Raw genomic sequence first — 456,922 nt, 5'->3', positions numbered from 1 at the left:
ACGTCGGCAGCGTCATACGAAGTGACCGCGTGCACGGAACCGTGTACACGTCCGCCGAGATCTTCCGCCGCGAAATGGACACTATCTTCAAGACCGGATGGGTGTACGTCGCCCACGAGAGCGAGGTCAGCGAGCCGGGCGACTACCTCACCCGGATGATCGGGCATGACCCGGTCGTCGTGGCGCGCGGCAAGGACGGCGTGATTCGGGTGGTGCTCAACCGCTGCACCCACCGGGCCAACAAGCTGTGCAACGCCGAGAAGGGCAACGCCAACTCGTTCCGGTGCCCGTATCACGGCTGGACGTTTAGCAATACCGGTGCGCTGCAAGGTGTTCCGATGCGCGAGGGTTACGGCCATGCGTTCAATCAGGTGCGTTCGGAGCTGGGCCTTGCCCAGGCGCCCCGGGTGGACAGCTACGGCGGATTCGTCTTCGCGTCGCTGGCGCCCGAGGGCATCTCGTTGTCCGAGCATCTTGGCAGGGCAACGCGCGCCATCGATCGTCTGCTGAACCTGTCCCCCACCCGCGAGATCGACTTGCGGGCCAATTGGATGAAGCACTTGCACCATGCCAACTGGAAAATGGTGGTGGAGAACAACGTCGACGGCTACCACGCGCTGTTCACGCATGCCTCGGTGTACGACGCGATCAAGCCCGCCAAGGTGTCGCACGTCCCGACTAAGGTCGACGTGCTGGTCCGCGATCTCGGCAACGGCCATTCGGAGATCGACTACAGCGACGAATACCGGAAGCTCGACGAGGAATTCGTCTGGTACGGCCGTATCCCGCGGGCCAAGCTCGCCGACTATGTCGACGCCCTCGAGGGCGCGTACGGTTCCGTGCAGGCGCACGACGCACTGGTGGTGGGTCCACCACACACGTTGATCTGGCCCAACCTTTTCCTGGCCGAGATGAACGTGATGTTCGTCGAGCCGCAGGCGCCCGACCGCACCGTCGCCTACACCACCGCGGTTCTGATACCCGGCCAGGATGCGCTGAACGAGCGCACGTTGCGCCGTTCCGAGGGGGCGATGGGTCCGGCGGGATTCTTGATCGCCGACGACGGCGAGATCGGCATGCGCAACCAGGCCGGCCTAGCCGCCGAGCTGCCCGAGTGGCTGATGCTGGCCCGCGGCATAGAAAGCGATGTCGACGATACGACCGGAATCATCAACCGGGACAAGAGTGCCGAGACCCCCCAGCGCGGGTTCTACGCACACTGGGCCTCGGTCGTCGGCGGAGCGGCGGGCGCATGACCGTCAATTCCGAAACCCAGGCACGTCCCGTTCTGCGTCCGCTGCCAGACCCCGAGATCCTGTCGTTTCTGTATCTGGAGGCCCGCCTGGCCGACGAGGGCCGCTACTCGGAGTGGGAGGCGCTGTGGGCCGATGACGACGACACGGTTGAGTATCGCGTCCCGATGCACCCCGACGACGACCCGCGCACCACGCTGGCCTACATCAACGACAACCGGCGGCGGATCAAGAGCCGGGTGGCGCAGCTCAACACCGGCAACCGGCACTCCCAGACGCCACCGTCGGTGATGCGGCGGGTGATCTCCAACAGCGAGGTGGTGGACGCGGGTGCCGACAACGTCACGGTCGAATCCAACTTCGCATTGTTTGAATACCGTGTGCGTCAACGCTTCTGGTCCGGTCGGGTTATCCACACGATTCGCTTGTCCCCGGAAGGCCCGCGGCTGATTCGTAAGATCGTGCACCTGATCGACGCAAGCGGCCCGGTCGAGACACTCGCTTTCCTGATTTGAACGGACTTCTCATCTGATGCTCATCGGTGACATCGCAACCAACAACGCCCGCCGTTTCCCCGAGAAGCGTGCGCTGGTCGACGCCGACCGGGCGCTCACCTGGTCGCAGGTCGACGAGCGGGCCCGTCGACTCGCCAGCTTCCTGATCGGCCGGGGGCTGGCACCGGGCGATCGAGTGATGGTGATCGCCCGCAATTGCCTTGAATGGCCCGAGATCTCGTTCGGCCTGGCCAAGGCTGGGCTGATCACGGTACCGGTGAACATCCGGCTGGCTCCCGACGAGGTCGCCCACGTATGCGACGACTCCGGTGCGCGCGCGGTGATCATCCACGCGGACCACTTGGACAGGTTCCTGGGCGAATTGACGGAGCTGGGAATGATATTGGGCGTGGGTGCCCGCTCAGCGCTCGACACGAGCGAATTGGTCACCGACTACGAGACGGCGCTGGCGCAAGCGCAGCCCGGCGGCGGGCACCGCGACGTCACGCCGGATGACGTGGCGTTCATCCTGTACACCAGCGGCACGACCGGTCGAGCCAAGGGCGTGATGCACACCCACCGTGCCCTGCTCTACCAGGCGGCGGACACGAACCTTGTGACCGAGGCCAACCGCTCGGACGTCATGCTTGCCACCACCCCGTTCTTCACGGCGGGCGGCATGGTCCGCACGGTGTCATGGCTTTATCTCGGTCAGACCATGGTGATCCATCAGAGATTCGACCCGCAGGCCGTGATCGACGAGATCGAACGCAGTGCCATCACGTTCACGACGTTCATCCCGACGATGCTGCACCGCACGCTGGCGATCCTCGAGGACGGCCCGCCGCGGGACATGTCGAGCCTGCGGCGCATCTCCTACGGTTCAGCCCCCGTGCCGCCGGGCCTCGCGCGTAAAGCGATGGACCTGCTCGGTTGTGACCTGCAACAGCGCTACGGCCTGACCGAATGCGGCGGACAGGCCACGATTCTCACCCCGCAGGATCATCGCGACATCGTTGCCGGCAAAACCTCGATCTCAACCTCATGCGGGCAGGAAACCCCGATGTGTGTGATCCGCGTCATCGACGTCGACGGCAGAGACGCCCAGCCCGGCGACGTCGGCGAAATCGTGATCACCAGCCCCGCCAATGCGATTGGCTACTGGAACCGGCCCGAACAGACCGCCGAGACGTTTCGTCCCGATGGGTTGCGCTCCGGCGACTTGGGCTTCCTTGACGAGGAGGGCTACCTCCACATCACTGGGCGCAAAACCGATCTCATCATCTCCGGTGGGTTCAACGTCTACCCGGCGGAGATCGAGCGGGTGCTCGCTTCGCACCGCGGCGTGGACATGGTGGCGGTGGTCGGGGTTCCCGACCCGGAGTGGGGTGAGACGCCGGTCGCCGCTGTGATTCCCAAATCCCACGTCGCCGACCAGGACGCCCTGGCCGCCGAACTCGCCGCGTTGTGCCGCGCGGAATTGGCGGGTTACAAGCAGCCGCGCCGGTTCGTGTTCTGGCGCGAGTTCCCGCTCGGCCCCGCGGGCAAGATCCTCAAACGCGAGATCGCTAACCAGGTGAACCACGTAAGCGGGTCGGGTGAGAAGATGCCGGTATCCACCGGATCGACCGAGGAGCGACCGTGATCGAGCAGACCGACCTGGCCACCATCGAATTCCAGGTGACCGACCATGTCGCGACCGTGGCGCTCAACCGTCCCGACAAGCTGAACAGCTTCACCGAACAGATGGCCGCCGATCTGACCACGGCATGGGCCCGCGTACGCGACGACGAGGACATCCGCGTCGCGGTGCTGTGCGCCAACGGCGAGCGCGCGTTCTGCACCGGAATCGACGTCACCGAGGGCACCTGGTGGACCCACAAGCCCATCTTCAACCAGGAGGACCCGGGCGAACTACTGGGACCCAAGGCGCACAAAGTGTGGAAGCCGGTGATCGCGGCACTGCATGGCATCGTGGCCGGCGGCGCCATGTACTTCGTCAACGAGTGCGACTTCTCGATCTGCAGTGAGACAGCCACGTTCTTCGATCCGCACGCCAATGCGGGCATCGTCTCGGCACTGGAGCCGATGGGCATGCTGGCCCTCGGTGTGCCCTACGGCGAGGTGATGCGCTGGGCGTTGCTCGGCAGCGAGGAGCGGATATCGGCGCAGACCGCTCTACGCATCGGGCTCGTGACTGAGGTGGTCCCGGACGACCAACTACGGGCCCGCGCCTTCGAATTGGCCTCCGAAATCGCCGCGCGCAGACCTAATGGTGTTCAGGGCACCGTTCGCGCGATGTGGGAGGCCCGCGATCTGACCCCCAGTGTTGCTGCCCGACACGGAAAGTTCTTCACCGACCTCGGCAATGCCGGAGCCAGCCCGGACTCGTTGAACAACAAGAAGAAGCCGCGAACTCGATGAGGACGCATGACTGACACCGCGACCGAGACGTTGGTCCAGTTCGATCTCTTGATCGGGGGCGAATCATCGCCCGCCGCATCGGGATTGACGTACGACAGTGTTGACCCCTTCACCGGCAGGCCCTGGGCACGCGTGCCCGACGGCGGGGCCGTCGACGTGGACCGCGCCGTAGCGGCCGCCCGTGCTGCGCTGAATGGACCGTGGGGTGCGCTCACTGCGACCGCCCGCGGCAAGCTGCTGGGGCGACTCGGTGAGATCATCGCGCGCGAGGCCGAGCAACTGGCCCAACTCGAGGTGCGCGACGGCGGCAAGCTGGTTCGCGAAATGGTCGGCCAGATGCGGTCGCTGCCCGACTACTACTTCTACTACGGCGGGCTGGCAGACAAGCTGCAGGGCGACGTCATACCGGTGGATAAGCCCAACTACCTCGTCTACACCCGGCATGAACCGGTCGGCGTGGTCGGCGCGATCACGCCCTGGAACTCGCCGCTGCTGCTGCTGACCTGGAAATTGGCCGCCGGACTGGCCGCGGGTTGCACGTTCGTCGTCAAGCCAAGCGATCACACCCCGACATCGACGCTGGCGTTCGCAAAGCTGTTCGCCGAGGCCGGTTTTCCGCCGGGCGTCATCAACGTCGTCACCGGCTGGGGCCCCGAGACGGGTGCCGCGCTCGCGTCGCACCCGGGTGTCGACAAGATCGCGTTCACCGGATCGACGAACACTGGCATTCAGGTCGGCAAGGCCGCGATCGACAACATGACCCGGTTCTCCCTCGAACTCGGCGGCAAGTCGGCGCAGGTGGTGTTCGCCGATGCCGACCTCGACGCCGCGGCCAACGGGGTAATCGCCGGCGTGTTCGCCGCTACCGGCCAGACGTGTCTGGCGGGCTCGCGCCTTCTCGTGGACCGCAGCGTCGCCGACACACTGGTGGACAAGATCGTCGCGCGGGCGGCGACCATCAAACTGGGTGACCCGAAGGACCCGGCGACCGAGATGGGTCCGGTATCCAACCAGCCCCAGTACGAGAAGGTGCTGTCGCACTTCGCTTCTGCCCGCGAGCAGGGCGCAACGGTCGCCTACGGCGGCGAGCCGGCCACCGACCTCGGCGGCTTCTTCGTCAAGCCCACGGTGCTGACCGGTGTCGACCCGTCGATGCGGGCCGTCGCCGAGGAGATCTTCGGACCGGTGCTGGCGGTGATGACCTTCGCCGACGAGGACGAGGCCGTCGCCGCCGCCAATAGCACCGAGTTCGGATTGGCCGCGGCGGTGTGGACCAAGGACGTCTACCGGGCGCACCGGGTAGCGGCCAAGCTGCGCGCGGGTACGGTCTGGATCAATGCGTATCGCGTTGTCGCGCCACATGTTCCATTCGGCGGCATTGGCTACAGCGGCATCGGGCGAGAAAACGGCATCGACGCCATCAAGGACTTCACCGAGACCAAAGCGGTGTGGGTGGAACTGTCCGGGGACACCCGCGACCCGTTCACGCTCGGCTGATCTGCAGCCAATCGACAAGGGGTATACACATGACGCTAGACCTCACGGCCGCCGACAAGGTGCTGGCCGGACTGCGACCATTTCCGGTGGCAGTCACCACGATTGACGGCGGAGTCGCCAACGGGCTGATGTCGCTGTCGGCCGGCTCGGCCAGCATTGTGCCGGAACTGCCGCGCGCAACCGTCAGCCTGACCAAGTACAACAAGACGCACGACATGCTGGTGAACTCCGGCATCTTCGTGATGCACATGCTGTCGGCCGGCCCGGACGAGATCGACAAGTCGATGGAGATCCTGATGACACTCGGTGGCAGTTCGGGGCGGGACGGCGACAAGATCTCCATGCTGCGCACCAAGCCGGGCGTCACGGGTGCGCCGATCCTGCTCGATGCACATAGCTACGTCGAGTGCCGCATCACCGGGTCGCTGGACAATGACGAGAACACCATCTTCGTCGGCGACGTCGTCGCCGCGGAGGTGTTCAGCTCCGCGCAGCGGCTGCGGATCGGTGAGGCGTGGGGCAAACTGCCGCACGAGTGGATCGAGCGATACGAGGCGAATCACGAGCCGCAGCTGCAGAGTGCACGCGACCTGCGGGCGGCCGCTGCGGCGCGGGTCTGATGTCCGAAGGGCCTTCCGGCGCATGGCAGCTGCCAGGAGAACTGGTGATGCTGCGCGACACCGTGCGGCGCTTCATGGATGCCCACGTGCATCCCCTTGAGGAGAAGCTGGACCACGACACGGTCGGGCTACCCCGCGAGCAGCTCATCGAGCTGCAGGCCAAAGCCAGGGCACTCGGGCTATGGGCGCTGCAGACGCCCGCCGCGCACGGCGGTGCCGGGCTGAGTGTCCTCGGTCAGGTGGTGGTTGCCGAGGAAGCCGCGAAATGCCGTATGGGAGCCTTCTTTCCGGCACTCGGCGCCTTCGGCGGTAACCCGCCCAACATCATGTTCAAGGCGTCGGCGGAGCAGTTCGACCGATACGCCAAGCCCATCGTCGACGGCACCATGTCCAAGGCGTACACCGCGATCACCGAGGCTTCCGGTGGGTCGGATCCGGCGCGGGCGATCCAACTCAAGGCGGTGCGCGACGGCGACGGCTACCTGCTCAACGGCTCGAAGATGTGGATCTCGCATGCGCCCGATGCCGACTGGGGCGTGATCTACGCCCGCACCGGCGAGGGGCGCCAGGGTATCTCGGCCTTCATTCTTGAGAAGAACACCCCCGGAGTCACGTTCAGCCGCATCCCCGTGATGGCGTCTTTTGCGCCGTACGAGTTGCACTTCGGCAACGTGCGGATACCCGCGGACCGACTGATCGGTGCTGAGGGACAGGGCTTTTCGCTGGCGAGCGAGTTCCTGGTGCATGGCCGCATCGTGTACGCCGCCGGACCGATCGGGATCGCGCAGAGCGCACTCGACATGACCTGCCAATGGGCAAGGGACCGGGTTGTGTTCGGCGGCAAGCTCGCCGACAAGCAGGGCATCCAATGGATGCTGGTGGACAGTGAGGTGGACCTGCGCGCCGCGCGGCTGCTGATGTACCAAGCCGCCTGGAACGCCGACCTTGGACGCGACGTTCGGGTGGATGCGTCGGTGGCCAAGATGTTCGGAACCGAAGCCGCCTACCGAGTCCTGGACCGGTGCATCCAAGTTCACGGCGCGCTGGGAATATCCACCGAACTGCCGCTGGAGCGATGGTTTCGCGACCTGCGAGTCAAGCGACTCGGCGAAGGCGCCACCGAGGTCCAGCGTGAAGTCATCGCGCGATCACTGGTGAGATAGTGGGCCCAACAAGAGGAGCAAAGTGCGCTACAACCTGATGTTCCCCATGCGGGCCGTCAAGCACTGGAACCGGTGGTGCGAGGGCGCAGGCATCGGCGACATCGCGCGACTGGTGGAAGAGGCCGGCTTCGATGCCTTCTCGATGTCCGAACACCCTTATCCCGACCGGGAGTGGTTGGCCCGCGGCGGCCACCACGCTTTCGATCCGTTCGTGTCATTGAGCTTCGCCGCGGCCGCCACCACCCGCATCCGATTGATGACCTACATCCTGGTATCGGGGTATCGCAATCCGTATCTGACGGCCAAAGCCGCCGCGAGTTTCGATCTGCTCTCGGGTGGTCGGTTCACACTAGGGACGGGAGCCGGCTACCTCAAGGCCGAATTCCAGGCGTTGGGCGCCGATTTCGAGCGGCGTGGCGCACTGCTCGACGAGGCGATCGCCGCGTGGAAGGCGACCTGGGCGGGCGTCGATCACGACGGGCCGGAGTTCGGGGTCAGCGGTCATGTCGCGCTGCCACCGCCGCTGACGACGGGCGGTCCGCCGATCTGGATCGGCGGCAACAGCGCGGCCGCGCAGCGCCGCGTCATCGAGGTCGCCGACGGCTGGATGCCGATGGCCGCGTCGGGCGAGATGGCCGCGATCACCCGCGCCCGGCCACTCGAGGACATCGACACACTTGGCGAGTGGATCGCGACGGTGAACAAGCAGCGGGCGGAGGCGGGCCGCGGCGCTGCTGACGTCGCCTTCGTCCCGTTCGAAGCAGACCTGCTCGCCAGTGGCGACTGCGAGAAATTTTGTGCCGCGGTGCGGCCCCGGCTGGACACCTACGCCGAAGCGGGCGTCACGTGGATCACCATCGAGCCGGCCAGCAGGAGCTTCTCCGACTTCCGTGCCGACATCGACATGCTGAGCTCCCAGTTGGTCGACCGATGAACGGCTCCGCCAAGTCGCTGCCCGACCTCGTGCTCGTCCACGGCGGCGAGCACGCCGGCGACTGCTGGGACCTCGTCATCGCCGAATTGCGTCGCCAGGAACCGGAATTGCGCACGCTCGCCGTGGATCTCCCGGGTCGCGGCCGCACGCCAGGAGATTTGGCGACCGCCACCATCGGCGACTGGGTGGACTCTGTCGTCGCCGACATTGAGCGAGAATGTTTGGGCGACATCGTAATCGCGGGCCACTCGATGGCCGGTGTGACGGTCCCCGGCGTCGTCGCCAAACTCGGCTCCGCACGGGTACGCGAGATGGTTCTCGTCAGCGCGTTCGTCCCCCGTCAGGGCCAGGCGATCGTCGATACCTTGGGCGGTCCCCTGGCGGCTTTCGCGCGGTTCGCCGCTCGAGGCGGCAGACCGTTCAAGGTTCCAACCGTGGCCGCGCAGTACGCGTTCTGTAACGGCATGACGAAGCAACAGCGCCGACTGGCGATATCGAGGTTGTACACCGAGTCGGCGGCGGTTCCCGCAGAGCCCGTGGACCGTAGTGGATTTCCCGACGACGTGCCGCGCACCTGGGTGCTAACCACCCGAGACCGGGCGCTGTCCCAGAAATCCCAGCAGGCGAGCATGGCCGCCCTCGGCGGTGTCCAAGAGGTGATCCCCATCGACGCCTGCCACGACGTGATGTTCAGCCACCCAGAGCGCCTGGCACAGATCCTGCTCAAGCGATGCCGGTTACGGGGATAGGGATCACGTGGAAGACTCATCGGCGAAATCGGCCCGCCCCGTGCCGACGTGCTTCTTCGTCACTGACGGGAAAGGTTACGTACCAACCCGTTTGACGAGGGGGCCGTGGGGTCCGTCAATCAGCGGTAACTACGTCGGCGGGTTGCTGGCGCGTGCGGTCGAGCGAGAAGTCGACGACGTCGACCTACAGCCCGCCCGTCTGACGGTGGATCTGCTGCGGCCAGTGCCGCTGCAACCCTTGCAGATGCACTCTTCGGTTGTGCGTGAGGGCCGGCGACTTCGAGTGGTCGACGCGGTCATGACTCAGAACGACGTGACGGTGGCCCGGGCCAGCGCATTGTTCCTTCGCCGCAGCGAGCACACCACCGTGGACACGGTGTGGACCTCACCCGTCACCATGCCCGCCGTTCCGGCGGATCCCGTGATGTTGGCCGGTGATGTCCCGATGGTGTTGCAGTCATACGGCCGGGACCCGGTCGCGGGCAGTCCGGGTGTCGGCGTCACCGAGTGGCGGCACCACGGGCAGAAGTTCGTCTGGCTGCGGGAAACCAAGCTGCTCGTCGACGACGAGCCACTGTCGCCCTTTACTCGCGTCGTCATGGCCGGGGATGTCACCAGTTCGTTAACCCATTGGGGCACTGATGGATTGGAGTTCATCAACGCCGACTACACGATCACGCTCAGTCGTTTGCCGGAAGGCGTCTACATCGGATTGGCGTCGATGACGCACTACAGCCACGCGGGGGTCGCCACCGGCGTTGCGACGCTGTTCGACGAAAAGGGACCCATCGGCAGCGGTATGGCAACGGCATTGGCGAACCCGGGATTCACGCCACCACCGTCGATAGTGTCGACCTGATCGGCGGACGGCGATCAACCCAATATGCTGTCCGGATGCAGCAACCCGCGGCGAAGGTTCGTGTCAAGCGCGGGACGGCGCAGCAGCATCTGCTCGATTCTGCGCAGCAACTCTTCGCCCAACGGGGCTACCGGGGCACCACGACCAAGGACATCGCGCAGAACGCCGGCGTGTCAGAGAATCTGATCTTTCGATACTTCAACTCGAAGTCGGAGTTGATGCTCGCGTCGGTGGTCAATCCGTTGTTCGCCACACTTCAACGTTTCGCCGACGATTGGCGCCGCAACGACACCTTGCGGGCTCAGCCGCACCAGGAGATCGTCCACCGTTTCGTTGCTGAGGTGGTGGACCTGATCGACAGCCATCATGGCCTGACTCGCGCGATCCTCAACGTCCTAGTCGAGCGTCCGCCCGATTTCGACACCGCCACCATCGGCCGGCAATTCGCGGAAGTCCTGCAGGGCATGGGCCCGGAGATGGGCGAGTTCCTCAGCCGTCGTGAGCTGACGTCGACGAATCCGGGCCTGGTGCTGCGAATGGGCATCATCTCGGCAATCACCAATGTCGTGCTGCTACCGGAGTCCTACGGCGAAGGCGAGCAACCGCCAAGCAAGGCCGTAATCGTCGACGAATTGACCAATTTCGTCGTCTACGGGCTTCAGCCGGTACCGCCGAAAACCTAGGGCCTAGGGGCTATCCCCTGGCACCCACCGAGATAGTTAAGTGGTCGCTTGACATTGCTGTGAGCGGCGTCATACGCTTCGAATCGCTTGGGGACTCATCGAAGAGGAGCGGCCATGTACTGGGGCGTCGTCGTATTCGAGACACTGTGCTGGCTGGTGTTCTTCTCCATGCTCGGCACGTTTACGTACCTGAGTTACAAGCGTGGACGCATCCTCCCCGGTCTATGGTTCGTACTCGGAATCTTCGCGATGTCGTGGATCGAGGCGCCGTTCGACAACGCCATGTACGCGCAGTTTCACCCCGACTTTCACCGGCTGCCGGCAATCGGGCCGATCGGCATGACCCAGGGACAACTGCCGGTCATCGCGCCACCGGGCTACATCATGTACTTCCTGCTGCCTGCGCTCATCGCGGTAGGAATCGCCAAACTGATCATCAAGCGTTTCGACACCAATCGGGGGAACACCTTTGTGTCCTGCGGACTGGCCGTAGGGATCACCTGGGATTTGTCGATCGAAGGCCTTCAAGCGCAGTACTTGCATCTCTGGACGTTCTCCCGCGTGGTGCCCGGTCTCGCAATCAGCAACGGCATGGGCCTGCTCCCGGCCTACATCCCATTGGCAATGGCCGCGTTCATCGTCTTTGCGGCCGTCGTCGTCGGAAACACCACGCCAGACGGCGACTCGGTCGTAGACGTCTGGGCGAAGTCGAAGACGACATCACCGGGCGTTCGCCTGGGCTTGCAGGCCATCGCCTACATCGTGCTCTGCAACGTCGTGTACGCCGCCACCTACCTGCCACACGCCATCACCAAGTACGCCGGAATGTTGACCCAAACCGGAGTACTGGTCCCCTACCCGGGCAAGATCGCCATGCAGCCGGAATCCGGCGCCCCGCAGTCCAACGGCGCCCTCGGCGCCATCATCATGTGGGGCTTACTGATTGGTTGCGTTGTGCTCACGTCGTGGTGGGCAAAGCGTGCTGATCGCTCCATGATCGCTCCGTCGTTGGTGTCCGCGAGCTCACTGACGGACCGCGCGCCGTCCCTGGCGACGTAATGGAGATCGGCGTCTACGGGGTCCACTTCCCGCCCTTTGAACTCGCAACCGGCGCGGCTGCCGGGGCCGAGGCGGCAGGCATGGACTTCATCATTTACGGTGACCAACTCTGCTTCACTCATCCCAGCTCGCTATGGACACCCGACATCACCGATGTCGCCACGCTGCTGCCCACCTTCAATGCGTTCATGGACGCCGGGCCAATCATCGCGGCGGCAGCCGCCCAGACCAGCACCATCAAGTTCCACTACGGAGTGATCGACGCAGTCCGACGTCCGCCGTCCGTCATCGCCCAGAGCTTGCTGACACTGGACCACGCCACCAAGGGCCGGGTTCGCCTGCTCTTGGCCAATGGCGAGAACAAACAGATGAAGCCCTACGGGATCGCGCGGAAGGGCGCAAACGAAAAGCTGTCGGATTCCCTTCGCATGGTGCAGAAGTTCCTTCGCACAACCGATCCCGTCAGCGATGAAGGAATCGTATGGAAGCATAAAGACGCAATCGTCGCGGTTCATCCGTATGGCGACACCCCTCCGCCGGTCTACGTGGCAGGCGGCGGACCAGAGGTACTCGAGTTGATCGGCAAGTACGCCGACGGCTGGTTCACCTACATTCCCGGCGCCAGCGAGGACACCCCCGAACGGTTCGCCGAGGACGTCGCCACGGTCCGCGAGCACGCCGAGCGCGCTGGCCGGGACCCTGGGAGCATTAAGATTTCGGTCACGATGATCACTGTGCTCGACGAGGACGAAGCAAATCTCGCCGAGTTACGGGAACATCCGTTCGTCCTCTGGAACACCATGCTGGCGACGCCGACCAGCGCCACCTACACGCGGTGGGGTCTCACCCATCCCTACGGTGAGAACTGGATGTTCTCCCGAGATTGCATCCCGCCGTGGATCTCTCGCGAAGAGGCCCTCGACGTATGCGCGAGAACCCCGCGTGAGGCCATCGACAAAGTGCAGTTCGTCGGGACCTCAGCACAGGTGCTGGAGCGTCTTGCGCCCTACCTGGATCTCGGTGTGATCGATGAGCTGTCGTTGGTCAACTACGCCGAGTTGTGCGGTGTGAAGTACATGGCATCGGCGGGCGAGGCCATTGTCGCGCTGCTGTCCAAGGTAAAGGGGATCGAACCCGCCACGGGTCCGGGTGTCACGACCCTCGTCACCGAAGGATTGTCCACCTAGTCGACGGACCGGGCACACGCCCACCGGTGACTCAATGACGACTGAACGACGAGGCGAAAGAGACCAGGTGACCTATCGGGTAGCCCATGGCGGAACAGGTTTGACGGGCCGGGAAGCGTTGCGCGGCATCATCAACGACCCGGCTCTCGACCTGATCGCCGTGCTTGTGACGACACCGGCGAAGGTCGGCGTCGACGCTGGATCGTTGTGCGGACTCCCCGACATCGGCCTGCTCGCCACCGACGACGTCGACGCGATCATCGCCGCCAAACCGGACTGCTTCTGCTACTGCGGCACCGCCGTCCGTCGCGAAGAGCAGGCCATCGAGGACATGGCGCGACTACTTCGGGTGGGGATTAACGTTGTCACCATCTCCACCATCCCGATGGTCTACTCCCCCGCGGCACCGCAGAATTGGCGGGACACGATCGAAAGCGCTTGTCGGGAAGGCCAATCCAGCTTCTACGCCACCGGCAGCGAACCCGGCGTCGCCAGCCTGAACATTCCGACCGCGCTACTGGCAGGCGCCGGTCAGGTCGACAGTTACCGGATGGATGAGTATGCACTGGGCCTCGACGAGACTTACCCGATCTGGGAGGTGCTGCACGAATCCATGGGCTTCGGCAAGCCGGACGGCCATGTGCCCGCGCGCATCGCCTCGGGCAAGGTGAACCACGATTGGGAGACCGTGGTGCGCTACATCGCCGAAATCCTGGGCTACCAGCTGGACGACATCGACCTCGATTGGGAGACGCTCAAGGCCCCCACCGATCTCGCCACCAATGTCGGCGTGCTTGCTGCCGGGACGATCTGCGCCCACCGGTGGCAGCTCGCCGGCAAAGTCCAAGGCAAGGCGGTGGTCTCGGTGCAATACTTCGCGACCGTGTCCAGCACGCCGTGGCCGGACTCCTGGCCGCGTCCGGTTGCGGAGGCGGCCAGCGCTGTCGTATATCGAGTGGCCGGTCGCCCCAACATGCGCATGCAGCTGTGCTTCGATGCCCAGGACGGGCAGAAGAACCTCAACTCCGCGATCGCGCTCACGGGAATGGCTGCGGTGAACGCGATTCCGCATCTCGTCGCAGCCGAGCCCGGTATCCGTGACCCGATCGCAGGCCGAGACGTCGTGACCAGACAGGCCGTCGGCGCGCGCGCAACCAGCGGGTCGCCGGCATGAAGCGCTACCGGGTCGCCCACTACGGCACCGGCCACACCGGCACACTGGTCCTGCGTCAGCTCCTGGCGCGACCTGACATCGAATTGGTCGGCCACCTGGCGCACAGCCCAGAGAAAATCGGGAAGGACTCCGGCGAGATCGTCGGCGTCGACCCGGTCGGGGTCCGCGCCATCGGCAGCTTCGACGAGTTCTGCGCACTCGATGTGGACTGCGTGACCTACCTGGCCACCGAATTCGGCCGTGAGGTCGACGACGTCATCGACGAGATGTGCCGACTGCTCGAGTCCGGCAAGAACGTCGTTACCACCACATTCATCCGGTTGGTTTATCCGAAGTCGCTGCCCCCGGACATGCTCGCCAAGCTCGAGAAGGCTTGCGCTGCAGGGCAATCTGCCTTCATGGGAACTGGAATCGCGCCAGGGTTCACCACGGATGCGTTGCCGGTGTACCTCGGCTCGCTGTGCGAGGCTCCGCGCACCGTTCGGGTAGCCGAACGCGTGCTACAGGGCACCTATTCAGACCCGTTGTCGTTCATGGCACTCGGTTTCGGCACCGTGCCGCAGGGCCCGACCACCGACCTGCCCGCTGACGTCTGGACAGTGCACTTCGAGGGCGCTCTGCAGATGCTGGCCGACGGCTACGGCTGGGAATTGGGGTCCATCAACGCCTATCAGGACCTTGCGCTGGCCGACAAAGACTACGAGTTCGAGGCGGGCGCCATTCCGCAGGGCACGGTCGCGGCGGTGCGGTTGCGGTTCGACGGCGTCGTGGACGGTGAGCCGCGGCTGCGAATGTCGTGGGTCTACACCATGCCCGACGAGCCGGGCGACGCCTGGTCACCCGTGCGACCCACGGGATCGAAGGGACGCCGTTTCACCCATGTCGACATCGACGGCACCCCTAGCGTCTCGGTGCAGCTCGAGTTGGACGGCGGGGAGCTTCCTGGCGGCGGCGCAACGGCGACCCGGGCGCTCAACGCGATCAAAGCGGTGTGCAACGCCACGCCGACCGTCCACAGTGCATTGGACCTCGTGGTCACCCCGCAGGGTGTGCAAACCCACAAGCAAGGAGATTCGTTGTGACCGGCCGCGACATCAACGGCGGTATTCCGGCGGGATCACCGTCGGTGAAAGTTGGTATCTGTCTTGACTTCCCGATCGTGGATGTGAAGCAGTCCTTCCTCGACGCGTGCCGGTTGGCGTTCGACGAGGCTCTGGACAACGGCATCCTGGACCGGCCCGCCCGGCTGATCATCCGCGATGTCGAAGGGCTGCCCCGCGGCGACGCGTACGACGTGGTCAGGGCCTGGCAGGAGCTCGTCGACGAGGGCAGCGTCGGCATCATCGGCCCGATGATCAGCGATAATTCCCTTGCGGTCAAAGAACATATGGCATCGGGCCCACGCAAGGTTTCAACGATCACCTGGAGTGGCACCGACCGCCAGTACGACGAGTACATGTTCGGATTCGGCAACGGATCGCTGCCCGAGGAGGGCTACCTGATTGCCGAGGCGATCGCCGACCGTGGTCTCAAAACCGTGGCAGTCGTCTTCGAGCGTGCGGCACCGGGCTATGAGTACGCCGAGTTCTTTACCGACGCCTGTCGGCGCGAGGGCCTAGAGATCGTGCACAGCGAGGGCGTCGGCCAGACCGATCGCGACCTGACCAAGACGGTCGCGCGGCTTCAAGCCAGGAACCCGGATGCGGTGGCGTACTTCGGCTTCGGCTTACCCGGCATCGAGATGAACTCGGCGTTCATTGCGGCGGATTACAGCCCGCCGCGGTACATGTGCACCGCCTTCATCAACTGTTACGTGGTGCCACAGTGGATGAAGGGCCTGCAGGGCTGGATCGGCGTCGACCAGTACGACGAGGAAAACCGGGTCGGACAAGCCATGCAGGAGCGCTTCGAGAAGCGCTGGGGCTATCGTCAGGAGAACTGCATCCCGACCTTGGCGTTCGACTGTGCCGACGCCATGGCGCGCGGTATCGGATTCGCCCAGACGCTGACCCCGCTCGGCGTGATGAAGGGCCTCGAAAAAGTCAAGGCCGTGCCATCGTCCACGGGCGGTCCGGGAACCCGAATCTCGCTGGGCCAGTACAACCGGCGCGCCTGGCACGGCGTCAACTACCTGGTGCTGCGTGAGATCAACGAAGACGCCAGCGCCACCCGCCTCGTCGCACGATTCCGCAGCTGACAGAAAGCGAGACCTGAACATGGGCAATGGACTTGATGGAAAAGTCGCCTTCATCACGGGTGCGGCACGCGGCCAGGGCCGCTCGCATTCAGTGCGGTTCGCCGAGGAGGGTGCTGACATCATCGCCGTCGACCTGTGCGAGCAGATCGACAGCGTGACCTATCCGATGGCCACCCGCGAGGACCTCGACGAGACCATCAATCTGGTGGAGAAGACTGGGCGCCGAATCGTCGCCGAGCAGGCCGATGTTCGCGACTTCGACCGACTCAAAGCGGTTGTTGCACAGGGAGTGGCCGAATTTGGTCGGCTCGACTTCGTCCTGGCCAATGCGGGCATCATGCCGATCCTCGGCGAGCCGTCACACGAGATGTCGGCCTACCTCGATGCCGTGAACGTCATGCTGAACGGCGTGTATTTCGCCATCGAAGCAGCGCTGCCTGCCCTGTTGAATAACGCGGAGGGCGGCGCGATCGTCATCACCAGCTCATCGGCCGGGCTCAAGGCCGGAGGTGCCCGGTTCAGCACCATGAGTCACGGGACTGCCGGGTACGCCGCGGCCAAACACGGCGTCGTCGGCTTGATGCGCTACTACGCGAACAGCCTCGCGGAGAAGAACATTCGGGTGAACTCCGTGCATCCGACGGGGGTGATGACTCCGATGGTCGTCAACGAACAGTTCATGCAATACGCGGTGGAGCACCCCGAATTCGGAGAAACCATGCAGAACCTACTGCCGAACGTCCCGGTCATCGAGCCCAGCGACATCACCGAAGCCATGGTCTATCTGTGCGGCACCTCCGGCCGTTACATCACCGGTATCACGCACTCGGTGGACGCGGGTCTCACCGTCAAGTGATGCGCGTCGGCGTCACGTAGCGACCGATGCCTTCCACTCCAGCGGAAGGCTGTGGGCAGTACGAATTCCGGGCACGAAGTTGACCTCCTCGCCCTCGGGGATGCTGAATGGCCCGAGGGTAGCGAAGATCTCTTCGAGTGCGATCGACAGTTCCTGGCGTGCGAGATGCGAACCCAGGCAACGATGGACGCCGCCACCGAAGGCCAAGTGGCGGGTGTTGTTGCGGTCGACGTCGAGCGTTTGCGGGTCGTCGAATTCGCGGTCGTCGTTATTGGCGGCGGCGAGCATCAGCATCACCAGGTCGCCCTTCGCGATCGGGACGTCATGGATGACCATGTCCTCGGTGGCGTAGCGCAACACCAGTGACACCGGTGTCTCGATCCGCAGCAGTTCCTCGACGATCTGACGCATCTTCTCCGGCTCGCTGCGCGCCGCCGCCTGTAGTTCGGGGTCCTTAGCCAGTCGGGTGAGAACGCAGTCCAGGGTGGCTGTGACGGTGTCCAGTCCGGCGGCCATCTGCAGAAAGAGGATGTCGAGCATCTCGTTGCGGGTCAACGGGTCTCCGTCGACCTCGGCTTGTACCAGCCGCGTCGCGAGATCGCCGGCAGGATCTTCGATGCGACGGTCGAGCAGCTTGTCGAAGTACGCGTACAGCTCGTTGGCCGTTTTCTTCCACAGTTCCCGCAGCACGTTCAAGTCGTCACTGCCCGCGACGTCCTCGCCGTGAACTAGGGCATCCTTCCAGACCAGGAACCTGTCTAGGTCCTCAACGGGGAAGCCCACCACATTCAGGAAAACGCGGCACGGGAACGGAACCGTGAACGCCGCGTGGAAATCCGTCCGGCCGTCCTCGACGACCTTGGCCAGCAGTTCCTTCGCGATCGCCCGGGTCTCGTCAGCCATCGCCCGTACCGCGCGCGGTGAGAACAACGGATCGAGCAGCTTGCGGTACTTGGCGTGGTTGGGCGGGTCGACGTCCAAAGGAATGCACGGCCGTTGCTGGCCCATCTCGTTGGCGCCGTTGGCCTCGAACAACTCGGGCGAGCTCAGCGCCTTTCGGATGTCCTCGTAACGCGAGAGCACGACAACGGTGCCGCTGCGCGAGCGACTGAACGGAGCCGCGATGGCCGGGGCGTGATCGCGCAAACCTGCGTAGACCGGCCACGGATTATTGGCCAGAGCCGGATCGGTCATCATGCTCGATAGGTCGAGTTCCACGCTAAAACCTCCCGCGCTGAGGGCCGTGACGTCAGCCACACTAAGCGCGATCGCAACACATAGTCAAGTGATCACTTGACTTTCTCCAAGGCCGGTTCGTACTGTGAATGCAGTCACCATCCCCGCAGCGATCGCGTGACCGAAGGAGTGCCTTGCGATGCCTTTGCAGCCGCACATGAAGTTGTTGTCGGTCGACGATCACCTGATCGAGCACCCCAAGGTATGGACCGACCGGCTGCCGTCGAAATACGTCGAACGAGGCCCGCGAATCGTCGAGATCCCGCGCGGTGACGGCTTGGCGCCGATGCAGTCCTGGCTGTACGAAGACCGTCCGTACCCATACATCGGGCTCAACGCCGTCGCCGGCAAAAGGCCCGAGGAGTACGGCCTGGAACCGGTCCGCTACGACGACATGATCCCGGGCTGCTACGACCCCAAGGCCCGCATCGCCGACATGGACATCGATGGCGTCGAGGCCATGCTGTGCTTCCCATCGTTCCCGCGGTTCTGCGGCACCATCTTTCTCGAGGGTGATGACAAGGAGCTTGCGCGTCTGAGTGTGCAAGCGTGGAACGACTTCTCACTCGACGAGTGGTGCGCCACCGACCCGGCACGCTTCATCCCGATGGCGATGGTGCCGCTGTGGGATCCGGCGCTGATGGTCGCCGAGATCGAACGGGTCGCCGAGAAGGGCTGCCGGGCAATTGGCTTGCCGGACAACCCGATCAACCTGGGCCTGCCGAGCTATCACACCGACCACTGGGATCCGGTGTTCTCGGCGATGGAGGAGACCAACCTGACGGCGGTCATGCACTTTGGTTCGGGTGGCTTCCCCCCGCAGATCGCGCCGGAGGCGCCGTTCGCAGTAATGATCACCCTGATGGGGACCACATCGATGGCTGCGTGCACCGACCTGCTGTTCTCCCCTGTGTTTCACCGTCACCCGAACTTGAAGGTGGCGTTCTCCGAGGGCGGCGTCGGCTGGATGCCGTATCTCGTCGAGCGGGCCGACTACGTGTGGCGTAAGCACAAGTACTACCAGAACATCCACCCGACGATCGCACCCTCGGAGTTGTTCAAGCGCAACATCTCTGGCTGCTTCATCGAAGACGAAGCCGGCGTGAAGAACCGCTACGACATCGGCGTCGGCAACATCACTTGGGAGTGCGACTACCCGCACTCGGACTCGTTCTGGCCCAAGAGCCGCGCCCGCGCCGAAGAAGTGTTCGCCGACGTCCCCGACGACGAGGTCGCCCAGATGGTCGAACACAACACCCGACGTTGGTACAACTTCCCCGAGGCCGGGTTCAAGGCGCACAACGCCGACGAGGGGAACGCGTGGCGGCCTAACGATGGCAAGGGCCCCGAGGCCGCCTACGCGGGCATGGGCGCGCACGGTGGGATCGATGACGTCCAGAAGTCCCTGGGCGACCTCTTCACCTCGAATTAGGAGCCGGCGATTTCGTTGTCTTGCTTCCTGATTCGATCGAACCGGCCCGGCGCCGCACAATCGCCGCAGCACCGCTACGTCGATGGACTTCCAGGAGCGACGTGACTAAAGACGGGGTGACGGACGGAGCCGACGCGCATGCCATCGTGCAGCTCCCCCAGTCCGACTGGACAGACCAAGATCTCCTCACCAACAACGAGGCCCGCCAGCGCCTCGTCGAGGAGATCGCTCGCACCCGCAGCCGGCTCGCGCAAATACAAGCCGAGACCGACCATCCCGCCCGCAACGACGCCATGACCACCCTGCTGACCCGTCGACTCAAGGCCATGGAGTCGATCCACGACAAATACGGCGCGTCGAAAGGCAACACATGACCTCGGTGAAGACTGTCGAACGAGACTCGCACCGCCGGAGCCTGAAACAGTTCGGAAAGCCGACCCCGCTGGCGTGGGCAGCGATCGCCGTCGGCGTCGTCGCCGTCGTCTTTGCCGCGCTGAATTCGAGTCGCGGCGTCGAGGGCACCCGGATAGGCCGCCCCGAGGGATCGTTCGTCCCGGCGAGTAGCGAGTTCCTCGGTATCTCCAACTGGTACATCTATTTCGAGATCGGCTCGCTCGTTATGTTCTTCGCGGTCTGGGGAACGGCGATTGTCCGATCTCGCCGCAGGGGTAGGCCCACACCCACGCTGCTGATGATCGCGGTCACCACCAGTCTGACCTGGCTAGACCCCATCATGAACTGGGCGCCATACGCCGCCTATGACCCTCGGATGTTCCACTTCAATGTCGACTGGTTCTGGATCAATCTCGCGCCGACTGTCGAGCCGTGGGCAGTCATCATCGGCTACGGCTACTTCTTCCTCATCCCGGCCTGGTTCACGCTCGCGGTTTACCGCAGGATCGCCGCCAGGGCTCCATTGGGGTCCTGGTTGGTTCGCCGACCCAAGCTCGCCGTGCTCGCCTTAGCAGTACCGATCTGCATCGTGTGGGACGGCGTCATGGAGGCGATCTTCGTCCAGATGGGTTTCTACACCTACACCCAGGTCATTCCCTGGGGCTCGATCTTCAATGGGACACCCCACCAGTTCCCGCTGATCTGGGAGGCCGCGCTGTTCGGCATCATGCTGTCGGTTGCCGCGCCGCTGATGTGGGTCGACGACACCGGACGCACCTGGTCGGAGACAGTCGCGCGGCGCACCAGGATGTTCGCCAACCGCCCGTACGTCGGCGCGTTCGTGATCGCGTGGGCGGTGATGAGCGTCGTCTATGTCGGCTACGGGCTCTCGTTCGGCCTCGTTCGGGCCACCGGCATCGCCACCTCGACCGCTCAACACTGGCGCTATCCCGAGACCAAAGTGTTTGATCCGCAAGGGTATTACCAGCGCAACGGCAAGAAAGGCCCGTTCATGATCGGCACCTGGGCGGGCTGGGAAATCAAACGGTGAAAAGGGTCACACGGCATTGGCGAGAACCCGGGATTCACGCCACCACCGTCGATCGTGTCGGGCTGACCAACGCTCAGGTGATGGCGCCCTCGATCTTCAGTTCGATCAAGTCGTGGTCGTTCATGCCGAGTTCCCGCAGCACCTCATCGGTGTGCTCAGCGAACAGTGGCGCACGCGTCAGGTGGGCGGCGGCTTCGTCGAACTTCACCGGGTTCGCCACCAGCCGTTGCTCATTTCCCTGAGCGTCCCGAAGGTCGGCGATGCGACCGTTGGCGATCAACGACTCGTCGTGGGCGACCTCCCAGGCGTCCTGCACCGGAGACCACTGGCCCCGTAGCAGACTCAGCAGCCGCGTGCAATCGCCGAAGGTTCGCGATGCGATGGCGTCGGCGAGCAACGCGGTGACCTCGTCCGCGTGTGCCGCCAACGACTCGAGCGAGGCGAATCGCTCGTCCGCGGCGGCTGCCTCGAGTCCGAAGAGTCGGCAGACGGATGGCCAGTGCCGAGTGGGCTGAAGCATCGAAAGCTGAATGAAGCGGCCGTCCGAGCACCGGTACGCTCCGGTGAGTGGGTTGCCAGGCGCCTGCGTCCGCTGGTCGATCTTCGGCAGCGGACAGCCGTAGAGCATGGCGAGGTTGACGCTGGACTGGTTGGCCCACGCCCCGACCGCCAGCAGCGACACGTCGATGACGGAAGTCTGCCCAGTCGTCTGCCTGCCGAAGAGAGCGGCGGCCACCGCACCCGCGATGGTGATGCCGCCTATGTTGTCGCCGAACGCGCCCGCCGGCATCCCCGTCGGCACCTCGGATTCCGTCGGCGTGACCCCGTCGGCGTTGCCGGCGCGCGCCCAGAACGCCGTCGCGTCGTGTGCGCCCGTCTCGCGATCGGGCCCTTCGCCCCCGAAACCGCTGCCCGCGACGTAGACGATCGACGGATTGATACGCCGTACCTCATCCAGGTCGATCCGTAGTTTCGCCCGCGCCTGAGGCAAGAAGTTGGTCAGGAAGACGTCGCTGCGCCGGACGAGTTCCTCGAACACCGGCCGAGTCTGCTTCAACGCCAGGGAGAGTCCGACGCTGCGCTTGCCGCGGTTGGGGGCCTCGATCGTGGGCGAAAACGAGACTCCTGGCGTGGTGGCAGAGCGACCGGCGACGGTGACGAGTCCCCGCTGCGCATCTCCGGTGACCGGGTTCTCGATCTTGATGACGTCGGCGCCCCAGTCGGCCAGCACGGCACCAGCCGAGGGCACGAAGGTGAATTGCGCGACTTCGAGCACACGCACACCGGTCATCGGTTTCTGCATCCGCTCACCTCTGTCCTGGTGGCCGCGCTGACATGGCGCCCTTGCGCTGCAGAGTCCCTCCGATGCCGATACCAGAGCGGCTCAATGCCAACATAGGTTACTAGGTAAGCAATGTCGAGGTCTACTAGCAACATGTAATCTTCCGCTGGCAACTTGCTCGACAAAGGCACTGACATGAAAGTGACCGTCTTCGGCGCGACCGGACAGATCGGTCGGCTGGTCGTCGGCGACCTGCTGGCCGACGACCACGACGTGACCGCGTACGTCCGCAATCCCGGCAAGCTGGGCCACAGCGATCCACACCTGGTGACTGTCACCGGTGAGCTGTCCGACGAGGCGCGGATCCAGCAGGCGGTCCGCGGCTCGGATGCGGTGATCAGTGCGCTCGGTCCCCTGCTGCGACGCGGTTCCACGGGCACTCCGGTGACCGACGGCACCCAGAACATCGTCGCCGCCATGCAGACCGAACACGTCGAACGCTACATCGGGCTGGCGACTCCGTCAGTGCCCGATGAGCGCGACAGCCCCACCCTGAAAGCCAAGGTCCTGCCGGTCGTTGCCGGACTGCTGTTTCCCAACGCGCTGAACGAATTGGTGGGCATGACAACGGCGGTCACCCAGTCCGATCTCGACTGGACCATCGCGCGGATCACCCGACCCACCAGCGGGAGGCCGAAAGGTACTGTGCGCGCTGGCTTTCTCGGCCGCGACAAGGTGGGATCCGTGATGTCGCGAGCCGACATCGCCGCCTTCCTCGTCGCCCAACTGACCGACGAAACGTTCTCGCGAGCGGCGCCAGCGATTAGCAACTGACCAGCCGAGGAAGCCGCTCGCGCCGATGACCAGCTTCACCGGACCTGCCACGTGAGAACTCCCGTCCGCCGAACGTGTGAACTATGCCAGTACCCTGTCACATTTGCTCCCGCGAGCGCCCCTGCGGCGCATCAGGCATCGCCCTGGAAAAGTGCTGGGCACGCAGTTCGGCCTTGCGTACCTTGCCCAGCGACGTACGGGGCAGGGCATCGACGACGACCAGCCTTTCCGGCACCTTCTGCTTCGCCAGGCCGGCGACGGCGAAATGACCTCGTAGCGCGTCGATGTCAAGTCGCTCATCGGGTTTGAGCACAACCACGGCCGCCACGATCTCCCCGTACCGGGCGTCGGGCGCCGCGACCACCGCACACTCGGACACCGATGCGCGGACAGTACGTCCTCGACCTGAGCCGAGGAAATCGTCTCGCCGCCCCGGATGATGACGTCCTTGATTCGGTCCGTGATGATCAGCCGGCCGTCGGCGTCCAGGCGGCCCAGATCCCCGGTGCGGAACCACCCGTCGTCGGTGAAGGCCTCGTCGTCGAGCTGCGCGTCGCGGTAGCCAACGAATTGCTCCGGACCGCGCACCACCACCTCACCATCGGTGTCCGTGGGCGCCTCTGAACCATCAGCAGCAAGGATGCGCACCACCGAACCTGGCATAGGCCTACCGTCCGTGCGCAGCCGGGCCCACCGCGGCTCGTCCGTGTGCACCCCGCTGACAGTCGGGTGCTCAGTCGCGCCGTAGGAGCGGAACGTCGCGATTCCCGCGGCGGCGGCTCGCTCACCGAGTTCCTCGGTCACGGGGGCCGCACCGACGAGGAACTCCCGCAACGTGGCGAGTTCACCGTTGGTACAACCAAGTTCGAGGATGCCCTGCAGATGAGTCGGGACACCAGCGGTCGAGGTGACCCGGAAGTCGCGAATGACCTCGACCGCGCGTCGCGGATCCCATTTCTCCAAGAACACCGTCCGTGACCCCGACATCAACGCGCGCAACATACTTCCCACCCCCGCGATGTGGCCAGGTGGAAAGCTGACCAGCGAAACGTCATCGGGTTCACCGGCGATCAGCGCGGGCATCGTCGCCTGTTCGGCGAGCATGGTGTTGTGCGTGTGCTGGACGCCTTTGGGCACCGAGGTGGTGCCCGACGTGTACATCAACAGGCACACGTCGTCGGAGCTGACGTCGGGCCGCACATACCCCTCGGACTGCACGTCCGACCACACCAACCAACCGGCTCCGGACTCGGCGCCCACCAGCACGACGTGACGCACAGCTGAACCTAACGCCACTGCAATGGATTCCGTTGCGGTGATCAGCACCGAAGCCCCGCATTGCCTGACGATGAACTCGACCTCGCCCTGCCCATAGATGTGCACGATCGGCACCAATACGGCGCCACTCAATAGCACGGCCTGATACGCGATCGCACATTCCACCCGGTTGGTCAGCTGCACCGCCACGACGTCCCCCGGGCGGACGCCGAGCCGCTGAAGACCGGCCGCGAACGTCACCGCAGCGTCGTGGAGATCGGCGACTGTCACGCTGAGCACCGAGGCCGCGGAAGCGAAGTCGACCGAGGTCGAACCGCGATCGCGCGCACCGGCTTCGAACGCGTCGATGCACGTCCGCGACGAGAACCAACCCTCCCGATACCAAACGCTGCGCAACGCGACGTAGTCGAAGGACATCGGGGCTCTAGCTACTCGGCCCGGTTGCGGATCGCCTCGGCGAGTTTGCCTGGCGCATCGATCATCACGAAGGTCGAGCTGTCGGGGATTTCGATCAACGTGGCATGCGGGAACGCATCGCGTAGGCGGCGGGCGTGGTCGAGGGGGAACAGCTGATCCTCGATGCCCCACGTCAACGTGACGGGTCGGTCGAACGCCTCGATCGCCGGCGCGGCGCGCAATGTCAGGGCCGGATCCAGTGAGGCGGTCACCGCAACGGCATCGCGGCGGGCCGCTCCGCTGGTGGCGAAGGCTCCGAAGATCTCGCGCTGCCGCTCCGGGGTCGGGGGGTGCTTGGATACGGCCTTGAGGAAGAAGGCCTGCCCCGGTCCGGTGGCCAACAGGCGCACGATTCCTCCGCCCACTGCCGAGCTAAGTCGGCACAGCTTGACGATCTGAGCGAACGAGCCGGGCGGAAAGTGTTCGTAGCTATCGCAATTGGTGAGTACCAGCCGGGCGATCCGGGAGGTGTCCAGAGCTGGATCACCCAGCGACGCCAGGACCAGGCCGCCACCGGTGTCGTTGGCCACCACGGTGACATCGGTCAGATCGAGGGCCTCCATGAAATGGACGATGCGCCGAGCGGCCGCCTCGGCGCCCAGGTCGGCGCCGTTGGTGGGTGTGCTGTGCGCGCCCAGCGGCCAGGTTGGCGCGATGCAGCGAAACCCATCACCGAGTTCGGCCACGACGTCGTTCCACAGGGCCCCGGTCACGTAGACGCCGTGCACGAACAGGACGGTGGGTCCTTGTCCCGTGTCGGTGTATTCGATGTCCAGGCCGTCTACTCGTACCGTCGAGGTTGTCACTACGCCTCTCCTTTAATCAGTGCCCACGAAAATCCGGGGTGCGTCGTTCCCGAAAGGCACGCGCGCCTTCACGGAAGTCAGCGGTGTCGATCAACGCCAGTTGACCCTCGGCCTCGATCGCTTGTACCGGCTCGAGCTCGGTTAGGGTCGCGGCGGCCAGCGCGCGCTTGGTCCAGCCGAACGCCAACGTCGGACCGCCGTAGACCGACCGCAGCACGTCGGCCAGCACAGACTGATAATCGTCCTCGCCGGTGAGATACGAGATCATGCCCCACTCGAACGCCGTTGCCGCGGAGACTCTTTCGGCCGTCATCGCCATGCGCGCCGTGCGCGCCCGCCCAATCAGCCCTGGCAGCAGCGCGGACGCACCACCGTCCGGCATCAGCCCGACCCGAGTGAAGGCCAACTGAAAGTACGCCGATGACGCGGCGACCACCAGATCGCAGGAAAGCGCCAGCGCACAGCCGAATCCGACCGCCCCACCGTGTACCCCCGCGACGACGGGCTTGGGTAGCGAGGTAATCGCCCGGACCACCCGGTTTGCGGCATCAGCGGCGCCGGCCGTGTCACCGCCGGTGAGGTCGCCGCCGGAACAGAAGCCTCGCCCGGCGGCGCTGAGCAGCACCGCGCGGACTGCCTCGTCCGTCTCAGCGCCGCGGATGCGGGCCGACAACTCGTCGAGCATGGGGGTATCGACGGCGTTCAGCTTCTCCGGCCGGTCCAGCCGAATCCGCAGCACCACGCCGTCGTGCTCGACCGAGACGCCGTTCACCACAACGGAATCATAGGCCGAGGTCGCGTCCGATGATGTCCTTCATGATCTCGGTGGTGCCACCGAAGATCGTCATGATGCGGTTGTCCATATAGTCGCGCGCAACCCGGTATTCCGTCATGTAGCCATAGCCGCCGTGCAACTGCACGCAGCCATCGATCACCTTTTTGGCGGTCTCGGTGCACCACCACTTGGCTTTCGACGCCTCGACCGCGGTCAGTTCCCCGTCCACGACCGCCTGCAGGCACCTGTCGATGTACTGCTCGCCGATCTCGAGTTCGGTGTCCATCTCGGCCAACAGGAATCGGTTGTGCTGGAAGCTGCCGATCGACTGGCCAAACGCCTTGCGGTCCTTGGCATATTGCAACGTCTGCCGCCATGTCTCGCGGGCACCCGCGATGGCTGAGATGGCGATGGACAACCGTTCCGACGGGAGGTTGTGCATCAGGTGGTAGAAGCCCCGTCCCTCTTTACCCAGGAGGTTCGCCGACGGCACCCGCACGTTCTCGAAGGCCAATTCTGCTGTGTCCTGGTAATGCAACCCCATCTTGTCGAGCTTGCGGCCGCGGCTGAACCCCACCATGCCCGCCTCGACGACGAGCAACGTGAACCCCTTGTGTCCGGCCTCGGGGTCGCTGCGGCACACCACCACGACCAAATCGCAATTGATGCCAGAAGAGATGAAAGTCTTGGTGCCGTTAATGATCCAGTCGTCGCCGTCGCGGACGGCCGAGGTGCGGATACCGGCCAGGTCGCTGCCCGCGCCGGGCTCGGTCATCGCGACCGCAACGATTAGTTCGCCGCTGATGATGCCCGGCAGCCAGCGCTGCTTCTGTTCGTCGTTGGCCAACGACGAAAAGTACGGCCCCACAACGTCATTCTGCAGGCTCAGCGACGGCGCCGGCCCCCCGTAGCGGGCGATCTCCTCGTCGATCACCGCGTTGAACCGGAAGTCGTCGACGCCGCCACCGCCATATTGCTCCGGCATGTTGAACCCGATCAGGCCGTACTTACCGGCGGCGACGAACGCCGAGCGGTCGACGAGACGGTCGCTCTCCCACCGCTCGGCGTTGGGCGCGAGCTCGCGATCGATGAACTGCCGGACCGTCTCGCGGAACGCCTCGTGCTCCGGCTCCAGAACCAGTCTCTTCATGTGGTGGCCTCACTCTCCATACAGTCGTCGCATCTCTTCGCCGACCTTGCCGGAAACCCGCGAGACGACCTGCGCCCCGCGCTTCCGCAGATCGGCATCCGGGATCGGCAGCACCACAGCACCGGTAGTCTTCGCCGGCAGCAACACCTTGGCGGTGCCCCGCGTGGTGGTCTCATCCCGCTGGCTGGTGGCGAAAACGTCCAACGACACCGGGTCTTCGGGCCCGTCACCCTTCGCGGTGACTCTACCGGTGCACCGGTGCACGTCTCCGTGGTAGTTGAAACCGCGCAGCTGAAGGTCCATCTCGGCCAGCCAGCCGTCGTCACCGATCCAGTTGGTAAGCAGGTGGCTCACCCACGCCGCGCGCATCTGGCCGTAGTCGTACGGCGCCGGAATACCCAGTGCCTGAGCGCGTCCGGCGTCCCAGTGCAGTCGTTGCACGACGTCGGGGACACCATAGTCATCCGGCTGGTAGAAGGCGGGCATCCGCTTGCGCAACTGGTGGGCGAACTTCAGCGGCCCCACACCGTAGCCACCCCAGCCCCACCCCATGTGCATGGAGATGATGTCCACGACGGTCAACGGGCCCTTGATGATTCCCGGAAGCTCGTCGCCGACCGAGACGTCCTCCCACCATTGCGGATCAGCGCCTCGCCGCCGTTCTGCCTCGTACTCCTCCTCGACCTGGGCGAACTCTTCGGGAGTCCAGTGCTTGCGCTGAATGTCCTTGAGCTTCCCCGACTTCTTCGAGCCCTGACGCTCGGCGTTGATGTACGACTCGTCACGGGTCGCGATCGGGTTGCCGTCGATGTCGACGTAGAGGTAGCGGTAGGTTTCCTTCACCGAACGCCCACCGGAGAATTCGCTCTCCTTTACCTGAACGTCCAACGTGTAGTTCTCCGCCAACACCGGCCTGCCGGCGTAGATCGGGCGGTACCACGTCCACTTCACCCCCGAGTAGTACTTGCCGGTACCGCGAAACAGCCCGCGGAACAACTTCTTTCGCTCCGGATCGGTGAACTTCGGGGTCTGATCCAGGCCCGTCGTGATCGGGAAGGTCGGCGACGCGATCTGTCCGTGCCAGCGCGTCGACGGTCCGTACGTCGCATCGTGGAACAGCGGGTTGTCGTCACCGCAGCCGAACGCGAAGTGCGTGATGGCGTCGGCAGACGGCAGCTTGTGCCATGCTTCGTCGCGCTGATGAACGGGAATTCCGATTTGCAACGTGGCACGTTCGATGTCCTCGTCGGTGATGCGGCCCTCTTCGGCGGCAGCGTCGGCGCCTTGCTTCTCGGTGGTGGTCATTCGGTCCTCCTAGAATTTCAGCATGGCGCCGGCGTCGACCTTGAACTGCAGGCCCGTCACGTACCGGGACTCGTCCGAGGCCAGGAAACAGACCGCGTTCGAGATGTCCGAAGCCTCGACGTAAGGAATGGGCATCGCCTGCATGGCGGGGAACGCCAGCAGTGCGTCGTCGCGGGCCGGCGCCTCGAGGTCCGGTCGGAATTGTCGGTACATCGGCTCGCTGTTGAGCATCGGGGTGTTCACATTTGTCGGATGAATGACGTTGGCACGGATCGACTGCGGTGCCAGCTGCGCCGCGAGCCGGAGTGTGTAGGAGTCCACCAACTGTTTGGCGTAGTTGTAACCGGCTCCGCCGGGGCCCTGCGGCCCGCCCGCACCCGGGGGTAGCAATCCGGCGATCAGCCCGCCGACCGACCCGGTGGTGATGATCGACGCGCCGGACGTCAGATACGGCAGGGCGGCGTGGACGGTGTTGACGACGCCGACGAAGTCGACGTCGAAGGCATCGGCGAAGGCCTGAACCGGCAGATTGGCGCCCAGCGGACAGATGCCGGCATTGGCGACCACCACGTCGAGTTTGCCGAATTCGGCTACCGCGTTGGCAAGTTCGCGGCTCACCGCCGCCCGGTCCCGGACGTCGACCTCAGCGGTGTATGCCTTGCGGCCCGTCTTCTCGACCTCCAGACCGGCTTCTTCGAGATCACGCGATGTCGCCAGCGCGTACTCGTTGGTCTCGATGTCGTGACAGATGTCGAAGAGGATGACGTCAGCACCCTCCTCGGCCAGCTTGACGGCGTGGCTGCGGCCCTGACCGCGGGCGCCTCCGGTGATTAGAACGACTTTGTCCTCAACGCGACCCATGCTCAACATGCCTTCCATACGCCTCAGTCACGGCTTCAGCCATGATGTCTCCTTCCGATTGCATTGGCATTTACGGAGTTTCAGCCTGCGGCGGCCGGTTGAACGGTCGGCACGCCAAGGTCCTCGAGCATTGCGATCAGACGCCGCCGGTCGACCTTGAGCGCTGCCCCGCGGGGAAGCGCGTCGACGACGAAGACGCGGGCGGGCACCTCGTAGGGCGTCAGCGTGGTCCGGCAATGTTCCCGGAGCGCCTCGCCATCGGTGGCCGCCCCGGGCATCAATTCGACTGCGGCAATGGGAATCTGACCCAAACGCTGATCCGGCATGGGTGCGACGGCGGCATCTGCCACCGCCGGGTGCGCACGCAGCGCGCGGACGACCGTCTCCGGGGACACCTTGAAGCCACCGCGCACGATCACATCGTCCGCGCGGCCGTCGATGTAGAGGAAGCCATCAGCGTCGAGATGCGCGAGGTCGCTGGTCGTGATCCAGTCTCCGGCGCCGCCGGCCTGCAGCGTGGCGACCTGCAACCTGCCGCTCTCGTTGACGCCGAGGACCGCACCGTCCTCGCCGACGATCTGCAATCGCACTCCGGGAAACGCACGTCCGACGCTGCCCCTCTTGTCAACCCACTGCGCGTGGAAGTCCTTGACCGTCCATCCGGCCACGGCGCCGGAGAACTCGGTCGCACCGTAGACGACGAGGATCGGAATGCCGTACCGCTCGAAGAACGCATCGACCAGCGCGGGGTCGACGGGGCCGGTACCCGCATTGATCGCGCGGATGCTCGCCAAATCCTCCCGCGGAATATCGGAGTCGAGCACCGATCGCATGGCCGCCGGGGGCAGTCCTGCGACCGCGGGCCGGTACTGTTTCACCGCGGCGTGCCAGCCCTGCAGAGTGAATCGATCGAGCATCGCGATCGGACGGGCCGCGACCAGCGACTGCAGCAACGCCCACAGCCCGCCGATGTGCACGATCGGCAACGTCACCAGGCCGACCGTTCCGGTCAGCGGCGGCTTGGTTCTGACGTCTGGGCGATCGTTGTGCCGCAACGCCGCAGCCAGGGAGGCCTCGAGCTGCGCGCGGGTCAGCGGGATGCGCTTCGGGGCACCCGTCGTGCCCGACGTCAGCATCTCGATGGCTACCGCTGGATCGCCACTGACCGCTTCGGTCAGGCCCCGTACCTGTAGGTCGAGTTCGCCGTCGTCGAGCCTCCAGCCGGTCGCCCCGAGATCGGCGACGGCGCGGTTGAATACCTCGTCGGACCACAACGCGGCGGGCGCAAGGACGAAGGGGGCGGCGGACGCCGCAAGGTCGTCGCTCAGCCGGTCCGGCGGCTGCAGCGGGCTGATGGTCACCAACGTGCGTCCGCCCCGGAAGATTGCGATGAGCGCCGCGACGGACTCCATTCGATTGGACAGCACGACAGCGACTCGGCCACCCGTCGCACACCCGGCGGCGGTCAGTTCCCGGTCGATCCGCTCGATGAGTGACCGAACGGAACCCCAGGACGCCCAGCGTCCGTCGCACTCCAACATGCGGTCGCCGTCGTTGGCGTCCCAGAGCCGTCCCAGCGCATCGTGAATGCTCGTCATCGTGACTTTCCGGATCGACTTCCGCGGCGGATAGCCGTTCTCCTGAAACTAGTGGACATGGTTTACTAGGTCAACTTTGTGAGAGGCGTTTGCGATGGACTTCGGCTTGACGGACGAACAGGATCAACTCGCCGCGGCGGAGCGGGCCTGGCTCGCCAAAAACGACCCCATCGCCAGGGTCCGCGGCTCGCTGGACTCGGCTGCGGTCACCGTCGATCCTGCGGCAGTCGCCCATGCGGCGGAATCGGGTCTTCTGGAGTTGCTCACTCCCGAAATAGGCGGCACCCATGTGGATCTCGCCGTCGTCACCGAGGAGCACGGATACGCGATGAGCTCGCTCCCGGTCGCGGATCTGAACATCGCGGCCTGGCTGCTCGATCACGTCGACTCGCCCGCCGAAGACGGCGAACTGACCGGATTGGCGCTTGGTCCCGACGCCAGATTCGATGGCGATGCGCTGCGGCTGGCTGGTGTCACTCGTCCGGTGCCGATGGCCGCCGATATGGACTCCATCGCGGTGGCAGGCCAAGTGGACGACGGCGAGTACCTGGTGGTCCTGAATGCCCCGACGCTGTCGGGCATGTCGACGCTCGACCTGAGCCGTTCGTGGGCACGACTGGACCTCGACGCGACGATCGCCGGCTGGACGCAGTTGCCTGCCGGCACGCTGGCACTGCTGCGCGATGCTTTGGCGGTGCACCGGGCGTTCGATGCGTTGGGCGCGGCGGCCCAGCTGCTCGACATGACGGTGTCGTACGCCAAGCAGCGCGAGCAGTTCGGCGCGCCGATCGGCTCGTTCCAGGCCGTCAAGCATCACTGCGCCGACATGGCCGTCGCGGTGGAGGCCGGCCGAGCCAGTCTGTGGGCCGCGGCTCTCGCTCTGGACACCGCGCCGGCCGCTGCACGGTCCCGGGCCGCGTCCGCGGCGGCGGCGTACACGAAGTCCGCTGCCGCCAAGGTGGCCGGAACGGCGCTGCAGGTGCACGGCGGCATCGGATTCACCTGGGAGCACGATCTGCATCTGTTCCTGCGCCGGATCAAGGTCGACGAGGCCTTCAACGGGAGCGTCGCCGAACACCGCGCGGCGCTGCTCACGGCCTGACATTCAGCGCCGATCCCGCGGCAGCGCCAGGCCCCGCTCGGCGATCAGGTTGCGCATGATCTCCGAACTGCCACCGGCGATGGTGTAGGCCCGGGCGTACAGCCACTCGTCCTGCCAGCGACCGCCGTCGAGGACGTCCGGGTCGCCCTCCACCAAAACGCCTGCCTCGCCGCCGAGTTCGACGGCGAAACGCGCCATCTCCAGGTTCAGCTCGCTGAACATCAGCTTGGCCATCGCGCCGTCGTGCATGCGCTCGGTGCCACGCAGCCAACGGGTGAGGTTGGCGTACGTCAGCGCAGACAGCGCCTCCACCTCGGCGCTGAACTCGCCGATCCGATCACGGATCCGATCGTTGTCGATCGCGGGGCGACCATCGACGGCGACGTGCGAGGCGAGTGTGACCAGTCCGTCAATGGCCAGCCTCAGCTTGACAACCGCGGCGCCCACGCTGGTGCGTTCATGCCCCAACGTGGCGTTCGCGATCGCCCAGCCCTGCCCTGGTTCGCCGATGATGGCCTCGGCAGGCACCTCGACGGAATCGAAGAAGACCTCGTTGAAGTCCGAGGTGCCGGTCAGCTCGCGCAGCGGGCGGACAGTGATGCCCGGGCTGGACATGTCAAGGATGAAAGCACTGATGCCCTTGTGCTTGGGGGCGTCGGAATCGGTGCGCGCCAACAGATATCCGTAGTCGGCCCAGTGTCCGTCGGTGGTCCACACTTTCTGCCCGTTGACGGTGTAAGTATCACCATCGAGCACAGCGCGGGTGCGCAGCGACGCCAGGTCACTTCCTGCACCGGGCTCGCTGAACAATTGGCACCACAGCTGTCGACCCGCGCGGATCTCGGGCAGGTGCCTGTGGCGCTGATCGTCGGTGCCGTAGTGGATCAGCGCATGCGATGCCAGCGCGTTGCCGCTCGGCACGCCTGGCACCGCGGCCCGGGCCAGCTCCTCGCCCACCACGATGGCGTGTTCAGCGGAGCGGTCATCGCGGCCGCCGAACTCCACGGGCCAGTCGGCGCCGACGTAGCCGGCTTCGAACAGGCGCGCCGTCCAGTCCTGAAGCGCCTTGAGCTCGGCTTCGTTCTCGGCGCTGCGCACACCCGCCCGCGGAGGTATGGGCGGTGCATGCTTCGCAATGAAGGCCCGTACCTCGGCGCGGAAGGCCTCCAATTCGGGACCCATTCCGTATTCCACGTTGCCGTCTTCCTGTTCGATCTGACGTGTTAGCGGCTCAGCGCCAACAGCTCGCCGGCAGCACGGTCGCGCAGCGCGTCGGCGCGGCCGACCAACACGGCGTTGGCCTTCGCGCGACGGAGCAGCAAGTGGATCGGGTACTCCCAGGTGAAGCCGATGCCGCCGTGGATCTGCAGCGCCCCCTCGGTGGCGGTTACACCGGCATCCAGCGCGGCCGCGGCGGCCAGATCCGCCAGGTAGCCCGACTCCTCGATGTCGCCCTCGGCCGCGGCGAGCACCTGGCTGCGGGCACCCTCCAGCGCGACCAGCATGTCCGCGCACCGATGCGAGACGGCCTGAAAGCTGCCGATGGCGCGGCCGAACTGATGGCGTTCGCCTGCCCACTGAACGGACATCGCCAGCGCGCGCGAGCCCACACCGATCGAGTCCGCAGCCACCGCCAGCACCGCTTGGCCGTACGCGTTGCGTAGCACCGAGGGCACATCGGTTCCGTCGGCCAGCACCTCCCCCGCCGCCCCGCTGAAAGTCACCGCGCCGATGGTGCCGGTGATGTCGAGCGGCTGATGGGCCGTCACCTCAACGCCGTCGGCGGACGCGTCGACGGCCACTAATACCTCGCCGGCTCCGCCTGCGACGCGAGCCAATACCAGCAGCACCTCGGCGTGTGGTGCTCCCGCCACGATGGGGACCACACCGAGAAGACCCGCCCCGTCCCACTCGGGCAGCCCAGGGCCGGTGGTCACCCAGCCGCCGTCGTTCACGGGTACGGCGAACGCGGCCGCCGCGCCGCCCGTGATTCGCTGGACCAAAGTCTTTGCGCCACAATGCAACGCGACGTCGAGCGCGATCACCGTCGGAACGAGCGGCGCAGGAGCCAATGCCTTCGCAGCTTCCTCGATAGCGGCATAAAGCAGCCGCGGTCGGGCGCCGGCGCCGCCCAGGGATTCGTCGACGGCAAGGCCCGGTAGGCCGAATTCGACCAGCGCCGACCACACTTCGGGCTCGGCCGCATCGACAGGACGCTTGCGGTCGAGCAGTGCCGACACGTCCACCTTGGCCCGAAGCGTCGCGGCCAGCACCTCGCGCAGCTCGCGTTCATCCTCCTCGGGCACGGCGAGCGGGGCGCCGGGCGTGACAGCGGCTATCCGGGTGCCCTCGCCCCGGTGCGACGGCAGCCCGAGCACGCTCTCGGCGATCGTATTGCGTTGGATCTCCGCGGTTCCCGCGCCGATCGTGGTCGCCCGGCTCATCAGATAGCCGAACGTCCAGCGCCCCTTGTCCACGGCATCGGGTGCGCGGCTGCCCAGCGCCGCGTAGGGACCGGCCGCGCGCAGGGCAAGCGCATGCATGTGCTGCTCGAATTCCGATTTCACCAATCGGTTCACCGATGCCACACCGCCGGGATCCTCGCCGCGCAACACCGCGGCCAGTGCGCGGGCGCTGTTGGCGGCGATGGTGCGAACCCCGGATTCCAGCCGAGCGACGTCCTGGCGGACCAGCAGGTCGTTGTCGAGCCCTTGTGAGACGACAAGATCGATCACTCGGTCGACCGTGCGCCGGTACTTGAATTCGTCGGCCAGAAAAGCGGTGGCCCGCTCATGGCCCAGCGACGTGCGCATGATCGACCAGCCCGCGCCCTCATCGCCGACCACATTCTCGACGGGCACCGCGACGTCGTCGAGGAAGACCTCGGCGAAGTGCGCCGCGCCGCTGATGTCGCGCAGTGGACGCACGGTGATCCCCGGGCTTTTCATCGGGATCAGCAGGTAGGTGATGCCGTCGGATGGTTTCGCACCGGAGCTCGTCCGCACCAGCGCGAACATCCAGTCGGCGCGGTCGGCCATCGTGGTCCACACCTTCTGACCCGTCACCCGATACACGTCGCCGTCGCGGACGGCGCGGGTAGACAGCGACGACAGGTCACTGCCCGCCCCAGGCTCGGAAAAACCTTGGCACCAGAACTCATCCGCGCGCAGCAACGGTCTCAAGAATCGATCCTTCTGCTGTTGAGTGCCGTGCGCGATGAGCGTGGGGGCGAGAATGAACGACAGCGGACACGGATGCGGCGGCGCACCCGCATCCGTGGTCATCCGGTAGTAGTCCAGCTGATCGGCCAGCGACAGGTCGAGTCCGCCGACCTCGCGCGGCCACCCGGGCGCAGCCAACTGGTGGTCGACGAGTTCGGCGTGCCACGCGCGGGCCACCTCGATGCGGTCGGGTTTGGCGCCCGACCGAACGACGTCGTCCTGGCGACGGCGGAAGTCGGCGAGTAGCGACTCGAGCCGGGGACGCCAATCAGCTGTCTGCATGACACTCCACAAAGTCAACTTGGTTAACTATGTCTGCAGTGTGCCGGTTGCTACCGCCGCTTGGCAAGCACGCCTGTCAGCTGCCTTCGAGAATCAGGGCGAGTTCGGGGCATGCGGCCACCCCGTCCCGGGTGAGCTGCTCGTCTTCTGGCCGCACCTCGTGCTCCTCGAGGGTGGAGTAGCCGGAGTCGTCGATCGGGAACAACTCCGGGTCGACGGCGTAGCACTGGGCGTGGCCTACGCACTTCGACTGCTCGAGCCGAACCTTCATATGACCTCCTCCGATCGACCGTCCGGGCGCACGGTCTCATCCAGTTTGACAGCATAAAACTAAAGCTTTAACTATTTCGACCCGCGGCCGCGATGCGTCCTCGCCACACCGGACCGCAGGCGCCGTCCACGGGATTTCTGACACTAGTGTCGCTAACTACGTCGCGTAGATCTTCCCTTTTTAATGCACCTATTAGGCTATCTGACACTTAGATGTTGACTTGATTCTGACAGTTATATCCGGTACTAAGAAAGGCATCGTGCGCCGGCGACGGAAGATCGCGACGGCGCCTTGGGTGGTGCACTGCGCATTGCTCTGCGCGTCGGCCACGCATCGGGAGGTCTGGGAAATGAGAACCACCGAATCTGCGCTCGGGTATCGCGCAGCACCGCGATGACATTCGCGCTCAACGACGAAGAGACCATGCTGGTCGATACGGTACGAACCTTCATCGACCGCGACGTCAAGCCCACGGTCCGCGAAGTCGAGCACGCAAACGCGTACCCGGAAGCGTGGATCGAGCAGATGAAGCGCATCGGGATCTTCGGGCTTGCCGTGCCAGATGAATACGGCGGTTCGCCGGTGTCGATGCCCTGCTACGTAGAAGTGACCGAGGAACTGGCCCGCGGCTGGATGAGCCTGGCCGGCGCGATGGGCGGGCACACCGTGGTCGCAAAGCTGATCTCGTTGTACGGCAACAACGAACAGCGACAAAAGTATCTCCCGCGCATGGCGAGCGGGGAGATGCGGGCCACGATGGCGCTCACCGAACCAGGTGGCGGTTCGGACCTGCAGGCGATGACAACCACCGCACGAGCCGAGGGTAACCAGCTGGTGATCAACGGCGCGAAGACCTGGATCAGCAACGCCCGCAGGTCCGGCCTCATCGCACTGCTGTGCAAGACCGATCCACAAGCCGTGCCACGCCATAAGGGCATTTCGATCGTCTTAGTCGAACACGGTCAGGGCCTCACCGTCTCGCGCGACCTCCCCAAGCTGGGCTACAAGGGCGTGGAGAGTTGCGAGCTGTCATTCGACGACTGCCGCGTGCCGGCCTCGGCGATCCTCGGAGACGAGCCGGGCAGAGGATTCGCGCAGATGATGAAAGGCCTTGAAACGGGCCGTATTCAGGTGGCATCGCGTGCGCTGGGCGTGGCGAGCGCAGCGCTTGAAGACGCGCTGCAATACGCGCAAGAGCGGGAGAGCTTCGGCCAGCCGATCTGGAAGCACCAATCAGTGGGCAACTACCTGGCCGACATGGCCACCAAACTGACTGCGGCACGCCAACTGACCCGCTACGCCGCAGAGAAGTACGACAGCGGCGAACGTTGCGACATGGAGGCCGGGATGGCGAAGCTGTTCGCGTCGGAGGTAGCAATGGAAATCGCGCTCAACGCCGTCCGAATCCACGGCGGCTACGGCTATTCCACCGAATACGATGTCGAGCGCTACTTCCGCGACGCCCCACTCATGATCGTCGGCGAAGGAACGAACGAGATACAACGCAGTGTCATTGCCGCGCAGTTGGTCTCGCGGGGTGGGCTTTAGACGCCGGCAAGTTGCCGATCGCCCGCGCTCACCCGCGGGAAGTGGAGCATCCGGCGGGCGTTCTCCTCGACGATCAGCGAACATTCGTCGTCAGGCACACCGGCGAGCACCTCGACGGCCCGCTTACGCGAGTTCGGCCAGTTGGAGTCGCTGTGCGGGAAGTCGATCTCGAGCATGATCCGGTCGATTCCGATGCTGTGCCGGTTCTTCAGGCCGTGCTCGTCGTCGATGAAGCAGCCCCAGAAGTGCTTGCGGAACAAATCCGACGGACGGGTGTCGAAGTCGATGTTCTGGTAGTAACGGTGCCGCTCCCAGACGTAGTCGGTCCGCTCGAGGATGTAGGGCACCCAGCCGATGCCGCCTTCGGCCAGTGAAATCTGCAGTTCGGGGAACTGTTGGAGCTTGCCTGAAAACAGCAGATCGACAGTGGTCCACATCAGGTTGGTCGAGAACAGCGCCGTCGCCACGGCAAAGGGCGCGTCGGGCACGGTGAGCTGACCCGCGATCGGCTTGACCGAGGAGAACGAGAAGCCCGGTACATAGGCGCCGGAGCCGAAGTGCAGCGAGACCGGCATCTTGGTGTCGGTGCAGACTTGCCACAGCCCGTCCCAGTGGTCTGAGTGAAACGACGGAAGACCCAGCGGCACAGGACTATCCGGAAACGAGATCGTTCTGGCGCCCTTGGCCGCCACCCGTTGGGCCTCCGCGATGCAAGCATCGATGTCCCAGGTCGGCAGAATCGCCAGCGGGATGTAGCGCTCGGGCGCAGTGGCACACCACTCATCGATGTAGAAGTCGTTCCATGCCTTGACGCACAGCAGGGCGAGGTCTTTGTCTTCCGCGCGATGGAACGTTCCGCCGCCGAATCCCGGGAACGACGGGAAGCACAACGCCGACTGCACACCGTCGAGGTCCATGTCGGCGACACGCGCGACCGGATCGTAGCAGCCCGGAATCATGTCCTCGTAGCGGACAGGATCCAAGCCCCACTCCTCCGGCGGTTTGCCCGCGACCGCATTCAGACCGATGGTCGGGAAGACCTGCCCGTCGTAGTGCCACAGATGCATGCCGTTTTCCTCGACGATGCGCGGGCCCTGTTCGAGGTACTTCTGCGGCAACCGGTCCTGCCACACCCGCGGGTGCTCGACCAAGTGGTCGTCAACGGACACGATCTGGTGGTCATCCTGAAGCGGCATGATGCTCCTTTGCATCTGGCGAGCTGTCGTAACTTTCTGACGTACCGTCTTGTTTTCTGACGGTTCGTCTCACAGACTATATGACGCACGCCACATTCGTCTAGCAGTTGAGAGGCGCGACATGGAATCCACGGACCGACCCGCCGACGACGCAGGCCGGGACAAGGTCGATGAAGACGACCACGACCTGTTGACCTTCGGCGAAGCAGGTGAACGACTTCGCATCGAGATCGCCGCGGCCGCGCGGGAGATGCAACGACTAACGCAATCCGGGCCGGTCGAGGAGCTCGAAAAAGCTCAGGCCCGCCTCGATGCGCTACGGTCGGCCGCTGCCCGCAACAGCGCGCAGCCCATCAACGACGCCAACTTCGAGAAGTTCTTCGGCTATCCCGGCAAGGCCAAGCGCAACCTGCCCGGAGCGCCGGCGGCCCGATGACGACGGAGTCGGCGCGGGATACTTCTCCCATGGCCCGCACTCCCGACAAGCTGCGGCGTCCCGGCTATGCCCCCGCGGCCAATGCCGGCGTAGGGCGCCGCGGACTGCACACCCGCGACCGGATACTCGGGCGCGCCGCAGAGGTGTTCCTGGCCAACGGATTCCACGCCACCTCGCTTGACGCCATCGCCAAGGCGGCCCGCGCCTCGCGTGCCACCGTCTATCAATACTTCGCGGGTAAAGAGGAGATCTTCCGCGAATTGAGTGCATTGGCCGAGCGCGATGTGCTCGAACACAGCGAACACCTCAGTGGACTCGGCCCGACGGTCGACGGGATGAACGCGCTGCACCGCTGGCTAGTCGAATGGGCGGACATCTACGACGCCCACGCTGCAGTGTTCGCCGAATTCCCTGGCATCGGCACGGCCACCGGGTTGGCCGTCATCGATGCCAGCTCGGCCGCCGACCAGTTCCATCAGACGGTCACCGATCGGCTGCGGAGGACGCGCCTGCGGGATCTGGAAGCCGACGATGCGGCCGCAGCACTGGGTCGGATCCCCCACATGGTTCATCTCTACCGGTACCGGGCGATGCTTCCGTTGCCCGCTCGCGCGACCGTGACGTGGTCGTTGACCGTTGCGCTTCAGCTGATGCTGTTTCCCGAGACCCCGGCCGGCGTGCTGCAGGCAGTTGCACCGCAGGTCACAAACGGGTGCGCGCGAACCCCGCCCCGCGCCCTCGACAGTGCCGCGGCGACACCGGCCACTAAGGTGTCGGGCTCGCCGATTCCGCAGGACGTCTTGTCGGTCAGCTCGGCGTTGTTCGCCGAAAGCGGCTACTACGCCGTCGGCATGGAGGAGATCGCCGCCGCCGCCGAGGTCAGCCGCGCGACCCTGTACCGGTACTTCAGCACCAAGGACAAGATCCTGGCCGAACTGACCCGCCGGGCGGTCGCCGAGATCGAGGAGCACGCCGCCGCCCTGCCGGCCATGGCCGCGGATTCGCTGAACGAGTGGATGCTTGGCTACGTTCGATTCCATCGGACCTACCGCGGCGTGATCCGGGCGTGGTTCGACGGCACGGTCGCAGAACAGCTCTCCGACGCCGATGTCGACCACGGCATTGGCGCGATTTTCCAAGCGGTTGCCGCGCTCCTGTCCACTGTCGACCTGCCGGCCGGCATCGACGCCGGCGTGGCAGGCGCGGTGTTCGTGGCGGTCCTGGGCCGGATGTCCGAGCCGACGGGGGCAAGCGCGTCGGACAGCGACGAGCGGGCCGCAGCGTTGATGGTCAAATTGTTGCGCCGGTCGCTCCTGCGCACGGAGTGAGCATGGGAGCTCAGCCGCCAGCCGCCTGCAGATCGGCGCGCAGTCGCTTCTTGTCCACCTTGCCGCTGGCCAGTACGGGCAGATCAGTGACCAGCACCAATCGACGAGGCACTTTGTAGCGCGCGAGCCGTCGCCGGACGCCCTCTTGCACCGTCTCCAGCGTCGGCGACGCACCGCTGCGCGCCACCACGACGGCGCAGACCGCCTCGCCCCATCTATCATCGGGCACCCCGACGACAGCGCAGGCGGCTACTCCGTCAACCGCGCTGACCGCATCCTCGACCTCGGGCGAATAAATGTTCTCCCCGCCGCTGATGATCACGTCCTTCTTCCGGTCCATCAGATAGAGCAGCCCGCGCTCGTCCAGTCGACCCATGTCGCCGGTGCGACACCACCCGTCCCGCAGCGTCGCCTGCGTTGCCGCCTCGTCCTGCCAGTAGCCGCGGAACATCGACTCGGACTGCACGACGATCTCACCGGCCTGCCCCACGGGCAGGACGCCGCCGTCCGCATCGACCACACGTACCCGTGTGTCGGAAAATGGGAAGCCAACCGAGCTCAGCCGCTCGGCGGCGTTGGGTTCGTCGAGGATGTGCAGTTCTCGGGGCAGTCCAGAGACAATGACTTCCGTCTGCCCGTAAAGGTTGAGGAAACCCGCGTCCGGCAGCACGGCAAGCGCGCCCGCCGCAGGATGGCCGTGGTCATCGGCGCGGCCGAATAGACCACGGTGCGAACCGATTCCACCGCCAAGCGATCACTCGCCTCATCAAGCAGTTCCCTGAGCATGACGGGCGCCAGGTGCAGCACTGTGATCCGCTCGTCGGCGATCAGCCGCACCGCATCGGCCGCGTCGAACTGCTGCTGCAGCACCACGGTTGCGCCCCGCGTATGCAGTCCCCCGACGATCGCAAGCGCACCGAAGTGGAACATCGGCATGTTGATCAGCCCAAGATCAGCACTGCCGCAACGCATCTCGTTGTTCATCGTGAATACGACGCGGCGCATTTCCCGCTGTCCGAGAATGCAGCATTTGGACGCGCCGGTCGTGCCGCTGGTGAACAGCAGGTACGCGATGTCGTCTGGCCGGGCTGCGTACTCGGGCACGCCGCTGGGGCCTCCTTCGATGAATCGCTCGTAGCCGGTGATCCCCGGCGGGGCCTGGCCGCCGATGGCCACCAGCATCGCCTCCGACGGCATGCCCGCTACGAGATCCGCGATCAGCGGCATGAACTCGTCGGCGCAGAACACGATCGACGGGGTGACCCGGCGCAGCGCATCGTCCATCTCCGATGGCGAGAGCCGGAAGTTGACGGTGGCCATGATGATTCCGCTGAGTTGGGTGGCCGCATTCAGCTCGCCGAACTCGATGCTGTTGCGGCTCAACACCGCGATGGGGTCTTGGTGCTTCACCCCGGCTGCGGCCATCGCCGACACCAATTGGACTGCCCGGTACCGTAATTGAGCGTGGGTGACGGTGCGGTGGCCGTGCCGGTAGGCGATGACGTCGGGAAAGCGCACCGCGTTGTCGGTGACGATGTCACCGAGCGTCATTTCGTCGACCGCGGCCATCGATTTACCGGCTGCTCACCAGCATCGACCCGGCCACCGGTCCACCGCCCACACCGACGGCCACCACCTCGGGAGTGCGGGGTGCCTGCCGATCGCCGCCCTCGCCCCACAACTGCACACATGCCTCGTGCAGGAAGCCCATGCCGTGCAGTCGACCGCCGGAGAGTTGCCCGCCGCTGGTGTTGATCGGCAGCGAACCGTCCAGAGCGATACGCGAACCGTCGTCAACGAATTCGCCGACCTTGCCGTGCTCGCAGAAGCCCATCGCTTCCAGCCACATCACAGTCAAGAAGGAGAAGCCGTCATAGAGCTGGGCCATGTCGACGTCGGCGGGAGTCAGCGTGGTGTGCTCCCACAGCGTGGCGGCCGAATCGTGGGCGGCCATCGTGGTGATGTCGCGGCGCTGATCCCAGGTCGCCCGCTCGAACATGCCGGGCCCGACGGACTCCACCGTAAGTGGGTGCCGCGGCAGGCCGTTGGCGGCGTCGCGGCGGGACACGATCACGGCGGTGGCGCCGTCGCAGGGCACGTCGCAGTCGTAGAGGCACAGCGGCTCGGAGATCATCCGCGCGCCGAGATAGTCGTCCATCGTCATCGGTTCGCGATAGATCGCGTCGGGATTGAGTCCGGCGTTGGTGCGGGCGTTGATCGCGATGCGGCCGAGGTGCTCGCGGGTCAGGCCGCAGTCGTGCATGTAGCGCTGGGCGGGCATCGCCAGCCAGTTCGCCGCAGACAATGCGCCAAAGGGCGCCGTCCACTCCAGGTGCGGGGGCAGCGCGCCGCCGCCGAAGAGGACCGAGGCCCGACCGCCGCCGGCCTGCTGCGCGGCGGTGGATTCCCATACCGACCGGTAGACCACGACGTGGTTGGCCAGCCCGAGACTGACCGCCATGCACGCCTCGATCGCCGGGCCGATCTGCCCCGCGGTCTCCATCGCCGAGATGTACCAGCGGGAACGCAGTCCGAGTGCGTTGCGGACCTCCTGGACGGTGGCGCCGGAGAATCCCGCGTCAGGCACACCCGGCCCCGGGTAGCTGGCGATCCCGTCGACGTCGTCGATGCTCAGCCCGGCGTCGGCGATCGCCCGCTGCACCGCCTCGAGTGTGAGGTCCAGTCCCGTTCGGCCCAGCCGTCGGCCGACTTGGGACTTGCCCGCCCCGGTGAGGACGGCCTTCCCGTCGAACGGACCGCCAGTCACCAGACGAACCTAGCGATCAGTTCGGCGACCGCGGCGGGTTTGTCGACGCCGTCGATCTCGACGGTGTGGCGAACCGTGAGGTTCACAGTGTCGTCGGCGACCTTGGCGGCGTCGGCGAGTTCTGACCGGACCCGGATGCGGCTGCCCGCGGTGACCGCGGACAGAAACCGCACCTTGTTCAGGCCGTAGTTGATGCCCATCTTGGCGTTCTCGACGCGGTAGTTGTCCTTGCTGACGCCGGGGATGAGGGAGAGCGTGAGGAAGCCGTGCGCGATCGTTGCGCCGTAAGGGCTTTCGGCCTTAGCCTTCTCGACGTCGACGTGGATCCACTGGTGATCCATCGTGACGTCGGCGAAAGCGTCGATCCGACTCTGGTCGATGTCTACCCACCGGCTGACGCCGAGTTCCTCCCCGATCGTTGCGAGCGCATCGTCCACGGACTTGATCACCTTCACGGGCTGCTCCCAACGTCACCCTGACCGGATATATCGATATCTATTTAACGGTATAGACTGGCCTCGCTCATCGGGCAACCAGCCCGTCACCCCTGACGATCTTGGGAGACACATGGCCACCACCACGTCCCGCGCAGCGATTGTGGCCGCTGCCCGCACACCGATCGGAACGGCGCGCAAGGGCACGCTGGCCAACATGCCCGCGACCGAGCTCGCCAAGCCCGTCGTGGCCGCGGTCGTGGATCGGTCTGGCCTTGACGCGGCTGAGTTCGACGACCTGGTCCTGGCCGAGAGCCTGCAAGGTGGCGGCGACAGTGCCCGCTACGTCGCGGTGGACCTCGGGCTGATCGGGATTCCCGGCCTTGCCGTCAACCGCCAGTGCGCGTCCAGCCTCTCAGCGATCGCCGTCGGCGCGGGTCAGATCGCAGCCGGCATGAGCCGCGCCATCTTGGCCGGCGGCATGGAGTCGCTGTCCACCGGACCGATACTGCAGAAGCGCAAGCCCTTCACCACCGGCAAGTCCCCCGAGGACTACGAACAGTGGTTTCCGCTGTCGCATCCGCCGACCGCGGACGCACCGGCGCTGGACATGTCCATCACTGTCGCGCACAACTGCGCCGTGCAGTACGGCATCACCCGCGAAGATCAGGACGCATGGGCACTGCGCAGCCACCAACGCGCGGTCAAGGCGATCGATGCCGGCTCATTCGTCGAAGAGATCGTGCCGATCCAGGTGCCGCAAGCCGACGGCAGCACGATCACGTTCGCCGAAGACGAGCATCCCCGGCGCGGCAGCTCGATGGAGTCGCTAGCGGGCCTGAAGGTGCTACATCCCGAGATCGACGGCTTTAGCGTGACCGCCGGCAACTCGTCGGGCATCAACGACGCGGCGGCCGTGGTGGCGCTCGCCGCCCCGGCCACCGCGAACAACGTTCTTGCACAGATCCTTTCGTGGAGCGCGGTCGGGGTCGAGCCGAACCGCACCGGCAGCGGACCCATCACCGCCATCCCCAAGGCACTCGAGTTGGCCGGCCGCAAACTCGAGGACGTCGCACTGTTCGAAATCAACGAGGCGTTCGCCGCGCAGGCGGTCGCATGTGCCCGCGAACTCGGGCTCGACGAGGAGATCGTCAACGTCTACGGCTCGGGCATCAGCCTGGGCCACCCGATCGCCGCGACCGGTGCCCGGATGGTCACCTCCGCGATCTACGAATTACGAAGGCGCGGTGGAGGTATCGGCGTGCTGTCCATGTGCGCCGGCGGTGGCATGGGCGCCGCGATGGTCATCGAGGTCGCCTGAGATGACCACACTGATCACCGAGGGATTGTTCCGGGTCGACGGCGACCGCGCGGTGTTGTTCGCGTCGCGCAGGCGCTCGTCGGGTGCGGTGAAATTCCCTGCCGAGCGGCCCGAGCTTTTCGACGGCGACTCCGACATCCAGGACGACATCGAGGCGATCGAATTGTCCACCGAGGGAACGCTTTACACCTACACCACCCAGGAGTTCCCGCCGCCGTTGCCGTACAAGGGCACCCGGGATCCAAAGGTGTTCCAGCCGTATGTGGTGGGCTTCGTCGAGTTGGCCGAGGGTGTGCTGGTAGAGACGCTGATCGTCGACGCAACCGCGGCCGAATTGCGGATCGGCCAGCCCCTGGTGTCGACCACCACCACGCTGGAGACCGCCGACGGCCAGTCGCTGGTGACCTTCGCGTTCCGACCAGCCGAGGAGAGCTAGAGTCCATCCGGTGACGGACCTGGGCTCCCCGCCCTTCGGGCTTCATCCGCTACACGGCGTGCACGAGCCCACGACCGGCAATCCGCCGCGTCGTCCGCGGTCCGCGCGCCGGACCACGTCGATCGACATGACCCGCGACGAGGGCTCGCTGGACCCGGTGTATCTGAATGGGCGGGCGCGCGATCTGTGGACGGCGGCTGACGGAACGGTGACCGAGCTCGACACCGCGACGCTCTCGGCCACCATCGAGCTGATCGCCCGCGTCGTCCGTCACATCGAGGTGACGCCACCCGTTGGCGCGATGTCCCGGCTGGCGGGCGCGCCCGCGATGAGCGGGTTCCGCGCCGCGGCCGACAAGGCGGCTCCCGAGCTGCGGCGGGCACGCGATCTGCGCTACACGCTGCTCGATGACGTTCCCGTCGCCACGCTGATATCCGGCCACGCGCTATCGGCGTCCAACCTGCTCGGCGACGTCACGAAGTCCGGGTACCTGCCGGTTGCCGACCAATGTGCGGGCTTCGCGACCGGCGGGTTGCTGCTGACGTCGTTCGAGGCGGGCGATCCGGTGATCGTCACCGGCCCGGCGGCTCCCGACCTCGATCACAGCGACGACTCGTGGGCGTGGCACCAAGTGGCGGCCCTGCCGCGCCACGCGATGCGCCGCAGACGGCGCATCGATGTCCATGAAGAAAGCGCCGGGCGGGTCGGCATCAATGCAATGTTCCGTGATACCTACGTGCGGAGCGACGGGGTGGAGACGATCATCCACGAGTACATCCTGGCCGCCGCCGTGGATGCCGACACCGGGGTCATCGTCGATTCGCGGGCGACACCGCGGGTGCTGCCCTGGCAGGAGTGCCCGGGCGCGGTGGCGAGCGCGCAGCGCATCACCGGAATGACGTTGCGCGAATTACACTTTCGAGTGCGCCGAGAACTGGACGGCACCAGCACGTGCACCCATCTCAATGATCTGCTGCGCAGCGTCGCCGACGCCGAAGCGCTGATCGACCACGTGCGCTAACGCAGCTTCTGGATGGTTATGCGTTGGCGAACGAGAACGTCAGCGTGCGGCTAACCGTCAGCGTGGCCACGTCATCGCACGCAGGTGGCCACATCACCGTTCCCTGCCAGATCACACCGCGAATGTCCCGATAGGCGGTGAAGGTGTCGGCCACTACGCAGGCCTGGATCTCAGCGCGTTGCGTGGCGTCGCCATTCACGCCGTCCACGGTGACGGCGATTGTGGCGGAGTCGAAGTCGACCAACCGCGCCGGTAGGGCCAGTAACTGGCCGCCGGCGTCGACGACACAGATCGCGCCGGTCGGCCCGTCCGCCAAGAACTCGGCTAGTTCGTCCTCAGCCATGGAAACCGGGCCGACGTTGCGCGGATCAGGCACGTCGATCGGGGAGATCGGCGGCGCGGACTTCGGTGAGGGCCAGCCTGATGAAGCATCGCTTGCCGCTGAGAAGGCGGTCGCGGACCTTCGTCACGACCGACTCGGGCACGCGTTGATCCGGTGAACTTTCGCCGATGAGTTCGTCGACCTCGGCTGCGGACGGTTGGTAGACGTGCGCGAGGCCACCAACGGAGACCCAACCCTCGTCGTCGCCGATCAAGCATGCGGCCTCGGGAGCCGAGCGCAGGTGTTGGACCTTGGCGCTCTTGGCATAGGTGGCGAAGTAGAGGCAGCGGGCGGCGGGGCGATAGGCGACCGAACGCATGGCATAGCCGATCGGACGTCGGGCGCCGTCGCGGCAGAAGAGAAACACGCGGTGGTTGGCACGGATGAACTCGACGACCTCCGGCGCGTCGAGCAACAGCAGGGTCATGATGCGAGAGGCGTTGCCATCGCGACGATCATCTCCGCGACCACCGCGATCATTTCGTCGCGGTCGACGGACACGGTCTGCCGGTGGACCGTGTGCCAGGCCCGGTCCAGGAGCCCCATCACCGCTACGCCAACGACGTCCGGTGAGTGGGCACCGTGGCCGGCGATCGCCTGACCTAGCTTCCACGACGCCCGGGTCACCATGCGGTTGCGGGAGTTTCGGAAGTCGTCGTCGTCGGGCGCCGAGTGCGCCGACGCGAGCACGAATGCGCCGTGGTGGTCCATGTAGTCGAAGTAGTGGCCGACCCAGGCCCGGATGTCGGCTGGACCGAACGGTTCGTCGGCCTCGGCCCACTCCGCGATGACGGCGAGAGCCTCGTGGTATGCGGTGTTGCCAAGGACGTTGAAAATCTCCCGCTTGTCCTTGAAGTAGGTGTAGAAGCCGGCCCGCGAGATGCCGCACGCCTCGGTAATCGCGTTGATCGGCGTGCCCGCGTAGCCGCGTTCCAGAAAGAGACGACGGCTCGCGTCGAGGATCGCCGAGCGGGTGCGCTCACCGCGGGTGGCGTCCAGTTGCCGGTCGGCGGGCGAAGCCGAGGTCAGCGTCATGCGGCGACTTTATATGACAGTATCGTCAACTGCAATCATTACAGCTCAAGTGTTGCTTTCTACGTTTAGATACGCAGACTTGACACAACTGTCAGATTGCGCCAAGCTCATATCCGAGCCGTATGTCGATAGCGAGAGGCAAAACGATGACGCAGTTCACCGACGCACCGATCTTCGATGCCGATCAGCACATGTACGAGACCCCTGATGCGCTGACGAAGTATCTGCCCGAGCAGTTCCGGCCGAAGGTGCAGTTCGTCCAGATCGGCAGGCACACCCGCATCGCGATCCTGAACAAGATCACCGACTACATGCCGAACCCGACGTTCGAGCGGGTCGCCGCTCCCGGCGCGCACGAGAAGTTCTATTCCGGTCAGAACCCCGAGGGTCTGTCGATGCGGGAGATGTCCGGCCGTGGCATCGACACGCCGCCGGGCGCGCGCAACCCCGAGGACCGGATCGCCGAACTCGACCGCCAGGGGGTCGACGCGTGCCTGAACTACCCGACGCTGGCCAACCTGGTCGAGCATTCGGCCGCCGAGGATCCCGACCTGACGGTGGCGATCATCCACGCCCTGAACCAGTGGATGCTCGAGCACTGGGGCTTCAGCCACGCCAACCGGATCTACTGCACGCCGGTGCTCACCCTCGGCATTGTCGATGAAGCCCGACGCGAGCTCGCCTCCATCTTGGAAAACGGCGCCAAGGTCGCGCTGATCAAGCCCGCACCGGTGAACGGCTACAAGGGATGGCGCTCCCCCGCGCTGCCCGAGTTCGACCCGTTCTGGCGCGACGTCGAGAACGCGGGCCTGCCAATCGTGTTGCACGCCAGCCAACCTCCACTGCAGGAGTACATCGACAAGTGGGAGCCGCCGTCGACCAGTAGCGCGTTCGAGATGTCGGCATTCAAGTGGACGGCGCTGGGTCACCGTGAGATCGCCGACATGCTCACCAGCCTGATCTGCCACGGCACGTTGACGCGGTTCCCCAAGCTGCGCATCGCCAGCGTGGAGAACGGGAGCGCTTGGATCAAGCCACTTTTCGACGACCTGCAATCGACGTACAACAAGATGCCGCAGAACTTCCCCGAACATCCGCACGAGGTGTTCCGCCGCAACGTCTGGGTGAGCCCGTTCTGGGAGGGTTCGGTGGCCGACGTGGTGCAAACGGTCGGGTGGGACAAGGTGATGTTCGGCTCGGACTGGCCGCATCCCGAAGGCCTGCCCGAGCCCAAGCGTTACTGGCAGTACGCCGAAGGCATGGACGAACGTCGCACCTATGACTTCATGGGAGACAACGCCCGTCGCTTCATGGGCCTGCCGATCGCCAACCCCGATCCGGCGGCCGTCAAGCCACCGCAATTGGCGAACGCCTGAGGCGCGCTCAGCGCTACTGGCCACTTAGTAAGCACATCTAACTTTTCGTGTAGGCTCGGTACAGCCGAGAGCCACGAAAGGGATCCCGATGGCCAGAACCGACAATGACACGTGGGACATCAACGAGAGCGTCGGCGCTACCGCGTTAGGGGTTGCCGGCGGGCGGGCGGCGGAGACCAAGAGCGCCGATCCGCTGATCAGCGATCCCTTCGCGAAACTGTTCCTCGAAGCGGCCGGCGACGGCATCTGGCGGGTTTATCTGGACGATGAATTGCCGGCCGAATTGGTCGATGCCGATCCACAATTCGAGGACCGGATCCAGGCAATGCTGGGCTACACGGCTTGCCGGACAAGGTTTTTCGACCAGTACTTTCTCGCGGCGGCCGGCGAAGGCATCCGGCAGATCGTGATCCTGGCGGCCGGTCTGGACTCACGCGCCTGGCGACTCGCGTGGCCTCCAGGGTGTGTGGTCTACGAGATCGACCAGCCCAAGGTGCTGGAATTCAAGACCGGCACCTTGGAGTCTCATGCCGTCGACCCGATCGCTTCCCACGTCAGCGTCGGCATCGACCTGCGTCTGGACTGGCCGAAGGCGCTGGCGCAGGCCGGGTTTGACGCATCGGCTCCGACGGCGTGGTCGGCGGAAGGGCTGCTGCCGTATCTGACAGCCGACGCCCAGGACCTGTTGTTCGACCGGATCCAGTCGCTCAGCGCTCCCGGAAGCCGGGTCGCCGTCGAAGCGTTCACCAACGAGTTCTTCAGCGCAGAGAGTTTCGCGCGCCGCGAGGAGCAGACGGAACTCTACCGGCAGGCCGCAATCAAGTTGGGCGGCAAAGACATCACCGAGTCAGGCAACTTGCTCTATGAAGAAGAAAGAACCGAGGTCGTCGACTGGCTGCAGGCGCATGGCTGGACTGTCACGGCTGCGACGAGCGCAGACGATCTGATGGCCGCCAGTAACCGGGCAGTCCCGACCGGCCTTGATGCCGCGGTCCCGGAAAGCGTGTTCGTCGAAGGCCGACTGCACTGACGTGTCTGCTACGAGGTGACCGTGATTGGCGATCCACGCATCGATAGTCTGCTCGGCTGTCACGGGTTGGGGATCCAGGAATTGTTGGGGAAGAACAGGATGCGCGCGATCACCAGCGGCAGGGTCAGGAACACCCCGTAGAGAACGTTCATCCCGACGATCCAGGCAACGATCTGGTGTGCCCGCTCCCCCCAGCTGGTGATGACGGGTCGCACGTCAAGCGCCCGTTCGAACCAGGTGCGCCCGGCGACGTCGCGCCGGTCGAGGCTGGCGACCACGGCAACGGCAAAGATTCCCAGCGGCACACCTTGATAGATCAGCTGCAGGCCGCCCTTGTCGGTGTGGATGGTCGGCCCGATCGACTCTAGGTACTGGAACCAGTTCGTCACATAGGATACCCCGTCAGCGGTGACGAAGTTCCACAACATGAAAGGGATGAAAACGGAGATCAGAAGGGCAGCAACGTAGTTCACTGAGGAATAGCGGCGCCGGAACCATCGGAACAGGGTCAACACGGCTGCGAATCCGCCGGCATAGAACCAGCCGTAGCCGGCCAAGACGTACACCGGTTTGTTCGGGGTGGTGTACGGGGTCTTTCCCCAGGACAGCAGCGCCAGATCCGGGTTGTAGTACAGGTAGGCACCCCAGTCGGCGTAGAACTCCTGCCACCACATGGTGAAGCACCCGATGAACAGCAACGCAGCAGTGTCCGGCTGGCCGTTTTTGCGCCAGCGGTAGAGCAGGAACACGGCCACTAGGCCGAAGACGATCCAACCGCCAATCTCCATCAGCCAGGCGGCGTTTGACGGAGGTAGGGGTCCAGCCGCGAGCACGCCGTAGCTCGTACGTGTCATTTCAGTCGCTGGCCGGCAGCGGCTTGGCTTCCTTGAGCGCCAGCGGCGTCGGGCCGACGCTGAGTGACCCGGCGCCGGCCTTGGTGACCAGTACCTCGGCGTCGCGGTCGTCGACGTAGCGTTTGCCCATGGTGCTGCCGTCGGCGAAGGCCGGGTCGGGCGTGGCGTCGGCGGGCCGCTCGGCATCCAGTGGCAGCATCGGCCGGCCTCCGCAACGCAGATCGTCGAGGCTGTCGGCCGCCTTGACGACGATCACCTGGGTGTCGCAGACCTGGCTCTGTAGCCGCGTGCCGTTCTTGATCATGTTGTCGTTCCTTACTTTTCGACGATCACGCCGCGGAGACTTTCGACGATCTGGCGGCGAAGCAGCTTTCCGGTTGCATTGGTCGGTAGCTCGTCGCGAAAGACGACCCGGTCGGGGGTGCGTGATCCTCGCAGGAACTTGCGGACGTGCTCCCGCAGTTCGTCGGGATCCGGATCGATGCCCGCAGCAGGTACGACCACGGCGACGATGGCCTGCCCCCATTGGGCATCCTCGACACCGACCACAGCGACTTCGTGCACATGAGGATGCTCGACGAGCACGTCTTCGAGCTCGGCGGGCGCAATGTTCTCACCGCCCCGAATGATGGTGTCGTCGGAACGGCCGGTGATGAAGAGATAGCCAGCCTCGTCGAGTGTGGCGATGTCCCTGGTGGGAAACCAGCCCTCATCATCGAGCACCGAGCCGATGCCGGTGTATTTGCCGGAAACCTGTTCGCCGCGGACGAAGAGTTCACCAGGTTCACCCGGGCCGAGCACGGCGCCGTTCTCGTCACGGATCTGCACCTCGATGCCGGGCACCGGCTGTCCGACCGAACCGAGCCGCTTGGCGAGCAACTCGTCTGGGTTGCGGTGCGCATCGCGGTGGTCGTCGGGGGTGAGTACCGCGACCGTCGAACTGGTTTCGGTAAGACCGTAGGCATTGACGAATCCGACGTGCGGCATCAAGTCGAGCGCCTTGCGCACCAACGGAAGTGCTACCTTCGATCCACCGTAGGCCAGATTGCGCAGCGTCGGCAGCTCGACGGGCTCCCGTTCGAGCGCGGCAACGATGCGGTCCATCATGGTAGGCACGACGGTCGCGGTCGTCACCTTCTCCTCGGCGACGAGGCGCACCCATTCGCGAGCGTCGAAGTTGGCCAGGTACACCATCTTCCGGCCCGCATACAAGTTCGACATCGCAGCGTTGACCCCGGCGATGTGATACGGCGGCACGCAGATCAAGGCCGCATCCGTGTCATCGGCCGAACCGAACTCGACGGTGCCGGTGATGTAGCTGGTGAGGTTGCCGTGGGTCAGCTCGACCGCCTTCGGCTTGGAGGTGGTGCCCGACGTGAACAGCACGATCGCGATGTCGTCGGGATCGGCGAACTCTGCTACGGCGTCGGTGGTGCGTGCCGCGGCCAAGAAGTCCTCGGAGGACATCACGCGCTTGCCGGCATCGCCGACCAGTTCGCGGTAACGGTCGTCGACGATCACCAGCGGATGGGGTAGCCGTTCGATCAACTCCCGGACACCCTCGGCGCTCAATCGGTAGTTGATCGGGGTGTACGGAACCGCCGCGCGGGCCGCGGCGAAAATCACCAGCGGCTGCAGGAGCCCGCCCGACCCGACGTAGGCGACGTGTTCGACCCCGGCGGCGGCGATCACACCCGCTCCCCCGTCGGCCAACGCACTGAGCTCGCCGGTGGTCAACCGATCGGCGCCGTCGACCAGCGCCAGCCGGTCGGGGTCACCCGAAACCGCCATCTCCAACAACAACGAAATGCTCAACGCCTCGGCCTTCATTCACGACTACGCAGATTCTAGGACCCTTTTTAGAATTCGCTATATAGTTATAGGCTTAGTGGCGTCCACGTCAACGCGCACGCTCCCCCGGGGGGCTCCACGTTGCCGCCTGCCGGAAGGAACACGATGAGCAGCACGCCCGAGATCGCCATCATCGGTGTCGGACTTCATCCGTTCGGGCGGTACGAGGACCGGTCGGCGCTGGAGATGGGCGCCGTGGCGATCAGCAGGGCACTGCGCGATGCCTGGGTGCAGTGGTCGGACGTGGGCAGCCTGTATGCGGGCAGCCTCGAGGTGGCCAATCCCGAGGCGGTGACGGGGTTGGCCGGGATGACCGGTCTCCCGGCGAGGGCCACGTTGAGCGGCTGCGCGACCGGTAACTCGCTGTTGACCCTGGCCGCGCGAGACGTCCAACTCGGCGAAGCCGACATTGCGGTCGGTGTTGGACTGGACAAGCATCCGCGCGGCGCCTTCGGCGCTGACCCGTCGGTCTCGGGGTTGCCGCAATGGTATGGCGATCAGGGCATGTTCCTGACCACGCATTACTTCGGCACCAAGATCATGCGCTACATGCACGATCACGGCATCACCGAGGAGACGCTGGCCAAGGTGGCGGCCAAGAACTTCGACAATGGCGCGCTGGCGCCGCACGCGTGGCGCCGCAAGCCGATGAGCGTCGACGCGATCCTGAGCTCTCCGATCGTGAATGCCCCACTGCGCCAATACATGTACTGCAATCCGAACGAGGGCGCTGCCGCCGTGGTGGTGTGCCGCGCCGAGGTGGCCAAGCAGTACACCGACACTCCGATCTACTTGCGCTCGACTGCGTTGCGCAGCCGCCGCGAGGGCGCCTACGAGCTTCTTCGTACCTCGATCGAGCTGCCCATCGTGCCCGGCACCACCGCGGAGGCCGCCCGCGCCGCCTATGAGTTGGCGGGGATAGGCCCCGAGGACGTCGACGTCGCGCAGCTGCAGGACACCGACTCCGGGTCCGAGATCATCCACATGGCCGAGACGGGGCTCTGCAAGGACGGCGAACAGGAGGCGCTGCTCGCCGACGGCGCCACCAAGATCGGCGGCCGGTTGCCTATCAACACCGACGGTGGCCTGCTGGCCAACGGCGAACCGGTCGGCGCATCCGGGCTTCGTCAGGTCTACGAGCTCGTCCACCAACTGCGCGGCACCGCGGGTGACCGTCAGGTGCCTGGCGATCCGCGGGTCGGGCTGGCCCAGCTGTACGGGGCACCCGGAACCGCGGCCGTCGCCATCCTGTCCAAGTAGCAGCCAACCGAAGGGAGTACCGCCGATGACCGACACCCAGGCGGAATCGCGCCCACGCGCCGAGGTCGACCTCGACCACCACTCGGCCGAATTCCGCGACGACCCCTACAGCCGGTTCCGCGATATGCGCGAATCAGGCTGTCCGGTAGCACATTCCGAGCACTACGATGGTTTCTGGGCGTTGGTCGACTACGCATCGGTCTTCGAAGCGGCCCGCGACGATGACTTGTTCAACTCCTATCCGTCGGTAGGTGTGCCGGCCAGTGAGCTGCCGTTGCCGATCCTGCCGATCGAATCGGACCCGCCAGAGACCCAGGAGTTGCGTGAGGTCACCCTCAAGCGCTTTTCGCCGGGTTCGGCGGAAAGGTTCCGTGCGGCCGCCGTCGAGATGACCAACGAGGCGATCGACGCCTTCATCGAGCGCGGCAAGTGCGATCTCGTCGGTGAGCTGACGACGCCGTTGCCGGCGCGTTTGATCCTGCGGCTGTTGAACTTCGACGAGTCGCGGTTCATGGACTGGGTCGGCTGGGTGCACACCACCGTGCACGACCGTGCCCACGACCCGGAAAAGGCCGGGATCGCGGGGATGGAGATGTTCGGCGAAATCGTCAAGCACATGGAGCAGCGCCGCGCCAAGGGCCTCGGCGATGACCTGTTCAGTGACATCCTGCGCGGAACACTGAACGGCGAACCGCTCGACGATGGCCAGATCACCATGTACACGGTGCTGATGATGCTCGGTGGCATGGACACCACCAGTGGCTTCACCGGCAATGTGCTGTTGCGGCTGTGCAAGGACGCCGAGCTGCGCGCCAAGTTCAAGGCTGATCCGAGTCTGGTGAAGAAATCCACCGATGAGCTGCTGCGCCTGTACACCCCGACCCTCGGCCTGGCGCGCACCGTCTCGCGCGACGCCGAATTCCACGGCCAGCAGCTGTGCCAGGGCGACCGGGCGATCCTGATGTGGGCGGCGGCCAACCGCGACCCCGCGATGTTCGAGAACCCCGACGAACTCGACCTCGACCGCCCGAATGCCAAGAAGCACATGGCTTTCGGCGTGGGCATGCACCGCTGCCTGGGCTCGCACTACGCCAAGTTGATGTTCGACGTGATGGTCACTCAGGTGCTCACTCGGCTACCCGACTTCGAGTTGGCCGGGGAGCCAAGCCTGTTCGAGGACGCGGGCGAGGTGTACGCCGTGCGCAAGCTGCCGGTCAGTTTCACGCCCGGCCCGCGGGTGGGCTGACGGCCGGTCGGGACGGGAGAACACGGTGACGGTTGGCACCATCGCCGGGCTGCTGGACGAGTGCGCCGCCGGCCGGCCGGATCGTCCGCTGCTGCGCGACGTTTCGGGCGAGACACTCACCGTGTCGCAGGTAGCCGGGCTGGCATCGGCCGCCGCGGGATGGTTGCCCGATGTCGGCGTGCGTCCCGGTATGACGGTCGCCTGTCAGCTGCCCTCCCACGTCAACGCGGCGGTGGTGATGCTCGCGCTGGCCCGCATGCCCGTGGTGCAGGCGCCGGTGTTGCACCTCTACCGGCGCCGCGAGGTATGCGCGGCAGTCGACGTCGCACGGGCGGACATCCTGCTGGTCGACGAGTCGACGGCTGCCAATGCTGCGCCGGGGATACCGACGGTCACGGTGCCTCCCGACTTCGTCCACCGGCTGCGGACCTCGCCGGCCGCAGGTGCCGAGTACCAAGCACCCCTCTCGCCGGCGGAGCCGCGCTGGGTGTACTTCACGTCGGGCACCACGGGCCGCCCGAAAGCCGTCCGCCACTCCGACGCCACATTGCTCAGCGCGGCCAGGGGCTTCACCGCTCATCTCGGTGTCGGCACCCATCCGCGCGAGGTCGGCACGATCGCCTTTCCCATCGCACACATCGGCGGCATGGTCTATCTCGCCACCGCCCTGTTCGGCGACTTTCCGGTGGTGCTCATCCCCAAGGTTTCCGCCGACGACCTGCCCCGGGTGCTCGCCGAACACCAGGTGACGGTGACCGGAGCGAGCACCGCGTTCTACCAGATGCTCCTGGCCGCCCAAATGGCCGCGCCGACAAACGAATTACTGATGCCGTCGCTGCGGATGCTGATCGGCGGGGGTGCCGCGTGTCCGCCCGAGGTGCACAGGCAGGTGCGTGAACACCTACGTGTACCCGTCGTGCATGCCTACGGAATGACAGAGGCGCCGATGATCTGCGTCAGCGAGATCACCGACACCGACGAGCAACTGGCCAACAGCGCGGGCCGGCCGATCCCGGGATCGCAGGTGCGCATCGCGGCGAACGGCGAGATCGAGCTGCGCGGCGACAACCTGACTCCGGGATACCTGCAGCACGAGCAGTGGGCCGAGGCTCTCAGCGCGGACGGCTGGTTTCGCAGCGGCGACCGGGGCCACCTTCGACCGGACGGGCGCATCGTGGTCACGGGCCGCACGAAGGATCTGATCATTCGCAAGGGCGAGAACGTCGCCCCCGACGAGATCGAGAACGAACTGCTGGCCCACCCCCTGGTCGACGAGATCGCCGTCCTCGGCCAGCCCGACGAACTGCGCGGTGAGCTGGTATGCGCGGTCGTGCGTCGTTCACCACGCCATCGCGACGTCACCCTCGATGAGCTCTGCACGTTCCTCGACCAACGCGGGCTGATGAAGCAGAAGTGGCCCGAGCGACTCGTCCTCGTCGACGAGTTCCCGCTGACCGGGCTCGGCAAGGTCGCCAAGTCCGAGCTCGCCCGGCAGATCGCAGGAGGAACCCGATGACGGCGTTGTCCGCTGACGAACGTCAGGAACTCGCGCAATCCGTGCGCTCCGCCTGTGAGCGACTGGCATCCGAGGACCGAGTACGCGCCGTCGCCTACGGCGAGGACGGCGATGGCGGCGCAGACGGACATTCCGGCTTCGACACGGTGCTGTGGGACGTGCTGTGCAACCAGGTCGGGGTGGCGGCCATCGCGCTGCCCGAGCACCTCGGCGGTGCCGGTTACGGCGCGTCCGCGCTGGGTGTGGTCGCCCACGAACTCGGCCGCGCGCTGGCCCCGGTGCCGTTCGTCAGTTCCACGGTGCTGGCCACCGGCCTGCTGCTCGACCTGACCGAGCAAGACCCCGATGCCGACAAGCGGCTCACGGGTCTGATCGAAGGTCGCCGCACCGCGGCCGCAGCGCTCACCGGCGACGGCGGGTTGTGGCGTCCGTCCGCGGTGACGCTGCGCGCCGCTCGATCCGCGGACGGGTGGACCATCGACGGCGCGGTGCGCCACGTTCTGGGCGGCGGCGCCGCCGACGACCTCGTCGTCGTCGCCATTGCGGAGGACGGCGAACCGGCGGTGTTCCTGCTTGATCCGGCCGTCGAAGGCGTCGTCGCCGAGGCTGAACGCGTGCTCGATGGCACCCGACCGATGGCCACCATCACGCTGAGCGCAGCACCGGCCCTGCGGCTGTCTGGCGACGGCCCCCTCGGCGACGTCGTCGACCGCAACGTCGACATTGCCCTGGCGGTGCTGTCGGCCGAACAGGTGGGCGCGTGCGAACGGGTGCTCGAGATCGCCACCGATTACGCCCGCACCCGCGAACAGTTCGGTCGGCAGATCGGCAGCTTTCAGGCCATCAAGCACAAGTGCGCCGACATGCTGGTCGATCTCGAGTGGGCACGGTCGGCCTCGCAGGCGGCCCTGGATGCCCTGGACGGTTCGGATGCTGCGGCCGCCGGCGAAGCGGACTGGCGCGCGAGCATGGCCAAGGCGGTGTGCTCGGAGGCGCTGCGCAACGCGGCGAAAGCGAATGTCCAGATTCACGGCGGCATTGGCTTCACCTGGGAGGATTCCGCGCACCTGTACTTCCGGCGCGCCCGGACCGACGAGGTGGTGTTCGGCAGCCCGGCTCAGCACTGGGATCGGCTGTCTGCGCTGGACCCGTCGACTCAGCTGTCGGCTTCGCCAGAAGTGACGAAAGACCGCAACGACGTCGACGCCCTACGCGCGGAGATCCGCTCGTTTCTGGACAGCGCGCCGAGGCCGGCCGGTCTGCGGAACTACGGGCCCACACCCACTGCGGATGACGTCGGGCCGGGCCGGATCTGGCACCGCTACCTCGCCGACCACGGCTACGCCTGCCTGCACTGGCCGCGTGAGTTCGGTGGTGCCGCAGCGACGGTGGCCTACCAGGCTGTGTTCGCCGAGGAGTGCGCACGCGCCGACGTGCCCCGTCAGCTGAACATCACCGGTGCCGACCTGGTCGGTCCGGTGCTGATTAAGTTCGGCAGCCAGGAGCAGAAGGACCGCTACCTGGAGCCGATCCGGTTGGGCGACGACGTCTGGTGTCAGTTGTTCTCCGAACCAGGCGCCGGATCAGACCTCGCCGGCGTTCGCACCCGAGCCGAGCGCACCACGACCGGTTGGCGGATCGATGGCCAGAAGGTGTGGAGTTCGGCGGCCGCCTCGGCCCGATTCGGCCTGCTGCTCGCCCGCACGGGTCCAGAAAAGCACCGTGACTTGTCGATGTTCGTTGTGCCCATGGACATCTCGGGGGTCACAGTCCGCCCGTTGACGCAGATGGACGGTGAGAGCAAGTTCAACGAAGTCTTCTTCGACGGCGCTGAACTCGGCGACGACGCCCTGATCGGTGACGTCGGTCAGGGCTGGACCGTGGCGATGGTGACGCTGGGGCGTGAGCGCCTGACATTGGGTTCGCAGGCGGTCTCGATGTTCCGCCTACACGAACGCATGGTCGACGCTGCCCGTGACCGCGACCTGCTCGACCCGATGCTGTCGAGGTCGATGACCCGGCTGTGGGCCCGGATGTGGCTGCTGCGCTACACTTGGCAGCGCGCCATCGACTCCGGCGACCTCACGTCGCCGGCCTTCTCGGTGCTCAAGCTGATGACGTCGGAAACCGATCAGGACCTGGGTGACATGGCGACCGAGGTGCTCGGTACCGATGCGTGCACCGACCCCGCGGAGGACGGCTTGGTGCACCACATGCTGGTCGGGCGGGCGCAGACGATTCTGGGGGGCACCAGCGAGATTCAGCGCAACATTCTCGGTGAGCGGGTACTCGGGCTTCCCAAAGAACCGCGATGACGGCGAGTTTGACCGCGGCCGACTTCACCGCCGCGCTGCGCGCTGAGCTGCGCCCTGGAACGATGGTTGCCCTCGGCGACGGAGTGGGCTCGCTGCGCTGCCTCGACGACGGCGGGTCGGTCGGCGCGGCGCTGAGCGCCGCCGCCAGCGAGGTCGGCTCGGTGCGCCTGGTGCTGGGCTGGCTGCCTGCCCCGATCGACGGCCTCGACGCGGACGCGTTCGCCGACGTGGTTGCGCTGATGCCCGGGTGGGGCGTGCGTGACATATTACGCAGCTCGAAGGCGCGGTTCCTGCCGACGCGGCTGGGGGCGATTCCCGCGCTGCTCGCCGACGTGCTGCGGCCCGACGTGCTGCTCACCCGGCTGGTACGTCGGGATGGCTTGCTGCAGTTCGGCACCGAGGTGTCCTGGCAGCGCCAGTTGATCGACAGCGGCACAAGGACTCTCGCCGTCATCGACACCTCGGCTCCCGCGGCGGACGCCGGGCCTGCGCTCGACCCGTCGGTCGTCGAGGTGCTCGGCAGTGTTGGGAGCGGACCGGTGCGTATACCCGAGCGCGAGCCCGAGCTCATTCACGACGCGCTCGCCGATGCGGTGTTGCGGTTACTCCCCGAGGACGCCCGGATCCAGTACGGGCCAGGGCAGCTCGGCACCGCACTGCTGCGCCGGGCACAGGTCCCGTTGCATATCGACACCGGGCTACTCACCGACGCCGTCGTCGACCTCGATCGGCGCGGCCTGCTGGCGGGTACACCGTCGGCGACGTATCTACTGGGCAGTGACTCGCTCTACGAGTGGGCCGACGGGCGCCGGATCCTGCGCGGACTCGACTACACCCACGACCTCACCCGGCTGTCGCGCGGCGCACCGCTGGTCGCAGTGAACACCGCCATCGAGATCGATCAATACGGGCAGATCAACGTCGAAGGCTTGCGCGACAAGGTGATCGGCGGCATCGGCGGGCATCCCGACTATTGCGCCGCCGCCCGAGTGAGTAGCGGCGGACTGTCGATCATCGCCGTGCCGACGAGGGTGAACGGGCGCTCGCCGCTCGTCGAGCAGCTCAGCCGGCCCGCCTCCACCCCCGCCCACGACGTCGACCTGATCGTCACCGAGTCCGGATACGTCGACCTGCGCGCAGCAGACTGGTCGCAGCGGCGCACGCTCATCGCCGAATTATTTACGGAATGAAGGAGATAACGCGCAATGCCTGAAGGTCCGCTGACCGGCAAGGTCGTTTTGGTGACGGGCGGCGGTCGAGGCATCGGCCGCGCCCACTGCCTCGAGCTGGCCAAGCAGGGGGCAGCCATCGTCGTCAACGACCCGGGCGTCGGTCGGGATGGCTCCGTCGGCGACGGGGCAGGCCCCGCGGCCGACGTTGTCGCCGAAATCGAGGCGGCCGGCGGCAAGGCTGTCGCACACACGGGTTCGGTGTCGTCGTGGAACGACGTCGCCGACATGATCTCCACCGCCGTCGACACTTTCGGTTCTCTTACCGGTGTGATGAACAATGCGGGCATCCTGCGTGATTCCATGGTGGCCGCCGCCAGCGAGGCCGATTGGGACGCCGTCATCGCGGTGCATCTCAAAGGCACCTTCGCCGTCACCCGGCATGCCTGCGACTACTGGCGGGCACAGTCCAAGGCGGGCAACCCGATCGACGCGCGCGTCGTCAACACGGTGTCCGGCGCGGGCCTGTGGGGCAATGTCGGGCAGAGTGCCTATGGCGCAGCCAAGGCAGCGATCGCGAACTTGACCGTCGTCACCGCCATGGAAGCAAAGCGTTACGGTGTTGCGGCCAATGCGATCTCACCGCTGGCGATGTCACGGATGACCGCCGACGTGTTCGGAGCCCGCGCCGACGATCCGGCGCTGGATCCCGCCCGCAGCTCGGCCGTGGTCGCTTGGCTGCAGTCCGCGCAGTCGTCCTGGCTGACCGGCCAGATCCTACGCATCCACGGCGACAAGCTCAGCCGCATCCAGGGCTTCACCGAAATGCCGCGCGTCTACCATGCCAAAGACGGTGTCTCGCTGACATTCTCGGAGATTGGGCAGGCTGTCAGCTGGCTCTACGGGACCTCTCCCCGCGGGTTGGCCGGGCCGCTGCCGACGGACTGAATTCCGAACGGATTACGGTGCCCCGCCATCGGCGTAGATAGTCTGTCCAGTGACGAACGCGCAGATGTCCGACAGCAGGAAGGCGATCAGCGCGCCGATCTCGTCCGGCTGGCCGGGGCGACCGAGCGCGGCGTCGAACCCGAAGTCCTCCACCAGCGCCCGCTCGAGGGCCTCGTCGTAGGGATAGCCTTTGCTTTCGGCGACGTATCCGCGGATGGCATGCAACGCATCGGTTTCCACGGCGCCGGGGGCAACGCTGTTCGCCCGGATGCCCGATTTGCCGTGGGTGCGTGCGATGCCACGGGTGAACGTGGCAACGGCCGCCTTGAGGCTGGCATACGGCAGCCGCGGCTCGTGCGGCGAGCGGGCAGAGTACGCGGCGGTGGTCACGATCGCGCCGCCATTGACCGCGAGGTGCGGCAATGCCGCTTGCACGCTGCGGGTCGTCGCCAGCAGGACGTCGTGAAACGCGGTGTCCCAGGCGTCGTCGTCGGAGTCGATGGGCATCATCCCGGCGGTGCCCATGGTGACCGCAATGCCGTCGAGCCGGCCCAGGATCCGGGCGGCTTTGTCGACGGCGGCCACTGCCGCTCCGGGCTGACTCACGTCGGAGGCCAGGCCGTGCGCCGAGGCCGCACCAGCGGCGACGAGTTCTTCCGCGGCGTTCTTGCCCCGGTCGGCGTCACGACCGACCACCACGACGGACGCACCCTCGCGCGCCAGCGCGCGTGCTGCCGCCAGTCCCATACCGGCCGTTCCGCCGACGACGACATAACCCTTGCCGCGCACTCCCAGATCCAACGCTCAACCCCTCCCCACGGCCGCACTGAAGTGCCTCAGCGGCCGCTCGACAAATTCGAATACCACTCCGTCGGGCGAGCGAAGGAAAGAGATGTACAGCCCTTCGATCTTCGTCCCCGGCAACGGGCACCACACCGGATCACCCATCACCTCAACGGAATCCGGTACCAACGCCATTGCCGCCTCGGTGTTCTCCACCCGCAGCGCGCACCGGTACAGCCCTTGATGGTTACCGCCCCACGGCACCGGATCCGCCTTGCGGGTGTCGGGATGTTCCACAACGGTGAGGCTGAACTGATGCGCATCCTCAGCCAGTGTGTAGCGCGACACAGCGCACTTGACGGCATCGGGCGAACCGCCGGGCGCGAGTTGCTCGCCGGCCACCTCGACGTGCGCCGGCGCCTGCACCTGAGTGAAACCGATCGCGGTCAGGAATTCTCCGGTGGCCACCGCGTCGATGGCGGCGATGCGGATGCCGGCGAACACCGCCCCCGGTTTGTCGCTCGGCGCTTCGGCGAGCTCGATGACTGCGCCATCAGGATCAAGCGCGAGAGCCGATTTGGAGCCGGAGATCAGGCCGTCGACCGGCCCACTCACGGTGATGCCGGCCGCACGCAACGCTGGGACGGTCGCATGGAGGTCGGCCACCGTCAACAGCGTCGACCGGATGCCGGGACGACTCGGGTCGCTGTTTGGGTCGGCTTTCAGCGCCGGCTTGTGGAATTCGATGGCCTCCAAAGCACACCCTGCGCGGCCGCCGCGCGAATCGTAGAGAAACGATGTCTCACAGAATGTTTCGCCGTCGATGCCGAGGATGCTGCCGTCGGTCGGAGCCTTGGGGTCGGTACGCATCCGTGCCGTCAGTCCGAGCAAGCCCCCGTAGACGCGCTCGGTGGCGTCCAGCGATTCACAGTTGAGGTTGACGTGCAGGAATCGCCGCGCAAGCTCCTCCGAACCCACTACAGCACAATCGAATTGATTTTGAACTCGATGATCTCTTCTTCATTGAAGCCGAGTTCGGCGAGCACCGCGTCGGTGTGCTCACCGTGGCCGGGCGCACACGTCAGGTCCAGCGGTATTTCGTTGAACTGGGCGGGGCTTGCCGCCAGCGCGAACTCGTTGTCGTTCGCATCGGTAACTCTTGGCAGGTACCCGTTGGCGATCACCTGCGGATCGCTGTGCACCTCGTGGGCGGTGCGCATGACGTCCCACACGCCGTCGAAACCCGCAAAGGCCTTCTCCCAGTGCGAGAGATCTTCGGACTCGAACGTCGCCCGCAGTTCGGCGATGCACTGCTTGCGGTTGCCGAACCGCACCGCCGCGTTGGCGAAGCGTTCGTCGTCGATCAGGTCGGTGCGGCCCAGCCGGGTGCAGAAGTCCGACCAGAATCGGTCGGCCTGTAGCAGCACGAAGGCGATGAACCGATTGTCGCGGGTCTTGTAGATGCTGGCTACCGGGTTGGGCATCTCGTCGAGGTTGAACTTCGGGATGTCCTGACCCGTCACGCCCGCCCCGACGATGTCCGGGCCCAGCTGCCAGATCGCAGCGTTGAGCAGCGACACGTCGACGACCGACGGCTCACCGGTGCGTTCGCGTTTCACCAGGGCCGCGGCGATGCCGGCCGCGAGCGCCAGACCACCGTAGGAGTCACCGAATGCCGGCCGCTGAATCGGAGGATAGGAGCCGTCGCCGGCCGAATACGCATCGCCGATGCCACCACGTGCCCAGTAGGCGGCCAGGTCGAAACCGCCCTGGGCGGACAGTTCGCCCTTGGTGCCGTAGCCGTGGCCGCGCGCGTAGATGATCTTCGGGTTGCGGGCGCGGATCTGGTCGACGTCGATGCCCATCCGCTGTCGGGAATCCGGTAGCAGGTTGGTGATGAAGACGTCGGCGGTCTCGATCAGCGTCATCAGCAGCTCCAGGCCTTCGGGGGTGGAGGTGTCCAACCCGACGCTGCGCTTGCCGCGGTTGGGCTGCTCGACGAAGTGGTTCACTCCTCCAGCGCCGGTGACGATCCCGGAGCTGATCAACCCGCGCTGCGGATCACCGGTTTCGGGGTGCTCGACCTTGATGACGTCAGCACCCCAGTCGGCCAGCACCGCGCCGGCGGCGGGAACGAACGTCCACGCCGCCAGCTCGACGACGCGGATTCCACTGAGGATGTCGGTCACAGCGGGTATCCGATCGTCTTGGTCTGTAGATGCTGCTCGAAGCCCTCGATGCCGTTCTGCCTGCCGATGCCGCTCATCTTGTAGCCACCGAACGGGGCGTCGGCGCCGTAGAACATGCCGCTGTTGATCATCAACGAGCCGGTGCGGATACGGCGGGCGACGGCCATGGCCCGCTCGTCGGAGCCATGGATTCCGCCAGCCAGGCCGTAGATGGAGTTGTTCGCCAGCTCGACGGCACCGTCGTCACCGCCGTCGTAAGGGGTGATGGACAGCACCGGCCCGAATACCTCCTCCTGGAAGATCGTGTGGTCCGGTGCGACGTCCGCAACGACGGTCGGTGCCACGAAGTATCCGCGGTCCAGACCGTCGGGCACGCCGCCACCGACGGTGACGCGGCCCCCGTCGCGCTTGGCGATCTCGATGTAGTTCAGCACCCGGGCCTGTTGCTTGGCCGAGACCAGCGGCCCGCAGAAGGTGTTCGGATCCGAGGGATCGCCGACGGTGAGGGCGCCGAATGTCGCCGAGGCCACCTCGACGGCCTGGTCGTAATGCGCGCGCGGCACCAGCATCCGGGTCGCCAGCGCACAGCCCTGCCCGGAGTGCATCAGCGCGCCAATACAGCCGGGCAGCGCCATGTTCATGTCGGCGTCGTCGAGCACCAGGTACGCCGACTTGCCGCCGAGCTCGAGCATGTTGCGCTTCATGGTGTCGGCCGAGAGCCGCTGGATGAGCTGGCCTACCGCGGTTGATCCGGTGAAGGACACCATGTCGACCCGCGGGTCGGTGGCGAGCACCTGGGCGATGTCGTTGTCCGACGCCGGAATGATGTTGACGACACCGGCCGGGATGTCGGTCTTCTCGGCGATGATCCGGCCCCACCGCAGCGCGCTCCACGGCGTCTCGATGGCCGGCTTGAGCACCATCGTGTTCCCGGTGGCCAGGATCTGGCCCACCTTGTTGCTGATGATTTCGAACGGGAAGTTCCACGGCGTGATGGCGCCGACAACACCCATCGGCTCCTTCACCACGACGCGGTTGTACGGCACGCCCATCTTGGCGTCCTGATCGAGCATCCGTTCCCACTGGAAGGTCGAGATGTTTTGCGCCGGCCACCGGATCGCATCGGCCAGCGGCCATTCCAGCTGAGCGATGTAGGTCATCCCCACCGTCGCGCCAACCTCGGCGATCAGCTCGGCGCGGATGTCTTCCTTTTCCTCCTGCAGCGCGTCGTGCAACTGCATCAGGCAGCGTTGGCGGAACTCGTGGTTGGTCGACCAATCGGTGGTGTCGAACGCTCGGCGGGCGGCGGCGATGGCCTCCTGCATGTCCTCGGCACTCGCGTCGGTGGCGAACCCCAGCACTCTTTCGTTGGCCGGGTTGACGTTGTCGACGGTCTTTCCGGTCGATGAGTCCCGCAGCCGGCCGTCGACGAACAACCGGGTCTCGGGGTTGAACTGGACAGTTGTAGCGGCGACCGGTGAAGCCGTCATTGGCACTCCCTCACGCAGAATTATCGGCGTGGGCTAGTGTACCTTGTTATAGATAACTGTTTAGCGGATTAAGCCGCGGCTGGCGAGATCGCGAGAACCAACGGAAGGGCAGCCAGTTGTCCGCCCCTGTAGACAGCGCCCGGCAACGCGGTCGCCACCCCGAACACGTGTCCAGCATCGCGGCGTACCGCGAGGACTTCCGGCGCTACCTGAGCGACCTGGACGCTGCCGACGAGTGGCGCGCGGCCGCGTTCACCAGCGCCGAGGACGGGCTTGCGCACGACGCCACGGTGATGGCCAGGCTGAACGCCGACGGCTGGAACCGATACGGCTGGCCGGAGGCCGCAGGTGGATTGGGCGGCAACGAGATTCACCGTGCAGTGTATTACGAGGAACTCGGCCACGCGATGCTGCCTATTCCCGCCCAACACTGGACGCTGGAAACGCTCGGCCCCGCCCTGTTGAAGTTCGCCCCGGGTCTCGCCGCGGCGTACCTGCCGGGTTACCTCAGCGGCGCCGAGTGGTGGGGGCAGAGTTTCTCGGAGCCCGAGTCGGGCAGCGACCTGGCCAGCCTGCGCACCCGCGCGGTCGACGACAAGGCCGGGGGATTCGTCATCAACGGCCAGAAGATCTGGACCAGCCAGGGGCCCACCGCCACGCGCCTGCTGGCGTTGGTCCGTACCGGAACACCCGAGAGCCGACACCGCGGGCTGACGATGATCATGGTCGACGCCGATGCACCGGGCGTCACCATCCGCCCGATCGCGCTGGCCAGTGGGCGCCGCGAACTTGCCGAAGTGTTCTTCGACGACGTCCGCGTCGAACGTGAGCGGGTAGTCGGCGCGGTTGACGGCGGCTGGGCCGTGGCGATGCACCTCATGCAGTACGAACGGGGCATGTACGGCTATGCGGTGCTCAACAAGGTGCTCACCGAATTGGGTCGATTGCGTGAGGACATGGTGACCACCGGCGCTACCGACGCGCAGCGCCAGCGCTTCGCCAGGGTGTATGTCGACGTGGCGGCCGCCCAGGCGCGCACCGCTATCACGGTGCGCCGACTGGCCGCAGGCGAGATGGTCGGCGCCGATAGCAGCATCGACAAACTGCTGTTCGGCTGCGCCGAGAAGGAAGTCAACGACCTCATCCTGGAAATCAACCGGGAGCACATGATCGCCGGGACCGGCCGCGGCGGCGCCGAACTGGACACCGCGCGCGCCGAGTGGTGGTACTCGCGGGCCGCCACGGTGATGGGCGGCACCGCCGAGGTGCAGCGCGGGATCATCGCCGACCACCTCCTCGGGCTGCCCAAGGAGAAACGATGAGCAGGAACGGGCACGTGGCCGACGAGTCGTGGCAGATGATCGAACAGGCGGTGTTTCGCCTCTTCGAGGAGCTGGCGGGCAAGAACGCCGGTGACCACGTGGCAATCGGTGGGCGGCTGGCCGAGTTGGGCTGGTCGGAGATCGAGGCCGAGTACTCCGCCGAGGCGCGCGAGTTGCTGTTCCGCGCGCAAGGCAGATCGCTGGCCCTGACGGACTGCCTGGACCGCATCATGCTGGCCGAACTGGCCAGACTACTCGACGGTCCCGCAGACCGCGTCATGCTGCCCGATCTGACTGCGGGTTGCGTGCCGGGTTCCGCAGCCGGCCGGGTATCGGGCATCGTCCTCGGACCGCTGGAGGGCCGGATCGTTGTCCCGGTATCCGGGCCGACGGGCACAGTGTCGGTGGGTGTGGTCGACGCATCGCGGCTCGACGGCCAGCGCCTGGACACCTTCGACGCGTCGACGTACTGGACCAGGGCGAGCGGACCACTCGACGTCCCGCTGGTCGAGGCGTCCACCCAATGGAACCAAGCGCTCGCTGCAGCCCGTCGGGCGCTGGCCACCGAACTGGTCGAACTGGCCGAGCGGGCGCTGCGCATCGCGGTCGATCACGTGAGCGTGCGCGTCCAGTTCGGCGCACAGATCGGGTCGTTCCAATCGCCGCGCCACGCCCTGGCCGACGCGTGGGCGGTGCTCAGCGGCGCCCGTGCACTGCTGGGAGAGTCATGGCGCGACGGCGGCGATCTGTCAGCGCTGGGCGCCAAGGCCGCCGCGGGCCGGGCACACCGCGCCGTCAGCGACGTGGCACTGCAGGTGTGCGGCGCTATCGGGCTGACCGCCGAGCACGACCTGCACCGCTACGTCACTCGGGGATTCCAGGTCGACGCGCTCTGCGGGTCGCACGATCAGCTCGAGGCGCTCCTCGCCGAGCGCCTCTTCGAAGACCACACCCCCGGCCGCGCCCTGCCCGCCGTCGTGTCGTGGGCCGAGTAAAGGAAGTACATGCGCCGCAACATCTTCGACGAGGTCCACGGCGAGTTCCGGGCGACCGCCAGAAGCTTCTTCGAGCGCGAATGCGTGCCCAACGTGGAGAAGTGGGAACGCGACGGCAAGGTGAGTCGCGAGGCCTGGCTGGCCGCTGGCGAACACGGATTGATCGGCTGGGAGTTCGACGAAAAGTACGGCGGCCTCGGCGTCAAGGACTTCCGGTTCAACCAGATCATCTCCGAGGAGATGTTCCTGACCGGCTCGGTCGGCATCGGCCTCGGCGTGCAGAACGACATCCTGGTGCCCTACCTCAACGATCTGACGACCGACGAGCAGAAGGAGCGCTGGCTGCCTAAGTTCGTCGCCGGCGAGTACATCGGCTCCGTCGCGATGTCCGAACCCGCGGCCGGGTCCGATCTGGCCGGCATCAAGACCACCGCCCGAGACGAGGGTGACCACTGGGTAGTCAACGGCCAGAAGACGTTCATCAGCAATGGGCTGCTGTCCAAGCTCGTACTGACCGCGGTCAAGACCGACCCGTCGGCCCGGCACAAGGGCATCAGCCTGCTGATGATCGAAGACGGCATGCAGGGTTTCACCCGCGGCCGCAAGCTCGACAAGATCGGCCAGTACTCCGCCGACACCGCCGAACTGTTCTTCGAGGACGTGCACGTGCCCAAGGAGAACCTGGTGGGAGAGCTCAACCGCGGCTTCTACCACCTAGTCTCCAACCTGCCCAGCGAGCGGGTGGGGGTGGCCTGCTACGCGCTGCCGGCCGCGCGCCGTGCGCTCGACCTGACCAAGGCCTACGCGCTGGAACGCACCGCATTCGGGCAGCCCATCGGAACGTTCCAAGTCAACAGGCACTTCTTGGCCGAGATGCAGACCAAGCTCGACGCCGCTCAGACCTATCTCGATCAATGCGTGCTATCGGTCAACGACGGCACTCTGAGTGATCAGGACGCCGCCGGGTTGAAATGGTGGACCTCCGAAGTCCAGTGGGAGATCATCGACCGCTGCCTGCAGCTGCACGGTGGATACGGCTATATCAACGAGTACGAAGTCGCCAGGCTCTGGCGCGATTCGCGGGTGCAGCGGCTCTACGCCGGCACCACCGAGATCATGAAGGACCTCATGGGACGGGCGATGGGGTACTAAGGGTGACGTTGCTAACTGGCAGGCCGCGAATCACGTGCTCACGTAGGGGATTCGACTAATCTTCCAAATAGTCAGTTGTTTGATGGATTTACAGTAGCCGCGGAGGTCGTAATGGAGGTCACCAGTCTTCGGGAACCGAAGATGGCCGATCGAGTGGCCACAGTGCTGCGGCGGATGTTCATCCGCGGCGAGATCACCGAAGGCACCATGTTGCCGCCGGAATCGGAACTGATGGAGCGTTTCGGCGTATCCCGGCCGACACTGCGGGAAGCGTTCCGCGTGCTCGAGTCCGAGTCGCTCATTCAGGTCCAGCGGGGGGTGCGCGGCGGGGCCCGTGTCACCCGCCCCCGGCGCGAAACACTCGCGCGCTACGCCGGCTTGATCCTCGAATACGAAGGCGTCAAGGTAAAGGACGTCTACGACGCCCGAGTGACCCTGGAGGTCCCAATGGTCGAGCAGTTGGCCAAGGACCGCAATCCCAAGGTGATCGCCGAACTCGAGCAGATCGTCGAGCGCGAATCGCAGCTGAATCCCGGCAGCGAGGCCGTCGATCAGCTCACCGACTTCCACGCCGCGATCGCGCGGTTGTCCGGCAACAGCACGCTGCAAATCGTCAGCGACATGCTGCATCACATCATCGAGAAGGCCAACCGGTCGCTGCAGCCCACCAAGGGCACGCGCGCCGAACAGGCGGTACGCCGCTCGGCGAAGACCCACCGCATGGTGCTGGACATGATCAAGGACGGCGACGCCGAGAAGGCCGGCGAGCTCTGGAAGCGCCACCTGCAGAAGGCAGAGGAGTTCGTTCTCACCGGCGCCGAATTGTCCACTGTCGTCGACCTTCTCGAATGACTGGTGTCGACGAGCAGGTAAACGAGCACGATCTCGAAACGCCCGACTCGATACAGGTCCGTTTCGGTATCGAGTATGTCGAGTCGCACCCGCCCAAGGCCTCGGCCGTGTTGTCGATCCAGATGCACCGATTCCGCAATCCGCATACCGGCGCTCCCACCATGGGGCCCTTGGCGATCCTCGTCGACGCCGCCGCCGGGATCGTCAACCACTACCGCAGGCGGCCGGGCCAGTGGACGGTATCCAGTGAGCTGTCAATGGACTTGAGTCCTGACCTCGGCGAACTCGACGGTCCCGTCCTGGCCAGCGCACACTCGCCCGGTCCGCTGGGTGCCACGTCGCTGGGGGTCTGCACGCTGACCTATCGCGGATCCGTGATCGGCACCGGCACGGTGCGGTCGTTCTTCATCCACGCCGGCGACGTCGTTCCCCAGCAACGGCCCGAGACCCTGCAACGGTCGCCACAGACCGCGCTGTCAGACCTCATGGCCGTCACCGTCGCATCCGACAACGCCGACTGCGTGGTGCTGGCGCAGGGTGTCGACCAGAATCTCAACAACGACATCGACATCGTGCACGGTGGGGTGGCGGCGGCCGGACTAGAGCTCGCGGCTTCAGCCGCAATCAACCATGACCGTTCCGGCGGTCTGCTGCAGACCGGGTCTTTGCGGGTGAACTTCTTGCGCCCCTTCTTCGCCGGCGACGAATCCCGCTATGAGGGAACGCAATTGCGAGTGGGCCGTCAGAGTGCCGTCGGCGATGCGCAGGCCATCGGCGACGACGGCAAGGTGGCGATCACCGCGCGGGTCACCGCCTACCGCTGAGGTCGATTGCGCTCACGCGACGACGACTCGGACCTGCGCGACGTTGGCGATCCGGCACGAGCTCGCGGCTGTGTCGCCGTCTCGGTGCGAGTGGACCCGGCCGGTCACGAAATACTCGCCCGGCCGATCAAACGCGTGCTTGGTGGAAAGGCTGACGGACGTCGCCGACCCGTCGATGCCATCGTGACCGAACGGAAAGAGGCCGGTGCCGTCGAAGTCCCAGTCGGCGGACACGATCGTGCCGGCGCCCGGAGGTACCGTCGCCGAGAGCTCCAGCTCGACCGCCTCTCCCACCGCCGCCCCTGCCCGGTCGCTGCCGTTGACGGTGACCGCGATGACCGCTTGGATGCCGCGACGCTGCGCGGCGTCCGGAGACAGAATCACCTTGTTCTCGACGTAGTCGAAGGCGGTGTCGACGGGGTCGATGCCGTCCTCCACCCACGCGATCAGATCGGCGAGCGACTGCTCGATGTACGGCAGGTAGTCAATCAGCCAGGTGTTGCTGGCCCGGTTGGGCAGCGAGGGCACCATCATCGAGGGGGTGTGCTCGGCGTTCTCGACCCAGCGCAGCCGGAACCGCTCCTTGGCGCCCTCCTGCCCCTGCGCCCGCAGCACGGCCTCGCGGTAGATGATCCCCTGCGACGGCCACAGCGACGAGTCCTTGGTGTGGTGCACCCAGATGAGCTTGCCGCGATAGAGCCCCGAGTACCCGACGCCCATGAGGGCCGACTGCCGCGGCACCGGGTGCTGCGGGAACACGGGTCGATCGTCGATGCGCAAGGAGTCGAACTGTGGCTCGCTCATCAGGTGGTGCCGTGCGAAGTAGTGGAAGGCCAGGAAGTCACGGTTGTCTACCTGTACCTCGTCGCCGGGCAGCACGTCGCTGAACCGGAGCAGGTTGGCCTCGCCCGCAGCGTCGCAGTACAGGACGTCGTCGGCGTGGGCCCCGCAGTAGAGCCGCCGCCCCGCCGCAGCGCCCGTGAGCACGGTGACGCTCGTGCCGAGCCGGTAACCCGTCTCCCCGAGGCCCTCCAGCTCGACCACCATGGGCAGCGAGGGATCTGCTCCGAGGCTGGAGAACACCATGATCAGCAGCCGGAAGTTCTGGTGCCGGGGCTCGAGGAAGCGCGGATCCGCCAGGACGTCGGCGCCGGTGAGCACCTTGGTCACGGTCGCTCGTGTGTTCAGGATGTCGCGCTCGACGAGGCCCGGCTGGTCGAAGCCGACGTAGCCGGGCTTGGTCCAGAAATCGTCGAAGTAGCTGGGGTCCTGCTCGAGCAGCGACGCGGCCATCGAGGTCCAGAGCCACATCTGACCGAGGGGCTTGCCGATCATGTACTCGTCGCCGCGCGGGAATCCCTGCCGGTACAGGCTGGCCAGCTCCTCGCGCTGGTGGGTGGTCAGCCCGACGAAGGGATCGCCATGCCCGCCGGGCGCCATGGCGTCGGCGATCTCATCCGTCTTCTCGCCGAGCAGGCGCTGGCAGTTGAACATCGTGGCGAACGACATCACCTGTGCGCCCTCGATCTTCTCGGTGTTGCCGTGCTCCACGATCGGTCCCCCGCCCATGAACGGCAGCGCGCCGTCCCATGCGTCGGGCGCGTTCTCGAGGCACAGCGGCGACCGCCGTCCTCCGCCCGAGCCGCCCCAGACGTAGGCGTGGTGCGGCTCCTCGCCGTAGACCTGCGCGCCGACGAACTTTGCCAGTCGGGCTGTCTCGGCGCTGGCGCGGTGCCCGTAGAGCGTCGGGTCGTCGCCCCCTCGGGGGTCGAGGTCGTCACCGATGTGGCCCTGGTTGGACTCCACCATGCAGCCGCCGAGGCGGGCGCACATCCGCAGCCCGCCAAGGAAGTCCGCCATGAGGTCGTTGCCGAAGGCGTTCTCGTGGCCGCCGTGAGCGCCCTCGAGCGGCTGAAGGATGCGCCCGCGGTACTGCCCATTGGTCGGGAACCAGAACGCCCAGCGAGTAGCAGTGTCCGCGAACCCACCGTGGACGTAGCGGTGTGCGATCGGTTCCGATCGCTCTTCGTCGACGTCCACGTACGGCGTTCCGAAGAACCCGTCCGTCGACACGTACCCGGCAAGCTCAATCGTGCCGTTCCCGACCTTCGAACGCTGACCAGTCTCGGTCATCGATGCCTCCCTACAGTCGGGTCGCCGCCACTTCGGTCCTACGAACTCAGAAGTTGCGGGTGTCTGCCAACTTTTGCACCCTCTGCCATCTTTTGTCTAGAGTCGTGCCGTGCTGCCTAAACCCGCCGCTTCGGCCACGCTCGTCCAGGAAGGGGTTTGGGATCGTCGCCGTCGCCTCGTCGCGGGCGAGATCGAGCAGGTCGCGCTCCGGTTGTTCGCGGAACGGGGCTACGACAACGTCACGACCGACGACATCGCGCGGGCATGCAACATCTCCGCGCGGACGTTCTTCCGGTACTTCGCCGCGAAACGCGACGTGCTACTCGCCGTCCCGCGCCGCAGCCTCGTCGTCCTGTGCGGCGCGGTGGACCAGCGCCCCCCAAACGAGGACCTCCTCACCTCTTGGCGAGCGGCCGCTATCGGTGTCCTTGGTGGCGACGAAGTCGATCTCGCCCTGATCGAGCAGCTCAAGGTGCTCGTCCGTGACAGCCCCGATCTCGTCGACACGATCAACGGCGATGCTGAGCTCACGGAGCGGTTCGTGCGGACCAACGCCGAGCGGCTCGGCGTCGACCCGACGACGGACCTTCGGCCGATCATCGTCGCGGGGGCCGTGCGCAACGCACTCATCGCGGCATTGGACCAATGGTCCTCCGGCCGTGCCGACGACCTCGCGCGATCCTTCGGGGAGGCCTTCGACATCCTCGCTCGCCTCGACACGATCGGTGGCCGCAACCCCGCCTAGTGTTTCTCAGAGGGGGCCGTGACGGGTGGTGCGGCACGAACGCCGTTGCGCCGCAACGGCCGACGAGTCTGCTACTTCTTGGAGCGCGCGCGGAACGCGGCCACCCGCTCCTTGAACTCCGGGGTCGAGAATGACGTGTACTCCTCGGCCAGCGCGTACTCCAGCACACCGAGCGCGGCTCGCGACAGATGCATGTTCATCGCAACCTTGCTGGCGCGCAGTGCTTGCGGCGGCAGACCGGCGAGTCGCTCCCCGATCACGAGCGCCTCGTCGAGCACGGTCTCATCGGTGGCCACTTTGGTGACGAGGTTCAGCTTGTCCGCGATCGCCGGGGTGATCCGATCCCCCAGCAGCACATACTCTTTGGCCTTCATCAGACCGATCAGCAGCGGCAGCATTGCCGCGCCGCCGTCGCCAGCCACCAACCCGACCGCAACGTGCGGATCGGCCAGGTAGCTACTCTCCCCCATCACGAGGAAGTCGCTCAGCAACGCGATCGAGCAGCCGAGCCCGACAGCAGGGCCGTTGACCGCCGACACCAGCGGCTTGGGGAAGTTGATCACCTCCAGGAAGACCGTGCGGGCCTCGGTGATCTGGAATTGGCGGGCCACCGCGTCGTCGATCAGGCGGCCGAACATCACCATGTCGCCGCCGGCCGAGAACGCCTTGCCGATGCCGGTCGTCACCACCGCCCGCACGTCGTCATCGGCAGTCAGTACCCGCCAGATCGTGGCGAACGCGTGGTGGACCTGCTCGTTGACGGCGTTGAACGCCTCGGGCCGATTGATGCTCACGACGTGGACGTTGCCGCGCTTCTCCACCAGCAGCCACGGCGCAAACTCTTCGTAGCCGGGCAGGGTGGCGATCTCGGAGGTGGTCATGTGATGGTCCCGTCAGTTCTTCTCGTTGGAAAGGACAGTGACCGCGGAGACTGCGGTCGGCCCACCGATGTTGTGGGCCAACGCGATTCGCGCACCGTCCACCTGATTCTCGGCCTCACCACGAAGCTGGTTGAACAGTTCGTAGCACTGCGCAACGCCGGTGGCGCCCGGCGGGTGCCCTTTCGCCTTCAACCCGCCGCTCGGGTTGATCGGAATCGACCCGCCGACATAATGTTCGCGGCCCTCCACCAACTTGTAGGCCTCGTAGCGATGGACGAACCCCAGATCCTCGTAGCTGATCAGCTCCACCCCGGTGAAGCAGTCGTGCACCTCGGCGACGTCGATGTCGCGCGGTGTCACCCCGGCCATCGCCATCGCCGCCTTGGCGGCACGCACCGTCGGCGGGAACGTCGTCATGTCCGCCTTGTGTTGGTGCATCACCCGGTCCATGCCCAGCCCGACGCCGCGAACCCAGACCGGACGGTCGGTGTAGCGGTCGACGACTTCCTCGGCGGCCAAGATCACCGCGGCGGCGCCGTCGCTCTGCGGGGTGCAGTCGTAGAGTCCAAAGGGTTCGACCACGATGGGCGCGGCCAGCGCCTGCTCGACGGTGATCTCATAGCGCAGCTGAGCTTTCGGGTTGTTCACCGCGTGGAAATGGTTCTTCACCGCCACCATCGCCATGTGCTCCTTCGTCGCCGGCGACTCGTGCAGATATCGCATCACGTGCAGCGCGAAGTTCGCCGGCGCCACCAATCCCAGCGGGTAGTCCCACGCGTTGTCGCGGGTCATCGCCGCCCAGTCCCAGAACGTGGTGTTCGAGGAGGTCTCGCGGACCTTGTCGGCCCCAACCACGAGCACCACATCGTAGAGACCGGACGCGATGGCCAGCGTTCCGTTGCGGATCGCGTCATTACCTGTAGCACAGGCATTTTCGACGCGCGTTACCGGGATATCAGTCAGGTCGAGGGTGTCGGCCAAAATGCCGGACGGGAACCCGTCGGTGGTCGCTAGCTCGCCGAACCACGCAGCTTCGATCTCAGACTTCTCGATGCCTTTGTCAACGTTGGCGACCGCTTCGGCGTAGGCCATCGGAATCAGATCCTTGACGCCGAGCTCGAAGTGTTCGGCGAAGGGCGTCATCCCCGCGCCGACGATCGCGACATTTCTCATGCGACGGCTCCTTCGAGTGTCCGTCCGGGCCAGAATGCGTAGCCGTAGTCGGGAATTCCCGCGCGAGTGGCGATCCTGCGCAACACGACGGAGCCCGGCTGACCGATCGTCGCCTCGCCCGCAGGCACGCCGGTGACTTTCAGCAGCACCCGCACCGGGCTGTCGTCGAGCTGAACGACCGCCAGTGAGTAGGGGCTGGGCAGGTCGGGCACCGGGATCCGCACCGTGGTGTGCGTATAGACGGTGCCGGTTCGCGGCAGCGGTTCGAGTCGGTACTCCGTCGCGAGCTGTCCCGCGTTGTTGACCCGCAGCCGCGGCGGAAACTGCGGGGCGGAGTCGATGCCCGGGCTCTCGTCGAAAACCGCTGCCTCCCAGCGTATCTTCGGCTCAAATGCTCGCGCGTACGCCGGCATCGAGATCGGAATCCCTACGCCGTCGGCAACGCGGAACTTCGGCAGCTCTCGGGGCGAGAACTCGTCGCGGGAGATCCGGAGCGTCGTGGACCCGAACGCGAGGTCGGCCGCGCTGATGCTGGACTGCTCGACCGCGAGCAACAAGCCTTGCGTGCCCGCCTCAATCGCATCGGCCAGCAGCAGGATGATCGCCGCTGCGGAGACAGTGGGGTCGCCCACGGCGTGCGATGTTTCGAAGTCGCTTGCGACCTGAGCGAGCGGCGCGCCTGCTACCGCGGCCAGCGCCAGTTTTCCGGTCAGGCCCAGTCGGGTCAGGGTGGAGCGCACCCCCACCTCGCGTTGCAGCCGGGGGTCGACGTAGGCATGGCGAGCGCCGTCCTCACCCCGGGCCGTCAGCGGCAGACTTCGCGTCTGGCGTGCCGCCGGGGTCAGCGTGGCGCCGCCGTCACCCGTCAGCACCGCGCCGGCCCCCGCCGCGAGATCGTTGTCGTCGGCGGCGACCACCAAGGTGCCGTCGCCGGCGCTGCCGATTTGGTCCAACACCGCGGGCGCACCGCCGAGCACCTCGGCCACGGGGGTGTCGGCCGGCAGGGACAACGCGGCCAACAGCACCGCGCCGTTGCCGCCCTCCAGCAGCGGAAAGTCACGTGACACCAGCACCACGCGTTCCGCCGTGGCGTCGGGATCGGCAGCGCGTCCCGCGGCGACGGCCATGGTCAGCGCGTCCTCGTCTGGTCCCTTGACCCGCCGGTCGCGCACCGTCCAGGGCGGCAGATAGGTGCCGATCGAAAAGACCCGAGTCATAGATCCCCGCTTTTGTGGATGAGCGCGCGTTACATCGCGTAACTAACTAGCTATATAGTTATAGCATTCGACCTCACAGCCTAGCGACGGACGGAAGGGTCAACGAACCGTGGGCAATCCCCATCCTCGCAGTCTGAAGGATCGCGTCGCGCTGGTAACCGGTGCCAGCCGCGGCATCGGCGCCGCCATCGCCGAACGGATCGCCGAAGACGGTGCCGCCGTGGCATTGCTGGCCAAAACTGAGATGCCGAATCCCAAGATCGCGGGCACCCTTGCCGAGACCGCAGACGCCGTGCAACGCGCGGGCGGCCGGGCGCTGCCGTTGGCGTGCGATGTGCGCGACGCGGTCGCGGTCGCATCGGCCGTCGAGGCCGTAGCCGACGCGTTCGGCGGCATCGACATCGTCGTCAATAACGCCGGGGCCCTGGATCTACGGCCGACCGCGCAACTCCCGCCCAAGAACCTGCGCCGGCTGCTGGAGGTCAATGTCGAAGGGCCGTTCGCGGTTGTGCAGGCCGCACTTCCGTACTTGCGCCGGTCGGGCAACGCACACGTGGTCAATATCGCTCCCCCGCTGAACATGGACCCCAGATGGGTTGGTGCCCATGTCGGGCACACCGTGGGCAAGTACGCCCAGAGCCTGCTTACCTTGGGATGGGCCGAGGAGTTCGCCTCGGTGCCGATCGCGGTGAATTCGCTGTGGCCGGCCACCACGATCGCCAGTACGGGAATGATTGTCGCAATGGGCGAGGAAGCGGTGCGGGCGCAGGCTCGCAGCCCGCAGATAATGGCCGAGGCGGTGCACGCGCTGGTCACCCGTCCCGCCGCGGCGTGCAGCGGCCACTTCTACACCGACGAGCAGATCCTTCGCGAGGAGGGCCGCGCCGACCTTTCGGAGTACTTACTGGCCGCGAGCGAGCAGGACCTGACGCCCAACTTCTACCTCCCGTCGGCCCCGGTGCCCACGGTTTAGGAAGCGACTGTGGTGAATTCGTTCGACGCATTGAGCGCCCGTGAGCCCGAGTTGGTCAAGCTGCGCTCCGCCGTGCGGGACTTCTTAGTGTCCGACCGCGCTGAATTCGGGTGGCAGCCCGGCGTCGACTCGTGGCTGGCCGGGTGGGACGAGGAGTTCTCAGCGCGGCTTGGCGCCGCCGGATTCGTCGGCCTGACCATCCCGCAGCGCTACGGCGGCCACGGGCTGGGACATTTGCACCGCTACGTGGTGACCGAGGAGCTGATCGCGGCGGGCGCGCCCGTGGCCGCGCACTGGACCGCCGATCGCCAGGTCGCACCAGGCCTGCTGACCTACGGCAATCAGGAGCAGCGCGAACGTCTGTTGCCCAAAATCGTTGCGGGCCAGCTCTATTCATCGATCGGCATGAGCGAGCACGGCGCCGGGTCCGACCTTGCCGCTGTGCAAACCAAGGCCGTCCGCGCCGACGGCGGCTGGCTACTCTCCGGCAGCAAGGTGTGGACCAGCGGGGCCCACCTTGCACACCAGGTCGTCGTGCTAGCCCGCACCAGCCCGCCGGATCCAGAACACCGCCACGCCGGATTCAGCCAATTCCTGGTGCCTTGCGATGCCGAGGGCGTCCGCATCGAGCCCATCATCTTGATGTCGGGTGCACACCACTTCAACGAGGTGCTGTTCGACCAGGTCTTCGTTCCCGGTGCCGACGTGCTCGGCGAAGTCGGCAACGGCTGGCACCAGGTCACCTCCGAGTTGTCGTTCGAACGCAGCGGGCCCGAACGGATCCTGTCCACCGGTCCCCTACTGTTCGCCGCCATCCGCGCACTCAGTCGCGGGCCGGAGCCCGACGACCGCACCGCCGCCGACATCGGCGACCTGATGGCGCGGCTGATCTCGCTGCGGCAGCTGTCGTTGTCGGTGGCCCGCACCCTCACCGACGGCGGCGACGCGGCGAATCAGGCCGCGCTGGTAAAGGACCTCGGCACCCGTTTCGAAGCCGAATCCGTCGGGTTGATCGCAGATCTGCTCGAGGCGGTAACGCCGGATTCCGAATTGACGCCAATGCTGAGGACCGCGTGGCTGCACAAGCCCATGTTCACCCTGCGCGGCGGCACCAACGAGGTGCTCCGCGGCGTGATCGCCCGCGGAATGGGGCTGCGATGAGCGCTCTGGCCGGCGGGGTATTCGCCGTAACCGACTCTCAGGACGACGACACACAGCTGCGCCAACTGATTGACGACCTTGGGCAGCGCTCCTACGACGCCGGTCTGGGCCATCGCGGCATCCCCGACCAGTTCGACGCCGAGCTCTGGCGCAACCTCGAGGAAACAGGGCTGGCCAGGCTGACGAGCACACCGGATATGGGGGCCGGCCCGCACGAGTTGGCCATTGCGCTCTACGGCGTGGCCCGCCACGCCGGTGCGGTGCCGTTGGCCGAAACCGACGCCCTTGCCGGCTGGCTGGGCCAGCAGGTCGGGATCGAGCTACCCGGCGGCCCGCTGACCGTTGCGGTCGCCGACGCCGAAATCGAGGGCGACCGGGTCACCGGCACCGCGGCCGCGGTGCCATGGGCGCGAGCGTGCGCCGCCGCGCTGCTGGCCGTCACCACACCCGCCGGACTCCGGATCGGTGTCATCGACGTGATCGGAGGTGAGCTGCGGGAAGGTCACAACCTGGCAGGCGAACCCCGCGATTCGCTCGTGTTCGACGTGCCGGCCGACCAGTTGCATGACGCCGACCCAGCACTCGGCGCCGAGCTGGCTCGGCGCGGCGCATGGTCACGCTGTGTGCAGACCGTCGGGGTGTTGGACGCCGCCGCAGCGCTGTCGGTTGAGCACACCCGGCAGCGCGTCCAGTTCGGCCGTCCGCTCAGCGCCTTCCAGTCCGTGCAGCAGTCACTGGCCGGCATGGCCGGGGAAATCGAAAGGGCCCGTGCCGCCGCGGAATTGGCCGTCGCAGCCGCTGCCGAGCACGGCTTCGACTCCCCTCACACCGACTACGCCGTCACCGTCGCGAAGGTCGCGGTCGGCCGCGCTGTCGGCCCCGTCACCAGCGTCGCCCATCAGCTGCACGGCGCGATCGGTGTGACCAGTGAGCACCCGCTGTGGCTGTTCACCCTGCGCGCTCAGAGCTGGACCGGGGATTACGGCACGACCGCGAACTACGCGCGGCGACTCGGCCGGCTCGTTCTGGCTGCGGAGGATTCGTGGAACCTGGTGACGGGCGATCTGACTCAATTGGAAATCAACGGTAGGTAAGGAGAACTGGTGACGGTGCAGCAATTCGAGGGCGCGTCGGCGATTGTCAGCGGCGGCGCGGGCGGTCTGGGCGAGGCCACGGTCCGTCGGCTTCATGCCGAGGGTCTTGGTGTGGTGATCGCCGATCTCGCCGTCGACAAGGGCAAGGCTCTGGCCGACGAGCTGGGCGGTCGGGCGCTGTTCGTCAGTACCGACGTGACGAGCGACGACAGCGTGCAGGGTGCCATCGAGCAGGCCAACCAGCTCGGTCGGTTGCGCTACGCGGTCGTTGCGCACGGCGGGTTCGGGGTCGCCCAGCGGATCGTGCAGCGCGATGGCAGCCCCGCCGACATGGCCGGCTTCACCAAGACCATCAACCTGTATCTGAACGGCACCTACAATCTGACCCGGCTGGTAGCGGCGTCGGTAGCCGCCGCCGAACCCCGCGAGGACGGCGAACGGGGTGCCATCGTCATGACCGCCTCGGTCGCGGGCTATGAGGGCCAGATCGGGCAGACCGCCTATGCCGCAGCGAAAGCCGGCGTCATCGGGCTCACCATCGCCGCGGCCCGCGACCTGAGTTCGGTGGGCATCCGGGTCAACACCATCGCACCGGGAACGATGAAGACGCCGATCATGGAGTCGGTCGGTGAGGAGGCAATCGCCAAGTTCGCCGCGAACATCCCCTTCCCGAAACGACTGGGCACTCCTGCCGAGTACGCCGACGCCGTGACGTTCCTGCTGTCCAATGGCTACGTCAACGGCGAGGTGATGCGCCTCGACGGCGCGCAGCGCTTCACTCCGAAGTAACCGGCGCGGGCGGACGGGCCGGCCTCGCGTCAGGCGTAGCGACGCGCTACAACCGGCCCTCCACCCGAAGTTTCGGGTGCACCCAGTCCGGCGAGTTCTTCTGCTTGAACGCCCGGAAGCCTTCGGCCGCCTCGGGACCGAAGAGACTGGTCGTCATGCCGATCCGGTCGTACAGCCCGAGGTAATTGTCCAGGCTCGCCTTGACCAACCCGCGCGCTCCGGGAGCGGTCCGGCAGCACTGCGCGAGCAATTCCTTGGCGACGCTCAACAGGTCGCCATGCGGGACCACCCTGCTCACCATGCCCCAGTCGAGCGCCTCCTCGGCGTTCAGCGTCCGTCCGGTGAACATCAGGTCCTTGGTCCGGACCGGTCCGATCAGCCGGGCCAGCACCTGGCTGTAGTACGTGTCGGCGATGCCACGGAACAATTCCGGGACCCGGAAGACGGCCCGATCGCTCACCACGGCGAGGTCGCTGCACATCGCGATCTGCAGCCCACCACCCTGACAGAGGCCATTGACCGCGGACACGACCGGCTTGGCCGACTGCCGCAGCGTGTCGAACGGCGTGACGTCGGTGCCCAGGATGGAAGCGAAGTCCATCCAGTTGTCCGCTGCTTTCTGACCCATGTCACCTCCCGGCGCAAAAACGTCACCGGTGCCGGTGATGAGCAGGCCCGCGAGGTCGGGATCCGCATTGACGCGACTCACCGCGTAACGGATACCGAAGTACATCGCAGGCGTCATCGCATTCCGCGCCTCGGGGCGGTCCAAGGTGCAAATCGCAAACGCACCTTCACGTTCGAACCTCAGGTAGGGGCTCCCCAACCAATCACCGTCGGGTGGGCGCGGACCGCCATTGGGGCTGTCGGTCATGTGAGATCCCTTCCAAGGCTCGGAGTGTGCCGTCGTCCACCAAATTAGCCAAATAGTTGTATGATTCCAATTCCCCGGCGTAACGTGGCGCACATCACTGCGTCGCGCCCTCACCGTCGCGCAGAGCGCGGCCGATAGCGAGCTACTGGAGGCTTAAAGACATGGGTTCACTGGACGGCAGGGTTGTCTTCATCACCGGAGCCGCTCGCGGGCAAGGCCGTTCGCATGCGGTGATGTGCGCCGAGCAAGGTGCCGACATCGTCGGCATCGACATCTGCGAGAACCTCGACATCGTGCCCTATGCACTTGGCACCGAAGACGATCTCGAGGAGACGGCCCGCCTGGTGGAGAAAACCGGCAGGAAGATGCTCACCCGCAAGGCCGACGTCCGCGATAAAGCCGCGCTGCAGGAGGCGTTCGACGCGGGCGTCGCTGAGTTCGGCCACGTCGACACGGTGCTCGCCAATGCCGGGGTCGTGCTGACGAACGCCGATGAGCGCGACGCGTCAGAGGCGCTGAGGCTGGGGCTCGACATCATGCTCATCGGGGTGTGGAACGCCTTCCAGGTGGCGATCCCCCACATGAAAGAACGTGGCGAGGGCGGCAATCTGATCGCGACGAGTTCGATGATCGCCCTGCTGGACCTCACCGACGGCCGCGGCGGCAGCGACGCCTACCTGATGTCCAAGGTCGCCATCGTCGGCCTGGTCCGCGCGTACGCGGCCATGCTTGCCCCCGACCGTATTCGCGTCAATGCGGTGGCGCCGACGAATTGCGCCACCCCGATGATCACTGACAACCCGGCGCTGTTCAAGGTGATCGAGGACAACCCCCGCATGGTCAATGCGGTCCAGACCGCACTGCCGGACTTGCCGCTGATCGAGCCGCGCGACGTCAGCAACACGATCCTGTTCTTGATCAGCGACGCGGGCCGTTCGTTCACCGGAAGCATGCTGAAGGTGGACGCCGGGATGGACGTGCGGCGAGGCTAGTCGGCGTAGCGGATGCATTACGGAATCGACGGCCGATCAGCGCTGATCGTCGGCGGCAGTAAGGGAATCGGTTTCGAAGCCGCGAAATTGCTTGCCGCAGAGGGTGCCCGGGTGGCAATACTGGCCCGCACCAAGTCCGATATTGACGCCGCCGTCGAAACGATCCGTAACGAGGGTGGCATCGCGATCGGCGTCACCGCCGATGTCAGCAACGCCGAACAGCTCCAGAACGCGGTGCGAGAAGTGACGGCCGCGCATGGGCCGCCTCTCATCGTCATCGGTCAATCCAAGTACCAAAAGCCCGGGGACTTCGCAGACATCAGCGACGTGAACATCTACCGCGAGTCCTTCGACATGCACACCACGAGCCAAATCCTGCTCCTGCACGCGGTGCTGCCCGCGATGAAGGAAGCGGGTTGGGGCCGCTTCGTCCACATCGGTTCAGCCACAGCGAAGGAGCCCACGGGCAGCATCCATCACGTGGTGGCCAATACCAGCCGTCCGTCAACGATCGGATTGCTCAAGACCGTCTCCGACGAGTACGCCCGATACGGCATTACCGTCAATACCGTCGCGCCCGGCTGGATCGAGACCGAGAACGCGCTCGCCTATCTGGATCAGCACGTCGGGGCCAGCACCGAGCAGGAACGACGCGACTTTATGCTCACCGGGGCCCGCGTCCCCGCGGCGCGGATGGGCAGACCGCGCGAAATCGCCTCGCTCATCACCTATCTGTGCTCCGAACCCGCCGGCTACATCACCGGCAACTGGATCGAAGTCGACGGAGGTCTGCACCGATCGGCGTTCTAACCTTTAGGAGAACATGTGGAAACCCTTGGCGCACCTGACCTCTCGTTCGCCAGCCTGCCGATGGCGGCGGACCGCGGCGTGGGGTGGCATGTCCTGCGTGACGCGGGACGGGTAGTGCTCGTCGACGGAATCTTCTATCTGACCCATCGCGACGACGTGCTGGCAGCGCTGCGCGATCCCGATTTGTTCTCGTCGAAGAAGGCCTTCGACGTGCTCGGCAGCCCACTGCCCCTGGTGCCCATCTCGTTCGATCCCCCAGAGCACACCCGGTTCCGCAAGATCCTGCAGCCCTTCTTCAGCCCGCACACCCTGAAAGAGATGCTGCCGTCGCTACAGAATCAGGCGATCGAGATCATCGAGCAGGTAGCCGCCAACGGCGAATGCGAAGTCGTGGCCGACGTTGCGATCCCCTACCCCTCACAGGTATTCCTGACCTTGTTCGGATTGCCGCTGGAGGATCGCGACAAGCTCATCGCGTGGAAAGACTCGGTCATCGCCATTTCGGAAGCGCCGTCACTTGAGGACGCCGACCTGACGCCGGCACTTGAGTTGGTCGCCTACCTCGCCGAGGCGATCAACGCGCGGCGGGCCGACCCTGGACCAGACATCCTGTCGCAGTTGCTCATCGGCGAGGAACCGCTCGACGACGCCGAGGTGATGGGCCTGAGCTTTCTCTTCGTCCTTGCCGGACTGGACACCGTCACCGCCGCGATGAGTTCCGCCCTGCTTGAGCTTGCCCGCAACCCGCAGTTACGGACCACCCTCCGCGAGAACCCCGACCAGATCGATGTGTTCGTCGAGGAGATCGTCCGGCTGGAACCGCCGGCGCCGATGCTGCCGCGCGTGACTACCGCCGAAGTCACCATCGGTAACGTGACGCTGCCCGCCGGCGCCATGGTGCGGTTGTGCGTAGCTGCGATCAACCGCGATGACAGCGACGAGATCTCAACGAACACCGTGGTGATGGATGGAAAGATACACCGGCACTGGGGTTTCGGCGGCGGCCCACACCGCTGCCTGGGCTCGCACCTGGCACGCCTGGAGCTCAGGCTGGTCGTGGACGAATGGCTCCGGCAGATACCCGAGTTCTCGGTGAAGGTCGGCGAGCAACCGCAGATCGTGTTCCCCGCCAACACCTTTGCGCTCGAACGCGTACCACTGAAACTGGGCTGACCGGCTATCCGGTCATCGAGTATTTGCCAACGAGCTGCTGCTTGTACAACTTACCGGCATCAGTTCGGGGCAGCTCCGCCTCGAATGACAGCGATCAAGGACACTTGTAGTAGTGCGCCAACCGGTTTCGCAGCCAGTCCAATAACTCCGCGGCGAAGCCGTCGTTGGCATCAGCCGGATCTACCGTCTGCACCACCCCTTTGACAGCCTGACCCATTTCATCGTCCGGAATACCGAAGACCGCGGCGTCTAGCACCTTGGGATGGGTGATCAGCAGGTCTTCGGCTTCTTGCGGGTAGATGTTCACCCCACCCGAAATGATCATGTGGTGGCGGCGATCAGTGAGATAGAGGTAGCCGTCCGCGTCGAGATAGCCGATGTCACCCACGGTCACCCAGCCATGCGCATCGTGTGCCGCCGCCGTCTTCGCATCGTCCTTGAGGTACTGGAACGAATGTCCTCCCTCGTAATAGATCTCACCGGGTGCGCCGGGCGGTAACTCCTGGCCGATCTCGTCGAGGATGTGCGGGATCCCGACCAACGGTCGGCCGACCGAGCCGGGGTGGTCCAGCCAGTCCTCGGCACGGATGAACGAGGCTCCCACCGCCTCCGAAGCGGCGTAGTACTCGTCGATGATCGGCCCCCACCACGCGATCATCTGTTTCTTGATGTCCACCGGGCATGGTGCGGCCGCATGCACCACCCGGCGCAGACTGGATACGTCATACGAATTGCGCACGGCTTCGGGCAGTTTGAGCATCCGCACGAACATCGCCGGGACGAATTGGCCGTGCGTGATGCCATAGCGCTGGATGCACTCGAGCGCATCTTCGGGGTCGAACTTCTCCATCACGACGGTGGTGCCGCCAAGCGACTGCACCACCATCGACCAGAACGACGGTGCGGTGTGGTACAGCGGAGCCGGGCTCAGATACACCGAATCGCCGGTGATTCCGACGGCATTCATCAACGGCATCAAGATGTTGGGTGCTTCGTTCGGTGGTAGATGCGCAAGGTCGCGGCGGATCCCCTTGGGTCGCCCAGTGGTTCCCGACGAGTACTGCAGCAGATCGCCTTCGCGTTCGTCGGGGATAGGCGTATCGGGTTGGTCGGCAACACATTCCGGGTAGCGATCCCATCCGGCCAGATCGTCGTCGGCGATCAACAGCAGCTCGGGTAGCCCGCTGGGGGAATGATCGGCGAGGCCTTCGCAGACGCTGCGCGTCGCGCGTGACCCGATCACCGCCTTGGCTGAACTGTTGTCGACGATGTAGGCCGCCTCGGCGGCGGTGAGGTGGGTGTTGATCAACGCGTAGTACAGACCGCTTCGCCTCGCCGCCCACATCACAGCATGGACGTGTTCGTTGTTCTCGAGTATTGCCGCGACGGTGTCGCCCTCACGAAGTCCGGCGGCGTACCAGAAGTGAGCCAGACGGTTCGCACGCTTCTCCAGCTCGGCGAAGTGGATCACGGTGCCAGCCCGAGCGAGGACCAGCGCAGGTTTACCGGATGAGATGTGATCGCGGATCTCCATGATGTCACCTTAGATTCTGTCGATGCAGAGGAGACGAATCCTTATATTCCGTACGGGATCTACCAAATATTTCGTCACGAGTGTCAAAAAATATACTAGGGTCGAAGGATGGCTCCGACTCCATGGGACCCCGAGATTACGGCCGTTGTCTGCGTCGAATGCCAGAACGGTGTACTGGGCCCCGAATCCGTCTTGCCCGCCTTGGCCGCCGACAGCTCCGAACTCGTCTCCGGTGTGCGCCGACTTCTCGATTCCGCCCGCCGGCTCGGCGCACGAGTGGTGCATGCGACCTACGAGGGCAACCTCGGCGGGCGGCCGACCGGTACGGCGCGTATCTGGCGGGCGCTGGGCCCGGCAACCGCACATTGGGCTCCCGGAACCGCCTCCACCGCAGTGCTTCCCGAGCTGCTGGCGCCCACCGATCTGGTGTTACCGCGCCATCACGGCCTGTTCCCCACGCTCGATTCCGAATTGCTGCCTGTGCTCAGGGGCTTGGGTGTGAGCACCATCGTCCTTGCCGGCGTCTCGCTGAACCTGGCGATCACCCACACTGCCGGGCATGTTACGCAGGCCGGTTTCGACCTCGTCGTCCCGCGCGACGCTGTCGGTGGAACCCCCAAGGACTATGCAGAACAGGTGCTGGACAACACTATTGCCGTGCTGGGTCGGCTGACCACGATCGATAAGCTCATCGACGAATGGGCATCGGTCAGGTCTGACCGTTGACCGTTCGCCACAGCATTTCGGTGGCCGCCATAAGCACCGCTTGGCGCGTCGTCGACGGGACCTCGTTGTGGCGAACCATCAGCCATGAGCGTTCGAGCATCGCCATAATCACCAGCCCGGTAGCCACGGGGTCAAGGTTGGGCGGTGTCGGCGCGATCTTTGCGATGCCCTCACCGAGCGCGGCGGCGGTTCGACGGTGCGAGCGGGCGACCGCGGCGCGGAATTTGCGATCGGGAGGCATGTCCTCGGTGGAGCGGATGACGAACGCACCGTTGCGGTCGAGGTAGTCGAAGTAGCCGGCAACCCAGGCCTCGACGTCCTCCCGGCTGGGCGGGCTCCCCTGCTCCATGAAACCCTCGACAACCGCCAGCGCTTCGCGGTAGGTATTGGTGCCGAGGTCGATGAAGAGCTCGGTCTTGTCGGAGAAGTAATAGTAGAAGTTCGCCCGGGTGACAGGTGCGAGGTCGGTGATGTCCCTGATGGTGACGCCCGAAAAACCCTTGCGCGCGAACGCCGTCCGCGCGGCGTCGAGGATTGATTCCCGGGTGCGGTCGGACTTGCGTGTTGGCCGCCGGGGCGAGCCCTCAGGCGCCACGCGTAGCCGGTTCGGCTGTGGCCTGCGGTTCGGGATAGAACCCGCTCGCCCACCGGCGCAGCGCGCGAAAGCCCGCCCCCTCCGAGGTCGCCAGGCCCGGCCGTTCGAGATACTCCTGGTGCTCCCAGATCCGGATGTCGTCGGGTAGGGCGACTTTCGCCGCGGCCAGCCGAGCCTCGAAATCACCAGGGCCCGCTGCGTTTTCCTCGCTGATCCAGTACCCGGCGAAGATGTCGGACCTGGTGTCGTCGACTGGTGTCGCGCAGATCGAGATGACCCGGATTCCGTCGCGGACGTGTTCGCCGCTGTAGCTGAGACCGAGGCCTGACCAATAGATCTCGATCGTGTTCATCGTGTCGCCGTCGCGGTCCAGGCCGTCGCCCCACCTCCTGCCGAAGCCGACCTTGGCCGACCAGGTCGAGCTGTCGGTGCTTTCACGCAACACCACGGGACTGATCGGGGTGCGATGGACGAATTGGAAGTGGTGGGGATCGACGGCGTTCTCGGCGATCACCTGGGGATGCACCTTTACCCGCTCGTGCCGCGTCCGGCAATCGGCGCCAAACGGGTGGAACCGCCGCGAGCGGATATGATCGCCGAGCACCGCGAAGGCGTCCGGCGCCACCCATAGCGGCTCCCGGCCGGCGCTGTCATGCCAGATCAAGATCGAGTCGTTGAGCTCCGCGACCGGATAGGAACGTACTCGGCGGGCCTTGTTGGGCCGATCCTGGTACGGGATGTGGACATTGCGTCCGGCGCCGTTCCACACCCAGCCGTGAAACGGACACTGGATGCCTTCTTCGACTACGCACCCACCGTGGGCCAGGCTGGCGCCAAGATGCTGGCAGTGCGCGTCCAGCACCTTCACCACCCCGTCCAGCTGCCGGAAGGCGACCAGATCCCGGCCGAAGTAGTGCATCGGGACCACCTCGGCGACGGCGATATCAGCACTCCAGGCCACCTGAAACCAACCGGTGGGCAGCATGCTCGGCAGGGTTTGCATTATCCGAACGCCCTTTCCACGCGCGATACCTAAACAGCCGTATTTCGAGGCTACCCATTTTTGACACTTTTGTCTAAAAGAGCGTGCCATCCGGCGAATTCCCCACGGCGACCAATCAGGACGTACAATCACTTATCTTACTAGGTTAATGATGTGCTCTAGACGGATGCGAGGGCGCATGGACTGGGGTCTGCCGTGGCTGGGGCCCGCGCTGGCAGCGCAGGCGGAGACCGCCGGCGCGCAGGCGTTTTGCGCCGGCGAGTTCGCCGACCTCAACGCCTACATCACAGCGACTGAGATGGCCCTCGGTACCTCGCAGGCGAACATCGGCCCGGGTATCGCCTATGCGTTCGCCCGGTCCCCGTTCGTGCACGCCGCGGCCGTCCGACATCTCTCCACACTCGCGCCGGGCAGGGTCTTTCTGGGACTTGGGTCGGGGACCTCGCGAATGAACAGGGACTGGTTCGGTGTCGACGCCACCCACCCCGCACCCCGGATGGCCGAATTGGTCGAGGCGATCAGGGCGTTCCTGAACGCCGAGAACGGCGAACGCGTTCGATACGAGGGCCGGTTCTACACGATCGACGCCGACATCCGCGCACCCGTGCTCGGCCGGTTGGACGTGCCCATCTTGATCGGCGCCTTCAACAAGATCATGTTGCGGACGGCAGGTCGCACCGCCGACGGCGTGCTGGGGCACGGCCTGTTCACCGATCGCTGGTGGACCGAACTCGTCGAGCCAGAACTGGCCCGCGGCGCCGAATCAAGCGGACGTGGCGCGGCCGAACTACGCCGCTGGGGTTGGCTGATCACCGCGATCGACAACAACGACCCTTCCCGGGCTATCCGGGACGCGCGGCTGCAGATCGCCTTCTACTTCACCGTGAAGACCTACGACTCACTCGTTGAACTGCACGGTTGGACAGACGAGGTCGCCCGGATCCGATCGGCCTTCCGCAGCGGCCATCCGGAAACGATCGCCGACCACGTCACCGACGATATGCTGTGGTCGATCGCGATCTGCGGCGATGACACACAGGCGCGCGAAATGCTTGCAGCTCGCAAACGACTGCCCGACACGGCATTTGCATCACCGCCAAGCTTCCTGGTCGGACGCCGACGACGCGCCGGCTATGGTGCGGCCGCGACGCGCCTTCTTTCGCAACTGCACTGACGCCATCCACGGGTGCACCATATCGGCGCCTTACATGGTGTACTGAGTACTACATGTCGAGTTCAGGAGGTCGCGATGCCCAAGCGGGAACCGCTCGCGCCGATGACCGCGTCACAGAATAACGGCGCGGTGCGGTCGCCGAAGACGGCCGAGATCGTGGCGGACACGTTGCGGCGGATGATCGTCGAGGGACAGCTTAAAGACGGCGACTTCCTCCCCTACGAAGCCGAACTCATGGATCACTTCCAGGTCAGCCGGCCGTCACTGCGAGAAGCGGTGCGAGTCTTGGAGTCCGACCGCCTCGTGGAGGTGCGGCGCGGCTCACGCACCGGCGCCCGGGTTCGCGTCCCGGGCCCCGAGATCGTCGCGCGGCCGGCGGGCTTCCTGCTCGAGATGGCGGGAACGACGCTCGCGGACGTGATGACGGCACGGATGGGTATTGAACCGTATGCGGCCCGACTGCTCGCAGAGGATGGCACAGCTGCGGCCCATCGCGAGTTACGCGAACTCATCGAGGAGATCCCCGCTGCATGGGAGACCGGCAAATTGGCCGCAGCCTCGACCGCATTGCACCGCCGGCTAGTCGAATTGTCGGGCAACGCGACGCTGACCGTGATCGTCGGCATGCTGCACGAGATCTTCGAAAAGCACATGACCGCAGCATTTCTCAGCGTTCAAAACGTCGTGCCCAAGGCTCAGTACACCAAGCTGATGCGGTCGTACACCCGACTCGCCGACTTGGTGGCCGCTCGGGACGGCGCTGAGGCCGAGGCGCATTGGCGGCGACACATGGAGAACGCCAGCGCCGAGCTGCTCAAGGGCTACGAGAAGACGAAGGTCCGAGACATCATGCACTGAGTGGGCCCCGCGCCCACCCTCACTTGAAGGACATCTGATGCGTAAACCGCTCGACGGAGTTCGCGTGCTGGAGGTCGCCCAGTTCACCTTCGTTCCCTCGGCAGGCGCGGTGCTCGCCGACTGGGGCGCCGACGTGGTGAAGATCGAGCATCCTGTCACCGGCGATGCCCAGCGCGGCTTGGTCAAGGTGTTGGGGGCCGCGGCAACCGTACCCGGATCGTCGTTCGCGCCCATTATGGAAGCGCCCAACCGCGGAAAGCGCAGTGTCGGTCTGGCCCTGGACAATTCCGAGGCGCGTCCGCTGCTCGACGAGCTGATCCGGCGAAGCGATGTGTTCCTGACGAACTACCTGCCGTCGTCGCGGAAGAAGCTGTCCATCGACCTCGACGACGTCCGCCGAGTGAACCCCGACATCATTTATGTCGTCGGCAATGGCTTCGGTTCCAATGGGCCAGACCGCGATGCCGGCGCCTACGACGCGACGGCCTTCTGGGCCCGCGGCGGCAGCGCGGACGGCCTCACATCACCCGACGCGGCGCAAACCCCGTTCATGCCCGCCGGAGCGTACGGAGACAACATCGGCGGGATCACCATTGCCGGAGGTGTGGCGGCGGCACTTTACGGCAGGCAGACCACGGGGGAACCGTCGGTGCTCGACGTCTCGCTCCTCGCGGTCGGCGCCTGGGCAACGCAATTCAGCGTGAACATGGCGATGCTGATGGGCGGCCCCCTGCCGAAGGTCGAACGCCGAACCCAGGCTCCGGGTAACCCGCTCACCGGCGCCTATCGGACTTCGGACGGAAGGTTCGTCCAATTGTCGATGCTGCAGCCGACGCGGTACTGGCCGGAGTTCTGCCGACTGATGGGTCTGCACGATCTGGCCGAAGATCCCCGGTTCACCTCGATCGAGGCGATGGCCGAGCACAGCGAAACTGCCCAACACATCGTCGCGGAAGCGATCGGCAACTTGACCTTCGCCGAGTGCCAATCCTTATTGCGCAAGGGCAGGGGGCAATGGGCCCCGGTACAGGACGCCTGGGAAATAGCCAATGACGAAGCACTAGCCGCCAATGGCCTTATCGCCGAAATCGTTGACGCAGAAGGTCATCCGCAGAAGTTGGTGGCCAATCCGGTGAAGTTCGACGACGCCCCGGCAAGCCTGCCCAGAGCGCCGCAGTTCGCCGAGCACACCGACAGCGTGCTGCGCGAATTAGGCATCGATGACGATCGCCTCATCGAACTCAAGATTGCCGGGGCGATCACATGAGCGCGGCGCTGGTCGCACGGTCGATGCCCCACTCAGGCCATGTGCCGAGATGTCCAAGTCTGCCATCCCAGCCTCAGATCGGGTCGAATGATGAGATCAGCCACCGGTTGCCGACCTTGTCCATAGTCACGCGGACCGTGGATGCGGTGTCGGTGGGCGCATCGTTGCCAACGGTTACAGTCTGGTCGACGTACACCAGAGCAACCGCGTGGTTTGGTGTCGCCGACACTGAGGCGGCAGCGGGAACGGTGGCGATCGCCGAGATGTGGTCCTTCTTGGCGCCGGGTACCACCACGTCGCGGACCAGATCTGCGTAGGAGTCCCTAAACTTACCGGTCAGCCGGTCGCGGGCGGCCCCTAGTTCCTTTTCGACGCTGTCGGGCTGGTAGGACAGTATCGCAACGGTAGATTCTTTGGCCGCCGCGACCGACTCGATGCCAGCGGCCCCGGAGCTGCGGACCCACGTGTCTTGCCACTTGAGGTAGCCGGCGGCCACCGCGATCAGCAACGCCAGTACGGGCAGCGCCCCGAAGACCAACGCCCGGGACCATACAATCCTGCGCTTACGTACCGGGAACTCAACGTCTTTCGCGTCCTCGGCTTCAGTGTCCTCGCCCTCGGCGGACGCCTCCTCTGCCTCAGCAATGTCTTTTGTTCCGTTCGTGTCGTGCGCGTCACCGGTCGCCTCAAGTTCGTCCGGTGCGCTTGCCGCCAAGTCGGTCGTCTCCTCGACGACGATGGCTTCGTCTTGCTCAGTGGCGGAATCGATGTCAACCGGCACGGCGGTGGTGCCCTTTCTGGTTCGTAGACTTAGTACTCGGTGCTTGCCGACCTGGAAGTTACTCATAGCACGAATGCGACGTTGGAGACTTTCGCGTCGTTTCCGAGCTTTTGCACGGTGATTCGCATTCGCCAATGCCGCAGATCCTGTTCTGCTGCACCAAGATTCGACGTCTTGACCGACAGGGCAACCAGCACTTGGGCTTCGGTGGCCGACTGCGACTCCACACCCGCCTCGATGATTGTGCCTACCGACTTCGACTGCGCCTTCTTGACGACGTCGACGAAGGGTTTGGACCGATTGGAGAAGTCGTCGTAGAAAGTGCCTGTCGCCGAGTCCAGAATGCGCTGTATGTCAGCATCGGCGTGCTGCCAGTCGATCGTCGTCAAGTTCAGCGCCCCTTGCCTTGCGACCTGAATCAGTAGCTCGCGCTGTTCATGGGCCTGGTGTGACTGATACATCCGAAACCCGAACCAACCGCCCAGAGCGCCCAAGGAGACTAGTGTGACCACCCCCCACACCGCCGCCAACCGTACCGGCGATATCCGCTTCTTCAGCGGCGCAGCGTCTTTCGAGGCATCGTCGACTTCGTCATCGACCGCCGCATCGTAATCATCGGCTTCGTCGACCGGTCCTTCCGCGGCCAGCTCCGAATCAGGGGCCGCGTCGGCCTCCTGCCTTTTCGAGGTGACCAGTTTGGGCAAATCCGGCGAACCCGGGTCGGTGTCACCGGACAATGCGGGGGTTGTTTCTGTCCGTTCCATATCGCTCAATTCCTCTTGGGAGGCAGCAGCATGCTCTGCCATGTTTGCTCCTTCGTAGCTCCGTGGGCCAAGTCGGCTTGGCTGTACATACGCCCGTCTGGTCCCACGTACATACCGGTGGCTGGGTCGTATTGGACGGCAGCGATCGGGGGCGGTGCAGGACCCGGCGGCGACGGGGGCGCGGACTGCCCGGGCGGCTCATCTCCTGGCCGCAGCTGTGGCACATTCTGGCCGGTGTACGTCGCGTTCGGATCCCCCTTCCAGGCAAAGCCGTCGTTCAGGGGGACGTAAGTCTCGTCGCTTTCGCACATCTTGACGGTCGGTGCGCGCTTGCCGGGGCGAGTCTCACACGGCAGATTGCGCGCGCCGCGCACATTGATCATCGAGCCTTGCGGTATCCGGCAGTAAAGGTCGCCTTTTGGCGGGTCCGGGTAGTCCTCGTAGCTGGCGGCCCGCTCCTGCTGGACCGGCAGGAACCCCGTGACGCAGGGCGGCGGCCAGTTGAGGTTCAGGTTGAAGCTGAGGTAGCCGCCCAAGTACGGCTGTTTGGTATTCCTGTTGGGCACGCCGGTCGCTTGGACGTCGGCGGCCCCTTGCGGCAGCTCCACCAAGATGGCTTCCAGGTTGTCCCGGTAGGTGACTCCCACCTGCCCAACACTGACCAGGTTGGCGAGCACGATCGGCAACGTGGGGTTCAACCGGTCGAACAACTGTCGGGCCTCGGCGGCCGCTGGGCCGCCCGTGTGAAGCAGGCCCGCGACCGCGGAGTCGTTGTCTCGAAGCTGTGAGGTGATGGTGGCCAGGTGGGCGGCCCACGCCTGCACCGCATCCGATGACTGGGACTGGCTGTCCAAGACGGGCTTGGACTCGTCGATCAAGGTGACGAGCGCGTCCAGGTTCTTGCGGGCGTCTATCGCCAGATTGGTCGTCCCTTTGACCAGCCGGGACAGTTCCGGGCCCAGCCCGCCGACGGCGACATAGGATTCGTCGACCACCGTTTTGAGGTTGTCGCGCGGGATCGCGGTCAACCCGCGATTGGTCGCCTGCAGCAGCGAGTTCAGGTTTGGCGGAACATACGTGCGGTCCACAGGGATCACGTCGCCGTTTCGCAGCGACGGCCCCTCGCCGGTGCGCGGCAGCAGCTCGACATATTGCTCGCCGACCGCGGACACGCTGTGCACCTGGGCGCTGAGGTCGGCGGGGATGTGGACATCCGAATCCAGCTGGAGCACCGCCTCGGCGCCACTACTCGTTAAGCGCACGTCCCGTACCCGACCCACCTCGACTCCTCGGTAGGTGACGTTGCCCCCTGGGTACAGGCCGCCGGCCTCGGGCAGCTGCACCGTGACCGTGTAGCGGTCGACCCCGAAGAATGCCGTCGGCACGTGCATGTAGTTGAAGAACATGACGGTGCCTGCGACCACACTGACAACCGCGAACACCAGCAGCTGGATCTTGATTCGCCTAGTGAGCATGATGTCAGCGCCCCTGATCGAAGTGATACGGGACAACCAGGGGGTTGCCGGGGTTGTACGGACCGCCCGCGGTGCATGGGCTGGGCATCTGGCCGATAGTGCGGCCCCACTGCAGCTCAAGCTCGGTCAGATTGCACTCGAACCGGGTTCCGGTGAAAAAGGATGCGTCCAGCCGGCTCAGCGTCAGGTCGATGACCGCAGTCAGGTTCGCATAGTCGCCTCGCATCCATTTGCTGAGTGTGCCGGTGGGGAACGGGAAGGTTCCGTAGAAATCCAGCGCACGGGTTAGCGCTGGCCCGGCATCCGCCAGTGACTGCAGCACCGGGCCCAGGTCCTTGAGCTCTTTGACCAGATTTTCCTTAGTCTTGTTGACCGAGTCAGCGGCAAGCGCGCCGAATCTGCTCAGGTCACCGAGAGCGTCGGCCAGCGCGTTTCGCTCGTCTTTCAACACGGTCAAGGCGTTCGGGATGGTCTTCAACGCCTTGTCGATTACCGGTTTCTGGTCGGCGAATTGACCAACCAGGTTGTTGAGGCTCTCCGTTGCGGCGATGATGTCGCCTTTTTGGTCGTCGAGGTAGCCGACGAACTTGTCGAGCTGCCCGAGCAGGCTTCTCAGGTCTGCCTCGCGGCCGGTGAAGGCGGTGCTCAAGGACTTGGTGATGTCCTGGATCTGCCCTAGACCGCCGCCGTTGAGCACCAGCGAAACCGCGGCCAGCGTCCGTTCGGTAGACGGATAGGTGTCGGACGACAACAGCGGGATCAGCGATCCGTTTTTGAGCTTGCCTTCAGGCGGGACCCCGGTGGGGGGCGCCAGTTCGACGTGCACCGAACCGAGCAAGCTGGTCTGCCCGACCGTGGCGGTCGCGTTGGCCGGCAGGTCGACGTCACCGCTGATCGTCATGGTGACCAGTGCGTGCCAACCCTGAAGCTCGATGTTGCTCACCGTGCCGACGGTGACGTCATTGACCCGAACGCGAGAATTCCGTTCGAGATTTTGCACATCGGGCATCTGCGCCTGGATCGTGTACGAACCGTGGCCACCCCCGCTGGTTCCCGGCAACGGAAACGAGTTCGCGCCGCGGAACCCGCAACCGGACAGCGCCGTCGCAGCAAGCACCAGCCCCATGGCTGCGCGAGACCAGCGCCGTGATCGACTCACTGTCCACCTCCCGAAGGCACCATCAGCCCGCGCAGGCCGTCGGCTGGATTGGTCGACACCGGTTGGACGGCCGCCGGCGGGGGGGCGGAGTTTGGCTGAGGTGGCGGGGCGCCCAGGGCGGGCGCTGCCGGCTGTGGGGGAACATAATCGGGCCGCAGCCAGTCCTCGCTGTAGGTAATTTCGTTGGGACGAGCCGTGGTTCCGACGAAGAGATTCTCGCCCAGCGGCGGGAAGGTGTATTGACGGGTCTTGAAGATCGGTGCCAGATATTGCACGCAGAGTTTCGCTGACTCTTTGGCGCCGCGGCGCGAGGCCGCCTGAATCGCGGCGCACAGGAACTGGATTGGGTTGGCGAATTGGTTCACTCCCAACGCTCCGGTCAGCGCGCCTTGGGCGGGTTGGTAGATGTTGAGGAAGTTCTGGAAGGCTGTCGGGGCGACATGCAGAATTTGTTTGACATCGTCGAGGCTTGCGTTCACCGTCTGTGATACCGAAGCCAGCTTGTCGGAGGTGGTACCCAGCGTCTCTCGGTTATCGGCCACGAAGTTTCGGACGTCGTCGGCCACGTCGTTGAGGTCGTGAACTGCGTTTCCGACCTCGTTGGGGTCATTGGCCAACAGGTTGGTCACCGCGGCCAGATTCTGGTTCAGTTGGCGCAGCAGGTCGCTGCTGTCATGCAGCGCGGAGACCAGGATCGACAGGTTCTTCAAGGTGCTGAACAGGTCGCTGCTGTGGTCGCCGATCGCCGATATCGCCTGTGACAGCTTGATGAGGGTGTCTCGGATATCCGGGCCCTGACCGCGCAAATTGTCGGCGGCGGTGTTGATGAATGCGCCCAAGGTGCTGGTGCCGCCCGGCTTGGTGGGCTGCAGCGTCTGCGTCAGCTTCTCGAGCTGCTGGCGCAGGTCGTCGTATTCCACCGGAACCGCGGTACGTTCCTGTGGGATCACCGCCCCGGCCGCCATCACCGCCCCGCCCGTGTAGGCGGGCGTCAACTGGATGGATCGCGGCGTCACCAGCGACGGTGACAGGATCACGGCTTTGGCCTCGGCGGGCACCCGGTATTTGGCGTCGTACCAGAAGGTGATCTTGACGCGGCTGGGCTGTGGTTCGATCTTCTCGACCTTGCCGACGCGCACACCGAGAATCACGACGTCGTCGCCGTTGTAGAGGCCGGTGCTATCCGCGAAGTATCCGGTGACGGTGGTACGTCCGCTGCCGCCGGCTGTCCGCACCACCGTAGCGATGCCGCCCATAAGCAGCACCACTAGCGTGAAGGCCAAGCCGATCTTGGCGTTACGTGAGTTCATTGTCCGCCGCCTTCACCGGGCAGGTCTGGGGGCGCGATGGCGGGCGCCGGCGGTCCTGGCGGGGGCCCGCCAGGTGGCGGTGCGGGTGGTGGCTCCCGATACGGGTAGCAGCCAGGGCCAGGCAAGGCCACACCCGGCACACCGCACGGATGATCGCCGGGGTTACCGGTGATGGCGTCCGGGATGTTCATGCGCGGTTCCCCGCCCTGGCCGGTCCGCGGGAACGGTATCGGTAGCGGCGGCGTTGCCGGCTGGCCGACCTCCGGGTCGGCGCGCTGCGTGGGCAGTAGCACGTTCGGATCCAGGCCAAGGTCGGAGAAAGCCGCATCGATGAACGGCTGCACGAACTGACCGGGCAGCAGGTTGGCGACATAGGCTTCGTAGAACGGCCCGGATGAGACCGTTTCACCCAGCCGCAACGAGAAGCTGTTCAGCCCCGTGAGCGCCTTCTGGACGCGTTCTTTGCGGTTGTCGACGATGGTTAACACCTCGTTGAGCTTGTCCAGCGCCGGCTTGAGGGTGCTGCGGTTTTCGGCGATAAAGCCCTTCACCTGCTGGGCGACCGCGGACAGATTGTTGGAGATCTGGTCTAACGCGCTGCTTTGGCTTTTCAGTTGCACCAACAGCGCATTGGTCTTGGCGACCAGGTTGACGATCTCGTCACTGCGTTCGCTCAACACCTTCGTCGCTTTGTTCGCGTTACCCAACAGGTCTCGCAGCTGGGTGTCGCGTTCGTCTAGTGACTTCGAGAACCGAGCCAACCCCTGCACCGCGGCCTTGAGGTCGGGCGGAGTATCCGAAAACGTGTCGGCCAGCACGGCCAGCGAGTTGGATAGTTGATCGGTCTTCAACCCGCTAATGGTGGTGGTGAGATCTCCCAGCGCGTCGGGCAGTTGGTAGGCCGGCCTGGTCCGATCGAGGGGTATCGGGCCAGTCAGCTGCCCCTCTCCCCGCGGGGTGACGGCAAGGAGCTTTGTGCCGAGCACGGTCTTCAATTTGATTGCTGCCTCCGTGCGGTCACCGAGGTGCACGTCGCCGTTGACGTGAAACTTGACCAGCACCCGCGCTCCATCCAGCTCGACACTCGAGACTTGACCGACCCGGAAGCCCGACACCTGAACGGCGTTACCGGGTACCAGGCCGCCGGCCTCGGCGAAATATGCCGAGTAGGTCCTGCCCGTCTGGAAGAACGGCAGCTTGTCGTAGTTCAGCGCCAGCAACATGACAACAAAGGTGATGCCGAGGCCGATGGCGCCGATGGTGAGCGGGTTGCGTTCGGAGAAGGTTCTCATCGCGGCGTGCACCTCCCGGTGGCCTGGCCGGCGAGCTTGATATACACCGGTTGGCCGCCTTTGCCATTCACTTTCAGAATGGCGTCGCATAGATAGAAGCTGAACCAGTCGCCGGTTAGGCCCTGCCTGTTGAGGATCTTGAACGCGTCAGGCCAGGCGTTGAGGTAGTTGTCAAAGAATTCACGATCGGCCAGCACGGTGCCGGCAGTCCGGTCCGTCTCCCCCACAACCTTTTTCAGCGGCGGGCGGGCCTGTGCCAGCAGGTCGGCGATCGACCCGGCGGCGGCGTTGGCGTATGCCACCCCGTTGCTGATGTCCTGCTTACGGGCTTCGAGGCCTATCACAAGTTCAGATAGTGAGTCGACGGCCTTGGCGAACTGTTTGCTCTGGCCGCTGAGTGAACCGAGCAGAGTATTCAGGTTCGTGATGACCTGGCCGATCAGTTGATCCCGATCGGCCAGAGTGTTGGTCAGGGCCGCGGCTTGGGTGAGAAACGAGCCGATCGTGCCGCCCTGACCCTGGAAAGCCGCGATCAGTTGGCCGGTCAGTTTGTTCACCTGGTCGGGGTCCAACGCGCGGAACAAGGGCCGGAATCCGCCGATCAGTGCATCGAGGTCGAGTGCCGGCTCGGTGCGGCTCAGCGGAATAGTCCCGCCCGGATACAGTCTCTTTACTGCCCCGGCACCCTCTTCGAGTGCCATATATCTGCCCCCGATGAGGTCGGCGAAGCGGATGGCGGCCCTAGCGCCTTCGGTCAGCACCACCGAGTCGGCAGCGGTGAACTCGACGAGCACCGTGGAGTCCGGCTGGATGGTGATGTTCTTGACCTTGCCAACCTCGACACCGGCGATGCGGACGAAGTTTCCGCCCTCTAGCCCGGACACATTCGCGAACACGGCCTTGTAGGTCTTCTCCGGTTGGAAGCGGAGCTGGCCGAAGACGGCGACCAACGCGAACGCGCCCAACAAGCACACGACCAAGTAAATGGCAAGACGCCATGTGGCGCCTACCAAATTCTCTCGCATATCTGCCTTCCTCTGTGGCTTCTGCTACCTGTCGCCTTCGGCCGTCAAGGCGGGGGCGCAGCCGATGGTGGCGGTCCGCACGGCTGGTTGAGGACTCCGCACGTTGCTTGAATCCCGGGCGGCACTAACGGCACGAACGGTTCGGAGCCCGCCGGCGCAGGACCGGGTTCTCGTGGACCGCCCGGCGGAGGCGCGGGCGGCAGGCCGGGATACAGCGGCGTTCCGTCCGGGGCATAGAGCTGCGCACCGTAGGGTGGTGCTCCTGGATACGGGATGGGACCGGGCGCCGGGTCCGACGGATGGCGGATGCTGGGCGGTTGGGGCGTCCCCCTGGTGACGGGGAAGTAGTTGGTATAGCCCGGGAAGCCGATGCCGGGGTTGGGTCGCACGTCCATTCCGGTGCCCCACCCGGAGTCGGTGACCAGGTAGCGCTGCGGCCAGTTCTTGGCCACGTCGGGCAAGGATCCGCATCCCGGCTGGCCGCCGGGGCCGCCCTTGATGCCATTGACCGGCAGGTTTTGCGGATACCGGTATGCGTCCTTGCCTAGCAGCAACCCGACGTCCAAGATCTCGGAGTATCCATTGGAGCCGCCGGAAGAAGCTACGGCCCCGAAGTCGAGGGCGTTTTTCCCGCCGACCAGCGTGCAGGTCAGTTCCGGGTTGTACTTCATCAACAGGCGCGTGGTGGACTCCAGCAAGTTGATGCCGTGCACGAGGTTGTCCCTATTGGGGCCGATCAGGTTGACGCCGCCGCGGGAAAGGCCGCTGACGTTGAGCAACAGTGAGTCGAGTTGTTTTGCGCTATCGGTGACGGTGACGCTCGTCGTGCTGGCGGCGTCGAGCACCCTCACGATGTTGGCTGCGGCCGCGCTGTAGGTGTCGCTGAACCCTTGGAGGGCGCGGTAGTCGGCACGGATCGTCTCGCTGCGCGGATTGATAGCCAGCAGGACCTGGTTGAGGTCGGTGGTGGCCTCGCCGATCGCTTCACCATTGCCGCGAAATCCGTCGGCCAGCGCGGTGAGCACCGCATTCAGTTTGGGGACGTCGACCTGATTGAGCAGCGCAACGAGGTTCTGGAACACCGTGTTCACTTCGACACTCACATTGCGCGACTTCACCACCGCTCCCGCCGCCAGCCGTTGTGCGGTTGGGTGGGCCGGGGCAAGCAGGTCCACGTATTTGGCCCCGAAGGCCGTTGGCGCGGTGATCTCGGCGGTGACGTTGGCGGGAATGTAATTGAGCTGCTCTGGGTACAGCTCCAGCTGCAGTTTCACCGGATCGCCTGACTGGATTGACGCGACCCTGCCAACCTGGACGCCGCGCAGCTTAACTTTGGCTCCGGGTTCCATGACCAGCCCCGCCCGGTCAGATGTCAGCGTCACCCGGGCATAGGGCCTGAAGTCCCTGTTGAACGCGCCCACCGTCAGCACGATCAGCGCGCAGATGCAGGCCAGAAGGATGAAGGTCCAGATCGCCGGGTGCAGACCGGCCTCGCGCCTTTTGCTCTTCATCGCCGCTACCCGGAAAGGTGGAAGTCGCCGGTCACACCGTAGGCGGCCAGTGCCACCGCCAACGTGACCGCGACCGCCACGATCAGTGACGTGCGCACGGCACGACCGACCGCTTCACCGACGCCGGCAGGCCCGCCCGAGGCGGTGAAGCCGTAGTACGTGTGCACCAGCATGATCGTTACGGCGGAGGCGATGACTTGCAGCAACGACCAGATGAGGTCGGTGGGTTGCAGGTATGTATTGAAGTAGTGGTCATACACGCCGGGCGGTTGGTCGTAGACGAAAATGACAAGGCCTCGCGTAGCCAGAAACCCGGCCAGCGCAGCCACGCACCACAGCGGAACCACGACGATGACGCCCGCCACTATCCGGGTCGAGACCAGGTAGGTGATCGTGTGCACACCCATCACCTCGAGCGCGTCGATCTCCTCGTTGATCCGCATGGCGCCCAGTTGCGCGGTGGCGCCGGCGCCGATTGTGGCCGCCAAGCCGATATCGGCGATCAGCGGTGAACTGATGCGCGTGTTGATGTAGGCGGAGGCGAAACCGCTCAACGCCTGCACCCCGACATCGGATAGTGATCGGTACAGCTGGATGCCGACGAGTCCACCGGTTGACATGGTCAAGGTGGCAACGATGACCACGGTGCCGCCGATGATGGCCAGCGCGCCGACGCCCAGACTCATGTTGGCGATCAGGCGCAGCGTCTCCGCCTTGTAGCGGGCGCAGGCCTCCCACACGAAGCCAAGGGCTTTGACGTAAAACGCGGTCTGGCTTCCGAGCCGGTTCCATCCGTCGACAAAACCGCGGACTCGATTCGTCAGCTGCGGCAGCCGGTGCGCCGCCGGGATGGCGCTCACATCGTCGCCTGCGCGGTAATCGCGGTCAGCACCACGTTGATCACGAACAACGCCATGAACGTGTAGACCACGGTCTCGTTCACCGCGTTGCCGACGCCTTGCGGACCGCCACCCACGGTGATGCCCTTGTAGCAAGCAATAAGACCGGCGATGAGACCGAACAGCATCGCCTTGGCGAAGGCGATGATCACATCGGTCAGCCCGACGAGCAGCGTAAGGCTGGCTGTATACGAGCCGGGATTGATGTGCTGAAAGTAGACGGAGAATAGGTATTCGGTCACCAGGCCGACGATGGTGATGACGGCGTTCAACACCAGCCCGTTGAGTCCCAGCGCCAGCACCCTGGGCACGAGAAGCCGCTGCACCGGGTTGATGCCCATCACTCGCATAGCGTCGACTTCTTCACGGATGGTGCGAGCGCCGAGGTCGGCACACATTGCGGTCGCGCCGGTACCGGCGACTACCAACACCGCCGTTATCGGGCCGAGGTATACCACGGCGGCGAGCGCAGAGCCGGTTCCTGATGCGTCGGCCGCGCCGATTTCGACGAGCAGGACGTTAATGATGAAAACGGCGAGCGCGTTGAACGGGATCGCTAAGAAGACTGCCGGGGCGGCCGACACCCGAGCCACGAACCACGCCTGATGGATGAACTCACGCCAGGCAAAGGGTGGACGGACCATCTGCACCGCGATGTCGAGCGACAACGCGAAGAAGCTGCCGACCTCGCGCAGCGGCTTGCTAGCGGAAGCCGCCCAGGGACGAGTACCCAGGAACGCCTCCACCGGCGTCTGCGCAGCGGTAGCGGCCGGAATAGGCTCTGTGTCCGTCTCCACTACTAGTGCACCCGTTGGTGTCTAAACTCAGCCCGCATTAAAACGATGAATCCTCCCCGGCAACGGAAAGACAACCCGCTGCCTTCCAATGTGTGGCCCACAGCACAGCGGGACGCTACACCATGACATTGTCACAGGGCAACAAGGAATCGCCTACTCCTAACAACGCAACCCAGTGGATGTCTGTGTAACTATCCTGATTTGCTGTGCGGTCCGACAATTTTGGCTTGGATGTCGCAATCCCTTCGCCCCGAGCGACCTCGCGGCGATCGGCCGCGGACATCGGCAGAGAGCGCTGTCCACCCCGGTACCGTGCAGATATCGCCTGGTATCGTCCTGCCAGCTAGGCAGAAACCTTCGGGGTGTCGCTACTTTCAGGATCCGTTTCAGGGCGACTGAACTGCCGCTAACATATTTGCTGGAAGGTTGGTCTTATTTCAATTATTTAACTGGGATTAGGGTCGGCATTGAATTAGAACCATTGTTAGCCGATTATCTCCGACCGACGTCGTGTCAGGTTAGTCACCGACAGGTAATAAGTATGTTTCGTGAAGGTGTTTGTGCAACTAAGGCTTGTCTTTGTTGCACACCGCAACAAATTAAGAAATCCAGAGATCCAACGTAAATCAGACCGAATGAGTGGTGGTGTATGCCTTATAGTGCCATCCCGACGTCCCGGTCCCGGGCGGCGCGGGGTGTACGACTGGGCAGCCACTGGGTCGCAGTCCAACACGGACCTAGCAGCCGTTGGATCGCGTCGAAGCCCCGACGAAGCGGTGAACAGCGGTTATGCGCGGCGACAAGTCCGAGAACCTGACATCGGTCGGTGCCGCCGCAAACGCCAAAACTCATTACCTAGCGCTCTGGACAACTGCCGACCACGCCCCCATTTGGCCGGGCGGTTAATCGCCGCTCGCGGCGAGGCAGGCGGCCCGTCTTTATTGCGCCGAGGGTCGACGGTGATTCCGTGAACAGGAAAGACGCCAATCGTAGTTGGCTTAGTAAATTATCTATCTATATATCGGATTAGATCATTATCTTTTTTTGATGCATTGCCGAGGAATCTCAAGGGATCCGCCGGGTACTGAACCGCGGTGAGTCACACGCGCTGCTCGATGATTGCTACCTGGTTAACTGGCGGATATAACGTCGTTGGTATGCACGCGGCACGATCGTGTCAGAGCTGACGAACGACGGAGCGGCAGCGCCTTCAACAAGCGTCACCTCGGTGGCGCGGCGGTCGAGTCTAGGAGCCGCACCGTCCGCCACGGACAACGACTACCGAGCAGCAGTTGGTCTTGTCGTTATCACGCCAACTGCATGCCGCGAAGACCGTAGTGTGCTGTTGTGGACCCTCACGCCAGAGTAAGTCGTGCGAAATCGGGGGCCGCCGACTCGCCTGCGGATGAGGGCGAGGCGCGCGAACGTTTGTTGACCGCGGCCGATGCTTGCTACGCCGAGAAGGGGCCGGTGCGTACTCGCATGGGCGATATCGCCCGGCGCGCGGGTGTGCACCGGTCGACGGTGTACTACCACTTCCCGAACAAGGACGCCCTGCTGGCGGCCTCCTTTGTGCGAGTGCTCGGCGCCACGCTGCAAGCCGTTGAGCAATGCTGGCAGACTGACGAACCTTTCCTGGCTCAGCTCGTCGCAGCTTGCCTGCGGGGGATCGACATCGCCCGCGGCTCACCGATACTGCGATCACTAGTCGAAGACCACCAAGCCCTTGGTGCTGCCTATCACGCCGCCGAAGGCTCCGAGTTGTGGAGAGCCAAACTCGCTGACGCGCTCGTGCGGCGCCTCGAGGCTGCTGCCGCCGCCGGCGAGATTCGCCGCGATCTTCGCGCCGACACCCTCGCGCGCTGGGTTGTCCGCATTAGCTTCAGCCTTATTGCTGAACCCGCCACGCCTGAAGACGCTGGTGACGAGGGCGTGCTGCGCAATCTGCTCGTCGCGTCGCTAAAGCCTCGCAGATAGCCAAGCCGGCTACGTCGACTCGCGACCCTGGTGGCTGGTCGGTCAGCGCCGGCCAAAACCCCTGCTGTCCTTAGCCGCCAGGATGGCGGGCTATCCGGTTGCATTACCTCGCCGAAAGGCCTTACTTCACAGCATGATTCACATATCTCGAGCGCGGTCGCGTGCGAGCGGTGGACGCGACTCGATTGCGGTCCGATAGATCAATTCGCAAAACCATCGCGATATCCAGCGATCACAGCACAAAAGTTGGGTACCGTTGTTTCGATCGAGCCAACAGCTCGCAGAGTGATCTGTTGCCGACGGGTCTGGGCGGTGCCTACATTGCTCTCATCGCGGGCTCGGCACAGGTGGCGAAACGAAGCGAGGTGCGCTCGTGCACAAGCGGTTCAGCAACGCGTCCGCAGCTGTCGTCGTAGCGGCGAGTATCAGCGCATGCTCGTCGTCACCAGGCGCAACAGCACCTCAGCCGGGAACACTGCCCGCCGGAACCGCGCAGGTGATGATCAACGATCAGGCGCTTCCGATGACCCATGCGGTGACATGCATGCCGGTTGGACCGCTAACAATGATCACTACCGGTGACACCGCGGCAGGTACGAACGCGGTTGTCTCCAACCAAAATTCGCTCACTGCCAAGTCAGTCAATATCACCGATCTGGGCGGATTCACCGGCAGTTACACGCACGGCCTCGACGGCAAAGCCGACGTCACCATGAATGGTTACACGTATACCATCCGTGGGAACGCCGAAGGCTTCGACATCAACAACCCCAGCATGAGGGCCGCCGGCACATTCACGATAAAAGTCGCGTGCTAGGACACTAAGCTAACTCCTCAGATCCGGGCGCCAACGACGGCCGACCCCTGCTCTATTCCGGAGGGTGGGCCGGCGGCGGGTACACGCCCCTCAGGATCCAGGGCAGCCAGTTGAAGCCGAACTCGAGTTCGTCGCTGGCGTCATAGTCAGGGCTGGGGTCGAGCGGAATGTTCTGGCCCTCGGTGCTCGCCGGTGTTGCCCCCCCAACCCCTTGGGGCTGCCCGTAAACCGCCACCACAACGGTGCGATCCGGACTGTTTTCCGACCACACCCCCATTTGGCTGTGGGCGCAGTTGGACATGATGTTGAAATAGGCTGGGTCGTGGTACCACCGGTTGATCAAATCGTTCCCGCTGATTGCGATTGACTGATTGATCGCCACCGTTTCGGCCACCGGGCCATGGAAGCCGGCCGCATTGGCACGGTCTTGTGGCGTGGACCCGTCTGAGCCGATATCACCGTCTAGCGCGCGGCTGTTCAGCACATCCTCCGTGTGCCGCTGCGCAGCACGTTGCAGCTGCGGACTGATCCTAACGTCGTTGGTGCAGCCTGCTTGATGCTGCACGGTGAAGACGTTGGCGACGACACCGTCATTGAGTCGCTTATTGTTCGGGATAAGCGTGTTGTTGTCGCCATCCGCATGCGCGACGGGAATTCCCAGGAGGACAGCGGCGGCAACCACCGAGGCAGGCACGGGCAGTGGCCGATAGTGCATGTCCAAACTCCTCCTTGTTAGCCGCGAGGTGGCAGTACGGGTCGGCGGACTTCGTGCGAGCAAAGCACAGCCTTGGCGGGGACCGCGTAATCGGATTTGGCATCGCCGAAACGGCGGTCGCGCGCCGTCTCTACAGCCGATATCATTGCGGCGCAAGACGACCCCAGCATGGACGTAGGCTACCCACGGCGCAGCGGCGACGTCTAGTGATTTATTAAAATAGTTAGATGTTATTTTAGCGGCGCCCGGGTCGCCGCCCCGACATCACGATCGCCGCCATCGCTACCTGCCAAGCCGCGATTGACCCAATTGCTTTGGTAGTCAAGCCGTCGGCAGCGGAGTTTCGACCGCGGACTGGCAGGTCGCGATCGGTGTCGGCGGGACGGTTGAAGTAGTCCAGCCCCACTCTCGGCCAGCGGGGTGGCAAACCTCACGTCAAAAACATACAACTATATATCTAATTCACGCGTAGCATCCAGGAGCAGCTGGACCTGCGTGTCACGGTCCCTATGTTAGAGCGAGGTTGAGCACCGTGAGTGACGTCGTGTCTATTGGCACTTACCTTCCGCCCTGGACGACTGGTGTGGGTAACCATCCTCGTCGGGTCAAGGGACCCGACGAGGATGCACTGACCATGGCTGTCGCCGCCGGTCGCGCCGCCGATCCGGCGGCCTCTGCGCAACGCGTCGTTCTCGTCTCGCGTGACTTTCCCCTGCTGGAGGGTGGCAACGGTGCTGTGCTGCTCGCCGGTCTTTCGTTGTCCGCCGACATTCCGGTGACCGAGGTTCTCGGAGGGGCGCCGGGGGTGCTCGACCAGATCACGTCTGCCCCCGCCGGCACGCTCGTCATCTCCGCCGATGACACCGATGCCGTCGCCTCCGCCGCCGCGGTGCTGACCGGAGTCGATGGTTCGGGTGCGGCGTTGACAACGGTCGCTCGACAGACCCGCAGCCTGCCGACGATGGCGCGTGGGCAGGACGCGGAGCGGCACGTGTATGCCGATCCGCGGTTGCAGCGTGAGGTTGGGGTGAAGTCGACGCTGGCCCGGCTGGGACTCGACGGGACACAGTCCGTCGCCGCGGTCGCAGGAGTCGCGGCAGGACAACTCGGGGGTGGTTTCGATACGGGCGCCGCGGCCGAAGACGCGACGGTCTCGGCGGCCGCACTGATCCGCGTCCTGGCCGCGGCCATCGAGAAGGGCACAGCGGGTTTGGTGCTGGCTATCGAGCAGTCCAGCGTGACCGCCGCGCAACTGGAGTTGAGCGCGCGATTGCCGACGATCACCCGCGATGAGGTGACGGGTCGCGATCTGCCTAGCTTTCGGACGGCCGAGGGCATCGGCATCCCGATTTCGCTGGCCGCTTATGCGCGTGCGTTCGATCCCAAGCTGCGTTGGGAGGCTGCGGTATTCGAGGAGCGGCCCGGTATCGACTCCGCACCGCAGTTCCCGCCTCGCGCTCGGGTCGATGACAACGGTGTGCTGGCCACCGATTATCGGCTCGAGCCGTTGCCGCGCACCGGCACCGTTTACACCCACACCACGGTGCGGATCCCGGTACCCGATCTGCCCGGCCCGTATTCGCTGGCGGTTGTCCAGCTCGACGGCAGCCCGGTCCGAGTGCTGCTCAAGGTGACTGGGGTTCCGGCCGGAGAAGCCACCATCGGCCAGGCCGGTACGGTGGTGCTCCGCCGGATCGCCACCCGCGCCGGAATTCCGGACTACGGCTACGCATTCTGGCCCGGTCGCGATTCACGAGGAGTACTGGCATGAGAAACGTCGCGATCGTCGGGGCCGGAATGACTGCGTTCGGCGAGCACTTCGACCTGGGGATCAAAGATCTGATCCCGATGGCATACGCCGAGTGCGTCGCCAACGTCGACAAGGGCATCAGCAAGTCCGAGGTGCAGGCGGTCTGGTTCGGGGAGTTGACCACAACAGATGGTTCCCCTGCGGCCATTCTGGCCGACACCCTCGACCTCACCGGTATCCCGGTGACTAGAGTCGAAAATGCCTGCGCCACCGGCAATGACGCCATCCGCAACGGCGTGCTGGCGATCGCCTCGGGTGCCTACGACGTGGTGCTGGTGGTGGGTGCGGACAAGGTCCGCGAGACCGCGACGAACGCGACGTTCTGGGAGTGGGCCGGGCTGACGCGCGACACCGCGTGGGACTACCCATTAGGGTTGGTCGCCCCGGCCAACTTCGCATTGCATGTCACCCGGTACCTGCACGAGTCGCCGGCCACCAAGGAGCACATGGCGATGGTGGCGGTGAAGAACCACTTCCATGCCCTGAACAATCCGAAAGCCCAACTGCGCTTTGAGATCACCGTCGAGCAGGCATTGGTCGCGCCGATCATTGCCGACCCGTTCGGGCTCTATGACTGCACGCCGCAGAGTGACGGTGCCGCCGCGGTGATCCTGGCTGCCGAGGACGTCGTCGACCGTTACACCGACAGCCCGGTGTGGGTGCGCGGCGTCGGGTTGGGTATGGACCGGGTGATGCATCAGCACAAGTCGGACATGACAACGTTTCCACCGACGGTGCGCGCCGCCAAGGCCGCGATGAGCATGGCAGGGCTGACACCGCGCGATGTCGATGTCGCCGAGGTGCATGACTGCTTCACCGGGGTCGAGCTGATCAGCTACGAAGACCTGGGTTTCGCCAGCCGGTTCGAGGCCTACAAACTGGTCGAGGGCCGGGAACATTACGTCGGCGGGTCGATCCCGATCAACCCCAGCGGCGGGTTGAAGGCCAAGGGTCACCCGCCGGGCGCCACGGGTGTGGCGCAGTGCTACGAACTGTTCAACCAGTTGCGCGGCGAAGCCGAAAACCAGGTCGACGGAGCACGAGTGGGGTTGGCGCACAATATCGGCGGGCCGACCGCGGTGTCTGCGGTGACCATCCTGTCCAGCGACAAGAGTTGACAGCGCGGATTCGACGATGAAGGTCGGCGTGTACTTCGACATGCGCAACCCGCCCGCGTGGCGCCAGGACTGGAGTCGGCTCTACGGGTTCACGTTGGAGATGTGCCAAGAGGCCGACCACCTCGGCATCGACTCGGTGTGGACCAGTGAGCATCACTTGTTCGAGGACGGCTACCTCACACAGCCGTTGACGATGTTGGCGGCGATGGGCGCGGTCACCCGGAAGGTTCGGCTCGGCACCGCCGTTCTGCTTGCGCCGTTGCGCTCGGCGATTCAGATCGCCGAGGAGGCGACCATCGTTGACGTGATCTCCGGCGGACGGCTCGACCTCGGTCTCGGTGCGGGGTATCGCCATCCGGAGTACGAACTGTTCAGGGCGGACATCTCCCGGCGTTACACTACGACTGACCGCCGGGTCACAGAGTTGCGTGAGATCTTCTCTGATGACCGGCATGTGCCTGCGCCGGTCCACGGTCACATCCCGATCTATCTCGGCTACCAGGGACCGAAAGGGGCCAGACGAGCCGGGAAACTCGGTGCCGGTCTGCTAAGCGCGAACGGCGCTCTGTGGACTCACTACCGAGAGGGACTCGCCGCGGGTGGTCACGATGCGTCGGTGGGTCGCATGAAGGGCTCCTTCTCGGGTTGGGTAACCGAGGACCCCGAGGCCGACTGGCCCGTGGTGAAGGAACACCTGCGGTATCAGCTCGACTCCTACCGGCGGTACATGGTCGAGGACACCGACATGCCCCTCCCCCGTCCGGTCGACCCCGACCGCATCCGCAGCGAATCGGACTTGGGCAGGGTGCTCGGGGCGTTCGTCCACAACACCCCCGAGGTCGTCGCCGAGTCGGTGCAAACTTATGTCGACGACGCACCTGTCGAGGAGATCTTCCTGTGGTCATCCATCGCAGGAATGCCAGAGCAGTTGGTGGCGGATCACATCCGACTGATCGCCACCAAACTCAAACCGCTTCTCGCTCGATAGGCACCACAGCGAGGAGACCGACCGTGCGCCAGAACCCGCCGGCGACCACGAGCCAGCCACCGATCGCCGAGCACTCCTGCGACGAACCCACTGCGACCCGCACAGCAAAGTTGCTCGCGGCAGATGCCTCGCCAGCGGCGCTGCTGCGACAGGTTCGACCCCGTCGACGATGCCGGCTGGCGCAGAATGATCTGCCACGCCCAGGTGCCCACCATCGCGGATATCACCAAGAAGAAGCCCGCCGATCGGGTCGGCTGTGATGGTCGCTCGCTACCTGTCGGCCAGAAGTGGTTCCCGACCGAATTTCACGTTCGGTCCGCGATCGCGAGTCCGGCGTGAGCAGGACGATCAAGTCTGAACCCCCGGTCGCGAGACGGCGCCCGCTCCTCGGCGCGGGGGTCCGGGTGCCGATCGCTGCCGATGGTGTCTGGCTCTGCTCCGTGCGTCGATGCGGAGCCCGCTCAGAACACGTACCGTGCGATCAGGTCGGCGACTGCGGCTGGCTTGTCAGATCCGTCGATCTCGATGGTGTGGCGCACGGTCAGGTTCACGACGTTGTCGGCCACTTTGGCGGCGTCGATCAGTTCGGAGCGAATGCGGATCCGACTGCCCGCAGTGACCGCGGCAATGAAACGGACCTTGTTCAGCCCATAGTTGACACCCATCTTCGCGTTCTGAACGACGTAGTTGTCCTTGCTCAACTTCGGGATCAACGACAGGAGCAGGAAGCCATGCGCGACCGTGGCGCCGTAAGGACTGTCCGATGCTGCGCGGTCCGCATCGACGTGTATCCACTGGTGATCTTCGGTGACGTCGGCGAAGGTGTCGATGCGCGCCTGATCAATCTCCTTCCAGCTGCTCACTCCGAGTTCGTGGCCCACCAGTCGCATCGCATCGTCGATGGACGCGATCACCTTCATGGGTGCATCTTCTCTCTCCTCTACGCGACGCGCGCTCTCGCGTGCCGATGGTCCGGTATGGTCGGGCCCCGCTTCGAGGCTCCCGAATCTGCTAGCGCGCGAACAGTTCAGTGATCAGCGTGCGTCGCTGCGCCCAGTCCGCTAAACGCACGTCGGCGCAACCCTTGTCGGTCACGATGATGTCGACGTCGAAAGCCGGGGTCGACGCTGGCCGGCTCAACTGATCCACCAACGGTGACTGCCCGTTGAAGGTGGACGGGACGGCGATGATGGACAGACCGCCGCGGCTCAGTCGGCCTGCCCGGCAGTAGTCGGGGTGCCCGCCGATGCCGCCGACGACCTTGTCGCCCACCCCTTCGACATTGACCTGCCCAGCGGGGTCGATTTCGATCGCGGTGTTGACCGTGACAAGGGGCTCGCCGTGGCTGAGGCGGGTCAGGTCGTGGGTGTGCGCGACGCCCCGCAGGATGGGGCGGCCGTCGGCCCAGTCGTAGAGGACGTCGCTGCCTAGCAGATAGGTGGCCGAGGGTTGACCGACAAGCAGGCCGCGGCGGTCGAGATCGACCACGGCGTCGGTGAGCAGGCCGGTGTCTAGGCGCAGCGGAACTCGTGCGCGATGGAGCAGCGCGGTGCCCAGCTGGCCCGGCCCATACTGCAGCCGGGCTCCCGCGGACACGAATCTGAGCACCTCATCGGCGAGCGCGTCGTGCACCGGTTCGGGCTCCTTCTGCAGGAACTGAAAGGGGCCATCGCAACTGCGTCCGATGATGCGCACCTGATCGGGATTCAGCGGTGACTCGGCGCTGGCGGCCGGGGCGGTGCTGTCGATGACCGCCAACACCGGGATGCCCGCGTCGATGAGCTCTCGCTGCCAGGACACCTCGGTGCTAAACAGGAGCTGGTCGCCGCGCTGCACCAGCCGGGTGATCAACACGTCGGGCCGCAACGGCCCGAGCAGCAGCGCCGGCTGAGCGGCGAGGCTGGTGGGCAGGAATCGTGCTGACGGGCTGCGCAGCACGGCTCGCACACCCCAACCCGGCATCAACGCCACCACCTCGGCGAATACATCCGACTCGAGGCCGTCCAAGGGCGCGGTCAGCCAACTGAGCACCAACCGTATCCCGCCGATATCGCGTGCCACTGCGCTTAGCGCCGCACCGAAAGCGGTGCCGTCGCCCACTGTGCGCAGCTGACCGACCCCATCGCCGACGGCAACCGTGAAACCAGCACCAGCCGCCCGTGAGCTTGCTGCTTCATTCAGCTCCGTGCGCAGTGCCGCGGCGAAGTCGCCGCGGCCATGGGTCAGCGTCACCGTGGCGCCGTCCGACATGCGAGAGTCTGCCCGCCGATGGTGGTCATGGAAGGTCTCGTCGTATTTGTGTGCGGGGCATAGGTCGCGTCAGGCCACCTCGATCACCATGGCTGCACCCATTCCACCGCCGGCGCACATCGACAGGACGCCGATGCCGCCGCCGCGGCGGCGCAACTCATAGATCGCCGAGGTGACCATGCGGGCCCCGGTCGCGGCGATCGGGTGGCCCAGACTGATGCCCGAGCCGTAGACGTTGACGATGTCTTCATCTAGACCCAGTTCGCGGGCGCATGCCACGGCTTGGGCGGCGAACGCCTCGTTGATCTCGAACAGTGCCACGTCCTCGATCTTTCGCCCGGCCAGCTCCAGCGCCTTGGGGATCGCCGTGATCGGCGCGCTCCCGGTGCGGTTGGGCGCCACCCCGACCGCGCTCCAGGACAGCACGCTGGCCAGGACATCGTTGCGCGTCGTCGGCGCAGCCAGTGCCACGACGGCGGCCGCGTCGTTGATGCCTGAGGAGTTGCCGGCCGTCACGGTGAAGCCCTCGATCTCGGGGTGTAGCACCTTTAGGGCAGCCAGCGTCTCCAGGGTGCTGCCGCGACGGGGGTGCTCGTCCTGGGCGAAGGTCGTGGTGCTGCCGTCGGCCTGCGGGACCTCGATCGGGACGATCTCCTCGACGAAGGCCCGTGCGTCGATGGCCGCGATGGCCCGCTGGTGGGAGCGCAGCGCCCACTGGTCTTGTGCTTCCCGCGAGATTCCGAACTGGACCGCGCAGTTCTGGGCCACCGTGATCGACATGTCCATTGCCGGCGCGTCCGGGGTCGGTGGGTGGGAAAAGGAGAACCACGGGTCGACCCAGTCGTCGGCGTCTCTGCCGGCGGTGAACGGCTTGCGCTTGCGCGACATCGGTGCGGTCGAGGCTGATTCAGCTCCGCCGGCCAGGATCGCCCGGCTCATTCCCGCGGCGATCTGCCCGGCGGCGACCGCGATCGCGGGGAGGCTCGATGCGCACTGACGGTTGAGCGCGAGCCCCGGCAGCTCGGTCAATCCGAGATCGACCGCGACGTAACGGGCGATGTCACCGCCGCCCTGCATGACCTCGGCCAGGATCAGGTCCTCGAAGTCGGCGGCGTCCACACCGGACCGATCGATGGCCGCGGCCACGACCGGCTTGGCGAGATCCTTGGACTCAACGTTGGCCAGCGTGCCCCTGCGGGCGGTGCCGATCGCGGTGCGCGCGGCAGCGATGATCGCTGCGCGGCTGGTGGTTACGGCCATTTTCGGACTCCCATGGTTGTGTGTGGGTCAGGTTGACAAGATGGTGACCGCGGCGGTGCCGGGGGCGCCGTAAAGCTGCGCATATCCGACCCGCGGCGCGTGCACCTGGCGCGCGCCCGCACGCCCGCGCAACTGGGTGACCAGTTCGAATATTTGGCGCAACCCCGACGCGCCAACGGGTTCGCCGTTGGCCAGCAGGCCGCCGTCGGTGTTGACGGGCAGGCGGCCAGTGATCTCGGTCTCGCCCGCCGCGATCAGCTTCTCCTGATCACCGTCAGCGCAAAAGCCGTTCTCGGCCAGATGGATGACCTCGGAGCCGGCGTCGGTGTCCTGCAGCTGGATCACGTCCACGTCCTCGGGACCGATCCCGGCTTCCTCGAAGGCAGCCCGGGCCGCGAAGACCGTGGGACTGGGCGCCGGTGTGAGTGAGATGGACGGGCTCAGAACTTCCAGCGCGCCCGCACGCCGGGAGAACAGCTGGGAAGCCCGCAGGTAAATGGGGTGCTTGGTGTACTTGTGGGCTTGGTCAGCCCGGCACAGCACTGCGGCCGCCGCACCCTCGTCGGGTCCGCAGTACATGTACTGGCGCAGTGGATAATTCAAGATGGGCGATGCCAGGATCTCCTGTTCACCGATAGGTGTGCGCCGCCAGGCCGTGGGGTTGGCCGCGCCGTTGCGGAAGGCTTTGGCCGCAACCCGTGCCAGGGTTTCGTGGCTGATCCCGTAGTCGTGCATGTAGCGGTTGATCTTCATTCCGAAGAAGTGGGTGGTCAAGAACAGTCCCGCTTGGCCGTACCAATCCGGTAGCCCGGATACCGAGGGGTGGTCGGAGAACGCTCCGCGGGGATGTTTGTCGAGGCCGATCGCGATCGTCAGGTCGTGGTCTCCGACGCGGATTGCGTTGGCTGCCATGGCCAGTGACGTGCCCCCGGTGGCGCATCCGGTGAACACTGCACGCGCGGGTATGCCGGTCATGCCGAGCAGCGCGGTGATGGCCTCAGGGTTCTTGACCTCCATGCTGCCGGCGTAGAGCGCCTGAATGTCCGTCCACGCCACACCGGCATCGACGAGTGCGTCATAGACGGCCTCTTCGCCCATCTCCAGGGCAGACTTGCCGGGGTAGCGGCCGAACGGGTGTAGGCCCACCCCGACGATTGCGACGTCACTTGCGGCCATCGGTGTCCCCTTCCGCTGCGTCGTCGCCGTCGGCGGGCGCGAACGCGAAGATCATCGTTTGATCGCCGTCGGCGTTCTTGCCCAACGGCACGATTCGAAGCTCCATCGGCTGACCGATTCTCAGCTTCTCGGGGTCGCTCTCGGTGAGCCGGGCTTCCACCCGCAACGCTCCGGGAAGCTCCACATAGCCGATCGCGAACGGCGTGAAAGTCGTCGCGTCGTCATCACCGGCATACGGCGGCGCCGGAGGCCGGAATTGCTGGGTGGTGAACGTCCATAGCGTGCCGCGCCGCGGTAGCTCCACCGGCTCGAGCGTTTCGCGTCGGGTGCCGATAATGCGGTGTGAGCGATAGGGGAAGACGATCTGTCCGTCGGAGGATCGCCCGCCGATCAGAGCGGGATCCTCTGATGGCCAGGTGAACAATCCTTCAGCCAGCGGAACCTGTTGGTTCACAGTGAATATCCTCTCGGTGCAGTTCGGGAAGCAAGCTCGATGTTGTGATCGGCATGAACGTCAGGCTGGGTGGCTGTGTGCGGTTGAACGTTCCACGGCATCGGAGGCGCGGTGTGCGTTCCCACCCGCCACGGCGGGTGAAGGGCGTCGTCGGGTCGGATAGGCCGGTCATGTCAGGACTCTCCACGCGGGCATCACCGCGACGGTGCTGGTGTGAAGAATGACAGGGGGCGTTCGACGAATTCAAACAACACCCCGTCCGGCGAGCGCAGGAAGGCGACGTAGAGTCCGTCGATCTTGGTGCCTGGCAGCGGACACCACACCGGATCACCTTGCACGGCAATCCAATCCGGAAGCAGAGCCAGTGCGCGTGCGACGTTCTCCACCCGCAGCGCGCAGCGGTAGAGTCCTTGGCTGTTGCCGCCGTCGGCCCTCGGATGCCGGGCAGTGTCTGGATGCTCGACCACGGTAAGGGTGAACTGTGCGCCGTCCTCCGGCAGGGCCAGCCGTGCCGCCACACAGTCCACGGTCTCCGCAGTGCCGCCGGGGGCGAGCTGTTCGCCTGAGACGGGGACCCGCTTGGGTCCGTCGATGACGGCGAAGCCGATCTCGGTGAGGAAGGCGACGGTCGCCGTGGCGTCGATGGCTGCGATGCGGATGCCGCCGAACAGCGCACCCTGGTGGGGGTCGGCGTCCGGCGGCGTCTGGGTGAGCTCGATCACCGCACCGTCGGGATCCAGGGCGAGCACCGACTTGCTGCCCGAGATGAGACCGTCGATGGGGTCGGAGACCCGTACTCCGGCGGCGCGCAGGTCCGTGGTGATAGCGGCGAGATCGGTGACGGTCAGCAGCGTGGAGCGGATGCCGGGTCGCACCGGATCGGTGTTGGTGTCGCGCTGCAGCGGTGGGGTGCTCCACTCGATGGCTTCTAAGGCGCAGCTGCGGCGGCCCCCGCGATCGTCGTAGAGGAACGCGGTCTCGGTGTAGGTCTGGCCGTCCAGGCCCATGATGCTGCCGTCGCCGGGCACCTGGGGATCGGTCCGCATCCGTGTGGTCAGTCCGAGTACGCCGCCGTAGAGTTTCTCGGTGGACTGCACCGAGGCGCAGTTGAGGTTGACGTGTAGGAATCGGCGCGCGAGACCCTCGGAGATCGGCATTGCTACAGCACCACCGAGTTGATCTTGAATTCGATGATCTCGTCCTCGCTGAATCCCAGCTCGGCCAGCACGGCGTCGGTGTGCTCACCGTGTGCAGGCGCGCGCGTGAGGTCCAGTGGTATCTCGTTGAACTGGGCGGGGCTTGCCGCCAGCGCGAACTCGTTGGACTTGGCGTCGGTGACCCGCGGCAGGTACCCGTTGGCGATCACCTGCGGATCGCTGTGCACCTCGTGGGCGGTGCGCATGACGTCCCACACGCCGTCGAACCCGGCGAACGCCTTCTCCCAGTGCGCAAGGCTCTCCGACGCGAAGCTGGCCCGCAGTTCGGCGATGCACTGCTTGCGGTTGCCGAACCGCACCGTGGCATTGGCGAAGCGTTCGTCGTCGATCAGGTCGGTGCGGCCCAGCCGGGTGCAGAAGTCCGACCAGAATCGGTCGGCCTGTAACAGCACGAAGGCGATGAACCGGTTGTCGCCGGTCTTGTAGATGCCCGCCACCGGGTTGGGCATCTCGTCGAGGTTGAACTTTGGGATGTCCTGACCGGTGACGCCTGATCCGACGATGTCGGGGCCCAACTGCCAGATTGCGGCGTTGAGCAGGGAGACGTCGACGACCGATGGCTCACCGGTGCGTTCGCGTTTCACCAGGGCTGCGGCAATGCCGGCCGCGAGCGCCAGACCACCGTAGGAGTCACCGAAGCCCGGTCGCTGAATCGGAGGATAGGAGCCGGTGCCGTCGGAGTACGCATCGCCGATGCCGCCGCGCGCCCAGTACGCCGCCAGGTCGAAACCGCCCTGGGCGGACAGTTCGCCCTTGGTGCCGTAGCCGTGGCCGCGCGCGTAGATGATCTTCGGGTTGCGGGCGCGGATCTGGTCGACGTCGATGCCCATCCGCTGTCGGGAGTCGGGCAGCAGGTTGGTGATGAAGACGTCGGCGGTCTCGATCAGCGTCATCAGCAGCTCGAGGCCTTCGGGGGTGGAGGTGTCCAACCCGACGCTGCGCTTGCCGCGGTTGGGCTGCTCGACGAAGTGGTTCACTTCCCCCGCGCCGGTGACGATCCCCGAACTGATCAGCCCGCGCTGCGGGTCGCCCGTCTCAGGATGCTCGACCTTGATGACGTCGGCACCCCAGTCGGCAAGCACCGCGCCGGCCGCGGGGACGAACGTCCACGCGGCCAGCTCGACCACGCGGATCCCGCTCAACACGTCAGTCATGCGTCCATCGGTTCATCTGTTGAGTGCTGGCGGCCGGCGTCAGTCGAGTAGTAATGCGATCAGCCTGTGGATGTGGCATGGACGCCCCCATCACTCGCGGTTCGCGCGCTCGGCGAAGCTCCGGTCAGCACAGTCACCCGGGCATCGTAACCCGCTTGTTGACGTTTTTGTCAACTGACGAGTCGTGATGGGCGTATGCCTTTTACGCGCCGGGTATATAGCCACTTCAGCGATGCTAAAGCGAGATCTTGACAATATTGTCAACCAGTGCTGAGCTGGGTCCGACGCCGTTCATCTCCACGATCAGCCATGGCGCCAGGCTGTGTGAGCCGCGGTCCGATCCATTCAGGGGGCCCTCCCCGGCGCGGAGGGATCGCCGTGCCGTCCAGGTGGACTTCGTTCGTGTTGTCCTGCTGTGCGGTGCGCGATCGCCATCATCCTCCTTGCTCCGCATCGCCCTGGCGTCCTTCGGCAACACGCGGCCCGTGGTTTTCGTCCTTGGTGGTGACCCTGGGCGAACGGCACCAGGACGTCGACGCGCGGCGCGTCTTCGATGAAGGCCACCATGAGAACTGTGCGACGGGCTTTACGAACGCCGGCGAGGTCACTCCCGTGCCAAGATCGGCTACGGGGCGCACTCCATCGTGGCGGTCTCATCGCTCAGATCGCTTGCTGCTGAACGTGATTCTGTCTCGCTCGCCCCTTTGTGGGGCTGAGGAACGACCCCCCGAAAGCAGCGTGACCGAGTGTGGTTCGGCGGATCTGCGGAGGTGCGTGGTTGCCGTTCCGCCGGGTTCGGCGATGCGACCAGAATCGCCTGCATGCGCCAGCCGAGGCCTGAATTGGACTTTGGCAATACACTGTCATAGTTAGCGCTGTAGCCTCGGCGCGGCCGCGGGTGTCAACGATGGGCCGATGCCATGGTTGTCGCTGTCGGGACATCGGAGACAGTCGAGGAGGTGGCGGATGGCACGGGGCGATCGTTCACCGCGTGACGAGCATGCTGATCGGACGCGGAATGCGCTGCTGGAGGCGGCCCTGAACTTGTTCAGCGCCAACGGTTACGACGAGACCACCACCGATCAGATCGCCGAGGGCGCGGGCGTTTCCCCGCGGACCTTCTACCGGTACTTCCCCGGCAAGGAGTCGGTGCTGTTCTTCGGTGAGTACGACTTCATCGACGCCGTCAGCGGGGTCTACCTCGCGCAGCCCGAGGAGCTATCCGACTTCGAGGCGCTGGCAAGCTCGTTTGCGTTGCTTGCGCCGGGGCTCAAGCGCATTCGCACGCGCATCGCGCAGTACCACGAAGCGGTCGCGTCATCGCTCGTGCTGCTGGGCCGGGAGCGTAGCAATCACGAGGCCAACGCGACGACAGTGGCGAAGGTGATCGCCGAACGGCGACATCTGCCGACACCCGATGACGAGTGCCGACTGCTGGCGGCCGTCGGGATGCTGTTGGTCGAACGTGCCCTCAATCAATGGTTGTCGACACCGGGCCGCGCTCTCGACGATCTGATCCGCCAGGAGTTCGCGGCGCTGCCCGCGGTACTGAAGTAACGGCCCCGCTACCCCCGACGGTCGTCGAAGCATGTGCCGTCGGGGCCACGCCCGCCGGTTGTCCGGCCCTGAACTCGACCTTTCAGAACGACCCGCGGTCTGTTGCGCAAAGCTGAAGTTTGGCACCGCTCTGCCGGATCCTTGACTACACATGCAGCCGGGATTGACTGCACCCGGCACGATACACATCGCATCACGTAATGCTCGGGCGGCTTCCAGCGGACGTGTGACCTGTGGCGGCGCGGGCCCGTGACTGATCCGGCTGGCGGCCACTCATGCCTCGGCGAAGCGGGTTGTTGCGGCACGCCTGGGTCAAGCAGTGCGCCCGTAGGGTCCCGTAGCTGGTGCCCGGTGCCTATCAGCCCACCATCGGGAACCGGCGCTCGTCGGCCAGCCTGTCAAGAGCCTGTTGCATGACGTGGCGGACGTGGGCGTCGACCTGGTCGATGTCGGGATCCGCGCCGAACTGGGCGAGGATGTCGATCGGCTCTAGGACCTGGGTGACGACCTTCGTGGGCAGTGGCACATTGACCGGCAACATGATGCTCAGTCCGAAGGGGGAAGCCGAACGAGATGGGCAGGTTCTTCAGCCGCAGCTTATCGAGCCCGAGCAGTTTTGCCAGCCCTTCGCCGCGGGACAGGCAGAGCTGGTTTTCCTGCCCGCCGATGGATACCGCGGGGACGATGGGCACTTCGACGTTTAGCGCGGCTTTACGTAACCGGTTCGACCATTGAAGTCGATGATGTTCGCTGACCGGGTGGATCGGTAGACGTCGTAGTCGCCGCCGGGGAACACCACGACCACCCCGCCCGAACGCAGCGCCGCACCGGCGTTGTCGCGATTGGCGCGGATGAAGCCCGTCTTGGACAAGATGTCGCCGGCCGGGCCGGTCACGAGGATGTCGTGACTGAGTGTGTAAACGGGCCGGTCGTAGCCGAACCTGTCGTAGAAACCGGTCGCGAACACCGGCATGTCCAGCGCGAACAACCCACCCGAGTGGTTGGACACCACTAGCGCCCCACCGGATGGAAAGGAATCCAGACCGCGCACCCGGGAACGGTGATACCCCTTGACGATCGGACGAATCCAGCCCAGCACCCGCTCGGTCAGCTGAGGATCCCACTTGGTGACCTCCGAGGACCCAGTGTCGCTCGAACTCACTTTCCCCCTTCGGTTTTCATGGATCATCGTCGCGGGTGGCGCCGGCGTACTACTTCGGGGTGAAGCGCTGCGCGCCGTCGAGCCGCAAGACCTCGCCGTTGACGTAACCGTTGATCAGCAGAAACGTGGCCGCATCGGCGAATTCCGCGGGGGATCCGAGCCGCTTCGGGAATGGCACGTTCGCAGTGAACTTGGCGATGGCCTCTTCGCCGACCGATTCCATGATCGGAGTCTTCATCGTTCCCGGCGCGATGGTGTTGACCCGGATGCCCACCGAACTCAGATCCCTGGCGGCCGCGATGGTCAACCCGATGACTCCGGCCTTGGCCGCAGCATAGGCGGTCTGCCCGATCTGGCCCTCGTAGCCCGCGATCGATGCGGTCAGCACCAGCGCGCCCCGTTCACCACTTTCCCGGGGTTCGGCCGCGGCGATCGAGGCGGCTACCAACCGGGCCACGTTATAGGTGCCGTTGAGGTAGAGGTCGATCGTCTTCGTGAAGCCACTGAAGTCGGCGGGGCTCCCATCACGCTGTACGATCCGTTGGGCGACACCGAAACCGCCGTGCGCGACGACCGCGTAGCGCAGCTGGCCGAGCTGGTTGGCCTGCTCGACGGCGCCCAGGATGCTGTCCTCGCTCGTCACGTCAGTGCTCACGAACGCGGCCCGGCTGCCCAACTCGTCAGCCAACGCCTTGCCCTTGTCGGTGGCGAGATCGGCAATCACCACACCCAGCCCGTCGGCGTGCAGCCGGCGAACCGTCGCCTCGCCCAGACCGCCGGCGCCGCCGCTGACGATCGCCGAGGCACCTTCGAATTGCTGCACCATCACCATTACCTACTCCTTGGCTCCGGACGGACTAACTAGCCGTCGAGGTAGTCGTTGTATTCGTCGCGGACTGACTCCATCGCGTTGAGGCGACGGGCCAGCAGGATGATCTCTGCGTCGATCTGGGCAGGATCGCCCGAGCTAGCCTTCACTTCGTTGAGCCGAGCCCGGGTGCGACCGATCTCCCCGACGAGGCGCTCGCGGGCCTCGTCCTTGGTCAGGAGATCCTGGTCGGTCCAGTCCGACCGAGGAAGCTGCTCAACCCGCTCCACGTCGTCGCCGGCGGAGGTCACGCCGCCCGCGGAAAGTTGTAGAACTCCCGGGCATTGAGCTCGACGATCTTGTGGGCTTCGTCGTCGGGCACGTCCTTGAGGGCCTGCGCGGCCCGGGCGCGGCTCTGCGGCCAGAACGAATCCGAGTGTGGGTAGTCGCATTCCCAGGTGATCTGGTCGACGCCGATGTGGTGGCGGATCTCCATGCCGAAATCGTCCTCGATGAAGCAGCCGTGGAAGTGCTTCTTCCATAGGTAGCTCGGCGGATGGTCCTGGTTGACGTTGTTGTAGAAGCGGTGTTTGCGCCACACGCTGTCGGCGCGCTCCAAGATGTAGGGAATCCACCCGACGCCGCCCTCACTCAAGCCGATCTTCAGCTGGGGATGCCGGTAGAGCGTGTGGCTGAACAACCAGTCGGTCAGTGCGGTCATCGACATGGTGCCCATCAGCGTGACGAACACGGCGAACGGTGCGTCCGGAGCAATCGGCGGTGGGAAGCCACCGGAACCGAAGTGCTGAGCCAGCACCAGGCCGGTGTCCTCCATCGCCGAGAGCAGCGGGTCCCAGTGATCGGAATGCACTGACGGCAATCCCAGCTTGTCGGGCAGGTCGGGGAAGGTAACGCACTTGGCGCCCTTGGCCGCGACGCGGTGGATTTCCTTGACGCTGGCCTCGACGTCCCAGAACGGCAGCATCGCAACCGCGACGAACCGGTCGGGTGCGGTGGCGGCCCACTCGTCGAGGTGGAAGTCGTTCCACGCTGCCGAGCACAGCCGTGCTAACTCTTTGTCCTCGCCCTCGTGGAACACCGCGCCCGCGAACCGCGGGAATGACGGGAAACAGGTCATCGCTTGCACGCCGTCGATGTCCATGTCGGCGACCCGGGCCTTGGGGTCATAGCAACCGGGGATCATGTCGTCGTAGCGCACCGGTTCGATGCCGTACTCCTCGGGTTTCTTGCCCGCGACCGCGTTAAGCCCGATGTAGGGGTAGATCCGGCCCTCGTACTCCCAGACCTGACACATCGCGCCGGTGTCGGGGCGCTCCCACTCGATGATCTTGGGACCCGCCTCCAAGTATTTGGTGGGCAGTCGATCACTCCACACCTTCGGGTGCTCAATCAGGTGATCGTCGACGGAGATCAATTCCATCCAGGGCTGCAGCGGCACGGGTGCCTCCTTTGTCGGGGTGTCTAGAACACAGGGGAATGCATTCAGTTTTTTCTTGCGGGTCTATTTGTTGGCGGCGAGTACGTCAGGTTTCGGATAGAAGCCGCGCGCCCAGTGGCGCAGCCGCTGAAAGCCCGCGGCCTCGGTCGGCGCCAGCCCGGGTTTGTCCAGGTACTGCTGGTGATCCCAGATCATGATGTCGTCGGGCAGCGCCATTTTGGCCACGCGGAGCCGTTCGTCGTAGTTCTCCCCCTCAGAGATCCAGTACGTCGCGAAGATGTCGGACGTGGTGTCATCGACGGGCGTCGTGCAGATCGCGATGACCCGCACGCCGTCGGCGGTCTGCTCCCCGTTGAAGCTGACCCCGATTCCCGACCAGCGGATCTCGATGGTGTTGTGGGTGTCGCCGGGCCGGTCGACGCCGTCGGCCCATCGTCGCCCGAACCCGACCTTGGCGTGCCAGGCCGCTTCGGTGACGTCCTCGGTGAGCACGACGGGGCTGATCGGGGTGCGGTGGACGAACTGGAAGTGGTGCGGGTCGACTCCGTTCTCCGCGACGATCTGCGGGTGCACGTGGACGCCCGGAAACAAGGCGCGTTCGCCATCACCCACGGTTCGGTATCGCCGACTGCTGATGTGCGTTCCCAGGGCCTCGAACGCCTCGGGTACCTGCCAGAGCGGATCACGGCGTGCCACGTCGTGCCAGAGGTAGATGCACTCGTTGATTTCGGCCACCGGCCACGCCCGCACGCGGCGACCCCGGTTGGGCCGCTGCTCATAGGGGATGCGGACGTTGCGGCCGTTCCCGTCCCAGACCCAGCCGTGGAACGGGCACTGGATGCCGTCCTCGACTACACAGCCGCCGAAGGACAGGTTGGCCCCGAGGTGCTGACAGTGCGCATCGAGGATGTGAATGACGCCGTCCAGGTCACGGAAGGCGACCAGATTAGTCCCGAAATAGCGCTGTGGCTTCACCGCGCCGACCCCGAGGTCAGAACTCCAGCCGACCTGGAACCATCCGGTCGGCTGCATGGTGGGCAATTCGCTCACGGAGAATCTCCGGTCGTGTCGAAATCAGCTGGGCGGGAAGACAATCGGAACGGCATCCAACCCCATGGTGGCGTGTGGCCACGGCACGGCCGGCTGGGCGCCCTCGGCGAGCGCGTAGTCGGCGATGCGGTTGTGCCATTCCTCGAGAATCAGGCGCAGCTCGAGGCGGGCCAGGTGAGACCCCAAGCAACGGTGCGGGCCCCGTCCGAACGCGAAATGGGGTGGCCGCTTGTCAAGGTGCACGGTGTCGGGATCTGAATATTGCTCGGGGTCGCGGTTCGCGCAGCCCAGACTGATCAGGATGTCGGTGTCCTTGGCCACCGGACGGCCCGCCACTTCGAGGTCCTCGGTGGCTACGCGCGGCGCGAACGGCACCGGGCTGTCGACCCGCAGCTGCTCTTCGATGAAGTACGGGATCAGGGAGTAGTCGGCGGTAAGTGTGTGTCGCAGTTCCGCGTCGGCGGCCAGCCGCGCAAAGCAGAAACCCAGAGCGGACGTGACGGTGTCGAGGCCGGCAAGGACGAACAGGAAGCACAGGCCGATGATCTCGGGGTCGGTCAGGCCGCCTTCGTCGTCGAGTGCGGTGAGCTGGGAGAGCAGGTCGTCACCCGCGGGGTTGGCGCGACGCGCCGCGATGTGCTCGCTGAGGTAGGTGTAGAGCTCGAGGGCAAGCGTTAAAACCTCTGGTGTCGGCTCGCCGCTGGCGGGGTCGGTGAACTCCAGGATCGAGTCCTTCCATTGCAGCAGCCGGTCGCGGTCTTCCAAGGGCAACCCGAACAGTGTGAGGAAGACCTGAGACGGGAACGGGACGGCGACGTCGGCGAGGAACTCGCACTCCCCCCGTTCCTTGATGGCGTCGATCAGCTCGCCTGCCTGCCTGCGGAGCTCGGGTTCGCGTTCGGCCATCCTTCGGGGACTGAAGAACGGGTCCAACAGCCGCCGGAATCGGGTGTGATCGGGTGGGTCGATGGCGATCGGGACCATCGGGACGGGACTGCCGAGGCGGTCGAACGCTCGGGCTGAGGAGAAGAGTTCGGGTCGTTTCGCCACGAAATCGACGGCCGCAGCGCTGGTCAGCACCACCTGCTGGCGACCTTGCACGACGTCGCCGTGCTGGCGGAGCTGCTGCCAGGCCAGTGTTCTGTCCTGGGTGAACGGTAGATCGTCGACGTCGAAATTGGCGTCGGCGCTGATGTTGGTCATGCTGGCGGGTTCCCGTCGTTCGCGAGCCGGATGGTGAATTCGGGGATGCGGTAACCACTGTCTCCGAGGTCGACGATGCGGGCCTGCACTGGTTGGCCGATCCGGACGTCGGCAGGGTCGGCGTCGATGACTGCGTTGATGCGCAGGCCGGGCTGTTCGTCGAGTTCGATGAGGCCCACGACGTAGGGCGGGATGCGGCCCGGCACCAGCGCTTGGCGTATCACGATGTAGCTGAAGATGGTGCCCCGGCCGCTGACTTCTTCGAAGTGCACTGGGCCGCCGGTGTATCGGCTGCGTTCCAGCGGGGGGTGAATCCACTTGCCGGTGTCGTCGCAGCGGCACAGCATCAGCTTGCCGTGCTTCAGGGCTTCCCAGTACGGGGCCGTATCCGGGTCGGGTACCGGAATCGGCGGCAGGAGCATGGGATTGGTGGCCGGTGGCGATGTCGCGGATGGTGATGTCATGGCTTCTCCCTGCTATAGACGTTGGCGCCGCCGAACGGGCCGCCGCCGGCGGTGACGAGAGCGAGTTGGGCGTTGTCGACCTGGCGCACACCGGCCGCGTGGCGCAGCTGCAGTGCGGCTTCGTAGTGGTGGTTGAGGCCGTGGATGTAGCCCTCGGACAACAGGCCCCCGTGCGGGTTGACTACCACGTCACCGCCGTAGGTCGCGCGGCCGGTAGAGAAGAACTTGCCCACCTCGCCCTTCTCGCAAAAGCCGAAGCCCTCCATGGTGGCCATCACGGTGTAGGTGAAGCAGTCGTACATGCAGGCCAGATCCATATCCGCCGGCGTCAGGCCGGTTTTCGCCCAGATCTTCGGACCGGCCGTGCGCGAGTACATCTCGGTGGGATCGCTCCACTCGGTCCACCCTGCGCCACCCTGCGAGTTAGACGACCCGACCAACCACATCGGGGGCTGTTTGCTATTACGGGCGATGTCCTCACCGGTGATCAGGATGGCCACCGCGCCGTCGACCTCCGAGGTGCAGTCCAGCACCCGAAACGGTTCGTTGATCCAGCGTGCCGCCAGATAGCCGTCCATGGTCAGAGGTTCGCGGCGCAGTGCGTGCTCGTTGGGCCCGGCATGCTTGCGCTGGGTGATCGCGATCTGCCCCAGATCCTCTGCGGTGGAACCGTATTCGTGTTGGTGCCGGCGCGCCCACATGGCAAACCACTGCGGTGGCACCATGAACCCCGACGCGGTATCGAACTGGTCGTGGTGCGGCACCTGCATCGGCCCCTCGATGTGCCCGAAGCGGTGTCCGGAGCGGCCGTTGAGCGAGCGGTACACCAACACCGCCTGGCAGATGCCTGCCTCGATGACCGCTGCGGCGGTGGCGATCTGGTCGGCCACCAGGTTCCCACCGCCGTACATGGCGTTGGCCCAGGCCAATTCGTCGATGCCGAGTGCCCATCCGACGAAGATCGGCTGTTCGGAGTCGTTGGCCATGAAGGTGCAGATCCCGTCGATGTCGGCAGGTGTCAGCCCGGCGTCGTCGATGGCGTCGCGGCACGCGGCGACGGCCATGCCGCGGGTGGTGCGGCCGGAGTTCTTCGAGTAGGTGGTGCGGCCGATTCCGATGACGGCACAGGTCATTTCATTTCTCCAGTCATCGTGCTACTTGGTGGCCGGTGCGGGGTCCCTGGGCAGGCCCAGGATTCGTTCGGCGATCAGATTCCTAAGGACTTCGGCGGTGCCGCCAGCGATGGTCAGACAGCGGCTGAACAGGTAGTCGTGCACCACCGTTCCGGCGGCTTTCCGGCCCAGCGGGTCGTCGCCGACGGTCTCTCTGCCGTTGTCGGGTCCGGTGAGCAGGGCGGGCCCGGCGATGCGCAGCGCCAGTTCGGCGACGCGCTGGGCGTGCTCGGCGCCGAACAGCTTGGCGATGTTGCCTTCGATACCGGGTCCGGATTCGAAGACCGCGCGGGCAGCTTGACGTAAGTTCACGGTCGCCAGGGCGTAGGCCTCGATGAGCAGCGCCCCGACCTCGCCGACCAGCCGGTGATCGTTGCCGCGGTGACGAGCCAGCAGATCGAGCAGGTCCTCGGCGACCATGGTCACCGAACCGCCACCGATGGAGACGCGCTCGTTGCCCAGGGCCGCCATGGCCACCCGCCAGCCGTTGTTGACTTCACCCACCACGTCGTCGTCGGCGACGAACACCTCGTCGAAGAACACCTCGTTGAACAGGGCTTCGCCAGTGATCTCCCGCAACGGCCGGATCTGTACACCGGGTGCGGACATGTCGATGATCATCGCCGTAATGCCCTTGTGCTTGGGCACATTCGTGTCGGTGCGCACCGTGGCCAACCCGAGCTGGCAGTTCACCGCATCGCTGGTCCACACCTTCTGCCCGGTGAGGATCCAGCCGCCGTCGGTGCGGACAGCTTTGGTGGAGACCGCGGCCGCATCCGAGCCGGCACCCGGTTCACTGAACAGCTGGCACCACCGCAGCTCACCCTCAAGGCTGGGCCACATGAACCGGTCGATCTGTTCGGGGCTGCCGTGCTGCAGCACCGTGGGCACCATCCACTCGCCGAGACCCAGGCTGGGGCGCTCGACGCCGTCGAGCTCCTGCTCGATGATCAGCTGCTCGACGGATCCGGCGGCGCGGCCGTACGGTTTCGGCCAGTGCGGCACCAGATATCCGGTGCGGGCCCACAGCTTCTGCTGCTCGGCGGGTTCCGTCTGGCCGAGCTGTGCGCGGAAGTCGCGCACAGCTTGGCGGTACTGTTCGGCTTCCGGTGGTAGGTCCAACGCCGCGCCTTGGCGTGCACCACCGATCTGCAGGGCCGCCACGTCATCGTGGAGCGCGTCCTCGCCGCCGGCGAACGCCAGCAAGACCGTTGCGCGCCGGACGTAGAGGTGGGCGTCGTGTTCCCAGGTATAGCCGATGCCGCCATGGATCTGAATGTTCTTCAGCGCCACCCGTTGGTAGGCGGGCAACACGTGCCCGGCCGCCATCGTCACGGCCAGCTCGGCTTCCGACGCCGTGGCGCGGGCCGCATCCCAGGTGGCGGCCACGGCGAGCTCGGTGTCCACCAACATGTTGGCGCAGTGATGTTTGATGGACTGGAAGGACCCGATCGGACGGCCGAACTGTTCACGGGTGGCCGCATAGACGCTGGCCATCTCGGTGCACGCGGTGAGACCGCCAGTGGCCTCGGCCGCGGCCAGCAGGCGCACCGTCCGGGCGGCGGCGCGGGCCGCCCCAGGGAAGCTGTCCGCCACCGGCGCCGACGCCAGGTTGACCACGGTGATCGGACGCATCACCTGATCGACGGAGTCGCTGCGTGTTGTGCTCACCGCGTCGCCCGCCTCGACGAGCACCAGATCGTCCCCGATCGGGACAAGGAAAAGATCGGCGTGCTGCTCCCCCAGCGTGGCGACTGCGTCGGCAACGGCCGCCGATCCGCGCAGGGTGGCGTCACTCGTGGAGCCGATCGCGGCTACGACGTCGCCTGACACCAGCCGCGGAAGCCAGCGTTGCCGTTGCTCCTCGGTGCCGACCTCGGCGATGACCGCCGAGACGGCCACCGTCGGCAGGAACGGCCCGGCGATCGCGGCGCGACCGAGTTGCTCGACAACGATGGCCAACTCGGGCAGTCCGAAGCCCTGACCACCGTAGCGTTCGTCGATGTGCAAACCGAGCCAGCCCGTGGAGACGACCTCCTTCCACAGGCCGTCGTTCTGCCACCAGCGCCCGCTCTCGTCCGGATCGAGCAGGATGCGGCGGGCAGCTGCGGTTCCGCCACGACCGCCGACCAGCGATTTGGCGACGTCGGCGAGCGCGCCGTGGTCTTCGGTTAACGCCAAGGGCATGGTGCAACCTCACTCGTTAGGACGAACAGGGGGACGTCGTCGGCGCGGGTCCGAGCGGATGTCGCCCTCACGCCCGTTGCGCTGAACGCGGCCGCGCCTTTCATGTCGCTACCCGGCGTTCGCCGCGCGGGGTCCACCCGGTCAGCGACACGGTGCTCAGGTCCAAGGTCTCACCCAGCGTCAACGTGCCCGCCATGACCCGCTTGAGGAACTCCGCCATCACCGCGTCGGGCTCGCGGTCGAGTTCGTAGACCACCAAGTAGCGGTGCGTCGGGGGCGGCAGCTGTGCGGGGAGGTCCTCGTCGTCGGGCACCTTGATCTCGGACAGGTCATAACGCTGTGCGGCGACGACACCGGGAACGTCGAGAACCTCGGGTACGTGCGTGGAGTCGTACCACGCATTGAATGCGGCGTCTTGACCCTCGATGGGGTTGCTCAAGACAAGGAACAGGCTCTCCGCCACGGACACGCCTTTCGGGCCAAGGATTTCGACGACTGGTGCGCAAGCGAGAATATGGCAGGCAACTGTCATAGTCAATGCTCAGTGGTTGGCTGGTGCCCGATCGATACCGGCTCGCGCCACGTTCGTCGCGCGGATCGCGATTCGCGCGGGCATGCGATACGCGCCTGGATGCCCGGACACGGGTGGCGCGCCTATCCGCGCGCCACCCAGGGTTGATTGCATTGACGCGCTGAATATCTCTGTATACAAGTCTTATTCGGATATCTGGACCGTTTAGGCGGGGCTGCTCATGGCGCCTCCTTCCGCCACAGCACGTCCGCGATGTCCTTGTCCGGCACCCGCCGCACTGCGCGATGACCCTCGGTGCCGCCGCCGGCACGGGTTCTAGGCCGGTGTGATGCGTGTATCACCGCTCAAGGTTGAGGGGTATGACAGTCTACTGCCATACTGCTTGAGTGGCACAGGGCGTGACGGTGGTCGGGGGAACCGTCGGGGCTGCTGTCACCCGTACCGGCACGAGGCTCGGGGAAAGGTGCAGGAATGGTGCGCGGCGAACGCTCGCCCCGCGGCGATCACGCCCATCGGGTGCATACCACGCTGGTCGACGTCGCGCTCGACCTCTTCAGCGCGCACGGATACGACGCAACAACCACCGACGAGATCGCGAAGGCGGCCGGCGTGTCCACTCGGACGTTCTTCCGCTACTTCCCCACCAAGCAGTCCATTCTGTTCTTCGGAGCGTACGACTTCATCCAAGGGTTCCGGGCGGTTTACCTCGCCCAGCCGAAGTCGGTCTCCGACATCGATGCCATGACCGAGGCGTTTGCGTCGCTGGCACTTGGCCTAGGACGGATCCGCCGCCGCGTCTCGCTCTACCAAAAAGCGGTCGCCAACTCTCTGGTCCTGCGCGGTCAGGAACGCCATGACCAGGATGCCAAAGCCCAGATCGTGGCGATGGCGGTCGCAGAGCGCCGCGGCCTGCCTACCCCCGATGCCGCGGCGGAGGTACTCGCCAGGGTCGGGTTGCTGCTGCTCGACCGTGCGATCAAGCGCTGGCTATCAGTCCCCGACCACACGGTCGACGACCTCGTCCGGCATGAGTTCGCGGCACTGTCGGCGGCCCTTCGGTAGTCCGTCATAACGTCGCAACAGCTGACAGGTAACTGCCATATTTGTAGCACTGGGCCGCGCAAGGATCCGGATTGATGCACGCCGTGGGTGCACGATGCTCACCCGTGCACGCGGTCACGGGGTGACCTACTGAACCGTATCCTGAACTAGGTAAACTACCTTGGGTCGAAGATCCCAGTGGGGTCGTCGAGGGATCGTGCTCGGCATTGCCAAGCTCGCCGGGGCGCCCGCGTGATTTGGCCGGTGCCTCCCAAAAGCAACTGTCTTGACCTATGGCATACGACTGTCATACTGTCTGATCCGGCAGTGCGGGCTGCAGCAGATGTCCACGAGTTCGTCAAGGTGTCTGGCAGCGCACTGATGCCCGCCCCGGGTAAAGCTTTCGTGCGGACGTCATGCCCGGCGGGGCCAGATCACGCGGCACAACGGCAAAGAGAGTTGAGATATGGGTGCATTAGACGGTCGAGTCGCCTTCATCACCGGCGCCGCGCGGGGGCAAGGACGTGCCCACGCGGTGCGGTTGGCCGCCGACGGCGCCGACATCATCGCGTTGGACATCTGTGCTGATATCGCGTCGATGGACTATCCCAACGCCACTCGGTCCGATTTGGACGAGACGGTCAAGCTGGTCGAGGGTTCGGGCCGGCGCATCGTGGCGCGTCAGGCCGATGTCCGCGACGGCGACGCCGTGGATGCGGTCCTGGCCGATGGCCTCGCTGAATTCGGGCGGCTGGACATCGTGATCGCCAACGCCGGCATCATCCGGCTCGGCGGTGGCGGCGACGACCGCCAGGTGTTCCGTGACATCGTCGACGTCAACCTGATCGGGGTGTGGAACACCGTGCATGCCGCGATCCCGACCGTGATCGAGGGCGGGCGCGGCGGGTCGATCGTCATCACCAGCTCCAGTGCCGGCCTCAAAGCCACCGGCACCGACCGGACCGGCGGCCAGGCCTACTCGGCTGCCAAGCGCGGCCTCGTCGGACTGATGCAGGTATGGGCCAACGACCTGGGGAAACATTCCATCCGCGTGAACACCATCCACCCCACCGGGGTGGCCACCGGCATGGTCATGAACGAGGCGATGGGCAAACTACTCGAGTCCGGGGACGTCGCGATGGAGGCGATGCAGAACGTGTTGCCGATCCCAGTGCTCATGCCGGAAGACGTGGCGAATGCGGTGGCCTTCCTCGTCTCGGATGAAGCCAAGTTCATCACCGGAACGGCCTGGCCCCTCGATGCCGGCTTTGCTGTGCGCTGAGTGCTGCGGCTGCTTCACTGACACGGTGCGACTGTTATCGGCGCCGCCTCGTGACTGACATGTATGGTCTGATCACCACCTTTGTCCGCGCAAGGCTGCTGACGGTGCTGCGCCCGGACAAGTACGTCCGGATCCTCTCCGTGATCCGGCGAGAGGGAATGTCGGCGACGACTGGCTTCGCGATCGCCGCGGTGCGATGCCCGCAGCGGCCGGGTCTGATCGACGAACTGGGCGCATTGACCTGGAGACAACTCGACCAGCGCTGCGACGCGTTCGCCGCCGCCGTGCAGGCACAAGGCGGCGGTCCACCCAAGACGATCGGCATCATGGCCCGCAATCATCGTGGCTTTGTCGAGGCTTTGGTCGCCGCCAACCGGGTCGGCGCGAACGTGCTGCTGTGCAACACGTCGTTCGCCGGGCCGGCCCTGGCCGAGGTGGTCAACCGCGAACGCGTCGACACCGTGGTCTACGACGAGGAGTTCACCCCGACGGTGGACCGGGCGTTGGCTGAGCGGCCCGATGCCCGACGCATCATCGCCTGGACTGATGATCCCGACAGCCACCAGGTGACGGTCGAGAAGATGATTGCCGCCCATCGCGGGCAGCGGCCCTGGCCACCGATGCGCACCGGCAAGCTGATTCTGCTGACCTCCGGGACGACGGGAACCCCCAAGGGCGCAAGACATTCCGGTGGCGGCCTCCGCGACGTCGAGGCGATCCTGAACCGGACGCCGTGGCGGGCTGAGGAGACGAACGTCGTGGCGGCGCCGATGTTCCACGCGTGGGGTTTCGGGCAGTTGGTGCTCTCGGCGATGATGGCGTGCACCGTGGTCACGCGACGCAAGTTCGATCCAGAAGTCACGCTGGACCTCATCGACCGGTACCGCGCCACCGGGCTGGCCGTGGTTCCGATGATGTTCGACCGGATCATGGAGCTGCCAGACGATGTCCGCACCCGCTACAGTGGCCGGTCCCTGCGGTTCGCCGCCACGTCCGGTTCGCGGATGCGGCCGGATGTGGTGATCGCCTTCATGGACCAGTTCGGCGATGTCATCTACAACAACTACAACGCCACCGAAGCCGGCATGATCGCCACCGCCACCCCGGCGGATCTGCGCGCAGCACCTGACACCGCCGGTAGACCTGCCGAGGGCACCGAAATCCGGATCCTGGACTCCGATTTCACCGAACTGGCGCCCGGTGAGGTGGGCGGCATCTACGTCCGCAACTCCACACAGTTCGACGGCTACACCTCGGGGGCGACCAAGGACTTCCATCAAGGATTCATGTCCTCCGGGGACGTCGGCTACCTCGACGAGGCAGGCCTGTTGTTCGTCGTGGGGCGCGACGACGAGATGATCGTCTCCGGAGGAGAGAACGTCTATCCGATCGAGGTGGAGCGAGTGCTGGCGACGCACCCCGCCGTTGACGAGGTCTCGGTCATCGGTGTTGATGACGAGCGTTACGGGCAGCATTTGGTCGCATTCGTGGTGTTGGCCGAATCCGCTACGGCCAGCTCGGATGTGCTCAAGCAGCACGTCCGTGACGCGCTGGCGAATTATAAGGTGCCGCGTGAGATCACCGTCCTGGCGGAGCTGCCGCGCAGTAGCACCGGCAAGATTCTGCGCGCCGAACTACAGGCGCGCGTGTCCACCGCCGACAGCGGGTGACCCCTGCGCTGCAGCGGGGCACTCGCCCCAGCCGTCGCCCCCATCGAACACAACGAAACGTGTGGTACCGACCCAGCGACACCGGATCAAACGTTGCCCCAACGACGTGACCGGCAAGCCTAGTTGAGCAGCTGTAACCGCGACGTTCTCGCCGCAGTTCTACATCGGCCGAACACCTATCGTGGCGCCCGCCGTACAACCGCCCGAAGAATCAACACACCGAGCCGTGAAGATACAGGCGCCGACGACCCATCCCGCAGATCGGGTACTCGCACTGGGTGCACGTCGCTGCTACATGGCGGTGTATCCGGCGTCGACGGGCAGGCATACCCCGGTGATGTAGCGGGCGTGGTCGCTGGCCAGCCACACCACGGCATTGGTGACGTCCTGGGCCTCGACGAACGGGACCGGTAGCAGGTTGGTGGCCAGCTTCGATGCCGACGGATGCTCGGTAAACACCTGCGCCATGTGCTCGTTGACCACCATGGGGGTGAAGACCCCGGTCGGGTGCACGGTGTTGACCCGAATGCTGTGCTCAGCGTAGGACGTGGCCGCCACCCGCATCAGGCCGACAACTCCATGTTTGGACGCGGCGTAGGCGAAGGCTGCCGCGCTGCCGTCGCCACCTCGGCCCACCAGTCCCTGCGTCGAACTGGTTAGGATGATTGAGCCGCCGCGTCCCTTCCGAATCATCGAGGGCACCGAGGCCACGAGGGTGTTCCAGACTCCGAACAGGTTCGTCTCCACGATGTCGCGGTAGAGCCCCTGGTCGGCGGGATCGGTCTTGCCCGTGGCCACCACGCCGGCATTGGCGACCACGATGTCGATGTCGCCGAGTTCGCCGGCTCCGGAGTCAACAGCCGCTCGCAGGTCGGCCAGCTGGCGTACGTCGACCACCGATGTGTGGATGCGCCGGCCCAGATCGCGGACGAGTTGCGCGGTGTGCTCGAGATCGTCGCGGCTGGCCAATGGATAGGGGATGGAATCCATGTCTTCGGCGCGGTCGACCGCGATGATGTCGGCGCCCTGCTCGGCCATCGATACCGCATGACTGCGGCCTTGTCCTCGTGCGGCGCCGGTGATCAGTGCGATCTTGGTGTCGAGCAGTCCCATCTGTGCCCCTGTCTTCGTGTTCCAGCGACGCGGCGGCGACGCACGGTCCGTGTTCGAGTGCGGTCACGGTTCGGTGAGTGTGGTGCGCAGGTGTACCGTGCGCCGACCTTTCCCACGCGCCCCGAGGTAGACGGCGCAAGCGGGATTCTATATGACAGTGAGGTGTCAGTAGTGTGTGCTCGCAGGAACATGGGGTCGCGTGGGTTTCCGACCAGATCAAGCTGGCCGAACTGTCCGAGCACACCGTGGTAGCAGTTCGTAGTCCTGTTGCCATACAACGCTATCGGCTGAGCACGGCGATAATAGCGGCGCTCGGCAGCAGGCTGAAACACATACATCCACACCGCGAAACCGCTCGCACGTAACGAGGCTTTGGCACTGCGTCGTCAGTTTTGAACGAGCCAGGCTCCGACAGTCAGGAGGTGGGGCGCCTCCGACGGACCGCGAGACCGGCGCAGAGACACGCACTGATCGCCGCGCGGGACACCTCGCGTGGCGCTCTAATCGGCGGACGGTCCTACGAGTGGGCGACAGTCTCGCGAATGCGCTTCTTGTCGATCTTCCCGCTGGGCAGGGTGGGCAGGTTGTCGACGATGGCCAGGCGGCGCGGCACTTTGTACCGGGCGAGCGTGTCGCGCAGGAACTCCTGGACGCGATCCAGGGTCAGTTGTGCGCCGGGGCGCAGCACGACGACCGCGGTGACGGCTTCACCCCACCGGGGATCCGGCGTTCCGACCACCGCGCAGTCCACGACCTCGTGGAGGCCGCGCAGCGCGTGCTCGACCTCTGGGGAGTACACGTTTTCCCCGCCGCTGATGATGACGTCCTTCTTCCGGTCGACCAGATACAGCAGCCCATGCTCGTCGATGCGCCCGACGTCGCCGGTGTGACACCAGCCGTCGTCCAACGTGGCCAACGTGGCGGGCTGATCGTTCCAGTAGCCGCGGAACAGTGAGTCCGACTGGACGAGGATCTCGCCCGGCTGCCCGGTGGGGACGTCGAGTCCGTCGTCGTCGACGATGCGTATCGACACACCGGGAAAGGGGAATCCGACCGATCCCAGCCGGTGTGTCGCCTTGGGGGTGTCGAGCGAATGCAGTTCCCGTGGCAGTCCGGACACGATGGCCTCGGTTTGCCCGTAGAGGTTGAGGAACCCGGCGTTGGGCATGGTCGCCAGCGCTTGACGCAGGGTGGGCGGCGAGATCGGCGCGGCGGAATAGACGACGGTGTGCACAGCGTCGAGGGCCTCGCGGGCGCCGGGTTCGTCCAGCAGCGCCTGGAGCATCACCGGTGCCAGATGCAGCAGGGTGACGCGTTCGTTCGTGACCAACCGGAGGGCTTCTGCGGTGTCGAAGTGTCGTTGCAGGACCGCGGTGCCGCCGCGGGCGTGCAGGGCGCTGATGATGGCCAAGGCGCCGAAGTGGAACATCGGCATGTTGATCAGTCCGCGGTCGTCGGAGCCGGTGCGCATCTCGACGTTGGCCGCGAAGGCGATCCGCCGCAGTTCGCGATGTCCGAGCATGCAGCACTTCGAGGGACCCGTGGTGCCGCTGGTGAACAACAGGCAGCCGATGTCGTCGGGTCGGGCGGCAAACGGCAGCTCATCGTCAACGCCCCGGGCGATGAAGGCATCGAATCGCAGCATTCCCGGCGGAGGGGAAATGCCGAGGCAGACCAACTGCCGGACCCCGCTCAGCTGGGGCGCGAGCTCGCTGACGGTGGAGGCGAATTCGTCGTCGCAGAACACGATGGACGGCGTGACCCTGCGCAGGGCGTCGAGGACTTCGAGCGGGGAGAGCCGAAAGTTGATCGTTGCCATCATGATTCCGCTGAGCTGGGTGGCCGCGAACAACTGGCCGTATTCGATGCTGTTTCGGCCGAGCACGGCGATGCGGTCTTGGCGGCGCAGTCCGCTCTGGGCCATCGCCGACGCCAGCTTCACGCCGCGGTCGCGCAACTGGAGATGGCTGATGAACCGGGATCCGAGGCGGTAGGCGGCGACGTCGGGGAAGCGTTCGGCGTTGTCGATGACGATGTCGCCCATGGTCATTCCCTGTCTTCGTGTTCCAGCGACGCGGCGGCGACGCACGGTCCGTGTTCGAGTGCGGTCACGGTTCGGTGAGTGTGGTGCGCAGGTGTACCGTGCGCCGACCGATACCCGTCGCGGCGGGGTGGTCGTGCCAATGGGCGGGGCCGCCGGGGCGGTGTCGATCCGGTGTGCACGCGGCGTCTTCTCGTCACGTTGCGTTGTTTGAGTTGCGGGTGAGGGCTCGGTGAGGACGGCCATGATCATGGAGGCGACGGTCGTGACCATGTCGTCGTCCTCCACCGGCAGGCCTTCCGGTCGCACGAAGTACCACGCGCGGTCCAGCAGGGCCAACACCGCCAGCCCCAGCGTTTCCGTTGACGGAGTCGGCGCAGATTGGCGCGTCTGCAACGCGAGCCCCAGCGGGGCGGCCACGTGCATCTCCATCCGACGCGCGCCCTCCCGGAATGCATCGCTGCTGGAGGACCAACTGCTCGACGACAGGACGAACGCACCGTGAACGTCCATGTAGGCGAAGTAGGCGCCCACCCATGACTTCACCTCGTCCAGCGTCGGATGAGCGCCGAGCGTCTCCCATCCCCTGACCACGCTCTGGGCGTCGTGGTAGGCGTCCTGACCCAGTGCGGCGAACACCTCGGCCTTGTCCTTGAAATAGGTGTAGAAGCCGGCGCGGGAAATCCCGCACTTATCGGTGATGTCGTTGATGCGGGTACCGGCGTAGCCGCGACTCAGGAACAGGCTTCGGGCCGCCTCCAGGATCGCGTGCCGAGTCTGCAGCGCGCGAGGACTCAATGAGGTGTCGTTGTGCTGTAGGTCCACAGTCCCGTCGCGGTTTCGTGAGGCCGTCGTATCGTCGCATGATGGTACTCCACGACGGCCGCTGACCCGATCAGGCCGATCCCCAAGGTCGCCCCCTTGGCGCAATATCGGTGCAGTTCAAGCGGTGTTTATCGAACTTGGCGTTTCTGTCAAAAGTACTTGGCGTTCGTGTCAAATGCCGCTAGGGTCGTGCTCGACGGACTGCGCTCGGGTGCCACCGGCGCCGTGTCACCGGCCACCTCGGGCACGACGCTGCAGACGCCCCGTGCCCCTCGACACCAGGAGACCATCATGGCGGACCACGCCGCCGACACGAGCCGCGCTGACGCGGTGGCGACTCTGCTGCGTCACTTCTCGGCAGGTGACTTTGACGCCGCGATGACGCTGTTGTCCGAGGAGATCGAGGTGCGGTTGCCGTTCCAGGATGAACGCACCGGCTTCTGGTCCCACGTCGGCGGCAAGCGCGGTGTTCGGCAACTCTTCGCGGGGGTGGCCAAGCTGTTCAATCCGCACCCGCTGCACCTCGACGAGGTGTTTTCCGCCACGGACGGCAGGACTGTCGTGGCCCGGTATCACGGTGATTTCGTGGCCCGCGACACCGGAAAGCCCTATCAGAACACCTACATCGCGGTGTTCGAGTTCGACGGCGGCCTGATCAGGTCGTGGACGGAATTTCACAACCCGATGGTGCTGGCCGAGGCGTTACGCCCCTAGGTCGGCGCTCACACTGCGCGCGCCTCGCGAGGCAGTCCGAGGATGCGCTCGGCGATGATGTTGCGTTGAATCTCCGACGTGCCCGCGTAGATGGTGCCGGCCATCGCGTTGCACAGATGCACCGACAACCACGAGCTGGAATCGTTCGGCGCGCCGGCGTCGTCGGCGCGGAACCAGCGCATGGGCATGTCACCATCCCACGCCAGGGCGTCCCTGCCGAGGATGTCGATGGCCAACCGGGTCGTGCTCTGGTGATACTCGCTCCAGTAAAGCTTGGCGACGGACGCCTCGGGCCCCAGCGACCCGTCGCGCATGTAGGCCGCCAGGATCTTGTCGCCCAGCGCTTTCATCACCGCGACGCCGAGATAGGCGCGTCCGAGCCGCTCACGGGTAACCGATTGCCGGTCAGCGCCACGTTCCTTCGCCAGGGCGAAGACGCGCTCGAGTTCATGGGCGAACAGGATCGGGTTGACCGCCGCTTCCTCGCCGCGTTCGTGGCTCAGCAGCGAATTGGCCACCGCCCAGCCGTTGTTGACCTCCCCGACGACTAGGTCGGCCTCGGTGCGGGCGTCGCTGAGAAACACTTCGCAGAAGTCTTTGGTGTCGTTGAGCATCGTGATCGGCCGGACCTCGACACCGGGCTGGTCCATCGGCATCAGCAGCATGCTGATGCCCTTGGACTTCGGCGCGTCCGCGTCGGTGCGGGCCAGCAGGAACATCCAGTTGGCGTTCGTCGCGTTCGAGGTCCAGATCTTCTGGCCATCGATGCGCCACTGGTCGCCCTCGCGTCGGGCACGGGTCCGCAGACCGGCCAGGTCTGAGCCGGCCTCGGGCTCGGAGTAGCCCTGACACCAGATGTCCTCGCCGCTGATGATGCGGGGCAGGAACCGCAGCTTCTGCTCGTGGGTTCCCCAGGCCGCCAACGTGTTCCCGAGCAGCTTCATCGACAGCGTGTCACCCGGGCTGCCGACCGGCACCCTGGCGCGGGAGAACTCTTCGACCACCACCAGGTGGTCCAGTTTGGACAGACCCCGCCCGCCGTAGGCCACCGGCCACGTCACGCCGAGCATTCCGGCTTGGGCGCACAGGCGGCGCCACCGGTCGACGAACTCACGGCGCTGCGGCCCGGGCAGTGCGCCGGCGCCGGCCCAGTCGGCGGGAAGGTTGGCTTGAAGAAACGCCCTGACATCGTCACGGAACCCGGGTGTCTCGGTGGGTCCTGTCGCGGTCACCGGTACACACCCGGGCGGTTGCCGATAATCATATAGACAATACTAATGTATTGGATAGCGGACTAATATGATGCTTTGACTGTGAGGAGGGCCGATGCCCTTGCTGACCGACGACGACCGGATGGAGTTCCGGGTCTGGGTCCGCGACGGCCTGCAGCAGCACGCGCCGTTGGCGCTGACCCGGGAACTGGCCGAATCGGGTCGCCGCGACGACCCGAACCTCTGCGGGCGCCTCGCGGAGTTGGGGATGTTCGGACTGGCGACGCCCGAGGAGTACGGCGGCGGTGACGTCGGCGCGGCAGGGTTGGCCATTTTCCTGATGGAGACCGGCCGGTGTCTGCTGCCCGCCCCGTATCTGTCGACCGCCGTGCTGGCGCCGATGGCGATTCGCTGGGCCGGCGCCGAGGAACACTTCGCCGATCTGCTCAAGGGCATCGTTCAGGGGCAGGCGCGGGTGGCGCTGGCGCTGAGCCCGTTGGACGGCGCCGCGCCCCGCGCCACACGCGACGGACACACCTGGCGGCTGACCGGAGCAGAACCGGCCGTGTTGGAAGCCGATGTGGCGGATTGGCTGATCGTGGCCGCCGAAACGGATACTGGGCCTGGGGTGTTCGTGGTCGACCGGCACGACGCCGGGGTGCGCATCGAGACGCTTCGCTCGATCGATGTGACCCGGCCGGTGGCCGCCGTCACCTTCGGAGCGGCACCGGCGGTTGCGCTGGGTGATCTCGACGGCGCCGCGGCGTTGCGAGCCCGGCTGCAGGACCTCATCCGCTTGGCGATAGCCGCCGATGCGGTCGGGGGGGCTCAACGGCTGCTGGACATGTCGGTCGAGTACGCCAAGACGCGGGTTCAGTTCGGCCGGCCGATCGGCTCCTTTCAGGCGATCAAGCACCGCTGCGCCGATCTGTTCGTGGCGGTGCAGGCCGCCACCGCCGCGGTGGAGGCCGCGTTCGACCACCTCGATCAGCCACAGCAGGCGATCCCGGTGTCGGCGGCCGTCGCCGCGGTCTGCGCGCACGAGGCAAACTGGCAGGCGGTCCGGACCGCGATGCAAATCCATGGTGGGCTCGCCTTGACGTGGGAGCACGAGGTGCAGCTCTATTTGAAACGCGCGACCGCCTCGCAACATCTGTTGGGCAATCCCGACCGGGAGCTGGTCCGGCTCACCAATCTGGTCCTCGCCGAGGGCTACGACGTGGTGCAAGAGATCATCGGATGAGCCCACGCCCGACGACCGTCAACCTCGACGTGTGCGCCGGCGGGTCAGCCGAGCATCTCCACCACCGTTTTGGCCAACGGGCGGGCGGTGTAGTGGTGCTCGATCTCGTCGAGGTGCTTGTTCCACAGTTCGATCGCGGCGTCGGTGTCGTGGCGTTTGATCAGCGTCACGAAGTAGGCGTGCGTGCGATGCACTTCGCCGTATTCGACGCCCAGCTCACCGGGCGCCAGCGCCTCGACGTACCGGTTCCGTGCCGGCAGCAAGAGGTAGTAGAGGACTTCGACGGTGGTGCGGACCGTCTCGTTGCCGGCGAGTTCGGCGACCAGCAGGTGAAAGTCGATGTCGTGGCGGGCGTACTCGGCCGGGTTCGCGATGTGCGGTGTCGCCTCGGCGATCGCCTGGCTGAGCCGGGATACGTTCTGGCGGCGTTTGTCTCGCGCGACCGCCTCGCCCAAGGGCCGTTCCAGCGCGCTACGAGCACGGTAGACATCGGCCATCGTGGTGCCGCGATATTGAAGCAGATATCCCAGATGCCGCGCTGCCATGACGCCGTCGGGGGGTTTGACGCGCGCGCCACCCAAGGCGCCGCGCCGCACGACGATCAACGCCTCGGACTCCAGGATGCGGAACGCTTCGCGCAGAGTGGGGCGGCTGACGTCGAACTGCTCCATCAACACGGCTTCGGCCGGCAGCAGCGCGTCGGCGGGAAGTTCACCGGTGATGATCTGTCCGCGCAGACTGGCGGCGACCAACTCGGCGGCCTTGGGAACCCGGACGGCGCCAAAGGACGCTGCCGTCATCGCTTCACCCTCCCGTGCCGTGCCCTAGGTGTCGACATTGCGGCACTGGCGAGCGGTACCGCTGATCGTGTAGAACATCTTAATCCTCCAACTCATTTATGGGATGGCAGCGCCCGATGCACGTTCCCACCGCCACGCCCCAGGCACCATGCGTCCAATGACTTCACCGGCGCCGCGACCTCGGTACCACACACCAATTCAACGAAGGATGGATCGTGCGAAAGATAGAAGGCCCAGACGAATTGCGCTCACTGGTCGGCCAGGAGATCGGTGTCAGCGGCTGGAAGGCAGTTGATCAGGACCGCATCAACCTGTTCGCCGACGCCACCGACGACCATCAGTGGATCCACGTCGACCCCAAAAAGGCCGCCGAGGGGCCCTTCGGGACGCCGATCGCCCATGGATACCTCACCTTGGCGCTGCTTCCTCCGCTGATGAACGACGTCTTCGAAGTGGCCAACAAGCGCATGGGGGTCAACTACGGTCTCAACAAGGTGCGCTTCCCCGCTCCCCTGCCGGTCGATTCCCGGGTGCGTGTTCGGCTCGGTGTCGCCGCCGTGGACGACGTGCCGGACGGCGTCCAGGTGGTGTGGCTGGCCACGGTGGAGCGCGAGGGCGGCGACAAACCGGTCTGCGTCGCCGAATCCATCACCCGCCTCTACTTCTGACTTGGCAGCGACATTCGCGAACGGGAAGGGATTGTGCTGAACAACAGTGCTGGTGACCGCTCAGCGCCGCGGCCGAGGGTGCGGCAGTGACGTGTCCGCGGACGCATTGATGTGCGCCGGGCACAATTCCGAGGCCGCCGACAGCGCGGAAGAGCTTGCAGCCGTGCTACATCGCCGGGTCCGTGCCTACGGGTCAGCGCCCGTCATCGAGTTCGGCGGCAAGTGGTTGCGCGGCGACGATCTCACCGGCTACGTCGACGGCGTCGACTCGCTCATCGGCGCGGCCGGCGTCAGCGAGCGCGACGAAATCGGACTGGTGGTACGGAATCGACCGCAACACGCCGCCGCCATCGTCGGCCTGTTGGCGCGGCGGCGATCGTTTTCCCAGATCTACGCGTTCCAGTCCCCGGCCGCCATCGCGGCGGACATCGAGGCGCTGCGGCCCGGGGTCGTCATCGCCGACCGCGACGACTGGACGGCGCCGGTGATCGCGGCCGCGGCGCGGGTCGGTTCGATCGGCATCACCCTCCAATCGGCAGCCCCACACGTGGCGCTACTGCCCGAACTGTCCACCCGTGGCGAGGGCCGATACGCCCAAGTGCCCGATCAGCCGGCGATCGGCGTCCTGACCAGCGGCACCACCGGCCCCCCGAAGCGCATCAACCTACCCACCCCGGTGTTGCAGCGCGCGGTGCTCAGCGCAATGACGCTGTCGCCTGGAAATGCCGACGCTGCACCGGAACTCGTGTTCTGGCCGTTCGCCGGGATCGGCGGGATCGCACAGCTCGTCGGCGCCATACACAGCGGCAAGCGGCTCGTCCTGCTGGAGAAGTTTCAGGTCGATGACTGGGTCAGCGCGATCAAGCGGTACCAGATGCCCCACGTCGGTGTGCAGCCCGCCGTGGTGCGGATGGTGGTCGAGGCGAAAGTGCCACGCGGCGACCTGGCGTCGTTGAAGTTTCTGTTCGGTGGGTCTGGCCCGTTGGAGCCGAAGACCCGCCAGTCGTTCGAGAACACGTACGGCGTTCCGGTCCTGTGGGCCTACGGGGCCACCGAATTCGCAGGCACCGTGGTGGCGTGGACACCGGCGCTGTACGAAGAATTCGGCCACACGAAACCGTCGGCATCGGGCCGGCCCACCGCCGGCACCGAGGTTCGCGTCGTCGATGTGTCCACCGGCGCGCAGCTGCCCGACGGCCAGCAGGGCCTCCTCGAGGCCAGAGTTACGTTGGTCAGCCCGGACTGGATCCGGACCACCGACCTCGCCTCCATCGACGCCGACGGCTTTGTCACGGTGCACGGCCGCGCCGACGGCGCGATCAACCGCGGTGGTTTCAAGGTTCTGCCCGAGACCGTCGTCAACGCACTCTTGTGCCACCCCGCCGTGCGAGACGCGGCCGTCGTCGCGGTGCCCGATCCGCGTCTGGGCGAGATTCCCTTTGCCGCCGCCGAACTCCACGCCGCCGCTGCGGCCCCCGGCGTCGAGGAGCTGAAAACCCATCTGCGGCAACGGCTTCCCGCACACCACATCCCGGTGGACATCCGGATCGTCGAGCGGCTGCCACGCACCCCGTCGCTGAAGGTGAGCCTGCGCGACGTCAAAGCCATGTACCGCCCCGACTCCGGCACCCCGTCGCAGTCAGCGTCACACGCACCTACAGGAGGAAACACATGACCAGTACCGCACGACTGGCCGGTCGCGTCGCCGTCGTGACCGGCGCCGGCCAGGGACTCGGCCGGGCGATCGCCATCCGCTACGCCACCGAAGGCGCACGAGTCGCCGTCGTCGACATCAACGCCGACACCGCGCAGGCCGTGGCCGAGGAGATCACCGCCGCAGGCGGCACGGCGGCTGCGATCACGTGTGACGTGTCCCAGCGCGCGGCGGTCAACGACGCGGCAGCACGAGCCGCCGCCGACCTGGGCCCCATCAACGTGCTGGTGAGCAACGCGGGCCTGACCCGCCCGGCGATGCTGTGGAAGATGACCGACGAGCAATGGTCAACAGTCCTCGACATCCACCTCAACGGAGCCTTCTACTGGCTACAGGCAGTGGTGCCGGGAATGCAAGAAGCCAAGAAGGGCTCCATCATCTTCACAACCTCCTCAGCCGGGCTCAACGGCACCATCGGACAAATCAACTACTCGTCGGCCAAGGCGGCGCTGCTGGGCATGACGCGGTCGGCCGCCCGCGAACTCGCCAGCTACAACATCGTCGTCAACGCCGTCGCCCCCGCCGCCGCCACCCCGATGACCGAAGGGCTGCGCAACAACGACAAGCTCAATGACAACTACCTGCAACGCATTCCGTTGAAGCGGTGGGCCGAACCCGAGGAGATCGCCGGAACCTACGTCTTCCTAGCCTCCGACGACGCCACCTACATGACCGGACAGGTCCTGGCGATCGACGGCGGACTGGTGATGGTCCGGTGATAACCCGATGAGACTCGAAGCCACCGAACTCAGCACCGACGAACAACGGTTACGCGACGACGTCCGAGCCTTCCTGGCCGACCGGCTCCCGCCGGGCAACTATGACGTCGGCCTAGGTTTCGCCGCCCCCAGCGATCCCGCCTTCTCCCGCGACCTGGGTGCGCGGGGCTGGCTCGGCATGGCCCTGCCGAAGGAGTACGGCGGCGGCGGACGCACCGCCGTGGAACGGCTCATCGTCGTCGAGGAACTACTGGCAGTCGGAGCGCCGGTGGGATGGCACTGGGTCGCCGACCGCCAATCCGGTCCCAATATCGCCGCGAACGGCACCGACGAGCAAAAACAGTACTTCCTGCCCCGCATCGCCAGCGGCCAGTTGTCCTTCGCGATCGGCATGAGCGAACCCGACGCCGGCTCGGACCTGGCCGCCGTGCGAACCCGAGCGATCAAGGTCGACGGCGGGTGGCTGCTCAACGGAACCAAGATCTGGACCTCCGGTGCCGCCGAGGCGACCCACCTGTTGGGACTGTTCCGCACCTCGCAGGACCGCTACCGCGGATTGACCCAGTTCATCGTGGACCGCGACGCCGACGGGCTGACGCCGTCGAAGATCACCTTCATCGACGGCACCCGCCATTTCTGCGAAGTCGCGTTTGACGACGTCTTCGTCCCGGAATCCAGGCGCCTGGGCGAGGTGGGTGCCGGCTGGGGGCAAAACACCGCCGAACTCGTCCTCGAGCGCGGCGGGGTCGACCGCTGGATGTCGGTGATGCCGGTCCTGGACCACTGGGCCGGCACACTGCACGGCGCCGCACCCGGTTGGGCGCGGACCGAACTCGGATCCGTCGCAGCGCGTTGCTGGGCGTTCCACGGCCTGTCCCTGTCGATCGCGCGGGCGGTCGACCGTGGCGAATCGCCAACGGTCGAGGCGGCGCTGGCCAAGGAAATGGCCACCCGATTCGAACAGGAGTGCATCGAGATCGTGCTCAGACATTTCGGCCGGACACCCGAACTGACCTCACCGGACCCGTATGAATCCCTGCTCGCCAGGGCAGTGCTGACCGGCCCGTCGTTCACCATCCGCGGCGGCACCACCGAGATCATGCGCAACATCATCTCCAAGGCGCTGATCACTTCATGACCGCACCCCAAGCTGACCCCGAGCTCGTCGGGCTGGTCAGGGACTACTTCTCCCAGACCTTCACCGCCGACGTCATCGGCGCGGTGGAACGCGACGGCATGACCACCCCCTTATGGCTGTCGGCAGCCGAACTCGGTTTACCGCTCGTCGGGATCTCCGCGGGGCTTGGCGGGTCGGGCGGTTCGTTGTCGGATCTGCTCGCGGTCGTGAAAGGCGCGGGCCGCTACGCGGTGCCCCTGCCGCTGGCCGAGACCAGCCTGGCCGCCTGGCTGCTGGCCCGCGCCGGAGCGAAGATACCGGCCACCCCGATGACCGTGGTACCTGACTCCAGCGCCTTGTCCCTCGACGGTGACCGATTGACGGGCACCGCTACACACGTGCCCTGGGTGCGGGGCGCCAGCCACGTGGTGGCGGTCCTACCCGCCGGGGTGGTGGTGGCCGACGTCGACCACCTGCAAGTGACCGCGGGGTCGGACCTCGCGGGGATGCCCCGAGACGCCATCACGGCGAACGGAAGTGATGTGGACGTCTACCCCGCCGATGTCGGTGCCGATGACGTGCTGCTGCGCGGCGCGCTGCTGCGGTCCGCACAGATAGCCGGCGCCATCACCGGAGCGTTCGAACTGACCACGACCTACGTCGGGCAGCGTGAGCAGTTCGGCCGCCCGATCGGCAAGTTTCAGTCCGTGCAGGCCCATATCGTCGAACTCGCGCAGGCGTCAGCCTTGACCGCGCTTTCGGTCGACCGCGCGGGTGCCGCCGCACTGCACGGCGCGGCCTCCTTCGAGATCGTCGTCACCAAATCGGTGGCCAACCGCAACGCCGGGCTGGCGGCACGGGCCGCGCACCAGGCCCACGGCGCCATCGGCATGACGCAGGAATACGCCCTGCAACTGCTGACCCGACGCCTGCACACCTGGCGCGGCGACTTCGGTGACGAGGCATCCATGAACGTGCGCCTCGGCACGGCAATGGCCCTCGTCGGCGGCATCAACGCGGCCGTCACGGCCGTCGGCTCAACGATCGGAGTATGAAGTGGCACAGAACATCTCGGTGAGCACCGCCGACCACGTCAGCATCATCGAAATCACCCGCCCCCCGGCGAACTACTTCGACCGCCAGCTCATCGGCGAGATCGTGGATGCCGCCGCCGACGTGCACGCCCACGGGACGCGCGCCATCGTGCTGTGTTCGCAAGGCAAGCACTTCTGCGCCGGCGCCAACTTCGCTCAGGGCGAGATGGACGAGGACCGGGCGCGGTCCTCGGAACTGCTGTACCGCGAGGCGGTTCGGCTGTTCGACGTAGCGGTGCCGATCATCGCCGCGGTCCAGGGGTCCGCCGTCGGGGGCGGTCTTGGTTTGGCGTGCGCGGCCGACTTCCGGGTTGCCGCGCCGTCGAGCCGATTCCACGCCAACTTCTCGATGCTGGGGTTCCATCACGGCTTCGGGCTGAGCGTGACCCTGCCCGGCATCGTCGGACAGCAAAAAGCCACGGACCTGCTCTACACCAGCCGGCGCATCGACGGTCAACGGGCCTTCGACATCGGGCTGGTCGATCGGCTCGTACCGGACGGGGACGTCCGGGACGAGGCGCTGCGCTGGGCGGTCGAGATCGCTGCGGCCGCACCGCTAGCGGTGCAATCGATCCGGCAGACCCTACGTGCACCCCTGGTAAGCCAGGTCCGGGCGGTGCTGGACCGTGAGCTGGCCGAACAACGGACGCTGTGGGCCACCGAGGACAGCAAGATCGGGATCGCCGCCAACCTGGCCCGCGAGAAGGCGGTGTTCACCGGGCAATAGCGCCGGCGCCGGACCGCAATCTGTAAAGGGTTCTGCTGCTTTCACCTTTCAAGGTCGGCCTCAGAATAGATCCAGAGTTCCTAAGTCGTCCATTGCTGTACTAATACGCCGGATAAACTCGAGGGTAACATCTGCCGGTTGCATATCTGGCATACCTGCTGTCGGTCGATACGTTATGGTCCACCAGGTCAATGATGACAGGAGCTGCTTCCGGTAATGCTTCCACGCATCATCGAAATTTACTCCACCAACTCCCTCCGCAGATAATTCTTCAACGTAATAGCGCACAAGGTCTTCCTCCCACGCCCTGCGATTTTCAACCGTCAGCGCTGTCGATAAGGTGTAAGCAAGATCACGCCCCCAATGGCCGACACCGCAGCATTGCCAGTCGGCCAAACCCATTCGATCACCTGGCATTACATACCAGTTTTTGAGGTGCACATCATTATGCGTAAAGGTTTTGGGTAGACTCTTATTTTCTGCTATTGACTCGAGAGTGGCTGGCCATATTTCTTCGAATCTTCCATACAGAGAAGGCGGGATCACTTCCTGTGCATCTAGAAAACCCTGGTTGGAGCCTTCTCTCAAACCAAAATCGAGTGTCGTTTGGAAAAAGTCAAACCAGGTAGGCAACGCGGAGAGTTCCTTATGGGCTTCATTTCCCTCATGAAAACGTGCGTGCATTTTTGCCAGCAAGAGAATCTGGCTCTCGGCACGCGCTCTGCTGATATGGGTCTCATGAGTGCAGAACGATTCAACCTCGTCACTGATGTCGCCAAGAATAAGAATCGAATTGAACGTCTCCGTGTCGAGGTTGCCGTAGTAGCAGTTCGGTGCCTCAATATCGAGCTGCGGACGTAATCTATCGTAAAAATAGATTTCTGAAGAACCGGATCCCGTGTGACCAAACCCGAGTCGGATGGCCAGGTCGTGCGAGGCCTTACAAAAAAGGCGGTTAGGCAGACCCGCACTATTGCCTGCTCGATTGTACTCGACACCAATTTTCCTGCGATTTGAAGTCCCATTATCCACGTCGCCAAGCGTGAGCGAAACCACCTTCGCTCCCGGTGCATCATGACAAAGGACTTCCGTCAGCCACTCTGGCGTAATCACCTCATATGAGGAGGGAATATCGGAGGCTTCCACCGGGATGATTGGCCGCTCTTGCTCTTTGCGATAAGCTGCTGCCACCTTTGCGCCCATATTTGGCATTATGTGCACCTCTCAATATTTGGCCGCTTATCTGTTACGACAAGACGTCGCCCCGGGCGTTAGCGGCCCGCGGTTCAGATGCCAAAGGCATGGAGAACTCGCTCGTGGTAGACCGCGGGGCCGCCGAAGCACAGCTGGGATGATTTGGCCCGCCGAAAGTACAAGTGCGCGGGGTGTTCCCAGGTGAATCCGATACCGCCGTGCACCTGAATGTTCTCCGAGGCCACGAACATCAGTGCCTCCGAGCACACCGAATGCGCGACCGCGGCAGCAATTCCCAACGGCGGTGCGTCCGGAGCACCATCGGCGGCGTCGGCCGCCTCGAGTGCGGCAGCGTCGGCCAGTGAGACCCTCACCAGCATCTCGGCGCACTTGTGTTTGACGGCCTGAAAGCTGCCGATCGGGCGGCCAAACTGCGTACGTTCCCGCGCATAGTCGGTGGCTGCCTCCAGGCAGGCGCGGGCGGCGCCGCACTGCTCGGCGGCCAAGGCGGTCATCGCCCGATCGAGCACGCGTTCGACCACCGTCCCGGCGGCTCCGGGTTCGCCCACCAGTACCGCCGGGGTGTGGTCGAACGCGAGCGTCGCCTGGTGGCGTGTCATGTCCAGCGTGGTCATTGGCGCTCTGGTCAAACCTGCCGCCTCGGCGCCGACGGCGAACAGGCTCGGCCCGGCCTCGGTGGCGGCCACCACCAGGATCACATCGGCGGTCGCACCGTCTACGACGAAATCCTTGCGGCCGCTGAGCGTCCACTGGTTCTCGGCGAGGACGGCCCGGGTGTCGAGCGCGTCGGTCCGCCAGAGCCCATCGCTTTCGGCCACCGCGACGGTCGCGGTGATCTCCCCCGCGGCGATCCGCGTCAGGTACGTCGCGCACACGCTGGCGTCCCCGGCGGCGAGCAACGCCGAACTCGCCAGCACCACCGTCGAGAAGAACGGGGATGGTAGAAGAGCCCGCCCCATTTCCTCCAACACCACCCGCAGCTCGCGGAAACCGTACCCGTCGCCGCCATACTCGACCGGCAGGGCCATCGACTGCACGCCGAGCTGGCTGGTCAGCAGCGACCACACCAGTGGATCCCAGCCACGAGCGGACTCCATTGCGGACCGCAACTGTTGCTCGGTGGACTTGGCGGCCAGGAAATCGCGGATGCTGCAGCGCAACTCGGCGAGGTCGTCCTGGCTGATGGTGTCGGTCATCGAGGATTGTCCTTGCCTGGCGCCGGTTCCTTGGGCAGGCCCAGCACCCTCTCGCCGAGGATGTTCTTCATGATTTCCTCAGTGCCACCAAGGATCCGCAGTGCCGGCACCGACAACAGCAGCTCCGACCACGCGTAGGTGCCCCACTCGCCGGTGTCCGCGCTCAGTTTCGGTCCGAGCACCTCAGCGGCGAAATGCGCTGCCCGCGTGAGATTCTGAGCGAACATCAGCTTGGAGACCGAACCCTCGGGGCCGGGATCCTGGCCGGACTGAAGCCGCCGCAACGCCTGGTGGTTGAGATACTGGCTCGCGGTCAGATCGGCGAGCAGCTTGGCGAGTTCGCGTCGCAGCGCGCCGTCGTCGAGACGGCCGTTGACTTCCATCAATTTGGTCAGAAAGGGCTGCGAGAGGGCGCGGATCACCGAGTCGGAGCCCTCACCACCCACGGTGGCGCGTTCGTTCATCAGTGTGGTCAGCGCGACGCGCCACCCGCCGTGCACCGTGCCGAGGCGGTGATCGTCGGGGACCCGCACATCGGTGAGGAATACCTCGTTGAAGTCTGCGCCGCCGGTCATCTGCCGAAGGGGCCGTACCTCGACGCCGGGTGCGGACATGTCCACCAGAAACGCGGTGATCCCTTTGTGTTTCGGGGCATCATTATCGGTGCGGCACAGCGCCATCCCGATCTGCGCGTGCTGGGCGATCGATGTCCAGACCTTCTGCCCGTTGAGGACCCAGTCGTTACCGTCGGCGATCGCTTTGGTCTGGACGCTGGCCAGATCCGATCCTGCGGCGGGTTCGCTGAACAGTTGACACGCGATGACATCGCCGGAATACATGGCCGGCAGGTAGCGGGCCTTGATGTGGTCGCGGGCGTGCGCGAGGATCGTCGGCCCGATCATGCCCAGACCGATGACCGCGAGCACACCGGTGTCGGGGACGTCGTACTGGGCTTCGATGCTGTCGTAGACCAGGTCATGGACCGCGGTCAACCCGCAGCCGCCGTACTCTCGGGGACCGGTGATCCAGCCGAATCCGGCGTCATAACGTCGACGCTGCCACGCGCGGGCCGCCGCCACGTTGGCGCGGTCGATCTCCGGCGGATCGCTGCTGAAATACGCGATCCGATCAGGTCCGGAACCCCATTCAGCGGTCGCGGCCTCAGCCGGGCGGCGTGCGGCCGTGGTCTGCAGGAACCGTCGCGCCGCGTCGGCGAACGATTCCAGGTCTGCGGGCGCTGCGGCGCTCGGCGACGTCGCCTCAGTCGCTTTTCCGGTCGTTGGTGCGCTCAAAACAACTCGAACGCCGAATCGGTTTCCTCGCCGTCGAGCACCGCACTACCGATCACCTCGGTCAGCGCCTGGTGTCCCCCGAACAGCGTGTCCAGCGCCGCGGCCCGCTCCACGTATCGGTGGAGGTCACTTTCCCCGGTCAGGCCGATCGCACCGAACACTTGAACAGCGTGGCGCATCAGGACAGCCTGGGCGTGGCCGGCGCGCATCTTGGCGATGATTGCCGCCCACGGGTCGCCGTCGCTGCCCGCCACCGCGTAGGCGTTATCCAGCACCGACCGGGCACCGGCCATGGCGACGTAGGCTTCGGCCAGCCGGTGGCGAACCGCTTGAAACGAGCCGATCGACCTGCCGAACTGGACCCTTGCCGTCGCATGCGCGAGCACCAATTCCAGCGCGGCCTCACACACTCCGAGGATCTCGGCCGCAAGCGCACGCCGTCCGGCCGCCATTGCACGATCCCACGTCGTGCCCGCCGGGACCGCGTCGACACCTGCCGGGAATGACCCGGTCACGGTCCGCCAGTCCAAGTCGTGGTCAAATCCCCGGATCGGATCCTGCGATACCGTCAACTCGTTAGTCCTCACCAGCAGAAACGCGACCGCTCCCCCGTCGACTGTCGCCGGGATCACCACGTCCTCAACATCGCCGAGCGGCCCCAGCACCAGCCCGCGCAGCAGCTGGTCGCGGCGCAGACTGAGCGGCCCGTCCACCGGATGCGGGTAGATGACGGCCCGCTGCCGGCCACCGGACACCGCGGCGGGCAACTCGGCCAGCACCACGTCGTCGAGCGCCCGCGAGTTGGCCAGTGCCCGACCATGTTCGGTGAACAGCGCCATGACTGCGGCGCCAGCGTCCTCGGCGAGCACCTCGGCCCACCCCAGATCAGCCAGCAGCGGCGCCAGATCCTGTCCGGCGCTGCGCTTGCCGAACATCTCCCGCAGCGATCCGGCGATCTCGGCGCGCGTCGCCGCGTCGAGACCCGTTCCCGCTTGGGCGTTCACGCGCTGGTCTCCTTCGGAAGACAGAGCACCCGGTCGGCGATGATGCCGCGCTGCACCTCAGCGGAGCCACCCATGATTGTCGAGGCCCTGCTGTACCACCAGTCGTCACGCCAATGCGCGGCCACAGGTCCGTCGCCGAACAGGAACTCGGTCGGCAACAAATCGCGCGCCAAGTCGTGCAGCCCTATCTCCGCCGTCGCCAACAGGATCTTGTCCACGCTGGCCTCCGGACCCACTGCCTCACCGGCGGCGAGCCGGCGCACCGTCTGCGCGCTGCGCGCCTTGAGGGTGACGATATCGGTGTAACACTCCCCGAGCCGGCGCACACCGCCGTCGGGCAGTTCGGCCAGCAGCTCCCGCAGCTCCCGCAGCTTGCGCGAGGCCACCGTCGCGCTCAACCAGGCGTACATCGCCCGCTCGAACTGCAACAAGAACATCGCGACCTGCCAGCCCTGCCCCTCGGCGCCGACCAGCCGGGACGCCGGCACCACGACATCGTCGAAGAACACTTCCGACAACTCGTTCTGGCCGCTGGCCAACGCGATCGGACCGATCTGAACTCCGGGGGTATCGGTGTCGATCATGATCATCGTCAGGCCGCGGTGGCGACTCTCCAGCGTGCCGGTCCGCAGCAGGCAGATCAGGCGACGGGCCGTGGCGCCGTGGCTGGTCCAGATCTTCTGGCCGGACACGACGTAGGTGTCGCGGTCGCGGCGCGCCCGGCAGCGCAGACCGGCGAGGTCACTGCCGGCGTCGGGCTCGGAGAACGACTGCGACCACCACTCCTCGCCGGCCAGGTAGGCGGGCAGGAACTCGGCCGCCAGGGCGGGGGCGTAATGCAGCACTGCCGGTCCCAGCGTCTCCAGCAGCATCTGTTGCTCGGGCACGTCGACCCCGGCGGCGCTCAGTTCGTCGTAGAGCACGGCGCGGTGACGCTCATCGCCTCCGAAACCGCCGGCCGCCTGCGGCCACCCGTACCTGCTCCAGCCGCTGGCGAAGAGCTGGGCCATCAGCGCCGCGTGCTCGGCCATGTGTGCTTCGGTCGAGGGATAGTGAGTGCCGCACCAGCGCTGCAATGCTGGCTCGCTGGAGATGTAGCTGCGCACCGCCTGCCGGTAGGCCCACAGGTCGTCCGTGAAGATCTGCTGCTCGGTGACGACTGGCGTACCGGTCATCATGACGGCGACTTTGCTTGCGCTGACCTGGCTTTCGCGCGCTCCAGGAAACTGGTGACCAATGCCTGATGTTCCACGGTTTCGAACGAATCGAACTCCTCGGACAGCGCGTACTCCAGCACACCCGCCACCGCGCGTTTGATATGCATGTTCAATGCCCGCTTGGTGCTCTGCACCGCTTGGGGCGGCAACCCGGCGATCCGCTGCGCCACCGCCAGCGCCTGCTCCAGAAGCTCCGCATCGGGCACCACCCGGTTGGCCAGGCCGAGCGCCACAGCCTGCTCGGCGGGTATCCGCTCGCTGGTCAACAGATACTCCTTGGCGCGCAGCATACTCATCAGCAACGGCCACGTCGGTGCACCGCCATCGGCGGCGGTCAGACCGACACTGACGTGCGGGTCGGAAATGTAGGCGCTCTCGGCGATGAGCACGATGTCGCTGAGCACCGCCAGATTGCAGCCCAAGCCGACTGCGGGACCATTGACTGCGGCCACCACCGGCAGCGGAAAATCGACCATCTCGGTCAGCAGACGCCGGGCGCCATCGATCTCACGACGACGCCGCGGCCGGTCGTTCCACAACTCCACGAAATGCTCGAAATCACCGCCGGCACTGAATGCGCGACCCGCCCCGGTCAGCACGACCGCGCGGGCATCGGCGTCCTGGGCAAGATGGGCCCACACCGACTGCAAGGCGCCGTGTAGCGCCTCATTGGTGGCGTTCAGCGCCTCCGGCCGGTTCAGGGTGACGACACGCACCGCACCGCGCGCCTCGATCAGCAACTCGGGCTGGAAAGGATTCTGCATTGACTCCCCATAACTCGCACTTCGCGCAACCCGGCAAAGCACCTGGCGGCACCTCTCTCCGCATGGTAGTCGATCAGTTGACGATTTTGTCAAGGGACGGTGAGACCTCGGATAACATACCGCATATGGCCTGAATACTGCCAGCTCAGTGCCCTAGTTAGACTACTTGACGGTTTTGTCAAACGGCTCTACTCTCAGCCCAACAACGACAACGCGAGGTGGAAACAAGCGTGGACCGGTTCGCCAATGCCCCAATCTTCGACGCCGATCAGCACATGTACGAGACACCGGATGCGCTGACCAAGTACCTCCCCGAACGGTTCCGCAAAGCGGTGCAGTTCGTCCAGATCGGACGGCACACCCGGATCTGCATCCTGGACAAGGTGACCGACTTCATCCCGAACCCCACTTTCGATCGGGTCGCCGCACCCGGCGCGCACGAGAAGTTCTACGCCGGACAGAACCCCGAGGGACTGAGCCTGCGGGAGATGACCGGAAAACCGATCGACTCGATCCCGGCCTTCCGCAACCCGGCCGCCCGGATCGAAATAATGAACACCCACGGCGTAGACGAAGCGCTGGTCTACCCGACGCTGGCCAACCTCGTCGAACACTCGGCCGCCGAGGACCCCGAACTGGTCGTCGCGATCATCCACGCCCTCAACCAGTGGATGCTCGAAACCTGGGGCTACACCTACGAAAACAGGCTGTACATGACCCCGGTGATCACCGCAGCCCTCGTCGACGACGCGCGTCGCGAGCTGGAATACGTGCTGGACAACGGGGCCAAAGCGGTGCTGATGAAACCGGCACCGGTGAAGGGCTACCGAGGTTGGCGCTCGCCGGCTCTTCCCGAGTTCGATCCATTCTGGAGCGACGTCGAGCAGGCCGGCATACCCGTGGTGTTGCACGCCAGCCAACCCCCACTGGACAGCTACGTCACCCGGTGGGAACCTGCTGGTTCGGGCAGCTTCTTCGAAATGGGCGCCTTCCGCTGGATGGTGCTGGGCCACCGCGAAATCTCCGACATGCTGGTCAGTCTCATCTGCCATGGCACCTTGACCCGCTTCCCGAAACTACGGATCGCCAGCGTCGAGAACGGCAGCGCATGGATCCGCCAGCTGTTCGAGGACTTCGAGAGCATGTACGCCAAGATGCCCCAGGCCTTCGAAGAACACCCCCTGGAAGTGTTCCGCCGCAACATCTGGGTCAGCCCGTTCTGGGAAGGTTCCGTCGAGGACGTCGTCACCCGCGTCGGCTGGGACAAAGTGCTCTTTGGCTCCGACTACCCCCACCCCGAAGGACTCGCCGAACCAAAGGACTACTACAAATACGCCGAAGGCATGGATGAACAACGCACCCGAGACTTCATGGGCGACAACGCCCGCCGACTCCTCGGCATCCCGGTCCGAAACCCAGAACCCCTCGATGCTCTACCCGCCTGACGTAAGCGGGACCGCTGTTCACCCACCACCGAAGGTCAAGGTCGGCATGCGGGTCGCTTCCCCATCCGATCTTCCCAGGTACGTCTTGTTAGGACTCAGCGGCGACACAGCCGCCCTGTTGCTTCATCGTTGCCAGGTCCCGCGTGGCATTTCTTCCACGCGAGCGATCAGATGGAGCAAGCAACCTTCGTTGCGTCTGGATCAGGCAGGAAGGCGGCCAAACCTGGCGCTCGCCAGTGCAACCGACCCGAGTGGCCCTCGAACGCGGCCCGCGCCAGGCCGCCCTTGCGCGCAGCAGCCGTTGGCCTTCCGGCTCCTGAGCGGCTTAACAAAAAAACCTTCAGCCAGAGCCATCTCACCGAGTGAAAAGGGCACGCTCTGACACCCATGGAACCGCTATCGAGCGCGAATGCCAGAGACACTGCTGCAAGCCGCTTCGTCTCAGGTGATCAGTCATGCTCTATGCGAATTGCACACCGTAGGAATGCCCTTGGTGGCGTCGCAGGCCTTCGCGGTCGCCTTCCCGTTCGAGAAAAATGACCGCTCCCGACGATGCACCCGCGGCGTCAAGGCACGACGCTGCAACCGATGCCCCGCTCTCCTTTTTCGTCAGCAACGGAGATGGATACCTCCCGACCAAGCTTACGAAAGGACCGTGGGGTAAGTCACTTGCGGGCAACTACGTCGGTGGGCTGCTCGGCCGAAGCATTGAACGCATCGTCGATGATCCCGACCTTCAACCCGCGCGGATAACCGTCGATCTGCTGCGACCCGTCGCCCTGCGCGCCGTGCGAGTGCAAGCCAACGTCGTCCGTCACGGCCGACGCATCCAGCTCGTCGACGCGGTGATGACGCAGAATGAGACGCTGGTGGCGCGTGCCACCGCCTTATTTCTCCGCCGCAGCGAACCGGGCCCCGGCACCGTCTGGACCTCGCCGATCACCATGCCCGCCCCACCACCTGAAAATAGGACGCTTGCCGGCGACGTCCCGATGTTCATGTGGGCATACGGACGCGACCCCATCGCCGGCACTCCCGGCATCGGCGTAGACGAATGGCGACACGACGGTCAGAAGTTCGCATGGATGCGTGAGACCAAGCAGCTCGTCGACCACGAACCGCTCACTCCGTTCATCCGCGCGGTAATGGCCGGCGACGTAACCAGCTCGCTGGCCCACTGGAGCACTGATGGGCTTCACTTCATCAACGCCGACTACACGCTGACCCTCAGCCGACAACCCATAGGCCCCGACATCGGGCTCGCATCAATGTCGCACTACAGCTACAGAGGCGTCGCGACCGGCGTCGTCACGTTCTTCGACCGTCAGGGCCCCATCGGTAGCGGAGTTTCGACCGCGCTGGCCAACCCCGGCTTCACACCGCCCCCCTCCCTAACAATCAGGCCCGAGTCGGCCGAATAGCCGCTAGCGCCAGGCATGAGAACAATCAACTGACCAGGATGAAGACACAGTGGCCGAATCTGAAATTCACTCCGGACAGTTCGTCCATCAGATCCCGGCATTTGGCAACTCATTGGCCAGATCAGCTGGCGCGCATCGCCATCGCTACAACAACATGTAGGTTCCCAAACTGCGTGGCGGAAGCTGGCCCTCGTCGACGCGCTACTCAGGCGCATACAACCAACAACCGCCACTATCGTGACTTCACCACCGCTAGTACCCCAGTTAGGGGTATCTTCCGACGATTCCCTCAGATGCCGAGAGACTGGGCAATAATCAGCTTCATGACTTCGGAAGAAGCCCCATAGGTCGGGGATAGCCCGGCGTCGGCGTAGGCAGCGAAGATCGGGTGAAACTGCGGCATGTCGTCGGAGTCACCACGCAGCTGCAGGCAGCGGTCGACTACCCGGTCGCGCATCTCCGTGCAGAACAGCTTGACGATTGCCGCGTCGGCCGCGGAAAGTTCATCGCTCTCGTGGGCGACTAGGGCGCGGTCCAGCAGCGACTGGCCAGCTTCGATGTCGGTGACACACGTGGCGAGCAGGAACTTGGTCTGCTGGGACGACGACACCGCAGCGCCGAAAGCCTTGCGGTCCTTGGCGTATTCGATGGTGTCGTGCAGTTCCTTCACCGCCGTAGCGTGACTGTTGACGGCGATCGACAGCCGCTCCTGAGCGACGTTCTCGATCAGGTAGCTGAACCCGCGGCCTTCCTCGCCGAGCAGGTTCTCCGCGGGCACGACGACGTCGTCGAAGATCAACATTGCCAGGCCGCGGGTCCTCGGGCCGACCTTGTCCAGTTTGGGGCCACGGGTGAGGCGGGGGCTATTGCCGTCGATGACCAGCAAGCTCAGGCCGTCGCGGCCGGCTGCCGGGTTGGTCGTAACCGGGGTAACGATGAGGTCGGCGTCGGCACCGTCGCAGGCCAACGTCCTCGACCCGTAAACAATATAGTTGCGGCCGTCGCGAATGGCCCTGACAGTCAAGGCTTTATCGTCACAGCCCGCACCAACGTCCGCCGTCGCTAGCGCCGCGACGGCGTCGCCGCCCACCAGCCGCGGAAGCCAGCGGCTCTGCTGCTCAGCGTTAGCGACCCGCAGGAAATACGGCATGGTGATGTCAGTGTGCATTCGGAAGCTGTCGAGTTCGATTCCGGCGCGCCGGGACTCCTCGGTGAGGATGACGTTGAACAGAAAGCCGCCCCGCCCGGCACCACCATATTCTTTGGGAACCTGGATGCTGAGCAGCCCCAGTTTGCCCGCGGCCTTCCAAAAGTGCCGGGGCGGCACTCCTTTGCGTTCCCAGTTCGTGTACTCGGGCACCACTTGGTCGACGTAGAAGTCGCGGACCGTAACCCGGAAGGCCTCGTGGTCGTCATCAAAAAGGTAGCGTTTCACCGGGAACCTCTCTACAAATCAAGCAGGACCATTTCAGGAGATTCGAGGAGTTCTTGTGTCGTGCAAAGGAATTGGGCTACCTGGGCGCCGTCGGCGATGCGGTGGTCGAATGCGGAGGTTAGCGTCATCGTCGGCCGCGCGACAACCGCGCTGTCGACCACCACTGCACGTTGTCCGCCATCACCGCGTAGCAAGCCAACAGGTCGTTGCCGTCCACGCGAATGCCAGGCATCCCGTACCCAACCGCCTTGTGCGCGATGGACAATGCCACCAGCTGCTTGCTCAGGATTGTTCTGCACATAAAAGATGCGCGGCCCCTTGAACACCGCGGCGAAATTGAGGGCCTCGTGTACGTCGCCCTCTTTGATGACGCCGTCACCGAGATGTGCCACCGCGACCGAGTCCTCGCCGAGGCGTTGTGCGACCATAGCAGCCCCGACCGCGTGCAACCCGTACGTCCCGAATGGGAATCGACATCGATGCGCAGCACTTCTTGGTGAACTCCAAACCGCCGTGCCACCTCCCCGCCAGGCGGCCCCGACATTGCCCGGCGGTATTCCACGCAGAATAAACACGCCGAGTTCGCGGTACTGCGGAAACAGCCAATGGGCCTCGCCCAGGCACGCCGTGGCGCCGATCTGGGCGGCGTCCTGACCGCGGTATGAGGGAAACAACGCTAGGTCGCCCAGTCGCTGCAGGTTGACGAATTCACCGTCGAGGTCGCGGGTGACGACGATCAACTCGTAGAGCCAGCACAGGGTCTCCACCGGCAGCTCCCGGTTGTACCGTGCTTCTGCCGTGGACTTTCCGTCCGGGCCGACGAGGATAACCCTCGAGGTCGATGGTCGTGGGCGTCAGGGGCAAACCGGCCTCCTTGATCACAAAGGCGAAGCACCCCGAGCGCTCACCATAGACTATAGCAATGAGACACTATCAATAACTTATGATCAATGCGACGCGGGCCCTTGATTGGTCAATCGAAGACCTTCGTGCAGCGCGGCATGTGGATCGAGGAGTTCGAACTGGGTGTTCTCTATCTGCACCGCCCCGGGCCCATCCTCACCGAGGCGGATAACGTGCTGTTCACCACGCTCACCATGAACACCTGTCGGAGCCGCAATGACTGCATGGCGATGATGGCCCACACGTACCAATCTCAATCCTGTCACTCGCCCAACCGGGGCAGCGCCTCGGCACCAAGGCGGCGCATTGAGGAGCCAAGGTTATACCGGCCCCACCGTGGTTGCCGCTGAGCATTGACATCCAAATAGTGATTAGTTGCCACCGTGCCCGGCGGGCCAAAAACCTCAAGGACCACCCGCTTCGGGCTAAACAGAGTGATGTGATTCGAGACGCGACTGCCAGCCGACGTGGTGTGATGAGCCGCCGAAGATACCGTACAGCCGATACACGCGCAGCCCCCGCGACCGCGACCTACGCCACGGCGACCAGCAGCATCCACCCTCATTTGACCAGCTACCAATCGAAATCCCATACACCCTTTTGCCTTTCGATAACCGGCGATACGATCGCTTCAGGCTAGGACATCCTTCCTGCGCTGAGAGCGGACCGGACAAGGCAAGACATGACGGAGTCCACGTCCGCCCATCGTCCATCGGTCGTTTACCGGGCGACCGGTCGGCAAATCGGTAGCCCAAACCGCCGCGTTACCCGGTAGGTCGGGTCAGGTTGGGGATGATGACGTCATCGACGAGTGCTTGCACGGTGCGACCGGTGGGGGGCCGGCCGGGCATGATCGACCTAAATATCAGGTAGCCGGGCAGCAAGTCCCAGAGTTCGTCGCTGATGGCGGCGCCGGCGATCTCACCGCGGTCGATGGCCTGCTGGAGGATGTGCTGGATCAAGGCTTTCCGCTGCTCGAGGAACTGGTGCTGCAATGCGTCGTTGAGCGCGGGGTTACGCGACACCTCGACAAGCACCGCGCGGATGGTGCTGGCGTGCGTGCGGGCCTGCTGGCACACCAGCTCCCCCAGTTTCAGCAAATCGCCCCGCAGTGTGCCGACATCAGGCGGAACCACGACCTGGCGGATCCCCTCGATGAACGCGGCCAACACCAATTCGGCCTTCGATGGCCAACGCCGATACACCGTGGCCTTGCTGGCCCGGGCCGCGGCCGCGACCGCGTCCACCGTCAACCCGTCACACCCGTGTTGCTGTAGCAGCCGCAAGGTCACCGCAAGCAACTCGGTCTCCCGCGGCGACCACGGTGAGAAGTCCGCGGCACGATCGGCGATACGGGTCACAGTGAAATCAGCACCGTCCTAGAGCACCCAATCCGCCGCTCAAGGTAAACGTTATGGCCAGCCTCATTTCGACACACCATCTCGCATTCTACTCCCCGATCCCGGAAGAGCTTGTACCGCAAGATCATTCAACGTCAATACATCACAGGACCAAACAGGGTGGCTACGCGGGTCTAGGGAGTCGCGATGCTGTCCGCCGCGGGGGTCGTCGAAGAGGATGGTGTCGTCCTTGGATGCAGCGGTTAGGGCATACGCTGGAGCACGCCCACCTGGTCGAGGTGCTCAGTTGCCATTGGCCTCCTTGCCGAAGATCGACGTGCAGTAGTAGTTCTCGCGGAAGAACAGTGCGTCTTCGTTGTCTGGTAGCGGCGGTAGTCCGTTGTCGGCCAGCAACTGGCTCAGCGAAGTGCGGACCGAACGCCAGCCGTGGCTGTCCAGATAGGTTGCGACGTCGTTGCGTTCGCCGTCATAGCGCAACTCGGTGGGGTCGAGGTCGAGTCCATGGTCGCGCCACCGCTGGGTATAGGTTCGCATCATCTCGGCTTGCGCAGCGCCATCCGGCGCGTTCATAAAGATCTCCGCCGCCAGCCGGCTGCCAACGGTACTGAGTGCGGTGATGTTGTCCAGCAAGCGGTCTTGAGCTTCAGGCGGCAGGAAGGCGAGCAGACCTTCGGCGAGCCAGGCGCTGGGCAGGCTGGCGTCGAAACCGGCCTGCACCAGCGCGGTCGGCCAATCGTGGCGCAGATCAATCGGAACCGCCCGCAAGTCAGCTGCCGGTTCGGCGCCCATGTCGGCCAGCGTGGTGATCTTGAACTCGATAACCTGCGGTTGATCAATCTCAAACACCGTCATGTTGGACGGCCACGACAGCCGGTAGCCACGTGCGTCCAAGCCGGAAGCCAAGATCACCGCCTGGCGGATGCCTGCACCAGCCGCATCGGAAAAGAACGCGTCGAAGTAGCGGGTGCGCGCCACCATCATGTCGGTCATACGCTGCAGGCCCCATGGGGCGTTGGGGAGATCAACCTCGGCGACGTCGAGCTCGCCAGTAGCCCACCGGGTGAAGAATTCGACGCCGACTGCGGCCACCAGCGGCTCGGCGAACCGGTCCTCGATAAGTGGATTCTCCGCATTGGTGGCACGAGCCCTGCCCGCGGCCACCATTGTCGCGGTGGCTCCCACACTAGATGCCAGATCCCAGGTGTCGTTGTCTGAACGCTTCATACTTTTGACCTTTCCACTGCCCTCGTCCATTCCCATTGCTGGCCGTCACGCCGGGCCCGGGTTCATCCATCCCCATTGCCCTCATCAGGTCGATGAAGTCCTGTCCGACCTCTGGTTGCGGCTCACCCAGTTTGGCGGCGAGCATCCTCATGAATGGAGAATGTGTACGAGCAGTGGTGCTTTCGGGAATGCGGCCCAAGCCGATCTGGCGGTCGGCTGCACGCATGCCGATAATCGCCATCCGCAAGGCGGCCAATACGTCGTACCAGTGCAGGTCTGCGAGCTTGGTCCCCGCGTACGTTTCGTACCAAGCGATCGTGGTGGCGCGGTCCGGAAGCCCGGCGAGACGGGGCACGCCCATTCCGAGGCTGAAAAGATCGTCGAAGAACAGCCACCAAGCGACGTCGACCTCGGGTGGGCCAAGAGCGGCCATCTCCCAATCTATTACGGCGCTTACCGTCAGGTCGTCGCGGAACAGCATGTTCGCCGACGTCGGATCACCCCACAGGACCCCAACCGGGGCCTCGGTGGGACACTCGCGCATGAGAAAATCGATAGCTGCGTCAGACACGGGGTGTTCCCGGTCGCCGCGCGCCCACCGATACCAATCGGTAACCATGTGCAGGTACTGGTCGAGTCCAGGGGCTCCGCGTGCGGGCTGGTTGAGGAAGTTGAATCCCTGGGTCCAATCAAGTTGGTGGATACGGGCAAGCACGTGCAGCCCATTACGCCAAACTGTTCCGCGCTGGTCTGTGGGCAGGTCCTTCAACCATCCCTGCACGTTGTAGTTGGGGACCTGGTGCACGACGCGACCTTCGCACTTGTGCATAACCAGGAACGGCGCACCGAGCACCGCCCCGTCCCGCTCGATACCGACCATGCGCGGCACGGGCACATCGGAGCATTCCGCGACGACGCGCATCATCTGGTAAGGCAGATCAAGGTCTGCATCGAGGAAAAAGTCGCTGCCCTGATTCTGTCGGCGGATGACCAATTCAAGCTCGGTTGGCGTGCCGCCTTGGACGCAGCTTGCTTTAGCGAAGAAAGTCTGCGCCGAATTGCCGGTACCGGCGAGGGTGAGTGCGGTGACACAGACGCCGGTTGCCGGTAACTTGTCCACCAGCCATGCCGCGAGGGCTTCGTACTTGTGGTCTGAAGTGATTTCGTTCACGATTTCGCGTAGACCTTCAGTAGCGGACCGAGCCGGTCGGTCGTCGTTCCGTGCAGCACAATCTCGTCGGCTCCCGCTGCGCGATACTCATGCAGTCGTGCGGCGACTTGTGCTGCCGACCCAATCGCCGCGCCCGTGGATATCCAGTCATCTGGAAGCAGAGAGACCGCTTCAAGTGAGCGAGCGCGCAACTGTTCGGGGGTACCGGCTTGTAGTTCAAGGTTCGCAAAGCGCGAATCTGCCAGTAGTTGGTGCACTGGCGATGGATCCCAGCAATTTGCGGTGATGATATGACGGGCCAGGTCCCGTAGGGTGAAGTAGGTTGCAGCGCGAGCACGCACGATGTTGGTGATCTGGTCGTCGCTGCAGTCAGGCGCGACGACGACCTCCGCGTAGATTTTAACCCTCTCCGGATCTCGTCCGGCTTCCTTGGCCGCATCGCGCACCATCGCAGCAGACCGGGCGACTCCGTCGGTCGTCAGAAAAGGATGCAGCACTGCACCGTCGAAGTGTGCGCCGGCCAGATGCAGAGAATTCGGCCCGATTGCCGCCAGGATCAGCGGAGGCGCCACGGCAGGAGTGTCAGCCAAACGTACTCGAGGATAGCGGCCGGCTGGGCCGTCATAGCTAACGGTTTCACCGCGCCAGAGCGCGCGAAAGATGTCGGCATAATCCTTGATCGCGGCACCGACCGGGGTGGGGACCCCGAGATCCCGCCACATGCCCGCTACGTTGCGCCCAAAGCCGAGTACTAGGCGGTTGTCCGACAACGCCTGCAAGGTCGATGCCATTCCGGCCAAAACGACGGGGTGCCGCGTACCGAAGTGCGTGACTCCAGCCACCAGCGTCACGCGTGACGTGTTTTGGGTGAGGGCGCCCAGGGTGGCGCCGATCTCTTTGGTTTCCCAGCGTTCAGAAACCCAGACACTGCCCAGGCCGATGCGCTCGCCGATCGCGGCTTGCTGTAGACCTGGCCGCACATCCGTAATCCGTCCTGGCAAAACGTAAGCACCCAGCTCCGGAATTACGTGCTTCGTGCGGCTACAGCGCATGTTCAAAGGAGTGTCGTGCGGCCGGTTGGGGCCATACTTTACGCCGTCGGTCATCGCCGGTCGTACCCTGCGGGCTCTGTCGTGTTCATCGCGGCGAGTTGTAACTATTACGTTCCGATGACGACGGGACTCTAACCAGCGAGGCTGTCGGCGGTACCGATTGGTGGTGTGGTCGGTGTCCGCAGGCGCCGCTGTTCGGCGAACTCTTGGTGCGGCGCCTCCGCTTCCTACAATGATGAACGCCCGACGCATTGAGGGGACTATGAGGGCGTAGAACCTGCGTCTGCATGCCCACCCGGTTCCACCTGGGACAGTACTTCGTGACGGTGTGATTGAGCCGGTGGGACTGCCAGTTTGGGACGCTGTGACGCATCCTTTGCTTCCCGCACCGCACGACGGTCGCACCCAAGGCGCCGAACACCGTCGTCTCGCTGCGCACCACGGTGATACTTTATTTTCATAAGCAAATTACGTCAAGCGTCGAAACCGACCGTCACCTGCCCGCATCATCGACTACCAGCTACCTGGACCACTACATACGACGAGGCTCACGCCGGGGATTCGGCAAGCAAGGGGTGCCGCGGTTACGGCTGCTGCTTGGGCCCTGTCAGGAAGTCCTACCAGGCTGGCCGGCGCGGCCGGACATCGCCGGGGCGACCAGCGTCGTAACCATCGCCAGTGCGGACCCGCGCGACGCGGCGGCTTGGATCATGCGGGGCATAATTCGTTGACCGACTTGGTGATCAACATACGACGCCTGGTATTGGTCTGCGGTCTGGAGTCGGCTTTGACATCGCCCATGATCTGCGCATAGGTGCGGCCCTGGGCGACCTTGTCGCAGATGCCGTGCCCATAGGCCAGTGCGTCGTCGGCATTGGCGAAGTTGTAGCCGGGTCGCACGTGACGTTGATCAGGTACGCCACCGCAACGGCGCGGGAATGGGGAGCACTCGCGACGGTGCCGGCGCACGTGAGCGCTGCGGGCGCACGTGAACGCTGCCGTGCCGGCATCAGGCTGGCCAATGACTTCGGTGTCTTCACGGCTTCACCACCTGACCTCCGCCCTTAGACCGGATCGAATCCGGAGATCAGCCAGCGATCCCCGATTTTGTCCAGCGTCACCCTGACGCTGGAGGCCGTATCGGTGGGTGCGTCGTTGCCGATGATCACGGTCTGATTGACGAAAACCAGCACCACGGCATGGTTTGCAGTCGTCGACACCGACGCCGCAGCGGGCACGCTAGCCGCCGCCGAGATCTGCTTTTGCTTGGCCCCGGGGATCACCACATCGCGGGTGAGCGACGTGTAGGCGTCCTTGAAACTCCCGGTCAGCCGGTCGCGGGCGCCGCCCAGGTCCTTGTCGACGGTGTCGGGCTTGTAGGACAGCAACGCCACCGTGCCGTCGGTTGCCGCGCGCACCGATTCGATACGCGCCTCCTGGGAATCACGCACCGAGGAGTCCAGCCACTTCAGGTAGCCCGCCGCCATCGCGAGCAGCAGCGCCAACGCGGGCAGCACCCCGTAGGCCACCACCCGACCCCACCGCGCACCGCGCAAAACCGCCGGACCTTCGGAGCTGCGGTCGTCGGAGTCGTCCTCGGAGTCCGCGATCGGCGCGGCTTCGGCTTCTCCTTCGATGATCTGCGCCTGGGTCACTGGTCGGGCATCGACCGCCGCGGCGTCCTCGGTGCCGGTCGCCGTGCCGTCGGTGATCTTCGTCTTGCTCATTGCACGAACTCAACGTTGGACACCGTGGCGCCGTCACCGACCTTTTGCACACTGATGCGCATGCGCCAACGCCGCGGCTGCTGCTCGGCGGCCCCGGCGGTGGAGGTCTTCACCGTCACGGCGACCAGCACTTGAGCTTGATTACTGTCGTCGGACTCCCAGCCGGCCTCGTGACGGTGCCCTGGGAATTCGACTGGGCCTGTTTGACCACTTCGCTGAACGCCGGTGAGTGTTTCTTGGAGTCGTCGCAGAACGTCCTGGTGGCCGAATCCAGGATCCGCTGCACATCGGGCTCCGCCTCGGTGTAGCTGGCGGTGGTCAAATTCAGCGCCCCCTGCCGGCCTACCTCCAGGAGGAGTTGGCGCTGCTGCTCGGCCCGATGTGATTGGTGGGCACGAAAACCGAGCCAACCGACGAGCCCGGCGAGAGATACGACGACCATTGTTCCGATAACTAACCCCATCCGAATGCCCGATCCGCGTGGCGTTTCGGGCTGCGCATCACCAAGTTCGGTGACCTCTTCGGGGAATGCGGCATTGTCTTTACCGGCGCCGTCTCTAGCGCGGCCTCGCGGAGGACAGGATCGCTGGGTTCTTTCAGTTTCCGGTGGGCGGCATCAGCATCGACTGCCATGTCTGCTCCTTCGGGGCATTGTGTGCCAGGTTGGCTTGCGTGTATAGGTGTCCATCCGGACCTAGGTAGGTTCCCGTGGCTGGGTCGTAAGTTAGGGCGGCTATTGGAGGTGGCGCTGGTCCCGGTGACGGTGTGCCCGGGGGTGCCGGTAGTTGCGGTATCCCCTGGCCTGACAGGGTTGCGTTCGGGTCGCCCTTCCAGTTCATACCGTCGTTGAGCGGTACGTATTGCTCATCGCTTTCACACATCTTCACTGTCGGGGCGCGCTTGCCCGGAACGGTTTCACAGGGCGTATTCCGCACGCCACGCACATCCCAGAGTGAGTCCTGCGGCACCCGGCAATACAGGTCGCCAGCCGGGCGAGGGGGGTAATCGACCTCGGTGGCCACCCGCCGCTGCTGGACCGGGAGGAAGCCCGTGGTGCATGGTGGCGGCAAGTTCAGGTTGAGACTGAAGTCGAGGTAGAACCCTCTGTATGGCTGCTTGGTGTCCAGGTTAGGAACAAGCGCTCCCGCCATCATGGCCGTTCCTTGGGGCAGCAGCACCAACAACTGCTCGATGTCGTTGCGGTAGGTGATCGCCACCTGATCGACGCTGACTAGGTTGGCGAGCACGATCGGTAGCGTAGGCTGCAACCGCTCGAATAGTCGTCGGGCCTCGTCGGCGGCCTGGGCGCCCTTTTCGAGCAGCCCCGCGACGGCCGAGTCCTGTGTCTGCAGCTCCCCGGTCACGGTAGCCAGATTCGCTGTCCATGCCCGGATCGAGCTGGACGTGTCGGCCTGTGAGTCCAGCACGGGTTGGGATTGGTCGATCAAATTGGTCAAGGGGTCCAGATTCTTCCTCGCGTCGATGGCAAGGGCCGTCGATCCCTTGATGATCCGGCGGATTTCCGGCCCGAGGCCGCCGACGGCGATATAGCTTTCGTCGATCACGGTTTTCAGGTTGTCGTGCGGGATGGCCGCCAACGCTGTGTTGGTGGCATCTAGTAGCGAGTTGATGTCGACTGGCACCGACGTGCGGCTTCGCGGTATCACGTCGCCCTGACGCAGCGGCCGGGAGTTGCCGTCGCGCGGCAGCAGGGCGACGTATTGTTCGCCGACCGACGATTGGCTGTGCACTTGCGCGTCGAGATCCGACGGGATGTCGATCCCCGACTTAAGCGACAGCACGGCAGCGACGCCGGTGGAGGTCAGTCGCACATCTTGGACCCGGCCCACTTCGGTGCCGCGGTAGGTGACGTTGCCGCTTTTGTAGAGTCCACCTGACTCCGGGAGCTCGATGGTCACGGTGTAATGCCCGACCCCGGGTATCAAGTTCTCCGGCTTGATGTAGTCAAACACTGTGACCCAGCCAGCGACGATCGACACCAGCGTGAAGGCGCCCAGTTTTAACCAGATTTGCCTGCTCAACCTCATGTCAGGGCCCTTGATCCGCGCGATAGGGAAAGGTCAACGGGTTGCCGGCGGTGTAAGGGCTGGGCTGCTGGCCAATCGTGCGGCCCCACTGCATTTCCAATTCGGTCAGGTTGCCCTGCCACCGGGTACCGGTGAACAGGCCCGAGTCAAGCCGGCTTAGCGTCAAGTCGACCACCAGGGACAGGTTGCCGTACTCGCCGCGGAACCAGTTGGGGATCGTTTCCTTCACCCACGGGAAGGTTCCCAAGAAGCTCAGCGAACGGGTCAGGGCCGGACCGGCGTTGGCTAGCGACTGCAGTACTGGCGCGAGGTCCGTCAATTCCTGGACCAGTGCGTCCTTCGTCTGGTTGACCGAGTCGGCGGTCAACGCACTGAACTTGCCGAGCCGGTCGATCGCGTCGGCGAGCTTTTCCCGCTCATCACTGAGCACTGCCAAAGCTCCGGGGAGGGTGCTCAGCGAACGGTCAAGCACTGGTTTCTGTTCGGCAAGCTGACCGGCCAGCTTGTTTACGCTGTCGGTAGCATTAATGATGTCGTCAGTCTGCGCTTTGAGATGGCCGATGAACTCGTCAAGCTGTCGAAGCAGGCTTCTCAGATCGTTCTCGCGGCCGGCGAACGCCTCGCTCAGCGTTTTGGTGATGTCGTGAACCTGACCTAGCCCGCCACCGTTGAGCACCAGCGACAACGTCGCCAACGTCTGCTCAGTCGTGGGATAGCTGCTCCCGGCCGACAGCGGGATGAGCGAGCCGTTGTGCAGCCGCCCTTCGGGCGGGACACCCGTCGGCGGCGCCAATTCCACGTGCAGCGAGCCCAGCAGGCTTGTCTGGCCGATTTTGGCGGTGGCGTTCGCCGGCAGGTTGACGTTGCCGTCGATTCGCATCGTCAGCAGCGAATGCCAGCCCTCGCGCTCGATCTTGGTGACATTGCCGACCGTCACATCGCCCACTCGGACGCGGGAGTTCTGCTGGAGATTGGTGACGTCGGGCAGCTGCACTTTCACCTCAAAGGAGCCCGGCCCGCGGCCCGCAGTACCCGGCAGTGGTAACGAGTTCATCCCTCGCCAGCCGCAACCCGACACACCGATGCCGGCGACCGCCACCAGCACCGCCGCAATGATCTGCTGCCCCAAGCGTGAGCGCGCCATCATCGCCCCCCAGGCGGCACCATCATGCCCGACAGCCCCGCGGAGGGATTGGTTGTGACCGCCTCGGCAGGCCGCGGTGGCGTGGGGTTCGCCGCCGGTAGCTGATCTTGAGGTGCCGCTCCAGCTGGCGACGCATTCGGTGCTGGGGGCACGAAGTCCGGGCGCATCCAGTCTTCACTGTAAGTGACCTCGTTTGGCCGGGCCCGAGTGCCGACGAACAGGTTCTCGCCGAGCGGAGGGAAGTTGTATTGGCGGTTCTTCATAATCGGCGCCAGGTACTGCACACACAGCTTGGCCGACTGTTCGGCGTTTAGCCGCGACGCCGCCTGCACGGCACCACAGAGAAAGGAGATGGTGTTGGCGAAGTTGTTGACCATCAACGCCCCCGACAGGGCTCCCTGGGTGGGCCGCCAAATGTTGACGAGGTTTTGCAGCGCATTCGGAGCGACGTGCAGGGTTTGCTTGATGTCATCGAGGCTGTCGGTAACGGCCGTGGACAGCGACGCCAACTTGTCCGACGTGACACCCAGCGCATCCCGGTTTTCCGCCACAAAACCCTGGACATCACCGACGGCAGTATTGAGGTCCTGAACGGCCGCGCCCACCTTAATCGGGTCATTGGCCAGCAGTCCGGTCACATATGCCAGGTTGCGATTCAGCTGGCGCATCACTCCGGAACTGTTTTGCAGGGCCGCGACCACGGTCGCCAGATTCTTCACAGTGCTGAAGATGTCGGTGCTGTGATCACCAAGCACCGACAGTGCTTGCGACAACTCGATCACGGTGTCGCGGATGTTGGCGCCCTCACCGCGCAGGTTGTCGGCGGCGGTGTTGATGAACGAACCAAGCGGGGCGACGCCACCCGGTTGGGTAGGTCGCAGCGTCTGCACGAGCTTTTCGAGCTGGGCGCGAACGTCGTCCCATTCCACCGGGACGGCGGTACGCTCCTGCGGAATGACCGCGTCGTTTTTCATCGTGGGTCCGCCCGTGTACGCGGGTGTCAACTGGATGGCCCGCGAAGTCACCAGGGACGGGGACAAGATCACCGCCTTCGCGTCGGCGGGCACTTTGTACCTGCGGTCGTACCAGAACGTGATCTTGACGTGGCGGGGGTGCGGTTCGATCTTCTCGATCTTGCCCACCGGCAGACCCAGGATTCGCACCCCGTCACCGGCGAATATGCCGTTGCTGTTTTCGAAGTACCCGATGACGGTGGTCTTATCACCCCGGTCGGACTCACGCACAACCGTGACCAGCCCCGCAGTGAGTAACACCACCAACACGGCGGCCAACACACTACGGGCGTTTCGCGGGGCCATCACTGTCCTCCCTCCCCGCGAATCGGTGCGATCGGACCCGGCGGCGGCCCCGCAGGCACCAGCGCCGGCGGGCCCGGTGGCGGTCCGCCGGGCGGCGGTGCCGGAAGGGGCTGCCGATAGGGATAGCGCGGATCGCCGGGCTTACCCGTAATCGCATCGGGCAGTGTCAGATTGGGCTCGCCGCCCTGGCCTGTCCGCGGAAACGGCACCGGCAGCGCCGGCGTCCCGGGCTGGCCCACTGGCGGGTCAACGAGCTGTGAGGGGGGCAGCACGCTGGGATCAAGGCCAAGATCTGAGAACGCCGCATCCACGAAAGGTTGCACGAATTGCCCCGGCAGCAGATTAGCGATGTAGGCCTTGAAGAACGGCGCTCCCGACACCGCTTCACCCAGGGACATTGCATAGGCATTGAGCAACTGGATCGATTTCTGCACCCGCTCTTTTCGGTTGTCGACGATTGTCAGGACGCCGTTGAGCTTGTCCAACGCCGGCCGTAACTGGGCGCGGTTGTCGGCGACGAACCCAGACAGCTGCTTGGCCAGCGCAGAGACGTGGTAGGCGAAGGAGTTCAGTGCGTTGCTTTGGGTTTGCAGCTCCGCCATGAGCGCGTCGGTGTGCTTAATCAGACTGGCGAGCTGGTCGGCGCGGGCGGCCAGCACCGCCGTCACTTTGCTGGTGTTGGACAGCAGGTTGCGTAGCTGCGCGTCGCGCGCATCGATCGTCTGGGACAGCTGAGCGACGCCACGGACCGCGGTCTTCAACTCCGGCGGGGTGTCCTGAAACGCCTGCGCCAGCGTGGCCAGCGAGTCGGAAAGCTGGTCAGTGTTCAAACCGCTGATTGTGGTGCCCAGGTCACCGAGCGCATCAGGCAGCTGATAGGCCGGTGTCGTCCGTTCAAGAGGAATCGTGCCCGCTAGCAGGCCATCGCCGCGCGGCGTGACCTCAAAAACCTTGGTGCCCAGCACGCTTTTAGTCTTGACCGCAGCCTCGGTGCGGTCCCCGAGCCGGATGTCCTTAGCGACCGTAAACTTCACCAGCAGTCGCGGGCCGTCAAGCTCGATGGCCGACACCTGGCCCACCCGGCAGCCGAACACTTGCACGGCAGCCCCGGCCCTGAGGCCCCCGGCCTCGGCCAGGTAAGCCGAATATTCGTTGCCGCCGGAAAAAAACGGCAGTTTGTCGTACTGCGTTGCCGCCAGCACTGCGCCGGCGATCACCACGCAGCCGACGGCGCCGATGATCAGGGAATTGCGTTCAGCGAAGGACTTCATCTGGGTGTGCACCTTCCGGTGGCCTGGCCGGCCAGCTTGACGTACACCGGCTGGCCACCCTTGCCGTTCAGCTTGAGCAGCACTTCGCACAGGTAAAAGCCGAAGTAGTCGCCCGAGAGGCCCTGGCGACCCAGCTGCTGGTAGGCGTCTGGGAGGGTGTTGAGGAAGTCATCGACGTAGGCGTGATCGGCGACGACGATCCCGCTCGCCCGATCCGTCTGGCGGACGGTGTTTTGCAGCGCCGGCCGGGCCCGTTGGAGCAGGTCGGCGATCGACGCGGACGCCGCGTCGATCGAGGCCACCCCGTTGCTGATGTCGGTTTTTCGGTCAGCGAGCCCCTTCATCAGGTCCGATACGGAATCGATGGCCTTTGCGAACTGTCCGCTTTGATCGCCAAGCGACCCCAGCACGATGTTGAGGTTGGCAATCACTTGCCCGATGAGCTCGTCGCGGTCGGCCAGCGTGCTTGTCAGCACCGAAGTCTGCGCCAGAAATGAGCCGATCGTCGCTCCCTGGCCCTGGAACGCCGAAATCAACTGGCCGGTCAGCGCATTCACCTGTTCTGGATCCAGCGCCTGAAACAGCGGATGGAAACCGCCGATGAGCGCGTCGAGGTCCAGCGCCGGCGCCGTCCTGTCCAGCGGGATGGTGTCTCCCGGTTTCAGTTGTTTGACTCCGCCGGCACCCTCCTCGAGGGCCAGGGACCGGCCGCCGATCAGATTGTCATAGCGGATCACTGCTTTGGTGCCCTCGGTCAAAATCACCGACTCGTCGGCGGAGAACTCGACCACCGCGTACGCGCTTTGCTTAATGGAGACCTTTTTGACCTTGCCGACCTCGACGCCTGCGATGCGGACGAAGTCGCCGCTGTGCAAGCCGCCCACGTTGCTGAACTCTGCGTTGTAGGTCTTGACCTTTTCGAAGCGCAGCTGAGCAAAAACCGCGAACAGCGCGAACAGGCCCATCAGGCAGACCGCGACGAAGACGGCGAGCCGCCAAGCGGCGCCGGCGAAGTTGTCCCTCAAGGTTTCGTTCCCGAAATCTGAGGGGACGCAGATGGCGGTGCATCGGGCGGCGGCGCCCCAGGCGGTCGTGGATACAGCGGCGTCCCGTCCGGTGCGTACGGCGGCGCTCCATATGGCGGGGCACCCGGACTGGGAATCGGCCCGGGCGCCGGCCCCGGGATGCACTGCCGGATGCTCGGCGGTTCGGGGACGGCCCGGGTGACGGGGAAGTAGTCGGCCCAGCAAGGATGCCCGATACCGGGGTTGGGCCGGATGTCAAGTCCGGTGCCCCAGCCGGTGTTGGTTATCAGTTGACGGATCGGATAGGCCTTGCTGGCGTCTGGCAACGATCCGCAGCCCGGCTTGCCGCCGGGTCCTCCCTTGGCGGCAACGATGGGCAGGTTGTCGGGGTAGTTGTATAGGTCGTCGCCGAGCAGGAACGTGGCGTCGAGAACCCCTGAGAATCCGTTGCCGCCCATCACGTCGCGGCCCCCGTTGTCGATGAACCATTTGGCGCCGAGAAGCAAGCAGGTGTATTCGGGGTTGTATTTCATCAACAGGTTCGTGGTCGGCTCGAGCAGGTTGACCGCGCGGATGAAGTTGCTTTGGTTGGGTCCAATCAGATCGATGCCCGCGTCCGAAAAGCCGATCGTGTTCAGCAGCAGGGCGTCAAGGGCCGATGCCTGGCTGGTAATCGTCGAGCTGGTCGTGCTCAGTGCCGACAGCGTCGCGAGGATGTTTTGTGCGGCGGCGCCGTAAGCGTCGCTGAAACCGCGCAGCGACCGAAAGTCTTGCTGCACGGCGCTCATTCGCGGATTCAGCGTCATCAGCACCTGGTTGGCGTCGGTGGTGGCCTGCCCGATGGCGCTGCCCTCGCCGCGAAGCCCCTCGGCCAGGGCGCTCAACGTCGCGTTGAGTTTGGCGGGATCAATCTGCTTGAGTACGAAAACCAGGTTCTGGAAGACGGTGTTGATCTCGGTGCTGACGTTGCGCGACCGGAGCACTTCTCCGGCGGAGATGCGCGTAGCGCTGGGATGGTCGGGATAGATCAAATCGACATATTTGGAGCCGAATACGGTGGAGGCCCTGATCTGAGCTCCGATGTTTGCCGGGATGTTTTTGACCTGGTCAGGGTCTATCTCCAGCTGCAGGCTCACCGGTTCCGTCCCCCCGGTCACCGAGCCGACCTGACCTACCTGCACTCCGCGCAGCCGCACCTTGCTGCCGGGCTCCATCACCAGCCCCGAGCGGTCAGAGGTCAGCGTCACCGGGACGAACGATCGGAAGGTCCCGTTGAACAATGCGCATGCCAAGACGATCAACGCGATGATGACCGCGAAAAGGGTGGTCGTCCACCGCCCGAGGTGGCGGTCATCTGCTGGGTCTAGGGATTCCATGGCGCTACCCGAGCGAAGCGGTGAAACCGCCGCACCGCTCCTGCTTCATCGTTGAAACGACGAGGGTGAGCAAGCCAGAATACGAGATCACCGCTATGCCCCCGAGAAGTGGAAGTTGCCGGTCCGTCCGTAAATGGCAAGCGACGCAAACAAAATCACAAGTACCACCGAAACCAGGGAGGTACGCACCGACCGACCCCCCACCCCGGCAGGCCCACCCGAAGCGGTGAATCCGTAATACGTATGCACCAGCATCACTACGAGGCCCATCAGGATCGCCTGCAAAAGCGACCAGATGATGTCGGTCCCCTGAAGGAACGTGCGGAAATAGTGGTCGTAGACACCGGTCGACTGGCCGTAGACAAATGTTGTGGCGAATCGGGCGGCCAGAAACGACATCCACAGCGCGATGCAGTACAACGGGATCACCACAATCACACCGGCGATGACCCGGGTGGAAGCCAGGTAGGCGATCGAGCGGATTCCCATGACCTCCAGCGCGTCGATCTCCTCATTGATCCGCATCGCACCCAACTGCGCAGTCGCGCCGGCGCCGATGGTGGCCGACAGGGCAATGACCGCGGTCAGCGGAGTGACAATTCGGCCATTCAGATACGCGGACACGAAACCGGTCAAAGCCTCCACACCGATTCCGCTGAGCGAACTGTATCCCTGGATCGCGACAAGCGAACCGGCCGACAGGGTCAGAAAGCCGACGATGCCAACCGTGCCACCGATAACCGCCAGCGCTCCAGCGCCCAAGCCCATCTGCGCGATCATGCGCAGCGTCTCTGCTTGGTACCCGGTGACGGCGTCCGAGACGGCGCGCAGCGTTCGGGCGTAGAAACGCGCCTGCGCGCCCATCCGCCGCCACCCGCTAACCCACCCATCCAGTTGCCGCATCACCCGCGGGAACCGCTGACTTGCAACGATGTGGATGCTCAAATCGTGACCTTCACGCCAACCGCGGTGACGATGACGTCGATGACGAAGAGCGACATGAAAGAGAAGACGACCGTTTCGTTCACCGCGTTGCCGACCGCAGCGGCGCCACCCCCGACCGAGATGCCCTTGTAACAGGCGATCAGGCTGGCGGTCAGACCGAAAAGCCCGGCCTTGATCAACGCGATCACCAGCTCCGGCGCACCGGTGAGCAGTGTCAGCCCCGCCGCGAAGGCCCCCGGTGTCACGTGTTGGACAAAGACCGAGAAGGCAAAGCCACCGATGAGGCCGGTCAGGATCACCACACCCGACAACAGCAACGAGACAAAGGTTGCAGCGAGCACCCGGGGCACCACCAGCGCCTGGACCGGGTTGATCCCGAGCACCCTCAGCGCGTCGAGTTCTTCGCGGATGGTGCGAGCACCGAGGTCGGCGCACATCGATGTCGCGCCGGCGCCGGCAACTACCAACACCGTCACGATCGGGCCGATCTGCGTGACCGTGCCAAGTGCGGCGCCGCTGCCGGAGAAATCGCCGGCGCCGAACTCAACGAGCAGGATGTTGAGCGTGAACACGGTGAGCACTGTGAACGGGATCGACAGCATCACCGTCGGCGCGAGCGACACCCTGGCTACAAACCAGCTCTGCAGGACAAGCTCGCGCCCAGCGAACGGTCGCCGCGGCATCTGCAGCAAAGTATCTAGCGCCAGCGCAAAAAAATCGCCTAGGGAGCGAAGGGGTCTGGCGACATTAGTCTGCAAGATCAACGCCGCCTTTTTCAGTGCGGTTCGCCTGGCGAGGCCGCATACAGCCGGGATTTTCGTCCCGGCCCAGTGCGCCAGTTGCCTCGCAGAACTCCCGCGTTGGGTCCGCCCATTGATGCTGGCCACTGCAAACGGCACGGGCCCAGCGTCGGCAGCGAGTGTCACCTGATGGGGCTGGACGGGTGGCAGTGCACGGGCATCCTGTTCGTGTTAATCGTTCGCTAGGGGGCAAACGCCCGGCCGCTGCCCATGGGCCGGGGACCGGAATGCGCGAATCAAACGGCGTCGACCCGACCGAGGTTGTCACACGGCCGGCCGTTTCGCCGTGCCGCGGCCACGCTCACGTCGCTGCCCCATCTCGCTGTCCTCCCTTGAAGTTGCTGGAACGCCGATAGATGGCCAATACAATCGGGCCACAAACGATGCCGCATAGCGGTGAGCTACGCCGCGGAGGGCCTTACCCCAGCCCCGTGGTCGATCGCGGCCGCGCTAATCCTCTGCAGCGTGCTAGAAGCGGGAGCATCGCAGTTTCGTGGAATGTCATCGAAGATACTTTAATTTTATAACAATAGTTAGGTCAAGGGTCCGCGTTGACTCGCGAAAAATGCGCGCGTAGTCCTCTTCGTTGCCTCAGCTGAGAATGCGCGCGTAGGGCGCGCCTTCCCGGCTCGTGAGCGCGGCCTCGGTAGGCCCAGTCGATGGGGTTAACGTTGGCCGAGCGCAAGGCTGTGACGAAGACGATCGCGACCCGCTACAAGCGGGCGGATCATGCCGGCATGGGCCAGATCCTCGACGAGTTGTGTAACTACCACCGGTTGACGTCGAACCATGCACGCAAAGCGCTCAAGGCGGCGCTGCCGTCACGCGGCCGAACGAGTCCCCCGACCGCACGACGTACGGACCGAAAGTTGTTGCGGCGCTGGTGTTCTGTTGGGCGATGCTCGGCATGACCGCAGGTAAGCGCCTGGCACCGATCCTGGGCGGGCTGGTGGCGGTGCTGCGCTTCCCGCGCACAGCGAAGTTGGGATTGCGCTTCTGGGCGAAGGCTCTGGTTTCTTCTTGAATTTCCGTACAAGAGGTCGACCGCCGACAGGCCGGGTGTCATTTGCCAGGATGATGGGACCACCTGTTTGGCCAGGGGGTAGGGACCACCTGTTTGGCTCAGTTGACACCACCCGGACAACCTCTGCCTAACCAGTTGCCGATAGTTTTGGTTCGATAATGTACACGCTCACGGTTATCCACCCCCGCATCCCGGAGGCAAGCTAATGCCGCTACGACCAGGTCGGCCGCAGTCGATCACCGAGCAGGTCGCCTTGGCGGCCAACCACGAAGGCCCCGACTTCGATACCACTGTCCTCGGCCTGACTCTGGCGATGTTTCGCACCGCGACGGCCTTCGAGCGTGCACACGCCATCGAGCTCCAGCCGCATGGACTCAACACCGTCCAGCTCAATATCTTGACCGTGCTGGACCGCGCACCCGAACCCGTGACTATGGGCGCACTGGGTCAGGCAGTGTCGGTTCGCCCAGCCAATCTCACCGGTGTCGTCGACGGGTTGGCCCGGCGCGGTTACGTCGAACGCATCTCCAACCCGAATGACCGTCGCTCGTTTCTCATTCAGATCGCCACGAAAGGGCGCGCCTTTCTGCGCAAATTCCTACCCCGTCACTGGGCATACTTACACAAGCTGATGGATGGCCTGACCCCCAAGCAGAAAGCTCAACTGGAATCCCTGCTCGAGCGTTTCCTTGAGTCGATCGAGCAGAACAGCCCGTCCACCACCGATGGTGCCGATTTGCTTCTGTTTCGCGGTCGGGCGCGCCCCAATCGACGTAAAGACCAGGTTGCGTGGTAGAGCTGGGATGGGTTGCTGTTTGCGGTAAGTCTGGGGTTAAAAGCCAAAGAGGGGTTTAGCGACAATGTCTGCAACGCAGCGATGTTCGATGTCAGCGTCGACGGTCGGCACCCCGTTCCTTAGCCAGTCGTCCGTTGGCTACGCTGCCGTCGGTGCGCGCGTCCGCCGGTCGACGTGGAGTTAGGTCCCCTCTGTGCAGGAGTCGAGCGTCCCCAACCCGAGCCCTTTGTGACCTGACTTTTATCAAACTAGTGCGTACGTAGGCCGTGGATCTTCGCGAGAGCTTTGGCTAGGTCGGCCGGTGGGGCCTCGGCGGCGGTCAGGGTGTGGTTGCCGGCTTGGATGGTGACGGTGCGGTAGCGCCGAGCAGATCGGATGAATTTCTTGATGCTCCAACCGGTTTGGTGCTCGATCCAGTGCGATACGGCCATGGCCGCGAACACCACGCTCAAGTGGGCTTCGATGGAGTCGCGGGTGCGGTGGTAGATCGGGCGGGCCTGCAGATCGTGCTTGGACATTCGGAAGGCCTTTTCGATGCGCCACAGCTGGTGGTAGGCATCGATGACGAACTGCGCAGGCTCGCTGGTGAGGTTGGTGGTATATCCCTTCCAGCCGGCCAAAGCCCTGGTCTTAGCCTCCAAGGTGCGATTGACCGATTTGGTCGCTCCCGAGAGCTGGATGTAGCGGTTGCGTTTGACCGGGGCATGCCCGTCCACGGCGCGCTCGGCCTTGGCCACTTGTTCGTCGATCCCGCGCAGCGTGCGTCGGGCCCGGTCGTGGCGGTACTGGTAATGGATGACCCGGTCTGGGATCCCGCGGGCCTTCTCCGCCGACGTCGATGGCCAGGGCTGGGTCAATACCAACCCATCGGGAACAGCTTCGTCAGGGTGTTTGTCGCGCCACTCGCGCACTACGCCAGGCAGATACGGGATGCGGGCACCGAGGATGAACGACAAACCCGCGGCTTGCAGGGCCACCTGGTTGGCTTCAGAAATCATCCCGGCATCGGCGACCACCGTGACGTCGGTGAGCTGATGCGCAGCCTTGAAGGCGTTGATGACCGGCACCATGGTGGCGGTCTCAGCCTTATTGCCCTCAAAGGCGGCCACCGTCAACGGGAACCCGGCCGCATCGGTCAACAAGCCCAGGGTGATCTGCGGGTCTAGCCGCCTCTCTTTCGAGAACCCGGGCTCACGGAACCCGTCGCCGGCGTCGGTCTCGAAGTGCAGTGTGGTGACGTCGTAGAGCACCAGGCTGGCCGGTCCCAACTGCGCATGGGTAGCACATGCAGCCGAAAGCACTTGCCGGAAAGCCGGTTTGGCGAATATCGGCAGGCGACGGTTGAGCGTCGGATATGACACGGGTGCCACGCCGGTTTCCTCGATGACCCGCAGGGAATCGGCCTTGCTCGTGGGCTCGATGATCCGTGCGAGCACCAGCTGACGGAACACTTCGTCGCCCTCAGCGGCCTGCTCGAAGCCCAGGATTTCATAGGTCGCGCACAGTGCGTCCCACAGCTGAGCGGCCTTCGAAGAGGTGATCGGCGGTCGACCACACGATCTGCACCGCCGTGGCCCCCGAGGACGTCTTCACGGTGCGCACGTAAGCCACCACCCGCACCCTACGAGCCCCCGCTAGTGCACAAATCCGCACCAGGCAAACGACAAACTCACAGGTCAGCGCACTAGCGGATCGCCAGACCCGCAACAGTGATAAAAGTCAGGGTAGAGCTGGGATGGGTTGCTGTTTGCGGTAAGTCTGGGGTTAAAAGCCAAAGAGGGGTTTAGCGACAATGTCTGCAACGCAGCGATGTTCGATGTCAGCGTCGACGGTCGGCACCCCGTTCCTTAGCCAGTCGTCCGTTGGCTACGCTGCCGTCGGTGCGCGCGTCCGCCGGTCGACGTGGAGTTAGGTCCCCTCTGTGCAGGAGTCGAGCGTCCCCAACCCGAGCCCTTTGTGACGTCTTTGAGCAGCGGCACCGTCCGGTAGGGCAATGGCGTGGTCAACGCCAACGTCGTTGTGGAGTGAACTACCCCTGGTATCAACAGGATCTGCTCAATGAGCTCCTGCAACTCGGCCTGTGTCTGCGTCGCGACGCGGACCAGGAAGTCTTCGCGACCGGTCGTGGCGTGGACCTCTAGCACGTGAGGCATGGCGGCGAGAGCCGCGACGATCGACGCGAGTTGACCTTGCTGGATTTCGAGGCCAATGAATGCCTGGGTAGATATCCCCGCCCGGGCCAGATCGAGTTCGGGTCGATAACCGGAGAGCAAACCGCCCTCTTCCATCCGCTTGAGCCGCGACTGCACGGTGTTGCGGGAGATCCCTAGCTTCGATGCCAGCTCCACCACGCCGGCGCGCGCATCGCTAGTAAGCATCTCGAGCAATTCGGCATCAAGTCGATCGATGCTGACCAATTCACTCACCCCGAAACGTGACGAATGCCACTGGCTGACCATTCTGGATAGTTACTAGAACATTAGTTGACCTGATTCGCTATCAGAGCCAAAGTTAATGGTACATCCGAGTCACCTACCGGGTGGTGACAACCGAACCATTGGACGGTGAAACGCCATGACGACAACCCAGGCCGTCGAGTCGGTGGTCATCGACTCGACCCTCGCTGCCCGGTATCGCCCGCGCTCCGGTCCCGTGTTACTTACCGGTGTCCAGGCCATAGCACGGCAGTTGGCAGAGCAACACGAACGCGATGCCCGCGCGGGTCGGCGGGTTGCCACTTTTGTCTCGGGTTACCAGGGCAGCCCACTAGCCGGGCTGGACCAATTGCTGGCGAGCCTGCCTGAACTGGCGTTGGAACACGACGTGCGCCTGGTCCCCGGTGTGAATGAAGAGCTCGCCGCCACATCGGTGTGGGGAAGCCAGCTCGAACTGCCCACCGGTACCCGCTCCTACGACGGCGTCGTGGGCGTCTGGTACGGCAAGGGCCCCGGCCTAGACCGTGCCAGCGATGCGCTGCGCCACGCTGCCATGTACGGCGCGAACCTGGGCGGCGGGGCGCTAGCCCTGGTCGGTGATGACCCGGCCGCGAAATCTTCCAGCGTCCCCGCATCGAGTGAGCGCTCGCTGGCGGCACTGTCCATGCCGATCTTCTTTCCTCGCAATGCCGAAGAGATCGTCGCATTCGGCCTCTACGGCGTCGCGTTGTCCCGCGCATCGGGATGCTGGCCCGCGCTGAAGATCGTGGCCGACGTGGCCGACGGTGTGTGGACTCTGGACAGAGATTTCACCGACTTCGACATCACGGTTCCATCGATCGAGTGGGAGGGCCGGCCCTGGTCGTATCGGCAGCGCATACCTGCCGCACCACCGGACAGTGTGCTGGCCGAGGCCGATCTATACGGCCCCCGATGGGCGATGGTCGAGGCCTTCAACGCCGCCAACGAGATCGACACCATCGAGGTGGATCCGGCTCATGCGTGGCTCGGAATCGTGGCCGTTGGCACGGCGTACGACTCAGTCCGCGAAGCCCTTTCCGCCCTTGACCTGACTGAAGACGTCCTCGCGCGCAACGGAATTCGGATCCTGCGTGTCGGCATGCCCTACCCGCTGGGCGCCGAGAAAGTACGCCGTCTGGCCCGTGGCGTGGAGCAGGTGCTCGTCGTCGAAGACAAGACCGCGTTCGTCGAACTCCAGGTCAAGGACATCCTGTATGGGCGCAGCGATGCACCGCAGGTTCTGGGTAAACGCGGCCCCGACGGACGCACCCTGATTCCGCCGAACGGGCAATTGAGTGCCGCCCGTTTGACCGGCCCGCTACGCACGCTTCTCGAGGGACGAGTGGCCCTGGCCGCTCCGCCACCGCCGAGCCTCGAGTTGACCGTGCTGCCCACCGAGCGCACCGCCTACTTTTGCTCGGGCTGTCCGCACAACCGCTCCACGGCTGTCCTGGAAGGCTCGTTGGCCGGCGGCGGTATCGGGTGTCACACCCTGGTGACGATGTCTTCGCGCACCGACTCCCAGGTCACCGGGCTCACTCAGATGGGCGGCGAGGGCGCGCAGTGGATCGGCCAGTCCCCTTTCACCGATATCGAGCATATCTTCCAAAATGTCGGCGACGGAACGTATTTCCACTCCGGCCAGCTGGCGGTGCAAGCCTGCGTGGCCGCGGGAGTCAATATCACCTACAAGATCCTATACAACTCCGCGGTCGCGATGACCGGCGCACAAGAGGTCGAGGGTGGACTGACTGTGCCCGAGCTGACACACAAACTCGTCGCCGACGGTGTCACCAAGGTGATCGTTTGCGCCGATGAGCCCAAGCGGCACAAGGGGTCATTGTTCGCCAAAGGCGTTCTGGTCTGGGACCGTGATCGCCTCGACGAGGCGCAGCGACTCCTGCGGGACACCACGGGGGTCACCGCGCTGATCTACGACCAGCAGTGCGCGGCCGACGCCCGCCGCAAACGCAAGCGCGGCACGTTGCCCGAGCGCAGGACCCGCGTCGTGATCAACGAGGCGGTCTGCGAGGGCTGCGGCGACTGCGGCGTGAAAAGCAATTGCCTTTCGGTGCAACCGATCGAGACGGAGCTGGGGCGAAAAACGCAGATCGACCAGAGTACTTGCAACACGGACTACTCATGCCTGGACGGAAACTGCCCGTCGTTCGTCACAGTGGAACTTCCGCAATCACGCGCCGCAACGGCGCCACCGCAGGCTTTATCGCCGGCGACGGTCGGCGATCCGAAGCGAATCAACGTCACCGGTGTCTACAACATCTTTCTCGCCGGCATCGGCGGGACCGGGATTGTGACCGTCAACCAAGTGCTTGCGATGGCCGCTCTGCGCAACGGATTACACGTCGAAGGACTCGACCAGACCGGCCTAAGCCAGAAGGCGGGTCCGGTGACATCGCACCTGCGGCTGAGCAACGAAGCCGCCGCGTCGTCCAACCGCATCAGCCCGGCATCGGCCGACTGCGTTCTCGCGTTTGACCTTCTCACCGCCGTCGACGCAAACAATGTCAGCTACGGCAGCCCGGACCGCACGATCGCGGTCGCCTCGACCAGTCAGACCCCAACCGGCGACATGGTTTACAACAGTGCCCTAGACTATCCGGCCACCGACGCCCTGTTGTCCCGGCTCGATCTGCACACCCGTTCGCTGATTTCGTTCGACGCGCTCGGCGCCGCCGAGCGCCTGTTCGGCAGCACGACACCGGCCAACTTCCTGCTCGTCGGCGCTGCCTATCAGCTCGGCGCGATCCCCATTAGCGCCAAAGCGATCGAAGAGGCGATCGCCATCAATGGCGTCGCCGTGCAGGCCAATCAGACCGCGTTCCGGTGGGGACGCGTCGCGGTGGAGAGCCCCGAAGCCTTTCAGAGCGCCACCGCGCCGCCGGGACGGCCACCCCGTCGAAACGTCAAGACACCCAGCCACCTGCTCGACTCTTGCACGGTGCTGGGCACGACCCGCGACACACTGGCACGCCGCACCGCGGACCTTGTTGCCTACCAAGGCAATCGCACCGCGGCGCGGTTGGTCAACGTGGTAGAACAGGTGTGGGAACGGGAACGCGGCATCATCGATCGCACCGAACTCTCCGAGGCCGTGGTCACGTACTTCTTCAAGCTTCTCGCCTACAAGGACGAGTACGAGGTGGCGCGAATGCTCACCGACTCTGACTTCCGGCAATTCGTCCAACGTCAGGTCCCCGGCGGGGAAAAGCTCACCTACAAGCTGCATCCGCCGCTGCTCAAGGCACTCGGGCGCCGCAAGAAGATCAGCATGGGGCCCCGCACACACTTCACGTTGCGGCTGATGGCGAAGGGCAAGTCCCTCCGCGGCACGGTTCTCGACCCGTTTGGTCACACGCGCATACGGCGCCTGGAGCGTCGGCTCGCCGCGCATTACGAGTCCACCATCCTCGAACTCTTGTCGTCGCTTACCGCGGATTCCTACGACCGCGCAGTCGCGGTGGCCTCAGCACCCGACATGGTTCGCGGCTACGAGGAAGTAAAGATGGAAAACGTCGGGCGCTACGTCACCCGGCTGACTCAACTGGGAGTCGATACCTCGGCGCTGTCACTGTGAAGCCGCCCGGGTAGTCGAGCTACCCAGAAACCCCGGCCGGGGCCTATCGGCGATAGTCCAGTGGCCACATAGCGCCGCGCCATCGAAGCCCTCAGCGCGGACCGGATCCTGCTCGGCACTGACTATCGGGTGCTGCTGTCGCTTGAAAGCTCCCCCGACACCACGAACTACCTACGCGCGAACGACTTTGGGCCACCTACGATATCGGAGGTCATCAGGAACAACGCTGCGCAAATATTCGGCCCGCGCTTTGACCGGAAGGCTTAGACGCGAATCGGCAGATTCGGCGATGGTGGCGACGCGTGGTTCTGGGGACTCATCGACCCCGACACCCGACACCGTGCGCCGCATCGACGGCGACATCGACAGCTGGGCCGCTACACCAAAGGGCTCGGCGGGCTTGACCTATACAGCATGAAATCTCTGGACCGCACCACATCGGTCGGGCCGTAGATCGTCACACCGGCCGAGCTGAACGCCTCCCGCCAGCCAGAAGTCGACACTTTGTTGCGGGTCACCGGTGAACAGCGCCAGCACGACAACACCGGGGCGATGGCATGGCCTACGCCCGAACTGATCAGCTACGTCAATGAGGGCATCGAGTTGCGTTGCGGTGACCTGCTCTTCAGCGGGACGACCGCCGTAATAGCCTTGAGACAGTCGATTCCTGCAACCTCGAGATGCCGTCGAGACGGAAATCGAGCGTATCGGGATATTCCGCAATACCGTTGGGAGCACCTGAAGCCGCCAATCCTGCCCGCACAAGTGGGGCAGGTCACGCCGTCAATGTGGGTTTGCTCACATCGGGACGCGCCGGTCCCAGATAGTGAGGCGGCATAATCCATAATTGGACAAGTAGGACACCAAGTGATCAGGCTGTCCCAGTCAGTCACGAAAAGACGCATGGCTGCGCCAGTCCGTGGCTGAGTGGCTTGCTAACGAGGTGAAATGACACATGGCCGGAAGTGATCAGCGATCGGACAAGACCGTCGATAAAATCGTCGCTGGCACGATGGAGGCGATCACCCGACAAGGGACACACAAGCTTTCGGTGAGTGACATCTGCGAATCCTCTGGCGTCGCCCGCGGCACCTTCTACCGCTACTTCACCAGCAAAGACGATGTATTGGCCACGCTTTGCCGGCATTTCGAAGACGGGATCGCCGGCGCGTTCGCAGCTGCGATCGAGACCAACCCCGACCCTGCGGTCCGTGTCCAAGTGGTGTTGGACACCATCATCGCCAATCGCGCCGCCGGCGGGGATTTCGTCAGGATGCTCGATGTAGCACCCGATTTCACGTTGCGGTTCATTCGCGAGACATTTCCGAAACTCGTCGACGCGGTCACCGCGGCGTTGGGTCCGGCCGCCGACGAATCACCGCTGGTACTCAGTGAGATGTTAACGAAGCGCCAGCTCGGTGAGCTGTTCTTGCGCTGCGTCATGTCGATGCTGTTCCTGCCCGGTGGCCGCTCCGACGGAGTGCCCGCCATGATCACGTCGTTGTTTCGCGTCGCGCCGCCGGGCGCGACCACACAGCGAGCCAAGCGGAGGCCACGCGCGAAGGCCAGCTGACCTTTAGCGCGGTTAGCGGGGCGCCATCCGCAGCGCACCGTCAAGTCGTATCGTTTCCCGTTCAGCATCGGGTTTGCGACGATCTGGTCGGCAAGCATCGCGAATTCATCTGCGCCCAAGCCCACCAGGTCGTTGTCGCGGGGCGCTGCTGGCCCGGTAACCGCAACGACCTTGTGGTTGCCTGTCCACACCTTGACACAGGTGCTTGACGGCCGTGTCGTCGTCAAGTAGGGATGTTGCCCGTCGCCCGGATGGATCGCGATGACACGCGCATTTATCCACTTCAGGACGGGAATTGACAAGAACCGACGTTTATGTCAACTCCGCCCACATTCCGAGGACTGTGCGGCGGTGAAGTGCGCCACCAGTCCCGCGCGCCGCGCGCAGCTCGGGTCACCGTTGCCATGTCTGCCACCGCGACGGGTCGCCCCCTCAACATCGAGCGTCGACGCCGACCGGCGCCTTCGTGGCGTACGCCGCGAAGTCCGGCGTGCGTTTCTCGGCGAACGCCCGGGCACCTTCCTGCCCTTCGGGCGACTCGTAGAAGAGGTCGACCGCGGACAGCCCAAGGTTGCTCAGCCCCGCCTGATGATCGGTGTCGGCGTTGAACGACTGCTTGAGGAAGCGGATGGCCGTGGGGCTTAGCGCGGCGATCTCGGCCGCCCAGGACTTGGCCTCCTCGAGCAGCCGATCGGCTGGGACCACCGCGTTGACCAGACCCCAACGCTCGGCGGTTTCGGCGTCGTACTGCCGGCACAAAAACCAGATCTCGCGAGCCCGCTTCTCGCCGACCACCCGTGCGAGGAAGGCCGAGCCGAAACCCGCGTCGAACGACCCCACCCGCGGCCCCGCTTGACCGAACGTGGCGTTGCAGGACGCGATGCTGAGATCACACAAGACATGCAGTACGTGACCGCCTCCGATTGCGGCCCCGTTCACGGCGGCGATCACCGGTTTGGGGATGTCGCGAATCAGCTTGTGCAGGTAGCCGATTTCGAACAGTCCACTCTCGGTAGGGCCGTAATCACCGGTCTCCGCACGCTGCTTGACGTCACCACCTGCGCAGAACGCCTTGCCACCGGCGCCGGTCAGGATGACTGCGCGCACGGCGGTGTCGGCCCAGGCCGAACGAAAGGCTTTGATCAGTTCCTCGACCGTCTGGCCACGAAAAGCGTTGTAACGCTCGGGTCGATTGATGGTGATGACGGCGGTGGCGTTTTCCACCGAGTAGGTGATGTCGTCGTAATCGGGCATCGGCATTGCCTTTCGGTCGCGGATCAGTAGGAGGGCAGTACACAGTCGGCGGCCAACGCCTGCAGGCGGTTCTTGTCGACCTTCCCGCCGGGATTGATGGGAAGTTCGTCGACGATCAGCAGGTGTTCGGGGAACTTGAATTTCGCCAGACCGTGGTGGTCGAGGAACTCGGTGAGATCCGACAGAGTGGGCGGTTGGCCGCTGGCGACCACGACAGCACAAGCGCGTTCGCCTAGTCGCGCGTCGGGCACGGGGACAATCGCCACCGCCGCCACTGCATGGTGCTTGATCAGAACCGTTTCCACTTCGAAGGGAAAGATGTTCATGCCCCCGCGCAGGATCATGTCCTTGGCCCGCCCAACGATTCTGAGATATCCGGCATCGTCGAACTCGCCGAGATCTCCGGAGCGGTACCAGCCCTCGGCATCCCAGTTGGCCAGGTCGTAATCCGGCTGGTTCAAATATCCATAGGTGTTGTTGGCGCCGCGCCAGAACACCTCACCGGTCTGGCCCTGAGCCACCACGGCGCCGTCGGGCGCCCGCAACTGGACTTCCTCACCCTCGCAGACCCGGCCGACGGTGGTCCACCGGGCCCACTCGGGATCGTCGAGGGTTGTCATGGTCGGCACACCGCCGTCGGTGGTTCCGTAGACGTTGTGGACTTTGCACCCCATCCGTCGTTCGACCTCCTCGGCGACGCGGGGCGGCAGAGGTGCACCGGCGTTGTTGAATCGGGTGAATGCCGAGAGGTCGGCCGACTCCAGATCGAGGTCGAGCATCATGACCATCTGGGTCGGTATCGCGGTTGCGAAGGTGCACCGCTCGCGCGTGATCAGTTCCAGCGCCGGCTGCGGGCGCCAGTGCTCGAGCATCGCGCTTGTCGCACCGATCAGGAGCGGCATCAGGATCGCAAAGATGTAACCGGTGGATCCCTGCCCGGCCGGTGCGATCGCGGCTGCCACGTCCTCGCGGGTAAGCCCCAACGCCTGGGCGGTCTGGTGGACCAACAGCGTGATCATGTCGTTGCCGCTCCAGAGCGACGCCTTCGGCACGCCGGTGGTACCCGACGAGCACATGACGTGCGCCGGCTCATCGGGATCGGCACGCAGTCGGTGCGCGGTGGCTGCGTCCAGCGGTTCGGTGGCGCGGATCAGCGCTTCGAACCCGTCGGCGGCTCCCGTCCGGGCGTAGAGCACCTCGCACAGATCCGGGAGCGTCGCCCGCACGTCGTCGTGCAGCGCCCGGACGTCGATATCCCTATCGGATTCCACACCGATTAATACCTGCGCACTAATCGTGTCGAGCAGTGCGCCGACCTCCGCGCGGCGCCATCGGGTGGGCATGGCCACGATGTAAGCGCCGATGCGATTGGCCGCCAGGTGGACCAGGGGTAGCAGGCCGCAGGTCGGTAGCTGCACAGCAACCGGGTCACCCGGTTTTACGCCGAGGTGCAGGAGCAGATTGGCCGCCCGCCGGGTCAGATCCGCGAGCTCTGCGTAGGTCCAGCGCACATGGTCGTCGATCAGCGCCATTCGATCCGGGTCGCGGGCCACCTGCTCGTCGAACAGCTCAGGGAGTGTTTGGTCGCCCCAGATACCGGCTTGGCGGTACCTGTGCGCCTGCTCCTGGTCGTGCCAGCGGTGGATGACCTTGTTCTTCATCGGGTGAATCCGGGCGCCACCATCGTGTTTCGCAGTCGTCCCACACCCTCGACTTCGGTCTCGACGATGTCTGCGACCGCGAGGTAGCGAGGTGGCTTGCGGATGAAGCCGACGCCAGCCATGGTCCCGGTAAAGATCAGATCGCCGGGATAAAGCGTGCAGTACAGCGATAATTCGGCAACGATGTCCGGTACCGAGTAGATCATCCGCGCGGTGCGGGCGTGTTGCACCTGCTCACCGTTGAGCCAGCAGGTGATGCCGATGTCGTCAGGGTTGGGAAATTCATCCGGCGTCACGAGCCACGGTCCGGTCGGACCGAAGGCCGGGTACGACTTGGCCAGACCCCACTGGCTGGCGGCCATCTGCCGCTCGCGTTCCGAATAGTCCTGGCCCGCCATCACTCCGGCGACGTGATCCCAGGCGTCCTTCTTCGCCACGCGATGTGCTGCTGTCCCGATGACGACGACGAGTTCGGCTTCCCAGTCCACCGTGTCCTTGGGCAGCGGGACGTCGGCGTTCGGCCCGGTGATCGAGGAGGGGAACTTCGAGAAGACCTCCATCACCTCGGGCAGGGTGAAATCGGCCTCTGCGGCGTGGTCGGGATAGTTGGCTCCGATGGAGAACACTTGGCGCGGCCTTGGTGACGGCGCTCCGAGGCTCTGCTCGTCGATCGGGTCGGCGGGAAAATCGACCCCTGAGGAGGCCCAGCGCCGAAAGTCCGTCCACCGATCGTAGATGGCCGCCGGATCGGCCGAAAAACGACCGTTGCTGGCCTTCTGGACGTCGATGCCAGCGCCCTCGACGACCAACGTCAACCGGCCACCAACATTGGCTACACGCACCAGGATTCACCTCCGCGGCCGATTGGCCGATCGATTTGGGTCTTCACAGAATGAAGCTGACCTTTCCCTGCGGCCGCAGTTCCTCACAGTCCAGCGTGGCCCGGCGCTCTCGGATGCGGAAGCCGCCGTCCGCGGCCCGTACCAGCACATGGCGGTACTCACCGGTGAACAGGTGCGAGGCACCGCGCCGGTACCGGTAGACGGCGAAGTTCGAGAACACCTCGAAGCCGTTCGCGCCGTTGTCGTGGACGCGCACGTTGGTGATTAACCGGCGGGTGCGCGAGCGTGGTCGCTCGACGAAGGCCATCTCGCTTTCTAGGCGTTCCACCCTTCCCACAATCTGCGAGTAGGAGTCGGCGATGATGAAGACGGTCTTGTCGGGAGTGGTGGAATCGATTGCGTCCGTGGACGGAACGAGGTATGAACAGTCCTCGGTCAGCAGCTTCAACCATTCCGGCAGCTTCCAGGCATCCAGTAACTCGGCCTCGTGATACAGGAACGATTCCACTTCGTTCGCGGTGTCGCGGTCGACAGCGGTCGAGTGGGTAGACCCTGTCTCGGTCATGACTGCTTGGCCCCGGACATCGCGACCTCATCGGTCCCGACCAGGTCCTTCTGCCACTGACGCCAAAAACCACGCATCTGCTCTTCGTCGGTCATGCTCGGAACGTCCTTCCCCATTCCCTTGCAGACGATGTTCCACTCCGTGCCGCGCACGTGTCCGTAGGCTTCCTGGCAGGCTTCGATGACCTCGTTGTCGTCCGGCGTCGCGAAACCACCCGGCCCCAGGAATTCCAGATACCCCTGAATGCGGTGCTTGCGCAGTTCTGGGTCCTCGCCGACGGGGGCCAGGCACCAGGCCGTGACATCGGTGTGGTCTACGGCGACCGGGTCGAGCACCCGCAACTGCAGCGACGCGCCGTCGATGATCAAAAGGTTGGGGTAGATCAACATGTTCTTGAACGTCTGCCCCACGAGTTCGGCGGTTTCCTCGCCGAACTTGTCCACCAGCGCCGCGGCGATAGTGTGGACCCGCTGCTGGGCCTGCTCACTCATCACAGGTACAGGTTTGGCGACCGAGCGGCCGAAAGGCGCCTTGTAGCGCATCATTACGTGTCCGTTGCCCAGGCTCAGACCAACTCCGTCCAAGCCTCCGCTGAGGTCGTAGCCCCGGCTGTTGAGGTAGGCGAAATACGTCTTGTGCACCGGCATGCCGTGGTAGCCGTCGAGACTGTTTTCGACGATGAGCTTCCAGTTGCCGCCCATCCGGTAGATATGTGTTCCTTCGACCACTTCCATCTGCCCGGTCAGCGATTGGTCGATAATGGAATCCAGGTACGGCAGCACCGGAGCGAGGTAGTCGCGCAGCGGCTGGGCGTCACGGTTGAACGTGGCGAAGACGAAGTCCCGGTACACCTCAAACCTGGGCGAATCCAGGCCGAAGTTCGCGGGGTCGAAACTGGGCGGGAACGACGCGCGCTCGGCGACACCGATTAGCTCGCCCGAGTTCTTGTACGTCCACGCGTGATACAGGCAGCGGAATCGCTCGGCATTTCCCTTGGGCTCGCGACAGACTAGCGCACCACGGTGACGGCAGGTGTTGAAGAAGACCCGCAGCTCACCGGTGCTGTCCCGGCACATGATCAGCCGCTCGCCGACCACGGTTCGCGTGACAAAGTCACCCGGCCGAGCCACCTCGCTGGCGTGACCCACGTAGAGCCACTTACTGGCGAAGATGGTCTTCTGTTCGCGTTTCAGATGTTGCTCGTCGGTGAAGACCGATCGATGTACCCGGAAATCCACACCCGGGGTTTCGACGACCAGATCCTTGTATCCGTTGCCGGTCATGCGAGCGTCGACCCCCCATTCACGCCGACCACCTGACCGTTGATGAATCCCGCCTCATCGCCGGCGAGAAACTCGACGAGAGCGGCGACCTCACTCATCTCCGCGGGCCGGCCCATCGGGATCTGGGAGACGAAGCGCTGGGTCAGTTCGGGCTGCTCCCGCAGGAAGCGCTCGAATTCGGGCGATCGGACAGCCGGAGGCGCCACCACGTTGAAAGTCACACCCTGCTTGCCGAATTCGCGGGAAAGGCTGCCGGCCACCGCGTGCACGCCACCCTTGGCGGCGTTGTACATCGCATGGTCCTCAAGGCCGTTGCGCACCGAATCGGCGCCGATGAAGATCACCCGGCCCTTGCCGGCCTCGAGCATCACCGGGAGCGCGGCCAGCGTCGATCGCAGAGCCGACCACAGGTTGCGGTTGATGGTGGCCTGCAGGGTTTCCTCGGTGTGGCTGAGCGTCGGCCGGATGACGCCGCCGCCGGCGTTGTTGACCAGCACGTCGAGGCGACCGAAGACCGAGACCGCCTGTCGCACCATCTGTTCGGCTGCTTCCCGGGTGCTCAGGTCACCGACGCTGGTGATGACCGGCGCGGTGTGATCGCCCTCGAGCTTGGCGGCCAGTTTGGCCAGGCCTTCGTCGTTGGTGTCGGCCAGCACCAGCGATGCGCCCGCCGTGGCGAATCGCTCACTCAGCGCCGTCCCGATACCGCCCGCGGCACCGGTGACGATGACACACTTTCCGGTGAAGGCGCCCATCTCAGTTGCGTCCTGCCGCCTGGTAGACGCCGAAAACCTTGTTCGAGGTGAACAGATCGGTTTCGATTATCTTCATCCACTCGGGACGAACGCCGAGATAGTCGACCGCGCCGGCAAGGCAGAACCAGTTCAGCATCTCGTGTTGCCCGGCCTGCTCGACCTCCCCAAGGGTCACATCGCGCCAGGCGGCCGGTTTGTCACCGTTGAGCTGCGCGAACAGCTCCCGGTCCCGGGTCGTGTCCGGTAGCAGGAAGTGGCTCGCCTCGTTAAGGAAGGCGTGTGACCAGCTCGACGAGGCGACCAGGGCCACCCGTGATTTGCTCTGCAGGCAGATCTCGGCCACCGCCGCGCCGAGGTCGAAGCAGCGGGCCGGCGCGGGTGCCGGCGGGTCCAGTTCGGATATGTCCTTGGGCATGCTGCTCAGATAGGCCAAGCCACCCTTGTGTTTGACCAATCGGCGGCCGTAGCAGTTGAGGGAAAAGAACAACGACGCATATGGGAAGCCGTCACCGGCCCAGTCGAGGTAGCGCAACGTGTTCGCAAACGCGGCCGGCATCGGCCGGTCGGGCAGCGGCTGGTAGCTATAGGCGATATCGAAGCCGCGGCTTAGCAATTCGGTGGTGAGTTTCTTGCCGGCCCGGGCCGCGCCCTTGATCGGGTACGGCGTGTCTTCTGGCTCCCCCCAAGCATTCGGCCGGCCCTTGTAGAACGGCCGTTGCCACAGCTGCGTTTCCAGGTCGTCGAAAGCACATACCGCGAACGGCGGCACGCAGTCCTCATGGAACAACTCGTACTGATCGTCACCCCAGATCAGCACGACATCAGGGGCGAAGTCGTCGAGCGCGTCGCGCACCCGCTGAAAGTTCTGTCGCAGTTCTTCGCGGTGGGCTGCCGCCGCGGCCAGGCCGTTGTCGTCGCCCAGTTCGCGCACAAGCAGACTCGACAGGGCGGCTGGGTCGCGCCTCTCCTCCGGCAGCTCAGGATCCCTCAGCGCCCAACGGAATACGTCGGCCATTCGCTCGTCGGGCAGCGCCAGCGGCGGGAAATGTGTGGCACCTACAGCCAGTACAGCACCCATGGTTCGGTGATCCTCCTCGATCGCTGTTCAAGCCCTGCGCCTCAGTGCGGGACAGGATTCCGCTCCGCCCAAGGTTCGATGTGCGAGGGTCGAATCTAATGAATGAATTGTACTAATATTACACATGTTCTATCAAATGTTCGATTGAAGGGATTGCATTACCATTGTTGCTAACGAGCAGGTCTGTCGAGCCGAACGACGGAGCTCCAGAAAGGAAGGCCATATCGTGGCTACCAGGGCGACCACCGAGGCGAAGATATTCAACGGAGCCTTGCGCGCCCTCGCGCGTCAGGGTCCGAAGAAGCTGGCAATGAGCGACATCGCGGCCGAGGCTGGGGTATCGGGCGGCACGCTTTACCGATACTTCAAGAACAAGGAAGACCTGCTCGAGGCGCTCGGGGATCACTTCGTCATGAGGTTGCGCGGGGTGTTGCAGAGCGAAATCACGGAGCAGCCCGATCCGGCGGATCGCCTTCGCGTAGTCCTCGACGTCATGTTGCGCTACTGGCAGGAGAACCCGGCGACTGTCCAACTGGGACAACTCGAACCGGGTTTCGTGATCGACTACATCAAGCAGGTGACACCCCAGTTGTCCGCCGTTCTGCGTGACGAATTGGAGCCGGCACTCGCCGATAGTCCGGCGATCCGGCTCGGATTGGCGACGCACGAAGAAATCGTGGATCTTGTAGTGCGGATAGCTTTTTCGCATTACTTCATGCCCGCCAAGGACTATTCCGAACTGCGTGATCTGCTCGTCGCTCTCGGGGGTGCAGCAGGGCTGGAACCGAAGAAAGTCCGATCCAGGGCCGGCCGCAAGGCCGCGAGCTGACAGTTACGACCGCTTCGCACCAACGACATTGCGCAGCACCCCGATCCCTTCGATCTCAGCCTCCACCACATCGCCTTGCCGGAGGAACCGGCCGTCCTCCATGCCGACACCGTTCGTGGTGCCGGTGAACACGATGTCGCCGGGCCTCAGCGCTACCCTCGCAACGACATAGTCGAGACATTCGTCAAGACTCCAGATCATCTTCGCCGTCCGATCATGTTGACGCTCTTCACCGTTGACGCGCAAAGAGATCCCGACATCGATCTGGCCCGATCCGCCGAACTCGTCCTTGGTAGTGATCCACGGCCCCACCGGGGTCGCTCCGGTGAGCGCCTTCATCGTGAACAGGTCCAGCCCGCCCATGGGCGACGGCGCATCCCGCGCACTCACGTCGTTGCCGACGGTGTACCCGAGGACGGCGTCGGTCAGGTGCCCGTCAGGCTTGCTCGCGGCTCGCGCCATCACCGCCACCAGCTCAACTTCGAAGTCCAACTGGTCCGTGATGGCGGGATTGGCGAGCTCGTCGTCATGACCGATGATTGCCACCTGCGGTTTGATGAAACCCACTGTGCTTGGCGGCCTTTCGGTGACGCCGAGCTTTTCCAGGTGCGTCCAGTAGTTCATGCCCACTCCGAGGATCGTGGAGGTCGGAGTGATGGGCGGCAGCAGACGCACGTCCGTGAGCGCCACCGACGGCCCGGCGACCTCGAAGGTCTGCCGGCCCTCGGATGCGGCGGGCCCCCAATCGCCGATTTCTCCGGAAATAGGCTGCACCGTGCCAGCGTTTACGTCGACCACCGCCCACGCATCATTGCCTTGTAAGCGAATTCGTGCAATCTTCATGCTGACCCCTCCAGTCGGACGTCGACGCTGACCATCTGCCCGATGGCCCGGTCGAGGAACCGCGGGCGTACGCGATAGACCAACCCGAAGTCGCTGCGGATGAACTGCCCCTTTCCGGAGACGATCGGCCTCGGCCGGCCTCCGTCGCTGACGAACAGCTCGACCTGAATGCGCAGTGGCACCGGCCGAGTGATACCCAGGAAGGACAATTCCCCGTCCAACACGAACGCCCGCTGATCCGCAGCGGCATCGGGCGCCGTTGCGGTCGAATGGTAGGCGGCCGTCGGGTGGTTCGCCACATCCAGCAGCCTTGCCGACCGGATGGCCTTATCGCGCCCCTTGCTTTTCGTGTCGACGGAGCCGAGGTCGACCATTGCCTCGACCCCGGAATGCGCGGGGTCGTCGGCGACCACGATCTGTCCCTCAACCCACAGTGTTCCGCGCACGGTCTGTACGCCCAGATGCTTGACCGAGAACCTCAGCGTGGACCGGTCGGGATCGATCGCCCACGTGCCTGCCGTATAGCCAGGAATCTCTGCCGCAGAAGATAATTCGCGTCCGTTGCTCACAGATAGATCGCGAGGTTCTGCACGCCAAGGGTGGCCTGCTCGAAATAGAGCGTGCGCGAAGCGATCTTCCACTCGTCGCCTACCCGGATGGTGTCCACTCGCCGGGCCGGAAGGAAATCCAGCGCGGGATCGTCGTAGCGGGACCGCAGCAGCAGGATCGAGCTGTATACCTGGTATTCGTTGGGCGTATCGGTCTCATACGCCCGGATCTTGTGCACAATTCGCTGCGTTCGGGACAGCGGATTCTCCGACCAGGCGCTGTCGGTTTGGGTCATGCGCATGATCTTCAACATCAGGGTCATGATGTTCTCATTGAAGTGGAACATGTCCGCCTCGTACACGCCCCGGGTGCGGTGATCACGCGTAGTCCGGACCGGTGCGCGATAGATGATGTCGGGCGCAAGCAGACCCAACCAGGCGGTCAGGTCGTCGGAGTCCAGCAGTGCGGACTCGTCTTCCAGGAACCCAACGATCTCGAAATGACGCGGGTCGGTCACCGGGACCCGTGCCCCGCGCGGTGTCGGATAGCTGACACCCGACTGGGCTGTGACGCCGGATTGGATATCGATGTCCGGTGTGGCTTCGGCAGTCACCACGGTCTCCCTTCCATGAACTCGCTGTAGCGCAGCCAGAAGTTCCACTGCGTGTCATCTTTCGGGAACCCTGCGTAGACCTGTCCGGGACCGGGCCAGTCGGCGGGCTTGTTCTCGCCGGTGATCGCCTGATAGCGAAGCTTCTGCCGGCGCCCCAACGCGCCGCGCGCGGCCTGGCTTTGCATCGGCCAGGTGTCGGTGTCGTCGGCCTCGACGAAGCCGCTGATCCCGAACGTGGCAGCGGTCATCAGGTTCATCGATTCCGCGAGTTCTTTCGGCGCGTCACGCTCCACCAGGCTCCAGTGGAACAACTCGAAGTGGTCCGGCCCTTTCGGAACCCACACCCGCCAGCTGAAGAACGCCGACGGGGTGCCGTCGGGGAATTGGAACGGCATGGCCAATGCGCCGACGTTCGGGAACAGCTGGCCCACCTGCGGGGTGAACTGTGTCAACACCTGCAGTTGGCCCTCGTCGAATCGTTGCGGCAAGTCCTCGACCATGTCGGGCGACATGCCCGGCGGTGCCGCCAGCCGCAGCCGTTCTATCGGGGACAGTGCGGTCAGGTTCTTGCCCTTGAGTGCGGTGATGTAGTGCTCTTCTCTGAGGTCGAAGCACCGCACGAAATGGCCTTTGTGGCTGGCGCTCACTCCGGCCATCGCGGGCTCTTCGGCCGCCGGTCCCAACAGCTCGAACTCCTGCATGGAGCGGTGCAGCGTCAGGGTGTGGAAGATGTCTCCGGCGAACTGTTCGGCGGCGCACTTCCAGTTGGCCGGGATGATGAAGCGTTGCGGGTGTCCCAGCACCGTCATCCCGCTTCGGGTGCGGTCGAACATCAGGTCCCAGTACCAGGTCATCGGGCCGAGGTACTCGCGCAACGTCGGTGCGTTCTGGTCGAAGGTCACGAAGACCATGCCAGCGTAGAGCTCGACCCGCCCGCGCTGCAAGCCCAGCTCGTCCTTGCTCCGCAGGTGGCCATGCATGGTCTCCCGGGCAATGGGAGACGCCTGAAAGGCGCCGTCCGACTTGTATACCCAGCCGTGGTAGGGGCACTGGAACTGTTTGGCATTGCCCGCTTCGAACCGGCACACTTTCGCTGCCCGGTGCGCGCACACATTGAGCGCGGCCGTGATGCTTCGGTCGGCCGCGCGGCTGATGATGACCTGATCCTCACCGACATACCGCAGGACGTAATCGTCGACGTTGGGGATCTCATCCTCATGGGCCACGGCCGTCCACGCCTTGGCGAACAGGTGTTTGAGCTCCAACTGGTAGAGCTCCGGATCGTTGAGGACGCGCAGCGATACCTCGCGGTAATCCTTGTCGATCAGCTCTGACAGCGGGGTCCCGTCCGCCAGGACCGGTCCGGTCCGAGCGTGCTTCACTTCGTCGATAGTCACGACGCTCTCCTTACTTGTTTTCCGACCCGGCGCTGCCGGGCAGTGAGTCGAAGACCGAGGGGTCCGGTGGTCGGGTGTTTAGCCGCGGTACGTGCAGGCCCCCGTCGACCGGGATGGTCGCGCCGGTGATGAAGCGTGCCTCGTCGCTGGCCAGGAAAGCCGCCACTGGGGCGATGTCGTCTTCCGGGTCGCCCATCCGTCCGCAGGGGATCATCAGCGGAACCGCCTCGAGCAGTGCAGGGTTGGCGGACACCATCTCTTCGAAGGCAGCCGATGCGGCGATCGGTGCGATTGCGTTGACCAGGATGTTGTGCCTGGCCCACTGGAATCCGGCCGTCCGGGTCAGCGCCTGCACACCGCCCTTGGCGGTGTTGTAGTCACCGTGGACCCAGTTTCCGTTGTCGGCGTCGATCGAATAGAAGTTGATGATGCGTCCACCACCGTGAGCTTTCATGACGGGGAACGCCGTCTGCATCCCCCACCACACGCTCCATAGGGCGACTCCGAGCATTTGCTCGAACATTTCGTCGGTCTTGCGCTCCAGCGGAACGTCCGGGGTCAGCGAAATCGCATTGTTGACAAGGATGTCCAAACCACCGAAGGACTCCTGGGCGGCCGCGATCGCGTCTTCGACGTCTCCCTTACGGGACACATCGGTCTGTACGAACAAACCCTCGCCGCCGAGCGCACCGAGGTCCCAGGCGACCTGCTTACCCGCGTCGGTGTCGAACTCGGCGATAACCACCTTGGCGCCCTCGCGGGCGAACCTGCGGGCGATTCCCCGCCCGATGCCCTTGCCGGCACCGGTGACGACGGCAACCTTTCCCTCCAGACGGCTCACCGGCTAGGCCTTGCTTTTGGTATCAAGAACCTCACGGACGCGCGACCGGAAGTTGGGGTCGTGGGTGTGGCTGAAGTTCACATTGCCGCTCTCACCGTCGAACTCGTGCAGGCCGGTGAGATCCCGCTCGGGATCGGAGAAGTCAGCGGCATAGCCGTTTTCACGGACAGCGACAATCTCCCACCAGTTGCCGTCCGGGTCGGTGAAGTAGAACGACGTGTCCCCGTGCATGTGTCGTGGGTCGGTGATCGTCTTGAGGCCCCAGTCGTCCTTGAGCGCGAGCAGCCTCTGGTGGGCTGCGTACACCTCTTCCTCGCTGCCCACGTCGAGGCCATTGTGGGCCAGCATCGTCATCGAACTCTCCTTGCCGGTCTCCACCACCGCGTAGGCGTGGTTGGTGTTGAGCCGGATCATCATCGAGCGGGCGCTGGGTTGGATCACTTCCAGTCCGAGGACCTCTTCGTAGAAGCGGCGTGACCGGGCGATATCGACGACCTCCAAGGTGCCGTGACCGAGCCGTTGGACCTTCAGGACAGGTTCGCCGGTGAACTTGTCGGTGATTCCGGGCATTACAGGTTCCTTCCTAATTCCTCGCCGAGGTGTTCGGTCCGGTCACACGCCGGCTTGCAGTGCTTGCATCGCCGCGGCCATCTGGGCCGAATCCATGTACTCCTCGATGCGCCGGATCCGGCCGCCCGAGAGGGAAATACGCTGAATCGCCGGAATCGCCGCCGCTTCGCCGTTCGGCAGCGTCACCCGCACGACGTGTCGCTGAACGCAGGTGTCATCGGTGAAGTCACGCCCGACGACGTAGAATTCGGCCCGCATTTGCGCCAGCCCCGCAAGTGCTGCCAGTGCTTCGCTTTTCGGTTGCTCTTGCTGGGTGTAGTTGTGCCATACCACTGCGTCGTCGGTGAACAGTGCTTCGCAGGTCGCCTGGTCACCGGTCGCCAGCGCGGTGAAGAACTTGTCCACGATGGCCTGCACGTCGTTGTGGTTATCAGCCACGATTCCCGCTTTCCTTGATCAGGCCTGTCACGGCCACACCTTCGGGGTGAAGATCGCCCGTGCCATTCGTTCCGAAATTCGCCAGCCCTCGGGCGTTTTGGTGTACTTGTCGTGGAACTCCATGACGCGCCCGTTGTCGGTGGCGTAAACAACCGGCTCACCGCGTTCCGACGGCGGTCCGTGGTAGACCATCGAGCAGACGACGGCCTCGGCCGAGTCCAGGCATACGTTCGTGAAGTGGAAATTGGTGAGTAGGTGCCGTGTCGTCGCCTTTGGCCGGTCACGCATCCCCTGGCGCAGCTCGTCGTGGCCGTGGTGGACGTTGCCGGCACGATCGAAAACAGCGTCCGGGGTGAACAGCCCGATCATCGACTCGAAATCGCCTTGGTCCACGTAGTAGGCGAAGTCGTTGTTCAGCCGGACCAGTTCCCACTCGATCGTCATCGTCTCGGTAGAAGTCATGTGCTCTTCAATCCCTGACTCAGATCAGGGCCGACGGTGGGACGTCTTCGTCGACAAGCAGTGCGCCGACGATCTGGTAGATCTCCGGGCTCGCCGCCACATGCTGTGCCGCCGTGCGGATATCGCGGAAGCGTCTCTGCAGCGAGGAGCTGCTGTACATGGCGTTGCTACCGGCCAAGCCGAAAGCCTCGTTGACGATCTCCACGCACTCGGTATGGGCCCGCGCCACCATCGCGCGCTGGCGAACCGCAGCCATCGTTGTGATCAGTTCGCCCGCGACCGCAGCGTCCCACATCAGCTGGGTCTCCTTCTCGGCGAGCGCACGCACCGCCGCCAAGCGGGTGTCGAGCAGACCTAGTCGGAACTGGAAGACGGTGTCCTCGGCCAATCGCATGCTGGGGTTGAACGCCGGCCGCTTGGTCTTGGCGAGCTTGCGCACGTCATCCAGCGCGCCCTCGGCGATGCCTAGCACCACGGCGACGTGGGTGGGCCCCAGCGCCAAGCGGGTCGGTAGCCGGAACATCGGGCTGTCCACACCGGAAGCCCCGAAGAACTCACCGGTGTGGTGCTCGGGCACGAACACGTCCTTGAGCACCAAGTCATTGCTGTTGGTCGCCCGCAACCCCACCGAGTCCCAGGTATCCAGGAACTGGGCCTGCGCCGTCGGCACCACGGCGAGTTTCATCTCGGGCACGCCCATCTCGGTCATCCGAGGCTGCCCGTTGTCCAGGACGATACAGTTGCCCATCACCCACTGGTGCTCGTAGCTCCCGCTGGCCAGTGGCCACTGCCCGTTGACGATATAGCCGCCCTCGGCCGCGACGGCAACACCCTTCGGTGCAAAAGCACCCCGCGCCATGGTGTTTGGGCCATCAGGATAGATCTCGTCGTCGAGCACCTCTTTGGAGAGACGGGCGAATACCGGCGCGAAGTCGGCGCCGATCATCACGGTCCATCCGGTAGAAGCATCCGCCCGCGACACCTCCTCGATTACGGCCATGGCCTCCGGCAGGCTCATCTCCTCCCCGCCGTATTGACGCGGGACGAACATGCGGAAAGCACCGGCATCGGCGAGCCGCTCGAGCAGGTCGGTGGGCACCACCTTGGCCTTCTCAATCTCGTCGGCCCGCTCGGCGATTTCCGGGGATAGCACCCGGACGGCTTCGAGCACGGTGGTCGTATCCGCCGCAACGGTTGTCATGCAGTACCTCCACGTCGACAAAGTCCACCCGCGCAACCACCAAGGCAGCCGCGGCAGTTGTTGAATGGATATGTTCGATCACACACTATCCGTATTATGTGTCCCGATTCACTGCGCGGTCAAGTAGCGAGTGCTCGGGGCCGCGGATTGTGGTGCCAGTATCGAGCGGCACGTGGCATACTCAAGAATATTGATCACTTAAGACACAATCGCAGTACTTTGTCTGAAGAATATTCCCGGCTTCGCCGGTCGGGGCTCATCGTGGAGGAACCGGCACCATGGCAGACAACGAGCAGACCTTGACGATCACCGTCGACCGGTCCAAGTGCTGCGGCTACACGCTCTGTGCCGCCGAAGCGGCCGACGTATACTCGATCGACGACGAGGGTTACGCCGTCGCACCCGCGAGCGTGCCGGCCGAACTCGAGGATCAAGCCCGCCGTGGTGCGGTCGCATGCCCTGACAGCGCAATCATTCTCAGCCGAAAGAACGCTACCGGCGAGGACACGGATGGCGCGTAGAGCGGCCGCGCAAAACTATCAGGGTGCCCCAACGCCCCGGCGCACGGACTTGCCGGCCGGCAGGCCCCTACGGTGGTGGTCACCCGAACGTCCCATTACGAGTCGACTTCCCCCAACTCGTTCACTGCTGCCTTCGAGGCAAATCGAATGTTTTGGATGATTCGTACGTACTTCGTCTCATATGTCTTGTTTACGTATTTGGGAGGATGTTAGCCTCAGCGACACGTTGCGCACCCTCTGACCATCCGCACACTCGATCAGCACGGTTTCCTTCTGACAGGACGCCCGCGGTAACACCGGTCAAGTGGTCGGATGGGCGCTTGAAGGCGATCAGGATCTCTAACCAAGGACATCGAACATGACGACGACACGTGAGCCGGGCCAGACGCTTGCCGAGTTCGACGAACATCTCGACGAACTACACCTACGCGGTCAGTGGCAGTACGACGCGCAGTTGGTGCAACTGACCGACGGTCCGCTGCCTGCGGGCGTGCCCTTCCTGTGGCAACGCGGTCTGGCTGAGCGTGCGCTGGAGGAGATGTGCACGGTCAGGGCCAACGACACCGCTCGGCGCAACTTCACCTTCATCAACCCCGGCCCCGGGGTTGACGGCACCACCCCCACCCTCGCCATGGGTATGCAGATCACCTTGCCCGGCGAAATCGCCTCGGCGCATCGCCATTCGATCAACGCACTGCGGTTCGTCGTGGATGGTAGTGCCAACCTCTACACCTCTGTCGACGGCGAGCGGCTCGCCATGGAGGACAGCGATCTCATCATCACCCCGGCCTACACGTGGCACGACCACCATAACGAAAGCGACAAACGCGGCATCTGGATCGACATCCTCGACGTGCCGGTGATGGGCTATCTGCGGCAGATCTTTTTCGAGCCCTACGGGAGTAGTACGCAGCCACTACGCGAAACCCGTGCCGACTTCATCAGCAGCCGTTCATCGTCCGTTCGGCCAGCCTGGGAGCGCCGAGACAGTACCCGTATCCCTTTCAGGTACGCGTGGCGCGATGTCCGTGCGGCGCTGCGGGACTTCGCGGGCTGCGAGGGCAGCCCGTTCGACGGGGTGATACTGCATTACGCGCATCCGATCTCCGGCGGATCGACCCTGCCGACCATCGACTGTTTCGCCCAGCTACTGCGTCCGGGTCTGCAAACGCAGCGGCACCGGCACACCTCCAGTGTGGTCTACTACGTGGTTGAGGGCGAAGGCACCACCCTGGTGGGAGACCACCGGCTCGACTGGTCGGCGGGCGATTCGTTCGTAATCCCGAATTGGATGTGGCACCAACACATCAACCACTCACCAAGCACCGAAGCGGTGTTGTTCTCCGCAACCGACGCCCCACTGCTGGCCGCGCTGGGGATGTACCGGGAAGAACCGCATGACTCGTTTGGAACCGGCCCGTATCCGGCCGTGCCGGCCGACGTGGTGCGGGGACATGTGACGACATGACCCTCACCCGAGCCGATATCCGTGGCGTGGTGGGCATCGTGCCCACCCCGGCCACCAGCGACGCCGGCAACTGGCGCGCCGAGAACACGGTGAACACATCTGAGACCGAGACCATGATCGAAGAGGTGATCGGTGCCGGCATCGAATTCGTGATGTCCACCGGGACTTTCGGTGAGTGCGCGTCGCTCACCCATGACGAGTGGCTCACCTTCACGACCTGCATCGCCAAGGTCGTCCGCGGTCGGGTGCCGTTCTTCGCTGGTGTCACGACGTTGAACACCCGCGACACCATTTCCCGCGGTCGCCAGGCCATTCAAGCCGGTGCCGACGGGCTTTTTGTCGGGCGCCCGATGTGGCTGCCTCTCGACGACGAAGCAATCGTCCGGTTCTATAGCGACCTGGCCGAAGCGTTGCCCGGCGTACCGATCGTTGTTTACGACAATCCCGCCGCGTTCAAAGGCAAGATCAGCGTCGAGGCCTACCAGAAGTTGGCCGATCTGCCGGAGATCGTGGCGACCAAACACGCAGGCGGGCCGACGCTGGAACGCGACATCGAAGCTGTCGGTGACAGGGTTGCCGTACTCCCCCTCGACAGCGACTGGTATGGCGCCGCCAAGCGCTTCCCTGAACTGGCCACCGCGTGCTGGTCGGGCAACGTTGCTTGCGCCCCTTCACCATTGGCGGCGCTCTCTCGTGCCGTTCTGTCGCGGGACTGGGACGCGGCGGCTGCGATCTCCGAGAAGGTCAACTGGGCGCTGGCGCCGCAGTTCGGTGGCGATATGTCGCGCTTCATGGACTACAGCATCCCGGTGGGGCGGGCCCGTTTTCGTGCCGCAGGGTTGATCGATCCGGGCCCCAGCCGACCGCCCTACACCGATGCTCCCGCCGATATGATCGCCGGCGGCGAGGAAACCGGCCGTCGCTGGGCGCAGTTGGAACGCGAGTACCGCGACGCGCGGTAGGCGATTAGGGGTCGGCGTCGTGGATCGCCATCACCACGGCCTTCGGCTCGGTGAAGAACTCCCGGCTGAAAGTGCCTCCCTCGCGGCCGATTCCGGAATCGCCGACACCGCCGAATGGTGCCCGCAGATCGCGAATGAAGAAACAATTGACCCAGACAGTGCCCGCCTTAAGCGCGGCCGCCACGCGGTGCGCACGAGATAGGTTCTCGGTGAACAACATCGCGTTGAGCCCGTAGGGAGTGTCGTTGGCTGCGGTGATGGCATCGGCCTCACTGTCGAAGGGCGCCACCACGACAACGGGACCGAAGATTTCCTCGCGGCACAACCGGGCCTCTGGCGGTAGGTCGGTGACTACCGTTGGCCGGATGGCCCACCCGTCGCCCAGACCGCCCGTGCGCATGGTTCCACCCTCGGCGCCGATTTCGTCGACATAGGAGCGCACCTTCTTCCAATGCGCTTCGGAGGCCAGCGGCCCGATCTGGGTTCCCGTCAGTTTGGGATCGCCCAACGTCAACGATTCCGCGGCAGCGACGAACTTCGCCAAGAAGGCGTGGTACACCTCGCGCTGCACGAACAGTCGGCTGCCGGCCAGGCAGACCTGCCCCGCATTCGAGAACACCGCGCGGATAGACCAATTCACTGCTGTATCGAGATCAGCGTCCGCGAAGACCAGGTTGGCGCCCTTGCCGCCGAGCTCGAGACTCACCGGGGTCAGGTGCGCCGCACCGGCAGCGGCGATGACCTTGCCGGTTCCGGACTCTCCGGTGAAGGTGATGCGATTGACGCGGTTGTCCGCCGTCAGCGCGGCGCCTACCGAGCCGGGACCATACCCATGGACGACGTTGAGCACTCCGGGTGGCATGCCGGCGCGCACTGCCAGCTGGGCGAGAATCGTCGCCGATGCCGGAGTGTCCTCCGCGGGCTTGAGCACAACGGTGTTACCCCACGCCAACGCGGGAGCGATCTTCCACGTCTCGAGCATCAACGGAAAGTTCCAGGGCGCGATCGCCGCCACGACGCCGGCGGGCTCGAACCGGGTGTAGGCATGGTGCCCGGTGTCCATTGGCAGGATATCGCCGGTGGACAACCGGGCGTGGTCGGCGAAGAAGCGGAAGTTCTGCGCCGACCGTGGAACGTCATTGCCCCTGCTGTCGCTAAGCGGCTTGCCCATGTCGGTGGTATCAGCAAGCGCGAGTTCGTCGGCGTTTTCGATGATCAGATCGGCCAGCCCGTGCAGAATGGCGCCCCGCTCGGCAAACCCCATGCATGGCCAGGGGCCGTCGTCGAATGCGCGCCGGGCCGCGGTCACCGCTCGATCAACCTCATCTGCGCCACCCAGCGCCACCTGAGCCCACGGTTGCTGGGTCCAGGGATCGATGGTGTCGAAGCGTGCGCCGCTGGACGACTCCGTTTCCTCCCCGTCGATCACATGGCGGATCACGTCCATCATCAACCCTTTCGGCGTTCAGCGATCGTGACATCACCGGCCGCCCAATGCGTCGCGGGCACCTCGCGGAGCACGACTCGGATACTGTCCCGAGCAGCATCGACGGCCGTCTGCACCGCGTCGGTCAGCCCCGTGATCAAGGCACGTAACTGCTCGGGTGTGCGACCTTCCACCAGCGTCACCTCGACTAGCGGCACGATTCCTGCCCTCCGTCCACGACGATCGAACCCAGATGGGTGAAGTGCGCGGCGACCTGTGCTCTGGGCGGCACGCTTACCGCGTCGGTCATGCCCCCGGTCAGCACGATCCAGCCCGGCTCGATCGCCAACCTGCGTTCGGCAAGAACATTGGCGGCCAACGCCAGCGCTTCTGCCGGATGACCTTGCACCGCTTCGCCGGTGGCGCGGTCCACCACTCGACCGTCGACCTCGAGACGGCAGGCTTCGGCCGCCAGGTCCAACGAATCCGGCTGCACGCCCACCGACCCCATCACGAACAGCCCCGAGGACGCGTTGTCGGCGACCACATCGGGCAGCGTGAACCGAAAATCGCGGTAGCGTGAATCGATGATCTCGATGCCGGAGTAGACCTGCCCGACCGCGCCCTGCGCTCGGGACGCCGTCATGGCAGGCCCGGCGAGCCGTTCCGCCATCACGAACACGATCTCCGGTTCGGCACGAGGGTGGATAAGCGATTCGCGTGGCAACGGCGCACCTGCCGGGAGCACCATCGCATCGGTCAGCCAAGCCACCAGTGGTGAGCTGATGCCCATGCGTAATTGTTTTGCGCGAGAGGTCAATCCGAGTTTGACGCCGACGAGTCGCTCACCGCGTTCGAGACGGCGGCGCAGTGCCTCATCCTGGATGCGGTAGGCGGTGGCCAGGTCGAGACCAGTCCACTGGTCACTGAGCGGATCACACTCGGTCTGGGTGCTTTCCGCCTCGAGGAGTTCGGTCGCCGCCCGCTGAATGTCCCATCCGCCGCCGGTGGGCTCGCGGCTCACCGGCCATGTCCCGACTGACTCGGCCCGACGCTCACCGAACCGTTCTGGCCATCACGGCGCAGCTGCGGTTGTGACACGGTGCGCTGAGTCGGGCCCAGCCACATGTCGATCGAACCGTCCTCGGACAGGTTGAACGTGCGCGGGCGCCACGCAGCGTCGTCTTCGATCCGCTCTACACCGAAGGAGTACTCGTAAGTTAGGTTGTCGGGTCCGACGAAGTAGACGAAGATCGCCGTCGAGGTCGGATGCCTGCCGGGACCATGCAGGATGTGCACGTCGTTTCGCTGCAGGAACCGCCAATTGCGCATCACGTCGTCGAGGGTGTGCACCTGGAAGTTGATGTGACAGAGGCCGGGAGCGGCGTCGTTTTGGAACACCGCCAGCTTGTGGTGGACCGGGTCGATACGCATTAAACAGGCCGCATCGCCGATCCAGTCGGACACCTTGGCATTGAAGAGTGTCGACCAGAATGCGTATGCGGCCCGCACATCGGGAGCATCCAGACAGAGGTGCCCGAACTCGCAGATCCCGGCGGCTGGACGCCCGAACTGAAGCGGCCGCGCCAGAGTGCTCTGGTCGGTCACCAGTTCCACGTGGTTGCCGAACGGATCGTCGAAGGCGATGAACGCTCGCACGTGTCGTTGTCGTGCCTCCTCCGCTGATCCCCGCCGCACCGTGCATCCGTAACTCGTCAGTTCGGCTTCAGCGGCATCGAGTGCCGCGTCGTCCTTCACCGTGAACGCCGAGGCATGCACTCCAGCCTGTGAGCTCTCGACCAGCGCCAGGCAGTGATGGCGATGATCGGCTCGCAGATAGGTCATCCCGGGTGCCCGCGCGACAGGGTCCAGACCCACGATGTCGACGGCGAATCGCTCGGCGCGTTCCAAGTCGGTGACCCCGGACCGGACATAGGCGATGTCCTGCAGTTGGATCATCTCCGGGCCCCACTTTCTCGATGCCGCCCCGATGTGGTAGTCGGCACTAACCGTGTCTTAGTTACTATATAAATATTTATGCTTCTGAACTATAGTGGCAGCGGCCACAGCGTCAAGGGCTTGCGGCACAACGATGTAGCGCTGCCGCTTGCGGCTTGCGTCACCATAAAAACTTCAGAACCAAGTTCTGCCGCACCGGCTCACAGTAGGGTCGTGTCGCGATAGAGCGGCAAGCACCCCAGGAGGTGGCCGGAGACCCATGCGATCTTCACTGGCTGATAACACCAAGGCAGTTTCGGCGCTACTGGACCGCGACTGGCGCATGCTCATCGGCGACACCGCGGTAGTGGCCAACCGCGGCGCGACGATGGAAATCACCACACCGCACGACGGGACGACCATTGCCCACGTCCCGTCTGCAGACGAAGCCGACGTCGAGGCGGCGGTATCGGCTGCAACCCGAGCATTCCCGCACTGGCGCGACACCACGCTTCTCGAGCGCGCGGAGATGATTCGGGCTTTCGCCGCGCGTCTGCGCTCGCGCGCTGAAGACTTCGGATTACTCGACGCTATCGACACCGGTAATCCGGTGACCGCCATGGTGGGCGACGTGATGATGGCGGCACGCTGGCTCGACTATCACGCCGGGGTCGCCTTCAGCCTCGCCGGTGCCACGCTGCCATCGATGACCGGTAGCTGGCTGCTGACCCGCAAGGAACCCTACGGCGTCGTGGGACGGATCATTCCCTACAACCATCCGATACTGTTCGCGGCCGCGAAAGTGGGCGCACCACTGGTCACCGGCAACACACTGGTTCTCAAAGTACCCGACCAGGCGCCGCTGTCGTCGTTGTTGATGGCCGAGGTCGTTCTCGAGTCGTTTCCGCCCGGGGTGGTCAACATCCTGTCGGGACCCGGCGCTGTAACGGGCGATGCCTTGGTGCGGCACCCTGCCGTCAAACGGATCTCGCTCATTGGGAGCGTCGAGACCGGCCAGAAGGTCATGGCGTCGGCGGCATCGGCGGGAATCAAGTATGTCACGCTGGAGCTGGGCGGCAAGAATGCGATGATCGTGTGCCCGGACGCCGACCCCGGCGCTGTCGTCGAGGGCGCCGCATTCGGGATGAACTGCCATTGGAGCCAAGGGCAGTCGTGCGGATCGACCACGCGTTTGTTCGTTCACGACGCGCTGCATGACCATGTCGTCGCCGGTCTGACCGATCGCCTGAAGTCCATCCGCATCGGCCATCCGCTCGACCCCGACACCGAGATGGGGTGCCTGGTCTCACAAGCTCAGTTCGACAAGGTGATGGGTTACATCGAATCAGCCCACGCTGAGGGCGCGCGTCTGGTGACGGGCGGCCGCAGGCCGGAGGGTGACGACTTCGCGAAAGGTTTCTATATCGAACCGACGATATTCGCCGATGTCGACATGTCGATGCGGATCGCGCGGGAGGAGATCTTTGGGCCGGTGCTGTCGGTTTTCCGTTGGACTGACCTGGACACCGTCGTCGAGCAGGCCAACGAACTCCCGTTCGGGCTGACCGGGGCGGTGTGGAGCAACGACATCACCACCGCGATATCGGTGGCCGATCGGCTGGATACCGGCTACGTCTGGATCAACGGGTCCGGCAGCCATTTCCTGGGAGCCCCGTTCGCCGGGCACAAGAACAGCGGAGTCGGCACCGAGGAAGGTGTTGACGAGTTGGAGAGCTACCTGCAGTCGAAGACGGTCAACATCCCGCTGCATTGACGCCACGTGCAATCGGAACGCGTTGTGGCACAGTCTCTAGGGTGCCTATCGTGAATCAATCCGACTGGTTTGCACCCTGTACTGTACACCGGGAGAAATACCCGATCCGACCTGGAGGCCAGCTGATGCCGCGAGCTCCTCGCATGCCGCCTTCTATCACCGGGCAGATCGCGCAGGCGGCCGATCGTGAGGGCCCTGATTTCGACACCACGGTATTGGCTTTGACGCTGACCATGTTTCGTGCCGCAACGGCCTTCGAACGTGCTCACGCCGCAGAGCTTTTGCCGCATGGGCTCAATACCGGCCAGTTGAACATCCTGACCGTCTTGGATCGCTCGACGGAGCCTTTGACGATGGATGCGCCTGGAGAGGCGGTGTCGGTGCGGCCGGCCAATCTGACCGGGGTGGTCGATGCTCTGGCCAGGCGTCACTTTGTCGAACGGATCTCGAATCCGGATGATCGTCGATCGTTCCTGATTTGGACATATTTACATCGGCTGATGGATGACCTGACCCGGAGGCAACAGCGTCAACTGCAGTCCCTGTTCGCGCGTTTCCTCGAGTCGATCGAGAACAATGGCCCCTTCACCCGGTGCAGATCAGCTTCTTTCGCGCCGTCACAGTCAGCCTAACCGACGTAGGGAGCGGGTTTCGTCATGATGGTTGCCGGACCGAGCCAGGCACAGCGTTTAGTCGACGTGCACACCCACGGCCTGCCGCGCGACTTGCCGAGTTTCGGACGACGATTCGCCGGTTCATGGCCAGAACTGGTCGAAACCGGCCCATGCACGGCGGATATCCTCCTCGGTGGCCGGCATTTCCGGTCGATCACGGATCACTGTTGGGACCCGGCCCGGCGCCTGGAGGACATGGACGCCGATGGGGTTTCTATGCAGGTGATCTCGCCCATTCCCATCACCGTTTCCTATGGGTTGAACGCCGACGGCGTAGCGGACCTCTCGCGCGTCCAGAACGAGTGGATCGCCGGTGTGGCCCGTGATCACCCGTCTCGATTCGCCGGACTTGGCACCGTCCCGTTGCAGGATCCTACGCGGGCAGCCCAGATGGTGGTTGACATCGTCGGGGATCTCAAGCTGTCCGGTGTGGAGGTCGGGTCGAATGTCGGCGGGCGCAATCTCGATGATCCCGAACTCGACCCGTTTTTCGCCGCCTGCGCGGAAACGGGTGCGCTGATCTTCGTGCACCCATGGAACGTGCTTGGCGCCGATCGGCTCAAGAAACATGGGCTGGCGAATTCGATCGGTATGGGAGCTGAAACCGCGGCTGCGGCGGCGTCGTTGGTGATGGGCGGGGTCCTCGACCGTCATTCACACCTCAAGGTCCTGCTCGCGCACGGCGGCGGCGCGTTCCTGGCGCTGCTGCCGCGGATCGACCGCATCTGGGAGTGTGTTCCGGAGCCGGCCGCTACCAGCGGCCGGCCATCTTCGTACGCCGATCGTTTCTATTACGACTCGCTTGTGTTCGATCCCGCCGCCGTGGCCGCACTGATTGCCCGGGTCGGGGCTGACCGTGTTGCCGTCGGCACCGACTACCCGTTTGTCATCGCCGAACGACCCGCGGGTGCGGCGCTGTTCGCGGCAGATCTGCCGGCGTCAGTGACTGAGTCGGTTACTTCAGGGACTGCCGTCGCAATGTTGGGGTTGAACGTGGCCTGATTCCCTCATATCCGCGCTGAGCTCAGCGTCGACGGGGCGAAGACCTCTTCGTAGCCGAGCAGGTGGTCGGTGAATCCTTGCTGATGGGCGTAGTTCAACAGCGTTTGGAGGGTGACCGCATTATTGGCCACTCCATATCGGAAGGGATCGCCGAGAACGGCGGCTTCCTCTTCTGCGTAGGCGGACTCCCATATCAAGCTGCTCGTGCACACCGCGGTATCGAGCAGATCGTGCTGGACGGGTGTGCGAGCCGCCTCGAACGCATCGACCAGATTGTTGGCGAGCCAGGGGTGAGCGGCGAGGAGCGCCCGCCTGACCACGACAACGTGCATGATCGGGATGATCGCCGTCGCTTCGAAATACCCGCGTTCCGCGCTGCGGAAATCCGGCCACAGCCGTTTGATACGTGGGTCACCCTGCAAGAAAGCCTGAGGAGCTCGGGCCGTGATCAACGCGTCGAGGTCACGCCGCAATAGTAGGGCGCTCAACGTGTCGTCATCGCCGATATGGGTCACTCGCAAGTCCGCCGGAGGGAGGACGGGCGCCTTCTCCTGTCGCCCGGCCTCCTCCAAACCTCCTGTCCGCCAGTCTATCGACGTCAAATCAACGCCGTAGTGTTCGCCGAGAATGCCGCGCATCCACAGTGAAGCGGTCATGCTCCACTCCGGGGTTCCGACCGTCGTGTTCGCCAGATCTGCAGGTTGTGACACGCTCGCGTCGGCGTTGACATAGACCGAAGCGTGCCGGAAGGCTCGGGACGGAAAGATCGGAAGGGCGACAAAAGCCCTGTCGGGGTTCTTCAGGGTCGCCAGATAGGCACCCATCGAATATTCAGCGACGTCGAATTCGGCATACTTCCCCTGACGCCAGAACAAGTCTTCGATAGCTGTGTGCAAGTACCGTAGGCGCACACCTTCGGGCTGTACCTCCCCGGTGTACAGGCGCCAGGTGCGATCGTACAACTCCCCACCGTAGGTCAACTCGAGCCGTTGCGACATGTTCACTCCGTTCGGGGATCAGTCACGGTAGTAGTTCATCGATCTCAGCTTTGGCGGCGAACAGATTTTCCAGAACGACGCCGCGGAAGTCGGTGTCCATCCTGCTCACCGGTACGGACGCAGCGAGCGCGAACGAGCCGCCCCGCAGGGGCACCGCCACCGAGACAACGCCTTCCTCACCTTCCTCGTTGCTGGTGGCGAATCCACGACGACGCACGGTGGCAAGCTCGGATTTCAACGATTTCTTGGACTTGATGGAGTGCCGTGTCAGCTGGGCAAGATCAGGATCGGGATACAACGCGTCAAGTTGCTCGTCAGTGAGCGCAGCCAGCAGCGCCTTGCCCGTCGACGTGCAATGAGCCGGCATCGCCACACCCAGGCGAGCCGAAACCCGCAGCGCCTGAGAACTTTCGATGGAGTCAACAAAATCTACCTGGGCGCGGTCCAGTCGGCCCAGGTGCACCGTTTCCCGCAGATCCGCATTCAATTTCTCCAGGACAGGCCGCGCACGGACCCGGATGTCGAGGCGACCAACCACACCGAAGGCCAACAAGTCGAGGCTGGGACCGGACCGATACGCCTTTGTCTGGGGATCCTGGCGAACCAGTCCGCGGTAGGCCAACATCGCGAGGAGGCGGTGAGCCGTCGAACTGGCTACTGAAAGATGCTTGCTGACCTCCGTGAGCCGGATCTCGGACCGCTCAACCAACAACATCAACGCACGCAACGCGTTGTCGACCGATTCGATTGGGTACTGCGGTACGGGCCCGTATTCGCGTGCGGCGACGACATCGTTTGGTTCGGTCATCCCTACGGCCTCCTGACAGCGATTCACGCGACCCTGGATGCTTACTGCCGGGCGCTCGCCGTGGCACCGGCCTGCGGCAACTGTTCGAGTTCGTGCAGAGCCGCCGCGGCGGTGGTCTCAGCGCCGATCAGTCTGCGGCATATCAAGATGGCCTTCGGCCAGTTGACGGTCACGGCGCCTCGGAGCAGCCCGCTGTCGTCGCTGTAAATTGCTGCAGCACGCGGCTTTTCACCGTGCAAGTTGCCGATCAGCTGCAGGAGTTCGGCTCGACCCGGTCGCCCGGCGATCTGGATCTTCCAGTCGTATTGGTCGCTCCACACGTACTCCGTCGGCGCATAAGGGTGCAGTTCATCGGGGTGCAGGATGTTGTGGGCTACACAAGCCGCCTGCTCCGAGGCGTTGGTCCAGTGCTCAACCCGGACATCTTCACGATGCCGCGGATGATGCCAACGGGCGACGTCACCCACCGCGAAGATGTCGCTGTGATCGACTGCACGGCAATACTCGTCGCACACCACCCCGTCGTCGATGAGCAGTCCCGACGACGACAGCCAGGTGTCGTTGGGACGGGCGCCGATACCCACGACGACGGTGCTTGCCGGTAGCACCTCGCCGTTGGTCAATGTCACGCGCAGCTTCCCGGCGGTGCCCTCGACCGCCTCGACACCTTCGCCGAACCGGGTCCGTACGCCGTGGCGATGGTGCAGATCGGTGAACATGGCTCCGAGTTCCCCGCCCAGAACCCGGCCGATCGGGGCGTGCAGAGGGTCGACGATCGTGACGTCTCGGCCCGCCGCGTGGGCGGTTGCCGCCACTTCTGCGCCGATGAATCCGCCACCGACCACCACTACGGGACCCGATGACGAGGTGAAGTCGCGGGCCAGTCCCCGGCTGTCGTCGAGTGTTCGGACAACGTGCACGCCGGATTCGACCGGCCACGGGGACGGCCTCGCGTCAGCGCCGGTGGCCACGACAAGCATGTCGTAGGGCACTCGTGTGCCGTTGGCGAGGACGACCGTTCGATCAGCGACATCGAGGCGTTCCGCGGCACTGCCGAGGCGTAGCTCGATGCCGGCGGTCTCGGCGTCGTCCGCCGTCAACAGTCTCACCCTGTCCTCATCCCACGCGCCGGCGAGGAACTGCTTGGAGAGCGGCGGCTTATCGTATGGGAGTTCGGCCTCCTTGCCGATCAGCACGATGCGACCGTCAAATTCTTGGGTTCTCAATGCCCGTGCAGTACGCACCCCGGCGACCGAGCTTCCGACAATGACGACAGTCCTGCCGGCCATCAGCGCGGCCCCTCCGAGACACTCTCCTGCAACAGGTATCCCGTGCGGGTCCTGGCCTTTGGCGTCAGATTCGGCATGGCATCCCCTCTGTCTTCACTGTGGTTGGGCGTCATCGCCGCTTTTTCGGTGCGGCGGCAACACTCATCCCGCCATCGGAGTGAACGACCCCGCCGGTGATGCCGCGCGATCGATCCGATGCGAGAAAGACGTAACTCCAGGCGTGATCCTCGCCGGACAGTGCGACCTGCAGCGGCACACGCGCGGCCAGTTCAGCGGCCCGTTCCGGAGTGTCGAACATGCTGCGGCTGGCTGATCCGAGGCTCGCCACGCCCCGCAGGTCGGTGCCCAACGTGCCGCCGGGCGCGATCCCGTTCACCCGGACACCAGGAGCCAAATCATGTGCCAGCGCGGTCACTAGGCCGCGGACAGCGAATTTGGACGCGACGTAGAGCACTCCGCCGCGGCCCGGGTAGTAAGCCGACGTGGATTCTGTCAGCAGAATGACGGCGTGCTCGGACTGATGCAGCGCCGGTAGAGCGGCCTTGACCGAATGCAGGTGACTCTTGACGTTGACCCGAAAGATCTCGTCGAACGCGCCGTCGATAGCGTTGGCGTCCAGATCCTCAATGCTGCGATAAAAGTCGAACACACCAACACAATTGACTAAGACGTCGAGCCCGCCGAACGCCTTCACCGCAGCTGCGACGGCCAGATCGTTCGGGATTCGGGTGGTTGCGTCGCCGACCGTGGTGACCACCTGGGGATGGGCGGTCGACAATGCCGCGCATTTGTCTGGGTCGCGCTCCAGGACCGCTACCCGGGCACCTTCGGCCAAGAAAGCGTCGACAATCGCCCTACCGATTCCGGAGCCGGCCCCGACGATAAGCGCCCGGTGACCCTCGAGCCAGCCGGTCATGTCCGGCCTGACGGTGTGTCCCCGGATTCGTCGGTGACCAACGACCCGAACGGCTGGCCGATCATCGCCGAGAACGTGGCCGTGGCCTGCCAGGTCAGCGCCTCAAGTTCCAACGGGCACAACGAAACCCATTGCCCGGACTTCAGCGATTCGATCAACATACGCGACCCATTGCGCGTCTGCACGCGGGAGACCCGAACTTCCGCGAACTCGTTGCCGATCGTAATCGGTTCGCCAACAATATGTTCCGGACGGGCCGTGTCAGTCCCCGACAGCCCCGGCTGCTGGGGGTGAACCGTCATAGGAAGATTGCCAAATTCTGCATTCGGATCACCGACTCGTCCACCAGAATGGTCCGGCGGGACAGCTTCCACTGCTCACCCTCGCGGCGCAGCAGGTCCTCGCGGCCCGCGGAGAGAAAGGCTCCTTCTCGGACGTCGCCCCTGCTGCGGAAGAGAAGTGTCGCCGACTCGACCACCAGGTGATCGGAATCCTCAGTGGCAAAGGTGCGTACATTCGACAGGTGGTGCCGCAGCCGCGAAGGCGGATCCTCGGTCCACGCATGTTCGGTGAGGAATCGCGCGACCCTGCGAGACAGCGAGTACTTGTCTTCATCGAAATGAGCCATGCCCGGGGATGTGTCGTATCCCGCACCCAGAGCGGTGGTGACGCGCACCGGCATCAGATAGTGAATGTCGTCGGCGAGCACGTCCAGCCAGTCGGTGTAGGCCTGCGCGTCGAGTAGATAGGCCTCGTCGACCAGCCACCGGTGAGCCAATAGATGGCGTTCGTCATCGAAGCGCAATGTGTTGCCACTGCGGGTGATTCGGGAGGCATGGGCACCGAGGCGAGACGCAGCCGAATGGGTCTCGCCTGGCCTGCCAGCCACTGCGGCCCGATCGGATGGTGTGGTGTCAGTACTCACGCCCGGCTCACCAGCTTGTCGTCGGCGGCTGGAAAGCTGCAGATTTCGGAGCCTTCTGCTGCCGCCTCAACCGGGCTTTCGAGGTCATCCGCCCAGCGCCGCAATAGTTCTCGCTGGTTGAACTCACTGTAGCCCTTCCGCGCGACGCCTGGTCCGGAGAACTCTTCGCGCGTCAGTGGCGGCGCGACCTCGGTGCCGTCTTCCAGCAGACCCATTCTGCTGTTGAGCAGTAACCTGCGGGCCATGGAGCCGGCCGCGGTGTTGGTCAGCGACACCCAGTTCTCCACGTCATCCTGCTCGAACATGCCGGTGCTGCCGAAACACATCAGATATGCCTTGTAGGAGAGCGCCTTGAACTGCTCTGGGGCCTCTTTGTCGACGGCGAACCAAGATAGTATTTCGGTCTCATCCTCGCTAATCGGCTGCCACTGTCGCAGGGTGATGAACGGGAGCACGTCATCGGAATCTGCGACCTTCGGCCAGTTGTGCACGAAGGAAAGATTGGGATACAGCGACGCGGCGCTGAACATGAACCCGTCTTCGCCGATTACGTTGAGCTGCTCGGCCGCCCAAGACTGCTTCATCCGGGCGATCATGTCGTCGGGATAGCCGACATAGCGCAGACGCTCCTCGAGTGAGCCCTCCGGCAGTTTGTATGTGGTCCCACCCCCGTTTCCTGCCCAATAAAGCACGCCCTCCTTGCGTTTTTGGGCGCTAGGCTCGCGGAACAGCCCGATTTCCACGACCGACGTATGCGTGTGCGGGGTGTGGTACATATCGCCCGCGAAGTTTTCGGCACCGATCTTCCAGTTCGCCTTGATCCGCCAGCGCTGGGGCCCGTGCAGTTGGATGCCGCTACGGCTCTGCCTGGTGTAGAAGTCCAGATAGAAGCGGAAGTCGCCGAGATATTCTCCCAGCGGCGGGGCTGTCGCGGCCAAGCTGACGAAGATCTTTCCGTTGTAGATGCTGATGTCCGGCGCCGGCGGCGGTCGTTGGCCCTTGCGCTTGAACCCGCCCCCCCCGCCATAGGCATCGTGGTGGAAGGGCAATCCGGCGATCCTGCCGTCGTTGCGGTAGGACCAGCCGTGATATGGGCAACGGAAATGCGAGGCGTTGCCCATCTCGGCCCGGCATACCTGCATCCCACGGTGCAGGCACATATTGAAGTGCGCGCGCACCTGACCGTCTTCGTCGCGGATGATGATGAAAGAATCGTCGAGGACCCGGCGCACCACGTAATCGCCCGGTTGGGCGATCTCAGATTCGTGCCCGACAAAGATCCACGCCCGGCTGAAGATCCGCTCCTTCTCGAGTTCGAAGATCCCGCGGTCGTTGTAGATATGCGCCGGGATCATCCCCCGGCGTACGTCATCGAGAACACTCGCCTGCTGTGTCATAGCGACCTTTCCTCAGACCCGTGCTGTCATTACTCTGTTCTACAGAGTACTATTCTGTAGAATAGAGGGTTCGTAGGCGGGCGTCAACGGGTCAGAGCCCAAGCGACCGGGCGATGATCACCTTCATGACCTCGCTGGAGCCGCCGTAGATTCGCGATACCCGGGCATCGGCATAAGCCCGCGCGATCGGGTATTCCATCATGTAGCCGTAGCCACCGTGCAACTGCAGACAGCGATCGATCACTCGGCCCTGCAGTTCGGTGCAGTAAAGCTTGACCATGGCCGCATCGGCCGCCGACAGCTTCCCGTCCTCATGAGCCAGCAGGGCCCGGTCGAGCAGTGACTGACCAGCCTCGATTTCGGTGGCACAGGCTGCGAGTTCGAATTTGGTGTTCTGGAGTGACGATACTGTCGTACCAAACGCCTTGCGGCCCTTGGTGTATTCGATAGTGTCACGCAACGCCTTGACCGCGGCGGCCTGACTGTTCACCGCAATCGAGAGGCGCTCCTGAGCAAGGTTCTCCGTCAGGTAGGCGAACCCTTTGCCCTCCTCCCCCAAAAGGTTCTCGGCGGGCACCACTACATCGTCGAAGATCAGCTCCGCCAGGTCCTGCGACTTCAAGCCCAGCTTCTCCAGCTTGCGGCCCCGGATGAGCCGAGGGCTGTCGCCTTCGATCACCAGTAGGCTCAGGCCTTCTCGGCCGGCTTCCGGATCGGTCTTGACGGCGGTCACGATCAAATCGGCATTGGCGCCGTTGGAGATGAACGTCTTGGAGCCGTAGACAATGTAATGATCTCCGTTGCGCACCGCGCGGGTGGTGATCGTCTTTATGTCGGAACCTGCGCCCGGCTCCGACATCGCCAAGGCGCTCACCGCGTCGCCGGACACCAGTCGCGGCAGCCACCGACTCTGCTGCTCGGCATTGGCGACGTTGAGGAAGTACGGCATCGCAATGTCGGTATGCATTCGCAGACCGCCGAGCGCGACGCCAGCGTGCTGGGATTCCTCGGTCAAGATGACATTGAACAGATAACTGTCTTGATCGCCGCCGCCGAATTCCTCGGGAACCTGGATACCCAGGAGGCCGAGCTTGCCCGCAGCGGTCCAGAAATGTCGGGGCGGCGCCCCGGCCTTCTCCCACTCGGTGTACTCCGGAACCACCTGCTCGGCATAGAAAGCGCGGACGGTCGCCCGAAACGCCTCATGGTCATCGTGGAATAGGGTGCGCTGCACTTGTTCGCCTCTCTGCCGCTTTGGCAATGCCGATACACGGGAAGATTTCAGATCCGGATCCAACGTCGCAGCTGAGAGCCACAACGCGATGCGGCGACCTCGATGCGCTCGACCAACTCGACGACCAGAAGTCGATGTCTCAGGACGGACCGCCTCCTTTCGCCTTCGGCCGCGCCATCTGAGCCACTGGCTGATACAGATCAAACTGATAATACATAATTACTTCTTTTCGTTCATTACTGCACGGATGTCGAGTTTCAGACCATGCAATGGCGTGCGACGCCGTTCTGGTGGGACCGACATCACGGCGGCCGATGGTGGCGCTCTCATGGTCAGGGTGACAAAGATCGCCCGATACCCCACCGGGCAGAAACCCGTCGATGTTCTCGCGACATCATCCATGACATATCGGTGACCGTGTCACACCCGCCGGCACTGATAGAAATCTTGGGCGCCGGGCCGATCCGCGAGAATGAGGCCAAAGCGGGTCACGCACAATAGCTTTCGCATGTAACGTGTGCGCGGTGGGCAGACGCTCATGTCCTCGTCGCGGGTCAGGCAGTCGAAGTCCAGCTCGCAGATCTCCTCGGGACGGCGGCCGGTGTCGATGGCCAACTCGACGGCGGTGCGCCTCTCCACTGAGGTCAGCCGATTCGGGTGCGCGCACAGCTCGGCCACGATTTTCGGTGGCAGGTCCCGGTTCGGTTCTCCCGGTTCGGGTTCGGCGGGCACATTCGCTTGCCCAATCACGAAGTCTTCGCCCAGTCCGACCGCGATGTGGCCGGGTCGGGGTCAGTCTCATTACGCGGACGCGGGTGAGCACGGCTTGCACCTCGCGGCAGGCGCGGATCCGGGCCTGTAATGTATTGTCACGCTTAAACTACGGCTGTGTCGACCTAGCAACTGCCAAGCAAGGGTGGAACAGTGGCGCGCCGAGCAACGGAAGAACCATGGAATGCCTACCACAACCTCCAGCGTTGTATTCGGCGATCGATACTTACTTATCAATGCTTCAGCGGCATCCGACGGCCGACGAGATGATGGCGCAGATCCTTACGGAAAATTTCGAGGTCGGTATACGGGGCGACGACATGCTGCAAGGGATTGAGGGCTTACGTGAGCACCTACTGGAACGCGAGGAATTCTTCGATGAACGTAACGAGATCAAGGCGATGCTGTCTGTGGGCTACTCGCCGCATGGGGATATCGAAGTAACGACTAGGCTCGATTTCTTCTTGCGCCGTTGGAAGCCGCCGGCGCCCACTAGTGATGAATTCACCGGTACGGCTTTTCACACCTGGAGGATTCGATCCGTGGGTGAGCGATTGCGAATTGCATCTCAGATCGTCGACGGGTTCGCAAACCTCAACGACAACGCAAGGCGCCTCATCGCCAGTCCCGTACTCGGCGAGGATGTCGAGGAATGAGGTGGCGCGACCGCAGCGCCCATTCTCGCTGGCAAGAATGCTCGCCAGAATCCGCGAAGCAGGCTAATCGTGTCCACTTTTCCGAAGGGAAACACCATCTGCTGGCCACGAAAGCGCTGAACTACCCCAGATTTCGTTCCTAGTCGGTTGCGAGGGCCGGGGTTGGCTGGCTCGCGGGGCGTGAGGTGCCGGTGAGGGCGGCCTCGTACTCGGCTGGTGTCTGGTAGCCGAGGGCTTCGTGCAGGCGTTCCTGGTTGTACCAGGCAACCCATCCGGCGGTGGCCAGTTCGACGTCGTCGATGCAACGCCAGGGTTTGCCGCGGTTGATGAGCTCGGCCTTGTAGGCGGCATTGACGGCCTCAGCGAGTGCGTTGTCGTAACTATCGCCTCGCGATCCCACTGACGGGACGATCCCGAGTTCGCCCAGCTGATCGGTATAGGCCAGCGAATGGACTAACTCAGAAAGATCCGAGTTTGACTGCCATACAGCATGATTGAATGCCTGCAAGGGAAGATCCTCGGTGCGCATGGTCGCCGAGACGGCCCAGCCGGCGATCTTCTTGGTGGCCGCGTCGGTGATGAAGGCGGTGTAGCAGAATCCCTGCCAGGTCCGCGCGAAGGTGAACTCGGCGACCCACGGTCGGTTGGGGTGTCAGCCTTGAACTGCCGGTTGACTAGGTCGTCGGGTCGGGCTGCGGCGGGGCCGGTGATCGTGGTGAATACCGGTTTGCCGCGCTCGTTCGCGATCTGCCAACCGCCTGAATGCCCCCACCCATGCGGATAACTCACGACGCCGGGGGCCATCTTGTCGGTGACGTCGACGAGGACCCGGACCGATCCCGTTGCCGTCGAGAGCTCGACTTCATCACTTGAGCGGAGCGAGTCACGTTCTGCATCAACGGGATTGACGTACAACCTGGGCGTCCTGACCGATCCGATGTTGTGCATCCAGGAGTTGATGCTGGTCAATTCGCGCCGTCCGATCAGCACCAACCCAGGCGCAGGTCCCGCGATGTCGTGCAAGGCCTCCAGGATGGGTGGCGCTGCGAGCTGAATCTTGCCATCCGAATGCAGGATGTGTGTTGCCGCTCTGCCGGCCGGCTCAGGCAGGACTAATGCGATGCCGGGCTGTCGATCAGGAAGCTCGAGAAGCATCCGCACGCGCGATCACGATTCGCTCATGGCGGCCGTCCTCGACGAGATCGCTCTCCTGCCCGGCATCTGTCGAACCGAAACGTTCTACGGCTGCCGGGTTTGCCTTTGCGGGGTATCACGACCGTGCGCACCCCGAGGTCGTGCAGGTCGTCCTCGACGCGTTTCTCACCGTAGCCGCATCGGCGGTGACCGTGCTTGGCGCGCGAGCCACATTTATGCGCCAAACTGGGTACGACCCCACAGAGCCACTCAGCACAGGCGCGGGTTTTCAGGTCGAAGTAACTAGGTCCCAGTTGTCATATCGCCCGGCGCGAAGGCGCTCTGCAACGCAGGCGATTCTGGCGAGTGTGGGCAACTCCAGATGACCTGGGCCACCGGGGCAAGGGCATTGTGGGCGGACCTGTATTGCGGGCGGACCTATTTCGTGTCGCCGACGCGTGGCCCCGGCGTGAACCTGACCGGCAGCTCCCGCACGGCGAATACCTCCCCTGCGTCCTCAAACATCTTCGCCTCGCCTGCGAGTTCGAAGTCCGGCAGCCGCTGCAGCACCTGGGTCGTCATTACGTCGAACATCATCTTGGCGTAGTGCGAGCCCAAACACCGGTGCATACCCACCCCGAACGCCATGTGCTTCTTGGCATTCGGCCGGGACAGGTCAAGGGTGTCGGGGTTTGCGAACATCATGGGGTCCCGGTTGGCGGCCGCCCACATCAGGATTGCGCGATCGCCCTTGCATAGTGGCTGGCCGCGGAACTCAGCATCACGAGAGACGGTGCGCGCTAGGCCCAGAGTCGGCGTGTACAACCGCAGCAGCTCGTCGACGGATTTCTTCACCAGATCCGGATCGGCCATGAACTGCTGCCGCAATTCGGTGTCCGTGCATAGCCGCAACAGCACGTTGCCGGTGAAGCCGCTGGTGGTATCCATGCCGCCCAGCATCATCAGCACCGTGTACATGGTGATCTGGGTATCGTCGAGTGGCTTGCCATCGATGGTGCCGCGCAGGATATCGCTGAACAGGTCGTCACCGAGGCCCTCGGTGCGCCGCTGCTCCATGTGCGTAACGATCTCGCCGAACATCTCCATGCCAGCCACCCCGGCCTTCTCCGGGTCGTGGGCGCGATCATGCACCATCGAGTGCACCCAGCGCACCCACTGCGAGTGCCGCGATTCGTCGAACTCCAGCAATCGCAGGATCAGTCGTGCCGGCAGCGGCGTCGTCAACTCACCGACAAGATCAGCGTGGCCACGCTCGATGAACGCGTCTATCGCCTCATTGGTCATCTCAATGGCCGCGTCGCGGAACCGCTCCGCCGATCCCGGAGAAAACCGCTTGAGGGTGACGTCGCGCAGCTTCTGCGTTTCCGGGGGGTCAGACTCGATCGGCAGGATCGGAAGGGGTAACTCGCTAGCCGGCACTGCGATCGAGGGGTAGGAATTGAACAGATCGTCGTCTCTGGCGGCCTCGAACACCGAGGCATAGTCCACCAGCGCCCAGAAGCCCTCATAGTGGTCGGAATGCGCGACCGGACAACCCGATTCGCGCATCTCGCGGAACCTGCCGTGCGGGTCCACACGAAACCCAGGCGAGTGGTGATCAAGGTCCACCTCGGCGCGCGGGCGTGACTCGGCCTCGGCTTTCGTGTCGGTCATCGGCATAAGTCCCATCGTTGGGCGATCTGGAAACACCTGGCGGCACCCGTCTCGCCGCATGCTAGCTTATCCGTTGACGTTTTTGTCAACTATCCCCAGTGGCATCCGGACGGCTGCAACAAACGCCACATCTATGCAGCTCATGACTGTAGTAACGATAGTCGACGTGGTTGTCAAATGACGGTGGAGCCCCCGAATGCGGGCGTCTACATTCAGGTGAACGCCGCGAATTCTCGATCGTGGACACTGCCTGCGGGCGACAAGCGCCACCAGCCGCACCGAGGAGGGGCCAACGCAATGCGGGCGCACGACGACCTACGACACGAGGAGCTCGCACAACTTGTCGGCACATCCCGGGAGACCGTCAACACGGCGCACGCCGAGCTGGCACAACGCCACTGGATCAAGACGGGCGTCAACAGCCTGCTGCCTGGGAACCCCTCCGCCTCCTCAAGCGTGCACGTTCATGACCGGCCATCGAGCACACGCCAGCTCGATGGTTGGACACGTCGGCCGGCAGCGCTTTCCAGACTGGGGACCTCGCCCCATGGGCGCCATCGTCAGAGCACTGATGCCGTCAGTCCGGCTCGGCAGCGCGACGGTCCGTCACGGCTCCGTACATGCCGCACCAGCAACCCTGACAAATCTCGACTATCTCTACACATCGAGCGCGGGAGAGCGCTACAGGTGGCCTATCCGTACGGCCAGGGTGCTCCTCGAACTCACCACGGTTGAGCCTTACCAACAGCAATTGCTTGCAGGCAACAACGAAAGGGTACGGACATCATGGGCGATGAAACCACCGCCACTGCTCAGCTCATCGATCTGATTCACGACATCAGCTTCGACGATCTACCTACTCGGGTTGTCCACGACACCAAACGACTCATCGCCGACACCGTGGGGTGCGCACTAGGTGCTCGCCACTATGCGGCGGCGCGGATAGTCGCAGAGGTTGCGGCCGAGATGGGTGGCCCCGGAGCGGGTGCCCCAGCCACGGTGGTAGGCACCACGGTGAAGGCTTCTCCAGCCGCGACTACCGCGGCAAACATGTATCTGGGCAATTACCTCGACGCCGACGACACTTACCTGAGTTTCAGTCACCCCGGGGTCGCGGCAGTGTTCCCCGGCCTGGCATTCGCCGAGAGCGTGGGGTTGTCGGGTGAAGCGCTGATCACGGCAGTGGCCCTCGGTTACGAGGTAGGTTGTCGGGTCGGCGGAGCCCTGGAGTTCATACGTCTGACACCGGCCGGGGACATCGAAGCGGTGCCGGGATGTCTGGGCTGGTACGGCTTCAGCGTGGCCGGCGCGGTCGGCAAGCTGTTGGACTTCACACCTGCCCAGTACAACAACGCTTTCGGTCTCGCGGGCTGGACCGCGCCGATCGAGACCGGACAATTCTTCGCGCCCGTCCTGCGACCCGGCAAGCACATGCTGAAGTACTCGCCGGTCAGCTCGATGGGCATCAATGGAGTGATGGCCGCCCAACTCGCGCACAAGGGATTCGTAGGCGAACAGAACATCTTCGACGCTCCGGAGGAATTCTGGCGCGCGTTCGGGACTGTGGGCCTCAACCGGCAGCGTCTGCTCGCCGAACTCGGGGAGACATGGCAGGTGTCACGAACGTCATTCAAACCCTATTCGGCGTGCCGCTACGGCCATCCCGCGATTGCACTGTTCACCAAGTTGATCCGGCGTCACGAACTCGAGCCCCAGGACATCGATCGCGTCGTGGTGCGTACTTTCGAGCGCGGCGTGAACTGGCTCGGTCCCACTTACGCGCCTGAGACGCCGTCGGATCTGCAATTCAGTATCCCGATGGCGCTGGGCGCTGCCGCCCACGGATCCGATCTAGGGCCCTCTTGGCAGGACGACGAGAGCATCCACGACCCGCGATACCTGGCGTTCGCCCGGAAGGTCGTGGTCGAAGGCCACCCCGACAGCGGGAAAGTCATCTTCGAGCAGATGCTGGCCACAGGCCGCTTCACTCGCATACCCAACGAGGTCCAGATCAACGCCCGCGGAAAGGAATTCAGCGAAAGCTGCGAGTACGTCTGGGGCGACCCTGGTTCGGACGACACCAGGATGACCGATGACCAGGTCAAGGACAAATACCGCACCTACGCACAAGCAGCCCTCTCAGCCGCCCAGGTCGACCAGTCGCTCCAAGTGATGTTCACCCTCGACAAGGTCAACAACGTAGCGAAAGAACTGACACCACTGCTCCAACAGGAGTGAGCGCAGAACACCTGGCCGTCCGCTCCTTTGGGCGAGTGCTTTTGCGAGCCAAATGGTCAGGACTGACGATGTTGCTAAACAATCAGTGCACTGTTGTCAATCTTCGCTGCAATCTCGACAAGAACCGTTCCTGCGCGACGTGATAACCCAACTCCCACCCCACCCTGTCCTGCTCAGCGGACCATGGCACGAACGACTTATCATTTCGGGTGGCGGCCTGTTCGCGTTGCCCGATCCTGATCACCGGCAGCGGTCGACGCTCCGGGGCAATGTGCCCACTGCGGGATTGACGCTCAGCGAATTCGTGGCGCTGCAGCCCGGTGATCTAGGACATCAAACCATCGCATCGCCTTTCCTCCACACTATGCGGAATCAGAACGGTAGGGATGAGCGGCTGATGCGCCACCAGCCTGGGTTGAGCGTTTCGGCCAGTAGGGCGAGATCCTCGACGAACTGATCCGCGTCCAGCCCCTCGATGTAAAACGTCACGTAGTCGTTCCCTCCTCCGAAGCGCGCAAGGCCGGCCCCTTCACGGCCACAAGCGGCCGCTGCGGCGAGCTGCTCAAGCCGGCGGACGTCGTCGTCAGATTCCAGCTCTCCTGTCGCGATGGAGATATGACGGATTCCGGTGGCGAGGTCCTCAGCCTCGGCGACGAGCGCCGTTTGACGGAGCTGCGCTAAGTAGGCCTCGACCGCCGTGAAGTGCGCGTCACTCATGATTTCCGTGCGGTCGGCGCGGGCCGTTCGACGATCAGTCGACTACCTTCCAGCACCTGCACCACGCGATGCTCGGAGTCGCCATACCGAACCGGGTCGCCTTGCTGAAGGCGCATTTGAGATAGCTCCTGCTTGAGCTAACCAGCGGCGGACAGTTGATGGTAGCACCGCACCGGGCCAGCTCCGATCAGATCGACCAACTCCTCGGCGCGGGCAGTTGTTTCGGTGGCGCAGAACTTGCGGTACGCAGGTGTCAGCGCAGCCTTAACGATCTGTCACATATACGGCACCGCCGCCGTTTTATACATGCTGGCATTGCCGCGGTTCGGGTGCTCGTGCCCGCATTCCGCCACCACAGCGCCGCTTTCATTGCGGGGAACGCCGCGCCATGCGCCGCCAGCGCGGCCGGTGTAGCCGACGGTCAACATTCGTTAGTGCTCCTCACCGATAATCCGTTGTGTCGAATCTGATTCGCGCTGAGTGGGTTACGTTATGCGGACGCCGCACAGGCAGTGCAGATTCCGGTGTTGTCGTAGTCGGTGCGCAGCCACGCGTACGGGCCGTTGGCGGTTGACCTGACCTACGGTCTGGTTACTCGTCTGGGTGTTGCGTCTCAGGCGAGTTGGGATGTTCTGGTCGAGCGTAGTTCGTATTCGGTGGGCGTCAGGTAGCCCAGTGCTGAGTGTCGGCGTTGGCGGTTGTGGAAGATCTCGATGTAGTCGAATATCGCGTTGGCTAACTCCACGCGGGTGTTCCATTTCTTGCGGTTGAGAAGTTCGATCTGCATCGACGACCAGAATGACTGTGACACTTTCAGCATGCTGCGCGGCAAGGTGGTGCTGGCTGACGTGACTCACAGAATGACCGACCCCACCGGTGTCCTCATTGAGAGATATGTCCGTCAGCCGCACCGCCGACCTCGATGGCTTGATTAGGAGCTTGTCCCTTCGGGTGACCCATCACAGTCCTGCCTCAACTCCTCGGCGGAGTCCTTACCGCCGCATTAGAAGGAGCAAGGCATGGCACTGGCAGAACTCGTCGATCACGTCATTGGCGTTGATCCTGATCGTGATCGTATTACCGCGGCCGTCGTATGTTCGAAGACCCAGGGTGAGCTCGCCTCGAGAGTTTTCCCCACCACGGCCCGCGGCTATGGGCAAGCGTTGCGATGGGCAGCGCCCTACACGACCGAGGGTCGGCGGGCCTGGTCGATTGAGTCAACGGGGAGCTACGGCGCCGGCCTCGCGGCAGCCTTGGCGGCCAAGGGCGAGTTCGTCATTGAGTTTGACCATCCCAGCACCAGATCGGCCAAGGACGGCGCGAAGTCTGACTCCCTTGACGCAGTCCGGGCCGCACGGGAGATTCTCGGACGCACGAGTTGGGCAACCCCGCGGTCACGCGGTGCGCGCGAAGGGCTGCGCACACTGATCACCGCACGCGATAGCGCGAAACTTGTCCGAGTCGCTGCGATTAACGTGCTCAAGGCTCTGGTCGTCACCGCGCCGGTCGACCTCTGTGAGGAGCTCCGAGGGCGGCCCCTGATGGCGTTGGTGGCTCGTTGCCAACGACTGCGCCCTGACACTGCTACCGACCCCGAATACGCGGCTACGAAGTTGTCGCTGCGCAGCACTGCGAACAGAGTCAGGCAGTTGACCGACGAGTGCCGCGAGCTTGAGTTGGCGATGATCCCGCTGGTGCGGTCGATGGCACCAGCGCTACTCGATGAACCGGGCATCGGTGTGCTGATCGCCGCTCAGATCCTGGTGTCATGGTCACACCCCGGCCGCTGCCGGGACGAAGCCGCCTTCGCACGCCTGGGCGGCGTTGCACCGCTCGAAGCGACCTCGGGTCAAACCCAGACTCGCCACCGTCTCTCACGTGGTGGTGACCGCCAGCTCAACTGTTGACGACGGTTGAAGACCCGGCCAGTTGCGACGGTTGAAAAGTAGGCCACCCAATCAGATTGGATGGGTGATCTCCTTGGAAGACTGGGCGTTGATCCGGCATCTTCACCGCAGCGAGGGTTTGTCGCAGCGGGCCATCGCACGACAACTCGGCATCGCGCGTGACACCGTGGCGGCCGCGGTGGCCAGTGATGGTCCGCCGAAGTACGAGCGGTCTTCGTCGCCGTCGGCGATCGATGCCGTGGAGCCGCGGATCCGGGCGCTGTTGTCGGCCTATCCGCAACTGCCGGCCACGGTGCTCGCCGAGCGGGTCGGCTGGGCGGGGTCGATCTCATGGTTTCGGGAGCGGGTGCGGGCGATCCGACCGGAGTACTTGCCTGCTGATCCGGTCGATCGCCTGGCGCATCCACCGGGACGGGTGATTCAGTGCGACCTGTGGTTCCCGGCACCCAAGATTGCGGTCGGGTTCGGCCAGGAGGCGATGCTGCCGGTGCTGGTGATGGTGGCCGCGTTCTCCCGGTTCATCGCCGCGGTGATGCTGCCCTCGCGCCAGACCATGGATCTGGTCGCCGGGATGTGGCAGCTGCTCTCGGGCAGTTTCACCGCGGTGCCCCACGAGTTGTGGTGGGACAACGAAGCCGGGATCGGGCGCCGCGGCCGGTTGACCGATCCGGTCACCGCGTTGATGGGCACGCTGGGGTCGCGGCTGGTGCAACTCAAACCCTATGACCCCGAATCCAAGGGGATCGTGGAGCGAGCCAACCGCTATCTGGAGACCTCATTCCTGCCCGGGCGCGCCTTCACCTCACTTGCGGACTTCAATAATCAACTGGGGCAATGGCTTCCGATAGCCAACGCGCGTCGGGTGCGGGTGCTCGATGGTCGTCCGATCGACTTCCTCGATGCCGACCGACTCCAAATGTTGGCGCTGCCACCCGTGGCGCCGGTCACCGAGACGGGGACCTCGGTGCGGTTGGGACGCGACTACTACGTGCGGGTGGCCGGCAACGACTACTCGGTGGACCCGAGCGCGATCGGACAGCTCGTCGAGGTGAGCACCACCCTGACTCAGGTGACGGTGAGCCGAGCCGGGCGCCTGCTGGCGGTTCACGACCGCTGCTGGGCGGCGCGACAAACCCTGACCGACCCCGCCCACGTTCAGATTGCCGCGGCGTTGCGTCGACAGTTCCAAGCCGGTCCGCCACCGGCGACGGCGGGTGATCAGCTGATGCGTGATCTGGCCGACTACGACCGTGCGTTCGGAGTCGACTTCACCACCGCCACAACCAGTTCCGATGGCGAGGTGGCGTGATCATGGCCGAAGACCCCATCAAATCCGTCCTGCACTACGCCCAAGCCCTCAAGGCGCCGCGCATCCGCGAGTCCGCCGCCCGGTTGGCCGAGCAAGCCCGCAACGCCAACTGGAGCCATGAGGAGTATTTGGCGGCGGTCCTCTCGCGGGAGGTCGCCGCCCGTGAAGCCTCCGGCGCGGCGACCCGTATCCGCTCGGCGGGGTTCCCGACGCGGAAGTCGTTGGAGGACTTCAACTTCGATCACCAACCAGCACTCAACCGGGACATGATCGCGCACCTGGGCACCGGGGCGTTCCTGGCCAAGTCCCGCAACGTGGTGCTGCTCGGCCCGCCCGGCACCGGCAAGACCCACCTCGCCATCGGGTTGGCGATCAAGGCCGCCCAGACCGGGCACCGCATCGCATTCGCCACCGCCGTGGACTGGGTCGCCCGGCTCAAGGCCGCCCACAACGCCGGCCGACTACCGGCCGAGCTGGCCAAGCTACGCCGTATCGGGCTGCTCGTCGTCGACGAAGTCGGCTACATCCCCTTCGAGCAAGACGCGGCCAACCTGTTCTTCCAACTGGTCTCCAGCCGCTACGAACACGCCTCGCTGATCCTGACCTCCAACCTGCCCTTCGCCCGCTGGGGCGACGTGTTCGGCGACCAAGTCGTCGCCGCAGCGATGATCGACCGCATCGTCCACCACGCCGACGTCCTGACCCTCAAAGGCTCCAGCTACCGCCTCAAGGACACCGGAATCGACACCTTGCCCTCCGCCAGAGCAGACAACACGGCACAATAACCACGACCACGTGGCCTACTTTTCACCGTCGCTTCTGGCCTAGTTTTCGACCGTCGTCAACATCAACCGAGCGCTGCACACCGTCATCCTGGCCCGGGCCAAAGTTCACCCGCCGACCAAGGACTACATCGCCCGGCGGGTCAGCGATGGCAAGACCAAACGTGAAGCCATGCGGTGTCTAAAGCGGTACTACGCACGTCATCTCTTCCGACTCCTCGAAACCGCCCCGATCACCACTTGACACCCGATAGGAGCATCTCCATCGCGGCGTTGTCGCCGGCTGCACCCACGCGGGCCATGGAGCCGACCAGGTCGTGGCGGCCCAAGGCGTGCACGAACTTTCGGCTGCGAAATTGCGGACCTCTATCCGTGTGAAGAATGCAGCCGGGCGTCTCGCCGCGGCGGGCGATCGCACTATGCAGTGCCGTGGTCGCCAACCGTGACTTCATCCGGGAACCGATGCTGTAGCCGACGATGCGGTTGGAGAAGGCGTCCTTGATCGCGCACAGGTACAGCTTTCCCTCACCGGTGCGATGTTCGGTAATATCGGCTAGCCACACCATGTTTGGCGCTTCGGCGGTGAAGTCTCTGTTGACGCGGTCGTCGTGGACAGGCGGGCCCGTCTTGCCGTTCTTGCCGCGTTTCTTGCCGAACACACTCCACCACCGGTTGTCGGTGCAGATCCACCAGGCGGTGCGCTCGGCCATCGGTTCCCCGGCTTGGCGGGCTTCTTCGGCCAGGTACCGGTAGCCGAACTCCGGGTCATCGGTGTGGGCGTCGAACAGGGCGTTGGCCCGGTACGCCTCGATGCGTTCGCCGTCGGTGATCGGCGTAGGCGCACCAAATATGGCCTGCGCGTGCTAGATCCTCGCGTCTTTATGCCCCCAAAGCGATAGCAATCAACCCCGTCGTGGTGACGCGAAACGTGATGTACGCCATCCACACTGTGCTTCATCCGCCAGCAAAGCCCGTCGTGACAGCAGAAAAGGGCATCCATGAATTTCGCGGACGTCATCGCCATACTCGACGATTCGGTCGGCGGGCCTGACGCGGACGTAGCCTCCCACGGCCCGTTCTGGAGGGGTATCACCCGGGACCGGTTCGTCGCGATGAAAATCGGCGGACGGCCACTTGTGATCCTCGGCGACGGCGATAACTCCAATCTGGTGAAGTCGCTGAGGGGGCAGGCCCCCTTCGGTTCCGACTTGCCGGAGCCTCCCGTGGGGGCGGTGACTCCTGCGATGCCCGCTTACCTTCCTCCCGTAACCTCCGATTCCATTAAGAGGATCGTTCAGTGGATCAATGACGGTTGTCGGGAGGTCTGAGTCGGCTTCTCCCCCCAAGGCGGTAGCGATAAACCCCCTAGTGGGGGCGATCGAAATGGCCATCGCCACAACACTTGAATCGCCGGCGTGAGTCCCCAAGCGATCACGCGCGCAACGCAGGTCAGGCACGACAGCACGACAGCAGGAGGAGATCCGTGACCACCGCCCAGCAGGCCGATACAGCAATCCTCCCCGACGAGATCGCACGACGGATCGTGCTCCCCGAGGGGCACGCCGACCTCGCAGAACTCCACGAGGCCTACAGGTGGATGCGCAACAACATGCCGGTCGGTAAGGCCATCGTCGAGGGCTACGATCCGCTCTGGCTGGTCAGCAAGTACGCCGATATCCAGGAAGTCGAGGGGCAGCCGGAGATCTTCACCGCCGGCGGCGCGGACAAGCCCGGCTCGCACAACCCGATCCTGCAGAACCAGGCGGGCGACGGGTTTACCCAGCAACTCCTGGGGGGCAGCCTCCGTCTCATGGACGCTCTGCCGTTCCTCGATCCGCCCGAGCACACCACCGTCAAAAACATCGCGTTCGACTGGTTCAAGCCTTTGCAGCTTAAGAACTGGGAAACCAAGATCCGCGTGCTGGCAAACGAGTCCATCGAAAAGCTCAAGAAACTCTCCGAGTCAGGTAAGCAGATCGATCTCGTCGATGACTGGGCTCTGGGTTACCCGCTGCACGTGGTGATGACGCTGTTCGGAGTGCCTGCGGAGGATGAGCCGCGAATGATGGCGCTCACCCAGGAATTCTTTGGCACCGCGGACCCCGAGCACCAGCGCGAGGATGTCGAGCCGCTGAGTCCCGAGGCGATGGCCCAACAGTTCGCCAACACTGTGCAGGACTTCTACGGTTACTTCGACAACTTGATCGCGGACTGCAGGGCCAATCCCCGCGATGACTTGGCCACCTTGATCTCGGTGGCTAGGCAGCCCGATGGCGAGTATTGGCCGACTCCGTACACGTACGGCTGGTTCATGGCCATCTGCACCGCCGGCCACGACACAACGTCCGCCACTCTGGCCGGCACGCTGCAGCAACTAGCTCTGCACCCTGAGGTGCTGGCGAGAGTCAAAGCCGACCCGAGCCTGGTGCCCAACCTGATCCAGGAGGGCTTGCGATATGTGGCACCGGTCAAGCACTTCATGCGTCGCGCGCTGCAAGACTACGAACTGGACGGTCAGACCATCAAGGCCGGCGACCGGGTGATGCCGTTATTCCAATCAGCCTGCCGCGACGCGGACCTGTTCTCAAACCCAGACGAGTTCAATATCGACCGTAAGCCCAACAATCACATGGCATTCGGCTTCGGTGCGCACACCTGTGTCGGCCAACATCTGGCCAAGCTCGAGTTGCGCGTTATGTTCGAGGAACTACTGCCCCGACTGGAGTCCATCGAAGTGCTCGGGCCTGGCAGCGTGACGCACACCAACTTCGTAGGTGGACTCAAGCACCTGCCCGCGCGGGTGACCGTATCTTGAGCGGGCTTTCCCCAGCATCCTGACGACGATGCCCATTGCCAGCGTCCACGAGTTCACCGCGGAGCTGACCGTCCTGCACCGCGGCACCCCCGCAGAGGGTGTCGTGGTGCTGGACCTCGGCCATTTGGACAACACGTACTTGCCCAGGTGGCAGCCGGGCGCCCACATCGACCTGCTTCTCGCTGACGACCTGGTCCGCCAGTACTCGCTGTGCGGAGACCCGCACGATGCGACGACGTGGCGCATCGGGGTCCTGCTGGATCTCAACAGCCGAGGTGGTTCGCAGTACGTGCACGAGAAGCTCCAGGTGGGCTCTGTCGTGCGAGTCCGGGGCCCACGCAACCACTTTCCGCTCGTCGACTCCGCCAATTACCGTTTCATCGCCGGAGGCATCGGGATAACGCCAATTATGGCGATGGTTGAGGCGGCAGAGCAGGCCGACAGCGATTGGACACTTCTGTATGGCGGCCGGACCAGGGGTTCCATGGCCTTCGCCGCCGACTTGGCAGAACGCTATCCCGATCGGGTCACATTGGGGCCCCAGGACGAGTGTGGTCCCCTCGACCTGCGATCGCTGCTCGAGGAACCCGAGAACAGCGCCCTGATCTACTGCTGCGGCCCCGAGGCATTGCTGGCAGCGGTCGAGCAGCAGTGCGCTCATTGGCCCAAGGGGACCCTCCACATCGAGCGGTTCGCAGCCAAGGCACCCACGGCAGAGCAGGAAGCGGCCGCACTCGAGCAGTTCGAAGTGGTGTGCCAGCGTTCGGGGGTGACCCTCGAGGTCGGGGCCAACCAGTCGATCCTCGAACTCGTAGAGGCAACCGGTATTCCCATTACCACCAGCTGCTATGAGGGCGTTTGCGGTAGCTGCGAAGCGCGGGTGCTGGAAGGTCTTCCCGATCACCGGGATTCGGTACTCAGCGCGTCTCAAAGGGAGTCCGGCGAGGTGATGCTGATCTGCGTCTCACGGTCGTGCACCGAAAAGCTGGTGCTGGACCTGTGAACAACTATCCGCGAAGGTGCTCGTATATCTCGGCCACTTCGCATGAGATCAGCACAACACCACTTGGCCGACGTCTGCTCGGTGACGACGTCGTACTATGGCGCGGCGTGAGCGGACAAATCAGTGCGTTCGAAAACCGTTGTGCGCAACGAGGTTTTCGCGCTGGTAGGCCAACGTACAGGCATATAAGGGCTCGTACTGTCGCAGGCTCAGCCCGTCGAACTCGAGGTGCTCGAGATCGGCCGAGTCCGAGATTCGGCCCGATCCCAGGTGCAATGCCAGCGGTTCAGCCTCGGGCCCCCACACCACGACGTTGTAGCCGGCCCGGCCGCGGTCGTTCAGGTACAGGTACACCTGCATACCGATCTGTTCCTCAGGCGCGACCACTTCCCAGAACAGGCTGCCGCGCATCCGCTTGCCTTGGGCCGGACGATGCCGGAGATCGTCGCGGGGGTCGAATTGCACACTGCCTCCTGCAGCTTGCTGTTGTCAGAAGACGTACCTCGCGATCATTTCGGCCGCCGCCGCCGGCTTGTCGATGCCGTCCACCTCGACGGTATGGCGGATCGTCAGATGCACGGTCGCATCGTTCACCGGAGTGACGTCGACCAGATCCGACCGCACCCGCAAACGGGAACCCACGGCACCGGCGCGATAAACCGCACCTTGTTGAGCCCGTAATTGATTCCCATCTTGGCGTTCTCGACGACGAAACACTGGCTTACTCAACGCGGGTATTAATGAGAGCGTCAGCAGCCCATGGGCAATCGTTGTGCCGTAGGGACTTTCGGTTATCGCGCGCAGCGGGTCGACGTGGATCCACTGGTGGTCACCCGTCGCCTCCGCGAAGGCATCGATACGCGCCTGATCCACATCCAGCCAATCGCTAACGCCCAACTCGGTGCCAACCGCCCCGGCGGCGTCGTCGATGGAGGTGATCACCTTCATGGCGAATCCCTTTCGTTTCCCAACTCAGACGGTTCGCGCGGCCTTGGCAGCGGCCGAGGCGGCCTGGCTGCGTTCACGTGCGTGGGCCCATTCCAGATCGGTCAGCGCCGTTAGCGCGGCGAAGGTGTTCGGCCCTGCCAGGCGCTGTCCGCCGTCCATGGCGATGGTCTCCCCGGTGAGGTAGTCACACGCATCGGAGAACGTGAAGATCGTCAGATTGGCCAATTCGTCGATGGTTCCGGTTCGGCCCAGCGGGATCTGCTCGGCTTGGGTCGCACCCGCCGAGCTTTCCTCGGTGGGATTGAGCATCTCCCAAGCGTATTCGGTGGGAATCGGTCCGGGTGCCAGGGCGTTGAGCCGGATCCCGTAGCGTCCCCACTCCACCGCCAACGACATCGTCATCGCATGCACGGCGGCCTTAGCCATGGCCGAGGGAACTACGAACGCCGAACCGCTCCACACCCAGGTGGTGAGATTGGACAGTACCGCGCCCGGCAAACCCTCAGCAATCCAACGCTTTCCAACCGTCAGGGTGGTGTTGAACGACCCGGTCATCACCGTCGAGGTGACCGCTTCGAACGCCCGCGGACTCAGGGTCGCCGTCGGGGCGATGAAGTTGGCCGCCGCATTGTTGAGCACGCCGGTCAATGGGCCGTACTGCTCCCAGATTTCGCCGACCGCCGCCGACACGGCGTCATAGTCGCGGACATTGACCGGCTGGTAGTGTGCGGATCCTGGTCTGCTCCTTGAGATCTCAGTGGCGGCCTCGGCCAGCACGGCTTCCCGCCGGCCCCAGATGTGCACGTGCGCGCCGTGAGCGACCAGTCGGGCGGCGACGCCACGACCGAGTCCGGTGCCGCCACCGGTGATCAGGATCCGCTTGCCGGCTAGCACGTCGGGTGCGTAAATGCTTCTCGAAGTCATAGCCCGAGGCTCTTGCCGATGATGTCACGCTGAATTTCGTTGGCACCCCCGTAGATTGGTGGGGCGAGCGCCTTGCGCACCTGCAGCTCCATGCCGTATTCCACCGTATAGCCGTTGCCGCCCATCAGCTGCACGCCCTCCAGCGCGGCCCGTTTCGCGACCTCAGTGCACTTCAGTTTGGCGATCGCCCCCTCGCGGGCGAGCTGGTCCTCAAGGCCCGCATCGATCTGCGCTGCCACCTGGTAGGCGTACGCGCGGCAGCAGTCGATCTCGGCTACCAGGTCGGCGAGACGATGCCGAACGGCCTGGAAGCTGCCAATCGAGCGGCCGAACTGTTCGCGTTGCCGCACATAGCTAATGGTGTCCTGCAGCGACCGTCGGGCTGCGCCCAGCGACATTGCCGCGATGATCAGTCGCTCTACGTTGAGACCCCGCATCAACCGATGCCAGGCGTCGCCGACCCCACCGACGACGTTGGCGGCGGGAACGGCGACATCGGTGAAGAACACCTCATTGACGGTGTGACCGTCCATCGTGATGATCGGCTTGATTTCCAAACCCGGGGACTCGGTGGTCAGATACAACAGTGTGAGGCCCTGATGCTTGCTGCCCTCGGTAGACGTGCGGGTGAGCACCAACAGGTGATCGGCCAGATGCGCAGCGGTGATCCAGGTCTTCTGGCCGTTGATGACGAACCGGTCGCCGTCGCGGACCGCACGGGTGCGCACCGAGCCCAGATCAGACCCGGCGCCGGGCTCCGAAAGCGCAATCGCCTCGAATCTCCCGTTGCATAGGTTGCCCAGCACCTCTTTCTTCTGCTCTTCGGTGCCGTGCCGCAGGTAGGTCTGGGCCGCGGTCAACCCAGTGCCGTACGCATGGATGGGGGCGAGTCCGCGGGCGGTCTCCTCGAGGAAGATGCACTCTTCGACCATGCCGGCTCCCCCGCCCCCGTACTCAATGGGCAGCGACACCCCGAGCCACCCGAGATCGGCAAGACGCGACAGCAGCTGGGGACTGTTAGACAGCCGCCCGCCGTCGGTGAGTTCCAAACGCTGCTCTGCGGTGCCACAGTTGTCGGCGCAGAACTGTTCGATCGCGCTTGCGAAATCTGTTTGCTCAGAGGTGAACACGTGGCTCAGTTGCCCCTATAGGGTGCGAAGTCCGGCGTCCGCTTCTCGTTGAACGCCGTGACGCCCTCTTTCGCCTCCGCCGTCTCGCCGAATAGCTTGAGATTGGAGTAGGCCATTTGACCGACCGAAGCGAACTGCTCCGTATCGGTGTTGAACGATTGCTTGAGGACCTTCAGCGACGTGGGCGAAAGTTGCAGTATTTCATCCGCCCAGGCGCGCACTTCGGCCTTGAGCTGATCAGCCGGCACCACCTTGTTGACCAAGCCCCATTCGTAGGCCTGTTGGGCGGAGTACCTACGGCACAGGAACCAGATCTCACGAGCGCGCTTCTCGCCGACCACGCGTGCCAGATATCCGGTGCCGAAGCCCGCGTCAAAGGAGCCCACCCGCGGACCGTTTTGCCCAAACAGCGCAGTCTCGGAGGCGATAGTCAGATCACACAGCACGTGCAGCACGTGGCCACCGCCGATCGCGAAGCCGTTCACCGCTGCGATCACCGGCTTAGGCACGTCACGGATCACGCGGTGGAGTGAGTCGACTTCGAACAGACCACTGTTCGATGGGCCGTAGTCGCCGGTCTCGGCGCGCTGCTTCTGGTCACCGCCGGTGCAGAAGGCTTTGTCTCCGGCGCCGGTCAGACAGATGGCACCCACCTCCCCGCTGCCCCAGGCCCGCTTGAACGCCTTGATCAGCTCGTCGACGGTCCGCGCTCGGAAGGAGTTATAACGCTCTGGACGGTTGATGGTGATCCAGGCCAGCCCATTGTCGACTGCGTAGGTGATATCGGTGAACTCAGTCATTCTGTCGCCCTTCATCTTTGAAAGCCAGCTGGCCGTCCGATTCGGCACTTGCAATTTGGTCATACCATAATACCAAAGCTGCTGGTCATCAAGAATCGACGTCGCTGGGGCAACACTGCAGGAATTTCAGGACGCCGTCGCACCCCTCCGGGTAGATATTTCTTCCCCCCGTGGAGGCATCGTGGCCGCGGTCAGCTCTCCCTGAACTCACCGAGCAGGGGTTCGGCCTGGTTCTCGCGGTTCCTCAGTTCCACACGCCGAATTTTGCCGGAGATGGTCTTGGGCAGCTCCATGAACACAATGCGGCGGATGCGCTGATACGGCGCCAGATTCTGGCGGGCATGCGCGAAGATCGCATCGGCGGTGGATCGGTCGGGTGCCCAGCCGGACGCCAGGCTGATGTAGGCCTTCGGCACGGCCAGCCGCACCGCATCCGGGGCCGGGACCACCGCGGCTTCGGCGACAGCCGGATGCTCGATCAGCACGCTCTCCAGCTCGAACGGCGAGATCTTGTAGTCAGATGCTTTGAACACGTCATCGGAGCGGCCGACGTAGGTGACATAGCCATCGGCGTCCCGGCTGGCGAAATCGCCGGTGTGGTAGTAGCCACCGGCGGTGACTATGGCGTTACGGTCGGGATCGCCGAGGTAGCCCGTCATGAGGTTGACCGGACGCTGGTCGATCCGCAAGCAAATCTCGCCTTCGTCGGACGGTTCCCCGGTGAGTGGATCGACGATCTCGACGGGGATGCCGGGCAATGGTCTACCCATCGAACCCGGCTTCACCGGCGCTCCCGGCGTGTTACCGATCAGTGCGGTGGTTTCGGTCTGCCCGAACCCATCTCTGATGGTCAATCCCCACCGCTTGCGAACGTGTTCGATCACTTCCGGGTTCAACGGCTCACCGGCGCAGACCGCCTCCCGCAGGGCCTGCGGCCTTTCGCCAAGATCGGCCTGAATCAGCATGCGCCACACGGTCGTTGGTGCACACAACGAGGTGACGGCCACGCGTTGCAGCAGCGACAGGAACCGTGCGGCGTCGAATCGCTCGTAGTTGTAGGCCACGATTGTCGACTCGGCGATCCATGGGGCGAAGAACGAGCTCCACGCGTGCTTGGCCCACCCCGGCGAGCTGATGTTGAGGTGGACGTCGCCCGGCGCCAGCCCGACGAAATACATCGTCGACAGATGCCCGACCGGATAAGACCGATGGGTGTGCTCGACGAGTTTGGGGTGGCTTGTCGTGCCTGACGTGAAGTAAATCAGCATGGGATCGTCGGCCGCGGTCGAAGTGGTGAAGCGGCGCGGCGCGGCGATGGCGTCCGATTCGCGGTACAGGCGCCAGGGCGCGGGTGCGTCTCCGATCGCGATGCGTCCGTAGTCGCCGGGTATGTCGGCGAACTTGTGGACGTGATTGGAGTTGGTGATCACGTGACCCACGCCGCCGCGCTCCAGCCGGTCGACGAGGTCCTTCGGTCCCAGTGCCGTCATCGCCGGCAAGATCACCGCGCCCAACTTCATGACGGCCAGCATCGATTCCCAGAGCTCGGCCTGGTTGCCGAGCATGAGCATGACGCGGTCACCCGGCGAAACGCCGGACTGCGCGAGCCACGTCGCGACGCGATTCGACCGGTCCGCGATCTCGGCGAACGAATACGAGTCGTCCGATCCGTCGTCGCCAACGATCCGCAGGGCGGTGCCGATGTTCCCTTCTGCGACATGGTCGAACCAGTCGGTCGCCCAGTTGAACTGCTCGGTGACGTCGGGCCACCGGAATGTCGGCGCCACGGCGGCGTATTCGTCGCGGTGGTGGATCAGTAGGTCGCGGGCCGCCCGGTAAGCGGCGGCGCCTAGGGTCGGTTCACGCACTATCGGCTCCTCGCCTCGGTTTGCTGCCGGGTTGCGGGCAGGGTGGACGTTAATATCTGGGAAGTGTGTCGGCCGCGCATGGCTCGCGCCCGGCGGCGATCCGAAGGAGGGTGCCGATGGCGCGTCGAGAGCCCGCGGTGCGATCGTCGCGGGCCGAGCGCGTCGCCGCCGATCTCGAGCACGAGATCCTTTCGGAGCGACTTCCCGTCGGCGCCCATCTCGGTCGCCGATCGGAGATCATGGACCGATTCGGGATCAGCCCGACGGTGATGAACGAGACGTTGCGCATCCTGCGCAATCGAGATCTGGTGTCGGTGCGCTCGGGACCTGGTGGCGGCATCACGGTGGCCAGCGCACCGCCACAGATTCGTACCGGGGCGTTGGACATGTGGTTTCAGGCGTCCAATCCGCATCCGTTGGACTTGTTCGAGGGCCGTCTTTATCTCGAGTTCGGTCTGACAAAAGCCGCGTTCGAACGCGCCACGGCCGAGGACATCAGCTCGATGCGCGCAGCAATGGTGACGATGCGGTCGAGCGCCCAAGCGCCGGACTTCTTCGACGCCGTCCTGGCATTCCACAGCGTCGTTGCCGCCGCCGCGCACATACCGGTGCTCGAGGGCATGCACCAATTGATCGTCACAAGTATCAAAGCGGTGCTGAGCCGGGTGATGTTCGTCAAGGACCACGAGCCACTGCTGGCGGCCAGCCTGGACGTTCACGATGACATCGTGGCATCCATCGCCGTTCACGATCAGGCGTCGTTCGTCGAGGCGATCAACCGACACGATCGTGACCTGATTCGAGCCGACGATCCGGACCGGACCCCCGACACTCCGCAGCACCCCTGACCGCCTAGGCCGCTCGCGATAACACAGGGTCAGCGAGACCCGTTGTGCGGTCGCAAGGCTCAGCGCTTGCTGCATGCGGCTAGTTGTATCACCCAGAAAGTGTGACCCACAACATTATGCATGCATAATCTTGAATTATGTATGCATAATGCCATATCATGTGATCGGCCCCACACGCCGCGCCGCCCGGAGGAACGATCATCGCCGCTACGCAACCCCTTGACCACGGCCTCATCGACGTGCACACCCATGCCATCGACGCCGGCCTGCCGGACCTTGCACGACGGTTTCCGGGTGACCCCTTGCCATCGGTGGAGCTTTTGGACGACACGGATGCGTGGCTCCACTTCGACGGCAAGCGGTACCGCCGGATCGACCACCGGTGTTGGTCAGCCGCCCCCCGACTGGCCGACATGGACCGCGATGGTATTGCGGTACAAGTCGTTTCACCGATCCCGGTAACGTTCTGCTACCGGGGCGACGCCGCTGCCGCCGCGGAACTCGCTGCGTTGCAGAACGACTTCTTCGCCCGCATGGTCAGTAACCATCCCACTCGTTTCGCTGCGCTCGGTGCGGTACCACTTCAAGATCCCGACCGGGCCGTCGAGGAACTGCGGCGCTGCATGGGCCGCCCCGGTTTCCTCGGTGTGGAGATCGGTACCCAGGTGCGAGGCATCGATCTCTCCGACGAGCGGTTCGATCATTTCTTCGCCATCGCCCACGAACTCGGCGCCCTGATTTTGGTGCACCCCAGCGACCAGGACCTGCTACCCCGGACTACGTCGATCGGCCTGGGATTCGGCGCGGGCATGCCCATCGAGACGGGGCTGGCAGCCGCCGCGCTTATCGGTAGTGGCGCACTGGCGCGGCGCCCCAGGGTGCGGCTCTGCCTGGCTCACGGGGCAGGAACACTCCCTTCGCTGATCGGACGGCTCGACAAAGGCGCTCTGATCGCCGGCATGACCGAAGACTCCGCCGACTTGCCCAGTCGACAGGCCGCCGCACTGTGGTGCGACTCGCTGACCTATAACCCTCGGGCCCTGGACGCGGCGGTTGAACTCTTCGGACCCGACCACGTCCTGTTTGGGTCCGACTACCCCTTTCCCGCGATGCCCGAACCCATCGACGACATCGTGGCAGACCTACCCGTCGACCTTCGATACCGAATCTGCAGAACGAATGTGGAGGAACACTATGGCCCATTTCCTCGGACTGGGGCTCACGCACTATCCGCTGCTGGCGGGCACGGATGAACACATGGCCAGCCTGCTGCGCTGGACCCTGACCGATCCCGACATCCCGGCGGCGGAAAAGGATCCCGCGAACTGGCCGGCAGCGATGCGGGACGAATGGGGCAATGATCAGGGCGTGGCGGCCGCAGCGCATCATCGGAAGTTGTTGGTGGAGAACCTGGCTCGCTGCCGGAACGCGCTCGATGAGTTCAACCCGGATGTCGTGGTGGTTTGGGGTGATGACCAGTACGAGAACTTTCGCGAGGAGATCATTCCCCCGTTCTGCGTGCTGGCCTACGGCGACGTGGAGGCCGAACCGTTTGAGCTCATGACCGAGCGCGGCAGCCCTAATGCCTGGGGCCTGCCGAATGACACCACCATCACCCTGCACGGCGCCCCCGAAAACGCTCGTCAGCTCACCACAAGCCTCATCGAACGCGGCTTCGACATGGCCTATTCCTATGAGAAGCGCAAGGATTCAGCCTTCCCGCACGCCATCATCAACACTCAGCTGTTCCTCGACTATCCCAATGCCGGCGCGACATTCCCCTACCCCCTGATCCCGATCACGGTTAACTGTTACGGCCCGCACGTGATAGCACGGCGCGGCGGGCTGGTCCGGTTCGCCGACATCAGGAAAGAGCGCACCGATCCGGTCGGCCCCTCGCCGGCGCGCTGCTTCGCGCTGGGCCGCGCGGTGGCCCAGTCGTTCGCCGGCACCAATCTGCGTGTCGCACTGGTCGCTTCGTCGAGTTGGTCGCACGCGTTCCTGGTCGACAAGAACTGGCACATCACGCCGGACACCGACGCGGATCTGCGGCTCTACGAACTGTTGAAGAACGGCGACTACGCCAAGTGGCAGTCCACCTCGGCCCAGGACCTCATCGAGTCGGGTCAGCAGGAACTCCTCAACTGGTTCTGCATGACCGGCGCCGTTGCTGAACTCGGACTCGAGCTCGCATGGTCGGACTTCGTTGCCACCGACGTCTTCAACTCCAACAAGTGCTTCGGCGTCTTCAAGGAAGGAAACCAGGGATGACAACCACCGTGGCGCAACCACAGGTGCTCGATGCGGGCGGCATAAAGACCAGTTATCTGGACGCCGGTTCCGGTGAGCCCCTACTGATGCTGCACGGCTCGGGTCCCGGTGTTTCGGCAACGGCCAACTGGCAGTACAACATCGAACCGCTGTCCCGGCGCTTTCACGTCCTGGCACCGGACATCGTCGGCTTCGGCGCCACCGAGCGACCCGAGCACGTCGTGTACTCCCTACGAAACTGGACCGATCACGTCTGGGCGTTCCTCGACGCTCAGAACATCGAACGAACCACGATTGTCGGCAACTCGCTCGGCGGCCGGATCGCCCTCCAGATGGCGACCGACCATCCTGAGCGGGTCCGTCGGATGGTCCTCATGGGCGCCCCCGGGGTGGGCATGACCCCGACCGAGGGCCTGACCGCGCTTCGTGCCTACGAACCTTCGCACGAGGCGATGCGCAACCTGCTGCGCAACTATTTCGCCGTAGACCCGTCCTTGATCACCGACGAGTTGGTGGCCATCCGTTACGAAGCCAGTATCGCCGATGGCGCTTACGAGGCCTACCGCGCGATGTTTTTCGATCCCCGCTACAAAGGATCCGAACTTGGCATCACCGTCGAAGAAGTGCGCGCCATCAATACCCCGACACTGTTGGTGCACGGTCGCGAAGACCAGGTCGTGCCCTTGGCGGTGTCGGTGACGATGTTGGACCTGTTGCCCAACGCCGACCTACACGTATTCAGCAGATGTGGACACTGGACCCAGATCGAGCGCGCCGACGAGTTCTCCGCGCTGGTCGCCGATTACCTGGAGCGCTCATGAGCACCGTTGAAGACTGGACAACCCAGGTTACCGAACCGCAAGCCAGTGAGCCGCTGGTGGTGGATGACCAAGACCGCCAAGTGTTTCGGGTGCACCGCTCGGCAATGACCTCGACCGAAATACACCGCGCCGAGGTCGAACGGGTCTTCGGCAAATCGTGGCTGTACGTCGGCCACGAGTCTGAGATCCCCAATCCCGGCGACTTCGTGCGGCGGAAAGTGGCCGGCCGCCCGATCTTCATGGTTCGCGGCGCGAAAAGCGGAAACATCAACGTGTTCCACAACTCGTGCACACATCGAGGAGCCTTGGTGTGCCGGCGAGATTCCGGAAACGCAAAGGTATTTCAATGCTTCTACCACGCCTGGTCATTCGACAGTGAGGGTCGACTCAACGGTGTGCCCGACCGGCAGGGCTACTCGAAAGGGCTGGACTACGACGAGTTGGGACTGGCCCGCGTGGCCCGGGTGGAGTCCTACCGCGGATTCGTATTCGCCAGCTACGATCCGGATATCATCGACCTGCCGACGTATCTGGCCGGGGCCAAGGATTACATCGATCTGGTGGTAGACGGCTGCGGGGGCTCGGTGGAGATCATCAAGGGCACCAACGAATACAGCTTCAACGCGAACTGGAAGCTGTTGGTGGAGAACAGTGCCGACGGTTATCACGCCCAGTCGACACATGACACCTACTTCAAGTACCTGGTTTTCCTCGGGACCGAACTGCAAGGCGGGGTCATCGGGCAACCCGTAAAGCTTGGCAACGGGCACGCCGTCATCGAGTACTCCTCTCCCTGGGGCCGCCCGGTCGCGAAGTGGGAACCGCTCTTCGGCGAGGACGCCCGCGGCGAAATCGACCGTATCCGTGCAGAACTCGTCGACCGGTACGGCGAGGAGCGCGCACACAAGATGGCTGAGGTGAACCGTAACCTGATCATCTATCCCAATCTGATCATTAACGACATCATGGCGGTAACCGTCCGCACAATGTTCTCGCCGACCCCGGACCGCGTCGATGTCACCGCCTGGGAGCTTGCTCCCATCGACGAGCCTGCCAGCCTGCGGGAACGGCGACTCGACAGTTTCCTTACCTTCCTAGGCCCAGGCGGATTCGCCACGCCGGACGACATCGAGGCGCTCGAGTCCTGCCAACAAGGTTTCGAGGGTGGCGGAGTCGTATGGAACGACATCTCGCGCGGCATGGGCCGCGGCCCGATGGCTAATGACGAGGAACAGATGCGCGAGTTCTGGCGACGTTGGCAGCAACAGATGGGCACCGCGGCGGACCGGGGAGGTGCACGGTGACCGCCGCCGCGCACGTCGCCACCCGCGCCGAAGTCGAGGACTTCCTCTTCCACGAATCCGCGTTACTTGATGCATGGAACCTCGACGAATGGCTGACGTTGTTCGATCCCGACGCCAAGTACGAGATCCCCTGCAATGACAAACTCGACGGTAATCCGCATCGGGATCTGATGCTCATCGATGACGACCACCGCAGGATGCGGGCCAGAGTCGAGCGGCTCAACAACCGGCGCGCCCACCGCGAATACCCCCACTCGCGTACCAACCACCAGGTGTTCAACGTGCAGGTCCACCCCGCAGGTGAGGAGTTGTCGGTGACCGCCTCCTTCACGGTATGGCGGTTCCGGGACGGCCGGTCGAGCGCGTATGTCGGGCATTACCACTACCGGCTGCGGGCTGCGGACGCCGGTTTCCGCATCGCATACAAGCGGGTGGAACTGGATATGACGGATCTGCGGCAGGTCGCCGACGTGGCGATCATTCTGTGAGCGCGGCATTGTCGGGCCGGACGGCGATCGTCACCGGTGCGGCGTCGGGAATCGGGCTTGGCATCGTCGAGCGCCTCATCGCCGACGGGGCTCGAGTCTTCGCAGCCACTCGCTCCAAAGAGGATCTGCAGGCGGTTGACGAGCGGGTGGCGACCGTGACCGGATTCGTCGGCGAGCTGCACGAACCTGGCGTCGCGGATGATCTGGTCAGCGCCGGCCTCGACGCGCTCGGCCACATCGACATCCTGGTGAATAACGCCGGCGGCGGCATGATCCGCCCGACCCTAGGGCACACCGAGGAAACGCTGCAGGCCACCATCGACAACAACCTGTGGACTGCGATCCGCTGTATACGAGCAGTCCTGCCGCACATGATTTCTCGCGAACACGGCCGGATCATCAACATCGGCGCCGACTCGGTTCGCACCGGCCTGATGGACCACGCCATGTACAACGCCGCCAAAGGCGGGGTGCATGCGATGGTCACCGGGCTGGCGCGCGAGTTCGCCGGGTCCGGCATCACCGCTAACACCGTCGCCCCGTGCTACGTGGTCACGCCGGAATTGGCCGCCCTGTGCGCATCCGGCGACGCGCCACCCCGGCTGCTGGAGGTGGTCCAGCACGGCACCGCCATCGTTCCGTTGGGACGCCCCGGCGACCCAACGGAAGTCGCCGCCACCGTGGCGTTCCTGGCCGGCGAGGACAGCCGTTTCCTCACCGGACAAACCATTTACGTCAACGGCGGCGCCAGCATGGGCTGACGCCCGTCGATCTACATGCACCCGAGGACCCCATAATGACCGCGACCCCAACTCACCTGCGGGAAGCCGCCGATCGGCTTATCGCCGCCGCCGCAGCACCGAAGCAATGCGAACCGATACGTGACATCGTCGGCGACCGGGACATTGCTGCGGCGTACACCGTGCAGCGCCTCCTCACCGAGGACTCGACCGCACGCGGCCGATACATCGTCGGCCACAAGATCGGGCTGACCTCGCCGGCCGTGCAACGCCAGCTCGGGGTGGACCAGCCCGACTCGGGCGTTCTCTTCCAGGACATGCAGGTAGCCCACCGCTCCACCGTCCCCATCGGCAGGCTGCTTCAACCAAAGGTCGAGGCCGAGATCGCGTTCATCTTGTCCGCTGACCTTGACGACGACCTCTCCGAGCAGGCCATCCGACTCGCGGCCGGTATTGCCATGCCGGCCATCGAAATCGTCGATTCCCGTGTCAGAGACTGGTCGATCAGCATCGTCGACACCATCGCCGACAACGGATCCTCGGCGCTGTTCGTGTTGGGGGGGCCGACAGTTTCCGCCGCCGACGTCGATTTTTGCGCGCGGACAATGCATCTCAGCGAAGACGGTGTCCTCGTTTCGCAGGGGCGAGGCTCGGACTGTCTCGGTAGCCCGCTTATCGCGCTGCAGTGGCTGGCCCGAACCGCCCGCGACAACGGGTCCCCACTTCGAGCGGGGCACATCGTGCTCTCCGGCGCGCTAGGTCCCATGGTGCCAGTGCGTCCGGGCAGCACCTACGTCGCGACCATCGTCGGAATCGGCTCCGTCGAGATCTCCTTCGCAAAGGAAGACCGATGACATCGACCAAGGTGGCAGTCATCGGATCCGGCAACATCGGCACCGACTTGATGATCAAGGTGCTGCGATTGTCCGATCACCTGGCGATGCGGGCGATGGTCGGCATCGACCCCGCTTCCGACGGGCTACGCCGGGCAAAGAGGCTCGGCGTGCCCACGACTGCCGACGGCGTCGAAGGCTTGCTCAAGATGCCGGAGTTTGACGACATATCAATAGTTTTCGATGCAACATCGGCCTCGGCGCATATTGCCAACGCAGCGCTGCTGGAGCCGACCCGCACGGCATTGGTGGATCTGACGCCGGCAGCTATCGGGCCTTTCGTGGTACCACCTGTCAACCTGGCCGAGCACCTCGACAGCCGCAACGTCAACATGGTGACCTGCGGTGGCCAGGCAACCATTCCGATCGTCGCCGCGGTCGGCGCCGTCAGCGAGGTGCTCTACGCCGAGATCGTCGCTTCCATCTCGTCTCGGTCAGCCGGGCCCGGCACGCGCGCCAACATCGACGAGTTCACCGAAACCACCGCGCGGGCCTTGGAAGTGGTGGGCGGAGCGCGTCGAGCCAAGGCGATCATCGTGCTGAATCCGGCCGACCCGCCGCTGATCATGCGCGATACCGTGCATTGTCTGATCGGTAACGCCGACCTCGACGCGGTGGAGCGGTCCGTGCTGGGGATGGTCGACGCGGTGGCCACCTACGTGCCGGGCTACCGACTCAAACAGCAAGTGCAGTTCCGTGAGATCGACAACCACTCTACGGCCCGCGACCTCGTCGACGACACCGGACGCCCGCGGTGGCAGGTGTCCGTGTACCTCGAAGTCGAAGGCGCGGCCCATTACCTGCCGGCCTACGCGGGCAATCTCGACATCATGACCTCGGCGGCGCTGCGCGTCGGCGAAAGTCTTTCGGCACGACTCGGAGAGCGTGTGTTATGACCAAGCTGTACATGCAGGACGTCACTCTGCGCGACGGCATGCACGCGATCCGGCACCGATTGCCGGTTGATCAACTCCGCCGTATCGCTGCGGCGCTCGATGCCGCCGGCGTCGCGGCGATCGAGGTCTCTCACGGTGACGGCCTGGCCGGATCCAGCCTCAGCTACGGCCCGGGGAGCTCGACGGACTGGGAATGGATCGCCGCTGCCGCCGACGTTGTCAAGCGCGCTCGTCTCACGACACTGCTGCTGCCGGGCATCGGTACCGTGCACGATCTGATTCGCGCCAACGATCTCGGGGTGACCTCGGTGCGCATCGCCACCCACGCCACCGAGGCAGACATCTCCCCGCAGCACATCCAAAAAGCACGTGATCTCGGTATGGACGTTTCGGGCTTCCTGATGATGTCGCACATGGCTAAGCCGAGCGTGCTCGCCGCCCAGGCCAGGTTGATGCAGGATGCCGGGGCGCACTGCGTCTATGTGACCGATTCCGGGGGACGCTTGACGATGCGCGACGTCCGCGACCGAGTTCGGGCCTACCGTGATGTGCTGCAACCGGAAACCCAGATCGGCATTCACGCACACGAGAATCTTTCGATGTCGGTGGCGAACTCCGTCGTGGCCGTCGAGGAGGGCGTATATCGCGTGGATGCCTCGCTGTGTGGGCACGGCGCAGGCGCAGGCAACTGTCCCATCGAGGCCTTCGTCGCCGTGGCCGACATTTACGGTTGGGAGCACAGCTGCAATTTGTTCGCCCTGCAGGATGCCGCCGAGGCGTTGGTCCGCCCGATCCAGGACCGTCCCGTGCGCGTCGATCGCGAGACGCTGACACTAGGCTACGCCGGCGTCTATTCGAGCTTCCTGCGCCATGCCGAGCGAGCCGCGCAGCAGCACGGACTCGACGTCCGTGACATCCTCGTCGAAGTGGGCCGTCGCAAGCTTGTGGGCGGCCAGGAGGACATGATCGACGACGTCGCACTGGACCTGATCTCGCGTGCGGGGCCCGAAAACCTCTCGTTAGGGGGACGAACTGGTGTTGACGGGAGCGTTACGGTAAGCGCCACGCCGTAGCCCGAGCGGCGCGGAAGGACCCTTGCCGATGACCACCGCGACGACCGACCTTGCCGGCTACCCGGCCCGATACTTTGCCGCCTGGGGCCAGCGTGACCTCGCCGCCGCGTTGTGTGTGATCGCCGACAACGTCGACTGGCAGGACCCCTCCCTGCCAGAACCGATCACCGGCCGCGAGGCCGCCGCCGCCTTTTTCACTGCCGCGTGGTCCGGCTTTCCCGACCTGCAGATGCAGCCCATCGGCGAGGCCCTCGTCGATGAAGCCAACAGGCGAATCTGTCAGGAATGGCGGATGGTCGGCACTCACACCGGAGAGGGGTTCCCGCCGGGTGTCCCCCCATCCGGTCGTCCGTTCGACGTCACCGGCACGGATATCTGGCAGGTCGACGAGACCGGCCGTGCGGTGTGTGTGCACGCCTACTGGAACGTCGCGACGCTGCTGACCCAACTCGGCCTGACCTGAGCAGGCCCTCGGCGTTCGCAGATAGAAGGAAACTCCTTGCACGCCATCGTGATCCGCGAGTTCGGTGGACCAGCGGTCCTACGGCCGGATAACTTCCCTGACCCCGCGACGAAGTCCGGTTGGATAACGGTTGAATTGCGGGCCGCAGCATTGAACTGGCACGACGTGTTGGTGCGCCAGGGCCGTTACCGATCGCCGCTGCCGCACGTGATCGGCGCCGATGGCGCGGGTGTCCGCCGCGACACCGGTGAGCCCGTCGTCATCGTTCCATCCCTGCATTGGGGCGATCGCGACGACGCCCCGGGCCCCGACTGGGAAATCCTGGGCGACCACATCCCAGGTACCTACGCCGAGTTAGTCAGTGTTCCCGCGGACTGCCTCGCCCCAAAACCAGCTGGATTCAGCTGGCTCGAAGCCGCCGCGCTCCCATTGGTCGGCCTTTCCACTTATCGCGCGTTAATCAGCCGCGGCCGGTTGCAGGCGGGCGAGACTGTGTTGGTTGTGGGCGCCGGTGGTGGGATCGCCAACATGGCAGTGCAATTGGCGTCTCACCTTGGCGCGTCGATCATGGTGACATCATCATCTGCGGAGAAGATTGCGCGGGCCGTCACCGAAGGCGCCAAAGACGGAGTGCTGCATAGCGATCCGGATTGGCCCGAGCAGGCACGGGCCCTGTCGCCGTCGGGTGCCGGATTCGATCTCGTGCTCGACCCGGTGGGCCGCTGGCCCGAGTCGGTGCGCGCGCTGCATCCCGGCGGCCGGCTGGTGGTGCTGGGTGCCAAAGCGGCCGAGAGCGCCGCCATGGACGTGCGCAAATTCTACTTCGGGCAATACGACCTGCTCGGCACGACGATGGGCAACAGGCGAGATTTCGCGGGACTATTGAATCTACTCTTCGAGTGTCGGATACCACCTCCCGTCATCGACCGGGTCTTTCCGCTCGACGACGCGAGATGCGCACACGAATACCTCGAATTAGCCGGCGGATTCGGCAAAACCGTGCTGGAGCATCGATGACCGAAAAACCCCTTGTTTCCTACGAGCGCCGTCCAGTGCGTCCCGATACTGACGCGCCGCTGGTCGCCTATCTGATCCTCGACGATCCAGAGCGGCGCAATGCCCTGTCCGACACGCTGCTGGACCAGCTGACCGAATCGCTGGTCCACGCCGCCGACGATCCCGACGTGCGGGTAATCGTCCTGACGTCCTCGCACGAGCGGGTGTTCTCGTCCGGCGGTAACCTCGACGCCTTCGCCGACACCCAGCCGATAATCACGAAATATGCCGGGCTGAAACGCTTTCCGGAGTTGTTTAGAACGTTGACGTCGATCAGCAAGCCGGTCGTATGCGCTGCCAACGGCGACGTGCTGGCCGGAGCGTTAGGTATCGCATTGGCCTGCGACTTGGTGATCGCCAAGAGATCTGCGCGGCTCGGCTGCCCCGAGATCAACGTCGGCGCTTTTCCGTTCATGATCTCGGCGCTCATCTTCCGCGCCACCGGTCGGCTGGTCGCTAACGAACTGATGATGACCGGACGACTGCTGTCGGCCACGGAAGCCGCCGAAGCCGGGCTGGTTAACCGCGTCGTTTCCGACGACGAGTTCGACTCGGCCGTGCAGAGCTGGGTTGCCGAGATCGCGGGGAAGTCACCGCTGCTGCTGGGTCTCGGAAAAAAGGCCCTCGCCGCGACTCGCGACCTGCCGCTGGACGCCGCCCTGGATTACCTCCAGGCCCAGCTGGCCCTGGCGTTCACCACCGAGGACCTTTCCGAGGGCGTTCGGGCCTTCAAGGAGAAGAGGGCACCGGTATGGCGCAACACCTGAGTTCGATCACCCTTGTCAATTTGGTCTGACCATAATAATGTTCTGAAAATATGTCGAGGGACGAGCATCCATGAAACCCGGGAAATACACCGACCGATACGCGGCCGATTCGGTTCGCGCGTATCGCGATGCGGAACTCTGGAGCGACGAGACCATGTTCGATCTTCTGGTCAGACAGGCCGCACAGCAACCGGACAAGGTTTTCGCCACGGACCGTCAACGCTCACTGACCTACCGCGAACTCCACGATTCGGTCCTGAGACTGGCCGCCGGGTTGCACGAACGGGGCTGGCGTGCCGGTGACACCGTAGCAGTTCAACTGCCGAACTGGGTCGAGTTCATCGAGGTGACCGCGGCGCTGTCCCGGCTGGGCGTTATCACCGTGCCGATCATGCCGATCTACCGCCGCGACGAGGTCGGCTATGTCACCGGTCACGCCGAGGCCCGTGCGGTCATCGCACCGGCGACGTTCAAGGGTTTCGACTATCTGGGCATGTACCGCGACGTACGGCGCGAGCGACCGGAGCTGGACATACTGGTAGCACGTCCGGACGCCACTACGCACGACATCGCGAGTCAGAAGGACAGCGGTGTCACGATTTTGGACGCAGTACGCACCGAGACGGTGCCTGCCGCCGACGATCTGCCAGCTCAGCCAAGTGCCGATGATCCGTTCGTCATCGTTTACACCTCCGGCACGACCTCGCGGCCTAAAGGCTGCGTGCACACGTTCAACACCTACTGCTCGGGCGCGCGGAGTCTGACCAAGGCCTTCGGCTATACCGAATCTGATGTTCAGTTCGGCCCCTCGCCGATAACCCACACCACCGGGCTGGTCACCAGCGTGCTGGTGCCGATGCTCAACGGAGGGGCCACGCATGTGATGGCCGACTGGGAGCCGAAACGCGGCTTGGCCGAGATCGCCGAGTTCGGTTGCACCCAGGCCGTGACCGCCACCACGTTCTTGCAGATGTTGCTCAGCGTCTTCGATCCGGAACGCGATGACGCATCCAGCCTCCGGCTTTGGGTGTGCGCGGGCGCGCCCATCCCGAGAGCCGTCGTCGAGCAGGCGACCACAACGCTGCCAGGCATGAGAGTGCTCAGTCTGTACGGACGTAGCGAAAACCTCGTCGCCACAACGTGCACCGTCAGCGACGATCCCGACAGAGCACTGACCTCCGACGGCTCGGCGCTCGACGGTCACGAGGTGGCGATCGTCGACGAGGACGGCCGGGAGATTCCGCGCGGAACCGAGGGGGACATCGCCTATCGCGGACCGTCACACATGATCGGCTACCTGGGCGATCCCGAGGAGACCGCGGCTTTGTTCACCCCGACCGGGTTCTCGCGGTCCGGCGATCTCGGTGTGATGGACGAGGACGGATTCGTCCGCGTGACGGGACGCGTGAAAGACATCATCATCCGCGGCGGCATGAACATCAGCGCCCGCGAGATTGAGGACCACCTCGCGGCCCATCCTGCGCTCAGCGCTTCGGCCGTCGTCGGCTTTCCCGATGAGCGGCTGGGTGAGCGAGTCAGTGTCTTTGTCGTCACGCGAGTTGGTGAACCCGAGCCGACGGTCGAGGAGCTGCGGGCATACCTCACCGGACACGGCGTCGCCATCCAGAAGACTCCGGAGCGGGTGATCAAGGTAGCTGAGCTCCCCATGACAGCCACCGGCAAGGTGCAGAAGCACATGCTGCGCGAGCAGGTTTCCCGCACCGTCGAGAACAACCCCGTCGGCGTGAACGGGTAGGGGACATGGATCTTAACGACAGTCCCGCCGAGGCCGAATTCCGCGACCGCGTTCGCTCCTGGCTCGCCGAGACCCTGCCGAAGCTCGGCGGGGCCGAGCCGCACCGCCTGGAAGACAAGCGCGACTACTGGGCCCGCTGGCAACGGATACAGTTCGACGCTGGCTTTGCCGGCCTGTCCTGGCCGAAGGAGTTCGGCGGCGGCGGCGCGGACGCCAAGCTCAAAGCGGTATTCACCGAAGAACTCGATCGCGCAAAGGCCCCGGAGCGTCTCAACATCATCGGCGAAGACTTCACCGGGCCGACGATCATCGCCTTCGGTACCGCCGCACAGCAGAAGCGATACCTGCGGCCGATCCTCACTGGCGAGCACGTCTGGTGCCAGTTGTTCTCCGAGCCGGAATCCGGCTCGGACCTTGCCTCACTGCGCACCGCAGCGGTCCAGGTCGACGGCGGCTGGCGGATCACCGGGCAGAAGATCTGGACAAGCCGCGCACAGCTGGCCGCACACGCAATCCTGTTGGCCCGCACCGGCGGAGGACCCCGACATCGCGGAATCACCTACTTTCTGCTGGACATGAAGTCAGCGGGCGTGCGGATCCGTCCCCTTGCGCACATGCTCGGGGAGGCCGAGTTCAACGAAGTGTTTCTCGACGACGTGTTCGTTCCAGGCGAGGATGTCGTCGGTGACATCGACGATGGGTGGCGGGTCGCCATGGGCACTCTTGCCTTCGAACGCGTCGGCATAGCGACGGGACGGGTCAACACCACCGGAGCGGTCAACGACCTGATCGCCGAGATCGCCGGGCGCACCGGCGACGACGGAAGTCCGCTGGGCACCGATCCGCTGGTGCGCCAACGCGTCGCAGATCTCTACGGCCGTGCCCTGACCCATTATCTGATCAGCCAGCGGGTGATCACCGGCGCCGCAAGCGGTGCGCCACCGGGCCCGGTCACCTCAATCGGCAAGCTGTTCTTTTGCCCGCTGGTCGAAGACATCGCCGACTTCGGCCTGTCGCTGTCCAAGCTGGACGGGCAATTCTCGTTGCCGGAGAAGGACTCTCCCAACGACGATGCCGCGGGCGAACGGTGGCTGCGCCTGGCTAACCAGGCACGCGGGACAGCGATCGCGGGCGGATCGACGTTCATCCAGCGCAACATCGTCGCCGAGCGGATCCTCGGCATGCCCCGAGAGTGAGGGGCAACAGAACGTGAACGCCTACCGATGGCTGCCATCGCCAGACTATGTCGACAACGCCAACGTCACCCGTCTGGCCCGCAGGCACGGACTCGCCGGCATCGACGAGTTGCGAGCCCGTTCTGTGGCGGACCCCGTGTGGTACTGGAATGCCGTCCTCGACGATCTCGGCATAACCTTCGCCACCCCGCACACCGCAGTGGTCGACCTGAGTCGAGGCATCGAGCACCCAGACTGGTTCGTGGGTGCGCAACTCAACGTTGTCGATTCCTGTCTGAGGCGCTGGCGTGATGCCGATCCGGAACGTATCGCGGTGCAACACGAGGCCGAGGACGGCCACACTTCCACACTCACATTCGGCCAACTGGCCGACGAAGTCGCCAGCGCCACAGCAGGATTGGAACGACTTGGGATCGGGCGAGGCGACACAGTCGCGCTCTACATGCCGATGATCCCGGAAGCGGTCGTCGCCGTCTACGCGGTGGCAGCGCTCGGGGCGGTGCTGGTGCCCCTGTTCTCCGGATTCGCCGCGTCCGCGATCACCGGCCGGCTCACCGATGCCGATGTCACAGCAGTGGTGACGGCCGACGGGACCATCCGCCGAGGACGCGAGGTGCCGATGTTGCCCCAGCTGGCCGTCGCCCTTGAGGACTGCCCAGGTGTGGAGCACCTCATTGTCGTCGACAACATCTGTGCTGCAGGCGAACTCGATGTCGACGTCAGCACGATGAGCTGGTCGGAGCTCACTGACCACCCGGCCGAACTCACCACCGAACTGGTCCCGGCGATGCATCCACTTCTTTTGGGCTACACCTCGGGTACCACCGGGCGCCCCAAGGGGGCAGTGCACACCCATGCCGGCTTCCTGGTCAAGACGGCCAGCGAGGTCGCCTACTCGTTCGACATAACCCGTGATGGGGCGTTCTGCTGGATCACCGACATGGGCTGGATCATGGGTCCGCTGTCGATCATCGGAACCCACGCCAACGGAGCCACCCTCGTCCTCTACGAAGGGTCGCCCGACGTACCCGACAGCTACCGACTTTGGGACCTTATTGCCCGGCAGCAGATCTCGATGCTCGGTGTGTCACCCACGCTGATCCGTGCATTGAAGGGATCAGCCCTCGATCAGATTCACGCCCGGGATCTATCCTCCGTGCACGTCCTGGGTTCGACCGGTGAGCCGTGGGATCCGGACTCCTACGACTGGCTGGCGCGGGATGTGTTCGGGGGTCGGGTACCCATCATCAACTTCTCTGGAGGAACCGAGGTCGGCGGCTCCTTCCTGGCCCCCTATCCAGTCGAACCGATCCTCAGCTGTTCCCTCGGAGGACCGTCGCTGGGCATGGACGTCGACGTCGTCGACGACAAGGGCCAATCCATCCGCGGGCAGGTCGGCGAACTGGTCTGCCGGCAACCGTGGCCATCGATGACGCGTGGCGTCTGGAAGGACGACCAGAGGTACCTCGACGCCTACTGGTCACGCTTCCCTGGCCTGTGGACCCACGGAGACTTCGCCATGGTGGACGAACACGGCCAGTGGTTCATCCTGGGCCGCTCCGACGACGTCATGAACGTTGCGGGCAAGCGACTGGCACCGGCTGAGGTGGAGTCGGCGCTGACAATCCATCCCGCGGTGAGCGAGGCCGCAGCGGTCGGAATGCCCGACCCGCTGAAAGGTGAAGTTGTATGGGCGTTCTGGGTCGCCAGACCCGATACCGATCTCGACGATGACACCGTTGCTGGCGAGCTGAAGACGCTCGTCGGCACGGAGCTGGGCAAACCGTTCGCCCCCTCGAAGATCTGGCGGGTCGACGCGCTACCCAAGACGAGGTCGGCCAAGATCCTGCGCCGTGCGATCCGGGCCGCCGCGCTCGGCACCGACCCGGGTGACCTTTCCGGAGCGGAAAACCCAGATGCCGTCGCTGCTATACGCGATGTCGTTGCGGCAGCTCAATTGTCGACCGTGATGGAGTCCCGTTGATCCACTTTCAGAGCAGCCGCCGCGTAGGTATGCACATGTGTGCGCATTCGGCGCCCGGCTGTCTCGGCGTCCTTGTCACGGATCGCCTTGGTGACCGACTTGTGCGCGCGCGCGGTCGCTGCGCGCACGGAGTCATCGACGAACGCGGCATTCTCCGTGCCGGTATAGATAGCCTGCGACAGCGCGGTCATGAAGCCGATCAAGAGCTCATTGTGACTCGCAATTGCCACTCCCACGTGCCAGTCAACGTTGGCCTGCAGGAACTGCGACAGGTCGGCGTCCGGAGCGGCAATGGCACCGTTCGCGCGATCCAGCGTCGCCAGATCCGCTTCGGTGCGCTTGATCGCGGCAAGCTCGGCACAAAACGGCTCCAATGCTTCGCGCGTCTCCATCAAATCCGCCAGCTTGATTTGCCGACCGCGGATCAACGTGCTCACCGACTTGGCCATCGAAGCCGTGGTCGGACGTTGGACGAACGCACCGCCAGCCCGACCCGCCTTGACCCGCACCAGGTTCTGCACCTCCAGAATCCTGAGCGCTTCACGTACTGTCGCGCGGCTCATCTGGGTTTGTTTGACCAACTCACGTTCAGCAGGAAGCGCGGCGCCTTCTTTCAGTTCACCGCTGAGAATCCGCTCGCGCAATTCGCGTGCCAGCACATCGGGTGCCTTCGGCACGTCCACCGGTCCAAGCGTGATGGCAGACCGCGCGCCGTCACCCTCCATCACGCCTCCTCAATGGACTTATGGTCAGACCCAAATTACCACCTGACGACCAACCACGTCGGCACCATTGCCGGTCACCGGTAACGACCACTGGGAGAAGCGATGCATTGGGAGCTGTCGGACGAGCAGAACCTCTACGCGGACTCACTGCGCGAGTGGCTGGCAGCAAGAGCCGCACCCGAGCAAGTACGGTCCTGGATCGACAACGGCGATCAGCGGGAATTCGACGATTTGCTGACCGGGGACGGTTGGGCCGGAGTGGGTTTCGACGAGGCCCTCGGCGGTCAAGGTGGCGGATTGCTCGAGCTGGCGCTGACCGCCCGGGAACTGGGACGTGTGGCCGCGCCTTCGGCCCGGTGGCTGGCCCGAGCGGTGGCCACGGATGCACTTGCAGGCGAACCTGCGTTGACGCAGGCGGCCCTGGAAGGAAGCGAACTGACCGTTGCGGCGGTACGCAGCGATCGAATTCCGGCCGTGCACATCGAGGTGCAGTGCCGCGACGGGCGACTCAGCGGGCAGGTGCCGTGCGTGGTGGCCGCTAACGAAGGCGACCACTTCCTGGTTCCGGCGAGTACACCAGAGGGCGCAACTCTGCTGTGTATCGTCGAGCGCCACGCGGACGGCGTGGACGTTCGGCCGCGGGCACTATTAGATCGTTCCCGCGCCGTTGGCGACGTACTCTTCGACTCTGCGGTTGGTCGCCCCGTCGACTTAGACGAGGACACCAAAGCCGCGCTTACCGGGCTCGCGGACCGTGCCGCCGTCCTGGTGGCCGCCGACGCTGTCGGCGCGGCCGAGCGCATGCTCGACATGACCGTAGAATACGCCAAGCAGCGCAAGCAATTTGGTCGCCCGATCGCAGCCTTCCAGGCTGTCAAGCACGCTTGTGCGCAGATGCTGGTCACCATAGAAGCCGGTCAATCCATCGCGCTGTTCGCGGCCGCCTCGCTCCAACACCGAGGACCCGAGGCCAGCCTTCACGCAGCGGCCGCCAAGGCCCAGGTGACCGCGCACTGCGCTGAGCTTGCCGACTCGGCGCTGACCGTGCACGGCGCCATCGGGTACACCTGGGAATACGACCTGCAATTGTTCTACAAGCGGGCCAAGCTCAACCGCATCCTGTTCGGCTCGCCCGAGGCGTGGAACGAACAGATCGCCTCGATGCTGCCGATCCTGCCGGCCGTCTCATGACGACGAGGCCCGCCTTTTCTTTTGGTCTGTCCATTAGTATTATTCAGACCATTCTGCCTTTGTGAAACGGAGATCAGCGTGGACTTCGAGTTAACCGACGATCAGCAGACGATCCGTTCCGCGGTGGCGGAGCTCGCCGGCAAGTTCGACGACCACTACTGGATGACCAAGGACCACAACCACGAATTCCCGCAGGAGTTCTACGACGCCTTCGCCGGCGGGGGTTGGCTGGGCATCACTGCACCTGAGGAGTACGGCGGCCACGGCTACGGCATCACCGAGGCCTCGATCCTGCTCGAGGAGGTCGCCGCGTCCGGCGCTGGAATGAACGGCGCCAGCTCGATCCACATGTCGATCTTCGGCATGCATCCGGTGATCGTGCATGGTTCCGCCGACCTGAAGGCGCGCACGCTGCCCCGCATAGTGACAGGTGATTTGCACGTCTGCTTCGGGGTCACCGAACCGGGTGCGGGGCTGGACACCACGCGCATCACCACATTCGCGCACCGCCAGGGCGATCACTATCTGGTCAACGGACGGAAGGTGTGGATCTCCAAGGCGATGGAATCCGAAAAGATTCTGTTACTCACCCGCACAACCAAATTCGAAGACGTCACCCGTAAGACCGACGGCCTGACGTTGTTCCTGACCGACCTCGACCGCAGCAAAGTCGAGATTCGGCCGATCCTGAAGATGGGCCGTAACGCCGTGACCTCCAATGAGTTGTTCATCGACGGCCTGGAAATCCCCGTCGAAGATCGAGTCGGTGAGGAGGGCAAGGGTTTTCAGTACATCCTCGACGGCCTGAACCCCGAACGCTGTCTGATCGCTGCCGAAGCGCTCGGAATTGGCCGCGCCGCCCTGCGCGCGGCGGTTCGCTACGGCAACGAGCGCGAAGTATTCGGACGCCCGATCGGGATGAACCAGGGTATCCAATTCCCGCTGGCCGACTCGTTGGCGCAACTGGATGCCGCCGAGTTGATGTTGCGCAAGGCTACCTGGCTCTATGACAGCGGCAAACCGTGCGGGCGGGAGGCCAACACCGCCAAATACCTCTGTGCCGAAGCCGGTTTCAACGCCGCAGATCGAGCGTTGCAGACCCACGGTGGCATGGGTTACTCGGAGGAGTACCACGTGGCGCGATACTTCCGTGAGGCGCGACTGACCCGGATCGCACCGATCAGCCAGGAGATGATCCTCAACTTCCTGGGTTCGCACGTGCTCGGTCTGCCGAGGAGCTACTGATGACACGTGAACTGGCCGAGGTCTTCCGCCTTGACGGCCGATCGGCATTGGTGACGGGGGCCGGCGGCGGTGTCGGCGCTGCCGTCGCAAAAGCATTCGCCGACGCCGGTGCGGCCGTGCTGGTCACCGACGTCGACAAGGACGCCGCCGCAACGGTCGCCGAGGCGATCATCACCGGCGGCGGCAACGCGGATCCCTTTGCATTCGATGTGCGTGACGCGGCGTCGGCCGAAGAGGCCGTGGCGCGGGCCGCTGCCCTGACCGGCGGGACGCTGCATATCCTTGTCAACAATGCCGGGGCGGTCGCCCCGGCCATGTTCGCCGACCAGACCGAGGAGATCTTCCGCCGGATCCTCGACATCCATCTCGTCGGCAGTTTCCTGTGCAGCCACGCCGCACAAGGGCTTCTGCCCGATGACGGCCGAGGACGAATCATCAACGTCACCTCTGCGGCCGGCCTGACGGGAACCATCGGCCAGGTTAACTACGGCGCAGCCAAGGCGGGAATCATCGGACTGACGAAGTCACTCGCCCGTGAATTAGCCCGCAAATCGGTGACCGTGAACGCGATCGCGCCACTGGCCGCAACCGCCATGACAGCCAACATCCGCGCGAACGAGAAGTTGGCAGCCAAGACACTGGCCCGTATTCCGTTGGCGCGCTGGGCCATCCCGGAGGAGATTGCACCGAGTTTTCTGTTCCTGGCGTCGGATGCCGGCAGCTACATCACCGGCCAGGTACTACCTGTTGACGGCGGGACGGTGATCTAGGTGGTTGCCCAAGTCGACGGACCCTTCACCCGGGCCGGACGGGCGGTCTTCATCGCCGAGGCGGTGCGCACACCCATCGGCAAGTCACATCCCGAACGCGGTTGGTATCGCGACGTACACCCCAACGTGATCCTCGCAGCGTGCTACACCGACCTGATCAACCGCACCGGAATCCGCCCCGCCGCGGTCGACGACCTGATCATCGGCTGCACTGCACCGTTCGGCGAACAGTCCCGCAATATCGGCCGGAATGCCTGGCTGCAGGCCGGATTCCCGCCTGAGGTGCCGGCAACGACCCTGGACCGCCGCTGCGGCTCGGCGCAGACGGCCGTGGAGATGGCGGCCGCTCTGATCGCGTCCGGTACCCACGACATCGTCATCGCCGGCGGCGTCGAACACATGGGCCACGTGCCGATCGACTCCCCCGCCAAGATCGCCGAGCTGTACGGCGAGCCCTGGCCGTCCGAACTGCGCGACCGGTACAAGTTCGTGCACCAAGGCGAGAGCGCCGAACTCATCGCCGACCGGTGGGACATCAGTAGATCAGAGATGGACGAGTTCGCCGCCCGATCCCATAAGGCCGCGGCCACCGCGACCGCCGAGCACCGCTTCGACAACGAGATGGTGCCGTTGATGCTGGACGGCGAGATTCGCAACAGCGACCAATGCGTGCGCCCCGCAACCACTGTCGACACGCTGGCCGGATTGCGGCCAGTCTTCCGGCCGGAGGGCGGACGAATCACGGCGGGCACCTCCTCGCCCATCTCCGACGGAGCCGCGGCCGTGCTGCTCTGCTCCCGGGAGGCGGCGCGCGAGCACGGGCTTCGCATCCGGGCCCGCGTCATCGACCAGACCACAGTCGGCGTCGATCCGATCATCATGCTGACCGGACCCATCCCGGCCACGCGAAAGCTGTTGGAACGCAACGATCTATCGGTCGCCGACATTGATCTCTTCGAGGTCAACGAGGCGTTCTCTTCGGTGGTGCTCGCCTGGCAGCGGGAGCTCAAGGTCGAACCAGAACGCGTCAATGTCAACGGCGGTGCGATCGCCCTCGGCCACGCGGTCGGGGCCACCGGCGCCCGGTTGATTGCGACGCTGGTCGCCGAACTTGAACGACGCGAGGCCGACCTGGGCCTAGTCACGATGTGCTGCGGCGGCGGATTGGGCACCGGCACCATCATTCAGCGAGTGCCGTCTTGATCGACTTCACCGAGTTCCTCTCGAGCGGCGACGGGGTGTGGTGGGGCCAGGCTGCCGCCGAACCCCGACCCTTGGTGGATGCGTTGATCGCCCAGAATGCCCGCATCGGGCCGATTCGCACCTTCACCGGGCTGTCCTGGAACGACCAGCTCGCGGTGAACATGCCCGCGCGGGTGTCGATGGTGTCCTATGGCGGCCTCGGGGAGCTGCGCGAGCTAAGCCGGACCGGCCGACTCGAAGTCGTTCCCTGCCACTACTCGGCGCTGCCTCGGATGTTCGCCGAACACCGGTTACCTAGTGACGTCGGTCTGCTCCAGGTGGCACCGCCTGATGCCGAGGGACGCTGCTCACTGGGCATCGGCGTCGACTACGTCGCCGACGCCATCGAGCACACCCCGGTGCTCATCGCCGAGATCAACAGCCAGATGCCGGCCACCATCGGAACCGAACCGATTCCCCTGGAACGGTTTGCCGCCACCATCACCACCGACCGCGCACTGCCCGAAGACCCGACTCGCCCGCCCGATGCAGTGGACCGGCAAATAGCCGCGAAGATCGCCGAACTCGTCGAAGACGGCGATACCGTGCAATTGGGCGTGGGATCACTGGGGGCGGCAGTCCTCGACGCCCTCGCCGGCCACCAGGACCTCGGCTTCCACACCGGCATGATCACCGACGCGCTGATGCGCCTGATGGACAAAGGAGTCGCCACCGGGCGCCACAAGGAAGTGGACCCCGGTCTGGTCGTCGTCGGAACTGCGCTGGGGTCGGCAGAACTTTACCGACGCATCCCCATGCTACCCATCCGGTTCCGGCCGACGAGTTATACCCATACCCCGCAAGTGCTTTCGCGGCTAGCATCCCTGGTATCGATCAACTTCGCCGTTGAGGTCGATCTTTCCGGCCAGGTTGGTGCGGAGGTCAGTGGCGGAGTCTACGTCGGTGCCGTCGGCGGTCAAGTCGACTTCACCCGTGCCGCCGCTCTCACCGGCAAACGCTCGATAATCGCCCTTCGTTCGAAGTTCCGCGGTCGCTCGACGATCAAGCCCCGCCTCGAAGGCGGGGTGGTGACCACCGCGAGGTCCGACGTCGACGTCGTCGTCACCGAGAACGGAACGGCGCACCTGCGTGGCTGCGGCATCGGTGAGCGGTCCCGTCGGCTGGCCGCCGTCGCCGCGCCCGAGTTCCGCGACCAACTAGACAAGGAGACCACCGCCCTATGAGCCCGAAACTCCCTGCCAAGGCGAGGATCCGCGAAGTCGGACCCCGCGACGGATTCCAGAACGAACCCGAGATCATCAGCACGGCCGACAAGATCGCACTGATCAACCAGTTGGCCCGCACCGGTCTCGACCGGATCGAGATCGCCAGCTTCGTGCGCGCCGATATCATCCCGCAACTGGCTGACGCCGTCGAAGTGCTTAACGGCGTTGACATCCCGGAGCACATTGCCCTGACTGTGCTGGTACCGAACAACCGCGGCCTGGACAACGCTTTGAAGGTCCGCGAACGATTCCACGAGGTCGCAATGTTCGTCAGCGCGTCGGAAACCCACAACAAGCGCAATGTCAATCGGGCGATCGACGAATCCATGGCCGACAACGAAATCGTCGCCAAGCGCATCGACTCCGAGGGCCTTCGTCCCACGGCGGTGATCGCGACCGCGTTCGGCTGCCCGTTCGAAGGTAAGGTGCCGATGGCGCGCACCCTGGAGATCGCCGAACAGTTCGCCGCAGTGGGATGCGCTGAGATCGGCTTTGGCGATACCACCGGAATGGCCCATCCCGCATACGTTTTCGATATCTTCTCGGCAGCGATCGATCGCCTTCCCGGCGTCGAAATCGCCGCGCACTTCCACAACACCCGCGGTCAGGGACTGGCCAACGCCTACGCTGCGCTACAGGCCGGGTGCACCAGCTTCGAGTCAAGCTTCGGCGAACTCGGCGGCTGCCCCGTTCCGGCGGGATCCACCGGGAACATCGCCACCGAGGACCTCATCAACATGTTCCACGAGATGGGTGTGGCCACTGGCGTGAACCTGCCTGCCGTCATAGATGCCGCACGCGCGGCGCAGAGCGTGCTCGGCCGGAAGCTGACCAGCCACTGCATCGTCGCCGGCCCGGTGGACTGGCATCCCGACGGCACCGCAACCGGCTGCCACTAAACAACGGAAAGGCATATCATGACAGATCGAGTCGCATTCGTCACCGGCGGCGCCCAAGGCATCGGTGCGGGCATCGCTGAAACGCTGGGCAGCAACGGGTTTCGAGTTGCTGTCGCCGACCTGAACTTCGATGCCGCGCAGAACACGGTCAAACGCATCGTCGAGGCGGGAGGCAAGGCGATCGCCGTGCGCGTCGACGTCACCGACACCGAATCGGTGCGTGATGCGGTCACGACGGCCACCGCCGAGCTCGGCGAGGTCGAGGTTGCGGTTAACAACGCCGGCTGGGACGACTTCATGCCGTTCCTGAACACCAACGAGGACTTCTGGAACCGCATCCTCGACATCAACTTCAAAGGCGCGCTGAGGGTCTGCCACACCGTCGTCCCGGGCATGGTCGAGCGTGGCTTCGGCCGCGTCATCAACATCGGCTCCGATGCAGGCCGGGTCGGCTCGTCGCTGGAAGCCGTCTATTCCGGCGCGAAGGGCGGGATCATCGCCTTCAGCAAGACGCTGGCACGCGAAGTCGCCACCAAGGGAGTCACCGTCAACACCGTCTGCCCCGGCCCCACCGACACCCCGGCCCTCCGCAAGTTCGCCGACAGCTCCGGGCAGGACGCCGACAAGGTGCTCGGCGGGATGACCCGGTCGGTACCGATGAAACGCCTGGCGGCCCCGGCCGACATCGCTGCGGCGGTAGCCTTTTTCGCCTCCGACGCCGCCGGTTACATCACTGGCCAGACGCTTTCGGTTAGCGGCGGATTGACCATGGCATGAGCGCCGTCACCTGGTCTGCCGAGGGGTCGGTGCTACATATCGTGCTGCGCCGACCACCCGCTAACGCGCTCGGGCCGGCGATCATCGAGGGTCTGCACGCTGCCCTCGACGCCGCGGACGACTCAAACCCCAAGGTGCTGCTGTTGTCTTCGGAGTTGGACGGCTTCTTCGCCGCAGGTGCCGACATCAAGCACATGACGACCGTCGACGCTGCATCGTTCAAAGCCTATGGCGATAGCCTGCGTTCGGGTCTAGAGCGGCTCGCAGGCCACCGCGCCCTGTCCGTGGCCGCGATCGACGGGCTGGCACTCGGCGGTGGCCTGGAACTGGCGATCGCTTGCACGTTACGGGTCGCGGCGTCCACTTCAAAGCTTGGCCTGCCGGAGGTCAAGCTCGGCCTCATTCCCGGGGCCGGTGGCACCCAACGCCTGCCACGCCTGGTAGGCCGTGGCCCCGCCCTGGATCTGATGCTCACCGGACGCCAGCTTGATGCAACCGAGGCCCTTCGGATGGGGCTCATCGATCGGCTCACCGAGCCCGGCGGGGCGGTTGCCGCCGCGCGGCAGTTGGCCAACGAACTCTGCGCCGCGTCAGCGCCGGCTCAGCAGGCCGTGGTGCGCACCGTCAACGCCGCCGACGACCTTCCTCTCGCCGACGGGCTGCGCTACGAGGTCGAGCAGATTCAGCAGTTGTTCGAGCATGGCGAGGCCGCCGAGGGGCTAAGCGCCTTCGTCGAAAAGCGCGCCCCGAAGTTCTGCTAGGGGGCGACGATGACGACGTACGGGGTCAACGGCTTCGGACTGGGAACCGGCCCGGCACGGTTCGCCTCGATCGCCGAGGTGGCCCGCGCCGCCGAAGATGCCGGCTGTACGGCGGTTTGGACCAGCGAGCTATACAGCCGGTCAGCAACGGTACCGATGGCCGTCATCGCCGGCGCCACCAGCCGGGTCTCCGTGGGGTCCAACATCGCCTACGGGGTCGGGCGCACCCCGCTGATGTGGGTGGCCGAGGCGCGCGATCTTGATGAGTTGTCCGGTGGCAGGTTGATTTTGGGCCTGGGTAACGGCACACCGGCGATGATGGAACGTTGGCACGGAGTTTCCGGTGAGGCCCCGGCGGCTCGGATGCGTGAGCTTGTCGCCGTGCTGCGAAAGTTGTGGCGACTCGATCAGGGCCCGGTCGATCACGATGGCCGCTTCTACACCGCTCACGTGGCACCAACCACAGCAATGGCGCCGCCGCTGCGCGAACACCTTCCGATCTACCTGGCCGGAGTCAATCCAGCCATGGTGCGTATTGCCGGCGAGGTGGCCGACGGGCTTGTCGGGCATCCGATGTTCACCAGTGACTACCTCGAAGCCGTGGTGCGACCCGCGCTGGTGCGCGGCGCGTCCTCAGCCGGGCGGTCGGCGGCCGACATCGCGGTGACCGGTATCAAGATGTGCGTCATTGACGACGATGAAGAGTCCGCTCGCCGACAAGCGGCGTTCGCCATCGGGCAGTACGCGGCCTCGCGGGTGTACGACCGGCTGTTTGAGTTGCACGGCTGGGCCGAAGCTCAGCAGCGAATCCGTCAGGCTGCGCGCGACCGGTACGGCGAAGCGCTGATCCGTGCGGTTCCTGACGATGCGGTCGACGCGGTGGCCGTGGCGTGTACACCCGACCAATTCGGCGCCCGCTTGCGTGCCGCGTCGACCGGGTTCGATCACCTAGCGCTCACTCCCGCGCCCTGGGGTCTGAACGACGAGCAGACCCACGAGGCCACATGGCGAATCATCACCTCTTTGCGATCGATTCTGACCGCGACCGACCCAGCATTGGAACACTCACGATGAACACGGCATTCACCGAACTGCAGACCCTCACGGTGACCCAACTAGCCGAGGGCGTTGCTCTGATCACGCTGAACCGACCCGAGCGCCTCAATACGATGACCGTGGCCATGTTCAACGAACTCGAAGAGACGGCCCGGTTTATCGGCGCCGACGGTGACGTCCGCGTGGTGATTCTCACCGGCGCGGGTAAGGCGTTCTGCGCGGGCTACGACCTCGACGACGCCGAGGGCCTTCCGGAGCTGTCCCCGCTGGGCATGCTCGAACGCCAAGAGAACGCCGCCCGCGCACTGGTCGCCGTTCGCGCCATCCCGGTGCCGGTGATCGCCGCGGTCAACGGCGCCGCGGCAGGCGGGGGCTTCTCACTGAGCCTGATGGCTGACATCCGATTGGGCTCCCCCACAGCCAAATTCAACGCCGCGTTCGTGCGGATCGGGCTGTCGGCCGGCGACCTGGGCGCCTCGTGGCTGTTGCCCCGCCTCATCGGGCCCGCCCAAGCGGCCGACATCGCTTACACCGGGCGAATCGTGGAAGCCGGGGAAGCCGAACGCCTCGGACTGCTCAACGCGGTCACAGGACCGGACGACCTACTCGACAGGGCTCTCGCGATGGCGCGTCAGATCAGTGCCAATTCCCCGGGCGGCATCAAACTGTCCAAGCGCGCGCTGCAGGCGAATATGGAAGTCGGGTCATTCGCCGCCGCACTAGAATTGGAGAGCAGGGGCCAGGCATTGCTAACCCGATGCGCCGACATGCCCGAGGCGCTTGCGGCATTCCGGGAGAAGCGCGCACCGAACTTCACGGGTCGCTGACCGATGACAACGTGGAACCGGGTCGGACTCCGGCCGATGGCCGACATCCTCGCCGAACTGAGCCAGGCCAACACCCTGACGATCGCCGAACCACAACCCGGCATCGGGCTGATGTCGGTAAACCGCCCCGACCGCGGCAACTCTCAAACGGTCGAGATGTTCGGCGAAATCGCTTGGTACGCACATACGTTACGCAAAGCGCCGTTACGGGCGCTGATCATCACCGGTGCTGGTGGTGCGACGTTCTGTACGGGCTTCGACCTCGCTGAGATAGCGGTCATCGCCAAGATGACGATCCCCGAGTTCAACGAGCTGGTCGATACCGCCTCGGCGGGAACCTCCCGCTTGCGCGCCTTGCCGTTTCCCGTCATCGCCGCGATCAGCGGCCCAGTGGCCGGTGGTGGTCTCTCCCTAGCGTTGTCGGCCGACATCCGGCTGGCCAGCCGGTTCGCGAGTTTCAGCGCAGGTTTCGTGCGGGTTGGTCTCTCGATCGGCGAATTGGGAGCATCTTGGCATCTGTCACGGGTGATCGGCCCGGCCAGGGCTGCCGAGATCTCGTTCACTGGCCGCTCCGTGAAAGCCGACGAAGCGGTCCGGATCGGGCTCGCCAACCGCGTCGTGCCCGGCGATGGCGACGATGTCGTCGCCGCGGCAATCGCGTTGGCCGAGACGATTGCCGCCAATAGCACCGAAGGCGTGCGAGCAACGAAGAACTCGCTGATTCGCAACGCCGAGATCGCTTCGTTCCTAGCGGCGCTGGAGTTGGAGAATCGCAGCCAGGTAGTTTGCCGGACCAGCCGATCGCACTAGCACGCTGAATCCAGTAGGCTCTGTAGAACACTCGTTCCGGAGAGGTTGTGGTCTTCAAGCGTGCTTCTCGTCCTAAACATTTGGCGGCACAAGATGTTTCACGTCGACCCTCATCAATGGCCTGATGTGTCGCAACGGGTAGTAGCTGTAGATGCCAAACCGGATGAGCCACCATGGGGATGCAATCCAGAAATTCCACAGGCCCTTCAACGCCAAGGGTCCGGAAGTGATGTACGGGATGACGCTTCCCGGCGGGAACGAAGAGCGCCTCCGATGGCCACCCAGCCGGACCATCGCGGCCAGACTGGAGAGTCGCCTTTGTCGGTCAAGGCATAGACTCCGACCGCGATCGTCTCGAACGCCGCCGACCATGTAGGTCATGTCGTAGATGAACCATGCCTCACGCCAAATGAACTCCTGCAGCACCGGTTAAGAACCGTAATGGGCGGCATGAAGAACCTTCCCGGGGAATTCGGCGACAACCCACGCGGTGATGCCACCACCCAACAGGCTGATGTTCGTCGGAACTGCAGATGGATGCTTCATACAGTTCACCGCTACCGAAGGCGCTGCCGCCCCACTGCAGACAGAGCACCTGCTATCACATGCGAATGATCCTGCCGAGCATGATTTGTTGATCGTGGGGAACGAAGTAGTGCTCGACCAACGGCCGCGCATCAAACCTCGGCGAAGGAGGCGGATGGTTCCACCCAAGAACGCTAAATGCAATGATGTAACCGATCAGAAAAACCGGCTCGCACCAAGCCGCGGCATACGCGATCCTCAGATTCGTCCCCATCTCCATGACTACGCTCGGCCCTCTTCACACCGTCGCGCATCAGTCCGTGTTGCGGAGCGATCCCAAGCCGAACGTGCAACTCCATGCCTTTCACTGTCCACCACTTAGGGAGTGCCATGCGTCACCCCGAAGGACCAAGTTGGTCTTACCTTCGGTATCGAAGGTAAGACCTGACTGAGCGCCGAGACTCGGTGCGGCGTGCGGCCAAAAGCTATGTCGGCAAGGCACGCAATCCTCGAGAAGGGTCCGGCAACCGCCTTTAGAGGTACCTCATCAGAGTGAAATTTATGGTCTGACCATAATAACAATTGAACTTGGCTGACGGCCTGGGCAAGCTTGGTTGCGTGACTGCGATCACATGCCTTGGCTCGCAGTTGTGGGCGTCACTAACCAGGAGGAGGCTAGATGCCAACGATCGACTACCGCCAGCTCTATATCGGAGGTCACTGGACGGACCCCACCACGGCAGCGACGATCGATGTCCATTCACCCACGACGGAACAGCTGATCGGTTCGGTGCCGCGCGGCGGTGAGGCTGACGTCGACGCCGCCGTCGCGGCGGCCCGGGCCGCGTTCGATGATCCGGACGGGTGGGCCTCGTGGCACCCGAAACAACGCGGCGAGACGCTGGAGCAGTTCGCCGCCGAACTCGAAGCACGCGGCGGCGAGACGGCTGCCCGGGTGGCGATGCAGAACGGCATGCCCATCTGGCTGGCTCAGCGATTCGAGTCGATCTTCCCTCCCCTGCTGCTCCGCTACTACAGCGACGTGATGAACAGCGTGCCGGTGGAGGAAGAGCGTCCCGGAATGCTCGGTGGCACAGCCCTGGTGTCGCGACAGCCGGTGGGTGTCGTGGGTGCGATCGTGCCGTGGAACGTTCCTCAAGGCATCGCGTTCCTGAAGGTCGCTCCAGCGCTGGCCGCCGGATGCACCGTGGTGCTCAAGCCTGCTGAAGAAACGGTCCTCGATTCCTTCTTGATGGCAGAAGCCGCGGTGGCCGCCGGACTGCCCCCTGGTGTTCTCAATGTCGTACCCGGCGGGCGCGACCTTGGCGCCGCCCTGGTGTCCCACCCCGGAATCGACAAAGTTTCCTTTACCGGCTCAACCGCGGCCGGTCGGGCCATCGCCGAAACCTGCGGTCGACTGCTTCGCTCCGTGACACTCGAGCTGGGCGGCAAATCGGCAGCGATCGTGCTCGATGACGCTGACCTCGGGGCATCGATCGAAGCGTTCTTTGGAGCGACGCTGCTCAACAATGGGCAGATCTGCTGGCTCAACACCCGGATCCTGGCACCGCGGAGCCGCTACACCGAAATTGTCGACACGATAACGGATCTCGCTCGCTCACTTACTATCGGCGACCCGCTCGACCCCGAAACCAAGATCGGCCCACTGGTGTCTAGCCAGCAGCGTGAGCGCGTGGAGGGTTACATTGCCAAAGGGAAACAGGAGGGCCGGCTGACGACCGGTGGCTCGCGACCACCAGGGCTCGACCAGGGATGGTTCGTCGAACCGACGGTGTTCGCCGACGTAGACAACAACGCCACGATCTCCCGCGAGGAGATCTTCGGACCGGTACTCTCGGTGATCCCGTACGGCGACGAGAGCGAGGCGATCGCGATCGCCAATGACTCCGACTACGGGCTCGGTGGAACAGTCTGGTCCTCCGACATCGAACACGCCGCCGACGTCGCGCGGAAGGTGCGCTCTGGCACGATCGGCGTCAATCATTACGTCAACGAACCGGTAGCGCCGTTTGGCGGGATCAAGGACAGCGGCATGGGCCGCGAACTCGGGCCTGAGGGTCTGCACGCGTTCCAGATCCACAAGACGATCTACCTGCCGCCTGCCTAACAGAGCCTAACGGCTAACGGCCCAATCGAGAGGACAACGATGTCTGCGACTGACACCGGCTACGAGATCGAACGCACCCGTGAGATCATCAGTGCCGCAGCTAAATTGCTATCCACTGAGAGCCTGGACCCACTGCCGCCGGACGGCGACCTGCAGGCCAGCAACACGGGCCTGAAGACAACTCGGCAAGCTCTGTTACGCGCTCTTGAGGGTGGAGCAGAGACAACCAACGAGGTCTCCAGGGTCAAGGCGACCGCGTTGGTGCTGGGAGCCGTCGCCGCCGAGGCAGACGTCAAGGATGCATTGATCCAACACTGTGCCCAAGTGGCCTTGGGGGTCAGGGATGCGCTGGCAACGCTGCGAAACGCGCCGTCAGCCACCATCCTGGCCGAGCGTGCGCCGATCGAGGCGCGCCAGATCGGGTTCCGGCGGGCGCTGTTCTCCAAGATCGAACAGGGCACTTGGATGGCCCGCTCGGCGTTCGCAATTGAGGATCCCGAGTTCGGCGAGGAGATCGTCGAGATTGGTCGCGCCAATCCGCGTCGCCTCAACGGGCCCCTGTTGGAGAGCGAGATGGTGCGCCGCTGTACTCCGATGGTCGTCCCTGATCCGCAGTCGAATCCCCGCATGCACACCGAATTTGTTCGCTACACCGGAACCACCAGCTATGTCGCCGCGCCAATCATGGCGTGGGGAGTTCCCATCGCGATGATGCACGCGGATCGTGACGTCGACTCCACCGTCGATGAGTTTGACCGCCATATTTTGGGCACATATGCCGAGGGTCTTGGCATGGCGATCGAGCGGGCCCAGCTGATGGAGCGGTTGCATGCGGTGCGTAGCGCCGCCACGGATTATTTGGCAGGAGTCCACGCCATCGCCGATGATTTCACCGCCGATGCGCTCGGCGCCGCCGAACTCAGCTTCGAGCTTTCCACCAATAGCGGTAAGGCCCGAGCGATCGGACCTCTCGACGAACGTAATGAACGTCTGACCCCCCGCGAGTGGGACGTGCTGCGGAATCTGGCCTCCGGCAAGACCAACGCCCAGATTGCCACCGGCCTGTTCGTGACCGAGGGCACGGTCAAGTCACACGTCAAACACATCCTGCGGAAGCTGGGCGCCACCAACCGGACTGAGGCAGTTGCTCGCTACCATCGGCTGCTAGCCGCGGCCGGCCCCGCCAGGGCCGGCTGATCGACGACCCGCAGACTTGGGCGCCGACGAGGCGCGCTAAAAACGGATCACGCCGCGAATATTGCGGCCCGCCAACATGTCCTCATAACCCTGGTTGATCTCGTCCAAGGTGTACTCCTGGGTGATCAGCTCGTCGAGCTTCAACTGGCCGAGGGTGTACATCTCCAGGTAGCGGGGGATGTCATGCCGCGGATTCGACGAACCGAACAACGAGCCGTGGATGGACTTCTCGTACAGCGTGAGTTCGAACAACGATCCACCCATCGTCAGGTCGGTGGGGTGACCGATGGCGGTGACGATTACCTTGCCACGACGACCGACGAGGCTCAGAGCCTCAGCCACATAGCCGCTCTCGGCATTGTCGGTCGTGATCACGCACGCGTCGGCCATGATGCCGCGCGTCAGATCCGTGATCAACGCCTGTGCTTCAGCGACATTGGCGGCGGTGTGGGTCGCGCCGAACTCGAGGGCCTTCTGGCGTTTGTACTCGACCGGGTCGATCGCCAGGATGTAACGGGCGCCCGCGCCCTTGGCGCCCTGGACCGCATTAGCCCCGATGCCGCCGATTCCCATCACCACGACTGCGTCGCCGGGATGCACCCCGGCCGTTTTCACCACGCTGCCGTATCCCGTGGGAACGCAGCAGCCGATCACCGCGGCGCGGTCCAGCGGGCTGGCCGGGTCGACCTTGATCACTGAAGCCATCGGCACGACGGTGTACTCGGAGAACGTCCCCAACAAGCACATCTGGCCCAGTCCTTGACCCCGTGCGTGGAAACGGTAGGTGCCGTCGAGCTGCGGTCCCTGGATGATATGGGCGCCGAGGTCGCACAGGTTGGTCATGCCGCGCGCGCAATGAGCGCACTTGCCGCACGCGGGCAGGAAACTGAGCACCACCGAGTCACCCTCGGCGACGTCGGTCACGCCCGGCCCTACTCCCGCGACGATGCCGGCGCCTTCGTGGCCGCCCACATACGGAAGCCCGACGGGGATGTCGCCAGTGACAAGGTGGTAGTCGGAGTGGCACAAGCCGCTGGCAACCAGTTTCAGCAGAACCTCACCCTCCTTGGGGGCATCCAGTTCCACCTCTTCGATTTGCCACTTTTCTCCCAGTCCCCATAGGACCGCAGCTTTTGTCCGCACACCGCGCCTTTCATTCAATGCCCGACTTCTCACTGGTCATCGTCACTCCATTGGCAGTGGCCAGGCATCTCCCTCAAGAGGTGTATTTGGTGTGCGAAATGAGAGAATGACCTGAGCAGGTTCTAGAAATAGCGGGGAAACCGGCTCCAGTCCGGCGCGCGCTTTTCCAGGAAGGCATCGCGACCTTCGGTGGCCTCGTCGGTCATGTAGGCCAGCCGGGTCGCCTCGCTGGCGAAAATCTGTTGGCCGACCAATCCGTCATCGAGCAGATTGAAGGCAAACTTCAGCATGCGTTGGGCCTGAGGCGATTTGCCGTTGATGGCCTGAGCCCACTGCAGCCCGACCTTCTCCAGGTCCACGTGGCCGACGACTCGGTTGACTGCGCCCATGTCGTGCATCTGCTCGGCGGTATAGGGCTCACCGAGGAAAAAGATCTCGCGGGCGAACTTCTGCCCGACCTGTTTGGCCAGGTATGCGCTGCCGTAGCCGCCGTCGAAGCTGCCGACGTCGGCGTCGGTCTGCTTGAACCGGGCATGCTCGCGGCTGGCCAAAGTAAGGTCACAAGTCACGTGCAAGCTGTGCCCGCCGCCCGCGGCCCATCCGTTTACCAGGCAGATAACCACCTTGGGCATGAACCGGATGAGCCGCTGCACCTCCATGATGTGCAGTCGACCCGCGCGCGCGGCGTCCACCGATTCGGCGGTCTCGCCGGAGGCGTACTGATAGCCGGTGCGCCCGCGAATGCGCTGATCGCCGCCAGAGCAGAACGCCCAGCCGCCGTCCCTGGGGGAAGGTCCGTTACCGGTAAGCAAAACCACTCCGACCTCCGGAGACATCCGGGCATGATCAAGCGCCCGATACAGTTCGTCGACGGTGTGGGGGCGAAACGCGTTTCTAACCTCCGGTCGGTTAAAGGCCACCCGCACCGTGGGCTGCCCCGCACCTTCGAGCACGTGGCGGTGGTAAGTGACGTCGGTGAGATCCTCAAAGCCCTCAACGGGCGCCCACAGCAACGGGTCGAACGGGTTGTCAGTCACGTGAGCGAATCTAAAGGCAGATTTCACCATCAGGTAGACGAACTAACAACAGTCCCCCCTTTCGGGGGACAAAAATTCGCTCGCCCGGGGACTCGTGGTGATTCGCACCGTCGAATTAGCGTCGGTCGCAAGGGTTCCCAGGTGCAATGTAAGGTATAAAGTGTCGAAGATCTGGAAGTCCGTCGAAATATTTCTGCCTAGCGATATGTCGAAGGACGAGGTGCGGACCGCGCTGCGGGATGGAATTATCCGCACCGCCAACGAGGGCGGCGAATTCGTATGCGGATTCCGCGTCGGCGCGAGCGTGGCCCATGACAACGGCTGGCACAGGTGGACCGTGTCATACCTTCCCGGTCCCCCTGGAGTATTTCCCGACTAGGCCAGCCGATGCCAGTGCGGCTGGATCTGGCTCACGTACCCCTTCCGTACCTTAATAAATTCCCCTTTCGGGAACTGATGTGCGTCGATGTCCTGGTGTTGTGATAGTTGGGAGTTGTCCATCGAGAGGAGGAGTCTGATGAGCGCTCGCTGCCGAATCATCTTCGACAGTTCCAAGTGCGCCACGATCGGGTTGTGCGAGATGGTTGCACCCGACTTCTTCAGCATCCCCGACGATGGCGAGGGGAAGACGATCGTGCTCCACGAAACCGCTGATACCTCACGTCGAGCCGAGCTAGAAGAGGCGGCCGACAAATGCCCGACCCAGTCCATCCAAATCGTCGACGCCTGAGTCCTGACGCCGCTTGGCGCCCGCGCCCAATTCTTCGCGGAGCCAACCTGCCTCGCCGAGCTAATTATGGTCTGACCATATTAATAATTTCTGATATGCTCCCTCTTTGACTACGACGTGGCGCAGGTCACATACTGGTCCCTACGCAGGTCACCAGCACGGCCGCCTGTGCTGGTCGCAGCTAGAAGCATGCGCGGGAGGAGGGCGCGATGAGCCAGCTTGCACAGCCGGTCGCCGATGCATCCGACTGCATCCAGCAGGCCTGGGAAGTCGTGCGAATGACCGAAGAAATCGTCGGAGTCAACCTGTGCCGGGCCCAGTCCAGCCCTGATACGCAGGCCACCGATGCTGCACTGTCGGAGGCTCGCCGTGCCCTGGCCCATCGGCTGGAGCTCACCAACGTGTCGCCAGGCCTCCAAGGGCAGGCTTCGCTGGCGGCGCTGGCGCTTCGGGCCGAACAGACTCAGATCGCGATCAAAGACATACTCCTCACACACCAGCGCCAGCGGGTGGCGAGCGCGCAAGACGCCATCAACGAACTTCGCGGGACAACCTCAGCGGTCGCGCTAGTCGAGCGCATCCCGACCCTGGTGTACCGGATGGGCTTTTCCCGGGTTCTGTTCTCCCGCATCCAAAACGGCAAGTGGGTGACCCGCTCAGCCTTCGCCGGGGCGGATCTGAAGATGGCTTCAATGATGGTCGAAGCGGGCCTCGCCCACCCGCGCAAGCTGGTGAACCCGCTGTTGGAGTCTGAGATGGTTCAGCGCGGCTCCCCGATCTTGGTCACCAACCCCCAAACCGATCCCCGTGTCCACGCCGAACTCGTTACGCTCACCCAGACGGCGGCCTACGTGGCAGCACCGGTGTTCAGCTGGGGTAAGCCGATCGGACTCCTACATGCCGACCGGCACATCGATGCCACACGAGTAACGGAGTTTGACCGCGACGTGCTGGGAACCTTCGCCGCGGGACTCGGACTAGCCTTCGAGCGCAATTTGATGATCGATCGGCTCCGAGCGATGCGCCAGGCCGCCGAGCAACACATGCGGCTTGCCGGCTCACTCGCCGACGACTTCACCGTCGATGTGATCGAATCGGCCGGACCAGCGCGGCCCCGGGTTGGAGACCTCATCGATCGTGATGCTGCTGCGCGGTCGAGGAGCGAAGGTGACGCTACCCACCGCCTTCACGATCTAACCTCGCGAGAAGCAGAGGTCCTTCGTGCGATTGCGGCCGGAAAGACCAACGCCCAGGTCGCTGCGTCACTATTTGTCACCGAGGGGACAGTCAAGTCCCACGTCAAGCAAATCCTACGCAAGATGGATGCGTCCAATCGCACAGAAGCGGTCGCGAAGTACCACCGGGCCCGGCAGGCTTCGATGTAGTCACGCTGGACGAGGGGTACAGCAGTTCCTCCTCTTGGGAGATGCGCCCCGGGTTGGCTGCCTTCTAGCGTCGACAGGGTGGTAGCTCCACACAGAGCGCTAGGATCGGTTGACGCCGACTGCCTAGTAATCGTCTCGCCCGACAGCAGAGCGACCGCGGCAACGGATGCGCTGGGTCGGCTTCGGCGGCTGTCCAACAACAGCGAACTCGCCGAGCGCGTGCCACTCGAGTTGTGCCGGGCCGGGTTCGGTCGCGTCTTGTTCTCCCGTATCCAACGCAACATGTGGGTGGTGCACTCCGCGCACTTCCCTGGGGACGCCGACCTGACCAACACTTTGCTGCGAGTCGGTCGTGCGCATCCACGACGACTTTGCCAACCGCTACCGGAGAGCGCGATGGTGCGCGACAAAGCACCCATCCTGGTCACCGACCCCCAATCCGATCCACGGGTCAACACCGATCTCGTCGCGATCGCCAAACCCGACGTCTACGTCGCGGCGCCCGTTTACATCTGGCAGACGCCGGTGGCCCTCGTCCATGCCGATGCGCCCAGCGAGTCCGGAGATGTCGGCACTGAAGACCGGGATTTGCTGGGCCTCTTCGCCGAGGGCCTCGGCTCGATCATGGAGCGCAATATCGTCCTGGACCGGATGCAATCGTTGAGTGCCGCCGCACGGGAGCACGTCCAGCAAATATATTCGCTGACGGGTTTCTTGACAGACGACATGGACCTGAGCGACTACACCCCTAACACCCTGGCGGCAAAGGAAGAATCGGTCGTCAACGACGTAGCTGAGCAGCTGACCCAGCGAGAGCGGCAGGTGCTCACTCTCATGACATCCGGCAAGACCAACGCCCAAATCGCGGAGCGATTGTTCGTTTCCGAGGGCACCGTCAAATCACACGTCCGGCACATCATGCAGAAGCTGGATGCGAGCAACCGCACTGACGCTGTTGCTCGCTACCGACTCTCGAAGGTTATCCCCCCTCCGCGGTACAAACATTGACCCCATTAATAGATGTGTGAGCGGTCACATCCCACATAACATCGCGTCGACCGGACCGCAGTTCACGGTCGGCATGAGTGAGAGTCGAGGGACATCGTATGAGTACTGCAGCCGAGGGGATCGACACCAGGCTGAACTCGCTGGAATTCTGGGCGAAGCCGCGGGCCTACCGCCACGAGGCGTTCACGTGGCTGCGTAACAATCAGCCAATCAGCTGGAACGATGCACCGGACTCCCTCGACCCGAACCTGCAGAACGCCAAAGGCTTCTGGTCGTTGGTAAAGCACCGCCATCTGCGGGAGGTCTCCCGCAACGTCGAGGTGTTCAGCTCCGCTGAGGGCGTGTTCATCGACGACTTCCCGCAGCTCGAGAACATGCTGTCGTTCATCGTGACCGATCCGCCACGCCACACCGAGATGCGCAACATCGTCACTGTGGCGTTCACGCCCCGGAACATCCGCAAGATGTCGGACAAGATCGGCGGCATAGTCGCGGGCATCATCGACAACGTCGCGCCCCTCGGCCAAGGAGATCTGTGCCAGCTCATCACCAAAGAGGTTCCTGGCCGGGTCTTTTGCAGCATGCTAGGCATCACCGATAACGACCAGATCAACTACACGATGGACGCAGCGGAACAGTTCGCTTGCTGGAATGACCCGGAGTATGCCCATATCGGCTCTCCGCTGATGGTCTTCGCCGATGCGTCGATGAAGCTGGCCAGCCTCGCAAACGAATTGGTGCCCGAGCGCATCAAGAATCCCGGCGACGACCTGCTGACCTGGGTCGCCGAAGCCCAGTACGAAGGCAACAAGCTCACCCGAGACGAGGTCGGTGTGTTCTTTGCCCTGCTGGCCGCGGGAGCCAATGACACCACTCGGCATGCGATGGCCCATACCCTGAATCTGTTCCAGGAGCACCCAGATCAGCTGACCTATCTGATGGAGGATTTTGACGGCCGGGCGGACGACGCGGTCAACGAGTCGCTGCGGATGGAACCCCCGCTGATGCACTTCCGCCGCACCGCGACGCGCGATTATCAGCTTGACGACGTCACCATCAAGGAAGGCGACAAAGTGGTGTTGTGGTACATCGCGAGTAATCGCGATGAGGACGTATTCGAGAACCCGCAGGACATGGATATCAGCCGCGACGACAAGCACAATCCCCATCAGTCTTTTGGCGCCGGTGGCCCCCACTACTGCATTGGCCACATTCTCGGCCGTGAAGTCATCAAGGCGGAGATGCGCGAGATCTACCACCGCATGAAAGGTCTCGAGGTCGGCGAGCCTGACCTGTTGTTGTCAAATTTCATGAATGGTGTCAAGCGTCTTCCGGCCGCATGGAGGCCGGAGAAAAAGAAGCCGGCCTAGTTCCTTCAATCGCGGACTCCGATGGCGTGAGTTGTCCGTCGGGCCGCCGCCTCAACAGCGGTCGGACACAAAGGGGCAACGCTGGTGCCGTGACACCCCCGCGCACCAGGGTGGAAGCTGGCCGGATCGCGCGGTGATCCAAGTTAGTCAGTTGCGGTCCCCGCCTGGCCAGCCGTTATCCGTAGGGGCGGTAAGCGCCTCAAGGGAACGACGGCGATACCAGACGACACGGTCGCGGCCGACTGCGGTCGAACGCCTCGTTGAGGGGGCGCCCGGCTGCGCGGTCGTTAATCCCCGCAGACGAATGCTCGAATCCTAAGATCGATGCGCAGATCAGTGGCGACGTCGCTCACTAGCTATGGGGCCGGCCACCCATTAGCGCTTGCGCGACGGTGAGTGCGGCGCCCACGTCGAGCACGTGCTCCGCGAACGGCTGGCCCAGTAGTCGTTGAGCCTGTGCAAGCCGGTAGCTGACCGTCTTGGGATGGACATGGAGGACCTCGGCTGCCCGTGACTGGCGGCAGCCGTTGTCAAGGTAGACCAGCAGTGTCTCCCGCAGCCGCTCGACGGTGGGGTCGTCGCTGATTAAGGTGCTCAGCCGGTCCTCGGCGAACCGCCGCGCGCGGCCGACGTCACCACACAGCGCACCGGCCAGTTCGACGTCACGGTAGCGGACGACACCGCCGCACACATTGCGGTTGAGTCGGGTCACCCGTTCGGCATCGCGCGCCTGCTGATGGGAGCGGGCAAATCCGGAGCGCCCTCGCCCCGGCTCGCCCATCCCAACCACGACGTCCTTCGCCGGGGTGTCGTGCACCCGCCGGAGTCGATCCTCGCCCGGCCGCCGAGGCCACGTCAGCCAAGACCACATCGTGCCGTCGCCGACCATCAGCGTCGCCCCCGATGCGGCGCCCGCCGCGGTGCTCAACGTGCCGGCGACTGCACGCACGTCGACACCCGCGGCTAACGGCGAGAGCACCAGCCCCACGTGGTATCCGCCGATGTCACATCGCAGCACCGTGGAGGCGAGCGCCTCGTCGACCACTGTGTCGTCGAGCAGTAGGTCACGAATGGTCTCGCCGACTGAGCGCGTGGGACGCGCTGGCGACCGTGCGCCATAAAGCAGCTGGAAGTCGCTGACCAGCCGCTCGCAAGAGCGGTCGATGAAGGTGAACATATGCTTCGAGGACATCGACAATACTTCGTGCAGCCGGGGGGCCTCGCCGACCTGCTCGGCGACGTGGGCGCTCCACATCTCCCACAACAGCGAGTGTCCGTACCTGTAGGCCCTCAGCAGCGTGGTGACGTCGCCGTCATCGGCGACGGTGTGCCGAAGCAGGTCCTGGGTTCCGGTCGGCGGCTCGGCAGCATCGGAGGGAACGCCAAAAGCCAAGGTGGCGAAGATCGCCCCGACGTTCTGATCAGTGCTGTCATGCACTGCCTTGATGGCCTGCACAGACCCGTTGGGGGTCAACCCAGCCACGTGGCTAAGCACGTCCGCCGAGATCGCGGCGCTGACCTGACTGGAGCGCAGCAACATGGCGTGGGCGCAGCGGCGCATCGTTTCAGCGGGCGTCTCGCCAGCGGTGGCGTTGCCCGCTGCCAGCCTCACGTCATTGTGGCTGCCCAGCCGCATAGACGACACGGTAGGCGGCGCCGACTGGTCGGTCCACGAATCTATCCAAATGGGAGTAGGAAAACGGGTCTAAGGAGACAGAAAGCGCCATGCGCCACAGTGATACGTCATAGTGATGCACGTCATAGACAACCCGGCGGACGAACGTTGCACGCGGTGGCTATAGGCGGCGGGCGCGGTTGCCTGCACCATCGGGGAATGGTTTCACCAGCAGTTCCCCTGTTCGCCCGACCGCATCTGGCCAGCGTTGATAAGGACGCTCCGAGCGAATCCTGGATCGAATATCTGCGCCGGCGGTACCCGACCGAATCAGAGCTCGACCGGGTGCTCAATCGGCGCCAGCGCAACCGCGCGACCAGCCGTTACACGCCGCCGACGCTAGACACCCTGACCACCGCGGTCACAGCCATCCTCAGCGATCGACTGGATGAGCCGTTCACCGTCTCCGATGGCCGGTGGCTCAGTGGCGGCGCGTCGAAACTGCAAATGGCTTTCACCCTGGATTGGGTCGCGCCCGGTACCGGCCGGACCCGAACACCGCTGGTGCTGCGCATGGAGCCCGCCGAGTCGATGGTTGAGACCAGCCGGCTGCGCGAGTTCCAGGTGATCAAGGCGTTCCAGGGCATGGTGCCTGTCCCACCCGTGTACTGGCTGGATGCGCAGGCCGAGCACCTGCCCTACCCGGGACTGGTGTACGGGATGGTAGCCGGCTCGACGAAACCGTCGGCCGCCTCGGTGGGCGTGTCGGGGCTAGGCACCAACCTCGGTCCGCAGCTGCGCGGCCCGCTGGCCCAGCAGATGGTCAGGCACCTGGCGGCGATCCACACGTTCGATTTCACCAACGCCGACCTGGACGCCTTCGACAGACCGGAGCTGGGCACCCAGAGCGTCGAGTGGGCCGTGAATTGGTGGAGCCGGGCGTGGGACGAAGACTGCGGCGAGGACATCCCCTTGATGCGGCTGGCCGCACATTGGCTGCGCACCAACATGCCGCCAGTGGAACGCCTCTCGATCGTGCACGGCGATTTTCGCACTGGCAACTACTTGTTCACCGAGCACGATCGGAAGGTGACCGCGATCCTGGACTGGGAACTGGCCCGGATCGGCGACCGCCACCAGGACCTGGCGTGGATCGCGGCTCCTGCGTTCGGGCACCTCGCCGAGGATGGAGCCACCTTCCTGGCTAGCGGCCTGCTGCCGACCGACCAGCTCTACGCCGACTACGAGCGGATATCTGGACTGTCCGTCGACCCTCAACGGCTGCATTACTACCGGGTGTTCAACGCCTTCTCCATCGCGGTGCTCGCGCTGGGTACCGGCTACCGGATCGCCGGCGGGGCAAAGACGCATCAGGACATCACCGTCGCCTGGCTAATCGGTATCGGCAGCAGCATGCTCCACGAAATCCACCAGCTACTTGAGACGGGAGCCTGACATGATCTTGCGCTACGACCTGCAGCTGCAGACGATGATCAAGGCGATGATCGACTCCGTCGCGCCCGCGGTGGACCCGGGCAACGCGCTCGCCAGGGAGCAGGCCCAGCTCGTCATCGGCACCCTGACGCTGATGGCCGAGCAGCTACCGCTGCAGTATCGCTTCGACCGCGACGAACTGACCCGCGCAGTGGCTTTCGCGGACCAACTCGGCGCAGTGCTGGGCGACTATCCCGAACGGGTCGCCGGCCCAGTGTCGGCGCTCAGCGGCTCGGCTGCGTCCGGCCGTGCGCTGCTGTCGCGGTCCGCCGCAGATCCGACCGAGATCGTCACGACGGCGCGGGCGATCCGGACGGCGCTGGACCACTTGGTGGACGTCGTATTCACCGACGATTCCGCACGGACGTACCGCGACGATGTACGCCGAATCGTGCTCGACCAGTCCCGCGGCGAGATCCTGCGTGATCGTGTCTGGAGCCGCGCCCAGGGCTTCGATGCCAACGCCTATCACCTTCCGACAATCGAATCCCTGCTGGCCCCTACCGCATAAGGTCGTGACCAAATGACTGACTTCGCAAAATATGAAGGACTCGTTGTCGACCCCGATCAAGAATTGTGGGGTCAGAGCTACTACTACAACGCCTACGACCCGGTGGCCCGGATCGGTGTCCTGATCCGAATCGGCATGCTGCCCAACCGTAAACAGGCCAATAGCTGGTTGATTGCCTTCGCCGACGGGTTGCCCGTCTTCGCGCGAACCAACCTCAACCTCCCCTACACCGACGCCCGCCCCGCCGGCGGCTTAGAGCTGGCAGGCCTGACCGTGCGCGCTGTCGAGCCGCTGATGTTGACCCACATCAGCTTCGGCAACGCAGATTTCGCACTGGAACTGGACTGGCGTTCCGATGTCTCGATGGCGGACTGCATCGCGTTGACCCAGGACGCCGAGGGCACATTCGCGCGCGAGATGGCCAGCGTCCACCTCGAGGGGCCGAGCGTGGTGACCGGCCACCTGTCCATCCGCGGTGAACGTGTCGCGTTGACGGGTACGGGCTTCCGGGACATCGCCGCCGGTGTTCGCAACTGGGACTCACTGGGGCATTATCGGCTGGCCTGGCCCATATTCGACAACGGAATGGCTTTTTCCGGCATCCACGGCGTGTCAACCACCGGCGCCAACTCCTATATGCGGATGTTCTATGACGGCGCGCGGTGGCTACGGGTCAATGCGATCAAGGACACGATCGACTACGCGCCTGACAGCTTTTCGGTGACTTCGATGCAATGGGCTTTCAACGACGAGTTGGGCCGCCACTTCACGTTTTCAGCGACACCATTGTTCACCTGGCTGTTCCCGCAGGACACGTTCGTGGTGTGCGAACAGATCATGGAGTTTCAACTCGATGACGGCACTATCGGCTATGGCTTGAGCGAGGGAGGATTCCGGCTACCGTGGCGTCGTGAGTGACCCATACCCTCGGTAAGTTCGCCGTAGGCGTACCACACTGAATGGGCCGACAGTGCGTCCACAAATAACGGAGCCAACCCCCACCGCCAATACTTCCGCAGTTGCGCTGCTGCGTTCTGCACCGCCTCGCAATCGCGACGGTCGGATCACCGGGCCCATCGACGTTGCGGTCGGAAGCGCGGGCCGAACACCTTTAGGAAACCGGTCGTTCCTGAGGAGTGCAGCATGACCGCCCCGCATGGCTGCTCCTGGAGGTTTGGTCCCGCTCCCGCCCAGGGCAGCTTCGAAGGAATTGTATCCGCCGATCTCGCCGCCGAAGGCCAGCCGTATGCCCGGGCCGCCGGCGTGGGCATAAACCGCGGTCGCCTACTCGTGGAGAGCGGCCGAGGCGATCAAGGCGCGTGCACCCGAATCGTGCACGATGTAGGCGGCCTCCCGCGATGTCAGGTGGAGGTTGATCGCCGTCACGCACAACCCCGAACGCTGTGTCGCCCAACACGTCACGAGCGCTTCGGGGGCGTTGTCGGAGAGCAGCGCGACAACGTCCCTGGGCGCAGTCCAGCATCGTGAAGTACGCGCACCGGATTCGTCGTCGAGGCGCCGGTAGCTCATCGTCCGTCCGGTCTCGGCGACGATGACGGCAGGCCGGTCAGGTGCGTACGGAGCGTGGGTACCCAGGAAAATAGTCGTGTGTCAGGTCGATGTAGGCGAACTTCGGCTCGGTGTACTCGTCGAGGGCATCGACCCCGAGTTCGCGCCCTAATCCGCTCTGCTTCACCCCACCGAAGGGATACATCGCGTTGATCATGTTGGTGCCCAATCTGCCGACACCCATGACGACGACGGTTTAGCCATCCTCGGTCTCGCCCGTGCGCGCGGCGGCACCGTAGCCGGTGGTGACACCGCATCCGACGAGTGCGGCCTTGTCCAGCGGTACGTCCTTGTCGACTTTGACCAACGAGAGTATGGGGACGACGGTGTACTCGGAAATTGTTCCGAGAACACACATCTGGCCAATGTCCTGACCGCGGCCATGGAATCGGGTGCCATCCAGCTGCGGTCCCGCCATGATCGCCGCGCGGTACTCGCACAGCTTGCTCATGCCGCGAGCACGCGGACGGCATCGACAGCAGGCGGGGATGAAGCTGAGGACGACGTGGTCGCCCACCACCACTTCGGTGGCGCAGGGTCCGACGTCGGCCGCCACACCTGCGCCCTCGTGTCCGCCGACCACCGGGAGGTTCATCGGCATGTCTCCTGTGACCAGATGGTTATCGCAGTGGCACAGGCCGCCGCCGGTCAGCTTCACCAGGACCTCCCGCTCTCTGGGTCCGTCCAGGTCGAGTTCTTCGACCTACCACTTCTGGTGTAGACGCCACAGGACGGCGGCTTTGGTTTTCAAACGGCGTGTGCTTACTTTGGGGTGGTCAGCGGCGCTCGGGAGTCCAAGTGGCGGGCAGGCTGTTGATGCCGTTGATGAAGTTGGCCACCTGGAAGTGCGGTTCGGGTGCGCTGATGTCGGGGATGCGCGTGTACACCTCAGTCAGCAACGACCGCAGCATGGTGCGGGCCAGTGCGGCGCCGAGGCAGAAGTGTGGCCCACCGCCTCCGAAAGCGATGTGCGGGTTGGGGTTCCGGAAGATGTCGAACGTGAACGGATTCTCGAAGACGTCCTCGTCGCGGTTGCCCGAGATGTACCAGAGCACCACCTTGTCGCCGGCCTTGATCTCCGATCCGCGGATGGTGAAGTCCTGGGTGGCGGTGCGTCGCATGTGCAGTAGCGGTGACGCCCAGCGCAGGACTTCCTCGACAGCGGAATCCACTCGGCCGGGGACGTCGGCCACCAGCAGGTCGCGCTGATCCGGGAACCTGGAGAACGCGTGGATCGCGTTCGCCGACGCGTGCCGGGTGGTGTCGTTGGCTGCCACGGCCAATAGCACGAAGAAGGCCTTCAGCTCGTCGTCGGTCATCTTCTCGCCGTCGAACTCGGCCTGCACCATCCAGGTCAGCAGGTCGTCGCCGGGGTTGGCGCGGCGCTCGGGGATCAGCAACGACACTGTCTCATGCAGGTCCATCACCGCGCCGGCGAAGAGTTCGAGTGCGCTGCTGTCGCCACAGACCTCCGGGTCGGTCCAGCCGAGCAGGCGTTGCGCGGCGTTGATGGTCTTGTCGTGGATCTTCCCGGGCGGAAGGCCGAAAAAGCTGCCGAAGATCCGGCCCGGCAGCTTGACCGAGACCAGCTCGACGAAATCACCCTCGCCCAAGTGGGCTATCTCGGAAACCAGATCGCGGGCGTGACCCTGAATCCAGTCCTGAAGCCGGCCCATGTTCTTCGGCTTGAATGCATCCAAGGTGATACCGCGCAGTTGGGTGTGGCGCGGCGCGTCCATCGCGATGAACGACTGTGCGATGTGGATCATTTCGGGCGGGAAGTCCTCCATGGTGATGCCCTGCGCGGAGGAGAAGATCTCGGGGTGGCGGCTCGCTATCCGGATGTCCTCGTGCTTGGTCAACGACCAGAAACCGGCGGTGTTCTGCTCCGGGGGCAGCAGGTCAGAGTCGGCAGGCCGACTCCACGCCACGGGGTTCTCGCGACGCAACACCGCGAACGCAGCGTCACGTTCCTCATGCGGCTTCGCCCAGAACTCACGTGCGCTCAGGTCGATGTCGCGATGGGTGGGGGCGGCGGTGGTCATTGAGATTCCTTTCAGCCTCTTCCGCACGGTGTGCTGCAGATCACTTCGCGGGGTCCAGGCCAGTCTGGGATAGAAGGCGCCCGATTACCCCTGACGTGCGGGCCAACTCACGGCCCGTGCGTGCCACTCTGCTGAGCGCGTGGCCCGTCAACTGACGTGAACGGTGAACGAGGCGGTTAGGCCACCGCCGTCACGGGCGGAGAACTGCAGCGTCCCGCCGAGCGCGTCGACGATCTGCTGCACGATCCACAGCCCTAGTCCAGCGGTGCCACGCCGATCCGACAGGCTGACGAACTTGGCGGTCAACTCGCCCAGACTCTCTTGCGATACCCCGGGCCCGCGGTCGAGAACCGAGACGCTCAGATGATCATCGCTGCGTTCGCAGATCACGTCGATGGGTCGCCCGCGGCCGTGCCGTGCGGCGTTCTCCAGCAGATTGGTCAGCACCCGGCGCAGCCCCTGCGCGTCCACCTGGATGGCGGAGACGTCGCCTGTCGTCGACACCCGCAGGCGGGTTGGGAGCAGGCCGGCCGCGTCGCCGGCTTCGGAGATCAAGTCGGCCAGATCGATCCGACGCAGGCGACCGGACGAGAACGCGGGCCGCCGGCTGAGGTTGACATCTGACAACGCGTCGAGCATGTCCGACAGGTGGCGCGTGTGCCGGCCCGCGAGTTGGATCGCCGAGTCGCGGTCCGCGGTTGCCATCGGAGCCGAGTCCGTGAGGGCGGCGGCAAGCGCCTCGAGCGAGGCCACCGGAGTACGGAACTCGTGGAGCAGCACCTGAAGTCCCTCCTGCTGCGCCTCATAGGAGCGCAGCAGGCGAGCTCGCAGGTCGCGTTCCTCCTCGGCGGCGGCGTGTTCTGCCTCGGCCTCCACCAGGGCGCGCACCCGGGACCGGTGTTCACGGTCGACCAGGACCGATAGGCTGCCACCGAGCACCGCGACGAACACCACGTACAGCGCCCACCAGAGTCCCTGTACTGGCGGTGACAGGGCAGTGTCGTCCTGGTGCCCGGACATCAACACCACTACCAGGTAGCCGATACCCACGAACACGGCCAGCAACAGGGATTCGGTGAACGTCAGCCGCGCCGCCGAGGCGATGACCACTAGTGCGAGCACCGAGACAACCGGACTGGACGCACCGCCCGTCTGTCCGATGAGGGACAGCGTGAGCGTTGCGTCCAACGCCGAGACCAGCCACGCATAACGCGTGCGGCGCACCTCGAAGCGTGGGTGGGCCATGAGTACCGCCGCGTAGGCCAGTGCGGCGGTCAAGACGACGGCGAGCATCAGTGTGTGCCGGCGCATCCACTCCGGGCCGATCGCTACCAGCACGACGATCGATACCACGACCGCGACCCGGACGGCAACCACGACGCGGGCCAGCCCGTACCCGTCACCAGGGGGCATCACCAGAGATCGGAGCTCCCGCGAGCTGTTCACGCGCCTGAGCCTAGACACCGCCGGAGGCCGGGTCGGGAAATTCGACGACGATCCCTCACACGCGCATTACCATCGGCGGGTGAGTCGGAAGCCCTATGTCGTTGTGATTGTCGACGATCACGAACTCTTCGCGGAGGGATTGCAACTCCTGCTGACCCGCGACTGGGGTGAGCAGTTCATCATCGGTGGCCGCACGACGTTCGTCGAGGAGGCCGCAGAACTCGCCTCGTCGTGTGATGCCGATCTGGCGATTGTCGACCTCTCCATGCCGCCGCTGGGCGGTGTGGCCGCGATCCGCCACATCAAGGCGCGTCACCCGAGGACCCGGATCCTGGCGTTGTCGGGCACGGCTGATCCGCAGCTGGCCGAGGAAGCGCTGCGTGCCGGCGCAGACGGGTTTCTGTCGAAGACCGTACGTCCCGAGGCGCTCGCCGGTCCGCTGTCCACCATCGCCGCGGGCCTGCGAGTGATCGACCCGGCCCTGCTCGACACGCTGCTGTCCAGCTCACGCAAGCCGTCAACAGATGTGCTCGACTCGTTGACGCCAGCGGACCTCAAGCTGTGGGTGCTGCTGTCAACGGGTATAGAGACCGCTGATATTGCCACCACGATGCTGGTTTCGGAGCGAACCGCCAAGCGAATGGTTGCCTCGTTGTTGCACAAACTCGGTGCAGCCAACAGGATCAAAGCCGCCGCGCTCGCCGGACGGTACGGTCTACTCGAGGACGCCGCCGAAGGACCACGCTGACGGTCGGCATCAGTTGACGACGCGCAGCGCCTGCGCTGGGCACATCGCCGCGGCCCGCACGACGGCTTCGTACTCGCTTTGGGGTGGATCCCGATCGAGAATGACGACCTGCTCGGACCCATCCGGCAAATCGAAGACGTCGGGCGCAGCTAACAGGCACTGGCCATGCCCAGCGCACAGATCGTAATCGACGGTGACACGCATGACCGCTCCTGTTCTGCCCAAAGCCGAGTATGGGACGCGAACGATGACAGGAGTCGGACCGCGTGCGCCAAAGTTGGCCTGCGCGTGCCAAGCGCATGCTACGCAAGCCGGCTCTTCGAACCGTTGAACGGTAACCGGGAGGGTCCTTGCGTTCTCCTCATGGCTACGCCACGCGCCGCCCCCGCTCCGCGAGACATACTCCGATCCCGTGGCTCTGGCCAAGCGTGCCCACCCTAATTGCCCCGCAATCGAACCAATGTCGGCGCTGAAACGACCGGGCGGATGCGCGCATAGTGGTGGACTCCGTGTAGCCGCGGCGGTCATACCGTGGTATCAGAGGAGACTGCCGTTCCGGTTCCGCGCCCAAATAGTCGTACGGTGGAAAGTGGCACGATACCCGGCGTGGGGCGCCGTGACGACTTGCCAACAGTCACAGGATAATCGATTGGGAAATCCCCGACAGCGCAGGCCGCAGCCATGCTACGGCCCGAACAGCGTCGCGTCGATGCTCAATTGGAAGTCCACAACGCTCTCGGCTAGACGACTATTGGGAAGTCGACAACAAGGACCGATCAAATTAATGGTCACTTCAAAGAAAGACCGGTGGTGAGGCCCACGTCCTGGTGAGCGACCACGGCGGCCACCGGCCTGCGGCCGACATTCGCGTCATACCACCAGCTATGCCGGAACGCAGCCCTTTTAGCTGTGAGACCACGCTTGTCAGCGCCGGCGCGAGCTGACGGTTGGCTACTGCGGTGGCATGGCGGGAGGTGGGTAGACGCCGCGCAGGATCCACGGGAGCCAGTTGATGCCGAATTCGACTTCGTCGCTGGCGTCGTAGTCGGGGCTGGGATCGAGGGGGATGTTTTCCTGCATGGACACCACGGGCGGGGGTCCGGTCGGCGGTATCTTCGGTGGTCTCTGGGCGGGTTGGTCGGGCTGTCCGTAAACGGCGACCACGACGGTGCGATCGAGGCTGTTCTCTGACCACACCCCGACTCGGGTGTTGGCGCAGTCGGACATGATCGCGAAGTCGGCGGGGTTGTAGTACCACTGGTTGATCAACTCGACGCCGCTGATCGCCAAGGCCGGATTGATGGCCACGGTTTCGGCCACCTTGCCGCGAAAGCCGGTGGCACTGGCGCGGTCTTGTGGCGTGGACCCGTCAGAACCGATATCAGCGTCGAGGTTTCGGTTGTTCAGCACATCGTGGGTGTGCCGTTGGGCGGCCAGTTGCAGCTGTGGGTTGATTTTGACGTCGTTGGTGCAGCCTGCCTGATGCTGCACCGTGAAGACGTTGGCGACCACGCCGTCGTTGAGTCGTTTGTTGTTCGGTACGAGCGTGTTGTTGTCGCCATCAGCATGTGCGGCGGGCATACCCAGCAGGGCGCCGACGGCGACCACCAGCGCAGGCGAGGTCAACGTTCGATGCTGCATGTTGGTTTCCCTTCCGTCAGGCGCCGGCAGGGGCCGGTGGCCGGTAGTGCGCTGCGGAGTTGCGCAGCTGCCAGATCAAGGCGGGACAAAGTTCGTTGACGGCCTGATTGATCAGGTACGAGGCCTGGTATTCGTCGGAGGTGTCGAAGTCGGCCATCACATCGCCCATCACACCGGCGTAGCTGCGACCCTGCGATACCTTGTCGCAGATGCCGTGTCCGTAGCTCAACGCCGCGTCGGCGTTGGCGAAGTTATAGCCGGGCCGCACCGTCACATTCAGCAGATAGGCCACCACATCGGCATGCGCATTGGGTGTCACCGCCACTGCCGCAACACCAAATAACCCCGCACACGTGAAGAACATTGTTGTGAGCGGCTTTTCCAGCATGTGACCAACGGCGGATCGCGGCATCGTCGTGATCAGACCGGGTCGAATTGAGAGATCAGCCAATGCCCGTTGATCTTGTCGAGGGTGACCCGAACGCTGGATGCGGAGTTGGTGGGCGCGTCTTGGCCGACGATGATCGTCTGGTTCACAAACAGCAGCACAACGGCATGGCTGGCGGTCGCCGACGTCGATGCGGCGCCTGGGACAGTCGCTACGGCCGAGATCTGCTTTTGCTTTGCTCCAGGGATCACCACATCGTGGGTCAACTGTGTGTAGGCGTTGAGGAATGTACCCGTCAGTCGGGCCCGCGCGGCCTCAAGATCTTTCTGCACGGTGTCGGGGCGGTAGGACAGCAACGCGATGGTGCCATCGGTAGCGGCCCGCACGGATTCCGCACGGGCCGCCTGCGCGCCCCGGACCGAGGCCTCCTGCCATTTCACATAGCCCGCGGCACATGCCAGCAGCATGGCCAGCCCGGGCAGTATCCCGTAGGCAACCACCCGCGACCAACTGATGCGACGCCGCCCTTTCGCCAGGGGCTCATCACAGTCGGGCTCATCGATCACTGTGGCCGTTTCGCCGTCGGGCGCATCGACCTCCAGGGACAGCGCCTCGCCGACTTTGGTCACGTCCTCGGCGATCTCATCGTCAGCGGTCAGGTCCTCGGCTACCGCTGTGGGCACTGCCCCAGCAAGGGTTTCCGCGGCGGCATCGCTATCCTTGTGGTCGCTGGCCTGGCGCGACTTGAGCCGGATCACGGCACGAACCCAACGTTAGAAACCTTGACCTGACCGCCGACTTTTTGCACGTAGATACGCATTCGCCAGGCACGCGGAACTTGTTCGGGTTCACCAGCATTCGACGTTTGCACCGACACAGCCACCAGCGCCTGAGCTGTGTCGGCGGTCTCCGACTCAAGCCCAGCATCGGTGATCGTGCCGACCGTCGTCGCCTTGGCCTGCTTGAGCACCTCGATGAACGCCTTCGACCGCTTGTCGAAATCGTCATAGAACTCGCCCGTCGCCCCGTCCATGATCCGGCGCACATCAGCCTCGGCGCGCTGCCAGTCGATGGTCGTCAAGTTCAGTGCGCCCTGCCTGGCCGCCTGAAGAAATTGAATTCGCTGAGCCTGCTCGTGCTGCGCGTGGTGAACACGAAATCCCAACCATCCCAGCAACGCCGACAACGCAACGACGAGCACCACACCGAGCAACGTCGCCCACCGCTGCCCCGACACCCGTTTTCTGGACCGGGCCGCCGGCGCGCGGTCTACGTCGTCGGCAGCCTCAGGGGGGTCGCCGTCCCCAGCGGGACTGTCCTGTTCATTCAGCGTGTCGTCGTCTTCATCCACCGGGTCGTCGCCCGGGCGCAGTCCTGAATCAGCCGCTACTTGCATGCCGTCCTCCATCTATCTTGGTTAGTACGTCTGTGCGCGATTGCTGTCAGCGGCCCGGCGGTGGCAGCAGCATTGTTTGCCATGTCTTGTCCTTTTTCGGGGCGGTTTGGGCAAGGTCGGATTGGGTGTACTGACGCCCGTCGGGTCCGATGTAGGTACCGGTTGCCGGGTCGTATTGGGCTGCAGCGATCGGGGGCGGCGCCGGCCCCGGCGAACCGGCTGCCGGTGGCGTCCCAGGCGGCAACTGCGGGATGTCCCCTCCGGACAGTGTCGCGTTGGGGTCGCCTTTCCAGTTGTAGCCGTCGTTGAGCGGCACATACTGCTCGCCGCTCTCGCACAACTTCACGGTGGGTGCGCGCTTGCCAGGCACCGTTTCGCACGGGATGTTGCGCGCACCGCGCACCTCGATCATCGGTGAGTCCTGCGGGATCCTGCAGTACAGGTCGCCGGCCGGGCGTTCCGGGTAGTCCTCGAGCGTGGGATTCCGCATCTGTTGCGCTGGCAGAAACCCAGTGGTGCACGGAGGCGGGAGGTTGAGGTTGAGGTTGAAGCTCAGGTATTGACCCCGGTATGCCTGCTTAGTGTTCGCGTTTGCCACCAGGCCGGCCGATTCGTCGGAGATGAGCTGGGGCACCAAGACGAGCGTCTGTTCGAGGTCGCTTTGGTAGGTGAGCGCGACCTGGCTGACGCTGACAAGATTGGCCAGCAGGATAGGCAAGGTGGGTTGTAACCGCTCGACCAGCTTCTGCCCCTGGGCAGCCGCGGGGCCAGCGTTGTCCAGGATGCCGGCGACAGCTTCGTCGTGGGTCTGCAGTTCATGGGTCACCGTGGCCAGGTGTGCCGCCCACCCCTGAATCGCATCGGAAGTGTCGGTCTGCGAATCCAGCACCGGGCCTGCCTGGTCGATCAGCGCCAACAGCGGATCCAGATTTCGGCGTGCATCGATCGACAGATCGGTGGAGCCCTTGACGATCCTGGACAGTTCCGGGCCGAGCCCACCCACTGCGGTGTAGGACTCGTCGACGACGGTTTTGAGGTTGTCGCGCGGCACCGCCCGCAGGCCGGTGTTGAGGGCGTCGATCAGGGAATTGATGTCGGGGGGCACCGAGGTGTCTTTTATTGGGATCACATCACCGTTTTTCAGCGGCGGCGAGGTTTCGCTTCGCGGAAGTAACGCGACGTACTGCTCCCCGACCGCCGATTGGCTGTGTACCTCGACCTTGAGATCCGACGGGATGTCGATGCCAGATTTCAGCGACAACACGGCCGCCGCACCGGTGGCAGTCAGGTGCAGCGATTGCACCCGGCCGACTTCGGCGCCCCGATAGGTGACGTTGCTGCTGTTGTACAGCCCGCCGGTTCGCGCCAACTCGACCGTCACCGTGTAGCGGCCGACACCGAACAGGGCGGCGGGCAACTTCATGTAGTGCAGGACCATTACCGCGGACGCGGCAAGCGCGACCACCGTGAAGATGGCAAGTTGGATCCTCGCTTGGCGGCTCAAATACACGTTATGGCCCCTGATCCCAGTGGTAAGCGGCAGTCAGCGGATTGCCAGGCGTATTCCGGTAGCCTCCGGTGCACGGGCTGGGGAACTGACCGATAGTCCGGCCCCACTGCAGCTCCAGCTGGGTCAAATGGCATTCCCACCGCGTGCCGGTGAAGAGTCCTTGGTCGATGCGGCTCAGGGTGAGGTCGATGATCGCAGTCAGGTTGGCGTAGTCACCCCGCTGCCATTTTTCGATGGTTTCGTTGGGGAACGGATAGGTGGGAATAATGCTGAGCGCGCGGGTCAAGCTCGGACCGGCGTTGGCCAGCGACTCCAGCACCGGTCCGACGGCGTTCAGCTCTTTGACGAGGTTTTCTTTGGTTTTGATGACGGTGTCGGCGGCCAAGGCGCTGAACTTGCCCAGCTGGTCGGCCGCCTCGATGAGGGTGTCCCGCTCGTTGTTGAGCACCGCAAGCGCCTCGGGGATGGTCTTAACCGCACGGTCCAAGACGGGTTGCTGCTCGGCGAACTTCCCGGTCAGGTGGTTCAGGCTCTCGGTGCTGGCGATGATGTCATCGGTCTGGTCGTTGAGGTTCGCAGCGAACTTGTCCAGTTGTTCGATCAGGCTTCGCAAGTCTTGCTCGCGACCGCGAAACGCGGTGCTCAGCGCCTCGGTAATGTCCCCTACTTGGCCCAATCCACCGCCGTTGAGCACCAACGACAGCGCCGCCAACGTCTGCTCAGGGGTCGGGAAGGAACCCGCGTGGGACAACGAAATGACGGAGCCTTCGCGAAGCCTTCCGTGCGGTGGTTCGTTCCTCGGGGGCGCCAGCTCGATATGTAATGAACCCAATATGGTCGTCTGCCCGATCTTGACGGTGGCATTGGCCGGTAGGTCGACGTCGCCGTTAAGGCGCATGGACACGACCGCGTGCCAACCCTGGAGCTCGATTTTCGTGACGTGGCCGACAATGACGTCTGCGACTCGCACCCGCGCGTTGGGCTGGATGTTGTTGACGTTGGGCATCTGGGCCTGGATCACGAAGGAGCCCGGACCGTTGCCCTGCGTGCCAGGCAGCGGCAGCGAATTCAGCCCGTGCCAACCGCAGCCAGATACCCCGGCCAGGACCACCATGCCCAGGCTCGCCGCTGCGCGGCGCCAACGGCCGTGCCTCACGAGCCACCTCCCGGCGGCATCATCATGCCGGACAGGCCGGCCGCGGGGTTGGTGGCGACCGTCGGAGACGCCGGCGGAGCATCCGGGGCGGGTGCGGCCTGTGTCTTGTTGGGCCAGGCCGAATGAGGTCACCTACAGCGAGGACTGGATGCGGCCCCGGGGGCTGGCGGCGTATCGGCGGCCGGCGGAACGTAGTCGGGCCGCATCCAGTCCTCGCTGTAGGTGACCTCATTCGGCCTGGCCTGTGCGCCGACGAAAAGGTTCTCCCCCAGCGGGGCGAAGTTGTACTGGCGGTTCTTCACGATCGGCGCCAGGTATTGCACACACAGTTTCGCTGCTTGCTCGCCCCCCAACCGGGAAGCGGCCTGGATGGCACCACACAGGAAAGCGATGGGGTTGGCCATGTTAGCGCCCGCTAGTACCCCGGTCAGCGCCCCGTTGGACGGCTCGAATATGTTGCTGAAGTTCACAGCTGCCGTCGGCAAGATGTGCAGCGTTTGTTTGATGTCGTCAAGGCTGTCGACCACCGCCTTGCTGATCGACGTCAACTTGTCCGACGTGGTGCCCAGCGTCTCCGAGTTATCTGCGACGAAGCTCTGCACGTCACCGACCACAGCGTTTAGGTCCTCGACCGCCTCGCCGACTTTGTTCGGGTCATCGGCCAGCAGCCCCGACACCGTGGCCAGGTTACGGTTCAGGTGCTCGAGCAGATCCGCGCTGTCGTGCAACGCCGACACCAGTGTCGACAGATTTTTCAGGGTGGAGAAGATGTCGTTGCTGTGATCGCCGAGCGCAGAGACCGTCTCCGACAGCTTGATGACGGTGTCGCGTATCGTGGCGCCTTGTCCCCGCAGGTTGTCGGCGGCGGTGTTGATTAAGGCGCCCAATGTGCTCACACCGCCCGGCTGACTCGGCTGCAGCAATGTGGTTAGCCGCTCGAGTTGCGTCCGTATGTCGTCCCATTCGACCGGTACCGCGGTGCGGTTTTGTGGGATGACCGCGCCCATTTGCATGGTGGGACCGCCGGTGTAGGGCGGCGTCAGCTGGATAGCCCGGCCCGTCACCAGCTGCGGGGACAAGATCGCGGCCTCGGCATTGGCGGGGACTTTGTACTTGGGATCGAACCAGAACGAAATCTTGGACCTCAGGGGCTGCGGTTCAATCTTGAGGACTTTGCCCACTGGCACGCCCCGGATGCGCACGTCGTCTCCGGCGAACAGACCGTTGCTGTTGTCGAAGTAGGCGACCACCAGCGTTCGGGCGGTGTGCTCGGCGGCTCGCATGGCGACGAACACCCCGGCGACGAGCACCAGGATGAGCGTGGTGGCCAACACCGTGCGGGCTTGTCGCAGTCTGGTCATCACGGTTGGCCTCCCGGCCGTGAGGGCCCCGGCCCGACTTCCACATTGATCGGCGAGGGCGTTGGTGCGGGGATGGGGACCGCCGGCGGCCCGGGCGGCGGGCCGCCAGGTGGTGGGGCCGGCGGCGGCTCCCGGTACGGGTAGCAGCCAGGGCCGGGCAACGCCATGCCGGGCAAACCGCACTGATGGTCGCCCGGGTTGCCGGTGATCGCGTCGGGCAGATTCAACCGCGGCTCGCCGCCCTGGCCGGTGCGCGGGTAGGGCACCGGCAGTGCCGGGGTCGCCGGCTCGCCGGTCTGCGGGTCCGTCACCTGCGACGGCAGCAGGGTGGCCGGGTCCAGTCCCAGGTCGGAGAATGCGGCACTGATGAACGGCTGCAGGAACTGGCCCGGCAGAAGGTTGACCACGTATGCGTTGAAGAATGGGCCGGACGCAAGCGACTCACCCAGGGACATGGCGTAGACGTTGAGCCCCTTGATCGCTTGTTGGATGCGTTCCTTGCGGTTGTCGACGATCGCGAGCACCGCATTGAGCTTGTCCAGCGCCGGGCGCAGCTGCTGTCGGTTCTCGGCGATGAACCCCTTCAGTTGCCGCGACACCGCCGAGATGTTGGTTGCGATCTGATCCAGGGCGCCGCTTTGCGTCCGCAGTTGCGCCAGCAAGGCATTGGTGTCCTTGACCAGGCTGACCACCTGGTCGGTGCGCTTGGCCAGCACTTTGGTTGCTTTGGCCGCGTTGTCAAGCAGGTGACGGAGTTGGGCGTCGTGCCTGTCGAGTGTTTGCGCAAACCGCGCCACCCCGTGGACCGCGTTCTTCAGATCTGGTGGCGTGCTGGAAAAGGTTTGCGCCAGGGTGGCCAACGAGTCGGACAGCTGGTTGGTGTTCAGCCCGCTGATGGTGGTTGCCAAATCGCCAAGCGCATCGGGCAGCTGGTAGGGCGACACCGTCCGATCGAGCGGGATTACGCCGACTAGCTGCCCTTCACCGCGCGGCGTGACCTCGAGAAACTTGGCGCCCAACAGGCTCTTGGTCTTAATCGCCGCCGCCGTCCGGTCGCCCACGTGAACGTTGCCGCCGATGTTGAACGTCACCAGAACGCCAGTCGCGTCGAGTGAAATGCTGGATACAGTTCCCACGGAATAGCCGGAGACCTCCACAGCGGCGCCGCTGGACAGCCCGCCAGCATCGGCGAAATAAGCGCGATATTCCTTGCCCTCTTTGAGGAAGGGCAGCTTCTGCCACTGCAGCGCAGCCACCAAGAGCCCGGCGAGCACCAAGATGCCGACAGTGCCCAGGACGAAGGGATTGCGTTGGGAGAGTGGTTTCCTCACTTCGGTGTGCACCTGCCGGTGCTTTGACCGGCTACCTTGACATACACCGGCTGACCTCCCTTGCCGTTCACCTTCAACACGACATCGCAGAAGTAAAAGCTGAAGAAATCCCCGTACACAGCTTGACGGTTCAGCGCTCGGTATTTGTCGGGCAGCGTGTTCAGCAGAGTGTCGAGGTAGTCGTGATCGGCAGCCGCGATCGCCGCGACACGGTCGGTCCCGTGAACCACCTCCTGAACGGGCTTCCGGGCGCGTGTCAGCAAGTCAGCAATGCTGCCGGTGGCGACGTTGGTGTAGGCCACCGCGTTGGTGATGTCGGTTTTGCGTTGCGCCAGCCCGTGCACCAGCTCCGCGAGGGATACCACCGCTTTGTCAAGCTGGTCGCTTTGGCCACCCAGTGATCCCAACACCACGTTGAGGTTGTCGACTACCTGCCCGATCAGCAGATCGCGGTCGGCCAGTGTGTTGGTCAACCCTGCGGCCTGATCCAGGAAGGACCCGATCGTGGCGCCCTGGCCCTGAAGCGCCTCAATCAACTGGCCTGTCAGGGCGTTGACCTGATCCGGGTTGAGCGCCCGAAACAACGGCCGGAAGCCGCCCATCACCGAATCCAGATCCAGTGCCGGTTTGGTGCGCGCCAGCGGAATGGTCTGACCGGGATTGAGGATTCTGGGGCTGCCGGCTCCTTCCTCGAGCGACAGATAGCGGCCGCCGATCAAGTCGTCGTAGCGGATTTCGGCCCGGGTGCCATCGGTCAAAACCGCGGACGCGTTGGCGCTGAATTCGACCCGTACCGTTGCGTCGGGATTGATGGAGATGTCTTCGACCTTGCCGACCTCCACGCCGGCGACCCGGACCAAGTTGCCCTGCTTCAGTCCGGACACGTTGCTGAACTCGGCGTTGTAGGTCTTGCCCTCGCCGAATCGGAACTCCGCAAAGACTGTCAGCAGCACGAACGTGACCAAGCCACAGATCACAAAGAAGATGGCCAGGCGCACAATGACGCCTGTCAGGTTTTCTTTCACAGCACCTGTCCCCCTTCGAGTAGATTGGCGGCCGTCACGGTGAGGGCGGGCCGGGTTCCGCCGACGTCGGGTTAGGCTTTGCTGGAGGCACTCCCGGCCACAGGGGCACCCCGCCCGGCCCGTAAAGCGCTGCCCCGACGGGCGCCGCCCCGGGGTAGGGCTCTGGTCCGACCGCAGGGCCGGGGATGCACTGGCGGATGCTCGGCGGCTGGGGCAGGCCGCGGGTGACCGGGAAGAAGTCAACCCAGCAGGGATGCCCGATGCCGGGGTTGGGCCGCATGTCAAGGCCGGTTCCCCAACCGGTATTGGTAACCAACTGTCGCACCGGGAAGTTCTTCGTGGGATCCGGCAGCGACCCGCAACCCGGTTTTCCTCCAGGTCCGCCCTTCGCGGCGACAATGGGCAGGTTGTCGGGATACACATAGGGGTCGTTGCCCAGCAACAGGCCGACATCAAGCCAGATCGTGCGGCCGTCCCCGCCCCAGGCCGGCCGCGCATTGTCGAGGAACCACTTGGCTCCCTGCAGCATGCAGGTGTACTCGGGGTTGTACTTCAACAACAGGTTTGTCGTCGGCTCGAGGTTGTTGACCGACGCGACGAAGCTGTCTCTGCTTGTGCCGAGCAGGTTGGTTCCGGCCCTCGTGAACCCGATGGCGTTGAGCAGCAGGCTATCTAGCGCAGTCTTGTGATTCACGATGGTGACACTGGAGGTGCTGGCGGCGTTCAGGATAGCCACGATGTCTCGGGCGGCCGCGTCGTAGGTATCGCTGAAGCTTTTCAATGAACGCCAGTCTTGACGGATAGTGTCGCGGCGCGCGTTGAGTGCCAGCAGAACCTGATTGAGGTCGGTGGTGGCCTGGCCTATCTGTTCCCCCCGCCCGCGCACCGCGTCGGCCACCGCGGTCAGCACGGCGTTGAGCTTTTCCGGATCGACCATGTTGAGCAGATCGACGACGTTCTCAAAGACCGTGTTCACCTCGGTGGTGACATTGCTGGAATGCAGCACCGCACCGGCGACTAAGTGCCGGGCACTGGGATCAGCAGGAGAGATCAGGTCGACGAATTTGCCCCCGAACACGGTGGTGACCTCGATCTTTGCCTCCACGTTGGCCGGGATGTATTGGAGCTGATCCGGGTCGATCTCCAGCGTGAGGCCGGCCCGGCCGTTGTCATCGTTGACCTGGGCTACGCGACCCACCTGCACACCGCGCATCATGACCTTGGCGCCGGTGTCCATGACCAGCCCCGAGCGATTCGATGTCAACGTCACCAGCACATAGGACCGGAAGGTTTCATCAAAGGACGCCGCCGCCACGAAAACAACCGCACCGATCGCCGCGAACAAGACCAGCGTCCACCACGCGTCGTGCAAACGGTGCAGACCTTGCCTGTGATTCATCCCGCTAGCTCGCCAGGTGGAAGTTGCCGGACTTGCCATAGATGGCGAATGTCATGACGACGATGAGCATCGACGCGACAACCATGGAGGCACGAACGGCGCGGCCAACGGCCTCGCCGACCCCGGCCGGCCCGCCGTGCGCCGTGTACCCGTAGAAGGTGCACAGAAGCATGATCATCACGGCGACCGCGGCGACTTCGAACAACGCCCAGAGCAGGTCGCTCGTACTGAGGAACGTGTTGAAGTAGTGGTCGAAGACGCCAGACCCCTGACCATAGACGACCGTGGTGCCGAGGCGAGCGGCCATAAACGCCGTGATGAGCCCCACAAAGAACAGTGGGATAGCCACCACGACCCCGGCCACCACCCGGGTGCTCGCCAGATAGCTGACGCTGCGGATACCGATCACCTCGAGCGCATCGATTTCCTCGTTGATCCGCATCGCCCCCAGCTGAGCGGTGCTACCGGCACCGATGGTGGCCGCCAGCGCGACCATGACAGTTCCTGGCACGATTTCTCGGGGATTGAAAAAGGCCGATGCGAAGCCCGTCAAGGCCTCCACGCCGACGGAAGCGAATTCGTTATAGCCCTGCACTGCCACAATTGCACCGGTAGTCATCGTCAAGAAGCCGACGATCACGACGGTTCCGCCGATCACCGCAAGAGCCCCGCTCCCCAACCCCATTTGCGCGATCAGCCGGAACAGCTCGCTCCTGTAGTGCATGATGGCATCGGGAACCCCGGCCAGTGTGGTGATGTAGAACCGCGTCTGCGATCCGATCCGATTCCATTCAGCCACCAGGGTTTTCGTCGTACGTTGTAGGCGCGGATGTAGGTTGCTCGGAGCACTAAGCGTCACAGGTTCACCTCACCATGAACGGCATGCCGACAGCGGTGACGATGATGTTGGTCACGAATAAGACGATGAAGGCAAACACCACCGTTTCGTTCACCGCGCTGCCGACCCCGGCGGGGCCGCCGCCGACCGAGATGCCCTTGTAACAGGCGATCAGGCCTGCCGCCAACCCGAATAGCGTCGCCTTGACCATCGAGATGATGACGTCGGCCATGTGGGTGAGCGTGGTGAGACCCGTCACCCACGCACCCGCCGAGACGTGCATAAGAAATACGGAGCAAAAGAACGCACCGATAAGACCCGCGGTGATCACCACCGAGGCCAGCGCCAGCGAGACGGTGGTCGCCGCCAACACGCGCGGAACCACCAGCGCCTGGATGGGGTTAATGCCCATTACCCGCATCGCGTCGAGTTCCTCGCGGATAGTTCGCGCACCCAGATCGGCGCACATGGCGGTGGCGCCGGCGCCCGCGACCACCAAGACCGTCACTATCGGGGCGCTCTGGTCCACGGTGAAGATCGCGCAGCCGGTGCCGGAAAAATCCGCGGCACCGATATCGGTCAGCAGGACATTGAAAAGGAACCCCGAAATCACTGCCCAAGGGATCGTCATCAATATCCCGGGGAGTGTCGATACCCGCGCCACGAACCAGCACTGGAGTAGGTATTCACGCCACGCGAAAGGTGGCTTGAACATAGTCACGAAAGTCTCCGCTGTCATCACGAAGAAGTCGCCCATCGCCCGGACCGGCTTGGTGGCCGGATGTAGCGTCACCATGCGTGCCGCCCCAACGCGGTCGGCAAATGGGCACATCGCCACTTGCATGGGCATGACGATGCTGTGTGGTCCAGCACACAGTCAGCCGAGGACATAGCAGGCACGATATCGACGTGATCAGCCTGGTAACTACCCTCGACAGGAGACACTTTTGTCTCTCGTCAGAGTGAAGTCTTGGGGGAGCTCGGCTGATCGAGTACGGCTCTACAGCGCACCCGCGGCAAGCCGCCGGGCACTCGACCGCCACACAGAGCAGGGCAGCCGTCGACCTGGTGAGGGATCGCTGTGGACTTTGGACCGAGTGAGTGTCAACGTCGGGTGAATCTGTACCCCTTTGCGTCGGTTGAAAGTGGACCCCGCTCCTAGGTTTCTTTGGTGGTTGTGGCCGCGGGGACGCGGCCGAGGTCTCGGTCCTTTAGTCGGTAGCTGTCTCCTTTCATTGAGAGGACCTCGGCGTGGTGGACAAGGCGGTCGATCATGGCTGCGGCGACGACGTCGTCGCCGAAGACTTCACCCCAGCGACCGAAGGGCTTGTTCGACGTGACGATCAGACTGGCGCGTTCGTAGCGGGCTGAGATCAACTGGAAGAACAGATTGGCCGCTTCGGGTTCGAACGGGATGTAGCCGACTTCGTCGATGATCAACAGCGGCACGCGGCCGAGTTTGATCAGTTCGTCTTGGAGTCGGTCGCCATGGTGGGCCGCGGCGAGACGGTCGACCCATTGGGCGGCGGTGGCGAACGCGACGCGGTGCCCGGCCTGGCAGGCTCGGATGCCGATTCCGATCGACAAGTGCGTCTTACCGGTCCCGGGCGGTCCGAGGAAGACGACGTTCTGTTTGGAGGCGATGAAGTCCAGGGTGCCCAGGTGCGCAATCTGATCGCGTTTGAGGGATCGTTGATAGTCGAAGTCGAACTCCTCCAATGCCTTTCGTGCTGGGAACCGGGCTGCACGGATCCTGCCCTCACCACCGTGGGACTCGCGGGCGGCGACCTCGCGTTGCAGACACGCCGCCAGGAACTCCTCATGGGTCCAACTCTCGGCGCGGGCCCGCTCAGCCAACCGCGCAATCGCATCACCCAGCGAGGGCGCCTTGAGGGCGCGGGTCAGAAACGCCAGCTCGGCGGTGATGTCGCGGCTAGAGGTCGAGGTGCGTTTGGTGGTCACGAGGCGGCCTCCTCGCCCAGACCCAGGATGCGGTCGTAGTCAGACAGATCCCGGTAGGCCACCGCGTCGTCAGCAGGCGCGCTCGCCGTCAGCCGGTGCCGGGTCCGCAGCTGTGCGGCTGCCTCGATGTGGGCGGGGTCGCTGATCGTCTGATGCGCCGCCCAACACCTCCGATGGACGGCGACCAGAACCGAGTCACACTGCACCCACACCATATTCAGATCCGCGCTGACGCTGACTTTGCGGCCGATCACCGACGGGTGCACCGAGTAGTCATTGGTACCCAGGCGCACGTAATGATCGCGCCCCAACCGCACCGTGGTGGCCCAGCCCACCGCCGGCGCTGTGGGCGGCAACTCCAGCATCGCTGCGGCATCAGCATCCCAGCGATCGGCCGGCCGACAGCCCAGCCTGCGATGAGTACGGGAGTTGGCACCGACTAACCACGTGGTGAGTCGGTCGTTGAAGTCCGCCGGAGAGTCAAACGACCGCCCCGGCAGAAACGAGGTCTCCAAGTAGCCGTTGGCCCGCTCCACCAGACCCTTGGCCTCCGGGTCGGCGGGCCGGCACAACACCACCTTGATGCCCAGCACCCCGCGGAAGGCGTTCATCGCCGAGGTGAGTTCGGGCTTACCACCCCGCCACTTACCGACCGCAGACTCGTTGTCCCACACCAATGCTCGCGGGACAACACCCCAACCGCACAACAGTTCCCAATGCCCGCACAACAGATCCGGTGACTGCCGCGACGGCAGCATCTTCGCGGTGATCACTCGCGAGTATCCACTGACCATCACCAGCACCGGGGGCCGGCCAAACTGACCACACCCCAGCGGGATGTCCACCGGCGGAAACCACAGATCGCACTGCGCCAACTCACCGGCCACATACTGGGTTCGCCCCGACGGGTCTGGCGGCAGATACAGCGGCCGCAGCTCACGGATCCGGTCCTTCAAAATCGTGATCCCATACCCCCAGCCGACCCGCTCAGCGATCACCGTGGCCGGCATCCTCGGATAGGCCCGCAACAACTCACGGATCTGCGGCTCGACCGCGTCGACCTTCGAACCACGCGGCAACCGCTCATACTTCGGTGGCCCCTCAGCCGCCAACGCTCGCCGGACCGTATTGCGGCCCACACCCATCACCCGGGCAATCGCCTTGATCGGCATCCCCTCCGACCGGTGCAACCGGCGGATCTCAGCCCAATCCTCCACTGACATCACTTCCTCAGCATCAACGGAGGGGGTCCAAATTCACCCGACGATCAGGGGTCAGTCTTCACCCGACGCCGACAGTGAGGTAAATCGTGGCGTCAGAAGCAGATCGTCGGACCACATGCCCAATACTTCCAAGACGCCCTGAGGAATCGGCAGCGTAGAGCTCGCCAACCGATCGAGAGCGCGGCCCTTGTATTGCCGTGGTACGGCTGCGTCCAACAAAAACTCGCACGCAATTTCCCTTCTAGTTACCGGAGCGCCGCGCGACAATCAAGGCGTGGCGCAGAATCGCGGCGAGACCACACATTTCACCGGTTCTGCTACGACACCACCGGACTACACGGCAAGCGACTGCGGGTGCTGACTGACATGCCAACCAATGATGCCGGGTGGCCCCAAGATCATCTGCCCAAGGGCATCACGGACGTCGTTGCTATCGACAACGAACCCAGCGTCAATCTCAGCGTCCGAGTTCATCCGCCGCAGAATCCGAACTGCGTCGCCTTCGTCGCTTTCGATCAGCTTGCTATCTACGACGAGCAGTGAGCAGCTGGCAACTGTGCAGCGATGGGCTTACTGGGGATAGGTCAGCAATGCAGGCCCGAGATTCCCACGGGGAGTACGGTTTGGGAGTTAAATCGCCATGCCGCATGAATATCCCTGAGCCCGGTAGCCACTCCTGATACCCGTAAGGCGGCAGCTCATTCGAGCCGGACGGATACAATTTCGCACCGGGAAATCCGACTGCGATGCCCAGACGCTGGACCTAACTCGACGTACCGATTTGGATGGCCGTTGTCGTCTACGACATTCGCTGGCCCAAGGGCCCCCGACTCGAGCACCTTTAGACCAGGGAGTGCTCCCCGACGCGCCTGGAGCAACCCTATCCGCCGCGGACGGCTCCGGGGTGGCAGCCGCCATTCGCCGCAGCCACCCATACACCGTCTGACACCCACCACCGCACCTAGTGCATCCGAGCGCGCGGCGGACCGCGCGCTCGCCGCCTTCAGCACCGCACGCACGTCCCCCACTTTGACCCCCGCCAATTCAGCAATCGTCGCAACAGATTCACTGCACGCCTGAATTCATGTCACCGCTGCAGCACTGGCCTGAGGGTGCTCATCACGTCGCCGCACACCCTCTGCTCGCACTTCCTGGACGCGGTTTTCTCCCACTCGTCAACAGCCCCTAACCGTCCTAGTTCGACCAGAACGACACGGCATCATCGACGTTGCGGCGCTCGCACTTAGACGCGCTTCATTGGCTTTCACTTGCGCCTCGCGAACACGCTTGCGCGCTTGTGTTTCGAGTTGATGTTCACCATCGCTGAACCATATGACGCCGCCGGGCTTGGGCTCTACCACCAACTCCAACATCACCGCCGCGATCCCATGTCCCCCTTTGTCGCCGCCCCCTGTGTCCCAGTTCTTGAGCACACCAACATAACTCGCTCCACCGAGTTGGCGCTGCTCACCAACGCCGAACGCCACCACCATTTTTCAACCGCCCCACGCACCACACACCTCTTGCATTAAGGGCATGAATCGGGGCGGTCTTTTCGTCCGTACGAAATGGCGTTAGTGTTTCATCGTGTCCGATCGGCCTGTCTGTCCGCGCTGTCGGGCCGGGCTGCCCGCGGCTGTCGGCAGGGGTCGTCCACGCGTGTGGTGCTCGCAGGTATGCCGCCGGGCCGCTTATGAGGAGCGTCGAGCTGCTCGGTCTGGAGCGATCGGAGTGCGCGTCGAGCGTGTGGTGGAGCGCGTCGAAACGCCGGTGGTGTGCATGGAGTACCGCGATCGCGTCGTGGAGCTGCACGCGCCATCACCAGACCCTGCCCAGGCGGCCGCGATCGTGCTTGCCTCGCCCCGCGCGTGCCGCGATGTGCTCGACGGCCTGGCCGATGCCGCAACCCTAGGTAGCCTGCATCGTGGCGAGCACGACGCCACCGTGCGTGCAGCTGCGCGGCTGCTGACTGCGCTGCGGGCCGCCCGGCTGCTGGGTTAATTACCGGGGCGCGGTCCCGCGGCCGCGGCGCCGCGCAGCGCGCCGCGGTCCTACCGTCGCGCTGGGACGCGCTTCATCTGGCGCTGTCCTCGCGGCGCGCGCTGACCTAGGCAGCGAGCCTGGCCGCGGTCGCCCGAGGTCGTGGGACGCGGCGATTCGGCGGCCACAAAGTCAGGCCACCGCAAAGAATTCGGCGACCGCCACCTCGGGCAGCACCTCGCACAGCACCGCGACCAGTGCGGCTCGGCGGGCCTGCAGCACCACCCGGGCGTGGGTGTCAGCATCGGGGAGCTGCCAGTGCGCTCGGCCCCATTCGGTCACGGCGCGATCTGCCCAATCATCGGCCAGCTCCGCCACCCTGTAGGCGACCTCTTGAGCGGCTTCGGCGACGAACTCCTCGCGCTCCGCGTCATCCCAACTCACCGGCAGCCGCAAATGCCGGCCCAACACCCGAGTGAGCAACGCGGTCGGTACCAGATCGTCGTCCATACCGTCATTGTGCGCTGGCCGAACCTGTGTGGTGCGAATGCGCGCCCTGAAACGACCGGCGTCCGTGGGCGGATCCCACTCGAGGAACGGTTGCACTGACGACGGGCGGCCACGCGGCGAACTGTTGGCATGAGAACTGCCCATCGTCGACACGCTGCCGTTGCCACTGCACGCGTTGCGCGCTGCTCGCAACCGTCGACATCGCAATTCCGGAGGGTCCGGCACTTTTCGACGTTGCGTCATGCCGTGGCGAGTTATTTGCGGGTCACTGGTAGACGCCTTGTCGCGCTTCGTTTTACGCTGCGGCAATACCAGGCCCGTTGCGAATCGAAGCGACACGCGTTGCCCACCAAGCGGACTGAGGTCGGCGTCGTTGGTGCGGAGTTCGCAGCGGGTCGCGGCCAGTAGCGGGAGGGGCCCAGCACGATGGGACGCAAAAGTCGCCACAAGCGCGAACGCAGGCTCGGTCAGGTGCAACCGACGCCCAAAGAAGCCGCACGCGCGATCGTCAAGGCCGAACGACGCACTCGCGACATCGCACCCACCGTCGAAGCCTATACACGCGTCGCGGCAAGCGGCCCAGCACAACTGGCCGCAGCACTCATCAATCGCCACACCACGCGGATCGACAATCTCGATGCCGTGGCCCAACGTTTGATGGACGACTGCGTTCCTCATCTGTTGGCGATCAGCGCATTGGACGCAGCTCTTCTCGGCGGAGGCCGTCATCTGCTGTGGTATTCGCCGCCGCATGACAGCCGGTGGCCAACACACCTGTCCTGGAGTCTGGAAAGCACCATCGCGGCGCTGCGCTTGATGCTCGCCGGCCAAACCGTGGGCGCCGCAATCATTTTGCGGCAACAACTTGGCCGATGGACACTCCTGCTGGCGCGGGCCGAACCTGTCGTCCAGCGCCGTCGCGAATCGATCGAGTCGTTCATCTCTCGAGCGTGGACGCGCGGCGCCATGGAGATGCTCGGTCGATACAGTCACGACGTCGGGGTAGGCGACATCTTCGACGATATCGACACCCCCCCCACCCCCCCCCCCCCCCCGCCCCCCCCCCCCCCCCCCCCCCCCCCCCCCCCCCCCCCGCGGAAAGGGGAGGGGTAAAATCCGGGGGTGCGCGGCGGTTTAAAAAAAAAAAAAGAAGATGTGCTAGACACCCACCCACCACAGGAGTGATCCGCACCGACCACGAGCATGTCCAACTCGACGGACAGACCATATGCCCCGCCCACGTGTATCACGAACTGTGTCAGCTCATCGATGCACAACCACCTGAACCGCCGACCGAGGGCGAGGTTGTTCACGACCCCGACGCCACGGACTCGCCGACCCGAGCTCTCTGCGATGCGCTGTCGCTGTGCCTCCTGCACATGCAACTCGCCGCACCAAGAAGAGGCGCAGCGCCACCCGACCCCGACACCGCACGCGCACTCGGTTCGCCGTCAGCTCCCCAGCGACCACCCGCCGTGCACGCGGCGACACCACCAGCGCCGCTGTGCACGTCGCCGCTCCACCGAGCGACCCCGGCCCTGGTGCCGCTGGTGCGCACCGAACTGGCCTCCCCCACCAACATCAACGAACTCTTCCAGCGCTACACCGACTACCACGCAGTGCTCGCTGACAGATCCCGCGCCGAGCATCCCACGCCGCGAGAGCTCGCCGAACTCACCTTCGCCGCGCACCGCTACATCAGATTCGCGATCACCGAGCACTGCCATGCCCTGGACCTCAACATCTCACACGGGCGCCTCGGGATCCGCCACCATCTGGGCCCGCGGTCCGCGCAGATCTTGACCGCGGAATTCGCCGCGCTGTGCGCGCACTGGAACCAGTCCCAACCACACATCGCTGCCGCCGCCACCCAAATCTCGGCAACCCTGCTCTCCGGGTATTGGCTGTGGCTCGAAGAAGACGACCGCGCCATGGGAATCCTGCGCTGCACACTGCACCACGCCGCGCGAATGCGGTTATGGCACACCAACCCCGACGCCGCCCAAGCATTGCAGACCATCCCCTCGACCACCCCGCGCCGCTGGCGCAACATCGCAGGCTGGTCGCAACACCGCTCGCTCGATTTCGCGCTCTACGACTACGCCCACGCCAACCGCGAAAGCCGCATCGACGCCCCAGCCCTCCTCTTCCGCGGGTACGACCACTACGCCCAAGATTGGCTCTCCCAGCGCCAAGCCCGAGAAGTAGCGCTGAACAAAGTCACCACCCTCGCCGCCACCGAAATCATGAAAGTCGTTGATACACACCAATCACGAACAATCGCCAACACCATGCGCCAAGCACTGCACAACAGCGGACTCGACCTCCGGACCAGCCCAGCACGCCGACAACCCGAGGGCCGCACGACGCCAGACCGCACCGCACACGACACCACCACAACCCCCGACACACCACTTTTCGACTAACCCGATACGCGATGTCCACCAACGTGCCAGGCGAAAACAGTCGTCAAAACGGGGTCGAACGCGGACTCGGTCTGAGGCAACCGACACCCGAGAACGCCGCGCGTGCCAGCACACACGCCGAACCCCCCGCTCAGTACGTCGCGCCCACCGTCAGAGCATACGAACGCCTGGCAGCGAGCGGCCCGGCACAACTCGCCGAGACACTGATCAGCCGCTACTGGGCTCGAATCGACAATCTCGATGCGCCAGCCCAACGCTCGATGAACCAGTACCTTCCTCATCTGCTGTCGGTCTGCGAATTAGACGCGGTCTTTATCCGTCAAGGTCATCAGCTCACACAGCACGCAACACCGCACGAGAGCCCGTGGCCGACCCACCTGTCCTGGGCGTTGCAAAGCACCATCGCGGCGCTGCGGTTGATGCTGGCCGGCCACACCGTCGGCGCGGCCATTGTTTTACGGCAACAACTTGGCCGATGGACAGTCCTGCTTGCGGGCGGTATCGCGCGTCGCGATGACGAATCAATCGAGTCGTTTATCGCCAGAGCGTGGACCCACGCCAGGATGCATAGCCTCGCCACCTACGCCCCCGACATCGCAGCCCGCGACATCTTCGACGATCTCGACGAGCACCCACCCACGACAGGTGTCATCGACACCGACCACCAGCACGTGCCCGTCGAGGGCCGGGCCCTATGCCCCGCCGGGGTGTATCACGCACTGTGCACGCTCATCGACATAGAACACGTTGATCAGTACGCCCAGCCCGAGGCGGTGCACGACCTCGACGCCGAGGACTCGGCGACCAACACTCACCGCATACCCGATGCCCTCTCCGACGGGTTGGCGCTGTGCATCAAGCAGATGCGACTCGCCGCAGCCGCCCTGTGTCACGCACGACGCGACACCGACACAGCCCAGGCAATCGTCGACGCATCCGGGCACGAGCGGCGACTCATCAAGTACCGCTCCGATACCCAGCCGCGACGACACAAGTCTGAACTCCCGCACCTCGCCCAAGCCGTGGTACCCCTGACAAGCACCAGATCCGCCGCGCTGGAAAACATCGACCATCTCTCGAGGCTCTACACCGACTACCACACTGTGCTCGCCGACAGATCGCACTGCGGGCACCGCACACCACAAGAACTCGCCCACCTCGCCTTCACCGCACACCGATTCACCAGGGCCCTGGTTGCCCAAGCCGCGCACACTCACGATCGCCAGCTCGCAGACCAGCGCCTCCAGCTTCACCAACACCTCACCCCCACGTCCCCGCACATCATGACCGCCGAGTTCGCCGCGTTGTGCGCCCACTGGAACCAGTCCCAACCACCGATCGCCGCCGCCGCCACCCAAATCTCGGCAACCCTGCTCTCCGGATACTGGCTGTGGCTCGAAGACGACGACCGCGCCATGGGAATACTGCGCTGCACACTGCACCACACCGCGCGATTACGCCTGTGGCACACCAACCCCGACGCCGCCCACGCATTGCAAACCACGCCTACCACCACCCCGAGCACCTGGATGCACGCCGCAGGCTGGTCACAACACACCGAACTCGACCACGCACTATTTGAGTTCGCCCACACCAACCGAGAAAGCCGCCGCCACGCCGCAAGAATCCATCTCGACGAGCACTACCCCAACTGCGACAACCCACTACCGCAACGGATAGCACGACAAACAGCACTCGACCAACTCACCGCGCTCGCCGCCACCGAAACCATGAAAGTTGTTGCCACACACCAATCACCAGCAATCGCCGACACCCTCCGCGAAGCACTCCACCACCACGGACTCGACATACAGACCAACCCAGCCCGCCGACAACCCAACAAACGCACCCCACCACCCCACACCAAACAAGACACCATCACGACCCCCGACATAACACTCCTCGACTAACCCGGCACCTTGCCCCCACCAACCCGCCTGTTGAATCGATGACCATGGGGGCAGTGTGTTCATGCCTCCATTTTTAAGTAGTTGGGGGACTGGAATTTCGTTCGCACACAGGCGAACTCCCCAGACGAGCGTTGTGCCACTTGTGCCACTTGTGCCAGTTGTGCCAGTTGTGCCACGGTCAAGAACGCTGGACGAATCGGAAATGGCTTGGGAAGCAATACAATGGAGGAAGAAACAACCGAATATCCCACGGTTAGCAGCCGGAGACGGGTAACCAAGCCCGGACAGGAGCATTCGCACACTGTCGATACAGCCTTTAGCGGACGTCGCGGGCTCAACATCCCTGGATCAAGGGTGAGAGTTAGAGGGGGGCAATACCCCCTATGCTCTGAAGAGCAGTGGTGTTGCTGCCCTCCGTTCAATCGGAGTCGAACTAGGAACTAGAGCACGGACACGTCCGTGAGGGCCCGTCGACGGGGACGGGCTGGAATGGCTCGGGCATGAAGTCCCGGGCCATGATGAGCGGCGGTCGGATGCCGACGCGGACCCGGTTGATCTGTGGGGCGAGTGCATGACCGTAGCGGTGGCGGTCGATCCGAGCGAGTTCCTCGAGCCACCACAGCACGTTGGATAAGTGGTCGGGCTGGGCGTTGAACGGTTGCACGTGTCGCAGCAGGTCGAAGGTGGTGTCGGAGACGGCTTGGAGGCGCCCTCGGTGGTTCTGATCGTCGAACCTGGCTGGATCTAGGAAGATCGGGAACATCAGTGACCGTTCAGCGGGCGGTGGGTTCTGGCCGCTGTCTTGCACAGCAAGGTGGTAGAGGATGCCGTCGAGAGCGGCACGCAGCTCGTAGAGCCATTCCCCGAACAGGGTGCTCAGTCGGGTGGGCATCGGTTCGAGGGTCCGGAGCACGAGGGTCCAAGTGTTTGGTGCCTCTGCGGGGATGACGGCGAACCGGCGCGGTACGCGGTCGATGTACTCGTTCCAGATGTCGACCATCTGGCTGCGGATCTCCGCGGTTCTTTCTACGCGGTCTCGGCATACCTCGACAGCTCGGAAGCTGGTGTCCCAGTGGATCTCGACTTCGACCTCGTCGGGGCTGACGTCGAGCACCACGGCGACGAGCGATTCGGCATCGTATTCGAGATCGTCGAGGTTCTCGCATTGGCCAACGACTTCGGCGATGCAATCGGTGCCGTCGAGTTCCGGGACGCGGAGGAGGTAGTGGTTGGGGCCGTCGGAGCGTACGTCGACCCGATAGTGATGTGCGCTCATGGCCGCACGGACCTTTCTTGTGGTTCCAAATTCGAGGTGGTCAATTCTTCACCTACCGCGCAGCTTCTGGCACTTGGGTCTGGATCGATTGTTCCGGGCACGCCGTTGCGGCAGATTTCGTCGACATGGTCCATGCCCCAGACGAATCCGAGGTCGGATTCGTCGCTGGTGCGGCCGGAGTAGACCCCGAGGAGGTCTGAGTCTGGGACGGGCATTCTGGCTGGCTGTCCGTCGTTTCTGAAGACGAGGGTCCCGGGTGGTCGGTGGCGCATGACTGGGGCGCCTGATTGTCCTTTGCGGGTTCGGGCGTCGATTAGCCAGAGCGGGTATGCCTTGCCGTCCGAGTAGTAGGGGAAAATCGGGTTGGACGCGACGGTGCCGCGGATCCATAGCGGAAAAGCTGGCCCCGAGGTGAGTCGGTACGGGTAGCCGATGATGAACACGTCTTCGCCCGGAAAAAGCTGTGCTGGCCACGAAGCTTGCTCAGGGCCGGATCGGTCGCCCGTTCTTTCCCAGCTCATGCAGACCACGTCAGCCGGGGGATTGAATGGCACTTCTGCGACGTCCATCTCGCCGCCGAGTTGCGGATGCTGGTTCCAGATCGGTTTCCAGTCCGGGCCGATCAGTGGCACCAGATACTGCTGGAGAAGCACTTGGATGCCGCCGCGTCTCGGGTCGTCCTCGGAGAGCGTCACCACCCATTTTTCGGGTGGGTCCTTGAAGAACATGACTCGGAGGTGTGTCGGCTCGATGTGGTAGCCGCCCATGAATTCGTGTGTCTGCCAATGTCTTCCAGTCACGTTGTGTCGCGCGGTGATCAGGCGGTCTTTTCCGTCAAGTCGGTAGACGAAGGCGCTGCCGTGGGCCATGGATTTGTAGTCCTGCCCGGCTGTGGTGTCTATATCCGCGCCGTTTTCGCAGTAGACCATCTCGATGAGGACCGAGCGGAACGACTCAGCATGGATCTGGAATTGGGCACTCATCATTCATCGCCCTCTCAGCCGTACAGCATGTGGCCGCCGGCACCTCCGAGTGCCGAGACTGCCACTTGGAAAGCGCCTGTGCGTAATAGCGCCGCGGCTTGTTTGAATCGGCTTTGTTCTGGGGCGTCGCGAGATTCCTCGTCGCCTGCGGCTTCGAGCGCCGCTACAAGTCGTTCGACCATGTTCTCTGGCGTCGGCCACTGCCCGGCCAGGCGCAGCGCCTCACCTGTTGGTTCCCCAACGAAGATGAAGCCGCTGCCGCTACTTTCGGTGCCTTCCTGAAAGTACGGTTGCCTGTAGAGCGCGCGGAGTGCTCGCTGAGTGGTCTCGTCGTCAAACTCGGCAGCCTTGGCGATTTGGCTCGCCCGGACCTTCGATGCTTGAGTGTCGTCGAAGATTTCTACTGCGGCCCTGAGCACGGGTAAGTCGCGGTTAGTCCACGTGTCTTCCATAGCGCGGAAAATACCGTGCCCGAGCGTCGACCTGGAATCGGGTAGGCGCTCAGCGCGCGACCCTTCGCATGGGTTCTGTGGGTGACCAGTGGTCCGCTGCCCGACGGCGCGGCAGGACGGCGCGCACCATCAGCTCGCGGTGCTCAAGGTCGGCGCGGGCGGCGATCGCGTGGCGCTGACGCTGGCGGCGGTCCACCCAGAGCGCGGCGGCCACGACGAGCAGCGGCACGAAGAACCACGGGTACGCGAGCAGCACGCCGATAATCGTGTACCCGGCCGGCAGGGCGAACAGCACCGCGGCGAACGCGTGCCGGTCTCACCAACGGTCACTGACATTTCAAACCCGCAGCGCGGGCACTCATGTCGACTCATCGTCAACCCCTCCCTCTTATCGGTCTACCCGAGACTGTCCAGGTCCTCGACAGTGCGCAGCTCGCTGTTGATGAGTTCGATTGCTGCGGAGAGGTCGCCCTCGGCCTTGATGACATAGCCGCCGAAAGCGACGCCAACAAGGTGAGAAACGATGTCTCGCAGCTGCGGATCGTTCAGTGCCTGATCGAGAACTTTCTTGTACTGCGGTCCTTGCTCTGGGAATGCCGCGAGCAGGCGGTACATCCCGGCGCGGCCTGAGTACTCGTTGAATTCGGCTGCCATGTCGGTAGTGTCGCTCCAGGACCCGACGAGTGGGCCATCACACCGGCCTGAACGTGACGCGCTGGTCAGGAGTTTCGAACCTTTTGCCACAGCACGGGCATCCGACCGAGCCCATATCCACGACGTTCTCCCACGCTGTTTTCAGCTATCGCTGTTTGTGAAATGTGCATAACAGCTTGCGATTGCAATCGTCGTCTAGTCCGAGCCATCTCGCCGGATTCCGGCACGGCCGCGGGCTTTGGCCGGTCTGGCAGCGCAGTGGCTCGTCCCACCCGGAGACGACTTCCGCGAATGCTGCAGCTGTCCCGATATACGCATGCCTGTATTTTTCGAAGGCCGCTTCGGCGGACACCTTCCGGCTCATCGCGCGACCTCCGCGCTGTCGGTGGTGGCAACGTGGCGGGTCCACCGATCAACCTCGTCGGCAGTCAAGGCGAGCAGCAAGGCCAGCTCTCGGGCCTGGTCTGCGGTAAGCCCGTCGTCGGCGTGCACGTAGACGTCGACCCGCGGCGGGCACTCGATCTGGTCGATGCTGCCGTCAGGGAACTGGATCCCTCCGGTCTGGACTTCGGCGACCTTGTTACCGGCGGGATCAGAGACGACGCGATCGGCCCCGTGGAAGATCCGGAACTGGTTGTCCCAGAATCCCCAGCTCTCTGCATCGGCCATGGCGCCGGCAGGCAGCGGGATATCAGGCTGTTGGGTGGTTGCTGTGGTCACTGTGCGGTTCTCCTCACTGATACTGTGCGGAGTCCTGACCTGCAGTGACGTCGTGGTGCGTATGTGGTGCAAAACCCGATCGAATTGCCCATCACTGCACGTCAAACGCGGTGCGCGATACTGGGATTGAATCAGTCACCGCGCGGTGCCTTGTTGCAACTCCTGCCGTTCCGCGCTTCGGACACGATCATGCATAGCCGCTGTCATCCATGAGCTATGTGCGTGTACCTCGCTCTCGGAGGCGTCGCCGGCGACGCGGCGACCATCTCATGGAGGATTGCTGACGCAAATCGGGGTGCGGCACGTCGTCGCGTCGAAGGCGGCGTAAAAGCGAGCCCGGTTTATCGCTTCAGCGTCAGACCGGAGCCCGCTACCGAGCGGCTCCAGAACGAGATGGCCAACGCCTTCCTATGGTCGGTGCTTGGTCGGTGAACGCGCGACACGCCGTGGCACCTGGTGGTACCGAATGGCACTAAATCGGCTGCTCAGAGCACCTTTTGCCTCCGCCGTCGGGAGGCCTTTCAGGCTCTCCTAAAGCCGGTGTCGCAGGTTCGAATCCTGCCGGGGGCACTACCGCTGAGCAGCGCAAACGTCGATTTGGGGCCCTCACGCGCAACACATGCGCAGAGATTCAGGCGCAAACCCCTTACTGCAGTTGGCTTTCTGACGCAACGATTCCGAACAGCTCCAGCGGGTACCCCCATACGTCGGGACCACCCACAGTTGGAGAAACGCTGAGTCTGCGGCGGATAAAGTGCCGAGCTTGGAGCCGAACAAAGGGACCTAAATGTTTGCTCGAACCGATCCAACGCCGCCCCACGTGATGCCGTCCCACGTGCCCGGCAAACTTCCGATTTTCGACCGTTTCGCCAACTACACCGGCGCGTGGGTGTCGAGGGGGTGGTTCTTCGCGCTATGCGTGCTCATTGTGGTGGTCTGGTTACCGACTATTTGGGTGCTGCCCACTATCGACACCTGGCAGCTCGTCATCAACACCGCGACCACGATCATCACGTTCTTACTCGTCGCGCTGCTGCAGAACACGCAGTCTCGATCCGACAAAGCCACTCAACATAAACTCAACGCCATCGCCGCGGCCCTGGCCGAACTGATGGGTGAGTTCGAAGACCAGCGTCCTCAATTACGGGGTCACCGAGCAGAACTCGTCGCAGCGATCGGACTGGAGCATCGCGAAACCTCGTCGACTTAGGGCTGGCGGCCGCCGGACTTGAGAAGCATCCGCGCCGGCGTCACTTGACTGAAAGTGCCGGGCTGCCCGCCCCCGGGTGGAAGCGCCTTGATTGGGCCTCGGCGTGTCCCCTCGCTGGATTCGGCTGAGGAACCGCCCATTTCGTGGCCGGGGGTACGGGCTGCGCGGCTAGGTCTGTCGTGATGCCATCACCTGCCTTTCACTCGGGTTTGTTGATCGTGGTCGCGGGTCGTTCTGGGTCGGAGGGCTGCGCTGGACGGCTCGGACGGGGTGCACGGGTCCGCCTCGAGGGCGGACAATTGCACACCACGACCGACCAGCCGCCGGCGGCCCCATGCGGACGCATCCCGTGACTAGTGGTGCCGGCGGGCAATGCGCAGCGTCTAGTGCTGCCCGCAAGATGTCGTCCACCTCGGCGAATAGCGCCGCTATATCGGGATCCAGGTACAGGATCTCCGACTCCATGTTGCCGATAGCGTCAGTCCTCGCCGCCGCCACCACGGTGTTGATCTGCATCATCGTGGCTACTCCTGCCGCACTCGCCGGCCGATCAGGCGTTGATGACCTTATGACCGTTGCCGTGCCCGACCGCAATCTTGCGGGGCTTAGCCTTCTCGGCCACGGGGATCCGCAGCCGCAGCACCCCACCGTCGTATGACGCAGCAATCTTGTCGGTGTCGAGGTTCTCGCCGAGAACCAACTGCCGGCTAAACACCCCGCGGGGGCGTTCGGTGGCCAGCATCTCTCGGCCGGGATCAACATCGGGACGCTCGGCGCGCACCGTCACGACGTTGCGCTCGATATCTAGGTCCAACGAATCCTCGTTGATCCCCGGCAGATCGAACTCGACGACGAACTCCTCGCCGTCTCGCCAGGCATCCATCGGCATCACGGCCGGACGGGCCGCGGTCCCCAACACCTGTTGGGTGAAGCGATCGAGGTCCCGGAACGGATCGGTCCGCATCAACATAGTCGCCACCTCCAACTCTCCAATCTGGTGTCCAATCTTCATATAATCTGTGCCAGATTGCACATATTTGGTATAGCATCCGCGCCATCCTTGGGCAAGGCACAACGCCAAAAAATTTGACACAACGCACCGAGGAACAGGAGCAGCGAATTGATGGCCAGCATGCACGACGGAAGGCTCAGTGCTGCAACAGATTACACTGCGGGCTTGCGATGACGTCATTGGCCGCATCGCAACGGTATCCGTATCACGGTCGCCGCCCGCCCGACTTCCCGCCAGCCTCGCCCGACCCGTCGCGCGATGCAAGCACATCCACGATGAGGGCCACGCATGACGCTAATCATCGTCAATAGCTGCTCAGCGTCGGAGAGCTTGCCGTGTCGGGCACGACGGAGTGGCCAGTCCCGCCATTTCTTTCGCGGATCGTTCTAGATCACTGTTTGGCTGTGTCGATGTAGGGCTACTTTCACTACGAGTTGACGGTTCGGTTCGTTTGCACGTTGTCGGGGTCGCGCCGCTGCTGCCGCGGCCCATCGCGATCAGGCAACGATTCGCTCTGCGAGCGCTAACAGTGATCTTGGTTGATTGTCTGGAGTTAGTCGCGCCGGCGAATGGCGTGACGTTCAAGCCAGCCCCGCGATGTTCACAGCGTTCGGATTACGCAGACAACGGCGAGGGGAAAGGAGAGTGATGAATCCAGGCTGGATGATCCCGTTCATCATCCTTGGCGGGGCGCTTCAGACCTGTGGAGCCGCCATGAACAGTCAGCTGTACAAACACATGGTCAATCCATGGCTCGCTGCGGCGATATCGGCTGCGGTGGTCGCTTTCTTCTTCGTCGCGGCGTTTCTCGTCAAGCCGAAGCCGCTGCCGTCCGCACAGGATGCCGCGTCGATGCCGTGGTGGGCTCTTGTCGGCGGTCTCGTTGGAGCTGTGCAGGTCTACGCTGGCTTGACCTTGGTCCACCGCATCGGGGCAGGAACATTCATCGGTCTCACCGTCACGGCGGCACTCGTCACGTCGCTACTGATTGATCATTTCGGCTGGCTGCGGGTGCACCCACACCCGATTACGCCCGGGCGAGCTGTTGGGGGCGTGCTCTTGGTGCTCGGGGTAACGTTGATCGCCAAGTTTTGAGCGTGCGAAAAACCTTCCGCAGCAACGATATACGTTTGCGGCCCCGGTCGGCGGTGGCCCGCCGGGATTCCCCTGTCCGAGACCACTTCGAAGTAACACCTCGCGTCATGGCAGCGTGGTCTGTCGACGAAGCGGTATCCGTGCCGCGCACCTTATGCGTGAGGAGCCTGCTATGAGTGAGACGACGCTACGCCAGCTCGGCGAGTCGAATAGCCCAATTGAGGACGAGCTCGAGTACGCCTTCATCCGGATGTTGAGCGAGGGCACCCAGCGCCTGCACCGCAGCTGGCGAGGGGTGCTGGTCACGGGTTTTTTCGGTGGCACCGAAGTCGCGCTGGGCGTCCTTGCGTACCTGTCGGTTTTGGATGCCACCCACCGGCCCATGTTGGCAGGTTTGGCATTCTCGATCGGCTTCCTAGCCCTCCTGCTGGGCCGCAGCGAGTTGTTCACCGAGGGATTTTTGGTACCGGTAACGACTGTCGTGGCCAAACGCGGCAGCATCCGGCAGCTGCTGAAACTGTGGGGTGGCACGCTGTGCGCCAATCTGATCGGCGGCTGGGTGATCATGTGGCTGATCATGACGGGCTTTCCCCAATTGCACTCACAGACAATCGAGTCGGCCACCCATTACGCCACCGCGCCGATGACGGCACAGACCCTCACGCTGGCAGTGCTCGGCGGCATGACGATCACGTTGATGACCCGGATGCAGCACGGCACAGACTCGATGCCGGGCAAGATAGCCGCAGCAGTGGCCACCGCTTTCCTGCTCGCCGGGCTGCAGATGTTCCACTCGATCCTCGACTCGCTCCTCATCTTCGGCGCGCTCGCCACGGGGAACGCACCCTTTGGCTACCTCGACTGGTTGGGTTGGTTCGGCTACACCGTGGCCGGCAACGTCCTGGGTGGATTGACCTTTGTGACGCTGCTGCGGCTGTTGCGCAGTAAGGAACGGATCCAAGAGGAGCGCACCGCCGCCGAGGACTCGTCAGCGAAGTAGGTGCGGGCCTCGGGTCGGTCGATCTCGTAGACCACCGCGGCCACGACAGTGAAAAGGCAGCTCCACGGCCAGGTTTCGTGGCTCGTTACCCGCGTGGTTCACGGTCGGTCTCGGCCGCGACCGCACGGAAGGCGGCGGTGATCTCGCCGACCCTGGGGTCGGCGAGCAGCTGCTCAAGGGTCTCAGGCAGCGGAAGTCGCCAGTTCGGATATTCGTCGACTGTGCCGGGCAGGTTGGGCTGTCGGGGTTCGGCGAGCACGTCGTACGGCGAGATTAATTTCAGCCGGCTAGGAGTCGCTGCCAGCAACCGATGCAGAGCGGCGATGATCGCCGCCTCTTCCGGTTCCGACGCGGCGTCCCCGGGTGGCAGCAGCCCTTCAGACCGCAGCAGTTCCAGCCACTGGGCGCGTTGCGTCTCGTATGCGGCCTGCTCCGCCGGGACGTCAACGAGCAGGCCGAGGTCAGCGCGCGTCCGGACGTGTTCGCCGCGCAAAAACCCTGCTGCGGTAGGCAAGTCGTGCGTGGACAAGCTCGCGGCCGCCCGCGACGGCCACTTCGCCGGCGGCAAAAGCGGCTGATCGGGGGCGGACTCGTCACGGATGAACCAGGACACCGCGCAGCCCAACATCCCGTTGTCGGCCAGTGCCTGGGTGACTTCCGGTTCGACGGTGCCCAGGTCCTCGCCGACCACCGTGGCCGCGGCCCGGTGGGCTTCCAGAGCCAGAATCGCCAGCATGACCTCAGCGTCGTAGTGCACGTAGGTGCCGCGATCCGGGCCGTCGCCCGGGGGGATCCACCACAGCCGCCAGAGTCCGGCGACGTGATCGATGCGCAGACCGTCGGCGTGGGCGAGCACGGCGCGCAGCATGTCCCGCAGCGCGGCGTACCCGGTGGCGGCGAGGCGGTCGGGTCGCCACGGCGGCAGCCCCCAATCCTGACCAGGCGGGGTGAAGTTATCCGGCGGCGCTCCTACGCTCACCCCGGTGGCCAGCACATCGGCCAGCGCCCACGCATCCGCACCATCCGGGTCGACGCCCACCGCGAGATCGTGAATCACGCCCAGAGCCATGCCGGCGTCTCGCGCGGCGTTCCGCAGCGAGGTCAGCTGCTCGGCGCAGCGTTGTTGTATCCAAGCATGAAACGCCACCCTGGGCGCTAGCTGCCGTCGTGCCTCCCCGACGGCCGCCCCAGCCACATCACGAAGGGGTTCGGGCCAACGGGTCCACCGGCCGCCATGCCGCTCGGCCAGCGCGCAGTACGTCGCCCACTCCGCTAATCCCTCGGATCGCCCAGAATCGGGTGGCGCGTTGAGCGGATCAGGCCGGCCCTCAGCGCGCCACAGCAATTCCAGCGCCGCCCGCTTCGCCGCCCACACGAGGTCGTGGTCGATCCGCTCAGTGCTCGGGGAAACCCGCAGCGCGTCCACCTCCGCGCGGGTGTCAGGGTCGGTTCGACGATAGGCGTCGAGGTCCTCGATGCGCAGCGCCAACGGGTTGGCGAACCGTCGGCTGGACGGGGTGTAGGGCGAGGGCTGCACCGGATGCGTGGGACCGGGCGCGTGCAGCGGGTTGAGCAGCACCGCGCCGGCTCCGTGCTCGGCGGCGGTCCAGCGCACGAACTCCCCCAGATCGCCCAGGTCACCGATTCCCCATGAGCGCGCCGAGCGCAGCGCATACAGCTGGAGCATCCAGCCCCAGGTGGCCGGCGCCGCGGGTACCTGTTGTGGGGCTGCCACCAGGGTGGCCTGCTGGTCGTCACGCATGAAAAGCCGGTACCAGCCCGGCGGCAGCTCGGCGGGCAGCTCGTCGCGCACTTCGATCCGGGTGCCGTCCTCGCCGACGAGCAGAGCGGCCCCAGCGAGCGGTCGGGGCCGCCCGCCCACGCGCATGGCTACGGTAGGGGCCACTACGTGCGCTCGGTCGCGCTCGGCCAGCCTGGCCAATTCGCGGCGCCGCTCGGGTTCGGTGCCGGCCGGAACTTCGAGAAGCCCGAGCACCCGGATCACCACATCGGCGTCAACGGCGACCTGCTGGCGCCGCTCGTTGCGGTAGCAGGTGGCCACTCCGTGCGCGGTGGCTAACCGGCGCAGGTCATCTGGGATGGGTTTCGGGTCGGCCATCACCGTGCCCGCAGGTTCACGGCAACCAGGCACGCTCCCAGCAAACTGACGAGACGAGCGGCGGGTGCGCTGGCCAACTCGTTGAAACGGCGCCGACTGGAGAACACCGCCCCGGGATACCCAGGCCATGGCTTCTCACACCGGCGGAAGACTGGACGCGGCCTTCGGACCAAGGGCCCCACCTGTCGGTGCACGGTTTGATATGGCACTGAACCGCGACGCTGCCCTGCCCCGTTGGTCGTGATGGTCGGCTACCGGGGTCAACAACATGCCCCCGCCGGAGTGAGCGACCTCACAGTGACGCGCAACGCGCGTTGCCGAGAAAGAGGCGCAAGCAGAGCGGCCCGCGCGGCCGAAAGCACGGCGAAGGCCCGCCAGAAGGCCGGCGGATTTCGAGAACACTTGTGGTAGTAGTTTGCGAGAACACTTGTGGTAGTGAGGTTTCGGCTGCCGATAAAGTTCGTTGTTGTTGGCTTGGCGGTCGTGCAACGGCTTAGCGCTGTCGACCGCCGGGATGCTGGTGCGCGCGCTCGTCGCTGCTCAGGTAGCGACGCTGCAGCTGATCGATGAGCGCTTGTGCTTCGGTGATGTCTCGGCGCAGCGCGGCTGCGTGCGAGCGCACTGCGGATGCACGGCGCTTCCTCATGGCGGTGACATCTTGGCGCTCCACTTGGGCCAACTGGGCTGCCATCTCCTGCAGCTGATACCTCAATGCGCGGACCAACTGCATGGCTTGGGCGACATCGGGTTTCACGAAGAAGGGTCGACCAAATCGCGCTAAATCAAACCTTTCTTCTCGGGTGATCGCGACCGCCAGTTCCGAGAGAGGAAGTCGGCCCCAACTCGCACTCGCGGCCGCATCGTCATCAACCCTCGTGGGCGAGTTCGCGCGAATGCAGCGGCAATCCGCTAGCAGTGCGGGGCCCAGCACCTCTGATTGGGGCAATAGGTCTGGTGCGCCAGGCCCACCATTGATCCGACGTCCCCGATGCTGATGCCCCTCGGGTCCAGGTTGGCGTGGACGTCCTGCGCGATGCGATCCGGGGTATACCCCCACCCGAGGTCGTCGCAGATGAGTTGCGCCATCCCGATCATGGCCGCGTCGTGCCCCGGCGGCCAATTAAGGCCGACGGCACGCAGCTGAGCGAGGTATGCATCGTTGACGGGATCGGCCGTCGCAGTCCCGCTGCTGGCAACCACAGCAGCGCCGACGAGAACGGGCACAGTCAGTCCGGCCAGCCAGCGAGACGAGCGCATCCTGTGAGTCGGACCAGACATGACGACTCCGTTCTCCGAACCCCCTGCCAGCAACTTACGTCGCCGGGAGCCGGAAAAGCCAGACGTCGGCAATCCCTGTTCTCGCACAGTTCATTTGAAGCGGAGTGACTAGGGCAGGGTGGTGTGCATCAGCATCACGTCGTAGGCCGACCACAACGAGAGGTTGAAGTACAGGTCCCTGCCCGACGACCACGGGTGAATCATCGGCGCGTAGATACCACCCGGCATCGAGAACGACGACACCAGCGGCTGCTCCGGACTCCATGGCCCTTCCGGCGACGGCGCCGTCCGTGCCACCACGTCGTTTGAGCCACCGTTGGTGTAGAGCACCAGGTACTGCTTGAGGTAGCTGTTGTATTGGGCCGACATCTCGCCCACCGGGCCCGGGAAAATCGGCGTCGCCGCCCCCGGATTGTTCGGGACCCAGTGCCCGCCGTTGTCGCCGTTCCAGTACTGGTACTTGGTCAGGTCCGGCACAGCGCTCGGGGGAACGCGCGACAGGAACGCCGCGCCGCTACGTCCCGACGGCGTCCCGAAGTTGTAGAGGTAGCCGTCGTTCCCCTTCATGAACGCACCCATTTGGAAGTTCTCGTTGCCCGGGGTGAACCCGGCGCCCGGCACCGCATCTCCCGACGCCGTGCGGATACTCCCGGGGAAGATCCCCCAGTTCTGCCCGTTGTCGTTGGACCTCGCGATGGCCGAGTAGTTCGTCGTCCATTCTCCGTCGCGGCCCCACTGCCGGATGGACATGTAGTTCATGTACTGGGTTCTGCCGAGCGAAATTGCCGACGTCGGAATGATTCCCGTTTCGTGCCCGGCCTTGTGGATACTGTTGACGACCTGCTTGGAGAGGCCGTTGGCCCACACCGGTGAACCGGAGTAGTTGTTGCTGGGCACACCGTCGGCGATATGGATTCCCTGGTTCAGGTCGTGGTCGTTGCTGCGGAACAGGACGTTGTAGCGCCATTCCTGCCCCCGGACCTTGCAGTAGCCGAAGGTGTCGCCAAAGGCCATGAGCGCCTGGCGGTTAGCGGGATCGCCGTTGTCCCAGATGATGCCGAGGTCGGTACCGGAAATACCGAAACGTTGCAGCGTCCTGTTGGGCCCGTTCGGGCCGGTCACCCAGTCGACGAGCGACGTCGGCGCACCCGCGATGGACGCGGGAGCCGGTCCCGGCGCCGGCTGGGGCGCGGGCTGCGGTGGCACTGCGGCCGCATTCGGCTGCAGCTGGGTGGCATTCGGGCCCTGAGGGAGGCCCGGCGTCGGCGGATTGGGCTGAGGCGGAACCACCCCAGCTTGCGGCACCATCGGCGCCGAATACTTCTGCCCCGGAACGGTCGGCTTGAGGAATGACGAGATCAGCGGACCCAACTTGGGCAGCGGCGCCGAGTCATTCGTGTGAGTGGGCCTGCGTCCCGTTGGCGGTTGGACGACCGGCTGGGGCGCGGGTATCTCCTGCCTCGGTGGAGGTTCCACGTTGGCTTCGGGCGCGCCACAGGGCGTGGCGGATGCTGTCGGCGCGGGGCCTATCGCAAAGACCATTGCGATAGTCGCCATCGAAGCCACCGATAGCGAAGCGCCTCGAAGGATCGCGGACAATGTCACACCTTTCCAGGGGCCAAAACGTCGCATTGACGTTTGCAGGGGGCTCATGTGACGATAGTGATGCCTGAGGCATTTGTGACTAGTGAGCTTTCAATAGGTACGCATCCGTGACCGCGTCGCAATCCGGCTTTCAGCTCATCCGATGGCAAATCTGATAACCGGTTTTTCACCGTCGCGCCTCTTAGGCAGCGGGGTCCGCTCCCCCGTCGACCCCGGCCGCGCTCCCGGCTCCGCCGTGTCCACCAAGCGTTAAGGCAGCGGACTCTCTTCACTTCCGTCACCCGGGGAAGGCAAGACGGTTTTTGCCCGCCTCACAGCGACAATCTCGGCGCGGCCGCGAAGACGTCTCCACCTTGTCGCTGCGAGGCGGGCACATCGGCATGTCCCGCCGGCGTTGTGACGACCAGCAAGCCGACTTCCTGCGGCAACTCGCGGGGCCAGGTACGCTCCCATCGGCCAGCGTCAGGGCTGCAACGTGAGCAGCCCGCCGAGGAGGACGACCGATGAGTGTGGGTAACGGCTTGCAGCCCAAGCGATTCGGAAGCGGAAGGACCTACCTTCGTCGAGTGGTCGCCGCGTCCATGGCAGGCACAGTCGTCGAGTGGTACGAATTCTTCCTCTACGGCACGGCGGCCACACTGGTCTTCGGCAAGGTGTTCTTCGCCAAAGGCGGCAGCGATCTCGACGGCATCCTGGCCGCGTTCGTAACCTACGCCGTCGGCTTCGCCGCCCGTCCGGTCGGCGGCATCGTGTTCGGCCAACTCGGCGATCGGTACGGGCGCAAGAAACTCCTGCAGCTCAGCCTGGTGCTGGTGGGCGCGTCCACGTTCCTGATGGGATGCTTGCCAACGTTCGCCCAAATCGGCTATTGGGCCCCGGCATTGCTGGTGACGCTGCGATTCATCCAGGGCTTCGCCGTCGGCGGCGAATGGGGCGGCGCCATCCTGCTTGTCGCCGAACACAGCCCCAACTCGAGCCGCGGGTTCTGGGCGAGCTGGCCGCAGGCCGGTGTGCCCGCCGGGAACATGCTCGCGACGGCGGTGCTGCTGATTCTGACGTCGACCCTCTCGGATGCGGCTTTTCTCAGCTGGGGCTGGCGCATTGCCTTCTGGCTGTCCGCGGTCGTCGTTCTGATCGGCTACTACATCCGCACCAAGGTCACCGACGCCCCGATCTTCCTCGAAGCGCAGCGACAAGCGCAGCGCTCCAAGAGAGCTCGCGCCGGCATCCTGGAAGTATTAAAGCGTTACCCCCGTGGCGTTTTCACCGCGATGAGCCTACGAGTGGGCGAGAACATCATGTACTACCTGGTGGTCACGTTCTCCATCACCTATCTCAAGGTGCATGTGCACGCCAACACCAAAGCCATCCTGTGGTGGCTGTTAGTCGCCCATGCGGTGCATTTCGCGGTCATCCCGTTGTTCGGTCATCTCAGCGACCGATTCGGCAGGCGCCCAGTCTATTTCGTCGGCGCGCTGGCCGCAGGCACCTGGGGCTTCTTCGCCTTCCCGATGATGAACAGCGGGCGCGACACGCTCATCCTGTCCGCGATCGTCATCGGGCTGGTGTTCCACGGCCTCATGTATGCGGTGCAGCCGGCCACCATGGCCGAGATGTTTCCGACCCGAATGCGGTATTCGGGGGTATCGCTGGGCTACCAGGTCACCTCGATCTTCGCCGGATCGCTGGCCCCGATCATCGCCGTTCGACTGCTGGAGACCTACAAATCCGCGGTGCCGATCGCCTGGTATCTGGCGGGCGCCGCGTCGGTGAGCGCCGTGGCCGCATTGGCCGCTCGCGAAACGAAGGGCATCGATCTGGCCGACGTCGACCTCGCCGACTCGGGCCCGACCAGCCAGCACGACCCGGCCGTCCGGCAACCGGACGGACCCGATCCGACCGCGCTGATCGAAGGCGCCGTCTAATCGCCATTCAGCGGCGCTCACCAGCACCTATCCCCATTTTCGCAGTTCAACAAGGGTGTAAAGATCTACACCGAAGTTGAATCGTCATGTTTGCCCCGCCGTGGGGGTGGTAATGCCCCAACTGGGTGGGGGCGTCGGCCGGCCTACGCGCCTACCTAGGTCCCGTCGGTTCAGCCCGAGAGCCGACGGGTCCGCCATTTCCGGGGTCATCCAGGAGTACCGTGCGCTGGTATGGATGGCTCGGCAAACGTGTGGATTCTGGGCGGCTACCAAAGTGATTTCGCCCGCAATTTCAGCAAAGAGGGCCACGACTTCGCGGCCTTGACCGCCGAAGTCGTGGACGGAGCCCTCGCCGCGGCCGGGGTGGATGCCGTCGACATCGGGGTCGTGCACGTCGCGAATGCCTTCGGTGAGATGTTCGCCAGCCAGGGGCACCTCGGGGCCATGCCGGCCACCGTCTGCGACGGCCTCTGGGACACCCCCGCGTCCCGGCACGAAGCCGCGTGCGCCTCCGGCAGTGTGGCGGCGCTGTCCGCGATGGCCGATCTGCGCTCGGGCGCCTACGACGCCGCATTGGTGGTCGGCATCGAGTTGGAGAAAACCGTGCCCGGGGACATCGCCGCCCAGCACCTCGGCGCCGCCGCGTGGACGGGACACGAAGGCGCTGGGGCGCGCTACCTGTGGCCGTCGATGTTCGCCGAAGTCGCCGACGAATACGACCGGCGCTACGGCCTGGACGACCAGCATCTGCATGCCATCGCCCAGCTGAACTTCGCCAACGCGCGGCGTAACCCCAACGCGCAGACGCGGGCGTGGACGGTCCCCGACAAGATCACGGACGACGACGCCACCAACCCGGTCACCGAAGGACGGCTGCGCCGCTTCGACTGCAGCCAAATGACCGATGGCGGTGCGGGATTGGTCTTGGTCAGCGACGGCTATCTGCGCGACCATCCCACCGCACGCGCCATCGGGCGCATCGACGGCTGGGGGCATCGCACCGTCGGCCTGGGCCTGCGGCAAAAACTGGACCGCGCCGCCTCGAAAGATAAGGCTCCCTACGTGCTGCCGCATGTGCGGGCCGCGGTCCTCGATGCGTTGCACCGCGCACGGCTGACGCTTGACGATGTCGACGGGTACGAGGTGCATGATTGCTTCACGCCCAGTGAGTATCTGGCCATCGACCACATCGGGCTGACCGGGCCGGGCGAGTCGTGGAAGGCCATCGAAAACGGCGAGATCGAAATCGGCGGCCGGCTCCCGATCAATCCCAGCGGCGGGCTGATCGGCGGCGGGCATCCGGTCGGGGCATCCGGTGTGCGCATGCTGCTCGACGCTGCCAAACAGGTCAGCGGCGCGGCCGGCGAGTATCAAGTGGAGAACGCGAAAACCTTTGGCACCCTGAATTTCGGCGGCAGCACCGCCACCACGGTAAGTTTCGTCGTCGGCACGACGCAAGGCGGATGACCATGGACGTTGAAATCGTCGGCAAGTTCCTGTCGACCCTGCCCGAAGACGACGACCACCCGTATCGGACCGGTCCGTGGCGACCGCAGACCACGGAATGGGACGCCGACGACCTCGTCGCCGTCGAGGGCGAAATCCCGCGCGATCTGGACGGCGTCTACCTGCGCAACACGGAGAACCCGCTGCACCCGGCATTGAAGACCTATCACCCGTTCGACGGCGACGGCATGGTGCACGTCGTTGGCTTCCGTGACGGAAAAGCGTTCTACCGCAACCGTTTTATCCGTACCGACGGCTTTGCGGCGGAGAACGACGCGGGTGAGCCGCTGTGGCCGGGTTTGGCCGAGCCGGTGCAGTTGGCCAAGCGCGAGCAGGGCTGGGGTGCTCGCACCCGGATGAAGGACGCGTCGAGCACCGACGTCATCGTGCACCGGGGTGTCGCGCTGACCAGCTTCTACCAGTGCGGCGATCTGTATCGAGTCGACCCGTACTCGGCCAACACTCTGGGCAAGGAGTCCTGGAACGGAGGCTTCCCGATCGACTGGGGTGTGTCCGCACATCCCAAGGTGGACAACAAGACCGGCGAACTGCTTTTCTTCAACTACAGCAAGCAAGACCCGTACATGCACTACGGCGTCGTCGACGACAGCAACGAACTGGTCCACTACGTCGACATCCCGTTGCCGGGGCCGCGACTCCCCCACGACATGGCGTTCACCGAAAACTATGTGATCCTCAACGATTTTCCGCTGTTCTGGGATCCGAAGCTGCTCGAGCACGACGTGCACCTGCCGCGCTTCTATCCCGACATTCCGTCCCGCTTCGCGATACTTCCGCGTCGCGGCACGACCGACGACATCCGGTGGTTCGAGGCGGACCCCACGTTCGTGCTGCACTTCGTCAACGCCTACGAGGACGGCGACGAGATCGTGCTGGACGGCTTCTTCGAAGGCGATCCGCAGCCGCTGGACACCGGAGGTACCAAGTGGGAGAAGCTTTTTCGATTCCTGGCGCTGGACCGGCTGCAGTCCCGACTGCACCGCTGGCGCTTCAATCTGGTGACCGGCGCCGTCAAAGAAGAGCAGCTGTCGGACTCCATCACCGAGTTCGGCACCATCAACCCCGAGTACGCGGCCGGCGGCTACCGCTACACCTATGCCGCGACCGGCAAGCCGGGCTGGTTTCTGTTCGACGGCCTGGTTAAGCACGACATGCTCAGCGGGGAACAGCAAGGCTTCTCCTTTGGAGAAGGCGTGTACGGCAGCGAAACTGCGATGGCGCCGCGCCTTGGCGCCACCGGCGAGGACGACGGCTACCTGGTTACCCTGACCACCGACATGAACGCCGATGCGTCGTACTGCGTGATCTTCGACGCCGCCCGGTTGGCCGATGGCCCGGTGTGCAAACTCCAACTGCCAGAGCGTATCTCAAGCGGCACACATTCGACCTGGGCGCCAGGGTCGGAATTACGGCGCTGGGATACCGCGGACTCGCCCGCGGATGCGGTCGGGCTGTAACCCGTTGGGGTATAGCTGAGAATGGACACCCAGAAACCTCGCCGATCAACGCAATGGCCCACGGAGTTGGCGGCCATCTGAGCGATCCGCTTCGCCCGTCGCTCGTCGCACTTCCCCGACACCGTTCGGTTTTACCGCGAGCTGGTGGGGCTGCCGCTGTACGAGACTTTCGGGGAGAGCTACGGCAGCAATGGCGCCATCTTCGGTCTGCCCAGTTCACCGCTGACGATGGAAATCGTGGAGGCCGTCGATGCCGTCGCGGTCGATCGCCATGAGCAGCTGTGCCTGTACTTCCCCGATAGGCAGGCACAGCAAGCCGCCGTCGCCCGCCTGCGACTGGAGGGGCTGCAACCTGTCGAGCAGGATCCGTACTGGGAAACGACCGGCGCGGTCACCTATCGCGACCCGGATGGCCGCGAAGTCGTGTTCGCGCCCTTCGTGTACGGAGTCAACGAGCCTGGCGAAAGCTCGATGTCGGGCCAGCACGAGTTCCCGTCGGCCTGAGACTCAGCGACGGGACCGATCGGCGGCCACCGCAGCGATCACCGACGAAAGCGAAAACACCACGGCGCACAGCGCTGCGACCCCACCGACGTACAGCCCGTATTCCGCCGACACCGGCGGGTTGACGTTGAGCTTGTAGTACCACGCCACCAGCGCCACGATGAGCAGCGAAATAGCCAGCGCCGCAATCGAAGCGAACTTCACCGACAGTCCGCGAGCGACCATCGCGCCGGTCACCAACAGTATCGATGACAGCAGCACGATGAGCTGGCCCGCACCGAACCCGGGCGGAAGAACCAGGTTGCCGTGCTTGCCGCCGATGGCGCTGGCCCACCCGCCGCCACCGATGGCTGTCGTGAGCCACGGCATCCAGGCGCTGGCCGAAACCACCAGGGCGAAGAACGCCACCAGCCATCCGGGACGCAGGCGGCGGGTCATGGGTGCGAGATTAGTAGGGTGCCGGACCGGCCGCCGCTCGCCACGCGCTGCGTTCAGCGATGCACGCCGCGGTTACCGTTGCGGCCCGGATCGGGCGTGGTGAACACCGAGACGAACGTTTCCAGCGATTGACGGATGTCGCTCCTCAGCGTGGCCGCGACAATCATGCCGATCGGCCCGAAAAGCGCCGGCCCGCCGAGATGCACGTCGAAGCTGACCGCCGAGCCGTCGTCCTTGGGTTTGACCTTGGCCATCAGTTTGACCTTGACGCCACCCACGCCCTCGCCATTGAGCGTCATGGCTTCTGGCGGTTTGTAGTGCACGATCGTCCACTTGACCCGGTTGAGCATGCCCTTGACCTCGACGATCGATTCGATCACCGTGCCCTTTTCCAGGGTCTCGGGCAACTTGCTGCGCCAGACCTTGTGGATGCTCAGCCAGTCCTTGTAGCGGGACAGATCCGAGGCGTGTTGCCACGCCTTCTCGGGTGGCAGCGGAACGTCGATGGAGCCGGAAAGTTTCGCCATACGTTCAGTTCTGTTTGTCGTCCGGGGTAGGCGAGTCGGCGAGCTTCTTGGCTTCTTCCTGCACTTTGTGGATGGTGTCGGAGTACTTGCCCTGCGTCTTGTCGTCGACGAATTCGCCCGCCTTGTCGATCGCGGTCTCTACCGCGTCGGCGTTCTGCGCCAACAGGTCCTTCGCCTTGTCCAGTAGTCCCATGCGCTGTCCCTTCCCGGGGACCCCCAAGGCCGCCAGGGGGTCCTATTTTGCTGGTGAAACCCTACTTGCCGGAGCGCGCATCGACTAAGCCAGGGTTCACCGAGTGAAGGTGCCCAGCTTCTCGGTGTCGTAGTACTCCAGGTTCAGTGTGGTGCCGGCGAACGTCGCCTTGGAAATTGTTCCAGCCGGCGCGTTTTCGTCGGTCAACGGGAAGGTGAAGGTGTCGCCGTCCCAGTGTGTCAGGGGGAAGGTCCGATTTTTGGGTCCGAGCGCGACCTGCAACTGGCCGTCGTGTTCGGTGACGACCGCCGGGCCCCAATAGTCACTGGCATACACCCCGAGGTAGTCGCTCAGCGGCCTGGCGGCCGCGGGGTTGGCGGGCGCCTGCTTGCCGACCAGCGAACCCTCCGGATTGTTCATCCAGGCGATTGCGTGGTTGTACAGGCTGGCCCAGTTTTCTTTGATCTGCCCGTACTGCACCAGATCCATGAATTCCGCGGTCAGCGTTTCGGGAATGCCGTAGGGCGCGCCGTTGGTCAGGGCGACGATGCCGACGTCCGCCGACGGCATCACCACAAAGTTGGTCGCCGCTCCTGACGAGAAGGCGCCCGAGTGGCTGTACACCGTGCGCCCCGACGACGTCATCGAGGCGTTGAACCCGTAGCCGTAGAAACCCGCCCGCGCCGTCGGCGTCCCCGCGGGCGCCGACACGATCTGCGGAGTGATGGCGGGCAACAACGCCTCCGGCGCAATGATGCGCTGGCCGTTGTACATTCCATTACCCATCACCATGGTCAGCCAGCGCGCCATGTCGTTGACCGAGGAACTCACCCCACCCGCCGGTGTCTGGGCGTCTGGTTGGCGTTGGAAGCGGGGCTCCCACTTGTCGCCGACCTTGACGTGGTTCACCGCATGGTTGGGCCGAGCGACGAAATCGGCGAATTTCGAACTCGTGGAAGACATTCCGAGTGGGCGGTACAGCGCCTCGTCAGACAGGTCCTCCCACGATTTGCCCGCCGCGGCGGCCACCGCTTCCGCGGCCGCGGTCACGCCGAAGTTGGTGTAGGCGTAGCTAATTCGAAAGGGCGACAGCGGCAGGTACTTCAGCCGTTCCAAAACTTGCCTGCGGTCGTAGGCCAAGTCCTCGAGTTTGTCGCCGGCGTGATCCGGCAGCCCGGAGCGATGCGCGTACAGGTCGGCCACGGTCACATGGGCGGTCACGTAGGAGTCCGACAGCGCGAACCACGGCAGCTTGGATACCACCGGCGTGTCCCAGGTGACGACCCTGTCGGTCACCTGGCGCGCGATGACCGTCGAGCCCACCGATTTCGACACTGAGGCCAGCTGGAAGACGGTGTCGGCGTCCACCTTGTTGTCCTGGCCGTCGCCCTTGCTTGCGTCTCGGACGCCGAAACCCTTGGTGTACACGGTCTTTCCGCCATGGACGATCGCCACCGCGATGCCCGGCACGCCGGTGTTCTTCAGCAGATCGCCGATGAGGCCGTCGACCTTCGAGATGGCGTCGTCGATGCGGCCCGGGGGAATGTCCAGACCCGACACCTCATTAGGTGCGGCCTCAGACAACGAGGACGGCGGGCCCGACACCGGCTGTCCGGATCCACATCCGGTCAACGCCAGCAACATTGCGACAGCGGTCGTTGCCGCGCGTCTCGTCATGTCCGCAGACTTTAGCGGTCAGGCCGCGAATCAGAGCCTCCACCACGGGTTAAATCTCGGGGGCGCGGCCGGATCGATTCGCTGACCGGGCGCGGGCGCCGCCACCGTGACGTCGGCAGCTTCGGCCGCCTCGAGTAGGCGCTCGACCGGCTCGGCCCACGGATGTGGGGCCAGCCGGAAGGTCGCCCAGTGAATGGGCACGAGCAATCCCGACCCGGCCGCCGTGAGATCGACGTGGGCACGGACCGCCTCCTCGGGATTCATGTGCACGTCCGGCCACGACGAGTTGTAGGCCCCGATGGGCAGCAGGGTGAGGTCGAACGGTCCGTGGTCGGCGCCGATCTGCGCAAAGCTCTTGGTGTAGCCGGTGTCGCCACCGAAATACGCGCGCCGCGTCGGACCGACGATCCCCCACGACGCCCACAGCGTGGTGTTGCGGTCCAGGAATCGCCCCGAAAAGTGCCGCGCCGGAAGGCAAATCACGGTCAAATCCCCGACACGACCGCTCTCGTGCCAGTCGAGTTCGACGACACGGTGTTCGGGTATGCCCCACGAACGCAGGTGGGCGCCTACCCCGAGTGGCACAAAGAACGGGGCCCGCTGGGTGCGGGCCAGTGCCAGGATGGTGTCGATGTCGAGATGGTCGTAGTGGTCGTGGCTGATGACGACCGCGTCGACGGCCGGCAGTGCGCCGAGTTCCACCGGCGGCGGATGCAGCCGCTCCGGTCCGATCACGTCCGACGGCGAGCAGCGATGACTCCACACCGGATCGGTCAGCACCCGGTAGCCGTCGATCTCCAGCAGCGCCGTGGAGTGCCCGAGCCAACTGACGGCCAGTCGGCTGGTGTCACCGTCGAAGGTTGCCGGCGCAGTCAACGGGATCGGCACTGCCGGCCGGCTTTTGCCGCGTCCGCCGACGAACTCCCAGGCGATCAGGGCCAGCTGCTCGCGATCCGGGCCGGACTTGGAGGCCGGGTCGAGGTTGACGAACACGCCGTCGCGGTAGTTCGGGGACCGCACGGTGACCGCCCGCACCGCAGTGGGGTCGGCGCCCAGAGCGTCCGGCGCGCCGTGCAGCGCGCGCAGCACCCATCCCCCGGCGGCCAGCGTCACGGTGCCCGCGGCCAGTCGCAGCGCAGCGCGCACCATCACCATTAGGCCCCCTGGAACCTGGGCGGCCGCTTCTCCACCCGGGCGACCTGCGCTTCGATGACGTCCTGACTGCCCCACGCCTTGTCGAAGAGCTCCTTGTGCAGCGGCCAGGCCTCCTCGATGGAGCCGTCGTCGTTGAGGACCCGCTTGGCGTGCTGGATGGCCAAAGGCGCCAGGCCGGTGATCTCGGCGGCCCAGGCCTGCGCATCTTCCAGCGTCCCAAGGCGATTGGCCATCCCGGTCTGCAGCGCGGTCTCGGCACTCAACTTCTCGGCGGTCAGCAGCATCGCCCGGGCCCGGCCGTGGCCGACCAGGGACGACAGCCGGCGGATGCTCCAGTTATCAAGGGCCAGGCCGTATTTCGACGTCGGAAACTGAAAGAACGCGTCTGGCGCGACGACCCGCAGATCGCATTGCATCGCCAGCTGCAGGCCCGCGCCGATGGCGGGGCCGTTGATGGCGCCGATCACCGGGATGGGAGCCGCGTCCAGCACCTTGTGCAGTTCGATCAGCCGGTCGGGATAGTCGGCGGCAAACGCATCGCCGGACAGGTCCGCCCCGGCACAGAACACCGTGCCCTGGCCGGTCAGCACAATCACGCGGGTCGCCCCATCGCCGGCCTTCAGCACGGCTTCGCGCAGCTCATCGACGAGTTGCGAGTTCAGGGCGTTGCGGCGCTCGAGGCGCTGCAACTCGATGGTCATAACGGCTTCGGCCTGGGTGACACCGATCATGGGCGCCAGCCTATATAGCCTCGACGCGTGAGTCGCATCACGACGGACGAACTGCGGACGGCGGTCCTGGACGAGGGCTCTTTCGTCAGCTGGGACAGCGAGCCGCTGGCGCTCCCGATCAGCGCGGCCCATGCGGCAGAACTCGCCGACGCTCGCGCCGCCAGCGGCCTGGACGAAGCGGTGCTGACCGGCGAGGGGCGCATCTTCGGGCGCCGGGTCGCGGTGGTGGTCTGCGAATTCAGCTTCCTCGGCGGTTCGATCGGAGTGGCGGCGGCCGAACGGATCACCGCCGCCGTGCAGCGTGCGACGACCGAGGGGCTGCCGCTGCTGGCCTCGCCGAGCTCCGGTGGCACCCGGATGCAGGAGGGCACCGTCGCGTTTCTGCAGATGGTCAAGATCGCCGCGGCCGTCGAACTGCACAAACAGGCGCACCTGCCCTACCTGGTCTACCTGCGCAACCCGACGACCGGTGGGGTCTTCGCGTCGTGGGGTTCGCTGGGTCACGTCACCGTCGCCGAGCCCGGTGCGTTGATCGGGTTTCTCGGGCCCCGGGTGTACGAACTGCTCTACGGCGAGCCGTTCCCGCCCGGTGTGCAGACCGCCGAGAATCTGCAGCGTCACGGGGTGATCGACGGTGTCGTGGCACTCGACGAGCTGCGGCAGACGCTCGATCGCGCGCTGACGGTCATCGCCGACCCCCCCGAGCCGCTGCCCTCCCCGCCGCCCGCCGAGCCGATACCCGATGTGCCGGCCTGGGATTCGGTGGTGGCGTCGCGGCGGCCGGACCGGCCGGGCGTCGGGCACCTGCTGCGACACGGCGCCACCGACCAGGTGCTGCTGTCCGGCACCGATCACGGCGAGGCCGCGACCACCCTGCTGGCGCTGGCCCGCTTCGCCGGCCAGCCCGCGGTGGTGCTCGGTCAGCAGCGGGTCACCGGCGGGCTCGTCGGGCCCGCGTCGTTGCGGGAAGCCCGGCGCGGCATGGCCCTGGCCGCCGAGTTGCGGCTGCCGCTGGTGCTGGTGATCGACACCGCCGGCCCCGCGCTGTCGGCCGACGCCGAGCAGGGCGGGCTGGCCGGCCAGATCGCCCAGTGTCTGGCCGAGCTGGTGACGCTGGACACCCCGACGGTGTCGGTGCTGCTCGGCCAGGGCAGCGGCGGCCCCGCGCTGGCGATGGTGCCCGCCGACCGGGTGCTGGCCGCGCTGCACGGCTGGCTGGCGCCGCTACCTCCGGAGGGCGCCAGTGCGATCGTGTTCCGCGACACCGCGCACGCCCCCGAACTTGCTGCGGCGCAAGGTATTCGGTCGCTTGATCTTTTGCGGTCCGGAATTGTGGACGCAGTCGTCGGCGAACATCCCGATGCCGCCGACGAACCGATCGAATTCTCCCAGCGACTGTCCAGCGCCATCGCAGCGGAAGTTCATGCGCTGCGTGGGATACCCGCGGCCGAGCGTCGTGCCGCACGCCTGCAGCGCTACCGGCGAATCGGATTGCCGCGCGGGACATAAACCACGCACACAACACGCCGGTCAGCGTGACAGTGGCTCATACCTCGGCGACTCCGGCCCTCGCGCGCCCTTCTAGACCCCGCGCGACCCGGCGGGTGGCCTCCCACTTCTTGGGCGGCAATCAGGCAAAATGGGCCGCATGGACACTGGTGCGACCTCACCGCGCGTCTTGGTTGTCGACGACGACGCCGACGTGCTTGCCTCGCTGGAGCGCGGCCTGCGCCTGTCCGGATTTGAGGTGTCGACCGCCGTCGACGGAGCCGAGGCGCTGCGCAGCGCCACCGAGACCCGGCCGGACGCGATCGTCCTCGACATCAACATGCCCGTGCTGGACGGCGTCAGCGTCGTCACCGCGCTGCGCGCGATGGACAACGACGTCCCGGTCTGTGTGCTGTCCGCGCGCAGCTCGGTCGACGACCGGGTTGCCGGCCTGGAGGCCGGCGCCGACGACTACCTGGTCAAGCCGTTCGTGCTGGCCGAGTTGGTGGCTCGGGTGAAGGCGCTGCTGCGCCGCCGCGGCGCGGTCGCGTCGTCCTCGTCGGAGACCATCACCGTGGGTCCGCTGGAAGTGGACATCCCCGGCCGTCGGGCCCGGGTCAACGGCGTCGACGTCGACTTGACCAAGCGGGAGTTCGACCTGCTGGCGGTGCTGGCCGAGCACAAGACCGCGGTGTTGTCCCGCGCGCAGCTGCTCGAGCTGGTGTGGGGCTATGACTTCGCCGCCGACACGAACGTCGTCGACGTCTTCATCGGATACTTGCGCCGCAAGCTGGAGTCCAACGGCGGCCCCCGGCTGCTGCACACCGTTCGCGGGGTCGGGTTCGTACTGCGGATGCAGTAAACCGAGGCGGCCGCCATGAAATTCTTGTCGCGGATTTTTGCCCGCACGCCCTCGCTGCGGACCCGGGTGGTACTCGCGACGGCCATCGGCGCCGCGATTCCGGTGCTGATCGTGGGGGCCGTCGTCTGGGTCGGGATCACCAACGACCGCAAGGAACGGCTCGACCGTCGGCTCGACGAGGCCGCAGGCTTCGCGATCCCCTTCGTCGGCCGCGGACTCACGGAAATCCCCCGCTCGCCCAACGACCAGGGCGCGATCATCACGGTGCGCCTCGGCGAGGTGGTCGAGTCGAATTCCGACGTCACGCTGCCCAAGCTGAACGTCGACTATGCCGATGCCCATATCGACGGAGTGCGCTACCGGGTGCGCACCGTGAACATCCCCGGGCCCGGGCCGAGATCGGTGGCCGTTGGCGCGACGTATGACGCCACCCTTGCCGAGACCAACAACCTGCACCGCAGGGTGTTGCTGATCTGCGGGTTCGCCATCTTCGCGGCGACGGTGTTCGCGTGGCTGCTGGCCACGTTCGCGGTACGCCCGTTCAAACAGCTCGCCCAGCAGACACGGTCGATCGAGGCGGGCGACGAGACGCCGCGGGTCGAAGTGCACGGCGCCACCGAGGCCGTCGAGATCGCCGAGGCGATGCGCGGCATGCTGCAGCGCATCTGGAACGAGCAGAACCGGACCAAGGAAGCGCTCGCCTCCGCCCGCGACTTCGCCGCCGTCTCTTCCCACGAGTTGCGCACCCCGCTGACCGCGATGCGCACCAACCTCGAGGTGCTTTCCACCCTGGATATGCCCGATGAGCAGCGCAAAGAGGTGCTGGGCGACGTCATCCGCACCCAGTCCCGAATCGAGGCCACGCTGTCCGCCCTGGAGCGGTTGGCACAGGGCGAACTGTCGACATCCGACGATCACGTCCCGGTCGACATCACCGACCTGCTGGACCGCGCCGCCCACGACGCCAGCCGGATCTACCCCGACCTCGAGGTGTCCCTCGTGCCGTCGCCGAACTGCATCATCGTCGGGATGCCGGCGGGGCTGCGTCTTGCCGTCGACAACGCGATCGCCAACGCCGTCAAGCACGGCGGCGCTACCCGGGTGCAGCTGTCGGCAGTCAGCTCGCGCGCCGGAGTGGAGATCGCCGTCGACGACAACGGCGGCGGACTGCCCGAAGCCGAGCGCCGGATGGTGTTCGAGCGGTTCTCCCGCGGGTCGACCGCGTCGCATTCGGGGTCGGGTCTGGGTCTGGCGCTGGTGGCCCAGCAGGCCCACCTGCACGGGGGGACGGCGTCGCTGCACGACAGCCCGCTGGGCGGAGTCCGGCTACTGCTGCGCCTGCCCGGCCCCAGCTGAGTCTGTCAGTCCTTCGACCGCTGGCGCCACGCGGTGAACCGGGCCCGCTGCGCGGATACCTCGTCGATGAACCAGACCTGCGCGGCGGTGGCGTCATACATCGGATCGTCGGGTGTGTAGTAGAGCTTGGTGTCCATGCGGCCCTTGACCGGCCAACCGGGTGGCCCCGACCCATCTGGGCCTGAGTTCGCCGAGCCGGGCCCGTAGGGCGCAAGCGGCGACACCGGGATTCTGGTCGTCGCAGACTCTTGGCCGACAGCGATCTTCGTCGTCGGAAATTCTTCAGCGACGGGGATTTTCGCTGTCAGCGGTTCGACCGAGATCTTCGTCGTAGGCGGGTCGGCGGCAATCTTCGTGGTGGGTGGGTCGGCCGGAATCTTCGTGGTCGACGGCTCCTGCTTCGCCGACGTTCGCGCCGGGGCTCGACGCTGGGCGGGGCGCACGAGCAAGGGGAATGTCAACACGAAGCCCATCGCGAAGGAAAGGCCGAACAGCCACCAGTGCACGTGATTCATCGTCGCGCACCCAACTTGGACAGCAGGGCGGCGACGAGCCACGCGACCGCCGAACCAGCCACGAATGCCAGTAGGTACCACAACCACTGGATCACGAAATCCATGGTGAATTCTCCTTAGCTGACTACGATTTCAGCGCGGCGATTCTTCGCGCGGCCATCGGCCGTGTCGTTGCCGGCGACCGGGTCGATCGACCCGAGTCCCTTGACGACCAGATGATCGCCGGCAACACCATGGGCGACAAGGAAATCGGCGACCGCTTGGGCTCGCCGGGTGCTCAGCGGGACGTTGATCGCGTCGGTACCGGAGTTGTCGGCGTAACCGTTGATCGTCGCGTGCGCGTCCGGACATGCCTTGAGCTTGTCGGCCACCTGAGTCAGCACCTGGTCGTCGACGGGGGTCAGGCTGATCCCATCGGTGTCGAAGGTAACCGGCCCGCCGGTCGTGGCGTTGATGGCCGTTTGCAGGTCGGAGCATGGCGCTGGGCGGGGCGGCGCGGGCGGTGCAGCAGGTGGGGTCGCGCCGTTAACAGCAAGATTGTCAACGACATTCAGATGCGACCAGGTGTGCTTGACCTCTCCCTCGATCGTGTTCTTCTCGCCCGGCGACCCGGCGGTTCCGGCCAGGGTGATGGTGTCCCCGTTGACCGAGAAATTGAAATCGGTGATCGACGCGCTGTCCTTGAAAATCGGCCCGGCATGCGAGAAATCGAGTGCGTCGATGCTGGGGTCGAGTTGGATCTGGTCGATGATGTTGACGCCGGCGGGCAGCGAGGCCTTCAGCGTTTTCAGCAGAATCGTTTTTGCCGAATCGTCGGGAACATTGCCGGTCAGCGTAACGCCGTTGGCGCCGCGCACAATTGACAACGGCGCCAGGTTCACCTTCGGTGCACCCCGCTTACCGGAGGGCCCCACCGTCGCCAGCGCACCGTTCAAGCCGTTGGCCGCCCGGGGTCCGTCCAGCGCGCCATAGCCGATCGCGGCGATCGACAAGGGAATGACCACCAGACCGATGAGCCAGGGAAGGGCGATCGCACGCACCGGAGCCCCCTTGCCAAATCGTCCGCCGCGACTCGTCGGACCCGCGGGCGATAAGCAGCCTACCGAGCGGCCATCGCTACGCCGTCCACGTCGGGCACACTAGAGCGATGGGCGATGGCAGTAAACCAACCGACAGCGAGACACTGGCACAGATCCGCGACCTGGTCGCCGAGGAGAAAGCCCTGCGGACGCAGCTGCAGCGGCACGACATCACCGAGTCCGAAGAGCATGATCGCCTGCGCAGGCTGGAGATCGAACTCGACCAGTGCTGGGACCTGCTTCGGCAGCGACGCGCGCTGCGCGAAACCGGTGGTGACCCACAGGAGGCGGCGGTGCGCCCGCCCGGGGAGGTCGAGGGCTACCTCGGCTAGACGACCCAATCGGCATGGCCGCTAACGGCGCGCGGGATTTCGATGTCGTCGTCGTCGGCGGCGGTCACAATGGCCTGGTCGCGGCCGGCTACCTCGCCCGCGCGGGCCTGCGGGTTCAGTTGCTCGAACGGCTGCCACACATCGGCGGGGCCGCGGGCTCGGCGCAGGCCTTCGACGGTGTCGAGGGGCGGGGGTCGCGGGATTCCTATCTGGTCAGCTTGCTGCCGGCGCGCATCCTCGCCGATCTCGGCGCCGCGGTGCGGCTGTCGCGCCGGCAATATTCGTCGTACACCCCGCAGCCCACGACCGGCGGGCGTTCCGGCCTGCTGATCGGATCGAACCGGGAGTCATTTGCCGCGATCGGCGCTGCCGGCGATGAACGCGGCTTCGACGCCTTCTATCAGCGCTGCCGGCTGATCACCGAACGGCTCTGGCCGACGCTGCTCGAACCGCTGCGCACCCGCTCACAGGCGCGACGCCACGCCCTGGCGACCGGCGGTCTCGAAGCAGCGTCCGCATGGCGGGCGATGATCGACGAGCCGATCGGCCACGCCATCGCCGACGCGGTGAGCGATGACCTGGTCCGCGGTGTGATCGCCACGGATGCGCTGATCGGCACCTTCGCTCGTCTCGACGACCGGTCCCTGCTGCAAAACATCTGCTTTCTCTATCACGTGATCGGCGGGGACTGGGACGTCCCGATCGGCGGGATGGGCTCGGTGACCACCGAACTCGCGGCCGCAGCCGTCCGCCACGGGGCCGAAATAGTCACCAGCGCAGAGGTTTACGCCGTGGCACCAGAAGGTCAGGTGCGCTACCGCCGTGGCCACGACGAGCACCTCAGTCGCGGCCGGTACGTTCTGGCCGGGGTGACGCCCGCGGTGCTCGCCGACCTGCTCGGTGACCAACCGCCGCCACTGGCCGCGGGGGCACAGGTCAAGGTGAACATGGTGCTGCACCGGCTACCTCGCTTGCGGGACAACGGCGTGACGCCCGAACAAGCATTCGCCGGGACATTCCACGTCAACGAAACATGGAGCCAGCTGGACAACGGATATGTGCGGGCGGCCGCCGGGCAGCTGCCCGATCCGCTCCCGTGCGAGGCGTATTGCCATTCGCTGACCGACCCGAGCATCCTGCCGGCCGGCCTACGCGATGCGGGCGCCCAGACGATGACGGTGTTCGGGCTGCACACCCCGCACTCGCTCGTCGCCGGCGCCGACCCGGACGCATCCCGCGACCGGCTGACCCATTCGGTGCTGACGTCGCTGAATTCCGTTCTGGCCGAACCGATTCAGGACGTACTGATGAGTGATGCGCACGGTCGTCCGTGCATCGAGACGACGACCACACTGGATCTACAGCGCACCCTGGCGATGACCGCGGGCAACATCTTCCACGGCGCGCTGTCGTGGCCCTTCGCCGAGGACGACGATCCGTTGGACACCCCGGCACGTCGGTGGGGTGTCGGCACCGCGCACGATCGGATCATGCTGTGCGGCTCGGGTACGCGCCGCGGCGGCGCGGTATCGGGCATCGGCGGCCACAACGCCGCGATGGCGGTACTGGCCTCTATCTAATTGCGCCTCTATCTAATTGCGGCGCTTGCGAACTCGCGCTCTAGCGTCCGTCGATCCCGACGTAGTCGCGCTCAGTGTAGCCGGTGTAGATCTGGCGCGGACGGCCGATTTTGGCGTCTTCGCCGTCGTGCATCTCACGCCAGTGCGCGATCCAGCCGGGTAGCCGGCCCAACGCGAACAACACGGTGAACATGCGGGTGGGGAATCCCAGCGCCCGGTAGATCAGGCCAGTGTAGAAGTCGACGTTCGGGTACAGCTTGCGCTCGATGAAGTAGTCATCGGTCAGCGCCGCCTCTTCGAGCTCCTTGGCGATGCTCAGCAGCTCGTCGTCACCGCCGAGCTTGCCGAGGATCTTGTCGGCTTGCTCCTTGACGATGCGAGCCCGCGGGTCGTAGTTCTTGTAGACGCGGTGCCCGAAGCCCATCAGCTTGACGCCGGCCTCGCGGTTCTTGACCTTGCGGACGAATTCGCTCACGTCGTCGTCGCTTTGGCGAATCTCTTCCAGCATCTCCAGCACCGCCTGGTTGGCACCACCATGCAGCGGGCCCCACAGCGCGTTGATGCCACCGGAGATAGAGGTGAACAGGTTGGCCTGCGACGACCCCACCAGCCGGACGGTCGACGTCGAGCAGTTCTGCTCGTGGTCGGCGTGCAGGATGAGCAGCATGTCCAGCGCCCGGACGATCTCGGGGTCTGGCTTGTAGGGCTCGGCGGGCAGCCCGAACGTCATCCGCAGGAAGTTCTCCACCAGCGTCTGCGAGTTGTCCGGGTAGAGGAACGGCTGACCGACCGACTTCTTGTAGGCGTAGGCCGCGATGGTCGGCAGTTTGGCCAGCAGCCGGATCGTCGAGAGTTCGACCTGCTCGGTGTCCGTCGGGTCGAGTGAGTCGGGGTAATACGCGGAGAGCGCGTTGACCGCACTGGACAGCACCGGCATCGGGTGCGCGTTGCGGGGGAAGCCGTCGAAGAAGCGCTTCAGGTCCTCGTGCAGCATCGTGTGCAGCTGGATCTGCCGGGTGAAGTCGGCCAGCTGCTGCGTGTTGGGCAGCTCGCCGTAGATCAGCAGGTAGCTCACCTCGATGAAGGTCGACTTCTCGGCGAGCTGCTCAATCGGAATTCCGCGGTAGCGCAGAATGCCGGCGTCGCCGTCGATGTAGGTGATGGAGCTCTTGCATGCGGCGGTGTTGACGAAGCCGTTGTCGAAGGTCGTGTAACCGGTCTTCGCCAACAGCGGGCCCAGAGAAATACCATCGTTTCCCTCGGTGGCGCGGACGACCTGCAGGTCGATCTCGCCCCCCGGGTACTTCAGAGTTGCGGTGTCGTCGGTGTCGGCCACGAGAACCCCTTTGCGCTGTGGCTGGTATGGCTGCGCCTGACTAGTGCGCTACAGCTTGAAGGTAGTCGTTATCGGCGGCCCGCGCCTGCCCGGGGTCGAGTCAGCTGGTGTTGCGGCTTTCCGTCGGGTGAACGCCCGTTGTGCCTGCGGGACGCTCGGGGCGCGACGCCGTATCGGCGGTCAGGGCTGGAGTCGTTCGACCCGCCCGCCGATGACCCGGATCCGGTTGTGCACCCGATTGTCCCGGCCCTGCCAGAACTCCACCACCTCGGGAGCGATGAGGTAGCCGCCCCAATGCGGCGGGACGGGGACGCGCTCCGAATCGGCAAAGCGCGCAGTCACTTCCGCCAGCTGATCCAGCAGCGCGGCCCGCGACGCGATTAGCTGCGACTGGTGCGACGCCCAGGCGCCCAGTTGTGAGCCGCGCGGCCGGTTGGACCAGTAGTCCTCGGTCATCTCCCGCGCGACCTTGGTCACCGGGCCGCGGATGTGGACCTGCCGTCCCAGCTGAAACCAGGGGAAGGTCGCCGACGCGTACGGCGTCTCGGCCAGCTCGAGTCCCTTGGCCGAGTCGTAGTTCGAGAAAAAGGTGATTCCGGTCTCATCGGCGCCCTTACACAACACCGAGCGGCTCGCCGGCCGCCCAGCGGCGACGGTCGCCAACACCATGGCGTTGGGCTCGGCCAGCCCGAAGTGTTCGGCGTCGCCGAGCCACTTGCGGAACAACGCGAGCCAACCGTCGGCCAGCCAATCCTCATCGAGGTCAGGACTGCCGTCGCGCTCGACGGAGCCGTACTCCACGCGCATTCGTTGTAGGTGCGCATCGCCTGTTTTTGGGTCCGGTCCCGCCATCGCACCAACGCTACCGACCCTTAGCTACCGGCCGGTAGCGTCGGCCCAACCGCGGAGTGCAAGAATTTTCCCATGACTGTGGTTCCGGAGAATTTTGTAGCCGGCCTTGAGGGCGTGGTGGCCTTCACTACCGAGATCGCCGAGCCGGATAAGAACGGCGGCGCGCTGCGCTACCGCGGCGTCGACATCCAGGATCTGGTGGATGAGCAGGTCACGTTCGGTGACGTCTGGGGCCTCCTGGTCGACGGTAGGTTCGGCCACGGTTTGCCGCCCGCCGAACCGTTCCCACTGCCGATCCACACCGGCGATGTTCGCGTCGACGTGCAGGCGGGCCTGGCGATGCTGGCGCCGATCTGGGGATACAAGCCACTGCTCGACACCGACGAGCCCACCGCCCGCGACCAGCTGGCCCGGGCCTCGGTGATGGCACTGTCCTATGTTGCGCAGTCCGCCCGCGGGATCTACCAGCCGGCGGTGCCACAGCGAGTCATCGATGAATGCCCAACGGTGACGGCACGTTTCATGACCCGCTGGCAGGGTGAGCCCGACCCGAAGCACGTCGAGGCCATCGACGCCTACTGGGTCTCGGCCGCCGAGCACGGCATGAACGCCTCGACCTTCACCGCGCGGGTGATCGCATCCACCGGCGCCGACGTCGCCGCGGCATTGTCCGGAGCGATCGGCGCGATGAGCGGGCCGCTGCACGGTGGCGCGCCGGCACGGGTCCTGCCGATGCTCGAAGAGGTCGAGCGCACCGGCGACGCGCGCGGCCTGGTCAAGAAGATCCTGGACAGCGGCGACAAGCTGATGGGATTCGGGCACCGGGTCTACCGCGCGGAGGACCCGCGGGCACGAGTACTGCGCTCGACCGCTAAACGGCTGGGTGCGCCGCGCCACGAGGTCGCGGTCGCATTGGAGCAGGCCGCGCTGGCCGAGCTGCGGGAGCGGCGCCCAGATCGGGCCATTGAGACCAACGTCGAGTTCTGGGCGGCGGTGATCCTCGACTTCGCCGAGGTACCGGCCAACATGATGCCTGCGATGTTCACCTGCGGGCGCACCGCGGGCTGGTGTGCGCACATCCTCGAGCAGAAGCGACTCGGCAAGCTGGTCCGGCCGTCGGCCATCTATGTGGGGCCGGGCCCGCGCAGCCCCGAAGCCGTCGAGGGCTGGGACCGGGTTCTCACCAACGCCTGAGCCTGTTGTCGGTGCCCGGCGGTTGAATGATTTCGCCGCGATGATTTTGGGGCGCGGTCGGAGTCAATAACCGTGAGCCAGTCCCGCACGGGCTGGCGCCGGAGACCGACAGCAAGGAGACCACCATGGCGATCAATATCGAACCTGCAGTGATTCCCCACCTCGTCGTTGGCGACGCCGCCGCGGCGATCGACTTCTATATCAAGGCTTTTGGCGCCGAAGAAGTGGGGCGCGTGCCCCGGCCCGACGGCAAGCTGGTCAACGCCGCGGTGCGCATCAACGGCTTCATGGTGATGCTCAACGACGACTTCCCGGAGACCTGCGGCGGCAAGTCGATGACGCCCACGTCGCTGGGTGGAACCCCGGTCACCGTCCATCTGACTGTTACCGACGTCGACGCAAAGTTCCAGCAGGCGGTGGACGCGGGCGCCACGGTGGTGGTCCCGCTGGAAGATCAGTTCTGGGGCGACCGCTACGGCGTCGTCGAGGATCCGTTCGGTCACCGCTGGTCGCTCGGCCAGCCGGTGCGCGAGGTGAGCCCGGCAGAGATTCAGGCGTTCATGTCCGGCACAGGCGGCTAGCCGCGCAGCCGCGCAAGCAGCCCGCGTCGCGGTGCCGGCGGCGCGGTCGCTGCGGCCGCGAGCATCTCGGTGATGTCGGTGAACTTGTTGCGCGGCCGTCCTTCGTCACCGCCCCGCTCGATCTCGGCGGCGTCGATCGCGCCCCAGCCCGCGGAGTCGACGACGTCGGGCTGCCGGGTGTGCACCAGGCTGTCCAGCGCGTCGGGCTTGCCCGTTGGGTCGGTCAGCTTGCCGTCGTTGAAATCGGCGACCAGGGCCTGCACGGTCTGAAGTGAGCAGGATTTGTTGGTGCCGATGAACCCGGTCGGCCCGCGCTTGATCCACCCGGCGACATACGTGCCGGGCACCGGCCGGCCGGAGCCAGGGTCGACGACACGGCCGTCCTCGTTAGGCACCACCGCCGCCGACTCGTCGAACGGGAGATCGCGAATCATCTTGCCGCGGTAGCCAATCGATGTCAGCACCAGTCCCGCATCGAGTCGGCACAGTTCTTCGGTGCCGGAGATCGAGAATTCCACGCCGGTGGCACGCTGCTGGCCGAGCACGCGTTCGGGCGTGCGATGATAGGCCAGCCGGATGCGCGGGCGCGACGCCGGGACCGTGGCATCGCCGAGTTCGGTCAAGATCTCCAGCTTGTTCCGGGTCAGCGCATCCGACGTGGTCGCCAAATCGGCGCGGACCAGCTTATGGTCGTCGGCGTCGAGCACGACCTCGGATGTCGCTGTGAGCCCGATCAATTCGGGCAGTGTGAACGCGGAATGAGCAGGGCCGCGCCGCGCGGCGATTACCACTTCGCGAACCGCGGAGTCGCGCAACGCCTTGAGCGCATGGTCGGAGATATCGGTGCGGGCTAGGTCGTCGTGGTCGGAGGTCAGTATGCGCGCGACGTCCAGCGCGACATTGCCATTGCCGACGATCACCACGCGCTCGTGCCCGAGATCGACTGGGAGATCGGTGAAGTCGGGGTGTCCGTTGATCCAGGCGACCAACTCGGTCGCGGTTCCGGTACCTGGCAGTCCCATGCCCTCGACGTCCAGCCGGCGGTCATCGGGCGCACCGACCGCATAGAGCACGGCGTGATGATGAGCCAGCAGATCGGCGTGGCTCAGGTGCTTGCCGACCTCCACGTTGAGGTAGAAGCGGAAGTGGCGATGGCCGGCGACACGGTCGAAGAATCGCGTCACCTTTTTGGTGTTCTGGTGATCGGGCGCCACGCCCGCGCGCACCAGACCATAGGGCGTCGGCAACTTCTCAAAGACGTTGACGCGCACGCCATGCTGGGTGAGCAGTTCGTCGGCGGCATACATCGCCGCTGGCCCGGATCCGACGATGGCCACGGTGAGCGGCCGGCGGCGGGCATGCACCTGCGCGGCCGGAATCACCGGGGCGAGCTTCGACGTCGGCGGCAACTTCACGTCAGCTGGCCGCTCAGGGTAGAACGACGCGTTGATCTCAATGAACGGAAGCTGTTTGGTGTCCAGCCGCGTATCGGGGGCGATCGCCCCCACCGGGCATGCGCTCACGCACGCGCCGCAGTCGACGCAGGCGACCGGATCGATGTAGAGCATCTCCGTCGTCGCGTATCCCGGCTCATCCGGCGAGGGGTGAATGCAATTCACCGGGCAGGCGAAAACACAGGACCCGTCGTTACAGCACGACTGGGTAATCACGTGCGGCATAAAGGAACTCGCAGTGGGCTAAGCGGCCGGCGCGGCGACGAGGTGCCGACGCTGCGGCTCACTGCGGTAACGCGACGGCTTGCCGTTGATCTTGCACAGCCGCCACATCAGGCGCGCGGAGCGCGTCTCCATCAGCCCGGTGTCGTGGGCGAGCATCCGCACGTCGCCGAACATGTCGCTGAGCCACTTGCGCGATTCCGGCGACCGGAAGAACAGTTCCTTTTTGACCGAACGCGGGATGTCGAACTCGCGCCAGAATGACTTGGGCGGCACCACAATTGCCCGGCACAACGCCTTCATCGTCAGCGGCAAGTACAGCGCGGTCCAGAACCGCTGCCTCGTGGTCAACTCCGGCAGGCGCTTCCGCAGGAATTCGTGGGCGAAGGAGATGTGCCGGGCTTCCTCGGCCACGTGGATCGCCATCACCCGTTCCATGATTGGGTGAAGCGACTTGCCTTCGCGCAGCACGTTTTTCTGCGTGTGGTCGATCGGCTCCTCACCGGCCAGCACTCCGATGAAGAACAACACCGGCAGCGGCCCGGCCACCAGCGGAACCAGCGGCGAAAGCCACTTCAGTAGCCGCGGCATGCCAGGGACATCGGCGCCGATGCGGTTGACCATCTCCTGGAACATCATGGTGTGATTGCACTCTTCAACCGATTCGTGCAGGCAGTACCGATATTCCGGGGAGCCGTTCGGCACCCAGAAGGTGTAGTTCATCAGGCCGCGGATCAGGATGGACTCGAAGTGCAGTCCCACCTTGGCGACGTTCGCCTGCCGCCACATGCCGATCTTGATCTGGCGTTCTTCGGACTGGGCCTGGTACCACGGATGGCGGCCCAGCGGGTCGGTCGCCGGAAGGATCCACCGCGGATCGTTCTCGGTGACGGCAAACTCCGGCGATTCCCAATCAATATCGGTGTACGGGTTGAAGTTTCGCCGCACCGACCCCTCGGACAGTGTGGCAAGCATGTCAACGTACTCGGCGTCGTCGCGGACTTCCATCTTGCTCCGCCAGCGCCGGACCATTCGCGTCCTAGCCATACCCAAGCCTCCCCCACGAGGTTTACATTTGGACGTCATATGTCTAAGACGGTACCGCAGGTACCGGGCATTATCTAGGGGCGTCTCCGGCGCTGTGTCCTGACCAGTGGTCAGTGTTTTCGTGTGGGCTGACTCACACTGAATCGGCGCCCCGGTTCGTCCATCCAGGCGTTTTGGGGCAGCTGCGACGGCGCACGCCGGGCCGCTGTCTCGCCCGCTCAGGTCCCCTCACTACCCTGATGGGCATGGCTGACCAGCTCCTGATTCCCGCTGACATCAAACCCCGCGACGGCCGCTTCGGCTGCGGTCCCTCGAAGGTCCGGCCCGCGCAATTGCAGGCGTTGACCACGACCGCCGCCGATCTGTTCGGCACCTCGCATCGGCAGGCTCCGGTCAAGAATTTGGTGGGCCGCGTTCGCAAAGGGGTGGCGGAGCTTTTCTCCGTGCCGGACGGTTACGAGGTCATTCTGGGCAACGGCGGCGCGACGGCGTTCTGGGACGCGGCCGCGTTCGGGCTGATCGACAAGCGGTCCCTGCACCTGTCGTTTGGCGAGTTCAGCTCCAAGTTCGCCTCCGCGGTCGTCAAGAACCCGTTCGTCGGCGACCCCATCATCATCAAGTCGGATGCCGGCAGCGCGCCCGAGCCGCAGTCCGATCCGTCCGTCGATGTGATCGCATGGGCGCACAACGAGACGTCGACCGGGGTTGCGGTGCCGGTCCAGCGCCCGGCGGGCTCGGGCGACGCTCTGGTCGTCATCGACGCGACGTCCGGCGCGGGCGGCCTACCGGTCGACATCGCCGACACCGATGCCTATTACTTCTCGCCGCAGAAGAACTTCGCCAGCGACGGCGGCCTGTGGCTGGCCGTCATGAGCCCGGCCGCGCTGGCCCGGGTCGAGGCGATCGCGGCGTCCGGTCGCTGGGTTCCCGACTTCCTCTCACTGCCGATCGCGGTCGAGAACAGCCTGAAGGACCAGACCTATAACACCCCGGCGATCGGGACGCTGGCGCTGATGGCCGAGCAGCTCGACTGGTTGCTGGGCAATGGCGGCCTGGATTGGGCGGTCAAGCGCACGGCCGACTCGTCAGGGCGGCTGTACTCCTGGGCGGAAGAGCGTTCCTACACCACGCCATACGTCGCCGACCCGGCGCTGCGCTCCCAGGTGGTGGGCACCATCGACTTCGTCGACGACGTCGATGCCGCGGCGGTCGCCAAGGTTTTGCGGGCCAACGGCATCGTCGACACCGAGCCGTACCGCAAACTCGGGCGCAATCAGCTGCGAATCGCGATGTTCCCCGCGGTGGACCCCGATGACGTCAGCGCCCTGACCCAATGTGTCGACTGGGTCGTCGAGCACCTATAGCGCGGCGCCGATGCGGGCCGGGACGGCCATCCGCGCGCAAACCGCCCAGCGTGTCAGCACAGGTTATGGGCGTGAGCTGGATTAGAGTGCGCTCAGTGACGGGTCGTCGCTGACCTGCACGAAGCCTGCGAGGAGAAGCCATGCGGGAACTCAAAGTGGTTGGGCTCGACGCCGACAGCAAATATGTCATCTGCGAGGGTGATAACCCCGGGGATCGGTTCAAGCTGGCTGCCGACGATCGACTGCGGGAACTGCTGCATGGCGACAAGGCATCGCCGGAGCAACCCCAGCTCGACATCGAAGTCACCAACTTGCTGAGCCCCAAAGAAATTCAAGCCAAGATCCGGGCTGGTGCGTCCGTTGAGCAGGTGGCCGCGGCGTCGGGCTCCGATCTCTCGCGGATCCGCCGGTTCGCCCACCCGGTGTTGCTGGAGCGCTACCGCGCCGCCGAGCTGGCAACGGCCGCGCACCCGCAGCTGCCCGACGGCCCCTCGGTGATGACCCTGCTGGAGACCGTGAGCACAGCGATGGTGTCTCGGGGCCTTCCGACCGACGGACTGAGCTGGGACGCCTGGCGCACGGAAGACAACCGCTGGACGGTGCAGCTCGCCTGGAAGGTCGGCCGGTCCGACAACCTGGCACACTTCTGCTTCGTCCTGGGAGCCCACGGCGGCATCGTGACCGCGCTCGACGACGGGGCCAGTGAGCTGATCGACCCGAACTTCGAACGTCCGCTGCGGCCCGTCGCGCGGGTGGCTCACGTCGACTTCGATGAGGTCTCCAAGCCGGCAGTCAGCCAGCCCGCGGCCAGCGAGTCGCGCGAGCAGCCGGTGCACAGCCGACGGGGCCGCCCGGTCATCCCGGCGTGGGAGGACGTGCTGCTGGGAGTGCGCTCAGGCGGGCAACGCTAGAACGCCAAGGCGAGCAGCGCCAACCACCCGACCGTCACACCCACGCCCGCGCCGAGCACAAACCAGCGCAGCACCGGCTTGTGCCGCCATCCCCACAACGTCGGCGCCAGTCCCCCGGCGGCGACGAGGTTGAGCCCGACGGCCAGCAGCACATGTACCTGAACCAGGCCAAGGGTCAGCACGACAATCGCGGCGGCGGTAACCGCGGCGACAAATCCGGCCACCGTGAGCCCGGTCCCCCAGGGCTGGGCCTGGGCCCTCTGGCCGTGTGTGCCGGTCACGGGTCGAGCCTAATGCGCTCGTAGAACGCCAGGGCCGCAGCCGTCGCGACGTTGAGCGAGTCGGTTCCCCGCGACATCGGGATCCGTACCCGCAGATCGCTCAGCCACAGGGCGGCCGCGGTCAGGCCGGGCCCCTCGGCGCCGACCAGCACCGCGACGCGGTGATCGCGGGCCGCCGCCATCGCCTCGGCCAAGGCACTCGCTTCGCTGTCCGGGGTCATCGCCAGCAAGCGGAATCCCCGCTCCTTCAGCATCACCAGATCGCCGGGCCAGTCGGTCGCCCGCGCGAACGGCACCAACAACGCGTGCCCCATGGACACTCGCACGGCGCGACGATAGAGCGGATCGGCGCAGCCGCTGCCGAACACCACCGCATCCACGCCGAGCCCCGCCGCGTTGCGAAAGATCGACCCGAGGTTCTCGTGATCGTTGACGCCCTCGAGCACGGCGACGGTGCGAGCGCCGTCGACGACCTGCGCAACCGACGGCTCCGCTACCCGCCTGGCCGCGGCCAGCACGCCACGGTTGAGGTGGAATCCGACCACCCGCGCCATGACGTCGGCGGAGGTTCGATAAAACGGCGCTTCGGTACCGGCCAGATCGTCTTTGAGCTCGTCGAGCCTGCGGTCGGTGCCCAGCAGGGCGTGCGGGGTGAATCGCGATGCCAGCATGCGCTGCACGACCAGCACGCCCTCGGCGATCACCAGGCCTTTGCCGGTCGGCAGGTCGGGGCGACGGTCGATGCTGTTCAGGGCGCGGAAATCGTCGAGCCGCGGATCGTCGGGGTCGTGAACGTCCTGGATATTTACGGCGTCACTCACGGGCTTTCGTCGACCAGGGCCAACATCAGGTCGGCGGCCTCGCGCAGGACGGCGACCTTGTCGCTGTCGAGCGTCGCGAGCCGCTCCGCGAGCCACTCCTGGCGGGCACGCCGGGCCGCTTTGACCAATTCGGCACCGGACTCCGACACCGACACCAGCACCTGACGGCCGTCCACCGGGTGCGGAGCGCGGTCGACGAAGCCCTCGTCGGCCAGGGACGCGATCACCCGGGTCATCGACGGTGGCCGCACACGTTCGCGAATCGCCAAGGCGCCGGGCGTCATCGGGCCCTCGTTGGTCAACGTCGCCAATGCCGACAGCTGCGAGAGGGACACCGGCGACGAGGGGTTCCGGAAGCGTAGTTGGCGGGCGAGCCGCATGACGGCCAACGACAAGTCGCTGGCCAAGCGCGCATCGCTGTCAGGCATGGCGCGAGGTTACATCGGAACCCGGGAAATCGGGATACGAAACGACGAAGGGCAGCCTTCGCGCTCGTCGGCCCCGGCGCATCGGGATAGATTGATCGCAATGAGCGCCGCACCTCGCCGCAGTCCCGAGCCGCCGCCGCTACCGCCGGCGCTGCTGCGGGCCTGGCCGTTCATCGTGACCGGGGCGCTGGGATGGCTGGCCGCTGCAGTTGCCGCGTTTCTGGTACCGACGCTGGAGAGTTGGCGTCCGATAACGCTGGCCGGGCTGGGTACCGGAGTGCTCGGGACCAGCATCTTCTTGTTGCAACTCGCCGGTGCCCGCCGCGGCGACCGTGGGGCACAGGCCGGGATGGAGTCCTTCCTCAACCGGCCGACTGGCTAGTCGGAGGAATCCGCTTCCGGTTCCGGTGACTCTGTCGCAGGCTCCGCGGGCTCGGTCGATTCCTCGGAGTCCGACGCTGCCTCCGCGGACGCGGGTGGAGCTTCCTCCTCGGACTCGGGTGGCGCCGCCTCCGCGGACTCGGGCGCTTCCGGAGGCTCCGAGAGCGCTTCCGGAGGCTCCGACGGCGCTTCCAGGACGTCGAGGACACCGTCGTCGAACGGCTCATACATCGGCGAACCGATCCCCGCCGGCGGCGGGGTGTCGGAGTGGGCGCCACAGCCGTACTGCTTGTCGACGACATGGCCGTCGGCGGACAGTTCGTTGCCGCATACCCCGAACATCGCGCCCAGCGATCCGGCGAGCGGCAGGAAGAATCCGCAGTCGCGGCAGACGCGTTTGGTCGACCGCGCCATTGCCGAGTCGGGACCGAAGTCGCCCGTGTGCCAGCGGTCGGCAGCCTCGGTGCGGCCCCAGAGGCCCATCACCCAGCGCCGGCCCAGCCCCACTTCGGCGGCGACCTCGTCGACCTGCGGATCGCCGCTGGCGGTGTAGCCCGGGACCAGTCGCGGGTCGTCGGCCGTCGGGGCCAAGAAATCTCCGGGACTCAAATCCCCCGGGCGCACTCGTTGCTCCCAAGGCACCCATTCGGGCGCCAGCAGTGCCGTCGGGCCCGGGACCAGCACCACTTCGCTGATCGTGGCGTGATCGGCGCCGGGGTAGGCCGCGACGACCGCGGCCCACTGCCACCCCTGGTAACCCGGCAGGTGGGCCAGGAACCGGTGCGTGGCGGTGTCCGGATCTTCGTAGCTGACGCCCAGGTAGTCGCCGACGGCTTCCACGCCGCTGAACTCTTCGACGGCGGCCCTGGCCGCGGCGACCGCGCCCGTGAGCACCGCGGCCAACTCGTCGGGCCACTCGCCCACGGTTGCCACGGCGGATTCGTCGTTGGGTTCGGTCACGCTTTTCCTCTCTGCATTGCGTCTCTCATACTAGGTTGGCGAGCCACGCCCTGTTGCCCGGCGGCATAGGCGAGAATTGATTTGTGTCTGGACGGCGGCGTGATGATCCGGGCCGCGTGGCCCCGAACTCAGGCCGCCGGACCCGCAATGGTTCCGCGAATCAGCATCCCGGCATGGCCAACTACCCGGCCGGCGACTCCGATCAGCGCCGGACGCGCCGGCCGTCGCCGATGCCCAGCGCGAACCGCTATCTGCCGCCACTGGGTCAACAGAAAAACCCGAATCGCGACAGCGCGCCGCCGCCGCCGCCGCCGCGGAGTGCCCCCTCCGGCGAACGGATCACCGTCACCCGCGCCGCGGCCCAGCGAAGCCGCGAAATGGGTTCGCGGATGTACTGGATGGTCCAGCGGGCCGCCACCGCCGACGGAGCCGACAAGTCCGGCCTGACCGCGCTGACGTGGCCGGTAGTGGCGAACTTCGCGGTCGACTCCGCCATGGCCGTCGCACTGGCCAACACGTTGTTCTTCGCCGCTGCCAGCGGGGAGAGCAAATCGAAAGTGGCGCTCTACCTACTTATTACGATCGCACCGTTCGCGGTAATCGCGCCGCTCATCGGTCCGGCGCTGGACCGGTTGCAGCACGGCCGACGGGTCGCGCTGGCATTGTCATTCGCGCTGCGCACCGTGCTGGCGGTGATATTGATCCTCAACTATGACGGCGCCACCGGCAGCTATCCGTCGTGGGTGCTCTATCCCTGCGCGCTGGCGATGATGGTGTTCTCCAAATCGTTCAGCGTGCTGCGCAGCGCGGTGACACCGCGGGTGATGCCGCCCACCATCGATCTGGTGCGGGTCAACGCGCGGCTGACCATGTTCGGCCTGCTCGGCGGCACTATCGCCGGCGGGGCCATCGCAGGCGGGGTGGAGTTCGCCTGCACCAGTCTGCTGAAGCTGCCCGGAGCGCTGTTCGTCGTCGCCGCGGTGACGGTCGCCGGTGCCCTGCTATCCATGCACATACCGAAGTGGGTCGAGGTGACCGCGGGCGAGGTCCCGGCCACCCTGAGCTATCGCACCGAGGGCGAGCGGCCACGCCGTAGTTGGCCCGAGGAAGTCAAGAAGGTCGGCGGCACACTTCGACAGCCGTTGGGCCGCAACATCATTACCTCGCTGTGGGGTAACTGCACCATCAAGGTGATGGTCGGCTTCCTGTTCCTATATCCGGCGTTCGTCGCCAAGTCGCACCAGGCTGACGGATGGGCTCAGCTCGCGATGCTGGGCATCATCGGCGCCGCGGCCGGCATCGGCAACTTCGCCGGCAACATGACCAGCGCGCGCCTGAAACTGGGCAGGCCGTCCGTTCTGGTGGTGCGCTGCACGGTGGCGGTGTGCGCGGTTGCCTTCGCCGCCGCGGTCGCCGGCAACCTGCTGATGGCGGCGATCGCCACCCTGATTACCTCCGGGGCGAGTGCGATCTCGAAGGCGTCGCTGGACGCGTCGTTGCAGGACGACCTGCCCGAGGAATCGCGGGCGTCGGGGTTCGGGCGCTCGGAGTCGACGCTGCAGCTGGCGTGGGTGTTGGGAGGCGCGCTGGGCGTCATGGTCTACACAGATTTGTGGGTCGGTTTCACCGCTGTCAGTGCGCTGTTGATCCTGGGGTTGGCGCAGACCATCGTCAGCTTCCGCGGCAACTCGCTGATCCCGGGCCTCGGCGGCAATCGGCCGATCATGGTCGAACAGGAGGGGACGCGCCGCAGCGGCAGCCGACCCGCGGCGGTGCCGAAGTGAAACGCCGCACCGCCATGTTGCTCGCCGTCGTGGTGACGCTATCGGCAGGACTGGGGTTCGGCACCTGGTTTCTCGTGCGCCCGCACGGTCCGCAGCCGCTGGAGATCAGCGCTTATTCGCATGGGCAATTGATACGCGTCGGACCCTACCTCTACTGCAACGCGCTCAACCTCGACGACTGTCAGCAGCCGCAGGCCCAGGGGCAGCTGACCGTCTACGAGCACTATCCGGTGCAACTGTCGGTGCCCGAAGCTATTTCGCGTGCGCCCTGGCGGCTGCTGCAGGTGTATGAGGATCCCGCCAATACCGCCACCACCTTGTTTCGGCCCGGCACCCGGCTCGCCGTCACCATCCCGTCGGTCGACCCCCAGCGTGGTCGGCTGACCGGAATAGTGGTGCAACTCTTGACGTTGGTGGTCGACCCCTCGGGTGAACTGCGTGATGCCCCGCACGCGGAATGGTCAGTGCGGACCGTCTTTTCGCGCTGACCGTCGACTCATGCTCCGTGCCCGGCCGGCACTCGCTCGCCGTCGAACGGCGGCCCGGGCGGCTTGCCGTCGCCGAAAGGCCTGCCCCCCAACGCTTCTCTCCCATGCGGGGAAAGCCAGTTAGCGAGGTCCGGGCCTTTGGGCACGATGCGGGTTGGGTTGATGTCGGCGTGGACGATGTAGTAATGCTGCTTGATTTGGACGAAGTCGACGGTGTCGCCGAAGCCCGGCGTCTGGAACAAATCACGCGCATAGGCCCATAGGACCGGCATCTCCGACAGCTTGCTTCGATTGCATTTGAAATGCCCGTGATACACCGGGTCGAAGCGGGCCAGTGTCGTGAACAGCCGCACGTCGGCCTCGGTGATGGTGTCGCCCACCAGATATCGCTGGTTGGTCAGGCGGTCGCTCACCCAATCCAGCGCGGTGAACAGCCGGGCGTAGGCGGCTTCGTAGGCCTGCTGCGAGCCGGCAAATCCACAGCGGTACACGCCGCTATACATGCGCGTAATATGGTTGTTATGGCCACCCGTGCCGGCAGATATGCAGGCATGCATTTCGCTATGTACCTGCGCCAGAGCCTTGCGGCGGACGGCAGCGAGATCAAGGTCAGTACCCAGCGCAAAGACCTGACCGAGTTGCTGACAGCGGAGGGCGCAACGTGGGACGAGTTCGTGGACAACGACGTCTCCGCCACCACCCACATGCCGGGCAGCAAGAAGAAGCCCAAACCGCGCGGCGGCGACTACGTCAGGATGATCAAGTTCATCGAGGCCGGGAAAGCGCGCACGCCGGGGAAGCGGTATGCCGGCATCGCCCCCTGGAAGTCAGACCGGCTGTACCGGGAGCACCGCCAGCTGGAAGACCTGATCGACCTGGTTGACGACAGAGGTCTCCACATCCTCACGGCAGGCAGCGGCAACATTGATCTGTCCACCCCTGAAGGTCGCGCGATGGCCAGGGTGAGCTGCACGTTCGCGCGCATGGAGATGGAACAGAAGTCAGTGCGCCACAGAAGCGAGAATAAGCGCATGGCCGAAGAGGATGCGCGCCCCAGCTGGCCCAGCCGACCGTTCGGGTACGACGCCGAAGTCGACCCCGTGACGAAGAAGTGGTGGACGATACGCAGGGACCACACCAAACGGATCGTCGCAACCAACACCATCCGCAAGCACGCGACAGAGGCCAAGTTCGTCCGCGAGGCGTACCGCAGGTTCAACGCCGGTACCACACTGCGCACGATCGCCACCGAATGGAATAAGGCAGGCATTAAAACACCGAAAGGCAACACCTGGTCGGGTGCTCAGGTTCGAGCCCTATTACTGAATCCGCGTAACGCAGGACTCAGGGAATACAACGGCAACGTAGTCATGGTGAACGACAGGCCGAAGAGGGGAACGTGGCCACCGCTCGTAAAGCCGGAAACGTGGCAGCGCGCCGTGAACAAGCTGAAGGACCCTAGCCGTGACACGGGCGCGCCACGGGCGCGTAAACACTTGCTGTCAGGCATCGCGCGGTGTGGCCGGGAGGGCTGCGGCGCTCCCCTGGGCTCGGCCATCAGCAGCCGTGGCCAACGCCAATACGCGTGCAACAGATGCCAGAAGATCTCCCGCGACGCCGACAAGCTCGACGAAATGGTGATCGCGCGCGTCGTCGGCTGGCTGTCCCGCGAGGACGCCGCAGACCTCCTCCGGCCGCCGATAGACCCCGTGGATGCAGAGTCCTTGCGTGAGGAACGCCAAGCGTTGGAGGCGAGGCTGGAACAGCTGGGTAGGGAGTTCGCCAAAGCCAGCCCCCAGTTCACCAAGGCCGCGCTGGAGGAGATCAACGGCAGGCTGGCCGAGATCAAGGCGGCTCTCGAAGACCCCGGCAAAGCGCAGATTTTCGAAGACGTGATCGGCGCAAAAGATGTACGCAGAGCATTCCTCAAATTGGACCTCGGCCGCAGGCGCACCATCATCAACGCGCTAGTAACCGTCACGGTCAACACCGTCGGTAAAGGCACTGGCGCGGTATTTGATCACAGCGCCATCGACATATTGCCGAAAGAGGACAAGTAGCGATGGACGAGACGATGCGCGGCCCAGCATGTGAAGCCGAGACCGTGCGCATCGCCCAGGCCGAGTCGAATTGGCCAGCCATCTCCCGCGTTATGGGCGCGGCGCTCGCCTGCGGTGTAGGCGGAGTCGCCGCCGCGCTGTTAATCCGCCAGCCTGGTCATGTGGCCACAATTCAGGCCCCCCCAATAGCCACCTATGTGGTGACTGCGTCGGCCACAGCCACGGTTACACGCGCCCCAGCGCTACCCAGGCCCCAAGCTAAAACCCCCGACGACTTATTCGTCGCGTTATTGCCTGAAGACAATTGGGACACCGCCAGCTGGAACGGCTACGACCGCGCCACAGCCATAGCGACGGGTAAAGAGCAGTCCGAATACCTCGCCAGACCCGGAGCCACCCTGGATTCAGCTACCAGAGCGTTCAGAGTCAAATACCCAGACACCACCACTGACGACACCGCCAGGAGTTGGATACGGGATGCAGCCCAAGCATTTTGCCCGCAGGAGATGCCATGAGGAGGCATGCTCACGGTGGTGGACGGAGAGGCTGGCGGAACGCCGGGCACCCACACTTATCAATTTGGTCGCGCACATACTGCGCATTACGCGTTGATCTAGTACCGCCACATTCACCAGTACCGTCGACGTGCGAGTCCCTCGGATGCTCACACCGGCAGTATTCGGCCATCTCAGCTCCTCGTGTCGACGCTGATGCTAAAGCTCAGAGCCGACAAATTTCTGTAGCGCGGACGAGTATTTGCGTCCAAGCGCAGTCTTAGCACGCTAACTCAGGAAAGCATTCCTGATCAGTTCCTTAACCCTGACTGGGGTACTAAGACATTGCGGGGGTACAAACTGCCTGCTCCGCAAGTGGCGGAGGGCGGCCCTGCACACTTTGCCCGTAACACGCATCGCCTGGCCTGGCCTGGCCTGGGACTAGTTACTACAGCGGGAAGCCGAGACTATCTAGCGTGAACCTAGCAGCCGCCAATGCCATTGTTGCAGTTGACGACTGGGGTGGCACAACCCGAAGCTGAGACGCTGGCGAAAGCAAGCATGAAGGCCAAAGCGACTTTACTTGCGATAGTTTTCATGTGCTCCGCCTAACCAACCCGGGCCGCCACCTGCCGCCTCACGCAAAAACTATAAGCGACTAACGTGTTCCAAGCATTCGCCTAGTTGAACGCAGGCTGTTCAGCGGAGAAAATGTCCGCCTCGCATGGATACGACTGCGTGGTTGGCCAGTGGCGGCGCCAGGCAACCCAAACTTTGCCCGGGATAGGGCCGACGGCCGCCTAGGGAACCCGGGTGGAGGGTGAATGTCGCCATGACCTAGGTGGGGTCGTCAAGGTCATGGCGGGGTGTCAGTGCCCTTGAGCGGCACCTTAGGGACAATTACGATGCCAGATTTCCCGCCCGACATAGTCGCAGCACTGCACGCGGGGGTCGGCGGCATAACCACGATGGGTTTGGTCAGATCTCCGCCGATGGCAACACCGTCGCGCTCCTGGCACGATGCCGGTACATCACTTGGCGCACTTATAAAGACGCGTACGGGGATCGGTTGAGTGATGACATTGCTCGGCTTACTATCTGGAGGGCGACCGGCGATTCCAGAGACTGCGAATAATATCACGCTGACAATAAAGGCGATGGAACCTTTAGAGAATCGTCGTATGAGACGATCGTAAGCGTTCGATAGATCCCGATAATGTGCGGCCTCTTCTACAATATCAATCTGCCGCTCAAGTCGCTTTAATTCTGCCGCCAGATTTTGGTCATCTGATTTGTCCTGGCACTCGCTATCGGCTGTTTTCCACGCAACCAGAAGATCGTGAACGGTATCGTAACCTCCAAGTAAATAACTTTTCCGATCGATGATCCACTGAACTTTCAGATTCATTTCACCGCTGAGTCGAACATTGATATCCCCCGCATCAGCGTCAAACTCTGCCCTATCCAAGTCCGTAGCCATTGGGCGAGGAACGGTGAGCACTCTGGCCGTTTGAGCGAGCAGGATCAGTGTTAGTGCCAACCCAAGAATGACCGCTGACGCGGCCAGTACAACCCCAAGTACGCTTCGTTTGGAATAGTCCACGAGTTGCGCCCCCGCGATGATGGCGGCAACGACGGCACCAGCCGACGCGATCAGCCACCGTAGCGTGGCGCGGAGGTTCTCGATCGAAGCGCCGAAGTGGGATCCGACCAGTTCGGGAGGGTCATCCACGTCCATCCTCCTGGTGTCTGGCAAATGTAGTACACTCTCTGACAAATGTAGTACACTTGCCGCAGGGCCACCAGTGCTGCGACTGTGCGCGCCTTGGGCATCAGTGGAGGGGAGGTCGATCGAATGGCCGTAGAGGACGAAGTGGGGATTGCGCAGGTTCATCTGTATACCATGCGGGAATTAAACCAGGATACTGCTGGCACCATACAGCGGATTAATGAGACAAATACGCCTGGAATTATTACTCGTCACGGACGCTTTGTGGCAGTTATCCACCCTCTTGCGAACACGCCGATCGAGTCGGTGGCGATTGCAAATGCTCTTAAAGACATCGAGACGCGGAATCAGCTGGTCGGAGACTCTACGGTCGGAAAGATATACAGCGCTGAAGAAGCGGCGAATGAACTCAACCTGACGGTGGATGTGCGCGAGGCTAGCCTAAGAGAACTTGGGCCGCACAAATCAGACAGGCGCAGTCCTCGGCGGCAAGACCCTTAAACTCCTCATCCTCCGGTGGTATTTCACATCATGTGGCGAGCCAGCTCTAGATTTGACATAAATGCGACAACCATAAGCGCTGGATGCGGGAGGCGGAACCGGATCATCTCATTGTCGGTCGCCCACCGATAGATCGAGACATAATTAGCCGCCCCGTCAGGCTCGTCCTCGCTGAGATGTTCCCAGGTCAGATACCAGTCGATTTGGTCTCGCCAAATGGCGCGTCGCCACATAAGTCCGGACTGGCCTTGGACGTAGTCCTCAATCGGATTCGACACGGTGACTGCCTTGAGCTCGCAAGCGTTGATTCGCTTAATCTCAGCTAGAGACCAAGATGGGATACGCAACGAGAGCGCAGAATCGATAGCGGAATCGGAGTAGCGAACATCGCCGACTGCCACGGGGAAATTAGATCACGGCTGTTCGCCCGAATCCATAGGTTCTGCCGGTCATCTACGACTATTGCGCGGCTATCGGGGCCGGGTTCCAGCAGTCGATCAAGTGATCGATCGCGCGCATACACCGGCTCCGCGATCAGTTAGGGCATCCTGCGACTTTGAGGCGTACCGCTTCCATTTGAACGGCCCGTACCCCATGCGGGTATGCCTTGGACCCAGGCACATACCGCGCTCACCCCAGGAACCCGAACCCGCCTGCCATCCGCTCCAAATTCCTTGTGCCGCAAGCATATTCACAGAAAAGTCCTCATCAGCGAACTACCGAACCGCCGTCAATGCACCTAAAATTGCAGGTAGCGGTGGCAAAATGCAGCCGCAAACGAGAGAGGTAGCAACCATGACCGCAGCAGTTAACCCCCAAGCACCAGCCACACCGGCACCACGGGGATTGCGCGCAGCCAAGAAGGAACAGGCCGCGAAAAAGGCACCCGCCAAGCGCGTACAGGCGAAGGCCAAGGCAACCGTCACGCCGATCGCCAAGCCGGAGAAGGTGGTGAAGGAGAGCAAAGTGTATGAAGCCACCGGACGATCAGGCCAGACGGTCCGCAGGAAGTTCGCCAGCACGGCCACGCATGGCGTGTGCGTAGCAGATCGAGATGGACGCACCTCGCGCGCCAAGCAAGGCCAGGTTTGGAAGCTGTTCTCGTCCGAGGCACTGGCGCAGGCATGGGCGACCAAGATGCACGAGGCCCACGGTTACGACTGCGCGGTTGTTCCGGCCACGGAAGTCGTCGTCAAATGATCGCGCTGTTGATCGCGCTGGCGGGTATCGCGCTGGCCGTCGCCATGTTGTTGGTCGGCATTCACCGTCTGGTGCAACGCAAGTGACCACCAAGTACGCGAAGTCGTTGACCGAGTTGCCTAGCGACTCGGTCAACGACCTCTATCGCTACGCCTGCCGCCGTTGGGATGAAACCCAAGACGAGATGTACCTGAGGATGGAGGACGCAACGAAGGAGGAGCTGTGCAAGCGCGCGGAATCCAAGGAGGAGCAACAGCAATGCGAATTATAGGTATAGCGCTGGCGCCGGCTATAGCGGCCGGTGCCGCGGTGTTGGCCATGCCGCAGGCTAGCGCCAGGCCGGTACCCGGGTATCCGCCGTGCAACAACCAGCCGAGCTTCGACTACCTCATCTGGGAACGCAGGCCTCGGCTAATGGATAGCGCGTTTGAGATTGGTGACACGGGTCCGCATTGCACGTCGTCGTTGGACGGGTGGGCGGCGTCGCAGCCGACGGGTACGGGTTACTGCTCGAAGATCGCGTTGTCGTCCGACAACCCGGGATACGACACCGAGGCAAGACCAGCGGCACCGTTGAGGAAAGTCATCGAGGCGGTTGGTGACTGCTGATGAAATGTGTTGCTCGCGATAGTCCTGGGTGTGTGTTGGCTGGTGTGCGCGCTGGTTGCCTCGGGGGTTGCGGATGGGAAGGGGCGCAACGGGTTCGGCTGGTTCCTCGCAACGTTGGTGTGGCTTGGCCCTTTGGGGTTGGCCGCTGCGTTGGTGGTGGAACCTGGGGAGCCACGTGCGTCCGGACGTTCGGCATTGGTTGACGCCGAGTCGCGCGGCGAGTACGACGCTGACGCCCGTGGGTTGGGTTGGGCCATCCGGTCGTTTTTCAGCGGGTAAGAAGTAAGAAGAGAAGAGGCCAGCTCCTGGCTGTGGACTGCGTCAGCGGCTGCGGAATTCTTGCCTTGGAAACGAAACTGGCCCCGGACGAGGCCATACAACCGTCAGCCCGCTGGAATTGTGCGCCGAGCCTTTGTGGCCACCCGGTCTCTCAGTCGGGCGCAACCATCCAGAACGTTGGGGTCGGCGCACTGTTCGTGCCTATGTAAGCGGCACTTGGAAATACGAGATCTTTTCCGGGTCGGGATCGAAGGGACTTATTTCTACGGCCAGGCTCGTGTAGCCAAACGCATCCTTGGGCCACGCGGCCAAAGACGTCCCATAATCACAAGCCTTGAAGTTGGCGAGTATATCGGCCGGTACAGGTACTGCGCAGCTGTTACTAACAATTACGCTCGCGCCTAAACTGAGGACGTCGTCGACTGCAGCCTTATGTTCCCAGAAATGCCGCCTGATAGGCTCGGAGAAAATTGGAACGAATATTAAGGTGGGGCCATGCTCAAGGAGATTGGCTACCTCCTGAATCACCCGACCATGATCCTCGCATATGAGTATCGCTACTCTACCGGCCCGCAGGTCACGGATTCGACGGGTTGTCCCCTCGGTCATGCCTTCAACCAGATCTTGCTTGCCTAAATAACTGTCCAATTGCCAACGAAGGACTGTGTTAGTAGACATATCAAACGGTCGCAGCTTATCTTGCTCCATAACTTCGTCGCCGCTCTGGCTCAAAAGCATTGCTCGGTTGGGCGGCAAGTGGCCGCTCGGGTTCGACCCCACTTTTCCTGATCCCGCAAGAAGCCATCGAGGGCTGCAACTGCGCGCCCGAAGGTTGGCTTGCCATGCACTTAACAAGCTGTTATTGAGCGCTAACTCAGGCAGGATGGCGAAATGGATATTCTTCGACGTAAGTTCGTCGAGAATCCTATTCATCCGATCTTCCCAGTAATTAGCAGTTTCACCCGGCTGAATAGAATAGTATCGCGTGTCCGGCGGAGCGAAAAGGCCGTTTTTGATTTCCAGCTCTTTGTATTTACCAAGAAACGGGACGCAAGCGATCTCTATAGCATCAGTGCGACGTATTTCATCAATAGTCATGTCATGTTGCGGAAGGACTAGCGCGTAGTCGATGGGACTTGCGGGCGAATCCTCGACGAGCAAGAGATGTTCAAACTCTTCTTTCAGACTTTCCGGATTTCCGCGTCCGCGAACGGGAATGGCCCTACGAGGTAAAACCCGTCCGGGAGACGCCGCCCCGTCATTTAGTCGGTTGTCTGCCCATAGCCTTGCCCGGTACCTCCAAAGCTCGTCCCGGTCGTCGCTCTTAAACGGGTCGAGTCCGGTGAACCCTCGATCTATACCGAGCAATAAGACAAACGCTTCCTGTACAGCGCTCATTCGGTCGGCGGAATGTAGCAGATTGGCGATGATCTCATCCACGAGGTTGGCAGGCACACCGCCGCTATTAGTGACCGCATCGGAGACCGCTCTTATGTCATCAACTACACCGGGGTCTGCCTTCCACTGCGCTCGCTTCTGGCGCGGCGGATAGTTGGCTGGCTGAGCTAGCAGCGGCAGCACTCGGGCAAATGCGTCGCAAGCATCGGTTATCACAACACTTGACATACGTTTGACATCCTCTGATACTGGAGGTCGTATTGCTGTTGAGACCCTAACCGGCTGCGGGGTGCGTTGTGAGTGCATTTGAGAAGTACGCGGACGAACTGAGTGCCGCGCGGACGCTAGCTGTGGACGGAGCCGACGAAGGTGCCGATAACACGCGCTCGCGGCGACGATCGCGATTCCAGGAGCTTATCGACGCTGGCCTGGTCGGCCTGCAAGATGGCTCCCTCAACCAGCGATGGTTTCGTGGGGTTGCCCACCTGCTGGCCCTATCTATTGCCCAGAAGGACGAACCGGCTTTGCTGTCAGCGGAAACTTCGTTACGCGACTTGTACTTGCTAATCGAGGCTGCTGATGAGGAACCGATGGACGGCAACAGGCGGTTGAACCTGGGCCAGGATTTCACCGCCGCCGGGCTAGAGATGGCTCAGGCTGGGCTTGCGGCTGTGGGCACTGAAGTGAGTGCCGACTTCGTAGCCGGAAGCTCCCTGCGTAAGCAGTTTCTATCTACAGTTGCGGGAACGCCCGACATCGCCGGTAGATCCCTGGCGACTGTCCTTGGCAAAGAGGGTCACCCTCTGGACGAGGGTCAGCTGAGCCGCGTCGCCAAGGGGTTAAGCGATCGAGGACTCGTCGATCGACGCAAAGTCGGGCGGAGGGTCCTTTGGCGTTTGACTCCCCGGGGTAACCGCGTTCTTGATTTGTTGAAGCTGGCCCCTGTCGCATCCCTCCAATCTGAACTTGGCGAAAACCATTCATCGCAGGACCTGGCGATTTTGTTGGCCGAGTTCAAACTTGAGGCTTCTCCCGAGCCTTGTGAGGCCAGAGTAGGTTCAGCGAGCTTTGTCTCTATTTTGCAACCAGATGGGTCGTTAGATCTTTTCATTGAGGACACAAATCTTGACACAGATATGCTCGGGATCGTGTTGAGGCAATCGGAGCGCGCCTTCTACGGTCGGTTCACCGATGGGTTCGTACACTTCGAACGAATCAAACCAGGTGTCTACTACGGAACTCTGACGAAATTGCATAACGTTGCCGGGTCCGAGCTAGTGGACGTAGAGACGCAAACACCGGTATATGCCACAGCTTTTTCCGCTCCGACGGTAGCGCAGGATTTCAGGACTGCGGATGGAGCATTGCATGTGGAAATTCAGGTCCGTCCGGATCAAGCGGTGGAGGCGGCGTTCGAGACGACAGCGTCGAGATGGGCAGGCGAGGCCGCCGTATTGCAATGGACGCGTGAGGACGGAGTAGACGAGACGATCATCGCGCCCCTTTCCGAGGTAGGCGACGGGATATGGCGCGGGTCGGTGCTCTTGGAAGGCGTAGGCGAATCTGGGCAGTTCCAAGTTCCCACAGAGCCCATGTTTTGGCACGATTTGCCTGCGTACGACGACATGGCTGGGATTGTTACGCGCTCCATTTCCGCTGCAAGTGACTTCCCGGAAGCGCTCTCCGGTTGGTGTCAGGTATGTGAGCAGTTGGACGAGCCCGTGCGATCTGAAGCTACTGCCACTCTTCAGGAATACGGTTACTGCTAAACCAGGTCCACACGCGGTCGGAGTCTGGTTGCGGGAAACGCTCTGAGACGTGCTGACGAGCACTTCGACGCGGTGATGGACCGACTTCCATGAACGCCTTAAGAGAGATTTCGAGAAGCTCCGAGTGTCGCGCACTGGGCGTGGGAAAGCAGCGTCGAGCTAGCGGAGGAGTGGCGGCAATCGCTCGGCCTTGAGTTCGACTACAAGTCTCGGGGTCGCCCCCGCCACTGGATACTCGTGCAGCCTGGGGCAGCGGCAATAACGCGAGACGAGTGAAGGTGAAGGACGATCCGACCGCCGAAGAGATCAACGCCTGGCTGGATGATGTTGAGCCGGACCGGAAGGATGCGCGGGACGCCACCCATTTCCGCCGCATCGTCGCCGCGACCGAGGCAGTCGGTTCTGCGTCGGCCGAGTTGGACGATGTTGTCGCTGCTGCCCGCGCGGCGGGCGACACCTGGGCGATGATCGGTGCTGCGCTCGGCGTATGCCAACAGGCGGCATACCAGCGGTTCCGTCGAAGCGAGCCCGATTAGAGCCGAGCCCACTCTCATGCAAGCGCGCGCTTGATAGTCGACGCGTCGATCACATGACCTATGCCTGCCGGGCCGATCGGCGGATTGGGGTCCGCGGGCGTCGGCTCCCACAGAGGCGCGGTCATGTTTCGAACTATGACCCCGGCGAATCTCCACTGCTTGGTATCGGCCTCAAAGAAGGCTAGAGGTCCACCCGAGAACCCCGGATTGACGATCGCATCGATGTAGAAGATGGCGACACTGTCATCATCGGTCTCCCATGCACTGAGAATGCACCGCTTGACGAATGGCATGTTCTGGACCGTTCCTCTTGGCCGCAGGCCAAGACTATGTGGGTACCCGAGAATAAAGGCGTCCTGACCGTAGACGAATAGGTCAGAGTTCAGCGGCACGTCGACCCCCACTTCGACGGGGCTGCTGCCCATAGCAAATATGGCGAAGTCGGCAGTAGGCACAGCGTTCATGCCGACACGGCTGAGCGTGGGTTGATAGGCAAATCCGCCGTTGGTCGACGGATGCCTGATGGTTACTGTTTCTTCCGGTTCGTCGATGCAGAGGTGTTTTGCTGTAACGAGCACCTGGTTATCCCCTTGTCCGACAAGGAACGCGGTGCCGGGCTTAAGGCTTTCGCCGGTGAACTGGACCACGCGACCAAACACCGCCTCCGGGACGCCCATTCCGCGATTGTGCCCTAGTCATAGGGAGTTGAGTGCCACCGCTTGGCCGCGCCGCAGACGATCCAGCACAACGCAGGATCTTCGGGGGTCAAGTGATCGCATGAGGATTTGCCCCGCGTTTAGACCGTCTGACGTCGGCCGCAAGGAGCATGATGCAAAGCATGCCCAACGTCAGCCTGGGCAAACCCCGCGGCAGCATCAGAGAGGTGTTGAGTGGCGACCGGAGCGAATGAGAAGTACTGGAAAGACGCACGCCTTCCCGGCGTTCTCAAGCACTGCCTGTTGAAGCGTTATCTGCCGGTGTTCCTGATCAGGACGTCGTCGATCGCGGGCAGAGCAGCCTATTTCGATGGTTTCGCCGGCCGCGGGGTCTACGAGAATGGTGCGCTTGGTTCGGCTGGCCAGATGCTCGAGTTCGCGGTCGGCCGACAATATGGACCTGACAAAACGCCGATATCGCTATACCTGTGCGAGAAGGATCCCGAGTCGTTTGCAGCCCTGGAAGAGCTCTGCGGGAAGTACCGCGAGAAGAATATCGAGGTCCACACTCGGCGCGACGACGCGAGCAATTATCTTGGGGAAAGCCTTCCGAGCTTCTCGACGTTGCCGGCGTTCCTGTTTCTGGATCCCTGCGGCGTCGGCATACCGTTCGACGACCTCGTCGCAGCGTTGAATCGTGGAGGCGCCAAGCCGTGGCCGCCGACGGAGGCGCTGATCAATTTCAGCCTGGAAGCGGTTCGGCGGATCGGCGGCCACGTCACCTCGAAGACACCGAGCGAGAAGACAATGAAGACCCTGGATGTCAGCCTCGGCGGCGACTGGTGGCGAGAATACTTCGCCAACGGTGTCACCGACGAGGCCGTCAACGGCGTGGTGCAGGAATTCGCCAAAAGGCTGGCTAAGGCAACGCGAACCACGCTGATCGGTGTCCCCGTCCAGCGCGCCCCGACGCATAAGCCCATCTATCACCTGATCTTCGCGACACGTCACCCGGCCGGCGTCTGGCACTTCGCCCACTGCACCGCCAAGGCGATCGAAGACTGGTGGGCGCAGGTCCGTGCAGAGCAAGAGCAGCAGGCTGGGCCCGGCCTGTTTGATGTCAATCCGCACATCGAAGACGTTGAGCGCAAAGCGATTCCGGTCATCGCCGAAAACATTCGGAAGCTTGTGGCCAGGAGAGGCGAAGTCCGCCTCGGCGACGACCCGGTCCAGGTCTTCGGTGAATACCTCGGTCGGGTGCGCGAATCGGCCGCCCGGAAAGCGGTAAAAGAGCTCCACAAATCCGGCGAGACACCAAGCACCGGCGTAGGTGGCAAGGTCGAGAACTTGCGAGTGACCCCGAATCAGACGGCGAGCTGACGGGTGGGCATCTCGTCCCAGAGTTGCCCATCTAGTTCCCTGCCAAGGGTTTTCGGTGTCCGGCCGCCCCACTGTTTAAAGAAGAATGCGACGCCGGAGTCCTGACAGGTGTCGCGGATCTCGCGGACCCAGTTGATATCGACCGGTCGGTAGTTGGGTCCGGATTCACCCCCGGCGATCACCCACTGGATACCGCCGAGGCCCAAGCCGCAAAGTGGTCCGAGTAGCGGTTCGCACGACAAAAACCGCACCGCGGCCGGCACGGCACGCAGATGGTCGACGCGCGGGAGCGCCTCGGCGTTCTCCACCGAGACGCCCATCCAAAGATTCTGCGGCCAGTCAAGCTTGTCGGCGACCCTCCGCAGCCGCAGGCTGCGCTTGGTCAGCACCTGATACGTGTGATGCGGAGTATCGCGGCACACGTCGAAGACGTCACGGATGAAGCCAAGCGGCACTCGGGCGTGGAAGAGGTCGCTCATCGAATTGACGAACACCGTCCGCGGGCTGCGCCACCGGTAAGGCTCATCGAGCGCCTGAGGATGGATGGTGACATCGAAACCGGGCCCGGAAGTCCTAGGGTCACCATCATTCTGATACTTCGCGGAGCCCATCGCCTTCAGGCGTTTCGCCAGGGTCATCGCATAGCAGTGCTCGCAGCCGGCGGAGACGCGATCACAGCCGGTGACGGGGTTCCAGGTGGCCTCGGTCCATTCGATTGCTGATCGGTCGGACATGCAGTAAGCCTTCCAGATCGAAAATATGTTCGAATCACCATACCGTTCGAACACGCTACCCTCCGCGAGCGACACGGACGTATCCGCTGGTCAGTCGCAGTTTTTGATCCCAGGGTTCTAACCTGAGCAGTACATTCCGTTGCATGATTGAGAAACCCCTCTCCCGACCCCTTTTCGCTCAGACGCTGGCTGCGGTCCCGCAAGGTGTGGTTCTGGTCGATAACAGCAACTGTCGGCTCAGTTTTCGTGCTCTGGGCCGGATCGATGATCCCGAAATCTTGCGAACCCACCTCGAAATCCGACTGGACGCTGCAGGCGATCACGCCTTCGTGATCGACACAAGTAGCAACGGCACCTTGCTCAACGGCGTGCGGATAGAACGCGCCGTTGGGCTGCCGATCCGGCCGGGCGATCAAATCCGAATCGGCGACGTTGTGCTGATCTTCCGTTCGCAGCGGTTTACCACCGTTAAGCCAACTACGTTGCGGCGCAAACGTGCCCGGATCGGCCAGGCCGCCATGGTGATGGTGGTTGGCGACATCATTAATTACTCGACCATCTCACAGGTGACCGACGAAGCGGTCATGGCGCGCAGTCTGCACACGCTCTGGCAACAGCTGCGCGACGTGCTGCGCACCCATCAGGGCACGCTGAGCTACTACGCCCGGCGATGCGCTCTTCGCGGTATGGGAGCTGAGCAGGTTCCCGGATGCTGCTCGGCGGGCTATCAACTATGCGCTCGGGGCGAATCGGCTTGTCGAAGATCTTGGCCCTGAGCTCCCGCTGCACGGCCCAGACGGTTCGCCAATCCAGTGGGCCGGGGGGTGTGGTGCAGGGCAAAGCTGCGCTGGCTGCCATGCCCGATCGGCCGACGCGGTAATCGGCGATGCGGCCAACGTTGCGTTCCGATTAGCTGGAATTGCTGCCGTCAAGGGCGAGCAGCGGTGATGGCGACTAGGAGCGTGCGCCGCACCGTCACACCCGAATTCGCATGGGGTGAAAGTGAACTCGTCGAGATCAAGGGCCGCCGCGGGACGGAGACCGTATTCTCAGTTATCGGCCGCGACACCTGAGGGATAGCCTCGCCCAGGCGAACCGGCACCTTTCCGAAACAGGCCATCGGGGAGATGGAAGGCAACTTCGATCCAAGCCCCTGATGTCGTCGCCCTCGCATCGGTGAATCATGGTACTCGGGATTGAGGTTGCTGCTTATGTATGGCCATCCCACCGGCCTTGCTCAGGGTCGGGTGGAGCGGCCGAACTCAGAATCGTTGGATCTCGAAGGTGAACTGGTGTCCGCAGATGTTGATGTGGTCGCCATCGGCGAGGGTGGCGCTGGGATGGAGTTTCTCGTGTTGTACTTGTACGCCGTTGGCTGATCTTAAATCGGTAATCACGAAACTGCCTCCGGTGTCGATGATTACGGCGTGGTGCCTGCTGACATCGTCGGCGTTTAGAACGATGTCGTTATCCGAGAGGCGCCCGATCCGGGTGGCCGCCTCTTGTAGCGGATAGTGCCGTCCGGCAGCGTCGCGCAGCCTGGCGACAATCGACTCGCGGGTCCCGATCGTGTGCGTGGTGGCGTTGCCGCGTTTTGCGGTCGTCTTGGCGGCGTGCTTAGTGTCCAGGCGCTCTCCGCGCAGGATTCGCGCATGCAGGGCGCTCACTGTGGGACCCGGGTCGATGCCCAGATCCTCGGCCAGCACCGTCTTAAGTCGCCGATAGGCCTCCAGAGCATCTGACTGACGTTCAGCAACGTAATAAGCAGTAATCAACTGCGCCCATAACGGTTCGCGGTAAGGATCCCTGGTGGCTAGCGCTTCGAGGTCGCCAATAACGGAAGCGGCGCGCCCGCAAGCAATTTCAGCTTCTGCTCGCGTGATGTGAACCAACATATAGTCCTCTGTCAGCGCGGTGGCGAACTCCTGGGCGAAAGCGAAGGTGCGCAAGTCATCGAGTACCGGCCCGCGCCATCGGTCCAGCGCCGCCGACAAGTGACTGCTGGCCTGCTCGAATCGACCCGTTGCCGCAGCGTGCATTCCAGCATTTTTGTTGGTGATGAAGCGGTCCAGATCGCAGTCACCGTCAGCGACGGTAAGTCGATACCCCGGCGATACGCTAGCCAACATCTGGTAGGCATCCACGCCCGCGCTGCCGAGGGCTTGGCGCAGGCGAGACACGTAGGTGTGAATGCTGGTACGTGCCGCCGGCACCGGCGATTGATCCCAGGTGGCGTCAATCAACGACTCCGTGCCGATCGCGCGATTACGGTTAATCAGCAGCATGGCCAACACTGCCCGCTGCTTGGGCGTACCCAACGCCACGGGTGTGCCAGCCACGGTCATCAGCAACGGCCCCAGAAGACCGAACTTGAGACGAGTTCCGCCCATCGCGCTCCAAGCCTCCGAGTCATCGGTGACGTCAGTGTCCCATTGTGGGGCCGCCCAACCAATTGCCGACACACTCGGGCTCACCCACACGCAAGCGGTGAACGTTGTGCATCGGGTCGGGACTTTTGACGGTGATCTATCAGCCGCGCGTCACGCACATTATGTCGCGTCTCATCACACGGCTACGTATTCGCACCCGTCCTATTCATCGCAGGGGAGCGGCAGTACCGGTCGGTCACAGCGCAGAGTGCCAGCCGAGCTCGACTCTGTCGTGGTGGTGTCCACTGCGCTGTGCTGTGATGTTCAGCCGACCGTCGGGCTCTTTGGCGTCGCGTCGGCAAAGCACGCTGCGTCAGCTGACGGGGTCGATCTAGGGGTCCGTGCGCAGGGCCGACCGCAGGGTGCTACGCCCTCTCCGCATTCATTGCCGCAATCGCGTCGATCACTACGTCTGGCTGATCAAGGGCGACAAAGGTTTTCGCGTCGGGCACCTCGACTAACTTCTCGTTGCTGAACCACCCGGCCAGCCATCGACCCAAGCCCAGGGTGAAGCAGTGGTCCCGCTGGCCCCACACCAGCGTGACCGGCTTGGTGGACCGGGGGCAGGCGGCTCATACCGGCCTGGACACCCGACTCGAGCCGCCCGCCGTATGCGTTCCTGGTCTTCTGTGACCAGCCGGCGAGCGTCGCTTTACTCGGCAAGAATCTTCCAAGAAGACTGCCTCAACATTGCCTTGATTGGCGGCAGCAGCCGGTGGTTAACACGGGAATACAAGATTCGTCGGGTGCGCACAGATTATGAGGTTGCGGATGGCACCCTTCGGGGTTTCTGGCCTTAATCACGGGTAAGAGCGGCTGAATAACAAATGGTTTCTGGGTAATTGTGCGGAGTTCTTGATTCAATCTGCATAGTTGGTGATGGCTGGAGGTTGTGATGCTTCGGGACTATGAGCGGGTTGGTGTGGTGGCACGCGGTGCTCGCAGCACGGTGTGGGAGGGATTTGATCCCGCGCTCAAGCGTGAGGTGGCACTGAAGCATTTTACCGCGGGCGATGCCGCCGCCGCGGCCCGCCGCGAGGCCACAGCCTTGGCTAGTCTGCAGCATCGGAACATCGTGTCGGTTTACGATGTGTTCGACGACGACGGCGTGTGGTTGGTCGAGCAGTGGGTTAACGGAGCGCCGCTGGCGGCGGTGCTGGCACGTAGTGGCAAGCTGCGCGCCATCGATGCGCTGGCGTTGGTCCATGGTGCCCTGAGCGGGTTGGCCTACGCCCACGGGCGCGATGTCGTACATGGCGATGTGTCACCGTCGAACATTCTCATTGACCCCGCGGGGACACCGATGCTGGTGGACTTCGGTCTCGCGGTCAGCCCGGGTCACCTCAGCCTGGGCGGCACCCCGGGCTACATGGCGCCCGAGGCCGCCGCGGGCCAACCCGTCGACAAGCGTTCCGACGTGTACAGCAGCTGCGTCGTGTTGGCCGAACTGCTCAAAGGCGCGCGACTGTTCACCCACGAGAGCAGCCTGGGCCTGACCCGTGAACAGGCCAGCGCCGCACCGCAACTGGGCGGGATCGAGGCACCGGTGGCCGCGGTGCTGAGCACCGGGTTGCATCCGCGACCCGATGATCGGCCCGCCGATGGCGAAACGCTGCTGACCCGACTCGAAGCGGCGATCGAGGAAACCCATGGCCGTCGCTGGCTCGCCGGCGCCGGACTGGGGGCTATCGGTTCGACCGCAGCCACCATCGCCGCCGGAACCACCCTGACCGCCGCCACCGGTGCCACCACCGCCACCGGTGCGACCACGGCCACCGCCGCCAAACCCGGCACCTCGATCCTCAGCCGCGGCAAGCTGGTAGCTGCGGGCGCAACGGGTGCAGTTGTCATCGCGCTAGTGGCGGTGTTCCTGCTGTTACGCCCCACACCACCACCGCCGCATCAGACCGCAGCACCAACCACCACTCCGCCCGCCGCCGCAGCCGCAGCCGCGCCAGTGGCCCAACCGACGGTCGCCGGCGTGTACACGTGGCATTACGTCACTTACCATTGCGGCTCCTTCGGTCTTCCTGCAGGTCAAAATGATTTCCCCGTCTCGGTCGGCCTTCAAGGCAACACGGTGACTATCCGAGGGTTTTCCGGCCCGTTGAACGCCGATGGATCGTTCGTGGCGGCCGGGCCTAACGGCCCATACGACTACCTCACCGAGCAAGGTGTCTTCGGCACCGAAGGCGGCCGCAGCGTCATCCGCGATGGCACATGGGACGACAAGTTCTGTCACGGCACCTGGACGGCCATCAAGCAGTGAACGACAACCCAGGATGGTCCTGGAGATTGCGATCAATTCTTCGGCGCAATCCGGCATATCCGATAGAACGCCGCTGCGACACGCATCGGTGGTTGACGGATGCACCTCTGGGTTTCCTCCACTGAGCACCCGTCGGGACCGTACTCAGAGGACAGTCAAGAGAAAGGGGGTTGCGGTGTGGTGTGGTGGCGTCTGTGGTGGTGCTTTGATGTTGATGGTCCTGTGATCTACCGGCACTAAACCCTTGGGAGGTTTTGATGATCGGTGGTTACGAACGTGTCGGGGTGGTGGCCCGTGGTGCGCACAGCACGATCTGGAAGGGCTTTGATCCCGGGCTCAAGCGTGAGGTGGCGCTCAAGCAGCTGTCGGGTTCTGGCGCCGGTGAGGCGGCTCGCCGCGAGGCCGCCGCCTTGGCCGGGTTGCGGCACCCCAACATCTTGTCGGTGTATGACGTCCTCGAGGACGCCGAGGGTGTGTGGCTGATCGAACAGTGGATCACCGGCGCACCGCTATCGGCGGTGTTGGCCGTGACCGGGAAACTGCGGGCGATCGACGCTCTGGCCTTGATTCACGGTGCGCTGCCCGTGGCGACGTTCTGTGACTGGTATCGGCGACAGCGGTACAGGCGCGGCGGCGACGCGCCGGGCGATCGCCGAGTCGGTTGGTACCAAGTCTAGATGATGAGCAGGATTATCAGGCCCAGCGCCAGGCCCGCCAAGATGCCCGCGGCAACGGCAAGGATCCCATACCGGGGCGTGCGTTTAGGCCGAAACACCGGCTGCTCGAGGGTCGTTATCGCCCGCTTCGCTTTGCCCGGTGAGAGGATGGGAGTGTTTGGGAAGCTTGCCGATTCGGCCCCGCCGCCCGTCCATTCACCGACCGTCGCTGTTGCCTCCGCTTGCGGCAATAGTGCGTCCCACTGTTGGGGTTCGACGGCGCGTAATGCGGCGTCGACTTCTTTCAATGTGGGCCTGTCACTTGGGTTTTTGGCGAGCATGCCGAGCACAGCAGCGGACACGGCTCGCGGCACACCTGTCCGTAGCTGATCTAGGGGCAACGGCAGCGCGCGGAGGTGAAGGTCAGCGAGGGTTTTTAGATCCGTAGCGCAGAATGGTGGTTGGCCTGTCAAGGCGCGATAAACCATTGCACCGTAGGAATATACGTCCAGTGTTGGCGCCTCGACGTTGGGGGCAGTGATTTGTTCGGGTGACATATAGAGGGGTGTTCCGGTGATCGTGCCGGTCGCGGTCCTGAATTCGCCGCCGAGGCGGCTGAGGCCAAAGTCGGCCAACACGGCGCGTTTCTCCTTGGCCAGCAGGACATTGGTCGGTTTCACGTCGCGGTGCACGATGCCGGCAGCGTGCGCGGCTCGCAGCGCCGAGCCGACTTGCAGGAGTACGTCGGCCACCGCTCGTCCCGATAGTCGTTCCCCGTCGAGGGCGTCGTCGAAGTTGCCTCCTTCGAGGTATTCGGTAATCAACGCGATGACGTGGTCGTGTTCGAACAGCCGGAAGATATTGAGAATGGACGGGTGGTGGAGTGCTGCAAGCACTCTGCCTTCGCGGCGCAATCGGGCGATCTCCGAACGTGACGATCCCGTAACCGCTTTGACCGCGACCAACCGATCCATCGGCACATGGCGCGCGAGCACGACGGTGCCGCCTCCCCCCGCACCGAGTTCGCCCACATAGCGGTAATCGTCGCCGATCATTGTCATCGCTAGTTCAGCTGATAGGGATGACACCACAGCCTCGGTCTCGGGCGTTCGACCGATGGTTAGCCCACCAGCTGGGCTCACAGTGACGTGCCCGTCAAACCCACGCAGACCCGCGCCGTCGGTCGCTGCCTGCGGTTCGGTCAGGGTGGAGGCGGCCACTGCCGCGGCGTCGGAAACCGGATGCTCTGGGCGGGCGGTCGGGGTCCGCGGCAGTTGAGTGGCGATGTTGGGGATGTCGACATGCAGGTCGTGCCGACTTTTGAACACGTCGAGAACCTCGCACGCCGCTTGTCGCTCCTCCGAGTCAACAGAACGCAGGGCCGCTTGCAACTGCTGGTTGATTTCGCGTTGCCAGTTTTCGGTGAGGGGCTCCGGTGACGACACCTGATCGACTAGCTCGGTCAGGTAGCCCAGCGGGGCTTCGGGCGGCACAGGTAGCGGCGCCGGCGGTGGTGACGGCGCCTGTGGCAAAGCGCTAAGGCTACCCGCCAACGTTGAAGCGCCCCGTTGCTTTGGGTTCGAATAGTCAACGATCCGTCGGATCGAAATACGCTGCAGCACAGCCGCATCAGGGGGTTCCACCGCCACCGACAACACAGGTTTGCCCAGCGCCTGAGCCCAATCAAATTCACGTTTGCAAGTCTCGGAGCTCAATGCGTCGCGCGAGATGACGGCGATGAACGTGTCGCACTCGGCTATCTGCCGCAAAATCGCGTCCCACCAATTCTGGCCGCCCCAGCGCGATGGGTCCACCCACGTTTCGAAACCCAGCAGGTTCAGATGGTCAACCAACTCATTGAGCGCGCGCTGGTTCTGGCGCGCGTATGAGACAAAGAGCTTCGGCAAATTCGCTCCAGGCTTGAGGTGGGTCCTCAGTATGCGCTGACCGGAAATAGGAAGTGCGCGCCAATCCGTTTCAGGCGTCGGTTACGACAATGTTGGTCCAGTCATAAACGAGCCAGCACGGGGTATACGGTCTCCCTTCCGTGTCGGCCTTTAATTTCGACCTGCTCAGGATGGCCCCAACGGTATTGCGCCTCTGCGGCGGCGTGCACGGCATCGGTGACCATCACGGGCGCGCGCCCGCTTCGGCCCGCTATGCCAGATAGACGAAACGCGAGGTTTGTCGTGTCGCCAAGAACCGCCTCGGACATTCTCGCCATCGCGGTAAGCGCGGCCTTTCCCTGCACCACACCCCAGCCCATCTGAATGGGTGACCCGTCCTCCTGACGAAAGGGGAGTTCGCCACCGACCCTTTCGACCCGTTGGTTCGCGGCGAGTGCGAAGTCGATCCCGAGCTCGTTGGCTTGCGGGAACGTCTCCAATTCCCACACTGCATACAGCGCATCGCCGGCGTAGTGGTTGAGCGTGCCCTGATATTCGCGCAGGACGTCACCAAGGTGCTGCCAGAGCGTTTGCAAACCCGACGCGATTAGCTTGTGGTCTGTGACTTGCGAGATTGTCGAGTAGTTGGTGATGTCGCCGACCACCATCACCATCGCCGCCTCGTTGATCTCCTTGTAGGTGAAATTTGGATCGAATTGCTTGATCGCAGTGAATCGGTCCGTCTGGAACGTCAACTCAACTTTGCTGATCCGAATTCGGTCATTCGCGTGAATGGGCACCGGCAGGGTGCGCTCCAACCGTCGACCATTGAGCCATGTCCCATTGCTGCTGGTATCGATTATGAAAGCTTGATCAGCGGCAAGGTCTAGGCGGATCTCACAGTGGTTCCGCGAGATCGCCGCCTCGGGGATCAGGAGTCGGCGTTCTCGGCTGATCCCGCTGCACTCGCGACCGACGTAAAGCTGATCGAAAATCGGGGCGACCAAGTCCGAGCCGTCAACGTGTGCAACGAGGTAGCCCAAGGGTTTGGAAGTCTCCTGAATCGGCGTTGCTGCCTGCGGGTCATCCACACTCTCCTCCTGGCAACCGTATTAGAGCTGCTAGAAAGCAAATGATCTCACAAGCGGTCCCCGGCTGTGGGCTAAGGCCAACAACTCGCAACTGGCTGGATTCGGCTGGCCTCCGGATAGACGACAACCGTGGTCGCGACACACGTCGGCCGACCTAGCCCATGACGACCGCGCTCGACGGCGGCTGTCGCGCAAACCCGTAACCAGCCTTCGGGGTTGGTGCGCCCGTGAGCCCAGCGTGAGCACGATCGCCCCCATCTCCGGCGTCTGTCGCCTGGTGGGGAGCGGCGCTTGCCGGTCGCGCCCCGACGACGTTGGTCTTCGCCGCTGCTGACACGAGGGCGAGGTGTTCTCAGCGTCGGCGGCGGCCCGTGATCGTTGGGTTCGACGGGGAATGCCGAGAACCGTGCGCAAGGCTGGTGATTTCGGGGCTTATCTCTTGTCCATCACCGCTTGCAGTATTCGGGAGCGTCGATTGCCTGCGGCTGCGTCTGTGGTGGTGCTTTGATGTTGATGGTCCTGTGATCTACCGGCACTAAACCCTTGGGAGGTTTTGATGATCGGTGGTTACGAACGTGTCGGGGTGGTGGCCCGTGGTGCGCACAGCACGATCTGGAAGGGCTTTGATCCCGGGCTCAAGCGTGAGGTGGCGCTCAAGCAGCTGTCGGGTTCTGGCGCCGGTGAGGCGGCTCGCCGCGAGGCCGCCGCCTTGGCCGGGTTGCGGCACCCCAACATCTTGTCGGTGTATGACGTCCTCGAGGACGCCGAGGGCGTGTGGCTGATCGAACAGTGGATCACCGGCGCACCGCTATCGGCGGTGTTGGCCGTGACCGGGAAACTGCGCGCCATCGATGCGCTGGCGTTGGTCCATGGTGCGCTGCACGGTCTTTCCTACGCCCACGGGCGTGATGTGATCCATGGTGACATCACGCCGGCCAACATCTTGATCGACCAGAGCGGCACACCGATGCTGGTGGACTTCGGTCTCGCGGTCAGCCCGGGTCACCTCAGTCTGGGCGGCACCCCGGGCTACATGGCGCCCGAGGCCGCCGCGGGCCAACCCGTCGACAAGCGTTCCGACGTGTACAGCAGCTGCGTCGTGTTGGCCGAACTGCTCAAAGGCGCGCGACTATTCACCACCGCGAGCAGCCTGGCCCTGACCCGTGAACAGGCCACCGCCGCACCGCAACTGGGCGGGATCGAGGCACCGGTGGCCGCGGTCCTGAGCACCGGATTGCATCCGCGGCCCGATGATCGGCCCACCGACGCCGAAACGCTGCTGACCCGACTCGAAGCGGCGATCGAGGAAACCCATGGCCGTCGCTGGCTGGCCGCCGCCGGACTAGGCGCTATCGGTTCGACCGCAGCCACCGTCGCCGCCGGAACCACCCTGACCGGAACCGCGAGCGCCGCCACCACCACCGGGGCCGGTGCAGCCGCCGCCAAACCCGGCACCATAATCCTCACTCGCGGGAAGGTCATTGGCGTCGCCGCCGCAACAGCTGCCGCCGTCATCGCCCTAGTCATCGCGTTGATCCTGCTACGCCCCGAACCACCCCACCCGACCGCAGCACAAACAACGACACCCCCGCCCGCCGCGGGAGCCGCACCATTGGCCCAACCGACGTTCAGCGGCACCTACCTGTTTCACTACCTTTCCTCGGTCTGCAGCGGGCGCACGACGACGCCGTGGCCTGACGGGCCCTTAACCATTACCCAGCAAGGCAACACGATCCACATCGGAGTCGGAGGCCCAGGTGGTATCAACGGCCCCTTGAACGCCGACGGATCGTTCGTGGCCACCGGCACGTTCCCAGACCAGGGTTACAGTTACACAGCCACGTGGCGGGGTGTCTTCGCCACCGAAGGCGGTCGCACCGTCATCCGGGACGGCGAGTGGACTGAAGACGGCTCGGCTATGGGTCCTGGTGGGTATTGCCACGACACCTTCACGGCCACCAAGCAGTGATCGACGACCCGGGGATGGTCCGGGCGATGTCGATCAATTATTCGGCGCGGCGCAATGCGGATACCCGATAGACCGCCACTACGACACGCGCCCGGCGGCGCGATTTGCGCGCCGAAGACAAAGCACAGTCGGTTGTGCCGCGACGGGAGCGGAAATCCCGAGCGCCGGCACCGATGACAGCTTGTCCGAGGGTTGTCAAAGCTCGGCATTAATAACAGCTGGCGGTGGTCGTATTCACCGCGCCGCCAGTCCGGATCGATGACCTCATACAGGTGGTCGCGCCACGCCAACTTCCTGGTGTCGGCCTGCCGCAGCGGACCCGTCGATAAGACGGGAGCGGCCATCAAATCCTCTCGCGCCCTGTAGGTATGGGTCGCGCGGCGATCGCTCTGGTTGCCGCTTTCATCGCCGCTTCGGTGTCGTGGGTGTAGACCTGTCCGCAGGTCCGGCTGCGAGTTCTCGCCCGGCCGCGCCGTCGACTGGTCCGACTTACCGGGTCATCGCCAAGGTGCCCGTCGGCCAGGGCCTGGACGGGGTGGCGGTGGATCCGGGCACCCACACCCCGACGCTCCGACGCGTGACAGCTAGTTAGTTATCCGCCGCCGAAAAAAGGCTGCGACCAGATGAGTGAATCCGCCCTGAGCCGGCATTCCTTGTTGCGTGTAGTTCACCATCTCCCAACCCTGCTGCCCAAGCTGGTCGGCTCGTTCCCCCACCAAGCGCATCGCTTCACTCGAGTCTCGGTGGTACCTCGAGGTCCAGCTGTATTCCCACTTCGGTGGATACCACTTGCCATCTGACGCCATCCAATAACCTGGTCCTGGCGATGCATCGGTCATCTCTACCACCCTTCATTAGCGTTCGCGAGGTTTTAAATGTGAACGACACCCCATTGATTCCACAAGCCGAAGATGCATCTTAGGCTCGTTGGAAACCCTGATTGATTAAATCGAAAGACGTCGCGGTGGGCCTGACTGGCGATTCGGGTGCCAATTTCTGCCGTTGAGGCACATGGTCAGAGTTCTGTCTGGTTGGATCGGCCAGGCTACGAGTTGACCTGCCCGACGATAATGGTCACGCCCCACACGAACGTAATGAGCCCGATGACTATGCCGGCTATCGCCAGGGGTCGGCCACCCTGGCCGGTCGACTTGATCTCGGCGAGCGCTTTAATTCCGTAATAAACCCCCGCGATTGACCCGACACCGCAGATTAGCCAGCCAATCGAACCAAGAATTAACGAAACTTTCGCATTTGGATTGATTTGATCGGTTCGAGGGCCAATCGGCGCGAAATCTGAATCGCGGGGCGGTGGCGGCGGCAAATGGCTGTAGTTCGGTGGCGGCGGTGCACGCACCGTCGTTGTCGGGAGGTGGTGGGGGGCTGGGCGGGCTTTCAGACACGGCGGCCTCCGGCAGACTTCATGATCTCACCATCCGGAGAGATCAGCTTTATTCGCCTGACATGCTACCGGTGAGCCGCGCGGCACCGCGCTGTTTTCTTCAATGTGATCGAGCGCAGAAGTCGCAACAGGAGCACCGCCGAATGCGGCATCGTTATGCAGTGATAATGCGCTGGGTGAGGTGATTCCAAGGATCTTGCAAGACGTCCGCCTCAACCTGTGCGTTATGAACACAAGACCTGTCGACGACGACCAATCCACTCCATCAGGTAGCCCAGTCCACGGACAAGGAGCCTGAGAACCTCTCAGCAGAAAGGGAAAGATAGTGGCCGCACTGCCCGGTCCGCATCTGTCGGGATTCCTGGGTGCGAGGACCTCGCCGGGCTTATCGTGTCTTGGACCGTGGCCGCTGGGAGGCTGATTATGGACGGGACGCCGTTTGGGCGCTATCGGTTGATGGCGTTAGTGGGCCGTGGCGGCATGGGTGAGGTGTGGCGTGCTTACGACACCGAGACCAAGCGTATTGTGGCGATTAAGGTGCTGCCAGTTCATCTGGCTGATGACAATGAATTTGTACAGCGCTTCCGTCGCGAAGCTGAAGCCGCCGCGCAGCTCAACAGCCCGCATGTCGTTCCTATTCACAACTATGGCGAGATCGATGGCCGTCTTTACGTGGATATGCGGTTGATCGAGGGCCGCGATTTGCAAACCGTGCTAGCCGAGGGGCCGTTAGAACCGGCGAAGGCGGTGCGGATTATCGAAGGTGTCGCATTAGCCTTGAATGCGGCGCATCAGGTTGGCCTCGTGCACCGCGACGTCAAACCCTCCAACATCCTGCTCGACAACAACGACTTCGCCTACCTGATTGATTTCGGCATCGCCCGTGCTGCGGACCAGACCCGAATGACCGCGACCGGCGGCGTCATCGGCACTTACGCCTACATGGCACCGGAGCGTTGGGACGACACCGGTGTTGCAGAGGACGCCCGCGTCGACATCTATGCACTGGCGTGTGTGCTGTACGAGTGCCTGACCGGCCAGACACCGTTTCCCGCCGACACGATGCCACGCCTGATGAGGGCGCACTTGGATAAACCGCCGCCACGGCCCTCCATCACCAGCCCGAAAGTGCCCGACCAGGTCGACGAAGTCATCGCCACCGGGATGGCCAAAGACCCAAATCATCGCTATGCCACCACCATTGAGCTAGCCGACGCCGCTCGTGATGCCCTCACCGTACCTATTCCCCGACCGACACCAAGCCGCCTGACTCTCCCGGCGACAGAGCAGCCACCCATAACTCTGACGGAGCGGGCAGGCAATCGTGTCACCGCACAGGCGACGACGTTGAAGGCCGAGTCTCTGGCCTCCGCGAAACAGGCTCGGCCGCAACCCACACCGCCCATACCGACAAGCGGCGGCAGCATCAGTCGGCGCACCACAATTGCACTCATCGTCGGCCTGTTTGCACTTGTCGCTATGCTCGCGGCGGCCTTCGGCATTCCCGCCCTCGTCAAACACCGACCGTCCGAGTCATCTCCGACAACATCGTCATCTCCGACAACATCGGAACAGGGTGCTGGCGATACAGTGCGGGTGGCGTCGAGCAAGCTGGTCACCCAACCTGAGACCAGCAACCCCAAAGCTGTGATGTCCTTCTACGAGGACTTTCTTTGTCCCTCCTGCGGTAATTTCGAGCGTACTTTCGGTCCGACGATATCGAAGCTCGTCGACATCGGCGCTATCGCCGCCGATTACTCCATGGTGTCCATCCTCGACAGCGCCAAAAGCCAGAATTACTCGTCGCGGGCGGGCGCGGCGGCCCTGTGCGTCGCCGATGAGTCCACCGACGCGTTCCGCCGTTTCCACACCGCGCTCTACACCACCGGCATCCAGCCCTATGAACGTGGCACCAGTTTCCCCGACAACGCGAAATTGATCGAGATCGCCCGAATGGCCGGTGTGGTCGGTACGGTCCCGGACTGCGTCAACAGCGGGAAATACCTCTCCAAGGTCACCGGTGAGGCAGCGGCCGCAAACATTACCGCAGCCCCGACCATCAAGATCAACGGCGACGATTATGACCCGTCGACGCCGGACGCGCTGGTCGCCAAGATCAAAAGCATCGCGGGTGATGTGCCCGGCATCGACTCCGCTGCCACGCCTACAACACCGTGACCGGTGCCGCCCTTGTCCGTTGGAAGCTGGGGTCCTGAAACAGACGAGATACGAATATCCGCGAAGGCTTCGAAGCGCTTAGCAGTTCTGTAGTTTCATCGTCCTTATGCGTCGGGGCAGAGATAGTGCTGGGCGGCATAAACAACATCTCCGGACTGGGCACGGCCCACGCCTAACATCACGGTTCCCGCTTTACTCATGATCCCGGTCGATTCGGGACCGTGGCACCATTGGGGCCGCTCTTCGATGGAGGCACAACCGTAGCCGCAGGTGCGTGGCTGGCGTTGGTCGAGTTGGCGTTGTGGTCGATCCCATACAGGCACCCCGCCATGTAGTCCGTCTTGGACAGCTTCAGGTCGGGCGCTGCGCCATTGTCGATGTTCCACTGGCCCTCGCACGCATCCTGGGGTGAGAGCTTCTTGTACGAGTGGCTGAGGATGTCGAACCCACCGTAAGCAGCGATCTCGGCCTGACCGTTGGTGCCGGTTGCAAGCCCCATCTGGTAGGACTGCGAGGACGTGTCCACCGCAGCCGACGTGTTCACCGCAGCCGTTGAGCCGCCGCCTCCACAAGCAGATATCGCGACAGCAGCGCCGAGACCGACCACTGCCAGCATGATTTTTTCTTTACTCATCGCAGCTTGCGGCCCTGCGCGTCGGTCACCTTGTCGGTGAGAGTCATGATTGCGTCGATGACTCCCCAGGCGTTGTGCGTTCGAGTTCTGTGGGTCGTCGTGCCAGCCGGGCTGGGCGGGTGTCGTCATGTTCCTTGTCTTTCTCCGGACGAAATCCGGGGTTAGGAGACGCCATGCCTGGCGTTGGTTGGTGCTGTTACGGGTGGTTGCGACCGGTCACCCAAATCCTCTGCCTCTCGCACCAGGATTTTGACCGGAGTCGTTTCGGCGGCTAGGCCGGATCCTTTTCGGGCGGCTTGGCGAGGGATTGCGGCAGCGTCCCTGCGGTCGCCGAGTCAATGATCTCCTGGATGCGCCGGCCCGACTTGCGCCAGCCCCGCACCCACTCTTCGCCCACCTCTTCGTCGTCGCGCTCGATGACGATCCGCCACCGCAAGCCGAGCCAATGCGCGATAAACCAGAAGGGCCACCACCCCCCGAGCAGGACTATGAGGGGCGACCAGAAGTCGAGGCCGTCGCTCTCAAAACCGGACAGGTCATACCACCGGCGGCGCCGCACCGACCACCGCACGCCGTATGGGTCAACCGCCTCAGCCATGTCGCCCTCGTTCCACTGCAGATATCGAAACTTATACCGCAAATACGCGGTCGGTCACCTGCACTTTGTGGCAGACGCCTTGCAGAATTCTTGCGGCACACGTCGGATCGCATGCAGTCGTTCCCAACCGAGCTTTACGGTCGATCAATCACGACTACTGCGCGTCCCTACGCCGGATCACGCCACAGAAAGTAGTCGGCTCGTGAAGTTCCCCGTCGTGGGGCCCGTCGCGCTGATGGCCGTCTCCGTCACTCCTCCTGCGACGGTGCATCTTGCCGCGAACCCCGCCTTGGTATCGCTGCGTGTTCCCAGAACAATTGCAAGAAATTTCCAAGGCGACTGGCAAAAACTGGCCTCCAACCGGGTGTCCGTTTCATCAAGAGAGGTGTGAAATGAAAAAAGTGATAATGCTGAGCCTCGTTGCTGGGGCCTTGCTTGTGGCTGCCCCTACGGTGTCAGCCAGCGGGTGGAAGCTGGACCCTACGGACGGCTGCACTCTGCTAGCGCCAGCTGACCGGATGCCATGTGAGTTCAAGAGACAACAAGCCCTCCATCCGGACTTGGGCAACCAGGGCACCGGTGGGCCGGCGCACAACATCTGCCAGATCACAGGGCACAACTGCTGATCATGGGATTGACCCCGGATGGTGGAGACCTGACCTGGTCTAGCTTCGCTGTCACCGGTCGCCTGTGATGCTGATATGAATTCCATTGCGCTGCAGAGCGTTTCGGGAGCAGTGCCGGAACGCTCAAAGTCACCACCGCCCAAAAAATTGCGCTGTTTGGGGTACGCGGCAAGGTTCGAGGGCAAATGATGAACGAGTTGACGCTTCCCTGTGACACCGGGTCACCGGGACCGGAAAGGAAACCGCAATGAGAAAGACAGCGTTGATCCCCGCCGCCGTGCTCGCGGCGGGGATTGTCTGCGCATCACCAGCACACGCCGGGGTTGGTGACTGGACCGGCAAGATGGCTCTGGGCAACCAGGCGAACCCCAACTACACCATCCCCGCCGAGTTTCACCGAATAGACGACGCTCATGAGCGAATGACAGCTGCTAACGGTTGCGTCGAGGAGTGGGGTGAAACTCCAGGAGGTGTTTCCAATACGCAGGGGAACTTCGTGACTGGCTTCGTCGCCATCCACGTGGTGTCCGGTGAGCAGTTTGGATGCACCAGCCAGCCTCAGGTTCAGTTGGGCATTACGACCAACGGCACTCACCGGACGATGACGGCGCGTAGCAGCGATGCTGCCTGGCTGATGTACGGCGACTGGTGACTCACCACGGCCGAGATGCTCGTTGCCGCATTCGCGCTACAGGGCTGGCTGTAGGGACTGCTGTTGATCTGGCATCCGCTGCGCGAGCTATTACCGGCTCAACCACCAGGAACAGTCCGCTAGCGATCGGTGTAGGCCCGTCGGTAATCCCAGGTCGGCATAACACCAGGTGATGCGGTGTAGGCCCCGATATTCGTTAGTACGAACCGGCAACCTTGCTGTGACACAACCGATTTGGGTTCACTCGCCCATGGCGACGCATTGGTATAGTAGCCAGCGGAGTCGTCCGGCATCTACCAGCGATTCAGGCTCCGATAAGTCGATTGGAGAAACCCGCCGCCGCAACCGGGTCGGTGAGTGACTGCTGTCGGCTGGAGGACGTTGAAGTGCAGGACCGGAAAAATCCGGAGCGGGTGCAGACCGGGCGCCTTGGCGGCCTGACTGGGTGGGCTAACATGGATGCGCGCGGACAGCGACACCAGCGGATGGCCGAGGTCCGAGACAAGTCTCCGGCCTCCGACAACTATTGGGTCCTGAAGGTCGGGTTCGATCCCGACGCCCTGACCAAAGACCACCGGAGCCAGATCGCTACCGCGAAGAAGCAACATTTCGCTGCGATGCGGATAAACAGTCACCGGACCAAGAAGCTCGCGAAGGCCGAGAGGATGCGCAAGGCTGCGGCCCGCCGAGACGTCAGGCCCTCCCCAGATCGCGTCGTGAAACGCAGCCACTCATAATAGTTCTCGCATGCCTGGGCCAAGATGGCCTGCTGCAATCCCACGATGGGGGCGATGGCGGCCAAGATCAGTTCGCGTAGCTGCTCGCGGTGCCGCGAGCTCTTTGAAGCTCAATACTGTGGCCGGGATCGATCATACGTGTGTCTCCACCGTCTCGCAGACACGCGATCAGCAGAACACAATCCTCGAAGCGGCGGCCGTGACGAAGGCGTTCCTGGACACCGTGCGGGTCGGATGATCATCGGTGTTCTCGGTTCCCTATATCCGTTGTGGGACCTTTACTTACCATTAAGCCTTCGATACTCCTCTTCGGCTACTAACTGCCAGCCCTCCGAAATGGCCAGGGTCTGTGTACGAACGACTTTTGGAGGTCGGCGCTTCTCTTTCATGAGTTCAAAGCAATCCCTTGAGCAGTAGGGAACTTCGAATCGCTCGGTCGAGAACAGCTCGCCGCACTGCTGGCATCGATTTACTGGCATGCCTTAAATTCTAGTGCTATCAACCGTTTACGCCGCGCTACTGGGCCAGAGTGTTGCAGTTCTTCTCGCTTGAACACTATCTCAGCTCCTTTCTCAAACCTCTATCTGATCATCGCAACTTGACGTAAATTCCATGAGCCCCAAGCAAATTCAATAATTGCGCATCGGATGCGCTTGCCGATCTCCTCAAAGTCTTCACGCAGCGCCGCGTAGGCTCCGGCCGCGGTGCGGTGCACCGCTGTCCGAATCTGCTGTTCGGCGGCATCGCGGGTGGTCAAGGTGATGATTTCCAAGGTGTCGCTCCTGTTCTTTACTGCGCGTCCGTGTGAATCACGTTGGCCTGCAACTGCAACGCCATCACACGAGATGCAGGGGTGGGGTTGATGTTGTATGTGGTTCTCCGGCGGCCCCACACTGACCTCGCGCCATAGACCACGGTTCCGGCTCACTGCATAAGCTCCTCGATCAACACGCTCTGCACCTGGAGGATCGAATTGTCGCGGCCCTCGACCTGCGCCATCAGCAAAGCCAGTGTTGCGCTCTGAGCCCTGACCAAGGCACGCAGGCAACCCGAGCAATCGCCGGCCTCATCCAATGTCAAGGTGAAGGCATGCCAGTCATTTTCGAGTAACGCCAGCGCCAATCTCATTCCAACCACAACGTGGTCCATGACCCATCTCCTGCCTGTGCATCGTCGAGATCGTGTCGTAAAACGTCGGTATGCCCAGGTGGCGGGGACCTTCGGCCTACGGCGATGCTGGATCGTCGTACGGATTTCGGTTGCTTGACTTGCCTTCTGGGGACGTGTCTCGCGCCATCGCGCGCTCGCGGCGACCGCCAATCTGGTTGCACAGGCTGGAGACAGACCCGGGGTTCCCGGGGCGCCGGCGATGGCGGAGGCGGAGGCGGCGCTGTGAACGTCACATGTGTGTCACTCCGTTGGATGAATTTCCATCCCTCCCGCGGGAATGCGACGATCGGTCCATAGCTGGCCATCATGACCAGCGCGCCATCTGTGATCTCGAACCCCTCGGCGTCGATGTCGGCTAGCGCTCCGTCTTCGAGCCGAATCACGAACTGTGTCACTGCTGTTGCTCCTTCTCGATTGCGATTCGTCACATACTCGAAACCCGCATGGAATGGCCTATCTCTCTTGGGATCGGTGCCTGCCAGTACGGTGCGCCCCACTCTTCTACCGACAGGGCGCTTATCTCGTCGCACCGGCGGCGGTCCAGACCACAACCCACGATGTAGAACGCATCCCAACCCTCATCCACAGCGTCACGCAGAACGATCTCGTCCAGATACTGTTCAATGGTGCTGAGCGAGTCATGACCCTCCCAGCATTCGGCGACCTGCTGCGATCCGCCCGGATCGCGAACGGTGAGGACGTGATAGTGGCCACCCGTGGGGCTCTTCACTTTCGTCCGTGCCGCGTCGCAGCCAGCCGATGTGAGTTTGACCAGTGCTGTGTTGGCCGCATCTAGATCCACCGCCCGGTTGATTAGCAGGGCCGCGACTATTCGCACGAATTGCAGGCTGCCGGAAGCGATTACATCCAGCGGCAGAAACCTGTCCCGCCGTGATGTGCAAGCCAAGTCTCGCCCGGTGAGTTCCACGTCCCCGTGGACGTTGACACCGGCGGCGTCCAGAAACTCAGCGAGTTCACTGACGGTGACCCAGCCCTGTGACTCGATGAACTGCGCGGCTTTGTCGACCAGAGGCGCGACGAAAGGCCTGCTTTCAGTGGTAATTTCGTTCATTGGATCATTCCTTATCTCTCAGTGATCTAGACGCGCGTCACCGCGTCATTACTCGGAGGCCTTCAATCGTTTGATCGCGAAGGCCAGCCCATCCACTGCGCAACCCAGCTCAGCGGCTTGATTAACGGCGAAGGCCAGACCGTCCCCTGCGGCAGCGGCCCGGTCGGAAAACCCCAAGGTGTCGACGATGGGTCTGATGCCGGCCAGTTCGTCTTCTATCGAGGCGAGGTGGTTGTAAATCTCGTCCAGCCGTGTTTCTGTCAGTTCCACATCTCCGGCGCGGCCTTGTGGTTCGGGCCGTCGCACGAGGTCTGCCGCGCGCTTGGGTAGGTCAGTCATCGTTTTCTCCTTCTGTTGTGGTTGGTGGGCCGTAGCTGAGATGTGCTGGCAGGCCCATAACTTCATCGGTCTGACCCGCAACGACCGGCTGGCCACACCAAAGACAAGGCCGCACGGTCGGAGGTACGTAATTTTTCGGCGGATCAGTCACGTCTCGTACCGCCGAGTCGAGGGTCGCGCCGCTTGATAACCCGCAACATCTCGTCATCGAAGACCGGCGTAACACCACACGACAGCAGGTGGTAAGCGGCTGCGACGGCACCCCCAACCTGGTTGGGTGACGGCCTGGGGGTCACTCTGACCACCTCCATGCTTCGAACTCCAAGATGCGTTCGAAGTGGTTGGCCTCGCGGGGTTTACCGCGAGAGCCGATACATAGCGCGCCTGGAATTGCTATGCAGTACGGGCAGGCGACGGAGCGGATGTGGGTTCGGCTAGGTCTGCGGCGTGATGATCGAGGTTGTTGGGGTCCGATGGAAGACGGCAAAAAAAGTACCCCTGCACCCCTCAAAAAAATTAACGCAAGGTATGTCTCCAGTTTCAAGTCTCCAGTCTCCAGTCTCATCGATCCCCACATCGATCTAGGCATCCATCTATGCATCGAGGCCTGCCTCGCCATTCATTAGCTGTTTGACGATCACGTCGGCGTGCTCGGGGATGTTCTTGGCTGTGTTCATCAACGGTCGACACCTGTCGATCTCCTCGGCCAACACCTCACGGATGCGGGGAGAGATGGCTTTCAAGGCGAAGTTGAGGGCACCCTTCTGGGTCTGCCACGAGGCGCCGACAAAGATGTCATTGCGTAGCCTGGTCCTGATCAGGAGCTCTTCGGTGTCCTCGTCGAGGACGATGAACTTCGCGGCGTCCAGGTTGCGTAGCGCCGCCCACATGCGGTCTTTGACCATACCCGCGCGTGTGGACCAGCGGCCCACGGCGAGCGTCATCACACCGCTGACGGTGATGTCTGGCTGGCCGAGGAGCAGTATGTAAGCGAGTTTGCTGTCAGGGTCCAATGCGATGAAGTCCTGGTCGTTCCAAATCTTCCGCCACAAGCGGAGGAAGGGGTTTGACTCTTCGGCCATGGGACGCATTTCCTTTCACTGGGTGCGCCCATGGCCGGGTATGATCGGTCTTGCGCAGGTTCGCATTTCGTACAGAGCACCGCCGAGATCCACACTCGGCGGTGCTCGCCATTTCAGGGGTCATGCGCTGGCCGTTTTGATGGGGGTGAACGATCCGGCGAATGCTGTTGCGATGACGTCCTTCTGCTTGTCGCTCAGCGCCGGGGCGGTGGCGATCCAGCGTTGAACTCGCTCTTCCTCGGTCTCGGTCCTCAGCTGGCCAGCCAGAAGCGCATCGAGATCGGCCTGGGCGATCCGCCATTTACCGCCCACTTTGTAACCGGGTAGTCGGCCTGACCAGAGCATGTCGTAAACAGACGACGGATTAATTCGTAGGTACTTAGCGGCTTCAGCGACGAAAAGATATGCGGGAGCTTGGAAACCGTCCAACCTAATCGACCCTCCTTCGGGCACGGCAGAACAAGGCCTCCTGCTGCCTTGTTGCCGCCGGGCGTCGCCACCCGAAAGGAGAGTCGCGCATTTTGCGCAACCAACGGCCAGGTTACCCCCAGCTCGCGGATTTTGCGACTATTTAGGGTTACGTGTTTACCAGCCACCTGCGTTGTGGCGCAAAACAATTGGTTGCTTATCAGCAAGCATAAAAGTAATTATGGTTGGCGGGTGTACACGCCACCGTCGTTGTCTGGGCACTGAAGCGAAGGAAGAAAAGCCGCCGTCGGATAGTTTGATGCCCGGCGACCGGCGCTGACATCTCCGGCGAGAGTCCCGTGCCCAGCAAATGATGTAGTCGGCAGTGGATCACTGGGTGCTGTTCTGGCATTTTGCCGGTCTCTTCCACGCGGGTCTATCGCCGAGGCCGGGGGTCGGGCACCCTGAAAGCTATGGCTTCCTACATCGCCGAGGCCGGCGAGTTCACCCGCGACACCAAATACATAGAAACCCGGATCACCGCCGACGGGCGCGACGGCTATCCGGTGCAGCCGGATCGATACCGCCTGATCGTTGCGCGGGCCTGTCCGTGGGCCAACCGCGCGATCATCGTCCGTCGATTACTTGGCTTGGAAAGTGCTCTCTCCATTGGTTTTTGCGGGCCGACGCACGACGAGCGGAGTTGGACATTCGACCTCGACACCGGCGGCGTCGATCCGGTGCTGCAGATTCCTCGCCTGCAGGATGCGTACTTCAAACGGTTCCCCGACTATCCCAAGGGCATCACTGTCCCCGCGATCGTCGACGTCCCGACCGGAGCTGTCGTGACCAACGACTTCGCCCAGATGACGCTGGACCTGTCCACCGAGTGGACACCCCACCACCGCGACGGCGCACCGCAGCTTTACCCCGACTCGCTGCGCGACGAGATCGACGACGTCAACAAACGGGTCTATTCAGAGATCAACAACGGCGTCTATCGGAGCGGCTTCGCTGGCTCGCAAGGGGCGTACGACGCCGCCTACGACCGGTTGTTCACTGCACTGGATTGGGTGAGCGAACGACTGGAAAAGCAGCGCTACCTCGTTGGGGAGACGATCACCGAAGCCGATGTCCGGTTGTTCACCACGTTCGCCCGATTCGACCCCGTCTATCACGGGCACTTCAAATGCAATCGGAGCAAACTCTCCGAGATGCCGGTGTTATGGGCCTACGCGCGAGACCTGTTCCAGACGCCGGGTTTTGGCGATACCGTCGACTTCGTCCAGATCAAGCAGCACTACTACATCGTGCACGCCGACATCAATCCGACCGGGATCGTCCCGAAGGGGCCGGACCTGGCCGACTGGCTAACGCCGCACGGCCGGGAAGCATTGGACGGCAAACCTTTTGGCAATGGCACACCGCCCGGGCCGACGCTCGACGTCGAACGCGTGCCGGCCGGTCACGGACCCGTCGGGGTGCGCTAGACGTCCCCCGGCGGCGCTGCCCTTCTCGTCGCTGCTCTTGCCGCTGCGCGCCTGGCGGGTTGGACGTACAAGAACTCGATGATGTGCTGGATGAATGTCTGCAAATCTGTGGCCTGCTCCATGTCGAGCGGATCGAACGCCTCGCCATGCGCGCCAGCGTTGCCGGTGTGTCGGATATGGTGCGCCCAGTCACCGAACTCGGACCACATGGTGCCGTCCTGCTCCATCTGAATGATGGCGGCGTTGAGGGTCGGTTTAGCCTTCGCGTCATCGCTCCCCTTGTCCTGGACGATCTGAGCAATCGTGGTGCGAAACATGGCGGCGGCGGCGTTCGGCGCTTGAACAGCAAGGCAACGCGAGCCTTCGCTGTAGGCCTCCAAAACGTCCGAGGGAACGGTGGCGGCGAAGGACTGCACGTCGGCGATGTCGTCGCTCGGCCACCACATCACCGCTTTCAGGCCGTATTGATCGCCTATTTCAGCTTCGACGACAACCGACTGACGGGTACAGCCTTGGCACTGCAACACCGTGACCAGCTCGGCGGGTCTGCTTACCGGGCGCGACGGTGACACGTTCGTCAACGTAAGCATGGCCCAGCTGTTCACCACGTTGAAGTTCGAGGTCCGGCCACACCGCAGACACGGACCGCTTGGGTCGCCGCTGGTCGGAAGTGTGTCAGGATTCCTCTGCGGCTGGCTCACAAACCTCTCCTTTGCGCCAAGCGGCTCTTGTTGTATGTGTTTGGTGGGGGTACACCCCGTTGTTGATCTCGGTGTACACCCTCTTGTTCACCTCGTCGATCTCGGCGCGCAGCTGCTCCGGATACAGCTGCGGTGCGCCATCGCGGTGATATGCGGACCACTGGGTGGACAGATCCAGGGTCATCTGAGCGAAATCGTTGGTGACGACCGCCCCGGTAGGAACGTCGACGATCGCCGGTACGGTGATGCCTTTCGGGTAGTCGGGGAAGCGTTTGAAATACGCGTCCTGCAGCCGCGGAATCTTCAGCACCGGGTCGACGCCTCCGGGATCCAGGTCGAATGTCCAGCTGCGCTCGTCGTGCGTGGGGCCGCAAAACCCAATGGAGAGAGCGTCTTCGAGCCCCAGCAGCCGGCGCACGATGATCGCGCGGTTGGCCCACGGGCAGGCGCGGGCGACGACGAGCCGATAGCGGCCCGGCTCTACCGGATAGCCGTCGCGACCGTCGGCGGTGATGCGAGTGCTGATGTACTTCGTGTCGCGGGTGAATTCACCCGCCGAGGCGACATAGGTGGCCATGGCGACATTCTGCCTCAGCGACGCCCGTGGAAGAACCGCTGACAGCGGCGGACATCGAGAAACGCGAAGAATCCCTTATCTCAACCACTTTCGCAGCACTATGCGGTCACTCCGCCAGACGGCGACCGCCATGCGGCGAGTTAGGCGTCGAGCTCCTGAGCCACTGCCTTGACGACCTCGGAGACCCGGCGTGCGACCTTGCGATCGGGATAGCGTCCCTTGCGCAACTCCGGCTGCACGGTGCTCTCCAGCAACGTGATCATGTCCTCGACCATGCCGTGCAGCTCGTCGGGGCTGTGCTTGTGCTCGGTGGGCGTCGCTTCGCGGCGCGTCTTGGTAAGGCTGGGCGGGGGGTCGATCAGCTTCAGACTCAGGGCCTGGGGTCCGCGGCGCCCGGAGGCGACGCCGAATTCCACCTTCTGCCCGGTCTTCAGCCCCTCCACACCCTCGGGCAATGCCGACGAACGGACGTAGACGTCCTCGCCGTCCTCCTGCGACAGGAAGCCAAACCCCTTCTCGGAGTCGTACCACTTAACCTTGCCGGTCGGCACTGGTCTCACCTGCTTGTCTGACGGATACCTAGGATGGACAACACAAGACGCGTCCCGCCTGCGCAGGACGCGATGTGGATTCAGATCCTACTCGGACGGTTGACCGCCAAGCACCCCCGGTTTCGGAGTTACTCGCTAGGCTGGCGGTACCGCAGGAGGTGAAATGCGCCTGATCCTGAACATAATCTGGCTTCTATTCGGTGGCCTGTGGATGGCCGCCGGATATGTGGTGGCGGCGCTTATCAGCTTCCTGCTCATCATCACGATCCCCTTTAGTTTCGCGTCGCTGCGCATCGCGTCATATGCGCTGTGGCCGTTCGGCCGCACGATCGTCGACAAACCAACAGCCGGCACCGGGGCGCTTATCGGAAATGTCCTGTGGATACTGCTGTTCGGAATGTGGCTGGCAATCGGCCATCTCATCAGCGCCGCGGCGATGGCGATCACGATCATCGGTATTCCGCTGGCGCTGGCCAACCTCAAACTCATTCCGGTATCGCTTATGCCTTTGGGCAAGCAGATCGTTCCGGTCGGGTCGTCGCAGCAATTCGCAGCGGTGGCCGCATGACCCTGACCGCACTCGGCGTTCCGGCGATGCCGGACCGGACGGGCCACGCCGCGGCGACGGACGCTCCCGGCGCCGGCCCGTTGCTGGACACCTACGGCAGGGCCGCGACCGACCTGCGGGTCTCGCTCACCGATCGCTGCAACCTGCGGTGCAGTTATTGCATGCCGGCCGACGGCCTGGACTGGCTGCCCGGCGAACAGCTACTGCGGCCCGACGAGCTGGGGAGGCTGATGCGGATCGCGGTGACCCGGCTCGGTGTCACCAGCGTGCGCTTCACCGGCGGCGAGCCGCTGTTGGCCCGTCACCTCGAAGAGGTGGTCGCGGCTGCGGCCGCGTTGCGGCCCCGTCCAGAGATCTCGCTGACGACCAACGGCGTCGGGCTGGCACGACGGGCGGCCGCCCTGGCCAAGGCTGGCCTGGACCGGGTCAACGTCTCGCTGGACAGCGTCAACCGCGATCACTTCGCGGCCATCACCCGCCGCGACCGGCTCGCTGACGTGCTGGCCGGGCTGGCCGCCGCCCAACAGGCCGGCCTGACGCCGGTGAAGGTCAACGCCGTGCTCGATCCCGTCACCGGGCGAGACGACGTCGTGGACCTACTGCGGTTCTGCCTGGAGCACGGCTATCAGCTGCGGGTCATCGAGCAGATGCCGCTGGACGCCGGACACCTGTGGCGCCGAGACGCGACGCTGACCGCCGACGACGTGCTGTCGGCGCTGCGGCCCCACTTCCGGCTGCGGCCCGATCCGGCGCCGCGGGGCTCCGCCCCCGCCGAGCTGTGGCACGTCGACGAGGGCCCGGACACGCCACCCGGAAAGTTCGGTGTGGTGGCGTCGGTCTCACACGCGTTCTGCTCGACGTGCGACCGCACCCGGCTGACCGCCGACGGCCAGATCCGCAGCTGTCTGTTTGCCACCGAAGAGACCGACCTGCGAGGCCAGCTGCGCGGCGGCGCCCACGACGACGCGATCGAAGCGGCCTGGCGCGCCGCGATGTGGGGCAAGCCGGCCGGCCACGGCATCAACGACCCCAACTTCATCCAGCCCGACCGGCCGATGAGCGCGATCGGTGGCTAACCCGACAGGGCACGCCCCCGCAGCGGCGGAGGGTATTCAGGTGACGGTCCGCTACTTCGCCGCCGCGTGTGCGGCCGCAGGCGCCGAATCGGAGACCGTGATACTGCGTCCGGGGACCACGGTGGCCGAGTTGGTTGAGCGACTCGCCGTTGCGGGCACTCGCCTCGCGACTGTGTTGGAACGCTGCTCGTATCTCTGCGACGGAGTCGCCGTCCGCGATGAGACCACGCCGTTACGCAGCGGCAACACGATCGATGTTCTCCCGCCCTTCGCCGGCGGTTAAAACTGTGAAATAAGTCACGTAACGGAATGATAACGGCCCGGACACGGTCCGATCTCGGGCGGTAGTGACCTGCGTAAACCCTTGGCGTTCGTGGGTTTTTCAAAGATGGCCGCGAAGGAAACGCCACGTTTCGCAAAAAGTGACGCGACCAACAGAAACCGCTACCGTCTCCGGAGGTTCGCCAAGGCATTCCGGATGGCGTCCCTCCCACCGCCTATCGCGCCGAGCTCCATCCAATGGGCGGGGGGACCAAACCCTTACGTGGATGGAGGCGGGGGACCCACCGGTCCACCGAGACAGGACTGGAGCCGCTCGCGGCTCCTTGGGGTGAAGCCAGTGTCATCGCCAGGTGACGCCGGCCGGGTAGCCTCTCCCACCCGAACCCGACAGCTGACCTCGCAGGCGCGTGCAGAGAGAGGAATTTCGCGGGGTATGAGCGGACGTCATCGTAAGCCCACCACATCGAGTGTCAGCGTCGCCAAGATCGCCTTTACCGGCGTTGTCCTTGGTGGCGGCAGCATCGCTCTCGCCGGCCAGGCAGCAGCCGCCACCGACGGCGAATGGGATCAGGTAGCCCGTTGCGAGTCCGGTGGCAACTGGGGAATCAACACCGGCAACGGCTACCACGGCGGTGTGCAGTTCAGCGGCAGCACCTGGGCCTCGCACGGCGGCGGCGAGTACGCCCCGTCGGCCGAACTGGCCACCCGCGAACAGCAGATCGCCGTCGCTGAGCGCGTGCTCACGACCCAGGGCCGTGGCGCCTGGCCGGTGTGTGGTGGCCCGCTGTCGGGCCCGACCCCGCGCGAGGTCCTTCCGACGCCGGCGGGCCTGGACGCTCCGCTGGATGCGCCCGGAATCAATGGCGACCCGGCACCGCTGGCTCCACCGCCGGCGGCAGGTCCGCGGGGGGCGCCGGCCGACCCGCAGCCGGTGCAGCTGGCCTCGTTCGACCAGCCGGCGCCCCCCGCGGACCTGCCGCCTGCGCCTCCGGCGGACGCCCCGCCTCCGGCTGACGCCCCGCCACCCGCGGACGCCGTGCCGCCGGCTCCCGCCGACGCGCCTGCCGAACCGCAGCACGCGACGAAAGTCGGCTACACCCAGCAACTGTGGGAAGCGATCCAGGGCGCTGATATCCACGGAAACGACGCGCTGGACGCGCTCTCGCAGCCGTCCGTCATCAACTGATCGGTCGGCGGGCTCTCCCGCGAACGGTCAGGCCGAGCCCACCCATTCCTCGGTGCCGTCATCGAAGAACTGGTGCTTCCATACCGGCAGCCGCGCCTTGATGGCGTCGACTAGTTGCGCGCACGTGGCAAATGCCGCCTGTCGATGGTCGGCGGCAACCGCCGCGACCAACGCCGCCTCACCGATGTGCAGGGCACCGATGCGGTGGCTGGCCGCCACGGCGCGTACCCCGCTGGACTCCGTCGCGACCTCGGCAACCACCTCGGCCATGACCTGAGCGGCCGACGGATGCGCGGAGTACTCCAGCCGCACCACCCGGCGCCCTTCGTCGTGATCGCGAATCATCCCGACGAACCCGACGATGGCCCCAGCCGACCGATGTCCCACCAGTTCTTCGTGCTCGGTCAGAGAAATCGGCTGCTCGGTCATCGCGGCGCGCACGACGAGCGTCATCGCTCGTGATCTTTGCCCGCGAGTTGGTCGAGCGCGTGGTCGAGCACGTTGGCGAGCACTCCAAGGCCGTCGCGCACACCGCCGGGTGAGCCCGGCAAGTTGACGATCAGCGTCGTGCCGGCCACCCCGCACACACCGCGCGACAGCACCGACGTGGGCACCTTCTGCTCCCCGGAGCGGCGAATGGCATCAGCCAGCCCGGGGATCATGTAGTCCAGCACCGCCACGGTCTGGTCAGGCGTGGCGTCGGTAGGCGAGATACCGGTGCCACCGGAGGTGATGATGACGGCGACGTCTTCGTCGAGCGCGTCGTGCAGCGCCTCGCCGACCGGGTTACCGTCAGCGACAACTTTCGGTTCATTCGACGAAAAACCATGGCGCTCAAGCCATTCGGCGATAATCGGGCCACATTCGTCGGTGTATGCGCCGTCGGCGGCCCGAGTCGAGGCGATAATGATTCGTGCGGATCTAGCGCTCATCACGTGCCCAATGTCCGGTCTTGCCGCCCTCCTTGCGGAGCACGCGGATGTCATCGATACGCGCGGCCGGGTCGACCGCCTTGATCATGTCGTAGAGCGTAAGGGCAGCCACACTGACGGCGGTCAGCGCCTCCATCTCCACACCCGTGCGGTCGGTACTGCGCACCGTCGCGACGATCTCGATATCCGATTCGCCGACGGTGAAATCGACGTCGACGCCGGTGAGCGCGAGCTGGTGGCACAACGGGATCAGGTCGCTGGTCCGCTTGGCCGCCAAGATGCCGGCGACCCGCGCGGTGGCCAGCGCATCGCCCTTGGGCAGGCCGCCGCTCGAGATCAGCGCCACCACGTCCGCCGAGGTCCGCAAGGAGCCCGCCGCGACGGCGGTCCGCTTGGTGGCACCCTTCTCGGAGACGTCAACCATGTGGGCGGCCCCGCGCTCGTCGAGGTGCGACAGCTCGGCGGAACGGGGCTCGCCCGGCTCCCACTGCGCGGGCGGCGTCGATGCCCTGGATGCCCGAGCCATCCCGGCACCTATCGATTGACGACAGTGACCGGGTGCACGTAGGGCAGGTCGTCGGAGGGCAGCGGGAACACCAGGTCGCCGAAGGGGGATAACGCACCCGTCCGGTCGCTCACGAGTTCGCTCACCGCGTGGTCGTCGGGATCCGTCGCCGGCCAGCCGTTGTCGACGTACTTGGTTTTGCGCTCAGCAGTGTCAGCCACGCTGTCCATTCTGACAGGTCACGCCCGCGCACGTGACACGAGTGCGATTGCTCGCAGCGCTGCGCCGGTGCCGCCGGGGGGCTCGCGGCGATCTCGGGGTCCGCGGGCTGCTTTACGCTGGTCAGCAATGACCGACAACACCCCGGATATCCCGCTGGGGTCCTGGCTGGCCGACCTACCCGACGAGCGGTTGATCCGACTACTGGAATTACGGCCAGACCTTGCCCAGCCGCCACCTGGCAACATCGCCGCGCTGGCCGCACGCGCGGCGGCCAGGCAGTCGGTCAAGGCTGCGACCGACGAGCTCGACTTCTTGCGGCTGGCGGTGCTCGACGCACTGCTGGTGCTGCATGCGGACACGGCGCCGGTGCCGACCTCGAAGCTGCTGGCGCTGATCGACGACCGGGCGCCGGAAGCCGACGTGATCGATGCACTGGACGACCTTCGGCAGCGCGCACTGGTCTGGGGTGAGGCCGCCGCGCGGGTGGCCGCCGACGCGGGCACGGCGTTGCCGTGGCATCCGGGACAGGTCACGCTCGAGGAGCCGGCACGCACCGCAGCAGAGATCGCCGAGCTCATCGACGGCCTGGACCCGGCCCAGCGCGATGTGCTGGACAAACTGCTCGAAGGGTCCCCGGTGGGGCGTACCCGCGACGCGGCGCCCGGCGCGCCGGCGGATCGGCCGGTGCCCCACTTGTTGGCGGTGGGGCTGCTACGGCGCATCGATGCCGAAACGGTGATCTTGCCGCGCCACGTCGGGCAGGTGCTGCGCGGTGAGCGGCCCGGCCCGATGACGCTGACCGCACCCGACCCCGTCGTGTCGACCACCACTGCCTCCGACGCCGATGCGACAGCGGCCGGAGCCGTCATCGACCTGTTGCGCGAATTCGACGTCTTGCTCCAGATTCTCGGCGCCGCACCGATTTCCGAGTTGCGCAGCGGCGGCATGGGGGTGCGCGACGTCAAGCGGCTGGCCAAGGCGACCGGCATCGCCGAGCCGCGGCTGGGCCTGATCCTCGAGATCGCGGCCGCGGCCGGGCTGATCGCCAGCGGCATCCCCGATCCGGAACCGGCAACGGCTGACGGGCCGTACTGGGCGCCGACGGTGGCCGCCGACCGGTTCACCTCGATGAGCGCGGCAGAGCGCTGGCACCAGCTGGCTACCACCTGGCTTGACCTGCCCGGTCGGCCCGCGTTGATCGGCAGCCGCAGTCCCGACGGGAAACCTTATGGCGCCCTATCGGATTCGCTGTACTCCACGGCCGCCCCCCTGGATCGACGGCTGCTGCTGGAGATGCTCGCCAAACTGCCCCCCGGCGCGGGCGTCGACGCGACCACGGCGTCGGCCGCACTGATCTGGCAGCGTCCGCGCTGGGCCAGACGCCTGCAGCCCGAACCCCTCGCCGATCTGTTGACCGAGGGTCACGCGCTGGGGCTGGTGGGTCGCGGAGCACTCAGCGGGCCCGGCCGTGCGCTGCTGGACGAAACCGTCGACCCGTCCGTCGCGATCGACGCGATGGCGCGCGCCTTGCCCAAGCCGATCGACCACTTCCTGATGCAGGCCGACCTGACCGTGGTGGTACCCGGACCGCTGCAGCGCGACCTCGCAGAGGAGCTGGCTACGGTCGCCACCGTCGAATCCGCCGGAGCGGCGATGGTGTACCGCATCAGCGAACAGTCGATCCGCCACGCCCTCGACATCGGAAAGACCCGCGACTGGATGCACGGGTTCTTCGCCAAGCATTCCAAAACGCCCGTGCCACAAGGTCTTACCTACCTCATCGACGACGTCGCACGCCGGCACGGCCAGCTTCGGATCGGCATGGCCGCATCGTTCGTACGCTGCGAGGACCCGGCACTGCTGGCCCAGGCGGTGGCGGCGGCCGCCGAAGATCTGCAGCTGCGTGCGCTGGCGCCGACGGTCGCGGTGTCTCCCGCACCGATCGCCGAGGTGCTCGTCGCGTTGCGCGGCGCCGGCTTCGCCCCGGCCGCCGAAGACTCCACGGGCGCCATCGTCGACGTGCGCCCGCTCGGCGCCCGGGTAGCCGCGCCGCAGCAGCGCCGGCCCTACCGACCGCCGGCGCGCCCCAGCAGCGACACCCTCAACGCCGTCGTCTCGGTGCTGCGCAAGGTGACCGCTGCGCCGTTCGGCAACAGCCGCGTGGACCCCGCGGTCGCGATGTCGCTGTTGCAGCGCGCCGCTCGGGATCAAGACACCCTGCTGATCGGCTACCTGGACCCGGCCGGCGTGGCCACCCAGCGCGTCGTGTCGCCGATCACCGTCAAAGGTGGCCAGCTGGTGGCCTTCGATTCCGCCTCTGGCCGCCTGCGCGACTTCGCCATCCACCGCATCACGTCGGTGGTGTCGGCCCACGAACGATAATGAATGCTATGACTCGCCCCGGCGACGATGCAGAGTGCAGTGATGAGGAGGAGTAGCGCCATTGACTGACGGACCGTTGATCGTGCAGTCCGACAAGACGGTGCTGCTCGAGGTGGATCACGAGCTGGCCGGCGCGGCACGCGCCGCCATCGCGCCGTTCGCCGAGTTGGAGCGCGCACCCGAACACGTGCACACCTACCGCATCACGCCGCTGGCGCTGTGGAACGCCCGGGCCGCGGGCCATGACGCCGAACAGGTCGTCGACGCGCTGGTCTCCTATTCCCGCTACGCGGTGCCGCAGCCCTTGCTGGTCGACATCGTCGACACCATGGCCCGCTACGGGCGCCTGCAGCTGGTCAAGAACCCGGCCTATGGCCTCACCCTGGTCAGCCTGGATCGCGCCGTGCTCGAGGAGGTGCTGCGCAACAAAAAGATCGCACCGATGCTGGGCGCCCGGCTCGATGACGACACCGTCGTGGTCCACCCCAGCGAGCGCGGGCGGGTCAAGCAGATGTTGCTCAAAATCGGTTGGCCCGCCGAGGATTTCGCGGGCTATGTCGACGGCGAGGCACATCCGATCACGCTGAACGAAGACGGCTGGCACCTGCGCGACTACCAGCAGCTGGCGACCGACTCCTTCTGGGCCGGCGGCTCCGGGGTGGTGGTACTTCCGTGCGGCGCGGGCAAGACCCTGGTCGGCGCGGCCGCGATGGCCAAAGCCAGCGCGACGACGCTGATCCTGGTCACCAACATCGTCGCCGCCCGGCAATGGAAGCGCGAACTGATCGCCCGGACTTCGCTGACCGAGGAGGAGATCGGCGAATACTCCGGAGAGCGCAAGGAAATCCGGCCCGTCACCATCTCGACCTATCAAATGATCACCCGCCGCAGTAAGGGCGAGTACCGGCATCTGGAGCTGTTCGACAGCCGCGACTGGGGACTGATCGTCTACGACGAGGTCCACCTGCTGCCCGCTCCTGTGTTCCGGATGACCGCCGACCTGCAGTCCAAGCGGCGCCTCGGCCTGACCGCCACGCTGATTCGCGAAGACGGCAGGGAGGGCGATGTGTTCTCACTGATCGGTCCGAAACGCTATGACGCACCGTGGAAGGACATCGAGGCCCAGGGCTGGATCGCCCCCGCGGAGTGCATCGAGGTCCGCGTCACCATGACCGACAACGAACGAATGATGTATGCCACCGCCGAGCCCGAAGAGCGCTACAAGCTCTGCTCGACGGTCCATACGAAAATCGCTGTGGTCAAATCGATTCTGGAGAAACACCCCGGCGAGCAGACCCTGGTGATCGGCGCGTACCTCGACCAGCTCGACGAACTCGGCGCCGAACTCAACGCTCCAGTTATCCAGGGGTCCACCCGGACCAAGGAACGTGAAGCCTTGTTCGACGCGTTCCGCCGCGGCGAGCTGTCCACGCTGGTGGTGTCCAAGGTCGCCAACTTCTCCATCGATCTGCCGGAAGCCTCAGTCGCGGTGCAAGTTTCGGGAACATTTGGCTCACGCCAGGAGGAGGCCCAACGGCTCGGCCGGCTACTGCGGCCCAAGGCCGACGGCGGCGGCGCCGTCTTCTACTCCGTAGTGGCCCGCGACAGCCTGGACGCTGACTACGCCGCGCACCGACAGCGCTTTCTCGCCGAGCAGGGCTACGGCTACATCATCCGTGACGCCGACGACCTACTGGGGCCGGCGATTTAATTTGCCGCGCGCTACCTATCTAGAGCGACAGAATCGTCGCCGACGCGGTACCCGGTGCGCCGTACACCTGCGCCAACCCGACGCGGGGATTGCCGGGCACCTGGCGATCGCCCGCCTCGCCGCGCAGCTGGCGCACCAGCTCGTGCACCTGCCGTAGCCCCGACGCTCCGATCGGCTCGCCATTGGCGATCAGCCCGCCATCGGTGTTCACCGGCATCGAGCCGTGAATCTCGGTGGCGCCATCGGCCAGCAGCTTCTCCTGCTCACCGTCGGCGCACAGGCCCGTCTCGGCCATGTGGATGACCTCGTTGCCGGCGTCGGTGTCCTGCAGCTGGGCGACATCGACGTCCTCGGGCCCGATGCCCGCGGCTTCGTAAGCCGCCTTGGACGCGTACACCGTCGGGGAGACGTCCTCGTCGAGCGGGGCGAAGGTGGCATGCACCTCGTACGCACCGAACGTGCGGGTGCGAATCTCGCAGGCGCGCACGTAGACCGGCTTGTCGGTGTACTTGTGCGCGATATCAGCGCGGCACATGATGACGGCCGCGGCGCCCTCGTCGGGCGCACAGAACATGTACTGCGTCAACGGGTAGTTGAGCACGGTCGAGTTGAGGATCTCCTCGACGGAAATCTCCTTGCGGCGGAACGCATTCGGGTTCAGCGCACCATTGCGGAAGTTCTTGTTGGCCACCCGCGCCAGGGTCTCCTGCGAGATGTTGTGGTCGTGCAGGTACTTGTTGGCCTTCATCCCGAAGAACTTGGTGGTGACGAACTGCCCGTTCTGCGCGTACCACTGCGGCAGCGCCAGCTTGGCGGGGTCGTCGGTGAACGCTCCGCGCGGATGCTTGTCCAAGCCAATCGCGATGCCGATGTCGTACTTGCCCAACCGGATGGTGTCGGCGGTCTGCTGAACGGCACTGGCCGCGGTGGCGCAGGCGTTGAAGACGTTGGTGAAGGTGATGCCGGTCAGTCCGACCAGGCGGGTCACCGCGTCCGGGTTGGACACTTCGTGACTTCCCCCGAATCCGAACTGGATGTCCTTCCATCCCACGCCGGCGTCGTCGAGCGCGAACTGGATCGCCTCGGCGCCCATCTGCATCGCCGTCTTGTCGAACCTGCCGAAGGGGTGCAGACCCACGCCGATGATGGCTACGTCGTTCGTCATCTCAGGCTCCTCTGTCTAGACCGGCTGGAAGGCGAACGTGATGATGTCGTTGCCGTCCGCGTCCGTGGCGAACGGCACCATGGTCAGCTCGACCTCCTGGCCGAACTGCAGTTTGGCGGGGTCGTTCTCGGTCAGCCGGCCTTCGACGCGGATCACGTCGCCGAGTTGGACCAGGCCCACACCGAACGGCACGAAATCTTTGCCGGTCGGGCCGGCGTAGGGGGCTCCGGGCGGGAAGCCCTGGGTGGTCCAGGCCACCAGGGTGCCGCTGCGCGGCAACAGCACGTCGCTCATTGCTCCGCCGCTGCACCGCGGGCACCGCTGCTGCACCGGGAAGGTGGTGGCGTTGCAGTCTCCGCAGCGACTGCCGATGAGCTGCGGGCTGTCGTCTGGCCAGGTCGAGATCTCGGGGGCGAGTGCCTTCTGCATCGAGCGATCCTCCGTCGTCGGGCAACACGATAATGCGCTCACTAAAAGCTACAACAGCGTTCCATAAAAATGGAAACCGCATTCTCATAAAGTGCCGACTCGGCCCGCCCAAAAGTACGCCAAGGCCGTGGGGTTGGACCTCAAGGTCGCCGAGCTCGCGCAGAGCCGGATCCTTCGGCTGCCCATCCCTCTCAGTGAGACCGTGGAGTCGGCCGAGCAACGGCTCGCGGACCTGTTCGCGGCCGCGGACCAGATTCCGGAGGCGCCTGACTTCGCCAAGTGGGTCGACCGTAGGTTCAACAGTGTGCTCGTAGTAGGCAGCACGAAGTGACGATGCGAGGAGACGACGATGTCAGTGACGGTGCTACTGGAACTGAAATTCAAGCCCGAGTCGGTGGCGGCCGGGCGTGACCTGATGCGCCGGACGCTGGAAACCACCCGGGCGTTCGAAGGGAATCTCCAGACCGACGTGTGGGTCGACGAGGCCGACGAAGCGCACTGGATCATCTACGAAGTGTGGGCCACGGTCGAGAGCGATGAGGCCTACCGCGCCTTTCGGGCCGGCGAGGGCAAAGTCGTGGAGCTGCCGCCGTTACTGGCCGCGCCCCCGGTCAAGACCCGCTACCTCACCAGCGACGTCTAGCTCAGCGCGGGAATCACTTCGCGTTCGAACAACTCGATGCCGGAACGGTCGTAGGCAGCCTCCGGGAAATAGCAGATCGCGTATTCGCAACCAAGGTCACGGACCTTGGCAATGCGCTCAATCACCTGTTCCGTTGTGCCCGTTGCCCCTTCCGATCCGCCGGAGAGCATCGCATCCGCCGCCGCCTCGGGCACGTAGCGGGACATGCGGTCGCGTATGCGCCGCTGCCGGTCCTTGACGTCGTCATCGGAGGTGCCGATGATCGCACTGAAGTTGGCCGAGCGCACGATTGCGCCGAAGTCTGTGCCCACGTCGCGGCAGTGCTCAGCCAGCACTTCCGACTTGTGCTTGAACGCCTCGAGCTCGGGCGTGAAGTTGGTGTATTGGGCGTACTTTGCGGCGATGCGCAAGGTGACCTTCTCGCCGCCGCCGGCGATCCAGAATGGAATCCCATTGTCTTGCAGCGGCTTCGGCTGCACTATCGCGCCGTCCACCTGGTAGTGCTTGCCGTCGAGGCTGACTTTGCCGTCGCGCCAGGCATCGCGCATGATCTGCACGCCCTCGTCGAGCCGACCCAACCGCACACCCGCCGATGGAAAGCCGTAACCGTAAGCGCGCCATTCGTGTTCGTACCAGCCGCCACCTATTCCCATCTGAATACGGCCACCCGAAATGATGTCGGCGGTCGCCGCGACCTTAGCGAGGTAGACGGGATTGCGGTAGCTCATCGCCGTGCACATCTGCCCGAGCTTGATCCGCGACGTGGTCGCCGCGTAGGCGGCCATCAGCGACCACGCCTCATGCGTGGCCTCGCCGGTCGGCATCGGGACGGTGTGGAAGTGGTCGTAGACCCACAGCGAATCCCATGCGCTGTTGTCGGCGTAGACGGCCAGGTCGCGCATCACCGCCCAGTGCTTCTCGGGTTCGATGTCCACGAGATCCAGCCGCCAGCCCTGCGGAATGAAGAGACCAAAGCGCATAGTTAGCAACTCTAGCCGTCGACGGTGCGGGCCGAAATGGCGCTCTCACCTCACAGCCGATCGCTATGAAAGACCTAACTAACTCCGGGTAGCGGCGTGATTAATGGGTACATGAGCACAAACCCCTCCACCGCAGATCTCCACAAAATCCGTACGGTCGACGCCCGGCGCCGGCAAATCCGCTTGATGCAAGTGATATTGGCCGGGGCCGCGACCGTCGCGACGCTGGCGCTATTCGGCCCGGCCCAGCCCGGCGGCAGCGCAGTCGCGTCGGGACCAACGCCGGCAGGAACGTCCATTGTGCAAAACGGCGGCGGCGCCGGCGGCGGCCGTGTTATCGCCGTCGACGACAACGACCAAAACAACCCGAGCTCGGGCGACATCTTCACCCAGAACGCGCAGGACCAGAGCACCGCAAGCGGCGCTGGCACGTAATTCTCCGTCCGAACCAATTCCCTGTCGCACCGCGGCAGGGAATTGCTATGTCTTTCCCGGCCTTTCCCGGTCTTTCCCGCCGCCCTTGATCGACCGCGCACCGGGGTCCTGCACACCAGCTCTTCCCATGGCGCGAGGCAATAGTTAGGCTTACCTAACTTCGATGCGTTAGGGAGGTCGACATGCGGATTCTCATCTCCGGGGCCAGCATCGCCGGCCCGGTACTGGCCTATTGGCTCACCCGATACGGGTTCGAAGCCACCGTTGTGGAGCGCGCGCCGGGGTTGCGAAAGACGGGCGGTCACGCCGTCGACCTGTTCCGGCCTGCGATGGAGATCTCGGAAAAGATGGGCGTGCTGGACAAGATCGAGGCATGCGCCACCGGGACCGACGCGTTGACGATCTACCGCGAGGGCGCCCGTCGGCCGACCCGCGTCGATCTCACCAAGGTGGTCGGAGCCGCATCCGACCGTCACGTGGAAATCATGCGCGACGATCTCAGCGAGGCCTACTACGACGCCGGCCGGGATCGGGTCGAGTACGTGTTCGGCGACTCCATCACCGCGATCTCCCCGGACGGGGAGGTGAGCTTCGAGCGCGCGGCGCCGCGCGGCTTCGACGTCGTGATCGGCGCCGACGGGCTGCACTCGAACGTCCGGCGCCTGGTGTTCGGCGAGGACGCCGCAAGCACCCGGTTCCTCGGCGGCTATTTGGCGGTCCAGTCAGTGCCGAAAACCCTTGCCCGCGAAGGAGAGATGGTCATCCATGCCGGCGCGGGCCGCCTCGCGGGGATCTACACCGCGCAGCCCCTGGACGACGCGCGGGCATTGTTCATGTTCCGCCGCAAGGATGAGCTCGACTACCACTATCGAGATGACCTGCGGCAGAAGGAGTTACTGCGTGCCGCGTTCGCCGGGATGGATCCCACCGTCGACGGGTGGCTCGACGAGCTCGTCTGCACACCGACCTTCTACTTCGACTCGATCACCCAGCTGCAGCTCGCCGGCTGGTCGCGCGGACGGGTCGCCCTCGTCGGCGACGCCGGATACTGCCCGGGCCCCGCGGTCGGCGGGAGTACCAGCATCGCGGTGTTGGGCGCCTACGTGCTGGCCGGTGAACTGGCGCGGGCGCACGGCGACTACGCGCAGGCATTCGCGGCCTACGAGCGGGAAATGTCCGACTCGGTCCAACGCAGCCGCGCCTTCGCGCGCACCGTGGCCAAGGGCATTGTGCCCGTGTCGGCAGCCGGCGTGTGGGCGCTGTCCGCTGGCGCACGACTGATCTCAACGCTGCCCGCCGGGCTTACCAAAGCCGTCGCGAGGCTGAACACCAAGGGTATCCGGCTGTATGACTCGATGCGGGTGCCCGACTACGCCGTAAGTGCGGTTTGACAGCATAGGCGTTAGGCCGCCGACCGCGGCAGCCCAAGAAGCGGTGTGGCACGAGAGGAATGAATACCGATGGAACTTGCCGGTGTCGGGATCTGGAGTAGTCAGCTGCGCTACGGCGATCAATCTGAATCCTCCGATGCCGCAGCGGAACTGGATGAACTTGGCTTTACGGCGCTGTGGATTCCGGACGTCGGCGGGCCGGTGCTCGAGGCGGTGGGCAGTTTGCTTGCCGCGACCAAGCGAACGGTGATCGCGACCGGAATCCTGAACCTGTGGATGCACTCGCCCGCAGATGTCGCCGAAGGGTATTCGGCGCTGACCGACAAGCACGGGGACCGCTTCCTGCTGGGCATCGGAGTCAGCCACGCACCGCTGATCGATGCCGGCCAGCCAGGGCGGTACCGTAAACCGCTTGCGGCGACGACGTCATTCCTGGACGGATTGGACAGCGCGCCACGACCGGTGCCCAGCGAAGGGCGGGTGCTCGCCGCGCTCGGTCCGAAAATGCTGGCGTTGTCCGCAAGCCGCGCCCGCGGCGCCCACCCCTACCTGGTCACACCCGAGCACACCGCCACCGCCCGTGCGACGCTAGGCTCCGGACCGTTGCTGTTGCCGGAGCAGACCGTGATCCTCACCGATGACGCTGACGAGGCGCACAGCATCGGAACCGACTGGCTGCGTTCCTATTTGGCGTTGCCGAACTACGCGAACAATCTGCTGCGCAGCGGGTTCTCCGAAGACGACCTGGCCCAGGTGAGCCCTCGGCTCTTCGACGCGATCATCGCGTGGGGCGACGAGGAAGCCATCCTGCGCAGGGTCGCCGAGCATCACGCCGCGGGCGCCGACCACGTCTGCGTCCAGGTGCTGCTGGCCGACCCGACCGCGTTCCCCCGCGAGCAATGGCGCCGGATCGCCGCGGCCGTAAACTGAGCCACCCCCACCAACGCGAAAGCCCCTGAAACGCCGTTGTTTCAGGGGCTTTCGCGTCTGGACTTACGTCAGCGAGTCGGGCGGGAGGAAGCGGTCGCCGTACTTGGCGGCCAGCTCCCGGGCCCGGGCCACGAAGGCCTCCTTGCCCACACCGCCGGCGCCTTGGTAGCCGACGATGAACTGCGCGCTACCACCGGTGTACGGCGGGAACCCGATGCCCATGATGGATCCGATGTTGGCGTCTGCGGTCGACGTCAGCACGTGCTCGTCGAGGCATTTCTGGGTTTCCAGCGCCTCGGCGAACAGCATCCGGTCGACCATGTCCTGCAGCGGCGGCTGCGAGGCACCGGACTTGAACGTCTCGCGCAGACCCGGCCATAGGCGGGTGCGCTTGCCGTCCTCGTACTCGTAGAAGCCCGCGCCCTTGAGCCGGCTGGGCCGGCCGAGCTCGATCATCTTCTCGACGACGGCCTCGGCCGGGTGCGGCTCGTAGGTGCCGCCGGCGTCCTCGACACCCTTGCGGCTGGCGACGGCGATCTTGTGCATGAGCTCCAGGTTGAGCTCGTCGGACAGCTGCAACGGAGGTGCCGGGTAGCCGGCCTGCGAACCTGCGTGCTCGATGCTGGCCGGCTCCACGCCCTCACCGAGCATCGCCAGCGCCTCGTTGACGAACGTGCCGATCACCCGGCTGGTGAAGAAGCCGCGGCTGTCGTTGACGACGATCGGCGTCTTGCCGATGGCCTGCGTGTAGTCGAACACTCGAGCCAGCGCCTCGTCAGATGTCTTCTCGCCCTTGATGATTTCCACCAGTGGCATCTTGTCGACCGGCGAGAAGAAGTGGATCCCGATGAAGTCTTCCTGACGCTTCACCCCGGTCGCCAGACCGGTGATTGGCAACGTCGAGGTGTTCGACCCCAGCAGTGCGTTGGGCTCGACGATGTCCTCGATCTCCTGGAACACCTGGTGCTTGAGGTCCTGGCTCTCGAAGACCGCCTCGATCACGAAGTCGACGCCCTTGAAGTCGGCGGGGTCCGCGGACGGCGTGATGCGGCCCAGCAGCGCCTTGCTCTTCTCCTCGGTGGTCCTGCCGCGCTGAAGTGCTTTGGCCTCAAGCTTTTCCGAGTAGTTCTTGCCCTTTTCGGCGGCCTCGATGGTGACGTCCTTGAGCACCACGTCGTAGCCGGCCTTGGCCGAGACGTAGGCGATGCCCGCACCCATCATGCCCGCGCCGAGCACGCCGATCTTGTTGATCTTGACCGGCTCGATGCCGTCGGGCCGCGAGCCACCGCCGTTGATGTGCTGCAGGTCGAAGAAGAACGCCTGAATCATGTTCTTGGCGACCTGGCCGGTGACCAGCTGGGTGAAGTAGCGGCTCTCGATGCGGCTGGCCGTGTCGAAGTCCACCTGCGCACCCTCGACGGCCGCGTCCAGGATGGCCCGCGGCGCCGGCATCGGCGCGCCCTTCAGCTGCTTCTTCAGCAGCGCCGGGAAGGACGGCAGGATGCCGGCCAGCGCCGGGCTGGACGGAGTGCCGCCAGGCATCTTGTAGCCCTTGACATCCCACGGCTGGGTGTGCGAATCGGGGTTGGCCTTGATCCATGCCTTGGCCGCGGGCACCAGTTCCTCGACCGAACCGACGAGCTCGTCGATTAGACCGATCTCCTTGGCCTTGGCCGGCTTGAATCGCGTGCCCTGCGACAGAATGTTCATGAATGCGTTCTGGATGCCGAACATTCGCACGGTGCGGGTCACCCCGCCGCCGCCAGGCAACAGCCCCAGCGTCACCTCGGGCAGCCCGAGCTGGCTGCCCTTCACGTCGGCCGCGATGCGGTGGTGACACGCGAGCGCGATCTCCAGGCCACCGCCGAGTGCGGCGCCGTTGACGGCGGCCACCACCGGCTTGCCGAGAGTCTCCAGGGCGCGCAGGTCGCGCTTGACCGACTCGACGGTGTCGAAGGCCTCGCCGGCGTTCTCCGGTCCGAGGTTGATCATCGCCTTCAGGTCACCGCCGGCGAAGAAGGTCTTCTTCGCGCTGGTGATGACCACGCCCGTGATCGAATCCTTCTCTGCGGCAAGGCGTTCGACCGCGTTGTGCATGGACTCGGCGTAGTGCTCGTTCATCACGTTGGCCGAACCGGTGGGGTCGTCCAACGTCAGGGTGACGATGCCGTCGCCGTCCTTGTCCCACTGAATCGTGTTCTCTGCCATGGCCTTAAACCCTCTCAATGATGGTCGCGACACCCATGCCGCCGCCGATGCACAGCGTGATCAGCGCACGGCGCGCATTGCGGCGCTCGAGCTCGTCGACCATGGTTCCGGTGATCATGGCGCCGGTGGCGCCCAGCGGGTGGCCCATCGCGATGGCGCCACCGTTGACGTTGAGTTTCTCGTCGGGGATGTTGAGGTCCTTCTGGAACTTCAACACGACCGACGCGAACGCCTCGTTCAGTTCGAAGAGGTCGATGTCGTCGATCGTCAGGCCGGCACGGTCGAGCACCTTCTTGGTGGCCGGGGTCGGGCCGGTGAGCATGATGACCGGATCGGCACCACTGGTGGCGGTGGCCACTATCCGCGCCCGCGGGGTCAGGCCCTGCGACTTGCCCGCGGCTTCCGAACCGACCAGCACCAGCGCGGCACCGTCGACGATGCCCGAGCTGTTTCCACCGGTGTGGACGTGGTTGATCTTTTCGACCCAGTGGTACTTCTGCAGCGCCACGTCGTCGAAACCGCCCATCTCGCCGACGCCGTCGAAGGCGGTCTTCAGCTTGCCGAGGCTCTCCACGGTGGACCCGGGCCGCATGTGCTCGTCGTGGTCGAGGATGACCAGACCGTTCTGGTCGCGCACCGGCACCACCGACTTCGCGAAGTAACCGCCCGACCAGGCGTCGGCGGCCTTCTCCTGCGAACGGGCCGCGTAGGCGTCGACGTCCTCGCGGGAGAAGCCCTCGAGGGTGGCGATCAGGTCGGCGCCGATGCCCTGCGGCACGAAACCGATCCGATAGTTGGTCTCCGGGTCGGTCGCCCAGGCGCCGCCGTCGGAGCCCATCGGGACGCGGCTCATCGATTCGACACCGCCGGCCAGCACCAGGTCGTCCCAGCCGGAGCGCACCTTCTGCGCGGCGATGTTGACCGCCTCGAGGCCCGAGGCGCAGAAGCGGTTGAGCTGCACGCCGCCGGTGGTCTCCGGCAGTCCGGCCACCAGGGCCGCGGTGCGGGCGATGTCGCCGCCCTGGTCGCCGACCGGTGACACCACACCGAGGATGAGGTCGCTGATCAGGTTCTCGTCGAGGTCGGGGTTGCGCCTGCGCAGCTCGTCGACCAGGCCGACAACCAGATTTACCGGTTTGACCTCGTTGAGCGAACCATTGCGCTGCTTGCCGCGCGGTGTGCGGATGGCCTCATAGATAAAGGCTTCTTCGGACATGTCGACTTCCTCTTCACAAATTGGGTTTCGGGGTCCGTCTTACAGCACCCTAACAGGGGCTCCCGGCCAACCTGTTGGTTGGCCATTTCGTTGCTGCTCAACGCTCGAACATGACGATGCAGCCACGGCGGGGCCTGAAGCTAGGCTCGACGACCATGACGGTGTCGCGACTGAGGCCCTACGCGACCACGGTGTTCGCCGAGATGTCGGCGCTGGCCGCGCGGATCGGCGCGGTGAACCTCGGTCAGGGCTTCCCGGACGAGGACGGACCGCCTGCGCTGCTGAAGGCCGCACAAGAGGCCATCGCCGACGGGGTCAACCAATACCCGCCCGGTATCGGCATAGCGCCGCTGCGCGAGGCGATCGCGGCCCAGCGCAAGCGGCACTTCGGCGTCGAGTACGACCCTGACACCGAAATCCTGGTGACGGTCGGGGCCACCGAGGCGATCGCTTCGGCGGTGATCGGACTTGTCGAGCCGGGCTCGGAGGTTCTGCTGATCGAGCCGTTCTACGACTCGTACTCTCCGGTGGTCGCGATGGCAGGTTCGCATCGGGTCGGCGTTCCCCTGGTCCCCGACGGCCGCGGCTTCGCCCTGGACGTCGACGCACTGCGCCGGGCGGTGACACCGGCGACGCGGGCGCTGATCGTCAACTCGCCGCACAACCCGACCGGTGTGGTGCTGACCGCCACCGAGCTCGCCGCCATCGCGGAAATTGCCATCGCAGCAGACCTTTTGGTGATCACCGACGAGGTGTATGAGCACTTGGTGTTCGACGGCCACCGGCATCTGCCGCTGGCGAGCTTCGACGGCATGGCAGAGCGCACGATCACCATCTCCAGCGCGGCCAAGATGTTCAACTGCACCGGCTGGAAGATCGGATGGGCTTGCGGCCCAGCACAACTCATCGCCGGATTGCGCGCGGCTAAACAGTATCTGACCTACGTCGGCGGCGCACCATTTCAGCCAGCGGTCGCTCTCGCGCTAGATACCGAGGACGCGTGGGTGGCCGAACTCCGCAGCTCGTTGCAGAACAGACGGGACCGACTGGCCACCGGTCTGACCGACATCGGTTTCGCCGTGCACGAGAGCAACGGCACCTACTTTCTGTGTGCCGATCCGCGTCCGCTCGGCTACGAGGACAGCACCGCGTTCTGCGCGGCGCTACCGGAAAAGGTTGGCGTGGCCGCCATTCCGTTGTCGGCATTCTGCGATCCCGCTGGCGCGCATATCGATCTGTGGAATCACTTGGTGCGCTTCACCTTCTGCAAGCGCGTCGACACCATCGACGAGGGTATCCGGCGATTGTCCGCGCTCAAGAACGGCGTGACTACCTAGCGCCCTCGTCGCGCATCACGCGCCTCCGCAGGCCCTCCAGCGCGGCATAGAGAACTTTGTTGCCGGCCGAGCGCACCCAGAACCCGGGCAGCGGAGCTCTGAGCTCGATCGTGATGCTGAATCGCACCCGGGTTTTGTCATCGCCCTCACGCTGCAACTCGTATTCGCCATGCTGGGCATGTTGCTGGGCGGTCTTCTGCGCATCCCAGACCATCCAGTCGGGACCCCAGTGATATTCGACCATTTCGGTATCGGCGATGCCGCTCACTCTGATCGTCATTCTGACGTGGTGCGGCAGGCCGTCGGGATATCGGTCGACGACTTCAACCCGCTTGTGCAACGGAGACCACGACGGCACGGCGTCCATGTCGGACAGCGCCTCCATGATTACTTCCGGGGGCGCCTCAATGACAATTTCGGACGATGCGCGTATGGCCACTGTCTATAAATTAGCAATTGCGAGCCCTTGTGCACTGAAAATTACGGTGCCTTGTCTTCAATCGCGTCCGCCCTCGACGAGGTCGCGCAAACCCCGCATTGAGGCGTCGAGGACATTTTGCATGGCCCGCCTGACCATGAAGGCGGGAATGGGACCAGCCGGTTCGACGGTGATGTCAAACCGCACCCGGGTTTTGTCCACGCCCTCCGGTTTGAGGTTGTACTCGACATGCTGGCCATGTTGTTGGGCCGTGCCTTTGGCGTCGTACACCACCCAATCGGGACCCCAGTGATATTCGAGGACTTCTTTGTCGCGGAGTCCCATAATTCTGATGGTGGTTTTCACGTGGTGGGCTCGACCGTCGGGATAACGGTCGACCACTTCCACCTTTTTATGCAGGGGCGACCAGGATTCCAGCACAGCGACATCCTCGAGCGCCCCCATGACCACGTCTAGCGGCGCATCGACGATAAATTCACGAGATGCTTTTACAGCCACTCACTTCAACCTAGCAACGACGCACGCCGCACGGAATGTGTTCGGCGTAATTCGCCAGCTACCAGCCGATTTCGCTGATCGGTGTCGTCGTCGCGGGCGGCGGCCCGACCGGCCCGGGCGGCGTCCGGGAAAATCTCGGAGCCGGCGCGGCCTGCTCGACGCCGTGGGCGGTGATCACCGTCGACCGTGCGGCCAAGTGGTCGTTGGCGGCCGCCTCGCTCCACGTCAATACGGGAGTGACGCACGCATCGGTGCCGGCGAAGACCTGTGTCCACTCGTCGCGGCTCCGCCCGGCGAACCGCTCGGCGAAGACGTCGTACATCTGCGGGTACGAATCGATGTCGAGTTGAGCAGGAATGTCGTCGGGCGACAGGCCAAGCCCGGTGAGCAGCGCCGCGAAGAATTGCGGTTCGATAGCGCCGACGGCCATGTACTTGCCGTCGGCGGTTTCGTAGCACCGATAGAAGGGTGCGCCGCCGTCCAGCAGGAACGATTCGCGCTTGTCGCGCAGGCTGCCAATTCCCTTCATAGTCCACATCATTTGGCACAGCACGCTGACCCCGTCGACCATGGCCGCATCGACGACCTGGCCGGTGCCCGAACGCTCCCGCTCGTACAGCGCGACCATGATGCCCAGGAGCACCAGCATCGACCCGCCGCCGAAATCGGCGACCAGATTCAGCGGTGGCATTGGCGGCCGGTCGGCGTAGCCCAGCGCCGACAAGGCGCCCGTCTGCGACAGGTAATTGATGTCGTGGCCGGCCGTCGAGGCCAGCGGCCCTTCCTGTCCCCAGCCGGTGATCCGCGCGAAGATCAGCCGCGGGTTGACCGCCGCGCAGTCGTCGGGTCCGATGCCGAGCCGCTCGCAGGTGCCGGGGCGGAAGCAGTCCAGCAACACGTCGGCTTTGGCGGCCAGCTGCAGCAACGTCCGCGGCTGCGTCTTGACGTCGAGATCGACGATCCGCTTGCCCCGGTGCATCAAGTCGCGATCCTCGGCCGGCATCGTCAGCCCGCCGGGGCGGCGCACCCTCACCACGTCGGCCCCCAAGTCGGCGAGCACCATCCCCGCGTGCGGGCCCGGCCCGATACCGCCGAGCTCGATGACTTTGATGCCGGCCAGGGGTCCTACCCGGTTCACCGCGTCTACTTGCCCTTCTTCAACTGCAGCACCCGCTTGCGCAACCCCTCGGTCCCGGTGTCGATCGTGCCTTTGATGGCGCGCTTCAAGACGAAGCCCGGCAGCGGGACCACGGGATCGACGCTGAGCTGGAACTTGACCTTGGTGGCATCGCCGTCGGGGATCAGGGTGTAGGACGCATCCTGTGATCGTTGCTGACCGGAGCTCACCAACGTCCAGCTCACTTCGTTGTCACCCCACGTGTAGGCGATCACCTGCTCGTCGGTGATTCCGGCGGCCTTGACTTTCATCTTGACCTTGGTGGGCCGACCGTCGGCGTTGCGCTCCAGGACTTCAGCGCTCTGATGGGGTGGTGACCACTCGGTCACCGAGTCGAAATCCGCGATGACATCGAGGATCTCTTTTGGGCTGGCTTCGATGACAATGTCGCGCGCTTCGTTGATCGCCATGGCCGCACCCTAGCGAAATGATGCCGCACCGGCGGCGAATTCGGCCGAGCGTACCGTCGTCCTCGTGACTGATACCACGACTGAGGCGGGGTCCGGTCCCGCCGATCCCATCTACACCGTCGGTGACTATCTGCTGGACCGTCTTGCCGAACTCGGAGTCTCCGAGATCTTCGGCGTGCCCGGGGACTACAACCTCGCATTCCTCGATCACATCGTCGCCCATCGAGCCATCCGCTGGGTCGGCTGCGCCAACGAGTTGAACGCCGGCTACGCCGCCGACGGATACGGGCGGCTGCGCGGAATGGCAGCCCTGGTAACGACATTCGGAGTCGGCGAACTCTCGGCGGCGAACGCGATCGCGGGCGGCTACGCCGAGCACGTGCCTGTCGTGCACATCGTCGGCGGTCCCACCAAAGACGCCCAGGGCACCCGGCGGGCGCTGCATCATTCGCTCGGCGACGGGGACTTCGAGCATTTTTTCCGCATCAGCCGCGAAATCACCTGTGCGCAAGCAAATCTCATGCCCGCGACGGCATGCAGAGAGATCGACCGGGTGCTGTCCGAGGTGCGTGAGCACAAGCTGCCCGGATACATCCTGCTGTCCAGCGATGTCGCACGCTTTCCCACCGAACCCCCGGGGGCGCCGTTGCCCCGCTACACCGGCGGCACCAGTCCCCGCGCCCTGTCGATGTTCGTCGACGCGGCCACCGAGCTCATCGCGGACAACCAGCTGACGGTGCTCGCCGACTTGCTGGTGCATCGCCTGCAGGCGGTCAAGGAGCTGGAGGCGCTGTTGGCGGCGGACGTGGTGCCGTACGCGACGTTGATGTGGGGAAAGAGTCTCCTCGACGAAAGCGCACCCAATTATCTGGGGATCTACGCCGGTTCGGCCAGCGCCACACAGGTGCGCGCCGCGGTTGAGGACGCACCCGTTTTGGTGACCGCCGGGGTGGTGTTCACCGACATGGTCAGCGGCTTCTTCAGCCAGCGGATCGACGCGACCCGGACCATCGACATCGGGCAATACCAGAGCACTGTCGCCGACCAGGTGTTCGCGCCGTTGGAGATGGGCGCAGCGCTCGAGGCGCTGGCCGAGATCCTGACCAGGCGCGGGATCACGTCACCCCCGGTGGCGGCGCCCGCCCCACCGACACCCCCGGAGGGAGCCGAAACACCCGCGCGCGACCGGCCGTTGACGCAGCAGATGCTGTGGGACCGACTGTGCGAAGCGCTCACACCCGGAAACGTGGTGCTTGCCGATCAAGGCACCTCCTTCTACGGCATGGCCGACCATCGGCTTCCCCATGGAGTCACCTTCATCGGCCAACCCCTTTGGGGCTCAATCGGTTACACGTTGCCCGCAGCGGTCGGGGCCGGCGTGGCGCATCGGGACCGCCGGACGGTGCTGCTGATCGGCGACGGTGCCGCGCAGCTGACCATCCAGGAGCTGGGCACCTTCTTCCGCGAAGGACTGGCTCCGGTGATCGTGGTGGTCAACAACGATGGCTACACCGTCGAACGGGCGATCCACGGGCCGCAGGCGCCCTACAACGACATCGTCGGCTGGAGTTGGACCGACGTTCCGGGCACGCTCGGAGTCACCGATCACCTGGCGTTCCGGGCGGAGAACTACGGTGAGCTCGATGACGCCTTCACCGCCGCCGCCGAGCGGCAAGACCGCATGGTGTTGGTTGAGGCGGTGTTGCCCCGTCTCGAAATCCCCACGCTGCTAGGGAAACTCGTCGAGCCCATGTCGCCTCCGGAGGGTCAGCGCCGCTGAAAGCGCCTAGCGTCTAGAGGTTTTGCGATCGGGGCTCGAGGATCGCAGTATCGCCTGGACGGTGCGCCGGCAGCGCCCGCAGTCGGCTCCCGCTCCGCAGACCCGAGCGATCTCGTTTGTCGTCGTCGCTCCTGCGGCGACGACGTCGGCCACGGTGTGGCTGGTGACTCCGTTACACAGGCACACGAACACCGAGTGGTCCGCTCACTTATGCCTCGATGCGCATCATGTCGAACATCTGGCCGACGAAGAGCGGCGGGTACGCGCCCGCGCCCGCCCGGGTCATCCATTGCGCGGCGGCGTCGGGGTGATCGATCCACTGCCGCGCGCTCTCCTCGTCGGGGAACTCCTGCAGTATCAGCACCTCGTGGTTGTCGTCGAAAGCCTGGAAAATCCAAGTCTTTCGGATGCCGGCCGCGGCGAACCTGTCGATCGCCGAGCCGACCTCGCTAGTCAGCACCGACACGTCGTCGACCGACGCGATGGCGGCGACGACGACACCGGGGGCCGACAGGGTCGACGGGGACTCCGGGACGAACCTGTCGATGATCTCGCCGGCGAATACCGCCGGGATGTCTTCGACCCCGGCCGTGTCGAACCAGTCGAAGAAAACCCGCGACCGAAGTAGCTCCACGATCGGCTCACGACTGTGCACTCCGATCATCACCAGGACGCGGCCATAGTCGTGGGTCGACGTGTAGACCAGGACATGGTGTGCCCCAATGTCGGAAAGAGCGGCCTTGCTGCGTTCGAGCAGCGGCCACACCCGGGACGGATCGGGAACGCGATAGTCCGACGCGATCACCATCGAATGAATGTCGTTCGCCATCTCGCTGTCCGCCATCAGGGCCTACACCGGGGTGAACGACGAAATGAGCCACTTCCCATCAATTTTGCTCATTACGACCACGACGCTGCTGTTGGTAAATGTCGGCTCCGGCCGGTCCTTGCTCTGCGTGCTCTGGTTGACGAACAACAGCGCGGTGGCCGAATTTGCGTGGAACTCCGACAGGGCGGCGCGAAGCACTACCGCGCTTGTCTTTACCGACTTCTGTTTGGCGGCAGGGGTGACGATCTGTGAGGTGAATTGGTTGTAGTAGTTCAGGAAGTCGCCCGTTAAATGCGACTTGGCAGTGGCGAAGTCATGATCCAGGGTCTCGGGTGAATACGACAGGATCGCCACTGTCCCTTCGCTGGCCGCCGAGATCGCCGTCTTTGCGGCCGCGGCATCGGTGTCGCGATCTGGGAGATAGATGAAGTAGAACACGCTACCCAGCGCCGCCAGCGATACCACGACCAGCAATGCCAGCACGCCGGCGAGGATCTTGCCGGACGGCCGCTTCTTCACTATGCGGACGACGCGCTTGCCCCGACCGGGTGCCACCCCGTCTTCCTCGGTGTCGTCAGCCTTCTCGGCGCTTTCGACCTTCTCGGCGCTTTCGGCGTCCGTAGCCTTTTCAGCGTCTGCGGCCTTTTCGGTGTCGTCGGCCTTCTCGGCGTCTGCCGACTCCTCGATTTCTGCTGGCTTTTCGACCGATGTTTCTTTTGCGGTCACGGCACAAACTCGACTTTCGATATCTTCAGCTGTCCACCGTCGCGGGAAACCGTCACGATCAGCCGGTAGTTACGTGGATCCTGTTTGGCACCAGCAGCATTGGTGATTTCGGACGTGGAGGCGACGAGCACCACAGCTGAATCGTTGGTCATGGTGTCCAAGTCCACGGCCGCGGCCTGAACGGAGCCTTGCGAGATCACCTTCGACTGTTCCACCACCTTGGTGAAATCGTCGGCCATCTTGATGAAGTCGTCCTTGAACGAGCCGGTGGAGTTGTCGAGGATCCGCTGGACGCCTTGCTTGGCTTCGTTGAAGTCCAGCGATGTCAACGTCACGACGCCCTGGCGTGCGGCCGCAGTAAACTCCGCCACGCGCTGACGCTTACGCACCGCATCTTGATGCTCTTTGATCATGTAACCGCTACCCGCCAGCGCGGCCAGAATAATAACGATGGCGACGCTCGCGGCCACCGTCGACCACTTCGGACGGCGAACCAGGCGCGAAAGGCGACGCGGACGTCCCTCCGGTTCCTCAGGCACGGCGGGAGTATCGGCCTCGGCGTCGGCTTTCGCGACAGCCTCGGTCGGACTCTCCTTCTTCTTGTCGCTGTCCGGCTCGACCGCCGCCTCGGTGTCTTCCGGGGCCTCCGTCCCCGATGTCTCCGAGGGGTCCGGCTCCTCGGTCGCGACGGAGTCAGCGTCGTCTTGTTCGCTGGCCGCGTCTTCTGAGCCTTCTTCTTTTGTATCTTCTTCCGCGGCCACTACTTCTACTTCTTCGGCAGCTTCTTCTTTTGCGGCCTCTTCTTGTTCCGCCTTTTTAGCGTCTTCTTCCTTCTTGGCTTCTTCTTTTTTGGCTTCGATGACTTCCGCCTGGCGGCGCAACTGGATCGCCCGGGCACGGGCGCGCGCGGCGGCGGCGAGCGCCTCCGCTTCCGTGGCTTCTGCCTCCGCCTGTTCGGCCAACGCCCGGATATCGGCGGCAGTACTTGGGGTTTCGTCCTCGTTCACAGGGGCCGATTTCGCGTCAGCGGCATTCTGGCGAGCGCCACCACTCACCGCTCACCAGCCCGAGTACGAGGCTGCTCGTGACTCACTGCCTAACTCCTCTACCGCTTGCCCGTCATTGGCAAGTCTGCGTCCAGCCGCGGCCGGCCGGCCTCGCCGTTGGGCCACCCTACTCGGCAAACGCGACACCGCGCAGCACCTGCGCCGAGTCTGCGTTGCCCGTGGTCCCCACCGCCGGTCGTCCTGACCAGGAGAACCACGTTATCACCTGCTGCGGCCGATACCATCGAAGCCGTCGCACCGCAACTCGAGAAACGCCATACAACCTGTGGACATGGGATTCTCGCAAAAGAACATACGACGCGGCGGGACTACCGCAAGAGATCTTTGACGACCTTGCCCGTTGCGTTCAGCGGGAGTGACTCGAGGAACTGCACGGACCGCGGGACCTTGAAGCCCGCCATGCGATCTCGGCACCAGCCGATCAATTCGGCTGCCTCCAAAGCGCCGCTCAGAACCACGAACGCCTTGCCCACCTGTCCGAGCCGCTCGTCGGGAACGCCGATCACCGCCGCCTGCGCGACCGCCGGGTGCTCCATCAGGAACCCCTCGATCTCGGCCGGATAGGCGTTGAATCCGCCCACGATGAACATGTCCTTCTTGCGCCCGACGATGCGCAGTCGCCCGGAGTCGTCGAAGTTCCCCAGGTCTCCTGTATGCAACCACCCATCGCCGTCGATCGCTTGTGCGGTGGCCGCCGGGTCATCCAGGTAGCCCTGCATGACGCCGTAACCGCGGACCAGCACCTCGCTGTCATCGGCAATGCGCACCTCGACCCCCTCACAGGGCAGGCCCGCGGTGGTAGCGACATCCTCGAAGGAATCACCGGGACGGGACAGCGTCACGTTGCCGGCCTCGGTGAGCCCGTAGCCGGTCATCAACGTCTGGAACGGCAGTTCATCGTGGATGCGGCGGACCAATTCGACGGGGATGTCGGCAGCGCCGGTCACGCCCGCCCGCAGAGTCGACAGCCTCGCCTTGTCTTGAACTGTCAGCAACGAGTGGTACAAGGTCGGCGGCCCGGGCAGCATCGTGATGCGTTCGCGCTCAATAACATCCACGACCACGTCGACATCGAACACGGCGACCGGCAGCATGGTCGCGCCGCGCAGGCAGGACGTGATGAGTCCCGCTTTGAGGCCGAACGTGTGGAAGTACGGGTTGATCTGCAGGTAGCGGTCGCCCTCGCGCAGATCCGCGAGCGTCGCCCACTCCTCGTACATCCGCAGCGTTTGGCGATGGTCCATCATCGCGCCCTTCGGGCGGCCGGTGGTCCCCGAGGTGAAGATGATGTCGGAGGTGTCGGTGCCGCTGACCGCGCGCTCGAATGGTGAACCGCTGGAAAGGAAGTCGGACTTCAGGTCGATAACCGGTATTCCCGCGGGAGCGGTGAAGTCCTGGCCCAGAAATCCCTTCTGCACCAGGACGGCCTTCACTCCGCTACGGGCGATCACGTCGCCCGCTTCTTCGGTCTTGAATCGGGTATTCACCGGCACCAGCACGCCACCCGCGGTCAACAACCCGAACGCCGCGACGATCCACTCCGCCGAGTTCGGCGCCCAGATGGCGACGCGGTCTCCCTTGTCAACACCGAGGTCAGCGAATGCGCCCGCGGCGCAACGTATTCGCTCGACAAGTTCGGCAAAAGTAAAGCGCAGCGGACCGTCGACGACTGCTTCCGTGTCGCCGAAGCGGTCCGCCGCGCTCAAGACCATTTCGGGGATGGTCTCCCAGGGTTGACTGTCCGTCACACCGTGACGAGTCGGGACAGGTTGCCGCCCATGATCTTTGCCTGGTCCTCGACGGAGAGGTGCGATAGCGCGTTGACGTAGAAGGTCGGCTCCGCCAGCCCTTCCGGGTGCGGCCAGTCCGACCCGTATAGCACCTGGTCGACGCCGACGAGGTTGACCAGATCGTCGATGCCGTCCTCGAAGAACGGACTGACGTGGATGCGGTTCTTGACCATCTCGACGGGGTCGCTCGGGAACGCCTCGGGGGCCTTCCTAAAGACCTCGGCCAGGCCGTCGAGCAGCGGGGTCATCCACTTCGAACCGGCCTCGACGATCGCGACCTTCAGCTTCGGGTGGCGGTAGAGCGCGCCGTGGATCACCCACGACCCCACCGAGTCCTGGATCGGCCGCCACTCGTTGAGGATGCCCATCGCGTTGGTCTGGAACGGCAGCATCTCCTGGTCGGCACCGTCCCACTCGGAGGTGTACCGGGAATAGCCACTGTCGCTGGAGTGCATGCCGACCAGCAAGTCGTACTCGACGACCCGCTCCCAGAACGGGTCGAACTCGGGCACCGCGAATGACCGCGGGCCACGGAAGCCGGGGACCGGAGCCGGGCGGACCAGGATGCAACGCGCTCCACGCTTGACCGCCCATTCCAGCTCCTCGATCGCTTTCTCCACGATCGGCAGGGTGATGACCGGGGTGGTGAAGATCCGGTTCTGGTAGTTGAAGCCCCAGACCTCATCGAGCCACTCGTTGAGCGCATGGACCAACACGTGGATGGCGACCGGGTCGTCGCGCAGCCGCTCCTCGAGCAGGCTCGCCAGCGTCGGGAACATCAGGGTGCGGTCCAGACCCAGCTTGTTCATCTCCTCCAGGCGCGGGCCGGGCTCGAAGAACGCGGGGATCGCGCGCATCGGCTCACCGAACAGCTCGCGCTTGGTCTTGCCCTCTGGGTTGCCGTATTTGAAGTACTCCTCCCAGGCACCTGGCCGGGCGACGACCTCGAAGGTCGGGTTGGGGATGTAGTTGCTGATCTGACCTCGGATCGCGATCTTTGTCCGCCCGTTGATCTGCACGTACTGGACGTAGTCCTTGTACTCCTTGGGCAGGAATTTGGTCAGCGCCTCCGGGGGCTCGTAGAGATGATTATCGGCGTCAAAGATCGGGAACGGGACGTCTTCCCGATGCGACAACTGGCCCATGGAATCCTCCTTCGCGTTTTGTGAGAATACTATTCTCTCGAAAGCCGGCGACGCAACATGCCCCCTAGGGGTCGCCGGCTGAACGTGATGATCAGCAGGTCGCGACGATTTTGAAGGAGGCGGAAGCCGCTTCGTTGGGCTTGTCGACTTTGAAGCCGTTGGCCGTTCCGGTGATGGTGAATTTGTCGCCGCTGAAGCTCATGGTGGCGTCGCCGCCGTCGTTCTTGGCGTACATGCCGGTGAAGCCGCCGAGGTTCTGGAGACGGACCGACATCGCGCTGAGTGGCTGTGTGCGCTCATCGATCGCGACCGTGGCCTTGGCGAAGTCGCCGCCGATGGCGATCGTCCGGTACCACTCCTGCTGCCAGCACTTCACGACATGATTGCCGGTGTCGGTGCCGTTGATCGTCACTGACGCCGTGCTGGCGAGCTGAGTGTCTGAGCGTGCCGTGCAGGCAGCGAGGCCCGTCACTGCAAGCGCCGCCGCGACCACGACGATGATTCGGTTCTGCACTGGGCCACCTCATATCCTCGCCGACGAAACTTCTTGGGCCTGCAGCGATGATGCTATTCTCCGCGCCAGAGAATGCCAATATCGGCATTTTCGCCAAAGGAGGCAACGGCGCATGGTGGACCTGGAGTTCGACGGCGGACTCGCAGTCCTCACCATCGACCGCCCCCACGCCCGCAATGCCATCTCATTGGAAACCATGGGGCAGCTGGAAACCGCGCTCGACGAGGCAGCCGACGCGCGGACCCTGGTGATCAGGGGCGCCGGTGACCGGGCTTTCGTATCGGGCGGTGACCTCAAGGAGCTGAGCGCGCTGCGGACCCTGGCGGAAGCGTCGGCGATGGCGCAGCGCATGCGGGACATCTGCGATCGGCTCGCGAACTTCCCGGCCCCGGTGGTCGCGGCCCTCAACGGTCACGCTTTCGGCGGGGGCGCGGAGTTCGCCGTCGCCGCCGACATCCGGGTCGCTGCCGACGACATCAAGATCGCCTTCAACCAGGTGGAGCTGGAAATCATGCCGGCCTGGGGCGGCGCCGAGCGACTGGCCGCCCTGGTCGGAAAGGGCAGGGCGCTGCTCTTGGCCGGCACCGGCAACGCCCTCGACGCCGCGGAAGCCCAGCGGATGGGCCTGATCGATGTGCTGCTGCCCCGTTCATCCTTCGACGACGGATGGCGGTCGATCGCCACGAAACTGGCACGTCATCCGGCAAACGAGATAAAGCGGGTAATCCGCGGAGTTTCTGCTGATGAAGCGATAGCATCCTTTGCACGGCTGTGGGTTGCGGACGCACACTGGCAAGCCGCCGACAAGGTGATGAACCGAACCGCCACACCGCGCCCAGCCGCCGGAGGAGCGACATGACCACCACCGTGAAGAAACTGTTGAGCATCGGCTCGGCGATGTCGGTAGCAGTGACAGGTCTACTGGTCGGCAGCGGAGCAGCGCATGCCGACCCGGTCTGGCATCAGGTCGTCTACATCGTCACGTCGAAGAACCCGACCTACGTCGACATCTTCTATCAGGATCAGGATCCGACGGTTTACTCCGATTACAGCCACAACCCATACAGCTTCACCCCGCAGGTCCACGCCGATATCAGCCCCGATAAGCCGTGGGTGCAGCCGGTGAACCTGTTGAATCCCGATCAGTGGGCGATGGTGACTGCTACCACCGGTCGCGCGGCACCGACACCCGGCGGCATTCAGTGCAACTTGTCGGTGGACGGCAATGTCGTGGTTTCCAAGAACGGTCCCAAGGGAGCGCTCTGCTCGCTGCGGACCTGGTGAACCACCCAGGTCTCCGGCACGTCCTCGATCGGCTGGGGCTCGCCTTCCAACCGACGCAGATAATCCTCGACCAGTTCCAGGGTTTCGGCGTGGCCTGCGGACATCCCGATCGCCTGCTCGAGCACTAGAAACCGCGACAAGCTGCTCATCAGCACCGACCACACCACCGGTGGCACATCCTTGGTGTCCACGCCGTAGCGCTGCAGTGCCGACGCCATTGCTTGGCGTTCCGCCTCGCGAAAACGTTCTGCGTAATAAGCGATTTCGGCGCGCATCTCCTTGCGGTGATTGGCCAGCGCCATGAATTCCATGGAGATCCGGGTGAACGCGGGATCGGTGCCAAACCGCCACAGGGCCCACAGCGGCTGTGGCGACCGCAGCAATTGGGCGTGCACCTCAAGGGCTTCTTCACCGCGGCGGCGGAACACCTCCAGGAACAGTTCTTCCATGGTGCGGAAGTAGTAGTGCACCAGCTGCGGCTTCAGCCCGGCCTTGTTCGCCAGACGGCGCGAGGTGACCGCGGCGTAGCCCTCTTCGATCATCAGCTGCTCGGCCGCGTCGAGCAGCAGGACGCGATTCTTCGCGTCCGGCGCCCCGATTCTGCGGGCCGATGTCATGCCGTTGCTCCGTATCCTCTGCGTTTCCCTTGCCAACCCCACGGATCGTAGCGCGGCACGGCGCGATGACCTTGACCACGACATTACCGCCATGCTAAGCAGGTGCTCAGCAGATTTCCGAATTCGAAATTGGGCGGCGCTACCGCTTGCCGCCGAACAACACCGGTCAACCCAGCCCAGGGAGAGCGAAATCCGATGAGCAACTACGACTCGATCGACTTCTTCACCGACCAGTCGCTGGTTCCAGATCCTCACCCTTACTTCGATTACCTGCGTAGCCAGAATCCGGTGCTACGCCTGCCGCACTACGGGGTTGTCGCCGTCACGGGTTACGCAGAAGCCACCGAGGTCTATAAGGACCCCGAGACGTTCTCCAACATCGTCGCGCTCGGCGGCCCGTTCCCGCCGCTCCCATTCCAGCCCGAGGGCGACGACATCGGCCCGCTGATCGATCAGCACCGCAGTTCGTTTCCGATGAATGAGCACATGGTCACCATGGACCCTCCGGACCACACGAAGGCCCGGTCGGTGCTGAGTCGGTTGCTGACGCCCAGCCGGCTCAAGCACAACGAGGAGTTCATGTGGAGCCTCGCCGACCGCCAGCTCGACGAGTTCCTCGGCACCGGCGAATGCGAGTTCATCGCCGAATATTCCAAGCCGTTCGCCACCCTGGTGATTGCCGATCTGCTCGGCGTTCCCGAAGAGGATCACAAGGAGTTCCGGTCCGTCTTGGGAGCCGACCGTCCGGGCGCACGCGTCGGGGCCCTCGATCATGAATCGGTCGGAATCAACCCCCTGGAGTGGCTCGACGACAAATTCTGTTCCTACATCGAGGATCGCCGGAGCAACCCGCGCGAGGACGTCCTCACCTCGCTCGCGACGGCGAAGTACCCAGACGGATCCACACCCGAGGTCATCGAAATTTCCCGTTCGGCCACGTTCCTTTTCGCTGCCGGACAGGAAACCACCGCCAAGCTGCTCAGCGCCGCGCTCCAGGTGATCGGCGACCGGCCCGATATACAACAGGAGCTGCGCGACGACCGCAGCCTGATTCCCGGGTTCATCGAGGAATCGCTGCGCATGGACAGCCCCGTCAAGAGCGACTGCCGGTTGACCCGCAGGGCCACCACGATTGGTGGTGTCGACGTAGCCCCGGGCACCGTGGTGATGATCCTGCCGGGTGCGGCCAATCGCGACCCGCGCCGGTTCGAGAACCCCCACGAGTTCGACATCCGCCGCAAGAACGTCCGTGAGCACATGGCGTTCGCCCGCGGGGTCCACTCCTGCCCGGGCGGCCCGCTGGCTCGCGTGGAGGGCCGGGTCTCGATCGAGCGCATCCTGGATCGGATGCCCCACATCGAGATCAACGAGGCCCACCACGGGCCGGCCGCCGAGCGCCGGTACAACTACGAGCCGACGTACATCTTGCGGGGCCTGAGCCAACTGCACCTCAACTTCACGACCGCCGATTCCGTTGCGGCGGTGGGCTGAAACTCCCCGCCCTCAGCGGAACTGCATGCCGATGAAGTAGCAGCTGAGCAGGCTCACCGCGATGAGTATCACCCAGGCATCGGTGAGCCGGCCCAGCAGCACGGGCGCCTGCCTGACTTCCATGAATTCGCGAAAGATGATGCGCACCTTGACAAGTGCGATCACGATCACGCTGGACGTGACAATCGCGCTGGACTTCAGTGAGCCGGCCTGATCTTTGACGGAGTGGTCGATCCACAGGTAGGCCAGTGTCAACGAGGCGAGGACCAGCCAGACGATCAGCAGCCTTTTGTTGAATTTCATCGTTCACCTCACCACGTACAGCAGCGCGAAGATCAGCACCCAGAGGAAATCCACTGTGTGCCAATACGTTGCGCAGGTTTCGATGAGTTGCTGCGAGCGACGTGCCGGACTCCGCAGTTGGTAGACGACAAAGCCGAGAACCACGAAGCCGATCAGCAGGTGTACGAAATGGATCCCGGTGAGAAAGAAGTAGTACATGAAGAAGTCATTGCTCTCCAAGCCGTTTCCCAGGTGGACCAACCGGACCCACTCGGACACCTTGACGACGAGGAACACCCCGGCGAGTCCGGCTGTGAGGAAGACGTCGCGCAGCGCTGCCCGGTAGTCGCCGGCACGAGAGGACTGCACACACCGCGCCACCGACCACGAGCTCAGTAGCAAGACCAGGGTGTTGACGACCCCGACGCGGAGGTCAAGCTGCGCCTGAGCGTGTAAGAAAAGCTCGGGGCTGCGGGCCCGGTAGAACAGATAGAAGCCGAAATACCCTGTGAAGACTAGTGTTTCGAACAGCACGAAGGCCCACATGTCGGGCTGCCCCGGAACGAACCTGGTGGTTTTGCCCTTGTCAGCCAGGTCGGTCATTGCGAAACCGCCTTTTCCGGAGCCCGGTCGGGCTTTGCGCCTGGGAGAGGCCCGTCACCGAAATCCTCGCGCTGGATCATCCGAAAAAGCATGACCACGAAAGTGACTTGATAGATGCCGAACACGACCATGTCCAGCCACCACGCGATCTGGCCATTCCACGCGAACACGCCACGACGAAAGATCCAACACGGCGCCACGACGACCTCGGTCAGCGCGTTGCACAGGTTGAGGTAGCCGAACCACTTGGGGAACACCCGATTCTTGTCAAGCAGAATCGCGACCATCCAGATCAGCGAGCCGATCAGGAAGACGCCCATGGTTCCATCGAAAGACAGGAAGGCGAAGTCATAGAGCCAACCGATCGCTTCGGGGTCTCGCTCTGGCCGCAGCGCCCCGACGATCAGCGCGATGTTGAGCAGCAACATGCCGGGAACCGCACTGAACGAGTAGATGAGCAGATACGAGTACCCGAACACGCGGCTGACCGACATTCGTCGCATCGAATAAGCGATGAGGGCGTTGTTGACCGCGATGATGCCGCTGACGGCGAAGACGACGCCGAAGCCCACGGGTATCCCGAGGTGGCGTTCGTGGAACCAGTGCACCTGCGTTGCGAGATCCCACGTCGGCTGCGGCGGCGGCTGAACTTGCGCCACGATGAAGAACACCGGGAAGAAGACGTTGTAGAAAAGGACCATGAGCGCCCAGGGCAGCCACAGCTCGCGCTTGGGACCGCGCCACAGCTGCCACGTGACCCGCTGCGGTAGTGGGCCCGAGGGGGGCGTGCCCGGGGAGGTCGGCGGTGTGATCACCGCGCTCACGCGTCGACCAGTTCGTCTGGGCGGCCGGCGTTCTCGGCGCGCTCCCGGTAAATGGCTTGCCCCAAGACCACGCCCATCACGATGATCCAGACGGCAATGGCAACGTTTTTCACCCAGAACGTCAAGAAGCCGTCCCACGCCAGCGGCCCGGTCAATGAGACGCCGACGAAGCACGCCGGTACCAGAGCGGCCGCCACCAGGAGGTTGAAGTGCGCCACCCAGCGGCCGAACACCGGCTGGGACTGATCGTCGAAATAGATTGCCACCGACAGGATTACGCCCTGACCGATCAGGAACGGGACCACGATCGTGAAGGTGATCCAGCCGAAGTCGTTGAGCAGCTGAGTCAGCTCCGGGCTTCTTTCCGGACGAAACGCAGCCAGCAGCCAGCAGACGTTGGCGACGAGGAACAGAGTCGGGCCGCCGGCCACGCAACCCAGCATCGCGTAAGAGAAAATCGGTGTGCGGTGCGCCATTCTGCGGATCTGCAGCGCGATCAGAACCAGGATCGGGACGAGGCAGACACCGAACCAGTTGAAGACGATCATGCTGTAGCGAATCTGTGGCACGTGCGCCGGATCGCGGTAGAAGGCGGCCACCTGCTCGGCCGACATGCTGGGTGACATCGGCGGATTGAAACCGGGAAAGAGGAGAAAGCAGGCGGCCCAGATGATCACCGTTACCGGCAAGGTCCACACCAGGATCAGCTCGCCGTCGGCTCGTCTGCGCGCACCCCGGTGGGTATTGCCTTGGCCGATGTCGGACATCGTGGCTCCTTCGCTGCGACGGCGTGACTAACGCGGCTCGTGAGCGAAGCTAGCCGATCGGCTAGCCATGGTCAATAGCCATCGTCTAGTCTCGTTGGGTGACAACAGCTCGACAGCCGGTCGACGACGGGGAGCTGCGGGTCGTGCAGTACAGCGCCGCCCGTACGCGTGTGCTCGATGCTGCGCTGGACCTGTTTGCGCAGCACGGTGTCAGCGGCACGTCGCTGCAGATGATCGCGGACGCCGTAGGAATCACGAAAGCTGCTGTCTACCACCAATTTCGGACCAAGGACCAGATCGTCATCGCGGTCACCGAGCGCGAACTCGGCCGGCTGAGTCCGGCACTCGAGGAGGCCGAGGCGCACGGCAACGGCCCAGAAGCCCGCGACGCGCTCCTGGTAAGCACCGTCGAGATGGCGGTGCGCGACCGCCGGTTGGTGCGGACGCTGCAATGGGATCCGGTCGTGGTCCGCCTGCTGGCCGAACATGAACCGTTCCAACGCTTTATGGAGCGCCTCTACCGCGTGCTGCTGAGCGATGCCGGCCTCGACGGCCGGATCGAGGCGGCCATGTTCTCCGGCGCGATCAGCACCGCCGTCATGCACCCGCTGGTCGCCGATATCGATGACGACACGCTGCTCGACCGGCTCATCGACATGAGCCGGCGCCTGCTTCGGCTACATCAAGACCCGCACACTGAGCGCGGTGCTTAACCCCATTGGCCCGAATCTCTTTGTGTCGCCGTGGGGCTCAGGTACCGTTCAGCTATGAACACAGTTGCGCGCGCCGCTGCCGCAGCGATCCTGGTCACCACCGGACTCGGTATGACGAGCGTGGGCGCCGCGAGCAACGCTCAGGCGGACAATCCCCCCTGGCCGTTCGTGGGGTATTACTGGTGCCCGCCCAATCCGTGGAACCCGGACTGGGGACCCAACTGGGAGCCGAACACCTGCCACGACGCGCACCATCGCGCCCTCGACGGCACGATCCACACCAACGATTACTGGGGACCCAGCCCCTTCCAGGACTGGCCGGAGATCCCAAACACCCTGCCCTGAGTTCGGCCTAGGTGTCGCCGCGCTCCCAGACCTGCACGGCGTCATGCGCGTTGCAGACCAGGAAGAGGCCGTCCGGCGCCTGCGCGACGTAGTACGTCGGCCAGTCGACGCATGAGTCACCCTCGTTCTTGACGCCGGCCATCGGCGGTGAGCGGAACCACCGGGGCTCATAGCGTCGAGGGGAACCGCAGAACATCAGCCGCCCCGGCTGGGTGGCGAAGGAGATGTTGTAGTCGGCGGTCCCGAATACGTAGTAGGTGCTGTTGTCGCAGGGCGCACCGAGCACCCGATTGGGAATGATGCCCGGGGTGCAGTCCGGGTAGTCACAACTACTCGGACCGGCGACCGCAAGCGGGGCCGGTAACAGGCTCAGGCCCAGCAATGCGGCAAGTGATGCCACGATGAATCGCACGAGATTACTTTGCCACGCCGGAAAGGAAATTGGGAGGGAAATTCTGCCTTTCGGAGAACTCGGCAATTGAATGTCGCTGCTCGTGGCGCTGGCATACCGTCTGCCAGTGATAACGTGGCTCTCCGACCGGTGGGACGAGGAGGTGATCCATGCCGCCGCGAGAACCCCTGGCTGAGACGCCCGACATCGACGATCCGGACGGTGCGGGCCTGTCGCCGACGACGCCTGCTGACGAAGCCGACGAACTTGCGCAGGCCGAAGCGCGCGCGGAGGCGGCTCGCGCCCGTGCGCTACAGCTGCGCCAACTTGCCGAAGCGACCGATGCCGGGGGCGAGAGCACGACGGCGGCGGCGTCGGACCCGGCGCGGAAGCCGCGACACCCCGGCCGAACAGCGCTCGCGGTGCTGGCTGCGCTCGCGTGCATCTGCGCGTCACTTGCGGCGACTGGCTATTTGCTGGCAAATCACCGTGATGTCGTCCAGCAAAGGCAGCGCACTGCGGAGTTCGCCACGGCGGCCCGTAAATCGATCCTGCTCATGCTGAATATCAACGCCACTACGGCGAGGGCCGATGTGCAGCGGTTCGTCGACGAGACGACCGGGCAATTCAAGGCCGGGATATTGCTGTCCGCCGAGGATTTCGTCAAGGCCGTCGAGGATTCGAAGGCCAACAGCAAGGGCACGGTACAGGCCGTCGCGGTGCAATCCATGACCACCGATTCGGCAATTGTGCTGATTGCTGCGAAGACTGAGCTCAGCAAGCCCGGCGGCGCCAAGCCCGAATCGAAGAACGTGCGGATCGTCGTGGACGTCGACAGGGACGGCGAGCAACTCAAGGTTTCCAGGGTCGAGTTCGTCCAGTGATCGTTGAGGAGGAGGTCGCCCGGGAGCCGGCAGCCGGCCCCTCGAACCGGCTGCGCGGCGTGGGACGCTGGCTGCGTCGGTGCCTGGCGCGGTGGCGCGCGATTCTGCTGGCGTTGGCGCTTGTCGCCGCGACGGGGTTTGCTGCCGGTTATTTCTACTCCGTGTACCGATCGGACTTGCAAACCGACGACGCCGCCGTACATCAGGTGATCAAGGCCGCGAGCGACGGCGCGGTGGCGCTCCTGTCGTACTCGCCGGACACCCTCACCCGGGATTTCGACAACGCCAAATCCCGGGTCACCGACAGCTACCTGCCCTACTACCAACGGTTCGCCGAGAAGATCGTCGGGATTTCGGCGCAGCGCGGCCTGGTCACCACCACCGCCACGGTGATCAAGGCCGCGGTAGCGGAAATGCACCCGAATTCCGCTGTCGTCCTCGCCTTCCTGAAACTGAAGACCATGAGCAAGGACAAACCTGATCCGGTCGTCACGACGAGCAGCCTCAGGGTGGCACTCACGCGGGTTAATGGCGCATGGCTTATCGACAATTTAGAGGCGGTGGGCGGGGGTAAGCCTTGATCGAAACCATTCCGTAATATGTGGCAACGGTGTTAGTCTGTGAATTCGAGTTCGCTTGAGAATGGCGACATTTAGCGCGTCGAGGAGCACGTGATGCGTTCCATGAGCGTGGCGCTTAGCGCGGCACTGGCGACCGCCGGCGTCGTCGGCGGCGTGGGCATGGCCCCGTCGGCGCGGGCCTACAACGCGGCCATCAACGGCACGTATACCGCCACGGTGGTCGGAGAATGGGCGAGAACACGGCAGATCTACCACCAAGAGGCAACGGTGCGAAGCACCTGGAAGATCACAACCTCGTGCACCAACGCCTACGATTGCACCGGCGAGGTCGTCAGCGACCAGGGCTGGAGCGCACCGGTAAGGATGTTCGACGGCCTCAACTGGTACCTCAAACGCGACATCCCGAACTGGGAGACTTGCCAAGACGGCACCACGCACCCCGCCACGGACTACATCATGTTCTATCCCGCGGACCCGGTGACCGGGGTCAACAAGCTGGGGTCGCCCGTTTTTCGCGGGGACGACCGTACGATCGGTCCGGCCGGCGCGTGCAACAACAATCTCCCGCTGGATATCGAGCAGCCCATCAGGCTCGACCAGATCAACTGATCCGCTGCGCCAAAACTGAAGGCGCACAGACCTTTTGAAGACGAACACGGCCGTGCCACGGGCACGCTACGTGGTGAACATGTCCTGCCACGTCTTGGGCGCCTTCTTCGTCACCAGATCCGATTGGCGGTATACCTGACCGTCCGGCGCGACGTAAGTACCGGTGTGCGGATCATATTGAGCGATGGCCACCGACGGACCGGGCTGGGACGCGTTGCGTCCGAACGCACTTGGCGCTGCCATCGGTCCTGATGGCCCTCCGCTCGGTGCAGCCGCTGGGGCCGGCGCGTCACCAGGCGCGGGCGCCGGCGCATCGGCCGGCGGCGCGTCAACCGGCGCCGCCGGGGGCGGCGGCGGAGCGAAGGGAAACATGGCCGGCATGGGCGTCGCTGTGCTCGGCCCTGGCAATTCGGCTGGGGACGACGGAACATCAAGCGGCGCAATGGGAGAGACCTCGCCCATCGTCGCCGCGGGGATCGGCGGCCCGGGCGGTGGTGCCCCCGGCGGAGGCGGCGCCCCCGGTCCCCGGGGAACTGCTCCCGGCGGCATTGGCGTGCCTTCCACCGGCCCGAAGATTCTTTCCCGGTTGTAGTTCATCCGGTCGTCCGGTGGGATGCCCTGCGCGATGAGGTTGGGGTCAAGCGGGTAGGTACCGAACGTGTGCTGCCTCATGGCGAGCGGTTCGAATGGCTTGTCGCTCTCGCAGATTTCGACGGTCGGCGCGCGCTTTCCGGGCCGCTCCATACAGGGGTAGTTGCGCGCGCCGCGCACCCCGATGGGTGAGTCTTGCGGCAGCTTGCAGTACAGCCCGTCTGGCGTGTCTATCGTGCGGGTGTCGGCCGGGGAGCGCCACTGGCTCGGCGGCAGGAAGCCCACGGTGCACGCCGGTGGGTCACTGATGACGAGATTGAAGGCGCCCGTGGGCAACCCCGTCACCGTCTTGGTGGGGAGGAAGGACTGAATCATCGCGGTAAACGGCGGCAGCAACACCAGCAGCTGCTCAATCGAGGCGTGGTACGCCACGCCGATCTGACCGATCGTGGTGAGGTTGGCGAGCAGTACCGGCAGCGTCGGCTTGATCTGATCGAGCAGTTGCGACGTCTCGTCGAAGGCCCCGGGCCCCTTCTTGAGCAGAGTGCGGAACTGTGGATCGTCCTTGGCCACTTGCCCGGTGAATCCGGCGAGGCTACGCGCCCAGGTGCGGATCGAGTCGGCGGTCTGGGCCTGCGCGTCGAGGAAGGGTCCGGTGTCCTCGGTCAGCGCCTTCGTCTGGTCTGAGACGCCGTTGAGGTCATGGGAGAGTTGAGCCGACGAATCGAACAACGACTGGAAATCGTAGCCGGCGCCGTTGAATCCCTTGTATGTCTCGTCGAGCAGCGTGCTGAGCTTGTCCTTGGGAATGCTCTTGATCAAGGCATTGGTCTGATCGAGCACGGGACCAATCGGCTGCGGCAGGGTCGTCTGGCTCGTCGGGATCACGGAACCGTCGTGCAGATACGGCGCCGAGTCGTTTTTCGGCCGTAGGTCTACGTAGTACTCGCCCACCGCGGAGATGCTGAGCACCTCCGCCTTCAGATCCGCGGGAATCTTCGGCGAAGTGTCAAGGGACAGAGTGGCTTGCGCGCCGGTGGGGGTCAGCCCGACCGCCGTCACCCTGCCCATCTGCACCCCTCGATATGTCACGTTGGAGAACCGGTACAGACCGCCGGTGGCGGGCAGCTCCAGGGTGACCGTCATCTTGCCGATGCCCAGCAACGTCGGCACCTGCATGTACCACACGACCATGACGATCAGGCCGACGATTCCCACGAGCGTAAAGATCGCCAATTGGATACGGACAAAGCGAGTCAGCATCAGCGCCCTCCTTGATCCGTCGCCGGGGTTGCGCCCGGCACCGGGGCACCCTGATCGGGCAACAGCCCGGGCAGCTGCGCCCCGGGCGGCGGCCCAGGCAGGAACTGTCCCGCGGGTTGCGGCCCGGGCAGCTGGGCTCCCGGCGGCGGCCCGGGCAGTGGCCCGGGCAGCGGTGGGGCGTCGGCGGACTGCGCGTTCAGCGGGTTGAGGAAGCCCGGCGGCGGTAGCCCGGGCAGCGGCCCCGCGGGCGACATCGCGGGCGACGCCGCCGGTCCGGGCCCGAAGGGTGGCGGATTGGGCCCGGGCAGCGGCATCCCAACCGGGCCAGGACCAACGAGTGCTCCAGGTGCCCCGGGCGGGGCCCCGTACCTGAATTGCAGGTAGGGCGGGTCCCCGGGCAACGGCACCGTCTCGGCACCCAGGCGTCCCCAGTGGGTGCCCAGCAGGATGCTCTTGCGCAGCCCGGCGTTCGTCAGGTCGATGACGAAGTATCCATTGACGTAGTCGCCCCGGATGAACCGGTCGATGAAGCCCTGGGTCGACGGGAACGTGGGCGCGTAGGCAATCGCGGCGTCGAGCTCCGGGCCGATATCGGCGAGTGCACCCAGTGCCGGCGCGAGGTTCTTCAGGTTCTTGACCAAGTCGTCCCCGGCGTCATTGACCAGCCTGGCGGTGGTGTTGCTGAATGTCCCAAGCTTGTTCAGCGCTTCGGTGATGCGGGGCCGCTCCTTGGTGAGCACATCCAGCGCCGGCGGAATCTTGTCCAGCGCTTGGCTTATCACATCGCGCTGCGCAGCGAAGGTGGAACTCAGGCGGTTCAACGCCTGGATCGACGTCACCAGATTGTCGCGCTGCGAGTCCAGCGTTCCGATGAACCTATCGAGGCGGCTGAGCAGATCGCGGAGATCCCCCGCATGCCCGGACAACGCCCCGTTGAAGTTGTGGATGATGTCACCGAATTGGCCCAACCCGCCGGCATTGAGGAGCACCGACAGCGACGAAAGCGTCTGCTCCGTCGACGGATACGTCGATGAGCGGCTCAGCGGGATGGTGGCACCCGGCTGCAGACGGCCCGTTCCTGGCTCGCCCAGCGGCGGCTCCAGCTCAAGATGCATGGACCCCAGCAGGCTGGTCTGGCCGACACGGGCGACCGCGTTCGCCGGTATCGAAACCCCGGGTTTGACCGAGATATCCAGGTCGGCGTGCCAATTCTGCACCGTCATCTTGCTGATGCTGCCGACGATGACGTCGTCGATCATCACCGGCGAATTCGCTTCCAGCTGACCGACATTGGCGATCTCGACGTGGTAGACGTTGGCGCCGGCCCCCCGTCCGGTCGCGCCGGGCAACGGCAGCGAGTTCAGGCCATTGAAGGCACATCCGGTCACGGTCAGCATGACGCAGCTGCCGATGCCGAGCATCCTACGAATGGCGACGCGCGCGCTCATGGTTGCTGACCTCCGGGGAGCAGCATGTCCTGCACGTTCGAGGGAGCCGGGGGCGGCTCGACCGGCACGCTGGGCGGCGGCGGCTCGGGCATCGCAGCTCCCGGAATCCGCCCCAGTGGCACGGACGCCGGTTGCGGATTCGGGACGTCACCCGGCAGACCGGTGTACGCGGACACCGACGGCGGCAGCTCGGGCGGGACCGGCTTGGGCCCCTCCCCGCCCGGCTTTAGCCGATCCTCGGTGTAGATAACGTTTTTCGGATCGAACGCCGGCGCAAGGAAGGGGTTGACCGGAATCGGAACATAGTTGAAGTTGAAGATAAACAGCGGGTTGAAGATCTTCAACGCGGGTGTCAGGTACAGGCCGCACAACTTGCCGCTCTCGACAGCGGTGGCGTTCTCCAGCGCTCCGAGATTTGAGCAGAGGGCGAAGGTGGGGTTGCTGAAGTTCTGGAATCCGACCCCACCGCGAATGTTCCCGACATCCGGGTCGTAGCTGTTATAGAAGTTCGCGATCCCGTTCGGAGCGGTGTGCAGAACGTTTTTCAAAGCCATCTTGTTGTCGACGAGAATCTGCGTCACGTCTGCCAACCGCTGGATCTGCTCCGCGGTCGCGTCCCGACTGCCCGCGATGAACCGCTGCACCTCGCCGACCGCGTCCGACAAGTTCGTCAGCGCCGCATCTAGATCCGACTTGTTGTCGTCAAGCACGCTGGTCAGGGTCGCCAAATGGTTGTCGAACTGCACGATCTGGGTGTTGCTGTCCCGCAAGGCCGCAACAAACGTCTGCAGGTTCTTGATGATGTCGACGAGGTTGCCGCTGCCGTTGGCGAAGACCCTCGTCACCCCCGACAGTTGAGCCAGTGTCTGCCTCAGCTTTTCACCGTTGTCCCCGCCCAACGCATCGGCGGCACTGTCGATGAAACGCGACACCGACGGCGTCGACACCTTGCTGTTTGGCCCCAATTCGGTTGCCAGACGCATCAACTGGGTCTTTACCTGGTCCCACTCGACTGGGACCGCCGTGCGCTCGATCGGTATCACCGCGCCGTCACGCATGGTGGGACCGCTGGTCCGGTAGGCCGGGGTGAGCTGGACGTAGCGTGCGGCCACCAGATTCTGGGCGACGATCACCGCCTTGGCATCGGCCGGAATGTTCACCCCGTGATCGACATGCATCACCAACTTTGCCCGGGTGCCCTGCGGCTGAATCGAATCGATGGTGCCCACCCTCATGCCCGACACCCGCACATCGTCACCCGGGTAGATCGCGGTGGCGGTCGGGAAGTACGCGGTGATTGTCGTCGCCCGGAAGAAGGTGTTGCGGACGGCGATACCCGTGCCGACCACCACCAGTCCGACCAACACAATCGCCAAGCCCACCTTCAGCTTGCTGCGCGGAATCCCCGGAAGCCGTGCCATCACTGCGATCCCCCCGGAATCGCGTTGAACGGGAAGGGGAAGAACGCCCGCGGGCCGGCGTTGTCCGGCGGCGAGCCCGGCCGGCCATAGGCACGGAAGCCGAAGCTGTAGTCGAACAACCACTGGAAGAACTGCAGGAAGAAGATGTTCGGGATGAACGGGTTGTAGTAGAACCCGCTGGACACGATCTCGCCGCCTTGCCTTCCGAGCTGCGCGTAGCCGGGAAGGGATTTGGCGATGTTGTCGCGGTTCTTCTGCAGAATGGCGGTCACATCGTTCAGCTTCTTCAGCGATGGCGCCAGCTTCGACTCGTTGTCGTGCACCAAGCCGGTCAGCTGCGTGGCAACGGCCGACGTGCTCTCCAGCAACCGCACGATCGCCTGCCGCCGCGTCACCAGCATCGACACCAGGTCGTTGGCGTTGAGGATCAGCGTGTTGAGCTGCTGACTGCGTTGCGACAGGATGCCGGTGACATCGCCGGCGCCCTTGAGCAACTCGCTCAAATTCTTATTGCGGGCATTGAGAGTCTGGGACAACCGGGTCACCCCGTCGAACGCGGGACCCAATTGCGGCGCAATCTCATTCAGCGTCGCGGAGAGCGTGTCAAGAGACTGGTTGAGCGCTCCGGTATCGGTCCCCTCGATGTCGCTTGAGAGATTCTCCACGGCCTCGGACAACGAATAGGGCGAGGAGGTGCGCGACACCGGGATGACGGTCATCGGACGTAATGTGTTGCTGCCGGCCGATTCCAGGGTCAGTATTCGCTGGCCCAACAGCGAACCCGTCCTGATGTGCGCGGTGCTGGCGGACCCGAGCTGAACGTTCCCCTTGACGGTGAACGTCACGAGAACGTCGCCATGGTCAAGGGACATCTCCGACACGGTGCCGACCTTCATTCCCGAGACCGTGACCTCGTTGCCGGTCGCGAGACCGCCGGCATCGGCGAACAGCGCCTGATAGCGGACCGTGGTGGCCCGTTGCAGCAATTGGTCAGGGTTCAGCCCGACCGCGATGATCAGCATGATCAGGACGGCGCCGATGAAGCCCGATTTGATGAGGTGAGCGCCCCGGTACCTATTCATTGGGATCCTTCGGCTCTGCGCATCGTCCGGTGGTCTGGTGTGCTATGCCCACCTGCACCGTTCGGTACTGCAAATCGGAGACACGGAGCTCCAGCCCGCACAGATAGTAGGGGAACCAGGAACCGTAGGAACCCAGCCTGGTCAGTTTCTTGATGTTGTGCGGCAACTTCTGCAACGAAATATCGATCAGGTTCTTGTCGTCGCTATCCAGCAGTGGCGCCAGCCGATTCGTTTGATCCACGACGTCGGCCAACGGTTTACGGGCGCGGCCGAGCAGATCCGCGATCGAGGCGGTTCCCCTGTCCAGCGCGGTGATGGCGGTGCCGATGGTGTCGCGGTCATTAGACAGTCCGCTGATCAGCTTCTCCAGCCGGTCGATGGCGCTGGAGAATTTGCCGCCCTCCTTGTCGACGGTGGCCACGACGATATTGAGGTTGTCGATGAGTTCCTGGATCGTTTGGCTGTTGTCAGCCAACGTGTTCGAAAACGAGGTTGTCTTCGAGAAGAGCGAGTTCAGCGTTCCGCCCTCACCCTGGAAAACCTGGATGAGTGATGCGCTGAGTTCATTGACGTCTTGCGGATTCAGGCCCTGCGTAACGGGTTTGAGCCCGCCCAGCAGGAGATCGAGGTCGAGCGCGGGCGCGGTGCGGTCGATCGGGATCTCCGACCCGGGTGGCAGCACCTTGGTGGATCCGGGACCGTCGACGAGTTCGAGGTAGCGGTCACCGACAAGGTTGAGATAGCGGATCATGGCTTTTGTGCCGGTGGTGAGCACGACGCCGCGGTCGGCGTCGAACTTCACCTCAACCTTTTTGTCCGGACGCAGCGAGACGCTGTTGATCGTGCCCACCCGGACGCCGGCGACCCGGACGGTCTGTCCCGGCTTCAAACGCGAAACATCATTGAAGAGCGCACTATAGCCGTTCGTCGAGCCGGTCGTGTACTGGCCGAAGATAAAGAACAACGACACCGTCAGCAGCGTCATGATGAATGCGAACGCGCCGAACTTGATGATCATCGGGCGCGAGCCGGTCATCCGGGCTGTCCGATCTGCGTGACGTTGCGGGGCGGCCCGTCGATCGGTCCGTACAGCAACTGCTTGAGCGCGTCGGAGTTCCACATCAGTTGCGGGTTGCCGTACTCCTGAGGGTTGGTGCCGACGTCGCTGATCACGAACTCCGGCGCTTTACCGTAGGGCACCACCGGAAGATTCTCGCACCGCGGGCCGCCGGTCGCCGCCACCTTGGGCAGGTTGCTCGGGTAGCGGTAACGTTCGGCGCCGAAGCCCAGGAAGACCTGCGCATAGATCATCGGCTCCGTGTTGTTTGGCGAATGCAGGTTCTCCAGCGATCCCTTGATGCCGCACCACAGCGCCTGGTGATATTCGTTGAGCAGATCGGTGGTGGGCTTCAGCAGATGAAGGACGTCGGTCAACGGCTGCCGGTTGGCACCCACCACGTCATTGCCGGTGTCGGCCAACCCAATTGAACTGAGCAGGAACGTGTCCAGATTCTTTTGCTCGTCGGTAAGGGTCTTGCTGATTGTGATCGTGTTGTTGATGGTCGCAATGAGGTCCGGCGCAGCGTCTGCGTAGGCGTTGCTCACCACGGGCAGCGCCTCGAGATCGTGACTCAGCGCGGGAAGGCTCGGCTCCTGCTTGGCCAGAAACGCATCGAAGTCCGCAAACGTCTGGCCGATCTTGTGACCCCGGCCATTCACCGCCGAGGCGATCGCTCCCAGGGTTTCGTTGAGCTTGGCCGGATCGATCGACGACAACACCGACGTCAATTGCTGGAATACCGTGTTGATTTCGACCGTGACGTCCTTGTTCTGCAGTACCGCGCCGGGCTGCAGATGCTGCGACGAAGGTTCCGCGGGCGGTATCAAGTCGACGTATTTCGCACCGAACACGGAGGTCGATACGATGTCGACGAGCACGTTCGCCGGAATGAGATGCATTTGGGACGGCTGCATTTCGAGGTTCAGGACCGCTTGCCCGTTGGGCCGCACGTCGATCGACCCGACCTTGCCCACCTCGACCCCGCGCATTTTCACTTTGGCGTCGGGGTTCATTACCAGGCCGGCGCGCGGCGACACCACGGTGACCGGCACGGTCTTGGTGAAACTCCCCTGGAACAGGCCCATCGCGATGAGGACGATGACGCCAACGACAACGAATGTCCCCAACCCGGCAAGGGGGCGCGCATACGACTGCGCACCGAAGTGGCGGCCGGGCGATGCCGCGACAGGACTAGCGGAGCTGTCGGCTTCAGAGCGGTCGATGGGACCGGGCCCGAAGTTGCGCGTCACTTCGCCTTCACCACCTTTCGCTAGCCGGACAGGTTGAAGTTGCCGTTGGAACCATAGATGGCCAGCGACACCAGCAGGATCACCGAGACCACCACGATCAGCGAGGTCCGCACCGCGTTACCGGTGGCCACCCCCACACCGGCCGGCCCACCGGATGCGAAATAGCCGTAATAGGTATGGATCAACAAGATCGTCAACGCCATCGCGACGGCCTGCAGGAAGGACCAGAACAAGTCGATGGGATTCAGAAACGTCGTGAAGTAGTGGTTGTACAAGCCACTGGACTGCCCGAACAACGCCGTCGTGATGAACTGGCTGGCCAGAAAGGACAACACCACCGCGATGCTGTACAGCGGCGTGATCGCCAGCATCCCGGCCACGATCCTGGTACTCACCAGATACGAGATCGGGCGAATCGCCATGGATTCCAGCGCATCGATCTCTTCGTTGATCCGCATCGCACCCAGCTGCGCGGTGACCCCCGCACCGAACGTGGCCGCCAAGCCGATGCCCGCGACGATCGGCGCCGCGATCCGCACGTTGATAAACGCCGCCAAGAAGCCGGTCAGCGCCTCGATACCGATATTGCCCAGCGAGCTGTACCCCTGCACCGCCAGCGTGCCACCGGCGGCCAACGTCATAAACCCGACGATCGCCAGCGTCCCGCCGATCATCGCCAACGTGCCCGCACCCATGCTGATCTCAGCAACCAGACGAATGATCTCGCGCCGATAACGCGTGACCGCAAACGGAATCCCGGCAATCGCCTTGCCATAGAACAAGGTGTGATCGCCGATACGGCCCAACGTGCCGACCGGCTTCTGCAGTTGCCGCGACAAACGCGGATAGACAGCTCTTAGCGCCACAGCGTTTTCCTACACCTCCCTCGAGCTACTGCTTCGACGAAAAACGGATACCGATGGCGGTGACAACCACATTGACCACGAGTAGGGCCATGAACGCAAAAACCACCGTTTCGTTGACAGCGTTGCCTACCGCCTTGGCACCGCCGCCGGACACCGTCAGCCCGCGATAGCAGGCGACCAAGCCGGCGATCAGGCCGAAAAGTGCTGCCTTGACACACGAAATGAGCACCTCGGGCACGCCCGTCAGCAGCGTGATGCCGGCGGCGAACGCTCCGGGGTTCACGTCCTGGACGAACACCGAAAAGATGTAGCCGCCCACGATGCCGATGATGACGACCAAGCTGTTCAGCAGCAGGGCCACTAAGCCCGCTGCCAACATGCGCGGTGTGACCAAACGCTGGATCGGATTGATGCCCAGCACTTCCATCGCGTCGATCTCTTCGCGGATCGTGCGCGAACCCAGGTCGGCGCACATCGCCGTCGCGCCGGAGCCGGCCACGATCAACACGGTCACCAGCGGACCGATCTGGGTGACGGCGCCGAATGCGGCACCCGCACCGGATAGGTCGGCGGCTCCCAATTCCCGCAACAAGATGTTGAGGGTGAAGCTGACCAAGACGGTGAACGGAATCGCCACCAACAACGTGGGCACGATCGCGACGCGCGCCACAAACCACGACTGCTCCAAGAACTCGCGCCACTGGAACGGCCGTACGAACATGAACTTCACCGCGTCGGCCGACATCGCGAAGAGGCCCCCGACCGCCTCCATCGGCTTGGACCCGCGCCCCAGCGAAATGCCGGGCGTCCAGCGGTCAGCCCATTTATTCGCCATGGGCTTCAGATCCTCTCGACGTTACGAGACTGGCAGTCTTGTTCTTCGGCTTCGGCTGCGATAGATTCGACTCGACGCCGACCGCGAAATGCTCACTGAGCAGCCACATCCCGGCATCAGTCGCCGGTGCAGCCACTACCAACCTCACGCCAGTCCTCCGATCTGCCCCGTGAGAAACGTCCGGCCATTGTGACTCATGCCACGTCCACGCGGAGCAAAAAACGCATAACCGTTATCGAGCGCGCAAACATTTCAGGCCAGCTCCACATTTAGGTGACGGCGCCGGCCGTCTTGAGTTCGATGATGCGATCCCAATCCAGTCCCAATTCCAGCAGAATTTCATCGGTCTGTTCGGCGAATCCGGGCGCCGGTCGGGTCTGCGGGGCGGCGACGTCGAATTGGACAGGGTTGGCAACCAGTTCGAGTTCGCCTGCCTGTACTAAATATTCGTTGGCCCGGACCTGTGCGTCCTCGGCAGCCTGAAGCGTGTCCTGGACCGGCGCCCACGGACCGGCCAGCGTGGCAAACCGTTCGCTCCACTCGGCGAGCGTGCGCGTCGCGATGACCTTGGTCAAGATCTCGACCGCTTCGGCCGTATTGGCGGTGATGTTCTCGATGGTGGCAAAGCGCGGATCATCGGCCAGCTCGGGCAAGTCGACGTGCCGGCAGACGTCCGCCCAGAACTTGGTGGGCTGCATCATCACGAAGGAGATATACCGGCCATCGGACGTCGTGTACAGCCCAACCAACGGATTGTTGGGCGCGCCGTGCACACCGGGAGGCGGCGCTTCCAGTCGCTGGTTCAAGTGTTTGGTCAACGCGACCGTGTGGCCCATGGACCACAGTCCGCTGCCCAGCAGCGAGACGTCGACGACGGACGGCTCGCCGGTGCGCTCGCGTTTGAGCAACGCCGCCGCAATGCCGCCGGCAAGGTTGGTGCCTGAGATGGTGTCGCCGTAGGCAGGTCCGGGTGGCGCGATCATGCCCGGCATCCCCATCGGCGTGATGGTGGCCGCCGTCCCGGCCCGGCACCAGAAGGCGGTCATGTCGTACCCGCCCTTGGTCGCCTCTTCGCCGCGGGGGCCGAGCGCGCTTCCGCGTGCGTAGATGATCGACGGGTTCACCACCCGGATGTCGTCGACGTCGATGCCGAACTTCTGGCGGGCGCCGGGCAGGAAGCTGGTCAAGAACACATCCGACCGTCGGGCGAGCTCATAGAGCACTTCCTTGCCCTCGGGCACCGACATGTCCAGTCCGAGGCTGCGCTTGCCGCGGTTTGCGTGCTCGATGTTGGGGTTGGGGTCGCCCTCGACGCGCAGCATGCCGGTCTGGCGAAGTCCCCGCTGCGGATCGCCGGTCACCGCGTGCTCGACCTTGACCACGTCGGCGCCCCACTCGGATAGCACGGCACCAGCCGATGGAACGAACCCGTACATCGCGACTTCCAGAACGCGAATGCCCTCCAATGGCCTCACGCGCCACCTCCCACTGCCTGCAATTCGGACGCGGCATTCGCGACGATCGACACCGTGTCCTGCACCGGCATGTGGGCTCCCCTGGTGTGACGTCGATCACAACCGTCACACCCAGGTGGTGGCGGTCACGAAAATTTCATTCTCCTACGGGGCGAATCTTACATTCGAGTCTCGATAATTCAAGAAACGGTCAGGACAAAAAAGGTGTTCTGTCCTACCTCGGGTTGGTCGACTGAGCGCGCTCTACGCAGGCCGAATGTAGTTCCTTGGGTATGTTGCACGTCACTTCGTCGCGAGAGTATGGTTCTCATAATTGCAAGGGAGATTCTTTGTGACTGAGACGGCCACATTTGCCGCAGGGGCCCCAAGTTGAAGACCGCAGTGGTCACCGGTGGTGGCTCTGGCATTGGGTTAGCGGTCGCGCAGCGACTGCGCGCCGATGGTCTAGACGTTGCCACCATCGACCTCAGACCGTCGGACGCCGACTTTTCGTTCACCGCCGACGTGACGGATCGGTCGCAGGTGGATGCCGCGCTGTCGGCGATCCGCGCGCGGCTCGGGCCGGTGGCCGTTCTGGTCAACGCCGCCGGGCTGGACGGGTTCAAGCGCTTTGCCAACCTCACGTTCGAGGATTGGCAGCGAGTGATCGATGTCAACCTCCACGGGGTTTTCCACACGATCCAGGCGGTGCTGCCCGACATGGTCGAAGCCGGCTGGGGCCGGATAGTCAACATCTCGTCGTCGAGCACGCATTCCGGTGCTCCCTACATGTCCCACTACGTTGCGGCGAAATCCGCGGTCAACGGGCTCACCAAATCGCTGGCACTCGAGTACGGGCCGAGCGGTATCACCGTCAATGCCGTACCCCCCGGATTCATCGACACACCCATGCTGCGCAACGCCGAGAAGAACGGCTTCCTCGGCGACATCGATGAGACCATCGCCCGGACACCGGTGCGCCGGATCGGCAGGCCCGAAGACATCGCGGCGGCTTGCGCCTTCCTGGTCTCGGAGGAAGCTGGCTATATCACCGGCCAGATTTTGGGCGTCAACGGCGGCCGCAACACCTAAACGTAAGGAGACAGCGTGAAGGTCTGGGTTGATTCAGAACGCTGCCAGGGCCACACCCTGTGCGCGATGATTGCGCCGGATTCGTTCCAGCTCAGCGACATTGACGGTAGCTCGTCAGCGGTCAACGAGGTGGTGCCGGCCGACCAGGAGGACCAGGTTCGCGAAGCCGCGCACTCGTGCCCGGAGCAGGCCATCATGATCACGGACGAGACGTAAAGGGAGACAACACGTTGAGTGTCGACGACGTCGTGAGCGACAGCGACCGGAAGAAGAATCAGTACCACTTCGACCGGCACAACGCGGAGTACCGCTCACAGTTCAAGGACATCACCGAGGAGATGCACGCCAAATGCCCGATGGCGTGGACCGAGACCTACGGCGGGCACTGGGTCGCGGCGGGAAGCAACGAGGTCTTCGAGCTCGCCCGCTGCCCCGCGGTCTCCAACGACCACGACATCAATAACGAACGTCGTGGGTATAAGGGCATTTCGATCCCGACCGCAAGCCGTGTCAGCGCGGTGCGCGGCGGCATCCTGGAAATGGATGAACCCGAACACCGCACTTACCGCACCGTGCTCAATCCCTACCTGTCGCCGGCGGCGGTCAAGCGCTGGGAGCCGTTCATCGACGACGTGACGCGCGCCTGCCTCGACGAGAAGATCGAGGAAGGCAGCATCGACTTCGTCGACGACCTGGCCAACGTCGTGCCCGCCGTCCTGACGTTGGCGATGATGGGCATCCCGCTGAAGAAGTGGAATATGTACAGCGAGCCGGTTCACGCGGCGGTCTACACCCCGGAACACTCCCCCGACATCGAGCGTGTCACCGCAATGCACCGGGAAATGGGGCTCGACATGGTCAACACCATGCTCGAGATCCGCGAGAACCCGCGTCCAGGAATCGTGAATGCTCTGCTCCAGATGCGGATCGACGGCGAGCCCGCCCCGGATCTGGAGATCCTTGGCAATCTCGGCCTGGTCATCGGTGGTGGCTTCGACACGACCACGGCGTTAACCGCCCATGCGCTGGAGTGGCTTTCCGAGAATCCCGGCGAGCGCGAGCGGCTGCAGCAGGATCTCGAGACTCTGCTCGATCCCGCGACCGAGGAATTCCTTCGCTTCTTCACCCCGGCACCCGGCGACGGCCGGACATTCTCCGACGACGTCGAGCTCGTCGGTAATCAATTCAAGGAAGGTGAGCGGCTGTGGATTTCGTGGGCCATGGCCAATCGCGACCCGTCGGTGTTCCACGACCCGAACGAGATCGTTCTGGACCGTAAAGGCAACCGTCACTTCAGCTTTGGACTTGGGGTTCACCGGTGCGCCGGATCGAACGTGGCCCGCACGGTGTTCAAATCCATGCTGACCGCGGTGCTCGACCGGATGCCCGACTACCACTGCGACCCCGAAGGTGCCGTGCACTACGAGAGCATCGGCGTTATCCAGGGCATGCGGAAGCTGCCGGCCACGTTCACTCCCGGCCCCACCGTTGGCGCGGGCCTCGACGAAACTCTTGACAAGCTGCAACGCATCTGCGACGAACAGCAACTCGCTCTGCCGATCACCGAGCGCAAGGAAGCCGCGGTCATCGACTGACTCGGCTCGGCTCCTCCGCGCCGAAAAGCCAAGTGCTAGCGCGGCAAGCCGAGCACGCGCTGGGCGATGATGTTGCGCTGGATTTCCGACGTCCCGCCCGCGATGGTGCCGGAAAAGCTTCGGGCATAACGCTCGAACCAGCTCGCGAAATAGTGGTCCAGGTTCATGTGCGCGTACGGGCCGGTCTGGCTGGGGTGAACGAGCCCATCGCTGCCCGCGGACGTCAGGGCGAGGTCCATCCCACGCAGTTCGGCCTCGGATCCGAGCAGTTTGAGCACCGAGATCGCGGCCACGTCGTCTTCGCCGCGGGCCGCGCGGGCCAGCGCCGCCGAACCCAGTAAGCGCAGCGCCTGCCTGTCCATGATGGTGCTCGCGTACTGATCGCGCTCGACCTCGTTGCCCGGACGAAAGTCGGCGATCATGTTGTCCATTCGATCGGCGAAGCCCAGCCACATCATCGTGCGTTCGTGGCCGAGCGATCCGTTGGCCACCCGCCAGCCCTGATCGATTTCCCCGACCAGGTTCTCCGCCGGGACCCGCGCGTCGGTGAAGAACACCTCGTTGAAATCCAGATCGTCGGCCCCGCAGATCGACGGGAACGGCCGGCGCACGACACCCGGGGTGTCGGTGGGGATGATCAGCACGCTGATTCCCTTGTGTTTCGGCACATCTGGATTGGTCCGCACGAACGTCAAGAGAACGTCGGCGTCGTGGGCCCCCGAGGTCCATACCTTCTGCCCGTTGACGACGAAGTGGTCACAGTCGGGTACCGCGCGGGTGCGCAGCGACGCCAGGTCGGAGCCCGCGCTGGGTTCACTCATTCCCAGCGACGCGGTGATCTCGGCACGCAGGATGGGCACCGCCCAGCGACGCTTCTGTTCGTCGCTGCCGAACGACAACAGCGACGCCCCAACGATATTCACGCCTTGTGGGTTGAAGCTGTGGTAGATCCGGCGTCGGCTGAGCTCCTCTAGATACACGAACTGCTGCACGACCGTCGCATTGCGGCCGCCGAATTCGGGAGGCTGAGCCGGCAACAACCATCCGTTGTCGAATAGCAGCCGCTGCCAACGGCGAGCCCAGGCCGGCATATGCGAAACCGACCGCGGCCGTTCCAGGGTTTCGCTTGCGGGAGGGAGGTTTTTGTCGAGGAAGGCCGAAAACTCCGCCCGAAAAGCCTCGACGTCGGAATCAAAAGTCAGCTGCACGGTACTCCTCGGCGATCCGCGCGCGATGCTCTGCGGCGCCGCCCAGCAGAAGTTCACCCGCTTTGGCCCGCTTGAGCGCGAACTGCAGGTCGTTCTCCCAGGTGAATCCCATGGCGCCGTGCAGCTGTAAGCCATGCCGGAATACCAGCGATTGGCATTCTCCCGCAGAGGCTTTCGCCATCGCGGCCGCCAGCCGGCGCCGGGGATCGTCGGCGGCAATCGTCAACGCGGCGAAGTAGGCCAGCGCGCGAGCGCGTTCCACCGCGACGTGCATGTCGGCCGCTTTGTGCTGGACGGCCTGGAAGGAGCCGATCGCCACGCCAAATTGCTGACGGCTTTTCACGTGCTCGAGCACCAGGTCGAGGATGCGTTGGCAGGCCCCGACCATCGTGATGGCCATACCGGTCAGGGCCGAGTGATGCGCCCGCTCGGCGTCGACGATCAGGCGCTCGGTGTCGGGCACCCGGACCTCGGCGAAGGACAGGTCGGCGACGTGCAGGACCGGGTCGAACACCGTCGACCGCCGGGCCGACACCTGATTGGACGCGACGAGGAAGACCCCGGCGTCGGTCACCACGGCAAGCCGGGCCGCGCGGTCGCCGTCCAGCACATGACGCGCGGTACCGTCCAGCACCCAGCCTTCGGCGTCCCGGTGCGCCGTAACCCCGCTATACACCGCGGTGCCCGACTCGTGCGGGTCGAACCGATCCGCCGCCAGCGGCGCGAACTGACTCAAAGTCGCCAGGAACGGCGTGGGATCGGTTGCGCGGCCCAATTCTTCGAGCACGATGGCCAGTTCGACCGCGCTCTCCGCATCGCTCAGCTCAGTCCAGCCCTGATCGACGTACGACTTCCACAGCGGACTCGGGTCTACGCCATCCTCGGCTACCCCGCGCACCAGCGAGGGGGGACATTGCTTGGCGACAGCGTCACGCACCGTGCTCTGCCACAGTCGCTGATCAGCATCGAACTCCAACAGCATCGGGAGTGCCTCCTGTCGTCACCGCCACCGCGAGAATAACATTCTCTCTACCGGAAGTAATAATCTCGAAATCGGCTTATCGCGTATCGATGGGGTCGGCGAGTTCGTCCGGTCTCGCGTCCACGAGCCGACCGTTGGCGGTGGCCGGCAAGGTGGTCGGCGGGGTGGGCGCGATCGTGAAGTTTCGTAGGTACGCGATAGGTGCGGGCGCGACGGCTGCTGTCGTCGTCGGATTGTCCGGGCGCTCGACATCACTTCCCCGATGTCGCTGCGCCCGAATCCGGCAGCGCTCGACGGGGATTGTGCGAAGCCGCTGTGGTTCGCTGTAGCTCAGGACCTGGTTGCAAAGGAGAGAACCTTGGATCGCGAAACATATCAGCGCGGGCTCGCAATACGCTCTGCCGTGGTGGGCGAGGAGTACGTGAACAAAGCACTCGCCGAAGCCGACGACTTCACGAAACCCTTGCAAGATCTGGTGACCGAGTACTGCTGGGGCGCGGTGTGGGGTCGCGAGGAATTGCCGCTCAAGACGCGCAGCATGTTGAACCTGGCAATGATTTCCGTGCTCAATCGGCCGCACGAATTACGGACACACATCAAGGGTGCCCTGACCAACGGCGTCACTCGCGACGAGATTCGCGAGATATTTCTGCAGGTGGCCATCTACGCCGGCGTGCCGGCCGCGGTCGATAGCTTTCGCATCGCCGGCGAGGCGTTCGCCGAACTCGATCGCGGCTAGGCGCGATCGATGCGGATCGGCTTTATCGGGCTGGGAAACATGGGATTTCCCATGGCACGTCGCCTCATTGGAGACAACCGCGATGTCGTCGCCTTCGACACCAACAGCGCGGCGCTCGAGCGCATCGTCGCGCTCGGGGCACGGGCCGCGTCGTCGGTCAGAGAGGTCGCCGATCGCGCGGAGACGATCATGGTCAGCCTGCCTACGCCGGCGGCGTCACTCGAGGTGTCGATCGGCGCGGCAGGTGTGATCGAGGGTTCGCGGGTCAAGCGCTACATCGATTTGTCGACGATCGGTAGCCAAACGGCCGTGCTCATCCACGACGCCCTCGCCGAACGGAGCATTGCCGCTATCGACAGTCCCGTCAGCGGCGGTGTCGGCGGAGCCGAAAAGGGAGCGCTCGCCGTCATGGTGTCGTGTCCGCGCAATGAATTCGAGTCCATACGAACCGTTCTCGAGGCCATCGGCCGTCCGTTCTACGTCGGCGACAAGCCGGGCTCGGCACAGACCATGAAGCTCGCCAACAACATCCTGGCGGCCAACGTGTTGGTCGCCACGGCGGAAGTCGTCGTGATGGGCGTCAAGGCCGGGCTGGACCCCGACGTGATGATCGAGGTGCTCAACGCGGGTTCCGGCGCGACGAGCGCGAGTCGCGACAAGTTCCCCCGGGCGATCCTGCCGCGCACCTTCGATTACGGGTTCGCCACCGGCTTGATGGTCAAAGACGTCCGGCTGTATCTCAAGGAAGCCAAAACGCTCGGCGTGCCCGTCGAGCTTGCCGAAATGGTCGGCAAGCTATGGGAATTCACCGCCACCGACCAAGGTTCGGATTCCGATTTCACCAGTGTGATCAAACCGTTCGAGAAAGCCGCGGGCGTCATCGTGGGCCGGCCGCCGTCGAACTAGCCGGAGTGAATCTCGTCGAGGAAGAGGTCCACGATCGGGTTCGATCCACCGCCGTACTCACGCAGGTCGTGTTTCCCCGCGGCGCGGAGCACGTCGGCGTCGATCAGGCACTCTCCCGTGTGGGCCACCGCCGGTCGGGAGATGATCTCTACCGCCGCATCGGCCATGATCGCCGGATCGCGCGACCTGGCGAGCCGCGCCTCCGCGTCGGGCGAGTTGGCGACCGCGGCGGTGGCGATATAGGTCTCGGGCCACAGGCAGTTGAAAGCGATTCCGTCACTTGCATATTCGGCGGCCCAGCCCAGCGACAGCAGGGTCATGCCGTACTTCGAGAGCGTGTAGGACGGATGGGCTCCCAGCCACTTCGGACTGAGGTTCAGCGGCGGCGCGATGGTCAGCACGTGCGGATTGGCCGACCGGCGCAGATGCGGCACCGCGGCCTTTGTCAGGAGAAACGTGCCGCGGATATTGATGTCTTGCATGAGGTCGAACTTCTTGGCCGACAGCGCTTCGGTGGGCTCGGTGGCGATGGCGCTGGCGTTGTTGACGCAGACGTCGATGCCACCGAATGCTTCGACGCCGGTGTCGACGACGCGCTGCACGTCTTCCTCGCTGCGCACGTCTCCGACGACGGCGACCGCCTTGCCCCCGGCGTCCTCGATGTCGCGCGCCGCGGTGTGCACGGTGCCGGGCAGTTTGGGGTGCGGCTCAGCGGTTTTCGCCAGCAATACGACGTTGGCGCCGAGCTTGGCTGCCCCAATCCCAATGGCCAGGCCGATTCCGCGGCTCGCCCCCGAGATGACGACGGTCCGGCCCGCCATCGCTTGCCCTGTCTTATCCATGCATTCTCCTGAGTTTCAGACGCCCGACAGCGTGACATTTATCGCTAGAACTGTAAAGTCGATGCCCGAGGGACACTGCGGCCGCTCGCCGCATGTCAGCCGCTCCAAGGCAACCTCACGACTGTTGACTTCGCCCACCGGTGAACAGGAGAATGATATTATCCAGTTTGAAGAACGCCGATTGCCCTGAAGGCTTCAATACTGGTGCCTACCAGGGCGGATATTAACCGAATCGCTTACCGGAAACCGATTGATTGGCAGCCGATCAGAATGTTAGATTATCTATCATATGGCCGGGCCTGCCCCAATTTGGCTACCGGATTCGAAGGGTGGCTTCCGTGATCGAACACGCTGACGGGACACGCACGCCACTGATCGACGCCAGCGTGCACATCTTCTTCCCGTCCAACAAGGCGCTGCGGAAGACCCTGCGCGAGCCGTTCAAGAGTCGCGGCTTCCCCGACTACGAAATGGACTGGTACGGAGCGCCGGGCGGCGAGTACGCACCCAATACCGAAGGACCGGACGACCAGTATCCGGGTTCAGACCCGGAATTCGTTGGCCACGAACTGTTTTCGAAGCGCGGCGTCGATGTGGCGATCCTGCATCCAATGGCACGCGGCATCATGCCGGACCGGCACCTGGGCAGCGCGCTGCATGCCGCGCACAACGAGATGATGGTGTCGAACTGGCTGGAGTCAGCGGAGTACGGCGACCGGTTCCGCGGCACCATCCGCGTCAATCCCGACGACATCGCCGGGGCACTGCGCGAAATCGAGAGATGGCGTGCGCATCCCCGCGTGGTCCAGATCGGTGTCCCGCTGCAGTCCCGCGAGGTCTACGGCAAGCCTCAGTTCTGGCCGCTCTGGGAGGCGGCCGCCGACGCGGGCCTCCCGGTTGCCGCGCACATCGAGGTCGGTTCGGGTATCGCCAATCCGCCGACCCCGAACGGCAATACCCGGGTCTACGAGCACTACGTCAGCTTCATGGCGCTGAACTACATCTACCACCAGATGAACATGATCGCCGAGGGCGTGTTCGAACGCTTTCCCGGCCTGAAATTCGTCTGGGGCGACGGCGCCGCGGATTTCATCACCCCGTTCATCTGGCGGATGGACACGTTCGGCCGACCGCACCTCGAGCAGACGCCGTGGGCGCCCCGGATTCCCAGTGACTACCTGCCCGGACACGTCTACTTCGTCCAGGGCAGCCTGGACGGTCCCGGCGATGTCGAATTCGCCGGCGAGTGGTTCGGCTTCACCGGCAAGGACGACATGACGATGTTCGGCTCGAGCTACCCGCACTGGCAACTCGGCGACGTCAGCAAGCTGCCGAAAGCGCTGTCGGCCGAGCAACGCGACAAGTTGTGTTGGCGCAATGCCGCCGATCTCTATGGGATCGACATTTCTGTCGACCTGGCGGCGGGCTAGTCGCACAATGAGAGGTGACCAAGGGAGGCCACAATGACCTTGACCCATTCGCAGGAGCGGGTTCCCGCTGCCGAGCGCATCGCCGTCCGGTGCGTCGATTCGGACGTCCACCCAGCGCCCAAGCGCGGTGAGCTCACCCCCTACATTCCCGAGCCGTGGCGCAGCAAATACTTCCTCACCCGCAATATCGGCGAGCAGATCTACTACGACGCCCCCGACTACGCGCACAGCTACGCGATGCGCACGGACGCCTTCCCCGCCAACGGCGAGTTCCCCTGCAGCGACCCGGACATGGCGTTCCGTCAGCTGATCATGGAGGCGGGCTCCGACATCGCGATCCTGGAACCCGCCGCCTACCCCGCTCGCATTCCCGAGGCGCAGCACGCGATGGCGACCGCGTTGAACGAGTGGCAGGCGCATCATTGGCTGGACAGCCACAACAACTGGCACGAGCGGTGGCGTGGTTCGATTTGTGCAGCCATCGAGGAACCCGAAGAGTCGGTCCGCGAGATCGAGAAGTGGGCCGGGCACCCCTACATGGCACAGATCCTGATCAAGGCCGAGCCGCGGCCGCCATGGGGCAACCCGAAGTACGACCCGATCTGGGCTGCCGCCACCAAGCACGACATCACCGTGAGTTGCCACCTGTCGCGCAGCCACTTCGAGGAGCTGCCGGCCCCGCCGGTGGGATACCCCAGCTACAACCACGACTTCATGGTGACGTACTCGCTGCTGGCCGCTAACCAGGTGATGAGCCTGATCTTCGACGGCGTCTTCGACCGGTTCCCGACGCTACGGATCGTGTTCGTCGAGCACGCGTTCACCTGGATCTTGCCGCTGATGTGGCGCATGGACGCCCTCTACGAAGCACGCAAGTCGTGGGTCGACATCAAGCGCAAGCCGTCGGAGTACGTCAAGGACCACATCAAGTTCACCACGCAGCCGCTGGACTACCCCGAGGACAAGACCGAGCTGACCCGGGCGCTGGAGTGGATGGAGTGCGAGAAGATCCTGCTCTTCTCGTCGGACTACCCGCACTGGACTTTCGACGACCCGCGCTGGTTGGTCAAACACCTGCCCAAGCACGCCCGCGAAGCGGTGATGTACAAGAACGGCATCGCGACCTATCACCTTCCCGAGACGGTTCCCGTCCTCGAGGGTCAAGTCCGGGTGCTCTGAATTGACCGAAGAGACCAAGCGGCCCCGCCTCGCCCAGGGCCGCGAGCACGTCGTCGCGACCGTAGACGAAATCCCGCCGGGCAAGCACAAGCTGGTGCCCATCGGGCGGCATGGCGTCGGCGTCTACAACGTCAACGGCAGCTTCTACGCCATCGCGAATTACTGCCCGCACCAAGGCGGTCCGCTGTGTTCGGGTCGCGCGCGGGGGCGCACAGTCGTCGACGAGACCGCTCCGGGTGACTCGATCATGGTGCGCGACCTGGAGTACATCTATTGCCCTTGGCACCAATGGGGTTTCGAGCTGGCGACCGGCACCACCGCGGTCAAGCCCGAATGGAGTATCCGTACCTATCCGGTGCGCGTCGTCGGCAACGACGTGCTGGTGCAGGCCTAATCACAGGAGAATCGCGTGCCTTCAATCGAGGTCAACGGCGGAAATGTGGTCTACGAAATCCTCGGCGAGTCAGGCGATCTCATCGCACTGACGCCGGGCGGCCGGTTCAGCAAGGAGATCGACGGCCTGCGCCCACTGGCCGATGCCCTGGCCGCGGGTGGCTATCGGGTGCTGCTCTGGGACCGGCCTAACTGCGGCGCCTCCGACGTCCAGTTCTACGGGCAGAGCGAGTCGCACATGCGCGCCGAGACGCTCAAGAAGCTGTTGAACGGCCTCGGTGTCGAGCGGTGCATCCTGGCCGGCGGCTCAGGTGGCGCAAGGGATTCCATGCTGACCACGATGCTCTACCCCGAGCTCGTCGAGAAGTTGGTGGTCTGGAACATTGTCGGCGGCATCTACGGCAGCTTCGTGCTCGGATCCTTCTACATCATCCCAAGCATTCTCGCGGTGCGCGGCACCGGCATGCACGGCGTGGTGAAGGTCCAGGAATGGCGCGAGCGCATCGAGGAGAACCCGGCCAACAAGCAGCGGTTCCTCGACTTCGACAAAGACGAGTTCCTCAAGGTGATGCTGCGCTGGCTCAACGCATTCGTGTCCAAGCCCGGGCAGACCATCCCCGGTGTCCCCGACGAAATGTTCGACCAGATCCAGGTCCCCACGTTGATCATTCGTGGCGGCGAGAACGACATGGATCACCCCAAGCGCACCTCTTTGGAGGTCAGTTGTTTGATCAAGGGCTCCAAGCTCATCGACCCGCCCTGGCCGGAGGACGCCTGGGAGCGTGCATCCGAAGAGCGCGCCGCGGGCAAAGTGAAGCGATTCAACATGTTCGACACCTGGGTGCAGGCCGCACCCCCGATCCTCGAGTTCCTGGGCAACTGATGCGTTTACACCGTGCGGATGTGGACCTCGCAGTTGAGCGAGGCCTCAAGCGCCGTGTGGACTCGGCTTTCGGGGATGCGGTCGAGATCGTCCTCACGCAGCGTCACGTACACGATGTCGAAGCCGTCGTCGCCAGGCGTCCGCACAATGTCGCCGGTGAGCCCGAATCCGGACAACACGCCGTGCGCGTCGTCGTCGGTCCCCCGGCTGATGAAGGTGACCACGCCCGGAACCGGGGCAGCGCCGAATACCCTGGCGCACAACTCCATTGCGGTTTCCTTCGCGATGTCGCCGTTTTCGGCGGCGACGAGCAGCTCGACTTCACGGCGATTTCCCGGCATGGCCGCCAGGTCGTTCTCGACAACGTCGACACCGGCCGCGCCCGCGACTTCGAGGAGAACTGCCATGCCGTCTCGTAGCTGCGCGGGCGTGCGGGCGCTGTCCGGGTCGACGTTGACGCGCACCACCGCAATTCGCATGTGCGCAAGCCTAACCAAGACGATGACAGGCCAGCCGTGAACACCGTCCAATCGACAACCATCACTACCGCCACCGCGCCCGGGTGCGAGCCTCGACTGCTGGTCACACAGCAGGGCCGCGAGGACCTCGCCGCGTATCGAGAGCGCGACGGCTACCGCCCGCTGGCCGACACCGACGAGTTGCTGAGTGAAGTCGAAGCCAGCGGCCTGGCCGGCCGTGGTGGCGCAGCGTTCCCACTGGCGGTGAAGCTGCGCACGGTGCGCGACAACGGGCGCGTGGCGCACGGGGCCGTCGTCGTCGCGAATGGCGAAGAGGGAGAACCGGCTTCGATCAAGGACCGCTGGTTGCTGCGTAACCGCCCCCACCTGGTTCTGGATGGGCTGCGGTTGGCCGCGGCGATCGTCGGCGCCGCCAAGGCGTATGTCTATGTGTCCGAACCGGAATCGGCGCACAGCGTCGAAACCGCCTTGGGCGAACTCGATCCCGACACGTTCGGCACCACGACGGTGAGCGTGGTGACGGTTCAGCCCGGATACGTGGCCGGCGAAGAGACCGCCGTGGTTCGGGCGATCAACGGCGGCCCGGCCAAGCCGACCGACAAGCCGCCGCGTCCGTTCGAAGCGGGTGTCGACGAGCGACCCACGCTGGTGAGCAATGTCGAGACCCTGGCCAATCTGCCGTACCTGCAGCACCACGGCGCGGCGTCGTACCGCTCGCAGGGCTCACCGCTGTCGTCGGGTACTTTTCTGGCCACCATTACCGGAGCCGGACGGCCGACGGTTCTCTACGAGCTCCCACACGGCTTACCGTTCACTGAACTGCTTGCCCTGCACGGGGTTTCACCCGATCAAGTACGCGGCGTCCTCATGGGTGGCTATTTCGCCGGCTTACTCAACCAGCGCGTGCTGGAGACCAGCCTGGACCACGAAACGATGCGCCGGTTCGGCAGTGGGCTGGGCTGCGGCGCGATCTCGGTGATCACCGACGAATGCCCGGTCGCTGTCGCGGCTTCGGTGCTGGGCTACTTCGACCGCGAGAATGCCGGGCAATGCGGGTCGTGTTTCAACGGGACCGCGGCGATGGCCGCGGCCGCCGGGGCATTACGCGACGGCGCGGCGACGACAGAGGATGTCGACCGGTTGCGTCGCTGGTCGGTGGTGCTGCGTGGGCGTGGGGCGTGCGCGACGCTGGACGCCGCTACCAACGTGGCCGCCAGCCTGCTCGATCAGTTCCCCAACGAAGTGGCGCAGCATCTCGACGGCGCGTGCCAGGACTGCGCCGGTCACCCCTTCCGCGCCGATCGTCCCTATGCGGCAGACGCTGTGAGGCAGGCATGAAAATCCGATTGGACCGCACCATCTGCGACGGTTTCGGCGTCTGCGCCAAGCACGCGCCGGGGTACTTCTCGCTGGACGACTGGGGGTACGCGTCGCTGATCGGCGATGGCAACGTAGCCGAGCAAGACCGCGATCCGGTGATGCGGGCCCTACTGGATTGCCCCGTGCACGCCATCACTGAGGTCGGCGAGCGCCAAACCGGTGTACCCAACCCGGCACTGCGCGAAGACGACGATCCCGCCTCACGACTCAAAACCGAAGCCAACGAAGCGGAGTGGGGATTCACGCGTTGAATCATCGGGGCGAGCGCGCGCGAAAAGCCTGGATTGCTCCTGCTCGCGGGTGATAACGTAATTCTCCAAATCGTATAACGGTCCTACCAGATGCGATTGTCGGGCCGTTCGACTCCCGGAGGTGACGTGTCAGCAGCACCGGGTCGACCGCTGCCCCTGATCACGCAGGACAACGAATTCTTCTGGACCTCGGGCGCCGACGGAAGGCTGCGGTTCCAGGAATGCAAGGGCTGCGCGGCGCTGATCCACCCACCCGCGCCGGTGTGTCGCTACTGCCGATCCCGCGACGTCGGCGTGCGCACGGTTTCGGGCAAAGCGACACTCGCCGGGTTCACCCTCAACGAACGATTCAGCCTGCCCGGTCTCGAGGCGCCCTTCGTGATCGCACAGGTGGCGATCAAGGAGGACCCGCGGGTTCGGCTGACCACGAACATCGTTGATGCCGATCCCGATCAGCTCGAACTCGGCCAGCCGGTTCAGGTCGTCTTCGAGCACGTCGAGGACGTCTGGATCCCGCTGTTTCGGGTTGTCGCGGACGGCGAGCCCGGCCAGTTACCGGTCGACGAAATCGCGCCGGACCGGTTCGCCGAACACGTCCGGCCGATGCTCACCACCGAAAAGTTCGAAGACAAAGCTGCGCTCACCGGTATCGGGATGTCGCCGATCGGGCGCCGGCTCATGCAGCTGCCGCTGTCGCTGACGGTTCAGGCGTGCGAGGCGGCCATCGCCGACGCCGGGTTGACGTACGACGACATCGACGGGCTGTCGACCTACCCTGGTGCGATCAATGTCGGCGGCTTCGGCGAAGGCGGCGTGACCGCGCTGGAGGCGGCGCTGGGCATTCGGCCGACGTGGCACAACGGAGCCATGGAGACGTTCGG

Annotated in this window: 443 protein-coding genes, 21 pseudogenes and 1 riboswitch (2 of these 465 only partly in view); of the genes and pseudogenes, 212 read left to right on the top strand and 252 right to left on the bottom strand. The window is 64.4% G+C overall.

Translation table 11 applies throughout. The features are described from left to right. From MNAB215_RS15390 to MNAB215_RS15310, 17 genes are all read left to right on the top strand, one after another. Nucleotides 1–1,256, top strand: partial view of an aromatic ring-hydroxylating oxygenase subunit alpha gene (locus MNAB215_RS15390; RefSeq protein ID WP_174604593.1) — the 3' portion only. It extends 40 nt beyond the left edge of the window; the window shows 1,256 of its 1,296 coding nt (coding positions 41–1,296); its start codon lies beyond the left edge, outside the window; its stop codon occupies nt 1,254–1,256. Continuing rightward, complete coding sequence (locus tag MNAB215_RS15385; protein WP_077079610.1) at nt 1,253–1,768, top strand: aromatic-ring-hydroxylating dioxygenase subunit beta; 516 nt, start codon at nt 1,253–1,255, stop codon at nt 1,766–1,768. The genes MNAB215_RS15390 and MNAB215_RS15385 overlap by 4 nt, the downstream gene beginning before the upstream one ends. A gap of 16 nt (nt 1,769–1,784) precedes the next feature. After that, a complete protein-coding gene (locus MNAB215_RS15380; protein WP_108637634.1) occupies nt 1,785–3,392 on the top strand; it encodes a class I adenylate-forming enzyme family protein in 1,608 nt (535 codons plus the stop codon). After that, a complete protein-coding gene (locus tag MNAB215_RS15375; RefSeq protein WP_077079608.1) occupies nt 3,389–4,171 on the top strand; it encodes an enoyl-CoA hydratase/isomerase family protein in 783 nt (260 codons plus the stop codon). The genes MNAB215_RS15380 and MNAB215_RS15375 overlap by 4 nt, the downstream gene beginning before the upstream one ends. Before the next feature lie 6 nt (nt 4,172–4,177). Continuing rightward, nucleotides 4,178–5,668 carry an aldehyde dehydrogenase gene (locus MNAB215_RS15370; RefSeq protein ID WP_077079607.1) on the top strand — a complete coding sequence of 497 codons (1,491 nt, stop codon included), beginning with the start codon at nt 4,178–4,180 and terminating at the stop codon, nt 5,666–5,668. Between the two features lie 29 nt (nt 5,669–5,697). Next, complete coding sequence (locus tag MNAB215_RS15365) at nt 5,698–6,288, top strand: flavin reductase family protein (RefSeq protein ID WP_077079606.1); 591 nt, start codon at nt 5,698–5,700, stop codon at nt 6,286–6,288. Beyond that, nucleotides 6,288–7,451: an acyl-CoA dehydrogenase family protein gene (locus MNAB215_RS15360; RefSeq protein ID WP_077079605.1), complete on the top strand. Its 1,164-nt coding sequence runs from the start codon at nt 6,288–6,290 to the stop codon at nt 7,449–7,451. Before MNAB215_RS15365 ends, MNAB215_RS15360 begins: the two co-directional genes overlap by 1 nt. A gap of 37 nt (nt 7,452–7,488) precedes the next feature. Continuing rightward, nucleotides 7,489–8,385 (top strand): LLM class F420-dependent oxidoreductase, encoded by an 897-nt coding sequence (locus MNAB215_RS15355; protein ID WP_174604661.1) that lies wholly within the window; start codon nt 7,489–7,491, stop codon nt 8,383–8,385. Further along, nucleotides 8,382–9,134, top strand: coding sequence for an alpha/beta fold hydrolase (locus MNAB215_RS15350; protein WP_077079603.1), 753 nt, complete (start codon nt 8,382–8,384; stop codon nt 9,132–9,134). Before MNAB215_RS15355 ends, MNAB215_RS15350 begins: the two co-directional genes overlap by 4 nt. 91 nt (nt 9,135–9,225) lie before the next feature. After that, nucleotides 9,226–9,993, top strand: a complete 768-nt coding sequence (locus tag MNAB215_RS15345; RefSeq protein WP_245830325.1) for a thioesterase family protein — start codon at nt 9,226–9,228, stop codon at nt 9,991–9,993. Nucleotides 9,994–10,028: 35 nt separating this feature from the next. Further along, complete coding sequence (locus MNAB215_RS15340) at nt 10,029–10,676, top strand: TetR/AcrR family transcriptional regulator (RefSeq protein WP_077079601.1); 648 nt, start codon at nt 10,029–10,031, stop codon at nt 10,674–10,676. A 114-nt stretch (nt 10,677–10,790) separates the two neighbouring features. Further along, nucleotides 10,791–11,735 carry a spirocyclase AveC family protein gene (locus tag MNAB215_RS15335; RefSeq protein WP_077079600.1) on the top strand — a complete coding sequence of 315 codons (945 nt, stop codon included), beginning with the start codon at nt 10,791–10,793 and terminating at the stop codon, nt 11,733–11,735. Beyond that, nucleotides 11,735–12,922 (top strand): LLM class flavin-dependent oxidoreductase, encoded by a 1,188-nt coding sequence (locus MNAB215_RS15330; protein ID WP_077079599.1) that lies wholly within the window; start codon nt 11,735–11,737, stop codon nt 12,920–12,922. Before MNAB215_RS15335 ends, MNAB215_RS15330 begins: the two co-directional genes overlap by 1 nt. 67 nt (nt 12,923–12,989) lie before the next feature. After that, nucleotides 12,990–14,096 carry a dihydrodipicolinate reductase gene (locus tag MNAB215_RS15325; RefSeq protein ID WP_245830324.1) on the top strand — a complete coding sequence of 369 codons (1,107 nt, stop codon included), beginning with the start codon at nt 12,990–12,992 and terminating at the stop codon, nt 14,094–14,096. Then, on the top strand, nt 14,093–15,178 hold the full coding sequence (locus tag MNAB215_RS15320; protein WP_077079598.1) for an NAD(P)H-dependent amine dehydrogenase family protein: 1,086 nt from the start codon (nt 14,093–14,095) through the stop codon (nt 15,176–15,178). The genes MNAB215_RS15325 and MNAB215_RS15320 overlap by 4 nt, the downstream gene beginning before the upstream one ends. Then, the gene (locus MNAB215_RS15315; RefSeq protein WP_165691574.1) at nt 15,175–16,293 is read left to right on the top strand and encodes an ABC transporter substrate-binding protein; all 1,119 of its coding nucleotides are present in this window, start codon (nt 15,175–15,177) and stop codon (nt 16,291–16,293) included. The genes MNAB215_RS15320 and MNAB215_RS15315 overlap by 4 nt, the downstream gene beginning before the upstream one ends. Before the next feature lie 19 nt (nt 16,294–16,312). Then, entirely contained in the window at nt 16,313–17,149 is an 837-nt protein-coding gene (locus MNAB215_RS15310; RefSeq protein ID WP_077079597.1) for a mycofactocin-coupled SDR family oxidoreductase, read from the top strand. Between the two features lie 12 nt (nt 17,150–17,161). On the opposite strand, the gene MNAB215_RS15305 is transcribed toward MNAB215_RS15310, so the two are convergent. Next, a complete protein-coding gene (locus MNAB215_RS15305; protein WP_131829133.1) occupies nt 17,162–18,367 on the bottom strand; it encodes a cytochrome P450 in 1,206 nt (401 codons plus the stop codon). 157 nt (nt 18,368–18,524) lie between these two features. On the opposite strand from MNAB215_RS15305, the gene MNAB215_RS15300 reads away from it, so the two are divergent. From MNAB215_RS15300 to MNAB215_RS15290, 3 genes are all read left to right on the top strand, one after another. Next, nucleotides 18,525–19,817, top strand: coding sequence for an amidohydrolase family protein (locus MNAB215_RS15300; protein ID WP_077079595.1), 1,293 nt, complete (start codon nt 18,525–18,527; stop codon nt 19,815–19,817). 101 nt (nt 19,818–19,918) lie between these two features. Further along, nucleotides 19,919–20,191 (top strand): hypothetical protein, encoded by a 273-nt coding sequence (locus MNAB215_RS15295; RefSeq protein ID WP_083746127.1) that lies wholly within the window; start codon nt 19,919–19,921, stop codon nt 20,189–20,191. Continuing rightward, entirely contained in the window at nt 20,188–21,261 is a 1,074-nt protein-coding gene (locus MNAB215_RS15290) for a spirocyclase AveC family protein (protein ID WP_077079594.1), read from the top strand. Before MNAB215_RS15295 ends, MNAB215_RS15290 begins: the two co-directional genes overlap by 4 nt. Before the next feature lie 73 nt (nt 21,262–21,334). On the opposite strand, the gene MNAB215_RS15285 is transcribed toward MNAB215_RS15290, so the two are convergent. Next, the gene (locus MNAB215_RS15285; protein ID WP_077079593.1) at nt 21,335–22,564 is read right to left on the bottom strand and encodes a CaiB/BaiF CoA transferase family protein; all 1,230 of its coding nucleotides are present in this window, start codon (nt 22,562–22,564) and stop codon (nt 21,335–21,337) included. 174 nt (nt 22,565–22,738) lie between these two features. Here MNAB215_RS15285 and MNAB215_RS15280 point away from each other — a divergent pair, with 174 nt between their 5' ends. After that, the gene (locus MNAB215_RS15280) at nt 22,739–23,377 is read left to right on the top strand and encodes an NAD(P)-dependent oxidoreductase (RefSeq protein ID WP_077079592.1); all 639 of its coding nucleotides are present in this window, start codon (nt 22,739–22,741) and stop codon (nt 23,375–23,377) included. A gap of 97 nt (nt 23,378–23,474) precedes the next feature. On the opposite strand, the gene MNAB215_RS30250 is transcribed toward MNAB215_RS15280, so the two are convergent. The 8 genes and pseudogenes from MNAB215_RS30250 to MNAB215_RS15245 form a co-directional block, all read right to left on the bottom strand. Continuing rightward, nucleotides 23,475–23,705, bottom strand: a complete 231-nt coding sequence (locus MNAB215_RS30250) for a hypothetical protein (RefSeq protein ID WP_245830445.1) — start codon at nt 23,703–23,705, stop codon at nt 23,475–23,477. Between the two features lie 290 nt (nt 23,706–23,995). Continuing rightward, a pseudogene (locus tag MNAB215_RS15275) lies at nt 23,996–25,072 on the bottom strand (class I adenylate-forming enzyme family protein); the annotation flags it as partial. Nucleotides 25,073–25,083: 11 nt separating this feature from the next. After that, on the bottom strand, nt 25,084–25,887 hold the full coding sequence (locus MNAB215_RS15270) for an alpha/beta fold hydrolase (RefSeq protein WP_083746318.1): 804 nt from the start codon (nt 25,885–25,887) through the stop codon (nt 25,084–25,086). A gap of 46 nt (nt 25,888–25,933) precedes the next feature. Continuing rightward, on the bottom strand, nt 25,934–26,689 hold the full coding sequence (locus tag MNAB215_RS15265; RefSeq protein WP_077082037.1) for an enoyl-CoA hydratase: 756 nt from the start codon (nt 26,687–26,689) through the stop codon (nt 25,934–25,936). Between the two features lie 10 nt (nt 26,690–26,699). Further along, nucleotides 26,700–27,842: an acyl-CoA dehydrogenase family protein gene (locus MNAB215_RS15260; protein ID WP_077079590.1), complete on the bottom strand. Its 1,143-nt coding sequence runs from the start codon at nt 27,840–27,842 to the stop codon at nt 26,700–26,702. Nucleotides 27,843–27,851: 9 nt separating this feature from the next. Beyond that, nucleotides 27,852–29,147, bottom strand: coding sequence for an FAS1-like dehydratase domain-containing protein (locus tag MNAB215_RS15255; RefSeq protein ID WP_077079589.1), 1,296 nt, complete (start codon nt 29,145–29,147; stop codon nt 27,852–27,854). A gap of 9 nt (nt 29,148–29,156) precedes the next feature. Beyond that, nucleotides 29,157–30,008, bottom strand: coding sequence for a mycofactocin-coupled SDR family oxidoreductase (locus MNAB215_RS15250; RefSeq protein ID WP_077082036.1), 852 nt, complete (start codon nt 30,006–30,008; stop codon nt 29,157–29,159). Nucleotides 30,009–30,088: 80 nt separating this feature from the next. Continuing rightward, nucleotides 30,089–31,606, bottom strand: a complete 1,518-nt coding sequence (locus tag MNAB215_RS15245; protein WP_077079588.1) for a class I adenylate-forming enzyme family protein — start codon at nt 31,604–31,606, stop codon at nt 30,089–30,091. 94 nt (nt 31,607–31,700) lie between these two features. On the opposite strand from MNAB215_RS15245, the gene MNAB215_RS15240 reads away from it, so the two are divergent. Continuing rightward, nucleotides 31,701–32,708 (top strand): acyl-CoA dehydrogenase family protein, encoded by a 1,008-nt coding sequence (locus MNAB215_RS15240; protein WP_077079587.1) that lies wholly within the window; start codon nt 31,701–31,703, stop codon nt 32,706–32,708. A gap of 3 nt (nt 32,709–32,711) precedes the next feature. Here the strand turns inward: MNAB215_RS15240 and MNAB215_RS15235 are convergent, their stop codons facing one another. From MNAB215_RS15235 to MNAB215_RS15225, 3 genes are all read right to left on the bottom strand, one after another. Then, complete coding sequence (locus tag MNAB215_RS15235; RefSeq protein WP_077079586.1) at nt 32,712–33,902, bottom strand: acyl-CoA dehydrogenase family protein; 1,191 nt, start codon at nt 33,900–33,902, stop codon at nt 32,712–32,714. Between the two features lie 29 nt (nt 33,903–33,931). Further along, nucleotides 33,932–36,211 carry an acyl-CoA dehydrogenase family protein gene (locus MNAB215_RS15230; protein ID WP_077079585.1) on the bottom strand — a complete coding sequence of 760 codons (2,280 nt, stop codon included), beginning with the start codon at nt 36,209–36,211 and terminating at the stop codon, nt 33,932–33,934. A 76-nt stretch (nt 36,212–36,287) separates the two neighbouring features. Further along, nucleotides 36,288–36,482 carry a ferredoxin gene (locus tag MNAB215_RS15225; protein ID WP_077079584.1) on the bottom strand — a complete coding sequence of 65 codons (195 nt, stop codon included), beginning with the start codon at nt 36,480–36,482 and terminating at the stop codon, nt 36,288–36,290. A gap of 393 nt (nt 36,483–36,875) precedes the next feature. Here MNAB215_RS15225 and MNAB215_RS15220 point away from each other — a divergent pair, with 393 nt between their 5' ends. Then, nucleotides 36,876–38,030 carry an acyl-CoA dehydrogenase family protein gene (locus tag MNAB215_RS15220; RefSeq protein WP_077079583.1) on the top strand — a complete coding sequence of 385 codons (1,155 nt, stop codon included), beginning with the start codon at nt 36,876–36,878 and terminating at the stop codon, nt 38,028–38,030. Here MNAB215_RS15220 and MNAB215_RS15215 read toward each other — a convergent pair. Then, a complete protein-coding gene (locus tag MNAB215_RS15215; protein ID WP_077079582.1) occupies nt 38,027–39,226 on the bottom strand; it encodes an amidohydrolase family protein in 1,200 nt (399 codons plus the stop codon). The genes MNAB215_RS15220 and MNAB215_RS15215 overlap by 4 nt on opposite strands. Nucleotides 39,227–39,347: 121 nt before the next feature. Here MNAB215_RS15215 and MNAB215_RS15210 point away from each other — a divergent pair, with 121 nt between their 5' ends. Then, entirely contained in the window at nt 39,348–39,662 is a 315-nt protein-coding gene (locus MNAB215_RS15210; RefSeq protein ID WP_077079581.1) for an acyl-CoA synthetase, read from the top strand. 29 nt (nt 39,663–39,691) lie between these two features. Further along, complete coding sequence (locus MNAB215_RS15205; RefSeq protein ID WP_077079580.1) at nt 39,692–40,990, top strand: TetR/AcrR family transcriptional regulator; 1,299 nt, start codon at nt 39,692–39,694, stop codon at nt 40,988–40,990. A 10-nt stretch (nt 40,991–41,000) separates the two neighbouring features. On the opposite strand, the pseudogene MNAB215_RS15200 reads toward MNAB215_RS15205, so the two are convergent. The 3 genes and pseudogenes from MNAB215_RS15200 to MNAB215_RS15190 form a co-directional block, all read right to left on the bottom strand. Further along, nucleotides 41,001–42,559: pseudogene (locus MNAB215_RS15200) on the bottom strand (class I adenylate-forming enzyme family protein). A 4-nt stretch (nt 42,560–42,563) separates the two neighbouring features. Next, the gene (locus tag MNAB215_RS15195; protein ID WP_077079579.1) at nt 42,564–43,757 is read right to left on the bottom strand and encodes a thiolase family protein; all 1,194 of its coding nucleotides are present in this window, start codon (nt 43,755–43,757) and stop codon (nt 42,564–42,566) included. Continuing rightward, nucleotides 43,754–44,212 (bottom strand): MaoC family dehydratase, encoded by a 459-nt coding sequence (locus MNAB215_RS15190; protein ID WP_077079578.1) that lies wholly within the window; start codon nt 44,210–44,212, stop codon nt 43,754–43,756. The genes MNAB215_RS15195 and MNAB215_RS15190 overlap by 4 nt, the downstream gene beginning before the upstream one ends. A 112-nt stretch (nt 44,213–44,324) precedes the next feature. Here MNAB215_RS15190 and MNAB215_RS15185 point away from each other — a divergent pair, with 112 nt between their 5' ends. Genes MNAB215_RS15185 through MNAB215_RS15175 form a run of 3 tightly spaced genes read left to right on the top strand, consistent with a single transcriptional unit; the run spans nt 44,325 to nt 46,969 of the window. Then, the gene (locus MNAB215_RS15185; RefSeq protein WP_077079577.1) at nt 44,325–45,512 is read left to right on the top strand and encodes a thiolase family protein; all 1,188 of its coding nucleotides are present in this window, start codon (nt 44,325–44,327) and stop codon (nt 45,510–45,512) included. Between the two features lies 1 nt (nt 45,513). After that, nucleotides 45,514–45,948, top strand: coding sequence for a Zn-ribbon domain-containing OB-fold protein (locus MNAB215_RS15180; protein ID WP_077079576.1), 435 nt, complete (start codon nt 45,514–45,516; stop codon nt 45,946–45,948). A gap of 10 nt (nt 45,949–45,958) precedes the next feature. Then, a complete protein-coding gene (locus MNAB215_RS15175) occupies nt 45,959–46,969 on the top strand; it encodes a DUF2889 domain-containing protein (RefSeq protein WP_083746126.1) in 1,011 nt (336 codons plus the stop codon). A 16-nt stretch (nt 46,970–46,985) separates the two neighbouring features. Here MNAB215_RS15175 and MNAB215_RS15170 read toward each other — a convergent pair whose 3' ends face one another. From MNAB215_RS15170 to MNAB215_RS15160, 3 genes are read right to left on the bottom strand one after another with little or no spacing between them, the layout of a single operon-like run. After that, the gene (locus tag MNAB215_RS15170) at nt 46,986–47,312 is read right to left on the bottom strand and encodes a hypothetical protein (protein WP_077082034.1); all 327 of its coding nucleotides are present in this window, start codon (nt 47,310–47,312) and stop codon (nt 46,986–46,988) included. Nucleotides 47,313–47,337: 25 nt separating this feature from the next. After that, on the bottom strand, nt 47,338–47,778 hold the full coding sequence (locus MNAB215_RS15165; protein ID WP_077079575.1) for a pyridoxamine 5'-phosphate oxidase family protein: 441 nt from the start codon (nt 47,776–47,778) through the stop codon (nt 47,338–47,340). Continuing rightward, on the bottom strand, nt 47,775–48,386 hold the full coding sequence (locus MNAB215_RS15160) for a TetR/AcrR family transcriptional regulator (protein ID WP_077079574.1): 612 nt from the start codon (nt 48,384–48,386) through the stop codon (nt 47,775–47,777). The genes MNAB215_RS15165 and MNAB215_RS15160 overlap by 4 nt, the downstream gene beginning before the upstream one ends. Before the next feature lie 146 nt (nt 48,387–48,532). Between MNAB215_RS15160 and MNAB215_RS15155 the strand changes: the two genes are divergently transcribed. Next, nucleotides 48,533–49,762, top strand: coding sequence for an amidohydrolase family protein (locus MNAB215_RS15155; protein WP_077079573.1), 1,230 nt, complete (start codon nt 48,533–48,535; stop codon nt 49,760–49,762). 88 nt (nt 49,763–49,850) lie between these two features. Continuing rightward, nucleotides 49,851–50,792: a class I SAM-dependent methyltransferase gene (locus MNAB215_RS15150; protein WP_077079572.1), complete on the top strand. Its 942-nt coding sequence runs from the start codon at nt 49,851–49,853 to the stop codon at nt 50,790–50,792. 59 nt (nt 50,793–50,851) lie between these two features. Here the strand turns inward: MNAB215_RS15150 and MNAB215_RS15145 are convergent, their stop codons facing one another. Genes MNAB215_RS15145 through MNAB215_RS15135 form a run of 3 tightly spaced genes read right to left on the bottom strand, consistent with a single transcriptional unit; the run spans nt 50,852 to nt 53,461 of the window. Continuing rightward, nucleotides 50,852–51,646, bottom strand: a complete 795-nt coding sequence (locus MNAB215_RS15145; RefSeq protein ID WP_245830323.1) for a spirocyclase AveC family protein — start codon at nt 51,644–51,646, stop codon at nt 50,852–50,854. 1 nt (nt 51,647) lies between these two features. Continuing rightward, nucleotides 51,648–51,950: a hypothetical protein gene (locus MNAB215_RS15140; RefSeq protein ID WP_077079571.1), complete on the bottom strand. Its 303-nt coding sequence runs from the start codon at nt 51,948–51,950 to the stop codon at nt 51,648–51,650. Nucleotides 51,951–51,961: 11 nt separating this feature from the next. Beyond that, complete coding sequence (locus MNAB215_RS15135; protein WP_077082032.1) at nt 51,962–53,461, bottom strand: class I adenylate-forming enzyme family protein; 1,500 nt, start codon at nt 53,459–53,461, stop codon at nt 51,962–51,964. Between the two features lie 141 nt (nt 53,462–53,602). Between MNAB215_RS15135 and MNAB215_RS15130 the strand changes: the two genes are divergently transcribed. From MNAB215_RS15130 to MNAB215_RS15105, 7 genes and pseudogenes are all read left to right on the top strand, one after another. Further along, nucleotides 53,603–54,757, top strand: a complete 1,155-nt coding sequence (locus tag MNAB215_RS15130; protein ID WP_077079570.1) for a thiolase family protein — start codon at nt 53,603–53,605, stop codon at nt 54,755–54,757. A 25-nt stretch (nt 54,758–54,782) separates the two neighbouring features. Beyond that, entirely contained in the window at nt 54,783–56,003 is a 1,221-nt protein-coding gene (locus MNAB215_RS15125; protein WP_077079569.1) for a cytochrome P450, read from the top strand. 25 nt (nt 56,004–56,028) lie between these two features. After that, nucleotides 56,029–57,519 carry a class I adenylate-forming enzyme family protein gene (locus MNAB215_RS15120; RefSeq protein ID WP_077079568.1) on the top strand — a complete coding sequence of 497 codons (1,491 nt, stop codon included), beginning with the start codon at nt 56,029–56,031 and terminating at the stop codon, nt 57,517–57,519. Next, a pseudogene (locus MNAB215_RS30695) lies at nt 57,516–58,634 on the top strand (acyl-CoA dehydrogenase family protein); the annotation flags it as partial. The gene MNAB215_RS15120 and the pseudogene MNAB215_RS30695, both read left to right, overlap by 4 nt. 63 nt (nt 58,635–58,697) lie before the next feature. Continuing rightward, nucleotides 58,698–59,834, top strand: coding sequence for an acyl-CoA dehydrogenase family protein (locus MNAB215_RS30690; protein ID WP_425436539.1), 1,137 nt, complete (start codon nt 58,698–58,700; stop codon nt 59,832–59,834). Further along, nucleotides 59,831–61,024, top strand: a complete 1,194-nt coding sequence (locus MNAB215_RS15110) for an acetyl-CoA hydrolase/transferase C-terminal domain-containing protein (protein WP_077079566.1) — start codon at nt 59,831–59,833, stop codon at nt 61,022–61,024. The genes MNAB215_RS30690 and MNAB215_RS15110 overlap by 4 nt, the downstream gene beginning before the upstream one ends. Before the next feature lie 15 nt (nt 61,025–61,039). Next, complete coding sequence (locus MNAB215_RS15105; protein ID WP_077079565.1) at nt 61,040–61,951, top strand: SDR family NAD(P)-dependent oxidoreductase; 912 nt, start codon at nt 61,040–61,042, stop codon at nt 61,949–61,951. 12 nt (nt 61,952–61,963) lie between these two features. On the opposite strand, the gene MNAB215_RS15100 is transcribed toward MNAB215_RS15105, so the two are convergent. From MNAB215_RS15100 to MNAB215_RS15085, 4 genes are read right to left on the bottom strand one after another with little or no spacing between them, the layout of a single operon-like run. Then, nucleotides 61,964–62,740, bottom strand: a complete 777-nt coding sequence (locus MNAB215_RS15100) for an SDR family NAD(P)-dependent oxidoreductase (RefSeq protein WP_077079564.1) — start codon at nt 62,738–62,740, stop codon at nt 61,964–61,966. Nucleotides 62,741–62,755: 15 nt separating this feature from the next. Continuing rightward, a complete protein-coding gene (locus MNAB215_RS15095) occupies nt 62,756–63,712 on the bottom strand; it encodes a VOC family protein (RefSeq protein ID WP_077079563.1) in 957 nt (318 codons plus the stop codon). Continuing rightward, nucleotides 63,712–64,923: a CaiB/BaiF CoA transferase family protein gene (locus MNAB215_RS15090; protein ID WP_077079562.1), complete on the bottom strand. Its 1,212-nt coding sequence runs from the start codon at nt 64,921–64,923 to the stop codon at nt 63,712–63,714. The genes MNAB215_RS15095 and MNAB215_RS15090 overlap by 1 nt, the downstream gene beginning before the upstream one ends. Continuing rightward, nucleotides 64,920–66,413: an aldehyde dehydrogenase family protein gene (locus MNAB215_RS15085; RefSeq protein ID WP_077079561.1), complete on the bottom strand. Its 1,494-nt coding sequence runs from the start codon at nt 66,411–66,413 to the stop codon at nt 64,920–64,922. Before MNAB215_RS15085 ends, MNAB215_RS15090 begins: the two co-directional genes overlap by 4 nt. Nucleotides 66,414–66,529: 116 nt before the next feature. Between MNAB215_RS15085 and MNAB215_RS15080 the strand changes: the two genes are divergently transcribed. The 5 genes from MNAB215_RS15080 (at nt 66,530) to MNAB215_RS15060 (ending at nt 71,558) form a co-directional block, all read left to right on the top strand. Next, nucleotides 66,530–67,735 (top strand): acyl-CoA dehydrogenase family protein, encoded by a 1,206-nt coding sequence (locus MNAB215_RS15080; protein WP_077079560.1) that lies wholly within the window; start codon nt 66,530–66,532, stop codon nt 67,733–67,735. Next, a complete protein-coding gene (locus MNAB215_RS15075) occupies nt 67,732–68,730 on the top strand; it encodes an acyl-CoA dehydrogenase family protein (RefSeq protein ID WP_077079559.1) in 999 nt (332 codons plus the stop codon). Before MNAB215_RS15080 ends, MNAB215_RS15075 begins: the two co-directional genes overlap by 4 nt. A gap of 9 nt (nt 68,731–68,739) precedes the next feature. Continuing rightward, nucleotides 68,740–69,882, top strand: a complete 1,143-nt coding sequence (locus MNAB215_RS15070; RefSeq protein WP_077079558.1) for an acyl-CoA dehydrogenase family protein — start codon at nt 68,740–68,742, stop codon at nt 69,880–69,882. A 111-nt stretch (nt 69,883–69,993) separates the two neighbouring features. Then, on the top strand, nt 69,994–70,734 hold the full coding sequence (locus MNAB215_RS15065) for a FadR/GntR family transcriptional regulator (RefSeq protein ID WP_077079557.1): 741 nt from the start codon (nt 69,994–69,996) through the stop codon (nt 70,732–70,734). Then, on the top strand, nt 70,731–71,558 hold the full coding sequence (locus MNAB215_RS15060; protein ID WP_077079556.1) for a PaaI family thioesterase: 828 nt from the start codon (nt 70,731–70,733) through the stop codon (nt 71,556–71,558). The genes MNAB215_RS15065 and MNAB215_RS15060 overlap by 4 nt, the downstream gene beginning before the upstream one ends. A 12-nt stretch (nt 71,559–71,570) precedes the next feature. Here the strand turns inward: MNAB215_RS15060 and MNAB215_RS15055 are convergent, their stop codons facing one another. Further along, a complete protein-coding gene (locus MNAB215_RS15055; RefSeq protein ID WP_077079555.1) occupies nt 71,571–73,691 on the bottom strand; it encodes a tannase/feruloyl esterase family alpha/beta hydrolase in 2,121 nt (706 codons plus the stop codon). Between the two features lie 109 nt (nt 73,692–73,800). On the opposite strand from MNAB215_RS15055, the gene MNAB215_RS15050 reads away from it, so the two are divergent. Further along, nucleotides 73,801–74,436, top strand: a complete 636-nt coding sequence (locus MNAB215_RS15050) for a TetR family transcriptional regulator (protein ID WP_077079554.1) — start codon at nt 73,801–73,803, stop codon at nt 74,434–74,436. Nucleotides 74,437–74,507: 71 nt separating this feature from the next. On the opposite strand, the gene MNAB215_RS15045 is transcribed toward MNAB215_RS15050, so the two are convergent. From MNAB215_RS15045 to MNAB215_RS15035, 3 genes are read right to left on the bottom strand one after another with little or no spacing between them, the layout of a single operon-like run. Next, nucleotides 74,508–75,317 carry an enoyl-CoA hydratase/isomerase family protein gene (locus MNAB215_RS15045; protein ID WP_077079553.1) on the bottom strand — a complete coding sequence of 270 codons (810 nt, stop codon included), beginning with the start codon at nt 75,315–75,317 and terminating at the stop codon, nt 74,508–74,510. A gap of 12 nt (nt 75,318–75,329) precedes the next feature. Beyond that, on the bottom strand, nt 75,330–76,490 hold the full coding sequence (locus tag MNAB215_RS15040; protein ID WP_077079552.1) for a thiolase C-terminal domain-containing protein: 1,161 nt from the start codon (nt 76,488–76,490) through the stop codon (nt 75,330–75,332). Next, nucleotides 76,487–77,707 carry a Zn-ribbon domain-containing OB-fold protein gene (locus MNAB215_RS15035; RefSeq protein ID WP_077079551.1) on the bottom strand — a complete coding sequence of 407 codons (1,221 nt, stop codon included), beginning with the start codon at nt 77,705–77,707 and terminating at the stop codon, nt 76,487–76,489. Before MNAB215_RS15035 ends, MNAB215_RS15040 begins: the two co-directional genes overlap by 4 nt. A 109-nt stretch (nt 77,708–77,816) precedes the next feature. Here MNAB215_RS15035 and MNAB215_RS15030 point away from each other — a divergent pair, with 109 nt between their 5' ends. Genes MNAB215_RS15030 through MNAB215_RS15015 form a run of 4 tightly spaced genes read left to right on the top strand, consistent with a single transcriptional unit; the run spans nt 77,817 to nt 81,724 of the window. Then, nucleotides 77,817–78,680, top strand: a complete 864-nt coding sequence (locus MNAB215_RS15030; RefSeq protein WP_108637632.1) for an SDR family oxidoreductase — start codon at nt 77,817–77,819, stop codon at nt 78,678–78,680. 9 nt (nt 78,681–78,689) lie between these two features. Further along, nucleotides 78,690–79,841, top strand: a complete 1,152-nt coding sequence (locus MNAB215_RS15025) for an acyl-CoA dehydrogenase family protein (protein WP_083746125.1) — start codon at nt 78,690–78,692, stop codon at nt 79,839–79,841. After that, nucleotides 79,838–80,935, top strand: a complete 1,098-nt coding sequence (locus MNAB215_RS15020; protein WP_077079550.1) for an acyl-CoA dehydrogenase family protein — start codon at nt 79,838–79,840, stop codon at nt 80,933–80,935. The genes MNAB215_RS15025 and MNAB215_RS15020 overlap by 4 nt, the downstream gene beginning before the upstream one ends. A gap of 9 nt (nt 80,936–80,944) precedes the next feature. After that, a complete protein-coding gene (locus tag MNAB215_RS15015; RefSeq protein WP_077079549.1) occupies nt 80,945–81,724 on the top strand; it encodes an SDR family oxidoreductase in 780 nt (259 codons plus the stop codon). A 46-nt stretch (nt 81,725–81,770) separates the two neighbouring features. Here MNAB215_RS15015 and MNAB215_RS15010 read toward each other — a convergent pair whose 3' ends face one another. Next, nucleotides 81,771–82,598, bottom strand: a complete 828-nt coding sequence (locus MNAB215_RS15010; protein ID WP_077079548.1) for an enoyl-CoA hydratase/isomerase family protein — start codon at nt 82,596–82,598, stop codon at nt 81,771–81,773. A 161-nt stretch (nt 82,599–82,759) separates the two neighbouring features. Between MNAB215_RS15010 and MNAB215_RS15005 the strand changes: the two genes are divergently transcribed. From MNAB215_RS15005 to MNAB215_RS14995, 3 genes are read left to right on the top strand one after another with little or no spacing between them, the layout of a single operon-like run. Then, on the top strand, nt 82,760–83,590 hold the full coding sequence (locus MNAB215_RS15005; RefSeq protein WP_077079547.1) for a mycofactocin-coupled SDR family oxidoreductase: 831 nt from the start codon (nt 82,760–82,762) through the stop codon (nt 83,588–83,590). Nucleotides 83,591–83,602: 12 nt separating this feature from the next. Next, nucleotides 83,603–84,400, top strand: a complete 798-nt coding sequence (locus MNAB215_RS15000) for an SDR family oxidoreductase (RefSeq protein WP_077079546.1) — start codon at nt 83,603–83,605, stop codon at nt 84,398–84,400. Between the two features lie 60 nt (nt 84,401–84,460). After that, nucleotides 84,461–85,573 (top strand): cytochrome P450, encoded by a 1,113-nt coding sequence (locus MNAB215_RS14995; RefSeq protein WP_245830443.1) that lies wholly within the window; start codon nt 84,461–84,463, stop codon nt 85,571–85,573. A gap of 4 nt (nt 85,574–85,577) precedes the next feature. On the opposite strand, the pseudogene fadD4 reads toward MNAB215_RS14995, so the two are convergent. Then, nucleotides 85,578–87,107 (bottom strand): annotated as a pseudogene (gene fadD4 / locus MNAB215_RS14990) (fatty-acid--CoA ligase FadD4). A 108-nt stretch (nt 87,108–87,215) separates the two neighbouring features. Here fadD4 and MNAB215_RS14985 point away from each other — a divergent pair. Further along, entirely contained in the window at nt 87,216–87,833 is a 618-nt protein-coding gene (locus MNAB215_RS14985; RefSeq protein WP_077079544.1) for a cysteine hydrolase family protein, read from the top strand. Here MNAB215_RS14985 and MNAB215_RS14980 read toward each other — a convergent pair. After that, complete coding sequence (locus tag MNAB215_RS14980; RefSeq protein ID WP_077079543.1) at nt 87,817–88,428, bottom strand: TetR/AcrR family transcriptional regulator; 612 nt, start codon at nt 88,426–88,428, stop codon at nt 87,817–87,819. The two genes, MNAB215_RS14985 and MNAB215_RS14980, sit on opposite strands and share 17 nt — an antisense overlap. Further along, a complete protein-coding gene (locus tag MNAB215_RS14975) occupies nt 88,418–89,431 on the bottom strand; it encodes a Rieske 2Fe-2S domain-containing protein (RefSeq protein ID WP_077079542.1) in 1,014 nt (337 codons plus the stop codon). Before MNAB215_RS14975 ends, MNAB215_RS14980 begins: the two co-directional genes overlap by 11 nt. Before the next feature lie 178 nt (nt 89,432–89,609). Here MNAB215_RS14975 and MNAB215_RS14970 point away from each other — a divergent pair, with 178 nt between their 5' ends. The 3 genes from MNAB215_RS14970 to MNAB215_RS14960 all read left to right on the top strand — a co-directional run bounded on the left by MNAB215_RS14970 (nt 89,610) and on the right by MNAB215_RS14960 (nt 92,730). Further along, nucleotides 89,610–90,605, top strand: a complete 996-nt coding sequence (locus MNAB215_RS14970) for an LLM class flavin-dependent oxidoreductase (RefSeq protein ID WP_077079541.1) — start codon at nt 89,610–89,612, stop codon at nt 90,603–90,605. Between the two features lie 75 nt (nt 90,606–90,680). Further along, nucleotides 90,681–91,463 carry a FadR/GntR family transcriptional regulator gene (locus MNAB215_RS14965; protein WP_077079540.1) on the top strand — a complete coding sequence of 261 codons (783 nt, stop codon included), beginning with the start codon at nt 90,681–90,683 and terminating at the stop codon, nt 91,461–91,463. 37 nt (nt 91,464–91,500) lie between these two features. Next, nucleotides 91,501–92,730 carry a CaiB/BaiF CoA transferase family protein gene (locus MNAB215_RS14960; protein WP_077079539.1) on the top strand — a complete coding sequence of 410 codons (1,230 nt, stop codon included), beginning with the start codon at nt 91,501–91,503 and terminating at the stop codon, nt 92,728–92,730. A 73-nt stretch (nt 92,731–92,803) separates the two neighbouring features. On the opposite strand, the gene MNAB215_RS14955 is transcribed toward MNAB215_RS14960, so the two are convergent. The 10 genes from MNAB215_RS14955 to MNAB215_RS14910 form a co-directional block, all read right to left on the bottom strand. Next, nucleotides 92,804–93,511, bottom strand: coding sequence for a hypothetical protein (locus tag MNAB215_RS14955; RefSeq protein ID WP_077079538.1), 708 nt, complete (start codon nt 93,509–93,511; stop codon nt 92,804–92,806). Between the two features lie 62 nt (nt 93,512–93,573). Continuing rightward, on the bottom strand, nt 93,574–94,317 hold the full coding sequence (locus tag MNAB215_RS14950) for an Mce protein (protein WP_077079537.1): 744 nt from the start codon (nt 94,315–94,317) through the stop codon (nt 93,574–93,576). Then, nucleotides 94,281–95,750: an MCE family protein gene (locus tag MNAB215_RS14945; protein ID WP_108637631.1), complete on the bottom strand. Its 1,470-nt coding sequence runs from the start codon at nt 95,748–95,750 to the stop codon at nt 94,281–94,283. Before MNAB215_RS14945 ends, MNAB215_RS14950 begins: the two co-directional genes overlap by 37 nt. 4 nt (nt 95,751–95,754) lie before the next feature. Beyond that, a complete protein-coding gene (locus MNAB215_RS14940; protein ID WP_083746124.1) occupies nt 95,755–96,876 on the bottom strand; it encodes a virulence factor Mce family protein in 1,122 nt (373 codons plus the stop codon). 29 nt (nt 96,877–96,905) lie between these two features. Continuing rightward, complete coding sequence (locus MNAB215_RS14935; protein WP_077079535.1) at nt 96,906–98,219, bottom strand: virulence factor Mce family protein; 1,314 nt, start codon at nt 98,217–98,219, stop codon at nt 96,906–96,908. Then, a complete protein-coding gene (locus MNAB215_RS14930) occupies nt 98,216–99,511 on the bottom strand; it encodes an MCE family protein (RefSeq protein ID WP_077082028.1) in 1,296 nt (431 codons plus the stop codon). The genes MNAB215_RS14935 and MNAB215_RS14930 overlap by 4 nt, the downstream gene beginning before the upstream one ends. Further along, entirely contained in the window at nt 99,508–100,536 is a 1,029-nt protein-coding gene (locus MNAB215_RS14925) for an MCE family protein (protein ID WP_077079534.1), read from the bottom strand. Before MNAB215_RS14925 ends, MNAB215_RS14930 begins: the two co-directional genes overlap by 4 nt. A 44-nt stretch (nt 100,537–100,580) precedes the next feature. Next, on the bottom strand, nt 100,581–102,047 hold the full coding sequence (locus MNAB215_RS14920; protein WP_077079533.1) for an MCE family protein: 1,467 nt from the start codon (nt 102,045–102,047) through the stop codon (nt 100,581–100,583). Between the two features lie 5 nt (nt 102,048–102,052). Then, entirely contained in the window at nt 102,053–102,907 is an 855-nt protein-coding gene (locus tag MNAB215_RS14915; protein ID WP_077079532.1) for an ABC transporter permease, read from the bottom strand. Then, nucleotides 102,904–103,692 (bottom strand): MlaE family ABC transporter permease, encoded by a 789-nt coding sequence (locus tag MNAB215_RS14910; protein ID WP_083746123.1) that lies wholly within the window; start codon nt 103,690–103,692, stop codon nt 102,904–102,906. Before MNAB215_RS14910 ends, MNAB215_RS14915 begins: the two co-directional genes overlap by 4 nt. A 1,482-nt stretch (nt 103,693–105,174) precedes the next feature. Here MNAB215_RS14910 and MNAB215_RS14905 point away from each other — a divergent pair. Together MNAB215_RS14905 and MNAB215_RS14900 are read left to right on the top strand one after the other, a co-directional pair. Beyond that, entirely contained in the window at nt 105,175–105,720 is a 546-nt protein-coding gene (locus tag MNAB215_RS14905; protein ID WP_245830322.1) for a TetR/AcrR family transcriptional regulator, read from the top strand. Between the two features lie 373 nt (nt 105,721–106,093). Continuing rightward, complete coding sequence (locus MNAB215_RS14900) at nt 106,094–106,537, top strand: lipoprotein LpqH (protein WP_077079530.1); 444 nt, start codon at nt 106,094–106,096, stop codon at nt 106,535–106,537. A gap of 52 nt (nt 106,538–106,589) precedes the next feature. On the opposite strand, the gene MNAB215_RS14895 is transcribed toward MNAB215_RS14900, so the two are convergent. Next, nucleotides 106,590–107,252 carry a CAP domain-containing protein gene (locus MNAB215_RS14895; RefSeq protein WP_077079529.1) on the bottom strand — a complete coding sequence of 221 codons (663 nt, stop codon included), beginning with the start codon at nt 107,250–107,252 and terminating at the stop codon, nt 106,590–106,592. 532 nt (nt 107,253–107,784) lie between these two features. On the opposite strand from MNAB215_RS14895, the gene MNAB215_RS14890 reads away from it, so the two are divergent. The 4 genes from MNAB215_RS14890 to MNAB215_RS29480 all read left to right on the top strand — a co-directional run bounded on the left by MNAB215_RS14890 (nt 107,785) and on the right by MNAB215_RS29480 (nt 111,507). Continuing rightward, nucleotides 107,785–109,023, top strand: coding sequence for a Zn-ribbon domain-containing OB-fold protein (locus MNAB215_RS14890; RefSeq protein WP_077079528.1), 1,239 nt, complete (start codon nt 107,785–107,787; stop codon nt 109,021–109,023). After that, a complete protein-coding gene (locus MNAB215_RS14885) occupies nt 109,020–110,180 on the top strand; it encodes a thiolase C-terminal domain-containing protein (protein ID WP_077079527.1) in 1,161 nt (386 codons plus the stop codon). The genes MNAB215_RS14890 and MNAB215_RS14885 overlap by 4 nt, the downstream gene beginning before the upstream one ends. Before the next feature lie 16 nt (nt 110,181–110,196). After that, the gene (locus tag MNAB215_RS14880; protein ID WP_077079526.1) at nt 110,197–111,168 is read left to right on the top strand and encodes an LLM class flavin-dependent oxidoreductase; all 972 of its coding nucleotides are present in this window, start codon (nt 110,197–110,199) and stop codon (nt 111,166–111,168) included. Nucleotides 111,169–111,291: 123 nt separating this feature from the next. After that, nucleotides 111,292–111,507, top strand: coding sequence for a hypothetical protein (locus MNAB215_RS29480; RefSeq protein WP_131829132.1), 216 nt, complete (start codon nt 111,292–111,294; stop codon nt 111,505–111,507). 122 nt (nt 111,508–111,629) lie between these two features. On the opposite strand, the gene MNAB215_RS14875 is transcribed toward MNAB215_RS29480, so the two are convergent. The 7 genes from MNAB215_RS14875 to MNAB215_RS14845 all read right to left on the bottom strand — a co-directional run bounded on the left by MNAB215_RS14875 (nt 111,630) and on the right by MNAB215_RS14845 (nt 118,679). Continuing rightward, nucleotides 111,630–112,088 (bottom strand): MaoC family dehydratase, encoded by a 459-nt coding sequence (locus MNAB215_RS14875; RefSeq protein ID WP_077079525.1) that lies wholly within the window; start codon nt 112,086–112,088, stop codon nt 111,630–111,632. A 91-nt stretch (nt 112,089–112,179) separates the two neighbouring features. Continuing rightward, a complete protein-coding gene (locus MNAB215_RS14870; protein WP_083743409.1) occupies nt 112,180–113,418 on the bottom strand; it encodes an acetyl-CoA hydrolase/transferase C-terminal domain-containing protein in 1,239 nt (412 codons plus the stop codon). A 69-nt stretch (nt 113,419–113,487) separates the two neighbouring features. Beyond that, nucleotides 113,488–114,678, bottom strand: coding sequence for a thiolase family protein (locus MNAB215_RS14865; RefSeq protein WP_077079524.1), 1,191 nt, complete (start codon nt 114,676–114,678; stop codon nt 113,488–113,490). 27 nt (nt 114,679–114,705) lie between these two features. Continuing rightward, entirely contained in the window at nt 114,706–115,854 is a 1,149-nt protein-coding gene (locus MNAB215_RS14860; RefSeq protein ID WP_077079523.1) for a thiolase family protein, read from the bottom strand. Continuing rightward, on the bottom strand, nt 115,841–116,308 hold the full coding sequence (locus tag MNAB215_RS14855; protein ID WP_077079522.1) for a Zn-ribbon domain-containing OB-fold protein: 468 nt from the start codon (nt 116,306–116,308) through the stop codon (nt 115,841–115,843). The genes MNAB215_RS14860 and MNAB215_RS14855 overlap by 14 nt, the downstream gene beginning before the upstream one ends. A 194-nt stretch (nt 116,309–116,502) precedes the next feature. After that, nucleotides 116,503–117,465 (bottom strand): VOC family protein, encoded by a 963-nt coding sequence (locus MNAB215_RS14850; protein WP_077079521.1) that lies wholly within the window; start codon nt 117,463–117,465, stop codon nt 116,503–116,505. Between the two features lie 2 nt (nt 117,466–117,467). Continuing rightward, complete coding sequence (locus MNAB215_RS14845; protein WP_077079520.1) at nt 117,468–118,679, bottom strand: CaiB/BaiF CoA transferase family protein; 1,212 nt, start codon at nt 118,677–118,679, stop codon at nt 117,468–117,470. Nucleotides 118,680–119,645: 966 nt separating this feature from the next. Between MNAB215_RS14845 and MNAB215_RS14840 the strand changes: the two genes are divergently transcribed. Next, complete coding sequence (locus MNAB215_RS14840; RefSeq protein ID WP_077079519.1) at nt 119,646–120,236, top strand: TetR family transcriptional regulator; 591 nt, start codon at nt 119,646–119,648, stop codon at nt 120,234–120,236. A 358-nt stretch (nt 120,237–120,594) separates the two neighbouring features. Here the strand turns inward: MNAB215_RS14840 and MNAB215_RS14835 are convergent. The 10 genes and pseudogenes from MNAB215_RS14835 to MNAB215_RS14790 all read right to left on the bottom strand — a co-directional run bounded on the left by MNAB215_RS14835 (nt 120,595) and on the right by MNAB215_RS14790 (nt 130,204). Further along, nucleotides 120,595–121,425, bottom strand: a pseudogene (locus MNAB215_RS14835) (1-acyl-sn-glycerol-3-phosphate acyltransferase). Between the two features lie 22 nt (nt 121,426–121,447). Continuing rightward, complete coding sequence (locus tag MNAB215_RS14830) at nt 121,448–122,224, bottom strand: SDR family oxidoreductase (RefSeq protein WP_425436538.1); 777 nt, start codon at nt 122,222–122,224, stop codon at nt 121,448–121,450. A gap of 35 nt (nt 122,225–122,259) precedes the next feature. After that, nucleotides 122,260–122,517 (bottom strand): hypothetical protein, encoded by a 258-nt coding sequence (locus MNAB215_RS14825; RefSeq protein WP_083743408.1) that lies wholly within the window; start codon nt 122,515–122,517, stop codon nt 122,260–122,262. Continuing rightward, complete coding sequence (locus MNAB215_RS14820) at nt 122,514–123,665, bottom strand: amidohydrolase family protein (RefSeq protein WP_216823742.1); 1,152 nt, start codon at nt 123,663–123,665, stop codon at nt 122,514–122,516. The genes MNAB215_RS14825 and MNAB215_RS14820 overlap by 4 nt, the downstream gene beginning before the upstream one ends. 63 nt (nt 123,666–123,728) lie before the next feature. Next, nucleotides 123,729–124,715, bottom strand: coding sequence for a Rieske 2Fe-2S domain-containing protein (locus MNAB215_RS14815; protein WP_245830321.1), 987 nt, complete (start codon nt 124,713–124,715; stop codon nt 123,729–123,731). Between the two features lie 24 nt (nt 124,716–124,739). Next, nucleotides 124,740–125,918 carry a cytochrome P450 gene (locus tag MNAB215_RS14810; RefSeq protein ID WP_077079518.1) on the bottom strand — a complete coding sequence of 393 codons (1,179 nt, stop codon included), beginning with the start codon at nt 125,916–125,918 and terminating at the stop codon, nt 124,740–124,742. After that, nucleotides 125,915–126,382 carry a Zn-ribbon domain-containing OB-fold protein gene (locus tag MNAB215_RS14805; protein ID WP_077079517.1) on the bottom strand — a complete coding sequence of 156 codons (468 nt, stop codon included), beginning with the start codon at nt 126,380–126,382 and terminating at the stop codon, nt 125,915–125,917. Before MNAB215_RS14805 ends, MNAB215_RS14810 begins: the two co-directional genes overlap by 4 nt. Then, complete coding sequence (locus tag MNAB215_RS14800; protein WP_077079516.1) at nt 126,379–127,515, bottom strand: thiolase C-terminal domain-containing protein; 1,137 nt, start codon at nt 127,513–127,515, stop codon at nt 126,379–126,381. The genes MNAB215_RS14805 and MNAB215_RS14800 overlap by 4 nt, the downstream gene beginning before the upstream one ends. Nucleotides 127,516–127,536: 21 nt before the next feature. Continuing rightward, nucleotides 127,537–129,741, bottom strand: coding sequence for an acyl-CoA dehydrogenase family protein (locus MNAB215_RS14795; RefSeq protein ID WP_077079515.1), 2,205 nt, complete (start codon nt 129,739–129,741; stop codon nt 127,537–127,539). A gap of 100 nt (nt 129,742–129,841) precedes the next feature. Beyond that, on the bottom strand, nt 129,842–130,204 hold the full coding sequence (locus MNAB215_RS14790; protein WP_077082021.1) for a DUF4286 family protein: 363 nt from the start codon (nt 130,202–130,204) through the stop codon (nt 129,842–129,844). A 540-nt stretch (nt 130,205–130,744) separates the two neighbouring features. Here MNAB215_RS14790 and MNAB215_RS14785 point away from each other — a divergent pair. The 3 genes from MNAB215_RS14785 (at nt 130,745) to fadD12 (ending at nt 134,266) form a co-directional block, all read left to right on the top strand. Beyond that, entirely contained in the window at nt 130,745–131,335 is a 591-nt protein-coding gene (locus MNAB215_RS14785) for a TetR family transcriptional regulator (RefSeq protein WP_077079514.1), read from the top strand. Between the two features lie 445 nt (nt 131,336–131,780). Next, a complete protein-coding gene (locus MNAB215_RS14780) occupies nt 131,781–132,596 on the top strand; it encodes a mycofactocin-coupled SDR family oxidoreductase (protein ID WP_077079513.1) in 816 nt (271 codons plus the stop codon). Nucleotides 132,597–132,655: 59 nt separating this feature from the next. Further along, the gene (gene fadD12 / locus MNAB215_RS14775) at nt 132,656–134,266 is read left to right on the top strand and encodes an acyl-CoA ligase FadD12 (protein ID WP_077079512.1); all 1,611 of its coding nucleotides are present in this window, start codon (nt 132,656–132,658) and stop codon (nt 134,264–134,266) included. Between the two features lie 291 nt (nt 134,267–134,557). Here the strand turns inward: fadD12 and MNAB215_RS14770 are convergent, their stop codons facing one another. The 3 genes and pseudogenes from MNAB215_RS14770 to MNAB215_RS30795 form a co-directional block, all read right to left on the bottom strand. Continuing rightward, the gene (locus tag MNAB215_RS14770) at nt 134,558–135,379 is read right to left on the bottom strand and encodes a mycofactocin-coupled SDR family oxidoreductase (protein ID WP_077079511.1); all 822 of its coding nucleotides are present in this window, start codon (nt 135,377–135,379) and stop codon (nt 134,558–134,560) included. A gap of 517 nt (nt 135,380–135,896) precedes the next feature. Next, nucleotides 135,897–137,429, bottom strand: coding sequence for a class I adenylate-forming enzyme family protein (locus MNAB215_RS14765; RefSeq protein WP_077082020.1), 1,533 nt, complete (start codon nt 137,427–137,429; stop codon nt 135,897–135,899). A 627-nt stretch (nt 137,430–138,056) separates the two neighbouring features. Further along, a pseudogene (locus MNAB215_RS30795) lies at nt 138,057–138,245 on the bottom strand (TetR/AcrR family transcriptional regulator); the annotation flags it as partial. Nucleotides 138,246–138,413: 168 nt separating this feature from the next. On the opposite strand from MNAB215_RS30795, the gene MNAB215_RS14760 reads away from it, so the two are divergent. After that, nucleotides 138,414–138,959, top strand: coding sequence for a nuclear transport factor 2 family protein (locus MNAB215_RS14760; RefSeq protein WP_131829130.1), 546 nt, complete (start codon nt 138,414–138,416; stop codon nt 138,957–138,959). A gap of 8 nt (nt 138,960–138,967) precedes the next feature. On the opposite strand, the gene MNAB215_RS14755 is transcribed toward MNAB215_RS14760, so the two are convergent. Continuing rightward, nucleotides 138,968–140,191 (bottom strand): acyl-CoA dehydrogenase family protein, encoded by a 1,224-nt coding sequence (locus tag MNAB215_RS14755; RefSeq protein WP_077079509.1) that lies wholly within the window; start codon nt 140,189–140,191, stop codon nt 138,968–138,970. A gap of 94 nt (nt 140,192–140,285) precedes the next feature. Here MNAB215_RS14755 and MNAB215_RS14750 point away from each other — a divergent pair, with 94 nt between their 5' ends. Continuing rightward, a complete protein-coding gene (locus MNAB215_RS14750) occupies nt 140,286–141,413 on the top strand; it encodes an acyl-CoA dehydrogenase family protein (RefSeq protein ID WP_077079508.1) in 1,128 nt (375 codons plus the stop codon). 44 nt (nt 141,414–141,457) lie between these two features. Here the strand turns inward: MNAB215_RS14750 and MNAB215_RS14745 are convergent, their stop codons facing one another. Next, a complete protein-coding gene (locus MNAB215_RS14745; RefSeq protein ID WP_077079507.1) occupies nt 141,458–142,213 on the bottom strand; it encodes a FadR/GntR family transcriptional regulator in 756 nt (251 codons plus the stop codon). Nucleotides 142,214–142,428: 215 nt separating this feature from the next. On the opposite strand from MNAB215_RS14745, the gene MNAB215_RS14740 reads away from it, so the two are divergent. The 6 genes from MNAB215_RS14740 to MNAB215_RS14715 all read left to right on the top strand — a co-directional run bounded on the left by MNAB215_RS14740 (nt 142,429) and on the right by MNAB215_RS14715 (nt 148,252). Then, nucleotides 142,429–142,881, top strand: a complete 453-nt coding sequence (locus MNAB215_RS14740; RefSeq protein ID WP_077079506.1) for a MaoC family dehydratase — start codon at nt 142,429–142,431, stop codon at nt 142,879–142,881. Nucleotides 142,882–142,972: 91 nt separating this feature from the next. After that, entirely contained in the window at nt 142,973–144,556 is a 1,584-nt protein-coding gene (locus MNAB215_RS14735; protein WP_245830320.1) for a class I adenylate-forming enzyme family protein, read from the top strand. Continuing rightward, a complete protein-coding gene (locus tag MNAB215_RS14730; protein WP_077079505.1) occupies nt 144,553–145,314 on the top strand; it encodes an SDR family NAD(P)-dependent oxidoreductase in 762 nt (253 codons plus the stop codon). The genes MNAB215_RS14735 and MNAB215_RS14730 overlap by 4 nt, the downstream gene beginning before the upstream one ends. A 7-nt stretch (nt 145,315–145,321) precedes the next feature. Further along, a complete protein-coding gene (locus MNAB215_RS14725) occupies nt 145,322–146,452 on the top strand; it encodes an acyl-CoA dehydrogenase family protein (protein WP_077079504.1) in 1,131 nt (376 codons plus the stop codon). Continuing rightward, a complete protein-coding gene (locus MNAB215_RS14720) occupies nt 146,449–147,486 on the top strand; it encodes an acyl-CoA dehydrogenase family protein (protein ID WP_077079503.1) in 1,038 nt (345 codons plus the stop codon). The genes MNAB215_RS14725 and MNAB215_RS14720 overlap by 4 nt, the downstream gene beginning before the upstream one ends. A gap of 1 nt (nt 147,487) precedes the next feature. Beyond that, nucleotides 147,488–148,252 carry an enoyl-CoA hydratase/isomerase family protein gene (locus MNAB215_RS14715; protein WP_077079502.1) on the top strand — a complete coding sequence of 255 codons (765 nt, stop codon included), beginning with the start codon at nt 147,488–147,490 and terminating at the stop codon, nt 148,250–148,252. A 60-nt stretch (nt 148,253–148,312) separates the two neighbouring features. Here MNAB215_RS14715 and MNAB215_RS14710 read toward each other — a convergent pair whose 3' ends face one another. From MNAB215_RS14710 to MNAB215_RS14685, 6 genes are all read right to left on the bottom strand, one after another. Next, entirely contained in the window at nt 148,313–149,455 is a 1,143-nt protein-coding gene (locus tag MNAB215_RS14710) for an aminoglycoside phosphotransferase family protein (RefSeq protein ID WP_157900606.1), read from the bottom strand. A gap of 83 nt (nt 149,456–149,538) precedes the next feature. Continuing rightward, complete coding sequence (locus MNAB215_RS14705; RefSeq protein WP_077079500.1) at nt 149,539–150,663, bottom strand: acyl-CoA dehydrogenase family protein; 1,125 nt, start codon at nt 150,661–150,663, stop codon at nt 149,539–149,541. Then, nucleotides 150,660–151,955, bottom strand: a complete 1,296-nt coding sequence (locus tag MNAB215_RS14700) for an acyl-CoA dehydrogenase family protein (RefSeq protein WP_245830319.1) — start codon at nt 151,953–151,955, stop codon at nt 150,660–150,662. The genes MNAB215_RS14705 and MNAB215_RS14700 overlap by 4 nt, the downstream gene beginning before the upstream one ends. Beyond that, nucleotides 151,952–152,959, bottom strand: a complete 1,008-nt coding sequence (locus MNAB215_RS14695) for an acyl-CoA dehydrogenase family protein (RefSeq protein ID WP_216823740.1) — start codon at nt 152,957–152,959, stop codon at nt 151,952–151,954. Before MNAB215_RS14695 ends, MNAB215_RS14700 begins: the two co-directional genes overlap by 4 nt. Beyond that, on the bottom strand, nt 152,956–154,134 hold the full coding sequence (locus MNAB215_RS14690) for an acyl-CoA dehydrogenase family protein (RefSeq protein WP_245830318.1): 1,179 nt from the start codon (nt 154,132–154,134) through the stop codon (nt 152,956–152,958). The genes MNAB215_RS14695 and MNAB215_RS14690 overlap by 4 nt, the downstream gene beginning before the upstream one ends. Next, the gene (locus MNAB215_RS14685; protein ID WP_077079498.1) at nt 154,134–154,940 is read right to left on the bottom strand and encodes an enoyl-CoA hydratase/isomerase family protein; all 807 of its coding nucleotides are present in this window, start codon (nt 154,938–154,940) and stop codon (nt 154,134–154,136) included. The genes MNAB215_RS14690 and MNAB215_RS14685 overlap by 1 nt, the downstream gene beginning before the upstream one ends. A 275-nt stretch (nt 154,941–155,215) precedes the next feature. Between MNAB215_RS14685 and MNAB215_RS14680 the strand changes: the two genes are divergently transcribed. Together MNAB215_RS14680 and MNAB215_RS14675 are read left to right on the top strand one after the other, a co-directional pair. Beyond that, nucleotides 155,216–156,385: an amidohydrolase family protein gene (locus tag MNAB215_RS14680; protein ID WP_425436537.1), complete on the top strand. Its 1,170-nt coding sequence runs from the start codon at nt 155,216–155,218 to the stop codon at nt 156,383–156,385. A gap of 536 nt (nt 156,386–156,921) precedes the next feature. Continuing rightward, a complete protein-coding gene (locus MNAB215_RS14675) occupies nt 156,922–157,806 on the top strand; it encodes an acyl-CoA thioesterase domain-containing protein (protein ID WP_077079496.1) in 885 nt (294 codons plus the stop codon). Nucleotides 157,807–158,095: 289 nt separating this feature from the next. Here MNAB215_RS14675 and MNAB215_RS14670 read toward each other — a convergent pair whose 3' ends face one another. From MNAB215_RS14670 to MNAB215_RS30535, 4 genes and pseudogenes are all read right to left on the bottom strand, one after another. Further along, on the bottom strand, nt 158,096–159,241 hold the full coding sequence (locus MNAB215_RS14670) for an acyl-CoA dehydrogenase family protein (RefSeq protein ID WP_077079495.1): 1,146 nt from the start codon (nt 159,239–159,241) through the stop codon (nt 158,096–158,098). 11 nt (nt 159,242–159,252) lie between these two features. Next, nucleotides 159,253–159,369 (bottom strand): 2-oxo acid dehydrogenase subunit E2, encoded by a 117-nt coding sequence (locus MNAB215_RS29955; protein WP_083743405.1) that lies wholly within the window; start codon nt 159,367–159,369, stop codon nt 159,253–159,255. Further along, nucleotides 159,366–159,473 (bottom strand): hypothetical protein, encoded by a 108-nt coding sequence (locus MNAB215_RS30540; RefSeq protein ID WP_281253359.1) that lies wholly within the window; start codon nt 159,471–159,473, stop codon nt 159,366–159,368. The genes MNAB215_RS29955 and MNAB215_RS30540 overlap by 4 nt, the downstream gene beginning before the upstream one ends. 115 nt (nt 159,474–159,588) lie before the next feature. Next, a pseudogene (locus MNAB215_RS30535) lies at nt 159,589–160,008 on the bottom strand (thiamine pyrophosphate-dependent enzyme); the annotation flags it as partial. A 183-nt stretch (nt 160,009–160,191) separates the two neighbouring features. Between MNAB215_RS30535 and MNAB215_RS14655 the strand changes: the two are divergent. Next, nucleotides 160,192–160,347 (top strand): annotated as a pseudogene (locus MNAB215_RS14655) (MaoC family dehydratase); the annotation flags it as partial. Nucleotides 160,348–160,406: 59 nt separating this feature from the next. Here MNAB215_RS14655 and MNAB215_RS14650 read toward each other — a convergent pair. The 17 genes from MNAB215_RS14650 to MNAB215_RS14575 form a co-directional block, all read right to left on the bottom strand. Further along, entirely contained in the window at nt 160,407–160,709 is a 303-nt protein-coding gene (locus tag MNAB215_RS14650) for an MmpS family transport accessory protein (protein WP_077079494.1), read from the bottom strand. A gap of 199 nt (nt 160,710–160,908) precedes the next feature. Then, nucleotides 160,909–161,505: a TetR/AcrR family transcriptional regulator gene (locus MNAB215_RS14645; RefSeq protein WP_077079493.1), complete on the bottom strand. Its 597-nt coding sequence runs from the start codon at nt 161,503–161,505 to the stop codon at nt 160,909–160,911. A 282-nt stretch (nt 161,506–161,787) separates the two neighbouring features. Then, nucleotides 161,788–162,729 (bottom strand): class I SAM-dependent methyltransferase, encoded by a 942-nt coding sequence (locus MNAB215_RS14640; protein ID WP_077079492.1) that lies wholly within the window; start codon nt 162,727–162,729, stop codon nt 161,788–161,790. Next, nucleotides 162,689–163,900 (bottom strand): phosphotransferase family protein, encoded by a 1,212-nt coding sequence (locus MNAB215_RS14635; protein ID WP_077079491.1) that lies wholly within the window; start codon nt 163,898–163,900, stop codon nt 162,689–162,691. Before MNAB215_RS14635 ends, MNAB215_RS14640 begins: the two co-directional genes overlap by 41 nt. Beyond that, nucleotides 163,897–165,006 carry a TIGR03857 family LLM class F420-dependent oxidoreductase gene (locus tag MNAB215_RS14630; protein WP_245830317.1) on the bottom strand — a complete coding sequence of 370 codons (1,110 nt, stop codon included), beginning with the start codon at nt 165,004–165,006 and terminating at the stop codon, nt 163,897–163,899. Before MNAB215_RS14630 ends, MNAB215_RS14635 begins: the two co-directional genes overlap by 4 nt. Nucleotides 165,007–165,660: 654 nt before the next feature. Beyond that, nucleotides 165,661–165,852, bottom strand: a complete 192-nt coding sequence (locus MNAB215_RS30790) for a DUF732 domain-containing protein (RefSeq protein ID WP_425436454.1) — start codon at nt 165,850–165,852, stop codon at nt 165,661–165,663. Between the two features lie 164 nt (nt 165,853–166,016). Then, nucleotides 166,017–166,679, bottom strand: a complete 663-nt coding sequence (locus tag MNAB215_RS14620) for a hypothetical protein (RefSeq protein ID WP_083743403.1) — start codon at nt 166,677–166,679, stop codon at nt 166,017–166,019. After that, nucleotides 166,676–166,810 (bottom strand): hypothetical protein, encoded by a 135-nt coding sequence (locus MNAB215_RS30685; RefSeq protein ID WP_342743211.1) that lies wholly within the window; start codon nt 166,808–166,810, stop codon nt 166,676–166,678. Before MNAB215_RS30685 ends, MNAB215_RS14620 begins: the two co-directional genes overlap by 4 nt. After that, nucleotides 166,795–167,121: a tetratricopeptide repeat protein gene (locus tag MNAB215_RS14615; RefSeq protein ID WP_342743210.1), complete on the bottom strand. Its 327-nt coding sequence runs from the start codon at nt 167,119–167,121 to the stop codon at nt 166,795–166,797. The genes MNAB215_RS30685 and MNAB215_RS14615 overlap by 16 nt, the downstream gene beginning before the upstream one ends. A 154-nt stretch (nt 167,122–167,275) precedes the next feature. Then, a complete protein-coding gene (locus MNAB215_RS14610) occupies nt 167,276–168,727 on the bottom strand; it encodes an MCE family protein (RefSeq protein WP_077079490.1) in 1,452 nt (483 codons plus the stop codon). Nucleotide 168,728: 1 nt separating this feature from the next. Continuing rightward, a complete protein-coding gene (locus tag MNAB215_RS14605; protein WP_077079489.1) occupies nt 168,729–169,871 on the bottom strand; it encodes a virulence factor Mce family protein in 1,143 nt (380 codons plus the stop codon). After that, on the bottom strand, nt 169,871–171,190 hold the full coding sequence (locus MNAB215_RS14600) for an MCE family protein (protein WP_077079488.1): 1,320 nt from the start codon (nt 171,188–171,190) through the stop codon (nt 169,871–169,873). The genes MNAB215_RS14605 and MNAB215_RS14600 overlap by 1 nt, the downstream gene beginning before the upstream one ends. Beyond that, nucleotides 171,190–172,461, bottom strand: coding sequence for an MCE family protein (locus MNAB215_RS14595; RefSeq protein WP_077082014.1), 1,272 nt, complete (start codon nt 172,459–172,461; stop codon nt 171,190–171,192). The genes MNAB215_RS14600 and MNAB215_RS14595 overlap by 1 nt, the downstream gene beginning before the upstream one ends. Next, on the bottom strand, nt 172,458–173,486 hold the full coding sequence (locus MNAB215_RS14590; RefSeq protein WP_077079487.1) for a virulence factor Mce family protein: 1,029 nt from the start codon (nt 173,484–173,486) through the stop codon (nt 172,458–172,460). Before MNAB215_RS14590 ends, MNAB215_RS14595 begins: the two co-directional genes overlap by 4 nt. After that, complete coding sequence (locus tag MNAB215_RS14585) at nt 173,483–174,862, bottom strand: MCE family protein (RefSeq protein ID WP_077079486.1); 1,380 nt, start codon at nt 174,860–174,862, stop codon at nt 173,483–173,485. Before MNAB215_RS14585 ends, MNAB215_RS14590 begins: the two co-directional genes overlap by 4 nt. A gap of 93 nt (nt 174,863–174,955) precedes the next feature. Continuing rightward, the gene (locus tag MNAB215_RS14580) at nt 174,956–175,765 is read right to left on the bottom strand and encodes an ABC transporter permease (protein ID WP_165691642.1); all 810 of its coding nucleotides are present in this window, start codon (nt 175,763–175,765) and stop codon (nt 174,956–174,958) included. Nucleotides 175,766–175,803: 38 nt separating this feature from the next. Continuing rightward, complete coding sequence (locus tag MNAB215_RS14575) at nt 175,804–176,565, bottom strand: MlaE family ABC transporter permease (protein WP_425436453.1); 762 nt, start codon at nt 176,563–176,565, stop codon at nt 175,804–175,806. A gap of 940 nt (nt 176,566–177,505) precedes the next feature. On the opposite strand from MNAB215_RS14575, the gene MNAB215_RS30530 reads away from it, so the two are divergent. Then, entirely contained in the window at nt 177,506–177,631 is a 126-nt protein-coding gene (locus MNAB215_RS30530; protein ID WP_281253325.1) for a hypothetical protein, read from the top strand. A gap of 205 nt (nt 177,632–177,836) precedes the next feature. Then, a complete protein-coding gene (locus MNAB215_RS14570) occupies nt 177,837–178,427 on the top strand; it encodes a MarR family winged helix-turn-helix transcriptional regulator (RefSeq protein ID WP_077079483.1) in 591 nt (196 codons plus the stop codon). 248 nt (nt 178,428–178,675) lie between these two features. On the opposite strand, the pseudogene MNAB215_RS14565 reads toward MNAB215_RS14570, so the two are convergent. Both MNAB215_RS14565 and MNAB215_RS14560 read right to left on the bottom strand, forming a co-directional pair. Then, nucleotides 178,676–180,038 (bottom strand): annotated as a pseudogene (locus MNAB215_RS14565) (IS1634 family transposase). A gap of 236 nt (nt 180,039–180,274) precedes the next feature. Then, nucleotides 180,275–180,844, bottom strand: a complete 570-nt coding sequence (locus MNAB215_RS14560) for an Lrp/AsnC family transcriptional regulator (protein ID WP_083743615.1) — start codon at nt 180,842–180,844, stop codon at nt 180,275–180,277. 157 nt (nt 180,845–181,001) lie between these two features. On the opposite strand from MNAB215_RS14560, the gene MNAB215_RS14555 reads away from it, so the two are divergent. The 3 genes from MNAB215_RS14555 (at nt 181,002) to MNAB215_RS14545 (ending at nt 186,051) form a co-directional block, all read left to right on the top strand. Continuing rightward, on the top strand, nt 181,002–184,478 hold the full coding sequence (locus tag MNAB215_RS14555) for an indolepyruvate ferredoxin oxidoreductase family protein (RefSeq protein ID WP_077079482.1): 3,477 nt from the start codon (nt 181,002–181,004) through the stop codon (nt 184,476–184,478). A gap of 453 nt (nt 184,479–184,931) precedes the next feature. Then, nucleotides 184,932–185,318, top strand: coding sequence for a fumarylacetoacetate hydrolase family protein (locus MNAB215_RS30785; RefSeq protein WP_083743401.1), 387 nt, complete (start codon nt 184,932–184,934; stop codon nt 185,316–185,318). Between the two features lie 115 nt (nt 185,319–185,433). Next, the gene (locus MNAB215_RS14545; RefSeq protein ID WP_077079480.1) at nt 185,434–186,051 is read left to right on the top strand and encodes a TetR/AcrR family transcriptional regulator; all 618 of its coding nucleotides are present in this window, start codon (nt 185,434–185,436) and stop codon (nt 186,049–186,051) included. 432 nt (nt 186,052–186,483) lie between these two features. Here the strand turns inward: MNAB215_RS14545 and MNAB215_RS14540 are convergent, their stop codons facing one another. The 7 genes from MNAB215_RS14540 to MNAB215_RS14510 are packed head-to-tail and all read right to left on the bottom strand — an operon-like array spanning nt 186,484 to nt 193,489. Further along, nucleotides 186,484–187,305 (bottom strand): enoyl-CoA hydratase-related protein, encoded by an 822-nt coding sequence (locus MNAB215_RS14540; protein WP_077082013.1) that lies wholly within the window; start codon nt 187,303–187,305, stop codon nt 186,484–186,486. Between the two features lie 23 nt (nt 187,306–187,328). Further along, the gene (locus MNAB215_RS14535) at nt 187,329–188,966 is read right to left on the bottom strand and encodes an AMP-binding protein (RefSeq protein WP_077079479.1); all 1,638 of its coding nucleotides are present in this window, start codon (nt 188,964–188,966) and stop codon (nt 187,329–187,331) included. Beyond that, nucleotides 188,963–189,808, bottom strand: a complete 846-nt coding sequence (locus tag MNAB215_RS14530; RefSeq protein WP_077079478.1) for a fumarylacetoacetate hydrolase family protein — start codon at nt 189,806–189,808, stop codon at nt 188,963–188,965. Before MNAB215_RS14530 ends, MNAB215_RS14535 begins: the two co-directional genes overlap by 4 nt. Before the next feature lie 43 nt (nt 189,809–189,851). Beyond that, nucleotides 189,852–190,373: an aromatic-ring-hydroxylating dioxygenase subunit beta gene (locus tag MNAB215_RS14525; RefSeq protein ID WP_077079477.1), complete on the bottom strand. Its 522-nt coding sequence runs from the start codon at nt 190,371–190,373 to the stop codon at nt 189,852–189,854. Beyond that, complete coding sequence (locus MNAB215_RS14520; protein ID WP_077079476.1) at nt 190,370–191,656, bottom strand: aromatic ring-hydroxylating oxygenase subunit alpha; 1,287 nt, start codon at nt 191,654–191,656, stop codon at nt 190,370–190,372. Before MNAB215_RS14520 ends, MNAB215_RS14525 begins: the two co-directional genes overlap by 4 nt. Continuing rightward, nucleotides 191,653–192,411 carry an SDR family NAD(P)-dependent oxidoreductase gene (locus MNAB215_RS14515; RefSeq protein WP_077079475.1) on the bottom strand — a complete coding sequence of 253 codons (759 nt, stop codon included), beginning with the start codon at nt 192,409–192,411 and terminating at the stop codon, nt 191,653–191,655. The genes MNAB215_RS14520 and MNAB215_RS14515 overlap by 4 nt, the downstream gene beginning before the upstream one ends. Before the next feature lies 1 nt (nt 192,412). Continuing rightward, nucleotides 192,413–193,489, bottom strand: coding sequence for a class III extradiol ring-cleavage dioxygenase family protein (locus MNAB215_RS14510; protein ID WP_077079474.1), 1,077 nt, complete (start codon nt 193,487–193,489; stop codon nt 192,413–192,415). Between the two features lie 226 nt (nt 193,490–193,715). Between MNAB215_RS14510 and MNAB215_RS14505 the strand changes: the two genes are divergently transcribed. Further along, nucleotides 193,716–194,318 (top strand): TetR/AcrR family transcriptional regulator, encoded by a 603-nt coding sequence (locus tag MNAB215_RS14505; protein ID WP_245830316.1) that lies wholly within the window; start codon nt 193,716–193,718, stop codon nt 194,316–194,318. A gap of 3 nt (nt 194,319–194,321) precedes the next feature. Here the strand turns inward: MNAB215_RS14505 and MNAB215_RS14500 are convergent, their stop codons facing one another. Genes MNAB215_RS14500 through MNAB215_RS14460 form a run of 9 tightly spaced genes read right to left on the bottom strand, consistent with a single transcriptional unit; the run spans nt 194,322 to nt 201,232 of the window. Further along, nucleotides 194,322–195,161, bottom strand: a complete 840-nt coding sequence (locus MNAB215_RS14500) for a fumarylacetoacetate hydrolase family protein (protein ID WP_077079473.1) — start codon at nt 195,159–195,161, stop codon at nt 194,322–194,324. Next, complete coding sequence (locus tag MNAB215_RS14495) at nt 195,158–195,730, bottom strand: YceI family protein (RefSeq protein ID WP_245830315.1); 573 nt, start codon at nt 195,728–195,730, stop codon at nt 195,158–195,160. The genes MNAB215_RS14500 and MNAB215_RS14495 overlap by 4 nt, the downstream gene beginning before the upstream one ends. Then, nucleotides 195,727–196,323, bottom strand: coding sequence for an aromatic-ring-hydroxylating dioxygenase subunit beta (locus MNAB215_RS14490; RefSeq protein ID WP_245830314.1), 597 nt, complete (start codon nt 196,321–196,323; stop codon nt 195,727–195,729). Before MNAB215_RS14490 ends, MNAB215_RS14495 begins: the two co-directional genes overlap by 4 nt. Continuing rightward, nucleotides 196,320–197,720, bottom strand: coding sequence for an aromatic ring-hydroxylating oxygenase subunit alpha (locus MNAB215_RS14485; protein WP_245830313.1), 1,401 nt, complete (start codon nt 197,718–197,720; stop codon nt 196,320–196,322). Before MNAB215_RS14485 ends, MNAB215_RS14490 begins: the two co-directional genes overlap by 4 nt. A 10-nt stretch (nt 197,721–197,730) precedes the next feature. Continuing rightward, on the bottom strand, nt 197,731–198,561 hold the full coding sequence (locus MNAB215_RS14480) for an SDR family NAD(P)-dependent oxidoreductase (protein ID WP_077079471.1): 831 nt from the start codon (nt 198,559–198,561) through the stop codon (nt 197,731–197,733). Nucleotides 198,562–198,564: 3 nt separating this feature from the next. Further along, on the bottom strand, nt 198,565–199,131 hold the full coding sequence (locus tag MNAB215_RS14475) for a VOC family protein (RefSeq protein ID WP_077079470.1): 567 nt from the start codon (nt 199,129–199,131) through the stop codon (nt 198,565–198,567). Between the two features lie 42 nt (nt 199,132–199,173). Further along, nucleotides 199,174–199,569 carry a nuclear transport factor 2 family protein gene (locus MNAB215_RS14470; protein ID WP_077079469.1) on the bottom strand — a complete coding sequence of 132 codons (396 nt, stop codon included), beginning with the start codon at nt 199,567–199,569 and terminating at the stop codon, nt 199,174–199,176. 27 nt (nt 199,570–199,596) lie between these two features. Continuing rightward, nucleotides 199,597–200,031: a nuclear transport factor 2 family protein gene (locus MNAB215_RS14465; RefSeq protein ID WP_077079468.1), complete on the bottom strand. Its 435-nt coding sequence runs from the start codon at nt 200,029–200,031 to the stop codon at nt 199,597–199,599. A 19-nt stretch (nt 200,032–200,050) separates the two neighbouring features. Next, nucleotides 200,051–201,232, bottom strand: a complete 1,182-nt coding sequence (locus MNAB215_RS14460) for an acyl-CoA dehydrogenase family protein (RefSeq protein WP_077079467.1) — start codon at nt 201,230–201,232, stop codon at nt 200,051–200,053. 278 nt (nt 201,233–201,510) lie between these two features. On the opposite strand from MNAB215_RS14460, the gene MNAB215_RS14455 reads away from it, so the two are divergent. The 3 genes from MNAB215_RS14455 to MNAB215_RS14445 all read left to right on the top strand — a co-directional run bounded on the left by MNAB215_RS14455 (nt 201,511) and on the right by MNAB215_RS14445 (nt 204,183). After that, complete coding sequence (locus tag MNAB215_RS14455; protein ID WP_077079466.1) at nt 201,511–201,753, top strand: ferredoxin; 243 nt, start codon at nt 201,511–201,513, stop codon at nt 201,751–201,753. 358 nt (nt 201,754–202,111) lie between these two features. Beyond that, a complete protein-coding gene (locus MNAB215_RS14450) occupies nt 202,112–203,221 on the top strand; it encodes a cupin domain-containing protein (RefSeq protein WP_077079465.1) in 1,110 nt (369 codons plus the stop codon). Then, complete coding sequence (locus MNAB215_RS14445) at nt 203,218–204,183, top strand: dihydrodipicolinate synthase family protein (protein ID WP_077079464.1); 966 nt, start codon at nt 203,218–203,220, stop codon at nt 204,181–204,183. Before MNAB215_RS14450 ends, MNAB215_RS14445 begins: the two co-directional genes overlap by 4 nt. Before the next feature lie 4 nt (nt 204,184–204,187). Here MNAB215_RS14445 and MNAB215_RS14440 read toward each other — a convergent pair whose 3' ends face one another. The 4 genes from MNAB215_RS14440 to MNAB215_RS14425 are packed head-to-tail and all read right to left on the bottom strand — an operon-like array spanning nt 204,188 to nt 207,568. Next, on the bottom strand, nt 204,188–205,633 hold the full coding sequence (locus MNAB215_RS14440; protein WP_216823739.1) for an aldehyde dehydrogenase: 1,446 nt from the start codon (nt 205,631–205,633) through the stop codon (nt 204,188–204,190). Continuing rightward, entirely contained in the window at nt 205,633–205,827 is a 195-nt protein-coding gene (locus MNAB215_RS14435; protein WP_077079462.1) for a tautomerase family protein, read from the bottom strand. Before MNAB215_RS14435 ends, MNAB215_RS14440 begins: the two co-directional genes overlap by 1 nt. Further along, complete coding sequence (locus tag MNAB215_RS14430; protein WP_077079461.1) at nt 205,818–206,633, bottom strand: 2-keto-4-pentenoate hydratase; 816 nt, start codon at nt 206,631–206,633, stop codon at nt 205,818–205,820. The genes MNAB215_RS14435 and MNAB215_RS14430 overlap by 10 nt, the downstream gene beginning before the upstream one ends. After that, nucleotides 206,630–207,568 (bottom strand): VOC family protein, encoded by a 939-nt coding sequence (locus MNAB215_RS14425; protein WP_077079460.1) that lies wholly within the window; start codon nt 207,566–207,568, stop codon nt 206,630–206,632. Before MNAB215_RS14425 ends, MNAB215_RS14430 begins: the two co-directional genes overlap by 4 nt. A gap of 259 nt (nt 207,569–207,827) precedes the next feature. Here MNAB215_RS14425 and MNAB215_RS14420 point away from each other — a divergent pair, with 259 nt between their 5' ends. Genes MNAB215_RS14420 through MNAB215_RS14410 form a run of 3 tightly spaced genes read left to right on the top strand, consistent with a single transcriptional unit; the run spans nt 207,828 to nt 210,997 of the window. After that, entirely contained in the window at nt 207,828–209,321 is a 1,494-nt protein-coding gene (locus tag MNAB215_RS14420) for an aldehyde dehydrogenase family protein (RefSeq protein WP_077079459.1), read from the top strand. Nucleotides 209,322–209,371: 50 nt separating this feature from the next. After that, complete coding sequence (locus tag MNAB215_RS14415) at nt 209,372–209,953, top strand: MarR family winged helix-turn-helix transcriptional regulator (protein ID WP_245830312.1); 582 nt, start codon at nt 209,372–209,374, stop codon at nt 209,951–209,953. Between the two features lie 24 nt (nt 209,954–209,977). Further along, nucleotides 209,978–210,997, top strand: a complete 1,020-nt coding sequence (locus MNAB215_RS14410; protein ID WP_245830311.1) for an amidohydrolase family protein — start codon at nt 209,978–209,980, stop codon at nt 210,995–210,997. 5 nt (nt 210,998–211,002) lie between these two features. Here the strand turns inward: MNAB215_RS14410 and MNAB215_RS14405 are convergent, their stop codons facing one another. From MNAB215_RS14405 to MNAB215_RS14365, 9 genes are all read right to left on the bottom strand, one after another. Further along, nucleotides 211,003–211,995, bottom strand: a complete 993-nt coding sequence (locus MNAB215_RS14405) for a 4,5-dihydroxyphthalate decarboxylase (protein WP_077082009.1) — start codon at nt 211,993–211,995, stop codon at nt 211,003–211,005. 22 nt (nt 211,996–212,017) lie between these two features. Beyond that, nucleotides 212,018–212,803 carry an IclR family transcriptional regulator gene (locus MNAB215_RS14400; protein ID WP_077079457.1) on the bottom strand — a complete coding sequence of 262 codons (786 nt, stop codon included), beginning with the start codon at nt 212,801–212,803 and terminating at the stop codon, nt 212,018–212,020. A gap of 41 nt (nt 212,804–212,844) precedes the next feature. Further along, entirely contained in the window at nt 212,845–214,092 is a 1,248-nt protein-coding gene (locus MNAB215_RS14395) for an NAD(P)/FAD-dependent oxidoreductase (protein WP_077079456.1), read from the bottom strand. A gap of 109 nt (nt 214,093–214,201) precedes the next feature. Beyond that, nucleotides 214,202–215,008: a 3-(cis-5,6-dihydroxycyclohexa-1,3-dien-1-yl)propanoate dehydrogenase gene (gene hcaB / locus MNAB215_RS14390; RefSeq protein WP_077079455.1), complete on the bottom strand. Its 807-nt coding sequence runs from the start codon at nt 215,006–215,008 to the stop codon at nt 214,202–214,204. Further along, nucleotides 215,005–215,310: a hypothetical protein gene (locus MNAB215_RS14385; protein ID WP_077079454.1), complete on the bottom strand. Its 306-nt coding sequence runs from the start codon at nt 215,308–215,310 to the stop codon at nt 215,005–215,007. Before MNAB215_RS14385 ends, hcaB begins: the two co-directional genes overlap by 4 nt. Further along, entirely contained in the window at nt 215,307–215,897 is a 591-nt protein-coding gene (locus MNAB215_RS14380) for a 3-phenylpropionate/cinnamic acid dioxygenase subunit beta (RefSeq protein ID WP_077079453.1), read from the bottom strand. Before MNAB215_RS14380 ends, MNAB215_RS14385 begins: the two co-directional genes overlap by 4 nt. A 32-nt stretch (nt 215,898–215,929) precedes the next feature. Further along, nucleotides 215,930–217,330: an aromatic ring-hydroxylating dioxygenase subunit alpha gene (locus MNAB215_RS14375; RefSeq protein ID WP_077079452.1), complete on the bottom strand. Its 1,401-nt coding sequence runs from the start codon at nt 217,328–217,330 to the stop codon at nt 215,930–215,932. 91 nt (nt 217,331–217,421) lie between these two features. Then, entirely contained in the window at nt 217,422–218,564 is a 1,143-nt protein-coding gene (locus MNAB215_RS14370) for an acyl-CoA dehydrogenase family protein (RefSeq protein WP_077079451.1), read from the bottom strand. Nucleotides 218,565–218,984: 420 nt separating this feature from the next. Then, nucleotides 218,985–219,314, bottom strand: a complete 330-nt coding sequence (locus tag MNAB215_RS14365) for a hypothetical protein (RefSeq protein ID WP_131829128.1) — start codon at nt 219,312–219,314, stop codon at nt 218,985–218,987. A gap of 227 nt (nt 219,315–219,541) precedes the next feature. Here MNAB215_RS14365 and MNAB215_RS14360 point away from each other — a divergent pair, with 227 nt between their 5' ends. Beyond that, the gene (locus tag MNAB215_RS14360) at nt 219,542–219,991 is read left to right on the top strand and encodes a hypothetical protein (RefSeq protein ID WP_131829127.1); all 450 of its coding nucleotides are present in this window, start codon (nt 219,542–219,544) and stop codon (nt 219,989–219,991) included. 139 nt (nt 219,992–220,130) lie between these two features. On the opposite strand, the gene MNAB215_RS14355 is transcribed toward MNAB215_RS14360, so the two are convergent. The 3 genes from MNAB215_RS14355 to MNAB215_RS14345 form a co-directional block, all read right to left on the bottom strand. Next, nucleotides 220,131–220,520, bottom strand: coding sequence for an integrase core domain-containing protein (locus tag MNAB215_RS14355; protein ID WP_083743398.1), 390 nt, complete (start codon nt 220,518–220,520; stop codon nt 220,131–220,133). After that, nucleotides 220,445–221,146, bottom strand: coding sequence for a molybdopterin dinucleotide binding domain-containing protein (locus MNAB215_RS30780; RefSeq protein ID WP_083743613.1), 702 nt, complete (start codon nt 221,144–221,146; stop codon nt 220,445–220,447). The genes MNAB215_RS14355 and MNAB215_RS30780 overlap by 76 nt, the downstream gene beginning before the upstream one ends. 417 nt (nt 221,147–221,563) lie before the next feature. Then, a complete protein-coding gene (locus MNAB215_RS14345) occupies nt 221,564–222,799 on the bottom strand; it encodes a cytochrome P450 (protein WP_077082007.1) in 1,236 nt (411 codons plus the stop codon). Nucleotides 222,800–222,976: 177 nt separating this feature from the next. On the opposite strand from MNAB215_RS14345, the gene MNAB215_RS14340 reads away from it, so the two are divergent. Together MNAB215_RS14340 and MNAB215_RS14335 are read left to right on the top strand one after the other, a co-directional pair. Continuing rightward, nucleotides 222,977–223,534 (top strand): helix-turn-helix domain-containing protein, encoded by a 558-nt coding sequence (locus MNAB215_RS14340; RefSeq protein WP_077079448.1) that lies wholly within the window; start codon nt 222,977–222,979, stop codon nt 223,532–223,534. 51 nt (nt 223,535–223,585) lie between these two features. Next, entirely contained in the window at nt 223,586–225,037 is a 1,452-nt protein-coding gene (locus tag MNAB215_RS14335) for an MmgE/PrpD family protein (protein ID WP_077079447.1), read from the top strand. Between the two features lie 372 nt (nt 225,038–225,409). Here MNAB215_RS14335 and MNAB215_RS14330 read toward each other — a convergent pair whose 3' ends face one another. From MNAB215_RS14330 to MNAB215_RS14325, 3 genes and pseudogenes are all read right to left on the bottom strand, one after another. After that, nucleotides 225,410–225,754, bottom strand: a complete 345-nt coding sequence (locus MNAB215_RS14330) for a hypothetical protein (RefSeq protein WP_077079446.1) — start codon at nt 225,752–225,754, stop codon at nt 225,410–225,412. A 275-nt stretch (nt 225,755–226,029) separates the two neighbouring features. After that, nucleotides 226,030–226,182 (bottom strand): hypothetical protein, encoded by a 153-nt coding sequence (locus MNAB215_RS29750; protein WP_157900604.1) that lies wholly within the window; start codon nt 226,180–226,182, stop codon nt 226,030–226,032. Nucleotides 226,183–226,367: 185 nt separating this feature from the next. Then, nucleotides 226,368–226,559 (bottom strand): annotated as a pseudogene (locus MNAB215_RS14325) (IS3 family transposase); the annotation flags it as partial. A 214-nt stretch (nt 226,560–226,773) separates the two neighbouring features. Here MNAB215_RS14325 and MNAB215_RS14320 point away from each other — a divergent pair. From MNAB215_RS14320 to MNAB215_RS30230, 4 genes and pseudogenes are all read left to right on the top strand, one after another. Continuing rightward, nucleotides 226,774–227,661, top strand: a complete 888-nt coding sequence (locus tag MNAB215_RS14320) for a transposase (protein ID WP_245830310.1) — start codon at nt 226,774–226,776, stop codon at nt 227,659–227,661. A gap of 64 nt (nt 227,662–227,725) precedes the next feature. Continuing rightward, nucleotides 227,726–228,970 (top strand): IS21 family transposase, encoded by a 1,245-nt coding sequence (gene istA, locus MNAB215_RS14315; RefSeq protein ID WP_077079445.1) that lies wholly within the window; start codon nt 227,726–227,728, stop codon nt 228,968–228,970. 2 nt (nt 228,971–228,972) lie between these two features. After that, nucleotides 228,973–229,755 (top strand): IS21-like element helper ATPase IstB, encoded by a 783-nt coding sequence (gene istB, locus MNAB215_RS14310; protein WP_174604592.1) that lies wholly within the window; start codon nt 228,973–228,975, stop codon nt 229,753–229,755. A gap of 61 nt (nt 229,756–229,816) precedes the next feature. Continuing rightward, nucleotides 229,817–229,996 (top strand): annotated as a pseudogene (locus tag MNAB215_RS30230) (IS110 family transposase); the annotation flags it as partial. On the opposite strand, the gene MNAB215_RS29945 reads toward MNAB215_RS30230, so the two are convergent. Continuing rightward, on the bottom strand, nt 229,986–230,462 hold the full coding sequence (locus MNAB215_RS29945) for a DDE-type integrase/transposase/recombinase (RefSeq protein WP_083743397.1): 477 nt from the start codon (nt 230,460–230,462) through the stop codon (nt 229,986–229,988). The pseudogene MNAB215_RS30230 and the gene MNAB215_RS29945 overlap by 11 nt on opposite strands. A 288-nt stretch (nt 230,463–230,750) precedes the next feature. Between MNAB215_RS29945 and MNAB215_RS14295 the strand changes: the two genes are divergently transcribed. From MNAB215_RS14295 to MNAB215_RS14285, 3 genes are all read left to right on the top strand, one after another. Beyond that, nucleotides 230,751–231,080 (top strand): hypothetical protein, encoded by a 330-nt coding sequence (locus MNAB215_RS14295; protein WP_077079443.1) that lies wholly within the window; start codon nt 230,751–230,753, stop codon nt 231,078–231,080. Between the two features lie 155 nt (nt 231,081–231,235). Further along, a complete protein-coding gene (locus MNAB215_RS14290; protein ID WP_077079442.1) occupies nt 231,236–232,567 on the top strand; it encodes a cytochrome P450 in 1,332 nt (443 codons plus the stop codon). 28 nt (nt 232,568–232,595) lie between these two features. After that, entirely contained in the window at nt 232,596–233,570 is a 975-nt protein-coding gene (locus MNAB215_RS14285) for a PDR/VanB family oxidoreductase (protein ID WP_077079441.1), read from the top strand. 120 nt (nt 233,571–233,690) lie between these two features. Here the strand turns inward: MNAB215_RS14285 and MNAB215_RS14280 are convergent, their stop codons facing one another. The 6 genes and pseudogenes from MNAB215_RS14280 to MNAB215_RS14255 form a co-directional block, all read right to left on the bottom strand. Then, a complete protein-coding gene (locus MNAB215_RS14280) occupies nt 233,691–234,035 on the bottom strand; it encodes a hypothetical protein (RefSeq protein WP_077079440.1) in 345 nt (114 codons plus the stop codon). Between the two features lie 24 nt (nt 234,036–234,059). Then, nucleotides 234,060–234,518, bottom strand: a pseudogene (locus tag MNAB215_RS14275) (MaoC family dehydratase). Between the two features lie 24 nt (nt 234,519–234,542). Then, nucleotides 234,543–235,442 carry an SDR family oxidoreductase gene (locus tag MNAB215_RS14270; RefSeq protein ID WP_077079439.1) on the bottom strand — a complete coding sequence of 300 codons (900 nt, stop codon included), beginning with the start codon at nt 235,440–235,442 and terminating at the stop codon, nt 234,543–234,545. Next, complete coding sequence (locus tag MNAB215_RS14265) at nt 235,439–236,572, bottom strand: acyl-CoA dehydrogenase family protein (RefSeq protein ID WP_077079438.1); 1,134 nt, start codon at nt 236,570–236,572, stop codon at nt 235,439–235,441. Before MNAB215_RS14265 ends, MNAB215_RS14270 begins: the two co-directional genes overlap by 4 nt. A 5-nt stretch (nt 236,573–236,577) precedes the next feature. Continuing rightward, nucleotides 236,578–237,372, bottom strand: coding sequence for an enoyl-CoA hydratase-related protein (locus MNAB215_RS14260; protein ID WP_077082006.1), 795 nt, complete (start codon nt 237,370–237,372; stop codon nt 236,578–236,580). A gap of 191 nt (nt 237,373–237,563) precedes the next feature. After that, nucleotides 237,564–239,240 (bottom strand): AMP-binding protein, encoded by a 1,677-nt coding sequence (locus MNAB215_RS14255; protein WP_083746121.1) that lies wholly within the window; start codon nt 239,238–239,240, stop codon nt 237,564–237,566. A 116-nt stretch (nt 239,241–239,356) separates the two neighbouring features. Between MNAB215_RS14255 and MNAB215_RS14250 the strand changes: the two genes are divergently transcribed. From MNAB215_RS14250 to MNAB215_RS14175, 16 genes are all read left to right on the top strand, one after another. Next, entirely contained in the window at nt 239,357–240,088 is a 732-nt protein-coding gene (locus MNAB215_RS14250; RefSeq protein WP_077079437.1) for a FadR/GntR family transcriptional regulator, read from the top strand. A 239-nt stretch (nt 240,089–240,327) separates the two neighbouring features. Beyond that, entirely contained in the window at nt 240,328–241,341 is a 1,014-nt protein-coding gene (locus MNAB215_RS14245; RefSeq protein ID WP_083743395.1) for an amidohydrolase family protein, read from the top strand. Further along, on the top strand, nt 241,283–242,359 hold the full coding sequence (locus MNAB215_RS14240; RefSeq protein WP_077079435.1) for a DODA-type extradiol aromatic ring-opening family dioxygenase: 1,077 nt from the start codon (nt 241,283–241,285) through the stop codon (nt 242,357–242,359). The genes MNAB215_RS14245 and MNAB215_RS14240 overlap by 59 nt, the downstream gene beginning before the upstream one ends. Beyond that, nucleotides 242,356–243,180 carry an alpha/beta fold hydrolase gene (locus MNAB215_RS14235; protein WP_077079434.1) on the top strand — a complete coding sequence of 275 codons (825 nt, stop codon included), beginning with the start codon at nt 242,356–242,358 and terminating at the stop codon, nt 243,178–243,180. Before MNAB215_RS14240 ends, MNAB215_RS14235 begins: the two co-directional genes overlap by 4 nt. Beyond that, nucleotides 243,177–244,484, top strand: coding sequence for an aromatic ring-hydroxylating oxygenase subunit alpha (locus tag MNAB215_RS14230; protein WP_077079433.1), 1,308 nt, complete (start codon nt 243,177–243,179; stop codon nt 244,482–244,484). Before MNAB215_RS14235 ends, MNAB215_RS14230 begins: the two co-directional genes overlap by 4 nt. Next, complete coding sequence (locus tag MNAB215_RS14225) at nt 244,481–244,972, top strand: aromatic-ring-hydroxylating dioxygenase subunit beta (protein ID WP_077079432.1); 492 nt, start codon at nt 244,481–244,483, stop codon at nt 244,970–244,972. The genes MNAB215_RS14230 and MNAB215_RS14225 overlap by 4 nt, the downstream gene beginning before the upstream one ends. Then, on the top strand, nt 244,969–245,733 hold the full coding sequence (locus MNAB215_RS14220) for an SDR family NAD(P)-dependent oxidoreductase (protein WP_077079431.1): 765 nt from the start codon (nt 244,969–244,971) through the stop codon (nt 245,731–245,733). Before MNAB215_RS14225 ends, MNAB215_RS14220 begins: the two co-directional genes overlap by 4 nt. Nucleotides 245,734–245,768: 35 nt before the next feature. Further along, nucleotides 245,769–246,566, top strand: a complete 798-nt coding sequence (locus MNAB215_RS14215) for a 2-keto-4-pentenoate hydratase (RefSeq protein WP_077079430.1) — start codon at nt 245,769–245,771, stop codon at nt 246,564–246,566. Then, entirely contained in the window at nt 246,563–247,501 is a 939-nt protein-coding gene (locus MNAB215_RS14210) for an acetaldehyde dehydrogenase (acetylating) (protein WP_077079429.1), read from the top strand. Before MNAB215_RS14215 ends, MNAB215_RS14210 begins: the two co-directional genes overlap by 4 nt. Next, nucleotides 247,498–248,574, top strand: coding sequence for a 4-hydroxy-2-oxovalerate aldolase (gene dmpG, locus MNAB215_RS14205; RefSeq protein WP_077079428.1), 1,077 nt, complete (start codon nt 247,498–247,500; stop codon nt 248,572–248,574). Before MNAB215_RS14210 ends, dmpG begins: the two co-directional genes overlap by 4 nt. Nucleotides 248,575–248,602: 28 nt before the next feature. Beyond that, the gene (locus MNAB215_RS14200; protein WP_077079427.1) at nt 248,603–249,037 is read left to right on the top strand and encodes an ester cyclase; all 435 of its coding nucleotides are present in this window, start codon (nt 248,603–248,605) and stop codon (nt 249,035–249,037) included. Nucleotides 249,038–249,073: 36 nt separating this feature from the next. After that, a complete protein-coding gene (locus MNAB215_RS14195) occupies nt 249,074–250,054 on the top strand; it encodes a zinc-binding dehydrogenase (protein ID WP_077079426.1) in 981 nt (326 codons plus the stop codon). Then, nucleotides 250,051–250,860, top strand: a complete 810-nt coding sequence (locus tag MNAB215_RS14190; protein WP_077079425.1) for an enoyl-CoA hydratase/isomerase family protein — start codon at nt 250,051–250,053, stop codon at nt 250,858–250,860. The genes MNAB215_RS14195 and MNAB215_RS14190 overlap by 4 nt, the downstream gene beginning before the upstream one ends. A 70-nt stretch (nt 250,861–250,930) precedes the next feature. After that, nucleotides 250,931–252,616, top strand: a complete 1,686-nt coding sequence (locus MNAB215_RS14185) for an AMP-binding protein (protein ID WP_077079424.1) — start codon at nt 250,931–250,933, stop codon at nt 252,614–252,616. A gap of 5 nt (nt 252,617–252,621) precedes the next feature. Next, nucleotides 252,622–253,812 carry an acyl-CoA dehydrogenase family protein gene (locus MNAB215_RS14180; protein ID WP_077079423.1) on the top strand — a complete coding sequence of 397 codons (1,191 nt, stop codon included), beginning with the start codon at nt 252,622–252,624 and terminating at the stop codon, nt 253,810–253,812. A gap of 13 nt (nt 253,813–253,825) precedes the next feature. Further along, nucleotides 253,826–255,796, top strand: a complete 1,971-nt coding sequence (locus MNAB215_RS14175) for an AMP-binding protein (RefSeq protein ID WP_077079422.1) — start codon at nt 253,826–253,828, stop codon at nt 255,794–255,796. Here the strand turns inward: MNAB215_RS14175 and MNAB215_RS14170 are convergent. After that, nucleotides 255,766–256,521 (bottom strand): FadR/GntR family transcriptional regulator, encoded by a 756-nt coding sequence (locus MNAB215_RS14170; RefSeq protein WP_077079421.1) that lies wholly within the window; start codon nt 256,519–256,521, stop codon nt 255,766–255,768. The two genes, MNAB215_RS14175 and MNAB215_RS14170, sit on opposite strands and share 31 nt — an antisense overlap. Nucleotides 256,522–256,623: 102 nt before the next feature. Here MNAB215_RS14170 and MNAB215_RS14165 point away from each other — a divergent pair, with 102 nt between their 5' ends. From MNAB215_RS14165 to MNAB215_RS14095, 13 genes are all read left to right on the top strand, one after another. Then, nucleotides 256,624–257,712 carry an acyl-CoA dehydrogenase family protein gene (locus tag MNAB215_RS14165; RefSeq protein WP_077079420.1) on the top strand — a complete coding sequence of 363 codons (1,089 nt, stop codon included), beginning with the start codon at nt 256,624–256,626 and terminating at the stop codon, nt 257,710–257,712. 78 nt (nt 257,713–257,790) lie between these two features. Next, on the top strand, nt 257,791–258,957 hold the full coding sequence (locus MNAB215_RS14160; RefSeq protein ID WP_077079419.1) for an acyl-CoA dehydrogenase family protein: 1,167 nt from the start codon (nt 257,791–257,793) through the stop codon (nt 258,955–258,957). After that, nucleotides 258,957–259,727 (top strand): SDR family NAD(P)-dependent oxidoreductase, encoded by a 771-nt coding sequence (locus MNAB215_RS14155; protein WP_077079418.1) that lies wholly within the window; start codon nt 258,957–258,959, stop codon nt 259,725–259,727. The genes MNAB215_RS14160 and MNAB215_RS14155 overlap by 1 nt, the downstream gene beginning before the upstream one ends. Beyond that, on the top strand, nt 259,728–260,930 hold the full coding sequence (locus MNAB215_RS14150; RefSeq protein WP_077079417.1) for a thiolase family protein: 1,203 nt from the start codon (nt 259,728–259,730) through the stop codon (nt 260,928–260,930). Next, nucleotides 260,927–262,153 carry an acetyl-CoA hydrolase/transferase family protein gene (locus MNAB215_RS14145; protein WP_077079416.1) on the top strand — a complete coding sequence of 409 codons (1,227 nt, stop codon included), beginning with the start codon at nt 260,927–260,929 and terminating at the stop codon, nt 262,151–262,153. The genes MNAB215_RS14150 and MNAB215_RS14145 overlap by 4 nt, the downstream gene beginning before the upstream one ends. Next, nucleotides 262,150–263,094: a hydroxymethylglutaryl-CoA lyase gene (locus MNAB215_RS14140; RefSeq protein WP_077079415.1), complete on the top strand. Its 945-nt coding sequence runs from the start codon at nt 262,150–262,152 to the stop codon at nt 263,092–263,094. The genes MNAB215_RS14145 and MNAB215_RS14140 overlap by 4 nt, the downstream gene beginning before the upstream one ends. Before the next feature lie 18 nt (nt 263,095–263,112). Continuing rightward, a complete protein-coding gene (locus tag MNAB215_RS14135) occupies nt 263,113–263,871 on the top strand; it encodes an SDR family NAD(P)-dependent oxidoreductase (RefSeq protein WP_077079414.1) in 759 nt (252 codons plus the stop codon). Then, complete coding sequence (locus MNAB215_RS14130; protein WP_077079413.1) at nt 263,868–264,632, top strand: enoyl-CoA hydratase/isomerase family protein; 765 nt, start codon at nt 263,868–263,870, stop codon at nt 264,630–264,632. The genes MNAB215_RS14135 and MNAB215_RS14130 overlap by 4 nt, the downstream gene beginning before the upstream one ends. Before the next feature lie 9 nt (nt 264,633–264,641). Continuing rightward, the gene (locus MNAB215_RS14125) at nt 264,642–265,706 is read left to right on the top strand and encodes an LLM class flavin-dependent oxidoreductase (RefSeq protein WP_077079412.1); all 1,065 of its coding nucleotides are present in this window, start codon (nt 264,642–264,644) and stop codon (nt 265,704–265,706) included. After that, entirely contained in the window at nt 265,703–266,515 is an 813-nt protein-coding gene (locus tag MNAB215_RS14120; protein WP_077079411.1) for an enoyl-CoA hydratase/isomerase family protein, read from the top strand. The genes MNAB215_RS14125 and MNAB215_RS14120 overlap by 4 nt, the downstream gene beginning before the upstream one ends. Before the next feature lie 36 nt (nt 266,516–266,551). After that, a complete protein-coding gene (locus MNAB215_RS14115) occupies nt 266,552–267,325 on the top strand; it encodes an enoyl-CoA hydratase/isomerase family protein (protein ID WP_245830309.1) in 774 nt (257 codons plus the stop codon). Nucleotides 267,326–268,529: 1,204 nt separating this feature from the next. Continuing rightward, complete coding sequence (locus MNAB215_RS14100; RefSeq protein ID WP_077079408.1) at nt 268,530–269,978, top strand: aldehyde dehydrogenase; 1,449 nt, start codon at nt 268,530–268,532, stop codon at nt 269,976–269,978. 39 nt (nt 269,979–270,017) lie between these two features. Next, on the top strand, nt 270,018–271,175 hold the full coding sequence (locus tag MNAB215_RS14095) for a LuxR C-terminal-related transcriptional regulator (RefSeq protein WP_077079407.1): 1,158 nt from the start codon (nt 270,018–270,020) through the stop codon (nt 271,173–271,175). Nucleotides 271,176–271,211: 36 nt separating this feature from the next. Here MNAB215_RS14095 and MNAB215_RS14090 read toward each other — a convergent pair whose 3' ends face one another. Next, entirely contained in the window at nt 271,212–272,318 is a 1,107-nt protein-coding gene (locus MNAB215_RS14090; protein WP_077079406.1) for an NDMA-dependent alcohol dehydrogenase, read from the bottom strand. Nucleotides 272,319–272,440: 122 nt separating this feature from the next. Next, entirely contained in the window at nt 272,441–273,355 is a 915-nt protein-coding gene (locus MNAB215_RS14085; protein WP_077079405.1) for a 1,4-dihydroxy-2-naphthoyl-CoA synthase, read from the bottom strand. A gap of 160 nt (nt 273,356–273,515) precedes the next feature. Between MNAB215_RS14085 and MNAB215_RS14080 the strand changes: the two genes are divergently transcribed. The 5 genes from MNAB215_RS14080 to MNAB215_RS14060 all read left to right on the top strand — a co-directional run bounded on the left by MNAB215_RS14080 (nt 273,516) and on the right by MNAB215_RS14060 (nt 277,848). Continuing rightward, nucleotides 273,516–273,734: a hypothetical protein gene (locus MNAB215_RS14080; RefSeq protein WP_077079404.1), complete on the top strand. Its 219-nt coding sequence runs from the start codon at nt 273,516–273,518 to the stop codon at nt 273,732–273,734. A gap of 138 nt (nt 273,735–273,872) precedes the next feature. Next, nucleotides 273,873–274,085: a ferredoxin gene (locus tag MNAB215_RS14075; RefSeq protein ID WP_077079403.1), complete on the top strand. Its 213-nt coding sequence runs from the start codon at nt 273,873–273,875 to the stop codon at nt 274,083–274,085. 209 nt (nt 274,086–274,294) lie between these two features. After that, nucleotides 274,295–275,470 carry a LuxR C-terminal-related transcriptional regulator gene (locus MNAB215_RS14070; RefSeq protein WP_077079402.1) on the top strand — a complete coding sequence of 392 codons (1,176 nt, stop codon included), beginning with the start codon at nt 274,295–274,297 and terminating at the stop codon, nt 275,468–275,470. Between the two features lie 78 nt (nt 275,471–275,548). Beyond that, on the top strand, nt 275,549–276,478 hold the full coding sequence (locus MNAB215_RS14065; protein ID WP_131829124.1) for a LuxR family transcriptional regulator: 930 nt from the start codon (nt 275,549–275,551) through the stop codon (nt 276,476–276,478). A 98-nt stretch (nt 276,479–276,576) separates the two neighbouring features. Then, entirely contained in the window at nt 276,577–277,848 is a 1,272-nt protein-coding gene (locus MNAB215_RS14060; protein WP_077079400.1) for a cytochrome P450, read from the top strand. A gap of 352 nt (nt 277,849–278,200) precedes the next feature. Here the strand turns inward: MNAB215_RS14060 and MNAB215_RS14055 are convergent, their stop codons facing one another. Continuing rightward, nucleotides 278,201–279,484, bottom strand: a complete 1,284-nt coding sequence (locus MNAB215_RS14055) for a PucR family transcriptional regulator (RefSeq protein WP_077079399.1) — start codon at nt 279,482–279,484, stop codon at nt 278,201–278,203. A 198-nt stretch (nt 279,485–279,682) separates the two neighbouring features. On the opposite strand from MNAB215_RS14055, the gene MNAB215_RS14050 reads away from it, so the two are divergent. From MNAB215_RS14050 to MNAB215_RS14040, 3 genes are read left to right on the top strand one after another with little or no spacing between them, the layout of a single operon-like run. Beyond that, nucleotides 279,683–280,918, top strand: a complete 1,236-nt coding sequence (locus tag MNAB215_RS14050) for a phosphotransferase family protein (protein WP_077079398.1) — start codon at nt 279,683–279,685, stop codon at nt 280,916–280,918. Nucleotide 280,919: 1 nt separating this feature from the next. Next, on the top strand, nt 280,920–281,468 hold the full coding sequence (locus MNAB215_RS14045) for a hypothetical protein (RefSeq protein ID WP_077079397.1): 549 nt from the start codon (nt 280,920–280,922) through the stop codon (nt 281,466–281,468). Between the two features lie 12 nt (nt 281,469–281,480). After that, on the top strand, nt 281,481–282,386 hold the full coding sequence (locus MNAB215_RS14040; protein WP_077079396.1) for a DUF7064 domain-containing protein: 906 nt from the start codon (nt 281,481–281,483) through the stop codon (nt 282,384–282,386). A 366-nt stretch (nt 282,387–282,752) separates the two neighbouring features. Here the strand turns inward: MNAB215_RS14040 and MNAB215_RS30225 are convergent, their stop codons facing one another. From MNAB215_RS30225 to MNAB215_RS14015, 5 genes and pseudogenes are all read right to left on the bottom strand, one after another. Continuing rightward, nucleotides 282,753–282,998 (bottom strand): AMP-binding protein, encoded by a 246-nt coding sequence (locus MNAB215_RS30225; RefSeq protein ID WP_077079395.1) that lies wholly within the window; start codon nt 282,996–282,998, stop codon nt 282,753–282,755. A 37-nt stretch (nt 282,999–283,035) separates the two neighbouring features. Then, nucleotides 283,036–283,197: pseudogene (locus tag MNAB215_RS14030) on the bottom strand (aldehyde dehydrogenase family protein); the annotation flags it as partial. Nucleotides 283,198–283,236: 39 nt separating this feature from the next. Continuing rightward, a pseudogene (locus MNAB215_RS14025) lies at nt 283,237–283,788 on the bottom strand (alcohol dehydrogenase catalytic domain-containing protein); the annotation flags it as partial. Nucleotides 283,789–283,813: 25 nt separating this feature from the next. Continuing rightward, nucleotides 283,814–285,082, bottom strand: a complete 1,269-nt coding sequence (locus tag MNAB215_RS14020) for a cytochrome P450 (protein ID WP_077079394.1) — start codon at nt 285,080–285,082, stop codon at nt 283,814–283,816. A gap of 147 nt (nt 285,083–285,229) precedes the next feature. Further along, nucleotides 285,230–286,528, bottom strand: a complete 1,299-nt coding sequence (locus MNAB215_RS14015) for a sensor histidine kinase (protein ID WP_077079393.1) — start codon at nt 286,526–286,528, stop codon at nt 285,230–285,232. Between the two features lie 79 nt (nt 286,529–286,607). Between MNAB215_RS14015 and MNAB215_RS14010 the strand changes: the two genes are divergently transcribed. Next, a complete protein-coding gene (locus MNAB215_RS14010) occupies nt 286,608–287,276 on the top strand; it encodes a response regulator transcription factor (RefSeq protein WP_245830308.1) in 669 nt (222 codons plus the stop codon). A 9-nt stretch (nt 287,277–287,285) separates the two neighbouring features. Here MNAB215_RS14010 and MNAB215_RS14005 read toward each other — a convergent pair whose 3' ends face one another. The 15 genes and pseudogenes from MNAB215_RS14005 to istA (MNAB215_RS13935) all read right to left on the bottom strand — a co-directional run bounded on the left by MNAB215_RS14005 (nt 287,286) and on the right by istA (MNAB215_RS13935) (nt 302,509). Further along, the gene (locus MNAB215_RS14005) at nt 287,286–287,480 is read right to left on the bottom strand and encodes a ferredoxin (RefSeq protein ID WP_077079391.1); all 195 of its coding nucleotides are present in this window, start codon (nt 287,478–287,480) and stop codon (nt 287,286–287,288) included. A gap of 747 nt (nt 287,481–288,227) precedes the next feature. Then, complete coding sequence (locus MNAB215_RS14000) at nt 288,228–288,917, bottom strand: CAP domain-containing protein (RefSeq protein WP_077079390.1); 690 nt, start codon at nt 288,915–288,917, stop codon at nt 288,228–288,230. Nucleotides 288,918–288,933: 16 nt separating this feature from the next. Then, nucleotides 288,934–289,305: a DUF732 domain-containing protein gene (locus tag MNAB215_RS13995; RefSeq protein ID WP_108637770.1), complete on the bottom strand. Its 372-nt coding sequence runs from the start codon at nt 289,303–289,305 to the stop codon at nt 288,934–288,936. Between the two features lie 32 nt (nt 289,306–289,337). Beyond that, on the bottom strand, nt 289,338–289,820 hold the full coding sequence (locus tag MNAB215_RS13990) for a hypothetical protein (protein WP_077082004.1): 483 nt from the start codon (nt 289,818–289,820) through the stop codon (nt 289,338–289,340). A 239-nt stretch (nt 289,821–290,059) separates the two neighbouring features. Then, complete coding sequence (locus MNAB215_RS13985) at nt 290,060–290,701, bottom strand: mammalian cell entry protein (protein WP_108637769.1); 642 nt, start codon at nt 290,699–290,701, stop codon at nt 290,060–290,062. Nucleotides 290,702–290,747: 46 nt separating this feature from the next. Continuing rightward, nucleotides 290,748–292,211, bottom strand: coding sequence for an MCE family protein (locus tag MNAB215_RS13980; protein WP_077079388.1), 1,464 nt, complete (start codon nt 292,209–292,211; stop codon nt 290,748–290,750). A gap of 1 nt (nt 292,212) precedes the next feature. After that, on the bottom strand, nt 292,213–293,325 hold the full coding sequence (locus MNAB215_RS13975; RefSeq protein WP_077079387.1) for a virulence factor Mce family protein: 1,113 nt from the start codon (nt 293,323–293,325) through the stop codon (nt 292,213–292,215). Nucleotides 293,326–293,363: 38 nt separating this feature from the next. Beyond that, nucleotides 293,364–294,731 (bottom strand): annotated as a pseudogene (locus MNAB215_RS13970) (virulence factor Mce family protein). Beyond that, nucleotides 294,728–296,059 (bottom strand): MCE family protein, encoded by a 1,332-nt coding sequence (locus MNAB215_RS13965; RefSeq protein ID WP_425436450.1) that lies wholly within the window; start codon nt 296,057–296,059, stop codon nt 294,728–294,730. The pseudogene MNAB215_RS13970 and the gene MNAB215_RS13965 overlap by 4 nt, the downstream one beginning before the upstream one ends. Beyond that, nucleotides 296,056–297,084: an MCE family protein gene (locus MNAB215_RS13960; protein WP_077079384.1), complete on the bottom strand. Its 1,029-nt coding sequence runs from the start codon at nt 297,082–297,084 to the stop codon at nt 296,056–296,058. The genes MNAB215_RS13965 and MNAB215_RS13960 overlap by 4 nt, the downstream gene beginning before the upstream one ends. A 34-nt stretch (nt 297,085–297,118) precedes the next feature. After that, nucleotides 297,119–298,483: an MCE family protein gene (locus MNAB215_RS13955; protein ID WP_077079383.1), complete on the bottom strand. Its 1,365-nt coding sequence runs from the start codon at nt 298,481–298,483 to the stop codon at nt 297,119–297,121. Nucleotides 298,484–298,487: 4 nt separating this feature from the next. Continuing rightward, nucleotides 298,488–299,342 carry an ABC transporter permease gene (locus tag MNAB215_RS13950; RefSeq protein ID WP_077079382.1) on the bottom strand — a complete coding sequence of 285 codons (855 nt, stop codon included), beginning with the start codon at nt 299,340–299,342 and terminating at the stop codon, nt 298,488–298,490. A 4-nt stretch (nt 299,343–299,346) separates the two neighbouring features. Beyond that, nucleotides 299,347–300,117, bottom strand: coding sequence for an MlaE family ABC transporter permease (locus tag MNAB215_RS13945; RefSeq protein ID WP_108637627.1), 771 nt, complete (start codon nt 300,115–300,117; stop codon nt 299,347–299,349). Between the two features lie 362 nt (nt 300,118–300,479). Continuing rightward, entirely contained in the window at nt 300,480–301,283 is an 804-nt protein-coding gene (istB, locus tag MNAB215_RS13940) for an IS21-like element helper ATPase IstB (protein ID WP_077079381.1), read from the bottom strand. After that, nucleotides 301,280–302,509, bottom strand: a complete 1,230-nt coding sequence (gene istA, locus MNAB215_RS13935) for an IS21 family transposase (protein WP_077079380.1) — start codon at nt 302,507–302,509, stop codon at nt 301,280–301,282. Before istA (MNAB215_RS13935) ends, istB (MNAB215_RS13940) begins: the two co-directional genes overlap by 4 nt. 189 nt (nt 302,510–302,698) lie before the next feature. Between istA (MNAB215_RS13935) and MNAB215_RS30775 the strand changes: the two genes are divergently transcribed. After that, nucleotides 302,699–303,049 (top strand): DUF7161 family protein, encoded by a 351-nt coding sequence (locus MNAB215_RS30775; RefSeq protein WP_425436449.1) that lies wholly within the window; start codon nt 302,699–302,701, stop codon nt 303,047–303,049. Between the two features lie 1,236 nt (nt 303,050–304,285). Then, a complete protein-coding gene (locus MNAB215_RS13920; RefSeq protein WP_131829123.1) occupies nt 304,286–304,507 on the top strand; it encodes a hypothetical protein in 222 nt (73 codons plus the stop codon). 171 nt (nt 304,508–304,678) lie between these two features. Here the strand turns inward: MNAB215_RS13920 and MNAB215_RS13915 are convergent, their stop codons facing one another. Beyond that, entirely contained in the window at nt 304,679–304,996 is a 318-nt protein-coding gene (locus MNAB215_RS13915; protein WP_077079376.1) for a hypothetical protein, read from the bottom strand. Between the two features lie 426 nt (nt 304,997–305,422). Between MNAB215_RS13915 and MNAB215_RS13910 the strand changes: the two genes are divergently transcribed. The 3 genes from MNAB215_RS13910 to MNAB215_RS13900 all read left to right on the top strand — a co-directional run bounded on the left by MNAB215_RS13910 (nt 305,423) and on the right by MNAB215_RS13900 (nt 309,332). Then, nucleotides 305,423–306,109 carry a hypothetical protein gene (locus MNAB215_RS13910; protein ID WP_108637626.1) on the top strand — a complete coding sequence of 229 codons (687 nt, stop codon included), beginning with the start codon at nt 305,423–305,425 and terminating at the stop codon, nt 306,107–306,109. A gap of 68 nt (nt 306,110–306,177) precedes the next feature. Beyond that, nucleotides 306,178–307,422, top strand: a complete 1,245-nt coding sequence (locus MNAB215_RS13905; protein WP_131829122.1) for a hypothetical protein — start codon at nt 306,178–306,180, stop codon at nt 307,420–307,422. A gap of 11 nt (nt 307,423–307,433) precedes the next feature. After that, nucleotides 307,434–309,332 carry a hypothetical protein gene (locus tag MNAB215_RS13900; RefSeq protein WP_077079373.1) on the top strand — a complete coding sequence of 633 codons (1,899 nt, stop codon included), beginning with the start codon at nt 307,434–307,436 and terminating at the stop codon, nt 309,330–309,332. A 433-nt stretch (nt 309,333–309,765) separates the two neighbouring features. Here MNAB215_RS13900 and MNAB215_RS13895 read toward each other — a convergent pair whose 3' ends face one another. The 6 genes from MNAB215_RS13895 to MNAB215_RS13870 form a co-directional block, all read right to left on the bottom strand. Next, nucleotides 309,766–310,608 (bottom strand): hypothetical protein, encoded by an 843-nt coding sequence (locus MNAB215_RS13895; protein ID WP_077079372.1) that lies wholly within the window; start codon nt 310,606–310,608, stop codon nt 309,766–309,768. After that, nucleotides 310,605–311,591 (bottom strand): trypsin-like peptidase domain-containing protein, encoded by a 987-nt coding sequence (locus MNAB215_RS13890; RefSeq protein ID WP_165691572.1) that lies wholly within the window; start codon nt 311,589–311,591, stop codon nt 310,605–310,607. Before MNAB215_RS13890 ends, MNAB215_RS13895 begins: the two co-directional genes overlap by 4 nt. A gap of 14 nt (nt 311,592–311,605) precedes the next feature. Next, a complete protein-coding gene (locus MNAB215_RS13885; protein WP_077079370.1) occupies nt 311,606–312,043 on the bottom strand; it encodes a hypothetical protein in 438 nt (145 codons plus the stop codon). A gap of 49 nt (nt 312,044–312,092) precedes the next feature. Next, on the bottom strand, nt 312,093–312,338 hold the full coding sequence (locus MNAB215_RS13880; RefSeq protein ID WP_077079369.1) for a hypothetical protein: 246 nt from the start codon (nt 312,336–312,338) through the stop codon (nt 312,093–312,095). Nucleotides 312,339–312,439: 101 nt separating this feature from the next. Continuing rightward, a complete protein-coding gene (locus MNAB215_RS13875; RefSeq protein WP_077079368.1) occupies nt 312,440–312,697 on the bottom strand; it encodes a hypothetical protein in 258 nt (85 codons plus the stop codon). Nucleotides 312,698–313,057: 360 nt separating this feature from the next. Next, nucleotides 313,058–313,417, bottom strand: coding sequence for a hypothetical protein (locus MNAB215_RS13870; RefSeq protein WP_131829121.1), 360 nt, complete (start codon nt 313,415–313,417; stop codon nt 313,058–313,060). Between the two features lie 787 nt (nt 313,418–314,204). On the opposite strand from MNAB215_RS13870, the gene MNAB215_RS13865 reads away from it, so the two are divergent. Beyond that, nucleotides 314,205–314,627, top strand: a complete 423-nt coding sequence (locus tag MNAB215_RS13865) for a low affinity iron permease family protein (protein WP_245830307.1) — start codon at nt 314,205–314,207, stop codon at nt 314,625–314,627. Between the two features lie 550 nt (nt 314,628–315,177). On the opposite strand, the gene MNAB215_RS13860 is transcribed toward MNAB215_RS13865, so the two are convergent. Beyond that, on the bottom strand, nt 315,178–315,597 hold the full coding sequence (locus MNAB215_RS13860) for an Hsp20/alpha crystallin family protein (RefSeq protein ID WP_077079365.1): 420 nt from the start codon (nt 315,595–315,597) through the stop codon (nt 315,178–315,180). A gap of 690 nt (nt 315,598–316,287) precedes the next feature. Between MNAB215_RS13860 and MNAB215_RS13855 the strand changes: the two genes are divergently transcribed. Together MNAB215_RS13855 and MNAB215_RS13850 are read left to right on the top strand one after the other, a co-directional pair. Next, entirely contained in the window at nt 316,288–316,734 is a 447-nt protein-coding gene (locus tag MNAB215_RS13855; protein WP_077079364.1) for a DMT family transporter, read from the top strand. Nucleotides 316,735–316,906: 172 nt separating this feature from the next. Further along, nucleotides 316,907–317,734 carry a formate/nitrite transporter family protein gene (locus MNAB215_RS13850; protein ID WP_077082001.1) on the top strand — a complete coding sequence of 276 codons (828 nt, stop codon included), beginning with the start codon at nt 316,907–316,909 and terminating at the stop codon, nt 317,732–317,734. Between the two features lie 85 nt (nt 317,735–317,819). Here the strand turns inward: MNAB215_RS13850 and malQ are convergent, their stop codons facing one another. From malQ to MNAB215_RS13830, 4 genes are all read right to left on the bottom strand, one after another. Continuing rightward, the gene (gene malQ, locus MNAB215_RS13845; protein ID WP_077079363.1) at nt 317,820–319,853 is read right to left on the bottom strand and encodes a 4-alpha-glucanotransferase; all 2,034 of its coding nucleotides are present in this window, start codon (nt 319,851–319,853) and stop codon (nt 317,820–317,822) included. A 493-nt stretch (nt 319,854–320,346) separates the two neighbouring features. Continuing rightward, entirely contained in the window at nt 320,347–320,607 is a 261-nt protein-coding gene (locus MNAB215_RS13840) for a hypothetical protein (RefSeq protein WP_077079362.1), read from the bottom strand. Between the two features lie 155 nt (nt 320,608–320,762). Then, the gene (locus tag MNAB215_RS13835) at nt 320,763–321,131 is read right to left on the bottom strand and encodes a DUF732 domain-containing protein (RefSeq protein ID WP_425436447.1); all 369 of its coding nucleotides are present in this window, start codon (nt 321,129–321,131) and stop codon (nt 320,763–320,765) included. 108 nt (nt 321,132–321,239) lie between these two features. Continuing rightward, entirely contained in the window at nt 321,240–322,730 is a 1,491-nt protein-coding gene (locus MNAB215_RS13830) for a glycoside hydrolase family 183 protein (protein ID WP_077082000.1), read from the bottom strand. A 509-nt stretch (nt 322,731–323,239) separates the two neighbouring features. On the opposite strand from MNAB215_RS13830, the gene MNAB215_RS13825 reads away from it, so the two are divergent. The 4 genes from MNAB215_RS13825 to MNAB215_RS13810 all read left to right on the top strand — a co-directional run bounded on the left by MNAB215_RS13825 (nt 323,240) and on the right by MNAB215_RS13810 (nt 328,149). Then, on the top strand, nt 323,240–324,661 hold the full coding sequence (locus MNAB215_RS13825) for an MFS transporter (protein ID WP_077079360.1): 1,422 nt from the start codon (nt 323,240–323,242) through the stop codon (nt 324,659–324,661). A 231-nt stretch (nt 324,662–324,892) separates the two neighbouring features. Continuing rightward, nucleotides 324,893–326,128: an acetyl-CoA acetyltransferase gene (locus tag MNAB215_RS13820; RefSeq protein WP_077079359.1), complete on the top strand. Its 1,236-nt coding sequence runs from the start codon at nt 324,893–324,895 to the stop codon at nt 326,126–326,128. 2 nt (nt 326,129–326,130) lie between these two features. Then, nucleotides 326,131–327,645 (top strand): carotenoid oxygenase family protein, encoded by a 1,515-nt coding sequence (locus MNAB215_RS13815; protein ID WP_108637625.1) that lies wholly within the window; start codon nt 326,131–326,133, stop codon nt 327,643–327,645. An 84-nt stretch (nt 327,646–327,729) separates the two neighbouring features. Continuing rightward, on the top strand, nt 327,730–328,149 hold the full coding sequence (locus tag MNAB215_RS13810) for a VOC family protein (protein ID WP_245830438.1): 420 nt from the start codon (nt 327,730–327,732) through the stop codon (nt 328,147–328,149). A 3-nt stretch (nt 328,150–328,152) separates the two neighbouring features. Here MNAB215_RS13810 and MNAB215_RS13805 read toward each other — a convergent pair whose 3' ends face one another. From MNAB215_RS13805 to MNAB215_RS13780, 6 genes are all read right to left on the bottom strand, one after another. After that, on the bottom strand, nt 328,153–328,587 hold the full coding sequence (locus MNAB215_RS13805) for a hypothetical protein (protein WP_077079357.1): 435 nt from the start codon (nt 328,585–328,587) through the stop codon (nt 328,153–328,155). A gap of 53 nt (nt 328,588–328,640) precedes the next feature. After that, complete coding sequence (locus tag MNAB215_RS13800; protein WP_077079356.1) at nt 328,641–329,114, bottom strand: type II toxin-antitoxin system Rv0910 family toxin; 474 nt, start codon at nt 329,112–329,114, stop codon at nt 328,641–328,643. Between the two features lie 4 nt (nt 329,115–329,118). After that, entirely contained in the window at nt 329,119–329,307 is a 189-nt protein-coding gene (locus MNAB215_RS13795; protein WP_077079355.1) for an antitoxin, read from the bottom strand. A gap of 96 nt (nt 329,308–329,403) precedes the next feature. Continuing rightward, nucleotides 329,404–330,984: a serine hydrolase gene (locus MNAB215_RS13790; RefSeq protein WP_077079354.1), complete on the bottom strand. Its 1,581-nt coding sequence runs from the start codon at nt 330,982–330,984 to the stop codon at nt 329,404–329,406. 30 nt (nt 330,985–331,014) lie between these two features. After that, nucleotides 331,015–332,133, bottom strand: a complete 1,119-nt coding sequence (locus tag MNAB215_RS13785) for an MBL fold metallo-hydrolase (RefSeq protein ID WP_108637767.1) — start codon at nt 332,131–332,133, stop codon at nt 331,015–331,017. A gap of 5 nt (nt 332,134–332,138) precedes the next feature. Next, nucleotides 332,139–332,870 carry an enoyl-CoA hydratase gene (locus MNAB215_RS13780; RefSeq protein ID WP_077079353.1) on the bottom strand — a complete coding sequence of 244 codons (732 nt, stop codon included), beginning with the start codon at nt 332,868–332,870 and terminating at the stop codon, nt 332,139–332,141. 27 nt (nt 332,871–332,897) lie between these two features. Here MNAB215_RS13780 and MNAB215_RS13775 point away from each other — a divergent pair, with 27 nt between their 5' ends. The 3 genes from MNAB215_RS13775 (at nt 332,898) to MNAB215_RS13765 (ending at nt 336,576) form a co-directional block, all read left to right on the top strand. Beyond that, nucleotides 332,898–334,379, top strand: a complete 1,482-nt coding sequence (locus tag MNAB215_RS13775) for an acetyl-coenzyme A carboxylase carboxyl transferase subunits beta/alpha (RefSeq protein ID WP_077079352.1) — start codon at nt 332,898–332,900, stop codon at nt 334,377–334,379. Between the two features lie 130 nt (nt 334,380–334,509). Further along, the gene (gene prrA, locus MNAB215_RS13770) at nt 334,510–335,220 is read left to right on the top strand and encodes a two-component system response regulator PrrA (protein ID WP_108637624.1); all 711 of its coding nucleotides are present in this window, start codon (nt 334,510–334,512) and stop codon (nt 335,218–335,220) included. Between the two features lie 15 nt (nt 335,221–335,235). After that, a complete protein-coding gene (locus MNAB215_RS13765) occupies nt 335,236–336,576 on the top strand; it encodes a HAMP domain-containing sensor histidine kinase (RefSeq protein ID WP_077079351.1) in 1,341 nt (446 codons plus the stop codon). 5 nt (nt 336,577–336,581) lie between these two features. Here the strand turns inward: MNAB215_RS13765 and arfC are convergent, their stop codons facing one another. The 3 genes and pseudogenes from arfC to arfA all read right to left on the bottom strand — a co-directional run bounded on the left by arfC (nt 336,582) and on the right by arfA (nt 338,131). Next, nucleotides 336,582–337,091, bottom strand: a complete 510-nt coding sequence (arfC, locus tag MNAB215_RS13760; RefSeq protein ID WP_077079350.1) for a channel accessory protein ArfC, sunset domain variant — start codon at nt 337,089–337,091, stop codon at nt 336,582–336,584. A 2-nt stretch (nt 337,092–337,093) separates the two neighbouring features. Beyond that, a pseudogene (gene arfB / locus MNAB215_RS30770) lies at nt 337,094–337,195 on the bottom strand (channel accessory protein ArfB); the annotation flags it as partial. 12 nt (nt 337,196–337,207) lie between these two features. After that, nucleotides 337,208–338,131, bottom strand: a complete 924-nt coding sequence (gene arfA / locus MNAB215_RS13755) for a channel-forming protein ArfA/OmpATb (RefSeq protein ID WP_245830306.1) — start codon at nt 338,129–338,131, stop codon at nt 337,208–337,210. 107 nt (nt 338,132–338,238) lie between these two features. Here arfA and MNAB215_RS13750 point away from each other — a divergent pair, with 107 nt between their 5' ends. Together MNAB215_RS13750 and MNAB215_RS13745 are read left to right on the top strand one after the other, a co-directional pair. Then, complete coding sequence (locus MNAB215_RS13750; RefSeq protein ID WP_077079349.1) at nt 338,239–338,502, top strand: DUF2630 family protein; 264 nt, start codon at nt 338,239–338,241, stop codon at nt 338,500–338,502. Between the two features lie 14 nt (nt 338,503–338,516). Further along, a complete protein-coding gene (locus tag MNAB215_RS13745; RefSeq protein WP_077079348.1) occupies nt 338,517–340,082 on the top strand; it encodes a phytoene desaturase family protein in 1,566 nt (521 codons plus the stop codon). Between the two features lie 40 nt (nt 340,083–340,122). Here MNAB215_RS13745 and MNAB215_RS13740 read toward each other — a convergent pair whose 3' ends face one another. Beyond that, on the bottom strand, nt 340,123–341,418 hold the full coding sequence (locus tag MNAB215_RS13740) for a citrate synthase (RefSeq protein WP_077079347.1): 1,296 nt from the start codon (nt 341,416–341,418) through the stop codon (nt 340,123–340,125). A gap of 180 nt (nt 341,419–341,598) precedes the next feature. After that, complete coding sequence (gene pdxH / locus MNAB215_RS13735) at nt 341,599–342,225, bottom strand: pyridoxamine 5'-phosphate oxidase (RefSeq protein WP_108637623.1); 627 nt, start codon at nt 342,223–342,225, stop codon at nt 341,599–341,601. Between the two features lie 117 nt (nt 342,226–342,342). Between pdxH and MNAB215_RS13730 the strand changes: the two genes are divergently transcribed. Both MNAB215_RS13730 and MNAB215_RS13725 read left to right on the top strand, forming a co-directional pair. Then, nucleotides 342,343–343,464, top strand: a complete 1,122-nt coding sequence (locus MNAB215_RS13730; protein WP_077079345.1) for a citrate synthase 2 — start codon at nt 342,343–342,345, stop codon at nt 343,462–343,464. 125 nt (nt 343,465–343,589) lie between these two features. Further along, the gene (locus tag MNAB215_RS13725) at nt 343,590–344,045 is read left to right on the top strand and encodes a VOC family protein (RefSeq protein ID WP_077079344.1); all 456 of its coding nucleotides are present in this window, start codon (nt 343,590–343,592) and stop codon (nt 344,043–344,045) included. Here MNAB215_RS13725 and MNAB215_RS13720 read toward each other — a convergent pair. Further along, a complete protein-coding gene (locus tag MNAB215_RS13720) occupies nt 344,042–345,724 on the bottom strand; it encodes an FAD-dependent oxidoreductase (protein WP_077079343.1) in 1,683 nt (560 codons plus the stop codon). The genes MNAB215_RS13725 and MNAB215_RS13720 overlap by 4 nt on opposite strands. Before the next feature lie 18 nt (nt 345,725–345,742). Next, entirely contained in the window at nt 345,743–346,768 is a 1,026-nt protein-coding gene (locus tag MNAB215_RS13715; RefSeq protein WP_077079342.1) for an AurF N-oxygenase family protein, read from the bottom strand. A gap of 245 nt (nt 346,769–347,013) precedes the next feature. On the opposite strand from MNAB215_RS13715, the gene serC reads away from it, so the two are divergent. After that, on the top strand, nt 347,014–348,132 hold the full coding sequence (gene serC, locus MNAB215_RS13710; RefSeq protein ID WP_077081996.1) for a phosphoserine transaminase: 1,119 nt from the start codon (nt 347,014–347,016) through the stop codon (nt 348,130–348,132). A gap of 140 nt (nt 348,133–348,272) precedes the next feature. Beyond that, nucleotides 348,273–349,043, top strand: a complete 771-nt coding sequence (gene sepH / locus MNAB215_RS13705; RefSeq protein WP_077079341.1) for a septation protein SepH — start codon at nt 348,273–348,275, stop codon at nt 349,041–349,043. Here sepH and MNAB215_RS13700 read toward each other — a convergent pair. Genes MNAB215_RS13700 through MNAB215_RS13690 form a run of 3 tightly spaced genes read right to left on the bottom strand, consistent with a single transcriptional unit; the run spans nt 349,040 to nt 350,573 of the window. Beyond that, complete coding sequence (locus MNAB215_RS13700) at nt 349,040–349,324, bottom strand: DUF2537 domain-containing protein (RefSeq protein WP_077079340.1); 285 nt, start codon at nt 349,322–349,324, stop codon at nt 349,040–349,042. The two genes, sepH and MNAB215_RS13700, sit on opposite strands and share 4 nt — an antisense overlap. Further along, nucleotides 349,321–350,145, bottom strand: a complete 825-nt coding sequence (locus MNAB215_RS13695; protein WP_077079339.1) for a TrmH family RNA methyltransferase — start codon at nt 350,143–350,145, stop codon at nt 349,321–349,323. The genes MNAB215_RS13700 and MNAB215_RS13695 overlap by 4 nt, the downstream gene beginning before the upstream one ends. Further along, complete coding sequence (locus MNAB215_RS13690) at nt 350,142–350,573, bottom strand: Rv0880 family HTH-type transcriptional regulator (protein ID WP_077079338.1); 432 nt, start codon at nt 350,571–350,573, stop codon at nt 350,142–350,144. Before MNAB215_RS13690 ends, MNAB215_RS13695 begins: the two co-directional genes overlap by 4 nt. A gap of 100 nt (nt 350,574–350,673) precedes the next feature. Here MNAB215_RS13690 and MNAB215_RS13685 point away from each other — a divergent pair, with 100 nt between their 5' ends. Beyond that, complete coding sequence (locus tag MNAB215_RS13685; protein ID WP_077079337.1) at nt 350,674–350,955, top strand: DUF2530 domain-containing protein; 282 nt, start codon at nt 350,674–350,676, stop codon at nt 350,953–350,955. A gap of 176 nt (nt 350,956–351,131) precedes the next feature. Here the strand turns inward: MNAB215_RS13685 and MNAB215_RS13680 are convergent. After that, nucleotides 351,132–351,914, bottom strand: a pseudogene (locus MNAB215_RS13680) (DUF3027 domain-containing protein); the annotation flags it as partial. Nucleotides 351,915–352,030: 116 nt separating this feature from the next. On the opposite strand from MNAB215_RS13680, the gene MNAB215_RS13675 reads away from it, so the two are divergent. Then, nucleotides 352,031–353,698, top strand: coding sequence for an MFS transporter (locus MNAB215_RS13675; protein WP_108637622.1), 1,668 nt, complete (start codon nt 352,031–352,033; stop codon nt 353,696–353,698). Nucleotides 353,699–353,712: 14 nt separating this feature from the next. Next, nucleotides 353,713–354,186, top strand: coding sequence for a DUF2771 domain-containing protein (locus tag MNAB215_RS13670; protein WP_077081995.1), 474 nt, complete (start codon nt 353,713–353,715; stop codon nt 354,184–354,186). 8 nt (nt 354,187–354,194) lie between these two features. Here MNAB215_RS13670 and MNAB215_RS13665 read toward each other — a convergent pair. Beyond that, a pseudogene (locus tag MNAB215_RS13665) lies at nt 354,195–354,695 on the bottom strand (glutathione S-transferase C-terminal domain-containing protein); the annotation flags it as partial. A gap of 12 nt (nt 354,696–354,707) precedes the next feature. Between MNAB215_RS13665 and MNAB215_RS13660 the strand changes: the two are divergent. Next, nucleotides 354,708–356,246 (top strand): recombinase family protein, encoded by a 1,539-nt coding sequence (locus tag MNAB215_RS13660; RefSeq protein ID WP_165691571.1) that lies wholly within the window; start codon nt 354,708–354,710, stop codon nt 356,244–356,246. Nucleotides 356,247–356,248: 2 nt separating this feature from the next. After that, a complete protein-coding gene (locus tag MNAB215_RS13655) occupies nt 356,249–356,761 on the top strand; it encodes a DUF732 domain-containing protein (RefSeq protein ID WP_077079333.1) in 513 nt (170 codons plus the stop codon). A gap of 835 nt (nt 356,762–357,596) precedes the next feature. Here MNAB215_RS13655 and MNAB215_RS13650 read toward each other — a convergent pair. After that, nucleotides 357,597–358,472, bottom strand: coding sequence for a hypothetical protein (locus tag MNAB215_RS13650; protein WP_131829120.1), 876 nt, complete (start codon nt 358,470–358,472; stop codon nt 357,597–357,599). A 123-nt stretch (nt 358,473–358,595) separates the two neighbouring features. Between MNAB215_RS13650 and MNAB215_RS29470 the strand changes: the two genes are divergently transcribed. The 4 genes from MNAB215_RS29470 to MNAB215_RS29465 all read left to right on the top strand — a co-directional run bounded on the left by MNAB215_RS29470 (nt 358,596) and on the right by MNAB215_RS29465 (nt 360,779). Beyond that, nucleotides 358,596–358,970 (top strand): hypothetical protein, encoded by a 375-nt coding sequence (locus tag MNAB215_RS29470; protein ID WP_131829119.1) that lies wholly within the window; start codon nt 358,596–358,598, stop codon nt 358,968–358,970. 795 nt (nt 358,971–359,765) lie between these two features. Beyond that, nucleotides 359,766–360,170 carry a hypothetical protein gene (locus MNAB215_RS13640; RefSeq protein ID WP_131829118.1) on the top strand — a complete coding sequence of 135 codons (405 nt, stop codon included), beginning with the start codon at nt 359,766–359,768 and terminating at the stop codon, nt 360,168–360,170. Nucleotides 360,171–360,252: 82 nt separating this feature from the next. Continuing rightward, nucleotides 360,253–360,441, top strand: a complete 189-nt coding sequence (locus tag MNAB215_RS13635; RefSeq protein WP_077079329.1) for a hypothetical protein — start codon at nt 360,253–360,255, stop codon at nt 360,439–360,441. Beyond that, on the top strand, nt 360,429–360,779 hold the full coding sequence (locus MNAB215_RS29465; protein ID WP_131829117.1) for a hypothetical protein: 351 nt from the start codon (nt 360,429–360,431) through the stop codon (nt 360,777–360,779). Before MNAB215_RS13635 ends, MNAB215_RS29465 begins: the two co-directional genes overlap by 13 nt. A 480-nt stretch (nt 360,780–361,259) precedes the next feature. On the opposite strand, the gene MNAB215_RS29460 is transcribed toward MNAB215_RS29465, so the two are convergent. After that, the gene (locus MNAB215_RS29460; RefSeq protein ID WP_131829115.1) at nt 361,260–362,684 is read right to left on the bottom strand and encodes a carbon-nitrogen hydrolase family protein; all 1,425 of its coding nucleotides are present in this window, start codon (nt 362,682–362,684) and stop codon (nt 361,260–361,262) included. Nucleotides 362,685–362,752: 68 nt separating this feature from the next. On the opposite strand from MNAB215_RS29460, the gene MNAB215_RS13620 reads away from it, so the two are divergent. Next, nucleotides 362,753–364,225 carry a MarR family winged helix-turn-helix transcriptional regulator gene (locus MNAB215_RS13620; protein WP_077079326.1) on the top strand — a complete coding sequence of 491 codons (1,473 nt, stop codon included), beginning with the start codon at nt 362,753–362,755 and terminating at the stop codon, nt 364,223–364,225. Nucleotides 364,226–364,503: 278 nt separating this feature from the next. Further along, nucleotides 364,504–364,761 carry a hypothetical protein gene (locus MNAB215_RS13615; protein WP_108637766.1) on the top strand — a complete coding sequence of 86 codons (258 nt, stop codon included), beginning with the start codon at nt 364,504–364,506 and terminating at the stop codon, nt 364,759–364,761. 14 nt (nt 364,762–364,775) lie between these two features. Here the strand turns inward: MNAB215_RS13615 and MNAB215_RS13610 are convergent, their stop codons facing one another. Then, nucleotides 364,776–365,438, bottom strand: coding sequence for a S1 family peptidase (locus MNAB215_RS13610; protein WP_077079325.1), 663 nt, complete (start codon nt 365,436–365,438; stop codon nt 364,776–364,778). Between the two features lie 213 nt (nt 365,439–365,651). Here MNAB215_RS13610 and tcmP point away from each other — a divergent pair, with 213 nt between their 5' ends. Further along, nucleotides 365,652–366,797, top strand: a complete 1,146-nt coding sequence (gene tcmP / locus MNAB215_RS13605; protein ID WP_083746117.1) for a three-Cys-motif partner protein TcmP — start codon at nt 365,652–365,654, stop codon at nt 366,795–366,797. Here the strand turns inward: tcmP and MNAB215_RS13600 are convergent. Continuing rightward, complete coding sequence (locus MNAB215_RS13600) at nt 366,782–367,531, bottom strand: DUF5131 family protein (protein ID WP_077081992.1); 750 nt, start codon at nt 367,529–367,531, stop codon at nt 366,782–366,784. The two genes, tcmP and MNAB215_RS13600, sit on opposite strands and share 16 nt — an antisense overlap. A gap of 143 nt (nt 367,532–367,674) precedes the next feature. Between MNAB215_RS13600 and MNAB215_RS13595 the strand changes: the two genes are divergently transcribed. Continuing rightward, a complete protein-coding gene (locus MNAB215_RS13595; protein ID WP_083746116.1) occupies nt 367,675–368,307 on the top strand; it encodes an FHA domain-containing protein in 633 nt (210 codons plus the stop codon). A gap of 171 nt (nt 368,308–368,478) precedes the next feature. Beyond that, nucleotides 368,479–368,604, top strand: coding sequence for a hypothetical protein (locus tag MNAB215_RS30520; protein WP_281253322.1), 126 nt, complete (start codon nt 368,479–368,481; stop codon nt 368,602–368,604). Nucleotides 368,605–368,793: 189 nt separating this feature from the next. Here MNAB215_RS30520 and MNAB215_RS13590 read toward each other — a convergent pair whose 3' ends face one another. Then, on the bottom strand, nt 368,794–369,921 hold the full coding sequence (locus tag MNAB215_RS13590) for a BTAD domain-containing putative transcriptional regulator (RefSeq protein ID WP_077079323.1): 1,128 nt from the start codon (nt 369,919–369,921) through the stop codon (nt 368,794–368,796). Nucleotides 369,922–370,855: 934 nt separating this feature from the next. Here MNAB215_RS13590 and MNAB215_RS29940 point away from each other — a divergent pair. Together MNAB215_RS29940 and MNAB215_RS13580 are read left to right on the top strand one after the other, a co-directional pair. Further along, nucleotides 370,856–372,229 (top strand): serine/threonine-protein kinase, encoded by a 1,374-nt coding sequence (locus tag MNAB215_RS29940; RefSeq protein WP_077079322.1) that lies wholly within the window; start codon nt 370,856–370,858, stop codon nt 372,227–372,229. Between the two features lie 257 nt (nt 372,230–372,486). Further along, entirely contained in the window at nt 372,487–372,906 is a 420-nt protein-coding gene (locus MNAB215_RS13580; RefSeq protein WP_077079321.1) for a protein kinase, read from the top strand. Here the strand turns inward: MNAB215_RS13580 and MNAB215_RS13575 are convergent. Both MNAB215_RS13575 and MNAB215_RS13570 read right to left on the bottom strand, forming a co-directional pair. Beyond that, the gene (locus MNAB215_RS13575; RefSeq protein ID WP_077079320.1) at nt 372,903–374,792 is read right to left on the bottom strand and encodes a protein kinase domain-containing protein; all 1,890 of its coding nucleotides are present in this window, start codon (nt 374,790–374,792) and stop codon (nt 372,903–372,905) included. The two genes, MNAB215_RS13580 and MNAB215_RS13575, sit on opposite strands and share 4 nt — an antisense overlap. Nucleotides 374,793–374,893: 101 nt before the next feature. Then, nucleotides 374,894–375,862, bottom strand: a complete 969-nt coding sequence (locus MNAB215_RS13570; RefSeq protein ID WP_245830304.1) for an adenylate/guanylate cyclase domain-containing protein — start codon at nt 375,860–375,862, stop codon at nt 374,894–374,896. A 556-nt stretch (nt 375,863–376,418) separates the two neighbouring features. Here MNAB215_RS13570 and MNAB215_RS29935 point away from each other — a divergent pair. Further along, entirely contained in the window at nt 376,419–377,831 is a 1,413-nt protein-coding gene (locus tag MNAB215_RS29935) for a serine/threonine-protein kinase (protein ID WP_077079319.1), read from the top strand. Nucleotides 377,832–378,876: 1,045 nt separating this feature from the next. Here MNAB215_RS29935 and MNAB215_RS30765 read toward each other — a convergent pair. Continuing rightward, the gene (locus tag MNAB215_RS30765; RefSeq protein ID WP_077079318.1) at nt 378,877–379,188 is read right to left on the bottom strand and encodes a DUF4190 domain-containing protein; all 312 of its coding nucleotides are present in this window, start codon (nt 379,186–379,188) and stop codon (nt 378,877–378,879) included. Nucleotides 379,189–379,656: 468 nt separating this feature from the next. Here MNAB215_RS30765 and MNAB215_RS30680 point away from each other — a divergent pair. Both MNAB215_RS30680 and MNAB215_RS30675 read left to right on the top strand, forming a co-directional pair. Next, nucleotides 379,657–380,367: pseudogene (locus tag MNAB215_RS30680) on the top strand (serine/threonine-protein kinase); the annotation flags it as partial. Between the two features lie 345 nt (nt 380,368–380,712). Further along, nucleotides 380,713–381,411 (top strand): DsbA family protein, encoded by a 699-nt coding sequence (locus MNAB215_RS30675; protein WP_083746314.1) that lies wholly within the window; start codon nt 380,713–380,715, stop codon nt 381,409–381,411. 196 nt (nt 381,412–381,607) lie between these two features. Here the strand turns inward: MNAB215_RS30675 and MNAB215_RS13545 are convergent, their stop codons facing one another. Together MNAB215_RS13545 and MNAB215_RS13540 are read right to left on the bottom strand one after the other, a co-directional pair. Further along, nucleotides 381,608–382,045 carry a hypothetical protein gene (locus MNAB215_RS13545; protein WP_131829114.1) on the bottom strand — a complete coding sequence of 146 codons (438 nt, stop codon included), beginning with the start codon at nt 382,043–382,045 and terminating at the stop codon, nt 381,608–381,610. Between the two features lie 271 nt (nt 382,046–382,316). Then, on the bottom strand, nt 382,317–382,643 hold the full coding sequence (locus MNAB215_RS13540; protein ID WP_077079315.1) for a hypothetical protein: 327 nt from the start codon (nt 382,641–382,643) through the stop codon (nt 382,317–382,319). Between the two features lie 202 nt (nt 382,644–382,845). Here MNAB215_RS13540 and MNAB215_RS29435 point away from each other — a divergent pair, with 202 nt between their 5' ends. From MNAB215_RS29435 to MNAB215_RS13530, 3 genes are all read left to right on the top strand, one after another. Further along, nucleotides 382,846–383,034, top strand: a complete 189-nt coding sequence (locus MNAB215_RS29435) for a hypothetical protein (RefSeq protein WP_131829113.1) — start codon at nt 382,846–382,848, stop codon at nt 383,032–383,034. A gap of 482 nt (nt 383,035–383,516) precedes the next feature. Next, nucleotides 383,517–383,921: a hypothetical protein gene (locus tag MNAB215_RS13535; protein WP_077079314.1), complete on the top strand. Its 405-nt coding sequence runs from the start codon at nt 383,517–383,519 to the stop codon at nt 383,919–383,921. 386 nt (nt 383,922–384,307) lie between these two features. Next, entirely contained in the window at nt 384,308–384,658 is a 351-nt protein-coding gene (locus tag MNAB215_RS13530; protein ID WP_165691570.1) for a hypothetical protein, read from the top strand. A gap of 580 nt (nt 384,659–385,238) precedes the next feature. Here MNAB215_RS13530 and MNAB215_RS13525 read toward each other — a convergent pair. The 7 genes from MNAB215_RS13525 to MNAB215_RS13500 all read right to left on the bottom strand — a co-directional run bounded on the left by MNAB215_RS13525 (nt 385,239) and on the right by MNAB215_RS13500 (nt 388,750). Further along, complete coding sequence (locus MNAB215_RS13525) at nt 385,239–385,430, bottom strand: hypothetical protein (protein ID WP_077079312.1); 192 nt, start codon at nt 385,428–385,430, stop codon at nt 385,239–385,241. A 152-nt stretch (nt 385,431–385,582) separates the two neighbouring features. Continuing rightward, nucleotides 385,583–385,807, bottom strand: coding sequence for a hypothetical protein (locus MNAB215_RS13520; RefSeq protein ID WP_077079311.1), 225 nt, complete (start codon nt 385,805–385,807; stop codon nt 385,583–385,585). A gap of 445 nt (nt 385,808–386,252) precedes the next feature. Continuing rightward, nucleotides 386,253–386,900, bottom strand: coding sequence for a hypothetical protein (locus MNAB215_RS13515; protein ID WP_077079310.1), 648 nt, complete (start codon nt 386,898–386,900; stop codon nt 386,253–386,255). A 48-nt stretch (nt 386,901–386,948) separates the two neighbouring features. Next, nucleotides 386,949–387,239 carry a hypothetical protein gene (locus MNAB215_RS13510; RefSeq protein WP_131829111.1) on the bottom strand — a complete coding sequence of 97 codons (291 nt, stop codon included), beginning with the start codon at nt 387,237–387,239 and terminating at the stop codon, nt 386,949–386,951. A 292-nt stretch (nt 387,240–387,531) separates the two neighbouring features. Next, on the bottom strand, nt 387,532–387,804 hold the full coding sequence (locus MNAB215_RS30760) for a zinc finger domain-containing protein (protein ID WP_425436446.1): 273 nt from the start codon (nt 387,802–387,804) through the stop codon (nt 387,532–387,534). Between the two features lie 28 nt (nt 387,805–387,832). Further along, a complete protein-coding gene (locus MNAB215_RS13505; RefSeq protein WP_131829110.1) occupies nt 387,833–388,321 on the bottom strand; it encodes a hypothetical protein in 489 nt (162 codons plus the stop codon). A gap of 120 nt (nt 388,322–388,441) precedes the next feature. Beyond that, nucleotides 388,442–388,750 (bottom strand): helix-turn-helix domain-containing protein, encoded by a 309-nt coding sequence (locus MNAB215_RS13500; RefSeq protein ID WP_077079307.1) that lies wholly within the window; start codon nt 388,748–388,750, stop codon nt 388,442–388,444. Nucleotides 388,751–389,202: 452 nt separating this feature from the next. On the opposite strand from MNAB215_RS13500, the gene MNAB215_RS13495 reads away from it, so the two are divergent. Then, nucleotides 389,203–390,219 carry a glutathione S-transferase family protein gene (locus MNAB215_RS13495; RefSeq protein WP_077079306.1) on the top strand — a complete coding sequence of 339 codons (1,017 nt, stop codon included), beginning with the start codon at nt 389,203–389,205 and terminating at the stop codon, nt 390,217–390,219. Here the strand turns inward: MNAB215_RS13495 and MNAB215_RS13490 are convergent. The 3 genes and pseudogenes from MNAB215_RS13490 to MNAB215_RS13480 form a co-directional block, all read right to left on the bottom strand. Next, a complete protein-coding gene (locus tag MNAB215_RS13490; RefSeq protein WP_245830303.1) occupies nt 390,216–390,824 on the bottom strand; it encodes a DUF4145 domain-containing protein in 609 nt (202 codons plus the stop codon). The genes MNAB215_RS13495 and MNAB215_RS13490 overlap by 4 nt on opposite strands. Before the next feature lie 145 nt (nt 390,825–390,969). Continuing rightward, nucleotides 390,970–391,497: pseudogene (locus MNAB215_RS13485) on the bottom strand (glutathione S-transferase family protein); the annotation flags it as partial. A gap of 140 nt (nt 391,498–391,637) precedes the next feature. Then, a complete protein-coding gene (locus MNAB215_RS13480; protein WP_077079305.1) occupies nt 391,638–392,048 on the bottom strand; it encodes a cold-shock protein in 411 nt (136 codons plus the stop codon). A 163-nt stretch (nt 392,049–392,211) separates the two neighbouring features. Here MNAB215_RS13480 and MNAB215_RS13475 point away from each other — a divergent pair, with 163 nt between their 5' ends. The 4 genes and pseudogenes from MNAB215_RS13475 to MNAB215_RS13460 all read left to right on the top strand — a co-directional run. Continuing rightward, complete coding sequence (locus MNAB215_RS13475; protein WP_077079304.1) at nt 392,212–392,616, top strand: YccF domain-containing protein; 405 nt, start codon at nt 392,212–392,214, stop codon at nt 392,614–392,616. After that, entirely contained in the window at nt 392,613–393,692 is a 1,080-nt protein-coding gene (gene moaA, locus MNAB215_RS13470; RefSeq protein WP_077079303.1) for a GTP 3',8-cyclase MoaA, read from the top strand. Before MNAB215_RS13475 ends, moaA begins: the two co-directional genes overlap by 4 nt. Continuing rightward, the gene (locus MNAB215_RS13465; RefSeq protein ID WP_077079302.1) at nt 393,685–393,975 is read left to right on the top strand and encodes a MoaD/ThiS family protein; all 291 of its coding nucleotides are present in this window, start codon (nt 393,685–393,687) and stop codon (nt 393,973–393,975) included. The genes moaA and MNAB215_RS13465 overlap by 8 nt, the downstream gene beginning before the upstream one ends. Before the next feature lie 210 nt (nt 393,976–394,185). Next, nucleotides 394,186–394,396: riboswitch (cyclic di-AMP (ydaO/yuaA leader) on the top strand. Between the two features lie 11 nt (nt 394,397–394,407). Continuing rightward, nucleotides 394,408–395,046 (top strand): annotated as a pseudogene (locus MNAB215_RS13460) (transglycosylase family protein); the annotation flags it as partial. A gap of 141 nt (nt 395,047–395,187) precedes the next feature. Here the strand turns inward: MNAB215_RS13460 and MNAB215_RS13455 are convergent. The 4 genes from MNAB215_RS13455 to MNAB215_RS13440 are packed head-to-tail and all read right to left on the bottom strand — an operon-like array spanning nt 395,188 to nt 396,827. Beyond that, the gene (locus MNAB215_RS13455) at nt 395,188–395,613 is read right to left on the bottom strand and encodes a molybdenum cofactor biosynthesis protein MoaE (RefSeq protein WP_077079300.1); all 426 of its coding nucleotides are present in this window, start codon (nt 395,611–395,613) and stop codon (nt 395,188–395,190) included. Further along, a complete protein-coding gene (locus tag MNAB215_RS13450; RefSeq protein ID WP_077079299.1) occupies nt 395,610–396,092 on the bottom strand; it encodes a MogA/MoaB family molybdenum cofactor biosynthesis protein in 483 nt (160 codons plus the stop codon). The genes MNAB215_RS13455 and MNAB215_RS13450 overlap by 4 nt, the downstream gene beginning before the upstream one ends. After that, entirely contained in the window at nt 396,082–396,618 is a 537-nt protein-coding gene (moaC, locus tag MNAB215_RS13445; protein ID WP_077079298.1) for a cyclic pyranopterin monophosphate synthase MoaC, read from the bottom strand. The genes MNAB215_RS13450 and moaC overlap by 11 nt, the downstream gene beginning before the upstream one ends. Nucleotides 396,619–396,626: 8 nt before the next feature. After that, nucleotides 396,627–396,827 carry a hypothetical protein gene (locus MNAB215_RS13440; RefSeq protein WP_077079297.1) on the bottom strand — a complete coding sequence of 67 codons (201 nt, stop codon included), beginning with the start codon at nt 396,825–396,827 and terminating at the stop codon, nt 396,627–396,629. A gap of 118 nt (nt 396,828–396,945) precedes the next feature. Here MNAB215_RS13440 and MNAB215_RS13435 point away from each other — a divergent pair, with 118 nt between their 5' ends. Both MNAB215_RS13435 and MNAB215_RS13430 read left to right on the top strand, forming a co-directional pair. After that, a complete protein-coding gene (locus MNAB215_RS13435) occupies nt 396,946–399,201 on the top strand; it encodes a helicase-associated domain-containing protein (RefSeq protein WP_077079296.1) in 2,256 nt (751 codons plus the stop codon). A gap of 61 nt (nt 399,202–399,262) precedes the next feature. Continuing rightward, complete coding sequence (locus MNAB215_RS13430; protein ID WP_077079295.1) at nt 399,263–400,912, top strand: DNA repair helicase XPB; 1,650 nt, start codon at nt 399,263–399,265, stop codon at nt 400,910–400,912. Nucleotides 400,913–400,931: 19 nt separating this feature from the next. Here the strand turns inward: MNAB215_RS13430 and MNAB215_RS13425 are convergent, their stop codons facing one another. Both MNAB215_RS13425 and MNAB215_RS13420 read right to left on the bottom strand, forming a co-directional pair. Continuing rightward, nucleotides 400,932–402,077, bottom strand: coding sequence for a thiolase family protein (locus MNAB215_RS13425; RefSeq protein WP_077079294.1), 1,146 nt, complete (start codon nt 402,075–402,077; stop codon nt 400,932–400,934). Nucleotides 402,078–402,092: 15 nt separating this feature from the next. Continuing rightward, a complete protein-coding gene (locus MNAB215_RS13420) occupies nt 402,093–402,506 on the bottom strand; it encodes a Zn-ribbon domain-containing OB-fold protein (protein WP_077079293.1) in 414 nt (137 codons plus the stop codon). Between the two features lie 91 nt (nt 402,507–402,597). Here MNAB215_RS13420 and MNAB215_RS13415 point away from each other — a divergent pair, with 91 nt between their 5' ends. Both MNAB215_RS13415 and MNAB215_RS13410 read left to right on the top strand, forming a co-directional pair. After that, nucleotides 402,598–402,837 (top strand): aliphatic sulfonate ABC transporter substrate-binding protein, encoded by a 240-nt coding sequence (locus MNAB215_RS13415; protein WP_077079292.1) that lies wholly within the window; start codon nt 402,598–402,600, stop codon nt 402,835–402,837. A gap of 18 nt (nt 402,838–402,855) precedes the next feature. Further along, nucleotides 402,856–403,149, top strand: coding sequence for a putative quinol monooxygenase (locus MNAB215_RS13410; protein WP_077079291.1), 294 nt, complete (start codon nt 402,856–402,858; stop codon nt 403,147–403,149). Here MNAB215_RS13410 and MNAB215_RS13405 read toward each other — a convergent pair. Continuing rightward, nucleotides 403,146–404,129 (bottom strand): LLM class F420-dependent oxidoreductase, encoded by a 984-nt coding sequence (locus MNAB215_RS13405; RefSeq protein ID WP_077079290.1) that lies wholly within the window; start codon nt 404,127–404,129, stop codon nt 403,146–403,148. The two genes, MNAB215_RS13410 and MNAB215_RS13405, sit on opposite strands and share 4 nt — an antisense overlap. Nucleotides 404,130–404,240: 111 nt before the next feature. On the opposite strand from MNAB215_RS13405, the gene MNAB215_RS13400 reads away from it, so the two are divergent. From MNAB215_RS13400 to MNAB215_RS13390, 3 genes are all read left to right on the top strand, one after another. Next, a complete protein-coding gene (locus MNAB215_RS13400) occupies nt 404,241–404,564 on the top strand; it encodes a hypothetical protein (RefSeq protein WP_077079289.1) in 324 nt (107 codons plus the stop codon). A gap of 182 nt (nt 404,565–404,746) precedes the next feature. Continuing rightward, nucleotides 404,747–405,955: an FAD-dependent monooxygenase gene (locus MNAB215_RS13395; protein WP_077079288.1), complete on the top strand. Its 1,209-nt coding sequence runs from the start codon at nt 404,747–404,749 to the stop codon at nt 405,953–405,955. Between the two features lie 69 nt (nt 405,956–406,024). Continuing rightward, nucleotides 406,025–406,885, top strand: coding sequence for an LLM class F420-dependent oxidoreductase (locus MNAB215_RS13390; protein ID WP_077079287.1), 861 nt, complete (start codon nt 406,025–406,027; stop codon nt 406,883–406,885). 63 nt (nt 406,886–406,948) lie between these two features. Here the strand turns inward: MNAB215_RS13390 and MNAB215_RS13385 are convergent, their stop codons facing one another. Then, the gene (locus tag MNAB215_RS13385; RefSeq protein WP_077079286.1) at nt 406,949–409,093 is read right to left on the bottom strand and encodes a 3-hydroxyacyl-CoA dehydrogenase NAD-binding domain-containing protein; all 2,145 of its coding nucleotides are present in this window, start codon (nt 409,091–409,093) and stop codon (nt 406,949–406,951) included. 4 nt (nt 409,094–409,097) lie between these two features. Continuing rightward, entirely contained in the window at nt 409,098–410,309 is a 1,212-nt protein-coding gene (locus tag MNAB215_RS13380) for an acetyl-CoA C-acetyltransferase (RefSeq protein WP_077079285.1), read from the bottom strand. Between the two features lie 155 nt (nt 410,310–410,464). Between MNAB215_RS13380 and MNAB215_RS13375 the strand changes: the two genes are divergently transcribed. Then, complete coding sequence (locus MNAB215_RS13375) at nt 410,465–411,646, top strand: pyridoxal phosphate-dependent aminotransferase (protein ID WP_077081989.1); 1,182 nt, start codon at nt 410,465–410,467, stop codon at nt 411,644–411,646. On the opposite strand, the gene MNAB215_RS13370 is transcribed toward MNAB215_RS13375, so the two are convergent. Genes MNAB215_RS13370 through MNAB215_RS13355 form a run of 4 tightly spaced genes read right to left on the bottom strand, consistent with a single transcriptional unit; the run spans nt 411,639 to nt 414,170 of the window. Next, nucleotides 411,639–412,085, bottom strand: coding sequence for an SRPBCC family protein (locus MNAB215_RS13370; protein ID WP_077079284.1), 447 nt, complete (start codon nt 412,083–412,085; stop codon nt 411,639–411,641). The two genes, MNAB215_RS13375 and MNAB215_RS13370, sit on opposite strands and share 8 nt — an antisense overlap. Nucleotides 412,086–412,142: 57 nt before the next feature. Next, nucleotides 412,143–412,583, bottom strand: a complete 441-nt coding sequence (locus MNAB215_RS13365) for an SRPBCC family protein (protein WP_077079283.1) — start codon at nt 412,581–412,583, stop codon at nt 412,143–412,145. A 58-nt stretch (nt 412,584–412,641) separates the two neighbouring features. Beyond that, on the bottom strand, nt 412,642–413,721 hold the full coding sequence (locus tag MNAB215_RS13360) for a CaiB/BaiF CoA transferase family protein (protein WP_077079282.1): 1,080 nt from the start codon (nt 413,719–413,721) through the stop codon (nt 412,642–412,644). A gap of 5 nt (nt 413,722–413,726) precedes the next feature. Further along, nucleotides 413,727–414,170, bottom strand: coding sequence for an SRPBCC family protein (locus MNAB215_RS13355; RefSeq protein ID WP_077079281.1), 444 nt, complete (start codon nt 414,168–414,170; stop codon nt 413,727–413,729). Nucleotides 414,171–414,234: 64 nt separating this feature from the next. Between MNAB215_RS13355 and MNAB215_RS13350 the strand changes: the two genes are divergently transcribed. Then, nucleotides 414,235–415,950, top strand: a complete 1,716-nt coding sequence (locus tag MNAB215_RS13350) for an alpha-keto acid decarboxylase family protein (RefSeq protein WP_077079280.1) — start codon at nt 414,235–414,237, stop codon at nt 415,948–415,950. Between the two features lie 6 nt (nt 415,951–415,956). Here the strand turns inward: MNAB215_RS13350 and MNAB215_RS13345 are convergent, their stop codons facing one another. From MNAB215_RS13345 to MNAB215_RS13315, 7 genes are all read right to left on the bottom strand, one after another. Next, complete coding sequence (locus MNAB215_RS13345; RefSeq protein ID WP_077079279.1) at nt 415,957–416,142, bottom strand: (2Fe-2S)-binding protein; 186 nt, start codon at nt 416,140–416,142, stop codon at nt 415,957–415,959. 16 nt (nt 416,143–416,158) lie between these two features. Next, nucleotides 416,159–416,779, bottom strand: coding sequence for a fatty-acid--CoA ligase (locus MNAB215_RS13340; RefSeq protein ID WP_077081988.1), 621 nt, complete (start codon nt 416,777–416,779; stop codon nt 416,159–416,161). A gap of 21 nt (nt 416,780–416,800) precedes the next feature. After that, nucleotides 416,801–417,505, bottom strand: coding sequence for a twin-arginine translocation pathway signal (locus MNAB215_RS13335; RefSeq protein WP_108637619.1), 705 nt, complete (start codon nt 417,503–417,505; stop codon nt 416,801–416,803). Beyond that, nucleotides 417,502–418,512 carry a hypothetical protein gene (locus MNAB215_RS13330; protein ID WP_245830302.1) on the bottom strand — a complete coding sequence of 337 codons (1,011 nt, stop codon included), beginning with the start codon at nt 418,510–418,512 and terminating at the stop codon, nt 417,502–417,504. Before MNAB215_RS13330 ends, MNAB215_RS13335 begins: the two co-directional genes overlap by 4 nt. A 368-nt stretch (nt 418,513–418,880) precedes the next feature. Then, entirely contained in the window at nt 418,881–420,320 is a 1,440-nt protein-coding gene (locus tag MNAB215_RS13325) for a FadD3 family acyl-CoA ligase (RefSeq protein WP_077079277.1), read from the bottom strand. Then, a complete protein-coding gene (locus MNAB215_RS13320; RefSeq protein ID WP_077079276.1) occupies nt 420,317–421,507 on the bottom strand; it encodes an amidohydrolase family protein in 1,191 nt (396 codons plus the stop codon). The genes MNAB215_RS13325 and MNAB215_RS13320 overlap by 4 nt, the downstream gene beginning before the upstream one ends. A gap of 91 nt (nt 421,508–421,598) precedes the next feature. Further along, nucleotides 421,599–422,021 (bottom strand): lipoprotein LpqH, encoded by a 423-nt coding sequence (locus MNAB215_RS13315; protein ID WP_077079275.1) that lies wholly within the window; start codon nt 422,019–422,021, stop codon nt 421,599–421,601. A 112-nt stretch (nt 422,022–422,133) separates the two neighbouring features. Here MNAB215_RS13315 and MNAB215_RS13310 point away from each other — a divergent pair, with 112 nt between their 5' ends. Both MNAB215_RS13310 and MNAB215_RS13305 read left to right on the top strand, forming a co-directional pair. Continuing rightward, nucleotides 422,134–422,880, top strand: a complete 747-nt coding sequence (locus MNAB215_RS13310) for an enoyl-CoA hydratase/isomerase family protein (RefSeq protein ID WP_077079274.1) — start codon at nt 422,134–422,136, stop codon at nt 422,878–422,880. Continuing rightward, nucleotides 422,877–423,305 carry a hypothetical protein gene (locus MNAB215_RS13305; RefSeq protein ID WP_077079273.1) on the top strand — a complete coding sequence of 143 codons (429 nt, stop codon included), beginning with the start codon at nt 422,877–422,879 and terminating at the stop codon, nt 423,303–423,305. Before MNAB215_RS13310 ends, MNAB215_RS13305 begins: the two co-directional genes overlap by 4 nt. On the opposite strand, the gene MNAB215_RS13300 is transcribed toward MNAB215_RS13305, so the two are convergent. Then, on the bottom strand, nt 423,221–423,922 hold the full coding sequence (locus MNAB215_RS13300) for a TetR/AcrR family transcriptional regulator (RefSeq protein ID WP_077079272.1): 702 nt from the start codon (nt 423,920–423,922) through the stop codon (nt 423,221–423,223). The two genes, MNAB215_RS13305 and MNAB215_RS13300, sit on opposite strands and share 85 nt — an antisense overlap. A 195-nt stretch (nt 423,923–424,117) precedes the next feature. Here MNAB215_RS13300 and MNAB215_RS13295 point away from each other — a divergent pair, with 195 nt between their 5' ends. Then, a complete protein-coding gene (locus tag MNAB215_RS13295) occupies nt 424,118–425,413 on the top strand; it encodes a cytochrome P450 (RefSeq protein ID WP_077079271.1) in 1,296 nt (431 codons plus the stop codon). A 12-nt stretch (nt 425,414–425,425) separates the two neighbouring features. On the opposite strand, the gene MNAB215_RS13290 is transcribed toward MNAB215_RS13295, so the two are convergent. From MNAB215_RS13290 to MNAB215_RS13275, 4 genes are read right to left on the bottom strand one after another with little or no spacing between them, the layout of a single operon-like run. Further along, entirely contained in the window at nt 425,426–425,716 is a 291-nt protein-coding gene (locus MNAB215_RS13290) for a cytochrome C oxidase subunit IV family protein (protein WP_077079270.1), read from the bottom strand. Nucleotides 425,717–425,719: 3 nt separating this feature from the next. Further along, nucleotides 425,720–426,298 carry a cytochrome c oxidase subunit 3 gene (locus tag MNAB215_RS13285; protein WP_077079269.1) on the bottom strand — a complete coding sequence of 193 codons (579 nt, stop codon included), beginning with the start codon at nt 426,296–426,298 and terminating at the stop codon, nt 425,720–425,722. Further along, a complete protein-coding gene (locus MNAB215_RS13280; protein ID WP_077079268.1) occupies nt 426,295–427,122 on the bottom strand; it encodes a hypothetical protein in 828 nt (275 codons plus the stop codon). Before MNAB215_RS13280 ends, MNAB215_RS13285 begins: the two co-directional genes overlap by 4 nt. Continuing rightward, the gene (locus tag MNAB215_RS13275) at nt 427,119–427,889 is read right to left on the bottom strand and encodes a hypothetical protein (RefSeq protein ID WP_077079267.1); all 771 of its coding nucleotides are present in this window, start codon (nt 427,887–427,889) and stop codon (nt 427,119–427,121) included. Before MNAB215_RS13275 ends, MNAB215_RS13280 begins: the two co-directional genes overlap by 4 nt. 98 nt (nt 427,890–427,987) lie before the next feature. Here MNAB215_RS13275 and MNAB215_RS13270 point away from each other — a divergent pair, with 98 nt between their 5' ends. Continuing rightward, nucleotides 427,988–428,602, top strand: coding sequence for a TetR/AcrR family transcriptional regulator (locus MNAB215_RS13270; protein ID WP_077079266.1), 615 nt, complete (start codon nt 427,988–427,990; stop codon nt 428,600–428,602). Between the two features lie 54 nt (nt 428,603–428,656). Further along, entirely contained in the window at nt 428,657–428,947 is a 291-nt protein-coding gene (locus MNAB215_RS13265) for an Mtp family mycobacterial-type pilin (RefSeq protein ID WP_077079265.1), read from the top strand. Between the two features lie 7 nt (nt 428,948–428,954). On the opposite strand, the gene MNAB215_RS13260 is transcribed toward MNAB215_RS13265, so the two are convergent. Beyond that, nucleotides 428,955–429,359 carry a hypothetical protein gene (locus MNAB215_RS13260; protein WP_077079264.1) on the bottom strand — a complete coding sequence of 135 codons (405 nt, stop codon included), beginning with the start codon at nt 429,357–429,359 and terminating at the stop codon, nt 428,955–428,957. 149 nt (nt 429,360–429,508) lie between these two features. Here MNAB215_RS13260 and MNAB215_RS13255 point away from each other — a divergent pair, with 149 nt between their 5' ends. From MNAB215_RS13255 to MNAB215_RS13245, 3 genes are all read left to right on the top strand, one after another. After that, a complete protein-coding gene (locus MNAB215_RS13255; RefSeq protein ID WP_077079263.1) occupies nt 429,509–430,222 on the top strand; it encodes a hypothetical protein in 714 nt (237 codons plus the stop codon). Then, nucleotides 430,219–430,803, top strand: coding sequence for a twin-arginine translocation pathway signal (locus MNAB215_RS13250; RefSeq protein WP_245830298.1), 585 nt, complete (start codon nt 430,219–430,221; stop codon nt 430,801–430,803). The genes MNAB215_RS13255 and MNAB215_RS13250 overlap by 4 nt, the downstream gene beginning before the upstream one ends. Nucleotides 430,804–430,896: 93 nt before the next feature. Further along, the gene (locus MNAB215_RS13245; protein ID WP_077081985.1) at nt 430,897–431,412 is read left to right on the top strand and encodes an Rv2253/PknI dimerization domain-containing protein; all 516 of its coding nucleotides are present in this window, start codon (nt 430,897–430,899) and stop codon (nt 431,410–431,412) included. A gap of 66 nt (nt 431,413–431,478) precedes the next feature. Here MNAB215_RS13245 and MNAB215_RS13240 read toward each other — a convergent pair whose 3' ends face one another. From MNAB215_RS13240 to MNAB215_RS13200, 9 genes are all read right to left on the bottom strand, one after another. After that, nucleotides 431,479–433,266: an MCE family protein gene (locus tag MNAB215_RS13240; RefSeq protein WP_077079262.1), complete on the bottom strand. Its 1,788-nt coding sequence runs from the start codon at nt 433,264–433,266 to the stop codon at nt 431,479–431,481. Further along, on the bottom strand, nt 433,266–434,714 hold the full coding sequence (locus tag MNAB215_RS13235) for an MCE family protein (RefSeq protein WP_083746113.1): 1,449 nt from the start codon (nt 434,712–434,714) through the stop codon (nt 433,266–433,268). The genes MNAB215_RS13240 and MNAB215_RS13235 overlap by 1 nt, the downstream gene beginning before the upstream one ends. After that, nucleotides 434,711–436,135, bottom strand: a complete 1,425-nt coding sequence (locus MNAB215_RS13230; protein ID WP_077079261.1) for an MCE family protein — start codon at nt 436,133–436,135, stop codon at nt 434,711–434,713. Before MNAB215_RS13230 ends, MNAB215_RS13235 begins: the two co-directional genes overlap by 4 nt. Next, the gene (locus MNAB215_RS13225; protein ID WP_077079260.1) at nt 436,135–437,217 is read right to left on the bottom strand and encodes an MCE family protein; all 1,083 of its coding nucleotides are present in this window, start codon (nt 437,215–437,217) and stop codon (nt 436,135–436,137) included. Before MNAB215_RS13225 ends, MNAB215_RS13230 begins: the two co-directional genes overlap by 1 nt. Continuing rightward, entirely contained in the window at nt 437,210–438,253 is a 1,044-nt protein-coding gene (locus MNAB215_RS13220) for an MCE family protein (RefSeq protein ID WP_077079259.1), read from the bottom strand. Before MNAB215_RS13220 ends, MNAB215_RS13225 begins: the two co-directional genes overlap by 8 nt. Next, the gene (locus MNAB215_RS13215) at nt 438,250–439,527 is read right to left on the bottom strand and encodes an MCE family protein (protein ID WP_077079258.1); all 1,278 of its coding nucleotides are present in this window, start codon (nt 439,525–439,527) and stop codon (nt 438,250–438,252) included. Before MNAB215_RS13215 ends, MNAB215_RS13220 begins: the two co-directional genes overlap by 4 nt. A 20-nt stretch (nt 439,528–439,547) precedes the next feature. Continuing rightward, on the bottom strand, nt 439,548–440,393 hold the full coding sequence (locus MNAB215_RS13210) for an ABC transporter permease (protein ID WP_077079257.1): 846 nt from the start codon (nt 440,391–440,393) through the stop codon (nt 439,548–439,550). A 25-nt stretch (nt 440,394–440,418) separates the two neighbouring features. Next, nucleotides 440,419–441,228: an MlaE family ABC transporter permease gene (locus tag MNAB215_RS13205; protein WP_077079256.1), complete on the bottom strand. Its 810-nt coding sequence runs from the start codon at nt 441,226–441,228 to the stop codon at nt 440,419–440,421. Between the two features lie 269 nt (nt 441,229–441,497). Continuing rightward, nucleotides 441,498–442,703 carry a CaiB/BaiF CoA transferase family protein gene (locus MNAB215_RS13200; RefSeq protein ID WP_077079255.1) on the bottom strand — a complete coding sequence of 402 codons (1,206 nt, stop codon included), beginning with the start codon at nt 442,701–442,703 and terminating at the stop codon, nt 441,498–441,500. A 369-nt stretch (nt 442,704–443,072) separates the two neighbouring features. Here MNAB215_RS13200 and MNAB215_RS13195 point away from each other — a divergent pair, with 369 nt between their 5' ends. Genes MNAB215_RS13195 through MNAB215_RS13185 form a run of 3 tightly spaced genes read left to right on the top strand, consistent with a single transcriptional unit; the run spans nt 443,073 to nt 445,369 of the window. Further along, nucleotides 443,073–443,774, top strand: a complete 702-nt coding sequence (locus MNAB215_RS13195) for an SDR family NAD(P)-dependent oxidoreductase (protein ID WP_077079254.1) — start codon at nt 443,073–443,075, stop codon at nt 443,772–443,774. Nucleotides 443,775–443,789: 15 nt separating this feature from the next. Continuing rightward, nucleotides 443,790–443,990, top strand: coding sequence for a ferredoxin (locus MNAB215_RS13190; RefSeq protein WP_077079253.1), 201 nt, complete (start codon nt 443,790–443,792; stop codon nt 443,988–443,990). Nucleotides 443,991–444,004: 14 nt separating this feature from the next. Further along, entirely contained in the window at nt 444,005–445,369 is a 1,365-nt protein-coding gene (locus MNAB215_RS13185; protein WP_077079252.1) for a cytochrome P450, read from the top strand. 35 nt (nt 445,370–445,404) lie between these two features. On the opposite strand, the gene MNAB215_RS13180 is transcribed toward MNAB215_RS13185, so the two are convergent. After that, entirely contained in the window at nt 445,405–446,577 is a 1,173-nt protein-coding gene (locus MNAB215_RS13180; protein WP_077079251.1) for an acyl-CoA dehydrogenase family protein, read from the bottom strand. Then, a complete protein-coding gene (locus tag MNAB215_RS13175) occupies nt 446,561–447,559 on the bottom strand; it encodes an acyl-CoA dehydrogenase family protein (protein ID WP_077079250.1) in 999 nt (332 codons plus the stop codon). The genes MNAB215_RS13180 and MNAB215_RS13175 overlap by 17 nt, the downstream gene beginning before the upstream one ends. Nucleotides 447,560–447,917: 358 nt before the next feature. On the opposite strand from MNAB215_RS13175, the gene MNAB215_RS13170 reads away from it, so the two are divergent. Both MNAB215_RS13170 and MNAB215_RS13165 read left to right on the top strand, forming a co-directional pair. Then, on the top strand, nt 447,918–448,298 hold the full coding sequence (locus MNAB215_RS13170) for a carboxymuconolactone decarboxylase family protein (protein ID WP_077081984.1): 381 nt from the start codon (nt 447,918–447,920) through the stop codon (nt 448,296–448,298). Nucleotides 448,299–448,307: 9 nt separating this feature from the next. Next, on the top strand, nt 448,308–449,204 hold the full coding sequence (locus tag MNAB215_RS13165) for an NAD(P)-dependent oxidoreductase (protein ID WP_077079249.1): 897 nt from the start codon (nt 448,308–448,310) through the stop codon (nt 449,202–449,204). Here MNAB215_RS13165 and MNAB215_RS13160 read toward each other — a convergent pair. Then, complete coding sequence (locus MNAB215_RS13160) at nt 449,201–450,046, bottom strand: SDR family oxidoreductase (protein WP_077079248.1); 846 nt, start codon at nt 450,044–450,046, stop codon at nt 449,201–449,203. The two genes, MNAB215_RS13165 and MNAB215_RS13160, sit on opposite strands and share 4 nt — an antisense overlap. Before the next feature lie 338 nt (nt 450,047–450,384). Between MNAB215_RS13160 and MNAB215_RS13155 the strand changes: the two genes are divergently transcribed. The 4 genes from MNAB215_RS13155 to MNAB215_RS13140 are packed head-to-tail and all read left to right on the top strand — an operon-like array spanning nt 450,385 to nt 453,931. Beyond that, nucleotides 450,385–451,476: an amidohydrolase family protein gene (locus MNAB215_RS13155; RefSeq protein ID WP_077081983.1), complete on the top strand. Its 1,092-nt coding sequence runs from the start codon at nt 450,385–450,387 to the stop codon at nt 451,474–451,476. A gap of 33 nt (nt 451,477–451,509) precedes the next feature. Beyond that, complete coding sequence (locus MNAB215_RS13150) at nt 451,510–452,655, top strand: amidohydrolase family protein (protein ID WP_077079247.1); 1,146 nt, start codon at nt 451,510–451,512, stop codon at nt 452,653–452,655. A gap of 1 nt (nt 452,656) precedes the next feature. Then, on the top strand, nt 452,657–453,049 hold the full coding sequence (locus tag MNAB215_RS13145) for a Rieske (2Fe-2S) protein (RefSeq protein WP_077079246.1): 393 nt from the start codon (nt 452,657–452,659) through the stop codon (nt 453,047–453,049). 15 nt (nt 453,050–453,064) lie between these two features. Next, a complete protein-coding gene (locus MNAB215_RS13140) occupies nt 453,065–453,931 on the top strand; it encodes an alpha/beta fold hydrolase (RefSeq protein ID WP_077079245.1) in 867 nt (288 codons plus the stop codon). Nucleotides 453,932–453,936: 5 nt separating this feature from the next. Here the strand turns inward: MNAB215_RS13140 and MNAB215_RS13135 are convergent, their stop codons facing one another. Further along, entirely contained in the window at nt 453,937–454,410 is a 474-nt protein-coding gene (locus tag MNAB215_RS13135; RefSeq protein WP_077079244.1) for a hypothetical protein, read from the bottom strand. Nucleotides 454,411–454,446: 36 nt separating this feature from the next. Between MNAB215_RS13135 and MNAB215_RS13130 the strand changes: the two genes are divergently transcribed. The 3 genes from MNAB215_RS13130 to MNAB215_RS13120 form a co-directional block, all read left to right on the top strand. Continuing rightward, complete coding sequence (locus MNAB215_RS13130; RefSeq protein WP_077081982.1) at nt 454,447–455,748, top strand: NADH-ubiquinone oxidoreductase-F iron-sulfur binding region domain-containing protein; 1,302 nt, start codon at nt 454,447–454,449, stop codon at nt 455,746–455,748. Continuing rightward, nucleotides 455,745–456,041 (top strand): ferredoxin, encoded by a 297-nt coding sequence (locus MNAB215_RS13125; protein WP_077079243.1) that lies wholly within the window; start codon nt 455,745–455,747, stop codon nt 456,039–456,041. Before MNAB215_RS13130 ends, MNAB215_RS13125 begins: the two co-directional genes overlap by 4 nt. Nucleotides 456,042–456,131: 90 nt before the next feature. Beyond that, nucleotides 456,132–456,922 carry the 5' portion of a thiolase C-terminal domain-containing protein gene (locus MNAB215_RS13120; RefSeq protein WP_174604591.1) on the top strand. It continues 901 nt past the right edge of the window, so only the first 791 of its 1,692 coding nucleotides appear in the window; the start codon lies at nt 456,132–456,134; its stop codon lies off the right edge, out of view.

This window comes from Mycobacterium numidiamassiliense, from assembly GCF_900157365.1.
Taxonomy (GTDB): Bacteria; Actinomycetota; Actinomycetes; order Mycobacteriales; family Mycobacteriaceae; genus Mycobacterium; species Mycobacterium numidiamassiliense.
Note: the sequence above shows the minus strand (reverse complement) of the source record. Positions and strands in the feature narration are given on the sequence as shown.

Coding starts and splice junctions, on each gene's coding strand:
- MNAB215_RS14535 (WP_077079479.1), bottom strand. CDS start 188,966: ATGAAGAACAAGGTCATCCACCGCTGGCACGACCAGGAGCAGGCGCAC.
- MNAB215_RS14425 (WP_077079460.1), bottom strand. CDS start 207,568: ATGATCCAACTGCAGGACATCGCCTATGTCCGGTCCGGGGTCACCGAC.
- MNAB215_RS14045 (WP_077079397.1), top strand. CDS start 280,920: ATGATCTTGCGCTACGACCTGCAGCTGCAGACGATGATCAAGGCGATG.
- MNAB215_RS13655 (WP_077079333.1), top strand. CDS start 356,249: ATGGACGAGACGATGCGCGGCCCAGCATGTGAAGCCGAGACCGTGCGC.
- MNAB215_RS13890 (WP_165691572.1), bottom strand. CDS start 311,591: ATGAGTGCCCAATTCCAGATCCATGCTGAGTCGTTCCGCTCGGTCCTC.
- MNAB215_RS14240 (WP_077079435.1), top strand. CDS start 241,283: ATGGCCCATTTCCTCGGACTGGGGCTCACGCACTATCCGCTGCTGGCG.
- sepH (WP_077079341.1), top strand. CDS start 348,273: ATGCGGGAACTCAAAGTGGTTGGGCTCGACGCCGACAGCAAATATGTC.
- MNAB215_RS15055 (WP_077079555.1), bottom strand. CDS start 73,691: ATGACCGAGACTGGTCAGCGTTCGAAGGTCGGGAACGGCACGATTGAG.
- MNAB215_RS14750 (WP_077079508.1), top strand. CDS start 140,286: ATGCCCTTGCTGACCGACGACGACCGGATGGAGTTCCGGGTCTGGGTC.
- MNAB215_RS15355 (WP_174604661.1), top strand. CDS start 7,489: ATGTTCCCCATGCGGGCCGTCAAGCACTGGAACCGGTGGTGCGAGGGC.
- MNAB215_RS13875 (WP_077079368.1), bottom strand. CDS start 312,697: ATGGCAGCCGAATTCAACGAGTACTCAGGCCGCGCCGGGATGTACCGC.
- MNAB215_RS13825 (WP_077079360.1), top strand. CDS start 323,240: ATGAGTGTGGGTAACGGCTTGCAGCCCAAGCGATTCGGAAGCGGAAGG.
- MNAB215_RS13305 (WP_077079273.1), top strand. CDS start 422,877: ATGACCACCACCGTGAAGAAACTGTTGAGCATCGGCTCGGCGATGTCG.
- MNAB215_RS15060 (WP_077079556.1), top strand. CDS start 70,731: ATGACTGGTGTCGACGAGCAGGTAAACGAGCACGATCTCGAAACGCCC.
- MNAB215_RS13400 (WP_077079289.1), top strand. CDS start 404,241: ATGAGCACAAACCCCTCCACCGCAGATCTCCACAAAATCCGTACGGTC.
- MNAB215_RS14785 (WP_077079514.1), top strand. CDS start 130,745: ATGGTGCGCGGCGAACGCTCGCCCCGCGGCGATCACGCCCATCGGGTG.
- MNAB215_RS14895 (WP_077079529.1), bottom strand. CDS start 107,252: ATGCACTATCGGCCACTGCCCGTGCCTGCCTCGGTGGTTGCCGCCGCT.
- MNAB215_RS15240 (WP_077079587.1), top strand. CDS start 31,701: ATGGACTTCGGCTTGACGGACGAACAGGATCAACTCGCCGCGGCGGAG.
- MNAB215_RS14975 (WP_077079542.1), bottom strand. CDS start 89,431: ATGCAAACCCTGCCGAGCATGCTGCCCACCGGTTGGTTTCAGGTGGCC.
- serC (WP_077081996.1), top strand. CDS start 347,014: ATGGCTGACCAGCTCCTGATTCCCGCTGACATCAAACCCCGCGACGGC.
- MNAB215_RS14690 (WP_245830318.1), bottom strand. CDS start 154,134: ATGACCGGTACGCCAGTCGTCACCGAGCAGCAGATCTTCACGGACGAC.
- MNAB215_RS14510 (WP_077079474.1), bottom strand. CDS start 193,489: ATGGGTGCTGTACTGGCTGTAGGTGCCACACATTTCCCGCCGCTGGCG.
- MNAB215_RS30780 (WP_083743613.1), bottom strand. CDS start 221,146: ATGCTTCTCGAGCTTCCTGATCGACAGCCCGGCATCGCATTAGTCCTG.
- MNAB215_RS13995 (WP_108637770.1), bottom strand. CDS start 289,305: ATGCTGGAAAAGCCGCTCACAACAATGTTCTTCACGTGTGCGGGGTTA.
- MNAB215_RS14930 (WP_077082028.1), bottom strand. CDS start 99,511: ATGAGAACCTTCTCCGAACGCAACCCGCTCACCATCGGCGCCATCGGC.
- MNAB215_RS13750 (WP_077079349.1), top strand. CDS start 338,239: ATGGGCGATGGCAGTAAACCAACCGACAGCGAGACACTGGCACAGATC.
- MNAB215_RS13440 (WP_077079297.1), bottom strand. CDS start 396,827: ATGGACAGCGTGGCTGACACTGCTGAGCGCAAAACCAAGTACGTCGAC.
- MNAB215_RS13295 (WP_077079271.1), top strand. CDS start 424,118: ATGAGCAACTACGACTCGATCGACTTCTTCACCGACCAGTCGCTGGTT.
- MNAB215_RS15360 (WP_077079605.1), top strand. CDS start 6,288: ATGTCCGAAGGGCCTTCCGGCGCATGGCAGCTGCCAGGAGAACTGGTG.
- MNAB215_RS15150 (WP_077079572.1), top strand. CDS start 49,851: ATGGCCAGAACCGACAATGACACGTGGGACATCAACGAGAGCGTCGGC.
- MNAB215_RS13985 (WP_108637769.1), bottom strand. CDS start 290,701: ATGCAAGTAGCGGCTGATTCAGGACTGCGCCCGGGCGACGACCCGGTG.
- MNAB215_RS14345 (WP_077082007.1), bottom strand. CDS start 222,799: ATGACCGACACGAAAGCCGAGGCCGAGTCACGCCCGCGCGCCGAGGTG.
- MNAB215_RS15255 (WP_077079589.1), bottom strand. CDS start 29,147: ATGACCACCACCGAGAAGCAAGGCGCCGACGCTGCCGCCGAAGAGGGC.
- arfC (WP_077079350.1), bottom strand. CDS start 337,091: ATGAATCACGTGCACTGGTGGCTGTTCGGCCTTTCCTTCGCGATGGGC.
- MNAB215_RS14460 (WP_077079467.1), bottom strand. CDS start 201,232: ATGACAACCGTTGCGGCGGATACGACCACCGTGCTCGAAGCCGTCCGG.
- MNAB215_RS29750 (WP_157900604.1), bottom strand. CDS start 226,182: ATGTTGACCGTCGGCTACACCGGCCGCGCTGGCGGCGCATGGCGCGGC.
- MNAB215_RS14405 (WP_077082009.1), bottom strand. CDS start 211,995: ATGTCGCAACGGCTCGAGTTGACCTACGGTGGGGAGTTGTACGATCGC.
- MNAB215_RS13715 (WP_077079342.1), bottom strand. CDS start 346,768: ATGGCTAGGACGCGAATGGTCCGGCGCTGGCGGAGCAAGATGGAAGTC.
- MNAB215_RS14440 (WP_216823739.1), bottom strand. CDS start 205,633: ATGATGGACGTGATCCGCCATGTGATCGACGGGGAGGAAACGGAGTCG.
- MNAB215_RS14970 (WP_077079541.1), top strand. CDS start 89,610: ATGGACTGGGGTCTGCCGTGGCTGGGGCCCGCGCTGGCAGCGCAGGCG.
- MNAB215_RS13745 (WP_077079348.1), top strand. CDS start 338,517: ATGGCCGCTAACGGCGCGCGGGATTTCGATGTCGTCGTCGTCGGCGGC.
- MNAB215_RS15350 (WP_077079603.1), top strand. CDS start 8,382: ATGAACGGCTCCGCCAAGTCGCTGCCCGACCTCGTGCTCGTCCACGGC.
- MNAB215_RS14685 (WP_077079498.1), bottom strand. CDS start 154,940: ATGCAGAATCCTTTCCAGCCCGAGTTGCTGATCGAGGCGCGCGGTGCG.
- MNAB215_RS13885 (WP_077079370.1), bottom strand. CDS start 312,043: ATGGAAGACACGTGGACTAACCGCGACTTACCCGTGCTCAGGGCCGCA.
- MNAB215_RS13900 (WP_077079373.1), top strand. CDS start 307,434: ATGTCCACCAACGTGCCAGGCGAAAACAGTCGTCAAAACGGGGTCGAA.
- MNAB215_RS14570 (WP_077079483.1), top strand. CDS start 177,837: ATGCCGCTACGACCAGGTCGGCCGCAGTCGATCACCGAGCAGGTCGCC.
- MNAB215_RS14170 (WP_077079421.1), bottom strand. CDS start 256,521: ATGGAGGGTGACGGCGCGCGGTCTGCCATCACGCTTGGACCGGTGGAC.
- MNAB215_RS13420 (WP_077079293.1), bottom strand. CDS start 402,506: ATGCAGAAGGCACTCGCCCCCGAGATCTCGACCTGGCCAGACGACAGC.
- MNAB215_RS15290 (WP_077079594.1), top strand. CDS start 20,188: ATGACCTCGGTGAAGACTGTCGAACGAGACTCGCACCGCCGGAGCCTG.
- MNAB215_RS13375 (WP_077081989.1), top strand. CDS start 410,465: ATGACGGTGTCGCGACTGAGGCCCTACGCGACCACGGTGTTCGCCGAG.
- MNAB215_RS30675 (WP_083746314.1), top strand. CDS start 380,713: ATGCTCGCGGCGGCCTTCGGCATTCCCGCCCTCGTCAAACACCGACCG.
- MNAB215_RS14830 (WP_425436538.1), bottom strand. CDS start 122,224: ATGGTGCAGCAATTCGAAGGTGCCTCGGCGATCGTCAGCGGCGGCGCC.
- MNAB215_RS15380 (WP_108637634.1), top strand. CDS start 1,785: ATGCTCATCGGTGACATCGCAACCAACAACGCCCGCCGTTTCCCCGAG.
- MNAB215_RS14960 (WP_077079539.1), top strand. CDS start 91,501: ATGCGTAAACCGCTCGACGGAGTTCGCGTGCTGGAGGTCGCCCAGTTC.
- MNAB215_RS15250 (WP_077082036.1), bottom strand. CDS start 30,008: ATGGGTCGCGTTGAGGACAAAGTCGTTCTAATCACCGGAGGCGCCCGC.
- MNAB215_RS14465 (WP_077079468.1), bottom strand. CDS start 200,031: ATGACTTCTACCGAGACGATGACGATCGAGTGGGAACTGGTCCGGCTG.
- MNAB215_RS13640 (WP_131829118.1), top strand. CDS start 359,766: ATGACCGCAGCAGTTAACCCCCAAGCACCAGCCACACCGGCACCACGG.
- MNAB215_RS13895 (WP_077079372.1), bottom strand. CDS start 310,608: ATGAGCGCACATCACTATCGGGTCGACGTACGCTCCGACGGCCCCAAC.
- MNAB215_RS15065 (WP_077079557.1), top strand. CDS start 69,994: ATGGAGGTCACCAGTCTTCGGGAACCGAAGATGGCCGATCGAGTGGCC.
- MNAB215_RS15185 (WP_077079577.1), top strand. CDS start 44,325: ATGGCCACCACCACGTCCCGCGCAGCGATTGTGGCCGCTGCCCGCACA.
- MNAB215_RS30530 (WP_281253325.1), top strand. CDS start 177,506: ATGCTCGGCATGACCGCAGGTAAGCGCCTGGCACCGATCCTGGGCGGG.
- moaC (WP_077079298.1), bottom strand. CDS start 396,618: ATGGCTCGGGCATCCAGGGCATCGACGCCGCCCGCGCAGTGGGAGCCG.
- MNAB215_RS30520 (WP_281253322.1), top strand. CDS start 368,479: ATGGCGACTAGGAGCGTGCGCCGCACCGTCACACCCGAATTCGCATGG.
- MNAB215_RS14500 (WP_077079473.1), bottom strand. CDS start 195,161: ATGAAGATTGCACGAATTCGCTTACAAGGCAATGATGCGTGGGCGGTG.
- MNAB215_RS14355 (WP_083743398.1), bottom strand. CDS start 220,520: ATGCGCACCGAGGATCTTCCCTTGCAGGCATTCAATCATGCTGTATGG.
- MNAB215_RS15105 (WP_077079565.1), top strand. CDS start 61,040: ATGCCTGAAGGTCCGCTGACCGGCAAGGTCGTTTTGGTGACGGGCGGC.
- MNAB215_RS13535 (WP_077079314.1), top strand. CDS start 383,517: ATGAGAAAGACAGCGTTGATCCCCGCCGCCGTGCTCGCGGCGGGGATT.
- MNAB215_RS13730 (WP_077079345.1), top strand. CDS start 342,343: ATGACTGTGGTTCCGGAGAATTTTGTAGCCGGCCTTGAGGGCGTGGTG.
- MNAB215_RS14040 (WP_077079396.1), top strand. CDS start 281,481: ATGACTGACTTCGCAAAATATGAAGGACTCGTTGTCGACCCCGATCAA.
- MNAB215_RS15110 (WP_077079566.1), top strand. CDS start 59,831: ATGACGGCGAGTTTGACCGCGGCCGACTTCACCGCCGCGCTGCGCGCT.
- MNAB215_RS14965 (WP_077079540.1), top strand. CDS start 90,681: ATGCCCAAGCGGGAACCGCTCGCGCCGATGACCGCGTCACAGAATAAC.
- MNAB215_RS14520 (WP_077079476.1), bottom strand. CDS start 191,656: ATGACCGGCAACGGATACAAGGATCTGGTCGTCGAAACCCCGGGTGTG.
- MNAB215_RS13265 (WP_077079265.1), top strand. CDS start 428,657: ATGAACACAGTTGCGCGCGCCGCTGCCGCAGCGATCCTGGTCACCACC.
- MNAB215_RS15280 (WP_077079592.1), top strand. CDS start 22,739: ATGAAAGTGACCGTCTTCGGCGCGACCGGACAGATCGGTCGGCTGGTC.
- MNAB215_RS29470 (WP_131829119.1), top strand. CDS start 358,596: ATGGCCGTAGAGGACGAAGTGGGGATTGCGCAGGTTCATCTGTATACC.
- MNAB215_RS13725 (WP_077079344.1), top strand. CDS start 343,590: ATGGCGATCAATATCGAACCTGCAGTGATTCCCCACCTCGTCGTTGGC.
- MNAB215_RS14095 (WP_077079407.1), top strand. CDS start 270,018: ATGTCTGCGACTGACACCGGCTACGAGATCGAACGCACCCGTGAGATC.
- MNAB215_RS14445 (WP_077079464.1), top strand. CDS start 203,218: ATGACCCTCACCCGAGCCGATATCCGTGGCGTGGTGGGCATCGTGCCC.
- MNAB215_RS14780 (WP_077079513.1), top strand. CDS start 131,781: ATGGGTGCATTAGACGGTCGAGTCGCCTTCATCACCGGCGCCGCGCGG.
- MNAB215_RS13160 (WP_077079248.1), bottom strand. CDS start 450,046: ATGGATAAGACAGGGCAAGCGATGGCGGGCCGGACCGTCGTCATCTCG.
- MNAB215_RS13540 (WP_077079315.1), bottom strand. CDS start 382,643: ATGGCTGAGGCGGTTGACCCATACGGCGTGCGGTGGTCGGTGCGGCGC.
- MNAB215_RS15335 (WP_077079600.1), top strand. CDS start 10,791: ATGTACTGGGGCGTCGTCGTATTCGAGACACTGTGCTGGCTGGTGTTC.
- MNAB215_RS29945 (WP_083743397.1), bottom strand. CDS start 230,462: ATGGCCGAGCGCACCGCCTGGTGGATCTGCACCGACAACCGGTGGTGG.
- MNAB215_RS14800 (WP_077079516.1), bottom strand. CDS start 127,515: ATGACCTGTGCCGTCATCGGAATCGGCCGCACCACCTACTCGAAGAAC.
- MNAB215_RS14130 (WP_077079413.1), top strand. CDS start 263,868: ATGAGCGCCGTCACCTGGTCTGCCGAGGGGTCGGTGCTACATATCGTG.
- MNAB215_RS13805 (WP_077079357.1), bottom strand. CDS start 328,587: ATGACCCGCCGCCTGCGTCCCGGATGGCTGGTGGCGTTCTTCGCCCTG.
- MNAB215_RS13435 (WP_077079296.1), top strand. CDS start 396,946: ATGACCGACAACACCCCGGATATCCCGCTGGGGTCCTGGCTGGCCGAC.
- MNAB215_RS14125 (WP_077079412.1), top strand. CDS start 264,642: ATGACGACGTACGGGGTCAACGGCTTCGGACTGGGAACCGGCCCGGCA.
- MNAB215_RS14330 (WP_077079446.1), bottom strand. CDS start 225,754: ATGAGTGACGCGCACTTCACGGCGGTCGAGGCCTACTTAGCGCAGCTC.
- MNAB215_RS15220 (WP_077079583.1), top strand. CDS start 36,876: ATGACATTCGCGCTCAACGACGAAGAGACCATGCTGGTCGATACGGTA.
- MNAB215_RS14210 (WP_077079429.1), top strand. CDS start 246,563: ATGACATCGACCAAGGTGGCAGTCATCGGATCCGGCAACATCGGCACC.
- MNAB215_RS14925 (WP_077079534.1), bottom strand. CDS start 100,536: ATGCGAGAGAATTTGGTAGGCGCCACATGGCGTCTTGCCATTTACTTG.
- MNAB215_RS15300 (WP_077079595.1), top strand. CDS start 18,525: ATGCCTTTGCAGCCGCACATGAAGTTGTTGTCGGTCGACGATCACCTG.
- MNAB215_RS15070 (WP_077079558.1), top strand. CDS start 68,740: ATGCGCCGCAACATCTTCGACGAGGTCCACGGCGAGTTCCGGGCGACC.
- MNAB215_RS15160 (WP_077079574.1), bottom strand. CDS start 48,386: ATGACGCTGACCTCGGCTTCGCCCGCCGACCGGCAACTGGACGCCACC.
- MNAB215_RS15005 (WP_077079547.1), top strand. CDS start 82,760: ATGGGTTCACTGGACGGCAGGGTTGTCTTCATCACCGGAGCCGCTCGC.
- MNAB215_RS13720 (WP_077079343.1), bottom strand. CDS start 345,724: ATGCCGCACGTGATTACCCAGTCGTGCTGTAACGACGGGTCCTGTGTT.
- MNAB215_RS15370 (WP_077079607.1), top strand. CDS start 4,178: ATGACTGACACCGCGACCGAGACGTTGGTCCAGTTCGATCTCTTGATC.
- MNAB215_RS13150 (WP_077079247.1), top strand. CDS start 451,510: ATGACCTTGACCCATTCGCAGGAGCGGGTTCCCGCTGCCGAGCGCATC.
- MNAB215_RS15320 (WP_077079598.1), top strand. CDS start 14,093: ATGAAGCGCTACCGGGTCGCCCACTACGGCACCGGCCACACCGGCACA.
- MNAB215_RS13300 (WP_077079272.1), bottom strand. CDS start 423,922: ATGACATCGGCCCGCAGAATCGGGGCGCCGGACGCGAAGAATCGCGTC.
- MNAB215_RS30760 (WP_425436446.1), bottom strand. CDS start 387,804: ATGAGACTGGAGACTGGAGACTTGAAACTGGAGACATACCTTGCGTTA.
- MNAB215_RS13410 (WP_077079291.1), top strand. CDS start 402,856: ATGTCAGTGACGGTGCTACTGGAACTGAAATTCAAGCCCGAGTCGGTG.
- MNAB215_RS15010 (WP_077079548.1), bottom strand. CDS start 82,598: ATGACCGACAGCCCCAATGGCGGTCCGCGCCCACCCGACGGTGATTGG.
- MNAB215_RS13820 (WP_077079359.1), top strand. CDS start 324,893: ATGGATGGCTCGGCAAACGTGTGGATTCTGGGCGGCTACCAAAGTGAT.
- MNAB215_RS14610 (WP_077079490.1), bottom strand. CDS start 168,727: ATGAGGTTGAGCAGGCAAATCTGGTTAAAACTGGGCGCCTTCACGCTG.
- MNAB215_RS15310 (WP_077079597.1), top strand. CDS start 16,313: ATGGGCAATGGACTTGATGGAAAAGTCGCCTTCATCACGGGTGCGGCA.
- MNAB215_RS29935 (WP_077079319.1), top strand. CDS start 376,419: ATGATCGGTGGTTACGAACGTGTCGGGGTGGTGGCCCGTGGTGCGCAC.
- MNAB215_RS15140 (WP_077079571.1), bottom strand. CDS start 51,950: ATGATCAAGAACGGCACGCGGCTACAGAGCCAGGTCTGCGACACCCAG.
- MNAB215_RS13975 (WP_077079387.1), bottom strand. CDS start 293,325: ATGGTGGTCCTGGCCGGGGTATCTGGCTGCGGTTGGCACGGGCTGAAT.
- MNAB215_RS13240 (WP_077079262.1), bottom strand. CDS start 433,266: ATGCTGACTCGCTTTGTCCGTATCCAATTGGCGATCTTTACGCTCGTG.
- MNAB215_RS13390 (WP_077079287.1), top strand. CDS start 406,025: ATGGAACTTGCCGGTGTCGGGATCTGGAGTAGTCAGCTGCGCTACGGC.
- MNAB215_RS13475 (WP_077079304.1), top strand. CDS start 392,212: ATGCGCCTGATCCTGAACATAATCTGGCTTCTATTCGGTGGCCTGTGG.
- MNAB215_RS13505 (WP_131829110.1), bottom strand. CDS start 388,321: ATGGCCGAAGAGTCAAACCCCTTCCTCCGCTTGTGGCGGAAGATTTGG.
- MNAB215_RS13910 (WP_108637626.1), top strand. CDS start 305,423: ATGGGACGCAAAAGTCGCCACAAGCGCGAACGCAGGCTCGGTCAGGTG.
- MNAB215_RS15225 (WP_077079584.1), bottom strand. CDS start 36,482: ATGAAGGTTCGGCTCGAGCAGTCGAAGTGCGTAGGCCACGCCCAGTGC.
- MNAB215_RS14455 (WP_077079466.1), top strand. CDS start 201,511: ATGGCAGACAACGAGCAGACCTTGACGATCACCGTCGACCGGTCCAAG.
- MNAB215_RS29460 (WP_131829115.1), bottom strand. CDS start 362,684: ATGTCAAGTGTTGTGATAACCGATGCTTGCGACGCATTTGCCCGAGTG.
- MNAB215_RS13670 (WP_077081995.1), top strand. CDS start 353,713: ATGTTGCTCGCCGTCGTGGTGACGCTATCGGCAGGACTGGGGTTCGGC.
- MNAB215_RS14335 (WP_077079447.1), top strand. CDS start 223,586: ATGGGCGATGAAACCACCGCCACTGCTCAGCTCATCGATCTGATTCAC.
- MNAB215_RS13795 (WP_077079355.1), bottom strand. CDS start 329,307: ATGGGACTACTGGACAAGGCGAAGGACCTGTTGGCGCAGAACGCCGAC.
- MNAB215_RS13520 (WP_077079311.1), bottom strand. CDS start 385,807: ATGGACCACGTTGTGGTTGGAATGAGATTGGCGCTGGCGTTACTCGAA.
- MNAB215_RS14745 (WP_077079507.1), bottom strand. CDS start 142,213: ATGACGGCAGCGTCCTTTGGCGCCGTCCGGGTTCCCAAGGCCGCCGAG.
- MNAB215_RS15215 (WP_077079582.1), bottom strand. CDS start 39,226: ATGCCGCTTCAGGATGACCACCAGATCGTGTCCGTTGACGACCACTTG.
- MNAB215_RS13855 (WP_077079364.1), top strand. CDS start 316,288: ATGAATCCAGGCTGGATGATCCCGTTCATCATCCTTGGCGGGGCGCTT.
- MNAB215_RS14200 (WP_077079427.1), top strand. CDS start 248,603: ATGACCACCGCGACGACCGACCTTGCCGGCTACCCGGCCCGATACTTT.
- moaA (WP_077079303.1), top strand. CDS start 392,613: ATGACCCTGACCGCACTCGGCGTTCCGGCGATGCCGGACCGGACGGGC.
- MNAB215_RS15285 (WP_077079593.1), bottom strand. CDS start 22,564: ATGCAGAAACCGATGACCGGTGTGCGTGTGCTCGAAGTCGCGCAATTC.
- hcaB (WP_077079455.1), bottom strand. CDS start 215,008: ATGACCGGCTGGCTCGAGGGTCACCGGGCGCTTATCGTCGGGGCCGGC.
- dmpG (WP_077079428.1), top strand. CDS start 247,498: ATGACCAAGCTGTACATGCAGGACGTCACTCTGCGCGACGGCATGCAC.
- MNAB215_RS14055 (WP_077079399.1), bottom strand. CDS start 279,484: ATGCGGCTGGGCAGCCACAATGACGTGAGGCTGGCAGCGGGCAACGCC.
- MNAB215_RS14920 (WP_077079533.1), bottom strand. CDS start 102,047: ATGAAGAGCAAAAGGCGCGAGGCCGGTCTGCACCCGGCGATCTGGACC.
- MNAB215_RS14875 (WP_077079525.1), bottom strand. CDS start 112,088: ATGAAGGTGATCGCGTCCATCGACGATGCGATGCGACTGGTGGGCCAC.
- MNAB215_RS14985 (WP_077079544.1), top strand. CDS start 87,216: ATGGCTCCGACTCCATGGGACCCCGAGATTACGGCCGTTGTCTGCGTC.
- prrA (WP_108637624.1), top strand. CDS start 334,510: ATGGGCCGCATGGACACTGGTGCGACCTCACCGCGCGTCTTGGTTGTC.
- MNAB215_RS14865 (WP_077079524.1), bottom strand. CDS start 114,678: ATGGCCGTAACCACCAGCCGCGCAGCGATCATCGCTGCCGCGCGCACC.
- MNAB215_RS13165 (WP_077079249.1), top strand. CDS start 448,308: ATGCGGATCGGCTTTATCGGGCTGGGAAACATGGGATTTCCCATGGCA.
- MNAB215_RS13290 (WP_077079270.1), bottom strand. CDS start 425,716: ATGAAATTCAACAAAAGGCTGCTGATCGTCTGGCTGGTCCTCGCCTCG.
- MNAB215_RS14075 (WP_077079403.1), top strand. CDS start 273,873: ATGAGCGCTCGCTGCCGAATCATCTTCGACAGTTCCAAGTGCGCCACG.
- fadD12 (WP_077079512.1), top strand. CDS start 132,656: ATGTATGGTCTGATCACCACCTTTGTCCGCGCAAGGCTGCTGACGGTG.
- MNAB215_RS14270 (WP_077079439.1), bottom strand. CDS start 235,442: ATGACTTCGAGAAGCATTTACGCACCCGACGTGCTAGCCGGCAAGCGG.
- MNAB215_RS14515 (WP_077079475.1), bottom strand. CDS start 192,411: ATGGGCGCCTTCACCGGAAAGTGTGTCATCGTCACCGGTGCCGCGGGC.
- MNAB215_RS14675 (WP_077079496.1), top strand. CDS start 156,922: ATGACCGCTCCCGACGATGCACCCGCGGCGTCAAGGCACGACGCTGCA.
- MNAB215_RS13455 (WP_077079300.1), bottom strand. CDS start 395,613: ATGACGCTCGTCGTGCGCGCCGCGATGACCGAGCAGCCGATTTCTCTG.
- MNAB215_RS29480 (WP_131829132.1), top strand. CDS start 111,292: ATGCCTCGCCAGCGGCGCTGCTGCGACAGGTTCGACCCCGTCGACGAT.
- MNAB215_RS14765 (WP_077082020.1), bottom strand. CDS start 137,429: ATGACCATGGGCGACATCGTCATCGACAACGCCGAACGCTTCCCCGAC.
- MNAB215_RS15045 (WP_077079553.1), bottom strand. CDS start 75,317: ATGACCACCTCCGAGATCGCCACCCTGCCCGGCTACGAAGAGTTTGCG.
- MNAB215_RS14295 (WP_077079443.1), top strand. CDS start 230,751: ATGAATTTCGCGGACGTCATCGCCATACTCGACGATTCGGTCGGCGGG.
- MNAB215_RS14935 (WP_077079535.1), bottom strand. CDS start 98,219: ATGAACTCACGTAACGCCAAGATCGGCTTGGCCTTCACGCTAGTGGTG.
- MNAB215_RS14680 (WP_425436537.1), top strand. CDS start 155,216: ATGTACGAGACACCGGATGCGCTGACCAAGTACCTCCCCGAACGGTTC.
- MNAB215_RS13385 (WP_077079286.1), bottom strand. CDS start 409,093: ATGGCAGAGAACACGATTCAGTGGGACAAGGACGGCGACGGCATCGTC.
- MNAB215_RS15000 (WP_077079546.1), top strand. CDS start 83,603: ATGCATTACGGAATCGACGGCCGATCAGCGCTGATCGTCGGCGGCAGT.
- MNAB215_RS13610 (WP_077079325.1), bottom strand. CDS start 365,438: ATGGGCGTCCCGGAGGCGGTGTTTGGTCGCGTGGTCCAGTTCACCGGC.
- MNAB215_RS15340 (WP_077079601.1), top strand. CDS start 10,029: ATGCAGCAACCCGCGGCGAAGGTTCGTGTCAAGCGCGGGACGGCGCAG.
- MNAB215_RS14845 (WP_077079520.1), bottom strand. CDS start 118,679: ATGACTGACGTGTTGAGCGGGATCCGCGTGGTCGAGCTGGCCGCGTGG.
- MNAB215_RS13580 (WP_077079321.1), top strand. CDS start 372,487: ATGATCGGTGGTTACGAACGTGTCGGGGTGGTGGCCCGTGGTGCGCAC.
- MNAB215_RS15040 (WP_077079552.1), bottom strand. CDS start 76,490: ATGAGAAATGTCGCGATCGTCGGCGCGGGGATGACGCCCTTCGCCGAA.
- MNAB215_RS13850 (WP_077082001.1), top strand. CDS start 316,907: ATGAGTGAGACGACGCTACGCCAGCTCGGCGAGTCGAATAGCCCAATT.
- MNAB215_RS30225 (WP_077079395.1), bottom strand. CDS start 282,998: ATGAGCTACCGGCGCCTCGACGACGAATCCGGTGCGCGTACTTCACGA.
- MNAB215_RS14230 (WP_077079433.1), top strand. CDS start 243,177: ATGAGCACCGTTGAAGACTGGACAACCCAGGTTACCGAACCGCAAGCC.
- MNAB215_RS14215 (WP_077079430.1), top strand. CDS start 245,769: ATGACCGCGACCCCAACTCACCTGCGGGAAGCCGCCGATCGGCTTATC.
- MNAB215_RS14020 (WP_077079394.1), bottom strand. CDS start 285,082: ATGACCACCGCCGCCCCCACCCATCGCGACATCGACCTGAGCGCACGT.
- MNAB215_RS14580 (WP_165691642.1), bottom strand. CDS start 175,765: ATGCGGCAACTGGATGGGTGGGTTAGCGGGTGGCGGCGGATGGGCGCG.
- MNAB215_RS29940 (WP_077079322.1), top strand. CDS start 370,856: ATGCTTCGGGACTATGAGCGGGTTGGTGTGGTGGCACGCGGTGCTCGC.
- MNAB215_RS13545 (WP_131829114.1), bottom strand. CDS start 382,045: ATGAGTAAAGAAAAAATCATGCTGGCAGTGGTCGGTCTCGGCGCTGCT.
- MNAB215_RS14940 (WP_083746124.1), bottom strand. CDS start 96,876: ATGGGGCTGGTGCTTGCTGCGACGGCGCTGTCCGGTTGCGGGTTCCGC.
- MNAB215_RS14120 (WP_077079411.1), top strand. CDS start 265,703: ATGAACACGGCATTCACCGAACTGCAGACCCTCACGGTGACCCAACTA.
- MNAB215_RS13785 (WP_108637767.1), bottom strand. CDS start 332,133: ATGGTGCGCGCTGCGCTGCGACTGGCCGCGGGCACCGTGACGCTGGCC.
- MNAB215_RS15170 (WP_077082034.1), bottom strand. CDS start 47,312: ATGGCTGAGGACGAACTAGCCGAGTTCTTGGCGGACGGGCCGACCGGC.
- MNAB215_RS15035 (WP_077079551.1), bottom strand. CDS start 77,707: ATGACTCGGGTCTTTTCGATCGGCACCTATCTGCCGCCCTGGACGGTG.
- MNAB215_RS14880 (WP_077079526.1), top strand. CDS start 110,197: ATGAAGGTCGGCGTGTACTTCGACATGCGCAACCCGCCCGCGTGGCGC.
- MNAB215_RS13340 (WP_077081988.1), bottom strand. CDS start 416,779: ATGGCGAACGACATTCATTCGATGGTGATCGCGTCGGACTATCGCGTT.
- MNAB215_RS14870 (WP_083743409.1), bottom strand. CDS start 113,418: ATGTCGGACGGCGCCACGGTGACGCTGACCCATGGCCGCGGCGACTTC.
- MNAB215_RS14475 (WP_077079470.1), bottom strand. CDS start 199,131: ATGCCCGGAATCACCGACAAGTTCACCGGCGAACCTGTCCTGAAGGTC.
- MNAB215_RS14115 (WP_245830309.1), top strand. CDS start 266,552: ATGGCCGACATCCTCGCCGAACTGAGCCAGGCCAACACCCTGACGATC.
- MNAB215_RS15330 (WP_077079599.1), top strand. CDS start 11,735: ATGGAGATCGGCGTCTACGGGGTCCACTTCCCGCCCTTTGAACTCGCA.
- MNAB215_RS14155 (WP_077079418.1), top strand. CDS start 258,957: ATGACACGTGAACTGGCCGAGGTCTTCCGCCTTGACGGCCGATCGGCA.
- MNAB215_RS14180 (WP_077079423.1), top strand. CDS start 252,622: ATGGATCTTAACGACAGTCCCGCCGAGGCCGAATTCCGCGACCGCGTT.
- MNAB215_RS14595 (WP_077082014.1), bottom strand. CDS start 172,461: ATGAAGTCCTTCGCTGAACGCAATTCCCTGATCATCGGCGCCGTCGGC.
- MNAB215_RS14640 (WP_077079492.1), bottom strand. CDS start 162,729: ATGAAGCGTTCAGACAACGACACCTGGGATCTGGCATCTAGTGTGGGA.
- MNAB215_RS15125 (WP_077079569.1), top strand. CDS start 54,783: ATGACCGACACCCAGGCGGAATCGCGCCCACGCGCCGAGGTCGACCTC.
- MNAB215_RS15210 (WP_077079581.1), top strand. CDS start 39,348: ATGGAATCCACGGACCGACCCGCCGACGACGCAGGCCGGGACAAGGTC.
- MNAB215_RS13275 (WP_077079267.1), bottom strand. CDS start 427,889: ATGTCCGACATCGGCCAAGGCAATACCCACCGGGGTGCGCGCAGACGA.
- MNAB215_RS14000 (WP_077079390.1), bottom strand. CDS start 288,917: ATGCAGCATCGAACGTTGACCTCGCCTGCGCTGGTGGTCGCCGTCGGC.
- MNAB215_RS14165 (WP_077079420.1), top strand. CDS start 256,624: ATGCATTGGGAGCTGTCGGACGAGCAGAACCTCTACGCGGACTCACTG.
- MNAB215_RS14555 (WP_077079482.1), top strand. CDS start 181,002: ATGACGACAACCCAGGCCGTCGAGTCGGTGGTCATCGACTCGACCCTC.
- MNAB215_RS14720 (WP_077079503.1), top strand. CDS start 146,449: ATGACCGCACCCCAAGCTGACCCCGAGCTCGTCGGGCTGGTCAGGGAC.
- MNAB215_RS15165 (WP_077079575.1), bottom strand. CDS start 47,778: ATGACCCTGCTGTTGCTCGACGCGCCGGAGGTCGTCGAGTTCATCCGT.
- MNAB215_RS15180 (WP_077079576.1), top strand. CDS start 45,514: ATGACCACACTGATCACCGAGGGATTGTTCCGGGTCGACGGCGACCGC.
- MNAB215_RS14615 (WP_342743210.1), bottom strand. CDS start 167,121: ATGGTCGTCGTATCTCTCGCCGGGCTCGTCGGTTGGCTCGGTTTTCGT.
- MNAB215_RS14950 (WP_077079537.1), bottom strand. CDS start 94,317: ATGGCAGAGCATGCTGCTGCCTCCCAAGAGGAATTGAGCGATATGGAA.
- MNAB215_RS14995 (WP_245830443.1), top strand. CDS start 84,461: ATGGCGGCGGACCGCGGCGTGGGGTGGCATGTCCTGCGTGACGCGGGA.
- MNAB215_RS13405 (WP_077079290.1), bottom strand. CDS start 404,129: ATGCGCTTTGGTCTCTTCATTCCGCAGGGCTGGCGGCTGGATCTCGTG.
- MNAB215_RS13220 (WP_077079259.1), bottom strand. CDS start 438,253: ATGACCGGCTCGCGCCCGATGATCATCAAGTTCGGCGCGTTCGCATTC.
- MNAB215_RS13285 (WP_077079269.1), bottom strand. CDS start 426,298: ATGACCGACCTGGCTGACAAGGGCAAAACCACCAGGTTCGTTCCGGGG.
- MNAB215_RS14840 (WP_077079519.1), top strand. CDS start 119,646: ATGGCACGGGGCGATCGTTCACCGCGTGACGAGCATGCTGATCGGACG.
- MNAB215_RS14860 (WP_077079523.1), bottom strand. CDS start 115,854: ATGGCCGCAAGTGACGTCGCAATCGTCGGGGTGGGCCTACACCCGTTC.
- MNAB215_RS14320 (WP_245830310.1), top strand. CDS start 226,774: ATGGCACTGGCAGAACTCGTCGATCACGTCATTGGCGTTGATCCTGAT.
- MNAB215_RS13425 (WP_077079294.1), bottom strand. CDS start 402,077: ATGACGAACGACGTAGCCATCATCGGCGTGGGTCTGCACCCCTTCGGC.
- MNAB215_RS29465 (WP_131829117.1), top strand. CDS start 360,429: ATGCGAATTATAGGTATAGCGCTGGCGCCGGCTATAGCGGCCGGTGCC.
- MNAB215_RS15075 (WP_077079559.1), top strand. CDS start 67,732: ATGAGCAGGAACGGGCACGTGGCCGACGAGTCGTGGCAGATGATCGAA.
- MNAB215_RS14400 (WP_077079457.1), bottom strand. CDS start 212,803: ATGACCGAACCAAACGATGTCGTCGCCGCACGCGAATACGGGCCCGTA.
- MNAB215_RS14945 (WP_108637631.1), bottom strand. CDS start 95,750: ATGCTCACTAGGCGAATCAAGATCCAGCTGCTGGTGTTCGCGGTTGTC.
- MNAB215_RS14070 (WP_077079402.1), top strand. CDS start 274,295: ATGAGCCAGCTTGCACAGCCGGTCGCCGATGCATCCGACTGCATCCAG.
- MNAB215_RS13245 (WP_077081985.1), top strand. CDS start 430,897: ATGCGTTCCATGAGCGTGGCGCTTAGCGCGGCACTGGCGACCGCCGGC.
- MNAB215_RS14140 (WP_077079415.1), top strand. CDS start 262,150: ATGAGCCCGAAACTCCCTGCCAAGGCGAGGATCCGCGAAGTCGGACCC.
- MNAB215_RS13955 (WP_077079383.1), bottom strand. CDS start 298,483: ATGAATCACAGGCAAGGTCTGCACCGTTTGCACGACGCGTGGTGGACG.
- MNAB215_RS15155 (WP_077079573.1), top strand. CDS start 48,533: ATGACGCAGTTCACCGACGCACCGATCTTCGATGCCGATCAGCACATG.
- MNAB215_RS13690 (WP_077079338.1), bottom strand. CDS start 350,573: ATGCCTGACAGCGATGCGCGCTTGGCCAGCGACTTGTCGTTGGCCGTC.
- MNAB215_RS15020 (WP_077079550.1), top strand. CDS start 79,838: ATGAGCGCTCTGGCCGGCGGGGTATTCGCCGTAACCGACTCTCAGGAC.
- MNAB215_RS14725 (WP_077079504.1), top strand. CDS start 145,322: ATGAGACTCGAAGCCACCGAACTCAGCACCGACGAACAACGGTTACGC.
- MNAB215_RS14050 (WP_077079398.1), top strand. CDS start 279,683: ATGGTTTCACCAGCAGTTCCCCTGTTCGCCCGACCGCATCTGGCCAGC.
- MNAB215_RS15205 (WP_077079580.1), top strand. CDS start 39,692: ATGGCCCGCACTCCCGACAAGCTGCGGCGTCCCGGCTATGCCCCCGCG.
- MNAB215_RS14385 (WP_077079454.1), bottom strand. CDS start 215,310: ATGACGGTTCACCCCCAGCAGCCGGGGCTGTCGGGGACTGACACGGCC.
- MNAB215_RS13920 (WP_131829123.1), top strand. CDS start 304,286: ATGGAGTACCGCGATCGCGTCGTGGAGCTGCACGCGCCATCACCAGAC.
- MNAB215_RS13865 (WP_245830307.1), top strand. CDS start 314,205: ATGTTTGCTCGAACCGATCCAACGCCGCCCCACGTGATGCCGTCCCAC.
- MNAB215_RS14375 (WP_077079452.1), bottom strand. CDS start 217,330: ATGACACAGCAGGCGAGTGTTCTCGATGACGTACGCCGGGGGATGATC.
- MNAB215_RS14850 (WP_077079521.1), bottom strand. CDS start 117,465: ATGCCGATCTCCGAGGGTCTCGCGCGCCGATTCCTACACGTCAACCTC.
- MNAB215_RS13835 (WP_425436447.1), bottom strand. CDS start 321,131: ATGTCTGGTCCGACTCACAGGATGCGCTCGTCTCGCTGGCTGGCCGGA.
- MNAB215_RS15245 (WP_077079588.1), bottom strand. CDS start 31,606: ATGACGAGCATTCACGATGCGCTGGGACGGCTCTGGGACGCCAACGAC.
- MNAB215_RS13860 (WP_077079365.1), bottom strand. CDS start 315,597: ATGTTGATGCGGACCGATCCGTTCCGGGACCTCGATCGCTTCACCCAA.
- MNAB215_RS13495 (WP_077079306.1), top strand. CDS start 389,203: ATGGCTTCCTACATCGCCGAGGCCGGCGAGTTCACCCGCGACACCAAA.
- MNAB215_RS14185 (WP_077079424.1), top strand. CDS start 250,931: ATGAAACCCGGGAAATACACCGACCGATACGCGGCCGATTCGGTTCGC.
- MNAB215_RS13320 (WP_077079276.1), bottom strand. CDS start 421,507: ATGGGCCAGTTGTCGCATCGGGAAGACGTCCCGTTCCCGATCTTTGAC.
- MNAB215_RS14585 (WP_077079486.1), bottom strand. CDS start 174,862: ATGGAATCCCTAGACCCAGCAGATGACCGCCACCTCGGGCGGTGGACG.
- MNAB215_RS13135 (WP_077079244.1), bottom strand. CDS start 454,410: ATGCGAATTGCGGTGGTGCGCGTCAACGTCGACCCGGACAGCGCCCGC.
- MNAB215_RS13790 (WP_077079354.1), bottom strand. CDS start 330,984: ATGACGAGACGCGCGGCAACGACCGCTGTCGCAATGTTGCTGGCGTTG.
- MNAB215_RS14605 (WP_077079489.1), bottom strand. CDS start 169,871: ATGGCGCGCTCACGCTTGGGGCAGCAGATCATTGCGGCGGTGCTGGTG.
- MNAB215_RS15130 (WP_077079570.1), top strand. CDS start 53,603: ATGAGCAGCACGCCCGAGATCGCCATCATCGGTGTCGGACTTCATCCG.
- MNAB215_RS14285 (WP_077079441.1), top strand. CDS start 232,596: ATGCCCATTGCCAGCGTCCACGAGTTCACCGCGGAGCTGACCGTCCTG.
- MNAB215_RS14135 (WP_077079414.1), top strand. CDS start 263,113: ATGACAGATCGAGTCGCATTCGTCACCGGCGGCGCCCAAGGCATCGGT.
- MNAB215_RS14395 (WP_077079456.1), bottom strand. CDS start 214,092: ATGGCCGGCAGGACTGTCGTCATTGTCGGAAGCTCGGTCGCCGGGGTG.
- MNAB215_RS13915 (WP_077079376.1), bottom strand. CDS start 304,996: ATGGACGACGATCTGGTACCGACCGCGTTGCTCACTCGGGTGTTGGGC.
- MNAB215_RS13125 (WP_077079243.1), top strand. CDS start 455,745: ATGAAAATCCGATTGGACCGCACCATCTGCGACGGTTTCGGCGTCTGC.
- MNAB215_RS14260 (WP_077082006.1), bottom strand. CDS start 237,372: ATGACTGAGTTCACCGATATCACCTACGCAGTCGACAATGGGCTGGCC.
- istB (WP_174604592.1), top strand. CDS start 228,973: ATGGCCGAAGACCCCATCAAATCCGTCCTGCACTACGCCCAAGCCCTC.
- MNAB215_RS13235 (WP_083746113.1), bottom strand. CDS start 434,714: ATGAGCGCGCGCGTCGCCATTCGTAGGATGCTCGGCATCGGCAGCTGC.
- MNAB215_RS29955 (WP_083743405.1), bottom strand. CDS start 159,369: ATGACGCTAACCTCCGCATTCGACCACCGCATCGCCGACGGCGCCCAG.
- MNAB215_RS14705 (WP_077079500.1), bottom strand. CDS start 150,663: ATGACCGACACCATCAGCCAGGACGACCTCGCCGAGTTGCGCTGCAGC.
- MNAB215_RS14420 (WP_077079459.1), top strand. CDS start 207,828: ATGCGATCTTCACTGGCTGATAACACCAAGGCAGTTTCGGCGCTACTG.
- MNAB215_RS14810 (WP_077079518.1), bottom strand. CDS start 125,918: ATGACCAACATCAGCGCCGACGCCAATTTCGACGTCGACGATCTACCG.
- MNAB215_RS13450 (WP_077079299.1), bottom strand. CDS start 396,092: ATGAGCGCTAGATCCGCACGAATCATTATCGCCTCGACTCGGGCCGCC.
- MNAB215_RS13230 (WP_077079261.1), bottom strand. CDS start 436,135: ATGGCACGGCTTCCGGGGATTCCGCGCAGCAAGCTGAAGGTGGGCTTG.
- MNAB215_RS15365 (WP_077079606.1), top strand. CDS start 5,698: ATGACGCTAGACCTCACGGCCGCCGACAAGGTGCTGGCCGGACTGCGA.
- MNAB215_RS14650 (WP_077079494.1), bottom strand. CDS start 160,709: ATGAGGGTGGATGCTGCTGGTCGCCGTGGCGTAGGTCGCGGTCGCGGG.
- pdxH (WP_108637623.1), bottom strand. CDS start 342,225: ATGCGCGTGGAGTACGGCTCCGTCGAGCGCGACGGCAGTCCTGACCTC.
- malQ (WP_077079363.1), bottom strand. CDS start 319,853: ATGGCCGACCCGAAACCCATCCCAGATGACCTGCGCCGGTTAGCCACC.
- MNAB215_RS13225 (WP_077079260.1), bottom strand. CDS start 437,217: ATGAATAGGTACCGGGGCGCTCACCTCATCAAATCGGGCTTCATCGGC.
- MNAB215_RS14235 (WP_077079434.1), top strand. CDS start 242,356: ATGACAACCACCGTGGCGCAACCACAGGTGCTCGATGCGGGCGGCATA.
- MNAB215_RS15145 (WP_245830323.1), bottom strand. CDS start 51,646: ATGACACGTACGAGCTACGGCGTGCTCGCGGCTGGACCCCTACCTCCG.
- MNAB215_RS14630 (WP_245830317.1), bottom strand. CDS start 165,006: ATGACCGACGGCGTAAAGTATGGCCCCAACCGGCCGCACGACACTCCT.
- MNAB215_RS14540 (WP_077082013.1), bottom strand. CDS start 187,305: ATGCCCGATTACGACGACATCACCTACTCGGTGGAAAACGCCACCGCC.
- MNAB215_RS14525 (WP_077079477.1), bottom strand. CDS start 190,373: ATGACCGAGACAGGGTCTACCCACTCGACCGCTGTCGACCGCGACACC.
- MNAB215_RS14730 (WP_077079505.1), top strand. CDS start 144,553: ATGACCAGTACCGCACGACTGGCCGGTCGCGTCGCCGTCGTGACCGGC.
- MNAB215_RS14885 (WP_077079527.1), top strand. CDS start 109,020: ATGAGAAACGTCGCGATCGTCGGGGCCGGAATGACTGCGTTCGGCGAG.
- MNAB215_RS14805 (WP_077079517.1), bottom strand. CDS start 126,382: ATGACATCACCATCCGCGACATCGCCACCGGCCACCAATCCCATGCTC.
- MNAB215_RS13660 (WP_165691571.1), top strand. CDS start 354,708: ATGGCCACCCGTGCCGGCAGATATGCAGGCATGCATTTCGCTATGTAC.
- MNAB215_RS13815 (WP_108637625.1), top strand. CDS start 326,131: ATGGACGTTGAAATCGTCGGCAAGTTCCTGTCGACCCTGCCCGAAGAC.
- MNAB215_RS14620 (WP_083743403.1), bottom strand. CDS start 166,679: ATGAGCAAGACGAAGATCACCGACGGCACGGCGACCGGCACCGAGGAC.
- MNAB215_RS13765 (WP_077079351.1), top strand. CDS start 335,236: ATGAAATTCTTGTCGCGGATTTTTGCCCGCACGCCCTCGCTGCGGACC.
- MNAB215_RS14600 (WP_077079488.1), bottom strand. CDS start 171,190: ATGGCCCCGCGAAACGCCCGTAGTGTGTTGGCCGCCGTGTTGGTGGTG.
- MNAB215_RS13175 (WP_077079250.1), bottom strand. CDS start 447,559: ATGCTGTTGGAGTTCGATGCTGATCAGCGACTGTGGCAGAGCACGGTG.
- MNAB215_RS15260 (WP_077079590.1), bottom strand. CDS start 27,842: ATGAAGAGACTGGTTCTGGAGCCGGAGCACGAGGCGTTCCGCGAGACG.
- MNAB215_RS13355 (WP_077079281.1), bottom strand. CDS start 414,170: ATGGCGATCAACGAAGCGCGCGACATTGTCATCGAAGCCAGCCCAAAA.
- MNAB215_RS15230 (WP_077079585.1), bottom strand. CDS start 36,211: ATGCAGACAGCTGATTGGCGTCCCCGGCTCGAGTCGCTACTCGCCGAC.
- MNAB215_RS14795 (WP_077079515.1), bottom strand. CDS start 129,741: ATGCCCTTGGCGTTAACCGAAGACCACGGCGCGCTCGCCGACGTCGCC.
- MNAB215_RS14250 (WP_077079437.1), top strand. CDS start 239,357: ATGGCGCGTCGAGAGCCCGCGGTGCGATCGTCGCGGGCCGAGCGCGTC.
- MNAB215_RS14450 (WP_077079465.1), top strand. CDS start 202,112: ATGACGACGACACGTGAGCCGGGCCAGACGCTTGCCGAGTTCGACGAA.
- MNAB215_RS14060 (WP_077079400.1), top strand. CDS start 276,577: ATGAGTACTGCAGCCGAGGGGATCGACACCAGGCTGAACTCGCTGGAA.
- MNAB215_RS13590 (WP_077079323.1), bottom strand. CDS start 369,921: ATGGGCGGAACTCGTCTCAAGTTCGGTCTTCTGGGGCCGTTGCTGATG.
- MNAB215_RS14545 (WP_077079480.1), top strand. CDS start 185,434: ATGGCCGGAAGTGATCAGCGATCGGACAAGACCGTCGATAAAATCGTC.
- MNAB215_RS14770 (WP_077079511.1), bottom strand. CDS start 135,379: ATGGGACTGCTCGACACCAAGATCGCACTGATCACCGGCGCCGCACGA.
- MNAB215_RS15385 (WP_077079610.1), top strand. CDS start 1,253: ATGACCGTCAATTCCGAAACCCAGGCACGTCCCGTTCTGCGTCCGCTG.
- MNAB215_RS14410 (WP_245830311.1), top strand. CDS start 209,978: ATGATGGTTGCCGGACCGAGCCAGGCACAGCGTTTAGTCGACGTGCAC.
- MNAB215_RS13310 (WP_077079274.1), top strand. CDS start 422,134: ATGGTGGACCTGGAGTTCGACGGCGGACTCGCAGTCCTCACCATCGAC.
- MNAB215_RS13515 (WP_077079310.1), bottom strand. CDS start 386,900: ATGAACGAAATTACCACTGAAAGCAGGCCTTTCGTCGCGCCTCTGGTC.
- MNAB215_RS13255 (WP_077079263.1), top strand. CDS start 429,509: ATGCCGCCGCGAGAACCCCTGGCTGAGACGCCCGACATCGACGATCCG.
- MNAB215_RS14100 (WP_077079408.1), top strand. CDS start 268,530: ATGCCAACGATCGACTACCGCCAGCTCTATATCGGAGGTCACTGGACG.
- MNAB215_RS13600 (WP_077081992.1), bottom strand. CDS start 367,531: ATGTCCGACCGATCAGCAATCGAATGGACCGAGGCCACCTGGAACCCC.
- MNAB215_RS13395 (WP_077079288.1), top strand. CDS start 404,747: ATGCGGATTCTCATCTCCGGGGCCAGCATCGCCGGCCCGGTACTGGCC.
- MNAB215_RS14190 (WP_077079425.1), top strand. CDS start 250,051: ATGACCGAAAAACCCCTTGTTTCCTACGAGCGCCGTCCAGTGCGTCCC.
- MNAB215_RS30540 (WP_281253359.1), bottom strand. CDS start 159,473: ATGCCTGGCATTCGCGTGGACGGCAACGACCTGTTGGCTTGCTACGCG.
- MNAB215_RS15085 (WP_077079561.1), bottom strand. CDS start 66,413: ATGACGGCTTCACCGGTCGCCGCTACAACTGTCCAGTTCAACCCCGAG.
- MNAB215_RS14340 (WP_077079448.1), top strand. CDS start 222,977: ATGACGGTGGAGCCCCCGAATGCGGGCGTCTACATTCAGGTGAACGCC.
- MNAB215_RS14005 (WP_077079391.1), bottom strand. CDS start 287,480: ATGCGTGTCACCGTCGATTACGATCTGTGCGCTGGGCATGGCCAGTGC.
- MNAB215_RS13780 (WP_077079353.1), bottom strand. CDS start 332,870: ATGATCGGTGTCACCCAGGCCGAAGCCGTTATGACCATCGAGTTGCAG.
- MNAB215_RS13945 (WP_108637627.1), bottom strand. CDS start 300,117: ATGGTGACGCTACATCCGGCCACCAAGCCGGTCCGGGCGATGGGCGAC.
- MNAB215_RS14710 (WP_157900606.1), bottom strand. CDS start 149,455: ATGGGCGCAAAGGTGGCAGCAGCTTATCGCAAAGAGCAAGAGCGGCCA.
- MNAB215_RS13205 (WP_077079256.1), bottom strand. CDS start 441,228: ATGGCGAATAAATGGGCTGACCGCTGGACGCCCGGCATTTCGCTGGGG.
- MNAB215_RS13595 (WP_083746116.1), top strand. CDS start 367,675: ATGATTGAGAAACCCCTCTCCCGACCCCTTTTCGCTCAGACGCTGGCT.
- MNAB215_RS13380 (WP_077079285.1), bottom strand. CDS start 410,309: ATGTCCGAAGAAGCCTTTATCTATGAGGCCATCCGCACACCGCGCGGC.
- MNAB215_RS13510 (WP_131829111.1), bottom strand. CDS start 387,239: ATGACTGACCTACCCAAGCGCGCGGCAGACCTCGTGCGACGGCCCGAA.
- MNAB215_RS13800 (WP_077079356.1), bottom strand. CDS start 329,114: ATGGCGAAACTTTCCGGCTCCATCGACGTTCCGCTGCCACCCGAGAAG.
- MNAB215_RS13685 (WP_077079337.1), top strand. CDS start 350,674: ATGAGCGCCGCACCTCGCCGCAGTCCCGAGCCGCCGCCGCTACCGCCG.